The organism is Pseudomonas sp. S3E17 (assembly GCF_024168685.1).
Taxonomy (GTDB): Bacteria; Pseudomonadota; Gammaproteobacteria; order Pseudomonadales; family Pseudomonadaceae; genus Aquipseudomonas; species Aquipseudomonas marginalis.
In genome coordinates, this window is sequence record NZ_JALJWE010000001.1 from 2,630,538 (window position 1) to 3,091,910 (window position 461,373).

408 protein-coding genes, 1 tRNA gene, 1 other RNA gene, 8 pseudogenes and 2 riboswitches (1 of these 420 cut by a window edge) are annotated in these 461,373 nt (G+C 61.4%); of the genes and pseudogenes, 181 read left to right on the forward strand and 237 right to left on the reverse strand.

The annotated features are described in order from the left end of the window. The 3 genes from J3D60_RS11565 to J3D60_RS11575 form a co-directional block, all read left to right on the forward strand. On the forward strand, positions 1-743 hold the 3' portion of the coding sequence (locus J3D60_RS11565) for an aldehyde dehydrogenase family protein (protein WP_253491491.1). Its footprint begins 649 nt before the window's first position; 743 of the gene's 1,392 nt are visible here — the last part of the coding sequence; its start codon lies beyond the left edge, outside the window; its stop codon occupies positions 741-743. A 73-nt stretch (positions 744-816) separates the two neighbouring features. Next, positions 817-2,259: an ATPase domain-containing protein gene (locus tag J3D60_RS11570; protein WP_065940386.1), complete on the forward strand. Its 1,443-nt coding sequence runs from the start codon at positions 817-819 to the stop codon at positions 2,257-2,259. 23 nt (positions 2,260-2,282) lie between these two features. Next, positions 2,283-2,639: a response regulator gene (locus J3D60_RS11575; RefSeq protein ID WP_092486086.1), complete on the forward strand. Its 357-nt coding sequence runs from the start codon at positions 2,283-2,285 to the stop codon at positions 2,637-2,639. Positions 2,640-2,641: 2 nt separating this feature from the next. On the opposite strand, the gene J3D60_RS11580 is transcribed toward J3D60_RS11575, so the two are convergent. Both J3D60_RS11580 and J3D60_RS11585 read right to left on the reverse strand, forming a co-directional pair. Next, positions 2,642-2,947, reverse strand: a complete 306-nt coding sequence (locus tag J3D60_RS11580) for a protealysin inhibitor emfourin (RefSeq protein WP_027604053.1) — start codon at positions 2,945-2,947, stop codon at positions 2,642-2,644. Between the two features lie 14 nt (positions 2,948-2,961). Next, positions 2,962-4,023, reverse strand: a complete 1,062-nt coding sequence (locus J3D60_RS11585) for a M4 family metallopeptidase (RefSeq protein WP_253491493.1) — start codon at positions 4,021-4,023, stop codon at positions 2,962-2,964. 130 nt (positions 4,024-4,153) lie between these two features. Here J3D60_RS11585 and J3D60_RS11590 point away from each other — a divergent pair, with 130 nt between their 5' ends. The 4 genes from J3D60_RS11590 to J3D60_RS11605 all read left to right on the forward strand — a co-directional run bounded on the left by J3D60_RS11590 (position 4,154) and on the right by J3D60_RS11605 (position 8,200). Further along, the gene (locus tag J3D60_RS11590; RefSeq protein ID WP_253491495.1) at positions 4,154-5,083 is read left to right on the forward strand and encodes a DNA/RNA non-specific endonuclease; all 930 of its coding nucleotides are present in this window, start codon (positions 4,154-4,156) and stop codon (positions 5,081-5,083) included. 36 nt (positions 5,084-5,119) lie between these two features. After that, positions 5,120-5,314: riboswitch (cobalamin riboswitch) on the forward strand. A gap of 113 nt (positions 5,315-5,427) precedes the next feature. Next, positions 5,428-6,438, forward strand: coding sequence for an ABC transporter substrate-binding protein (locus J3D60_RS11595; protein ID WP_065940390.1), 1,011 nt, complete (start codon positions 5,428-5,430; stop codon positions 6,436-6,438). Beyond that, positions 6,435-7,439: an iron ABC transporter permease gene (locus tag J3D60_RS11600; protein ID WP_141155599.1), complete on the forward strand. Its 1,005-nt coding sequence runs from the start codon at positions 6,435-6,437 to the stop codon at positions 7,437-7,439. Before J3D60_RS11595 ends, J3D60_RS11600 begins: the two co-directional genes overlap by 4 nt. Continuing rightward, positions 7,436-8,200 carry an ABC transporter ATP-binding protein gene (locus tag J3D60_RS11605; protein WP_141155600.1) on the forward strand — a complete coding sequence of 255 codons (765 nt, stop codon included), beginning with the start codon at positions 7,436-7,438 and terminating at the stop codon, positions 8,198-8,200. Before J3D60_RS11600 ends, J3D60_RS11605 begins: the two co-directional genes overlap by 4 nt. Before the next feature lie 243 nt (positions 8,201-8,443). Here J3D60_RS11605 and J3D60_RS11610 read toward each other — a convergent pair whose 3' ends face one another. The 4 genes from J3D60_RS11610 to J3D60_RS11625 all read right to left on the reverse strand — a co-directional run bounded on the left by J3D60_RS11610 (position 8,444) and on the right by J3D60_RS11625 (position 11,200). Further along, positions 8,444-8,983 (reverse strand): hypothetical protein, encoded by a 540-nt coding sequence (locus J3D60_RS11610; protein WP_253491497.1) that lies wholly within the window; start codon positions 8,981-8,983, stop codon positions 8,444-8,446. Positions 8,984-9,192: 209 nt separating this feature from the next. After that, complete coding sequence (locus tag J3D60_RS11615) at positions 9,193-10,119, reverse strand: alpha/beta hydrolase fold domain-containing protein (RefSeq protein ID WP_253491499.1); 927 nt, start codon at positions 10,117-10,119, stop codon at positions 9,193-9,195. Then, on the reverse strand, positions 10,119-10,559 hold the full coding sequence (locus J3D60_RS11620) for a TspO/MBR family protein (RefSeq protein ID WP_065925072.1): 441 nt from the start codon (positions 10,557-10,559) through the stop codon (positions 10,119-10,121). Before J3D60_RS11620 ends, J3D60_RS11615 begins: the two co-directional genes overlap by 1 nt. 68 nt (positions 10,560-10,627) lie before the next feature. Continuing rightward, on the reverse strand, positions 10,628-11,200 hold the full coding sequence (locus J3D60_RS11625; protein WP_108573818.1) for a nucleotidyltransferase family protein: 573 nt from the start codon (positions 11,198-11,200) through the stop codon (positions 10,628-10,630). A 129-nt stretch (positions 11,201-11,329) separates the two neighbouring features. Here J3D60_RS11625 and chrA point away from each other — a divergent pair, with 129 nt between their 5' ends. Then, positions 11,330-12,538 (forward strand): chromate efflux transporter, encoded by a 1,209-nt coding sequence (gene chrA / locus J3D60_RS11630; RefSeq protein ID WP_253491501.1) that lies wholly within the window; start codon positions 11,330-11,332, stop codon positions 12,536-12,538. 312 nt (positions 12,539-12,850) lie between these two features. After that, positions 12,851-13,090, forward strand: coding sequence for a DUF6124 family protein (locus J3D60_RS11635; RefSeq protein ID WP_253491502.1), 240 nt, complete (start codon positions 12,851-12,853; stop codon positions 13,088-13,090). A gap of 3 nt (positions 13,091-13,093) precedes the next feature. Here J3D60_RS11635 and J3D60_RS11640 read toward each other — a convergent pair whose 3' ends face one another. Next, positions 13,094-13,327, reverse strand: a complete 234-nt coding sequence (locus J3D60_RS11640; protein ID WP_027604039.1) for a hypothetical protein — start codon at positions 13,325-13,327, stop codon at positions 13,094-13,096. A gap of 304 nt (positions 13,328-13,631) precedes the next feature. On the opposite strand from J3D60_RS11640, the pseudogene J3D60_RS11645 reads away from it, so the two are divergent. The 3 genes and pseudogenes from J3D60_RS11645 to J3D60_RS11655 form a co-directional block, all read left to right on the forward strand. Continuing rightward, positions 13,632-13,841: pseudogene (locus J3D60_RS11645) on the forward strand (VOC family protein); the annotation flags it as partial. 79 nt (positions 13,842-13,920) lie between these two features. After that, positions 13,921-14,871 (forward strand): hypothetical protein, encoded by a 951-nt coding sequence (locus J3D60_RS11650; RefSeq protein ID WP_253491503.1) that lies wholly within the window; start codon positions 13,921-13,923, stop codon positions 14,869-14,871. A 60-nt stretch (positions 14,872-14,931) separates the two neighbouring features. Beyond that, positions 14,932-15,303: a hypothetical protein gene (locus tag J3D60_RS11655; protein WP_253491504.1), complete on the forward strand. Its 372-nt coding sequence runs from the start codon at positions 14,932-14,934 to the stop codon at positions 15,301-15,303. Positions 15,304-15,401: 98 nt separating this feature from the next. Here J3D60_RS11655 and J3D60_RS11660 read toward each other — a convergent pair whose 3' ends face one another. Then, complete coding sequence (locus tag J3D60_RS11660; protein WP_253491505.1) at positions 15,402-16,124, reverse strand: hypothetical protein; 723 nt, start codon at positions 16,122-16,124, stop codon at positions 15,402-15,404. A 142-nt stretch (positions 16,125-16,266) separates the two neighbouring features. On the opposite strand from J3D60_RS11660, the gene J3D60_RS11665 reads away from it, so the two are divergent. The 3 genes from J3D60_RS11665 to J3D60_RS11675 all read left to right on the forward strand — a co-directional run bounded on the left by J3D60_RS11665 (position 16,267) and on the right by J3D60_RS11675 (position 18,732). Further along, positions 16,267-16,647 carry a cupin domain-containing protein gene (locus J3D60_RS11665; protein WP_027604035.1) on the forward strand — a complete coding sequence of 127 codons (381 nt, stop codon included), beginning with the start codon at positions 16,267-16,269 and terminating at the stop codon, positions 16,645-16,647. Positions 16,648-16,749: 102 nt separating this feature from the next. Next, positions 16,750-18,006 carry a hypothetical protein gene (locus J3D60_RS11670; protein ID WP_065940402.1) on the forward strand — a complete coding sequence of 419 codons (1,257 nt, stop codon included), beginning with the start codon at positions 16,750-16,752 and terminating at the stop codon, positions 18,004-18,006. Positions 18,007-18,105: 99 nt separating this feature from the next. Then, positions 18,106-18,732 carry a glutathione S-transferase family protein gene (locus J3D60_RS11675; protein ID WP_065925058.1) on the forward strand — a complete coding sequence of 209 codons (627 nt, stop codon included), beginning with the start codon at positions 18,106-18,108 and terminating at the stop codon, positions 18,730-18,732. Positions 18,733-18,755: 23 nt separating this feature from the next. Here the strand turns inward: J3D60_RS11675 and J3D60_RS11680 are convergent, their stop codons facing one another. From J3D60_RS11680 to J3D60_RS11690, 3 genes are all read right to left on the reverse strand, one after another. Next, positions 18,756-20,495: an OPT family oligopeptide transporter gene (locus tag J3D60_RS11680; RefSeq protein WP_253491506.1), complete on the reverse strand. Its 1,740-nt coding sequence runs from the start codon at positions 20,493-20,495 to the stop codon at positions 18,756-18,758. A gap of 131 nt (positions 20,496-20,626) precedes the next feature. Further along, the gene (locus tag J3D60_RS11685) at positions 20,627-21,085 is read right to left on the reverse strand and encodes a transposase (RefSeq protein ID WP_065940404.1); all 459 of its coding nucleotides are present in this window, start codon (positions 21,083-21,085) and stop codon (positions 20,627-20,629) included. An 813-nt stretch (positions 21,086-21,898) separates the two neighbouring features. After that, the gene (locus J3D60_RS11690) at positions 21,899-22,807 is read right to left on the reverse strand and encodes a hypothetical protein (RefSeq protein ID WP_253491507.1); all 909 of its coding nucleotides are present in this window, start codon (positions 22,805-22,807) and stop codon (positions 21,899-21,901) included. 126 nt (positions 22,808-22,933) lie between these two features. Here J3D60_RS11690 and J3D60_RS11695 point away from each other — a divergent pair, with 126 nt between their 5' ends. Continuing rightward, on the forward strand, positions 22,934-24,055 hold the full coding sequence (locus J3D60_RS11695; RefSeq protein WP_253491510.1) for a lactonase family protein: 1,122 nt from the start codon (positions 22,934-22,936) through the stop codon (positions 24,053-24,055). A gap of 59 nt (positions 24,056-24,114) precedes the next feature. Here the strand turns inward: J3D60_RS11695 and J3D60_RS11700 are convergent, their stop codons facing one another. The 3 genes from J3D60_RS11700 to J3D60_RS11710 form a co-directional block, all read right to left on the reverse strand. Then, the gene (locus J3D60_RS11700) at positions 24,115-26,172 is read right to left on the reverse strand and encodes a methyl-accepting chemotaxis protein (RefSeq protein ID WP_253491512.1); all 2,058 of its coding nucleotides are present in this window, start codon (positions 26,170-26,172) and stop codon (positions 24,115-24,117) included. Positions 26,173-26,483: 311 nt separating this feature from the next. Then, positions 26,484-27,179 (reverse strand): tRNA (adenine(22)-N(1))-methyltransferase TrmK, encoded by a 696-nt coding sequence (locus tag J3D60_RS11705; protein WP_253491514.1) that lies wholly within the window; start codon positions 27,177-27,179, stop codon positions 26,484-26,486. A 13-nt stretch (positions 27,180-27,192) separates the two neighbouring features. Continuing rightward, positions 27,193-27,903: a FadR/GntR family transcriptional regulator gene (locus J3D60_RS11710; protein WP_253491516.1), complete on the reverse strand. Its 711-nt coding sequence runs from the start codon at positions 27,901-27,903 to the stop codon at positions 27,193-27,195. A 427-nt stretch (positions 27,904-28,330) separates the two neighbouring features. On the opposite strand from J3D60_RS11710, the gene J3D60_RS11715 reads away from it, so the two are divergent. The 4 genes from J3D60_RS11715 (at position 28,331) to J3D60_RS11730 (ending at position 32,058) form a co-directional block, all read left to right on the forward strand. Beyond that, positions 28,331-29,692: an MFS transporter gene (locus tag J3D60_RS11715; protein WP_027604026.1), complete on the forward strand. Its 1,362-nt coding sequence runs from the start codon at positions 28,331-28,333 to the stop codon at positions 29,690-29,692. Positions 29,693-29,711: 19 nt separating this feature from the next. Further along, positions 29,712-31,037 (forward strand): glucarate dehydratase, encoded by a 1,326-nt coding sequence (gudD, locus tag J3D60_RS11720; protein WP_065940411.1) that lies wholly within the window; start codon positions 29,712-29,714, stop codon positions 31,035-31,037. Positions 31,038-31,281: 244 nt separating this feature from the next. Continuing rightward, positions 31,282-31,512 carry a hypothetical protein gene (locus J3D60_RS11725; protein WP_253491518.1) on the forward strand — a complete coding sequence of 77 codons (231 nt, stop codon included), beginning with the start codon at positions 31,282-31,284 and terminating at the stop codon, positions 31,510-31,512. Between the two features lie 99 nt (positions 31,513-31,611). Continuing rightward, a complete protein-coding gene (locus tag J3D60_RS11730) occupies positions 31,612-32,058 on the forward strand; it encodes a hypothetical protein (RefSeq protein ID WP_065940413.1) in 447 nt (148 codons plus the stop codon). Positions 32,059-32,103: 45 nt separating this feature from the next. Here the strand turns inward: J3D60_RS11730 and msrA are convergent, their stop codons facing one another. Next, positions 32,104-32,610 (reverse strand): peptide-methionine (S)-S-oxide reductase MsrA, encoded by a 507-nt coding sequence (gene msrA, locus J3D60_RS11735; RefSeq protein WP_253491520.1) that lies wholly within the window; start codon positions 32,608-32,610, stop codon positions 32,104-32,106. Between the two features lie 93 nt (positions 32,611-32,703). Then, positions 32,704-33,285: an ABATE domain-containing protein gene (locus J3D60_RS11740; RefSeq protein WP_253491521.1), complete on the reverse strand. Its 582-nt coding sequence runs from the start codon at positions 33,283-33,285 to the stop codon at positions 32,704-32,706. A gap of 96 nt (positions 33,286-33,381) precedes the next feature. Between J3D60_RS11740 and J3D60_RS11745 the strand changes: the two genes are divergently transcribed. The 5 genes from J3D60_RS11745 (at position 33,382) to J3D60_RS11765 (ending at position 37,158) form a co-directional block, all read left to right on the forward strand. Then, on the forward strand, positions 33,382-34,317 hold the full coding sequence (locus J3D60_RS11745) for an alpha/beta fold hydrolase (RefSeq protein WP_253491522.1): 936 nt from the start codon (positions 33,382-33,384) through the stop codon (positions 34,315-34,317). A 444-nt stretch (positions 34,318-34,761) separates the two neighbouring features. Further along, a complete protein-coding gene (locus tag J3D60_RS11750) occupies positions 34,762-35,109 on the forward strand; it encodes a DUF6124 family protein (protein ID WP_253491523.1) in 348 nt (115 codons plus the stop codon). A gap of 350 nt (positions 35,110-35,459) precedes the next feature. Further along, positions 35,460-35,840 (forward strand): hypothetical protein, encoded by a 381-nt coding sequence (locus J3D60_RS11755; RefSeq protein ID WP_253491524.1) that lies wholly within the window; start codon positions 35,460-35,462, stop codon positions 35,838-35,840. Between the two features lie 133 nt (positions 35,841-35,973). Beyond that, complete coding sequence (locus J3D60_RS11760; protein WP_253491525.1) at positions 35,974-36,909, forward strand: hypothetical protein; 936 nt, start codon at positions 35,974-35,976, stop codon at positions 36,907-36,909. 81 nt (positions 36,910-36,990) lie between these two features. Next, entirely contained in the window at positions 36,991-37,158 is a 168-nt protein-coding gene (locus J3D60_RS11765; protein ID WP_253491526.1) for a hypothetical protein, read from the forward strand. 484 nt (positions 37,159-37,642) lie between these two features. Here the strand turns inward: J3D60_RS11765 and J3D60_RS11770 are convergent, their stop codons facing one another. The 3 genes from J3D60_RS11770 to J3D60_RS11780 form a co-directional block, all read right to left on the reverse strand. After that, positions 37,643-38,527, reverse strand: a complete 885-nt coding sequence (locus J3D60_RS11770) for a hypothetical protein (RefSeq protein WP_253491528.1) — start codon at positions 38,525-38,527, stop codon at positions 37,643-37,645. Between the two features lie 374 nt (positions 38,528-38,901). Then, on the reverse strand, positions 38,902-39,636 hold the full coding sequence (locus J3D60_RS11775) for a hypothetical protein (RefSeq protein ID WP_253491530.1): 735 nt from the start codon (positions 39,634-39,636) through the stop codon (positions 38,902-38,904). Next, the gene (locus J3D60_RS11780; protein WP_253491532.1) at positions 39,626-41,254 is read right to left on the reverse strand and encodes an RNA-directed DNA polymerase; all 1,629 of its coding nucleotides are present in this window, start codon (positions 41,252-41,254) and stop codon (positions 39,626-39,628) included. The genes J3D60_RS11775 and J3D60_RS11780 overlap by 11 nt, the downstream gene beginning before the upstream one ends. Positions 41,255-41,542: 288 nt before the next feature. Between J3D60_RS11780 and J3D60_RS11785 the strand changes: the two genes are divergently transcribed. The 6 genes and pseudogenes from J3D60_RS11785 (at position 41,543) to J3D60_RS11810 (ending at position 48,152) form a co-directional block, all read left to right on the forward strand. Next, on the forward strand, positions 41,543-43,564 hold the full coding sequence (locus tag J3D60_RS11785) for a methyl-accepting chemotaxis protein (RefSeq protein WP_253491534.1): 2,022 nt from the start codon (positions 41,543-41,545) through the stop codon (positions 43,562-43,564). A 96-nt stretch (positions 43,565-43,660) separates the two neighbouring features. Further along, complete coding sequence (locus J3D60_RS11790) at positions 43,661-44,701, forward strand: alpha/beta fold hydrolase (protein WP_253491536.1); 1,041 nt, start codon at positions 43,661-43,663, stop codon at positions 44,699-44,701. Between the two features lie 90 nt (positions 44,702-44,791). After that, positions 44,792-45,038 (forward strand): annotated as a pseudogene (locus J3D60_RS11795) (helix-turn-helix domain-containing protein). Positions 45,039-45,054: 16 nt separating this feature from the next. Then, positions 45,055-45,387 (forward strand): low molecular weight protein tyrosine phosphatase family protein, encoded by a 333-nt coding sequence (locus J3D60_RS11800; protein WP_092486897.1) that lies wholly within the window; start codon positions 45,055-45,057, stop codon positions 45,385-45,387. A 138-nt stretch (positions 45,388-45,525) separates the two neighbouring features. Next, a complete protein-coding gene (locus J3D60_RS11805) occupies positions 45,526-46,752 on the forward strand; it encodes an MFS transporter (RefSeq protein WP_253491538.1) in 1,227 nt (408 codons plus the stop codon). Positions 46,753-46,763: 11 nt separating this feature from the next. Next, on the forward strand, positions 46,764-48,152 hold the full coding sequence (locus J3D60_RS11810) for a PLP-dependent aminotransferase family protein (RefSeq protein ID WP_253491540.1): 1,389 nt from the start codon (positions 46,764-46,766) through the stop codon (positions 48,150-48,152). 11 nt (positions 48,153-48,163) lie between these two features. Here the strand turns inward: J3D60_RS11810 and panB are convergent, their stop codons facing one another. Next, a complete protein-coding gene (panB, locus tag J3D60_RS11815; RefSeq protein WP_253491541.1) occupies positions 48,164-48,955 on the reverse strand; it encodes a 3-methyl-2-oxobutanoate hydroxymethyltransferase in 792 nt (263 codons plus the stop codon). 164 nt (positions 48,956-49,119) lie between these two features. On the opposite strand from panB, the gene J3D60_RS11820 reads away from it, so the two are divergent. Further along, a complete protein-coding gene (locus J3D60_RS11820) occupies positions 49,120-49,281 on the forward strand; it encodes a DUF2986 domain-containing protein (RefSeq protein WP_065940444.1) in 162 nt (53 codons plus the stop codon). A 1-nt stretch (position 49,282) separates the two neighbouring features. On the opposite strand, the gene J3D60_RS11825 is transcribed toward J3D60_RS11820, so the two are convergent. After that, positions 49,283-50,494: a YeeE/YedE family protein gene (locus J3D60_RS11825; protein ID WP_253491542.1), complete on the reverse strand. Its 1,212-nt coding sequence runs from the start codon at positions 50,492-50,494 to the stop codon at positions 49,283-49,285. Positions 50,495-50,996: 502 nt separating this feature from the next. Here J3D60_RS11825 and J3D60_RS11830 point away from each other — a divergent pair. The 3 genes from J3D60_RS11830 to J3D60_RS11840 are packed head-to-tail and all read left to right on the forward strand — an operon-like array spanning position 50,997 to position 52,377. Next, entirely contained in the window at positions 50,997-51,272 is a 276-nt protein-coding gene (locus J3D60_RS11830; RefSeq protein WP_027604004.1) for a metal/formaldehyde-sensitive transcriptional repressor, read from the forward strand. After that, entirely contained in the window at positions 51,269-52,171 is a 903-nt protein-coding gene (gene dmeF / locus J3D60_RS11835; RefSeq protein ID WP_253491543.1) for a CDF family Co(II)/Ni(II) efflux transporter DmeF, read from the forward strand. Before J3D60_RS11830 ends, dmeF begins: the two co-directional genes overlap by 4 nt. Before the next feature lie 26 nt (positions 52,172-52,197). After that, complete coding sequence (locus J3D60_RS11840) at positions 52,198-52,377, forward strand: DUF1289 domain-containing protein (RefSeq protein WP_253491544.1); 180 nt, start codon at positions 52,198-52,200, stop codon at positions 52,375-52,377. Between the two features lie 9 nt (positions 52,378-52,386). Here J3D60_RS11840 and J3D60_RS11845 read toward each other — a convergent pair whose 3' ends face one another. Then, positions 52,387-53,184, reverse strand: coding sequence for a DNA/RNA non-specific endonuclease (locus J3D60_RS11845; RefSeq protein ID WP_253491545.1), 798 nt, complete (start codon positions 53,182-53,184; stop codon positions 52,387-52,389). Positions 53,185-53,277: 93 nt separating this feature from the next. Next, the gene (locus J3D60_RS11850; protein ID WP_253491546.1) at positions 53,278-54,495 is read right to left on the reverse strand and encodes an MFS transporter; all 1,218 of its coding nucleotides are present in this window, start codon (positions 54,493-54,495) and stop codon (positions 53,278-53,280) included. 121 nt (positions 54,496-54,616) lie between these two features. Here J3D60_RS11850 and J3D60_RS11855 point away from each other — a divergent pair, with 121 nt between their 5' ends. Further along, positions 54,617-55,270 (forward strand): TetR/AcrR family transcriptional regulator, encoded by a 654-nt coding sequence (locus J3D60_RS11855; RefSeq protein ID WP_253491548.1) that lies wholly within the window; start codon positions 54,617-54,619, stop codon positions 55,268-55,270. A gap of 12 nt (positions 55,271-55,282) precedes the next feature. On the opposite strand, the gene J3D60_RS11860 is transcribed toward J3D60_RS11855, so the two are convergent. Further along, positions 55,283-56,179, reverse strand: a complete 897-nt coding sequence (locus J3D60_RS11860) for a LysR family transcriptional regulator (protein WP_253491549.1) — start codon at positions 56,177-56,179, stop codon at positions 55,283-55,285. Between the two features lie 122 nt (positions 56,180-56,301). On the opposite strand from J3D60_RS11860, the gene J3D60_RS11865 reads away from it, so the two are divergent. The 3 genes from J3D60_RS11865 (at position 56,302) to J3D60_RS11875 (ending at position 59,557) form a co-directional block, all read left to right on the forward strand. After that, complete coding sequence (locus tag J3D60_RS11865) at positions 56,302-56,964, forward strand: RraA family protein (RefSeq protein WP_253491550.1); 663 nt, start codon at positions 56,302-56,304, stop codon at positions 56,962-56,964. A gap of 11 nt (positions 56,965-56,975) precedes the next feature. Continuing rightward, a complete protein-coding gene (locus J3D60_RS11870) occupies positions 56,976-58,184 on the forward strand; it encodes a pyridoxal phosphate-dependent aminotransferase (RefSeq protein WP_253491551.1) in 1,209 nt (402 codons plus the stop codon). 95 nt (positions 58,185-58,279) lie between these two features. Continuing rightward, entirely contained in the window at positions 58,280-59,557 is a 1,278-nt protein-coding gene (locus tag J3D60_RS11875) for a cation:dicarboxylase symporter family transporter (RefSeq protein WP_092355028.1), read from the forward strand. Positions 59,558-59,610: 53 nt separating this feature from the next. On the opposite strand, the gene J3D60_RS11880 is transcribed toward J3D60_RS11875, so the two are convergent. Next, entirely contained in the window at positions 59,611-60,069 is a 459-nt protein-coding gene (locus J3D60_RS11880; RefSeq protein ID WP_027603994.1) for an Hsp20 family protein, read from the reverse strand. A gap of 259 nt (positions 60,070-60,328) precedes the next feature. On the opposite strand from J3D60_RS11880, the gene J3D60_RS11885 reads away from it, so the two are divergent. From J3D60_RS11885 to J3D60_RS11915, 7 genes are read left to right on the forward strand one after another with little or no spacing between them, the layout of a single operon-like run. Continuing rightward, positions 60,329-61,144, forward strand: a complete 816-nt coding sequence (locus J3D60_RS11885; RefSeq protein WP_065940455.1) for an ABC transporter permease — start codon at positions 60,329-60,331, stop codon at positions 61,142-61,144. Continuing rightward, positions 61,134-62,402 carry an ABC transporter ATP-binding protein gene (locus J3D60_RS11890; protein ID WP_253491552.1) on the forward strand — a complete coding sequence of 423 codons (1,269 nt, stop codon included), beginning with the start codon at positions 61,134-61,136 and terminating at the stop codon, positions 62,400-62,402. Before J3D60_RS11885 ends, J3D60_RS11890 begins: the two co-directional genes overlap by 11 nt. Next, the gene (locus J3D60_RS11895) at positions 62,399-63,721 is read left to right on the forward strand and encodes a polysaccharide pyruvyl transferase family protein (RefSeq protein ID WP_253491553.1); all 1,323 of its coding nucleotides are present in this window, start codon (positions 62,399-62,401) and stop codon (positions 63,719-63,721) included. The genes J3D60_RS11890 and J3D60_RS11895 overlap by 4 nt, the downstream gene beginning before the upstream one ends. Further along, positions 63,714-64,418 (forward strand): 2OG-Fe(II) oxygenase, encoded by a 705-nt coding sequence (locus J3D60_RS11900; protein ID WP_065940458.1) that lies wholly within the window; start codon positions 63,714-63,716, stop codon positions 64,416-64,418. The genes J3D60_RS11895 and J3D60_RS11900 overlap by 8 nt, the downstream gene beginning before the upstream one ends. 11 nt (positions 64,419-64,429) lie before the next feature. Continuing rightward, the gene (locus J3D60_RS11905) at positions 64,430-66,565 is read left to right on the forward strand and encodes a glycosyltransferase (protein WP_253491554.1); all 2,136 of its coding nucleotides are present in this window, start codon (positions 64,430-64,432) and stop codon (positions 66,563-66,565) included. Positions 66,566-66,584: 19 nt separating this feature from the next. Further along, a complete protein-coding gene (locus J3D60_RS11910; protein ID WP_253491555.1) occupies positions 66,585-67,562 on the forward strand; it encodes a class I SAM-dependent methyltransferase in 978 nt (325 codons plus the stop codon). A gap of 13 nt (positions 67,563-67,575) precedes the next feature. Beyond that, positions 67,576-69,633, forward strand: coding sequence for a glycosyltransferase (locus J3D60_RS11915; RefSeq protein ID WP_253491556.1), 2,058 nt, complete (start codon positions 67,576-67,578; stop codon positions 69,631-69,633). Here the strand turns inward: J3D60_RS11915 and J3D60_RS11920 are convergent, their stop codons facing one another. The 7 genes from J3D60_RS11920 to J3D60_RS11950 all read right to left on the reverse strand — a co-directional run bounded on the left by J3D60_RS11920 (position 69,634) and on the right by J3D60_RS11950 (position 75,611). Further along, on the reverse strand, positions 69,634-70,503 hold the full coding sequence (locus J3D60_RS11920; protein ID WP_253491557.1) for an NAD(P)-dependent oxidoreductase: 870 nt from the start codon (positions 70,501-70,503) through the stop codon (positions 69,634-69,636). Further along, entirely contained in the window at positions 70,496-70,675 is a 180-nt protein-coding gene (locus J3D60_RS11925) for a glycosyltransferase (protein WP_253491559.1), read from the reverse strand. The genes J3D60_RS11920 and J3D60_RS11925 overlap by 8 nt, the downstream gene beginning before the upstream one ends. Continuing rightward, positions 70,653-71,759 carry a glycosyl transferase gene (locus tag J3D60_RS11930; protein ID WP_253491561.1) on the reverse strand — a complete coding sequence of 369 codons (1,107 nt, stop codon included), beginning with the start codon at positions 71,757-71,759 and terminating at the stop codon, positions 70,653-70,655. The genes J3D60_RS11925 and J3D60_RS11930 overlap by 23 nt, the downstream gene beginning before the upstream one ends. Next, positions 71,756-72,859, reverse strand: a complete 1,104-nt coding sequence (wecB, locus tag J3D60_RS11935; protein WP_367399669.1) for a non-hydrolyzing UDP-N-acetylglucosamine 2-epimerase — start codon at positions 72,857-72,859, stop codon at positions 71,756-71,758. Before wecB ends, J3D60_RS11930 begins: the two co-directional genes overlap by 4 nt. A 410-nt stretch (positions 72,860-73,269) precedes the next feature. Further along, entirely contained in the window at positions 73,270-73,749 is a 480-nt protein-coding gene (locus J3D60_RS11940; RefSeq protein WP_027603983.1) for a YbaK/prolyl-tRNA synthetase associated domain-containing protein, read from the reverse strand. Between the two features lie 16 nt (positions 73,750-73,765). Continuing rightward, positions 73,766-74,521 (reverse strand): TSUP family transporter, encoded by a 756-nt coding sequence (locus tag J3D60_RS11945; protein WP_253491563.1) that lies wholly within the window; start codon positions 74,519-74,521, stop codon positions 73,766-73,768. A gap of 4 nt (positions 74,522-74,525) precedes the next feature. After that, positions 74,526-75,611, reverse strand: a complete 1,086-nt coding sequence (locus J3D60_RS11950) for a TauD/TfdA family dioxygenase (protein WP_253491565.1) — start codon at positions 75,609-75,611, stop codon at positions 74,526-74,528. 109 nt (positions 75,612-75,720) lie between these two features. Here J3D60_RS11950 and J3D60_RS11955 point away from each other — a divergent pair, with 109 nt between their 5' ends. Next, on the forward strand, positions 75,721-76,653 hold the full coding sequence (locus J3D60_RS11955; RefSeq protein WP_027603980.1) for a LysR family transcriptional regulator: 933 nt from the start codon (positions 75,721-75,723) through the stop codon (positions 76,651-76,653). A 297-nt stretch (positions 76,654-76,950) separates the two neighbouring features. Here J3D60_RS11955 and J3D60_RS11960 read toward each other — a convergent pair whose 3' ends face one another. Further along, complete coding sequence (locus tag J3D60_RS11960) at positions 76,951-78,117, reverse strand: MFS transporter (RefSeq protein ID WP_141155647.1); 1,167 nt, start codon at positions 78,115-78,117, stop codon at positions 76,951-76,953. A 94-nt stretch (positions 78,118-78,211) separates the two neighbouring features. Between J3D60_RS11960 and J3D60_RS11965 the strand changes: the two genes are divergently transcribed. After that, positions 78,212-79,105: a LysR family transcriptional regulator gene (locus J3D60_RS11965; protein WP_065940469.1), complete on the forward strand. Its 894-nt coding sequence runs from the start codon at positions 78,212-78,214 to the stop codon at positions 79,103-79,105. 10 nt (positions 79,106-79,115) lie between these two features. Here J3D60_RS11965 and J3D60_RS11970 read toward each other — a convergent pair. Together J3D60_RS11970 and J3D60_RS11975 are read right to left on the reverse strand one after the other, a co-directional pair. Then, positions 79,116-79,384: pseudogene (locus J3D60_RS11970) on the reverse strand (ParA family protein); the annotation flags it as partial. 247 nt (positions 79,385-79,631) lie between these two features. Beyond that, positions 79,632-80,327: a helix-turn-helix transcriptional regulator gene (locus tag J3D60_RS11975; protein WP_065940470.1), complete on the reverse strand. Its 696-nt coding sequence runs from the start codon at positions 80,325-80,327 to the stop codon at positions 79,632-79,634. A gap of 70 nt (positions 80,328-80,397) precedes the next feature. Between J3D60_RS11975 and J3D60_RS11980 the strand changes: the two genes are divergently transcribed. After that, a complete protein-coding gene (locus J3D60_RS11980) occupies positions 80,398-81,648 on the forward strand; it encodes an MFS transporter (RefSeq protein ID WP_253491567.1) in 1,251 nt (416 codons plus the stop codon). A 129-nt stretch (positions 81,649-81,777) separates the two neighbouring features. Then, a pseudogene (locus J3D60_RS11985) lies at positions 81,778-81,939 on the forward strand (transposase); the annotation flags it as partial. A 238-nt stretch (positions 81,940-82,177) separates the two neighbouring features. Here the strand turns inward: J3D60_RS11985 and J3D60_RS11990 are convergent. Further along, positions 82,178-83,140 (reverse strand): SDR family NAD(P)-dependent oxidoreductase, encoded by a 963-nt coding sequence (locus tag J3D60_RS11990; protein ID WP_253491569.1) that lies wholly within the window; start codon positions 83,138-83,140, stop codon positions 82,178-82,180. Positions 83,141-83,219: 79 nt separating this feature from the next. On the opposite strand from J3D60_RS11990, the gene J3D60_RS11995 reads away from it, so the two are divergent. Next, on the forward strand, positions 83,220-84,191 hold the full coding sequence (locus J3D60_RS11995) for an AraC family transcriptional regulator (protein ID WP_253491571.1): 972 nt from the start codon (positions 83,220-83,222) through the stop codon (positions 84,189-84,191). 660 nt (positions 84,192-84,851) lie between these two features. Here the strand turns inward: J3D60_RS11995 and J3D60_RS12000 are convergent. The 10 genes and pseudogenes from J3D60_RS12000 to J3D60_RS12040 all read right to left on the reverse strand — a co-directional run bounded on the left by J3D60_RS12000 (position 84,852) and on the right by J3D60_RS12040 (position 106,243). After that, on the reverse strand, positions 84,852-85,253 hold the full coding sequence (locus J3D60_RS12000) for a hypothetical protein (protein WP_253491573.1): 402 nt from the start codon (positions 85,251-85,253) through the stop codon (positions 84,852-84,854). Continuing rightward, positions 85,250-86,089 carry a hypothetical protein gene (locus J3D60_RS12005; RefSeq protein WP_253491575.1) on the reverse strand — a complete coding sequence of 280 codons (840 nt, stop codon included), beginning with the start codon at positions 86,087-86,089 and terminating at the stop codon, positions 85,250-85,252. The genes J3D60_RS12000 and J3D60_RS12005 overlap by 4 nt, the downstream gene beginning before the upstream one ends. A 263-nt stretch (positions 86,090-86,352) precedes the next feature. Next, on the reverse strand, positions 86,353-86,688 hold the full coding sequence (gene imm45 / locus J3D60_RS31365; RefSeq protein WP_081744377.1) for an Imm45 family immunity protein: 336 nt from the start codon (positions 86,686-86,688) through the stop codon (positions 86,353-86,355). Between the two features lie 101 nt (positions 86,689-86,789). Further along, positions 86,790-87,865: pseudogene (gene ltrA / locus J3D60_RS12010) on the reverse strand (group II intron reverse transcriptase/maturase); the annotation flags it as partial. A 480-nt stretch (positions 87,866-88,345) separates the two neighbouring features. Continuing rightward, positions 88,346-88,615 carry a hypothetical protein gene (locus J3D60_RS12015; RefSeq protein ID WP_253491577.1) on the reverse strand — a complete coding sequence of 90 codons (270 nt, stop codon included), beginning with the start codon at positions 88,613-88,615 and terminating at the stop codon, positions 88,346-88,348. A gap of 12 nt (positions 88,616-88,627) precedes the next feature. Continuing rightward, on the reverse strand, positions 88,628-102,925 hold the full coding sequence (locus J3D60_RS12020) for a filamentous hemagglutinin N-terminal domain-containing protein (protein WP_253491579.1): 14,298 nt from the start codon (positions 102,923-102,925) through the stop codon (positions 88,628-88,630). A gap of 33 nt (positions 102,926-102,958) precedes the next feature. Next, complete coding sequence (locus J3D60_RS12025; RefSeq protein ID WP_253491580.1) at positions 102,959-104,680, reverse strand: ShlB/FhaC/HecB family hemolysin secretion/activation protein; 1,722 nt, start codon at positions 104,678-104,680, stop codon at positions 102,959-102,961. A 315-nt stretch (positions 104,681-104,995) separates the two neighbouring features. Then, positions 104,996-105,088 (reverse strand): annotated as a pseudogene (locus tag J3D60_RS12030) (ParA family protein); the annotation flags it as partial. 122 nt (positions 105,089-105,210) lie between these two features. Continuing rightward, positions 105,211-105,286, reverse strand: a tRNA-Asn gene (locus J3D60_RS12035). A gap of 60 nt (positions 105,287-105,346) precedes the next feature. Then, on the reverse strand, positions 105,347-106,243 hold the full coding sequence (locus tag J3D60_RS12040; RefSeq protein ID WP_253491581.1) for a LysR family transcriptional regulator: 897 nt from the start codon (positions 106,241-106,243) through the stop codon (positions 105,347-105,349). A gap of 100 nt (positions 106,244-106,343) precedes the next feature. On the opposite strand from J3D60_RS12040, the gene lldD reads away from it, so the two are divergent. Together lldD and J3D60_RS12050 are read left to right on the forward strand one after the other, a co-directional pair. Continuing rightward, positions 106,344-107,486: an FMN-dependent L-lactate dehydrogenase LldD gene (gene lldD / locus J3D60_RS12045; protein WP_253491582.1), complete on the forward strand. Its 1,143-nt coding sequence runs from the start codon at positions 106,344-106,346 to the stop codon at positions 107,484-107,486. A gap of 282 nt (positions 107,487-107,768) precedes the next feature. Further along, the gene (locus J3D60_RS12050) at positions 107,769-108,695 is read left to right on the forward strand and encodes a GGDEF domain-containing protein (RefSeq protein WP_115486824.1); all 927 of its coding nucleotides are present in this window, start codon (positions 107,769-107,771) and stop codon (positions 108,693-108,695) included. A 21-nt stretch (positions 108,696-108,716) separates the two neighbouring features. Here the strand turns inward: J3D60_RS12050 and J3D60_RS12055 are convergent, their stop codons facing one another. From J3D60_RS12055 to J3D60_RS12085, 7 genes are all read right to left on the reverse strand, one after another. Beyond that, entirely contained in the window at positions 108,717-109,520 is an 804-nt protein-coding gene (locus tag J3D60_RS12055) for a TenA family transcriptional regulator (protein WP_065940481.1), read from the reverse strand. A gap of 45 nt (positions 109,521-109,565) precedes the next feature. Beyond that, positions 109,566-112,028, reverse strand: coding sequence for an EAL domain-containing protein (locus tag J3D60_RS12060; protein WP_065940482.1), 2,463 nt, complete (start codon positions 112,026-112,028; stop codon positions 109,566-109,568). Between the two features lie 71 nt (positions 112,029-112,099). Further along, positions 112,100-113,902, reverse strand: coding sequence for an ABC transporter ATP-binding protein (locus J3D60_RS12065; RefSeq protein WP_065940483.1), 1,803 nt, complete (start codon positions 113,900-113,902; stop codon positions 112,100-112,102). Beyond that, entirely contained in the window at positions 113,895-114,497 is a 603-nt protein-coding gene (locus J3D60_RS12070) for a DsbA family protein (protein ID WP_253493992.1), read from the reverse strand. The genes J3D60_RS12065 and J3D60_RS12070 overlap by 8 nt, the downstream gene beginning before the upstream one ends. A 36-nt stretch (positions 114,498-114,533) precedes the next feature. Next, entirely contained in the window at positions 114,534-115,475 is a 942-nt protein-coding gene (locus tag J3D60_RS12075) for a rhodanese-related sulfurtransferase (protein ID WP_027603959.1), read from the reverse strand. A 118-nt stretch (positions 115,476-115,593) separates the two neighbouring features. Further along, entirely contained in the window at positions 115,594-115,890 is a 297-nt protein-coding gene (locus J3D60_RS12080) for a BolA family transcriptional regulator (protein ID WP_065940484.1), read from the reverse strand. 6 nt (positions 115,891-115,896) lie between these two features. After that, positions 115,897-116,415 carry a DUF2059 domain-containing protein gene (locus J3D60_RS12085; RefSeq protein ID WP_003236690.1) on the reverse strand — a complete coding sequence of 173 codons (519 nt, stop codon included), beginning with the start codon at positions 116,413-116,415 and terminating at the stop codon, positions 115,897-115,899. A gap of 192 nt (positions 116,416-116,607) precedes the next feature. Here J3D60_RS12085 and J3D60_RS12090 point away from each other — a divergent pair, with 192 nt between their 5' ends. Next, entirely contained in the window at positions 116,608-117,990 is a 1,383-nt protein-coding gene (locus J3D60_RS12090) for a class II fumarate hydratase (RefSeq protein WP_145336465.1), read from the forward strand. Here the strand turns inward: J3D60_RS12090 and J3D60_RS12095 are convergent. From J3D60_RS12095 to pap, 3 genes are all read right to left on the reverse strand, one after another. Further along, a complete protein-coding gene (locus tag J3D60_RS12095; protein ID WP_065940486.1) occupies positions 117,987-118,943 on the reverse strand; it encodes a DMT family transporter in 957 nt (318 codons plus the stop codon). The genes J3D60_RS12090 and J3D60_RS12095 overlap by 4 nt on opposite strands. 124 nt (positions 118,944-119,067) lie before the next feature. Next, entirely contained in the window at positions 119,068-120,252 is a 1,185-nt protein-coding gene (locus J3D60_RS12100) for a thiolase family protein (protein WP_027603956.1), read from the reverse strand. A gap of 427 nt (positions 120,253-120,679) precedes the next feature. Then, positions 120,680-122,194 carry a polyphosphate:AMP phosphotransferase gene (pap, locus tag J3D60_RS12105; protein WP_253491584.1) on the reverse strand — a complete coding sequence of 505 codons (1,515 nt, stop codon included), beginning with the start codon at positions 122,192-122,194 and terminating at the stop codon, positions 120,680-120,682. 141 nt (positions 122,195-122,335) lie between these two features. Between pap and mnmC the strand changes: the two genes are divergently transcribed. After that, positions 122,336-124,330 carry a bifunctional tRNA (5-methylaminomethyl-2-thiouridine)(34)-methyltransferase MnmD/FAD-dependent 5-carboxymethylaminomethyl-2-thiouridine(34) oxidoreductase MnmC gene (gene mnmC / locus J3D60_RS12110; RefSeq protein WP_253491586.1) on the forward strand — a complete coding sequence of 665 codons (1,995 nt, stop codon included), beginning with the start codon at positions 122,336-122,338 and terminating at the stop codon, positions 124,328-124,330. An 8-nt stretch (positions 124,331-124,338) separates the two neighbouring features. On the opposite strand, the gene J3D60_RS12115 is transcribed toward mnmC, so the two are convergent. Then, on the reverse strand, positions 124,339-129,159 hold the full coding sequence (locus tag J3D60_RS12115) for an NEL-type E3 ubiquitin ligase domain-containing protein (RefSeq protein WP_253491587.1): 4,821 nt from the start codon (positions 129,157-129,159) through the stop codon (positions 124,339-124,341). 310 nt (positions 129,160-129,469) lie between these two features. Here J3D60_RS12115 and J3D60_RS12120 point away from each other — a divergent pair, with 310 nt between their 5' ends. From J3D60_RS12120 to J3D60_RS12135, 4 genes are all read left to right on the forward strand, one after another. Then, on the forward strand, positions 129,470-131,242 hold the full coding sequence (locus J3D60_RS12120) for an N-acetylglutaminylglutamine amidotransferase (protein ID WP_253491588.1): 1,773 nt from the start codon (positions 129,470-129,472) through the stop codon (positions 131,240-131,242). 3 nt (positions 131,243-131,245) lie between these two features. Beyond that, positions 131,246-132,994, forward strand: a complete 1,749-nt coding sequence (gene ngg / locus J3D60_RS12125; RefSeq protein WP_253491589.1) for an N-acetylglutaminylglutamine synthetase — start codon at positions 131,246-131,248, stop codon at positions 132,992-132,994. Positions 132,995-133,084: 90 nt separating this feature from the next. After that, positions 133,085-134,269: an osmoprotectant NAGGN system M42 family peptidase gene (locus J3D60_RS12130; RefSeq protein WP_027603950.1), complete on the forward strand. Its 1,185-nt coding sequence runs from the start codon at positions 133,085-133,087 to the stop codon at positions 134,267-134,269. 59 nt (positions 134,270-134,328) lie between these two features. After that, positions 134,329-134,556, forward strand: a complete 228-nt coding sequence (locus J3D60_RS12135) for a YheU family protein (RefSeq protein ID WP_003236706.1) — start codon at positions 134,329-134,331, stop codon at positions 134,554-134,556. Between the two features lies 1 nt (position 134,557). On the opposite strand, the gene csrA is transcribed toward J3D60_RS12135, so the two are convergent. Beyond that, complete coding sequence (gene csrA / locus J3D60_RS12140; RefSeq protein WP_253491590.1) at positions 134,558-134,755, reverse strand: carbon storage regulator CsrA; 198 nt, start codon at positions 134,753-134,755, stop codon at positions 134,558-134,560. Positions 134,756-134,882: 127 nt separating this feature from the next. Then, positions 134,883-135,698 (reverse strand): SDR family oxidoreductase, encoded by an 816-nt coding sequence (locus J3D60_RS12145; RefSeq protein WP_065940493.1) that lies wholly within the window; start codon positions 135,696-135,698, stop codon positions 134,883-134,885. A gap of 329 nt (positions 135,699-136,027) precedes the next feature. Between J3D60_RS12145 and J3D60_RS12150 the strand changes: the two genes are divergently transcribed. Next, positions 136,028-136,180, forward strand: coding sequence for a DUF3309 family protein (locus J3D60_RS12150; RefSeq protein WP_015885095.1), 153 nt, complete (start codon positions 136,028-136,030; stop codon positions 136,178-136,180). Positions 136,181-136,249: 69 nt separating this feature from the next. Here the strand turns inward: J3D60_RS12150 and J3D60_RS12155 are convergent, their stop codons facing one another. The 5 genes from J3D60_RS12155 to J3D60_RS12175 form a co-directional block, all read right to left on the reverse strand. Beyond that, positions 136,250-138,337: an LTA synthase family protein gene (locus tag J3D60_RS12155; RefSeq protein WP_065940494.1), complete on the reverse strand. Its 2,088-nt coding sequence runs from the start codon at positions 138,335-138,337 to the stop codon at positions 136,250-136,252. A gap of 303 nt (positions 138,338-138,640) precedes the next feature. Beyond that, entirely contained in the window at positions 138,641-138,832 is a 192-nt protein-coding gene (locus J3D60_RS12160; protein WP_003172956.1) for a PLDc N-terminal domain-containing protein, read from the reverse strand. 67 nt (positions 138,833-138,899) lie between these two features. Further along, positions 138,900-139,430 carry a hypothetical protein gene (locus J3D60_RS12165; RefSeq protein ID WP_065948604.1) on the reverse strand — a complete coding sequence of 177 codons (531 nt, stop codon included), beginning with the start codon at positions 139,428-139,430 and terminating at the stop codon, positions 138,900-138,902. Between the two features lie 41 nt (positions 139,431-139,471). Then, positions 139,472-139,987 carry an ankyrin repeat domain-containing protein gene (locus tag J3D60_RS12170; RefSeq protein ID WP_065940496.1) on the reverse strand — a complete coding sequence of 172 codons (516 nt, stop codon included), beginning with the start codon at positions 139,985-139,987 and terminating at the stop codon, positions 139,472-139,474. A gap of 96 nt (positions 139,988-140,083) precedes the next feature. Further along, complete coding sequence (locus tag J3D60_RS12175; RefSeq protein ID WP_065940497.1) at positions 140,084-141,910, reverse strand: long-chain-acyl-CoA synthetase; 1,827 nt, start codon at positions 141,908-141,910, stop codon at positions 140,084-140,086. A 394-nt stretch (positions 141,911-142,304) separates the two neighbouring features. Between J3D60_RS12175 and J3D60_RS12180 the strand changes: the two genes are divergently transcribed. Then, a complete protein-coding gene (locus J3D60_RS12180) occupies positions 142,305-142,583 on the forward strand; it encodes a DUF3509 domain-containing protein (RefSeq protein WP_027603943.1) in 279 nt (92 codons plus the stop codon). Positions 142,584-142,733: 150 nt separating this feature from the next. Here the strand turns inward: J3D60_RS12180 and J3D60_RS12185 are convergent, their stop codons facing one another. Next, entirely contained in the window at positions 142,734-143,642 is a 909-nt protein-coding gene (locus J3D60_RS12185) for a LysR family transcriptional regulator (RefSeq protein ID WP_253491591.1), read from the reverse strand. 127 nt (positions 143,643-143,769) lie between these two features. Between J3D60_RS12185 and J3D60_RS12190 the strand changes: the two genes are divergently transcribed. Both J3D60_RS12190 and J3D60_RS12195 read left to right on the forward strand, forming a co-directional pair. Next, positions 143,770-144,522, forward strand: coding sequence for an SDR family oxidoreductase (locus J3D60_RS12190; RefSeq protein ID WP_253491592.1), 753 nt, complete (start codon positions 143,770-143,772; stop codon positions 144,520-144,522). Positions 144,523-144,700: 178 nt separating this feature from the next. After that, on the forward strand, positions 144,701-145,372 hold the full coding sequence (locus J3D60_RS12195; protein ID WP_253491594.1) for a glutathione S-transferase family protein: 672 nt from the start codon (positions 144,701-144,703) through the stop codon (positions 145,370-145,372). Between the two features lie 299 nt (positions 145,373-145,671). On the opposite strand, the gene J3D60_RS12200 is transcribed toward J3D60_RS12195, so the two are convergent. From J3D60_RS12200 to aroC, 4 genes are all read right to left on the reverse strand, one after another. After that, on the reverse strand, positions 145,672-145,941 hold the full coding sequence (locus J3D60_RS12200; protein ID WP_065940501.1) for a response regulator transcription factor: 270 nt from the start codon (positions 145,939-145,941) through the stop codon (positions 145,672-145,674). 210 nt (positions 145,942-146,151) lie between these two features. Next, on the reverse strand, positions 146,152-146,682 hold the full coding sequence (locus tag J3D60_RS12205; protein ID WP_253491596.1) for an acireductone dioxygenase: 531 nt from the start codon (positions 146,680-146,682) through the stop codon (positions 146,152-146,154). Next, positions 146,679-147,839 carry an MFS transporter gene (locus J3D60_RS12210; protein WP_065940503.1) on the reverse strand — a complete coding sequence of 387 codons (1,161 nt, stop codon included), beginning with the start codon at positions 147,837-147,839 and terminating at the stop codon, positions 146,679-146,681. Before J3D60_RS12210 ends, J3D60_RS12205 begins: the two co-directional genes overlap by 4 nt. Before the next feature lie 10 nt (positions 147,840-147,849). Continuing rightward, positions 147,850-148,941 (reverse strand): chorismate synthase, encoded by a 1,092-nt coding sequence (gene aroC / locus J3D60_RS12215; RefSeq protein ID WP_253491598.1) that lies wholly within the window; start codon positions 148,939-148,941, stop codon positions 147,850-147,852. A 143-nt stretch (positions 148,942-149,084) separates the two neighbouring features. On the opposite strand from aroC, the gene J3D60_RS12220 reads away from it, so the two are divergent. Further along, positions 149,085-150,047 (forward strand): alpha/beta hydrolase, encoded by a 963-nt coding sequence (locus tag J3D60_RS12220; RefSeq protein WP_065940504.1) that lies wholly within the window; start codon positions 149,085-149,087, stop codon positions 150,045-150,047. A gap of 99 nt (positions 150,048-150,146) precedes the next feature. Next, the gene (locus J3D60_RS12225) at positions 150,147-150,956 is read left to right on the forward strand and encodes a hypothetical protein (RefSeq protein WP_065940505.1); all 810 of its coding nucleotides are present in this window, start codon (positions 150,147-150,149) and stop codon (positions 150,954-150,956) included. Between the two features lie 67 nt (positions 150,957-151,023). Here the strand turns inward: J3D60_RS12225 and prmB are convergent, their stop codons facing one another. Then, positions 151,024-151,932 (reverse strand): 50S ribosomal protein L3 N(5)-glutamine methyltransferase, encoded by a 909-nt coding sequence (gene prmB, locus J3D60_RS12230; RefSeq protein ID WP_065926617.1) that lies wholly within the window; start codon positions 151,930-151,932, stop codon positions 151,024-151,026. Between the two features lie 240 nt (positions 151,933-152,172). On the opposite strand from prmB, the gene J3D60_RS12235 reads away from it, so the two are divergent. The 3 genes from J3D60_RS12235 to J3D60_RS12245 all read left to right on the forward strand — a co-directional run bounded on the left by J3D60_RS12235 (position 152,173) and on the right by J3D60_RS12245 (position 153,858). Continuing rightward, positions 152,173-152,763 (forward strand): cysteine hydrolase family protein, encoded by a 591-nt coding sequence (locus J3D60_RS12235; protein WP_115486801.1) that lies wholly within the window; start codon positions 152,173-152,175, stop codon positions 152,761-152,763. Between the two features lie 141 nt (positions 152,764-152,904). Next, entirely contained in the window at positions 152,905-153,225 is a 321-nt protein-coding gene (locus tag J3D60_RS12240) for a hypothetical protein (protein WP_027603931.1), read from the forward strand. A 75-nt stretch (positions 153,226-153,300) separates the two neighbouring features. After that, entirely contained in the window at positions 153,301-153,858 is a 558-nt protein-coding gene (locus J3D60_RS12245) for a Smr/MutS family protein (RefSeq protein WP_092486383.1), read from the forward strand. Positions 153,859-153,910: 52 nt separating this feature from the next. On the opposite strand, the gene J3D60_RS12250 is transcribed toward J3D60_RS12245, so the two are convergent. Continuing rightward, entirely contained in the window at positions 153,911-154,099 is a 189-nt protein-coding gene (locus J3D60_RS12250) for a hypothetical protein (protein WP_065926615.1), read from the reverse strand. After that, positions 154,096-154,860: pseudogene (locus J3D60_RS12255) on the reverse strand (zeta toxin family protein). The gene J3D60_RS12250 and the pseudogene J3D60_RS12255 overlap by 4 nt, the downstream one beginning before the upstream one ends. A gap of 143 nt (positions 154,861-155,003) precedes the next feature. On the opposite strand from J3D60_RS12255, the gene folE reads away from it, so the two are divergent. Further along, a complete protein-coding gene (gene folE / locus J3D60_RS12260) occupies positions 155,004-155,549 on the forward strand; it encodes a GTP cyclohydrolase I FolE (protein WP_019826593.1) in 546 nt (181 codons plus the stop codon). Between the two features lie 101 nt (positions 155,550-155,650). Then, positions 155,651-156,022 (forward strand): glutathione S-transferase N-terminal domain-containing protein, encoded by a 372-nt coding sequence (locus tag J3D60_RS12265; RefSeq protein WP_253491599.1) that lies wholly within the window; start codon positions 155,651-155,653, stop codon positions 156,020-156,022. A gap of 46 nt (positions 156,023-156,068) precedes the next feature. Here J3D60_RS12265 and J3D60_RS12270 read toward each other — a convergent pair whose 3' ends face one another. From J3D60_RS12270 to J3D60_RS12280, 3 genes are read right to left on the reverse strand one after another with little or no spacing between them, the layout of a single operon-like run. Further along, positions 156,069-156,389, reverse strand: a complete 321-nt coding sequence (locus J3D60_RS12270; RefSeq protein ID WP_253491600.1) for a hypothetical protein — start codon at positions 156,387-156,389, stop codon at positions 156,069-156,071. Beyond that, positions 156,386-157,711, reverse strand: a complete 1,326-nt coding sequence (locus J3D60_RS12275; RefSeq protein ID WP_253491601.1) for an acyclic terpene utilization AtuA family protein — start codon at positions 157,709-157,711, stop codon at positions 156,386-156,388. Before J3D60_RS12275 ends, J3D60_RS12270 begins: the two co-directional genes overlap by 4 nt. Position 157,712: 1 nt before the next feature. Beyond that, the gene (locus tag J3D60_RS12280) at positions 157,713-159,005 is read right to left on the reverse strand and encodes a CitMHS family transporter (RefSeq protein WP_253491602.1); all 1,293 of its coding nucleotides are present in this window, start codon (positions 159,003-159,005) and stop codon (positions 157,713-157,715) included. 130 nt (positions 159,006-159,135) lie between these two features. Here J3D60_RS12280 and J3D60_RS12285 point away from each other — a divergent pair, with 130 nt between their 5' ends. Continuing rightward, positions 159,136-160,032 (forward strand): LysR family transcriptional regulator, encoded by an 897-nt coding sequence (locus tag J3D60_RS12285; RefSeq protein WP_065940511.1) that lies wholly within the window; start codon positions 159,136-159,138, stop codon positions 160,030-160,032. A gap of 60 nt (positions 160,033-160,092) precedes the next feature. Here the strand turns inward: J3D60_RS12285 and J3D60_RS12290 are convergent, their stop codons facing one another. After that, positions 160,093-160,695, reverse strand: a complete 603-nt coding sequence (locus tag J3D60_RS12290; RefSeq protein ID WP_027603925.1) for a glutathione S-transferase family protein — start codon at positions 160,693-160,695, stop codon at positions 160,093-160,095. Between the two features lie 10 nt (positions 160,696-160,705). Then, the gene (locus J3D60_RS12295; RefSeq protein ID WP_253491603.1) at positions 160,706-161,872 is read right to left on the reverse strand and encodes a PLP-dependent aminotransferase family protein; all 1,167 of its coding nucleotides are present in this window, start codon (positions 161,870-161,872) and stop codon (positions 160,706-160,708) included. Positions 161,873-161,953: 81 nt separating this feature from the next. Here J3D60_RS12295 and J3D60_RS12300 point away from each other — a divergent pair, with 81 nt between their 5' ends. From J3D60_RS12300 to J3D60_RS12310, 3 genes are all read left to right on the forward strand, one after another. Continuing rightward, entirely contained in the window at positions 161,954-162,388 is a 435-nt protein-coding gene (locus tag J3D60_RS12300) for a MarR family winged helix-turn-helix transcriptional regulator (protein WP_253491604.1), read from the forward strand. Positions 162,389-162,579: 191 nt separating this feature from the next. Beyond that, complete coding sequence (locus J3D60_RS12305; protein ID WP_253491606.1) at positions 162,580-163,926, forward strand: NCS2 family permease; 1,347 nt, start codon at positions 162,580-162,582, stop codon at positions 163,924-163,926. Positions 163,927-163,938: 12 nt separating this feature from the next. Then, positions 163,939-164,580: a LysE family translocator gene (locus tag J3D60_RS12310; protein ID WP_065940516.1), complete on the forward strand. Its 642-nt coding sequence runs from the start codon at positions 163,939-163,941 to the stop codon at positions 164,578-164,580. On the opposite strand, the gene J3D60_RS12315 is transcribed toward J3D60_RS12310, so the two are convergent. Then, positions 164,555-169,777: a DUF6543 domain-containing protein gene (locus J3D60_RS12315; RefSeq protein WP_367399670.1), complete on the reverse strand. Its 5,223-nt coding sequence runs from the start codon at positions 169,775-169,777 to the stop codon at positions 164,555-164,557. The genes J3D60_RS12310 and J3D60_RS12315 overlap by 26 nt on opposite strands. A 151-nt stretch (positions 169,778-169,928) precedes the next feature. After that, positions 169,929-170,282 carry a hydroxyisourate hydrolase gene (uraH, locus tag J3D60_RS12320; protein WP_027603919.1) on the reverse strand — a complete coding sequence of 118 codons (354 nt, stop codon included), beginning with the start codon at positions 170,280-170,282 and terminating at the stop codon, positions 169,929-169,931. Between the two features lie 379 nt (positions 170,283-170,661). Here uraH and puuE point away from each other — a divergent pair, with 379 nt between their 5' ends. The 7 genes from puuE (at position 170,662) to J3D60_RS12355 (ending at position 177,604) form a co-directional block, all read left to right on the forward strand. Beyond that, complete coding sequence (puuE, locus tag J3D60_RS12325; protein WP_253491608.1) at positions 170,662-171,588, forward strand: allantoinase PuuE; 927 nt, start codon at positions 170,662-170,664, stop codon at positions 171,586-171,588. After that, complete coding sequence (gene uraD, locus J3D60_RS12330) at positions 171,585-172,100, forward strand: 2-oxo-4-hydroxy-4-carboxy-5-ureidoimidazoline decarboxylase (RefSeq protein ID WP_253491609.1); 516 nt, start codon at positions 171,585-171,587, stop codon at positions 172,098-172,100. Before puuE ends, uraD begins: the two co-directional genes overlap by 4 nt. A gap of 41 nt (positions 172,101-172,141) precedes the next feature. After that, on the forward strand, positions 172,142-173,137 hold the full coding sequence (gene alc, locus J3D60_RS12335) for an allantoicase (protein ID WP_253491610.1): 996 nt from the start codon (positions 172,142-172,144) through the stop codon (positions 173,135-173,137). 146 nt (positions 173,138-173,283) lie between these two features. Then, positions 173,284-173,787: an ureidoglycolate lyase gene (locus J3D60_RS12340; RefSeq protein ID WP_094951459.1), complete on the forward strand. Its 504-nt coding sequence runs from the start codon at positions 173,284-173,286 to the stop codon at positions 173,785-173,787. A gap of 51 nt (positions 173,788-173,838) precedes the next feature. Next, entirely contained in the window at positions 173,839-175,122 is a 1,284-nt protein-coding gene (locus J3D60_RS12345) for a urate hydroxylase PuuD (RefSeq protein ID WP_253491611.1), read from the forward strand. A gap of 116 nt (positions 175,123-175,238) precedes the next feature. Then, the gene (locus tag J3D60_RS12350) at positions 175,239-176,588 is read left to right on the forward strand and encodes a nucleobase:cation symporter-2 family protein (protein ID WP_092355131.1); all 1,350 of its coding nucleotides are present in this window, start codon (positions 175,239-175,241) and stop codon (positions 176,586-176,588) included. Positions 176,589-176,818: 230 nt separating this feature from the next. After that, entirely contained in the window at positions 176,819-177,604 is a 786-nt protein-coding gene (locus tag J3D60_RS12355) for an outer membrane protein OmpK (RefSeq protein ID WP_065940522.1), read from the forward strand. A gap of 109 nt (positions 177,605-177,713) precedes the next feature. On the opposite strand, the gene J3D60_RS12360 is transcribed toward J3D60_RS12355, so the two are convergent. Then, a complete protein-coding gene (locus J3D60_RS12360; protein WP_115486788.1) occupies positions 177,714-178,856 on the reverse strand; it encodes a patatin-like phospholipase family protein in 1,143 nt (380 codons plus the stop codon). Positions 178,857-178,887: 31 nt separating this feature from the next. Continuing rightward, positions 178,888-179,823, reverse strand: coding sequence for a lipid A biosynthesis lauroyl acyltransferase (locus J3D60_RS12365; protein ID WP_253491612.1), 936 nt, complete (start codon positions 179,821-179,823; stop codon positions 178,888-178,890). A 119-nt stretch (positions 179,824-179,942) separates the two neighbouring features. On the opposite strand from J3D60_RS12365, the gene minC reads away from it, so the two are divergent. The 7 genes from minC (at position 179,943) to J3D60_RS12400 (ending at position 186,653) form a co-directional block, all read left to right on the forward strand. Then, positions 179,943-180,680, forward strand: coding sequence for a septum site-determining protein MinC (gene minC, locus J3D60_RS12370; RefSeq protein WP_027603909.1), 738 nt, complete (start codon positions 179,943-179,945; stop codon positions 180,678-180,680). 201 nt (positions 180,681-180,881) lie between these two features. Further along, the gene (gene minD, locus J3D60_RS12375; protein WP_003175251.1) at positions 180,882-181,694 is read left to right on the forward strand and encodes a septum site-determining protein MinD; all 813 of its coding nucleotides are present in this window, start codon (positions 180,882-180,884) and stop codon (positions 181,692-181,694) included. A gap of 3 nt (positions 181,695-181,697) precedes the next feature. After that, a complete protein-coding gene (gene minE, locus J3D60_RS12380) occupies positions 181,698-181,952 on the forward strand; it encodes a cell division topological specificity factor MinE (protein WP_003175252.1) in 255 nt (84 codons plus the stop codon). 96 nt (positions 181,953-182,048) lie between these two features. Continuing rightward, positions 182,049-182,684 carry an RluA family pseudouridine synthase gene (locus tag J3D60_RS12385; protein ID WP_065940525.1) on the forward strand — a complete coding sequence of 212 codons (636 nt, stop codon included), beginning with the start codon at positions 182,049-182,051 and terminating at the stop codon, positions 182,682-182,684. A gap of 86 nt (positions 182,685-182,770) precedes the next feature. Next, entirely contained in the window at positions 182,771-184,060 is a 1,290-nt protein-coding gene (locus tag J3D60_RS12390; RefSeq protein WP_027603907.1) for a M18 family aminopeptidase, read from the forward strand. A gap of 198 nt (positions 184,061-184,258) precedes the next feature. Then, the gene (locus J3D60_RS12395) at positions 184,259-184,435 is read left to right on the forward strand and encodes a hypothetical protein (protein ID WP_016970148.1); all 177 of its coding nucleotides are present in this window, start codon (positions 184,259-184,261) and stop codon (positions 184,433-184,435) included. Between the two features lie 52 nt (positions 184,436-184,487). Beyond that, complete coding sequence (locus tag J3D60_RS12400; RefSeq protein ID WP_253491613.1) at positions 184,488-186,653, forward strand: mechanosensitive ion channel domain-containing protein; 2,166 nt, start codon at positions 184,488-184,490, stop codon at positions 186,651-186,653. Positions 186,654-186,841: 188 nt separating this feature from the next. Here J3D60_RS12400 and J3D60_RS12405 read toward each other — a convergent pair whose 3' ends face one another. The 5 genes from J3D60_RS12405 to J3D60_RS12425 all read right to left on the reverse strand — a co-directional run bounded on the left by J3D60_RS12405 (position 186,842) and on the right by J3D60_RS12425 (position 191,578). Beyond that, complete coding sequence (locus J3D60_RS12405; RefSeq protein ID WP_027603905.1) at positions 186,842-187,063, reverse strand: MbtH family protein; 222 nt, start codon at positions 187,061-187,063, stop codon at positions 186,842-186,844. Positions 187,064-187,145: 82 nt separating this feature from the next. After that, the gene (locus J3D60_RS12410) at positions 187,146-188,540 is read right to left on the reverse strand and encodes an aspartate aminotransferase family protein (RefSeq protein ID WP_065940526.1); all 1,395 of its coding nucleotides are present in this window, start codon (positions 188,538-188,540) and stop codon (positions 187,146-187,148) included. Positions 188,541-188,688: 148 nt separating this feature from the next. Further along, positions 188,689-189,456 carry an N-acetylmuramoyl-L-alanine amidase gene (locus tag J3D60_RS12415; protein ID WP_253491614.1) on the reverse strand — a complete coding sequence of 256 codons (768 nt, stop codon included), beginning with the start codon at positions 189,454-189,456 and terminating at the stop codon, positions 188,689-188,691. A gap of 122 nt (positions 189,457-189,578) precedes the next feature. Further along, positions 189,579-190,901, reverse strand: a complete 1,323-nt coding sequence (locus tag J3D60_RS12420; protein ID WP_065940528.1) for an ATP-binding protein — start codon at positions 190,899-190,901, stop codon at positions 189,579-189,581. Then, positions 190,898-191,578: a response regulator gene (locus J3D60_RS12425; RefSeq protein WP_027603901.1), complete on the reverse strand. Its 681-nt coding sequence runs from the start codon at positions 191,576-191,578 to the stop codon at positions 190,898-190,900. Before J3D60_RS12425 ends, J3D60_RS12420 begins: the two co-directional genes overlap by 4 nt. Positions 191,579-191,754: 176 nt before the next feature. On the opposite strand from J3D60_RS12425, the gene dsbD reads away from it, so the two are divergent. Genes dsbD through dsbG form a run of 3 tightly spaced genes read left to right on the forward strand, consistent with a single transcriptional unit; the run spans position 191,755 to position 195,070 of the window. After that, complete coding sequence (dsbD, locus tag J3D60_RS12430; RefSeq protein ID WP_253491616.1) at positions 191,755-193,482, forward strand: protein-disulfide reductase DsbD; 1,728 nt, start codon at positions 191,755-191,757, stop codon at positions 193,480-193,482. Next, positions 193,482-194,333 (forward strand): TlpA disulfide reductase family protein, encoded by an 852-nt coding sequence (locus J3D60_RS12435; protein WP_253491618.1) that lies wholly within the window; start codon positions 193,482-193,484, stop codon positions 194,331-194,333. The genes dsbD and J3D60_RS12435 overlap by 1 nt, the downstream gene beginning before the upstream one ends. Beyond that, a complete protein-coding gene (gene dsbG / locus J3D60_RS12440; RefSeq protein WP_027603898.1) occupies positions 194,309-195,070 on the forward strand; it encodes a thiol:disulfide interchange protein DsbG in 762 nt (253 codons plus the stop codon). Before J3D60_RS12435 ends, dsbG begins: the two co-directional genes overlap by 25 nt. Positions 195,071-195,133: 63 nt before the next feature. Here the strand turns inward: dsbG and J3D60_RS12445 are convergent, their stop codons facing one another. Further along, the gene (locus J3D60_RS12445) at positions 195,134-208,030 is read right to left on the reverse strand and encodes a non-ribosomal peptide synthetase (RefSeq protein ID WP_253491620.1); all 12,897 of its coding nucleotides are present in this window, start codon (positions 208,028-208,030) and stop codon (positions 195,134-195,136) included. 51 nt (positions 208,031-208,081) lie between these two features. Beyond that, the gene (locus J3D60_RS12450) at positions 208,082-208,834 is read right to left on the reverse strand and encodes a thioesterase II family protein (protein WP_253491621.1); all 753 of its coding nucleotides are present in this window, start codon (positions 208,832-208,834) and stop codon (positions 208,082-208,084) included. A gap of 302 nt (positions 208,835-209,136) precedes the next feature. Between J3D60_RS12450 and J3D60_RS12455 the strand changes: the two genes are divergently transcribed. After that, positions 209,137-209,688 (forward strand): RNA polymerase factor sigma-70, encoded by a 552-nt coding sequence (locus tag J3D60_RS12455; protein WP_027603895.1) that lies wholly within the window; start codon positions 209,137-209,139, stop codon positions 209,686-209,688. A gap of 2 nt (positions 209,689-209,690) precedes the next feature. On the opposite strand, the gene J3D60_RS12460 is transcribed toward J3D60_RS12455, so the two are convergent. Continuing rightward, positions 209,691-210,479: an ABC transporter substrate-binding protein gene (locus tag J3D60_RS12460; RefSeq protein WP_065940534.1), complete on the reverse strand. Its 789-nt coding sequence runs from the start codon at positions 210,477-210,479 to the stop codon at positions 209,691-209,693. A 93-nt stretch (positions 210,480-210,572) separates the two neighbouring features. Continuing rightward, positions 210,573-211,196, reverse strand: coding sequence for a TetR/AcrR family transcriptional regulator (locus J3D60_RS12465; protein WP_065940535.1), 624 nt, complete (start codon positions 211,194-211,196; stop codon positions 210,573-210,575). 153 nt (positions 211,197-211,349) lie between these two features. Between J3D60_RS12465 and J3D60_RS12470 the strand changes: the two genes are divergently transcribed. The 8 genes and pseudogenes from J3D60_RS12470 (at position 211,350) to J3D60_RS12500 (ending at position 219,799) form a co-directional block, all read left to right on the forward strand. Beyond that, positions 211,350-213,131 carry an acyclic terpene utilization AtuA family protein gene (locus tag J3D60_RS12470; protein ID WP_253491622.1) on the forward strand — a complete coding sequence of 594 codons (1,782 nt, stop codon included), beginning with the start codon at positions 211,350-211,352 and terminating at the stop codon, positions 213,129-213,131. A gap of 101 nt (positions 213,132-213,232) precedes the next feature. Next, positions 213,233-214,849: an acyl-CoA carboxylase subunit beta gene (locus tag J3D60_RS12475; RefSeq protein ID WP_253491623.1), complete on the forward strand. Its 1,617-nt coding sequence runs from the start codon at positions 213,233-213,235 to the stop codon at positions 214,847-214,849. Between the two features lie 16 nt (positions 214,850-214,865). Further along, on the forward strand, positions 214,866-216,023 hold the full coding sequence (gene atuD / locus J3D60_RS12480; protein ID WP_065940538.1) for a citronellyl-CoA dehydrogenase: 1,158 nt from the start codon (positions 214,866-214,868) through the stop codon (positions 216,021-216,023). After that, on the forward strand, positions 216,020-216,781 hold the full coding sequence (locus J3D60_RS12485) for an enoyl-CoA hydratase/isomerase family protein (RefSeq protein ID WP_253491624.1): 762 nt from the start codon (positions 216,020-216,022) through the stop codon (positions 216,779-216,781). The genes atuD and J3D60_RS12485 overlap by 4 nt, the downstream gene beginning before the upstream one ends. 39 nt (positions 216,782-216,820) lie before the next feature. Then, positions 216,821-218,704 carry an acetyl/propionyl/methylcrotonyl-CoA carboxylase subunit alpha gene (locus J3D60_RS12490; RefSeq protein WP_253491625.1) on the forward strand — a complete coding sequence of 628 codons (1,884 nt, stop codon included), beginning with the start codon at positions 216,821-216,823 and terminating at the stop codon, positions 218,702-218,704. A 74-nt stretch (positions 218,705-218,778) separates the two neighbouring features. Then, entirely contained in the window at positions 218,779-219,321 is a 543-nt protein-coding gene (locus tag J3D60_RS12495) for an exonuclease domain-containing protein (protein WP_027603887.1), read from the forward strand. Positions 219,322-219,345: 24 nt separating this feature from the next. Further along, a pseudogene (locus tag J3D60_RS31370) lies at positions 219,346-219,474 on the forward strand (outer membrane lipoprotein carrier protein LolA); the annotation flags it as partial. A gap of 40 nt (positions 219,475-219,514) precedes the next feature. Beyond that, a complete protein-coding gene (locus J3D60_RS12500) occupies positions 219,515-219,799 on the forward strand; it encodes a pyrimidine/purine nucleoside phosphorylase (RefSeq protein ID WP_027603886.1) in 285 nt (94 codons plus the stop codon). 63 nt (positions 219,800-219,862) lie between these two features. Here J3D60_RS12500 and J3D60_RS12505 read toward each other — a convergent pair whose 3' ends face one another. Both J3D60_RS12505 and J3D60_RS12510 read right to left on the reverse strand, forming a co-directional pair. After that, positions 219,863-220,669: an MOSC domain-containing protein gene (locus J3D60_RS12505; RefSeq protein ID WP_065940542.1), complete on the reverse strand. Its 807-nt coding sequence runs from the start codon at positions 220,667-220,669 to the stop codon at positions 219,863-219,865. A 39-nt stretch (positions 220,670-220,708) separates the two neighbouring features. Continuing rightward, positions 220,709-221,644 carry a chemotaxis protein CheV gene (locus J3D60_RS12510; protein WP_027603884.1) on the reverse strand — a complete coding sequence of 312 codons (936 nt, stop codon included), beginning with the start codon at positions 221,642-221,644 and terminating at the stop codon, positions 220,709-220,711. 550 nt (positions 221,645-222,194) lie between these two features. Between J3D60_RS12510 and J3D60_RS12515 the strand changes: the two genes are divergently transcribed. From J3D60_RS12515 to J3D60_RS12525, 3 genes are all read left to right on the forward strand, one after another. Further along, positions 222,195-222,644, forward strand: a complete 450-nt coding sequence (locus tag J3D60_RS12515) for a hypothetical protein (protein WP_174557005.1) — start codon at positions 222,195-222,197, stop codon at positions 222,642-222,644. 354 nt (positions 222,645-222,998) lie between these two features. Then, complete coding sequence (locus J3D60_RS12520; protein WP_253493996.1) at positions 222,999-223,892, forward strand: sensor histidine kinase; 894 nt, start codon at positions 222,999-223,001, stop codon at positions 223,890-223,892. Continuing rightward, on the forward strand, positions 223,889-224,548 hold the full coding sequence (locus tag J3D60_RS12525) for a response regulator transcription factor (protein ID WP_065940544.1): 660 nt from the start codon (positions 223,889-223,891) through the stop codon (positions 224,546-224,548). The genes J3D60_RS12520 and J3D60_RS12525 overlap by 4 nt, the downstream gene beginning before the upstream one ends. Here the strand turns inward: J3D60_RS12525 and yegS are convergent. From yegS to J3D60_RS12810, 57 genes are all read right to left on the reverse strand, one after another. Next, on the reverse strand, positions 224,507-225,427 hold the full coding sequence (yegS, locus tag J3D60_RS12530) for a lipid kinase YegS (protein ID WP_027603880.1): 921 nt from the start codon (positions 225,425-225,427) through the stop codon (positions 224,507-224,509). The two genes, J3D60_RS12525 and yegS, sit on opposite strands and share 42 nt — an antisense overlap. 96 nt (positions 225,428-225,523) lie before the next feature. Continuing rightward, complete coding sequence (locus J3D60_RS12535; RefSeq protein ID WP_253491626.1) at positions 225,524-226,069, reverse strand: hypothetical protein; 546 nt, start codon at positions 226,067-226,069, stop codon at positions 225,524-225,526. Positions 226,070-226,102: 33 nt separating this feature from the next. After that, positions 226,103-226,429, reverse strand: coding sequence for a hypothetical protein (locus J3D60_RS12540; protein ID WP_065940546.1), 327 nt, complete (start codon positions 226,427-226,429; stop codon positions 226,103-226,105). Positions 226,430-226,453: 24 nt separating this feature from the next. After that, on the reverse strand, positions 226,454-226,762 hold the full coding sequence (locus J3D60_RS12545; protein ID WP_053133393.1) for a hypothetical protein: 309 nt from the start codon (positions 226,760-226,762) through the stop codon (positions 226,454-226,456). An 11-nt stretch (positions 226,763-226,773) separates the two neighbouring features. Further along, complete coding sequence (locus tag J3D60_RS12550; protein ID WP_253491627.1) at positions 226,774-234,549, reverse strand: hemagglutinin repeat-containing protein; 7,776 nt, start codon at positions 234,547-234,549, stop codon at positions 226,774-226,776. 24 nt (positions 234,550-234,573) lie between these two features. Further along, positions 234,574-235,095: a toxin-activating lysine-acyltransferase gene (locus J3D60_RS12555; RefSeq protein WP_065940548.1), complete on the reverse strand. Its 522-nt coding sequence runs from the start codon at positions 235,093-235,095 to the stop codon at positions 234,574-234,576. Between the two features lie 11 nt (positions 235,096-235,106). Further along, a complete protein-coding gene (locus J3D60_RS12560; protein ID WP_253491629.1) occupies positions 235,107-236,852 on the reverse strand; it encodes a ShlB/FhaC/HecB family hemolysin secretion/activation protein in 1,746 nt (581 codons plus the stop codon). 188 nt (positions 236,853-237,040) lie between these two features. Continuing rightward, positions 237,041-237,433: a DUF2802 domain-containing protein gene (locus tag J3D60_RS12565; protein WP_065924146.1), complete on the reverse strand. Its 393-nt coding sequence runs from the start codon at positions 237,431-237,433 to the stop codon at positions 237,041-237,043. Then, positions 237,434-237,916 (reverse strand): chemotaxis protein CheW, encoded by a 483-nt coding sequence (locus J3D60_RS12570; RefSeq protein WP_005790025.1) that lies wholly within the window; start codon positions 237,914-237,916, stop codon positions 237,434-237,436. Between the two features lie 81 nt (positions 237,917-237,997). Beyond that, the gene (locus J3D60_RS12575) at positions 237,998-238,792 is read right to left on the reverse strand and encodes a CheW domain-containing protein (RefSeq protein ID WP_253491631.1); all 795 of its coding nucleotides are present in this window, start codon (positions 238,790-238,792) and stop codon (positions 237,998-238,000) included. A 2-nt stretch (positions 238,793-238,794) separates the two neighbouring features. Then, entirely contained in the window at positions 238,795-239,583 is a 789-nt protein-coding gene (locus J3D60_RS12580; protein WP_065924144.1) for a ParA family protein, read from the reverse strand. 51 nt (positions 239,584-239,634) lie between these two features. Then, on the reverse strand, positions 239,635-240,522 hold the full coding sequence (gene motD / locus J3D60_RS12585; protein WP_065924143.1) for a flagellar motor protein MotD: 888 nt from the start codon (positions 240,520-240,522) through the stop codon (positions 239,635-239,637). 142 nt (positions 240,523-240,664) lie between these two features. Beyond that, complete coding sequence (locus tag J3D60_RS12590; protein ID WP_027603872.1) at positions 240,665-241,405, reverse strand: flagellar motor protein; 741 nt, start codon at positions 241,403-241,405, stop codon at positions 240,665-240,667. Next, entirely contained in the window at positions 241,405-242,538 is a 1,134-nt protein-coding gene (locus J3D60_RS12595; RefSeq protein WP_065940550.1) for a chemotaxis response regulator protein-glutamate methylesterase, read from the reverse strand. The genes J3D60_RS12590 and J3D60_RS12595 overlap by 1 nt, the downstream gene beginning before the upstream one ends. 48 nt (positions 242,539-242,586) lie before the next feature. After that, entirely contained in the window at positions 242,587-244,821 is a 2,235-nt protein-coding gene (locus J3D60_RS12600) for a chemotaxis protein CheA (protein WP_253491633.1), read from the reverse strand. Positions 244,822-244,832: 11 nt separating this feature from the next. Next, positions 244,833-245,621, reverse strand: a complete 789-nt coding sequence (locus J3D60_RS12605; protein WP_027603869.1) for a protein phosphatase CheZ — start codon at positions 245,619-245,621, stop codon at positions 244,833-244,835. A gap of 18 nt (positions 245,622-245,639) precedes the next feature. Continuing rightward, positions 245,640-246,014 (reverse strand): chemotaxis response regulator CheY, encoded by a 375-nt coding sequence (locus J3D60_RS12610; protein ID WP_160385018.1) that lies wholly within the window; start codon positions 246,012-246,014, stop codon positions 245,640-245,642. 170 nt (positions 246,015-246,184) lie between these two features. Further along, positions 246,185-246,925 (reverse strand): RNA polymerase sigma factor FliA, encoded by a 741-nt coding sequence (gene fliA / locus J3D60_RS12615; RefSeq protein WP_065924972.1) that lies wholly within the window; start codon positions 246,923-246,925, stop codon positions 246,185-246,187. Next, positions 246,922-247,755 (reverse strand): flagellar synthesis regulator FleN, encoded by an 834-nt coding sequence (fleN, locus tag J3D60_RS12620; protein ID WP_003192912.1) that lies wholly within the window; start codon positions 247,753-247,755, stop codon positions 246,922-246,924. The genes fliA and fleN overlap by 4 nt, the downstream gene beginning before the upstream one ends. Before the next feature lie 105 nt (positions 247,756-247,860). Further along, positions 247,861-249,177, reverse strand: coding sequence for a flagellar biosynthesis protein FlhF (flhF, locus tag J3D60_RS12625; RefSeq protein WP_065940552.1), 1,317 nt, complete (start codon positions 249,175-249,177; stop codon positions 247,861-247,863). 12 nt (positions 249,178-249,189) lie between these two features. Continuing rightward, positions 249,190-251,319, reverse strand: a complete 2,130-nt coding sequence (gene flhA, locus J3D60_RS12630) for a flagellar biosynthesis protein FlhA (protein WP_065940725.1) — start codon at positions 251,317-251,319, stop codon at positions 249,190-249,192. A gap of 222 nt (positions 251,320-251,541) precedes the next feature. Continuing rightward, positions 251,542-251,748: a cold-shock protein gene (locus J3D60_RS12635; protein ID WP_253491635.1), complete on the reverse strand. Its 207-nt coding sequence runs from the start codon at positions 251,746-251,748 to the stop codon at positions 251,542-251,544. 116 nt (positions 251,749-251,864) lie between these two features. Continuing rightward, positions 251,865-253,001 carry a flagellar biosynthesis protein FlhB gene (gene flhB / locus J3D60_RS12640; RefSeq protein ID WP_065940554.1) on the reverse strand — a complete coding sequence of 379 codons (1,137 nt, stop codon included), beginning with the start codon at positions 252,999-253,001 and terminating at the stop codon, positions 251,865-251,867. Positions 253,002-253,004: 3 nt separating this feature from the next. Then, on the reverse strand, positions 253,005-253,790 hold the full coding sequence (fliR, locus tag J3D60_RS12645; RefSeq protein WP_027603864.1) for a flagellar biosynthetic protein FliR: 786 nt from the start codon (positions 253,788-253,790) through the stop codon (positions 253,005-253,007). Positions 253,791-253,794: 4 nt separating this feature from the next. Then, the gene (gene fliQ / locus J3D60_RS12650; RefSeq protein WP_027603863.1) at positions 253,795-254,064 is read right to left on the reverse strand and encodes a flagellar biosynthesis protein FliQ; all 270 of its coding nucleotides are present in this window, start codon (positions 254,062-254,064) and stop codon (positions 253,795-253,797) included. 18 nt (positions 254,065-254,082) lie between these two features. After that, a complete protein-coding gene (gene fliP / locus J3D60_RS12655) occupies positions 254,083-254,826 on the reverse strand; it encodes a flagellar type III secretion system pore protein FliP (RefSeq protein ID WP_065940555.1) in 744 nt (247 codons plus the stop codon). Beyond that, on the reverse strand, positions 254,826-255,260 hold the full coding sequence (gene fliO / locus J3D60_RS12660) for a flagellar biosynthetic protein FliO (RefSeq protein ID WP_141155695.1): 435 nt from the start codon (positions 255,258-255,260) through the stop codon (positions 254,826-254,828). Before fliO ends, fliP begins: the two co-directional genes overlap by 1 nt. 1 nt (position 255,261) lies before the next feature. Further along, positions 255,262-255,729: a flagellar motor switch protein FliN gene (gene fliN / locus J3D60_RS12665; protein WP_027603860.1), complete on the reverse strand. Its 468-nt coding sequence runs from the start codon at positions 255,727-255,729 to the stop codon at positions 255,262-255,264. Positions 255,730-255,767: 38 nt separating this feature from the next. Further along, complete coding sequence (gene fliM / locus J3D60_RS12670) at positions 255,768-256,736, reverse strand: flagellar motor switch protein FliM (protein WP_065924963.1); 969 nt, start codon at positions 256,734-256,736, stop codon at positions 255,768-255,770. A 9-nt stretch (positions 256,737-256,745) separates the two neighbouring features. Continuing rightward, the gene (gene fliL / locus J3D60_RS12675) at positions 256,746-257,252 is read right to left on the reverse strand and encodes a flagellar basal body-associated protein FliL (RefSeq protein ID WP_253491636.1); all 507 of its coding nucleotides are present in this window, start codon (positions 257,250-257,252) and stop codon (positions 256,746-256,748) included. 275 nt (positions 257,253-257,527) lie between these two features. Continuing rightward, on the reverse strand, positions 257,528-258,865 hold the full coding sequence (locus J3D60_RS12680; protein WP_253491637.1) for a flagellar hook-length control protein FliK: 1,338 nt from the start codon (positions 258,863-258,865) through the stop codon (positions 257,528-257,530). Positions 258,866-258,951: 86 nt separating this feature from the next. Continuing rightward, complete coding sequence (locus J3D60_RS12685; protein ID WP_065940558.1) at positions 258,952-259,296, reverse strand: Hpt domain-containing protein; 345 nt, start codon at positions 259,294-259,296, stop codon at positions 258,952-258,954. Positions 259,297-259,326: 30 nt separating this feature from the next. Then, positions 259,327-261,045: a fused response regulator/phosphatase gene (locus tag J3D60_RS12690; RefSeq protein ID WP_065940559.1), complete on the reverse strand. Its 1,719-nt coding sequence runs from the start codon at positions 261,043-261,045 to the stop codon at positions 259,327-259,329. Further along, positions 261,042-261,347, reverse strand: a complete 306-nt coding sequence (locus tag J3D60_RS12695; protein WP_065940560.1) for an STAS domain-containing protein — start codon at positions 261,345-261,347, stop codon at positions 261,042-261,044. Before J3D60_RS12695 ends, J3D60_RS12690 begins: the two co-directional genes overlap by 4 nt. A gap of 95 nt (positions 261,348-261,442) precedes the next feature. After that, a complete protein-coding gene (gene fliJ, locus J3D60_RS12700) occupies positions 261,443-261,892 on the reverse strand; it encodes a flagellar export protein FliJ (RefSeq protein WP_065940561.1) in 450 nt (149 codons plus the stop codon). A 3-nt stretch (positions 261,893-261,895) separates the two neighbouring features. Next, positions 261,896-263,254: a flagellar protein export ATPase FliI gene (gene fliI, locus J3D60_RS12705; RefSeq protein ID WP_027603852.1), complete on the reverse strand. Its 1,359-nt coding sequence runs from the start codon at positions 263,252-263,254 to the stop codon at positions 261,896-261,898. Beyond that, positions 263,244-264,008, reverse strand: coding sequence for a flagellar assembly protein FliH (gene fliH, locus J3D60_RS12710; RefSeq protein WP_065940563.1), 765 nt, complete (start codon positions 264,006-264,008; stop codon positions 263,244-263,246). Before fliH ends, fliI begins: the two co-directional genes overlap by 11 nt. 10 nt (positions 264,009-264,018) lie before the next feature. Beyond that, positions 264,019-265,035, reverse strand: a complete 1,017-nt coding sequence (fliG, locus tag J3D60_RS12715; protein ID WP_017527617.1) for a flagellar motor switch protein FliG — start codon at positions 265,033-265,035, stop codon at positions 264,019-264,021. Further along, complete coding sequence (gene fliF, locus J3D60_RS12720; RefSeq protein ID WP_027603850.1) at positions 265,028-266,806, reverse strand: flagellar basal-body MS-ring/collar protein FliF; 1,779 nt, start codon at positions 266,804-266,806, stop codon at positions 265,028-265,030. Before fliF ends, fliG begins: the two co-directional genes overlap by 8 nt. A 16-nt stretch (positions 266,807-266,822) precedes the next feature. Continuing rightward, positions 266,823-267,152, reverse strand: coding sequence for a flagellar hook-basal body complex protein FliE (fliE, locus tag J3D60_RS12725; protein WP_010208741.1), 330 nt, complete (start codon positions 267,150-267,152; stop codon positions 266,823-266,825). Between the two features lie 128 nt (positions 267,153-267,280). Continuing rightward, entirely contained in the window at positions 267,281-268,657 is a 1,377-nt protein-coding gene (locus J3D60_RS12730; RefSeq protein WP_065940564.1) for a sigma-54 dependent transcriptional regulator, read from the reverse strand. Between the two features lie 4 nt (positions 268,658-268,661). Then, positions 268,662-269,873 carry a PAS domain-containing sensor histidine kinase gene (locus J3D60_RS12735; protein ID WP_065940565.1) on the reverse strand — a complete coding sequence of 404 codons (1,212 nt, stop codon included), beginning with the start codon at positions 269,871-269,873 and terminating at the stop codon, positions 268,662-268,664. A gap of 110 nt (positions 269,874-269,983) precedes the next feature. Beyond that, entirely contained in the window at positions 269,984-271,459 is a 1,476-nt protein-coding gene (locus J3D60_RS12740) for a sigma-54 dependent transcriptional regulator (RefSeq protein ID WP_065940566.1), read from the reverse strand. A 168-nt stretch (positions 271,460-271,627) separates the two neighbouring features. Continuing rightward, complete coding sequence (fliT, locus tag J3D60_RS12745) at positions 271,628-271,924, reverse strand: flagellar protein FliT (RefSeq protein WP_065940567.1); 297 nt, start codon at positions 271,922-271,924, stop codon at positions 271,628-271,630. Between the two features lie 26 nt (positions 271,925-271,950). Next, entirely contained in the window at positions 271,951-272,355 is a 405-nt protein-coding gene (fliS, locus tag J3D60_RS12750) for a flagellar export chaperone FliS (protein ID WP_065940568.1), read from the reverse strand. Positions 272,356-272,495: 140 nt separating this feature from the next. Beyond that, entirely contained in the window at positions 272,496-273,905 is a 1,410-nt protein-coding gene (fliD, locus tag J3D60_RS12755; RefSeq protein WP_253491638.1) for a flagellar filament capping protein FliD, read from the reverse strand. A gap of 81 nt (positions 273,906-273,986) precedes the next feature. Continuing rightward, the gene (locus J3D60_RS12760; protein WP_065940570.1) at positions 273,987-274,337 is read right to left on the reverse strand and encodes a flagellar protein FlaG; all 351 of its coding nucleotides are present in this window, start codon (positions 274,335-274,337) and stop codon (positions 273,987-273,989) included. Between the two features lie 74 nt (positions 274,338-274,411). Further along, entirely contained in the window at positions 274,412-275,827 is a 1,416-nt protein-coding gene (locus tag J3D60_RS12765; protein WP_253491639.1) for a flagellin, read from the reverse strand. 274 nt (positions 275,828-276,101) lie between these two features. Then, positions 276,102-277,031 (reverse strand): ketoacyl-ACP synthase III, encoded by a 930-nt coding sequence (locus J3D60_RS12770; RefSeq protein ID WP_065924951.1) that lies wholly within the window; start codon positions 277,029-277,031, stop codon positions 276,102-276,104. Between the two features lie 274 nt (positions 277,032-277,305). Continuing rightward, on the reverse strand, positions 277,306-278,907 hold the full coding sequence (locus tag J3D60_RS12775; RefSeq protein ID WP_065940572.1) for a flagellar hook-associated protein 3: 1,602 nt from the start codon (positions 278,905-278,907) through the stop codon (positions 277,306-277,308). A 14-nt stretch (positions 278,908-278,921) separates the two neighbouring features. Then, on the reverse strand, positions 278,922-280,970 hold the full coding sequence (flgK, locus tag J3D60_RS12780; RefSeq protein ID WP_065940573.1) for a flagellar hook-associated protein FlgK: 2,049 nt from the start codon (positions 280,968-280,970) through the stop codon (positions 278,922-278,924). A gap of 10 nt (positions 280,971-280,980) precedes the next feature. Then, positions 280,981-282,249 carry a flagellar assembly peptidoglycan hydrolase FlgJ gene (flgJ, locus tag J3D60_RS12785; RefSeq protein WP_027603838.1) on the reverse strand — a complete coding sequence of 423 codons (1,269 nt, stop codon included), beginning with the start codon at positions 282,247-282,249 and terminating at the stop codon, positions 280,981-280,983. Between the two features lie 4 nt (positions 282,250-282,253). Continuing rightward, positions 282,254-283,342: a flagellar basal body P-ring protein FlgI gene (locus J3D60_RS12790; RefSeq protein ID WP_033901075.1), complete on the reverse strand. Its 1,089-nt coding sequence runs from the start codon at positions 283,340-283,342 to the stop codon at positions 282,254-282,256. A gap of 27 nt (positions 283,343-283,369) precedes the next feature. Next, positions 283,370-284,065 carry a flagellar basal body L-ring protein FlgH gene (gene flgH, locus J3D60_RS12795; RefSeq protein WP_027603836.1) on the reverse strand — a complete coding sequence of 232 codons (696 nt, stop codon included), beginning with the start codon at positions 284,063-284,065 and terminating at the stop codon, positions 283,370-283,372. 53 nt (positions 284,066-284,118) lie between these two features. Then, complete coding sequence (gene flgG, locus J3D60_RS12800) at positions 284,119-284,904, reverse strand: flagellar basal-body rod protein FlgG (RefSeq protein WP_027603835.1); 786 nt, start codon at positions 284,902-284,904, stop codon at positions 284,119-284,121. 72 nt (positions 284,905-284,976) lie between these two features. Further along, on the reverse strand, positions 284,977-285,717 hold the full coding sequence (locus tag J3D60_RS12805) for a flagellar basal body rod protein FlgF (protein WP_065924946.1): 741 nt from the start codon (positions 285,715-285,717) through the stop codon (positions 284,977-284,979). A gap of 231 nt (positions 285,718-285,948) precedes the next feature. After that, a complete protein-coding gene (locus J3D60_RS12810; protein ID WP_115486753.1) occupies positions 285,949-287,511 on the reverse strand; it encodes a sigma-54-dependent transcriptional regulator in 1,563 nt (520 codons plus the stop codon). Positions 287,512-287,768: 257 nt separating this feature from the next. Here J3D60_RS12810 and phhA point away from each other — a divergent pair, with 257 nt between their 5' ends. The 3 genes from phhA to J3D60_RS12825 all read left to right on the forward strand — a co-directional run bounded on the left by phhA (position 287,769) and on the right by J3D60_RS12825 (position 290,215). Beyond that, complete coding sequence (gene phhA / locus J3D60_RS12815) at positions 287,769-288,560, forward strand: phenylalanine 4-monooxygenase (protein ID WP_253491640.1); 792 nt, start codon at positions 287,769-287,771, stop codon at positions 288,558-288,560. Positions 288,561-288,665: 105 nt separating this feature from the next. Further along, a complete protein-coding gene (locus J3D60_RS12820; RefSeq protein WP_010208721.1) occupies positions 288,666-289,022 on the forward strand; it encodes a 4a-hydroxytetrahydrobiopterin dehydratase in 357 nt (118 codons plus the stop codon). Continuing rightward, entirely contained in the window at positions 289,022-290,215 is a 1,194-nt protein-coding gene (locus J3D60_RS12825; RefSeq protein WP_253491641.1) for an amino acid aminotransferase, read from the forward strand. Before J3D60_RS12820 ends, J3D60_RS12825 begins: the two co-directional genes overlap by 1 nt. 136 nt (positions 290,216-290,351) lie before the next feature. Here J3D60_RS12825 and J3D60_RS12830 read toward each other — a convergent pair whose 3' ends face one another. Next, positions 290,352-291,161 (reverse strand): UDP-2,3-diacylglucosamine diphosphatase, encoded by an 810-nt coding sequence (locus tag J3D60_RS12830; protein WP_065924942.1) that lies wholly within the window; start codon positions 291,159-291,161, stop codon positions 290,352-290,354. A gap of 137 nt (positions 291,162-291,298) precedes the next feature. Here J3D60_RS12830 and J3D60_RS12835 point away from each other — a divergent pair, with 137 nt between their 5' ends. The 3 genes from J3D60_RS12835 (at position 291,299) to J3D60_RS12845 (ending at position 293,445) form a co-directional block, all read left to right on the forward strand. Continuing rightward, positions 291,299-292,048, forward strand: coding sequence for an AraC family transcriptional regulator (locus J3D60_RS12835; RefSeq protein WP_065940577.1), 750 nt, complete (start codon positions 291,299-291,301; stop codon positions 292,046-292,048). 99 nt (positions 292,049-292,147) lie between these two features. Further along, entirely contained in the window at positions 292,148-293,032 is an 885-nt protein-coding gene (locus J3D60_RS12840) for a DMT family transporter (RefSeq protein ID WP_065940578.1), read from the forward strand. Positions 293,033-293,163: 131 nt separating this feature from the next. Next, positions 293,164-293,445: a hypothetical protein gene (locus J3D60_RS12845; protein WP_253491643.1), complete on the forward strand. Its 282-nt coding sequence runs from the start codon at positions 293,164-293,166 to the stop codon at positions 293,443-293,445. Positions 293,446-293,486: 41 nt separating this feature from the next. Here J3D60_RS12845 and J3D60_RS12850 read toward each other — a convergent pair whose 3' ends face one another. After that, positions 293,487-293,774: a SelT/SelW/SelH family protein gene (locus J3D60_RS12850; protein WP_065940580.1), complete on the reverse strand. Its 288-nt coding sequence runs from the start codon at positions 293,772-293,774 to the stop codon at positions 293,487-293,489. Between the two features lie 84 nt (positions 293,775-293,858). On the opposite strand from J3D60_RS12850, the gene J3D60_RS12855 reads away from it, so the two are divergent. Further along, positions 293,859-296,048 carry a patatin-like phospholipase family protein gene (locus tag J3D60_RS12855; RefSeq protein WP_253491645.1) on the forward strand — a complete coding sequence of 730 codons (2,190 nt, stop codon included), beginning with the start codon at positions 293,859-293,861 and terminating at the stop codon, positions 296,046-296,048. Positions 296,049-296,068: 20 nt separating this feature from the next. Here J3D60_RS12855 and J3D60_RS12860 read toward each other — a convergent pair whose 3' ends face one another. Then, positions 296,069-296,503 (reverse strand): MarR family transcriptional regulator, encoded by a 435-nt coding sequence (locus J3D60_RS12860; protein WP_027603824.1) that lies wholly within the window; start codon positions 296,501-296,503, stop codon positions 296,069-296,071. Between the two features lie 121 nt (positions 296,504-296,624). Beyond that, positions 296,625-298,751: a DNA helicase RecQ gene (gene recQ, locus J3D60_RS12865; RefSeq protein ID WP_065940582.1), complete on the reverse strand. Its 2,127-nt coding sequence runs from the start codon at positions 298,749-298,751 to the stop codon at positions 296,625-296,627. A gap of 279 nt (positions 298,752-299,030) precedes the next feature. Between recQ and J3D60_RS12870 the strand changes: the two genes are divergently transcribed. From J3D60_RS12870 to J3D60_RS12880, 3 genes are all read left to right on the forward strand, one after another. Beyond that, positions 299,031-299,618 carry a YecA family protein gene (locus J3D60_RS12870; RefSeq protein ID WP_027603822.1) on the forward strand — a complete coding sequence of 196 codons (588 nt, stop codon included), beginning with the start codon at positions 299,031-299,033 and terminating at the stop codon, positions 299,616-299,618. A gap of 20 nt (positions 299,619-299,638) precedes the next feature. Further along, positions 299,639-300,022 carry a YbaN family protein gene (locus tag J3D60_RS12875; RefSeq protein ID WP_027603821.1) on the forward strand — a complete coding sequence of 128 codons (384 nt, stop codon included), beginning with the start codon at positions 299,639-299,641 and terminating at the stop codon, positions 300,020-300,022. Positions 300,023-300,141: 119 nt separating this feature from the next. Continuing rightward, the gene (locus J3D60_RS12880; RefSeq protein ID WP_065940583.1) at positions 300,142-303,612 is read left to right on the forward strand and encodes a PAS domain-containing hybrid sensor histidine kinase/response regulator; all 3,471 of its coding nucleotides are present in this window, start codon (positions 300,142-300,144) and stop codon (positions 303,610-303,612) included. A gap of 62 nt (positions 303,613-303,674) precedes the next feature. On the opposite strand, the gene rmuC is transcribed toward J3D60_RS12880, so the two are convergent. Both rmuC and J3D60_RS12890 read right to left on the reverse strand, forming a co-directional pair. Next, the gene (gene rmuC / locus J3D60_RS12885) at positions 303,675-305,039 is read right to left on the reverse strand and encodes a DNA recombination protein RmuC (protein ID WP_253493999.1); all 1,365 of its coding nucleotides are present in this window, start codon (positions 305,037-305,039) and stop codon (positions 303,675-303,677) included. 175 nt (positions 305,040-305,214) lie between these two features. Continuing rightward, a complete protein-coding gene (locus J3D60_RS12890; protein WP_043293316.1) occupies positions 305,215-305,538 on the reverse strand; it encodes a hypothetical protein in 324 nt (107 codons plus the stop codon). 457 nt (positions 305,539-305,995) lie between these two features. On the opposite strand from J3D60_RS12890, the gene J3D60_RS12895 reads away from it, so the two are divergent. The 4 genes from J3D60_RS12895 (at position 305,996) to J3D60_RS12910 (ending at position 309,159) form a co-directional block, all read left to right on the forward strand. Then, positions 305,996-306,301, forward strand: coding sequence for a hypothetical protein (locus J3D60_RS12895; RefSeq protein ID WP_141155709.1), 306 nt, complete (start codon positions 305,996-305,998; stop codon positions 306,299-306,301). Positions 306,302-306,745: 444 nt separating this feature from the next. Next, positions 306,746-306,967, forward strand: coding sequence for a hypothetical protein (locus J3D60_RS12900; RefSeq protein WP_010563939.1), 222 nt, complete (start codon positions 306,746-306,748; stop codon positions 306,965-306,967). Positions 306,968-307,246: 279 nt separating this feature from the next. Then, positions 307,247-307,729 carry a hypothetical protein gene (locus J3D60_RS12905; RefSeq protein ID WP_141155710.1) on the forward strand — a complete coding sequence of 161 codons (483 nt, stop codon included), beginning with the start codon at positions 307,247-307,249 and terminating at the stop codon, positions 307,727-307,729. 146 nt (positions 307,730-307,875) lie between these two features. Further along, positions 307,876-309,159: an OmpP1/FadL family transporter gene (locus J3D60_RS12910; RefSeq protein WP_027603815.1), complete on the forward strand. Its 1,284-nt coding sequence runs from the start codon at positions 307,876-307,878 to the stop codon at positions 309,157-309,159. Between the two features lie 65 nt (positions 309,160-309,224). Here J3D60_RS12910 and J3D60_RS12915 read toward each other — a convergent pair whose 3' ends face one another. The 14 genes from J3D60_RS12915 to cobO form a co-directional block, all read right to left on the reverse strand. Then, positions 309,225-309,776, reverse strand: coding sequence for a glutathione peroxidase (locus J3D60_RS12915; RefSeq protein ID WP_090400088.1), 552 nt, complete (start codon positions 309,774-309,776; stop codon positions 309,225-309,227). A 35-nt stretch (positions 309,777-309,811) separates the two neighbouring features. Further along, complete coding sequence (locus tag J3D60_RS31290; protein WP_260845652.1) at positions 309,812-309,934, reverse strand: hypothetical protein; 123 nt, start codon at positions 309,932-309,934, stop codon at positions 309,812-309,814. Continuing rightward, positions 309,931-311,130, reverse strand: coding sequence for an MFS transporter (locus J3D60_RS12920; RefSeq protein ID WP_253494002.1), 1,200 nt, complete (start codon positions 311,128-311,130; stop codon positions 309,931-309,933). Before J3D60_RS12920 ends, J3D60_RS31290 begins: the two co-directional genes overlap by 4 nt. 63 nt (positions 311,131-311,193) lie before the next feature. Beyond that, positions 311,194-311,598 carry a MarR family winged helix-turn-helix transcriptional regulator gene (locus J3D60_RS12925; RefSeq protein WP_027603812.1) on the reverse strand — a complete coding sequence of 135 codons (405 nt, stop codon included), beginning with the start codon at positions 311,596-311,598 and terminating at the stop codon, positions 311,194-311,196. 42 nt (positions 311,599-311,640) lie between these two features. Continuing rightward, positions 311,641-312,369 carry an adenosylcobinamide-GDP ribazoletransferase gene (locus J3D60_RS12930; RefSeq protein ID WP_253491646.1) on the reverse strand — a complete coding sequence of 243 codons (729 nt, stop codon included), beginning with the start codon at positions 312,367-312,369 and terminating at the stop codon, positions 311,641-311,643. A gap of 2 nt (positions 312,370-312,371) precedes the next feature. Further along, positions 312,372-312,947: an alpha-ribazole phosphatase family protein gene (cobC, locus tag J3D60_RS12935; RefSeq protein ID WP_253491647.1), complete on the reverse strand. Its 576-nt coding sequence runs from the start codon at positions 312,945-312,947 to the stop codon at positions 312,372-312,374. After that, the gene (cobT, locus tag J3D60_RS12940) at positions 312,944-313,999 is read right to left on the reverse strand and encodes a nicotinate-nucleotide--dimethylbenzimidazole phosphoribosyltransferase (protein ID WP_253491648.1); all 1,056 of its coding nucleotides are present in this window, start codon (positions 313,997-313,999) and stop codon (positions 312,944-312,946) included. Before cobT ends, cobC begins: the two co-directional genes overlap by 4 nt. Further along, on the reverse strand, positions 313,996-314,517 hold the full coding sequence (cobU, locus tag J3D60_RS12945; protein WP_253491649.1) for a bifunctional adenosylcobinamide kinase/adenosylcobinamide-phosphate guanylyltransferase: 522 nt from the start codon (positions 314,515-314,517) through the stop codon (positions 313,996-313,998). Before cobU ends, cobT begins: the two co-directional genes overlap by 4 nt. A gap of 427 nt (positions 314,518-314,944) precedes the next feature. Next, a complete protein-coding gene (locus tag J3D60_RS12950) occupies positions 314,945-316,396 on the reverse strand; it encodes a cobyric acid synthase (RefSeq protein ID WP_253491650.1) in 1,452 nt (483 codons plus the stop codon). Beyond that, a complete protein-coding gene (gene cobD / locus J3D60_RS12955) occupies positions 316,393-317,382 on the reverse strand; it encodes a threonine-phosphate decarboxylase CobD (protein ID WP_253491652.1) in 990 nt (329 codons plus the stop codon). The genes J3D60_RS12950 and cobD overlap by 4 nt, the downstream gene beginning before the upstream one ends. Then, complete coding sequence (gene cbiB, locus J3D60_RS12960; RefSeq protein ID WP_065924922.1) at positions 317,375-318,283, reverse strand: adenosylcobinamide-phosphate synthase CbiB; 909 nt, start codon at positions 318,281-318,283, stop codon at positions 317,375-317,377. Before cbiB ends, cobD begins: the two co-directional genes overlap by 8 nt. Next, the gene (bluB, locus tag J3D60_RS12965) at positions 318,280-318,930 is read right to left on the reverse strand and encodes a 5,6-dimethylbenzimidazole synthase (RefSeq protein ID WP_253491654.1); all 651 of its coding nucleotides are present in this window, start codon (positions 318,928-318,930) and stop codon (positions 318,280-318,282) included. The genes cbiB and bluB overlap by 4 nt, the downstream gene beginning before the upstream one ends. Then, the gene (locus tag J3D60_RS12970; RefSeq protein WP_253491656.1) at positions 318,927-320,276 is read right to left on the reverse strand and encodes a cobyrinate a,c-diamide synthase; all 1,350 of its coding nucleotides are present in this window, start codon (positions 320,274-320,276) and stop codon (positions 318,927-318,929) included. Before J3D60_RS12970 ends, bluB begins: the two co-directional genes overlap by 4 nt. Continuing rightward, positions 320,273-320,884 (reverse strand): cob(I)yrinic acid a,c-diamide adenosyltransferase, encoded by a 612-nt coding sequence (gene cobO, locus J3D60_RS12975; RefSeq protein ID WP_065924919.1) that lies wholly within the window; start codon positions 320,882-320,884, stop codon positions 320,273-320,275. The genes J3D60_RS12970 and cobO overlap by 4 nt, the downstream gene beginning before the upstream one ends. A gap of 72 nt (positions 320,885-320,956) precedes the next feature. Continuing rightward, a riboswitch (cobalamin riboswitch) is annotated at positions 320,957-321,214 on the reverse strand. 99 nt (positions 321,215-321,313) lie between these two features. Between cobO and J3D60_RS12980 the strand changes: the two genes are divergently transcribed. Then, the gene (locus J3D60_RS12980; RefSeq protein WP_253491657.1) at positions 321,314-322,627 is read left to right on the forward strand and encodes a sorbosone dehydrogenase family protein; all 1,314 of its coding nucleotides are present in this window, start codon (positions 321,314-321,316) and stop codon (positions 322,625-322,627) included. Between the two features lie 122 nt (positions 322,628-322,749). On the opposite strand, the gene J3D60_RS12985 is transcribed toward J3D60_RS12980, so the two are convergent. From J3D60_RS12985 to J3D60_RS13005, 5 genes are all read right to left on the reverse strand, one after another. After that, positions 322,750-323,286: a C40 family peptidase gene (locus tag J3D60_RS12985; protein WP_027603800.1), complete on the reverse strand. Its 537-nt coding sequence runs from the start codon at positions 323,284-323,286 to the stop codon at positions 322,750-322,752. A gap of 144 nt (positions 323,287-323,430) precedes the next feature. Next, complete coding sequence (locus J3D60_RS12990) at positions 323,431-324,060, reverse strand: C40 family peptidase (RefSeq protein WP_027603799.1); 630 nt, start codon at positions 324,058-324,060, stop codon at positions 323,431-323,433. 209 nt (positions 324,061-324,269) lie between these two features. Then, complete coding sequence (gene hda / locus J3D60_RS12995; protein ID WP_027603798.1) at positions 324,270-324,974, reverse strand: DnaA regulatory inactivator Hda; 705 nt, start codon at positions 324,972-324,974, stop codon at positions 324,270-324,272. Positions 324,975-325,177: 203 nt separating this feature from the next. Next, entirely contained in the window at positions 325,178-326,251 is a 1,074-nt protein-coding gene (locus J3D60_RS13000) for an AI-2E family transporter (RefSeq protein WP_065940599.1), read from the reverse strand. 42 nt (positions 326,252-326,293) lie between these two features. Continuing rightward, positions 326,294-327,334 (reverse strand): DUF2066 domain-containing protein, encoded by a 1,041-nt coding sequence (locus tag J3D60_RS13005; RefSeq protein ID WP_065940600.1) that lies wholly within the window; start codon positions 327,332-327,334, stop codon positions 326,294-326,296. 357 nt (positions 327,335-327,691) lie between these two features. Between J3D60_RS13005 and purM the strand changes: the two genes are divergently transcribed. The 4 genes from purM to J3D60_RS13025 all read left to right on the forward strand — a co-directional run bounded on the left by purM (position 327,692) and on the right by J3D60_RS13025 (position 330,584). After that, positions 327,692-328,750 (forward strand): phosphoribosylformylglycinamidine cyclo-ligase, encoded by a 1,059-nt coding sequence (gene purM, locus J3D60_RS13010; RefSeq protein ID WP_014719398.1) that lies wholly within the window; start codon positions 327,692-327,694, stop codon positions 328,748-328,750. Beyond that, positions 328,750-329,400 carry a phosphoribosylglycinamide formyltransferase gene (gene purN / locus J3D60_RS13015; protein WP_253491659.1) on the forward strand — a complete coding sequence of 217 codons (651 nt, stop codon included), beginning with the start codon at positions 328,750-328,752 and terminating at the stop codon, positions 329,398-329,400. The genes purM and purN overlap by 1 nt, the downstream gene beginning before the upstream one ends. Before the next feature lie 8 nt (positions 329,401-329,408). Then, on the forward strand, positions 329,409-330,122 hold the full coding sequence (locus J3D60_RS13020) for a DUF3108 domain-containing protein (protein WP_253491661.1): 714 nt from the start codon (positions 329,409-329,411) through the stop codon (positions 330,120-330,122). Between the two features lie 273 nt (positions 330,123-330,395). After that, entirely contained in the window at positions 330,396-330,584 is a 189-nt protein-coding gene (locus J3D60_RS13025) for a hypothetical protein (protein ID WP_065940603.1), read from the forward strand. A 150-nt stretch (positions 330,585-330,734) separates the two neighbouring features. Here J3D60_RS13025 and J3D60_RS13030 read toward each other — a convergent pair whose 3' ends face one another. The 7 genes from J3D60_RS13030 to J3D60_RS13060 all read right to left on the reverse strand — a co-directional run bounded on the left by J3D60_RS13030 (position 330,735) and on the right by J3D60_RS13060 (position 338,562). Beyond that, the gene (locus J3D60_RS13030; protein WP_010208656.1) at positions 330,735-331,280 is read right to left on the reverse strand and encodes a DUF2058 domain-containing protein; all 546 of its coding nucleotides are present in this window, start codon (positions 331,278-331,280) and stop codon (positions 330,735-330,737) included. 25 nt (positions 331,281-331,305) lie between these two features. Beyond that, entirely contained in the window at positions 331,306-332,139 is an 834-nt protein-coding gene (gene mazG / locus J3D60_RS13035) for a nucleoside triphosphate pyrophosphohydrolase (RefSeq protein ID WP_253491663.1), read from the reverse strand. 66 nt (positions 332,140-332,205) lie between these two features. Then, positions 332,206-334,449 (reverse strand): GTP diphosphokinase, encoded by a 2,244-nt coding sequence (gene relA / locus J3D60_RS13040; RefSeq protein ID WP_027603791.1) that lies wholly within the window; start codon positions 334,447-334,449, stop codon positions 332,206-332,208. A 123-nt stretch (positions 334,450-334,572) separates the two neighbouring features. After that, positions 334,573-335,925 carry a 23S rRNA (uracil(1939)-C(5))-methyltransferase RlmD gene (rlmD, locus tag J3D60_RS13045; protein WP_253491665.1) on the reverse strand — a complete coding sequence of 451 codons (1,353 nt, stop codon included), beginning with the start codon at positions 335,923-335,925 and terminating at the stop codon, positions 334,573-334,575. Further along, positions 335,925-336,827 carry a cysteine synthase CysM gene (cysM, locus tag J3D60_RS13050; protein ID WP_015885254.1) on the reverse strand — a complete coding sequence of 301 codons (903 nt, stop codon included), beginning with the start codon at positions 336,825-336,827 and terminating at the stop codon, positions 335,925-335,927. The genes rlmD and cysM overlap by 1 nt, the downstream gene beginning before the upstream one ends. A gap of 230 nt (positions 336,828-337,057) precedes the next feature. Beyond that, the gene (locus tag J3D60_RS13055; RefSeq protein ID WP_253491667.1) at positions 337,058-337,663 is read right to left on the reverse strand and encodes a tRNA-uridine aminocarboxypropyltransferase; all 606 of its coding nucleotides are present in this window, start codon (positions 337,661-337,663) and stop codon (positions 337,058-337,060) included. Positions 337,664-337,668: 5 nt separating this feature from the next. After that, entirely contained in the window at positions 337,669-338,562 is an 894-nt protein-coding gene (locus J3D60_RS13060; RefSeq protein WP_065924693.1) for a LysR family transcriptional regulator, read from the reverse strand. 149 nt (positions 338,563-338,711) lie between these two features. On the opposite strand from J3D60_RS13060, the gene speB reads away from it, so the two are divergent. From speB to J3D60_RS13080, 4 genes are read left to right on the forward strand one after another with little or no spacing between them, the layout of a single operon-like run. Next, complete coding sequence (gene speB / locus J3D60_RS13065; RefSeq protein ID WP_027603787.1) at positions 338,712-339,662, forward strand: agmatinase; 951 nt, start codon at positions 338,712-338,714, stop codon at positions 339,660-339,662. Next, positions 339,662-340,084 (forward strand): nuclear transport factor 2 family protein, encoded by a 423-nt coding sequence (locus J3D60_RS13070; RefSeq protein WP_253491669.1) that lies wholly within the window; start codon positions 339,662-339,664, stop codon positions 340,082-340,084. The genes speB and J3D60_RS13070 overlap by 1 nt, the downstream gene beginning before the upstream one ends. Positions 340,085-340,105: 21 nt before the next feature. Then, positions 340,106-341,620, forward strand: coding sequence for a cytosine permease (locus tag J3D60_RS13075; RefSeq protein ID WP_065924695.1), 1,515 nt, complete (start codon positions 340,106-340,108; stop codon positions 341,618-341,620). Between the two features lie 24 nt (positions 341,621-341,644). Beyond that, on the forward strand, positions 341,645-343,027 hold the full coding sequence (locus J3D60_RS13080) for a sodium:solute symporter (protein WP_253491670.1): 1,383 nt from the start codon (positions 341,645-341,647) through the stop codon (positions 343,025-343,027). Between the two features lie 65 nt (positions 343,028-343,092). Here the strand turns inward: J3D60_RS13080 and J3D60_RS13085 are convergent, their stop codons facing one another. The 3 genes from J3D60_RS13085 to J3D60_RS13090 all read right to left on the reverse strand — a co-directional run bounded on the left by J3D60_RS13085 (position 343,093) and on the right by J3D60_RS13090 (position 346,344). Beyond that, the gene (locus tag J3D60_RS13085; protein ID WP_253491671.1) at positions 343,093-344,700 is read right to left on the reverse strand and encodes an NAD(P)-dependent oxidoreductase; all 1,608 of its coding nucleotides are present in this window, start codon (positions 344,698-344,700) and stop codon (positions 343,093-343,095) included. 484 nt (positions 344,701-345,184) lie between these two features. Beyond that, on the reverse strand, positions 345,185-345,307 hold the full coding sequence (locus J3D60_RS31295) for a PA1414 family protein (protein WP_003193089.1): 123 nt from the start codon (positions 345,305-345,307) through the stop codon (positions 345,185-345,187). 143 nt (positions 345,308-345,450) lie between these two features. Continuing rightward, entirely contained in the window at positions 345,451-346,344 is an 894-nt protein-coding gene (locus J3D60_RS13090; protein ID WP_253491672.1) for a LysR family transcriptional regulator, read from the reverse strand. A 103-nt stretch (positions 346,345-346,447) separates the two neighbouring features. Here J3D60_RS13090 and J3D60_RS13095 point away from each other — a divergent pair, with 103 nt between their 5' ends. Then, on the forward strand, positions 346,448-347,656 hold the full coding sequence (locus tag J3D60_RS13095; protein ID WP_253491673.1) for an MFS transporter: 1,209 nt from the start codon (positions 346,448-346,450) through the stop codon (positions 347,654-347,656). Here J3D60_RS13095 and J3D60_RS13100 read toward each other — a convergent pair. The 3 genes from J3D60_RS13100 to J3D60_RS13110 form a co-directional block, all read right to left on the reverse strand. Next, positions 347,568-349,010, reverse strand: a complete 1,443-nt coding sequence (locus J3D60_RS13100; protein ID WP_253491674.1) for an NCS1 family nucleobase:cation symporter-1 — start codon at positions 349,008-349,010, stop codon at positions 347,568-347,570. The genes J3D60_RS13095 and J3D60_RS13100 overlap by 89 nt on opposite strands. Before the next feature lie 197 nt (positions 349,011-349,207). Further along, positions 349,208-349,606: a DUF2177 family protein gene (locus J3D60_RS13105; RefSeq protein WP_253491675.1), complete on the reverse strand. Its 399-nt coding sequence runs from the start codon at positions 349,604-349,606 to the stop codon at positions 349,208-349,210. 113 nt (positions 349,607-349,719) lie between these two features. Beyond that, the gene (locus J3D60_RS13110; RefSeq protein ID WP_253491676.1) at positions 349,720-350,556 is read right to left on the reverse strand and encodes a S1 RNA-binding domain-containing protein; all 837 of its coding nucleotides are present in this window, start codon (positions 350,554-350,556) and stop codon (positions 349,720-349,722) included. Positions 350,557-350,878: 322 nt separating this feature from the next. Between J3D60_RS13110 and J3D60_RS13115 the strand changes: the two genes are divergently transcribed. The 3 genes from J3D60_RS13115 (at position 350,879) to J3D60_RS13125 (ending at position 352,920) form a co-directional block, all read left to right on the forward strand. After that, positions 350,879-351,058 carry a hypothetical protein gene (locus J3D60_RS13115; RefSeq protein ID WP_003193095.1) on the forward strand — a complete coding sequence of 60 codons (180 nt, stop codon included), beginning with the start codon at positions 350,879-350,881 and terminating at the stop codon, positions 351,056-351,058. 206 nt (positions 351,059-351,264) lie between these two features. After that, on the forward strand, positions 351,265-351,987 hold the full coding sequence (locus J3D60_RS13120) for a TorF family putative porin (protein WP_027603777.1): 723 nt from the start codon (positions 351,265-351,267) through the stop codon (positions 351,985-351,987). Positions 351,988-352,053: 66 nt separating this feature from the next. Further along, the gene (locus tag J3D60_RS13125) at positions 352,054-352,920 is read left to right on the forward strand and encodes a DUF6279 family lipoprotein (RefSeq protein ID WP_253491678.1); all 867 of its coding nucleotides are present in this window, start codon (positions 352,054-352,056) and stop codon (positions 352,918-352,920) included. Between the two features lie 105 nt (positions 352,921-353,025). On the opposite strand, the gene J3D60_RS13130 is transcribed toward J3D60_RS13125, so the two are convergent. The 5 genes from J3D60_RS13130 to J3D60_RS13150 all read right to left on the reverse strand — a co-directional run bounded on the left by J3D60_RS13130 (position 353,026) and on the right by J3D60_RS13150 (position 356,880). Continuing rightward, a complete protein-coding gene (locus J3D60_RS13130) occupies positions 353,026-353,376 on the reverse strand; it encodes a hypothetical protein (RefSeq protein ID WP_253491680.1) in 351 nt (116 codons plus the stop codon). Continuing rightward, a complete protein-coding gene (copC, locus tag J3D60_RS13135; RefSeq protein WP_065940615.1) occupies positions 353,373-353,759 on the reverse strand; it encodes a copper homeostasis periplasmic binding protein CopC in 387 nt (128 codons plus the stop codon). Before copC ends, J3D60_RS13130 begins: the two co-directional genes overlap by 4 nt. A 50-nt stretch (positions 353,760-353,809) precedes the next feature. Then, positions 353,810-354,634, reverse strand: coding sequence for a copper resistance protein B (locus J3D60_RS13140; RefSeq protein ID WP_092355284.1), 825 nt, complete (start codon positions 354,632-354,634; stop codon positions 353,810-353,812). Between the two features lie 10 nt (positions 354,635-354,644). After that, positions 354,645-356,360, reverse strand: a complete 1,716-nt coding sequence (locus tag J3D60_RS13145; protein WP_253491682.1) for a copper resistance system multicopper oxidase — start codon at positions 356,358-356,360, stop codon at positions 354,645-354,647. A 130-nt stretch (positions 356,361-356,490) separates the two neighbouring features. Further along, a complete protein-coding gene (locus tag J3D60_RS13150; RefSeq protein ID WP_017134854.1) occupies positions 356,491-356,880 on the reverse strand; it encodes a hypothetical protein in 390 nt (129 codons plus the stop codon). A gap of 154 nt (positions 356,881-357,034) precedes the next feature. Between J3D60_RS13150 and J3D60_RS13155 the strand changes: the two genes are divergently transcribed. After that, entirely contained in the window at positions 357,035-357,310 is a 276-nt protein-coding gene (locus J3D60_RS13155) for a hypothetical protein (RefSeq protein WP_065940618.1), read from the forward strand. A gap of 49 nt (positions 357,311-357,359) precedes the next feature. Here the strand turns inward: J3D60_RS13155 and J3D60_RS13160 are convergent, their stop codons facing one another. Continuing rightward, a complete protein-coding gene (locus tag J3D60_RS13160) occupies positions 357,360-358,706 on the reverse strand; it encodes a DEAD/DEAH box helicase (RefSeq protein ID WP_027603770.1) in 1,347 nt (448 codons plus the stop codon). 193 nt (positions 358,707-358,899) lie between these two features. Between J3D60_RS13160 and J3D60_RS13165 the strand changes: the two genes are divergently transcribed. From J3D60_RS13165 to J3D60_RS13190, 6 genes are all read left to right on the forward strand, one after another. Continuing rightward, the gene (locus J3D60_RS13165) at positions 358,900-360,186 is read left to right on the forward strand and encodes a mechanosensitive ion channel family protein (RefSeq protein ID WP_253491683.1); all 1,287 of its coding nucleotides are present in this window, start codon (positions 358,900-358,902) and stop codon (positions 360,184-360,186) included. A gap of 269 nt (positions 360,187-360,455) precedes the next feature. Continuing rightward, positions 360,456-361,835: an iron-containing redox enzyme family protein gene (locus J3D60_RS13170; protein WP_065940620.1), complete on the forward strand. Its 1,380-nt coding sequence runs from the start codon at positions 360,456-360,458 to the stop codon at positions 361,833-361,835. Between the two features lie 12 nt (positions 361,836-361,847). Beyond that, a complete protein-coding gene (locus J3D60_RS13175; protein ID WP_141155737.1) occupies positions 361,848-362,162 on the forward strand; it encodes a Rieske 2Fe-2S domain-containing protein in 315 nt (104 codons plus the stop codon). 8 nt (positions 362,163-362,170) lie between these two features. Continuing rightward, positions 362,171-363,352 carry an MFS transporter gene (locus J3D60_RS13180; protein WP_141155738.1) on the forward strand — a complete coding sequence of 394 codons (1,182 nt, stop codon included), beginning with the start codon at positions 362,171-362,173 and terminating at the stop codon, positions 363,350-363,352. 12 nt (positions 363,353-363,364) lie between these two features. Next, a complete protein-coding gene (locus tag J3D60_RS13185) occupies positions 363,365-364,582 on the forward strand; it encodes an ATP-grasp domain-containing protein (RefSeq protein ID WP_253491684.1) in 1,218 nt (405 codons plus the stop codon). A gap of 4 nt (positions 364,583-364,586) precedes the next feature. Beyond that, on the forward strand, positions 364,587-365,264 hold the full coding sequence (locus J3D60_RS13190; RefSeq protein WP_027603764.1) for a phenylalanine--tRNA ligase beta subunit-related protein: 678 nt from the start codon (positions 364,587-364,589) through the stop codon (positions 365,262-365,264). Between the two features lie 28 nt (positions 365,265-365,292). On the opposite strand, the gene J3D60_RS13195 is transcribed toward J3D60_RS13190, so the two are convergent. The 4 genes from J3D60_RS13195 to J3D60_RS13210 form a co-directional block, all read right to left on the reverse strand. Then, entirely contained in the window at positions 365,293-365,709 is a 417-nt protein-coding gene (locus tag J3D60_RS13195; RefSeq protein WP_027603763.1) for an Lrp/AsnC family transcriptional regulator, read from the reverse strand. Between the two features lie 68 nt (positions 365,710-365,777). Beyond that, entirely contained in the window at positions 365,778-366,653 is an 876-nt protein-coding gene (locus J3D60_RS13200; protein WP_141155740.1) for a carboxylate/amino acid/amine transporter, read from the reverse strand. Positions 366,654-366,864: 211 nt separating this feature from the next. After that, complete coding sequence (locus tag J3D60_RS13205; RefSeq protein WP_065940625.1) at positions 366,865-367,467, reverse strand: FMN-dependent NADH-azoreductase; 603 nt, start codon at positions 367,465-367,467, stop codon at positions 366,865-366,867. Positions 367,468-367,618: 151 nt separating this feature from the next. After that, positions 367,619-367,933, reverse strand: a complete 315-nt coding sequence (locus J3D60_RS13210) for a hypothetical protein (protein ID WP_027603760.1) — start codon at positions 367,931-367,933, stop codon at positions 367,619-367,621. Between the two features lie 49 nt (positions 367,934-367,982). On the opposite strand from J3D60_RS13210, the gene J3D60_RS13215 reads away from it, so the two are divergent. The 5 genes from J3D60_RS13215 to aqpZ all read left to right on the forward strand — a co-directional run bounded on the left by J3D60_RS13215 (position 367,983) and on the right by aqpZ (position 373,151). Then, positions 367,983-368,906, forward strand: coding sequence for a LysR family transcriptional regulator (locus J3D60_RS13215; RefSeq protein WP_058425360.1), 924 nt, complete (start codon positions 367,983-367,985; stop codon positions 368,904-368,906). 14 nt (positions 368,907-368,920) lie between these two features. Further along, positions 368,921-369,724, forward strand: coding sequence for an alpha/beta fold hydrolase (locus J3D60_RS13220; RefSeq protein WP_253491686.1), 804 nt, complete (start codon positions 368,921-368,923; stop codon positions 369,722-369,724). Between the two features lie 3 nt (positions 369,725-369,727). Beyond that, on the forward strand, positions 369,728-370,291 hold the full coding sequence (locus J3D60_RS13225; RefSeq protein ID WP_027603757.1) for a peptidylprolyl isomerase: 564 nt from the start codon (positions 369,728-369,730) through the stop codon (positions 370,289-370,291). An 82-nt stretch (positions 370,292-370,373) separates the two neighbouring features. Beyond that, positions 370,374-372,206, forward strand: a complete 1,833-nt coding sequence (locus tag J3D60_RS13230) for an ABC transporter ATP-binding protein (RefSeq protein WP_253491689.1) — start codon at positions 370,374-370,376, stop codon at positions 372,204-372,206. Between the two features lie 243 nt (positions 372,207-372,449). Beyond that, on the forward strand, positions 372,450-373,151 hold the full coding sequence (gene aqpZ / locus J3D60_RS13235; protein ID WP_065940628.1) for an aquaporin Z: 702 nt from the start codon (positions 372,450-372,452) through the stop codon (positions 373,149-373,151). A 53-nt stretch (positions 373,152-373,204) separates the two neighbouring features. Here the strand turns inward: aqpZ and J3D60_RS13240 are convergent, their stop codons facing one another. The 3 genes from J3D60_RS13240 to J3D60_RS13250 all read right to left on the reverse strand — a co-directional run bounded on the left by J3D60_RS13240 (position 373,205) and on the right by J3D60_RS13250 (position 374,911). Continuing rightward, the gene (locus J3D60_RS13240; protein ID WP_065940629.1) at positions 373,205-373,453 is read right to left on the reverse strand and encodes a BrnA antitoxin family protein; all 249 of its coding nucleotides are present in this window, start codon (positions 373,451-373,453) and stop codon (positions 373,205-373,207) included. After that, positions 373,431-373,709, reverse strand: a complete 279-nt coding sequence (locus J3D60_RS13245; protein ID WP_253491691.1) for a BrnT family toxin — start codon at positions 373,707-373,709, stop codon at positions 373,431-373,433. Before J3D60_RS13245 ends, J3D60_RS13240 begins: the two co-directional genes overlap by 23 nt. A gap of 77 nt (positions 373,710-373,786) precedes the next feature. Next, complete coding sequence (locus J3D60_RS13250; RefSeq protein WP_253491693.1) at positions 373,787-374,911, reverse strand: GNAT family N-acetyltransferase; 1,125 nt, start codon at positions 374,909-374,911, stop codon at positions 373,787-373,789. 283 nt (positions 374,912-375,194) lie between these two features. Between J3D60_RS13250 and J3D60_RS13255 the strand changes: the two genes are divergently transcribed. After that, positions 375,195-376,538, forward strand: a complete 1,344-nt coding sequence (locus tag J3D60_RS13255) for a putative porin (protein WP_065940632.1) — start codon at positions 375,195-375,197, stop codon at positions 376,536-376,538. A gap of 107 nt (positions 376,539-376,645) precedes the next feature. On the opposite strand, the gene J3D60_RS13260 is transcribed toward J3D60_RS13255, so the two are convergent. From J3D60_RS13260 to hrpA, 4 genes are all read right to left on the reverse strand, one after another. Next, a complete protein-coding gene (locus J3D60_RS13260) occupies positions 376,646-376,891 on the reverse strand; it encodes an anti-sigma factor (protein ID WP_027603752.1) in 246 nt (81 codons plus the stop codon). Further along, positions 376,885-377,499, reverse strand: coding sequence for an RNA polymerase sigma factor (locus J3D60_RS13265; protein WP_065940633.1), 615 nt, complete (start codon positions 377,497-377,499; stop codon positions 376,885-376,887). The genes J3D60_RS13260 and J3D60_RS13265 overlap by 7 nt, the downstream gene beginning before the upstream one ends. A 17-nt stretch (positions 377,500-377,516) precedes the next feature. Further along, positions 377,517-378,638, reverse strand: coding sequence for a beta-ketoacyl-ACP synthase III (locus tag J3D60_RS13270; protein WP_115488411.1), 1,122 nt, complete (start codon positions 378,636-378,638; stop codon positions 377,517-377,519). Between the two features lie 350 nt (positions 378,639-378,988). Further along, positions 378,989-382,900 (reverse strand): ATP-dependent RNA helicase HrpA, encoded by a 3,912-nt coding sequence (hrpA, locus tag J3D60_RS13275; RefSeq protein WP_253491695.1) that lies wholly within the window; start codon positions 382,898-382,900, stop codon positions 378,989-378,991. A 1,059-nt stretch (positions 382,901-383,959) separates the two neighbouring features. On the opposite strand from hrpA, the gene J3D60_RS13280 reads away from it, so the two are divergent. Beyond that, on the forward strand, positions 383,960-384,439 hold the full coding sequence (locus J3D60_RS13280) for a hypothetical protein (protein ID WP_253491697.1): 480 nt from the start codon (positions 383,960-383,962) through the stop codon (positions 384,437-384,439). A 130-nt stretch (positions 384,440-384,569) separates the two neighbouring features. Here the strand turns inward: J3D60_RS13280 and aceK are convergent, their stop codons facing one another. Beyond that, a complete protein-coding gene (gene aceK / locus J3D60_RS13285) occupies positions 384,570-386,291 on the reverse strand; it encodes a bifunctional isocitrate dehydrogenase kinase/phosphatase (RefSeq protein ID WP_253491699.1) in 1,722 nt (573 codons plus the stop codon). A gap of 390 nt (positions 386,292-386,681) precedes the next feature. On the opposite strand from aceK, the gene J3D60_RS13290 reads away from it, so the two are divergent. Both J3D60_RS13290 and J3D60_RS13295 read left to right on the forward strand, forming a co-directional pair. Beyond that, positions 386,682-388,307: a methyl-accepting chemotaxis protein gene (locus tag J3D60_RS13290; RefSeq protein WP_253491701.1), complete on the forward strand. Its 1,626-nt coding sequence runs from the start codon at positions 386,682-386,684 to the stop codon at positions 388,305-388,307. A gap of 52 nt (positions 388,308-388,359) precedes the next feature. After that, positions 388,360-389,244 carry a DMT family transporter gene (locus J3D60_RS13295; RefSeq protein ID WP_253491702.1) on the forward strand — a complete coding sequence of 295 codons (885 nt, stop codon included), beginning with the start codon at positions 388,360-388,362 and terminating at the stop codon, positions 389,242-389,244. Between the two features lie 30 nt (positions 389,245-389,274). On the opposite strand, the gene J3D60_RS13300 is transcribed toward J3D60_RS13295, so the two are convergent. After that, a complete protein-coding gene (locus J3D60_RS13300) occupies positions 389,275-390,135 on the reverse strand; it encodes a DMT family transporter (protein ID WP_253491703.1) in 861 nt (286 codons plus the stop codon). 425 nt (positions 390,136-390,560) lie between these two features. On the opposite strand from J3D60_RS13300, the gene J3D60_RS13305 reads away from it, so the two are divergent. Both J3D60_RS13305 and J3D60_RS13310 read left to right on the forward strand, forming a co-directional pair. Beyond that, positions 390,561-391,352 (forward strand): CPBP family intramembrane glutamic endopeptidase, encoded by a 792-nt coding sequence (locus tag J3D60_RS13305; protein ID WP_065940641.1) that lies wholly within the window; start codon positions 390,561-390,563, stop codon positions 391,350-391,352. A gap of 104 nt (positions 391,353-391,456) precedes the next feature. Further along, on the forward strand, positions 391,457-393,022 hold the full coding sequence (locus tag J3D60_RS13310; protein WP_065940642.1) for a PAS domain-containing methyl-accepting chemotaxis protein: 1,566 nt from the start codon (positions 391,457-391,459) through the stop codon (positions 393,020-393,022). Between the two features lie 93 nt (positions 393,023-393,115). Here J3D60_RS13310 and J3D60_RS13315 read toward each other — a convergent pair whose 3' ends face one another. Beyond that, positions 393,116-393,808: an alpha/beta family hydrolase gene (locus J3D60_RS13315; RefSeq protein ID WP_253491704.1), complete on the reverse strand. Its 693-nt coding sequence runs from the start codon at positions 393,806-393,808 to the stop codon at positions 393,116-393,118. 79 nt (positions 393,809-393,887) lie between these two features. Here J3D60_RS13315 and ccoN (J3D60_RS13320) point away from each other — a divergent pair, with 79 nt between their 5' ends. The 16 genes from ccoN (J3D60_RS13320) (at position 393,888) to hemN (ending at position 408,537) form a co-directional block, all read left to right on the forward strand. Next, positions 393,888-395,312: a cytochrome-c oxidase, cbb3-type subunit I gene (gene ccoN, locus J3D60_RS13320; RefSeq protein ID WP_065940644.1), complete on the forward strand. Its 1,425-nt coding sequence runs from the start codon at positions 393,888-393,890 to the stop codon at positions 395,310-395,312. Positions 395,313-395,322: 10 nt separating this feature from the next. Next, positions 395,323-395,931, forward strand: a complete 609-nt coding sequence (gene ccoO / locus J3D60_RS13325; protein ID WP_065873836.1) for a cytochrome-c oxidase, cbb3-type subunit II — start codon at positions 395,323-395,325, stop codon at positions 395,929-395,931. Between the two features lie 3 nt (positions 395,932-395,934). Continuing rightward, positions 395,935-396,135, forward strand: a complete 201-nt coding sequence (locus J3D60_RS13330) for a cbb3-type cytochrome c oxidase subunit 3 (RefSeq protein WP_027603735.1) — start codon at positions 395,935-395,937, stop codon at positions 396,133-396,135. Then, positions 396,132-397,079, forward strand: coding sequence for a cytochrome-c oxidase, cbb3-type subunit III (gene ccoP, locus J3D60_RS13335; RefSeq protein ID WP_253491705.1), 948 nt, complete (start codon positions 396,132-396,134; stop codon positions 397,077-397,079). The genes J3D60_RS13330 and ccoP (J3D60_RS13335) overlap by 4 nt, the downstream gene beginning before the upstream one ends. A 350-nt stretch (positions 397,080-397,429) precedes the next feature. After that, the gene (ccoN, locus tag J3D60_RS13340) at positions 397,430-398,872 is read left to right on the forward strand and encodes a cytochrome-c oxidase, cbb3-type subunit I (RefSeq protein WP_027603733.1); all 1,443 of its coding nucleotides are present in this window, start codon (positions 397,430-397,432) and stop codon (positions 398,870-398,872) included. Next, on the forward strand, positions 398,872-399,480 hold the full coding sequence (gene ccoO, locus J3D60_RS13345) for a cytochrome-c oxidase, cbb3-type subunit II (RefSeq protein ID WP_003193167.1): 609 nt from the start codon (positions 398,872-398,874) through the stop codon (positions 399,478-399,480). Before ccoN (J3D60_RS13340) ends, ccoO (J3D60_RS13345) begins: the two co-directional genes overlap by 1 nt. A gap of 6 nt (positions 399,481-399,486) precedes the next feature. Beyond that, the gene (locus J3D60_RS13350) at positions 399,487-399,672 is read left to right on the forward strand and encodes a CcoQ/FixQ family Cbb3-type cytochrome c oxidase assembly chaperone (protein ID WP_003193169.1); all 186 of its coding nucleotides are present in this window, start codon (positions 399,487-399,489) and stop codon (positions 399,670-399,672) included. Then, positions 399,669-400,646 carry a cytochrome-c oxidase, cbb3-type subunit III gene (gene ccoP / locus J3D60_RS13355; protein WP_141155754.1) on the forward strand — a complete coding sequence of 326 codons (978 nt, stop codon included), beginning with the start codon at positions 399,669-399,671 and terminating at the stop codon, positions 400,644-400,646. Before J3D60_RS13350 ends, ccoP (J3D60_RS13355) begins: the two co-directional genes overlap by 4 nt. A 175-nt stretch (positions 400,647-400,821) precedes the next feature. Continuing rightward, positions 400,822-401,076, forward strand: coding sequence for a type II toxin-antitoxin system Phd/YefM family antitoxin (locus tag J3D60_RS13360; protein ID WP_027603731.1), 255 nt, complete (start codon positions 400,822-400,824; stop codon positions 401,074-401,076). Beyond that, positions 401,076-401,486: a type II toxin-antitoxin system VapC family toxin gene (locus tag J3D60_RS13365; protein WP_053132925.1), complete on the forward strand. Its 411-nt coding sequence runs from the start codon at positions 401,076-401,078 to the stop codon at positions 401,484-401,486. The genes J3D60_RS13360 and J3D60_RS13365 overlap by 1 nt, the downstream gene beginning before the upstream one ends. Before the next feature lie 207 nt (positions 401,487-401,693). Further along, complete coding sequence (gene ccoG / locus J3D60_RS13370) at positions 401,694-403,121, forward strand: cytochrome c oxidase accessory protein CcoG (protein WP_253491706.1); 1,428 nt, start codon at positions 401,694-401,696, stop codon at positions 403,119-403,121. 15 nt (positions 403,122-403,136) lie between these two features. Further along, entirely contained in the window at positions 403,137-403,676 is a 540-nt protein-coding gene (locus J3D60_RS13375) for a FixH family protein (protein ID WP_065940648.1), read from the forward strand. A gap of 8 nt (positions 403,677-403,684) precedes the next feature. Next, positions 403,685-406,135: a heavy metal translocating P-type ATPase gene (locus J3D60_RS13380; RefSeq protein WP_253491707.1), complete on the forward strand. Its 2,451-nt coding sequence runs from the start codon at positions 403,685-403,687 to the stop codon at positions 406,133-406,135. Between the two features lie 22 nt (positions 406,136-406,157). Next, on the forward strand, positions 406,158-406,376 hold the full coding sequence (gene ccoS / locus J3D60_RS13385; protein WP_027603726.1) for a cbb3-type cytochrome oxidase assembly protein CcoS: 219 nt from the start codon (positions 406,158-406,160) through the stop codon (positions 406,374-406,376). Continuing rightward, positions 406,369-407,052 (forward strand): sulfite exporter TauE/SafE family protein, encoded by a 684-nt coding sequence (locus J3D60_RS13390; protein ID WP_065940650.1) that lies wholly within the window; start codon positions 406,369-406,371, stop codon positions 407,050-407,052. The genes ccoS and J3D60_RS13390 overlap by 8 nt, the downstream gene beginning before the upstream one ends. A gap of 102 nt (positions 407,053-407,154) precedes the next feature. After that, the gene (gene hemN / locus J3D60_RS13395) at positions 407,155-408,537 is read left to right on the forward strand and encodes an oxygen-independent coproporphyrinogen III oxidase (protein ID WP_253491708.1); all 1,383 of its coding nucleotides are present in this window, start codon (positions 407,155-407,157) and stop codon (positions 408,535-408,537) included. On the opposite strand, the gene J3D60_RS13400 is transcribed toward hemN, so the two are convergent. Then, positions 408,538-409,032, reverse strand: a complete 495-nt coding sequence (locus J3D60_RS13400) for a hypothetical protein (RefSeq protein ID WP_253491709.1) — start codon at positions 409,030-409,032, stop codon at positions 408,538-408,540. Positions 409,033-409,187: 155 nt separating this feature from the next. Here J3D60_RS13400 and fnr point away from each other — a divergent pair, with 155 nt between their 5' ends. Together fnr and J3D60_RS13410 are read left to right on the forward strand one after the other, a co-directional pair. Beyond that, a complete protein-coding gene (gene fnr / locus J3D60_RS13405) occupies positions 409,188-409,922 on the forward strand; it encodes a fumarate/nitrate reduction transcriptional regulator Fnr (RefSeq protein ID WP_027603722.1) in 735 nt (244 codons plus the stop codon). 79 nt (positions 409,923-410,001) lie between these two features. Beyond that, positions 410,002-410,550 carry an adenine phosphoribosyltransferase gene (locus J3D60_RS13410; RefSeq protein WP_027603721.1) on the forward strand — a complete coding sequence of 183 codons (549 nt, stop codon included), beginning with the start codon at positions 410,002-410,004 and terminating at the stop codon, positions 410,548-410,550. 78 nt (positions 410,551-410,628) lie between these two features. On the opposite strand, the gene recR is transcribed toward J3D60_RS13410, so the two are convergent. The 4 genes from recR to dnaX all read right to left on the reverse strand — a co-directional run bounded on the left by recR (position 410,629) and on the right by dnaX (position 414,896). Continuing rightward, positions 410,629-411,231: a recombination mediator RecR gene (gene recR, locus J3D60_RS13415; protein ID WP_027603720.1), complete on the reverse strand. Its 603-nt coding sequence runs from the start codon at positions 411,229-411,231 to the stop codon at positions 410,629-410,631. Positions 411,232-411,297: 66 nt separating this feature from the next. Further along, a complete protein-coding gene (locus J3D60_RS13420) occupies positions 411,298-412,332 on the reverse strand; it encodes an NADP-dependent oxidoreductase (RefSeq protein ID WP_065940653.1) in 1,035 nt (344 codons plus the stop codon). Between the two features lie 133 nt (positions 412,333-412,465). Next, positions 412,466-412,804: a YbaB/EbfC family nucleoid-associated protein gene (locus J3D60_RS13425; RefSeq protein WP_003193199.1), complete on the reverse strand. Its 339-nt coding sequence runs from the start codon at positions 412,802-412,804 to the stop codon at positions 412,466-412,468. A 43-nt stretch (positions 412,805-412,847) separates the two neighbouring features. Beyond that, a complete protein-coding gene (gene dnaX / locus J3D60_RS13430; protein ID WP_253491710.1) occupies positions 412,848-414,896 on the reverse strand; it encodes a DNA polymerase III subunit gamma/tau in 2,049 nt (682 codons plus the stop codon). A 133-nt stretch (positions 414,897-415,029) separates the two neighbouring features. On the opposite strand from dnaX, the gene J3D60_RS13435 reads away from it, so the two are divergent. Next, positions 415,030-415,791, forward strand: coding sequence for an ABC transporter substrate-binding protein (locus J3D60_RS13435; protein WP_027603717.1), 762 nt, complete (start codon positions 415,030-415,032; stop codon positions 415,789-415,791). A 54-nt stretch (positions 415,792-415,845) separates the two neighbouring features. Further along, positions 415,846-416,217 (forward strand): VOC family protein, encoded by a 372-nt coding sequence (locus J3D60_RS13440; protein ID WP_253491711.1) that lies wholly within the window; start codon positions 415,846-415,848, stop codon positions 416,215-416,217. Here J3D60_RS13440 and J3D60_RS13445 read toward each other — a convergent pair. After that, positions 416,131-417,090, reverse strand: coding sequence for a DMT family transporter (locus J3D60_RS13445; RefSeq protein ID WP_253491712.1), 960 nt, complete (start codon positions 417,088-417,090; stop codon positions 416,131-416,133). The genes J3D60_RS13440 and J3D60_RS13445 overlap by 87 nt on opposite strands. A 102-nt stretch (positions 417,091-417,192) precedes the next feature. Here J3D60_RS13445 and J3D60_RS13450 point away from each other — a divergent pair, with 102 nt between their 5' ends. Further along, complete coding sequence (locus tag J3D60_RS13450) at positions 417,193-418,056, forward strand: LysR family transcriptional regulator (protein WP_065940657.1); 864 nt, start codon at positions 417,193-417,195, stop codon at positions 418,054-418,056. Between the two features lie 64 nt (positions 418,057-418,120). Here the strand turns inward: J3D60_RS13450 and J3D60_RS13455 are convergent, their stop codons facing one another. The 8 genes from J3D60_RS13455 to J3D60_RS13490 all read right to left on the reverse strand — a co-directional run bounded on the left by J3D60_RS13455 (position 418,121) and on the right by J3D60_RS13490 (position 429,272). Next, complete coding sequence (locus tag J3D60_RS13455; RefSeq protein WP_253491713.1) at positions 418,121-418,711, reverse strand: hypothetical protein; 591 nt, start codon at positions 418,709-418,711, stop codon at positions 418,121-418,123. A gap of 1 nt (position 418,712) precedes the next feature. Continuing rightward, on the reverse strand, positions 418,713-419,759 hold the full coding sequence (locus J3D60_RS13460; RefSeq protein ID WP_065940659.1) for an N-acetylmuramidase family protein: 1,047 nt from the start codon (positions 419,757-419,759) through the stop codon (positions 418,713-418,715). A gap of 243 nt (positions 419,760-420,002) precedes the next feature. After that, an RNA gene (gene ffs / locus J3D60_RS13465) (signal recognition particle sRNA small type) lies at positions 420,003-420,099 on the reverse strand. A gap of 146 nt (positions 420,100-420,245) precedes the next feature. Next, complete coding sequence (locus J3D60_RS13470) at positions 420,246-421,412, reverse strand: putative zinc-binding metallopeptidase (protein WP_253491715.1); 1,167 nt, start codon at positions 421,410-421,412, stop codon at positions 420,246-420,248. Positions 421,413-421,545: 133 nt separating this feature from the next. After that, positions 421,546-423,912 (reverse strand): NAD-dependent DNA ligase LigA, encoded by a 2,367-nt coding sequence (gene ligA, locus J3D60_RS13475; RefSeq protein WP_065940661.1) that lies wholly within the window; start codon positions 423,910-423,912, stop codon positions 421,546-421,548. Positions 423,913-423,998: 86 nt separating this feature from the next. Beyond that, positions 423,999-424,862: a cell division protein ZipA gene (gene zipA, locus J3D60_RS13480; protein ID WP_027603708.1), complete on the reverse strand. Its 864-nt coding sequence runs from the start codon at positions 424,860-424,862 to the stop codon at positions 423,999-424,001. A 259-nt stretch (positions 424,863-425,121) separates the two neighbouring features. Continuing rightward, positions 425,122-428,610, reverse strand: a complete 3,489-nt coding sequence (smc, locus tag J3D60_RS13485; RefSeq protein ID WP_108573733.1) for a chromosome segregation protein SMC — start codon at positions 428,608-428,610, stop codon at positions 425,122-425,124. Between the two features lie 2 nt (positions 428,611-428,612). After that, on the reverse strand, positions 428,613-429,272 hold the full coding sequence (locus tag J3D60_RS13490; protein ID WP_027603706.1) for a GntR family transcriptional regulator: 660 nt from the start codon (positions 429,270-429,272) through the stop codon (positions 428,613-428,615). Between the two features lie 280 nt (positions 429,273-429,552). Between J3D60_RS13490 and xdhA the strand changes: the two genes are divergently transcribed. From xdhA to guaD, 4 genes are all read left to right on the forward strand, one after another. Then, positions 429,553-431,001: a xanthine dehydrogenase small subunit gene (gene xdhA / locus J3D60_RS13495; protein ID WP_253491717.1), complete on the forward strand. Its 1,449-nt coding sequence runs from the start codon at positions 429,553-429,555 to the stop codon at positions 430,999-431,001. Further along, positions 430,994-433,393, forward strand: coding sequence for a xanthine dehydrogenase molybdopterin binding subunit (gene xdhB, locus J3D60_RS13500; protein ID WP_253491719.1), 2,400 nt, complete (start codon positions 430,994-430,996; stop codon positions 433,391-433,393). The genes xdhA and xdhB overlap by 8 nt, the downstream gene beginning before the upstream one ends. Before the next feature lie 124 nt (positions 433,394-433,517). Continuing rightward, the gene (gene xdhC, locus J3D60_RS13505) at positions 433,518-434,375 is read left to right on the forward strand and encodes a xanthine dehydrogenase accessory protein XdhC (protein WP_253491721.1); all 858 of its coding nucleotides are present in this window, start codon (positions 433,518-433,520) and stop codon (positions 434,373-434,375) included. Positions 434,376-434,382: 7 nt separating this feature from the next. After that, complete coding sequence (guaD, locus tag J3D60_RS13510) at positions 434,383-435,687, forward strand: guanine deaminase (protein WP_253491722.1); 1,305 nt, start codon at positions 434,383-434,385, stop codon at positions 435,685-435,687. 127 nt (positions 435,688-435,814) lie between these two features. Here guaD and J3D60_RS13515 read toward each other — a convergent pair whose 3' ends face one another. Then, positions 435,815-436,579, reverse strand: a complete 765-nt coding sequence (locus J3D60_RS13515) for a GntR family transcriptional regulator (protein WP_003175499.1) — start codon at positions 436,577-436,579, stop codon at positions 435,815-435,817. Positions 436,580-436,824: 245 nt separating this feature from the next. On the opposite strand from J3D60_RS13515, the gene J3D60_RS13520 reads away from it, so the two are divergent. After that, a complete protein-coding gene (locus J3D60_RS13520) occupies positions 436,825-438,015 on the forward strand; it encodes a benzoate/H(+) symporter BenE family transporter (protein ID WP_253491723.1) in 1,191 nt (396 codons plus the stop codon). A 37-nt stretch (positions 438,016-438,052) separates the two neighbouring features. Here the strand turns inward: J3D60_RS13520 and J3D60_RS13525 are convergent, their stop codons facing one another. After that, positions 438,053-438,397, reverse strand: coding sequence for a YggL family protein (locus J3D60_RS13525; RefSeq protein WP_010208515.1), 345 nt, complete (start codon positions 438,395-438,397; stop codon positions 438,053-438,055). A gap of 237 nt (positions 438,398-438,634) precedes the next feature. On the opposite strand from J3D60_RS13525, the gene dacB reads away from it, so the two are divergent. Beyond that, the gene (dacB, locus tag J3D60_RS13530; RefSeq protein ID WP_027603700.1) at positions 438,635-440,095 is read left to right on the forward strand and encodes a D-alanyl-D-alanine carboxypeptidase/D-alanyl-D-alanine-endopeptidase; all 1,461 of its coding nucleotides are present in this window, start codon (positions 438,635-438,637) and stop codon (positions 440,093-440,095) included. A 9-nt stretch (positions 440,096-440,104) separates the two neighbouring features. Here the strand turns inward: dacB and J3D60_RS13535 are convergent, their stop codons facing one another. Both J3D60_RS13535 and rlmKL read right to left on the reverse strand, forming a co-directional pair. Then, positions 440,105-442,504 (reverse strand): GGDEF domain-containing protein, encoded by a 2,400-nt coding sequence (locus J3D60_RS13535; protein ID WP_253491724.1) that lies wholly within the window; start codon positions 442,502-442,504, stop codon positions 440,105-440,107. A gap of 141 nt (positions 442,505-442,645) precedes the next feature. Continuing rightward, positions 442,646-444,910, reverse strand: coding sequence for a bifunctional 23S rRNA (guanine(2069)-N(7))-methyltransferase RlmK/23S rRNA (guanine(2445)-N(2))-methyltransferase RlmL (gene rlmKL / locus J3D60_RS13540; protein ID WP_115488463.1), 2,265 nt, complete (start codon positions 444,908-444,910; stop codon positions 442,646-442,648). A 532-nt stretch (positions 444,911-445,442) separates the two neighbouring features. On the opposite strand from rlmKL, the gene J3D60_RS13545 reads away from it, so the two are divergent. Further along, a complete protein-coding gene (locus J3D60_RS13545; RefSeq protein WP_002553055.1) occupies positions 445,443-445,658 on the forward strand; it encodes a ribosome modulation factor in 216 nt (71 codons plus the stop codon). A 231-nt stretch (positions 445,659-445,889) separates the two neighbouring features. Here J3D60_RS13545 and J3D60_RS13550 read toward each other — a convergent pair whose 3' ends face one another. The 5 genes from J3D60_RS13550 to sctC all read right to left on the reverse strand — a co-directional run bounded on the left by J3D60_RS13550 (position 445,890) and on the right by sctC (position 449,638). Beyond that, the gene (locus J3D60_RS13550; protein ID WP_065940670.1) at positions 445,890-446,912 is read right to left on the reverse strand and encodes a quinone-dependent dihydroorotate dehydrogenase; all 1,023 of its coding nucleotides are present in this window, start codon (positions 446,910-446,912) and stop codon (positions 445,890-445,892) included. An 85-nt stretch (positions 446,913-446,997) separates the two neighbouring features. Continuing rightward, on the reverse strand, positions 446,998-447,459 hold the full coding sequence (locus tag J3D60_RS13555; RefSeq protein WP_065940671.1) for a transglycosylase SLT domain-containing protein: 462 nt from the start codon (positions 447,457-447,459) through the stop codon (positions 446,998-447,000). Then, positions 447,452-447,850: a winged helix-turn-helix domain-containing protein gene (locus J3D60_RS13560; protein ID WP_083236463.1), complete on the reverse strand. Its 399-nt coding sequence runs from the start codon at positions 447,848-447,850 to the stop codon at positions 447,452-447,454. The genes J3D60_RS13555 and J3D60_RS13560 overlap by 8 nt, the downstream gene beginning before the upstream one ends. Positions 447,851-448,003: 153 nt before the next feature. Continuing rightward, positions 448,004-448,243 (reverse strand): FliM/FliN family flagellar motor switch protein, encoded by a 240-nt coding sequence (locus tag J3D60_RS13565; RefSeq protein WP_305881724.1) that lies wholly within the window; start codon positions 448,241-448,243, stop codon positions 448,004-448,006. Beyond that, positions 448,244-449,638 carry a type III secretion system outer membrane ring subunit SctC gene (gene sctC / locus J3D60_RS13570; RefSeq protein ID WP_253494004.1) on the reverse strand — a complete coding sequence of 465 codons (1,395 nt, stop codon included), beginning with the start codon at positions 449,636-449,638 and terminating at the stop codon, positions 448,244-448,246. Positions 449,639-449,944: 306 nt separating this feature from the next. On the opposite strand from sctC, the gene J3D60_RS13575 reads away from it, so the two are divergent. The 5 genes from J3D60_RS13575 (at position 449,945) to cobA (ending at position 455,640) form a co-directional block, all read left to right on the forward strand. Further along, positions 449,945-451,171, forward strand: coding sequence for a CmpA/NrtA family ABC transporter substrate-binding protein (locus J3D60_RS13575; protein ID WP_253491725.1), 1,227 nt, complete (start codon positions 449,945-449,947; stop codon positions 451,169-451,171). 13 nt (positions 451,172-451,184) lie between these two features. After that, complete coding sequence (locus J3D60_RS13580; RefSeq protein ID WP_065940675.1) at positions 451,185-451,760, forward strand: ANTAR domain-containing response regulator; 576 nt, start codon at positions 451,185-451,187, stop codon at positions 451,758-451,760. Positions 451,761-451,989: 229 nt separating this feature from the next. Next, entirely contained in the window at positions 451,990-453,201 is a 1,212-nt protein-coding gene (locus J3D60_RS13585; RefSeq protein ID WP_027603689.1) for a NarK/NasA family nitrate transporter, read from the forward strand. Beyond that, positions 453,201-454,871 carry a bifunctional protein-serine/threonine kinase/phosphatase gene (locus J3D60_RS13590; RefSeq protein WP_253491727.1) on the forward strand — a complete coding sequence of 557 codons (1,671 nt, stop codon included), beginning with the start codon at positions 453,201-453,203 and terminating at the stop codon, positions 454,869-454,871. Before J3D60_RS13585 ends, J3D60_RS13590 begins: the two co-directional genes overlap by 1 nt. A gap of 25 nt (positions 454,872-454,896) precedes the next feature. Then, a complete protein-coding gene (gene cobA, locus J3D60_RS13595; protein ID WP_253491728.1) occupies positions 454,897-455,640 on the forward strand; it encodes a uroporphyrinogen-III C-methyltransferase in 744 nt (247 codons plus the stop codon). Positions 455,641-455,699: 59 nt separating this feature from the next. Here cobA and J3D60_RS13600 read toward each other — a convergent pair whose 3' ends face one another. The 7 genes from J3D60_RS13600 to J3D60_RS13630 all read right to left on the reverse strand — a co-directional run bounded on the left by J3D60_RS13600 (position 455,700) and on the right by J3D60_RS13630 (position 461,315). Then, positions 455,700-456,680 (reverse strand): OmpA family protein, encoded by a 981-nt coding sequence (locus J3D60_RS13600; RefSeq protein ID WP_115488471.1) that lies wholly within the window; start codon positions 456,678-456,680, stop codon positions 455,700-455,702. Between the two features lie 107 nt (positions 456,681-456,787). Then, a complete protein-coding gene (sigX, locus tag J3D60_RS13605; RefSeq protein ID WP_003175518.1) occupies positions 456,788-457,378 on the reverse strand; it encodes an RNA polymerase sigma factor SigX in 591 nt (196 codons plus the stop codon). 87 nt (positions 457,379-457,465) lie between these two features. Then, a complete protein-coding gene (locus J3D60_RS13610; protein ID WP_003175519.1) occupies positions 457,466-458,290 on the reverse strand; it encodes a mechanosensitive ion channel domain-containing protein in 825 nt (274 codons plus the stop codon). Between the two features lie 2 nt (positions 458,291-458,292). After that, positions 458,293-458,538, reverse strand: a complete 246-nt coding sequence (locus J3D60_RS13615; RefSeq protein WP_015885347.1) for a hypothetical protein — start codon at positions 458,536-458,538, stop codon at positions 458,293-458,295. A gap of 86 nt (positions 458,539-458,624) precedes the next feature. Continuing rightward, the gene (locus J3D60_RS13620; protein WP_253491730.1) at positions 458,625-459,620 is read right to left on the reverse strand and encodes a zinc transporter ZntB; all 996 of its coding nucleotides are present in this window, start codon (positions 459,618-459,620) and stop codon (positions 458,625-458,627) included. 25 nt (positions 459,621-459,645) lie between these two features. Beyond that, complete coding sequence (gene rraA / locus J3D60_RS13625; protein ID WP_027603684.1) at positions 459,646-460,137, reverse strand: ribonuclease E activity regulator RraA; 492 nt, start codon at positions 460,135-460,137, stop codon at positions 459,646-459,648. A 188-nt stretch (positions 460,138-460,325) separates the two neighbouring features. Beyond that, positions 460,326-461,315, reverse strand: coding sequence for an alpha/beta fold hydrolase (locus J3D60_RS13630; protein ID WP_065940679.1), 990 nt, complete (start codon positions 461,313-461,315; stop codon positions 460,326-460,328). Positions 461,316-461,373 lie beyond the last annotated feature (58 nt).

Genomic DNA, 461,373 nt, shown 5'->3' on the forward strand with positions numbered 1-461,373 from the left:
CCGGCATGGCCATCGGCTCCCAGGCCGGCGCCGCGCTGAAAAAATGCGTGCTGGAACTGGGCGGCTCCGACCCGTTCATCGTACTCAACGACGCCGACCTCGACGCCGCCGTGCAGGCCGCCGTGATCGGTCGTTTCCAGAACAGCGGCCAGGTCTGCGCCGCCGCGAAGCGCCTGATCATCGAAGCCGGTGTGGTGGACGCCTTCACCGCCAAGTTCGTCGAAGCCAGCCGCGCGCTGGTGATGGGCGACCCGACCTCGGCCAGCACCTACGTCGGCCCGATGGCGCGCTTCGACCTGCGCGACGAACTGCACGGCCAGGTCCAGGCCACCCTGGAAGAAGGCGCCACCCTGCTGCTGGGTGGCCACAAAGTTGCCGGCGCCGCCAACTACTATGAGCCGACCGTACTGGCTGACGTCACCGACCAGATGACTTCGTTCAAGCAGGAACTGTTTGGCCCCGTGGCTTCGATCATCACCGCCCGCGACGTCGACCACGCCGTGGCCCTGGCCAATGACAGCGAGTTCGGCCTCACCGCCAGCCTCTTCACCACCAACCCGGCTAAGGCCCGCGACATCGCCAACCAGCTGGACACCGGCGGGATCTTCATCAATGCGTTCAGCGTGTCCGACCCTCGGGTGGCGTTTGGCGGCGTGAAGAAGAGCGGGTTCGGGCGCGAGTTGTCGCATTTTGGCCTGCGCGAATTCTGCAATGCGCAGACCGTATGGCTGGATCGCAAGTAGCAGCAGTGAACAAATGGCGTTAGCATTCTGTCCACTCGGCTTAACAGCATGTTTTTAGGGTCAGGATCGCACTGTGGAAAAGCTAAATCGCCTTCAAAGCGGAATCGAAGGGCTGGACGCTCTGCTCAAGGGAGGGCTGGTGTCTGGGGCGTCCTACATCATTCAGGGCCGCCCCGGCTCAGGTAAAACCATCCTTGCCAACCAGCTGGGGTTTCATCACGCGCGTAATGGCGGCCGAGTCCTGGTTGCCACGCTGTTGGCGGAATCCCACGACCGCCTTTTCCAGTTCCTCTCTACCCTGAGCTTTTTTGACGCCTCCCGTGTCGGCGCCGAAATCCAGTTTGTCAGCGCCTTCGACACCCTGGAAAACGAAGGCCTCGACGAAGTGGTCAAGCTGCTCAGGCGTGAGATCAGCAGGCAGAGGGCCACTGTCATGGTGGTGGACGGCTTGTTGAACGCGCGCTCAAAGGCTGACTCGCCGATCGACACGAAAAAATTCATTTCCGAACTGCAAGGGCATGCCGCCTTCGCCGGTTGCACGGTGTTGTTCCTCACCAGCTCACGCCTGGATGACGGCAGCCCCGAGCACACCATGGTCGATGGCGTGATCGAAATGGGCGAGGAACTGTTCGGCACCCGTTCCGTGCGCCGTATCCAGTTGCGCAAGACCCGCGGCAGCGGCGCGCTCACCGGCCTGCACGAGTGTGAAATCAACGACGACGGCCTGGTGGTGTACCCACGCCTGGAAAGCCTCTATGGCCGGCCGTCCGCGCCAGACAGCGCCGACCTGACGCGCATCGCCAGCGGTATCGGCTCGTTGGACGGCATCCTCGGCGGCGGGCTGCACAGTTCCAGCGTGACTTTGGTCATGGGACCGTCGGGCATCGGCAAGACCACCCTGGGCCTCAAGTTCCTCTCAGAGTCGACGGTAGACGCCCCCGGCCTGCACTTCGGCTTCTACGAAAGCCCTCAGCGCCTGCGGCTCAAAGGCCAATCCCTGGGCATCGATATCCAGGAGATGGAAGACAGTGGCGCACTGACCATCGCCTGGCAGCCCACCACCGAAGGCCTGCTGGACGGGCTGGGTGCGCGATTGCTGCGCCTGGTCGAGGAAAAGGGCATCAAGCGCCTGTTCATCGACAGCTTGAGCGGCATGACCCGCGTCTCCAACAACCCGGCGCGGATCACCGATTTCTACAGCGCACTGATGAACGAACTGCGTGCCAGGGGCGTCACGGTGTTTGCCACGTGGGAGATGCATGACCTGTTCGGCTCGGAGGTCACTTCCCCCGCGTCTGAACTGTCGAGCATTGCCGACAACCTCATGCTTATGCGTTTCTTCGAGATTCAGTCTGAACTTAGAAGGACGCTTTCCATTCTTAAGGTCAGAGACAGCTTTTATGACCCCTCATTATTGGAGGTGGTGATCCGTGACCAAGCCGTTGACTTAAGAAAGGTCTCAAGAAATGCCCCCTCAGTTGCATCCAATTCAGCGCTGCCTGGTTCAGCTTTTTAAGTCTTTGGGTAGGTTGAATTGACATGGCCACTATCCTGGTCGTCGATGACGAGTACTTGATCGCCGATATCCTTGCCTACGCACTGGAAGATGAGGGGTTCATGGTCGTCACAGCTGGCAATGGGAAAAAGGCGCTGGAGGTGCTGGAGCGAGAACGGCCGTCGCTGATCATCACCGATTTCATGATGCCTGTGATGGACGGTGAGGAGTTCGCCGAAGCGGTCCGTGCACTGCCGGCCGTCAAGCACCTGCCGATTATCCTGATCAGCGGCGCGCAGGCCCATATCGGCATGCAGCGCTCGGACCTGTTCGATGCGGTGCTGGACAAGCCGTTCGACATCAACAAGCTCATTTCCAAGGTGAAGGAACTGCTGGGGTGACCTCAACTGCGGATATGCCGGCGCACACACTGCACCAGCCCATCCAGCGCCTGCGACTTCACCGGCGCGAGCACGCACACCGTATGTTCCTGCTGGCCTTCCTTCACGGTCAGGGTGTAGTGCACCTGGCCCGGGTTTCCGGGCTCTGGCGTGGTGCTCTGCGGCAATTGAAAGAAGTTTGAAGCCTCGATCAGCTGCCGCAACTCTTGCTGGTCCGGCTCGGGCAACGTGTTCAACTCCACCGTACGAGGCTTGGTCAAACCCGGAAAAAACGCCGGCCCGCCGTTTTCCTTGATCGAAATTTGCATGGCTGTTCCTCACGTCAGACGTTAATGCCAACCGCTTTCCAGCCCTCCTTGACCGCCTTGTGCTCATCCTTGTTCGCGCCGTAGAGACGACCGGCGATATCGTAGGTTATACGCGCAAAACGTAAAAACCCCGAGTTTGGCCGCAACCGCGCATCGCGCAGCGCGTCATACCAGATACGTCCTGCGCGCTCCCAGGCAAACCCGCCCAACCTGGTCGCCACTTGATAGAACGCATGGTTGGGAATCCCGGAATTGATATGCACCCCGCCATTGTCCTCGTAGGTCTGGACAAAATCATCCATATGCCCTGGCTGAGGGTCCTTGCCCAGCAGCTTGTCATCGAACGCGGTGCCGGGTGCCTTCATCGAACGCAGGGCGACGCCTTTGATCTTCTTGGTGAATAACCCTTTGCCGATCAGCCAATCGGCGTCTTCGGCGGTTTGCTTCAACGCATACTGCTTGATCAGTGAGCCGAACACGTCCGAGAGTGACTCGTTCAGCGCGCCGGACTGATTGAAATACATCAGCTTGGCCTCGTCCTCGGTGACGCCGTGGGCCAATTCATGGCCAATCACATCGAGGGCCACCGTGAAGCGGTTGAACAACTGCCCATCGCCGTCGCCAAACACCATCTGGGTCGAGTTCCAGAACGCATTGTTATAGTTCTGGCCAAAGTGCACGGTGGCATCCAGCGCCATGCCGGCGTCGTCGATGGAGTTGCGGTCGAACACCTCTTCGAAAAAATCGAACGTGGCACCCAAGCCGTCATAGGCTTCGTCCACGGCGGCGTCGCCACTGGCGAGCTGGCCTTCACCGCGGACCAGCTTGCCCGGCAGGCTGTCGGTGCCTTCGGCGCTGTAGATCGAGCGCCGTTTGCCGGCACCCATGACCAGGGCCATGTGGGCCGGCCCCTTGGCGGGCACTGCGACCATGCGCAGCGAACGAAACGTGCTGTCCTTGGCGCGGGTGCGCAGCGCGATGTCGCGCTGGGCCTTATCACCGTGACGCGCGATCTGGTCGAGCATGTACGGCGGGATCAGGCAGAAAATCGGGTTGCGGTGGTGGCGATCACACATTTAGCTGGCTCCCTGTTGGCATATGGTGTTGCTCCGGTAACCGTTTGAGGATAGCCCCCCAGGGTTAACCCGTGTCATCAATTGTCATCAATCTATGTTGCAGTCGTGTTTATCCAAGGAGGACTTACCCATGCCAGCCCGCAAAGCCAAAATCGATCTTGCGCACCGCCCACGACTCGCCGATCTGCGCCCGTTGATCGCGACCAATCCCACCCTGATGGAAGCCCGGGCGGCGACGCCCCGTGTCACTCCGGCCAAGGATCTACAGGACCGACGCGGCTACGCCGAGGACTTTCTCAGCAGCTTCACAGTGCCCTGGCCCACCGCCGCTGAGGCATTGACGGATGACGTCCAACCCCTGCGCCTGGACTACACGCATTTCTCGGTGACGATGTCCCGTTCCCGACGACTGGCGCTCTACGTGGGCGTCAATATCGATGGCGGGCAGCATGTGGAGATTATCCGCAGCAACGACACCTGGGCCTACGACGGGCGCCTGCCGATCAGCGCCCAGGTGGGCGAAGAGCTCTATGCCAGCAATGGCCTGGACCGCGGCCACCTAGTACGGCGCCAGGATCCCAACTGGGGCGATGCGGCAAACACCGCCAACCTCGACACCTTCCACTTCACCAACTGCTCGCCGCAGATGAGCGGGTTCAACCAGAAGACCTGGCTTGAACTGGAGGACTACATCCTCAATAACACGCAACGTTGGAAAGCCCGGGCAACGGTGTTCAGCGGCCCGGTGTTCGCCGACGACGACCGCCTTTACCGTGGTATCAGGATCCCCAAGGCGTTCTGGAAAGTGGTGGCCTACCTCAGCGATGACGGCAAGCCCTCCGCCAGCGCCTATATGATCGACCAAAGCCGCGAGCTGGGTCAGCTCGACCTGATGTTCGGCCAGGTCAGGACCTACCAGCGCAGCGTGATCCAGATCGAACAATTGACCGGCATCCGCTTCGCCAACCTGGCGGACTACGACGGTTTCAGCAACGAAGAGCGCGCCACGGGCACGCGAATTGAAGCGCTGATCCGCGGCCCCGAGGATATTCGTCTCTGACCGGGCGCCCTTCGGGCTGTATCGCCTCGCCCTAATCAACTACCATACCGCGCCGGTTCCCGAACGGGACTAATAGGGAATCCGAAGCGCGGTACACCGCGTCAATCGGAACTGCCCCCGCAACTGTAGGTGCAGAGCCTGCTCCCCACTGCCACTGGACCGCGTCCGGGAAGGCCGGAGCGTGGCGACGACGCATCAGTCAGGAGACCTGCCGGCCCAGTAATCACTAACCGGCGGGGTGTCCGGGAAGGACCTCCTTGCCTGCCCGTTCGGCAGCGTTCGAGGGCGTATTTCCGAACCGTACCTCCCCTGTTTCCACGTACGGTTCACACGGAGATCGCCTCATGCTGCCACGCGTTACCGCCCTGATCAGCGGCCTGGGTTTCTGCGCCCTGGCCCACGCCGCCCCCACGCATTACCCGCTGACCCTGGAAAACTGCGGCAGCACCCTCACCTTCCCGCAGGCGCCCGCGCGCAGCGTGACCATCGGCCAGGCCGCCACCGAAATGCTCTATGCCCTCGGCGTGGCTGACCGCGTGGTGGGCACCTCGCTGTGGTTCAACAGCGTGTTGCCGCAGTTCAAGGCGCAGAACGACCGCATCGAGCGCCTGGCTAACAACGAGCCCAGCTTTGAAGCGGTAATCGCCAAGCGCCCGCAACTGGTGGCCGCCGAGCTGGAATGGGTGGTGGGCCCGCAGGGCGTGGTCGGCACCCGCGAGCAGTTTCACGACCTGAAGATTCCCACCTACCTGCTGCCCTCCGACTGCGAAGGCAAGGACAACCTGGTGGGCGCCGACGGCACGCGGCTGGAGCCGTTCCGTATCGAGACGATCTACAAGAGCATCCGCCAGCTGGCGCAGATTTTCGATGTACAGGATCGCGGCCAACAGTTGAACGATGAGCTCCAGGCGCGCCTGGCCCAATCCGTGGCCACCGTGCAGAGCAAAGGCCTCAAGCAGGCCAGCGCGCTGGTGTGGTTCTCCAGCGCCGAGCTGGCCAGCGACCCCTACGTGGCCGGCCACAAGGGCATTCCGGAGTTCATGCTCGAAACCCTCGGCCTGCACAACGTGGTGCAATCCGATGAAGAATGGCCCGCCGTCGGCTGGGAAACCCTCGCCAAGGCCAACCCGACCTTCCTGGTGATCGCCCGCATGGACCGCCGCCGCTACCCCGCCGACGACCATGAAAAGAAACTCGCCTTCCTGCGCAGCGACCCGGTCACGCGCAACATGGACGCGGTGAAAAACAACCGCATCATCATCCTCGACGCCCTGGCGCTGCAGGCCAGCATCCGCATGTTCGACGGCCTTGAACACCTGGCCACGGCCATCGACGGCTACGACCTGCCGCAATGATCCGGACCTTACTCGCCCTGGCGCTATTGCTGATCGCCGTGCTCGCCGGCGTGGCCATCGGCGAAACCGCCATCTCGCCCCAGGTGGTGCTACAGGTGCTCGCCAACAAACTGTGGGCGGCCGGTTACGTGCTGGACCCGATCGATGAAGGCGTGGTGTGGAACTACCGCCTCACCCGTGCCCTGGTGGCCGCCGCCTGCGGTGCGGGGCTGGCCACCTGCGGGGTGATTTTGCAGTCGTTGCTGCGCAACCCGTTGGCCGATCCGTACCTGCTGGGCATCAGCGCCGGGGCTTCGACCGGCGCGGTGCTGGTGGCGTTGATGGGCGTGGGCGGCGGGCTGATTTCATTGTCGGCCGGCGCCTTTGTCGGCGCGATGGCGGCGTTTGCCCTGGTGATCCTGCTGGCGCGGGCCAGCGGTTCGTCCAGCGGCACCGGGCAGATCATCCTCGCGGGCATCGCCGGGTCGCAGCTGTTCAATGCACTTACCGCGTTCCTGATCACCAAGTCCGCCAGTTCCGAACAGGCGCGCGGCATCATGTTCTGGCTGCTGGGCAACCTCAGCGGCGTGCGCTGGCCGTCGGTGTGGCTGGCGGTGCCGGTGGCGGTCACCGGCCTGGCGGTGTGCCTGTGGCATCGTCGCGCGTTGGATGCGTTCACCTTCGGCACGGATTCGGCCGCGTCCCTGGGCATCCCGGTGCGCCGTGTGCAGGTTGTGCTGGTGGGGTGCGCGGCGCTGGTGACGGCGGTGATGGTGTCGATTGTCGGCTCCATCGGCTTTGTCGGTCTGGTGATCCCCCACGCGGTGCGCCTGCTGTTCGGCACCGGACATTCGCGCCTGCTGCCCGCCAGTGCGCTGGGCGGCGCGTTATTTTTGATTGCGGCCGATGTGTTGTCGCGCACCTTGATCAAAGGCCAGGTGATCCCGGTCGGCGTGGTGACGGCGCTGGTGGGCGCGCCGGTGTTTGCGCTGATCCTGATTGGCCGGAGGAATGCGCGATGAGCGTACTGAGTTGCACCGGCCTGGGCTTCAAGGTGCGTGAGGCGGAGTTGCTGCAGGATATTCACCTGGAGGTTCAGCGGGGGGAAACCCTGGGGATCGTCGGGCCCAACGGCTCCGGCAAATCCACCCTGCTCAAACTGCTCGCCGGCCTGCGCACACCGGCCAGCGGCGACGTGCACCTGGGCGGCCAGCGCCTGGGCGACCTGTCCCGCCGCGCCATCGCCCAACAGCTGGCGGTGGTAGAGCAACAGGCCGACACCGACGACGCCATCCGCGTATTCGACGCCGTAGCGTTGGGCCGTACACCGTGGCTGTCGGCGCTGAGCCCGTGGTCCGGCGACGACGACGCCATCGTGCGCCAGGCCCTGCATGATGTGGACGCCACCCACCTGAGCCACCGCGCCTGGCGCAGCCTCTCCGGCGGCGAACGCCAGCGCGTGCACATCGCCCGCGCCCTGGCGCAACGGCCGCAGATCCTGTTGCTGGATGAGCCGACCAACCACCTGGATATCCAGCATCAACTGGCGATTTTGAAAGGCGTACAAGGCTTGCCGGTGACCACCCTCATCGCCCTGCATGACCTGAACCAGGCGCTGACCTGCGATCGCCTGGCCGTGCTGGACCGTGGGCGCCTGGTCGCGCTGGGCAAGCCGCTGGAGGTGCTGACGCCACAGCGACTACAGGAGACATTCGGGGTGCAGGCGCACTACCTGACGGACCCGTTTGATGGGGCGCAGATACTGCGGTTGCGGTCTAACTGAACAGCACATGTCCACTTCACCCGAGACTCTACTGTGGGAGGGGCGGTGGCAGATAGGCTGTTGTGGCGAGCGGGCTTGCCCGCGTTGGGCTGCGTAGCAGCCCCAGTCAAGAGGAATGCGTTGTATCAGACACTCTGTAGAGACTGGTTTCGGGGCTGCTTCGCAGCCCAACGCGGGACAAGCCCGCTCACCACAGGGAGAACGGCAGATCGGTCACCGTCGCCGGCCTCAACGTCAGCGCGTTCACTCGCGCAACTCACACACAGCACTGCCCTTCATACCGGAGGCATGCACGCTCACATGGCGCACGGAAAAACCGGGCTTGTCGACGAGTTTCCTCTCTTCCCAGGCCCCACCGCTGGCGACCTGATAACCAATGGCGCCGTCCGCTTGCCAGGTCAGGCGCAACGTATACACACCGTGTTGGTCGGGGGCCCGATGGAAGAAGGTATCGATGACTGGCTTGGCTTTGTTGAAGGTGCGCAGTTGGAACAAGCGCTGGTCGCTGTCGGCGGGCGTGTAGCTGGAAAGAAACAGGGTGTCGTCCTCGGCAGCGTCCTCGGCCGCCGCGAGAATCACCGACGGCACCCACTTTTCGCCGCGGTCCTGGTTGTCGGTGGTGACCTTGCAGGTCAACTGGCCTGTTCCGGTGACGTTCTGGCGCAGAACGGTTTCATACATCCCATAGGGCACATCGAACGTCAGTGTTTTTTCGGTGACCTGGCCACAGCCTGCCAGCAGATACAGCGCCGATAGACCGATGGCTCCTTGGAGAATCTTCACGTGCTTTCCTTGGCTTGGGGGGGAATGTTTGAAGAAAAGAGGGTACCCGGCCTGCTGATAAAAGATAAGGCGGTTGTGGTGAATCGGTCCTTTCTGTGGGAAGCGAGCTTACTCTGCACTGGCTGGTTTTGGGGCTGCTTCGTAGCCCAACGCGAGCAAGCTCGCTCACCACAGAGGAATGGGTGAGCCTTAGAGAGGCGCCTATACAGTTATGCCTGTTCGCCATCAATGCACTGAGTGATCCACTGTCGGCTATAGGCCAACACCCCATCCGCCATCGCCACCGGAAAATGAATAAATCCATGGGCCGACTCCGGCAACAGGTGTGCTTCAGCATTGGGCCACCGCTCGGCAATCAGCAGCGTATCGTCCTTGAGCGGGTCCAACTCCCCCACAAACATCAACGCTGGGGGCAGCCCTTCAAAGTCGCCATACAACGGCGACAACGGCGGCTGTCGGCGCTCATCATCACTCAGCTCCGGCGTGAGCATGCGCAACGCTTCCACCATCCCCGGTCCGTCCAACAGCAACGTTTCAGGCCCGGCCGCGCGTACGCTCGGTGTACCGGTCAGGTCATAAACGCCGTAATACAGCACCGCGCCGCTTATGCGCTTGAGCAGTTCCGGCCATTGCTTGAGGGCCAGCAACGTCGCCGCCGCCAGATGCCCACCGGCCGATTCACCGACGACGATCACCGGCAGCCCGGCAAACTCATCATCCGTGAGCAACCAACGTGCGGCGTTCAGGCAGTCTTCCATCAAGCCTTCGACCGGCGTATCCACCGCCAACCGATAATCCACCGACACCACCGCCACGTCGCACGCCTGCAGCATGCCCAGGTTGAGGTCGTCATCCATCTGCGCATTGCCGATCACCCAGCCGCCGCCGTGGATATCCAGCACCACGCCCTTGGGCTTGCCGCTCGGCCGCAGGATGCGCACCGGGACGTGGTCGACAATCCGGCTTTCAGCCGGTATGGCACGCTTGAGCGTTTGACTGACGCGCAACAGCGCCTGGATCAAACGCGGCGTAACGCGATTGCGGATCTTGAAGCGCGGCAGCCAGGCGAGCTTCTGATTGAAGCGGCGCATCTGCGCCAGTTCCGCCTCGCTGACGGGCCACGGTTGGCGAGCCATCAGCGGTTATTACGCAGGATCGAGAAATTCAGCGCCGCCGCCACACACAGCCACGCCAGGTACGGGAACAGGATCAGGCCGGTGATCAGGTCCAGGCGCACGGCCAGCACCACCATCGCCGCCACGGTGATCCACAGCAACACGATGATCACCATCCCGGCCAGCAGGCGATGCGCGCCGAAAAATACCGGTGTCCACAGGGTATTCAGGGCAATTTGCGCAGCCCACAGCGCCAGCACCATTTGGCTGCCTGGGATCAGGCTCAAGCGATAGCCGGCCCAGGCCAGCAGCAGGTAGATGATCGTCCAGGCCACCGGGAACAGCCAATTGGGTGGGGTGAAGCTGGGTTTGACGAGGGATTCGTACCAGGCGCCGGGTTTGAAAATGACGCCGGTACTGGCGGCGGCGGCGCAGGCAAGCAGGAAGATAAAGAAGGTCATCGTCTGTCCTTGGCGGGAGTGATTTGAAGCTTGGACGTGCGACACCTACCTAAAAGTTCAGCGCCAATTCATTCCGGTATCTCCAACCCGACAATCCTCAGCCAGGGCCACCGCGCCTGATAACTGCGCGCCTTCTGCTCAAACAACGCCTGCTCCGGATGCAGTGGATTAATCCGCAAAATCCCCAGTTCCACATCCTCCAACCCATACGGCGCATACACGTCGCCCGTGGCAATCTCCAAGCCGATGCACGTACCGGCCACCAGATAACGGTCGACCCCGTCGCGCGCCGACTGCAACTGCGGGTAAGGCCGACCAAAGCGCCGAGCGTACCAAAGGTGCACCCGCGCCTGGTTCTTGACCTCGACATTCACGCCCAGGTCTTTGAACAGTTCATCCGCCGCACGAATTACCGCGTCTTCCGCCTCGTAGGACAGGTCGGTGTCGAAGTAAAAAACGTCGTAGTCCTTCACGCCCTGATCAGCCGGCAGATTCGCCTGATGATTCCACACCGCCTGGAACAGGCAGCCCGCCGTGAGCATGCACTGGTCCACACCAAGGTCAGGCAGGCGCGCAGTGATTTCGGCGTTGATGGGGTTGGCCATGGCCAGTTCGAGCAGGGTGTCGACGGTCAATGTCATGGGCGCTCCTTCATCATCGGTACGGTCCTGGGGAGCAACGGTACAACATTGAGCGCTGGCGCCGCTTCTTCACGTCATCAAAATTCGCTAAGGTGCCGCGATGCCCTGCCCTCACCGAGACCGCCCGCCTTGGCTGACTCCCCTGCAGATCGACGCGAAAGCCCCTGGTCAGTGTTTCTGATTTTCCTGCGCCTGGGCCTTACCTCCTTTGGCGGCCCGATTGCGCACCTGGGTTATTTCCGGGACGCGTTCGTGACCCGGCGACGCTGGCTGAGCGAGCGCAGTTACGCGGATTTGGTCGCACTGTGCCAATTCCTGCCCGGCCCCGCCAGCAGCCAGGTCGGCATCGCCCTCGGCCTGTCGCGCGCGGGGTACGGCGGCGCATTGGCGGCGTGGCTCGGGTTTACCTTGCCGTCCGCCGTGGTGCTGATCCTGTTGGCCTTGGGCATCACCCGGCACAGCACCGCCATCCCGCCCGGCGTGCTGCATGGCCTTAAAGTGGTGGCCGTCGCCGTGGTCGCCCAGGCCGTGTGGGGCATGGCGCGCAACCTGTGCACCGACGCCCCGCGCGTGGCCGTGATGCTGCTCGCCGCTTGCGTGGCCCTGCTGCAAACCTCGGCGTGGGGCCAGGTCGGCGTGATCCTCATCGCGGGCATGGCCGGCCTGCTGCTGTTCAAGCCCACACCGCCCACCGCGCACGACGCCCTGCCCGTGACCATCAGCCGTGGCGCCGGGGCGCTATGGCTGTCGTTGTTTGTGCTGTTGCTGGCCAGCCTGCCGATTCTCGCCCAGTGGCTGCCCAACCCAACCCTGGCCGTGACCGACGCCTTCTACCGCACCGGCGCGCTGGTATTCGGCGGCGGCCACGTGGTGCTGCCCTTGCTGCAGGCCGAAGTCGTGCCCCGCCACTGGGTGAGCAACGATGTATTCCTCGCCGGCTACGGCGCTGCCCAAGCCATGCCCGGCCCGTTGTTCACCTTCGCCGCCTTCCTCGGCGCCTCGATGACCCAAGCGCCGAACGGCTGGCTCGGTGGCCTGCTCTGCCTGCTGGCGATCTTCGCACCGTCGTTTTTACTGGTGCTGGGCGCACTGCCCTTCTGGGAAAGCCTGCGCCGCAGCCCGCGCACCCAAGCCGCGCTGGCGGGTGTGAACGCGGCGGTGGTCGGCCTGCTGCTGGCGGCGCTGTACCAACCGGTGTGGACCAGCGCCATCTTCACCGCCCGGGACGTCGCCCTGGCGCTGATTGGCCTGGTGGCGCTGATGGTGTGGAAACTGCCACCGTGGCTGGTGGTTGTAGGAAGCGGCGCGGCGGGATGGTTATTAAGTCTTACGGTGTGAGCCGCGCAGCCACCGTGCCTTGCTCCCTTGCCTACGCTTGCGTCAGAATCCGCCGGCTTGTGCGCTGGGATGGCCGTCTCTAAGGTGGCTCGGTCGCTGAATCTCTCGGTGATCGGGTTTAGTAGCCTGAGTTGGGTATCAAAAAGTGCATGAGCGTCATCAGTCAGACATTGCGTCTGTGCTTGATGGTGGCTGTGCGTAGGGCGCCTTCGGGCGCGCCGGCTTTGATATCCACCGGTCTACTAACCTGCGTACAGCTGCCACCTTTTTGTTTAGTAGCGACGAGGTGACGGCCCACATCTGGATATCGTTATGTCTCAAGTCAAACCTGATTCAACCGCTCTCTTCAGTGTCGCTCCCGACGCCAGCAACGAAACCCTCATCACCAACAGTTACGAAACCTTCGCCTCAGTCAGCACACTGCTGCTCGACTTGTCCGAAGACCTGTCCGGCAAACACCGCGACATCGCCCTCGCTATCCACCAACTGAGCGAGCTGGGCGTACTCCTCACGGCCAAATTGCTCGACCGCGAAGCGCCCTGCTCCGGTTAATGCCTAGCCCTTCAATTCACTAGAACGATTACTCGCCGCATCGTCGTAGGCCACATACAACGACTCGGCGATTTGGCTCTTGATGGCTTTGGTGGATTCCAGACCAAGCACAAAACCTTCAGCCTTGCCGCCAGCGCGGTTGAGTTCTTCATGGGTGGCGGCGCCGGTGATGGCGTCGAGAAGCTTGGCGGCGTGAGGGCCTACGCCTTTGGGGAGGGAGATTTGGTCGATGGACATTGCGATACCTTTAAAAGTTGAGTCGGTAGCGCGTGCAACCACTGCCGGGGGGGGCATGGTAGACCGGTTGGCTTAGAAAGGGGGGGCTTTCGACCAGAAACGGATGCTCCCGAGAGCAACGGTCGCTAACCGGCCCAGAGTGTGTAAAAAACTCTGGGCCATTATGTTGTCACTCGACGCGACTCGATAATTCGCACCCGACGGTACATCATCGCGCTCGCCACGTTCCCGTCGCGGTATAGAAGCCAACGGCGCAAAACCTGCCTGCTCGCAAAAACGAGCCTTTTGAAATGGAAGTCATCCCATGTTCGAACATAACAAACTGGTACCGGAGTTAATGGTCACCAACCTGGACAGCAGCTTGGCTTTTTGGGTTTCTCGTCTGGGCTTCAAAGTAGCTTATCAACGCCTGGAAGATGGATTTGCATACCTTGATTTGAAGGGTGCTCAAGTCATGCTTGAGCAGGTTGATTCAGGTGCGGGTCAATGGCTGACTGCGCCGTTGACCAAGCCGTAAGCTATCCTGCGCTGCGACATGCACCGCCTGTCACAGACTTTCGAGCAACCTTAAAACGGCGCACCAGGAGAGCTGCATGTTGATAGGCCATCGCTTCGAGCGCACCGCCCAGGGTGACCTGCACATCCACTCGCGCAATCGGGTGCAAAGCGCATTCGTGCTGCTGACCGGCGCAATGGCCTTCATCCTGCCGCTGGCCTTCGTCGTGTTGGGGTTCAGCGCTGAAAATGCGTCGATGGCGGACCTGGACCCACTGTCCTCGCTGCTGATCGTGCTCGGCCTGCTGCTGATTCCTGCCCTTGGCCTGCTGCTGATGGTGTACACCGGCACCCGCGAGACCTTGCTGTTATCGCGGCACAGCGGTGAAGGCACGCGCCGCACCCGTAACTTTTTCGGCGGCCGCGAACGGGTGCAGTCGGTGTTCAGCATCAATGCCCTCCATGCCCTCGAACTTCGCCGCCGCCCACAGGCCGAGCCGGTCTATACCCAGCTGTGGCTGGTGATGCGCGATGGCAGCGAGCAGCGTTTGACCACCGACAACGTGCCGGTGGTGCCGGGCAGTCAACGCACCGACAGGTGGCTGCGTGAGCTGGCCGGCTACCTGAACCTGCCGGTACCCACCGAGGTGGTGGTCGATCCGGCGGCCAGGGCGACCGCCTATAGGCCCGCCCCCGCCCACGACAGAGCGGCAAAGGGGGTCAAGCTGAAGGGGAAAGAGCTCACCTCTTCACACGAATCGAGCGAGAAACTCGGCCTTCCCGCCCGCGCCCTGCTCACCCTGCTGGGAGCGTTCCTGGCGGTGCTGGAGTTGACTCACGTGATCGCATTGATGCGTGCGCTGTTGACCGGACGGCTGCGGGTCAGCGGGCTTCGAACGGGGTCGACAAGTTTTTACTGGGCTGAGCAACCGATGGTTTTTTCATTCAACCTGCTTGTCGGCATCGCCGAGGTGCTGATTATCGGGTTGATCGCCTGGGGTTGCCTGCGCACGGCGATACTGGGCCGGCTTAAAGCCCATCCCAGATGAGTACTGCCACCCACTTGCGCACGCTGCTATTCTCAGGCGTTTCCCCCCTGCAGAATCTCCATGCCCCTGACCCATCGCGAAACCGCCCGCCTCGACCGCCGTCTCATCGCCGCCCTCACCGACGCCTGCGAAACCGCCAAGACTGAAATCCCCGGCTTCGACTGGCTGACCCACACCGTCGACTACAGCGCCTTCCCCCAAAGCCTGCGGGTGATCTGGGTGTTCGACAGCCGCGCCAGCAAGGAGCACGCCCTCTCGACCGGGGCAGACACACGCATGCGAGAGCTGACTGCCGCCGCACTCAACGATGCGGACGTGCACGGCGCGCCCATGGAGCGCTGCGTACACTTCGACTCCGAGGAAGAATGCCGCCTGCGCCATGACGGCGATTGGCGCGTGCGCCTGGCCAAGGTGCATACGGCCAAGGTGTGAGTGCGCATCTTCCTGGCGCCGGTTGTACCAATGGGCAGGGCTTCTGCGGGCTTTCGCGATGGTCGCTGCACGGCTGCATTTTTACCCCACCAGGCAGGTCACGCCTGCGTACTGAACCGCTGTATTCCACGCCGCTCATACATCGCCGCTTCCGTCGCTTGCGTCGCCCGCTCGCCTTTGTATTGCAGTTGTTGGATAAAAGTCCGGTCCTTGGCCCCCTTGATGTCCGACGGGTCGTGATCCGTGAGTAGAGGCGCCAGATCAAGGGTCTTGGCGAAGTTTTCGTTGGTCAGGCTGTAATAGCCCAGGCCCGACCAGACGGAATCGGCGTCCACCATGTCGATGGCGGCATTCCGGTAGGCAACGGCTGCGGTTTTCAGACCAGGGGATTGATTGAGCAAATCCGTCAGCCGCTGGGTATCCGAGCGGCTGAGCTGGCTGGCCGAATCCAGCACTTTCAGGCGGCCATCGGCTTCGACGGTGAAGCCGTATTTTTTGCCGGCCAAGTCGGGAGCGGTGGTCGACAGCGCTGACTCGAATGACTTGAAGGAAGCCTTCAGCGTACTGAACGCCCCGTTGAAGATTTCAGCGCGGCGAGGAAAGTCTCGCGACTGGGTACGACCGACCCAGGTGTCGACCGCCTCCAGCGGTTCCAAGGGGGAGCTGGCTGATCCACTGGGATGGTAGACGGCCGCCGGGGCGGCGTTGGCCAACGCGTCTTTCGCGGCGGCCGTCAGTGGCTGGGCCACGAGCTTCTGGTCGGAAGGTGTAAGGCTGGTGTTGGCCGGCGGGAGATAGGCAGCGCTGACGGAAAGAGCCATTTCATCGATCCTTGATTGGCGGGTTCATACAGGTTATCGCCGGAAATCGGCCGAGCTTTAGACGACCAACCTGCAGGATCGTACAAGCCAGGCGCCCCGTGGCCTCGATAATCTGGCCGTCTTACCTACCAGAGGATGGATCATGGCTACGTCACAGCACTCGGCACAACCGGTAAACCTCGCGCAAAAGGCATCGCTCATCGACGCGCAGTGGAGCCCCAGGGTCGTCGCCGAAATGAACGACTACCAGTTCAAGGTGGTGCGTATCGAAGGCGAGTTCATCTGGCACTCGCACCCGGAAACCGACGAAGCGTTCCTGGTGCTCGAAGGGACGCTGCGTATCGATCTGCCGGAAGGCCCGGTGTACGTGGCGGCGGGCGAGCTGTATGTGGTCCCGCGTGGCGTTGAACATCGGACTGCCGCCGAGGGTGAGGCGAAGCTGATGATGATTGAGCCTCGAGGCATCTTGAATACCGGCCATGAAGGCGGCGAACGTACGGCCACGAATGATCTGTGGATCTGAAAAGTGGCGCGGGTGTAGATACTCTCGGTCATTGAACCGAGCCTTTGGCGGGTAATTTCTGGATAATGCCCAGTTCCCGCTCCCGATACGGACATCCCCTCGATGAAGTTGCCCACCGCCGCCCTCCTCCTCGCCTCTGCGCTGCTGCCTTCCATCGCCCACGCCGACGACGCCGCGCTGACCGACACGCTCAAGGCCTTCACCCGCTGCGACGCGACGTTCTTCAGCCGCCTGAACAGCCACCGCGACGCCTGGCAGGCCTACGCACCGCTCAAGCAGGACAAAGACTTCGCGTGGATCGCGGTGGTCAACCGTGCAGACCGCAAGGCCAACGCGGTGCCGGTCAGCACGCCGCCCATCGCCGGCTTGAAGCTGTTGTCGTACGCCGACGAGGCCACCGACCTTGGCAACCTGGGGCTCTACTATTACTGGGGCTTTGTTGTGCAAGGCAACATCGACGAGGTTGCCCAACGCCTTGCCCCGCTGCTCGACCAACCGGCTCGCCTGCAAAAAGGCGACGGCGCCTACATCCGCAGCGAGCTCAAGGTCGGCGACCGCTGGCAGGCCATCAAGCCACGGCCCGGCACCGCGCCGGGCACCCGCGAAGTCGAGCGCGTGCTGCTGGTCGAGCCCGAGGGCAGCGACGGCACGCAATCGCGCATCAGTTGTTCGTTGCAGGGTGGTGTCGATGCGGCGCTGCTGGCCTGGTCGCGTCCAGACATCCAACCGGTGGACTACCCGCGCACTATCGTGGAACCAAGCATCAACGACGTCGCCGTCCCCGCCAGCGTGCTCCAGCGCCTCGACTCGGCCCTGCTACAGCCGAAGTTCAAGACGTTGAACTACACCTACCTGTCGAAAAAAAGCGATGGCAGCAACGACACCCCCACCTCGGTGACCTTCACGGCGGTGGGTGGCTTGCTGAACAAGAACGAGATCTACAGCGACACCTTCCATGTCGAGCGCCTGGTGCAGGCGGACCTGATCCAGTTGAAGTCGAAGATGAACGGCGTGGGCGACGGCCAGGTACTGCTGACCCGCGAAGCCGAGCTGAGCATTCCGAGCAGCTGGACGCCTGGCCAGACGCTGAGCGCCAACCTGCACATGGCGAATGTGCCCGGCAAACCGACCGATACCCCGCTCGAGACCTTTGTGAGCTGCAAGGTCGGCCAGCGCTTCCCGGCGCGACAGGTGTTTGCCTCGTTGACCGGCGACGCCATCAAGCTGGAGTGCGAGCAAGGCGACTACAAAACCTCGCGCGCGTTTATCGAAGACCTGGGCATTGCCGTGACGCTGGCAACGACCTCGAGCAAAATGCGCTCGGCGTATGAATACACGGCGTTCGAGGTGGTGCGTTGATCGAAGGGACGTTTGCCAAGCAAACATCCCGCTGATTCAGGGCACTCTACGTTGCCGCAGCAGTCTGTTCCTACACACCCCATGCCCCGCGGAGTTCCCATGATCATTGTCCATCACCTCAACAACTCACGTTCGCAGCGCATTCTGTGGCTGCTGGAAGAGCTTGGCCTGCCGTACGAGATCAAGCGCTACCAGCGCGACCCGAAAACCAACCTTGCGCCGCCGGAACTCAAGGCGATCAATGCGCTGGGTAAATCCCCGGTGATCGAAGACGGCGCCAACGTGGTGATCGAGTCCGGCGCCATCGTCGACTACCTGATCCGCCGCCATGGCGACGGTCGCCTGCAGCCGGACCCGGCCACCGCCGCCTACGACCAGTACGTGCAATGGCTGCACTTCGCCGAAGGCTCGGCCATGCTGCCGCTGATGCTCAATCTCTATGTGGGGCGCCTGGGCGATGCCGGTGCACCGCTGCACCCACGTATCGAATCGGAAGTGGCCAATTACCTCGGTTACCTCAACGAGGCGCTGGCACACACGCCGTATCTGCTGGGGGATGACGTGAGCGGCGCGGACATCCAGATGAGCTTTATCGGCGAAATCGCCAAGGCCCAGGGCAAGCTGGCGGCGTACCCGCACCTGGCGGCGTGGGTGCAGCGGTTCCAGGCACGCCCGGCTTATCGCCAGGCGCTGGAACAGGGTGGGGAGTATGCGTTTGCCAAGTGAGTAGCTTGCCCTCTACGCAGAGGCTAAGGCGCCGCCATCTGCCACAGCGAAGCGCCCACGCCGGTGATGCTCTCCCCCGCAATCAACCCCGCCGCTGCGGTAATCGCAAACCGCTCGGTGAGGCTCGGCCAGCGGCAGCTCACCAGCCAGGTGAGCACCGCACCCAGGGCCATCATCAGCGACACCGAAGCTGGCAGCACAAACGCCAGCCCCAACGCGGCGGCACTGGGCAGGTAGCGGGCGCGATGGGCGGGCAACAGGCTGTCGAGTACGCCCAGCAACACCCCGGCCAGCCCTGCGATACCGATCGCCCAGCGAATGCTTGCCGACAATGAATCCAGCCCATGGGTGAGGGTTTGCGCCACGGCTTTCCAGGTCGCGACCGCCGGCGCCGGCCATTCCTCGGTTAGCAACATCGATTGCGGATCAGGAATCAGCGCCAGGTACGCAAACACCCCGACGATGCTGCCAATGAAAATCCCCAGGATCTGGGCGATCACTTGCTTGTGCGGCGTGGCACCAATGGCCTTGCCGACCTTGAAGTCGTTCATCAGGTCGGTGCACTGCCCCGCTGAGCCGCCGGCGGTGTTGGCGCTCATCAGGTTGATCGGCACCTGCCCCGGCGCGACGATGCCGAAGCTCAGCTGGGACAACTGCCCGATGGCGCCAATCGGCGGAATACCGGTGGCGCCCACCACGCGGGCGGCGACGGCCGCCAGGCAGATCGCCAGGGGAATGGTCAGCAACGCCATCCACAGGTTGATGCCGAACAACAGCGCCTGCAGGCTTACCACCAATACGATCGACAGCACAAAACCAGCGGCCGGCCCCGGTTTGGGTACGCTCCAGGCTTGCCCGCCGGCGGACTTGGTCGAGGTGTATAACGCCCACAGACGAATCGTCAGCGACGCCAAGGTTGAGCACACCATCAGGCTCACTCCCGGCCACAGCAACCACTCCACCAACGCCGCAAATTGCGGGCCGCTGCTGCCGGCCGGCAAGCTCACCAGGCCTTGCGCCAGCAACCACGGGCCCAGGCCGCCCCAGGCGAGCAAGGCGCCGAGCAGCAGGGTCAGGCCGACGCGAATGCCGATAATGCCGCCAAACCCCAGGAGCAACAGCGAGGGGTCGGCGGTGAAGGTCAGGCGCTCCAGTTGGGCGGTTGGCGACCAACGCGGGAAAGCCCATACAAAGGTGTCCACCCACTTCACCAGCCCGGACAGCAACGCCGCGCTGAGCAGCACCTTCAAGCGCGTCGCCGCTTCGCGCCCATGGTTGTAGATATGCAGCAGGGTTTCCAGGGTGGCCATGCCTTCGGGAAACTTCAGCGCCTTGTCATTGAGCAACGAAGGCCGCAGGTACCAGGCGATCCAGATGCCCAGGAAACTCACCGAGAACACCCAGGCGATCATCGGCAGCGCATCCAGCTGGTTGCCGGTCAGCAGGGTATAGGCCGGGATCGGCGCCACCAGCCCACCGGAAATGATCGAAGCGGCGGCCGAGGCGACGGTCTGGTTGATATTGCTCTCATGCAGCGTCCACGGCAGTTGCTCGGACGAGCGCTTGGCCAGGCCCTGCCAGATCGCATACCCCACCAGCAGGGCAATGATCGACATGTTGAACGACCAGCCGATCTTCAACCCGGCATACACGTTCGAAGGGGTCAGCAGGATACCGAGCACCGTGCCGGTGATGACCGCGCGCAGGCTCAGTTCGCGTTCGACGGGGGGATGAAGGGGGACCGTTGATGAGGTGGCATGCATGCGGATTCCTTTCGGCAGGGGAACAGGGCGACATAACAAGTGAGCCCCTCAAGGCCTGAAGGTTCCTATGCGGCAAGCGGGCGCCTTTTTGTGGTGAGCGGGCTTCAACCTCCACGCCATCAATTACTCAATCAGAGCCATGCAGCATCCCATAACGAATAATCCCCTACCTGCGCCACCAACCCGGCCCGCAAAGGGTTGGCAATGATGTAGCGAGCCATCTTGCGAACATCATCCTCCGCGCGGACAGCCCTATCGTGATAACCGGGTTGCCAGACACGCTCCTTGCTTTGACGACGCCGGTTGATGGTCAGCGTGCTACGCGACTTCATACGCCGCACCACGTCGGGCAAGGTCTTCTGCTTCAGCTCAAACAACCAGTGAATGTGGTCAGGCATGATCACCCAGGCCAGAGAGTCGACCAATCCCAGCTCATGAACCTGCCGGAATTCGGCCACCAGCAGACGACCCAGATAAAGGTCGGTGAATAGGCGCTGACGGTGATGCACGACAACGGTAATGAGGTAACTGCGCCCGTATTCAGAGTAACGGCCGTGACGCAGGCGATGGGATTGGGGTGTGGGGCGCATTCCGTTGCTCCTGGGGACCGTCCTGAAGAGCATTAACACTAGCGCGCCGTAGCTGGCGAGCCAGGGTCATCGGGTGACTGAATGTATCCGCCTGGAGTGACCTGGCTTTTGTGGTGAGCGGGCTTGCCCCGCGCTGGGCTGCGAAGCGGCACCAAAAGCTGTTATCAGGATTTACCTGGAAAAACGCGGTGCTCTTGATAGGGCCGCTTCGCGGCCCGGCGCGGGGCAAGCCCGCTCACCACAGAAGCCCGCTCACCACAAAAAGTCCGTTCACCACTACGCGGGCGCCCCATCACAGAAGATCATCCCATTACAGAAAACCTGTCATCGGGTGACTGAATGTATCCAGCCTGGAGTGACCTGGCTTTTTGTGGTGAGCGGGCTTGCCCCGCGCTGGGCTGCGAAGCGGCCCCAAAAGCTGTTATCAGGATTTACCTGGAAAAACGTGGTGCTCTTGATGGGGCCGCTTCGCGGCCCGGCGCGGGGCAAGCCCGCTCACCACAGAAGCCCGCTCACCACAAAAAGTCCGTTCACCACTACGCGGGCGCCCCATCACAGAAGATCATCCCATTACAGAAAACCTGTCATCGGGTGATTGAATGTATCCAGCCTGGAGTGACCTGGCTTTTTGTGGTGAGCGGGCTTGCCCCGCGCTGGGCTGCGAAGCGGCCTCAAAATCTATCATCCGGGTTCACATGGAAAAACGCGGTGTTCTTGATGGGGCCGCTTCGCGGCCCGGCGCGGGGCAAGCCCGCTCACCACAGAAGCCCACTCACCACAGAAGCCCGTTCACCACAAAAAGCCCGCTCACCACTAAGCGTGCGTAAAACCCTTTCCCCCGGCCACCTCACCATCGGCTTGTGCCTTGTCCAACAGTTGCTGCACCCACGGCGCGTTCCGGGCATTGACCACGCCATAGCGGTCTGGCGGGAAAAACGCCCAGTGATGGGCGATTGCGGTAAGGCGCTTGAGCTCATCGGCCGCCAGCCAATACCCGGTGTCCAGCAAGGGCAGCGGTTCGCCGTCGAAACGTCGGCCCAGCATCAGGTTGGTGCCGGGGGCGAAGGTAAAGGCCAGGTCCTGGCAGGGTTGCAGTTGTTTGTCCGGTGCCGGCATGCGGCCGACTCGGTTGTAGGTGAAGTCACCGGGGTATTCGTCCTTGAATACCAGCCAGTGGCCCGCCGTGGTCTTGGCGACGATCCACTGCGACACCCCGCTGCTCTGGGTGCGTTCGAGCTCGCCGTTTTTCCATTGCATCAGGGCGTTGCAGTCGGGATCGTAGTCCGAGGCCCACAGGCTGGTGCCCGACACCAGCCTGTGGCGCTCCAGCTCGACCACTCCCTGGTCCGGCATGGCCTGCCAGTAGCGCTTGATGGGATCGCGGGTATCACGCAGGTAGTTGCGCAGCCCCCAGGCCGCCGTAAAGACCACCGCCGCCAATACCTGCCAGGCAAACGTGTCGCCGATGACACGGTCCACGTCCAGCCCTGGCGCAAACGCGGCCCCGTACAGCCACACGCCCAGCATGAACACCAGGCTGGGCAGGAACACACCAAAGCACAGCGGCGGCAGCAGCACTTCGATCCAACTGAAGTGATGCCCGGCTGCATGCTCACGTGCCCAGGCCTGCTCCTCGGCGAGCATGGGTGCCTGTTCACGCGGACCGATACCGGGATCGGGGGCCTTGAAGCGCCAGTAAAGTGCCACGGGGTTGTTATTCATGCAGCGCATCATGCCCTTGGCGCGGGCAGAGATACAGCGCCCCGAGCACCGATAAAACAATCATTGCCGAGACCCGCCCACAGTCATACGATGACCGATCACGCCCATAACAATAAAGGACCACCCGTGAACAAACCCCTGCTCCTGGCCGCCGCCGTTGTCTGCGGCTTCAGTGCCCACGCCCACGCCGCCACGTTTGCGTATATCTCCAGCCCCGGCGACGGGCTGATTTCCCAGTACCGCCTCGACGAAAGCAATGGCGCCCTGAGCCTGGTCGAGCAAGTGACGGCCGGCGACCAGGTCAACCCCATGGCCCTCAGTCCCGACGGCAAGACCTTGTTCGCGGCCCTGCGGGTCAAGCCATTTCAGGTCCAGGGCTTCAGCATCGACCCGACAACCGGCCGCCTGACGCCGCAGTCCAAGGCGCCACTGGCCGAAAGCATGGCGTACCTGGCCACTGATCGCGCCGGGCGCTATTTGCTCGCGGCGTCCTACGGTGCCGATACCCTCAGCGTCCAGCCCATCGACAAGCCTGAACCTATCCACACCTACAAGACCGGCCTGCATGCCCACTCGCTGCGCACCGACCCCAGCAATCGCTTTGCCTACGCCGGCAACCTGGGCACGGACCATGTGCTGCAATACCGCTTCGATGCCAACACCGGCGCGCTCACCCCGATCGGCAGCGGCTTCGTGAGCGTGCCGGCCAACACCGGGCCTCGGCACCTGGCGTTTTCGGCCAACGGCAAGTACCTGTATGTGGTCGGTGAAATGAGCGGCACCGTCACCGCGTTTGCCATCGATGACGGCACCGGCGCGCTGACCCAGATTGGCGTGGCCAATGGCATTCCCGAGCGTTTGAAACTGGCCCATGGTGAAGTGCGTGACGCGCGCAACAATGACCTGAAAGACGACCCGACACCACGCATCTGGGCGGCCGACCTGCGCCTGTCGCCGGACGGCAGGCTGTTGCTGATGAGCGAGCGCACCAGCAGTTCGGTGTCGGCGTTTGCGGTGGATACGACCACGGGCGGCCTGCGCTATGTCGACAACTACCCGGTCGAGGAGAAGCAGCCGCGCAATATCGCGTTCTCCCCCAACGGGCATTGGCTGCTGGTGACCGGTGAGAAAAGCGACAAGGTCGGCACCTATGCAGTCAGCGCCAACGGTGCGTTGAAGCGGGTGGGGGAAGCGGCGTCGGGCAAGGGGGCGCTGTGGATTGAGGTGCTGCATACCTCGGCCAACTGACCTGGACCTGTGGGAGGGGGCCTGCCCCCACAGGGTTGGATCTTGAGGGTGTACAGGCCTCAGCTCAGGCGAAACCGTGCGGTGTTATCACTCAACGCCTGGCTGCCCTTGCTCAAGGTGTCCGCCGCACGGTTTACCGCGCGGGCGCCGTCCAGCAGGCGCCCGGCGGCCTGGTCGACTTGCTGGATATTGCCGCTCACTTCATCCGCCGTCGCCGCCTGCTCCTCCACCGCCGTGGCGATTTGCGCCAGGGTGTCAGTGACGTTCTGCACCGCGCCGGCAATCTCGCCCAGGCGCGTGCCCAGGCCGGTGACGGACTCGGCATCGGTCAACGCCTGCTCGCACGCGGCGCCCATCAGCGTCACCGCCTGGCTCACGGTGGCGCGCAGGCTGTCGACGGTGCCGGCGATCTGCGCCGTCGAGGCCTGGGTGCGTTGCGACAGGCTGCGCACTTCATCGGCGACCACCGCAAAGCCCCGGCCCTGCTCGCCTGCGCGTGCGGCTTCGATGGCTGCGTTGAGCGCCAGCAGGTTGGTCTGCTCGGCGATGCCGCGAATGGTGTCGACCACCGATTGAATCTGCTGGCCTTGCTGGCTGACCTGCTGCAAGGCGTCCGAGGTGTCGGTCAGGCGCTGGTTGAGCTGCTGGATGCTGGCGGTGGTGCGCTGGCTGTCGCGGCTGCTGTCTTCGGCGATGCGCCGGGTCTGCTGGGCACTGCCCGAGGCCTGTTCGCAGCTGCGCGCGACGCCCATGGACGTGGCGGCCAACTGCGTGGCAGCGGCGGCGATCTGGCTGATCTGGTGCTGCTGGTCTTCGACTTCGCTGAGGGTGCTGCCCGATTGCGAGTTCAGGGTAAGCACCGCCGAGCCGAGCTGCTGGGTTTCGTGATTGACGCCGAGCAGGCTGGTGCGCAATTGCACCACCGCGACGTTCAGCGCGGTGCTGATCGCCGCGAGTTCGTCGCGCCCTTCCACCGCCACTTCCACGCACAGGTTGCCGTCGCGCAGGGACTCGGCCAACGTGGTGATGCCGCTGGCACTGCGGCGGATGGAGGCTTGCAGGCACATGAACAGGTACAGCGCCGCCAGGGCCAACAGGCTGAATGTCGCCGCCATCGGGATGAATTGCTTGAGTGAACGGTCGTGGTAATAGCTCAGGCGCGCGTCCAGAGAGGTCAACGACTGCTTGCGCAGCGCGCCGAGGCTGCCGAGCATGGCGTCGACACTGCGGTCGAAGGCGGCGGTGTCGAGCTTGATGGTGCCGCCAAACACGCCGTCGTCGAGCACCTTGAGTTCGTTATCCAGCACTTGCAGGCTGTTGTCGTACTGTCCGGTCCAGGGTTCCATGCCCGCGAACTGCTTGGCCTTGAGCGAAGAGGCGGCCTTGGTCAACTGGTCGCGCGCATCGCCGATGCGGCTGCGCAAGTCGCGCATCTGCAAACGGCTCTGCAGGGTGAACTGCCCCGAAGAAATGGACGACTGCCCCACGCTGGCCATGCGACCGATGCGCTCGATCAGGTCGGGCGCGTGCTGGGTGCCCATCTGCATGAGCATGTAGGTTTCCAGCCACGGGTCGAGGATCAGCCCGGCGTCCAGGGCGATCTGTTCGCGCAGCGCCTGCATCGCCGTCAGCGCGGTGGTGAAGCGGTCGTAGCCGTCCGGCCACCACCCGACGGTGCGCAGCGATGACGAATCCATGCCCTTGACGGTGCCCTGCAACGCTTCGAAGCGGGCCAGGACATCAGCGCTGGCGTTCTGGGTTTTCAACGCATCGCCGAGAGCTTGCAGGCTTTGCAGGATCAGCGGGAAATTGGCATCGACGTTATCCATCGCCGCCTTCGCTTCCGGTGTCGGGGCGTGCAGGATGTCCGCCGCCTTCCAGCGCGCCGCCAGGTTACGTTGCGCCGTCAGTTGGCCGTCCAGCGCATCCAGGGCCAGCAGCTGGCGAACGCCGGACTGTTCGTTGGAAATCACGCTTAATTTGTCGCGATAGTCCTGGCCGATCATCCACAGGCTGCCCGCCAGGGGCAGCATGAACAGGAAGAACAGGATCTGGAACTTACGCGCGAAGCCAAAACGTCCGAGCAGGCGGATACCGGGTGATAAAAGGCTGTGCATGTCCACTCCCAAAAACAACCCACGCGTTAGACGGCAGGCTAAGCCTTGAAATGACTAACGGCAAAATGCCATGTCATTGATTAGGTTGGCACTAGCAAGATACGGGCCGCTGCTGCACAGCCCTGAAACAGGGCACGCGACGCGCCAATACGGCCCGAGGCGTGCTCGAAAATGGGGCGAAAGCACCCAGTTGCGACACAGGCATCGTCACCTGCGGAGACGACCACCCGAGGCGCGCACTGAAACGCCCTCAATCACCACAGCCTATCGGCCGCCCATGGGGAGAACTTGAAGGGAGTCCAGCGGCCTATTTACGCCAGCAGTCGGGTAATCCACTGGACCTGCTGGGCGATGGCTTGCGCCTTCGCGTGCGGCACCCGCTGCCGAGCCTGTTCAAAGCCCGCCAGGGTGCGTTTTTTCAGGCGCAGCGCACGCTGCCACTTGGCGAGGAACGCCGGAGTGCGGGCCTGCAGGTGCATGGGGCCGAAGTACAGCTCCTCAGCGCTGTACACCACGGGTTCGGCGCGCTCGGCCATGATGATTTCATAGTAGAAGCGGTTTTCGTGCAGCAGCTCCTCACTGAGGATGCGGTAGCCGTTGCTCATCAACCAGTAGCGCAACGGCTGTTCGCCGCCGTTGGGTTGCAGGATCAGACGTTCGCGGCCGCTGAGGTGGGCCTTGCCGCTGTCGAGGATGTCGCGGATCGTCTCGCCGCCCATGCCGCAGACGCTGATCGCGGTGATCGCGTCCGCCGGCTCTATCGCCGCCAACCCATCGGCCAGGCGCACCGTGACGTGCTGCTCCAGGCCATTGTCGCGCACGGTGCGCTGCGCCGCGTGGAACGGCGTGCTCGCCACCTCGCCCGCCACCGCCGCCTCAATCACGCCGCGGCGCATCAAGGCCACCGGCAGGTAGGCGTGGTCCGAGCCGATATCGGCCAGCCGCGCGCCCCTCGGCACCTGCGCGGCCACGCGCTCCAGGCGCATGGACAAGGTGTGTTCGTTCAACCTGTGTTCCTTTTTATTCGCCGGAAAATCGATCCCGGCTGTTGGTCAGATGCAACACCATCGCCGCCCTTGCGGCATCCGGGTCCTGGCGCTTGATCGCGTTGAAGATCGCCTCATGTTCCAGGTTCGCCAGTTGCCCCAGCTTGGCAAAGTCCGCCCCGCCGCGCTCGTCACCCTTCACCTGGGTACGCGGAATCATCGCATTGCCCAGGTGCTGCATGATCTCGGTGAAGAACGTGTTGCCGGTGGCTTCGGCGATCAACTGGTGAAAACGCTTGTCCTCTTCCACACAGCTGTCGTTGTTGGCCAGCGAGGCCTGGTAGTCGTCGAGAGCGGCGCGCATGTGGGCCAGCTGCGTGTCGGACCTACGCACGGCGGCCAGCGCCACCGCCTGCACTTCCAGGCCCAGGCGCAGCTCGAGCATGTTGCGCACGCTGGCGACGGTGTCCACATGCAGGCGCAAGCCTTGCTGGGCCTGTTGCGCCAGTACAAAGGTGCCGATGCCATGGCGCGTCTCCACCAGCCCCGAGGCTTGCAGCTTGGACAGGGCCTCGCGCACCACGGTCCGGCTCACCCCATGCTCGAGCACGATGGTGGATTCGGACGGCAGTTTTTCACCGGGCTTCAACTGCCCAAGCAGGATGCGCTGGGTCAGGGCGTCGAGCACGCCTTGGGCCAGGTTGTTGGAGCGTCTACGGACGGGAGGTCCACTATCAATGGGCATCGTTGCGGGTCCAGGGGGTTGGGCAGGACGGAGCTTAACATCCCGCCCCGCGCGTAACCCCACTGTAGGAGCGAGCTTGCTCGCGAAAAACCTGAGGGCGCTGCGTTTATCCAGGATGCCCGCATTATCGTTGACGTTTTTCGCGAGCAAGCTCGCTCCTACAGGTTAGGGCGCGAGTGAAAAAAGCGCTCAACTTGTATGACAACTAATATTTATGGCCGCCGCCCCCCACTCTTGCCAGAAGCCTCCTCAACCTTCTTTAAAACCCAAACAACCCCGCAAAATAACCAGAACATCACTAAAACCTGGCCCTTTATAAATACAAAAACACCATCGCCGCATTGCGAACCTCAGAAACTCACTTGTATGATGTCTATCAACAAAACACGCAAACCCGCATAAAAACAATCAGGGGGAGTTTTGAATTGTGAACAATTCAAGCCATGCATCTGCCGCACCAGAAAGTGATCCGGTCCTCGCGCGTGCCGTGAGTAAAGTGAAGGGCCATGTGCTCCCACTGTTCGTGATCATGTTCATCCTCAACTACATCGACCGGGTCAATATCGGCTTTGTGCGCACGCACATGGAACATGACCTGGGCATCGGCGCTGCCGCCTATGGCTTCGGTGCCGGGCTGTTCTTCATCGGCTACGCGCTCTTTGAAGTGCCCTCCAACATGCTGCTGCAAAAGGTCGGCGCGCGCATCTGGCTGACCCGCATCATGTTCACCTGGGGCATCGTCGCCACGCTGATGGCGTTCATCCAGAACGAAACCCACTTCTACATCCTGCGCTTCCTGTTGGGCGTGGCCGAAGCCGGCTTCTTCCCCGGGGTGATCTACTACTTCACGCGCTGGTTGCCGGGGGTTGAACGCGGCAAGGCCATTGCGATTTTCCTCAGCGGTTCGGCGGTGGCCTCGTTGATCTCCGGCCCGCTGTCAGGCGCACTGCTGCAGATCGAAGGGTTCGGCTTCCACGGCTGGCAATGGATGTTCGCCATCGAAGGCCTGGCCTCGGTGGTGATCGGTTTCTTTGTGTGGTTCTGGCTCGATTCCAAGCCCCACGACGCCAAATGGATGACCCGCGAAGAACAGGATGCGCTGGTCAACGCCATCGACCAGGAACAGCGCGAGCGTGAAGCCCTGACCAGCGTCAAGCCGACCCTCGGCAAGCTGCTCAGGGACCGCCAGATCCTGCTGTTCTGCGCCCTGTACTTCTGCATTCAACTGACGATCTACGCGGCGACGTTCTGGCTGCCGAGCATCATCAAGAAGATGGGTGACCTCAGCGATGTGCAGGTGGGTTTCTTCAACTCGATCCCGTGGCTGATCTCGATCATCGCCATGTACGCCTTCGCGACGCTGTCGGGCAAATTCAAGTTCCAGCAGGCCTGGGTCGCGGCTGCGCTGTTGATTGCCGCAGCAGGCATGTTCATGTCCACCACCGGCGGGCCGATCTTCGCGTTCGTGGCGATCTGCTTTGCGGCCATTGGGTTCAAGTCGGCGTCTTCGCTGTTCTGGCCCATCCCACAGGGCTACCTGGACGTGCGCATCGCCGCAGCCGTGATTGCCTTGATCAACTCCATCGGCAACCTGGGTGGCTTCGTTGCGCCGACCACCTTTGGCTTCCTGGAGCAGACCACCGGCTCGATCCAGGGCGGCCTCTACGGCCTGGCCGGCACCTCGGTGCTCGCCGCAATCCTGGTGTTCTTCGCCAAGACCTCGCCCGCTGCCGCATCGGCCTCGCCGGGCGCCGTGCCCACCGGCGCCGCCATCAGCAAATCTCTCTGAGCCTCTTTAGGAACTTGCCATGAATACTCCCGTCATCACGCACTTCCAGGTCATCCCGGTGGCCGGTCACGACAGCATGCTGCTCAACCTCAGCGGCGCCCACGGCCCTTACTTCACACGCAATATCGTGATTCTCAAGGACAGCAGCGGCAACACCGGCGTCGGTGAAGTCCCCGGCGGCGAACGCATCCGCGAAACCCTGGAAGACGCGCGCAGCCTGGTGATCGGCCAACCCATCGGCCAGTACCAGCGCGTCCTCAACCAGATGCGCAGCACCTTTGCCTCACGGGATTCGGCGGGCCGTGGCCTGCAAACCTTTGACCTGCGCATCACCATCCATGCCGTCACCGCCATGGAAGCCGCCCTGCTCGACCTGCTGGGCCAGTTCCTCGAAGTGCCGGTGGCCGCCCTGCTCGGCGAAGGCCAGCAGCGTGATGCGGTGAAAATGCTCGGCTACCTGTTCTATGTCGGCGACCGCAGCGCCACCGACCTGGCTTACCGCAACGAGGCCGATAGCGACGATGCGTGGTTCCGCCTGCGCCATGAAACCGCCCTGACCAGCGAGGCCGTGGTGCGCCTGGCCGAAGCCGCCAAGGCCAAGTACGGCTTCAACGACTTCAAGCTCAAGGGCGGCGTATTGAGCGGCGACGCAGAGATCGAAGCCGTCACCGCCCTGGCCGAACGCTTCCCCGATGCGCGCATCACCCTCGACCCCAACGGCGCCTGGTCATTGAAAGAAGCCATCCGCCTGTGCCGCGACCAGCACCACGTGCTCGCCTACGCCGAAGACCCATGCGGCGCCGAAAACGGTTACTCGGGGCGCGAAGTCATGGCCGAATTCCGCCGCGCCACGGGCCTGAAAACCGCCACCAACATGATCGCCACCGACTGGCGCGAAATGGGCCACGCGATCCAACTGCAATCGGTGGACATCCCCTTGGCCGACCCGCACTTCTGGACCCTGCAAGGCTCGGTGCGCGTGGCGCAGATGTGCCATGAGTGGGGCCTGACCTGGGGCTCGCACTCCAACAACCACTTCGATATTTCCCTGGCCATGTTCACCCAAGTGGCCGCCGCCGCCCCGGGCGACATCACCGCCATCGACACCCACTGGATCTGGCAGGACGGCCAACGCCTGACCCGCGAACCGCTGAAAATCGAAGACGGCTATGTGAAAGTGCCGGCCAAGCCCGGCCTGGGCGTGGACATCGACATGGACGCCGTGGCCAAGGCCCACGAACTGTACAAAGGCATGGGCCTCGGCGCACGGGATGACAGCGTGGCGATGCAGTTCCTGATTCCGGGGTGGCGTTATAACAACAAGCAGCCTTGCCTGGTGCGCTGAAGCGCTGGGTTCTGGGGGCGGCTCGGCCTCCAGAACACCATCAATCCAATGTGGGAGGGGGCTTGCTCCCGATTGCGGTGTGTTTGCCAGCCATGTATCGACTGACACTCCGCCATCGGGGGCAAGCTGAGGCGGCAAACGATAGAGATGAAGCCCAAAGAAAACGTCCTGCACAGCCGCTTCACTTTGCGTAAAATGCGAGCCGTTCTCGATCAGGAAAACTCAACCCAGGAGGGGTAACGCGATGCTTGCCTTGAAGTATTCCGAGACGCAGGAAGGCGTTTACTCCCCCAAGAAACGTATGTTCACCCCATTCCATCGGTGCGATTCAGAGCGGATCACGCTCGCCACACTGGATGGAGGCACACGCTTCACAGGCCCCTATTTCAAGCTGAAAGCGCTGTCAGCCATGCAACTTGCTGACGCGCCCGAAGCGCAAGAAACCGACCTCACGCCACCAACGGTGCACGTCTGATCAATTTCGCGGGTTCCTGCCTTGGTATCGGAACGCACCACTGAGTCTGTGAGACAGTCGCGCCGCCACTGCGGGCCTCAAACGCAAGGAAACCAGGGCATGGCAACAGCAAAAACCAAAAAGGCGTTTGTGTATTCGGCATGGGGGTTACTGTTTTTGAGCCTGGTTGGGGTTTTAGTCATACAGGCCTTCCAGGAAACACCCCAGCCCAGCAAACCCAGCTTCCTCAGCGACCTCATCATCGTGACCGCACGAACGACGCCCGGGAATCGAAAGATCGACGAGCATCTAACCTTCGTTCGCGCGGAAGCGGCCAACAGTCACGCCCTCAAGTTCTATTACACGTTGGTCGATTACGATACCCATCCCGAGGACGTTGACTTGGGCGTGATGAAATCAAGCATCACCCAGGCTGTCTGCGCCGCGCAAATGCCAAGGGACCAGTCCATCATTTCATTGGGTGGCACCTTCATTTACATATTCGGCAGCAAACACGTAAAAGAGGTTGGACGGTTCGAAATCAACAAGCAGAGCTGTAATGGCTAATGAGCGGGCCCCCTTCAACCGACTCGCTCGAACCGCCGCGACTGCTCACGCCCGCTTGGGCAACTTCCAGTTCGGCCGGATGAAGTGGCAGGTATAGCCGTTGGGTATCCGCTCCAGATAATCCTGATGCTCCGGCTCCGCCTGCCAAAATTCCCTGGCAGGCTCAATTTCCGTGACCACAGGCCCCGGCCACAGCTTGGAGGCATCCACGTCAGCCGCGGTATCTTGGGCAATCTCCCGTTGCTGTTCGCTCAGGTAGTAAATCGCCGAACGATAGCTTGGCCCCAGATCATTGCCCTGCCGATTCGGCGTGCTGGGGTCATGGATCTGGAAAAAGAACTCAAGGATCTGCCGGTAGGAAATCACCGCCGGGTCAAACACGATCTCAATCGCTTCAGCATGGTTGCCATGGTTGCGGTAGGTGGCATTCGGCACATCGCCACCGGTGTAGCCGACGCGCGTGTGCAGCACGCCGGGGTAGCGTCGCAACAGGTCCTGCATGCCCCAGAAGCAGCCGCCGGCGAGGATGGCGGTTTCGGTTGGGTTGGTCATGGTCTGTCCTTGCGGTTAATGGAGACAGGGGTAGTTATGGGGCAATGCTGGGCAATACCAAGTTCAATCAAAGAAAAACTGCCCCCTATCGACTCAAGGTTTATTCCTGGAACGAAACGCCGCCACCTTCATCCGGTTGCCGCAGGTCGCCATGCTGCACCAGCGACGGCGGTGCGACTTGCTCAGGTCATGGAACAGCAGCACGCAGTCGTGGGCCTCGCACTGGCGGACGAATTCAAACTTATCGTTCGTGACCAAGCCCACCAACGACTCGGCCACCGGCCCAAGCAGGCTGGCCGGGCTGCTGTCCCGAGGATGCGTGGCAAGCTGAAATGCCTTCTGCTCCTGCGCCCATTCCAGCCTGCTCACCGGGCGCCCCGCTTCAAGCACCTGGTTGATCACCGCAGGATCGACGGGAACGCCTGTCATTGCCGCATTCACCACCGCCCTTGAACTCGCGCGAAGCGAACGAGCGAGGGCCAGCAGCCCACTCGGCGCCTTCGGGTCAACCTGCTCGGGCAACAGCCCCGCTTGGGTCAGCCAGCTCATAACACTGTGATCATCGACGAAGCAGTCATGGCGCTGATCACCCACCCCGTACTCGGAGTTGATGAAATCGAGGGCAAGGTTGTCAGCCAGAAAAAGTGCGCCTGAAGCAGTGCTGTTCGGATTCATGGGCAGCCTGTAACCAATAAAATATGTTTGACAGGTTACCAAATCCAGGCATAACCTTCAAACATCAACTTTAGCGGTTACACAGGAAGCCATATCATGACCTCATCCAACACCATGGCCGCAGCCGGGCTCACCGCCTCCTTGTTGATCAGCGGCGCAGCCCATGCAGACAACACAGTGCATTACCGCTACGAGCAGGTCGGCGACGTAAAGGTGTTCTACCGCGAGGCGGGCGACCCCAGCGCGCCGACCGTGTTGCTGCTGCACGGCTTCGCCGCCTCATCCTTTATGTTCCGCGAACTCATGCCCGAGCTTGCCGACCGCTACCACGTCATCGCGCCGGACCTGCCGGCATTTGGCTTCACCGAAGCCCCGCCGCGCGGCGAATACGCCTACACCTTCAGCCAACTGGCGAAGACCATCGGCCAGTTCACCGAACAGCTCAAACTCGATAAATACGCACTGATGGTCCACGACTACGGCGCCCCCGTAGGCTGGCGCATGGCCGTCGCCCATCCGGAGCGAGTGACCGCGATCATTTCCCAAAACGGCAACGCCTACGAAGAAGGCCTGGGCGCTGGCTGGGCCCCCATCCAACGCTACTGGCACGCCCCGACCCAACAAAACCGTGACGCCCTGCACGACTTCCCCACCCCCGCCTCGATCAAGTGGCAGTACCTGGAAGGCGTGGCCGACAAAAGCTCGGTGTCACCCGATGGCTACACGCTGGAAGGGCTGCAAATATCCCGCCCGGGCAATGCCGACATCCAGCTCGACCTGGTGCTGGACTACGCCTCCAACGTCGCGATGTACCCGGCCTTCCAGTCCTACTTCCGCCAGTACCAGCCACCGCTGCTCGCAGTGTGGGGAAAGAACGACCCGTTCTTCCTGCCGGCCGGCGCCGAGGCGTGGAAGCGCGATATCCCCAAGGCGGATATTCGTTTTTATGACACCGGGCACTTTGCGCTGGAAACCCATGGGAAGGCGATCATTCCGGTTATACGGGCGTTCCTGGACAAGAACCTCCAGTGATCAACGCAACCCAATGTAGGAGCGAGCTTGCTCGCGAAAAACGTCAACGATAACGCAGCGACTCTGGTTTCACGCGGCGCTCCAAGATTCTTCGCACGCCAGCTCGCGCCTACCTTGTGGACATGTCCTACAGCAAGCTGCAGCGCCTTGCTCCGTTACCTACAGTTGCGTCAGAATCCGCCGGCTTGTGCGCTTGAGTGAGCGTCTCTAAGGTGGCCCGGTCGCTGACAACTCAGTGATCGGGTTTAGTAGCCCGTGGTCGAATTTCGCTTAGTGCACAAGCTTCATCCACCAGACTTCCCGTCTGTGCTTGATGGCGGCTGTGCGCAGGGCACCTTCGGGTGCGCCGGCTTTGCGGAATTCCCCGGTCTACTAACCTGCGTACAGCTGCCACCCTTTCGTTTAGTAGCGAAACGGTGTCGGCCCTGACAGGGAAATTCCGTTATGTACAAAGTCACGCCTAACCCTCCGAACGGTCCCGACCTGAAACTGAATCAGGCAGCGCATCGTGCGATTGATCACTACCTCAACGCGGGCGCCGAACCGCCAGGGCCGCCTCCTTCACCTTCGACTACGCTGTTCAGCGTTGCGGACGATGTCAGCAGTGAAGTGCTGATTGCCAATAGCTATGAGACTTTTTCTTCGGTGACTGCGTTGTTGCTGGACCTGTCGGATGAGCTGACGGGGAAGCAGCGGGATGTGGCGTTGGCGATTCATCAACTGAGTGAGTTGGGGGTTTTGTTGGTGGATAAGTTGATGGAGCGGGAGGGGGCTGCTGGAGCGGGCAGCTAACCTTCCACCCACTCGATAGATCGCTGAGTCGTTGTGACTCACTTTGCGAAGACTCGGCGGTTTTCTTTCGGAATAAATAGACCCATCCCTAACCGTCTTCACCCGAGTTCGTGATCGACTGCTTCCGGCCAATAGCAGCCATTCATGGACAACTTCTATCGACCCATAGCATCCATGCGCGAAAGGTGGCAATTGACCCACCGGCTACAACAGGTTAAATCAGATCTCAAGCTGTTACCGACTGAAAATGAGGTTAACCGCCAATCGCCAGTAGATACTATTTCGGCGATTTCGTAGGCTAGGTCGAACGTTCTCGACACCCACCACAGAAAACCGACAAGGATGAGCACATGGTACCTGAGGCAATTAGCGCACTTGCCAACCTGATTGATGCATGGAATTCAAATAAGAAGGATGGGGAGCACAAAGTCAAGCAGAAAATCGAAGCCGTAAAGTTAGTAATGAATGCTGTAGTAGCTACAAAGGCGTATCTGCACGACTTACAGATGGGAGTGTTGTCGTCTCGTGACGTTGAAAAGGACCTATCTATAAAGTGGGTTAACGCCTCAATGGCGATAGTTGAGTATGATCATGCACTGCATGAGGTCGCGAAGATTAAAGCACTGGGCTGGGCCGACCCGAATGATTGGGCACGGGCTGCTTCAAGGCCGTGGGCAATAAAACTGGACACTATAGTCGAACACTGTGAATACATACTAAAGAGCAACTGAAGACTCAAAGTCGGATGCAATGGCCGCCATTGCATCGTGTTTAGACTAGGTGCGCGAGCACCGCAGCTTGAATGTCAGAAAAAGACAATATTCTAGCTGAGTTAGAAGGCACAGATTTAATGAGGATAATGTAATGAGCGCACCTTCAACGCCCGAAAAGCGCGTTAATCTTGATGATCTTCAGACAGTTCAGCGTTTTAAAAACGATCTCGTTAAGGCTATCCCCTACGTTCCCAATAATAAAGAAAGTAAAGAATTCCTTTTAAGTCTTGGGGTGGACATGCTGCTTCACATGCACGATTTTTGGCACCATCGCCTGATAGACGTAAGGCCAAGAAGAGTCGATCTCCCTAGCCGCATCAGGAGTATGCGATCCTACATAAGGAATAGAGAAAAGGTAAAGAGTCTAGTAAATCTTATAGAAACCGGCCAAGACGTCAATGGATACTTGTCTCGAAAGGCCCATTACGGAGCCCTCGACTTAGAGACCTTCAAAGAAGATAAAGATTTTATGCGGTCCAGGGATCAGATGCATATATGTGAGGGTTATCATCATCTCCATCTGGAGCCTTATCCTGATAGAACTGACGATCTAGTCATCGCAAAAATTTTTCACTCGCGTGTAGATATCGTCGGCGTGTTCCCTCACGCAATATTTGAAGAGGATCGGCCAGATTCTTTGACGTCGGAATATGAGCTGGCCGTTTCCGCCTATGCAAAAAAAATTTCCCCTTCTGGTGGGCATTTAATAGGCGGACCTGGTGGAGGGATGCAAAATCTCGCGGGAAGCTCCATTCAATCTACCACTTTCCATACCTATACCCTCAAGATAATAATGTTGGTTGAACAATACGAGGGGGGATTGGAAGCATACGTCAGAAAATTATACGAAAAAAATAACCGAACGCCGAAGAATATCAAGCCTATATGGGTCTTAAAGGGCAGAAGTCTTGAGATACACGACAAAGTTAATAAAACTGAATTCAAAGGCGAAGATATCAAAGTCAATACGCATATAGGATATTTAACCCCTATGAAGCCAGACGCCTTTGGGTGGGGTTTCCTCTAAAAGGCATCGAAGCTCAATGGTCCGAAATGGTGCTTAGCATACGTTGACCGGGATGGTGCTGCCTTCGGTGAGACAGCGTGGATGGCTCCAATACTTGCTGTGAAAGAGAACCAGAAAGGTGTCTCTTTGGCGGCCACTATTGGCGAGGAGATAGCCAACGAATCGAACCGTTTCGTCAAAGGCGATGCATCGATGCCGTTTGTTGGCTACAAAAAGTCGGCATTTGTTTGGCGCGACATTTCAATCTGAGCACATAACCGATAGATCGAGTTGAAGACCATCTGGAACAATGCTACGTAAGAATTGGATGGTGCTGCGCCAAGAGACTTCGCCGTAACGCAGCCACTGCCAAGACAGCGGCTGCGTTATAGCGAGCGTTAGTTATCGCAAAATTATGGAAGTTCTCGTATGAGGCAGCCATGGATCTACTGCTGCACATCGCGAGGGACAGCGATGGGTCGATAACTGCCCGTCACGAACGACAGAAATCGGCCATTTCCGGTCGGTAGAACCTTACAACTAACTCTCAAATTCACTTAGCTGCGGTTCAATAGATTTGCCCTGAAAGCGGAAAAAAGTGGGTTGACTTATTCTCAGATAACGAATAGGCCCACTTTCTAGTTTAGAAGGGCTACTTCAAATAACTTCAAGGCAGAGATTGATTCTTTTTGCACATCGCCAAAAAGAGTTTTGGCCTGAGCATTTACCCAATTATCTTTACGAACCAGCCGTTTTACTCCAACTCATAAACGCCTTTTGAAAATATTATTCTATTTATCATTTTCCAGCTGCTCAGTTCCTTTTTACTGATTGAGCCATCATCGTTCAGGAACTCACCAGGGATTATATAATAAGAGCCATTTTCGTTGAATAGATACTCATCCCCCGCCCAACCCGATTCAGGCTCGGGAACCATAAATTTCGTGAACCTGACAGTATCCCCTTGATCCTCGTACTCAGGTGACATGACGCGGTAGCGTCTATTCCAGCGGATTTGCCGAACAACGCAAGCATGTCTGAGGCCTATTCCCTTGCTATGCTGATACTCATCCTGAAAATCCGTAACACGAGCCAAAGCCGTGTTATACATGGCCGTAATCATGAGCTGATGGTAACGATCCACCTCTCCTTTCAGCTTTGAACGCAGCACCGCGATGGCGTAGAGAACTTCCAGGCCACCAAGAGAAATATTCAAGGACAAGGGTATTGCTGGCTTGTTACGCACGACTTTGTCATATGAGCACACTAACCGGTCACCCGTGAACGCCAGTTTGCTCTTGTTATGTGTAATGACGTTCCTGACCATCGTGAGGATGCGGTAGGTTTCTTTTACTGCCATTTCATAGCTGTTTTCTTCTGGCAGAGCTTGGTATTTCTGAACGTAACCCCGATTCTCTAAGTCGGGGTTTTCCGACTCAAAAACCGCATCTAACAGAGAATGCACCATGATGTGTTTGAGAAACGCACCAATGGAATATGTGGGGGCGAGGCTGATGATTGGGAAATTTTGTGTCGACCCTCTGTCATCATTGGTGATGGTGATAATCGATGGCTCAGGGAATTTGATCCCTCCCATGTAAATGAATCTAATTAGTTCACTCTTGAAAATATCGATCATAACACTAACCACCCGAGAAATCAGCGATGGCGGCCAGTCTATCGCAGATGACCAAGGCGAGCAAAATTCAAAATAAGCAAGCCAGTCAGTTTGGCAAATACGCAATATGTTAGATTTTTAGTAAGATAGGAAATTGTAGAAAATTGGGGTCAGACCCTGAGGGATCCCCCTTTGTACTTTGGAAACGTGTGTCTTTACACCGATATCTCTGAGGGGAGCACTTTTTACCTGCACTGCGGCTTCACACGAACTGAAGACGCTCAAGCGACACACATCGTCCAACTCAGGAAGCTCTCACAGAGTTAGCTCTCGGCCAACAGCGGTCACCTGACGTCTCCAAAACCAAGTGCGATTCAAAGTGAGGGACAGTACAACTAAAATCTCTGGATATTCGTAAGAGTTGCAGCAAACGTTTGAAGAATCTCAGCCTTGCTTCGCCCCCCCCCAGTAAGCTGTATGAACTCATCAAAGTTTATATTTACAAGTTTGCCTGATCTAGGATTCATTAAGACGCACGACTTCCATTCATCATTGCCAGTTTCAATCGCGGCCGAATAGCTCAAGAGCCAGTACATTGCTACTTGTCTATAATCGGCAGCGGAGAAATTAGTAGCAATGCATTTCACCTCAATTAACGTTGACCCGGCAAAAAAATCGCCATTCCCCGACGCGATCCAGCGAAACCCAGGTATTACCGGTCCGACGCCACAAGCCGAGTTACGATCAACAGCTACTTTTTTGACCATCGTCACTAAATTGCCTGCTACACGCCGAGCGATACGTTGATCATTCGCGGAAATTTCCGAGGGTCTAATTGCGTCGAAGAATCTACTTTGCCTGTCTGTTGCGATGGTTACGCATTCTCCCCACGTCGGATTCTTGCCAAGAACGAGTTGCTCACCTAACGCAAAGGCGAGCTCAAACAAGAGAGATTTTTGCAGTTTACTTGCCTGAACCGCATTTGCTGGCACGGCGATCACAGCGCAGTCGATAGCCATTTTGTTATAGAAGGATACGATGCTAGGTGTTAGTCCTGGGAAAATAGCGTTCAGGATGCCAGGGATATTTCGAGCGATCGATCTGGGATCACGGCCAGCTCTAGTTTTCATCACACCAATCCCGATAGATAGCGGCGAAGGTCGGACGATCTTTTCGCTCTATTCCTAACATCCATGATTGCTCCAAGCTTGGTCCGATTTGACGCCTTAGGCCATCTCCTTGGTCGCCAAATGACTTGGCGGCGAGCCATGTCAACCGCTGACATTCACCGTTGATTTCGCTCCATCGACTCGAAACAGAGCTAAAACCAGACCTATCTTTCCAAAGGCGCCAACAGTCTATGCACGCCCTTTTGACCGTGTGAGACGAGCTATTTTTATAAACATTTTGTACAAACCTTGCTCTGGCCGGCGTCTGCGCAAACTTCAGCACCCGCAGATAGTGCAGCAAGCTGGCTTCAGCCTGTAATAAATGAGTAGAGTGGACAGACACTTTATCTATCACTGCGTCCAGATCAGAGAAGATTTCCTCATACTCCACGTTCGCTCTGAGACTTGCTATACCTCGCATGATAGTCGACCACGATGCGCGAAAAGCATGTAAGTTATTCGACTCTAGTAACGTCGACGCGAGTTGTAGCGCTACGATTGGGCTATGAAATTTCAGTGTTCTACCTATCTGAGTTATCAAAAAATTGTCCGGGAGCGACTTTTGCAATTCGTTTCCGAGCAATTTCTGAACATCTAGATTTTCTACTGTCATTTTTAGAGACTTATAATCGCCTTCTGGGTTGTCAGAATAAGGGTCATAATGTAGGTCGATATGCCTCAAGATTCCAGCGTTGGTATCGTCGCCTCCAAGTTGCGTAGTAACGTATTCCTCATAATGCTTGGCTGTCATCATTATGGTTTTCGACTTATTTAGCGTTATCCCATAATCCGCGAGAGCGTGCGATAGGAACGCGAGTCCTGCGTAAGCGGTAGAATTTGAATGCGCAATTAGTACATAGTCGTCGACATAACGATACCAACTTAAGCCGTCACGTGTCATTTGATGATCGATAGAGTTCAAAAACAGTTCCGCCAAAATCCGCGAACACTGTCCGCCAACAGGAAGTCCAAAAGACCGTCCAGCTGAAAACCTTGATAAAAGTGCAGTGATTTGGTTGCCTATCCTGCCATCCGGAAATAAGTCATCAATGAGATTTTCTAGGTAGTGATGTGAGATGTGTTCGTAAAAGCTCGAAATGTCAGTTTGGACGACTATTGCACCATTGTGTGCGAGTGCAGCCTCTTTCGACGTAGCCTCTCTGAACGCTCTCCAAGATGAGCTCCGGTCGAATAGCTCAGAACCTCCCTCCGCCTGGAGCCTGTAGGAGAAGGTTCGCTGATCACGTCTCGGCTCTAACTGATCTGCGATAGCTACGCCGAGTCCGTTGAAGTAAATACTCCAAAACGGGTGAAGCTTTGTAGTCACTCTAAATCCTGATGCACCTGTCGCGACCAACAGTCGTTCGCTAAATACATTTAATGATGCAATTTTTTTTTTGCTGTTGGCTTCACTGTCTCTACGCAACTCCTCGGAAAAACCAAAAGCGACCTTTGCTAGCTCAGTTTGCTTAGCTGAAACGAAATTCGTGTCCACATCGAAAGGCAGCGTGTCGTTGTCGCCGTGCGCTCCGATATCAGCTGCCGCACGTACAAAATGCTCCAGTTTTACCTCAGACATATCCTTATCCCCGGCGTACGAGCTGTATTAGTCAGGCAAAGTGCACGGACAATTCTTCATTCACTGATCATCTCAGCACATCCAGTGCATGTCGATAGTTGGCCGTTAGCGGTCGATTTGGAGCGTCCGCTTTTGGCCGAAAGCAGCCCCTCTATAAACACCAACCTAAGACCACCCGCGTCCATCCGTCGCATCCCCCACCCTCCCCCTCCAGCCCCCACCCAACCTGCCGATAACCCTACTAATCACATGCCTACCCCCGCATCCCCACCCGACCGAGCCCACCCCATGAATCCACTCTCCCTCCTGAAAAAATCCCGGCCCGCTCGCCAAGGCACCACCACCCTCACCAGCACCGCCAACAATCTGGACACCGCCCTCACCGCCCTACGCATCACCCCCACCCTGATCACCGGCTTCATCTCCCCCCATCTGGACATCGATGCCATCGCCGCCAAGCTCAAACGCCGGTTCCCCCAGTCCACCCTCAGCCTGTGCACCACCTCCGGCGAACTCTGCAACGCGCCCGGTTCGCTGTATTGCGCCACCGGTGAGCGCTGGGACCGGGTTGTGTTGCAGTTGTTCGACGACAGTCTGATCGCCTCGGCCGAGGTGGTGATGGTGCCGTTGGAGTGTGAGGACATTCGCGGTGGCGGCACTCGCCTGGGGATGCAGGAGCGGATTGCCAAGTTGGTGGCCAATATCAAGCGGGTGCAGGTGCGTACGTCGATCGATCATCGCGATACCTTGGCGTATGTGGTGTTCGATGGGTTGTCGGCGTCGGAGTCGTTTTTTATGGAGGCGCTGTATGAGTCGGGGCGGTTTCCGTGTTTGTTTGTAGGGGGATCGGCCGGGGGTAAGTCGGATTTCCAGAAGACGCTGATTCATGACGGCCAGCGCAGTTATCAGAACCATGCGCAGATTGTGTTCCTGAAGACGGCGGCCCATGTGCGGTTTGGGGTGTTCAAGAGCCAGAATTTCAAGGCGGCGGATTTGACCTTCAGTGTGCTGACGGCGTCGGTGGAGGACCGCACGATTGACCAGGTGATCGACAGCAGCGGCAATATCAAGAGCATGGTGCAGGCGCTGTGTGATGCGTTCAGTTGCGCGCCCCAGGCGTTGGAGTCGAAGCTGGCGGATTATTCGTTTGCGATTCGGGTGGGCAGTGAGTTGTTTGTGCGGTCTATCGCGCGCATCGATTATGAGCAGCAGATCGTGCAGTTGTTTTGCGACGTGGCGCCGGGCGAGGAGTTGGTGATGGTGCGGCGTACCCCATTGCGGGAGGCGACGCGCCTGGACTATGAGCAGTTCCTGCGCGGCAAGGGTGGCCAGCCGGTGGCGGGGATTTTGAATGACTGCATTCTGCGCCGGCTGAATAACGGCGCCGAGCTGGGCAGCATGGCCGGCACGTTTGGGGATGTGCCGTTGGCGGGGTTTTCGACCTTTGGGGAGATTCTGGGCTTGAACCTGAACCAGACGCTGACGGCGATTTTTTTCTTTCGGGTGGCCAAGGGTGCGAGTTTCAGTGATGAGTACGTGGACAACTTTATCGCCCATTACGGCGAGTTCAAGGCGTTTTTCCTACGGCGCCAGGTGAAAAAGCTGGCGGGGTTGAACCATGTGGTGGTCAAGCAGATCACCGCGTTCAAGAACAATGACTTCAGCAACACCCTCAATACCCGTGGGCTGGACCGCAATATCTTGCCGGTGTTCGAAGGCCTGGCGGACTTGGGCATGGTGTTGGCCCATGCCGAGCGGCAGCAGGAGGACATCGCCGCGCAGCTCAAGCATTACTCGGGGGAGTTGCACGCGTCGATGGATGAACTGGTGGGGACCATCGATCAGCAGAACGCCGTGTCGGCCCAGGCCGGGTCGACGGTGGAAGGGCTGTCCAGCCAGGCGGATGTGGCGGTGGAGGGTGCGCGTACGCTGGCGGGCTCGAGTTTGCGTATCCAGTCGATTGTGCAGGTGATCCAGCAGATCGCCGGGCAGACCAACTTGCTGGCGCTCAACGCCGCCATTGAAGCGGCGCGCGCAGGCGACCTGGGCCGAGGCTTTGCGGTGGTGGCGGACGAGGTGCGCAAGCTGGCGGAAATCACGCGCAAGAATGCGGCGGAGATTGGTGTGGATATCGACTTGTTGTCGAGTGAGATCCAGCGGGTGGCCCAGCAGATTGAAGACCAGTCCACCGGGGTGGGTGCGTTGCGGGAGATGCTGGATACCCTGGAGGCGTCGAGCCGCGCCACCGAAGGCACGGCGCAACGGACCAAGACCATTGCCGATACGTTGACCGGGCTCACCCATGCGTAGGCGCTAGCAGCAGGTAAAAAAACGGCGCGGGGCTCATGGCACTGAACGGGGGATTCAGTGCATGATGCGTCGCTCATATCAAGGACGATAACAACCGTGAAAAACGCCCTCGCCGCCCTGCTATTGCTGTGCCTGACCGCTCCTGCCTTCGCCGCCGAAAACCTCGTCGGCTTCAAGACCGTCACCCTGCCCGATGCGCAATACAAGCGTCCACTTGAGCTGGTCGTCTGGTACCCCGCCACCACCACCGCCAACCCCACCCTGATCGCCGACAACGCGGTGTTCATCGGTGCCCTCGCCGTACCCGACGCCCCGCCGGCTGCCGGCGAGCATCCGCTGGTGGTGCTCTCCCACGGTTATGGCGGTAACTGGGGCAAGCAGGTGTGGCTGGCCAGTGCGCTGGCGCATCAGGGCTACATCGTGGCGGCGGTCAACCACCCCGGCACCACCACCCAGGATCGCAACCCGCAAACCGCCGCGCAGTTATGGCAACGCCCGGCCGACCTGAGCCGCGTGATCGACGCGGTGTTGGCTCAGCCGAAGCTATTTGGCGCGGTCGCGAAAGGCCAGATTGCCGCCGTGGGCCATTCCCTTGGCGGCTGGACCGTGCTGGAACTCGCCGGGGCGCGCTTCGATCCCGAGCTGTTCAGCCGCGACTGCAGCGTCCACCCCAAGCTCGGCGGTTGCATCGGCTACCAGGAGATGAACCCCGCAGGCACACCAGCCGGCAAGGCCCGATTGGCCGCTGATTTGAGCGACAAGCGCGTCACCGCCATCGTGTCCCTGGACCTGGGCCTGTCCCGCGGCTTCACCGACGCCAGCCTGGCGGCATTGCCGGTACCGGCGCTGGTGATTGCGGGGGGCGTGCCGTCGGAGGATATGGACCCGCAGCTGGAGTCCGCCGACATGGTCAAGCGGCTGCCTGAAGCAACGACGAAGTACGTGGAGATCGCCGACGCTACGCACTTCAGCTTTATGTCGATCTGCAAGCCGGGGGGCATGGCGCTGATTGAGGAGGGTTCGCCAGGCGACGGCATGATTTGCCGCGATGGTGAGGGGGCTCGGCCACGGGCGGTGATTCAGCAGCAGGTGGTGGGGCTGATCAGTGAGTTTTTGAAGCGCTCGTTTCGCAATTGAAGAAAGCAGGATGTTCATCTCATAGTGCATCAAATACGATGCGGTTTCGGTGAGCACCTCACTGATGCACTGTATAGGATAAAATCGGGTATGAACGATCTAGGCCCCCTGATCAAAAAATCTGCGTAAAGCCGCCGGCCTCTCCCAAAGCCAACTCGCACAACGACATGGTATGAGTCACGCAACCATCTCGGGGATCGAAAACAACACCGTCCCAGAGGTGGGGATTCGCAAAGTTGCGGCGATTCTTGAGGGGCTGGGATATACATTGACGGCAACGCCTCGGCGTCGCCGTATGACCCTCGATGAGCTGAAAACAATAAATATCCATGACTAGCTGAATAGGCAACAACGTGGCAAACCTACTGTTTATCTGTAGCCGCAACCAATGGCGCAGCCCTACTGCGGAAGCCATCTGGCGCCGTCGCCCGGGCTTTAATGCGCGCTCAGCGGGCACCAGTCCGAATGCACGTAAAACTATCGGCGCAGCGGATATTCGTTGGGCAGATGTCATCTTCGTCATGGAACGTAAACACCTGCATCGACTAAAAGCAGAATACGCACGCTTGCTTGAGCATAAGCCGCTTCACTGCTTGGATATTCCGGATGACTTTCGCTTTATGGATCCGGAACTGGTGCAAATGCTCGAAGACACTGTGACGCCCTATCTCATCACACACGCCTAGCCCCTCTCACATCGATAGCACTGATGATTACTATCGAACCGCTCGCCTATAGGGTGGTCAGGCCCGATTCCTATAATCGCCTCCCAATTCCTCCCCTTCGCCTGGCCACAGGCGACATCCCCCTTGGAACCCAGCATCATGCCAAGTGCCCTCCAGGCCCCCAGCGGCCGTCCCGAACATAATCAGCAAAGCGTCAAACAGCAGTGGCTGGCAATCCTCTCGGTCGCGGTGGGCGCTTTCGCCCTGGTGACCAGTGAGTTCCTGCCGGTGGGTGTGCTCAACGACGTCGCCAGCGACCTCGGTATCAGTGCCGGCCACGCCGGGCTGATGGTGACGTTGCCCGGCATCATGGCCGCCCTCGCTGCGCCGTTCCTGTCGGTGAGCATTGGCGCGATGGACCGGCGCTACCTACTGATCGGCCTGACGTTGATCATGATCATCGCCAACTCGGTGGTGGCCTTTGCCAGTGACTTCAGCCTGCTGCTGTTCGGCCGTGTCTTGCTGGGCATCAGTATCGGCGGGTTCTGGGCCACGGCCATTGCCCTCAGTGGGCGCCTGGCGCCCAGGGGTGTGGACGTGGCGAAGGCCACCTCGATCATCATGATGGGCGTGACCCTGGCCACCGTGCTCGGCGTGCCCGTGGGCACCTGGCTCAGCGGCCTGATGGGCTGGCGCATGACGTTCCTGGTCACCGCGCTGCTGGGCGTGCCGGTGCTGCTGGCGCAGGTGTTCCTGCTGCCGCGGCTCACCCCGGAGAAGGCCATTCGCGTCAGCGACCTGCCGGCGTTGTTTATCAACCCACAGGCGCGGGTCGGGTTGATCGCGGTGCTGTTGATCGGCCTGGCGCACTTTGCGGCCTACACCTATGTGGCGCCGTTCTTCAAATACAGTTCCGGCTTCGACGGGCCGACGATTGGTTCGCTGTTGCTGCTCTTCGGCGTGGCCGGGGTGTTCGGCAATATCTTTGCCGGTTTCGCCGCCAACCGCAGCGTGCGTCACACCCTGTTGCTGGTGGCGCTGATGATCGGCACCAGCACCGCGCTGTTCCCCCACTTCGCCACCGGCATGACCGGCGCAGCGATGCTGATCGGGCTGTGGGGCTTCGCCTTCGGCGCCTTCCCGGCTTGTGCCAGTATCTGGATGTTTGTGGTGGCGCCCAAGGATGTCGAACGCGGCATGCCGCTGTTCGTGGCCTTGTTCCAGGTGATCATTGCCTTGGGTTCGTTCTTCGGCGGGCGCATCGTCGACCAACTGGGCAGCTCGGTGCTGTTGAGCCTGGCCACGGCGTTGGTGGGCTGCGGTTTTGTTACAGTGCTGGTGCTGGGACGCAACATCAGTAATAGCCTGGCGGCCCAGCCTGGCTAAACCGAGGGTCCATGGATACCGCCAACGACGCTTCTTTCGCCTATCAGGCGGTGTACCGCTACCTTGTCGAGTTGATCGAGGCGAGCCCTTCGGCAGGCGAACACCAACTGCCGTCCCTGCGCCAGTTGGCCCGGCGCCTGGGCGTGTCGGTGTCGACCACCAAGTACGCCTATGCGCTGCTGGAGGATGAGGGGCGTGTCCAGGCCAGGCCCAAGCGTGGCTATTTCACCCGGGCCGTGCCGGCGCCGCTGTTGAGCGAAGGTTCGCCTGATTTGCTCGACCAGGTGTTCGCCAACGCCCGCCAGCCGGGCATGCTGGCCCTGAGCAGCGACGCCCCGGCGATGCTGCTGTCATTGGAAAACCCGCTGTTGATGATGGAGCGCGAACTGGCCCGCCAGTACCCGCGCGCCCTCACCCCGCTGTACCTGCCGTTCGGCGAGCCCGAGTTACGTGCGGCGCTGGCCGCGCGCTACACCCAATCCACCCAGCGCTATTGGCAGGCCGAACAGGTGTATATCGGCTCGGACCTGCACAGCGTGCTGGACCTGTCGCTCAGCGCCCTGGCGTTGCGTGGCACGCTGGCGCTGGTGGAGTCGCCGTGTTCGTGGGCGGTGCTGCGTCAGTTGCAGGCGGCGAATATCCGCGTGATTGAAATGCCCCTCGGCGCGGACGGGCGCTTCGACCTGCCCGCCTTCCAGGCACTGCTCGAGCGGGAGCCGATCCGCCTGGCGGTGCTGTCATCCAGCGTGAACGTGCCCCAAGGCGGCGTGATGCCAGCGCAGGATAAACAGCAGATCTGCCGCTGGCTGGCAGAGCGGGACATCTGGCTGTTCGAAAACGACACCTACGGCGAGCTGTATTTCGAGGCGCCCGCCGCCCGCTATCGCGACTTTGCCGACCCACAGAAACTGCTGGTGTTCTCGACCTTCGACAAGGTGATCGGCGCGGAGGCGCCCTACGCTTATGTGCTGTGTCGCGGGCAAGGGCCGCAGTTGCAGCGGGTGTTCCTGGAGCGGGGGTTTCGCCTGTCGCCGACCCGTCAGAAAGCGATTGCCAAGCTGCTCACCTCCGGGCGCATCGACCAGCACCTGCTGATGCTGCGCGCGGCCTTGCGGGAACGGATGACGCGCATGAAAGCCTTGCTGGAAACGCACGGCGAGTGGCACGTGGTCGAACCCCATGGCGGCGCGAGTTTCTGGCTGGAGGCCAGGCGCCCGGTCGACATGGGGCAGGTGTTCGAGCGCCTGCTGGCCCAGCGCGTCGTGATCGCTCCGGGGCAGTTGTTCAGCCTGCACGGCAACTGGCCGCATCACCTGCGCCTGAGCTACACCCTCGACTGGAGCAAGGATATCGCCCAGGCCGTGCAGCTGTTGGCCCAGGCGATCCGTCAAAGCCCGTAGCAGTGCCGCGCTTAGGGGAAGCGGCCGTGACGCACGTCTTCGGCGAACTGCCCGCACGCTTCGCGGATCACCGCGCCGACATCGGCGTACTGCTTGACGAAGCGCGGCAGATGCTCGCCGCCCAGGCCCAACAGGTCTTCGGTGACCAGCACCTGGCCGTCGCAGGCCGGTGAGGCGCCGATGCCGATGGTGGGCCTGTCCGAGTCCTGGGTAATCTGCCGCGCCACGCCTTCGGCCACACCCTCGAGCAGCAGGCTGAAGGCGCCCGCCTCCAGATTGGCGCGGGCGTCTTCGGCAATCACTGCGCCGGTTTCAGCCGTGAGGCCCTGGGCCTTGAACCCACCCATCACGTTGACGAACTGCGGCATCAGCCCCACGTGCGCCATCACCGGAATACCACGCGCCACCAGGAACGCCACGGTGCCCGCCAGCGCCTGGTTGGCTTCCAGCTTGACCGCGTCGCAGCCGGTGCGCGCCAACACCTGGGCGCAATTGCGGAACGCCTGTTCATGGGATTCCTGATAGCTGCCAAACGGCATGTCGGCAATCACACAGGCCAGGCGCGTGCTGTCGACCACGGCGCGGGTGTGGCCGATGATTTCTTCGAGCTGCATGCTCAAGGTCGACGGCCGGCCATAGCCGACCATGGCCGTGGAGTCACCGACCAGAATGAAGTCCACCAGCGGATCGATCAGCCTGGCGATGGCGCTGGTGTAGGCCGTGAGGGAGACGATTTTCTGCTGGCCTTTCATGGCGACCAGTTGGGGCACGGTCATGCGTTTGGTGCGGGTGTGCAGGCTCATGGTGTGTTCCTTATCGCGTTCAATACTCAGGGAATGCGGGGCCCGAGTATTGGCGAAAGGCGCGGCTATTCAATGCACAGATCGGCGCTAAAAAGCGACCCAGGCAGCCGTCGCGGTTTTTTAAGCTGGTATCATCCGCGCACGTACACGCCAGGTAACAACCCATGAATCGCCAGAAAAAACTGCAACAGCTGTTCAAGGCCAAAGCCAAAAAAGCCAGCGCCAAATTGGCACCGAAATCCAAGGATAAGTACATCAGCAAGGCCGAGCGGGAAAAGCTGGCGGCTGAGGCCGCCCAGGCGCCAGACATGTCCCCCGAGGATTAAATCAGCAACCGCTCAGCGCTTCGGGCCGGCGCTCACCCGCGAAAAAGAACGGCCGCAGGCGCACGCCCACGCCGTTGCCAATAAACGCCGCCACCAGCCACACCCAGCCATGCAGGCTGCCCGAGGCGATACCGCTGAAGTACGCGCCGATGTTGCAACCGTAGGCCAGGCGCGAGCCGTAGCCGAGCAGCAGGCCGCCGATCACCGCGGCCAGCAGCGAACGGGCCGGAATCTTCAGGCTGGGGGCAAAGCGCCCGGCCAGGCCGGCGGCCAACAGCGCACCGAGGACGATGCCGATGTCCATGACGCTGGTGATGTCTTCCCACACCGGCGCAGCCAGGGCCTTGGCGTTGCCCGGCATTTGCCAGAACGCCCAGCTGGCCACGTCCACACCCAACCCGTTTGCCACCTTGGCGCCCCACAGCGCGAAGGCCGAGGTAATCCCCCACGGCCGCCCGGCCAGTGCCAGGGTGGCGTAGTTGAGCAGCGCCAAACCAATCGCGCCCCATACCAACGGCCATGGCCCACGCAGGAAGCGGCGCAAGCCTTGGTGTTCGCTGGTCACGCCGGCTTCAAGCTGGCCGTGGCGGCGCTTTTCCAGGCGCACGGTGACGACTGCGATGAGCGCAAACATCGCCAGGCTGGCGAGCAATGCCGGCACCACGCCAAAGCTCTTGACGATGGACACCGCCGGGAATGCCGGCAACGCAAACCACCAGTCCACATGGTGGGTAGCGATCAGCGAACCGCAGATAAAGAACAACAGCGTCACCAGCATGCGCGCATTACCGCCGCCTACCGTGAACAGCGTGCCCGAGGCACACCCGCCGCCCAACTGCATGCCGATGCCGAAAATAAACGCACCGAACACCACCGACACCCCGGCCGGCGCCACCAGCCCTACCACCGGTTGCCCGAACAACGTGCCCGCCCCCAGCGCCGGGAAAAACAGCAGCACTGCCAGCGCGAGCATCACCATCTGCGCCCGCAGGCCAGCGCCACGGCGATCATTGATAAACACGCGCCAGGCGGAGGTGAAGCCGAAGGCAGCGTGGTAAAGGGTCAAGCCCAGTGCGGCGCCAACCACCAGCAACAGCACCTGGCGCGAACCGACGCTGTTTTGCAGGAACAAGGCGCCCAGCACCAGGATGACAAAGGCCACCAGCGGCGCGACAGGCTTGCGCGCAGGGGTGAGGGAAAGAGAGGTGCTCATGGGGATCTCGGTTTGATTTGAAGGGGTGATTGCGAAGGGGCGAGTATAACCTGTGGGCGTTGTCGATCTTCAGCGAGGCTGCGATAGCGGTGTGTCAGGCAACGTAGATGCAAGCGATGCCACCGCCATCGCAGCCTCGCCAGGGCTCGATAGCTCTTATCAAATCAAAATAAATCATTGATTTTAAAGGGTTAAAATTTCGCCCTGAAGTCTTGAGTATTGCATAAGCAATTTCAGACGACCGAATTCCTGTGGTGAGCGGGCTTGTCCCGCGCTGGGCTGCGAAGCGCCCCTGATGAAGATGAATGCGGTGTATCAGGTACTCCTCCGCGCCTGGTTTTGGGGCTGCTGCGCAGCCCAACGCGGGCGGTGCGACGATTCGACAAGCCCGCTCACCACAGGGGTCCCAGTTGGCGACACAACAACCTCTCGCTGCGGCCACCTTGTATAGGGGGGTGGGGTATGAAACACTCCGCCGCACTATAGGTAGGGGGGGTATACCGTGGGACATATCGCAGCCAACAAAGACAGCCTGATAAAACGGGTCAAGCGCATCGCCGGGCAGATTCAGGCGGTGGAAAAAGCCCTGGCGTCGGACGCCGACTGCGCCAAGACCCTGCACCTGGTGGCCGCTACGCGCGGCGCCATCAACGGCTTGATGGAAGAAATCATCGAAGAGCACGCCAGGGCGCACGTGGCGGATCCTTCCCTCAGCGAGGAAGAACGCAGCAAGGGCGTCGAAGAACTGCTCGAAGCCATCCGGCGCTACGCCAAATGACGCCCACGACCCACCACGCCCACGACCATGTGTTCCTCGGCGCCGCCCACGACGATAACGCCAGGCGCACCCTGTGGGTGGTGATGCTGACGGTGGTGATGATGGTGGCGGAAATTGCCGCCGGCTACCTCACCGGCTCCATGGCCCTGCTGGCCGACGGTTTTCATATGGCGACCCACGCCGGTGCCTTGGGCATTGCCGCCGCAGCCTATGCCTATGCCAAACGCCACGCGCACAGCCCGCGCTACAGCTTCGGCACCGGCAAGGTGGGCGACCTGGGTGGCTTCGCCTCGGCGCTGATCCTGGCGCTGGTGGCCCTGGGCATTGGCGTCGAGTCGGTGGTCCGCCTGCTGGAACCCGCCGAGGTGCAGTTCGGTACCGCGACCCTGATTGCCATCGTGGGCCTGGTGGTGAATATCGTCAGTGCGCTGTTGCTGGGCCACGGTCACAGCCATGACCAGGATCACGAGCACCACCACGGCAGCGACAACAACCTCAAATCCGCCTATGTGCATGTGCTCGCCGATGCGCTGACCTCGGTCCTCGCCATCGCCGCCTTGCTGGCCGGGCGTTACCTGGGCTGGGTGTGGCTGGACCCGGTGATGGGTATTGTCGGTGCCATCGTGATCGCGCGCTGGGCCTGGAGCCTGATGGGGGTGACCGCCGGTGTGCTGCTGGATCAAACCGATGAGCACGTCGCCGCCGAGATCCGCGCGTTGGTCGAGCAACCCGGCGACGCCAGGATTACCGACCTGCACGTGTGGCGCGTGGGCCCCGACGCCCACGCGGCGATTGTGAGTGTGCTCGGCCAGGCGACCACGGATGCCGACACCCTTCGCGAGCGTCTCAAGTCGGTGCATGAAGTGAGCCACCTCACCATTGAGTTTCGTTCGGCGTAAGCCTTTACCCCCACCCAGGTGACCCCTTGGCTAAAGACATCGAAACCCCCTGCGTCTCCACCTGCCAGCTCAGCGGCGACCTGTGCGTCAGCTGTGGCCGCAGCAAGGACGAGATCCGCAAGTGGAAACGCATGAAACGCCCCGAGAAAATGGCCGCCGTGCAACGTGCAACCCAACGCTTGAAAGCGTTGAAAAAAGCCAGGTAAGCCGCTTGATCAGGAGCGCCCCACCGACCCGGATACCGGAAGGTTACCCAGCAATTTGAGCCCGGTGTTTTTCACGAAGGTGTCGTAGTCCATCGGCTTCTGGATGCGCGTTTCGGCGTTGGGCAGCACGTAGGCCCAGGCGCGCTGGCTGGAGGCGTCGTACACCAGCTTGAACAGGCGCGTCGGCACCCAGACCTTGTTGTCGCCGATGGTGCTGTAGCCCGGGTCAAACAGCGGCCCGGTGAACACATACACGTCACCGCCCGCGCGCACCGCGAACTTGCGCACGTCGGCCTCGACCTTGCTCCAGATCTTGCGGTTGTTGGTGGGGTCCTGGGGCACCATGTTCGACAGCGCAAACGACTGGGCCATGGCCTTGGCATCGGGGGCATCGGCGGCCGGGGATTGATGGCCGCGATCCATGGCCGGTTGCTGGCCATGGTAGTCGCTCAACTCGGCCCGCGCGCCCTTGGGAATGCGCGGGTCCGCGTAGAAATGGTTGGTCCGTTCCTCGCCTTTGGCGTCCTTGAGCTGGCGGGCGTTGAGGCGCTCGACCACCACCAGCGGCGTCTTGCTGGTTTGCGAATACAGCACGGCGAAATGGTCGGAGCAGAGCGCCAGGGGTTTCATGCTGGCGGGGATGGTTGCGGTTTTGATCGGCGTCGCGCCAGGGAATACATCGGCACAGCTGTCGAACGACAACTGCCGTTCCTGAGTGGAATAAAGGTCTATCGCACCACGGGCATGCGCCCCGGCCGAAAACAGGATAAAGGCCGATAGCCCAACTGCAATGTTGCGTAGGTGCATGGATTGAATCTTCGAAGGAAAGTGAAGCGGCAGGCTCCGCGCACGGAGCCAAGTGAATGATATTTCGAGGATTATGGACTAGCAGATGTCAGATTAGTGCCCGAGCGACGCCGGTTTTCCCGCATCCCGCGCGCCCGGCTTGAAGCCATGGGCGCTGGCCACCCAGGCAATGGCAAACGCCACGGCCACCAACAGCAGCATCGCCCACGCAAATGCGCCCACGCCCCAGGTGTCCAGCAGCACGCCACCAACTACGCCGCTGCCGGCAATCGCGCTGTTCCACGCCACCACGTTCAGCGACAGCGCCACATCCGCGCCCTCTCCCGCCGCATCCGCCAGGGCGGTTTGCAGCAAGGTCGCGGCGCCGCCGAAGCTCAGGCCCCAGACCGCCACGCCGAGGTAAATCACCTGCGGCATCGTTCCCAGTAAGCCGAACACCAGGCTGATGAGCGCAAAGCTCGCCAGGCTTGCCAGCACGGTGTTGCGCAATAACGGCTCGACCAATCTGGCCGTGATCCAAATCCCCGCCAACGCAGCGATCCCGAAGACCAGCAACACCAGGTCCACGCGCTCGGCCAAACCGGCCGGCGCCACGAACGGGGCAATGTAGGTGTACAGAATGTTGTGCGCCAGCATCCAACTGATCACCACCGCCAGCACAGGGCGCACGCCCGGCGTGGTCAACACCTTGCCCAGCGACAGGCGTTGATGGGCGGGCTGCGGCGCGTAGTCCGGGACCTTCACCAGCACCCAGGCGATCAGTATCAGGCTCACGGCCGACATCAGGCCGAAGGTGGTGCGCCAGCCCACCAGGCCACCGAGCCAGGTGCCCAGCGGCACCCCCAACGACAGCGCAATCGGCGTGCCGACCATCGCCAACGCCAGTGCCTTGCCCTGTTGGTGGGGCGCAACCATGCGCCGCGCGTAACCGGCCAGCAGGCTCCAGGCCAACCCCGCCGCCACCCCGGCAAAGAAGCGCGCCACCAGCGTTACGCCATAGTGGGATGACAACGCAGTGATCGAGTTGAACAGCAGGAAGCCGACGATGGTCAGCAGCAGCACATTGCGCCGGCGCCAACTCCGGGTGGCAATGGTCATGGGGATCACTGCCAGCACCGAGCCCAGCGCATAGGCGGTGACCATCTGCCCGGCCATCGACGGCGAAATCGCCAGACCATCGCTGATCAACGGCAACAGGCCGGCGGGCAGGGTTTCGGTGACGATGCAGAGGAAGCCCGTCATGGCCAGGGCGAGCAAGGCACCGATGGGCAGGCGCTCGGATGAGGCCGATAAGCTGAGTGAGGGGGTCACGGGAAACTCCTTGGGCTGACTTAGATACTGATCGATACAAATGTTGCAGGCAGCCAATGCGCGTTGTCAATGACTTATGTATCGACTAGTATTTATCTCGTTTTCCCACCGGAGACCTGACATGGCACAAATGGGCCGCCCCCGCACCTTCGACCGCGAACACGCCGTGGAACAGGCCATGCACCTGTTCTGGCAGCATGGCTACGACGCCACCTCCCTGGCCCAGCTCAAGGCGGGTTTGGGTGGCGGGATCTCCGCGCCGAGTTTCTACGCGGCGTTCGGTTCCAAGGAGGCGCTGTTCGACGAGTGCGTGCAGCGCTACCTGGCGACCTATGCCCAGGTCACCGAATGCCTGTGGGACGACACCCTGCCCCCGCGCCAGGCCGTCGAAACCGCGTTACGCCAATCGGCGCGCATGCAATGCGAAGACGGGCACCCCAAAGGCTGCATGGTCGCGCTGGGCGTGATGAGTGCGCCCAGCCCGGAGAATACGCGGGTGGCCGATGCATTGACCCAATCGCGCCTGCGCACCCGGGCCGGGATTGTGGCGTGCGTGGAGCGCGCGGTTCGGTTGGGCCAGTTGCCCCAGCAGACCCAGCCCGCCGCGATGGCCAGTGTGTTTGACAGTTTTTTGCAGGGGGTGTCGATCCTGGCGCGGGACAACGTGCCCCATGCCATCCTCGACGCGGCGATCAGCCAGTTGCTGGTGAGCTGGGATGTTGCGGCGTCTATCGCACCGCCCAGTCCTCACAGCCCTGCAGCAAAAAAACCATAACCTACGAGCCGACTAGAACAGCAACCGCGAAAAATCGCAGTACGCTTGCGCCATCCGCGCCACGTCCTGGTTCAGGCCGAATTGCCGGTCCAGCCGGTGCAATGCCACATACTGGATACTCGGCAACTGCGGCTGCGTAATCAGCGCACGCAACGCCCCCTGCGCGATCAAGTGCGACAAACACGCCTTGGGCAAATAACTCACGCCAATCCCCGACAACGCCAACCCCACCTGCACCAGCAGGTTATGGCTGGTGAGGGTGCGCGGCATCTGCACATTGTGCGCGGCCAGCCAACGCTCGTAGATCAGGCCGGTGCCCGACTGCGAACCCTGGGTCAGTACGGTGTAGTCGGCCAGCACTTCCAGGCTGACGGGGTCTGGATGGGGGATCAGGCCAGGCGCGCAGATCCAGGCGTTTTCCACGCTTTGCAGGACGGTGCTGTGGAAGCGCGGGTCGCTGTAGACGTCCGGCACAATCACCAGGTCGAGTTGGTCGCTTTCCAGCTTGCGAAACAGTTCGCTGCTCAGTTCCACCGACGGTTCGATCTGCACCTTGGGGTAGGCCTGGCGCAACGCTTCCACCAGCGCCGGCAGCCAGGTCAAGGCGGTGAGTTCGGTGACGCCGAGGCGAAAACGGCGCACCAGCACCTCGCGGGCGCTGACCCGTTCGAGCAGTTGGTCGCGGCTGTTGAGCAGGTCGCGGGCATAGTCGAGCAGCTCACCGCCCTTCTCCGTCAGCCGGGCGTTGCGCTTGCTGCGGTCGAAAATCTCGACGTCGAAGGTGTCTTCCAGTTCCTGGATGCGCTTGGAGATGGCCGACTGAGACATGTTCAGCTTGTTCGCCGCCGCTTCGAAGCTGCCGAGTTCGGCGATCCAGTACAGCGCATCGATTTGCTTGAAGGTGATCATGGCGGCCAATTCATGAGAAAAAGCGATGCTATCACATCATAAAATATCGCTAAAACTCTCCCGTCATCACTCCTAAGATCCGGCCATAGCCCATCGCTATCCAACAATTCTGGAGATTTGCCATGTCCTTGCCCGGTTCACGCATCCTTCCCAACGCGCCCATGGCGCCGGCCGAACTGGTCAAGGCGTTTGCCCATGTCGTCACCCCGCATATCAGCGACAACCTCGGCCGTCATATCGGCGCCCGTGGCCTGACCCGCTACAACCGCAGCGGCAAGCTGGTGGGCACGGCGATCACGGTCAAGACCCGCCCCGGTGACAACCTGCTGATCTACAAGGCCATGAGCCTGCTGCAACCCGGTCATGTGCTGGTGGTGGACGGCCAGGGCGACACCAACAACGCGGTGATCGGCGAGCTGATCAAGCTGTATGCCCAACAGCGCGGATGCGTGGGGTTTGTGATCGACGGCGCGATTCGCGATGTCGCCAGCTTCGAGGACACCCCCTGCTACGCCCGCGCCGTGGTGCATACCGGCCCGTACAAGACCGGCCCCGGCGAAGTGAACGTGCCGGTGTCCATCGGTGGCATGGTGGTCAACCCCGGCGACCTGCTGGTGGGCGATGAAGACGGCCTGGTCGCGTTCTCCCAGGCCGACGCCGCCGAAGTGCTGCGCCGTGCCGCACAACATGCCGAACATGAAGAAGCGGTCAAGGCAGAGATCGCCAGCGGTGCGGTGCGCCAGAGCTGGATCGACAAGGCCCTCAACAACGCCGGCCTGGCGTGAAGGAGTCCGAGATGAGCACTGCATTTTTGTCGGACCGCGTCCTGGGCATCGCACCCTCCCCCAGCATCGCCGCCAACGCCCTGGTCACCGAGTTGCGCGCCCAGGGCCGCGACATCGTCAACTTCACCGTGGGCGAACCGGACTTCGACACTCCGGCGCATATTCTTGAGGCCGCCAGCCTGGCGATGCACAGCGGTGACACCCATTACACGGCCACCACCGGCACCCTCGCGCTGCGCCAGGCCATCTGCCTGAAACTACAGCGCGACAATGATCTGGTGTATGGCCTGGACGAAGTCGTCGCCGGCTGCGGTGGCAAGCACATCATTTATCACGCGCTGGCCGCCACCTTGAATCGCGGCGATGAAGTCATCGTGCACACGCCCTATTGGGTGTCGTACCCGGACATCGCACGGCTCAACGATGCCACGCCGGTGATCATCCCGGGCGATGAACGCCTGGGTTTCAAGCTGTCGCCCGCCGCCCTCGAAGAAGCGATCACCCCACGCACCAAATGGGTGATCCTCAACAGCCCGAACAATCCCAGCGGCGCGGTGTACAGCGAAGCCGAGCTGCTGGCCCTGGCGCAGGTATTGCGTGGTCATCCCCATGTGCTGGTCATGGCCGATGAGATCTACGAACACTTCGTCTACGGCGACGCCCGGCATGTGCCGTTGACACGCCTGGCGCCCGACCTCAAGCCGCGCACGCTGATCGTCAACGGCGCGTCCAAGGGCTATGCGATGACCGGTTGGCGCCTGGGTTTTGGTGCCGGGCCCGCGTGGCTGATCGCGGCCATCGCCAAGTTGCTGTCGCAGACCACTACCTGCCCCAGCTCAGTGAGCCAGGCCGCCGCCGTGGCTGCATTTGCCGGTGACCAGGCGCCTATTGCCGCCATGCGCGAAGAATACCGGCAGCGTCGCGCCCTGATGCTGGAGCGACTGGCGGGCATTCCCGGCCTGGGCCTCATCCCGCCCGATGGCGCGTTCTATGTGTTCGCCAACGTCAGCGGCCTGATGGGCAAGCTCACCCCCCAGGGTGATCGCCTCGACAGCGACACCCAACTGGTGGACTACCTGCTGCGCGACTACGGCCTGGCCACGGTCAGCGGCGCGGCCTACGGCATGTCGCCGTATGTGCGCCTGTCGTTCGCAAGCGCCCTGGACGTGATCGAAGAAGGGTGCCGTCGCCTCAAAGACGCATGCCACGACCTGCGCTGACGGCCACCCGCAACACCCGGCGACCAGCGGACGGCCGCCTTTTGACTGCCTAGAACAACAACTTAAAAATCATTGATCTCAAATGAGGCATTCCCATGCACACGCCCCGTATCGCGTTGGTCTGGCAAATCATGATCGGCTTGCTCGCCGGTATCGCCATTGGTGCCCTGCTGCACCGCTTTCCCGAATCCCGGCCGTGGCTGGTGGACAATCTCCTGCAACCGGCGGGCGATATCTTTATCAAGCTGATGAAAATGATCGTGGTGCCCATCGTGTTTGCCTGCATGGTGGTGGGCATTGCCGGCCACGGTGACGGCAAATCCCTGGGGCGTATCGGGGTGAAATCCCTTAGCTATTTTTTCTGCATCACCACCCTGGCGATCATCATCGGCCTGGTCATGGGTAACCTGCTCAAGCCCGGCGCCGGCACTGAACTGTCCAGCCTGCACGCGGCGAATATCACCCTGCCCACCAGCAACGGCGCCGGTCATAGCCTGGGGCAAATCATTGTCGGCATCATCCCCGACAACGTGGTCAACGCCATGGCCCAGGGCAGCCTGTTGTCGGTGCTGTTTTTTGCAGTGATGTTCGGCCTGGGCGTGGCGCGCTTGCCCGCCGAGCGCAAGGACCCGGTCATCGCGCTGTTGCGCGGCGTCAGCGACGCGATGTTCAAGGTCACCTCGATGATCATGGCCTACTCGCCCATCGGCGTGTTCGGCATGATCGCCGTGACCGTGGCCAACTTCGGCTTCAGCTCATTGCTGCCGCTGGCCAAGCTGATCATGGTCAGCTATGTGGCCATCGCGTTCTTTGTGCTGGTGGTGCTCAACCTGGTGGCGCGCGTGTGCGGGATCAACCTGTTCGCGCTGATGCGCCATATCAAGGATGAACTGGTGCTGGCCTTCTCCACCGCCAGCTCGGCGGCGGTGATGCCGCAACTGATGAAAAAACTCGAAACCTACGGCGTGCCCCCTTCACTGGTGAGCTTTGTGGTGCCGGTGGGTTACTCGTTCAACCTCGACGGCGCTTCCCTGTTCCTCGGCATCGGCACCCTGTTCGTCGCGCAGTTGTACGGCATCGACCTGAGCCTGGGCGATCAGGCCTTGCTGGTGGTGACCATGGTGCTCACCTCCAAGGGCGCGGCCGGAGTACCGGGATTCATGTTCGTGATCCTCTCGGCCACCCTGGCCAGCGCGGGTTTGCCGCTGGAAGGCATCGCGTTTATCGCCGGGGTGTATCGCCTGATGGAGATGCCGACCACGGCGCTGAATGTGCTGGGCAATGCGCTGGCGCCGTTGGTGATTGCCAAGTGGGAGGGGCGTGAGGTGCGGGCGGGGCATGAGTCTAGAGGGAGAAATGTTCCCACGCTGTAATGTGAACGCTACGAATAAAGGCGCTCCGAAGAGCGCCTTTATTCATTCCAGCCTTACTGCTCGCTGATGGATTTCACCTCGGCCTTGGCTGCACCGCCAATCGCAATGCGCTTAGGCTTGGCTTCCTCCGGTACCACCCTGAGCAGGTCGATGCTCAGCAACCCGTTGGCGAGTTGTGCGCCCTGCACTTCAATGTGGTCGACCAGGCGGAACGACAAACGGAACGCGCGCTGGGCGATGCCCTGGTGCAGGTAGGTGATGCCCTCATCGTGTTCGCGCTTGCCGCCGGCGACGGTCAACACGCCTTTTTCCACCTGGATTTCCAGGTCATCCTCCACCAGGCCTGCCGCCGCGATGACGATCCGGTAGTGATCTTCACCGTGCTTTTCGACGTTGTGAGGTGGGTAGGTGGTACCGGCCTCGCTGCGAAGCGCCGATTCAAAAAGGTCATTGAAGCGGTCAAAGCCGACGGAATGACGGAACAGTGGGGCCAACGAAAGAGTAGTAGCCATTGCAAAATCTCCTGAGTTTTCTCCAAGTGATTTGACACGCGACCCGCATTCGGCATCGCGTAAAACCTAAGTAGGTTCAGGGGTAAAAATTTCAAGCGTCATCACAAAAAAATTTATCCAGTGCGCTGATCACCTGAAGACAGGCTGGCGCGACAGGGCCCACGCCCCCTCGATCAAGTAATCACTTGATGCCACATAGCTAAACGGCAATTGCTGACTAGACTTACGGTCGCACCGCACTGGCTATGGGAATCGCTGCATGAGTGAAACAAATGCACGAGCGGGGATGTTTTCCAGCCCGTGGCGACATAGAGAGTTGTTGTTTTCCATGGTCCAGCGGGAAGTGATTGGGCGTTATCGAGGCTCCATCATGGGGCTGTTATGGTCGTTCCTTAACCCGCTATTCATGTTGCTGGTCTACACCTTCGTGTTCAGCGTGATGTTCAAGCTGCGCTGGCCCGCGGGCGACGGTTCGCGCACCGAGTTTGCGCTGCTGGTATTTGCGGGCCTGCTGGTGTTCAACGTGTTCGCCGAATGCGTGGGACGTGCGCCGGGCCTGATCATCGCCAATGCCAACTACGTCAAGAAAGTCGTGTTCCCCCTCGAGATCCTGCCGTGGGTGGTGCTGGGCGCCGTGTTGTTCCATACCCTGGCCAGCCTGGTGATCTGGCTGGCCTTCCACCTGGTATTTTTCGGCTGGCCGCCCCTGACCAGTGTGTTGCTGCCCCTGGTGTTATTACCGCTGGCGCTCTTCACACTGGGAGTCACCTGGCTATTGGCAGCGCTGGGGGTTTACCTGCGTGATGTCGGCCAGGTGGTGGGCGTGCTGACCACGGCATTGATGTTTGTCTCGGCGATTTTTTACCCGACCAGCGCATTTCCGCCAGCCTACCAGGACATCCTTCACCTCAACCCGCTCACCCTGGTGGTCGAACAGGCCCGGGACGTGCTGTTCTGGGGCGTGGTACCGGACCCTTTCACCTGGGCCTGCGGCCTGCTGGTGGCCGGGGGTATCGCCTGGCTGGGGTTCACCTGGTTCCAGAAAACCCGCAAAGGATTTGCCGATGTGCTCTGACATCGCCGTACAAACGGCCCACCTGAGTAAGAGCTATCACATCTATGACACGCCCAGGGATCGCCTGTGGCAGCTGTTGTCTCGCGGGCAAAAGCAGTTCTATCGCGAGTTCTGGGCACTGCGTGACGTGTCGCTGCAACTGTGCAAAGGTGAAACGGTAGGGATCATCGGCCGCAACGGCAGCGGCAAATCTACGCTGCTGCAACTGATCTGCGGCACGCTCAGTGCCACCTCCGGCAGCATTCACAGCCATGGCCGCGTGGCGGCGTTGCTGGAGCTGGGCTCGGGCTTCAATCACGATTTCACCGGGCGTGAAAACGTCTATATGAACGGTGCGGTATTGGGGCTCAGTCGCGCGGAGATCGATGCCCGTTTTGCCCAGATCACTGACTTCGCCAATATCGGCGACTTTATCGACCAGCCCACCAAGACCTACTCGAGCGGCATGCTGGTACGCCTGGCCTTCGCCGTCGCGGTGTGCGTGGACCCCGACATCCTGATCGTCGATGAAGCCCTGGCAGTGGGCGACGCGTCCTTCCAGTTCAAGTGCCTCAATCGGCTGGAAGCACTCACACAGCAAGGCACGACGCTGCTGTTCGTGTCCCATGACATGGGCATGGTGAAACGCTTTTGCAATCGGGTGATTTACCTGCGCGAAGGCCAGGTGCGCGCCAGTGGCTCTCCCGAAGAAATGGCCGAACTCTACCTGCTGGAGATGCGTGACGAACAGCGTCGCTGGGCCAGCGGCGGCGCGGTGGCGGTCGCCCCCAAGGCGTTCCTTGCCCAACAGGCTGGCATCGCCTTTGGCACCGATGAGGGGCATATCGTTGCGGCCTGCTTTACCAACACGGACAGCCTGTATTCGAGTTTTGTGTATGGCGAGACCATCCAACTGCGCATCGAAACCCGGGTACGCGACAGCATCGAGCTGCCGACCCTCAGCGTGACGATCCAGGAGGCGCGGCTGCTGGTGATCGGCGGTGCCAACCTGCCGCTGCACCTGGAGGCAACGCACGACGGCTGGCGCAAGGCGACGCTCAACGTCCGATTCCCCGCCAACCTTGCGGCGGGCAAGTACCACATCACACTGAAACTGATGAACGGCCACCTCGAAGAGACCGCGCAGCTCATCGAGAAGCAGGTCGCGCTGCTGGCGTTCGACACCTTGCCAGGTACCCGGGAGTTCCTTGGGTTCGTCGATCTGGGAATAGAGGCCGGTCCTGTCCCTCACACGAGTGAACCGGGGGGGCTGCAATGAGCCGAGAGTGGCAGGTCGGGATCTTTGGCACATTCGATGTCGCCAACTATGGCGACTTGCTGTTTCCCATCCTCGCTGAGGCGGAATTGACCCGGCGCCTGGGGGCGATAACGCTGCACCGTTTTTCCTATCACGGAAAAACGCCGCCCGAATGGCCGTACGAGGTCACCTCGCTGACCCGTTTGCCGGACATCGCCGGTCAGTTGGATGGAGTATTGATCGGCGGTGGTTTCATTGTGCGTTTCGACAAGCTGGTGGCCAGCGGTTATTACCCCCCGGATGCCGCCATTCACCACCCTACCGGCTACTGGCTGACACCCGCGCTGATTGCGCTGCAACATGGCATCCCGTTGATCTGGAATGCACCGGGCATGCATTGCAATGACATCCCGTCGTGGGCCGCACCACTGGTGCAACTGACCCTCGAACACAGCCCGCACATCAGGGTACGCGATGCGCTGTCCCAATCGGCCCTGGCCCAACTGTCGCCGACGGCCCAGGTCGAGGTGCTTCCCGACACGGCCTTTGGCCTGCCACGCCTGCTCGACCCTCAATCGCCTTCTGCCCCGTTCCTGGAGCTGTGCAGCAGCGCCGGCCTGACCCCCCCCTATCTGGTGGTGCATGCAATGTGGGGGTTGGACAGCTTCCTGCAGCTGTGGCGAACCCACGCCGAGCAGTTCGAGGACGTGCAACTGCTGCTGCTGCCCATAGGGCCGGTACTGGGCGATCACGAATCCGTACTGGGCGACGGCCTTGCGCGCGCGCGTTGCCTGCCCTTCTGGCCCGAGCCGCTGCTGCTGGCAGAACTGCTCGCCCATGCCGAAGGGGTGATCGGGCACAGCTACCACCTGGCGATCAGTGCACTGGCCTTTGGTGTGCCGATCTTCTGCTCGGCGGACCTGGGCACCGGCAAATACACCGCGCTGCCGAGCCATGGGCGAATATTCCAATTACGCCGGGACCAGCCGATTGATCCGCAGTGGTTTCGCGCACAGTTGGGCAAGCAGCCGGTGTCCCAGATGACCGCCAACGCGATGGTACAGATCGACGCACACTGGGACCGCGTGGCCGAGTTGATCCGCGCAGGTCGCAGGCCCACGCAGCCCGCGCTCAATCGCTACTGGCAAGCCTTGCCGGGTGTTCTCGAAGACCTGCACTCACACCTCGAAAGCCAGGCCGCCGAGCGCCAACACGAACGCGAGCAACATCAACAGGCACTGGAAACGCTGTACCGCTCCAACTCGTTCAAGCTGACGGCGCCGTTGCGCCATCTGCGCCGAACCCTGAACAAATGGCTGGGAGCCCTTCGACATGATTGACCTGAACAAACTGACGGCCCACCGCCTGCAGACCGTGCCTTTTTCCTGGGCGCAAATCGGTGCGCTCTACACCCCCGACGATGCCAAGGCGCTGGCCGAAACCTACCCGCACGACCACTTCAAGACGGTCTCCGGCTACGGCGGGGCCAAGGACTACGAATACGAGGCGCGGCAATTGATCGCCATGGGCAGCCACGAGGTGGTCAACCCACAAGCCTTGAGCCCACGATGGCTGGCACTGGCCCACAGCCTCTGTTCACCGCAGTACCGCCAGGCCATCTCCGCGCTGACCGGGGTGGACGTGACCAAGGTTCCCATGGAAGCCAACCTGTTCCACTACGGCCCCGGGGCCAACCTCGGGCCGCACCCGGACCTGGATGACAAACTGGTCACGCACATTTTGTACTTCAATCAGACCTGGGACCCTGCCGACGGCGGCTGCCTGCAGATCCTCGGTTCTGCCAGGCCCACCGATATCGTCGCGCAAGTGACACCCGAGGTCGGAAACTCGGCGATTCTGGTGCGCGCCGACAACTCCTGGCATGCGGTTTCACGGGTTGTCGAGGGTTGCCGTTCTTCCAGGCGCAGCGTGACAGTGACGTTCTACCGCCCCGGCGCTACCAGCTCGATGTGGCCGCCCAACGACCCGACACCTCTGCACACTTACGGCGAACAGCACAACACCACGTTTTCGTGAAGGACCGCACCATGGACAAGGACAATCCGGCCACGCTGGAGCGCGATGCGGCCATCAGGGAACGAGACGCGGCGCTGGCTTACATCGCCATGTTGAAAAATACCCGTTCGTGGCGGATCACCAGGCCCTTACGGGCGCTGCTGCATTGGTTGAGGTATCGGTCATCCCACACCGACGCCGACATCCCCGACTTTCTGCACGGGCAATATCTGCCGTTGCGCACGGCGTTGAAAAACCCGCTGTCGCCATCGGCGGATTTATCGCCACCAGAGGCGCGCTTCGACATTCTCTGCTTCGCCAATATCGACTGGGCCGCCCGCTTCCAGCGCCCCCAGCAGTTGATGAGCCAGTTCGCCCGTCACGGCTACCGCGTGTTCTACATCGTGCCCTCCCGCAGCGCCGAGCCTGGCCTGGCTTACAGCACCTTGGAAGTGGCGCCCGGGGTATTCGAGGTGACATTGCAGCGCGACGAGTTCGTGGACTGCTACACCCAGCGCATGTCGGAAAAACACCTGCAAACCTACGCCAAGGCAATTGATGCGCTGGCCAAGGATTGGCGCATAAAAACCGCAGTCAGTGTGGTGCACCTGGCGTTCTGGGCTGCGCTCGCGCATCGCTTGCGCGACGCCCACGGCTGGAAAATCCAGTACGACTGCATGGATGACTGGGTGGGCTTTCCGGGGATCGGCGAGACGTTGCTGGAGGAAGAACACACCCTGGTCCGAGACGCCGACCTGGTGACAGTCACCGCTGCGCTGCTGCAGGAAAAATGGGCCGCGATGAGCCGCGATTGTCGCTTGCTGCGCAATGGCGTGGATGTCGAGTTCTTCGAGCAAAATTGTGTGCCCAACCCCTTGATGGCGGAGATCCAGCGGCCGCTGATCGGCTTCTATGGAGCCCTGGCCGAATGGGTCGATTTGCCCTTGATCGCGAGCATCGCCCGGCTGCGGCCGGACTGGAACGTTGTGTTGATCGGCGACATTTTCGTCAAGGACCTGGCCGGGCTGGACCGCCTGCCCAATGTGCATCTACTCGGCAGGAAGCCCTATGCACAGATGCCGTTGTACCTCTACCACTTCAATGTCTGCCTGATCCCGTTTCGCCTGTATAACGTGACCCATGCGGTCGACCCGGTGAAGTTCTACGAATTCATCAGCGCGGGCAAACCGGTAGTGTCGGTGCCACTGGAAGAAATGCAGATCTACGCGGATTTCGTGTATTTCGCCAGCGAACCGCAGGCCTTCATCGAGCAGATCGAGCGCGCCCTGAACGAAACCGATACCCAGGCCGCTACCCGGCGCGTGGCACTCGCCAGCGCCAATGACTGGCGTCACCGCTTCGACGCCAACCTCAGTGCGCTGAAGTCCTTGCACCCGAAAGTGTCGATCGTGATCGTTACCTACAACAACGTCGAACTGACCCAGGGCTGTATCCAAAGTCTGTTGCGCAACACCACGTACCCCGATTACGAGCTGATCATTGTCGACAATGCGTCCTCGGACGACACGCGCAATTACCTGCGTTACCTGGGTCGCATCCAAGCAAACGTCACCCTGGTGCTCAATGACCGCAACCTGGGCTTCGCCGCCGCGAATAACCAGGGGCTGCGCCTGGCGACCGGGGAATACCTGGTGCTGCTCAACAACGATACGGTGGTGCCCAAGGGCTGGGTCGATCCGTTGCTGCGCCACCTGCAAGACCCGCAGATCGGCCTGGTCGGCCCGATGACCAACTCGGTAGGCAACGAAGCGAAAGTGCTCGTCGACTACGTCGGCCTCGAACACATGGAAGCCTTCGCCGATCAGCACGTCGCGCGGCATCGTGGTCGCAGCTTCGATATCAGCATGCTCGCCATGTTCTGCGTGGCCATGCGCCGCGAGGTGCTGGAACGCATCGGTTGGCTGGATGAGGCGTTCGGCATCGGCATGTTCGAAGACGATGACTATAGCCGGCGCATCCAGGCGGCCGGCCTGAGGACCGTGTGCGCCGAGGATGCCTTCATCCACCACTACGGGCAGGCGTCCTTCAAGAAGCTGATCGCCAGCGGCGAGTATCAAGCGCTGTGGGACAAGAACCAGGCGTACTTTGAAAGCAAATGGGGCACATGGACGCGCCCTGAACCGCAGCGCAAATCGGGTAGCCCTTGACCAACCAAAGGAAGACACCGTGCTCAAGCGAATCATGAACAAACTCAACGGTAAGCGCGAAGGGATCGGCGCCGACAAGCAAGTCACGGCGGATCACTGGTCAGAAAACATGGCCGGCTCCGACGCCTTTTCTGCGGATGTCTATTGGCTGGCGGTACCGACCGTGCAACGCCGTCATCAGCACAAGGCAACGGCGGGCAGCGGCCATCCGGGCTGGGTGCAGTACTGCCTGAAGGAGTTTCTCGGCAACCCGGCGCCAGGCACACGGATGCTGAGCATCGGCTGCGGCACCGGCACCCTGGAGCGCGAACTCTACAGGCTCAAGGCGTTCGAGCACTGTGACGGAGTGGATATAGCGCCTGCCGCCCTCGAGGTGGCCAGAGCCGAGGCGCTGGCGATGGGCGCGTCGACGATCCAGTACGCCCTGTGTGATATCGAACGCACTGACCTGCCGGGCAATCACTACGACGCGGTCTGGTTCAATGGCTCACTGCACCATATCCGCGAGCTGGAAGTGGTCTGCCAGCGGGTTCGCCATAGCCTGAAACCCGGCGGCTGGCTGTTTTTCAATGAATATGTCGGGGCCAATCACTTTGCCTTTGATGCCCAGCAACGCGCGGCCATCAGCCATGCGTTCGGCTTGATTCCCGCGCATTTGCGCCGCTCATTCGTGAAGGGTTCGTATGGCCAGGTTCAACAGGTCGTGCCACTGCCCGACCCCGCCGAGGTGGTGAAAGTCGATCCATCGGAAGCCGTGCGTTCGGCAGATATTCTGCAGGTGGTACAGGAGTACTTTGATGTGCGTGCGCTGAACCTCTGCGGCGGTTCGCTGCTGCAGTTTCTGCTGCACGGCATCGCCGGCAACTTCACCCCCGACAACCCGCAGTCCCTCAGGGTACTGCAGATGTTGTTCGACATCGAAGACGGGCTGATCGAGTCGGGCACGTTGAAAAGCGACTTTGTGGTGGTCGCCGCATCGCCGAAAACGTCCGGATGAGGTCGCCTCGCCCATGCTGATCGAGCGGCGCCCGTCTGGCCGGCAACGCTGGCGCGCGATGTATCACCGGCTGCCGTTGCCGGCCAGCGCGAAAAAACTCCTGGCAGTCATCTACCGACGTGCACTGCTGCCCGCTGTGCGCGCACTGCGCGGCGTCCTGCAACCGATGAAAACCTTCGCCAGCCCGTCGTCGGCGCCTCAGCCACAACAGGCCGGTCTGGCGGATTACATTATCTGGGGGGCTATCGATTGGGATTTGCGCCACCAGCGCCCGCAACAACTGGCCCAGGCGCTGAGCGCCACCGGGCGGCGGGTCATCTACGTATCGGCCTCGTTGATACACGCCCCCCAGGCCGGTTTTGAACTCGAGTCGCTGGACCAGACCCAGCGGTTGTTCCAGGTCAAGCTGTTTGCCTGGGGTGCACCGCTTATCTACGCCGCAGCGCCTGACGCCGCACAGGTTCGGCAGCTGTGCCGCAGTATTGGCGAGGTACTCCTGTGGGCCGGCTCCGCCCGGGTGATTTCACTGGTGCAGCACCCTTTCTGGTGTGACATTGCCGGTGAATTACCCAACAGTCGATTGATCTACGATTGCATGGACCATCATCAAGGCTTCGGCGACAACGCCCCGGGTATCCTGCACCTGGAGCAACGGCTGGTGCGCAACGCCGACGTTCGGCTGTTCACCTCCGACTGGTTGGCCGAGCAATGGCCGGCCCAGGCCAATGAAACCCGCGCCATCCTGCGCAATGCCGCCGACTTTACCCGGTTCTGCACCCCACCTGCCTCGATCTACCGGGATCGCTTGCAACGCATGGTGATTGGCTACTACGGCGCCATTGCACACTGGTTCGACCAGGCGCTCGTCGCCCGCATCGCCGAGGCGTTTCCACAGCATGTGGTGCTGCTGATCGGCGCCGATACGGTGGGCGCGCAGGCGCAATTGCGTGGCTATGCGAACATAGAATTCATCGGCGAAGTGCCCTATGCCACCCTGCCCTACTACCTGCATGGCTTCGACGTGTGCATTGTGCCGTTTCATATCACGGCACTGACGCTCGCCACCAACCCGGTCAAGGTCTACGAATACCTGAGTGCCGGAAAACCGGTGGTCTCGGTCGACTTGCCGGAGATGCAGCAATTCGGCTCGCAGGTTCAGGTTGGCCGCGACGGCCCGGCGTTCATTGCCGCAGTCACGCGGGCACTGCTGACATCGACTGCCGAACAGATTGCCCAGCGTCAGGCGTTCGCTGCCCGACAAACCTGGACACACCGCGCCGATGCGCTCATCACCCTGGCCGAACGCCGCGACCACGCGGCACGCATCAGCGTGATCGTCGTGACCTACAACAACCTGGCGCTGACGCGGGCGTGCCTGGACAGCCTCGAGCACGACAGCGAGGGGCCTGAACTGGAAATCATCGTGGTGGACAACGCGTCCAGTGACGGCACCGCTGAATTTCTCTCGCAATGGGCGGCCGACAGCGGCCAGACGATCGTACTCAACACCGACAACCGCGGTTTCGCCGCCGCGAACAACCAGGGCCTGGCGATCGCCAACGGTGAGTACCTGGTGCTGCTCAATAACGACACGCAGGTCACCAGCGGCTGGGCGAGTACCTTGCGCCGGCATTTACAACGCAATCCCGAGCTTGGCCTGATTGGCCCGGTGACCAACAACATCGGTAACCAGGCCAGGATCGACATCGACTACGCCGACCTCGCAGGCATGCCACAAGCGGCTCGGCGCTTTACCTGCCGCCACCTTGGCGAGGTGGTCCGGCTGCCGACCCTGGCGTTCTTCTGCGTGATGATGCCGCGCAGCACCTACACGCGAATCGGCCCGCTCGACGAAGTCTACGGCCGTGGTTTCTTCGAGGATGACGACTACTGCCGACGGGTCGAACACGCGGTCCTGGTGAACGCTTGCGCCCGCGATGTGTTTATCCATCACCAGCTTTCGGCATCGTTCGCGCTCATGAACCGGGATGAACGCCAAGCACTGTTCGAGCGCAACAAGGCGATCTATGAAGCCAAGTGGGGCCCGTGGGTGCCCCATGAACATGAGTAACTAAAGCTGGTCGTCTTGTGACAATAAAAATCCCCTGGGCGCGAAGCCAAGATCCCGGGCAGCCTCGGTATGCTCGAACACCAGGTCCTGGTTCATGCGCTGCGCCATCGCCGCCGACCAATGGCGGTAGCGCGGCAGCATTCGCAACAGCAACAGGGTCATCCGGAAGCCCCAGAGCGGCACTGTGAGTAAACGCGGGCGGCGGTTCTGCGCCGTGAATACGCGGGTGACCATCTCTCGATAGGGCAGCGTTTCTGCGCCGCTGAGGTTGTAGGCATGACGGCACACCTGGGGTGCCTGCAACGCACGCACGCAGGCGCTCGCCACATCCTCGGCATGCACGGGTTGACGCAGTCCCATCGCGCCGCCCAACAGCGGAAAAAAGCCGAAGCGGCGAATAAAACGCGCAATCTCGGTGATGTTTTTGTCGCGGCCCGGGTCGTAGATCAAGGTCGGGCGCAGGATGCACCAGTGCACCCCATGGTCCTGCGCCCATTGCTCAACACGTGCTTCGGCGTCGCCCAGCAGGCTGGCGAGACGCCGCTCTGCGGGGTCGACGGAGTGGCTTTTGCTAAAGCGACTGGTGGAAGACAGGGCCACGACTTTGCGCGCGCCACAGGCCTGCAACAACCCAAAATGCTGCTGCAGCGCCCAAATCGGTGCCACACAGATCCAGTAGGGAATGGGCTCGGCATACTCGCTTACACCCGGTTCAGGAAGCTGTTGCCAACTGACCGTGTCACTGTCATCCCCGTACTGTGGCTGCCGGGAAAAAGCGACGACCTTAAACTGTTCGCGCGCAAGCACCGCAAGCAGACAGTGGCCTACCAGGCTGCTGGCTCCCAGCACACCGACCGTGACCTCAGACATACCCACGGATCTCATTCTGGTAAGCCAGGCTGCCGGCGCACGAGCCGCTGTCCACCACAATCACGTGTAGAACGTCTTCCCCGAGGGCCGACGCCACGCACTCGCCGATCAGCTTGCCGACGTTGTAGTTAACGACGCTTACGTCGCAGCTATGGATGAAGCGTGGCAGCATCAAAACGCGCCTCCCATGAGTGTTGCCATGCAAATGCACGGGCTTCGTCCGCATTGCGCTCACACTGCAAGGCGGCCTCGGCCAGCTCGGAAATATCGCTGTGCGAGTGACTGATAAAAACCCCGGGCAGCCCTGAACGGCCGTGCATCTCGCCGAAATCCGTCGAGATCACTGGCAATGCCAGGCCACGGTATTCGTAGTACTTGATCGGATCGACCGACGCGGTGAGCCGGGTCTTTTTGAAAGGAATCAAGCCCACATCGAACTCGGCCATGGCAGCCAACGCCGCGCCATGATTACCGGGGGGTAACAACACAACGTTGCTCGGCAAGCGCCCGGGCGCGTCGCCGAAGACCGGCCCCATCAAACGAATTTCATCGTTGGGCCTGGCTTCAGCCAAAGCCGCCACCCAGGCCCAGTCAAACCAGGTGGCCAAGGTACCCACGTAGCCAAAAATCTTTCGACTTGATGACGTCGGCGCCCACCTTACCGCTGAGATCGCCGACAAGTCCAGGCCGTTCAGCACCAGGCATACCTCATTGCGATAACGCCGCCACTGCGTATCAAGCGTCGAACTCGATGTCCATATGACGTCCACGCGCTGGGCAATCAGCCGCTCACGGTGCGCCAGGGCCCACCTCGAGAGGCCGGTATAAAACGCCGGAAAATCGTCCATCGCGTCATACAAGGACGAGCAGTGACGAAGCCGCTGCAACAACAGATATGCCAGGACCGAGGGCTTGCCGACCACGAGCAAGGCTGGGGAGGCGTGAGTGAATTGATCAATCCGCCTCAATGCATGCCGCCAGCAAAACCGGTTCACCCAGCCCGAGCCAGGTAGAGGTTCTATCGGTAGACCGCCAGGCTTGATCAGCGTGAGCCATGGCGGCGGGCCACTGGATGGACTGGGTTGCGCGCAGGGCGCAGCCGCCTTGAGATCGCTCCACCTGGGCAGCCGCGTGGGATAAGGATCGACCCAGAGCACCGACGCCCCTGTGCGGCTGTGCACCCAATCGACAAACTTGTGCGGCCGCTGGGCGAAGCTGTGCCAGGGCAACGGCGAGAGAAATACCAGGCGCGTCAAGAAAAGTGCTCGTGCAGGACCTTCACGATACGCCCGGCAGCCTGCCCATCGCCGTAGGGCGAAACACCTCGCACCATGCCACGGTAGGCCGATTCATCGTCAAGCAGGCGCTGTGCCTGCTCGATGATGCGTTCATAGTTGGCGCCCACCAGCTTGACGCTGCCCTGCTCCACCGCCTCAGGGCGCTCGGTTTCATCACGCATGACCAGCACCGGCTTACCCAGCGCCGGTGCCTCTTCCTGGACACCTCCTGAGTCGGTCAGGATGAAATACGCAGCTTTCATGGCGGCAATGAACGCCGCGTAACCCAGCGGCGCGCACAGCCTGAAGTTCGGCATGCCTGCCAGACACGCCTGGGCGACGTCCTGGATCTTCGGGTTCGGGTGCACAGGGTAAAGAAACTGAACCTCAGGATTGTTCTCGGCAAGGGTGCGCAACGCTCGGCAGATGCCGAGAAACGGCGCGCCAAAATGCTCCCTACGATGGGCCGTCACCAGCACCAGGCGCTTGCTCGGATCCAGATCAAGGCCGATCTCCACCTCACTGGCGGCTGTCGTGAGCAGGGCATCGATCACCGTGTTGCCCGTAACGAAAACATCCGCACTGGCTACATCCTCTTTGAGCAGGTTTTGCCTAGCGCTTTGCGTCGGCGCAAAGTGCCAACGCACTAATTTACTGGTAATGATCCGGTTGGCTTCCTCGGGAAATGGATGCTGCAGATCCCACGTACGCAGGCCAGCTTCAATATGCCCCACCGGTATGCGCCGGTAAAAGCAGGCCAGGGCACAGGCCATCACGGTCGTGGTATCGCCTTGTACCAGAACAGCATCGGGCCGTTCTTCGAGAAGGACAACATCCAATTTGAGCAATAACTGCCCTGTCAGAGTGGCCAAGGCCTGATTGGGTCGCATGACGTCCAGGTCGATGTCGGGCTCAATGCCGAAAAACGCCAGGACCTGATCCAGCATACCGCGATGTTGTGCCGTGGCGACGACACGCACATCGGCCCAACGTTGTTGTTTCAAGGCCAGAATGACGGGGGCCATTTTGATAGCTTCGGGACGTGTCCCGACCACGCAAAGAATTTTTTTTACCGACACATCAAGCCTATTTCCCTATCCGATAAATGGCTGAAACGCTCAGGCGTTCAATGCCCACGCTCACGCACATTCCGCTGTGCTGTTTTGAGGCTGTGATGGTTTAAATGCGGACTGCCGGACATCGAGATGTGCCACGCCGAGACAGGTTCGTTCCGGCTTTCAACACCGATACCGCAGCATAGACACAGACTGCAATACTTGCTCGGCGGATGGACTAAAGGACGATCTGGTCCTGAGAAATTCCCGCAAATCTACGCGAGAGAATGAGCGCACCGGTTCATGCCTGATGCGGTTGCTCTGGAAATGACGTGACCGAGCTGTCGTTCGAGCCTGAAGACCGGCCAGATACAGTGCATAGCAGGCCAGCGCGGCTATCGGTTTTTTTTGGCCGCGTATGTGAAAACGTCTGCTCAGGCCTGGCTGATATCCAGCAATCGAGGCATGGCAATCGCCAGATAGTCCTGCGTATCGAGCACCATCGACGCATCCAGCCGCCCCGCGTTGAAGGCTATTTCGGCGTAGCCTGTGGTCAAGGCCGGATCGACGATCAATTGAATCCGCTCATCGAAAACAAACGGAGGGATGGCGCCGATCCGACACCCGGTCAGTTCCATGGCGGTTTCGGCCTTCACCAGCTCGGCTTTTTTCCCGCCCAGGGCCGCTCCGACTTTCTTCATGTCCAGCTTCTGGTCGCCCGGCAGTATCACCAGCGCATAGGGGCCGGCCTGGCCCTTGAGGGCGCAAAGCATCGCCTTCGCGCCTTGGCCGGGCTCGGTGCCACGGATTTCGGCGACGCGCGCCGACTGGCCCTCGGCATCGTGCATCAACACCCGGTAAGAGGCTGAGCGGGCATCGAGTAATGCCACGAGGCGATCGAACATGGGATGCATGGAGTTTTCCTCTGGTTTACAGGAGGTCGTAGGACAGCTTGCTGATCAGAATCACCAGCAACACCAGGAATAGAGCCCGGACAAAGGGCACGCCTTTATGAACCGCCAGCCAGGTGCCGGTGAGCGCGCCCAGGATGTTGAATGCCGCCATGGGGATTGCGATCAGGTAGAGCACGTTACCCGTCGGAATGAAGAATATCAGTGCCGCTACGTTGGTCGCGATGTTGACTAGCTTGGCCGATGCCGAGGCATGAAGAAAGTCGAAGGCGAAGCAGCGGATAAACAGGAAGATCAGGAAGCTGCCAGTGCCGGGACCGAACAGACCGTCGTAGAAACCGATGGCGCCGCCGATGACGATCGCCAGCAGTTTTTCCTTGGTACCGATGCGCATGGGTTTGTGCAGGGCGCCGAAATCTTTTTTCCAGAAGGTGTAGATCGCCATCAGCACAATCAACACCAGCACCGCCGGCCGGATCATCGACTGGGGTACGAACGACACCGTGGCGGCTCCGAAGAAGGCCATGACAAAGGCCGCGCAGGCGGCGGGGATCACAAGTCCCCAGTCGATCACCACCTTGCGCACGAAGGACCGGGCCGCGAATGCGGTGCCGCAGGCGGCCGCGATCTTATTGGTCCCCAGCAGCGCCGCCGGTTGAGCGGTGGGTAGCACGTTGAATAGCGCGGGAATCTGGATCAGTCCGCCGCCGCCCACCGCCGCATCGATCAGGCCGGCGGCGAAGGCGAACACGCAAAGGATGACAATATCGACCATGAAATCAGGCTCTGACTATGTAGGGTTGATGAGGGTCCAGCGGTACCACGCGTGCCGGATCATTGACCCCGAAGACACGCAACATCCAGCGATCACGGCCGTCGTAGCGGGGGGTAAAACCATCCCGGGCATGCAGGGTTTGCTGGTTCTTGAAGATCAGCATGTCCCCCGGTTGCAGCATGATGTGGTGCACGACATCGGGATGATTGGCGGCGGCGGCAAACAGCTGGAGGGCAAACTGCGCAGGGGCGCAGGTCGCTTCGACACTCGCTTTGTTGTAGCGGCAATACAGGCCATCGGTTGCGCTTCTGTAGAGCAAGGGGACGTTTTCCAGCACATTCCCCTGTTTGCCGAAGGAAGCCGGTCGGCGAACGGTAAAGTTCGGTCGTGACAGTTCTTCTTCGACGTAGGCCGGCAGAATGGCCAGCACCTCGTCAATGGCGACGATGCGCGTCGGCACGTCGAGCTCGCAGCGCAGGCCGGTCAGGGACAGGTACTCCGGACAGGCCGACAACTGCGAGATAGGTTCGCAGGTCAAAGGCAGGTGAGGGTTGTCGACATGCATGTCCAGATCCGCGCGCGAGCCATAGGAGCTCTTTTCGGTCTCCCGCTTGCGCTTGGGCGATACGTGACGGAACACGGAGTCGGTGCTTTCACCCTCGTACGCCAGCGGACGGGTTTGCAGAGTGTGCAGCACGGACAAAATAGCCCCGGCCAGAATCGACAGGTTCTCGATACCCGGCTCCAGGTCATAGGGCGTGGCGGGCAGTTGCGGGTCCAGCGGCAGCCCCCTGACGATCATCGCCACGTCACGGGCCTGTGGAAAATTGCGCAGCTGTTGGATTTTCTCGGTGCCCAGGACACTTTCCAGCAACCGCCCCAGGACCGGCATGCGGCGGATACCCGAGGCGCTATCGGTCACGTCCAGCGACGCCAGCCCGGCCTGAAGTGTGCGTTGTTCTTCCAGCGACAGATGAATTTGCGGTATCTCCCGTCGGGTCGAAGTCGCTGATTTTTTTTCCAGCCTTTCATGAATGACTTCATCAATACACGCTGCGGCTTTCCCGATTACTTCATCCAGCTTCGACACGTCCTTGCGCTCCTGTTTGCACCATCCTTGTGGGTTGAACGGGAAGGTTAACGGAAGGGCCTTTTTTGTGTTGCAATGCCGCGTTGTGAAAAATGCAATGAGGTGGAAAGTGGCATTGAATATGTTGGGGGAACTTGAAGCCTTCGCGACCGTGGCTCGCAAGCGCAGCTTCGTCGCCGCGGCACGGACGCTGGGGCGCTCCCCCAGTGCACTGACCCGTGCCGTTCAAGCCCTGGAGGAAAGTGTGGGGCTCAAGTTGTTCAATCGCTCGTCCAATGCCGTGAGCTTGACCGAAGCGGGCGAATGCTTATTGCCCCACGCGTACAAAATGCTCGATCTGCAACGTGAGGTGGATGAAGACCTGGCCGGCCTCAGCGGCCTGGCCTCCGGCTGGATCCGTTTTTCCGCCCCCGAGGTTCTCGGACACGGGGTATTGCCCCGGTTGATCGCGCAATACTGCGAGCGTTATCCAGACGTTAACATCGATGTGATCTTCACCGATGAGATCATCGACCCGGCCAAGAGCAAGCTGGACTTCTCGATTCGCGGTGCGTTTCCACAATCCAGCGACTTGATCGGCTTTGCGCTGTGGAGTTACTCACGTTACCTGTATGCCAGCCCCGGCTACCTGGAGCGCAACGGCATGCCCGACTCCATCGAGGCACTGGAGGCGCATTCGTTGATCCTGCATACGGCGCCGCGGATTCTCAAGGAGTGGAATTTTCGCAGTGAGGAGCAGGCCATCAGCTTTCGGGTTCATCCAAAATTTCGGTTCAGCTCCGGCCTGGCGGTATTCCAGGCAGCCCTGGCGGGCGTCGGGATCGCCCGCCTGGCGGATTGGATGGCGGAACCCGAAGTGGAAACTGGGCGCCTGCTCCGGGTGTGTCCTGAGTACAAGCTCACCTCCAGCAGCGGTGAGAGCCCACAGATGCACGCGGTATACCCGGCCGGAAACTTGCCACTGCGGGTGAAGGCATTGATGGAGATGATCCGTGGCTTAGGTGAAAGCCTCGAATGTAAACGCGGCTCAGCACCTCTATGAAGTCGGCCCTCGAGTCGCTGTGAGGGGGATTCATTCAAGCATTCTGAATCGCCCCGGCACCATAGACATCTCCAGCCTGCCAGGCTACGTTCATTAATGAGGCGTCATGGGAGGAAGGTAAAGGGTGTAGGCGCTGACCTTAGACTCCTTGTTCAAACGCTATATTGGGCTCCACTCTAAGTGCTCCCGCGGGCAAGCAAAGCGTGTGTTACTCGGCGATTCAGCCATCCAATTTGGTCATGCCAAAATCACAATGGAAGTCACGGAGCAACTGAGTGACTGGCTCTCCCATCGAGCTCACACCAATGCAGTTGCAATCTTTCTGGAACGCCAGGCAAATCCCAGCACCATCAGCAGCCCTAGCCCCGCCACTGCCGCTCCAGCCAGGGAAATCGCCGGATAACCTAGCCCTGCATTGATCACCGCACCGCCCAGTGCCGCACCAATCGCATTGCCGAAGTTAAACGCACCGATGTTCACCGCCGAGGCCAGATTAGGCGCGTCCTTGGCAGCTTCCATGACGCGCATCTGTAGCGGCGGCACCAAGGCGAAACTGGCGATACCCCATATCAGGATGGCAACGGCCGCCGGCAGCGGCCAACGCATCAGTACCGTAAACGCCAGCAACACGAGAATCAGTACGCTCAGCGAAACGATCAGTGTGCGATCTATCGAGCGGTCGGCGGCCTTGCCGCCCCACATGTTGCCCAGTGTCAGGCCCACACCGAACAGAACCAGCATGGCGGTTATGTAGGCGGTGGACGCGTGGGTCTCGCTGCTAAGGATCGGCGCGATGTAGGTGAAGACGGTAAACATTGCGCCCGAGCCGACTACCGTGAGCGCCAACGCGCCCAGCACCGGGCCACGGCCCAGTACCCGAATTTCGGCCATTACACCGACGCCTGGCGGCGCCTTCAGGTTGGGCAGGGCGAACCACAACGCGGCCATGGCGACCACGCCGAGGCCGGTAATGCCCCAGAATGCAGTGCGCCAACCGAACATTTCGCCAAACCAGGCGGCCAGCGGCACACCACCAATGGTCGCCAGGGTGAGGCCCATAAACATTGCCGCGACCGCTCCGGCACGTTTCTCTGGGGCGACCACGCTGGCAGCAACGATAGAGCCAACGCCAAAGAACGCACCGTGGTTCAGTGAGGTCACCACCCTGGCGATCATGAGGCTGTAGTAATCGGTCGCCAGGGCTGACATCAGATTACCCAGGGTGAAAATCGCCATGAGTCCGATCAGCAGAGAGCGCCGGGGAATCCTGCCGGTAGTCAGGGTCATCAGCGGCGCGCCGAGCAGTACACCCAGGGCGTAAGCACTGACCAACAGGCCCGCGGCGGGAATAGAAACACCGAGATCCGCAGCGATGCCCGGCAACATACCCATGGGGGCGAACTCGGTAACACCGATGCCAAAGGCACCTATGGCAAGTGCGACAAGTGGTGGATTGATACGCATGGAAGGCTCCTTATCTATGCCGCCAATGCTACGATCCAGCGTTTTAAGGCGGTAGATAGCATTTTTGGCAATCACCTATGCGTAAGGAGCACAAATGGACTTCAACGGCAGATCCGGTGACATGCTCGTGTTCGCCACCGTGGCGCAGGAAGGCAGCCTATCGGCTGCCGCGCGTGCATTAGGGCTCACACCCTCGGCGGTCAGTCGGATCATCGCGCGTACCGAACAGCGCCTTGGCACCCGGCTGCTGTTGCGCACCACCCGAGCGATCAGCTTCACTGCCGAGGGCGAGGCTTTCCTGCGCGGCGCCCGGCGTATCCTGGCCGATATGGCCGAGGTGGAAGGAGCCATCGCCGACCAGGGCGTACCCAGGGGCCGATTGCGGGTCAGTGCCGCCCTTGGCCACGGGCGGCTGGCCATCGTCCCCTTGGTGGCGGCATTCAGCGCCCGCCATCCGAACATCTTGGTCGACCTCACCCTCGGCGACGAAGTGGTCGATATTCTCGGCGGCCAGGCCGATGTGGCGGTACGTTTTGGCCATCTGCCGGACAGCCCGCTGACCGCGCGCAGGATCGGCGACACCGGCCAGGTAGTGGTGGCATCGCCCGAGTATCTGCAACGCCACGGCATCCCTCGCGAACCGGAAGACCTGCTACGGCATAACTGCCTGCGCTTCAACTTCCGGCGTGCCGAACCCAACTGGCCGTTCATCCGCGACGCAAGAGAGTTCTCCCTGAAGGTCTGCGGCAACATCGAATGCAGCAGTGGTGAAGCGCTGGCACAACTTGCGCGAGTAGGTGCGGGCATTGCGCGTATCGGCGAGTTCAGCGTGAGCGAGGATCTGCAGCGCGGTGACCTGATACCGCTGCTGGAAGCCTGGAACCCCGGCGACCGGGAACCGATTCATGCGGTGTTCGTAGGCGGCTCGGCAATGCCGGCGCGGGTGCGATTGTTCGTAGACTTCTTGCTGGAGCATCACCGGATGTAAGCGGTGGTGTCAGCTGATTGAACGGGCCATTGGAATGGATCAGTGAGAGATTAGGAATGCTGGTGTGCGAAATGACCTGGGCGGCCCGGGTCTCGTTGTTCGCCAGGTTCCACCGGGCGCCTCATGCGATAGCGCATAGAACGACGACAGTGACGGCTGATTATCCAGATCGATGAGCAGGGTACGGATCCCTGCATCGGCGCAGAACGCGCCCAGATTGACGCCAACCGTAGTTTTACCCGGCCCGCCTTTGGTTGAAACGACCGCAGTGACTTTCATGATATTGACCTCGAAATCGTAGGATTTGAGATGCATTCCTGCGGGTCAGGCTGTGCGCTTTGATCCCCCCCGGAAAAATCCAATCGTCCGAAAATCCGTTGGCAAGGCGAGCGGCGGCATCCGGCCAAAAGCGGACATAACGTGAACCATTCTGTGCCAGTAACGTTGGGACTGAGGTAACCGTCCGGCAAAGTCACCTACCAAATCGATTTGAGTTAAACCTACGGGTGACAAAAACTAAACCCAGTCACACCCCCAACTGGATATCAAACTCGCTCGCCAGACGCTTGCGGCCTTTGGCAGTGACTATCAATGCACGCGAATCCAGGGTATGTACGAGCCACTTGTCCCGCACCATATGGCCCAGCAACGCCGCGCCGAGGGTGCCACCTACATGGGCGCAGCGCTGGCTCCAGTCGAGACAGGGAAAGGCAAACCGGCGCCGCGCCTGGGTGTCGGAAGTGAGATTCATGCCCATTTGGGTCAGGTGCTCAATGCCCTTGGGGGTCAGTCCATAGTCGCCCTGTTCTTGGCACATCCACTCGCCCACCAGCAAGGCATCGTGCAACATGACACCCACCTCCCCGGCCAAATGGTCGTAGCAGGTGCGGGCATGGCGCAGATGGCAGGGCGTGGAGGGTTTGAACGCCGGCACCTCGAATGAGGTAATGGACAACAGCCCTTCCAATGCCTTGGCGACATCGGCACTTGCGAGTTGGAAGTACCGATGCTTCCCTTGGGAAACCAACGTCACCAGCCCTTGCTCCAGCAGTTTCTGAAAATGGCTGGACGCCGTGGAAGGACTCTTCTGCGCGACTACAGCCAACTCGGTGGCCGTACGGGCCCGGCCATCTAGCAAGCAGCACAACATGCGCGCCCTGGCAGGATCGGCAATCGCCGAGGCGACATTGGCCAGGCGCAATTCCGATTGCTCAACATCCATTGTTCGATGCTCCTCGAAGTGAAACCGTCATCGCAAGCATAACCTACGAGCCAACATGGAGGAGATGGCGATGAAGAACACCCGTTTTTTTGGAAAAACTGTACTGACGTGTACGTTCATCCTGGCAGTGGTCGGCTGGGGCATAGGTTTTTACGGGCCACCCATTTACATGCAGGCCGTCATGGAACGCACCGGTTGGCCGATCGCCCAGGTATCGGCGGCCGTCACCCTTCACTTTCTCAGCGGCACACTGGTCATTGCCAACCTGCCACGGATTTATGCCCGCTTCGGAGTGCCTGCCATTACGGTGCTGGGCAGCATCGTGCTGGGAGTCGGGGTGAATATCTGGGCTCAGGCCAACCAGCTGTGGGTGCTGTACGCCGGCGCAATCTGCTCGGGCATCGGCTGGGTCACGCTGGGTGCCACCGCCGTGAATACGTTGATCGCTCCTTGGTATGTCAAAGAGCGGCCCAGGGCTCTGGGCAAGGCATACAACGGTGCCAGTATGGGCGGGGTAATCTTCTCACCCTTATGGGTGTTTTTGATTGAGCGTTTTGGCTTTGGTGCGGCGGCGCTGGTGATCACTATCACCGCAATGGCGCTGATGGGCAGCTTCGCCTTTCTGGTCTTCAACAAAACCCCGCAAAGCGTGGGCCAGCATCCCGACAACGAAGCACTGCCGGACCCCATCGCAACCAGCGCCATCGTCGCGCCCTGGACTGCCGCGCAGACCCTCAAGTCGGCGAAGTTCCGTACCCTGGCCGCCGGGATGTCGCTGGGGCTGTTCGCGCAGATCGGTTTGATCGCACACCTGTATTCGATCCTGGTGGGACGCATGGGCGCCCATAACGCCTCATTCGCCATGGGCCTTGCCACCGCCAGCGCAATGGGCGGTCGTTACCTCGCCGTACGGCTGATGACCCAGGGCATCGACCGTCGTCAACTGGCTTGCCTGGGCTACGCCATCCAGATGCTCGGGACGCTTATGCTGCTTGGCCTGGACAGTCACCCGGCAGTGGCGTGGATGGCGGTGCTGCTGATCGGTTCAGGCATCGGAAATGCCACCTCCTTGCCACCGCTGATCGCACAGACCGAGTTCAGCCGCGAACAAACCGCCAAGGTAATCGCGTTAATGGTGGCGATCAGTCAAGCCACCTATGCTTTTGCTCCGGCGTCCTTCGGCCTCATACGCTCAAACTTTTCAGATCCGGGCGATGCAATCATCGCCCTTGTGACCGCCGCAGCGGCTGCACAAATACTGGCGATCCTGTCATTTTATCTCGGTTCTACCGCGCGCCCATTCGGTAAAATCGCCTATTGATGCCATCCTTCGGCCAGGTACTTACGCTGCCTGGTTGCCCCTATCCTGCCCTGGACTTAGGCTCTGTATGAAATCCTTTGAAATATCGATTCCGGTAAAATCAGCTGCCATAAACGCCAGGAGGCCACGATGGCAAAGCGGTATGAACTCCCTGATGCAGCCGCCGATATCTTCACTGAAACCCGCTGCAGCGGAAGCCCGCGAGCGGATGATCGCCTGATGCTCAACGGTGTCCTTTGGGTGCTTTGCTCGGGCGCAGACTGGCGTGACATGCCGGAGCGTTTCGGCCCTTGACTGAAGGAAAATCGCCGCATCATTACGCGCTTCGAAAGTAACCATCCAGCGAAGTCGCCTTCCCTATCCCGGCCAGTGCGGATGAACAACTGTCCGTCCAGGGTCTTTGCCCAGTTTTTCCGTCGTGCGCGACAGCGGCGGCGACTCGATGGGCAGTTTCTCCGTTGCGCCGCCAAAGAAGTTCTTCAGCCTCGGACAGAGAGCAACATAGGTATGGACGTTCTGTACCGATCACTCATTTCCTTTCAAAAGCGTCAATCCCTGTAAGTTGAGCGGATAGTGCCCAAAGGCGTTCGGCTTGTTCAGGGTCGGCGGCATAAGGCCGAACGCCGACAAAGGATGGTGGTTCGCTTACATCCAGCGAAGCGATCTCACAGTCCTCACAATATAAGCCTCCCATGCCATTCAACTGTGGCGCTGTTGCGGCCCAAACTTGGGTTGCCGCACCTTGCTGCGTCGTCTTGAAAGTCGGATCGGCAAGGTGGCCGTTGACGTCCAGCCAGCCAGCCGCAATCATTTCATCCTGCGCCAGATGACGCTGGAGCGGAGTGAGAATCTTGCCGGGGTGAAGGGAGAAAGCCCGGACACCCTCGTGTTGACCAAGCCGATCAAGGTGGACAGCAAACAATGCATTGGCCGTCTTCGACTGCCCATATGCCAACCACTTGTCGTAGCCCTGCGTAAATTGCACATCGTTCCAGCGGATACCCGATTGGTGATGCCCCGCCGATGACACTACTACCACCCTTGCTCGACCCTTGAGCGCAGGCCATAGCAAATTCACGAGGGCGTAGTGCCCCAGATGATTGGTGGCGAACTGTGCCTCCCAACCCGCCCCTACACGGGTTTCCGGGCAAGCCATGATTCCCGCGCTGCCGATCAGGATGTCGATGTGTCGGTCGCTTGCCAAGAAACGCAGTGCGAAGTCATGCACGCTGGCCAGGTCGGAAAGATCAAGTCGCTCGACTTCCACATTGGGGATTCCGTTAGTCTTTGCGCGAGCAGCTTCAACATCACGTGCTGCAACAACGACACGCGCGCCCGCATTGGCCAGTGCTCTTGTCGTCTCCAGGCCCAGGCCGGAATGCCCCCCGGTGACAATGGCGGTGGTGTTGGATAGATCGCACCCTTCAAGTACCTCTGCTGCGGTGGTTACCGCTCCGTAACCCGAGTGGATAGGAGCCTGTTTGCTGGTCATGGCGTGTCCTTGTGAATCTGACATGGAATAGGGGCAAAACCCATGGCCACCATTGTCTAGACTAGACTTGGGACTGTGAATGCAACAAAGTCCAATTATCTGTCGAGATCGTCCTGCACACCTTATGGATCCCCTTTCCGAAACCCTCTCTCTTCTAAATACTCATAGCTCCTTTTTTGCAGGTCTGAAGGCTGGTGGAGATTGGGCCATCGATTTTCCACCACCCGACGGCATCAAGTTCAATGCAATCGTTGAAGGGACTTGTTGGCTAATGGTGGAAGGCGTGGAGCAACCTATCCGATTGACGGCCGGAGACTGCTTTCTTTTGCCACGCAAGCGGGCGTTTTCACTCCGCAGCGACTTGTCATTTCCGGCCATCCACTCGGATGCGATTTATCGCCATGCCGTCAATGGCATCGCCAGTTGTGGGACAGCCGATGAGTTTTTCCTGATCGGGGGACGTTTTGACTTCGGTGAGGAGGCTCGCCTTCTATTTGACGGATTGCCTCCCGTCGCCGTCATCAAAAGTGGTTCGGATCAAGCTTGCGTGCTGAATTGGGCCTTGCAGCGTATTGCTCATGAACTTACCAATCCGGCTCTTGGTAACTCGATTGTGGTTCAGCATCTCGGCCACATCATGCTAGTGCAGGTTCTACGAATGTATTTGATCCAAGAAGGAAATACCGCACCGAGCTGGTTGCTTGCTATATCTGATCCACATATCGGGGCAACCATTCAAGCCATTCATGCCGATCCGGCGCGTTCTTGGTCAGTAGAGAACCTTGCCAAAATCGCGGGTGTTTCTCGCTCGACCTTCGCTTTGCGATTCAAGCAAAAATCTGGTGTCGCCCCTTTAGAGTACGTCTTGCGCTGGCGCATGCAATTAGCGACGAGATTGTTGAAAACAAACCGCACTACCATTTCGTCCATAGCACAAAAGCTGGGCTATGACTCCGACAGTGCTTTTAGCCACGCTTTCAAGCGCATTATGACGTGTTCACCTCGTGAATACAGAGAGAGAGTGGCCCCCATATCCCAGCAGGAGGGCTGATCTTCAGTAGGCTGACGAGGTACATATTTTGATAAGTCAGTCAGGCAAAAAAAGCCTGCATCGCTGCAGGCTTTTCCCTATCTGGCTCCACGACCTGGACTCGAACCAGGGATCCAATGATTAACAGTCATTTGCTAGCTGTTAGTCGCAACGGTGCCACGGAAGAACGTGGTGGAGAGATCGGGTTACTGCATAGCGTGAGCCGCATGAACGCAGCACGCCACGAAAGTTAGTCGGGTTGGATTGGGTTGTCAAAGCGTGGCAAAGCAATGACTTGTAGGAAAAGGAGGCGGCGGCAGTCAGCTAACGGGCCGTCTCCAATGCGTGTCTGACCGCGTCGACCTCTACATGGCGGACTTCAGACTAAGGTTAAAACGACAAACCAGATAATAGAGTCGTGCCCCCTTTCTCTGTCTGAGAGTTCCCTTATTTTCTCACCTAAGTAGCCAGCTCTCTCGCCAACAAACTCCGACGCATGAGAACCAGCCATATTACTGATGGCCTCAGCTGAAACTTAAACATAGATCTTTAGTTGGTTAGCTATCGATCACCCACTTTTATACCCCAGAGCGCCACGCACAAAATTATCCAGCAGCAAATAAATGGCATCCTCTCCTCTGCCCATAATCCAGTCAGCAAAATATCAGGCATCTGAGGCAATCAGGAATCAACGCCAACAACTTGCATCATCCAGTCATCCCTAAGCCCAACCAAAATATTCATAACATTCGAATACGTTAAAAAAGGTATAGATAATGATATGTTAGATGCCCCACAAACTATGTCCAAAGGAACAAAAAAATCCAAGTCACCTGAGTGACTAGCATTTGAGAATAACTCCACACTTAGGTGACTTCGGATACTAAAAATATCACCATAAAAAACCTTACACATCAACTCCCCACCCCAAAAAGCAAAACCATCCAGATATATATCTAACCGCCCTTCTTCAAGATTGGTAGAAAATATGACTTGGCCATCTTCAGCCTCCGTATAAAAATGGCCTCGACCTAAAGCCTGTATGCTTTTCATTCTTTTCTCAAGAGTTCGACGAATTTTCATTTTCCAATACCCTTTAAAAACTCCTTCAAGCCATCTTTTGTCGCTGGAAAGCTGAAGGAAAAGTTCTGATTGACATTATTAATGCTACCAGTCCCGAGCATAGAGCCTTCCGGTGATGCATAGCGCCCTCTCAACGTAATTGTTTTTGCGCCTTGAGACTGAGCGTAAGAAAGCATTTTCTTCAACGGCCCAACCAACTCAGCTGCGCCATCGGCGCCAACCCCGATAAATCCCTTAGACGTTCCAACTGCAAATTCATCAAATATTATTTCACTATTATTCAGAGTGACTTTTGGCGAGTAAATCGTTCCTACACCATTCGCTGCATCAAAAGATGCTTTTCCTAAGTCCTTGGGTATTCCTTTCGCACCAGCCTTGCCCGCACCAAACGGGACAGCTGAACGTCTGAACAGGCTACCATCCCCCCACCGCCCAAACGACGCCCAGGCGCCGCTTGGGAACCCAACTTCACCGGGCCAGGGTTTCAGAAGCCGCAGTACGAGGGGACATCGACTGGCACCTTGACCTTCCAGATTGATGCGCGAATGTACAAGGGCCTGCGCAGAAATTGAAACGATAGCCAGGCCAAGCGCCTTGAAGACAAGCTTCCCGAGATCCTCGACAACCTGGTCACTGCGGCAGCCTCTGCCAAGGTGGTTCGCGAAGAAGACGAGGCCCGTCGGCAAAAATGGGCGGAAGAAGACCGTGAACGTACCCAGACAGCACAGGAAGACGAGATCAAGCGCCGGCTTCGCCAAAGCCTGGTGACCCACACCGAACAGTGGGAGCGGGCCGAGCGGTTGCGACGTTTTATCAACGCTGTGGAACTGCGGCAAGAAGCGATGCCGAGCCCTGATCAAGCCAAGGCGTGGCTTGCCTGGGCTCGCGAGCAGGCAAATCGTTTGGATCCTCTTCAGCAGGAGCTGGGCGAGGTCACCGAGCTTGCGGTTGAGCTGGAGAGTTGGTTCAGCGAGTCAAGCTTTGGGCGTAAGGAAAAGGATTGGTGGGGGTGAAGCACCATTCGAAGACATCTACCCCCAAGCCCTCCACCGTAGCAAAGCGAAGCCAAAAGCCATCCACCCACATACAAGCACTACTTTCAAGCGGTGCTTACCCAGCTAGGAGCAGCCGACCTCTCATATAAGAAAACATCGTTCACATCACACTCCGGGTACACCCATTTACTCCAGTTATCAATCAGCCACCTTGTCGAAATCCCGTGACCAGGAGCACGACTTTCGATAGGGAGCTGAATGAGCATCAACCCTGACTTATTACCAGACGCAACGACCAAAGAGTGCCCAAATTTCTCATCCGGGAGATCAACAACCATGAAGTCCACAACACTTTCATACGGCCAACTTGCTGGCAGTCTAAATATATAGCCGCGCGAAATCAGCTCACCTGCATACTCAACTAGCTTAACACATGCCATTACTTTACCCTCAGATCATGAGCACCAGAAGAGTCTTTTGAGTTATCTACAGGACTAAGATCGAAGTTAACCTCTTCCATATGACATTCGCCATCTTGTGGCCCCCGCGCCCCGCGCAGCAGGTCTCTTAACCGGTCGTGCAAGCGAACCAGACTCATCGTCGCCACTCTCAGCCTCGGTTGCTGATGCCAGCTCATCCCATAACCCAGATAGTCGCAGACCCAAGGCCGTGCTACGCGGCTCTTTTCCCGGTTCAGCGTCAGTTTCAGGCGCTGATTCAGGAAACGCTCAACACCGGCCATCACCCGCGTGCCAGCTCGATGACTGCGCACATAGATGTTCGCGTCGTCGGCATAACGCACGAAGCGATGGCCTCGCCGTTCCAGTTCGCGGTCGAGTTCGTTGAGCAGGATGTTCGACAGCAACGGCGAGAGCGGACCGCCTTGCGGCGCCCCTTCCTACCGTCGGCTGACGAGTCCGCCCGACATCGTTCCCGCTTCGATGTAACGACGGATCAGCGTGAGCACACGCTTTTCTTCGATTTGACGCGCCACGTAGGCCATCAGGACATCGTGGTTGACCCTATCAAAGAACTTCTCGAGATCAAGTTCCACGCACCAGCGGTGACCCGCTGCCACGTGGCCGCGAGCGGTTTCGATGGCTTGGTGAGCGCTTCTACCCGGACGAAAGCCGTAGCTGTAGTCCGAGAACAGAGGATCGAAGATTGGCGTGAGCTGTTGCAGGAGTGCCTGTTGGATCAAGCGATCCACGACGCTGGGAATAGAATACCCAGTTGCCGTGTTCCGCCTTTGGGTTTGGGGATGTCAACGGCGCGTACACCCTGCGGGTGATACTCGCCAGCCAGCAACCTCACCTTGAGGGTCGGCCAATACTGTTTCACGTAGCCCGCCAAGTCGTCGACCGTCATGCCATCGGCACCCGGTGCGCCTTTGTTGCTGACCACACGTTGATACGCACACCTAAGGTTGGCCTGTGCAAGCACCTGCTCCATCAGCGTGTCCGGCTCCACGTTCGTCCACGTCAGAGACGCCGCCGATACCTGTGCGCTGTCAGCCATCATTCTCGGATACTGTCCGGGACCCGGAGTAACAGTCTTCTCTTGGAGAAATTTCTGCATTTCGGTATTCAACGAGACTTTGACGCCTACTGGCGGCATAACTTGTTCGGCCCTTGGTGACGGGGTTATTCGCCACTTACTACGGCCTCGGCTGACTTCTGCACGTTCATCCCGTCGCCTCTCGACGCTCGGTAGCACTGTGGCAAACGTGCAGATCTCCCAGGGTAATTCGCGCGACCTTCCTGCTTATGCCTGTCGGATCTACGTCGCAGCGTCCCGTGCAAGTATTGGGCTTTAGGGAAACACGCCCCTTTACCCCGCTGCGCCGCCTCTATCCGCTTGCTGTTCGTCAGGCCAGCATTTTGCCTCGGGCTTCCTTCAGATTCGCGGTCACCCGCGCCCCCCTTGCCTCTGGCTAACACTTCCCCTTGCCGGGTGTGTAGAGGACTTTCACCTCCAAGTCACCAGCGAGGCCACCACAGCCAAGCTGGTTGCGCTTGCGCGCAACGCGCCATGCCTGGCGCACGTGCAAAAACACCGGCGCTAGGCCGGCGTCAGATCACATCTAGGCCTCTACAATTAACAAGAGACATTCAAACCGCAAGCAGAGATAAAATCACGTATCGGTATATCAAGAAAGCTACTCTCTCCAGCGGAAAGAACATCTTGCAATGTGACGATGCCTTTTTCAAAGTCCAAAGAAACGTCAAAGCAATTAAACTCGAACTCCCTGAGCAGAACGCTCTTTGAGCAAATCCGCTCATCAAAGGCATCTTTCAAAATAGAGCGAACGCTGTCGTCCAACTCTTGGGCGATAAATCGTTCTATTAGTGTGCCGCCACTGTTCATAACCATTCCTAACTAGTACGGGAATGCAGTCTGAATCACACCATCCCGAACATTTATTTTGATTGTCGATGTTGGAGCGCCTGAGACGTTTGTTCCAATCACCTTACCTGCGTTGTACTCAATAACGTGCCCACCTGGGCCATTAGGAGTTACCTTCCCATATCTCAGTGCGTTATCAACATAGCTAGAGACATCTTTAACAGATGTTCCTTGCGAGAACTTACTAACATTCGCAAATCCCGAGTCAGGTCCATGGCGATAGAATACATGCTCAATACCTGTCATCAAACCGCCTTTGTTATAAGTGCTCGCGCTCCACGATGCATCTATTTGTCTTGGGGCTGGTAATGCCTTGATTGTGTCATCTACAACAGCCCCAGTTCCTTTTGCACCATTTAAACCAAACCCATCAGCGTCCTCCGAAATACCAGGCCCTTTATCCTCGACCCTCCCTTTCGATATGCCCGGTTTAGGTGCCCTATTCCCCCAACCATTGGTGAGTAACATGTCACCCATGTCAGTGAGCATACGCGCCCGTTCAGACACACTCAACTCACGACCCGCAGCCCTTTCCATCCAGGAAGTGCCCTTTACCCACTCATCCAGATGTGCTGCCTCGTCCGGCGTCAACCATCCTTCCTGAATGTACTTGGCTTTGACCATCTGATCATCTGTGACATAGGTCGCTCCCCATTTGTCAAAGCCCTGCGGTGGCGATGAAAGATCTTTGGGGTTGCCCACCAACAGACCCGGCACATCGTACGCAATCTTTCCTTTGAAGAACGTCAGCAGATCTTGAGCAACGGGGTCGTCCATGGAAATCGTGTTGGCCACGATGCCATCAGCACACTCACGAATCTTGCAACCCTTGATCGCAGCAGATCGTGCCGCCGAGATTTCCTCGTATCGGTCAATGACACCTCGGACCTTTTCTGTACTGCAACCACCATTGGCTTTGCAATCATTAAGCTCCTTCAGCAGTCTTTTCGCAGTTGGGTGGTCAAGGCTGTTGAACTTGGTTGCCTGTTGAGCCACCCAACCGGCAACCTGCTGGTCCTTGGCTGACCCACCGGCGACCGTTGCCACGGTTGTTCCGATGAGCTGGGATGTCATCGCCAGCAGTTGATCATGCATCGGCCCGGAAAATATCGAGTCGCCCACAGCAGCCACAAACGCTTCGTTTGCACCCGCGGCCAAGGCTCCGGTCCTAAAGCTACCACCGGCAGCTTCGGCGATCAGTCCACCGACGATGGCATGAGCCCCCACCTTGCCGGGGACACCTGTGAACTCCAACTGGGAGCCCAATTTATTGTAAACCGATGCACTGAGTACATCTGCAATTGCGCTAATACTAGCCTGGGCCATTTGATCTTTGAGGCTACCGCCGTCGAACGCAACATTGGTCACCGCACCGAAGCCCTTCTCTGCAAGGCTATACCCGGCAAACTTGGTAAAGCCATCAAGCTCTCCAAGTTTAAAGCCATGGGTGGCAGTACCCGCATTCTCTGGAGAAACCGAAAACGCTTTATCAAGTACTCCTGCGGCAAATCCTGCCGCCAACCCCGACTTCAAGTAACCCTTGATACTGTCGCTAGAGGTCACATCCTTAAGTACCGCTCCCAGATTCCCCTTGTTATTGATGGTACTGACGACCGATTGTGTGACCACAGCGGTATAAGCAGCTGTTGCCGCCGCCGATGCCGCAGTCCCGACAGCCGCAGCAGTGGTAGCACTTGCACCCGCAGCAGCGGCCGCACTAGACGCCGTGGTACCGGCCGTTGCTCCAATCGCACTTGCGGTGCCGCTACCGGCAGTCACTACGGTGACTACAATGACCACCACCAGCATTGCCCCGGTCCCCATTCCAGAGTGGCTGTATTTGAAGGAGTCATGAGTTTCTTTTACCAGGCGCCAATCCACATCACCGCGCTTCTCAGCCTCTTTGAGCCAAGCCAGTTGCGGATCGGCCTTGACCATCGCATCAATGGCCTGGCTGACCGTTTCTTGATTGACGTGTTTGACATCGATTTTTAACCCATCGACAGCTTTGATAACAATGTCGCCTGTGGCGGTCATCTGGGTCTGCTTGAACGTCTCATCGGTGTTGCCTTTACCGCTCGAACCGTTCCAGGACAGACTTGATTTACTCTTGGAGTGACTCTCCTGATGCAGGTCTTTCACCCCTTCAAACTCAATCCCACCACCGCTTTGCACAGTCAGGTCCTGACCGCTATCCAGTGTTGCTGACTGGTATTTTTGATCGCTGCCGCTGATCAGGGCGATGTCGCCACCGGCTTTGACTTCACTCCCGACATTCACGACTTTTGTCACTTCGTCGTGCTGCGTTTGCTTTTTGCTTTTGCTCTTCTTCTTCATGTCATAGAGCGAATAGTCGCTGTCTTGCGCGGCGAGCAGATTCAGGTTTTCGCTCGCCACCAGATATGCTTCGTCACCAGCAGTAACACGACTGGAAATGAGAGCCATGTCATTGCCTGCAATGAGTCGAACAGCAGCACCCGCTTTTATTTCCGTACTGACTTGGCTGACGTGATCTTCCTGAATAGTCCTCTTCTTGCTCTTCGCCAGGAGGTGATTTTCATTCGCAGCAGAAGCAATATTCATATCTTCCTTGGCTGCCAGAGCGATATCACGTTTGGCGTCAATTGAACTGGCGATCGCGTTAAGATCTCGTCCCGCCGTCATCTCTACATCGCGCCCAGCACTTACAGTCGAACTGCTCTGAGTGACAGAAGACGATCGCGAATACATCCCCCCACTGCCTGAATCAAGCGCTTTAGTTGCGACGATATTAATATCGCGACCGGCGTCAATCAGAGTGTCGCCACCACTTTTTAGGGAACTACCACTGTTGGTGAAATCGCGTGCGGCCTTGATAGTCAGATCGTTGGCAGCCTCAATACGCGCAGAATCACCGTAGTAATTACGATTTCCCTCGCCCATGCCCAAGCCAGTAAGACTGCGTTCACTAACCACATCCCCACTCACCGCCGTCAGAGTTACATCGCGTCCAGCAATCACACCGCCAGACCGATTAACGATAGTGTTGCCTGCCAATAGATCCAGTCGGTTGCCCGCCTCAATCCGGCCACTGTTGACCAGATCATTTCCAGCGACCGCTGAAAGATTGTTACTGGCACGCAAGGTGCCTGAGCTGACGAGTTCCTTACCAGCGATCAAACTGACGTCCTCGCCAGCAATCAATGCCCCGTTCGAAGTCAGGCGCTGGTCGGCATTGGCCAGGTAAAGTACCGGTACCAGGACTTTCTCCCCGGCCACCTCATGCTCTTCCAGCCAAACGATGTCATGGGTCAGTGCTGCAACCTGTGCGCCTGTCAGCGACACACCCACCGATAAATCTAAGGTCTGCTTGCTGCGGATGGCGTTGTCCATCAGGTAGCGGTATAAGGCATCGTCCGAAGTTTGGCCGTCAAGAAAGCGCTGGCCGGTACGTGCGACCACAGCTTGCTGGATCAGGCGCTGTTCATAAAGGCCGTCACCGAGGCGCTTTGCACTTTCATCGGGGTTGTAGCCGAGACCGGCAAGCAGGTAATCCGAACTCATGAACTGCTTGAGATTTGTGAGTACAGGGTTGGTTTCGATCAGGTACTTATGCGGTTGCGCGGCGATACGAGTATCGGGCAAGCCTTGCACACCCTTGATGGACTGATGGCTGCCAGTGATCGCTTGCTCTGTAATGCCTGGGATGTTGAGAGCTGGATTGGTACCGGCGTCGGTATTGACAGTCACCGCGGTGTCTCGGTGCGTGACTGATAAGCCCGGTACGTTAAGGCCTGGGAGTCCTCCTATCGGTGTGGTCACCTGGATTCGGGGATCACGTTCGCTTGCTGAAAGACCAGGCAAGTCGAAACCGGTCCCCGGGATTTGCGGTTTGACCTCCCCACCGTGAGTGATTTCTATGCCTGTTGTACGGCCTGAGTGCCATGAGCCGCCATCAACATTACCACCTGTGTTGACGGTACTCGCAGTGCCATTGAGTCCGCCCGCTTCGCGGGTGGCAAGGCTCAACTGCAGCGTACTGGCGGCGGTTGGCGCTGATCCGGTTATCTGCAGCGTACGGCCCTGGGTATCAGGAATCGCTTGCTGACGCTGCGCTAGACCAATGTTTGCTTCACCCATGGTCCAGTTTCGCTGGACGGGATCGCTACGGCTGACTTGGCTGTCGTTTGCAGCCTCTCCGCTCAGGCGGAACAATCCATTTTTCCCGCTAGGCAAACTGAAGCCTGGTAACTCCACCGGGTTCACCTGCTGTAAAGCAAGGCCTGGGGGCAACTCACGATTGATCGTAACCATCACCGCGGTATTGCCAGTGACCTTGGTTGCGTTACCACGAGGCCCATTACCGGTAACGGCGACGTTTTGACGAACGACGCTATTGGTCAGGTTCTGCGCCGCGTTGATGCTCACGACACCACCAGCCTGAACCACGGCGTTAATAGAACTGGAGGATCCGGTAGTAGTGCTATTGAAAGGACGAGCATTCAGCATTTCCCAGGGACCATCCGCAGCACCTATATTTGGATCGACGCTCTCACCCTTTGTTTGGATTCGTAATGTTCCATAAGTCGTGTAAAAACGAACAGCGTCTCGCCCACCTTCAAAGCCAATACGTTTATAGGATTCAACGCCACTGCTGTTAAAGGTATGAACGGCAGGACTTCTGGAGTTATAGAGCGGGTCGTGAGTCCGGTTGTAGTTCATGACCGTGAGCATGAACTTCGCAATATTGGATGGGTTTAGTGAACCAAAGTCATAAGAGCGCCGAAGGCTGTAGTCACCTACCGATGCTCCTTCGTTGGTGAAGTTTTTCAAGGTAAACGAGATGTTATTACCTGCAGTCAACGTCGAGGCCTTATTGTTCAAATCCCCTCCGGAAACCAGGAAGTTTCGTCCGGCGGTCATGCTGGAAGCCGCCGAGTCTTCAACAACCTGTGACTTAAAGTTCTCAGCCCACACCAGGAAGCTTGGGCCCGATCCAGCAATGGAAGTACAGCTGCTGCATTGCACACCGATGTAACTGGAAACGAGGCCGCCAGTAGTCTTGAATACGTCCTTGCGGTTTTCGATGTAGGCAGCGGCCACGCTTAAATCACCACCACTCTCTACCGTGGCCGAAATATTGCGGATCGACGTGCTCTGACCGTTGTTGTCATCTTTGGCAATGCTGACATTCCCCAGACCGTATACGTCCGCGAAGCGGTTGGTGAACGTATCAGTGCGCAGCGCCATATCGCCGCCGCTGAAGATCAGTCCATTCTGGTTCAACAGTGTGGACGTGGACAGGCGCAGGTCGCCGGTACTGCCCAGGGTGCCGTAGTTGTTGATAACGCCAGCAGTGACGTTCAGGTCCGCAGCCGAAGTGATTCGGCCTTCATTTGCCAGTGCACCGCCAACGGTTATGCGCGTATTGCCACCACCGGCGATCGTGCTGAGTTGCGCCAAGGTCAACTGGGCCGCAGTAAGGTCCAGGGTCCCCACACTACTGACCCGACCGCTGCCCTCATAGCCACCCGTTAAATCCAGCGCCAGGCTGCCATCACTGGCAATCAGACCATTGTTAATCCAGTGCCCGCCCTTGCCCTCCAGGCGTGAGGACGCCAACAACTGCCCGGTTTCAGTCTGAGTAAAGGTGCCGACGTTCACATTCAGGCGTCCGGCCTCAATGACGCTGCTGTTAGTCCAGGTATCGGCGTTCAGGGTCAGGCCGCCACGGGTGACAATGCTGCCGCCGGCGCCGGTGACATTGGGCAGGGAGATATCAAAATCACCCTCCCCGGCGTGCAGGAGTTGGCCGCCGGTGTTCTGGAAGGTAGTGGCTACCAGGGCAAGATCAGTGTTGGCGGTTTCAACGATGCCATTGCGGTTATCAAACAGATTGCCGATCTGAAATTGGGTCTTGCCCGTGCGCGCCAAGGCACGCAGTTTGCCGCTGTAGTTGACCAGGTCTCTGGCCTGCAGCATCAGCGTCTCATCGCTTTCAATAATCCCCGAATGGTTGCTCAGTTGCCCACTGAGGCCGAGGTCAATGCGCTTGGCGGAGATTTGTCCGAAGCTGTTATCCAGCGAAGTGCTGCGGGTTTGCAAGGCGCCTTTGGCGTACACCCCACCGTAGGCGTTGAGGAATTGACTGGCGGTGATGACGGCATCGCCGTCCTGAGCGGCGATGCGACCATGCTGGTTGTCGACGGTGAGCGCAGCCACGTTGACGCGCTGGCCTTGAATTACCCCACCTTTGTTTTGCGCAACGCCGTTGAGCAAGCTGTCATTCAGAGTGGCGTCCACCAACCCGGTCAGGCTGGCCACGCTGCCGCCCTGGTTGTCCAGGGTGTTTGCCCTGACGATTGTGTCACCGGTGTGCGCCAGGAGCTTCCCGCCGTGGTTGTCGATATCGCCATCGATGTCGAGGCCCAGGCCGCTTTGGCCTTGCACTGCACCGCCGACATTGGTGAGGCCTGAGGCCTTGATTTGCAGGTCAGCCTCCTGGCTGTAGATCAGGCCATCGGCGTCGTTTTGCAGGACGCCGGTGCTGGTGATCGCCACACGATTCTTACCGGCGATGGTGCCTCGCTGACGGTTGTCGAGGCCACCGGTCAGCAAGGTCAGTTGCCCTTGGCTGGCGATCTGGCCGCCCTGGTTGTTGACCTGCACCGCCCGCTGGAGCAGCAGCGGGCCTGCGCTGGCCAACTTTCCGTTTGTGTTGATCAGAGAACCCAGCAGGTTCAGGGTCAAACGGTCGTTACCGGCGACGGTGCCGCCGGTGTTGTTGAGGTCAGTGGCGGTGATGGCCAGCGCTTTTTGCGCGTTGATCGTACCCGTCTGGTTGCCCAGGGTGAGCGCTTGCAGGTCGAGTTCAGCGCCGCTGTCGATCAGGCCACCGTTGGCGTTGTTCAACTGGCCGGTGACCGACAGGCTTTGTCCCGCACCGCTGGAGAGTATGCCTCCGCTGTTTTCGAGACTGGCGGCGCTGAGGTCAAGCCGGCCCTGGCTGACCACCGCGCCTGCGCCGGTATTGAGCAAAGCGCCAGCGAGGCGTACATCCACTGCGCCATTGCGGCTGGACAACGTACCGTTGTTGCGATTGTCGAGGCTATCGCCACTGACGTTCAAACCTTGCCAGCCGGATAGCAGGCCGTTCTGGTTGAGCAACTGAGCTGCGTTGACCGACAGCACCTGGCTGCTGATCAACTTGCCACCAGTGTTGTCCAGGCTACTCAGGTTCAGCGTCAGGCTTTGCTGAGTGGACAGCTCACCGTTCTGATTATTGATCGCCCGCACGCGGTTCAGGGCCAACGCCCCCTTGGCAGCAATCAGCCCGTTGCGGTTATCCAAGTCTGCATTGTTCAAATCCAGGGTCACGCCCTGCCCGCCCATGATTTGACCGCCGGCCAGCGTCAAGCCACCCAACTGCAAGTCCATCGCACCCTTGGCGGACACTTCACCGCCACTACCGGTGGCGAGGTTGCCTGCCGCGATGTCGAGGTTACCTTGGCTGTTGATCAAACCATTTGCGGTGTTATCCAGGGCCGTTGCGCTGAGCGTCGCGCGGCTGCCGCCCAATAGGTTGCCACCCTGGTTGTTCAGCAGGCCGTCGCTGCTCAGTTGCAGTTCGCCTCGACCGCTCAGCGTACCGCCTTGGTTGTCCACCGACCCGGCGTGCAGGTTGAGGTTAGCGGCGCCGATCAGGCCCTTAATGTTGGCTAGAGCCTGATTGATTCGCAGCGCCAGATCCTGATTGCTCAGCAGCTTGCCGTTGCTGTTATCAAAGCGTTGTGCGGCCAGGGTGAAGGCTTGGTCGCTGGAGATTTCACCGCTCTGGTTATCGACGGTGTTGAGGTTTTTCAGTAGTAACGGGCCGCTGGCATTGATCAAACCACCGCGGTTATTCAACTGGCCGTTATTCAGGTCAAGGCTCAATCCGGCCTGACTGAACAGCTTGCCTGCCTGCTGGTCGAGGCCAGTCACCGTGGCGTTCATTGCCTGGGCACTACCGATACTGCCACCGTTGTTCAACTGTGCGGTCACCAGGGTCAAGGTGTCTCCGCTGTTTAGGCGCCCCGCCTGGTTGTTCAGCGCTCCGGTGGTAACAGAGACCGGACCTTTGCCGCTGAGAGTGCCTTGCTGGTTACCCAGGCTGGCGCTGCGCAGTATCAAGTTGGCGTCGGTGAGCAGTTCACCGCCCTGGTTGTTCAGGTTATCGCTGACAACAACGCTCAGACCTTGCGCGCTGGAGAGACTGCCTTCGGTGTTGTCGAGGCTGCGCGCCTTGACGTCCAGCGTGCCTTCGCTGCTCAACAGGCCCTTGTTGTTGATGAGGTTACCTGCCAGATCGACCACTAATGGTTGCTGACTGAGCAGCTTGCCGCCGCTATTGTCCAGCGCAGTGCCTGTCAGCGTCAGGCGTTGAGCACTCAAGTGGCCGCGCGTGCGGTTGAGTACCTGATCCACGGCCAGGCTCAAGCCTGTGGCGGCGAACACCAGCCCGCCGTCGCTGTTATCCAGGCGCTGGCCGGTAATGCTCAGGTCGGCGTTGCTGGTCAGTTCACCGGCACGGTTATCAACATCGCCCACGTCCAGTTTCAGCACTTTTGCAGCGCCGACCAGGCCATCGCGGTTATCGAGATGGGCACTGGCCATCGCCAGGGTCTCGGTGCTGACCAACTGGCCTTTTTGGTTGTCGATCAGATTGGCGTTGACGGTGACCTTGGCCTTCCCCGCCAATTCGCCCGCACGGTTGTCCAGTTTTGCAGTGGTCAGCAGAACGGCACCATCGCCGATCAGGCTGCCACGCTGGTTGTCGATCAGGCCATCGGCGCTAACCTCCAGGCCTCCACGACTGCTGATCAGGCCGTCGGTATTGTCCAAGCTTGCACTGCGCACGTTGAGGCCGACAGCGCTGATGCTGCCTTTGGCGTTGGCCAAGGCCTGCTCGATGCGCAGATCCAGGGCATGATTGCTGATCAACTTGCCGTTGCCGTTATCCAGGCTACTTGCCGCTAGGGTGAAGGCGTTCTGGCTGGAGATTTCACCAGTGCGATTATTCACGTTGCCAAGATTTTTCAATACCAGGATGGGTGCATTGAGCACCCCGGCGTTGGTCACCTGCCCCTGATTCATATCCAGGTTCAACTGGCTGCTGCTGAACAACTCACTACCGCTTGCCTGGGTCAGGGCTGTAAGGTTCGCGGTCAATACACCGCCGCTGGCAATGCGTCCGCCGTTGTTGAGATCGGTCGCTCTAAGGTCAAGGCTGTTGGCACTGATCACGCGCCCGCCAAGGCCGTTGTTGAATCGCCCGGTGGTCAGGTGGGTATCGCCCTGGCTTTTCAGCAAACCTTGCTGGTTGTTGTCCAGGCTTGCACTGGTGAGATTCAGCGCCTGAGCAGACTCCACCACGCCGCCCACATTGAGCAGTTCACCATCGCTGGTCAGGGTCAGGTTGCCTGCGCTGGAAACACTGCCGCCGGAGTTGTCGACCCGTTGAGCGCGCAGCTGCAGGCCGCCTTCGCTGCTGATCTTGCCGCGTGTATTGTCCAATCCCGCCGACAGTTGCACCGCCAGCAAACGTTGGCCAGCCAGTGTGCCTTCAGTGTTGTCCAGGCTCGAACCACTGAGGTGTAGATCCTGGGCGAACACCAGGCCCTTGGTTAGGTTGATCAACTGGGCAATAGCCAGTTCCAGCGCAGTGCCGGCCAACACCTTGCCGCCACTGTTGTCCAGGCGCTGGCTGCTGATCTCGGTCTTGAGTTGGCCAGAGATTTCACCGACACGGTTATCCACGCGATCGACGTTGAGTTTCAGCGCTTTTGTCGCGCCGACCAGAGCGCCGTTGCGGTTATCCAGATCGTTACCACTGAGGCTCAGGTTGCCTTGGGCGACGAGTTCACCGCCCTGCTGTTTCAACACGCCAACTGTGGCGTCGAGATCGGCCTGGCTGGCGATACGGCCCTTGGTGTTATCCGCCGTGTCCCACGTCAGGCGCAGTGGCCCGGCGGCGCTGATCAGGCCGCCCTGGTTAATCATGGATTGCCCGGTGAGGGTCTGCGCCTGTTTGCTGTTCAGTACCCCAACACGGTTGTCCAGGTTGCCCGCCTGAACGGTCATGTTGCCCTTGGACAAGATACGGCCCTTGGCCTGGTTATCCAGTAGACCAGCGACCTGCACCGACAGGCTACCGTCGCTGACCAGGCTGCCGGACAAGCTATTGTCGAGGCTGGACGCGGTGACATGCAGGCGCTGCCCGGCACCAAGTGTGCCGCCCTGGTTGAGCAGTACGCCCTGGGTTGTAAGGTTGAGGCTGACGTCGCTCAAGATCTGCCCATTGCGGTTATTCAGGCTCATCGCGTCAATCACACTGAGGCCGGCACTTGACACTTCGCCGTCGGTGTTCAACCAGTCACCGGCCACCGCCAGGGTGAGGTCTTTTGAGCTGTTGAGGACGCCTTCAGTGTTATCCAACCGGGCGGCCTGAGCATTGAGACCCGCCGCCGCAATCACCCCCTTGATATTGACAAGGGTCTGGTCGATTTTCAGGCTCAGGGCTTGATCGCTGAGCAGTTTACCTTCGCTGTTGTCCAGTCTCTGCGCCGCCAGGGAGAAGCCGTGTTCGCTGGAGATTTCGCCTTTCAGGTTGGCAACTGTGGATAGGTTCTTGAGTAACAACACACCCGGGGTATTGATCAGACCTGCGGCGTTGTCGAGCGCTCCATGGTTCATATCCAGAGTCAGGCTGGCGTCACTGCGCAGTGTGCCTTGCTGGTTCAGCAGCGGACCATTAAGCACGATGCTCAGGTTGCGTTTTGCGTATACGTTGCCCTTGAGCTGGTTATCCAGTCGATCGACGTTCAATTGAATATCGCCGTTGGCGAGTAGCTTGCCGCCAGCGCTGTTATCCAGTTGACTGCCCTTGAGTGCCAAGTCCGTGACGCTGGACACTTCACCTGCGCGGTTGTCCAGACTGTCGACCTTCAAGGTCATGGTTTTGCCGGAGTTGAGCAATCCGCTGCGGTTATCGAGTTGGCCGATGGTCAGTGTCAGCTCGCTCTTGCCGGTGAGGCGGCCTTTGCTCTGGTTATCGAGCCTGGCAGCGGTCAATTGCAACTGGCCGGCGGAGGCAAGCAGCCCGGCTTGATTGAGCAACTGGCCACTAATCAACGCGCTCAGGGTGCCTTCGCTGGTAAATGTGCCGCCGGTGTTATCGAGGCTGGCGGCGTTTAGGTCCAGTGACTGCCCCGCGACCACACGGCCATTGCGGTTGCTGATCAAGCCCGTGTAGTTGAGGGTCAGACGCTTGTCCCCTTGGATCAATCCCTTGCTGTTATCCAGCGATACACCGGTCAGCAAAGTATTAGCCCCAAGGATCTCGCCCTGCCGGTTATCCAGGCCGGTAGCAATGCGTGCGGTCAGATCATCGCGCGCGCTGAGTTTACCTTCGGTGTTGATCAGGCTATTGGCCCGCAGATCCAACCCCGTAGCGGCTACCAGGCCCTTGGTGTTGTCCAGCGCCTGTGCAATTCGCACCAGCAGCCCTTGTTCACTGAGCAATTTGCCACTGCGATTGTCGAGGCTACCAGCGGTGAAATTCAGCGTCTGAGCAGTGGAGATTTCCCCACCCTGGTTATCCACGCTGGCCAGGTTGCTCAACAGCAATGCGCCTGGCGCGTGGATCAAGCCGCCCTGGTTATTCAAGTGGCCGTGGTTCAGGTCCAGGCTGACGCCCGCCTGGCTGTAGAGGCCACCTTTGTTGCTGTTGTCGAGGCTGGCAGCGCTGACTTGCAACTGACCGATCGCGCTCAACAAACCTGTCTGGTTCAGCAACTGTGCACTGATCAGCGCAGTGAGTCGTCCGTCACTGGTCAGCTTGCCGCCACTGTTATTCAGACTGCCGGATGCGACATCAACGTTTTGCTCGGCAAACAACGTGCCCTGGCGGTTGTCGAGCAAACCAACACTGTTGATGTTGAGCGTGGCATCGCCTTGCACCAAGCCCTGACGGTTATCCAGCGATGCGCTTTTCACGGACGCCGTACGTGCCAGCATTTTACCGCTGCGGTTATCCAGCGCGCCGTCTACCTGTGCGATCAGCGCTTCACCGGCACTGAGAGTACCGCCCCGGTTATCCAGACTGCTGGCTTCAACGTCCAGTTTTTTCGCCGAGACCAAGCCTTGAGTGTTGTCGAGAACACGGGCGATTCGCACGGTCAGCGCCTGCTCGCTTAGGAGCTTCGCGTTGCGGTTATCCAGCGTATTGGCGGTCAGGGTAAAGGCCTGGTTGCTGGAGATTTCACCTCCCTGGTTGTTGACGCTATTGAGGTTGCTCAACATCAAGCGGCCGGGAGCATTGATCACCCCGTCCTGGTTGTTCAGGTGCCCCCCATTCAGGTCGAGGCTGACGTCGCCCTGTCCGAAGAGTCGACCGTCCTTGTGCTGGTCCAGGCTGCTGACGCTGGCATTGAGCGACTGACCGCTGCTGATCCGGCCACCCTCGCTGTTATCGACCTGGCCTGCTTTCAGATCCAGGCGAGCCTCACCGCGCAAGGTGCCATGCTGGTTGTTCAGCAGGCCATCCAACTGCACATCGAGATTGTTGGCGACGACAGTGCCCTGACGGTTATCGAGGCTGCCCAAGTTCAGGCGTGCGTCACCCTTGGCGGCAAACAAGCCGGTTTGGTTGAGTAAGTGACCGGCGATGGCGGCGGTCAAGGAACCGTCAGAGGTCAGCTTGCCTTCGGTGTTGTCGAGAGTGGTGCTGGTTACGTCAAGGCGGGTACCTGCCGCTAGGCTGCCGCGCTGGTTGGTGAGCGTTTCACTCTTTACCAACAAGGAACGATCACCCTGAATCTGGCCGTCATTGTTGTCCAGGGAACCCACCGTCAAGGTGGCGTCAGTGGCTAGAAGTTGGCCCTTACGGTTTAGCAGTTGCTCAGCCTTTATATCCAGGCTTCCCGCACTCAAGATGCGTCCCTGATTCTGGTTATCCACACGCGTAGCGGTCAGTTGCGCAGTGCGCTGAGCACTCAGCGTGCCGCCCTGATTCGCCAGTTCACCGGTGCCGATGGTCAGGTCACGGCTGGCGATCACGGTCTTGCCGCTGTTATCGATAGCCTGTGCGGTCAAACGCACGTCGCCTTGGGTATTGCGGCTGTTATCCGCGTTGACGCCCGCTTCGATAATCCCGTTATTGGTCAGCCGGCCACCGGCGTCCAGGGTGATGCTGTTCTTGGCAGCGAGGGTTTGTTGGTTCGTCAGGGCGCCTTGGGTTTTCACCGACAAATCGGTACCGGCGTAGACCGCGCCTTTGGCTTCCAGGTTGGCGGCTTTGACTGCCAACGCCGAACCGGCCGAGGTCTGGCCCATGACCACATTGCCTGCGGCATCAATCTGGATGTCACCGCCAGCGACCATGTCCCCGGACAGTTTCACCCCCACACCCGCTTCGGTGCCCACCAGTTTGACCGCGCCTACGTACATACCGCCCAGCGCCGACGAATCAATCGCCAGATCCGGCGCCTTGCTGCCGTCCGATGCACGCGCCGTGGCGTTCAAGGTGCGTGCGTCCACATCGTTGCGACCCGCGACAATGGTGAGTTTTTTTGCCTGGATCTGCGCGTTAATGGTGGTGGCGCGGGTGATGATTTCGAACTGGTCGACGTTGCTGGCATTCAAGCCGGTGCCGTCAATGGCGACGCTGCCTTGATCGACTTGATAGCGGCTGATCTGGCCGTTCTCGATCACTGCTTTGCCGGTGGTCAACGTGGCTTGCGGCGTGTTGATAAAGCCGCAACCGTTGCAGCTGATGCCATACGGGTTGGCAACGATCACATGGGCCGACTGCCCCGCCACTTCGGTGTAGCCGCGCAACTGACTCGGACTGCCGCCGTTGACCTCGTTGAGGATCACGCTGGCTGCTGTGCCGTTGAGGTTCTGGTTGCCGAGGATGATCCCGCCCAACTGGGTCGATTGGGTGCGGCTGGTGGCGTTGTTGAGGATGACGCCCTGCTGGCCGACGTTGTAATCCTGGAACTGGTTATGGGACAACCCGCTGCCATTGGGCGCCGCGATATTGACGATGGGTACGCCGTTACCCGCCTGGCCCAGCGTTGTGCCCGGTGCGCTCACCACAATCCCGTCCGCCTGCGCCAGCAACGGCTGCCAGAACATCGCGTTGGCCAGGATCAACGCCAAGCCGCGCTTGGGCAGTCCCAGGAAAGTGGAGCGCGTTTTCAAGGCCGCAGAAGGTTGGCGCGCAAGAAAGGCGAACTGACGAACGTCCATGTCAAATCCCGAGGCCCGAAGGCGGTAAACAATTTAAAGAAAGAAATCCATACGGAAATAAACCGGCGCTTCACGTTCAGTGATCGGCCCCGGGCGTTCCAAAGAGTGTGCAAAGGTCACCGAGGCGGCGACGTTCTGGCCACGTGCGAACAGCTCCACGGAGTTGCTGCTCATGCGTCCGTGTTGTTCGGCGTTGTAGCGGCCATGGCTGATCACGCCTTGGTCATAACCAAGGCTGGTGCCGTATTCATTGAATACCGGCTGCAACCACGCGATGGTCACCGGGCGACTCCAGCGCAGGTCGTTGCGCCAGTAGCCGCCGCTGTCGCCGGCCAGGCTTTGATCCTTGTAACCGCGAATCGACGACTGCCCGCCCAGGCTCATGCGCTGTGGGCTGAACAGCACGTCTTCGCTGCGCTGGCCGGTCATCAGGCTGCTGAAACTGAACGACTCGCCCCACAGCTTGAACGGGTACAGGTAGCTAAAGGTCGCGGTGTATTTGCGGTAGCGCGCATCGGCCTGGCCGGGGCGCGGGTTGTGATTGGCCTGGGCGTCGAACGCGCCAATGCCGTCCTGCATGCCCAGGTCGATGTTGAGGAATGAGCCGCCGATACGTCGTCCATGATTGATGCCGAACTGGGCTTCGCTGAGGCGGTTACTGCTCAACGCGAGCTTGCTGTCTTCGATGAAGTTGTTGGTGCGCAGGTAGGCCACGCCGGTGCTGAGTGAGGTTTTGCTCAGGGCGTCGCGATGGATTACCCGCTCCAGGCGCAGTTGATGGCTCTGACTGTCTCCGGACTGTTTGAAGTTGAAATTATTGGCCTGAGCCAACGAACGGTATTCGGTTTCGCTGTAGCTGTAATTGAGGTTCCACCAGCCAAAGGGCAGGCTGTAATTGAGCATAGAATTGCGTGAGGTTTTCTGGTGGTCGCTGACTGCATCATGACCACCGCGCAGCGACAATTGATCCGCCAGGCCCAGCGGATTGTCCCAATCCAGACTGGCGCCCCATTGCTGTTCACCGGTGCTGCGCTGGCCGCCATTGTGACGAGACAGGCCGACGCGCCAGAGTTTCTGCAGGGTGTTCTTGACCAGCACATCGCTGCCGCCTACTTCTTTGCCAGGGGCCAATTCCATCTGCGCCTGGTTCGATGGCAGACGGTTCAGTTGGTCGACCATCTGCTCGATCTCGCGCAGGTTAAGCAACTCGCCCGTCTTGCCCGGAAAGCTCATGGTCAATTGTCGATCGGTAATGCCGCTGCCCTCAGCGCCCTTCAAATGTTCCAGCTTGCCCTCGACGACTTGGATTTTGAGGACGCCAGTGGAGAGGTCTTGTTGTGGCAAGTACGCGCGGCTGGTGACCAACCCTTTGGCCAGGTAGCGGTCGGTGATGACCTTGAGCAGTTCATTGAGTTGGGGCACGCCAAGGCATTGGCCAATGTAAGGCTTGATCAGACTGGCGCGCTCGCCTTCGGACAGGGCATCGGCGCCGGCAAGTTCGATGGTTTTGATCGTAAAGCAGCGCGTGTCGACGGGCGCTGTCGGCTTGGTAGGCGTAGCAGCTTTGCCGGGCAGGTCCTTGAGCTCTTCGAGGCGGCGTTGTTGCTCTTCGAGCAGGCGATCCTGGCGGTCACGGATCAGGTCAGTAACGCCCGGCGTGTTCTGCGGTGTAGCGCCTTGAGCTGTCCCAGCAAAGCCCAGGCAAAAAAAAGCGGACAGCAGACTGAGCCTGGTCCGGTGTGCCGAACGCCACATTTCTAGATCCCTCTACATGGCTTTGTGCCATCAATTGGCGGGGATCTTATGGTGGCGTTTTAGTGGCGTCAATTAAATGTACAACTTTGTTTCAGTGGTGACACACGATCACCTGCAGTCTGAAAAATTAAGGTCTTTAACATCAATCACTTAACAGAAATCGCGAATATCTAATCCAGGTCTGCACCTGGCTAAGCAAGTAGCAGGTAAGTTCGCGCCTTTGGCATAGCCGACAGTTTTTTCATGGCAGAAAACCGCTCAATCGTGATGCTACTGTCTGATTGCCTTTTTTAGAGGGGTGCGGCCAGTGAGGTAGACCCCATCATCGGCGCAGAACGCGCCCAGATTGACGCCAACCGTGGTTTTACCCGGCCCGCCTTTGGTTGAAACGACCGCAGTGACTTTCATGATATTGACCTCGGAATCGTAGGATTTGAGATGCATTCATGCTGGCCACGCTGTGCGCTTTGATCACCCCGGAAAAATCCAAGGCAAAAAAAAGCCTGCATCGCTGCAGGCTTTTCCCTATCTGGCTCCACGACCTGGACTCGAACCAGGGACCCAATGATTAACAGTCATTTGCTCTACCAACTGAGCTATCGCGGAATGCGCCGTATGTTACTGATTGAAAAGGAGAAGTCAAGCTTTCCCTGACGGCCTGGACGATTAATCCGGATGACCGGCTGAAAGCTGCTGCTCCTTGGCCAGGTCCAGCCAGGCGCGCACGGCGGGTGGCAGGTGGGCGCTGGCGCGCCAGGCCAGGGCGATGTGCCAGTCGGTGTGGGGTTCGTCGAGAGGGATCAGGGCGATGCCTGCGTGTTGATGCTTGTGCGCCAGCATGCGGGGCAGGAAGGCGACGCCGAGGCCGGCGGCGACCAGGTCGACGATGAAGTCGATCTGCCCGCTGCGCGCCGCCACGCGCGGTATCACGCCTTTGCGCTCGCAGGCGGCGAGGATCTTGGCGTTCAGGGCGAAGCCGGCTTCGAACAGGATGAACGGCGAATCCGCCAGGTCGGCGAAGTCGATGCGTTGACGCTGGGCCAGGGCATGGCTTCTGGGCAGCACGGCCATCAGCGGTTCGTTGCGCACGGACTGATATTCGAAGCCTGCATCCACCGGCAGCAGCAACGCAGCGAGGTCGACCTCCCCCGCTTCCAGGCACTCGCGCAATCTTTTGCTGCCGTATTCGGTGAGTTCGATGTCGATGTCCGGGTAACGGCTGCGATAGGTGGCAAACATCGTCGCGAACAACACCCCACACCCCACCGGTGGCAGGCCGATGCGCAACACGCCGCGCTTGAGGCCGCGCAGGTCGTTGATCTCGGCGACCAGGTCATGGTGTTCGGCGAGCAGCACCAGGGCGCGACGGTAGGCGATTTCACCAGCAGCGGTCAGTTCATTGCGGTGGCCGAGGCGATCGAGCAGCGGCATGCCAAGTTCTTCCTCCAGGGTCTTGACCGCCTTGCTCACCGTGGATTGGGTCAAGGCCACCACGTCGGCGGCCTGGGAGAATCCGCCCTGGCGTACCACTTCGACGAACGTACGCAACGTTCTCAAATTCATGGGTATTCCTTTAGCGACTGGTATCTAGCGATAAAAGTTGTTTTTATCATGACAGATATTTGCCTATCCTGACCCGCCCAGCCTTGTGGAGACACGCTTAATGATCATCTCGTCCGCCTCCGACTACCGCGCAGCGGCCAAACGCAAGCTGCCGCACTTCCTGTTCGACTACATCGACGGCGGTGCTTACGCCGAGCACACGATGCGCGCGAACAGTTCGGACCTGGCCGAGATCAGCCTGCGCCAACGCGTGCTGCGCAATGTCGATAACCTGAGCCTCAAGACCACACTGTTCGGCCAGGCCCTGGACATGCCGGTCATCCTTAGCCCTGTCGGCTTGACCGGCATGTATGCGCGGCGCGGCGAAGTACAGGCGGCAAAGGCGGCGGCGAACAAGGGCATCCCCTTCTGCCTGTCGACGGTGTCGGTATGTTCGATTGAAGAAGTGGCGTCGCAGAGCCCGCAGTCAATCTGGTTCCAGCTGTATGTGCTCAAGGACCGGGGCTTTATGCGCAATGCCCTGGAGCGGGCCCAGGCGGCGGGGGTCACCACCCTGGTGTTCACCGTGGACATGCCCACACCGGGAGCGCGCTACCGCGATGCCCACTCGGGCATGTCCGGGCCGTTCGCGGCGCAGCGACGCATGTTGCAGGCCGTCACCAAGCCGCAATGGGCGTTCGACGTCGGGCTCATGGGCCGCCCCCACGACCTGGGCAATATCTCCAGGTACCTCGGCAAACCCACTCACCTGGAAGATTACATCGGTTGGCTGGCCAATAACTTCGACCCCTCCATCAGTTGGAAAGACCTGGAGTGGATCCGCGACTTCTGGAAAGGCCCGATGATTATCAAGGGCATCCTCGACCCTCAAGACGCCAGGGACGCAGTCAGTTTCGGCGCCGATGGCATCGTGGTTTCCAACCATGGCGGCCGTCAGTTGGACGGTGTGCTGTCCACCGCCAAGGCCTTGCCACCGATTGCCGATGTCGTGGGCGATGACCTGACGGTGCTGGTGGACTCCGGCATTCGTTCCGGGCTGGACGTGGTGCGCATGCTCGCCCTGGGCGCCAAGGCGTGCCTGCTCGGACGCGCCACCGCCTATGCACTGGCCGCCGATGGGCAGCACGGGGTAGAGAACCTGCTGGAGATCTTCGCCAAGGAGATGCGCGTGGCCATGACGCTGACGGGGGTCACGTCCATCGACCAGATTGACCACAACACGCTGGTGCAATCAGCCAAATAACTGACGTCAGTACTGAAGGACCGTTTTTTTACTGTAAAAACGGTCCTTGATTTGTAAGGACTTTTATTTATTTAAACGAAATGGCACGAATCTCGCTCTAACACCTTCCAAGCAGGTCAAGCGATGACAAGACGTGCGGCAGTGCCCAGGGGTTATAACCCCTGGTAAAGCGGTCTAAACTGTTTCCAATGTTTTACGGAACTGAAGGAACGGTAAGACGCCTGGCATTCGCCACTCTCATCCAGCCTGTAAGACAGCTAAGTGCTTAGAGGCCGTTTGCTTATGAAAACACCAACCCAGACCAACGCAGTTGACTTCGACAGTGCCAAATTGCAACGCCTGGGGTTTGGTCAGCCATCACTCGTACCTCGACGCCCGACGACCGTCGCACAACTTCGCCAGCAGCTGGGGATGCAATTGCAGACCAGCCTGGAACCGCAGCGTATCCTCGCGGTGTTTTTCCGTGAGATCCAACGCCTGGTCCCCCTGGACGCCCTGCAATATCGCCACGAAACCAGCGACCTGCGCCTGGAGTTCGGCCACCGCGGCCACCACTCGGTGAGCTACAGCCTGAGCCACGAAGGCGAGCACCTCGGCGAGCTGATCTTTCGCCGCAACCAGCGCCTGCTGGAAGAGGAACTGGGCCAGCTCGAATCACTGCTGTCGACCCTGCTCTACCCGATGCGCAACGCCCTGCTCTACCGAGCCGCCACCCGCAGCGCCCTGCGCGACCCGTTGACCGAAACGGGCAACCGCATTGCCATGGACCAGACCCTGCAACGGGAAATCGACATGGCGCGCCGGCACTTGAACCCGCTGTCCTTGCTGATGCTGGACATCGACCACTTCAAGATCATCAACGACACCCACGGCCATGCAGCCGGCGATAACGTTTTGCGCGCCGTCGCCGGGGCGATCAAGAGCCAGTTGCGTAACGTGGACATGGTGTTTCGGTTTGGCGGGGAAGAGTTTCTGATCCTGCTGTCCAACACCAGTCGGGATGCAGCGGCCATGGTCGGTGAACGCCTGCGCCAGGCGGCACAGGCCCAGGATTATTGGGCGGACGGGACACGGATCGAATTGACGGTGAGCCTCGGTTGTTCGACCTTGCTGGCCGCCGAGTCGGCCGAGAGCCTGTTGCGTCGCGCCGACAGCGCCTTGTACGTGGCCAAGCGCGAAGGTCGCAATCGCCTGGCAATGGCGGGGTAAAACCCCGCCATCCCCGTTACATCACGCTTCGCTGGCGACGCGCAACGGGCGCTCGCGCACGGCAGCGCTCGCCGGTTTGTCTTTCTCCAGGCGCATGCAACTTTCCAGGAACAGGTACATGTAGTCGTAGCTCTTGCACACGGCCTGGCGCAGCTCTGCCTGCAGTTCCCTGGTAGGGTTCATCCCGGCCAGGGTGCAGATGATTTCCAGGGCTTCCCAAGGATGGGCGTCGTCGTACTGGGCGTGCATCTTCAGCCACTTCATCGCACGCTTGCGGTCTTCCTCGGGAAAGGCTGCCGCATACACACCGGTGGAACATACCACCGCCGACCACTCCCCCGTCGCGCCCTCGATCGCATAGTTGGTCGCGGCAACGGCCACGATCAACGAATCGGACGAGCTGGTGTGCCAGCACCAGTGGCTCAGCGCATGCAACTCCGGCGGCACGTTCTGGGCCTGCAGCTCTTCAAGGCTGACGCCATGGGCACGCGCCCAATGCACCCAATAGTCCGCGTGGTTCAGCTCCACACGGATATTGCGCATCAGCCAACGGCGCGCCATGTCTTCTCCTGGATGGCGGGCAAACTTGGTCTTGGTGAGGTTCTGTGCCATGTACAAGGCAAACTGTTCCACCACGGGCCAGCCACCGATCAGGTAGTGACGCATGGTCTTGGCGCTGAGCGTGTTGTCACGCATGCGTTGGTACAGTTCGTGTTCGACAACCCGGCGCTTGCTCTCGCTGCAGTCCTGGATCAATTGCTGAGCCCAGGCGGGGTAACTTGAGGCTTCCATAAGCGGGCCGGTTCTGCTGAATGTGTCGATCACTATTAAGGCTCCTTTTTAAGTGTGATTTACAGACCGGCAAATGTTTCAGCGGAATGTGCCGGGCGCCCTGAATAACAGAGGCTGCGGCCGCACGGGTCGACGCAAGCTATCAAAGGTAAACAATTGCGGTCGTTCAATCAGGTAGCCCTGAGCGTAATCCACACCGATGTCGAGCAAAGCCTGTTCGATCTGCGGGGTTTCAACAAATTCGGCAATTGTGCGCTTTCCCATGACATGGCCGATGTGGTTGATCACTTCGACCATCGCGCGGTTAATCGGGTCGTCCAGCATATCCTTTACGAAACTTCCATCGATCTTCAGGAAGTCTACAGGTAAATGTTTCAGATACGCGAATGAGGACATTCCGGCGCAGAAGTCATCGAGGGAAAAGAAGCAACCTAAGGCTTTGAGTTCGTTAATAAAGCGAATGGCACTGCCCAGGTTCGCAATAGCGCTTGTTTCAGTTATTTCAAAACAAATCATTTCTGGCGGAATGCGGTAAGCCTCGAATTTCTCACGTAAAAAACCGAGGAAATCATCGTCGCCAATCGTAATGCCTGACAGATTGATCGCACACATCGCCATAGGCCGGCCGGGGTGCTCGTGCATGCAACGGGCAATGATCCTGAATACGTTCTCCACCACCCAACGGTCCAGGGAGGTCATCAAACCATAACGCTCAGCTGCGGGGATGAAGCTGTCGGGCAGAATGATCCGACCCGCCTCGTCGTGCAGGCGCAGCAGGATTTCAATATGCCCACTGCCGCCGTCGGCACTTCCCAAGGGCGAGATTTCCTGGGCGTACAGGCAAAACCGGTTCTCCTCCAGCGCCATGTGCAAACGCTGCACCCAGGCCATTTCGCCAAAGCGCAGGGACAGCTCCGAGTCATCGGCGTGGTACACCTGCACTCGGTTGCGGCCTTTTTCCTTGGCCATGTAGCAGGCCATGTCGGCGGCGCGCAACGAGGTTTCCAGGGTGGTCGGGGTTTGGGAGATCTGCACCAGGCCGATGCTCACGGTGGTCATGAACGGCCGCCCCTTCCACACAAAATGCAGGCTCTGCACGGTGTGGCGCAGGCTCTCGGCGACTTTTTCCGCCACCGCCGCCGGGCAGTTCTCCAGCAGGATGCCGAATTCATCGCCCCCCAGGCGCGCCAGGGTGTCACCTTCGCGTAAATCCGATTGCAGCAGCGCGCAGATATGCCGTAGCAACTCGTCGCCCGCCGCATGGCCGCAGGTGTCGTTGACCAGCTTGAACTGGTCGAGGTCGAGGAACATCAATGCATGTCGCCCGCCCTGGGGCTGCCCTGCCCTGTGCAGCACCTGCTCAAGGCGGTACTCGAACTCGCGACGGTTGGCCAGGCCGGTCAAGGCGTCGTGTGTGGCCTGCCACGACAGGTTGGCGATGTACTGACGCTCCTGGGTCATGTCGTGCAGGACCAGCACGGCACCACTGACCTGGCCGCCGCTGAGGATCGGCGCTCCCACCAGAGTGACGGAGACCGTGCTGCCGTCCAGGCGCTGGATGGTTTTCGAATGCTCGCTGCCGCCCTTGAACCGGCCCTTGACGATGTGTTCGATCAGGGTAAAACCATCCGGCTGCGCATTGTCATCGAGCAGATTGAACAGTGCCGCCAGGGGCAGGCCTTGGGCCTGCGCCGAGTTCCAGTGAGTCATCGCCTCGGCTGCCGGGTTCATATAGGTAATGGTCCCGTCCACAGTGGTGGTGATTACCCCGTCGCCAATCGACTCCAGGGTGATCTGCGCACGCTCCTTCTCGGCCTGCAGGGCATTGGCGAACGCATGACGCTGGGCCAGTAGCTTATGGGTACGCAACAGCGCCAGCACAATCAGGCCCAGGGCCGTCGCCAGGTTGGTGATCAGCAACAACCGCAGAATCATCCGCGAGCCTTCGCCCAGGGCGTCGCTGAAGGCTTTGGCGGCGGGGGTCACGCCCTCATTGATCGCGGTGATACGGGCTTTCCACTGCCGGACTTCATTGGGATTGACCTGCTGGTCGGCATTGATCGCTCGGTGCATCTCGCGGGCCAGCTCATCCAACTCAACCAAGTAGCCATCGCCTACGGTCCACAGCTCAATGGCTTTTTCCAGGTAGCTGAAATGCCGAAAATTCAGGTACAGCCAGATCAGGCTGGACACATCGTCCGGGTGGTTGCCGCCCTTGAGGATGCCCAGGCGCGCCGCGGCCAGGTCAGGGCTGGGACGGTCCAGGGCAATGCGCAACTCATGGCCGCCCTGAGGCACGGCAATGGCCTGCTGATATTTGAGATAGGTGGTTTCGGCGCGGTTATCGGCATACAGCGTCAGGTAATAGATCGCGTCCTTCTGGCCCTTGGACCACAGGCTCTCGCCGCCCACATAACCACGCACCGCTGAAAGCACGTAGAGACTGACGCAACCCAACAATGCCTGGAACAGCACGACGGCGATAAAGGGCCAGACAATGCCCAATAGCCGAGGCGTTCCGAAAGTCCGCTTTTGCTTCATGAAGTCCCTTGCATATGCACTGCTGGAAACGCACGCAAACACCCACTTCCGATAGCACAGCCTAGGCTAAATCAACGTATTTGCTGCAAGTGCCCATAGAGTTTGGCGTAAAGACCGCCATCGGCGATCAATTGCTGATGATCGCCATCCTCAGCAATATGACCACCGTCAAACACTAACACTCGATCAGCTTGTTTTACCGCCGACAGACGGTGGGCGATGATCAGTGTAGTACGGCCACTGAGGAACCGCGCCAGCGCCTGGTGCAGGTTGTATTCGGTGGCGGCGTCCAGGGCCGAGGTTGCTTCGTCGAGTATCACCACCTTGGGTTCGGCCAGGACCATGCGCGCAATCGCCAGGCGCTGGCGCTGGCCCCCGGAAAAGCGCACGCCGGAACGCCCGACCACACTGTCCAGGCCCTGGGGCAAGGCCTTGACAGTCGCCTCCAACTGGGCGATTTCCAGCGCCTGCCAGCACGCCTGGTCACTGCGTTCACGGCCCATGGTCAAGTTGGCGCGCACGGTATCGTTGAACAGCGCCGGGTGTTGCAGCACCACCGCAACATGCTCGCGAAGGGTCTCCAGGCCAATCTCCTGCTGAGTGGCACCGCCAAACCGGATACTGCCCGCCTGGGGTGTGTAGAGCCCGAGCAACAATTGCACCAGGGTGCTTTTGCCACCGCCGCTGGCGCCGACGATTGCTACCTTCTCACCGGGCGCGATGGCCAGGTTCAACTGGTCGAGTACCAGCTCTTCGCCGTAGCCGAAGTCCAGGCCGCGCACTTCGATGCCCACGGTGTCGTGCCCGGTGAACGGATCAGCACCGCCGGCATATTGCGGCTCATCGGCACGCGCCAGCAGTTCGTTGATCCGCGTCAGCGCCCCGCCTGCCGCGTAGTAGGCGTATTGCAGGTTCAGCAACTGCTCCACCGGGCCGATCATGAACCACAGGTAGCTGAACACCGCGAGCATCTGGCCGATGGACAGGTCGGAAAACAGCACGGTGAGCATCGCCGCCGCACGGAAGATGTCGATACCGAACTGGAACAGCAACCCACTGGCGCGGCTCGAAGCGTCGGTTTTCCATTGCGAATGAATGGCGTAGTCACGCACTTCCTGGGCTCGCTGGCCGAGGCGCCCGAGGAAAAAGCCCTGGCGGTTGCCGGCGCGCACTTCCTGGATGGCATCCAGGGTTTCGGTCAGGGCCTGGGTAAAACGCGAGGTGCTATCGTTTTCCAGCTTCTTCAGGTGCTTGACGCGCTTGCCCAACTGCACCGTGGCGTAGATCACCAACGGGTTGAACAGCAGGATCAACAGCGCCAGCTGCCAATGCATCCACACCAGGATCGCCGAGGTACCCACCAGGGTCAGCATGGCCACCAGGAAACGGCTGAGGGTTTCACCGACAAACTTGTCCAGCGTATCCAGGTCGGTGACCAGGTGGGTGGTGACGGTCCCGCTGCCCAGGCTTTCGTATTCGCCCAGGGAGATGCGCTTGAGCCGCTCGATCAGGCGCACGCGGATGCGGTACACGATGTCCTTGGCCAAGCGCGCAAACAACCGCGCCTGCACCACGTTGAACAGCAGCGCGCCACAACGCAGAAACAGCGTCACCAGCAGCATCAGGCCGATATAGCCGGCCGCCTTCTGCCAACCCAGGGGCAGTACGTGGTTCATCACCTTGAGCGCGGCATCGCCGTGTCCCAACAGCACTTCATCCACCAGCAACGGCAACAGCAAGGGAATCGGCACGCTGCACAAGGTCGCCAGCACGGCGACGCCATTGGCGATCCACAGGGACTTCTTGTGCCGCAGGGCCAGGCGGCGAATTTCCGCCCAGGTCAGTCGGTCGGAACGGGGTGACTGGTCATGCACAGGTCGCTCGCTCCAGCCATCGCCCCAACAACGGTGACAGCTCGGACAGCGGCTGGTAGCCGTTGGTCAGCAACGCCAACTGGCCGTTACGCTCGGCGAGCAAGGTCGGAAAGCCGGCGATGCCCAGGTCCTGGACCCAGGTGAAGTCAGCGGCGGTCGCGGCATGCTGCTCGGCACGGTCGAATGCGCCGGCAAACTCGATGCGCGGGATGCCTGCCTTTTCAGCCAGTTCCACCAGCACGCTGGCGAGGGTCACGTCGCGGCCCTCGACATAAAACGCGCGCTGGATCAGCCCCAACAGCTTCCACGCGCAATCCGGCGCCAGGCTGCGCGCGGTGACGATGGCACGGCAGGCAGGCTCGGTGTCATAGACAAAGCCGTCGGGCAACGCGCCATCGCGCTTGAACGGCTGGCCGGTGGCGTCGGTGACCGCCTGCCAGTGCTCGAGGATGTAGCGCCGCGTGGTCGGCTCCAGTGCCGCGCCGCTGCCGGTGCGCAAGCCGCCCACCACCAGGTGCACGTCCACGCCGGCCGCCTGGGCCTGCTCGACCAGCGCCTGCGCCACCGGGGCAAAGCCCCAGCACCAGGAACACATCGGGTCCATCACATAGAGCAGGCGCGCGGGCATGGGTCAGGCCTCGGAAGGGGTTTGCTTGTAGTTGAAGCCAATCGGGTGCGGCATATTGCGGGCCTTGGCCAGCTCAATCTGCTTTTGCCGGTCGATCGCGCTACGACGGGTTTTCTCCGGCAGCTTATCCCAGCAATGGGGACAACTGATGCCAGCCACATAGTGTTCGGATGCGCGGTCGGAGGCGCTCACCGGTGTGCGACAGGCGTGACATTGATCGTAGTCGCCTTCGCTCAGGTCGTGGCGCACAGTGACGCGATTGTCGAACACAAAGCAGTCGCCCTGCCATTTGGTTTCTGCCTGCGGCACCTCTTCGAGGTACTTCAGGATGCCGCCCTTGAGGTGGTAGACCTCATCGAAACCTTCGCTGAGCATGTAGCTCGACGCCTTCTCGCAACGAATGCCGCCGGTGCAGAACATGGCGACCTTCTTGTGCCTGGCCGGGTCGAAGTTGGCTTTGATATAGGCGGGAAATTCGCGAAAACTGGTGGTTTTCGGGTCGATTGCGCCTTCGAAGGTGCCGATCGATACTTCGTAGTCGTTGCGGGTGTCGATCAACAGAACTTCGGGGTCGCTGATCAGCGCGTTCCAGTCCTGCGGGTCGACATAGGTGCCGACTTTCTTGTTCGGGTCGACGCCTTCGACGCCCAGGGTCACGATCTCTTTCTTGAGCTTGACCTTGGTGCGGTAGAACGGCTGCTCATCGCAGTACGACTCTTTATGGTCGATGTCATCCATGCGCGGGTCGTTCTTCAGCCAGGCCATCAGGCCATCAATGCCTTCGCGGCTGCCGGAAACCGTGCCATTGATGCCTTCTTCGGCGATCAGCAAGGTGCCTTTGATGCCGTTGTCGACCATCGCTTGCAGCAGTGGCTCGCGCAGGGCGACGTAATCTTCGAGGGTGACGAACTTATACAGTGCCGCCACGACAATCGGTTGAGTCATGGGTGTTCTCTCCAGGTGGCTACCCTCGTAAGGGGTGAACCGGATGCAAAAAAAACGCGCCGGCTGAGCGGCGCGCTGCGGATTCTAGCAAATGCAGGGTGTCAGAGACACCCGCGTATCAGCCATGCCCGCCGGCGCAGGTCGGCGAGGCCGGGGCTGCGTCGATTTTCGCCCATTCTTCGGGCGTGTAGGTATGCAGCGCCAGCGCATGAAATTCGCTCATCAGGTCACCCAGGGTGGCGTAGACCTTCTGGTGGCGCTTGACGCGGTTAAGCCCCTCGAACTGCTGGCTGACCAGCACGGCCTTGAAGTGGGTCTGCAACCCACGGCTGTGCATATGGCTTTCATCCAGCACGCTCAAGTGCTCCGGGGCCAGGGCGGCGAGCGCCATTTCGATACGCTGTTGCATGGTCATTCCTGCTTACTTCTTCTTGGCCGGTGCGGCGGCTTTTGGCGTCAACTCGTTGGTCATGTCTTCCAACAGCTTGTTCACCACCGGCACGGCGCTTTCCAGCTTGGCCTGGGTCATCTGGGCCGATTGCTGGGTCAGCTGCGGCATTTTTTCCAGGACTTTCTTGCCCAGTGGCGACTGGTAGAAAGCAACCAGGTCCTTGAGCTCGGATTCACTGAAGTTGGTGGTGTAGAGCTTGACCATGTCCGGTTTCAGCTTCGGCCAGCCGATGGCCTGGTCCAGGGCGGCGTTGGCCTTGGCCTGGTAGCTGTCCAGTACGGACTGCTTGGCGGCAGGCGCCTTGGTCTGTTCGAAACGCTGGGCGAACATTTGCTGCACTTGCATGTACACCGGGGTACCCAGCTTGTCGGCATGGGCCAGGGTAAGGAAGGCTTCGGCACTGGCGTTGTGGCTGGCGGTATCGGCAAAAACCTGGCCGCTGGCGCAAACCAGAGCAACCGCGGTACAGATGGCACGAAGACGAGTCATCGAGTTTCCTTTTCTAGCAGGCGAGGTAAGACCCCAAGGGCGCCCATTCTGCGCCTAAAAAACGCTGCGGCTCAACCCCGAGCCTTACCGGGCGCGGATTGCGGTGAATGAATCCGATGAAAAGTCTTTTAGGGAACCCCCCAGGCCGATCAGGGCCTAAACTGCGCAAACGAACCTGAAGGAGAGTGCCCGATGAGCCGTATCGAAACCGACAGCCTGGGAGAAGTGGAAGTCCCGGATGACGCTTACTGGGGCGCCCAGACCCAACGTTCGCTGGTGAATTTCGCCATCGGCGAACAGCGCATGCCCCTCGCGGTACTGCACGCACTGGCCCTGATCAAGAAGGCCGCCGCACGGGTCAACGACCGCAACGGCGACCTGCCCGCCGACATCGCCCGCCTGATCGAACAGGCCGCCGACGAAGTGCTCGATGGCCAACATGATGACCAGTTCCCCCTGGTCGTCTGGCAAACCGGCAGCGGCACCCAGAGCAACATGAACGCCAACGAGGTCATCGCCGGCCGCGCCAACGAGCTGTCGGGCAAGCCCCGTGGCGGCAAGAGCCCGGTGCACCCCAACGATCATGTGAACCGCTCCCAAAGCTCCAACGACTGCTTCCCTACGGCCATGAGCATTGCGGCGGTGCAAGCGGTGCACCAGCAGTTGTTGCCGGCGATCAATACGCTGTCCGGCGGCCTCGCGGAACTGTCGGCGCGGCATGCAAAACTGGTGAAGACGGGCCGCACCCACATGATGGACGCCACGCCGATCACCTTCGGCCAGGAGATCTCGGCGTTTATCGCCCAGCTCGATTACGCCGAACGGGCGATCCGCAGCGCCCTGCCCCAGGTATGCGAGCTGGCCCAGGGCGGTACGGCGGTGGGCACCGGGCTCAATGCGCCCCATGGCTTCAGCGAGGCAATTGCTTCGGAATTGGCGGCGTTGTCGGGCCTGCCCTTCGTCACCGCGCCGAACAAATTCGCCGCATTGGCCGGCCATGAACCGATCGTGACCTTGCACGGCGCCCTGAAAACCCTGGCCGTGGCCCTGATGAAAATCGCCAACGACCTGCGCCTGCTGGGCTCCGGCCCGCGTGCCGGCCTTGCCGAGGTGAAACTGCCGGCCAACGAGCCCGGCAGCTCGATCATGCCCGGCAAGGTCAACCCGACCCAGTGCGAGGCGCTGTCGATGCTGGCCTGCCAGGTGCTGGGCAATGACGTGACCATCGGCATCGCGGCGAGCCAGGGGCATTTGCAGTTGAACGTGTACAAGCCGGTGATCATCCACAACCTGCTGGAATCGATCCGCCTGCTGGCCGATGGCTGCAATAACTTCCAGGAGCACTGCATCGCCGGCCTCGAACCCGACGCCGGGAAAATGGCCGAGCATCTGGAGCGCGGGCTGATGCTGGTCACGGCGCTCAACCCGCACATCGGCTATGACAAGTCGGCAGAGATCGCCAAGAAGGCCTACGCCGAAGGCTTGACCCTTCGGGAAGCGGCGTTGGACCTGGGCTACCTCACCGACGCAGAGTTCGACCAGTGGGTACGCCCGGAAAACATGCTGGGTGCCTAGGACGCCATGCGTAGCCGCCGGGCCTTGAGCCCGGCGAGCAACGACGGCGCCAGCGCCACCGCCGCCGACCCCAGCACCACCACCAACGCGCCGAAATAGCCCAGGGCATTGATCTCTTCGGCCTGCACATAGTCCGGCCACAGCCACGCCGCCAACGCCACCGCGACAAAGGTCACCAACGGCGTCAGGGCCAGGGTCGCACTCACCCGCGAGGCTTCCCAGTGAGCCAGGGCTTCGGCAAATGCTCCGTAGGCCACCAGTGTGTTCATGCAGCACGCCAGCAACAGCCAGCCTTGCAGCGGGCTCAGTTGCAGGGCCTCCAGCGGATGGGCCCACGGCGTCAGCAGCACGGCGCACGACAGGTAGATCACCATCATCACTTGCAGCGAATTCCACACAGTCAGCAACTGCTTCTGGCCCAGGGCATAGAACACCCAGACCGACGTCGCCAGCAGGACCGTCAGCACGCCGGCGGTGTAGGCGCCAAGGGACGTCAGCAACTCTTCCAGGCGTTGGTTGAAGAACAGCCCGAAGCCGATGATCAGCACCACCAGGCCCACGCACTGCCCGACGCTGAAACGCTCCTTGAACACAAACACGCTGGCGATCATCAGGAAGATCGGGCCCATCTGCACCACCAGTTGCGCGGTGCCGGGGCTGAGCAGTTTCAGGCCCACCAGGTACAACACGTAGTTACCCACCAGGCCGCACACCGCCATCGCCACCAACCAGCCGCCCCTGGGGCCGAGCACTTTACGGCTGGGCAGGCGCCTGGTCGCGGCGAGGTACACGAACAGGCAACTGCCGGCCACCATCAGGCGAAACCAGGTGACGGTGATCGGGTCCATCACCTGCAACACTTGCTTGAGCTTGATCGGCAGAATGCCCCAGAGCAGCGCGGTCAGCAGGGTCAGGAGAAAACCGTAGACCCAGCGGCCGGAAGAGATGTGCATGAGTGCCCCAGAAGCCAGAGGAAGTGGAGCGGGCATTCTAGGGGGAAGTGAGCGAATTGGGATACGCCGCAGTTCAAATGTGGGAGGGGCAAGTCGAATCGTCGCACTCCCCCTCCCACACTTATCAGCGCACGGCTTCGAACAGCCCCGTGGCGCCCATGCCGCCGCCCACGCACATAGTGACGATGCCATAACGCACATTGCGCCGTTGCAGCTCACGCACCAGGTGCCCCACCTGGCGCGAGCCGGTCATGCCGAACGGGTGGCCGATGGAAATCGAGCCGCCGTTGACGTTGTACCTGGCGTTATCGATGCCCAGGCGATTGCGCGCATACAGGCACTGCGACGCAAAGGCCTCGTTGAGTTCCCACAGGTCGATGTCCGCCACCTGCAAGCCCCGCGCCTTGAGCAGCTTGGGCACCGAGAACACCGGGCCGATACCCATCTCATCCGGCTCGCAGCCGGCCACGGTGAAACCGCGGAAAAACGCCTTGGGCTTGAGCCCCAGTGCCAGGGCTTTTTCCAGGCTCATCACCAGGGTCATCGAAGCGCCGTCGGAGAGCTGCGAGGAGTTACCCGCCGTCACCGAGCCGTCTTCGGCAAATACGGGCTTCAACCCAGACAGGCTGGCCAATGTGGTGTCCGGGCGGTTGCAGTCATCGCGATCAACCACGCCGTCGAGGATTTGTACGGCGCCCGTGTTCTTGTCCTCGACCTTGTACTTGACCGCCATCGGCACGATTTCATCATCAAACAAGCCCTCCGCCTGGGCCTGGGCGGTGCGCTGCTGGCTTTGCAGGGCGTAGAGGTCCTGTTCTTCGCGGCTGACGTCATAGCGGCGGGCGACGATTTCCGCGGTCTGGCCCATGGGGAAGTAAATGCCCGGCACCTGCTCCTTGAGCAGCGGGTTGATCAGGTTATCGGTGTTGACGCTTTTCATGGTCAGGCTGATGGACTCGACGCCACCGGCAACGATGATGTCGCTGCAACCCGACGCGATCTGGTTGGCCGCAATCGCAATCGCCTGCAAGCCCGACGAGCAGAACCGGTTGAGGGTCATGCCCGCCGTACCGGTGCCCAATTGCGACAGCACGGCCACGTTGCGCCCGATGTTGTAGCCCTGGGCGCCTTCGTTGGAACCGGCGCCGACGATGCAATCCTCGACGCTGGCCGGGTCGATGCCGTTGCGGGTCAGCAGTGCGTTGACGCAATGGGCCGCCATGTCATCCGGGCGGGTCTGGTTGAACTTGCCGCGAAAGGATTTGGCCAGGCCGGTTCGCACGCTGTCGACGATCACTACTTCACGCATGGGCTACCTCGATCTTGTCGTTGTGGGGAGATGGATCGAGGATAGATCCAGGCCTGGCCCACCGCGACGATCATTCATCCGGCGTATACAAAAGCATGGTGACGAACATAAACCTGTGGCTGGGCCGGCCTGTTGTGGCAAGCGGGCCTGTTGTGGCAAGCAGGCTTGTTGTGGTGAGCGGGCTTGCCCCGCGCTGGGGCGCGAAGCGGCCCCAAAACCAGCCAATAAGGTCTGCCTGAAATAACGCGGCGCCTTGGTCAGGGCCGCTTCGCAGCCCAGCGCGGGGCAAGCCCGCTCACCACAACAAGCCCACTTACAACAACAGGCCCGCTCACTACAACAGGCCCACTTACAACAACAGGCCCACTCACCACAACACGCCCGCTCACCACAGAGGGCTGCATCCTGAACAACACCAGGCCAGTGGTTATTTCTTTTTCTTCTTGTCGTGCTTGTCGGACTTGGCGAACGCTTCCTCCAGGGCAATGTTGAGGGTGCGCAACACCTTGACCCGCGCCCAGCGTTTGTCATTGGCCTCCACCAGCGTCCACGGCGAGACCTCGGTGCTGGTGCGGTCGACCATATCGCCCACGGCGGCGCGGTAGTCGTCCCATTTGTCGCGGTTGCGCCAGTCGTCTTCGGTGATCTTGAAGCGCTTGAAGGGGATTTCCTCGCGGGCCTGGAAGCGTTCCAGTTGGGTCTGCTTGTCGATGGCCAGCCAGAACTTGACCACGATCACACCGGCGTCGCGCAGTTGCTCTTCGAAGTCATTGATCTCGCCATAGGCGCGCATCCAGTCGGCCGTGGTACAGAAGCCCTCGATACGCTCCACCAGCACGCGGCCGTACCACGAGCGGTCAAACACGGTGAACTTGCCCCGCGCCGGGATCTTCTGCCAGAACCGCCACAGGTACGGCTGGGCCCGTTCATCCTCGGTGGGCGCGGCAATCGGCACGATGTGGTACTGGCGCGGGTCGAGCGCGGCCGCCACCCGCCGGATCGCCCCGCCCTTGCCCGCTGCGTCGTTACCTTCGAAGACCGTCACCAGCGCGTGCTTGCGCATGCGTTTGTCGCGCATCAGGCCGGAGAAGCGCGCCTGCTCGGTAATCAGCTGTTCTTCGTAATCGTCCTTGTCCAGGCTCAAGGTCATGTCGAGGCTGTTGAGCAGGCTCATCTGGTCGATGGCCGAGGGCAAGGGTGCCGGGTTCATGCCGCTGGCCTTGCCCTTGGGCAGCTTCAGGGCATTCTGCAGGCCTTCGAGCAGGATCTTGCCCACGGTGAGGCTGCGGTAGTTGGCGTCGACGCCTTCAATCACATGCCAGGGCGCGTAATCGCGGCTGGTACGGCGCAGGATGCGCTCACCGAAATGCACGAACTTGTCGTAGGTCTCGGACTGCTGCCAGTCCAGCGGGCTGATGCGCCAACTGTGCAACGGGTCGTCGGCCAGGGCCTTGAGCCGTGCCTTCATTTGCTTCTTGGACAGGTGGAACCAGAACTTGAAGATCAGCGCGCCTTCATCGCAGAGCATCTTCTCCAGGCGCTCGGCGCCGGCGATGGCCTGGTCGAGCCGCGCATCCTTGATCTCGCCGTGCACCCGGCCTTGCAGCATCTGGCTGTACCAGTTGCCGAAAAAAATGCCCATGCGGCCTTTGGCGGGCAGTTGGCGCCAGTAGCGCCAGGCCGGGGGGCGGGCCAGTTCTTCGTCGGTCTGCTGGTCGAAGGTGCGCACCTCGATCAGGCGCGGGTCCATCCATTCATTCAGCAGTTTGACCGTCTCACCTTTACCGGCGCCTTCGATGCCGTTGATCAGGATGATCACCGGGAAGCGCTTTTGCTGTTGCAACTCGTACTGCACCTCCAGCAAAGCCTCGCGCAGGGCGGGCACTTCGGCCTCAAAGGTGTCTTTGTCGATGGCGTGACCGATTTCGGCAGATTCGAACATGGGCGGCTCCGTTCCAGAAGTGAGCAAGACTAGCGGATTGGGCAACAACGCGCGGGAGGAAATTCCACCTGGGCTTGCCGTGGGTCAATTCAAAGCCTGTTGATCGGCTAGAATGGCCGCCTTGCCTTTACCGAGCCGCCCATGAACCCCGTAACCCACGCCCAGCTCGACTGGGATGATCAAGGTCGCCCGCACTCGCGGGTGTTCGACGACGTGTATTTCTCCGACCAATCGGGCCTGGATGAAACCCGCTATGTGTTCCTGCAACAGAACCGCTTGCAGGAGCGCTTCGCCGCACTGCCGGCGGGCGGGCGGTTGGTGATTGGCGAAACCGGCTTCGGTACCGGCCTGAATTTTCTCTGTGCCTGGCAGTTGTTCGAGCAACACGCCGTGGCCGGTGCGCGCCTGCATTTTGTCAGCGTGGAAAAATACCCCCTGAGCCACGCCGACCTGCAACGCGCCCTCGCCCTCTGGCCCGAGCTCGCGCCGTTCGCCGAGCAATTGCTGGCGCACTACATCGCCATTCACCAAGGCTTCCAGCGCCTGGTGCTGGATAACGGCCGCGTCACCCTCACGCTGCTGATCGGCGATGCCCTGGAACAGTTGCCGCAACTGGATGCGCAGATCGACGCGTGGTTTCTCGACGGCTTCGCCCCGGCGAAAAACCCCGAGATGTGGAGCGCCGAACTGTTCGCCGAACTGGCACGCCTGGCCGCGCCGGGCTCGACCATCAGCACCTTCACCAGCACCGGCTGGGTGCGCCGGCTGATCAACGCCGCCGGCTTCAAGATGAAGCGTACGCCGGGCATCGGCCACAAGTGGGAAATCCTGCGCGGGGAGTTTCTCGGCTGGCCGACCGACACGTCGGCACCGGCCAGCGCCAAACCCTGGTTCGCCCGCCCGACCATGCCCACTGGCGAGCGCCGCGCCCTGGTGATCGGCGGCGGCCTGGCCGGCTGCGCCAGTGCGGCCAGCCTGGCGGCGCGAGGTTGGCAGGTCAGCCTGTTGGAGCGCCATGGCGGTCTCGCCCAGGAGGCCTCCGGCAACCCGCAAGGGGTGCTTTATCTCAAGCTGTCGGCACACGGCACGGCGTTGTCGCAGATGATCGTCAGCGGGTTCGGGTACACCCGGCGCCTGCTGGAGCACCTGCAACGCGGCGTGGAGTGGGACGGCTGCGGCGTGCTGCAACTGGCCTTCAATGCCAAGGAGGCCGAACGCCAGGCGCAACTGGCCCAGGCATTCGCCCCGCAGCTGCTGCATCTGCTGGACAAGGCTCAAGCCCAGGCTCGCGCCGGGGTGGACCTGGAACAGGGCGGGTTGTTTTTCCCCGAAGGCGGCTGGGTGCATCCCCCCGCGCTGTGTCAATGGCAGGCGCGCCAGCCAGGTATCGAGGTGCTGGCCCATCATGAGGTGCTGGACCTGCGCAAAGTCGACGGCCACTGGCAGGCCTGGGACGGTAATCGGCTGCTGGCCAGCGCCCCCGTGGTGGTGCTGGCCGGGGCCGCTGAGGTCAAACGGTTTGCCGCCAGCGCCGAGTTGCCCCTCAAACGGATTCGCGGGCAGATCACCCGCCTGCCCCAGACCGCCGCCAGCCAGGCCCTGGCCACGGTGGTGTGTGCCGAGGGGTACGTGGCGCCGGCTCGCCTGGGCGAACACACCCTGGGGGCCAGCTTTGATTTCAACAACGATGACCTCACCCCTACCGCCGCCGAGCACGCCGGTAACCTTGAGCTGCTGCAGGAGATTTCCCCGGACCTGGCCCAGCGCCTGCACGCCGCCGACCTTGCCGCAGAGACCCTGGAAGGCCGCGCCGCCTTCCGCTGCACCAGCCCGGACTACTTGCCGATTGTCGGGCCCCTGGCCGACAGCCTGGCGTTCGCCCAGGCCTACGACGCGCTGCGCAAAGATGCCCGCCACACGCCACAGGCCACTTGCCCGTGGCTGGACGGCCTGTACATCAACAGCGGCCACGGTTCCCGGGGCCTGATCACCGCGCCGCTGTCCGGCGAGTTGCTGGCGGCATGGCTGGACAACGAACCGCTGCCCCTGCCCCGCAGCGTGGCCGAGGCCTGTCACCCGAATCGCTTTGCAGTGCGCGGGTTGATTCGCAGCAACGCTGCAAAAACGGCCCCGTAGGCCGCGCTTCAACCTGCCGGTGGCAATTCGCAGGCGCCCAGTTCATCGAGCCTCAACGCCTCCTGGGTCAGGCGTTTGAGCTCGACGAGTTCGGCACTTTCCCGCGCGCGCTGGATCGCGCCCATCTGGGTGTGATAGTCAGCGTCACCCAAGGCTTCCCTTTGCGCCCACACCGCTTCCATGCGATCGCCAAAAGGCTGGGTCAGGGTGTCGAACGAACCGCCATGGGTGCGCCTCAGGTAACTGCTCCAGAATGGCAGCTTCACCATATAGTTCAGCAGTTGCGGGGAAAGCTCGGCCTCTTTCAACTGCGCTTCGGCAACCTCCAGCATGTGCTCGGTCACCCCGGCCAGGCTGGCAAAGCGCATATGCCGGGGCTGCCCGGGCAAATGAAAGCGCTCCACCAGCCCGGTGCGATAAGCCAGGCTGACCTCCAGCGGATCGAGCATCGGATGCTCGGCGCTGTGTCGGCTGGCCATGGACTCCAGGCGGTCGAGACGAAACAAGCCCCTGGCCAACCTGAGCAGCGGCTTGGCCGTGACCCTGCCGCCCTCCACCCGTTGCGCGGCCTCGTGGATTTCAACCAGCACCTCCAGGTTACTGAAGCTCACGGCAGCGGCGTCATCACAGTTCAACGGCGTGGCCGCGCGCTCGAAGACCTCGGCACGCAGTCGGGTATCGGCAGCGGCCGCCTCCAGCACGCGCCAGATGCGGCGGTTCATGTCCTCGCGCACGTGGGTGGTGTCGGCGGCTCCGCCCAGGCCGGCCAATAATTTGAACAGGCCGTCGGAGCCGGGTTCGTCCTTGAGCCCCAGCCAGGTCTCGGCCTTTTCGGCGAAGTGTGTCGCGTGTTCATCGCCCAGCCACAGCTCCCGTGCGGTCTGCTCGTTGAGTCGCGCAATGTCATCCTCCACGAAGCCCATGCCCACGCCGATGGTGTCCCGGTAACGGTTCAAGGCCTGACGAGTGCTGGCGTCCAGAGGGTTATGCCGCACGTTGATGACTTCGGTGTGCTCGCGCGGCGCATTGAACAACCATGCCGGCAAACTGGCGATGTCATTGTCCCGCAGGTCGAGTTGCTCCAGGTACGGAACGCGGGTAAAGCCGGTGGGCAGACTGGTCAGCCGGCAGTTGCGCAGCATCAGGTTGCGCAACTCGAACATCTTATTGACGACGGGCGGGTCCACCAGGGGATTGTTGCTCAGGTCGAGCACGACCAGGCTCTTCAGGTCCGCAAGTTTGGTGCGGGTGTACTCGGTCAGTTGCAGGTGGTTATCGGCCATGTACAGCTGCCTGAGCAACGGCATGTGCTGGAGCACTTCCGGCAGCCGCGTCAGCCGGTTACCGTTCAACGCCAGGCTGCGCAGCCCCTTGAAGTGCTTGAGGAAATACGCAACGTCATCGTTGAGTCCCATGCGTTTCAATGACAATTGCCGGACATGCTCGAACTGCACGTGCGCCGGCAAGGTCGGCAATGCCCCGATGGCCATGCCGTCCAGGGACAGGCTCGGCACTTGCTGATGGTATTCATCCGGCGCCAGCGACGCATATTGCCAACAACGCTCGATGGCCCGTGCGGCCTGGTGTCGAGCCAGGCGGTAGTCTTGCAGCGCGATGTCCGAGTAGGGCTGCGCCGGTTTCTCCTTGACCCACAGCCTCAACGCCCGCTGCAGTGCCTCATAGTGCTGCTCAAGGGTGCGCACGGCTTTGGCCCGGGACAGGTGATCGGTGCCCAAGTCCTGCAGGAAGGTCGACAGGCGCCGGTCATCGAATAACGGGAAGAGTTTGCGAGCCTTGCGCATCAAGCCCGCAGGCTGTGGAGGCAGCGCAGGCGGCGAGCCTTGCACACACGACAGGGCCGACTCCTCGGGTATCGCGCGCTCGGGCCACAAATAACGGCCGATGCGATTGCGTTCGTCCTGGGCCTTGCCAATCAATGCATGCCGCAACTGGCTGGCCCTGCCGCTCGCGGTCAGGCGCAGCGCGTCGAGTTGGGCGGCAGACAAACTGTTGAGCAACGCCTCGTAGAAACCTTCCGACCCGCCGGCCAGCGCGCCCAACGCCCCACCTTGCTGATCATGGGCGCGAAAGCCCTTGGCCGACTGCACCACGATGCGCCTCATATCAGCGTCTGCGTGGCCCACCTGGCCCAGGACAGTGCCCTGTACGCTTTCGCGGCGTACCTGCAAGAACAGATCCTCGGGCCAGCCCGGAACCCGTTGCAGCAACCCGGTGGCCACGCGCCGTGTCGCATCGGTGGCCAGCTCCGGCAAGTACAGGCCGGCCAGGGCGTCGTCTTCCTCCAACGCTTCCAGGGCTTCCCGGGCCCACTGGCTGATCCGCAGCGGCACACGCCCGGTATGGCGCAAGTGCCAGCGCTCCGCCGTGGAGGCCTGGGTCATGACCTCCCAGGCCACCCGGATCGGCAATTGCGGCAAGCGCTGCTTGAGCTGGCCGTGATCGGTCTGATCGATGAAATCGGCATCCATGCGCAGCCGCTCATAGACCGCCTGATGGGTGGTCTTGAGCGAGGCTGTGAGACGCCGCGCCAGGGCCGCTTGCGCTTCATCGGCGTGGAAGGTGCCGCCGAGCAATTGCGCGGTTTCCTCGGGGTCGAGGGCGGCCAGCAAGGTGGGCAGGATCTGTCCGTTCCGCAGTTGTTGCGTGGTGAGGTGGATGCTCAAGTCCTCGTAATCGAACGGCGCGGTGTCTGGATGGCGCTCAAGCAGGTAGCCCTCGTCGTCAAGCAATTCGAAAAAACGCCCACGGGGCCATCCGTCCATCAGCGGCAGGGCCAGCATCTGTACACGGGTGGTGGCTGCATTGAGCGGGGCTTGATGCTCCATTTGCCAGATCAGGTCGCGAACCCCCTGGTTCAGCTTGAACCGCAACGCGCAATCGCGCAGCCGCTCCGGCAGCGGCAGGTTCTGCCTGGCCAGTTGCTGCAAGCGCGGCAAGGTCGAGCCGGTGATAGCGGCGATCTCCTGCAGGTGTCCGGCCGGTAAGGCGCTGAGACTGGGGTCCAGCCGCCCCAGGATATAGTCAGGGCTGCGCCACTCATCCGCCTGCTCGAACGAGAACTGCCAGCCGCCCTGGTAGTTGTGGGTCAAGGGCGGCCGATAGGCCGAATCCCGCTGCGGATGCCGGGCTCGCCAGCGCCCGGTGCGGGCGTCAAAGACAATCGAATACAGCGCCCCGTCGACATTCACATAGGACTGGCCATTGAGCTGGTAGACCCCACGGGGGCTGGCCACTGTGCCTTCGAGCGAGACGGTGTGGCGATACGGCTCGGTACGACTGCGCCATAAGCGCGTGGACTTGTCGGGTAGCCGCACGGCTTCGAGACTGTCGTAGAACCCCGCCGCCGACGGCGTGGTTCGCCACAGCCGGCCCACCACGTTCGTACCCGCGGCGAATAAAGCCATGGCAGCGAGGTTTTCCGCGATGTTCGTCAAGTGCCTGAGGGCGCCGAGCTTGTCATGGTGCAGCCAGTCATCCACCCCCTCGAACACCTCGCCAAGCAACTGCCCAACGGCCACGCCGGTCATCAGTTGACCCACCACCGGCACCACGAACCCGGCGACGTTGAGCACCGTCAAGCCGACATCCAGGTAATCCTGGATACGCTTGCGACGCGCGTCGTCATCGGCCTGGGCATTGGGAACCGCCAATACCCGCGCATCCAGCTGGATCTTGCCGACGCAGGCATTGAAAAAGAACGTCGACAGCTTACCCGTGACCGGGAGCGGCGCCACCCGCACGAGGATTTTCTCCTGGTCAAAACGCTCGAAAAAACCGAACCGCTCGGACTCATCCAGGTAACCCTTGAAGAAATCGCGATAAGTGCTGACGTGAAGCTTGAGGGTGAGGTAGAGCTTGAAATGCTCCAGTGATTCATAGCGGTACCACGGCCGCACGGGTTCGTTGGGCATATACACCACGATCGGGCCGCTGGAGAACCCTTCGGCCGACGCACTGGAAAACACCAGTACCCCCCACAGGCAGGCGCCGTCGATGTTCAGGCCTTGCCAGGCCAGCGGCTGCTGGTTGAACCACAATTGCCGGATGTCCCTGGCGGGCATATCCGCCTTGACCAGGCCCAGCAGCAACGCGCGGGTCGATGCATCGATATCGCCCTTGGCATGGGCCAGATGCAGGTCGATCTGCATGTCCACGCAACGGGATTGGCCGACCTGCGTCACCGAAGGGTTGAAGTCCTGGTCGGGCGCTACCAGGTTGAACACTTCGCGCACATGGGTCTGATAGGCCTCTCCCAGGTCCAGCTCGCGGCAGTAGCCGATAAAGGCCTGGGCGCTGAGGGTTTGCGCAATTCGGCGCCTGGGGCCGATGCGCACCACGGCAGTGGTCGGCGAGCCGCCAGGCTCGGCAGCCGCCTGGGAGAAATTCTGCATGGCCGCTTGCAGCAGGCTGTGCTTCTCCAGGGTAACGGTCTCGATCATCTGGCCGCCCAGGTCCGGGTTGACACCGCTGAACGAGCGCCGGGGGATTTCCAGGGTGTCGTTTTCGATGTCCAGGCCCCCATGCCCCTTCCCGTCCAGGAAAGCCTTGAGCCGTTCGGCACAGAATTTATCCAGCGGTTGCAGACGGTTCAGCACCCGGTGCAGGGTTTCACGCGGGCGCTCGCTGTCGGCATACGCCTGCTCGATGGCCTCCAGTACGTGAGAGTCGGCCTTGACCAACCAGGCCGGCAGCGTGTCGTGCAAGACCTGCGCTTTATCCAGGTCGCCGGTGATATTCAGCAGCGCCGCCATCAATTGGTCCCCGGCCACAGGCGCGAGCGCCTGGGTCAAATCAGTGGTTTGCGTCATTCGCAATGTTCCTTTATCGCGTTGAACAATGACGCCAGACGATAAGCGCTGCGACCGCGCAAAAGGGTTCAAATAGCTGCAGGTTCAGCCCGCGCAAACGTCGATTTTTTGCATCTCACCTCGACTTAAGTACCGCCCCTTTCACCCACGCCGCACAGGCTGCTGGGGTGTTCCGAATGGGGGGCGGCGGTTTGCCATATAACTTATTGATCTAAAACTCCGCGTATAGCCTCGGGTCAGTCCCTAGGTACCCGCCATTTTGGTGCGGGTCTTTCTATCCCTCCCCAACGGAAAAACCGGTAAGGAACCTATGTGCGGATTAGCTGGCGAGTTACGTTTCGATCTCCAACCTGCGGACCTCGCAGCGGTGGAGCGAATCACCCATCATTTGGCCCCACGCGGCCCTGACGCGTGGGGCTTCCATGCCCAAGGGCCGATTGCCCTGGGCCATCGACGCCTGAAAATCATGGACCTGTCGGACGGCTCCGCCCAGCCGATGGTCGACGCCCAGCTGGGCCTGTCCCTGGCGTTCAACGGCGCAATCTATAACTTTCCGGAATTGCGCCAGGAGCTTGAAGCCCTCGGCTACGCTTTCTATTCCGGCGGCGACACCGAAGTGCTGCTCAAGGGTTACCACGCCTGGGGCGAAGCGCTGCTGCCCAAGCTCAACGGCATGTTTGCCTTTGCCGTCTGGGAGCGCGATGCCCAGCGCCTGTTCATCGCCCGTGACCGCCTCGGCGTGAAGCCGTTGTACCTGTCGCGCACCGGTCAGCGCCTGCGCTTTGCCTCGGCCTTGCCGGCGCTGCTCAAGGGCGGTGATATCAACCCGATCCTCGATCCGGTGGCGCTCAATCACTACTTGAATTTCCATGCCGTCGTGCCCGCTCCGCGCACCCTGCTGGCGGGCATTGAAAAACTGCCGCCGGCCTCCTGGATGCGCATCGATGCCGAAGGCAACACCGAGCAGAAAACCTGGTGGACCCTGCCCTACGGCCCCCATGAAGATGAAAAAAACCTGAGCCTGGAAGACTGGACCGACCGCGTGTTGGACAGCACCCGCGAAGCCGTGGCCATCCGTCAACGGGCTGCCGTGGATGTCGGTGTGCTGCTCTCCGGCGGCGTCGACTCGAGCATGCTCGTCGGCCTGCTGCGTGAAGTCGGCGTGCAGGACCTGTCGACCTTCTCCATCGGTTTTGAAGACGCCGGCGGCGAGCGTGGCGACGAGTTCCAGTATTCGGACCTGATCGCCAAGCACTACGGCACCCGTCACCATCAACTGCGCATTGCCGAAAGCGAGATCATCGAACAACTGCCGGCGGCGTTCCGCGCCATGAGCGAGCCGATGGTCAGCCATGACTGCATCGCCTTCTACCTGCTGTCGCGGGAAGTGGCCAAGCATTGCAAGGTGGTGCAGAGCGGCCAGGGCGCCGATGAGTTGTTCGCCGGTTACCACTGGTACCCGCAGGTAGATGGCGCCAGCGACCCGTATGCGGCTTATCGCGAGGCGTTCTTCGACCGCAGCTACGATGACTACGCTGCCACCGTCGCACCGAAATGGCTGACCGCCAACGACGCTGCCGGTGACTTCGTACGCGAGCATTTTGCGATGCCCGGCGCGGACGCCGCCGTGGACAAGGCCCTGCGCCTGGACAGCACGGTGATGCTGGTGGATGACCCGGTCAAACGCGTCGACAACATGACCATGGCCTGGGGCCTGGAAGCGCGCACGCCCTTCCTCGACTACCGCCTGGTGGAACTGTCGGCCCGTGTACCGGGTAAATTCAAATTGCCCGACGGTGGCAAGCAAGTGTTGAAAGAGGCCGCGCGCCGGGTCATCCCGAGCGAAGTCATCGACCGCAAGAAAGGCTACTTCCCGGTACCGGGCCTCAAGCATTTGCAGGGCGACACCCTGAATTGGGTGCGCGAACTGCTGCTGGACCCAAGCCAGGATCGCGGCCTGTTCAACCCGGCCATGCTCGACCGCCTGCTCACTGACCCGCAGGGTCAATTGACCCCGTTGCGCGGCTCGAAGCTGTGGCAACTGGCCGCGCTGAACCTGTGGCTCAGCGAACAAGGAATCTGATTGATGAAACCCCATGCAGCGGCTTACAGCCAACGCTTGTTGAAGGGCCAGGCGCCGACCTACGAGCGCCTGCAAGCGCGCCTGGCCGAAGATGGCAGCCCATTGGCCGCCGAGCCGATTGCAGTGCATTGCGGCTGGGGCCGGCTACTGATCGGCCATACCTTTCCGGACCCGGCCAGCCTGGCCCAGGAACTGCTCAACGAACAGCCCGGCGAGCGCGATATCGCGCTGTATGTGGCCGCACCCCAGCAGATCCTCGGGATTGATCCGCAGCAGTTGTTCCTCGACCCATCCGACACCCTGCGCCTGTGGTTCAGCGACTATCGCCCGGCCACTCGCGTGTTTCGCGGCTTTCGGATTCGCCGGGTGCAGAGCGAGGCCGATTGGCTGGCGGTCAACCAGTTGTATCAAGGTCGCGGCATGTTGCCGGTCGACGCCGAGCGCCTGACACCGCGCCATGAAGGCGGCCCGGTGTACTGGCTGGCCGAGGACGAAGACAGTGGCGCGGTGATCGGCAGCGTGATGGGCCTCAATCACCAGAAAGCCTTCCACGACCCGGAAAACGGCTGCAGCCTGTGGTGCCTGGCGGTCGACCCGCTGTGCACACGCCCCGGCGTGGGCGAAGTGTTGGTACGCCACTTGGTGGAGCACTTTATGAGCCGTGGCCTGAGCTATCTCGACCTGTCGGTGCTGCACGATAATCGCCAGGCCAAGAACCTCTACGCCAAGCTCGGCTTCCGTGCGCTGACCACCTTTGCGATCAAGCGCAAGAACGGTATCAACCAACCGCTGTTCCTCGGCCCCGGCCCCCAGGCGGGGTTCAACCCGTATGCGCGGATCATTGTCGAAGAGGCCCATCGACGCGGCATCGATGTGCAGGTGGATGACGCCGATGCCGGTTTGTTCACCCTCAGCCATGGTGGCCGCCGCGTGCGCTGCCGCGAGTCGCTGAGCGACCTGACCAGCGCGATCAGCATGACCCTGTGCCAGGACAAGAGCCTCACCCACAAGGTGTTGAAAGCGGCGGGCTTGAAACTGCCTGCGCAACAACTGGCGGGCAGCGCCGATGACAACCTGGAGTTCCTCGACGAACACCAGCGCATCGTGGTCAAGCCCCTGGATGGCGAGCAAGGCCAGGGCGTGGCGGTGGATCTGCAGAGCATCGAAGAGGTGCAGCAGGCAATCGAAGCCGCGCGCCAGTTCGACAGCCGCGTGTTGCTGGAGAGCTTCCACCAAGGCCTGGACCTGCGCATTTTGGTAATCGGCTTCGAGGTGGTCGCCGCTGCGATTCGCCGTCCCGCCGAAGTGACCGGTGACGGCCAGCATTCCATTGGCGCGCTGATCGAAGCCCAGAGCCGACGCCGGCAGGCGGCCACCGACGGCGAAAGCAAAATCCCCGTGGATGCAGAAACCGAACGCACCCTGCACGCCGCCGGCTACGACTACAGCAGCATCCTGCCCCGGGGCCAGACCCTGGCCGTGCGCCGCACCGCCAACCTGCACACCGGCGGCTGCCTGGAGGACGTCACCGCGATCCTCCATCCCACCCTGGTGGACGCCGCCGTGCGCGCCGCCCGCGCCCTGGATATCCCCATGGTGGGCCTGGACCTGATGGTGGCCGCGGCCGATCAACCCGAGTACGTCTTTATCGAAGCCAACGAGCGGGCCGGCCTGGCCAACCATGAACCGCAGCCGACGGCGGAGAAGTTTGTGGACCTGTTATTCCCCCATAGCCAGCCGACAGCTCAATAACCCTGTGGTGAGCGGGCTTGCCACAACAAGCCCCTTGGCCACAACAGCCCCACTGGCCAAAGAATTTCACTTATTTCATCAGGAGTCTTCATGAGCCGAACCATCCCCGAACCGGATCTCAACTACCTGCAAAAAGTCCTGCTGGAAATGCTCGCCATTCCCAGCCCCACCGGGTTTACCGACACCATCGTGCGCTACGTCGCCGAGCGCCTGGAAGAGCTGGGCATCCCGTTTGAAATGACCCGCCGCGGGACCATTCGCGCCACCCTCAAGGGCCAGAAAAACAGCCCCGACCGTGCGGTGTCGGCGCACTTGGACACCATCGGCGCCGCCGTGCGCGCGATCAAGGACAACGGCCGCCTGACCCTCGCGCCCGTCGGCTGCTGGTCGAGCCGCTTTGCCGAAGGCAGCCGCGTCAGCCTGTTTACCGACAACGGTGTGATCCGTGGCAGCGTGTTGCCGTTGATGGCCTCCGGGCACGCGTTCAACACCGCCGTGGATGAAATGCCAGTGAGCTGGGACCATGTGGAATTGCGCCTGGATGCCTACTGCGCCACCCGCGCCGATTGCGATTCCCTGGGGATCGGCATCGGCGACTACGTGGCGTTCGACCCATTGCCCGAGTTCACCGAGAGCGGGCATATCAGTGCCCGCCACCTGGACGACAAAGCCGGCGTCGCCGCGCTGTTGGCTGCACTCAAGGCCATCGTCGACAGCGGCGAACCGTTGCTGATCGACTGCCACCCGCTGTTCACCATCACCGAGGAAACCGGCAGCGGCGCCGCGGCGGCCCTGCCCTGGGATGTGAGTGAATTTGTCGGTATCGATATCGCCCCGGTCGCCCCCGGCCAGCACTCCAGCGAGCACGCGGTCAGTGTGGCCATGCAGGATTCCGGCGGGCCGTATGACTATCACCTCTCCCGCCACTTGCTGCGCCTGGCCTCGGATAACGACTTGCCCGTGCGCCGCGACCTGTTCCGCTATTACTTCAGCGATGCCCACTCGGCGGTGACGGCCGGCCACGACATCCGCACCGCGCTGCTGGCGTTCGGTTGCGATGCGACCCATGGTTATGAGCGCACCCATATCGACAGCCTGGCGGCGCTGAGCCGGCTGTTGGGCGCGTATATCCTCAGCCCGCCGGTGTTCGCCAGTGACGCACAACCGGCCCAGGGCTCACTGGACCGGTTCAGCCATCAGATCGAGCACGAAACGCAGATGGAGAGCGACACGCGTGTGCCGTCGGTGGACAGCCTGGTCGGCCAGAAGTCCTGACGCTGGCAACTGCGGTCCCGGCGCAGTAGGATCGCCGGGATACATTATCTGAGGCTTGTATGCTGATTCCCTACGACGCACTTGAAGTCGACACCCTGACCCGCCTTATCGAAGACTTCGTGACCCGCGACGGCACCGACAATGGTGACGACACGCCCCTGGAAACCCGCGTGCTGCGGGTGCGCCAGGCGCTGACCAAGGGCCAGGCGCTGATTGTGTTCGACCCGGACAGCGAGCAGTGCCAGTTGATGCTCAAGCACGATGTGCCCAAGCATCTGTTCGACTGACTCAGGGATTGGTGGCGGGCTGGGATGGGGAGGTTTGACGCTTGAGGATTTTTTGGTACACCTCGGCGCGATGGACATGCACCCCGACGGGCGCAACAACACCAAATTTCACCTGATTACCGTTCAGCTCGAGAATGCGCACGGTGATGTCATCACCGATGGCGATGATTTCGCCTACGGCGCGGCTTAAGACCAGCATGGCGGTTGTCCTTATTGAATGACAGGACCCCGACCATGCGCGCTGGGTGTGGGCGCAGCAATGCCTCGCGGCAAAATCAGGCAACACCTACATATGCAGGTAAATTGCCTGACAGACTACTGCCTGATCAGCCCTTAACAGCCTGTGCCTTGGCGCGCATCTTGTCGGCCATGGTGGTCATTTCGTCATAGAGCAACTGCGGGTTCTTCTGCTTCAGGGCCCAGGCCATCCGCCCTTGCTCATGGGGCAGGATCATGAATTCGCCCTGCGCCACACGCTGGTAGATGTAGTCGGCAATGTCCGCCGCCGAGATCGGCGAACTCTCCAGCAACTTGCCGACCTGCGCCTTCATCGCCGGTGTGGGCCCACGAAACGAATCCAACAGGTTGGTCTGGAAGAACGACGGGCACACCACGTGCACGCCGACTTCCTGCTGCTTGAGCTCCACCAGCAAACTCTCCGACAGCGCCACCACACCGGCCTTGGCCACGTTGTAGTTGCTCATGGCGGGCCCCTGCATCAGGGCCGCCATCGAGGCGATGTTGATGATGCGGCCCTTGCTCTTTTCCAGCAGCGGCAGGAACGCCTTGCAGCCCTTGACCACGCCCATCAGGTTGATTGCGATCTGCCAGTCCCAGTCCTCCAGGGACAGTTCGGCAAAGAAACCGCCCGAGGCCACGCCGGCATTGTTGACGATCACATCGATGCCGCCCAGCTTCACTTCGCAGGCCTGGGCAAACGCCGTGAGCTGGCTGTAGTCGCGCACGTCGCAACGCTGGATAAAGCCATCGCCACCGGCTTCACGCACGCGCTTCAGGGTGTCCTGCAAGCCTGGCTCGCTGACGTCCGACAAGGCCAACTGCCAACCCTCGCGGGCCCAGCGCAGAGCGATTTCACGACCCAGGCCGGACCCGGCGCCAGTGATCATCATGCGATTTTGCATAGGAAGTAGCCTTGTGGTTCACAGAAGAAGTGATCGGCAGTGTAGCGAAGGTTTTTCCTGCACCCACGCACCATCAGAGTGATGAATGCCCCAGGCAAACCGTGGGCCGGGTCGGATACCTTCCGTCCGTCTAAGTTCAATGTTTTTCAACTAATAAGTGCTGGATGAGCACGAATTAAAAGAAATAAGCGACTGATCGAAATGCTTTAAAAAAACATGGAATTTTCTGCGAAGCACCAGAGTCGGAGTAGTTAAGGCGTCTGTAATTAACTCTGCAGGCCTATCGTTAAACAACCGGTCTTTGCAGAAAGACAATAAGGAAAAAAACCATGAGCCTCATTCTGATCATTATCTTGATCCTCCTGCTGGTCGGCGGCCTGCCGGTATTCCCGCACTCGCGTAATTGGGGTTATGGCCCGTCGGGTATCCTCGGTGTGGTGCTGGTGGTGCTGCTGGTCCTGTTGTTGCTGGGCCGGATATAACCGCCCCGCGGTAATAACGAAGCAAAAAAAAGAGGCCTTGAAAAAGGCCTCTTTTTTATTGCCGGTTAATTAGTCCGGCTTACCGTTTACAACGCCTGCGGTGTTATCCAGCAAACTCTTGGTCGCGGTTTGCAGGAACGCTTCGAGTTTCTGCTTGAGTGCAGCCTCGTCCGGCGATTCGGCAATCACTTTACCGCTCGGGTTGGCGCCCAGTTCGTATTGCCACAGCTTCGGTGGCATTTCCTTGGGCAGTACCAGAATGCGGTCTGCGGTGACCAAGGCCACGGTCTGGTCGCTGCCCGATGGCTTGATCACGCCAAAGCCCTTGTCGCCTTCCGGCAGGTTCAGCAGGTCGCGGCCCCAGCATTGGTGCAGGGTGTCGCCACCCAGGCGGCCCATGATGGTCGGCACGATGTCGATCTGGGTGCCCACGGTGTGGTCACGCTCGCCGAATTTCTCCTGCATGCCCGGTGCAATCATCAGCATGGGTACGTTGAAGCGGCCCAGGTCCATCTCGGTGATCTGCTGTTCGTTGCCGAAGCCGTGGTCGCCCACGATCACGAACAGGGTTTCCTTGAAGTACGGCTCCTTGCGGGCCTTTTCAAAGAACTGGCCCAGGGCCCAGTCGGAGTAACGCATGGCCGTCAAATGCTCGTTGAGGCTGCCACGGTCGGTGACTTTCTCCACCGGCAATGGCGTCGGCAACGCGTACGGCGTGTGGTTGGACAGGGTTTGCAGAAGTGCGTAGAACGGCTTGCCGCCTTCACGGGCCTTCAACTCTTCCAGGCCACGGTTGAACATGTCCTGGTCGGACACGCCCCACGTCGGGTCGGAGAACACCGGGTCGACGAAGTCGTTGCGGCCGATGAAGTTGGTCATGCCCTGGTTGCTGAAGAAGCCCGACTGGTTGTCCCAGGCGAAGTCGCCGTTATAGACATACACGTCGTTGAAATCACGGGCGCTGAGCAACTGCGGCAGGCCCGACAGCTTGTGGCTGCCTTCCGGGGTCTGCATCAGGTATTCAAAGCCTGGCAGGTTCGGGAAGCAGGCCATGGTGGCGAACATACCCTGGTGGGTATGGGTGCCGTTGGAGAAGAAACGGTCGAACAGCAGGCCTTCCTTGGACAGTTTGTCGAAGGATGGCGTGATGTTGCCGGGACGCCCCAAGGCGCCGACCGAGTGACCGGCGAAGCTTTCCATCAGGATCACGACCACGTTCTTGATCGGCAGGGTCTTCTCGGCCGGCGGTGTGTAGTCGCGGCGCACGGCGGCGATGTCGGTATCGACCAGTTTTTCCTGTGGCAGCACCAGCATGTCCCGCACGGTCTGGGTGGCCAGCGGCTGGTCCAGGGTCGCCTTCCAGATGTTGGAGCGGTCCTCACCGAACCGGGCCTTGGCCGCCGCGATCAGCGACAAGGTGCCATTGAGGCCCAACTGGTTGGCGAAGTTCGAATCGGTGGTGTACACATCGCCCCAACGCAGCGGCGGGCCCTGGCGCAGGGTGCCACGGGCGGCAACCACGGCGATCAGCAGGCACACGACGAACACCGCGATGCGGCTATACCACGGCGCCACCTGGCGCGTGCCGATGCTGCCACCACTGAACGGGCCACGTGGGCGCGTCGCGCGGTCGGCGCCTTTGAACGCGATGCTCAGGATCAGCGTGCCCACGGCCCAGGCCAGCAGGTAGCGCACCACCGGGAAACCGTACCAGAGCATGCTCATCACGGTTTTCGGGTCTTCCTTCACATACTGGAAGACCAGGCCGTTGAGGCGCTGGTGGAACTCGCGGTAGAAGTCCATCTCCATCAAGCCCAGGAACAGGGCGATGCTGGACGCAAGGGTCAGCCAGAAGCGGAATAACCCACGCGCAGCCATGGCCCGTACGCTGAACAGTGCCAGCAGCAGCGGGATCAGCAGGTAGACCACCAGGCGGATGTCAAAACGCAGGCCATTGGCGAACGCTTCAAGGAAGGTCGAGGCCGGCGTGTCGAGGATCATCTCGCGGTTGTAGACCAGCAGCGCCAGGCGCAGCAGGGAGAACATCACCATCATGACCAGTGCGCAGAGCAGCGTGTACGCCAGATGGGATTTGACGGTCGGTTGCAGCAGGCGATTAGAAGCTCGCTGCTGACTCAGGGCGTCCGGGTTTGCCATGTCGTTTCAGGACCCATTGGAAGTTTAAGTGACGAAGTAATGCAGTGGCGCGAATGGTGCCCGATCAACGGCATCAAGGCTATTAATTACTGAACGAGCACCGCTGCGCCGCCTTTAAAAGCACCTGAGGCAGGGCCTTGGCGGGGAGATAGAGCCGGCGGATTGTCTTGGATAAGATGTGAAAATTGTGTGCAGCGAATATTTCGATACACAAATCTCTGGAGCGCGCTGAAGACCAATGTGGGAGGGGCTTGCTCCCTCCCACATTTACTGTGCCCACTCCAAATTGAGTGCGGGGGGGGGTCAGATCCGCACGTTGCCGCGCGGCCCGGCGATAGCCCAGATGATCAGGCCCAGTACCGGCAGCAGCAGGATCAACAGGATCCACAACACCTTGGCCCCGGTGCTTGCGCCGCTTTTGAACACATTGATGATCGCCCAGATATCCAGCGCCAGGATAATCAGCCCGATCAGACCGTTGAAAGTGGAACCCATGGTGTCGCTCCTAAGTGAGGGCATGCCCTTGTAGGATAGCCAGCCCTGGCCGGGGTTCCGTTTTATTTCAGACGTGCACGGCGACCTTCAGCGCTTCCAGGGATGGCTCGGCCTGGATGCCGACTTCGGCACACAACGCCAGCACGCGCGGCAGGTCATTGCCGAACACCAGCACCGCCTGGATCTCGTCGTCCAGCAACTGGCTGAAGTTGAGCAGCACATAACCGCCGTCTTCCGGACTCAGGGCGCTCATCTGGATCTGGATACGGTTCAGGGCGGTAAGGCCGTCAGTCTTGGCCAATTGCTTGGGCTTGAGGTTGAACGCCACACCCGGGCCGAACGACGCGACGATCTGCGCAAACAGATCGCCATAGGTATCGGCCTGGAACAGCACGGTATCCGGCAGGCTGCCGACCACTACCCACTCCCCCAGCGGGATCGGAAAGCTGTCGTCGTAGTTGATATCCGGGTTGGCCGCCAGGAAGGCCGCCGGGTCGGCGTAGGCTTGGGCGGCCTCTTCGGCAATGCGCGCCACCTCGTCCTCGCCCATGACCCCGGCGCTGATTTTACTGATAAGTTCGACGAGGGCGGTTTTCATGGGGTGATCCTGTAGCGGGCTGGTTTTTGAGGGCGCACAGCCTACACCAGTTTCTCCAGCTGCGCCGCCGTGTCCTTCGCGCCCATGGTCTGCGCCGCCGCCAGCGCAGTCGCGCCCTGGGCATCGGTGGCCCTGGGGTTGGCGCCTTGGCTGAGCAGGTAGTCGAGCATCTCGACGCGGTTGAACATGGCGGCCATCATCAGCGCGGTACGCCCGTCGGACGAGGCGGCCTCGATTGGGGTGCCCCCTTCAATCAGCGCCTTGACCACCGGCAAGTGGCCCTTGAACGCCGCGCCGGCGATGGGCAGCTGGTTCTTGTCATTGGCGATCAGCGGGTCGGCCTTGAACTCCAGCAGCACTTTTACCGCTTCGGCATGGCCGTGGTAGGCAGACAGCATCAGCAAGGTATCGCCGTTGTGGTTGCGAAAGTTGGCCGGCAAGCCTTTGGCCAGGAGCGCGGCGAGCATGGCGGCGTCGCCTTTGCGGGCGACGTCGAAGACCTGCTCGGCAAATTCGGCGGCTTCGTCTTCAGTCATTTGTTTGGCTTGGTCTGACATGTGGGGGCTCCTTGTCTGGTGCTTTATAGGCCGCTAGTGTCGCGAGGGAGTTCCCCACTGTCATGCCCTTTTTAGCAAAAGCGGCCATAGACAGAATCAATAGCGGAACTGGCCGCCCTGGATCTGCGCCAACAGTTGCCCGGTGACCGGCACATAGCAGTCCGACCCCGGCAACCAGGCATACACCGGGTCATTGCCAGCCTTGTCCGGATCAAAGGCCTCTTCCTTGAGCTTGACCTTCTGGTATTTGAAGGTACCGGTGGTTTCCATCTTGACCTTGATCCGCAGGAAGAGCGGCACCGCATAGTGGGGCAACTGGCCGTGGGCGAATTGCAGCAGCTCGCGCATGTCCAGCGAGGCCAGGGACTCACTCGGGGTGATGGCGACCATGCCCGCACGGCCATTGGTGTTTTCGATCTCCACGCCATAAGCCACCACTTCGGCGATCTGCGGGTGTTGCAGCAGGACGTTCTCGACCTCGGTGGTGGACACGTTTTCACCTTTCCAGCGATAGGTATCCCCCAGGCGATCCACAAATTGCGCATGGCCAAAGCCGATGCTGCGCAACAAATCGCCGGTATTGAAGTAGCGATCACCTTTTTCAAACACGTCGGTGAGTACCACCCTGCGATTCTTTTCCGGGTCGGTGTAGCCGTCGAAGGGGGATTTTTCATCGATCCTGGCCAGTAACAGGCCCTGCCCGCCCGTGGGGACTTTGCGCATAAAACCATCGCTGCCACGCAGCGGCTCGCCGTTGTCATGGGCGTAGTCCACCAGCGCCCAGTGCTGCAGGCAGAAACCGATGGTGTTGTCGAAATTCAGCACGTTGGTAAAACCGATATTGCCGTCACTGGCCGCGTACAGCTCGCAGATATGCTCCACGCCATAGCGTGCCTTGAACTGCGCCCACACGCCGGGGCGCAAGCCATTGCCGACCATCTTGGTCACGCGGTTATCAAGGTCGTTTTCACCGGGTGGCTGGTCGAGCAGGTAACGACACAACTCACCGACGTAGCCGAGGGTGGTCGCCTTGAATCGGCGCGCATCGTCCCAGAACTGGCTGGCGCTGAACTTGCGGCGAATGGCGAAGCCCGACGCCCCGACAATCGCCGAGCCCCAGCACACACACAGCCCGGTGGCGTGGTACAGCGGCAAGGTGCAATACAAGACGTCGTCCGGCCCCATGTCCAGCGCGATGCTGCCGAAGCTGACGGCGGTCTTGGTCCAGCGGCCGTGTTTCATGATGCCGGCCTTGGGCAGGCCGGTGGTGCCGGAGGTGTAGATATAGAAGCAAGGGTCGTTGAAGAAGATCTGCGCAGTGCTGGCCGGGTTGTCCACCGGGCACTCGGCGCTCGCAGCCAACAGGTCGATATACCCCTGCGGCACCAGGCTGGATGGTTGATCGGCGACGAACCAGGTTCGATCAGCCGCGATGGCCACCTGATCGCGCACCGCGTCATAGGGGGCCACCAGTTCCGCGCCAACAATAATGGCTGCCGGGCTCACCAGGTTCAGGCTGTGCACCAACGCCGCCTGGGTTTGCGCGGTATTGAGCATCGCGCAGATGCCACCCAGCTTGGCCACGGCCAGCACGTTCAAGAGCAATTCGGGGCGGTTTTCGATAAACAGCGCCACCACGTCACCCTTGCCGATGCCCTGGGCTTGCAGGTGGTGGGCAATACGGTTGGCGCGCTGGTTGGCGTCGGTGTAGCTGAGCACACGGTCGCCGTACAACAACGCGTTGCCGTCGGGGTTGCGCAGGGTGGCTTGCTCAAAGTGCCAGCCCAGCCCGCAAGGCTGCGCGGGGTCGGTGACATTGGCGGCACGCATGCCGCGCACTACGCGCGGCAGGGCGCGAACGATGGCCGGCACCTTACTCAGCAGCTTGCCCCAGGTGATCATGTCATTGTGCGGGTGGCTCATGGAGAAACGTCCTTTTTCTTATTCTTCGTCTGATCCCGAAGCACCGACACCTCTGTAAGAGGAAGGCCGAATGCATTGCAGGAAAATACGTCAGCCGTTCTTCGGCTGTACACGCAGGATTTGAAAAGTTTTGTATCCCGTCGGGTGAGCGCTCAAAAAGGGAATTTAGCCGCCCGCGGGTAGTCTTTATCGGTACAGGGGCGCCAACCCCATGCCATCGAGTAACGCAAAATGCAGGATGCATGATGGCCATTCATGCAAATTGCACGAAAGCGAAAATTCACTGTTTTTTCAAACTATTGATTTATAAGGATATTTTTTAAATCATAAGCTGGCACAATCACTGCACCTATCACTCCATGCTTGCCAACTTGAGCCAACGGAGCTGATAGACATGAGCCTGATCCAAGATAAATTCGCTTCAGTATTCTCCAACTACGACGTCACCACCCAGCCACGTCCCGACGGCGGCATTCTGTTGACCCTGCGCAACAGTGACGGCAAGCAGGTCAAGCGTTCGATCTCTTACCAGCAATTGCACACCGCCGATCAATTGACCTGGGTGATCAGCGCGATTCGTCGCGACCTGGCCGAACAAGCCAGTGAACTGCCGCAAATTTCGATGTTGCAAAGCCAGAACCGCTTTGCCCTGCCGACCTACCATTCGGCGTAAATACCGCAGTCATAACAAGGCCGCGACGCTTTCGAGCGTCGCGGCCTTTTTTGTTTGACGATGATTCCAGCCCGGCACTTCGCTGGACTGCGCCTAAGCCCGATAAAGCTGTTTATAGGCGAGTTCAACATCTGCCGGTGCCGTCTCGTCCTATAGAGTCGGCACAGGGGTGCCGCCGTTCAAGGCTGGAATCTTTGAAAACACCTCAGCCATGAAATCCATGAACACGATAGCCCGCGTGGGGAGCAGTCTATTGGCGACATAAACCATCTGCACGGGGACAGGGGGAGCCCCATGATTGGTGAGAATGAACTGTAATCTCCCGCTGTTCAGCCCGCTCTCAAACAGCCACGCAGGTCCATGCGCCACACCCAGGCCCGCCACGACCGCCGCACTCACAGCGTCGGGCGAGTTGACCCTGAGCCTGCCGGTAATCGGAATCTCCGCGTCCCGGAATCGCCAGGTCGCCCCGGACGACAGTAGGGTGTAGACGATGCAATCGTGGTCGCGTAGATCCTCCGGGGTCTGCGGAACGCCGCGTTTAGCCAGGTAATCCTTACTGGCGACGAAGACCCGGTCGTACCATCCAAGAGGCCGCGCGCGCAAGGTGCTGTCCTCCAGCTGTCCTATGCGAATGGCGAGTTCGGTGCCTTCATTGACCAGGTCTACGTATCGATCGTTGAGTTGGAGATCCAAGATCAATTGAGGATAGCGCTCCAGAAAGGCCGGCACATGCGGCAGCACAAACGCGTGTGCGAGAGCTGTCGGACAGGCTACGCGCAAGAGCCCCGATGGATCGACGTTGTTTCTGAACGACGATTCGGATTCATCCACCGCATCCAGGATGCGCCGGATGTCCGCATAGTAGCGTTCGCCCTCCGGTGTCAACGACAGCTTGCGCGTAGACCGGTGGAGCAAACGCGTCTGCAAATGATCCTCCAGAGCCGCTACATAACGGCTTACATTCGGTTGCCCCAGCCCTAGATCACGCCCTGCCGCCGAAAAGCTCCCGGTTTCTACAGCACGTGCGAAGCATGTCATCAACAGAAATCGGTCCACTTCTCCACCTCAATTCATGCTCAATTTGCATGAATTATATGCGAATAAGCAGTCTTATATACCATGGGGCATGAGCGCATATTTCTCCCTGTCGACCGCGGTGGTCGTCCTTCACCGGAGAATTCAAATGTCGCGCTTGCAAGGTAAACGTACGCTCATCACTGGCGGCACCAGTGGCATCGGGCTGGAAACGGCAAAGCAGTTCCTGGCGGAGGGTGCTCGCGTGATCGTAACGGGGGTCAACCCCGATTCGATTGCAAAGGCCCAGGCCGAATTAGGCCCGGAAGTGCCGGTGCTGCGCGCCGACTCGGCCAGCGTTGAGGCACAAAAGGAGCTGGCACACGTCATCAAGGAACACTACGGCCAACTCGACGTTGCCTTCCTCAATGCCGGCGTATCCGTCTGGCAGCCCATTGAGGAATGGACGGAAGATATGTTCGACCGCTCTTTCGACATCAACGTCAAAGGGCCGTACTTCCTGATACAGGCGCTGTTGCCGGTCTTCGCCAATCCTGCTTCGGTCGTGTTGACGACTTCCGTAAGCGCCCATGCAGGCGCAGATCGCTCGTCCGTGTATGCCGCAACGAAGGCCGCATTACTGAACATGTCGAAGACGCTCTCGACCGAATTGCTGGGCCGTGGCATCCGTGTCAATGCAGTGAGCCCTGGCCCCGTCGAGACTCCGCTTTACGACAAGCTGGGTATTCCACAAGCTTATCGCGAGCAGCTTAACAAAGAGATCGCGGCAACCATTCCGCTTGGGCGCTTCGGTACCTCCGACGAGGTGGCCAAGGCAGTGCTGTATCTGGCATCCGACGAGTCGCGTTGGACGGTCGGCTCCGAAATCGTCCTTGACGGCGGCCGCCTGCTGAATGGCTAAGCGCGCAGCTCAAGAATTGCGCGAATGCCACATCGTCCGGGCTGAGTTAATCAGGTACTGAACGCCGGCCCCAGCACTCAGGGACGAACCAGTCCAATCCAGACTGCGCACACAGCGGTACGCGGGAAACCTCTGCCGCTGTTTGCGCTTGATAAACCATCCAGGGCCACTAAAAGCAATGAACGCTCTTACGCTGATAAGCCACCCACTATGCCCATTCGTACAGCGCGCCGCGATTGTGCTGCTTGAAAAGGGTATCCAATTCGATCGGATAAATGTCGACTTATCAGCCAAGCCAGACTGGTTCCTGGCAGTTTCGCCAACCGGCAAGGTCCCGGTGCTCAAGGTGCGCCGGGACAATGCGGAAGACGCGATCCTATTCGAAAGCATGGTCATCTGCGAGTACCTCGACGAAACCCAAGGCGGCGCGCCGATGTACCCCGTCGATGCGTTAGCTCGCGCACGGAATCGCGCGTGGATCGAGTTCGCGTCGCAGGCGCAAGCTGAAGCCTGGCAGTTTCTCCACGCTCGTGACTCTGCGACCGCAGATGCCAAGCGCACCGCATTTCGCGAACGACTCGGCAAACTGGAGTCAGAAATAGGCGTGGGGCCGCTCTTCAATGGCTCCGCCTTTGGAATGGTTGATGCGGTTTATGCCCCGCTTTTCCGTTACTTCGAGAGTATCGACGCAACTGTCGCACACCAGATTTTCGACGGCCTTCCGCGCATTTCGGCTTGGCGTGAGGCGCTTGTGACACGCTCCAGCGTAAGGGATGCCGTTGTCGAAGACTATGCCGATCGTTTCCAGACGCATCTGCGCCAACAAGGAGCGCTGATCGCTGCCGCTTAGCCGACGCGATCAATCAAAAGATTGACGTCGAGCCTAGCGCCACCAATGTGACGTTAAGCATCGAGCCCCCCGAATGTGGGCGACACGATGAGGTCAATTAGGTGCAAGGTCGAGGTCATGGCATTACCGTTATTCCGCGTCAGGTACCGCCTCCGCTACGCGCGTTCATTGACACCCTCCGGAACTGGAGCCGAGTCGGTCGCCGAGGACATTCTGAAGGTGCATCCACGTAAGCACGGCTTGGTTATGGCTGGACGATGACGCTTCAAACCGATTGCTTCGGTGGCCGAAAGTTTGGGTCAGCATAAACCTTGGCGTGCCGCCTCATTCATCGCCTGCACTCGGTTGGTCACGCCAAATTTGCCGTAGATATTGCGCAGGTGGAATTTCACCGTGGCTTCGGACGTGGCGCGAATCTGGCTGATTTCCCAGACGGTCTTGCCTTCGGAGGCCCAACGCAGGATTTCCAGTTCCGTAGGGGTCAGCGGTTTTCCGGACAAACTCAAACGCCTCCTGACGGCGCTGGGCACCGAATGTGGCGGTGGAGACAATTCCCTGGGGCCTCTCATTAGTTTCGCTCCCTTTTGCTGGCTATCGCCCTATCACCTTCGGATTCCTCCTATTGACAGGTGATATAAACGTTGATGCCGCAAAGAGTTACATAACCAATGGCACTAAGGCGCAGGCCCTGCGATAAACAGCCGGGCCTTACAAGAATAAGAGTTTATTCCCACAACAACTTCCAACATGCGGGGGTTGAAGTTTTCGATACGTCGTAATCAGTCATCCAGCCCGGGAAAGCGTCGGGCGATATCGTCACCCGTCAACTCCGGCACCGGGTTTTGCGCCTGATCGAAGAGTCGCAGCGTTATACAGTGCGGGCTCTCCCCCATATCAAACCAGTGCGGCATACCGGCCGGCACCACCAGCAGGTCGTTTTTCTCACAACGCACGGCATACACATAGTCGCCAACATGCAGGTTGAACAAGCCCTGGCCGGCGATGAAAAAATGCACTTCGTCTTCGCTGTAGCGGCGTTCATCCAGGAACCGGGCACGCCATTCGGCTTTTTGCGGGTGGTCGCTGGTGACACTGAGCACCGCCACCGCACCGTAGCCGAGGGCATCGATCTGCGGCTGATAGGCGGCAATCATGTCAGCGTCGCTGGCGCCCCTCTCGATCAGGGCAGGCTGCCAGCGCTCGAACCGCACACCGTGCTCGGCCAGGGTAGCGGCGATGTCGTCGACATGGGTCAGGACCTTGTTCGGGGTATCCGGTGAAGCGACGGGGTAGACGGCGACATAACTCATTGAAGGGTTCCTTGGTTCTGCTCTTGCAATCGAAAACCGATGATAGCGGCGGCGGCCAGGGCGGCGACGCTGGCAATACTAAAGGTGAAGGTCGGCCCCAGCAGGTTCCAGCTGTAGCCGGAATACAGCGCACCCAGCGCACCGCCGGTGCCGGCCAGGGCGGCGTACAGCGCCTGGCCCTGGCCTTGTTGCTTATCGCCAAAGCTGCGCTGCACAAAGGCAATCGCTGCGGCGTGAAAACTGCCGAACGTGGCAGCGTGCATGACCTGCGCCAGCAACAGCACCCACAGGAGTTCGGCAAACGAGCCCAGCAGCAACCAGCGCAGGGCCGCCAGCAGGAAACTGGCCAGCAGCACCCGGCGTACCGAAAAACGTGTGAGGATGCGGCTCATGCCCAGGAACATCAGCACTTCCGCCACCACCCCCAGGGCCCACAGCATGCCGATCATGCCACGGCTGTAGCCAAGGTGTTCCAGGTGCAGGGTCAGGAAGGTGTAATACGGGCCATGGCTCATTTGCATCAGCGCCACGCAGGCGTAAAACGCCAGTACGCCGGGGCTGCGCAGCTGTTTGAGGAAACCATCACCGGCCAAGCGATTGCCTTGGCTGGCGGGCTGCGCATTCGGTACCCACAGGCTGGCACCGATGATGCCGGCCATGATCACCACGACCACCACCGGGTAGATGTCCAGGCTCAGCCAGTCGAACAGGCGGCCCATGATCACCACGGTGAGAATAAAACCGATGGAGCCCCACAGGCGCACCTGACTATAGCGCGCGGTCTGTTTTTGCAGGTGGGCCAGGGTGATCACTTCAAACTGCGGCAGCACCGCGTGCCAGAAGAACGCATGCAGGGCCATCACCAGGGCCAGCCAGGCGTAGGTGTGGCTGACAAAGATCAGGGAAAAACTCAGCAGGGTGCACACCGCGCCGAAGCGCACGATAGCCAGGCGTCGGCCGCTGTAGTCGCCCAGCCAGCCCCACAGGTTGGGCGCCACGCAGCGCATCAGCATGGGGATGGCCACCAGCTCGCCGATGCGCGCGCTGGAGAACCCCAGGTGGTCGAAGTACAGCGCCAGGAACGGCGCCGTCGCCCCGAGCAGGGCGAAGTAGAACAGGTAGAAGCTGGAGAGGCGCCAGTACGGGAGGGCTGTCACCGCCGCGCCGTCACAGCTGGCCCAGCACCGGGGTACTCACGCGCACATCGGCGTTTTGCCCGCGATTGCGCAGCAGGTGGTCCATCAACACGATGGCCATCATCGCTTCGGCAATCGGCGTGGCCCGGATGCCCACGCACGGGTCGTGACGGCCCTTGGTGATCACGTCGACCGGGTTGCCGTGCACATCGATGGAACGGCCGGGGGTGGTGATGCTCGAGGTAGCCTTGAGTGCCAGGTGCGCAACAATCGGCTGGCCGGAGGAAATACCACCGAGGATGCCGCCCGCGTTGTTGCTGAGGAAGCCTTCCGGCGTCAGTTCATCGCGGTGCTCGGTGCCACGCTGGGACACGCAGGCAAAACCGGCGCCGATTTCCACGCCTTTCACCGCATTGATGCTCATCAGCGCATGGGCCAGTTCGGCGTCGAGGCGATCGAAAATCGGCTCGCCCAGGCCCGGCTTGACGCCTTCGGCGACCACGGTGATCTTGGCGCCGACCGAATCCTGGTCGCGGCGCAGCTGGTCCATATAGGCTTCCAGTTCCGGCACTTTGTCCGGGTCAGGGCAGAAAAAGGCGTTGTTTTCCACGCTGTCCCAGGTCTTGAACGGGATTTCAATCGGGCCCAACTGGCTCATGTAGCCACGGATGACGATGCCCTGGGTCGCCAGGTATTTCTTGGCGATGGCGCCGGCTGCCACCCGCATCGCGGTTTCGCGCGCCGAGCTGCGGCCGCCGCCACGGTAGTCGCGTTCGCCGTATTTATGGTGGTAGGTGTAGTCGGCGTGGGCCGGGCGGAACAGATCCTTGATCGCCGAGTAGTCCTTGGACTTCTGGTCGGTATTGCGAATCAGCAGGCCGATGGCGCACCCGGTGGTACGACCTTCGAACACCCCGGAGAGGATCTCGACTTCGTCGGGCTCCTGGCGCTGGGTGGTGTGGCGGCTGGTGCCGGGCTTGCGGCGGTCGAGGTCACGCTGCAGGTCTTCCAGGGACAGCTCGAGGCCGGGCGGGCAGCCGTCGACAATGGCGACCAACGCCGGGCCATGGCTTTCGCCCGCGGTGGTGACAGTGAACAGCTTGCCGAAGGTATTGCCGGACATGCAGGGCGCTCCGTGAAATCAGTTGAATCAAGTCAACCGTAATAACTTAAGGCGGCCAGTATACGCAGGCTAACCGACTAGTTCATCCTCGAAACCTTCCCGGTAGACCTTGGTCCAACCGGCACCTTCCTCATGATGGCGCGATGATGCTGCGAGTTCTTCTGTTTACCCTGACCCTGTTTACCGCCGTGGCCCACGCCGCCTCCCCTGTCGTACTGCAACGCCCGATCAGCCTGGACACCGGCAGCGGCGAACTGTTTGGCTCGCTGCTGCTGCCGCAGTCCGACAAACCGGTGCCGGTGGTGTTGATCATCGCCGGCTCCGGCCCCACCGACCGCAACGGCAACAGCGCCGACGGCGCACGCAATGACAGCCTCAAGCGCCTGGCCTGGGTGCTGGCCCGGCACAACATCGCCAGCGTGCGCTACGACAAGCGCGGTGTGGCCGCCAGCCTCGCCGCCACGCCCGACGAACGCAACCTGACCCTCGACGCCTACGTGGCCGACGCGGTGGCCTGGGGCAAATTACTCAAGGCCGACACACGCATGGGCCCGCTGATTGTGCTGGGCCACAGCGAAGGTGCGCTGGTGGCTGCACTGGCCGCACCGCAACTCGACCCGGCCGGGGTGATTTCCCTGTCCGGCAGCGCCCGTCCGGTCGACCAGGTCATCCGCCAGCAACTGGCCGATCACCTGCCCCCTGCCCTGCTGCTGCGCAGCAATGAAATCCTTGATCACCTCAAGGCCGGTCAGGTGGACGCCGATGTGCCTGGCCCGTTGCAGGGTATTTTCCGACCCAGCGTGCAGCCGTATCTGATCAGCCTGTTTCGCGCCGATCCTTCAGCGGCGTTTGCAAAACTGCGCATGCCGGCGTTGATCATCCAGGGCAGCAACGATATTCAGGTCGGTGTGGGCGACGCCGAGCAACTCAAAAGGGCCAAGCCCGATGCCGAACTGGCGGTGATCGAAGGCATGAACCACGTGATGCGCATCGTGCCCAACGACGTAAAGCAACAATTGGCCTCCTACAATGACCCGCAATTACCCCTCGCCGCCGAGCTGGGCAACCGTTTGGTGCGCTTTATCGACGGACTTCAACCCCGTTAAGCGACAATTTGCCTCCAGTCCTGCAGAAATCGGCCGATAAGCCCAGGGTCGACGGCAAAAAGACGCTCGACTTGCAGGGCTTGGACAGGATCGCACCGCATGACAACCACTGAAGCAACACCGGAACCGACCGCCGACACCCCGGCTGAAAAAACCGAGGCCATCGACACGGCGGCTCCCCTGCCGTGGGCGGATGTTCAGGCCGAGCATTTCAAGATGCTGCGCCTGGCCCCGCTGGCCACCGACCGCGCCACCGGCCTGCGGCCGCTGCGGTTCGTACAGTTCGGCTATGCCGAGCGCCATGACAAACACCACAGCCTGTTGCGCATGGTCATCCAATTGCCGGGGCAGCGGGTGCGCCGTGAGCAGAACCATCTGGATATCTGGGTGGATCACGATAAACACCGCGTGCACTTCGGCCCGGGCAACAGCCTGGAAATCGAACCGGCCAACCGCGGCATCGGTCGTTTCCTGGTGGCCCAGGGCGCCGCGTGGGCGAAGAAGAAATGGTCGCACTACCGCGTCGACGGCGTGGACCTGGCCAACAAGGACGCACTCAACGAAGCCACACGCCTGCGCCGCGATCACTTCCTGCGCGTCCAGGGTTTCGATGTGGCCTACGCCGATGTGCAGCACCTCAAAGGCAACGTGCAGCCGGGCAAGGTCAGCGACGTACTGGACAGTTGGAACACCGAGAAGGTGCAGTTCGTGGAGATCCTTGAAGCCGCGCAGATGCTGCAACAGGCCGAGCACAACCTGCTGGAGCAGGAAGTGAAACTGCGCAAGGAAGAAGAAAAGGTCACCAAGTTCAAGCGTGAGGACAGCGGGTTGCGCTTTACCATCACCTGCCTGGTGGCGTTCACCGTGTTTCAGGCGGGGCTGTTGATCTGGATTGCCACGCACCGCTAGCCGGCTGGAAAGCCATCGAAATGCGGGAGGGCCTTGCCCCCTCCCACATTTTCTACCCTAAGCTTGGTTAAACCCGAGCGGCGAAGATTGCCTGGTGTTCCCGGCACTGCTCGGCCGTGAGCATGAACACCCCATGCCCACCCCGCTGGAAGTCCAGCCAGGCGAAGTCCACTTCCGGGTACAGCGCGTCAACATGCACCTGGCTGTTGCCCACCTCGACAATCAGCAAACCCTTCTCGGTCAGGTGATCCGCCGCCTCGGCCAGCATGCGCCGCACCAGGTTCAGGCCATCGTCGCCGCAGGCCAGGCCCAGCTCCGGCTCGTGCTGGTATTCGTCCGGCATGTCGGCAAAGTCTTCGGCATCCACATACGGCGGGTTCGACACGATCAGGTCAAAGCGCTGGCCCGGCAGGCCGTCGAAGCCGTCGCCCTGCACGGTGTACACACGCTCGTCGACACCATGGCGCTCGATATTCTGATTGGCCACTTCCAGGGCTTCGAAGGACAGGTCGCCGAGTACCACTTCGGCGTCCTGGAACTCGTAGGCGCAGGCAATGCCGATGCAACCGGAGCCGGTGCACAGATCGAGAATGCGCGCCGGCGGTTGGGCCAGCCAAGGTTCGAAGCGGTTTTCGATCAGTTCGCCGATGGGTGAGCGAGGGATCAGCACGCGCTCGTCAACGATAAACGACATGCCGCAGAACCACGCCTCTTTCAACAGGTAGGCCGTGGGCACCCGCTCATGGATACGGCGATGCAACAAACGCTGTACGTGAGAGATTTCCTCTTCTTCCAGGTTGCAATCGAGGTAGCTGTCGGCAATTTCCCATGGCAGGTGCAAGGCGCCGAGCACCAACTGCCGGGCTTCGTCCCAGGCATTGTCGGTGCCATGGCCAAAAAACAGGTCTTCCCCATGGAAACGGCTGACGGCCCAACGGATGTGGTCGCGCAAGGTGCGCAGGCGGGATGTGATCACGGGGGGCAGACTCCTGGAAAAAACGACTGGCGATTCTAACAGTCTTCGCCTGTACCGACGATGTACGAAAAGCTGTTGCCGTACGTCGGATTTCATCCAAATCGCCATCATTCGGTTAAACATCGCCGCCACTTGACATGGCTGCACGCCAGCAACGGCGTACCTTACGATAGTAGCGATTCACAGAACCGCTCAGCCAGTGGACAATGACGCAAAAGCCCCCCTCACAGGAGCCCCAGAATGTCCGTTCCAAAGACGATGTTTCAACTCAGCGGTCGTGGTTACGCAGCTGCCAACCTTGCCCATGCGACCCTCGTGATCATCGACGCCCAAAAGGAATACCTCAGTGGCCCGCTCGCCCTCTCCGGCATGGACGCGGCGGTCGGCAATATCAAGCAACTGGTCGCCGCCGCGCGCAACGCCGGGCGCCCGATCGTGCACGTGCGCCATTTGGGTACCGTGGGCGGCCTGTTTGACCCCCAGGGCGAGCGTGGTGAGTTCATCTCCGGCCTCGAACCTCAAGGTGACGAAACCATCATCGGCAAGCTGCTGCCCAGCGCCTTCCACGGCACCGGCCTGGAAAAACACCTGCAGGACCTCGGTTCCCTGGACCTGATCGTCTGCGGCTTCATGAGCCACTCCAGCGTCAGCACCACCGTGCGTGCCGCGAAGAACCTGGGGTTTCGCTGCACCCTGGTGGAAGACGCCTGTGCCACCCGCGACCTGCCTTACAAAGGTGGCATCCTGAGCGCCGAGCATGTGCAGCAGACCGAGATGGCCATCATGGCTGACAACTTTGCCACTCTCGCACTGACTAAAGACCTGATCTGATCGCCCTTCGGGTGAGCGGCGCGGCCTATTGCAGGTCCCGCTCATCCGCAAAGCCCTCTCATTTGGCGCATTTACCTCGGGTACAGGAACAACCTGTGTATCTTCCGGTCGAAGGGCCGATACCCTGGAGGAAAGGTCGGAATGAAGATATCCGATGGTTTTGACGCTCGTCGCTTGCGCCCCAAGGGCCCGAGCAACTGGCGTCTGCGCCTGGTGGCCGGCATTGCCGCGCTGTTGGCGGTAGTAGGTTTGCTGTTGACCGGCGCTGGTGGCGCCGGTTTGTTTGGCCACTCGCCGGCCCTTGGCGAACTGAATGCCAGCCCTGGCGGCTCGGCGATTCTGTTGGGGATCGGGCTGCTGGTGCTGTGGCTGGGCGTGTGGCTGTGGCGCCGCAGCCGTCGGAAGATGCGCCAGCCGTTGTCACTGAACATCGCCTCGCACCTGATGAAAAAGCACGACTGATGGCGCTTGGATAGCGTTTCCTGCGCCCCGGCCGCCGCGATTTAGGTAAACTGCCCGCCCTTCGCGGAGGCTGACATGCAAGACGACGATTTTTCCCTGTTCAAAAACGAGCTGCGCGGCGTCAAGCCGATCAAGCACGACCGCGCCGACACCGGCAAACCCAAGGCCGACCGCGCACAGATCGCCAAGCTGCGCCAGGCTGCTACGGTGCGCACCGATGCCACCACCGTGGATGGCCTGTCAGACCAGTTCGTGATCGACGTCGGCCCCGAAGACGAGCTGATGTGGGCCCGCGACGGCGTACAGGAAAGCCAGATGCGCAAGCTCAAGGCCGGTCAGATCCCGTTCGAAGGCAGCCTCGACCTGCACGGCATGAACGTGGAAAAAGCCCGGGAAACCCTGTGGGCCTTCCTCGCCGAAGCCACCAGGTTCGAAATCCGCTGCGTGCGCGTCACCCATGGCAAGGCGGTGCGCTTGGACGGCAAGCGGCCGATGATCAAGAGCCACGTCAACACCTGGCTGCGCCAGCATGCCCAGGTGCTCGGCTTTACCTCGTGCCAGGCCCGTCATGGGGGCGCGGGTGCGGTGTATGTGATGCTCAAGCGCACGATGATGGAAGGGCGCGACGAATAAGTAATAAAAAGCCCAGCAATTGAGCTGGGCTATTGTGGTATTGCCAGTAACGTCAGTTGTCGAAAAGCTCTTTCGCTTTTTTCTCTTTCGCCAGCGAGATCACTGCCTTTTGCATGGTGATCGCAGTATCGGCTGCGCTTCTGTAAACAGCACGTTTTTCTTCTACCGAACCACTTCGAAAAAAATCTGACATGGTGGTGGATGAATATTTTTCTACAACTTCCGTAATTTCGCCTTTCATAAGGCTACTCCGGTCAAAATTTGCTCAAGTTGATCAGGATGGTAGGGCTGTATAACGAGTTCGTCAATTTCCTCAGCCGATAGGTCGATGCCGATGTACGACGCCCCGCCATCAGTGTCCTTGATGAGCACATCGACTTGAAGACGCCCCAGAAACTCACGTTTCAATCCGCACACCGTCGTTTTTGATGCATAAAACTGGCGAATGAACTCTTTGCAAGGAATGTTTCGCCCCTCAACAGTCTCCCGTGCCAACACAAATTCCCACGCCAGCTCAGGCTTCTGGTAGACGTAGATAACCTGTGCAGACCGGTTTTACTTATCAAGGGCGCGCTGGATATTTTTCCGAGCCACGGCAAAGTTGGCCAGCGTTCCGTCCAACAGGAAAGACTGACGCTGCTGATAAACCAGATCGACGGTCCTCTCCACCATAGCAGTTACGCCACGTTGAAAAAGACTGGAGTTTGCGCCTGTGTAGTCAGGAAAGTATTCCCTGAAGTCATCGGGGTCGATTCGCAATGCACTGGATCCCCCCTCCTCCATCAAGCGAATAAATGATTTGGACACTTCTGTCTTGCCGGCACCAGGCGAGCCCGCCATAAACACTGAAACCGGATAATTTTCACCTGGGTACTTAGTCAGGCAGGCAAGTTCACGGGCAATGCGGGTCCGATTTGCTTTGGCAAAGATCAGGGCGCGCTCAGAAATACTTCGCTCCAGCGGGGTCATCACGTCCTCCTCAACGGAGGCCGACTCTAACATCGGTATCGTCCGGGAATACAACTGTCGGCGCACCTACGCTACTATGTGCGCCACATCACCCGCCGCTGTTGCGCGCCGGGCAGCGCTTCACATTGGTACAGGCATACACCGTACCGTTCTGAAACCCATACGGAAACAGTCCTGTGACATTGGAACAAAACTACACCGCGATCCTCGGCCAACTCGGCGAGGACGTCTCCCGCGAGGGCCTGCTCGACACGCCCAAGCGTGCCGCCAAGGCGATGCAGTACCTTTGCCGCGGCTATGAACAGACACTCGAAGAAGTCACCAACGGTGCCTTGTTCAGCTCCGACAACAGCGAAATGGTGCTGGTCAAGGACATCGAGTTGTACTCGCTGTGCGAACACCACCTGCTGCCGTTTATCGGCAAGGCGCATGTGGCGTATATCCCGAGCGGCAAGGTGCTGGGCCTGTCGAAGGTCGCGCGGATTGTCGACATGTATGCGCGCCGCCTGCAGATCCAGGAAAACCTCAGCCGCCAGATCGCCGATGCGGTGATGCAAGTGACCGGTGCCCTGGGCGTGGCCGTGGTGATAGAAGCCAAGCACATGTGCATGATGATGCGCGGTGTGGAGAAACAGAATTCGTCGATGATCACCTCGGTGATGCTGGGTGAGTTCCGCGAAAACGCGGCCACCCGCAGTGAATTCCTCAGCCTGATCAAGTAACAGGCTGGGTAGGGAAAAACCGGCGTTCATCGCCGGTTTTTTTTCGCCTGCAAAATTGAGGTAAGCTGCGGCCCCTTCTTCATGGGCAAGAGGTTTCAGCCATGTTCGTCAAAGCACTTCGAGTGGGCCTCGGCCACGTCATCATCGCCGGCGACTTCCTTACCCGCCCGCGCAAAAAGCAGCGCCCTGCCGAACAACAGGCGCAGGTGAACGCAGCGGCCAAGGACCTGACCCTGTATCAATTCCACGCCTGCCCGTTCTGCGTGAAGACCCGCCGCACCCTGCACCGCCTGAATGTGCCGGTGGCGCTGAAGGATGCGAAGAACAACGAGCAGGACCGCCAGACCCTGCTGGAGCAAGGCGGCAAGATCACGGTGCCGTGCCTGCGTATCGAAGAGAATGGCCAGACCACCTGGATGTATGACTCCAAGGTGATCATCGATTACCTGGACAAGCGTTTCGCCGCGATCTGACCGACCTGGGCATATCCACTGTGGGAGGGGCAAGTCCCTCCCAGAGTTAGTCCAGTAGTGCCAAATCGAGATCGAGCAGTGCCGAGCCGAGGCACTTGCCATGGGCATCCAGTGCCAGCGAGCGGGTTACGCCGCCGCGCAATATCCCCGGCAGTACGAAGTTCAGCGCCTGCACATTCGGCAGTTCATAGCGCCGCACCGGGGCCGCGTCCGGCTCCAGCAGGCCGGTAAAAAAGTCGGCCACGCGCTCGGCGGTAAGCTGTTCACACAACAGCGGAAAATCCTCGGCTCGGTAAGCAATGATCGAAATGTTCGAGGTGTCGCCCTTGTCGCCGGTACGGGAATGGGCCAGCGTGTGCAGTTTCATGCTTCGATCCTCGGGTTGACCGCATCACGGGGCAGCAGCAATGACGCCACCGCCACCACCTGCCGTACGCTCTTGCTGGCACCGCCGCCGCCGGACGGGCCGTTGGTGTAGAGGGTTTCCACTTCATTGCCGACCCGCACCGCTTCGCTGCGTTCTTCACAGCGGGCCGCCACGCGCAGGCGCACTTCCCAGGGCTCTACGCTGCTGCGCGGACCGTGCAGCGAGTCCATACCGATCAGTTCGGCGCGTAGGTCCTGCATCTTCACACCCATCAGCTCCAAACGCTTGAGTACGACATCCCGCGCCAGCTGCGCCCGTGCGACCGCGCCGGGACCGCCGTAGGACATTTGCCCTTCGCCAATCCAGCCATCCAGGTAACCGACGCTCACCTTCAACTGCTCGGGCCGTGCGCGGCCAGCAGCACCGTGGGCACGTACCCGATCAACGCCCTCCTCATCAAACCCCACCTGGGAAAAATCGGCAGTCACGTCCGGGGTGAGATACGCCGCAGGATCATGCACTTCGTAGATCAACTGCTCGGTGCAGGTGGCACGACTGACCCGCCCACCGGAGCCTGCCACCTTGGTGATCACGGCCTCCCCCTCGGCATCGATTTCAGCCAACGGAAAGCCCAGGCGTGCGAGGTCATCCACATCCTTGAAACCAGGATCGGCAAAATAGCCGCCGCTGACCTGCCCGGCACACTCCAGCAGATGCCCGACCAACGTGCCGCGCCCCAGGCGCTGCCAATCATCCGCTGCCCAGCCGAACGCAAACATCTGCGGCGCCAGGAACAGCGACGGGTCGGCCACCCGCCCGGTGATCACCACATCGGCGTCGGCGCGCAGGGCCTGCAAAATGCCGTCGACGCCCAGGTAGGCATTCGCGGAAATCAGGCGCTTGCCGAGTGAACCCACGGTCTGGCCGTTATCCAGCAATTGCTCAGGCCGCAAGGCCTCCAACACATCATCGCCCACCACGGCCACGACCTTGAGGTGCAGGCCCAGCTCCGTGGCGATACGGCGCACTTCAACGGCAGCCGACACGGGGTTGGCCGCGCCCATATTGGTGATCACCCGCAGGCGACGGCGCCCTTCATGCTGGCCGACAAAGGGCAACACCCGGCGCATGCGCTCACTGAGCAGCGGGTCATACCCCCCCTGTGGATCGCTGATTCGTGCCTGTTGTGCCAAGGCGATGGTGCGCTCGGCCAGGCACTCGAACACCAGGTAATCCAGGTCGCCCCGCTCGGCCAGTTCCACGGCAGGTTCGATGCGGTCGCCGGAATAGCCGGCGCCGGAACCGATGCGCAAGGTTTTCATTTCAAATCACTCCCAGGAGCAACGCCGTGAGGGTCATCAACACCGACGCGGCAAACAGAAAAGGGATGGTGAAGCGCTGGTGATCGGCCAATTCGATCTTGCACAGGCCCACCAACAGGAAGGTCGCCGGGGTCAGCGGGCTGACCGGAAAACCGGTGGTGTGCACGCCCAGTAACGACGCCTGGGCCACTTGCAGCGGGTCGACGCCCAGGGCCTTGCCGACTTCGGCGATCACCGGCATTACGCCGAAATAATAGGAATCGGGGTCGAACAGCATGCTCAGCGGCATGGACATAAAGCCCACCACCGCCGGAATCAACTTGCCGTGGCCCGCCGGAATCTGCGCCACCGCCACTTCAGCGATGGCCTTGAGCATGCCGGTGCCTTGCATGATGCCGGTGAACACCCCGGCGGCGAGCAGGATACTGGCCATGGTCAGGGCGGTTTTCGCATGGGCATCGATGCGTGCGCGTTGGGCGTCCACGTTCGGGTAGTTGATGCACAGCGCTGCCACGGTGCCGAGCATGAACATCACCACCGGGTCGACCCAGCCGGCGATCATCACCACCATGACCAGCACGGTCAGGATCAGGTTGACCCAGAACAGGCGTGGGCGGCGCAGCTTGATGTCGTCGTCGCTGAGCACCCGTTGCGGCACGGCGTCCACGCTGGAGCCGGCGCCCAGGCCCAGGCGTTTTTCTTCTCGCCGGCCGAGCCACCAGGCGCAGGCGAAGACGAAGATCAGGCCAACGATCTGCACCGGGATCAGCGGCTGGAACAGGTCCGCCACCGGCACGTGCAAGGCCGCCGAAGAGCGCAGCACCGGGCCGGTCCACGGCAGGAAGTTGACCCCGGCGGCCATCGCGCAGACACAGGCGAGGATGCGTTTGTCGATGCCCAGCCGCGTATACAACGGCAGCATCGCCGGCACCGTCACCAGAAAGGTCACGGCACCGGAACCGTCCAGGTGCACCAACAGGGCGAGGGTCGCAGTCCCAACGACAATCCGTGTAGGACGTGTCCCTACAGTACGCAGGATGCGATCAATGATGGGATCGAGCATGCCGGCATCGGTCATGATCCCGAAAAACAGGATCGCGAACACGAACATGCCCACCACGGGGGCGACGTTCTTGATGCCGGTAATGATGAAGGCACTGGTTTGCAGGCCGAACCCACCGAGCAGCGCGGCAATGATCGGCAAGGCGATCAGGGCCACCAGTGGCGAAAGGCGTTTGCTCATGACGGCAGCGAGCAGGCACAGGATGGTAATGACACCCAGGGTTGCGAGCATGGGTTACTCCAGAGCGGCCTTGGTGGCCGGTTATTGTTTTCCCTGGAGTATTGGAAGCGCGTTACTCTTTGTAAATTGGAATGTTCAGCCAGTTATATTCGTAAAAACAAAACGCTCGAGAACAACAACAATGAAAAATTCGATCCAGCACATTCAGGCGTTCCTTGCGGTGGCACGCACCGGCAGCTTTATCAAGGCCGCCCATGAGCTGCATCTTTCGCCTTCGGCACTCACCGTGCAGGTGCAACAACTCGAAGACTGGCTCGGCGTCGCCCTGCTCGACCGCAGCCCCCGGCATGTGAGCATCACCGCTGCCGGCCAGGACGCGCGCGGGCCGATGGAAAAACTGCTGCTGGACCTGGACAACATCGTCACCGGCTCCCGCGACCTCGCGGCCTTGCGCCGTGGCGTCGTCACCCTCGCGGCCCTGCCGTCGGTCTGCGCCGGTGCCCTGCCGCCGGCCTTGCGCCTGTTTCGCGAGCGTTTTGCCGGGATCGAAGTACGCCTGCAGGACCTGGTGGCCCATCGCATTCATGCCCAGGTGCGCGCAGGCGAAGTGGATTTCGGTATTGGCGTACGGGCGCGGCTAAGCCATGGCCTGGAGTTCACCCCGGTGCTGAATGATCGATTGTGTGCGTTCGTACCGCTGGATCACCCCCTCGCCCACCATCGCCAATTGACCCTGGAGCAACTGGCGGACCAGCCGATCATCCTCACCGGCCGCGACAGCAGCGTACGCGAGCAAGTGGATGGGTTGTTCGATGAGACGCGGTTGACGATGAACGCCGGGATGGAGGCCAACTACATGTCGACGGTGCTGGCGCTGGTGCGTCAGGGGCTGGGGATCAGCGTACTGCCGGAGTCGGCGGCGGACAGCCTGGAGGGGTTGAAGCGCATCCACATCGATCATCCCGGGGTGAACCGCGAGATCGGTTTGATCAGTCGTAGCGGGATGGGATTGAGCCCGGCGGCGCAGCGCTGTTTCGACCTGCTGCACGATGAATTATCTGGCACGGCATCGAGCTGAATGTGGGAGGGGGCAAGTCGAATCGTCGCACCGCCCTCCCACCGTTTTTGACCGTGGTGATCAGTCGAGCATGGCCACATGCCTGGGATGGCTGGCCACGCGCTTCAACCAGGCCTGCACCGCCGGGTAAGGCGTCAGGTCAAACCCACCTTCATGGGCCACATGGGTGTAGGCATACAGCGCAATATCGGCAATCGAATACTGCTCGCCCACCAGGTATGGCGTGGTTTGCAGCTGACGCTCCATGACCTTCAGAGCCTTGTAACCGCGCTTGTGGGTGGTCTTGTATTCCTCCAGGCGATCTTCCGGCATGTTCAGGTAGAACTGGATAAACCGCGCCACCGCAATGTAGGGCTCATGGCTGTACTGCTCGAAGAACTGCCATTGCAGCACTTGTGTGCGCAGACGCGGTTCGGTGGGCAGGAATTCGCTGCCATCGGCAAGGAAGTTGAGGATCGCGTTGGACTCCCACAGGCAGGTACCGTCTTCCAGCTCCAGCACCGGGATCTTGCCGTTGGGGTTCTTGGCCAGGAATTCAGGGGTCTCGGTATCGCCATTGAGGATGTCGATATCCACCCATTGATACGGGATGCCCAGCAGGTTGAGCATCAATTTGACCTTGTAGCAGTTGCCCGACTTGTAATCGCCATAAACCTTGTACATGGGGCTCCCCTTATGCCGCTTGCGCGTGCTGTGCTTGACGGACCACCGCGGCCAGGCGTTTGAGCCCTTCGTCCAGGCGGGCCGGGTCGATATGGCTGAAATTGAGTCGCAGTGAGCCTAAATGCTGGTCCGGCTCGGAAAAGAACGGTTCACCGGGCATGAACGCGACGTCCTGATCGAGCGCAGGTGCCAACAAGGTGCGGGTATCGAGCGGCTGTTTCAAGGTCAGCCAGAAGAATAATCCGCCCTGGGGCACTTGCCAGTCGGCCAGTTCGCTGAAGTGGCGTTGTAATGCAGCCTGGAATGCGTCGCGGCGCTCGCGGTAGAAACTGCGCAGTTCCACCAGGTGTTGCTGGTATTTCTGCGTGCCGATCCACTGCATGGCCTGCCACTGGCCGACGCGATTAGTGTGCAGGTCCGCCGACTGCTTGAGCTTGAGCAGGTGTGGGAACAGGTCCGGGCTGGCGATCAGGTACCCCACGCGCAGGCCGGGCAGCAAGGTCTTGGAGACCGTGCCGGTGTAGATCCAGCTGGCTTTTTTCAAGCGGCCGACGATGGGCTGCGCACTGCCGCCGTCGAAGGTCAGCTCGCGGTAGGGTTCGTCTTCGATCAGGGTCACGCCGAACTCATCGAGCAAGGCGGCGACGGCCTCGCGCTTGGCTTCGCTGTAACGCACGGCCGAAGGGTTCTGGAACGTCGGGATCAGGTAGACGAACGCCGGGCGATGGCGTTCGAGGTTGGCGCGCAGGCTGGCCAGGTCGGGGCCATCGGCTTCCAGTTGCACGCTGAGGCAGTCGGCGCCGAACAGCTGGAAGATCTGCAGGGCGGCCAGGTAGGTGGGGCCTTCCAGCAGGATCCTGGTGCCTTTGTCGATATACAGCTTGGCCGCCAGGTCCAGGGTTTGCTGGGAACCGCTGACCACCAGCACCTGGCTGGCCTGGCATGGCACACCCAACGCACGCGCCTCGGCGGCGAGCAGTTCACGCAACTGCGGCTCGCCTTCGCTCATGCCGTATTGGCCGATGTTGAGCGGCATATCATCCCAGTCCAGCGCCGGCAGCATGGCTTCGGCCGGCAGGCCACCGGCGAACGACATCACTTCCGGGCGCTGGGCGGCCGCGAGGATTTCACGGATCAAGGAGCTTTTGAGGCGCGTAACACGTTCAGAGAAGGCCATAAGGTCACCGCTAGCGAAGCCTGTGGGAAATACGTCAAACTGGTTGACCGAAATTACGACAGCTTGAGTGGATACGTCAACATGCTTGACCTTAAAAACCAAAGCAGCCAGCAACAAGCCATGGAAGCGTTCTTCTTCGGTTACCAGGCGTTCACTGCCAAGGCCGATGAAATGCTTGAACGCCGTGGCCTGAGCCGCGTGCACCAGCGCATCGTGTTTTTTATCGCGCGCTACCCGGCGCTGAGCGTCAAGGAACTGCTGGAATTGCTCGGTGTGAGCAAGCAGGCGCTGAACATACCCTTGCGCCAATTGCAGGAAATGCACCTGGTGGACAGCGTTGCGTCCGAGACCGACAAGCGCAAACGCCTGCTGGAGTTGACCGAGGAAGGCCAGCGTTTCGAGCAATCGCTGCGCCGCGAACAGGTGAAGTTGTTGCAGCGCGCCTTCGCCGAAGCGGGCGAAGAAGCGGTAAACGGTTGGCTCGCAGTCAACCAGGCGCTTGCAGGCCAGCCTTGATCCTCGGTGGCGCCCTGGCTTTGCCTTTCATCCTTTTCATGCAGAAAATAGAAAACATTATTTGCTTTATTTGTATACAAAAGCATAATTCGCTTCGTGCGAGTTCCTGACCTATTGGTCAACAAAACCCGCCAGTACCTCACAGCGCCCCGCGCTGGACATAACAATAAAATGCTTGAGGAGTACTCGCTGTGGATAGCCGCAAATCCGAAGCCTCGCCGCTGGACCTTGCCCCCTCACAGAACGGCTGGCTCGAACGCCTGTTCAAACTGCGCCTGCATGGCACCACAGTGAAGACCGAGCTGATCGCCGGGCTCACCACCTTCATCACCATGGCCTACATCATCTTCGTCAACCCCAACATCATGGCCGATGCCGGTATCGATCACGGCGCAGCGTTCGTCGCCACCTGCATCGCCGCCGCCCTGGGTTGCCTGCTGATGGGCCTGTACGCCAACTGGCCGGTGGGCCTGGCGCCGGGCATGGGCCTGAATGCGTTTTTTACCTACACCGTGGTCGGCACCATGGGCTACCACTGGGAAACCGCGCTGGGTGCGGTGTTTATTTCCGGCGTGCTGTTCATGGGCCTGACACTATCGCGGGTGCGTGAATGGCTGCTCAACAGCATTCCGGTCAGCCTGCGCCACGCCATGGGTGCTGGTGTCGGGCTGTTCCTCGGGGTGATAGGCCTGAAAACCGCCGGCATCATCGTCGACAGCCCGGCCACGCTGATCAAGCTCGGTTCGCTGCACGAGCCGGCGCCGCTGCTGGCGGCGGTGTGTTTCCTGCTGATCGCAATCCTCAGCTACCACCGGGTGTTCGGCGCGATCCTCATCAGCATCATCGCCGTGACCCTGGCCGGCTGGGGCCTGGACCTGGTGCACTACAACGGCATTCTATCCACGCCTCCGAGCCTGGCGCCGACCTGGATGGCCATGGACATAAAAGGTGTATTCAATGTCAGCATGATCAGCGTGGTATTTGCTTTCCTGTTTGTGCACATGTTTGACACTGCGGGTACACTGATGGGCGTTGCGCAACGCGCCGGGCTGGTCAACGCCGACGGCAAGATCGATAACCTGTCCCGCGCCCTCAAGGCCGACAGCGCGTCGAGTGTGTTCGGTGCCATGGTCGGCGTGCCGCCGGTGACCAGCTACGTGGAAAGCGCCGCCGGTGTGGCCGCAGGTGGCCGTACCGGGTTGACGGCGGTCACGGTCGGCGTGTTGTTTGTGGCGGCCATGTTCTTCGCACCGCTGGCGGGCATGATCCCGGCCTATGCCACCGCCGGCGCGCTGATCTACGTGGCGATGCTGATGATGGCGAGCATGGCCCATATCAACTGGGATGAGGCCACCGATAGCATTCCGGCCATCGTGACCGCAATCATGATGCCCCTGACCTTCTCGGTCGCCGACGGCATCGCCCTGGGCTTTATCACCTACGTGGCGCTCAAGGCGGGCACCGGCAAGTACCGCGAGATTTCCGTAAGCCTGTGGGTGCTGTGCGCGATCTTTATCGCCAAGTTCGTCTTTCTATAAAAGGAGCATGCAATGAGTCTGGAAACCTGGCTGCTGTTCAGCGGCGCTGCGCTGGTGGTGATCCTGATCCCGGGGCCGCTGTCGTTGCTGATGATCAGCAACAGCCTGAACTACGGCCTGCGCCGCTCGTACCCGGCATTTCTCGGTGGGGTGATTGCCTCGATCTGCCTGTTGAGCGCGTCGGCCCTGGGCCTGGGCGCATTGCTGCTGGCTTCGGAACAACTCTTCAGCGCGTTGAAGATCGTCGGCGCGCTCTACCTGTTCTACCTCGCCTGGCAGAGCTGGCAGCAATCGCGCCAGCCGTCCCACGGCGCGACCGTCCCGGAGGCGGCGCCGGTGCCACGTTTTCGCGCGCTGTTCGGCCGCGCCTTCGTGCTGGGGGCCAGCAACCCCAAGGACATCCTGTTTTTCGCCGCCTTCCTGCCGCAGTTCCTCAGCAGCCAACAACCGTTCCTGCCGCAATTGCTGATCATGATCGCCACCTGGACGCTCCTCGACCTGCTGTGCAAACTCGCCTACGGTCTCGGCGCCCATGGCGCTGCACGCTACCTGCGCAGCGGCAGCGGCCAACACTGGTTCAACCGCGTCAGTGCCGCGCTGTTCGGCTGCGCCGGCGTCGCCTCGCTGCTCAAGGCACGGGCGGGCTCAGTTTGACGAAGTAAACGCTGGGTGCCAGGTTCCCCAGCACCGGCCACTGGATGCCTGCGACGATCCGAACCAGGCGCTGTTCCTCCATCGCCCCGCTGACCGTGGCGGCGAGGACGGAATCCCGGTGCGAACGGATGGCTGCCTGGAGCCAGCGGTCAGTAAGCCGCTTGTTCAACGCCACCGAACCGCGCTCGAACCACTGATAGGTCACGTAGTACAGGTTGTTCGAATGGGGATGGGTGGCAACCAGTTCAGGCACGAGGATCTTGCCGCGCCGCACACGCCATTCGTGAAGGCTGAAGCCCTGCTGCTCCAGTACCGCCCTGACGGCCTCCCGCTGCAGGGTTTTGCGCGCTTCGGAGACCTGCGCACCACCGGCTTTGAGTGCCGGCGCCAGCGCCACCGGCGAACTGAAATCGACACGGGTGAAACCCGGCGCCTTGCCTTCGTAGCCAATGAACAGATTGGCGCCCCGCGTTTGCGTGGGCCGCAGCAGGTTCAGCAAATCATCGGTCTGGCCCAGCCTCACAGGGTTGGGGGTCAACCAGTTGTCCAGGGTGGCCCGCAGGTTGAGCAAATGGCTGGCCGTGACCGAGCGCGAGGAATCGGCCAACTCAATCACCCTGGCAATCGCAGACGCCTGGCTTTGCCGCGTAATGCCCGGAAACGCCCTGCCCACCTGTGGCTCCAGCGGCCCGTCGAACAATGGCGTGTGCAATTGCCACTCCCCCGATGGCAGGCGCGACACCGGAATCGGCTGCTCCTGCAGCGCGCTGCCGGTCCAGCGCTCGATATCCACCTGGGCCTTTGAAACCAGCGGCTCGTTCCTGGCAATAAAGCCGAGCGTGCTTAACGGCGCGTGATCCCCCTGGTGAAGCAACCGGTAATAACCAACGCCCGATTGCGTCGCGGTGTCATACCTGGAACCGATGTAGATAGCGTCGTAGGGAAAACCGGGCGGTTCCAGATGCACGTGAAACACCCCGGAAGCCGGCGGACTCGTCGCCAGGGCCTCAGGCATCTGGGTACGCCAACTGAACCAGTAGTCCGCCGGCGCGGCGGACTGAAGAATACGGTTGTGGGTGGCCATCGGTGCCGTGGGCGGTCGCCAGCCTGGCGCTCGGGCAGGTGCCGGCCACGGGGTGAGCGTCGCCGAGCTCGGCCCGGCCACGGGTGCATCCGCCCCCAGCAGCCACTCCCGGGGCTCATGGACCGTCAGGATCAACTCATCGACGCCCGGCGCCTGCCGGTTCTTCAGGCGGAAATACGCTTCGTCGCCACGTCGGTAAACCGGGTAGTGGTGCGTGTCGTCCACCATGAAGTACTCGCCATGTTTGACGTAGATGCCCTTTTCGCCCGGTCCCTTCAACGCCACGGCCTCCTGCGGCGTACCCTGGGCTTTGAAGCGCTCCAGGAGCTTGAGCCGCGCGACCCTCGATGGCGACGGTGCCAATGGGGCGACCCGGCCCAACGTCGAGACGCTCGCGCGGTGGATACGATTCAAGCCGGCGCCCATGGAACGGACGGCCGGGTTCGCCACGGCGCCCGGCTTCAGCTTGGGGCCGGGGAAAAACGTCAATAACAGGTCTATCGTCAAAAACACCGTGCCAAACGCCACATCCACCGCATCCCGCGCCTCACCATAGCGGTGATAACGCCGCGAGGTGAGCAGCAACTCGTACAACTGGTTACCCAGGCTGAAAAACGGCACCACCACCGACAACAACGCCCGCCGACGCGTGTCACGTTGCGCCTCCAGGTGCTGTTCGCGGTAGCGCTGCAGCGCCTGGCCGGACTGACTGTACGCCTGGGCCTGGCGGTGCAACTCAAGCACCCGCGCCTGGTACAACAGGGCCTGGGCATCGGCGTGGGACGTCGGGACCCAGGCCAGCCAGTTCAGCGGGTCGCTGGCGATTTGCTCAAGCAGTTGCTGTTCAATCTCCTCGACACGCGCCGCGGGCACCAGGTGCTTGATATTGAATGAACGAACGAAATCAGCCGCGCGCCAGAGCCCCTGCAGCATGATCGCACCCGGCAGCAGATTACTCGGCTGAAAAAAACCGGCTTGCGCGTGCACCGCACCCGGGTGATGGGCGATGGCTTCAAACGCCCAGCCCGGCGCAACATGCCGGGCCAGGGCGCTGACGTAATCGGGCAACGCCCCGACACGATTGAGGTGCTCATGGGCCTCTTGCAGGCTGGCGTACTCATGAATGTGCCGCGCATCCGGCGCACTGGGCCAATAGACCACGCAGCGTTGCGACAATAGGTCGTGAATCAGCAGGATGCCGGCGATATAGCGATCGTGCTGCAGGGTATGGCCCACCAGATGCACCACGTGCAACTGCAATTGATCGCCGTGTGCAAGCAAATCCGCGGGCACACGGGCCGCCATTGCCGTGTTGAAAAAACGTTGGGCACTCGCGGTCAGCCCCTGCTGAATCGCCGAATGGAGATCCGCCTCGATACCCGCCTGCAAGGCTCGCCTGAGCAGCTCCGGGACACGTGCGTCGCTCAGCCGGTGCGCAGCGGCATCGGGGGGATAAAACGCACCATTGATCAAGGCCTCGTAGCGCCCGCCAATATCCAGCGAGGACACCATGCCGATCAGGTAACGCGGGCTCAGTTGCTGCCGCCAGGCCGGTTGCAGGTACTGGGCATAACGGAAGCGCCACCAGGTGGACATCATCTGCGGGTCGAGGTTGTGCAGTGCCAGTTGCAGCAGGCTCAAGCGCGAACGCTCAGCACTGGGCGCCAGGACTTCCTTGCGATCGCCGACCGTACAGCCGCTTTCCCAACCGCAGAAGCGACCATCGACCCGGTCGGGCATTTCAATAAGCGGAGTGTCGATGTCCAGCTGCGGCGGCAGGCCGTCCTCACGCAAGCGCGCAATCAAAAGGCTGCGGGCGAAGCTGAGCAGATCCGGCAAACGCTGCCCGAGGCGCTCTTCATAGGCCAGGACGCTGCCCAGGTAGCGGCTTTGCAGGTACTTGAAACGGTTGCGTTGCGCCACCGTCGCCTCGGCCAGCCAGCTCGGCAATCCGTGTTTGGCTGCCGCCGCCTTGCGCACCACGTCGACCTGGGCCCGTGCTTGAATCAGGGCATCGCTGACCGGCGCGTCGAGGTGCTTCTCCAACTCGACGGCCAACAACGAGCGAGTCAATTGGACATCCCGGATTTCACTGAAAATATTCGCGCGGCCATCAAACCCGCGCTGCAGGCGCAGGTACCCCTTCATCAGCCTTTTGAGCGCAAGCAAGACAGGATTACCCTCGATGACCTCATAGCGCACCGCCAGGGTTTGATTGGCCACCTGTTCACGTATGGCGTTGCGCTGCGGCCGCTCGATGTAGCGCCACAGCACAGACCCATCACGGCTGTCGAGGCTGGCCTCGATGCCCTGGGACAAGGCTTCGAGGCTGGCAAACGTCGCCACGCCACCCTCGCGCCCCAACGCGCACAGCACCACCGGCACCCGTCGCTGCGGATCGTTGAGCGCCGTGCTGCGGGTCACCGCAAATACGCTGTGCAGAGGCTCAAAGGCGTCGGCGCTGCCCACCAGCACGGACAGCACGCGGGTATCGCTGCCGGCGCGCTTGCTGGCCAGCGGCGTATCCAGCACATCCACCAGCAGGTCGCGATGGACTGCGCGGATCAATTGGAGCCGATGCAGCAAGAGGATGTCGGCGCGCAGCACAGCAGTCCACCCGTCGATGAGCGCGTTCAGGCGCCTGGCTTGACCGACGGGGCGCGCCTTCCAGAAGGCGGGGTCGAACAGTTGCAATTGCGCGCCGTGCAGCAGCGTGTGCAGGGTGTCCGCGTGCACCTTGCGCCGCTGCTCCAACACGACGAAATCGTCAAAGGCCTGGGTATCCGCCCCGACGTCCTGCGGGTCGAGCAATGCCATCAGGCCTTTTTCATACCGTTTAAGCTGTTGCAGCGCCGTGTTAACGGGCAGGTGCGCGGCGGTGCTGGCGAACAGGATTTCCTTGCGCCGCCGATGCTGATCCCAGTCCTGCAACGTCCGGCGAAGGCTGCCCAGGCGCGCCTTGCCCACCCAGTGTCGGCGCGCGCGTTCGATATAGGCGAGCAACCGCGCGGCATTCATCTCCAGCGGCTCGCGCCTGGCGGAAAACACCTGCGCAAGGTTGATCGACATCCCACAGGCCAACTCGTTTTCCCATTGCCCCTCCAGCACCGCCTGCGCGCTGTATGCCAGCGCATCGCCCCTCACTGCCACACCGCGTCCGGGCGCCGCCGCCGCGTCTTCGGGCCGGCATACCTCATGCCGGCGCCGCAGCGGCAGGCACTGCCAGAGGTCGTCGAACGAGGCGCCATTGATCAATGCCACCAGGCCACACTGCAAGTGGGCGAACGACGGATATTCGTAGTAGTTGCGGCGGGCGCCCGGCAGGTACATCACGTGCGGCCCGCCCGCCGGGTCGCCCTCGCGATAAATATGCAGGGCGCCGGGGATCGGCATCAGCCGCGGCCCCACGCCCGGCCACATCAACTCACTGGCCTGGACGCTGGCCCACAGCTCACCGGCGCGTCGGCGCGCTTCGGCCGTCGGAGCGTCCACCAGCGCCTGGACCATGCCCATCGCCTCCTCCGACAGCTCGTCCAACTGCCGCGCCACAAAGGCCTGGTCAGCGAACTGCTGCTTGTGCAAAGCAGCCCAGCGCTCCTGGCGCGTCAGCCAGGAACCCGGCACCAGCGCCTGCCAATAGGCGCTGTGCACCTGGGCAAGCCGAGCCGAAAGGTTGAGCGCAATCACCCGGCGCAACGCCTCCAGCGGCGTAAACGGCAGCTGGCGTGCCGGCTCGGCCTTGAGGCTGACAGCCGTGAACTGATTGAGGTTGATCGACACTGCAGGCAACACCATCAGCCGTAACGCACGGTCGGTCAGACTGTCGACCTGCTGCGCGGCTGCCGGCGGCTTGGGTTCGGTGAAGAGCAGGCCGTCCGGGTCCAGGTCAAAGGCCTTGCGCAGCTCGGCGCGAATCACCCGCAGCACCTTGGGCGCATGCAGGATCAGGCGGGACTGGTGTTTGGCCGACTGGGCGCACCGCAGGTCGGCAACGGTCAGCCAATTGATCAACAGGCTGGGATGGGGGCTGCGGTTGATGGACCGGGTCAGTTGGCGACGCATGGCCTGCAACGCATCGTCGTCGGCCATATCGGGATCGGTAGGTGAAGTCACGGCGGTATCTTCGTCGAGGAAAACCCTAGCCTATGCAGCGCAAACGCCCACAGGGCGCTAGATAATTGACGGGTGCCGCGCACAAAAAAAGCCCGCAGTGTGGGCGGGCGAAAAACCAACGAAGAGCTTGGGGGTGTAACCAGGTGACGACTCAGCTACCGCGATAGGTGGAGTAGCTGTAGGGCGAAATTAGCAGGGGCACATGGTAGTGATCCTGTTCGGCACTGATGCCGAAGCGCAATACCACCACATCCAGGAAGGCCGGCTCCGGCAATTGCACACCGCGGGCGCGGTAGTAATCGCCGGCGCTGAATTGCAATTGGTAGACACCGCTGCGGTAGTCATCACCTTGCAGTAACGGCGCGTCGCAGCGGCCATCGCTGTTGGTCAGCGCAGTGGCGACCAGTTCCAGCTGCGTGCCGTCGACGCGGTACAGCTCAACCTGGATGGCGCTGCCGGGGCAGCCGTGGGCTGCGTCGAGTACGTGTGTCGTCAGTCGTCCCATGGGGCGGGCTCCCTTGCATGAAGTGAAATAGGCTGCACCTTTACGGGGCATCAAAAAGCCGCTGATGGGCCGATTAAGACACTTTTAATAAAAATTGTACACAATAAAAATCACAAAGTTTCCCACAGGCTGCGACGCCTCGATCCTCGGCGGGAATTCTCAGCAAGCCTTGCTTTTAAAAGACCTTTTGTCCGTTTACTGACCAATCGGGCAAGTTTCTTGCAGTGCTGAACGGCGGCAACTCCACGGAAAAAATGCGGAAATACAGGCTTACAAAGTGACCATTAAGTTGTATACAATCAGCCCATCGCTGTGACGCCACCCAGTCTTTCCGCTGGCCGCCACACACTTGCTACCACGAACAAGAAGGAAGACTGCAGTGAGCGCTGACTACCCACGCGACCTGATCGGTTACGGCAGTAACCCTCCTCACCCCCACTGGCCGGGCAAGGCACGCATCGCCTTGTCGTTCGTACTCAACTACGAAGAAGGCGGCGAGCGCAACATTCTGCACGGTGACAAAGAGTCCGAAGCCTTCCTTTCGGAAATGGTCTCGGCCCAGCCGCTGCAGGGCGAGCGCAACATGAGCATGGAGTCGCTGTACGAATACGGCAGCCGTGCCGGCGTGTGGCGCATCCTCAAGTTGTTCAAGGAATTCGACATTCCTTTGACCATCTTCGCCGTGGCCATGGCTGCCCAGCGTCATCCGGATGTGATCCGCGCCATGGTCGACGCCGGCCACGAGATCTGCAGCCACGGCTACCGCTGGATCGACTACCAATACATGGACGAGGCCCAGGAGCGCGAGCACATGCTCGAAGCCATCCGCATCCTCACCGAACTCACCGGCGAACGCCCGTTGGGCTGGTACACCGGGCGCACCGGCCCCAACACGCGGCGGCTGGTGATGGAGGAAGGCGGCTTCCTCTACGACTGCGACACCTACGACGACGACCTGCCCTACTGGGAACCCAACACTCCCAACGGCAAGCCGCACCTGGTGATCCCCTACACCCTGGACACCAACGATATGCGCTTCACCCAGGTGCAGGGTTTCAACAAGGGCGATGACTTTTTCGAGTACCTGAAAGACGCGTTCGACGTGCTGTATGCCGAAGGCGTCGAGGCACCGAAGATGCTGTCCATCGGCCTGCATTGCCGCCTGATCGGCCGCCCGGCGCGCCTGGCCTCGTTGAAGCGTTTTATCGAATACGCCAAGGGCCATGACCAGGTGTGGTTCACCCGCCGCGTCGACATCGCCCGCCACTGGCATGACGTACACCCTTTTCAGGGAGCGGCCAAATGACTGCTTTCCAGACCTTGAAACCCTCGACCTTGAGCCGTGACGCCTTCGTCCAGGCCTTCGCCGACATCTACGAACATTCGCCATGGGTGGCCGAAAAGGCCTTTGAGCTGGGCCAGGATGCCTCGATCGACCAGATCGAAACCCTGCACCAGCGCATGAGCGACATCCTGTTGAGCGCCGATCACGCCAGTCAGCTGGCGTTGATCAACGCTCACCCGGACCTGGCCGGCAAAGCGGCCGTCCAGGGCCAACTCACCCAAGCCAGCACCGATGAGCAAGCTGGCGCGGGGATTCACCACTGCACGGCCGAAGAGTTCTCACGCTTCACCGAGCTGAACGATGCCTACAAGGCCAAGTTCAAGTTTCCCTTCATCATGGCGGTAAAAGGCAGCAACCGGCATCAGATCCTGGCCGCGTTCGAAACGCGCATTCACAACTCGGTAGACGCTGAGTTCAAATGCGCACTGGCCGAGATCAACAAGATCGCGTTGTTCCGTTTACTGACCCTCTAAACGACCATCCCCAGCCACTCTATTTAAGGCAGACAAGAAGAATGAAAGCTTACGCCGTACCTTTCGAAAAGTTCGTCAACCTGGCCGACGCCCGCCTGGGCACCAAGATCATCTCCGTGACAGATGACTGGTTCGCCGACGCCAACCGCCTGTTCCAGCCGACCCCGGCCGTGTGGAAGGAGGGCGTTTTCGATGACAACGGCAAGTGGATGGACGGCTGGGAGTCACGCCGCAAGCGCTTCGAAGGCTACGACAGCGCCGTGATCCGCCTGGGCGTACCGGGTTCGATCAAGGGCGTGGACATCGACACTTCATTCTTCACCGGCAACTACCCTCCGTCGGCCTCCCTGGAAGCCTGCTTCCTGGCCTCGGGCGAGCCTGACGACGACACCCAGTGGGTAGAAGTCCTGTCGGCCGTCGAGCTGCAAGGCAACAGCCACCACTACCACGAGATCAGCAACGACCAGGCATTCAGCCACCTGCGTTTCAACATCTACCCGGATGGCGGCGTAGCCCGTCTGCGTGTGTACGGCGTGCCGTTCCGCGACTGGTCGGCAGTGGGCGACAACGAACAGATCGACCTGGCTGCCGCATTGAACGGTGGTCGCGCACTGGCGTGTTCCGATGAACACTTCGGGCGCATGAGCAACATTCTCAACCCAGGCCGTGGCGTCAACATGGGCGATGGTTGGGAAACCGCCCGCCGTCGCACGCCAGGCAATGACTGGGTGATCGTCGCCCTGGGCCACCCCGGCGAAATCGAGAAGATCATCGTCGACACCCTGCACTTCAAGGGTAACTACCCGGACACCTGCTCGATCCAGGGCGCCTTCGTGAAGGGCGGCACCGACAGCCAGATCGAAACCCAGTCGCTGTTCTGGCGCGAACTGCTGCCGGCACAGAAACTGGAAATGCACGCCGAACACACCTTCGCCGAGCAGATCAAGGCACTGGGCCCGATCACCCACATCCGCCTGAACGTGTTCCCGGATGGCGGTGTGAGTCGCCTGCGTGTGCTGGGTAAAGTTTCGAAGTAAGCAGTGAACCCCTGTGGCGAGGGAGCTTGCTCCCGCTGGGTCGCGAAGCGGCCCCAACAGATGGGACTGCTACGCAGTCCAACGGGAGCAAGCTCCCTCGCCACAAAAGCAGAACAAACAACACAGAACTCGGATAAGAGACAGCCATGCGCACACTGATGATCGAACCCCTGACCAAAGAAGCCTTCGCCCCTTTCGGAGACGTTATCGAAACCGACGGCAGCGATCACTTCATGATCAACAACGGGTCGACCATGCGCTTTCACAAGCTGGCAACGGTAGAAACCGCACAGCCTGAAGACAACGCGATCATCAGCATCTTCCGCGCCGACGCGCAGGACATGCCGCTGACCGTGTGCATGCTGGAGAGACACCCGCTGGGCAGCCAGGCCTTCATTCCGCTGCTCGGCAACCCCTTTCTGATCGTGGTCGCGCCACTTGGCGATGCACCTGTATCAGGCTTGGTCCGCGCCTTCGTCACCAACGGCAGGCAGGGCATCAATTACCATCGCGGCGTCTGGCACCACCCGGTGCTGACGATCGAAAAGCGGGATGACTTCCTGGTGGTTGATCGCAGTGGCACAGGCAATAACTGCGATGAGCATTTTTTCAAAGAGGATGAGCGGTTGATCCTCGCCCCCCACCAATAAGAGAAGGCCGGATCACCCGACAACAAGGGTGACAGGCGAGAGGTAAAGACTGTGGAAGCACATCTGTTGGAATGGCTGAACCTCAGCGTGCGCTGGGTTCACATGATCACTGGCGTCGCCTGGATCGGCGCTTCGTTCTACTTCGTCTGGCTGGAAAACAACCTCAACCGCGTCAACCCCAAGGACGGCCTGTCCGGTGACTTGTGGGCGATCCACGGTGGCGGTATCTACCACCTGGAAAAATACAAGCTGGCCCCGCCGACCATGCCGGACAACCTGCACTGGTTCAAATGGGAAGCCTATTTCACCTGGATGTCGGGCGTCGCGCTGCTGTGCGTGGTGTTCTACCTCAACCCGACGCTGTACCTGCTCGCCCCCGGCAGCAGCCTCAGTGGCAGCGAAGGCGTCTTGCTGGGCATCGGCTCACTGTTCGCCGGCTGGTTCATCTACTCCTTCCTCTGCGACTCGGCCCTGGGCAAACGCCCTGCCCTGCTCGGCTTGATCCTGTTCGTGCTGTTGATTGCCGCCGCGTACGGCTTCAGCAAAGTGTTCAGCGGCCGTGGTGCGTACCTGCACGTGGGCGCGGTGATCGGCACCATCATGGTCGGTAACGTGTTCCGCATCATCATGCCGGCGCAGCGCGCGTTGGTGGCGGCGATCGCCGAGAACCGCACGCCCGATCCGGCCCTGCCGGCCAAGGGTCTGCTGCGCTCACGGCACAACAACTACTTCACCCTGCCGGTGCTGTTCATCATGATCAGCAACCACTTCCCGAGCACCTACGGCAGCCAATACAACTGGCTGATCCTGGCCGGGATCGCGGTGGCGGCGGTGTTGGTGCGGCACTACTTCAACACGCGGCATAACAGCCAGAAGTATGCGTGGACCTTGCCGGTGGGTGCGTTGGCCATGATTTGCCTGGCGTATGTGACCGGGCCCAAGCCGGCCGAACCGATTGCCAAGGCACCGGCGGCCATCGAGTACCAACCGTTGCCGGAAACCGCATTGGGCGGTGGCCTGAAACCCGCCGCGCCGGCAGCTCCGGCCGCCGCACCTGCGCCGGCCCAGGCGACGATTGATTTCGACAAGGTCCACGGAGTGATCCAGGAACGCTGCGCCGTGTGCCATTCGGCCAAGCCCACCAGCCCGTTGTTCAGCACCGCGCCGGCCGGCGTGATGTTCGATACCCCGGCGCAGATCCAGCAACAGGCGGCGCGTATCCAGGCGCAGGCGGTGGCGAGCCAGATCATGCCGTTGGGCAACATCACCCAGATGACCCAGCAGGAGCGGGATTTGATTGGCACCTGGATCAATCAGGGGGCGCGTACCAACTGACAGCCTGGCGCAAATCCAAAATGTGGGAGGGGCAAGCCCCCTCCCACAGGGGACTTGCAGTGATTTAGAGATTGCGTTCCACACAACACAAAAATAAAAAAGATCCGAGGTGTTGCATGACCGAGTTAGTCGAACCGCAGATTCCTGCCGCACCCGCCATGGTGCGGCTGCCCCTCTTGCAACTGATTCTGGTAGGCCTGCAACACGTCTTGCTGATGTACGGCGGCGCCGTCGCCGTCCCCTTGATCATTGGCCAGGCCGCCGGCCTGAGCCGTGAAGAAATCGCCTTTCTGATCAACGCCGACCTGCTGGTAGCCGGCATTGCCACCCTGGTGCAGTCATTCGGCATCGGCCCGGTGGGCATCCGTATGCCGGTGATGATGGGCGCCAGTTTCGCTGCTGTGGGCAGCATGGTCGCCATGGCCGGCATGCCCGGTATCGGCTTGCAGGGCATCTTCGGCGCCACCATCGCCGCCGGGTTCTTCGGCATGCTGATCGCGCCGTTCATGTCCAAGGTCGTACGCTTTTTTCCGCCGCTGGTGACCGGCACCGTGATCACGGCCATCGGCCTGTCGCTGTTCCCCGTGGCCGTGAACTGGGCCGGTGGCGGCAGCGCAGCGGCCACCTTCGGCTCACCGATTTACCTGGCGATTGCCGCCCTGGTACTGGCCACCATCCTACTGATCAACCGCTTCATGCGCGGCTTCTGGGTGAATATCTCGGTGCTGATCGGCATGGGCCTGGGTTACGCCCTGTGCGGGGCCATCGGTATGGTTGACCTCAGCGGCCTGGCCCAGGCACCGTGGGTGCAAGTGGTGACGCCGCTGCACTTCGGCATGCCCAGGTTCGAGCTGGCGCCGATCCTGTCGATGTGCCTGGTGGTGGTGATCATCTTCGTCGAATCCACCGGAATGTTCCTGGCGCTGGGCAAGATCACCGGCCAGGACGTCACGCCGAAAATGCTGCGCCGTGGCTTGCTGTGTGATGCCGGTGCGTCGTTCTTCGCCGGTTTCTTCAACACCTTCACCCACTCCTCCTTCGCGCAGAACATCGGCCTGGTGCAGATGACCGGCGTGCGTTGCCGCTCGGTGACGATGATGGCCGGTGCCTTCCTGATTGTGCTCAGCCTGTTGCCCAAGGCCGCGTACCTGGTGGCGTCGATTCCCCCGGCAGTGCTCGGTGGGGCGGCGATTGCCATGTTTGGCATGGTGGCGGCCACCGGCATCAAGATCCTCCAGGAGGCCGATATCGCCGACCGTCGCAACCAGTTGCTGGTGGCGGTGAGCATCGGCATGGGCCTGATCCCCGTGGTGCGCCCGGAGTTCTTCGCACAGTTGCCCGTGTGGATGAGCCCGATCACCCACAGCGGCATCGCCATGGCGACCCTCAGCGCACTGTCGCTGAATATCCTGTTCAACATTCTCGGCGGGGCCGAACGCCCCGTAGTCGACCCCGCCCATACCTGACACATGCCCCATTGTCGCCCTGTGCGCGCTGTAACGGCGCACTTGAGCCCTGACGTGGGAGCCAGTATTCTCCGCGCCCGCTTGGATCGACGGTTGTTTACCGCCTTGGCGCGGGTCTTGCTGTAGCAATAAAGCTGACCATTCAGACCACTTTTGTAACCACTAAAGGCGCCGCACCAGAGCGCTTGTGTAGAAGAAAAACCATAAAACTTTAACTCGGGAGCAACCGAATGAAACCTATGTTCAAAGGCCTGATGCTGGCGGGATCCCTGCTGGCCGGCGGCCAGGCCGTGGCCGGTGACTTGTTGCAGTGGCAGAACAACAGCCTGACTTACCTGTGGGGCAAGAGCTTTACCGTCAACCCACAGATCCAGCAAACCGTCACGTTCGAACATGCCGATGCCTGGAAGTACGGCGACAACTTCTTCTTCCTCGACCGCATCTTTTACAACGGCAAGGAAGACGGCAATGTCGGCCCGAATACGTATTACGGCGAGTTCAGCCCACGGTTGTCGTTCGGCAAGATTCTCGACAAGGACCTGTCCTTCGGACCGATCAAGGATGTGTTGCTGGCCTTCACGTATGAGTTCGGCGAAGGCGACAACGAGTCGTACCTGCTCGGCCCTGGCTTCGACCTGAACATCCCGGGCTTCGACTACTTCCAGCTGAACTTCTACCAGCGCCAGACCGAAGGCAATCGCCCAGGCGACGGTGTATGGCAGATCACCCCGGTATGGTCGTACACCCTGCCGGTGGGCAACTCGAATATCCTGATCGACGGCTTTATGGATTGGGTGGTGGACAACGACAAGAACGCCCGTGGCACTTACCACGCCAACCTGCACTTCAACCCGCAGGTCAAATACGACTTGGGCAAGGCGCTGCATTGGGGCGACAAGCAGTTGTACGTGGGCTTTGAATACGACTACTGGAAGAACAAGTACGGGATCGAGGATTCCGGCGCGTTCAAGACGACCCAGGACACGGCGAGCTTCCTGGTCAAGTATCACTTCTGACCCCCTGCAGGAGCGAGCTTGCTCGCGAAAAACCAGAGATCACCGCGTTTATTCAGAACAAAAGCGGTGCCTATGGGTTCTTCGCGAGCAAGCTCGCTCCTACAAGGGTTCATGCCAAGCGCAGGAACCGCATGATCTCTTCACGCTTGGCCAGCGCATCCTTCCTGCCCAACTCAATCAACTCGCTGCAATACCCCGCCTCGAACAGCAAGTAACTCAGCACCCCCGCCCCGCTCGTCTTGGTCGCCCCCGGCCCACGCAGGAACAGACGCAATGCCGCCGGCAATTCCTGCCGATGCCTTGCGGCGATTTCGTCGATCGGCTGGCTTGGCGCAATCACCAGCACTTCCACCGGCGCCAGGCCACGGGCCGCGCTGTCGGCTGGCTGGTGATGGCTGAACTGGTTCAGACGCTCCAGCAGTTCGATATCGCTTTCCAGGCTGTCAATGAACGTGCTGTTGAGCATATGCCCACCGATCTGGGCCAACGTCGGCTCCTGGCCGGTATAGGTGCGTTGCGCCATCGGTTCATTGCCCCGCGGGTTACCGCTGACACCCACCACCAGCACCCGGGTCGCCCCCAGGTGCAGCGCCGGGCTGATGGGCGCCGACTGGCGCACCGCGCCGTCGCCGAAGTATTCCTGGTCGAGCTTCACCGGGGCAAACAGCAAGGGGATCGCCGAACTGGCCAGCAGGTGTTCAACCGTGAGTTGCGTCGGCACTCCGATACGCCGATGGCGCAACCAGGCGTCGATGGTGCCGCCGCCCTGATAGAAAGTCACCGCCTGCCCGGATTCATAGCCGAAGGCCGTGACGGCGACCGCATGCAGGTGCTGTTGGCGGATGGCCTCGTCGATACCTGCCAAATGCAGTTTGTCCTGCAACAAATCCCGCAGCGGCGAGCTGTTGAGCAGCGCCACCGGCAACTGCCGGCCCAGCCCCAGCAAGCTGTGGGTAAAGAAGCGACTCGCCTGGCGCACCACCCCCGGCCAATCGCTGCGCAATACCAGGTGGCTGCGAAATCCCTGCCAGAACGCGGTCAGGCGCTGGATGGCCGCCGTGAAATCCATCGCACCGCTGGCCAGGCTCACCGCATTGATCGCACCGGCCGACGTGCCGACGATCACCGGAAAAGGGTTGGGCGCCCCCGGCGGCAACAGCTCGGCAATCGCCGCCAATACCCCCACCTGATACGCCGCTCGCGCCCCGCCGCCGGAAAGAATCAAGCCTGTAACCGGTTCAGCTGCGCGCATTGCATCACTCCATGTGGGGGGAAAGTCGGTCTTAGCGACGGCGTTTTTCGTACAGCTTGGGTTCGCCCGGTGGCCGGCTCTTGAAGCGGCGGTGGGTCCACAGGTATTGCTCGGGACATTCACGCACCGAGGCTTCGACCCACTGGTTGATGCGCAGGCAGTCGACTTCATCGCTTTCGCCGGGGAAGTCGCTCAACGGCGGGTGGATCACCAGGCGGTAACCGCTGCCGTCCGCCAAGCGCTGCTGGGTGAACGGCACCACCAGCGCCTTGCCCAGCTTGGCGAACTTGCTGGTGGCAGGCACGGTGGCGGCCTGGATGCCGAACAGCGGCACGAAGATACTTTGCTTGGCGCCGTAGTCCTGGTCCGGTGCATACCAGATGGCGCGGCCGGCACGCAGCAGCTTGAGCATGCCGCGCACGTCTTCGCGCTCGACCGCCAGGGAGTCGAGGTTATGCCGCTCGCGGCCACGGCGCTGGATATAGTCGAACAGCGGGTTGCCGTGCTCGCGGTACATGCCGTCGATGGTGTGCTTCTGCCCCAGCAGGGCCGCACCGATTTCCAGGGTGGTGAAGTGCAGGGCCATGAGGATCACGCCCTTGCCATCCAGTTGGGCCTGCTTGAGGTGTTCCAGGCCTTCGACATGGGCCAGGCGCGCCAGGCGCTGGCGCGACCACCACCAGCTCATGGCCATTTCGAAGAAGGCGATGCCGGTGGAGGCGAAGTTTTCCTTGAGCAGCTTCTTGCGCTCTGCGGAGGATTTTTCCGGGAAGCACAGTTCCAGGTTGCGGGCGGCGATGCGGCGACGTTCGCCGGCCACACGGTACATGCCTGCACCCAGCAGGCGACCAATGGTCAGCAGCGCACGGTACGGCAGTTGGGTCACCAGCCACAGCAGGCCGAGTCCCAGCCATAACAGCCAAAAGCGCGGGTGAAAAAATACAGCTCGAAAACGCGGGCGATCCATTACAGATTCCGGGAAAGACAGGGCCGCGCATTCTACAACGGTTCGACTCGGCTTGCGGCCAGTGAGTGTTCTCGTTATAAGTCTCGACACTTTTCGTGACAAGCCGCTTTTTGCCGACCATGAGCCAAACCGAACCGCTAGACCAAGATCCCGTGTTCCAGCTGAAAGGCAGCATGCTCGCCATCACCGTGCTGGAACTGGCCCGCAACGACCTCGACGCCCTGGACCGCCAGCTCGCCGCCAAGGTTGCCCTGGCGCCGAACTTCTTTAACAACGCCCCGCTGGTACTGGCCCTGGACAAACTGCCGGCCGGCCAGGGCAGCATCGACCTGCCCGGCCTGATGCGCGTGTGCCGCTCCCACGGCCTGCGAACCCTGGCGATTCGTGCCAGCCGCATCGAAGACATTGCCGCCGCCATCGCCATTGAACTGCCAGTACTGCCACCCTCCGGCGCGCGTGAGCGTCCACTGGAACCTTTGGTCGGCGAAGTGCAGAAAAAACCGGAAAAACCAGCGGAACCGACGATCAAGCCTACAAAGATAATCACCACGCCCGTACGCGGCGGACAGCAGATTTACGCCCAGGGCGGCGACCTGGTGGTGATCTCTTCGGTCAGTCCCGGCGCGGAACTTCTCGCCGATGGCAATATCCATGTATACGGTCCGATGCGCGGACGTGCCCTCGCCGGCATCAAGGGGGATACCAAGGCACGCATTTTTTGCCAGCAATTGACCGCTGAGCTGGTGTCCATCGCGGGCCAGTACAAGGTTTCGGAAGATTTGCGCCGCGATCCGCTGTGGGGAGCCGCGGTGCAGGTCAGCCTGTCGGGCGATGTGTTGAACATCATCCGTCTTTAACGGATACTGCCGCATTTTCCAAGCATCTCTAGACTCTGATAGCACAGCGAAACTGGCATTACTTGCGTAGGAACATTTGAAGGTTGGCGTTTTTCCTGCGAAAACCCGTCTTTTTTCCTACAAAGGCTGTCCGCCTGCGGCGAGTTCCAAGAGATGTTTTTCAGGGGCTGAAAAGTCCTTTTTCCTTAGGGGTGAAACACCTTGGCCAAGATTCTCGTGGTTACATCCGGCAAGGGTGGTGTGGGTAAGACCACCACCAGCGCCGCTATCGGTACCGGCCTCGCTCTGCGCGGCCACAAGACAGTCATCGTCGACTTCGACGTCGGTTTGCGTAACCTCGACCTGATCATGGGCTGCGAACGCCGCGTGGTGTACGACTTCGTCAACGTGGTGAACGGCGAAGCCAACCTGCAACAGGCACTGATCAAGGACAAGCGCCTTGAGAACCTGTACGTGCTGGCCGCCAGCCAGACCCGCGACAAAGATGCGCTGACCAAGGAAGGCGTAGGCAAGGTTCTCGCTGAACTGAAGGAAACCTTCGAGTACGTGGTCTGCGACTCCCCGGCCGGTATCGAAACCGGTGCTCACCTGGCGATGTACTTCGCCGATGAAGCCATCGTGGTGACCAACCCGGAAGTGTCTTCGGTACGTGACTCGGACCGCATGCTCGGCCTGTTGGCCAGCAAGTCCAAGCGCGCCGAGGAAGGCCAGGACCCGATCAAGGAACACCTGCTGCTCACCCGCTACAACCCTGAGCGCGTCAGCAACGGCGAAATGCTCGGTGTTGAAGACGTCAAGGAAATCCTCGCCGTGACCCTGCTGGGCGTGATCCCGGAATCCCAGGCGGTGCTGAAGGCGTCCAACCAGGGCGTCCCGGTGATTCTCGACGACCAGAGCGACGCCGGCCAGGCGTACAGCGATGCGGTTGATCGCTTGCTGGGCAAGACCGTGGAACATCGCTTCCTCGATGTTAAGAAGAAGGGATTCTTCGAGCGTATCTTTGGAGGCAACTAAACAATGAAATTTCTCGACTTCTTTCGCGCCAACAAAAAGCCAAGCACCGCGTCGGTCGCGAAAGAGCGTCTACAGATCATCGTGGCGCACGAACGCGGCCAACGCAGCACCCCGGATTACCTGCCCGCCTTGCAGAAGGAACTGGTGGAGGTGATCCGCAAGTACGTCAATATCGGCAACGATGACGTGCATGTCGCCCTGGAAAATGACGGCAGCTGCTCGATTCTGGAACTCAATATCACCCTGCCTGATCGTTGATCGAACAGGCGGCCGCCACGGCGGCTCGGTCACCTTGATCCCTTCGCGGGAACCGGGTGGTCGAGCCGCCGTTGGCGTTTGTTGCGAGGCTGTTTAATGCCGCTGTCCACTATTCATATCCTGCATCAGGACGACGCTGTCCTGGTGGTGAACAAGCCGACCCTGTTGCTCTCGGTGCCCGGCCGCGCCGATGACAACAAGGACTGCCTGATCACCCGCCTGCAGGAAAACGGCTACCCCGAAGCCCGCATCGTCCATCGACTGGACTGGGAAACCTCGGGGATCATCCTGCTGGCCCGGGATGCCGATACCCATCGCGAACTGTCCCGCCAGTTTCACGACCGCGAAACCGAAAAGGCCTACACCGCGCTGGCCTGGGGCCAGCCGGCACTGGACAGCGGCAGCATCGACCTGCCCCTGCGCTACGACCCGCCGACCAAACCGCGCCATGTGGTGGACCACGAGTTCGGCAAGCACGCGCTGACGTTCTGGAAAGTGCTGGAACGCTGTGGCGACTGGTGCCGGGTCGAGCTGACACCGATTACCGGAAGGTCGCACCAGTTACGCGTGCATATGCTGTCCATCGGGCATCCGTTGCTCGGTGACGGCCTGTATGCCCATGAACAGGCCCTGGCCGCCTGGCCGCGCCTGTGCCTGCACGCGAGCATGCTGAGCTTCACTCACCCGCAAAGCGGCGAGCGCTTGCGCTTTGAGTGCCCAGCACCGTTCTAAAGCTGTAAATACAGTAAATGTAGGAGGGGCGGTGCACTTCTCGCCCTCGAACGGTAAACTCCGCGCATTGCTGTCTGGAGCTATTTATGCGCGAAGCGTTGAATCAAGGCCTGATCGACTTCCTCAAGGCCTCCCCTACTCCTTTTCATGCCACCGCCGCCCTGGCCCAGCGCCTGGAAGCGGCCGGTTTCCAGCGCCTCGACGAGCGCGAGACCTGGGCCACCGAAGCCAACGGTCGCTACTACGTGACCCGCAACGATTCCTCGATCATCGCCTTCAAGCTCGGCCGCCATTCGCCGTTGCAAGGCGGGATTCGCCTGGTCGGCGCCCATACCGACAGCCCGTGCCTGCGGGTCAAGCCCCAGCCTGAGCTGCAACGCCAGGGCTTCTGGCAACTCGGCGTGGAAGTCTACGGCGGCGCGCTGCTGGCGCCGTGGTTCGACCGCGACCTGTCCCTGGCCGGCCGCGTCACCTTCCGTCGCGACGGCAAGGTCGAAAGCCAGCTGATCGACTTCAAGCTGCCCATCGCCATCATCCCCAACCTGGCCATTCACCTGAACCGTGAAGCCAACCAGGGCTGGGCGATCAATGCCCAGACCGAATTGCCGCCGATCCTCGCGCAATTTGCCGGTGATGAACGCGTGGACTTCCGTGCCGTGCTCACCGAGCAGTTGGCACGGGAGCATGGGCTGAACGCCGATGTGGTGCTCGACTACGAGTTGAGCTTCTATGACACCCAGAGCGCCGCCGTCATCGGCCTCAACGGCGACTTCATCGCCGGCGCACGCCTCGACAACCTGCTGTCGTGCTACGCCGGCCTGCAAGCCTTGCTCACCAGCGAGAGCGACGAAACCTGCGTGCTGGTGTGCAACGACCACGAGGAAGTCGGTTCCTGCTCGGCCTGCGGTGCCGACGGCCCGATGCTGGAACAGACCCTGCGTCGCCTGTTGCCTGAAGGTGATGAATTCGTACGCACCATTCAGAAATCCCTGCTGGTGTCGGCCGACAATGCCCACGGCGTACACCCCAACTACGCCGACAAGCACGACGCCAACCACGGCCCCAAGCTCAATGCCGGCCCGGTGATCAAGGTCAACAGCAACCAGCGCTACGCCACCAACAGCGAAACCGCCGGGTTCTTCCGTCACCTGTGCATGGCCCAGGAAGTGCCGGTGCAGAGCTTCGTGGTGCGCAGCGACATGGGCTGCGGCTCGACCATCGGCCCGATCACCGCCAGCCACCTGGGTGTGCGTACGGTGGATATCGGTTTGCCGACGTTTGCCATGCACTCCATTCGTGAACTGTGCGGCAGCCATGACCTGGCGCATCTGGTGAAGGTGTTGGGCGCGTTCTACGCCAGCCACGACCTGCCCTGATCAACCCTCCTGTAGGAGCTGGCTTGCCGGCGAAAATCGCTCACGATGACGCGAGCATCCTGGATGAACGCGGCGTCCAGGATTTTTTCGCTGGCAAGCCAGCTCCTACAGGAAATCCAACCTGACACATATCAACGCCACCTTCTGCAATCCGACCTAGACTTGTCAGTATTCCCACTCCGACAAGGCCGTCGCCCCATGATCTCCATGTCCTCCTTCCACGCCATGCTTATCCCTATCCTGATCGGCATGATCATGCTCGCCGTCGGCTTCAACTTCCGCGACAAGCCCCTCGGCGTGTTCGGCATGTGGGTCGGCATGCTGCTGATCCTGGGCACCGTGGTGTACAAGATCCTCGCCAAACTGGCCGAATGACGCTTGCACTCGTACACTCGCTCAACCCGTCGTTTCCAAGGTTGACCGCCTCGTGCTTTCCCGTCTGTTTGCCCTGCCCTGCTGTTTCCTGATCGCCCTGCTCACGCTGCTGCCGCTCTCGTCCGCCCAAGCGGTGGGCCTGCCCGGGCTGCTCGGCACCACCAAGGCCCAACCCCAGGCCGAAGTGCCGTTGGGGCAGTCGCTGGACGAGGTGATCAAGACCCTGGAAAACGACCAGCAACGCACCCAGTTGCTGAGCGACTTGAAGAAGCTGCGCGCCGCTACCCAGAAGGCCCAGCCCGCCGCCGAGCAAGGCGTGCTCGGGCTGATCGGCAGTACGCTGTCGGGCCTGGAGCAGCAGTTCTCCGGAGCCGACAGCCCGCTGGGGCGCTGGTCGAATGAAATCGACCTGGCCAAGGACGAACTCAGCGCCCTGATGCTGCCGGCCAGCGAATGGCTGCCGATCATTTTCGGCTTTGCAGTGATCCTGGCGGTGTGGAGCCTGCTGGCAGCCGCGTTGATCTGGCTCAGCCACCGGGTACGCGAGCGCTTCGGTCTGCCCGAGGAGTTGCCGCAACACCCGCGTACCTGGGACATGCTGCGCTTCGCCCTGCGCAAATTAGGGCCCTGGCTGATCGCACTGGTGATCACCGTGTACCTGAGCTACGCCCTGCCCTCGTCCCTGGGCAAATCCCTGGCAATGGTGCTGGCGTATGCGCTGGTGGTCGGCACCTGCTTCTCGGCGATCTGCGTGATTGCCTTCTCCCTGCTCGACGGCCCGCACCGCCACCGCGCGCTGTATATCCTGCGCCACCAGGCGTTCCGCCCGTTGTGGTGGATCGGCAGCTTTGCCGCCTTTGGTGAAGCCTTGAGCGACCCGCGGCTGGTGGCTGCGCTCGGCCAGCACCTGGCCCACACGGCGGCCACGGTCGCCAATGTGATGGCCGCGCTGTCCACCGGCGTGTTTATCCTGCGTTTCCGGCGGCCGATCGCCCACCTGATCCGCAACCAGCCGCTGTCGCGCCGCCTGACCCGCCGCGCCCTCAGCGACACCATCGAGATCATCGGCACCTTCTGGTACATCCCAGCCTTGTTGTTGGTGGGTATCTCGCTGTTCGCCACCTTCGTCTCCGCCGGCGACACCAGCACCGCCCTGCGCCAGTCGCTGTTGTGCACGGTGTTGCTGGTGTTGTGCATGGTGATCAACGGCCTGGTGCGACGCCATGCGCTCAAGCCGCAACGGGGGCACAAGCGCCATGCGCTGTACTCCGAACGCCTGAAAAGCTTTGTCTACACCCTCGCCCACCTGGTGGTGTGGCTGGTGTTTATCGAACTCGGGCTGCGGGTCTGGGGCCTGTCGCTGATCCGCTTTACCGAAGGCGACGGCCATGAAATCAGCGTCAAGCTGTTCGGCCTGGGCGGCACACTGCTATTTGCCTGGTTGATCTGGATCCTCAGCGACACCGCGATCCATCACGCCCTCACCCGCTCGCGCAAAGGCCTGGCCAATGCCCGCGCGCAGACCATGATGCCGCTGATCCGCAACGTGCTGTTCGTGACCATCTTCATCATTGCCGCCATCGTCGCCCTGGCAAACATGGGCATGAACGTCACGCCACTGCTGGCCGGTGCCGGTGTGATCGGCCTGGCCATCGGTTTTGGTGCGCAGTCACTGGTGGCCGACTTGATCACCGGCCTGTTCATCATCATCGAAGACTCCCTGGCCATCGATGACTACGTGGACGTCGGCGGCCACCTCGGCACCGTCGAAGGCCTGACCATCCGTACCGTACGCCTGCGCGACATTGACGGCATCGTGCACACCATCCCGTTCAGCGAGATCAAGAGCATCAAGAACTACTCGCGGGAGTTCGGCTACGCGATCTTCCGGGTGGCGATCCCGTACAACATGGAAATCGACGACGCGATCAAGCTGATGCGCGATGTCGGCCAGAAAATGCGCAACGATCCGCTGCAACGCCGCAATATCTGGTCGCCACTGGAGATCCAGGGGGTGGAAAGCTTCGAGTCAGGCAGTGCGATCCTGCGCGCGCGCTTCAAGACGGCGCCGATCAAGCAGTGGGAAGTGTCGCGGGCGTTCAACCTGTCGCTGAAGCGGCATCTGGATGAAGCCGGGCTGGACCTGGCCACGCCGCGCTTGAGTGTGCAGGTGGTGACGGGGGCTGCGGGGGGGTTGGAGAAGGACAAGAACGCGTAAGGTCATGGCGAATGTGATGAGCTTGTTGTGGTTTGTGGTGAGCTTATTGTGGTGAGCTTTTTGTGGTGAGCTTTTTGTGGTGAGCGGGCTTGCCCCGCTCACCACAACAAGCCCGCTCAACCACAACAAGCCCGCTTGCCACAAAAAGCCCGCCCACCACGACAGGCCGGCCTACTGCAGGTTTTGCGTCAGGCCAGCGTTGCGCCGTCCATCTTCTGGCGCAGGCTCAACGGACGCATATCGGTCCAGGTTTCTTCGATGTAGGCCAGGCACTCTTTCTTCAGGCCGCTCTTGCCCACGGTGCGCCAGCCTTCCGGCACGGCCTTGTAGTCGGGCCAGATGGAATACTGTTCTTCATGGTTGACCACTACCTGAAACAGGATGTCGTCGCGGTCAAATACTGAGGTCATTGCTGTTCTCCATCGCTCAAAGGCTGGCTGCGCACCACGCGCAGCGCTGATATCTGTAGAAACGTACCAACACGCCAAAAAATTAGAGGCTGGCGACGGCTGCCGCCAGGGCGCGCCCGAAGATCTCGGCCACGCGGTCGATCTCGGCGGCGGTGATCACCAGTGGCGGCAGGAAGCGCACCACGCTGCCATGCCGGCCGCCCAGCTCGAGGATCAGGCCGCGCTTGAGGCATTCACGCTGTACCAGCGGTGCCAGTTGGCGATGCACCGGCGGGTGGCCCTGGATATCCAGGGTGCCGTCCGGGTCCACCAGTTCCACACCGAGCATCAGCCCGCGCCCGCGAATATCCCCCAGGTGCGGGTAGTCGCGCTGCAGGATGCGCAGGTGTTCGCCCAGGCGCTCGCCCATGGCGGTCGCATGGCCGGCCAGGTCGTGCTCCTTGAGGTAGCGCATCACCGCCGAACCGGCCGCCATGGCCATCTGATTGCCACGGAATGTCCCGGCATGGGCGCCCGGCAGCCAGGTGTCTAGCCAGTCGCGATACACCACCACCGCCAACGGCAGGCTGCCGCCGATGGCCTTGGACATCACCACCACATCCGGGATGATGCCGGCGTGTTCGAAGGCAAACATCTTGCCGGTACGGCCGAACCCGCTCTGGATTTCATCAACGATCAACGCCACACCCGCCTGCGCGGTGATGCGCCGCAGGCCGCGCAGCCAGTCGAGATCGGCCGGGATCACCCCGCCCTCGCCCTGCACCACTTCGACAATCACCGCCGCCGGCAGCAACACCCCGGCTTCCGGGTCGTTGAGCAGGTTTTCCAGGTAATGCAGGTTGACCCGCACGCCTTCTGCGCCGCCAAGACCGAACGGGCAACGGTAGTCGTAAGGGAATGGCAAAAACTGCACGCCATTGCCGAGCAGGGCACCCAAGGGTTTTTTCGGCCCCAGGCTGCCCATCAGGCTCAACGCGCCCTGGCTCATGCCGTGATAACCGCCCTGGAACGACAGCACCGTGCTGCGCCCCGTGGCAGTGCGTACCAATTTCAACGCCGCTTCCACGGCATCGGTACCGGTGGGGCCGCAGAACTGGATCTTGGCTTCCCGCGCCAGCTCCGCCGGCAGCAGGCCGAACAGGTCCTGCACGAACTGGTCCTTGACCGGCGTGGTCAGGTCCAGGGTGTGCAACGGCAGTTCGTCGCTCAGCACTTGCTGGATGGCCTGGATGACCACCGGGTGGTTGTGCCCCAACGCCAGGGTACCGGCGCCGGCCAGGCAATCGATGAAACTGCGACCCTCCACGTCTTCCACGTAGATCCCCTTGGCGCGTTTGAGCGCCAGGGGGATGCGCCGCGGGTAACTGCGGGCGTTGGATTCCTGCTGACGCTGGCGGGCCAGCAGCGGGCTTTCGTCGAACTGATAAAGCGTTTCATGCACCTGGGTATCTTCGATACGGCTGGTAGCGACTGACATCTCTCGATCCCTCAATACGCGGATGATGGTGACCAAACTGCCGATCCGTTGGCGTCTGGCCCAAGGGCATGCGCACGGATTTCCTGTTCTGGAAACGCACCAGCGAGAAAAGGATTTAGGGGCAGTGATGGTTGACTGATGGATGAGCTCAAAGTCCGCGGTATTTTTCATTCAAGGCATACAGGATCGCGCAGGTCTCGGCATCCAACACACCACAATAATCCCGCGCCCGAAAGTGCATCTGAAACGCCCGGGTGCGCTGCTCGAACGCCTGGCGATTCTGCGCCGGCTTATAGCCATAGCGCTGAAATGCGCGCTCCACCTCCACTTCAGGCGGCAGCCCGACACAAAACCGGCGCTGGTACATGGCCCGCGTCGACTCGTCGAACCATGCCCCGACTCCCGCCTCGAACAAACCGCGCCAGGGCAGGCGCGGCCCCGGATCGCTCTTGCGCCAGTACGCCACGTCCGAGTGCCCGAGGATGTCGGCCGGTCCGATCTGCGGGTAACGCCCAAGGATGTCGCGAAGCAATGCAATCAACACCGCCACCTGCTCCTGGCCATACGCGGGAAAGGTGAAGACGCCACCGTCATCCCGAGCCAGGTTGACGATTTCGATGCCGATCGCCCGACTGTTGAGGTTATCGCGCCCACCCCAGTGGCTCGCCCCGGCATGCCAGGCGCGCTGGTTTTCGTGCACCAGGCGAAACACGCGTAACTCGTCATACCCGGCGGCGCGGTAGCCGGGCTCGTCGGGATCAGGCAGCAGGTAATGCGCGCTGACCCCGTTCCGGGTCAGAGTTCGCAAGGAGGAGGCGAACGGCGCCGCGGTGTAATGCAGGATCACCTGCCGCACGGGTTCGCCGTGACGTTCGTTGAAATCCCTGGCGGGGAAACTGGTATCGATGACCAACATAAGAACCGTCCTTTTCAATACAGGCCGAGTCTTTCGGCCCGTTCAAGCGCAAAAAAATTACCGCCATCCTGAAGGGTTGCACTTCAAGCGGGCGGTAACTATTTGGCACGTCGAAAAGGAGGTCAGCGTCGTAACGGCATGCCCAGATCGACGCGCAGGCCATCCGCCTGGCTGTCGAACGTCAATGAGCAGGCACAGCGCTGCACGATCGCCTGCACGATCGCCAGGCCCAGGCCACAGCCCTCGCTGTTGCCGTTGCGCCAGAAGCGTTGGGTGAGGTATTGCAGGTCTTCGGGGGAGATCTGCTTGCCGTGGTCGCGCACGCGGAAGATCACGTGGTCGGCGGCGGTAAACACACTGAGCTCCACCCGTGTGTCTGCGGGTGTGTGGCGCAGGGCATTGTCCAACAGGTTGCGCAGGGCGGCGACCGCCAGGCCCACCGGCATGTCCACCGGGGTTTCGCTGAGGTTGTCCGCCAGGTTCAGGTCGATACGCCCATTATCGCCGGCATTCGCGTCCTGGATCGCCAGCCGTGCGACTTCCTCGGCGCTGGACTGCACGCCATCGTCGAATGACAGGCTGCCTTCCACCCGCGCCAACAGCAGCAATTGCTCCAGGGTGCGATGCAAGCGGTCGGCGCCCTCCTCGGCATGGGCCAGGGACTGGTCGCGGGCCGCGCCCTCGGTCATGCGCGCCACTTGCAGGTGGGTCTTGATCGCCGTCAGCGGGCTGCGCAGCTCGTGGGCGGCGTCGCCGGTGAGGCGGCGTTCGCGCTCGATGGTCTTGGCGATGCGTTGCAGCAGTTGGTTCTGGGTGTCGAGCAGCGGCTTGAGTTCGCTGGGCAGCGGGTGGATCTGCAACGGTTCGAGGGAATCGGCACTGCGGCGCATCAGCGCGTCACGCATGCGGTTGAGCGGCAGCAGGCTCTGGCCGATGCCCAGCCACAACAGGCACAGGCAACCGAGCATCGCCACGCCCACCGGCACCGAGGCGGCGAGCAGGATCGACAGGTTCAGCGCCTCGCGCTCCACCTGGCGGTCGGCGGTAGTGATCAACAGGTCGCCACGGGACAGGGTAAAACTGCGCCAGCCCACGCCGTCGATGACCTGGTCACGAAAGCCGCTCTTGCGCGACTCCAGGCCCTCATCCGGCGTGGTATGGCTGCGGGCGAGGATTTCCCCGCGCAAGGAGCTGACCTGGCACGCCATGCCCCCCGGCACATTCAGTTGCTCGGCGCTGAAATGCGCGCCGCCGCTGACACTGGCCAGGCCCGGCATCTGCTCGGTCAGGCCCGCCACCATGCGCGCCGACGCCACCAGGCGCTGGTCGAGGGAGAACATCATCTGATTGCGCAGGTCGTTGAGCATCCAGGCCGCCGCCAGGGCCCAGATCAGCACAAACGCGGCGCCGAGCTTGAACGTCAGGCGCAGGCGCAGGCTTTTCACGAAACGTTCTCGCCATCGTCTGCCGGGCCGAGGCGGTAACCCAGGCCGCGCACGGTCTCGACGATGCCATTGCCCAACTTGCGCCGCAGGTGATGGATATGCACGTTGAGGGCGTTGCTTTCCAGTTCATCGTTGAAGCCGTAGACGCTGTCCTTGAGTTGCTCGCTGGACAGCACCCGGCCTTTGTTGTGCAGCAAGGCCTGCAAGAGCGCCTGTTCACGTCGGGACAGGTCCACGGGCTGGCCGCCCAGCAGGGTTTCGCGGCTGCTTGGGTCGTAGGTCAGCCGGCCGTGCTCGATCAGGTTGACGCTGCGCCCCGCCATCCGGCGCAGCAGGGTTTGCAGGCGTGCGGCCAATTCGCGCAGGTCGAAGGGTTTGAGCAGGTAGTCATCGGCACCGGCTTGCAGGCCGTCGACGCGGTTGGTCACCGAATCCCGCGCGGTGAGGATCAGCACCGGAATCTCCAGGCCCTGGCTGCGCAGCTGTTGCAGCAGCTTGAGGCCGTCTTCGTCGGGCAGGCCGAGGTCGAGCACCATGATGTCGAAGGTCGCCGCCTTGAGCATCGCGCGCGCAGCGGCGGCCGTGGCCACGCGCTCGACTGTAAAGCCCTGGGCACCGAGGCCGGCCACGATGCCGCTGGCGATCAGTTCGTCGTCTTCACAGACCAGTACGTGCATGCTGAACCCTTCATGAAAGATGGGGGGATTAAAAGTGCAACGGATTAAGCGCAGATTATGCCGTGAAAAGATGCAAGCTCAGATAATCCCTACACTTTAGAATAGCGCCCGGTTAATCATCGGTTAATCAACGCCACACATTGTGTGCCTCACTTGCATCGAACTAAGGCTTGACCATGCGGCATCTGTTTACCTTTCTGCTGGTGTTATTCGCGGGGTTGGCCCAGGCGGCGCCGGGCAATCCGTTTGAGACCAAAGCCGATTTCCTCCCGGTGGGCAAGGCCTTCACCTTTACCTCCGAACGTCTTGAAAGTGGCGAGACCCAGCTGTATTGGCAGATTGCCGACGGTTATTACCTGTACAAGCAGCGCATGAAGTTCGATGGCCTGGCCGAAAAGCCCGTGTTGCCGCAAGGCGAAGCCCATAGCGACGAATTCTTTGGCGAGCAGGAAGTGTATCGCCAGGGCCTGGAAGTGAAGATTCCCGCCGGTGTCACCGGCCAGGTCAAGCTCGGCTGGCAGGGCTGCGCCGATGCAGGGCTGTGCTATCCGCCGCAGTCGATCAGCGTAGACCTGGGCGGCAACCCCGCCGTTGCGGCCACCGCCGAAGCCCAGGACCAGAGCCTGGCCAGCGGCCTGCAACAACGCAGCCTGGGCTGGAGCCTGCTGGTGTTCTTCGGCCTGGGCCTGCTGCTGGCGTTTGCCCCGTGTTCGTTGCCGATGCTGCCGATCCTCGCCGGCCTGGTGGTGGGCAGTGGCGCGAGCCCGCGTCGCGGCTTTGCCCTGGCCGGCAGCTACGTGGTGTGCATGGCGCTGGTGTATGCGGCGCTTGGCGTACTCGCCGCCCTGCTCGGCGCCAACCTCGCGGCGCTGTTGCAAACCCCGTGGATCCTCGGCAGCTTCGCCGCCTTGTTCGTGATCCTCGCCCTGCCGATGTTCGGCTTCTTCGAACTGCAACTGCCCGTGGCCTTGCGCGATCGCCTGGATAACGTCAGCCGCAACCAGAGCGGCGGCAGCCTGGTCGGCGCCGGGGTGCTCGGCGCGCTGTCCGGCCTGCTGGTGGGGCCGTGCATGACCGCGCCCCTGGCCGGTGCATTGCTGTATATCGCCCAGAGCGGCAATGCCCTGCACGGCGGCCTGATCCTGTTCGCCATGGGCATCGGCATTGGCGTGCCGCTGCTGTTGCTGGTGACCGTGGGCAACCGTTTCCTGCCCAAGCCGGGTACCTGGATGAATGTGCTCAAGGGCATCTTCGGCTTCCTGTTCCTGGCCACCGCCGTGCTGATGATTCGCCCGGTGATCGACGAAAGCCTGTGGCTCGGCCTGTGGGGCGTGCTGGCCATGTCCATGGCCTATTGCGGCTGGCGCCTGGCCCAGGATTTCGGGCGGGTCGCCATGCTGTTCGGCGCCGGTTCCGTGGTCGTGGGGTTATGGGGCGGACTGCTGCTGGTGGGTGCGGCGGGAGGCAGCGATGACCTGTGGCAACCGTTGAAGGTCTACAGCGGCTCGCGGAGCACTGCCGCACCCAGCGCCCACGAAGCCTTCATGACCATCAATGACCCCGCTGTGCTGCAAGGCCAGCTCGACAGCGCCAAGGCCCAGGGCCAATGGGTGCTGGTGGACTACTACGCCGACTGGTGCGTGTCGTGCAAGATCATGGAAAAACAGGTGTTCGGCAAACCCGAAGTGCTCGATGCATTGAAGGATGTACGCCTGCTGCGCCTCGACGTCACCGCCGACAATGCCGCCAGCCGCGCACTGCTGGGCCGTTACCAGGTGCCGGGGCCGCCCAGCTTCGTGTGGATCGGCCCTGACGGTGAGGAACGCCGCGCCCAGCGCATCACCGGCGAAGTGGATGCCGCCGCTTTCCTGCAACGCTGGACTCACGCCCGGGACGCCCTCTGATGCTGACCCTGACCATCGGCACCTTCGCCATCGCCCTGAATCACATCCTGCTGATCAGCGCGTTGATTCTCGCCACCCTGGTGGGTTGGCGCGTGGCCAAGCGTGGCGGTGAAAATCCGGAATCGGTGCTGTTCAGCCTGTTCCTGCTGGGCATGCTGGCGGCCCGCGTCAGCTTCGTGCTGATGTACTGGAGTTACTACAGCAATGACTGGCTGCAGATGGTCGACCTGCGCGACGGCGGTTTTCTCGCCTGGCCCGGTATCGTCGCCCTGATCCTCGGTGCACTGCTCTACGGCTGGCGTCGCCCGGCGCTGCGCAAGCCACTGAGCGCCGGGGTCGTCACCGGGCTGGTGTTCTGGGGCATGACCAGCCTGTCCTTGAGCGTGTATGAAAAAGGCACACGCCTGCCGGACATCACCTTGCGCAACGCCAATGGCGAGGTCGTGCAACTGGCGGATTACCAGGGCGGCCCGCTGGTGATCAACCTGTGGGCCACCTGGTGCCCGCCGTGCCGCCGCGAAATGCCGGTGCTGGAAAACGCCCAGCGCATGCGCCCCGACGTGACCTTCCTGTTCGTCAACCAGGCCGAAAGCATGCAAAGCGTCAGCACCTTCCTCGCCACCCAGGGCCTGACCCTCGACAACGTGTTGTTCGACGCCAGCGGCCGCCTCGGCCAGGCCGTGGGCTCCATGGCCTTGCCCACCACGCTGTTCTACCAAGCCGACGGGCGCCTGATCAACAGCCACCTGGGCGAGTTGTCCCAGGCCAGCCTGGCCCGTGCCATGGAACCCTTCGACACCGCCCCTGCCGCCACAAGGAAACCGACATGCCTCGCCTCCGCCACCTGCTGACCCTGCTGCCGCTGACACTGGCAGCTACCCTGGCCCAGGCCGAAGACTGGCCGGCACCGATCAAACAGATCGAAGCCAAAGGCGCCAAAATCCTCGGCAAGTTCGACGCCCCCAGCGGCCTCACCGGCTACGCCGCGCAATACCAGAACCGCGGTATGGCGCTGTACCTGACCGCCGACGGCAAGAGCGTGATCGCCGGCAACCTGTACGACGCCCAGGGCAATGACCTGAGCAGCGCGCCCCTGGAAAAACTGGTGTACGCGCCGATGGCCAAGGAAGTCTGGGCCAAAATGGAAAAAAGCAGCTGGATCCAGGACGGCGACAAAAACGCCCCGCGCATCGTCTACCTGTTCAGCGACCCCAACTGCCCGTACTGCAACATGTTCTGGGAACAGGCGCGGCCATGGGTAAAAGCCGGCAAGGTGCAGTTGCGCCACATCATGGTCGGCATCATCCGCGAAGACAGCGCCGCCAAGTCGGCCGCCCTGTTCGCCGCCAAGGACCCGCAAAAGGCCCTGGAAGAGCACGAAGCCGCCGGCAAAGGCAGCAAACTGCAGGCGCTGGCCAAGATCCCGGCGGACATCGAAGCCAGGCTCGATGCCAATATGAAGTTGATGGACGAGCTGGAACTGTCGGCGACGCCGGCGATTTTCTACCTGGATGACAAGGGCGGCTTGCAGCAACAGCAAGGGGCGCCGTCGCCGGAGAAGTTGGCGAAGATTATGGGGCCGAAGTAAGCGACGCCTGGTCTGACGCCATCGCGGGCTTGCCCCCGATGGCGTCCTGACAGACAGCGAAGATCAGAGCCCCTCCAACTCCGCCATCAAATCACTCAACCGATCCACCTTCTCTGCACTGATCTCATTGGCCGCCAGCCCCTCGATGTACTCGGCCAACTCCGCCACCGTGCTGCATTCGAACATCGCCCGCAGCGGCACATCCCGCTGCAGGGTCTTCTGCACGCGCGAAGCAATCTGCGTGGCCAGCAACGAGTGGCCGCCCAGTTCGAAGAAGTTGTCCTGCACGCCGACCCTGTCGACTTTCAGCACCTCGGCCCAGATCGCGGCCAAGGTGTTTTCCAGTTCGTTGCGTGGTGCCAGGTAGTCCTGGCTGTGCAACTGGCCGATCTCCAGTTCCGGCAGGGCCTTGCGGTCGAGTTTGCCGTTGGCGTTGAGCGGCAGGCGCTCGAGCCATAGCCAGTGCAGCGGCACCATATACTCCGGCAGTTCGGCGCGCAGGCGTTGCTTGATGCGGTCCAGGCGTTCGCCCGGATTCAGCCTCTCATCGGAGGCCACCAGGTAACCCACCAGATGCTTGCCGTTGACGCCGTCCTGCACGCCCACTGCGGCGTCGCGCACTAGCGGCTGTTCGTGCAGGCGCGCTTCGATTTCACCCAGCTCGATGCGGTAGCCGCGAATCTTCACCTGATGGTCGATACGCCCGACGTACTCCAGCACACCATCGCTGCGCCGCCGTGCCAGGTCGCCGGTGCGGTACAGGCGCTCGCCCGGTGCGCCGAACGGGTTCGGCACAAACACCTGGGCGGTGCGCAGCGGATCGCTGACATACCCGCGGCCCACCCCGGTGCCGGCCACGCACAGCTCACCGACCGCCCCCTGGGGCACCAATTCCAGCGCACCATCCACCACGTACAAACGGTTATTGTCCGTCGGCGTACCAATCGGCAGGTAAGTGCCACGGGTGGACGCCAGGTCGACGCGGAAGAACGCCACATCGTCCGAACATTCCGCCGGGCCGTAGGCGTTGACCAGGCCGATGTCCGGGTAACGCAACAACCACTGGTGCGCCAGCTCCGGCGGCATCGCTTCACCGGTCGGCAGCATCCAGCGCAAACCGTCCAGGCTGATGCGATCCTGGGCAAGCATGCCCTGGATCAGCGACGGCACGCTTTCCAACACGGTGATGCCGTGTGCCTGCACATGGGCCAGCAAGCCCTGCGGATCGTGGGCGATGCTGTTCGGCACGATATCCACCCGTGCGCCGAACAGCGGCGCGGCGAGGAATTGCCACACGGAAATATCGAAGCTTTGCGAGGCGGTCTGGGCGATCACATCCGCTGGCGTCAGGTCCATATACGGCACCTTGCTCAATTGGTTATTGAGCATGCCGCGCTGTTCGACCATCACACCTTTGGGCAAGCCGGTGGAGCCCGAGGTGTAGATCACGTAGGCAAGGTTGTCCGGGCCGCTGTAGATGCCCGGATTTTCCCCACGGGCAGGCACGTCCTCCCAGACCAGCAACTGGCAGTCGACGCCGTCCAGCAGCTCGATGGCCTGCTCGCGGCACGCTTCGGTGCAGACCAGCAACGGTGTGCGACTCAGGTCGATGATGCGGCTCAGGCGCTGGCTCGGCAGGCCCGGGTCCAACGGCAGGTAACCGGCACCGGCCTTGAAGCTGCCGATGATCATGCCCAGCAGGTCGAGGTTACGCTCGGCCAGCAACGCCACCGGTTGGTCCAGGCCGACGCCCGCCGCAATCAGTGCATGACCCAGGCCGTTACCGCGCCGGTTCAGCTCGTCATAAGTCCATTGCCGGTCCAGGCAACGGGCGGCGATGCGCTGCGGATGCGCGCTCACCTGGGCTTCGAACAGCTCGATATAGCTGCGTTCCAGCGGGTAGGCGTGTTCGCTCTGGTTGCAGCCGTCCAACAGGAACGCGCGTTCCTGCTCGCCCATCAGCGGCAGGTCGGCCATATCACCGTGGAAGCCCTGCACCAGCGCCAGCAGCAAGCGCTTGAATTCACCGAGCATGCCTTGCACGGTGGTTTCGTCGAAGTAACGCTGGTCGTAGGACAGGTGCAGGCCGAGGTCATCCCCCGGGTAGCACACGGCGGTCAGCGGGAAGTTGGTGTGGGTGCGGCCGGAGTCCGAGGTGGCATTCAGGCTGTCGGCGCGGTCCAGCACCGAGACTTCCACCGGGGCGTTTTCGAACACGAACAGGCTGTCGAACAGCGGCTGGCCCTTGGGCAGTTCGCTGTGTTCCTGGATCGTCACCAGCGGCAGGTATTCGTACTCGCGCAGTTGCATATTGCTGTCGAGCAACGCGTTCAACCACTGGCGTACGCTGCAACGCTGATCGTCCTCGGGCAGCTTCACCCGCAGCGCGATGCTGTTGATAAACAGGCCGACGGTGCGTTGCATCTCGGGCATTTCCACCGGGCGCCCGGCCACGGTGACGCCGAACAGCACGTCACGCTCGCCACTCAAGCGTCGCAGCACCAGGGCCCAGGCCGCCTGGGCAAAGGTGTTGACGGTAAGTTGATGGGCCTGGGCCAGTTCGCGCAGTTGCGCACCGTCACGGGGGTCGAGGCGGGTGTAGCAGTCACCCACCACCATGCCGCCACTGTGGCCGGCATGTTCGCGCAGGAACGGCCGGTCGCTCGGGATCGGCGTGGTGCGCTCGAACCCTTGCAGGTTCTGCTGCCACCACTGGCGTGCTTCGGCCAGGTTCTGGCGTTGCAGCCAGGCGATGTAGTCGCGATAACGCGGCGGCGTGGCCAGCTGTGCCTCGCGGCCTTCGCCGAGGGCCATGTAGATATCGAAGAAGTCATTCATCAACAGCGAGCGGCACCAGGCATCGATCAGGATGTGGTGGTTGCTCATCATGAACCAGTAGCGCGCTTCACCGACCCGGATCAGGCGCAGGTGGAACGGCGCCTGGTTGAGCAGATCGAAACCGGCTTCGCGTTCGGCCTTGAGCAGCGCTTGCAGGCGCGGTTCCTGTTCGCTTTCCTGGTCGGCACTCCAATCCAGGTACTCGATCGGCGTGCTGCCGGGCTTGTGGATCACTTGCAGCATGTCTTCGCCGACGTTCCAGCAGAACGAGGCGCGCAAGGCTTCGTGGCGGGCGATCACCGCTTGCCAGGCCTGGGCGAAACGCTCGGGGTCCAGAGCGCTGTTGATGCGGTAGCGGTCCTGCATGTAGTAAAGGCCGGTGCCCGGCTCGAGCAGGGTGTGCAGCAGCAGGCCTTCTTGCATCGGGGTCAGCGGGTACACGTCTTCGATGGCGCTGGCCGGTACCGGCAAGCTGTCGAGTTGCGACTGACTCAAGTGCGCCAGGGGGAAGTCGGACGGCGTGAGGCCGCCGGCGTTGTCCTCCAGGCAATGGGCGACCAACGCTTGCAGTTCGGCCAGGTAGGCCTGCGCCAGGTCCTGGATGGCCTGTGGGTCGTGGCGTTCGCGGCTGAAGGTCCAGCGCAGCACCAGTTCGCCGCCGTACACCTGGCTGTCCACACTCAGTTCGTTGGGCAGCGGCGCATCCGGGTCATGGGCCAGGCCCGCCGATTCGTCCAATGGGTGGAACAGTGCATCGGCGCCGAAGCTTTGATCGAACTGGCCAAGGTAGTTAAAGGTGATCTGCGCACTCGGCAAGGCGGCCATGCTCTGCTTGCACAGGTCATCGGCGAGGTAACGCAGCACGCCATAGCCCAACCCTTTATGGGGCACCGCACGCAATTGTTCCTTGATCGCCTTGATCGAGTCGCCCTGCCCGGTTTGCGGGGTCAGGCGCAGTGGATAAGCGCTGGTGAACCAGCCGACGCTGCGGGTCAGGTCGATGTCGTCGAACAGGCTTTCGCGGCCATGGCCTTCGAGCTGGATCAGCGCCGACCCGTGCCCGCTCCAGCGGCACAGCACACGGGCCAGGGCGGTCAGCAGCAGGTCGTTGACCTGGGTGCGGTAGGCACTCGGCGCCCGTTGCAGCAACTGCCGCGTGTGTTCGGCATCCAGGCGCACGCTGACGGTGTCGGCATCACGGTTGCGCCGCGAACCGTGCGGGCGGGCCACGGGCAATGCCGCGTCAGGGCCGGCCAACCGGTCCTGCCACAGGCTCAACTCTTCACGCAGGGATTCGCTGCCGGCGTACGCCTGCAAGCGCGCGGCCCAATCGCGCAGGGCGCTGGTCTTGGCCGGCAGGCTGACGGACTGGCCGTCGCTGAGCTGGCGGTAAACGTTTTGCAGGTCTTCGAGCAACACGCGCCACGACACACCGTCCACCACCAGGTGATGGATCGCGATCAGCAAACGTTGCTGGCCATGGGGGCCATCCACCAGCAAGGCGCGCAACAGCGGGCCGCGCTCCAGGTCGAGGCTGCGCTGGGTGTCGGTGAACAGCGCGCTGCACTGTTGCATGTCGCGCACTTGCGCCTGCATCAGCACGCCGCCTTTGGGTACGGCCAAGTGTTCGGCATGCCATTGCGCATCGCGCCGGGTGAAGCTCAGGCGCAGGGCGTCGTGGTGTTCGAGTACCGCCAGCAACGCTTGCTCCAGGCGATGAGGCTCGAGCAGTTGCAGCGGCTTGAGCACCAGCGCCTGGTTCCAGTGCTGGCGCGCGGGAATATCGGTGTCGAAGAACCAGTGCTGGATCGGCGTAAGGCCCGAAGCGCCGGTAAGCACGCCTTGCTCGGCGCTGACCTGCTCGGAGCGCGTGGCCACCCCGGCCAGGGTTTGCACCGTCTGGTGCTGGAACAGGTCGCGGGGGCTGAAGTGAATCCCCGCCTGCCGCGCGCGGCTGACCACCTGGATCGACAGGATCGAATCGCCGCCCAGTTCAAAGAAGTTATCGTCGAGGCCGACCTGCTGCACGTTCAACACCGCGCACCAGATCGCTGCCAAAGTGCTTTCCAGCTCGTTGCGCGGCGCCACGTAGTGTTGGCGATTGGCCTCGGGATCGGGTTGCGGCAGGGCGCGGCGGTCGAGCTTGCCGTTGGCGGTCAGCGGCATGCTGTCCAGTACGATCAGGTGCGCGGGCACCATATAGTCCGGCAGTTGTGCCTTGAGATGGGCCTTGAGCGCATCACGCAAGGTGCCGTGGTCGACGTCGCTGACCAGGTAGGCCACCAGTTGCCTGCCACTCGGCGAATCCAGTGCCAGCACCACCGCTTCGCGCACGGCTGCGTGCTCCAGCAGGCGGGTTTCGATCTCGCCCAGTTCGATACGGAAACCGCGAATCTTCACCTGGTGATCGATACGCCCCAGGTACTCCACCAGGCCATCGGCGCGCTGGCGCACCAGGTCGCCGGTGCGATACAGGCGACCGCCCTGGCGGGCAAACGGGTCGGCCACGAACCGCTCGGCCGTCATCCCCGGACGTTCGTGGTAACCCTGGGCCAGACCGGCGCCGCCCACATACAACTCGCCGGTCGCGCCTTGTGGTACCAAGGCCAGGTCGGCGTCGAGAATATAGGCCACGCGGTCGCCGATGATGCTGCCGATCGGCACGCTGCCGGCGCCCTCTTCCAACTGCTGCGGCGCCAGGCTGGCCAGGGGCATGACCACGGTTTCGGTCGGGCCGTAGGCGTTGAAAAACACCTCGGGCTGGAACGCTGCGCGGATACGCTGCAAGTGTTCGCCGGTCAGCGCTTCGCCACCGGTGATGCACATGCGCACCGGCAAGGTCTGCTGCTGGGTCGCCAGCCACTGCGCCAACTGGCTGCCGTAGCTCGGGGTAAAACCGAGGATGTTGATGCGATGGGTACGAATCAGCCCGCAGATTTCCTCGGCATCCCACTGGCCCTGGGCGCGCAGGACCACCTGGGCACCGCTGAGCAGCGGCACCAGCAGACGCTCGGTGGCGGCGTCGAAGTTGATCGAATAGAAATGCAGCTCGCAATCGTCCGGGCGCATGCCGAAGCGCTCGATCACGGCCTGGCAATGCATGGCGATTTCACCGTGGGACACCACCACGCCCTTGGGTTTACCGGTGGAGCCGGAGGTGTAGATCAGGTAGGCCTGATGTTGCGGCAAACTGATAAACGGCAGCTCGCCGTCCGGGTAATTGGCCAGCACCGGCAAGTCATCTTCCAGGCACCAGCAGGCCACGCTCGCCGGCAATTCGCCGAGGGCGTCGAACATCGCCGCATCGCTGAGCAGCAGGCCGATGCCGCTGTCTTCGATCATGTAGTGCAGGCGGTCCAGCGGGTATTCCGGGTCCAGCGGCACATAGGCGCCACCGGCCTTGAGGATCGCCAGCAGGCCGATGACCATTTCCAGCGAGCGCGGCAGTGCCAGGCCGACCCGCACCTGCGGGCCGACGCCGCGCTCGCGCAGCATCCAGGCCAGGCGGTTGGCGCGGGCGTCGAGTTCGGCGTAGGTGAGGGTCACACCGGCAAAGGTCAGCGCCGGGGCATCGCCACGCTTAAGCGCCTGCTGGCTGAACAGTTGCTGGAGGCACTGGTCGAGGCGATGCTCGCCCGCCTCCACGCCCAGGCTGTCCTGCAACGCGCGTTGCTCGGTGGCGCTCAGCAACGGCAGTTCGCTGAGGCGTTGTTGCGGGTTGGCGATCAACGCTTCGAGCAGGTTGCGCCAATGCTCGGCCATGCGCGCGATGCGCGGTTCATCGAACAAATCGGTGCTGTAGGTCAGGCAGCAACCCAGGCGGTGGTCGAGGTCGGTGACTTCCAGGTTGAGGTCGAACTTGGTCGCGCGGGCATCGTTGGCCAGGTATTCGACGGTCATGCCGGCCAGTTGGCGGCTCTGCTGGAATTCCCAACGTTGCACGTTGCACATCACCTGGAACAGTGGGTTGTACGCCGCGCTGCGCGGCGGTTGCAGGGCTTCCACCAGGTGGTCGAACGGCAGGTCCTGATGGGATTGACCTTCGATCACCGTGTGACGGACCTGCTCGAACAGCTCGGTAACACTCATCTGCCCCGTGAGCTGGCAACGCAGCACCTGGGTGTTGAGGAACGCGCCGATCAGCCCCTCGCTTTCCGGGCGAATGCGGTTGGCCACCGGCGCGCCGATGCGCAGGTCGGTCTGGCCGCTGTAGCGGTAGAGCAACACGGCCAGGGTGGCGGTCATGGTCATGAACAGGGTCAGGCCACGTTCGGCGTTGAAGGCACGCACACGGGCGGCCAGATCGTCGCTGAGGTCGAAGCGGTACAGCTCGCCCCGGTGACTTTGCACCGGTGGCCGTGGGCGGTCGCCGGGCAATTCGAGCAGTGGGTGTTCGTTGCCCAGTTGTGCGGTCCAGTAGTCCAATTGGCGTTGGCGTTCGCCGGACTCCAGCCACTGGCGTTGCCACACGCTGTAGTCCAGGTACTGCACCGGCAACGGTGCCAGCGGCGACAGGCGCTCATCGATAAAGGCTTCGTACAGCGCGCTGAGTTCACGGGCAAAGATGTCCATGGCCCAGCCTTCGGTGACGATATGGTGCAGGGTCAGCACCAGGTAGTGCTCCCGCTCACCGGCCTTGACCAGGCACGCGCGCAGCAGCGGCCCGGTTTCCAGGTTGAACGGAGTGTGGGCCTCGTGGTCGGCCAGTCGCTGCAAACGCTGCTCGCGCTCGCCTTCGTTCAACGCCGACATATCCTGCCAGTCCATGCGCAGGCCGGTCTGCGCCGACACCTTTTGATAGGCCACGCCGTCGACGCTCGGGAATGTAGTGCGCAGGGTTTCGTGGCGCATGACCAAGGCCTGCAACGCCGCCTCGAAACGCCCCACATCCAGCACGCCACGCAGGCGTGCCATGCCACCGACGTTGTAGGCCGGGCTGTCCGGTTCCATCTGCCAGAGGAACCACATGCGCTGCTGGGAATACGACAACGGCACCGGCAGGCTGCGATCGACGGTGGCGATTGCGGTTTGCTGGTTGCGTTGGCCGCTGGCCTGGATCAGGCCGACTTGCTCGGCAAAAGCCCCCAGCTCGCTGGCCTCGAACAAGGTGCGCAACGGCAACTCGACGTCGCAGGCCTGGCGGGTGCGGGAGATGATTTGCGTGGCCAGCAGCGAGTGGCCGCCGAGGGCGAAAAAGTCATCGCGCAGGCCGATTGTTGCCAAGCCGAGTACTTCGCGCCAGATCGCTGCAATCTGCTGCTGCAACGGTGTTTCAGGTTCGATGTGTTCGCGGGTTTGCCACACCGGCGCCGGCAATGCGCGACGGTCGAGCTTGCCGCTGGGGCTCAGGGGCATCGCGTCCAGGCGCATCAGTTGCGCGGGCACCATGTACTCCGGCAGCTCGGCGGCCAGGGCGGCTTTGACGTCCTGTTCGTCGAGGGCGGCATGGGCGGTGTAGTAACCGATCAACTGCGCGTCACGCACCAGCACCACGGCCTGGGCGATACCGTCCAGGGCCAGCAGGCGCGCTTCGATTTCTTCCGGTTCCACCCGGAAGCCGCGCAGTTTGACCTGCTGATCGAGACGGCCGAGGTATTCGAGCACGCCATCCGCGCTCCAGCGTGCACGGTCACCGCTGCGATACAGGCGCGCGCCCGCCTCGCCCAACGGGTCAGCGACAAAGCGCTCGGCGGTCAAGCCGGCACGTCCAAGGTAACCCCGGGCCAGGCCGATGCCGCCGATGCACAGCTCACCCGGCACACCGGCCGGCAAGGGGTTGAGTTGCTCGTCCAGCACGCGGCAAATCACATTGCCCAGCGGCCGGCCAATCGGCGAGCGCTCGCCATCCTCGGCGCGGCACTGCCAGTGGGTGACGTTGATCGCGGTCTCGGTCGGGCCATAACGGTTGTGCAATTGCACCGCCGGCAACTGCGCCAATACGCGATTGCGCAACTCGGCGGGCAAGGCTTCGCCACCGGAGAACAGGCGACGCAGGCTGGTGCACTCGGGCACCAGCGGTTCGTCGATAAACAGCTGCAACAGCGGCGGCACAAAGTGCAGCGTAGTCACGCCGTACGCCTGCACCAACTGCGCGATGCGGTGCGGATCGCGGTGCTCGCCAGGACCGGCCAGCACCAGGCGGCAGCCGGTGATCAGCGGCCAGAAGCACTCCCACACCGACACGTCGAAACTGATCGGCGCCTTTTGCATCAGCACGTCGCTGTCATTGAGCTGATAGGTGGCCTGCATCCACTGCAAGCGCTCGGCCAGGGCCGCATGGGTATTACCCACGCCCTTGGGCTGGCCGGTGGAGCCGGAGGTGTAGATCACATAGGCGAGGTTGTCGCCATCGAGGTGCAGGCCGGGCGGCTGGGTCGGCCAGCTGTCGAGGTGCAGGCTGTCCATGGCAATCACGCACACGCCTTCGGCACTCGGCACGCGGTCCAGCAATGCGGTCTGGGTCAACAGCAGGTGCACGCCGCTGTCCTTGAGCATGTAGGCCAGGCGCTCGGCGGGGTAATCCGGGTCCAGCGGCACATAGGCGCCACCGGCCTTGATGATCGCCAGCAGGCCCACCAGCAACTGCGGCGAACGTTCGGCGGCAATGGCTACGCACACGTCCGGGCTGACGCCTTTGTCGCGCAGGTAATGGGCCAGGCGGTTGGCCTGGGTGTGCAGTTGGGCGAAGGTCAGGCTGCCGTCCTGCCAGACCAGTGCGGTGTTGTCCGAGGTGTGTTGATTGAGCAGTTCGGGCAGCCATTGTTGAGCCGGTGCACATGGCGCCTGGTTCCACGCTTGCTGTTCGTCCTGCGGCATCAGCTGGAGGTCACCGATGGCCTGTTGCGGTTGTTCGCACACGGCCTGCAGCAGGTGGATGAAGTGCGCGGCCAGGCGCTGGATGGTCGCGCTGTCGAACAGTTCGTCGGCGTAGTCGAAGGACAGGCTCAGGCGCCCGTTGCGGTCTTCTTCGCTGTGCAGTTGCAGGTCGAACTTGGCTTCGCGGCTGTGCCAGGGCAGCTCGTCGGCGAGCATGCCCGGCAGGCGGCGCAAGGCGCTGAGGTCGCGTTGCTGGTGGTTGAACATGACCTGGAACAGGCCCTGTTCGCGGGCTTGCGGGAAGGCTTCCAGCAGTTGCTCGAAGGGCAGGTCCTGATGGGCCTGGGCGCCCAGTGCAGTCTGGCGGGTGGCGGCCAGCAGCTCAGTGAAAGGCTGGCGCCCGTCCAACTCGGCACGCAGCACCAGGGTGTTGATAAAGAAGCCGATCAGGCCTTGGGTTTCCTGGCGCGGGCGGTTGGCGTTGGGCACGCCGATGCGGATATCGCGCTGGCCGCTGTAGCGGTAGAGCAAGGTCTGGAACGCCGCCAGCAACAGCATGAACGGCGTGGACTCGTGGGCCTGGGCGGTCTGGCGAATCGCCTCGCTGAGGCTGACACTCAGGCGCACACTATGGCGCGATGCGCTGTGGCGTTGCCGGGCCGCACGCGGGTGGTCGGTGGCCAGGCTCAGGGTCGGGTGCTCGTCGCCCAACCGCGCTTTCCAGTACGCCAGTTGGCGCTGGCCTTCACCGTCGGCCAGCCATTGGCGCTGCCAGCTGCCGTAGTCGGCGTACTGCAAGGCCAGTGGTGGCAACGTCAGGGCCTGGCCCTGGCTTGCGGCGGCGTACAGGCGCGAGAACTCGTCGATGAGGATATTCAACGACCAGCCATCGGCGATGATGTGATGCAGGGTCACCAGCAACTGGTGATCGTCCTCGTCCAGGCGCACCAGGGTCACCCACAGCAGCGGGCCTTTTTCCAGGTCGAACAGGGTGCGGGCTTCGTCCTCACGGATCTGTTGTGCGCGGGCTTCACGCTCGGCGACAGGCAAGTCGCTGAGATCGATGACCTGCAGGTCGAAATCACTGTTGGCCTCCACACGCTGGAAGCCCTGCCCATCGCGCTCATAGAAGCGAGTGCGCAAGGCTTCGTGGCGCTGGATCAGGTGCTGGAAGCTTGAGCGCAGCGCGTCTTCATCCAGCTCGCCACGCAGCCGCAGGGCGCCGGGGATGGTGTAGGCGCTGCTCTGCGGGTCCAGTTGCCAGGTGATCCACAGGCGGTTCTGGGCCAGGGATTGGGGCAGTTCGTCCTGCCGCGACAACGGGCAGATCGCACCTTGGGCAATGCCGCCGTCCTGTTGCAGTTGCGCCACGCCGGCGGCGAACCCGGACAACGTCGGCGCCTCGAACAGCAGGCGCAGGTTCAACTCCAGGCCGAGGGTTTCCCGCAGGCGCGCGACCACCTGGGTGGCGGTGATGGAGTTGCCGCCGAGCAGGAAGAAGTGATCGTCGGCCGCCACCGTGGCGACCTGCAACTGCTCGCACCAGATCGCGGCGATCCGGCTTTGCAGTTCGGATTCCAGTGCAACAGCGCTCGCCTGGGCGTGCAAATCGGGGAACTGTGCGTAGCAGTCGAGGCTGCCGTCAGCCTGCCGAAGCGCACACGCTGCACGCTGCACCTTGCCACTGGAGGTCTTGGGCAAGCCGCCGGGGTTGAGCAACACCACCACGCACGGCGCCTCTTGATAGGCCTCGGCCACGGCTTGGCGGATGGCTTTGATCAGCGCTTCAGGCGGCAGGATCTTCTGCACGCTGCGGCTGATTTCTGCGGCGATGCCGATGCCTTCCAGGCCGTTGTCATTCACCGCAAACGCCGCGACCCGGCCCTTGCGCACCACTTCCACTTCGCGCTCGATGGTCTGCTCGATGTCCTGGGGGTAGAGGTTATGGCCGCGTACGATCAGCAGGTCTTTCAGGCGACCGGTGATGTACACCTCGCCCTCGCGGATAAAGCCCAGGTCACCGGTGCGCAGCCAGGTACGGCCGGCATGCTGCACGAAGGTCTTGGCGCTGGCCTCCGGGTTGCGCCAGTAGCCGTGGGCGATGCTCGGGCCGCTGGCCCAGAGTTCGCCGACGCAGTTGTCGGCCAGCTCGCTCAGTGTGTGCGGGTCGGCGATCAGCACCGCGTGTTCCGGCTGGGAGGTGCCGCAACTCATGATCGCACTGCCCCGCCCCGGCTCGGCACGGTTGGCGGCCAGGGCCTGCTCGTCGACGCGCAGCGCCGGGATACCATGGCCACGCCGGCCGCCGGCGACGAACAGGGTGGCTTCGGCCAGGCCGTAGGAGGCGAAGAAGTTATCCGGGGTAAACCCGCAGGCGGCGAACTTCTCGGCGAAGCGCTCGAGGGTGTCGAGGCGGATGGGCTCGGAGCCGGAATAGGCCACGCGCCAGTTGCTCAAATCCAGGCGTTCCAGGGCCGACTCACTGACCCGCTCGCTGCACAGGCGGTAGGCGAAATCCGGTCCGCCGCTGATGGTGCCGCGGTATTCGCTGATCGCTTCGAGCCAGCGCAATGGCCGGCCGAGGAAATAGGCCGGCGACATCAACACGCACGGCACGCCGCTGAAAATCGGTTGCAGCAGGCCGCCGATCAGGCCCATGTCGTGGTACAGCGGCAGCCAGCTGACGATCACGTCGTCAGGGTTCAGGTCGATGCCAAAGCCGCGCCGGATCAGCACTTCGTTGGCCACCAGGTTGCCGTGGCTGACTTGCACACCCTTGGGCAACGCGGTGGAGCCGGAGGTGTATTGCAGGAAGGCGATGTCGTCGGGTTGCAGGTCGGGGGCGCTCCAGGCGCTGGCGATCTGTGCGTCGAGGGTGTCGACACTCAGCACCGGCGGCGCGTTTTCGATCTGCCCGAGGCCCTCGGCCAGGCTGGCGATGGTCAGCAGCAGACGTGGTTCGGCGTCACCGATAATCGACAGCAAGCGCTCCTGGTGATGACGGCGGGTGGACTCCGGCGGGTAGGCCGGCACCGCGATCACCCCAGCGTACAGGCAGCCGAAGAACGCCGCGACGTAGTCCGGGCCACTGGGGAACAGCAGCACCGCACGGTCGCCCTGTGCCGCATTGGCCTGGAGGGCGGCGGCGATGGTGCGGGCGCGTTGGTCCAGGTCACGGTAACTGAGTACCACGTTGTGCTCGGCCGACTCGGCGAGGAAGCGCAGGGCGACCTGGTCCGGGGCCTGGGCGGCGCGACGTTGAAGGGACTCGACCAGGGTGCGGGGAAGTTCGAAGGCGTCCATCATGGGGTTCCTGCCTGAAATCGGCTTACGGGAAATTCGGGAATGGGAGAGCGATCAGCCGGCGGCCATTTGCCGCGCCGCGCCATTGCGCCAGCGGGCCAGGTGTTCGTCGGCATAGCGCCGCACGCAGCGCAATACGGCGCTTTCGTGCTGGATAAGGAAGAAGTGGTGGCCGTCGAACATGTCCAGGGAAAAACCGCTGGCGGCATCGAGCTGCCAGTCGAGCAACTGGTCGGAGCGCACGCTGTCCTGCTTGCCGCCGAACACATGGATCGGCAGGTCCAGCGGCTTGCGCTCGCCGTAGGTGAAGCTGCCGCACAGCAGGAAGTCGGCACGCAGGATCGGCAGCATCAACTGCATCAACTCGGGATTGGCCAGGGCTTCTTCGGCAGTGCCTTGCAGTTCGCGCAGGCGGGCGATCAGTTGCGCGTCGGTCTTTTCGATGGCGTATTCGCTGACATCGCGGCGGGCCGGGCCGGCCGTGCCGGAGGCGAACAGCGCCAGCGGCGCAGGGACATTTCGTGCGTTTAACGCGTGGGCCAACTCAAAGGCCAGCAGGCCGCCGAGGCTATGGCCGAACAACGCATAAGGGCTGCTCAAGTCGCGACTGATTTCCTCCGCGAGCTGCGCCGCCAAGGCCTTGATATCGCGCTGCAGGGGCTCGTCCATGCGCATGCCCCGCCCAGGCAATTCCAGCGGGCACACCTGCAACCACTCCGGCAACGTGCGGCGCCAACGCGCGTAAACCATGGCGCTGGCGCCCGAATAGGGCAGGCAGAACAGGCGCAGTCGAGTCGGCGTAGTCATCCCGCGACGACTCCAAACTGAAACACGCTGTGTGCACGATAAAAACCCATGTCGTCCTCCTGCGGGTGCTGATCCTTGGCCGCTTGACTAACGGCCCTGTCACCCAGAAGAACGGACGGCACCGGCAAATAATTAGTCGCCGGGTACCTGCGAGACGTGGTTCACACCTAACAAGAAAGCATAAGATTAGTTCGCCTTCTCATTTGACAATCATTATCATTCAGCATAATTTGTTGCCCGATGTGTAGGAGGCCTCAGCAAGGACGCCCTCCCCTAACCTCTTTTGCGACAAGGTGATTTCCATGACGGAACAAGTATCCACAGGCAGGTGCGACTCACCGCTTCTCCAGGCATTTGTCGACAATCGACTGATTCTGGTGAAGATTGCGGCACGTATTACCGGGTGCCGCTCCCGTGCCGAAGATGTAGTGCAGGACGCCTACTTCCGCCTGCAATCGGCGCCGACGATCACGTCATCGTTCAAGGCCCAACTGAGTTATCTGTTCCAGATCGTGCGCAACCTGGCGATCGATCACTACCGCAAGCAGGCCCTGGAACTCAAATATTCCGGGACGGAAGAGGAAGGCTTGAATGTGGTCATTCACGGCGCTTCACCGGAAACCTCCCACATCAATTTCAACACCCTGGAAAACATCGCCGACGCCCTGACGGAGTTGCCCCAGCGCACCCGCTATGCGTTCGAGATGTACCGCCTGCACGGTGTGCCGCAAAAGGACATTGCCAAGGAACTGGGGGTTTCACCGACGTTGGTGAACTTCATGATTCGCGATGCGCTGGTGCACTGCCGCAAGGTGTCCGGCAACCATAGCGATACGTTTGCACGGCGCGTGTGACCTCAGGGTACCGCCATCACATCGATGCGGTACGGCTCGAAAATCTTCAGCATCTCGCCGCTGTCGCGCAAGCGCTTGAGCAACGCCGAAAACGCCTCGCCCGTGATCGGCGCCTTGGGCCGCAGCAACGCGTAGTGGTGATAGACCTGGTCGATGCGCTCCGAGACCAGGAACTGCCCGGCCATATCCGTATTGCGCACCATGAAGTCACTCAGGTACGAACGGGTTACCAAGGCGATGTCCGCACGCCCGCGCGCAACCATCAGCAGGTTGCTGTCATGGGAATAGGTCAAGGTGGCGTTGAAGTGCTCGGCCAAGTACTTGGGGTCGGGGTTGAAGTTGGCAAAGGCGTAGTGATAGCCGCTGAACACCGCCAGGCGTTTCCCGGCAAGGTCGGCGAAATAGTCCTGGCCTCGACCGGGCTCACGCTGGGCGACGAAGATTTCCGCATCTTCCAGACCCATGTCGATGCTGGTGTGGGCAACCTTCTGCCAGCCCCAATCGGGATTTTCGAAGATGGCCATGTCGATACGGCCTTGTTCGAAATCACGAAAACGCCGAGGGATGGAGGTGGGTACCAGCACAAACTGGTAGTCGGTTTGCGAGGCGTTCAAGGCCTCCACCAATTGAGGCAACAAACCGGTGTCGGCGCCTTGCTCCGGGCGCACGGTGTAGGGCGGAAAATGCGCCGCGCCGATGCGCACCAGTTGCGCAGCCGAAGCCGGCAACCACGCTGCGGTGCCGAGTGCCCATAAAGTAAGTCCTGCAGCCAACCGCCATGGCGAAAACATCAAGGCACACACCGTTTAATACATCGATGTCGATAAGCTAGGCGTTTTTGCCCAGCTAGACAACTTTCCACCGGCAAATTAATAGCTTGCGCCTCACTCGGCCTTCAAAACCATCAACAAGGCTTCTTCGGCCAATTGCTCCAGGGTCAGGTTGCCCTCGGCGCGAAACCAGGTGGTGGTCCAGGACAAGGCTCCGGTGAGGAAGCGTCGCGCAATAAACACATCGCCCTTGATGTAACCCGCCGCCTTGGCCTCGCCCAGCACCTGCAGCCAGATGTCTTCGTACACATCGCGCAACGCCAGCACCTGGGCCTGGGCGTCGGTCGACAGCGAACGCCATTCATACACCAGCACCGCCATGGCCTCGCCGCTGCCGCCCATGATCGACTGCAATTCGCAGCGAATCAGCGCCAGCACACGTTCGCGTACGGTGCTCGCTTCCTCGAGCGAGGCACGCATCAAGGCCGTGTTGTAGTGGATGGTTTCCTCCATCACCGCGCGCAGGATCTCGTCCTTGCTCTTGAAGTGATGAAAGATGCTGCCGGACTGGATGCCCACGGCACTGGCCAGGTCGCGCACGGTGGTGCGTTCAAAGCCCTTGTTGCGAAACAGGTGCGCCGCGGTTTGCAGCAACTTGCCCCGGGCACTGTCGGGGTCGGTCAATTGGCCGCCGTCGACCATGGTGCGCATCACCCGCAGGGCTTTGTGCTCATCCATGCTGCTCTCCTCTACTTCTACTGACGTCTTGGCCGGCAATTTAGGCCGTGCCAGTCACCCAAGCAAGCGCTTGGCCAAAACTTGTGACCGGAGTTTACAAACCAAGCGCTTGCTTGGTAGTCTCGTTGCCAGCCATTCGAGGAAGGATTTCTCATGAGCAAGACGGTTCGTATCGGCTGCGCCAGCGCCTTCTGGGGTGACACCTGCAGCGCGGCCGCGCAGTTGGTGCACGGCGGCAAGCTGGACTACCTGGTGTTCGACTACCTGGCGGAAGTCACGATGTCGATCCTCGCCGGTGCACGGATGAAAGATCCCCAGGCCGGCTACGCCACGGATTTCGTCGAGGTGCTCACACCGCTGCTGGCCGAGATCCAGCGCCAGGGCATCCGCGTGATCAGCAATGCCGGCGGCATCCACCCCCAGGCCTGCGCCGCCGTCCTGCAAGCTGCCTGCGATAAAGCCCAGGTGCCGTTGAAAATCGCCGTGCTGCTGGGCGATGACCTGCACCCCCGGCTCAAGCACCTGCACGGCATCACCGACATGTTCAACGGCGTACCGCTGCCGCCCCTGTGCGTATCGGCCAATGCCTACCTCGGCGCACCGGGCATTGCCCAGGCGCTGCAACTGGGCGCGGACATCGTCATCACCGGCCGGGTGGTCGACAGCGCGGTGGTCAGCGCAGCGCTGGTGCATGAATTCGGTTGGTCGTGGCAGGACTACGACCGCCTGGCCCAGGCCGCGTTGGCCGGGCATATCATCGAATGCGGCGCACAGTGTACCGGTGGCAACTTCACCGACTGGCGTGACGTGCCCGACTACGAGCACATCGGCTTCCCCATCGTCGAGGTTAGCGCTGACGGCCAGTTCACGGTCAGTAAAGTCGAGGGCAGCGGTGGCCTGATCAGCGAACTGAGCGTGGCCGAACAGCTGCTGTATGAAATCGGCGACCCACACGCGTATCTGCTGCCCGATGTGATCTGCGATTTCAGCCAGGTGAAGCTGCAGCAGCAAGGCAAAAACTGCGTACGCCTGCACGGCGCCAAGGGGTTGCCGCCAACGCATCAGTACAAGGTCAGCGCCACTTACCCGGAGGGCTTTCGCTGCACCGCCAGTTGCCTGATCGCCGGGATAGACGCGGTGGCCAAGGCCGAGCGGGTCAGCCAGGCGATCATCAACAAGACCTCGGAACTGTTCAGCCAGCGCGGCTGGGCGCCCTACACCGACGTGAATATCGAACTGCTGGGCAGCGAAGCGACGTATGGCCCCCGCGCCCTGCGCCACGACTGCCGCGAGGTGGTGGTCAAGCTGGCGGTGCGCCACCCGAGCAAGCCGGCGCTGGTGCTGTTCGCCCGCGAGATCGCCCAGGCGGCCACGGGCATGGCGCCGGGGCTGACCGGGATTGTCGGCGGGCGGCCGACGGTGTACCCGCTGATCCGCTTGTTCTCGTTCCTGATCGATAAGGCCGCCTGCGAGGTGGTAGTCGACTTCCAGGGTCAACGCCACGTCTGCACGCTGCCCATCGTCGACGCGCCGATCCTACCTGCCGCGCCGATGGATCCGCCCCAGCCCCAAGGCCGCGCCGACGCCAGCGTGGCGCTGGTGAAACTCGCCGTGGCGCGCTCCGGCGACAAGGGCAACCACAGCAATATCGGGGTCATCGCCCGCGCCCCCGAGTACCTGCCGTGGATTGCCGAAGCACTGACGCCAGAGGTGCTCGTCGACTGGATGGGCCATGTGCTCGACCCCGTGCACGGCCGCGTTGAACGCTGGTATTTGCCCGGCAGCCACAGCCTCAATTTCCTGCTGGAAAACGCCCTGGGCGGCGGCGGCATCGCCAGCCTGCGCATCGACCCCCAGGGCAAGGCCTTCGCCCAGCAGCTGTTGGAAATCCCCATCGCCGTGCCGCAACACATCGCCGATCAACTCACATCATAAAGGAGCGTCGCCGTGGCCTTCGACTCGATCTTCAAAGCCGGCCTGTTCCAGGGTCACACCGTGATCGTCAGCGGCCGCGACACAAGGCGGAGCAATAAACCATGCCGCTGATTGACAGCCTGATCGATCCCCATAGCCCGCAGTTCGCCCAGAACCGCGCCGCCATGCTGGAAGGCATCCAACACCTGCGCCAGTTGGAACAGGCCCTGCTGGGCAAGGCCGAGGAAGCCAGGCCCAAGTTCGAAAAACGCGGCCAACTGCTGCCCCGCGAGCGCCTCAACCTGCTGCTGGACCCGGGCGCGCCGTTCCTGGAACTGGCGAGCCTGGCCGGTTACAAGCTGCATGATGACAAGGACGGCAGCGCCGCCGGCGGTGGGTTGATCGCCGGTATCGGCTACGTCAGCGGCGTACGCATGCTGGTGGTGGCCAATAACAGCGCGATCAAGGGCGGCACCGTTTCGCCCTCCGGCCTGAAAAAATCCCTGCGCCTGCAACAGATCGCCATGGACAACAAACTGCCGGTGGTGACCCTCGCCGAAAGCGGTGGCGCCAACCTCAACTACGCCGCGGAGATTTTCGTCGAAGGCGCGCGCAGCTTTGCCAACCAGGCGCGCATGTCCGCCATGGGCTTGCCGCAGATCACCGTGGTGCACGGCTCGGCCACGGCGGGGGGCGCGTACCAGCCAGGGCTGTCGGATTACGTGGTGGTGGTGCGCGGCAAGGCCAAGCTGTTCCTCGCCGGCCCGCCGCTGCTCAAGGCGGCGACCGGTGAAGTCGCCACCGATGAAGAATTGGGCGGCGCCGAAATGCATGCACAGATCGCCGGCACCGCCGAATACCTGGCGGAAAACGACGCCGATGGCGTGCGTATCGTGCGTGAAATCGTCAGCCTGTTGCCTTGGGATGAGCGCCTGCCGTTGACGCCCAAACGCACTTACGCCGAGCCGCTGTACCCCATCGACGACCTGCTGGGGCTGATCCCCGCTGACCCGAAAAAGCCCTACGACGTGCGCGAAATCCTCGCGCGCCTGGCCGACGGCTCGCAGTTCCTCGAGTTCAAGGCAGCGCTCGACGCCCATACCGTCTGCGGCCATCTGCACATCCAGGGCCGCGCGGTCGGCGTGATCGGCAACAACGGCCCGATCACGCCCAAGGGCGCGAGCAAGGCGGCGCAGTTTATCCAGCTGTGTGACCAGAGCCGCACACCGCTGCTGTTCCTGCACAACACCACCGGCTTCATGGTGGGTACCGAAGCGGAGCAGCAAGGGGCGATCAAGCATGGCGCGAAGATGATCCAGGCGGTGGCCAACGCAAGGGTGCCTAAACTCACGGTGGTGGTCGGTGGCTCCTACGGCGCCGGCAACTATGCAATGTGCGGTCGCGGCCTGGACCCGCGTTTTATCTTCGCCTGGCCCAACAGCCGCACGGCGGTGATGGGCGGAGCCCAGGCGGGCAAGGTGCTGCGGATCGTCACCGAGGCCAAGCAGTTGAAAGACGGCCTGGTGCCGGATCCCAAGGTACTGGACATGCTCGAACAGGTCACCGCGCAAAAACTCGACAGCCAGTCCACCGCACTCTATGGCAGCGCGAACCTGTGGGATGACGGGCTGATAGACCCACGGGATACCCGTACCTTACTCGGCTTTCTGCTGGATATCTGTCACGAGGCCGACGTCCGCGAGTTGCAGCCCAACAGCTTCGGCATCGCGCGCTTCTAACCGGAGAACAAGAACAATGATCTTCACCCAGGAACACCAGGAATTGCGCCGCACCGTCCGTGCCTTCGTCGACCGCGAGATCAACCCCCATGTGGACGCATGGGAAAAGGCCGGGCGCTTCCCCATCCACGACATCTTCCGCAAGGCCGGCGACCTCGGCTTGCTGGGGATTTCCAAACCGGAACAATTCGGCGGCATGGGCCTGGACTACAGCTACTCGATCGTCGCCGCCGAAGAGTTCGGCACCATCCGCTGCGGCGGCATCCCCATGTCCATCGGCGTGCAGACCGATATGTGCACCCCCGCCCTCGCCCGCTTCGGTTCCGATGAATTGCGCGACGAATTCCTGCGCCCGGCCATCAGCGGCGAGCAGGTCGGTTGCATCGGCGTCTCGGAAACCGGCGCCGGTTCCGACGTGGCCGGGTTGAAAACCCATGCGCGCAAGGACGGCAGCGACTATGTGATCAACGGCAGCAAAATGTGGATCACCAACTCGCCCAGCGCCGACTTTATCTGCCTGTTGGCCAACACCTCCGACGACAAGCCGCATATCAACAAGTCGCTGATCATGGTGCCGATGAACACCCCAGGGATCAGCGTCAGCCCGCCCCTGGAAAAACTCGGCATGCACAGCTCCGAGACCGCCCAGGTGTTCTTCGACGGCGTGCGCGTGCCCCAGCGCAATCGCATCGGCCATGAAGGCGCGGGTTTCATGATGCAGATGCTGCAGTTCCAGGAAGAACGCCTGTTTGGCGCGGCCAATATGATCAAGGGCCTGGAGTACTGCATCGACAGTACCGTCGAGTACTGCAAGGAGCGCCAGACCTTCGGCAAGGCGCTGATCGACAACCAGGTGATTCACTTTCGCCTGGCCGAACTGGCCACCGAAATCGAATGCCTGCGCGCACTGGTCTACCAGGCCACCGAACAGTACATCAAGGGCCAGGACGTGACCCGCCTGGCCTCCATGGCCAAGCTCAAGGCCGGACGCCTCGGCCGCGAAGTCAGCGACAGTTGCCTGCAATACTGGGGCGGCATGGGCTTCATGTGGGACAACCCGGTGGCCCGCGCCTATCGCGATGTGCGCCTGGTGTCGATTGGCGGCGGCGCCGATGAAATCATGCTGGGCATCATCTGCAAGTTGATGGGCACTTTACCGGGGAAAAAGCCATGAATACCCTGCTGCTCGAACCCCACAACGGCGTGTTGCACATCACCCTCAACCGGCCCGAATGCCGCAATGCCATGAGCCTGGAAATGGTCAACGAACTGCGCGCGGTGCTGGCCGGGTTGGACAGCCAGGTGCGCGCCGTGGTGATCAGCGGCGCAGGCGGGCATTTTTGCGCCGGTGCCGATGTGAAGGACCTGGTCAGCACAGGCGATCAATTGCAGGCGTTGAACCGGGCCTTCGGCACGTTGCTGCAAGCGGTGGAAGCCGTGTCGCAAGTGGTCATCGTGGTGCTGCAAGGCGCGGTGCTGGGCGGCGGGTTTGGCCTGGCCTGCGTGAGTGACATCGCGATTGCCGATCACCAGGCGCAGTTCGGTTTGCCGGAGACCAGCCTGGGGTTGCTGCCGGCACAGATTGCGCCGTTTGTGGTCAAGCGTATCGGCCTGACCCAGGCGCGGCGACTGGCGCTGACGGCGGCGCGGTTCGATGGGTTGGAAGCTCAACGGCTGGGGCTGGTGCACTTCACCGAGACCGATCCGCAGGCGTTGGCCGAACGTCTGGATGAGGTGCTGGGGCAGGTGCTGCGCTGCGCCCCAGGCGCCAATGCGCGCACCAAGGCGCTGCTGCTGGCCAGCGTGGAGCAGCCCCTGGGGCCGCTGCTGGACCAGGCGGCGCAGTGGTTTGCCGAAGCAGTGACCAGTGCAGAAGGGATCGAGGGGACGCAGGCGTTTGTGCAGAAGAGAAAGCCTCGGTGGTGCAAGTGACGTCCGGAACAGCCACCGCATAACCCAAGGGATAACCCAATGCCGCAGTTCACAAAAATCCTCATCGCCAACCGCGGCGAAATCGCCTGCCGCATCCAGCGCACGGCCCAGGCCTTGGGCTACCGCACCGTCGCCGTCTACAGCGACGCCGACGCCGAGGCCCTGCACGTGCAGATGGCCGACGAAGCCGTGCACATCGGCCCCGCTGCGGTACAACTGTCCTACCTCAACATCCCGGCCATCCTCGAGGCCGCGAAAAAAACCGGCGCCGATGCCATCCACCCCGGCTACGGCTTCCTCTCGGAAAACTCCGGCTTCGCCCGCGCCTGCCAGGACGCCGGCCTGACATTCATCGGCCCCAGCGCCGAGGCCATCGAACTGATGGGCAGCAAGCGCCGGTCCAAACTCGCCATGCTCGAGGCCGGCGTGCCTTGCATCGCCGGCTACCAGGGCAGCGCCCAGGATGACACCTGCCTGCAACGTGAAGCCGAGCGCATCGGCTACCCGTTGATGATCAAGGCCAGCGCCGGCGGCGGTGGCCGTGGCATGCGCCTGGTCCACCGGCCAGAGGCGCTGCTGGACAACCTGCACAGCGCCCGCTCGGAGGCCAGGAACGCCTTCGGCAGTGACGAACTGATCCTCGAACAGGCGCTGATCGAGCCGCGCCACGTCGAGATCCAGCTGTTCGGCGACCGCCACGGCAACCTGATTTACCTCGGCGAACGCGACTGCTCGATCCAGCGCCGCCATCAAAAAGTCATCGAGGAAGCGCCCTGCCCGGTGATGACGCCCGAACTGCGCCAGGCCATGGGCGAGGCCGCGCTCAAGGCCGGACGCGCGGTAAATTACCTCGGCGCCGGTACCGTGGAGTTCCTGCTCGACCGCAACGGCCGGTTCTACTTCCTGGAAATGAACACCCGCCTGCAAGTGGAGCACCCGGTCACCGAGCTGATCACCGGCCTCGACCTGGTGGCCTGGCAACTGCAGGTCGCCGCCGGCCAGCCGCTGCCGCTCGAGCAGGCGCAGGTGAGCCTGAGCGGCCACGCCATGGAAGTGCGCCTCTATGCCGAAGACCCGGCCCAGGGCTTCCTGCCGCAAACCGGTGAGGTGCTGCGCTGGGAACCGGCCGTGGGCGTACGGGTTGACCATGGGCTGTACGAAGGCGAAACCATCAGCCCGTTCTATGACCCGATGCTCGGCAAGCTCATCGCCCATGGCGCCACCCGCGAAGAAGCCCGGCGCAAACTGCTGCGGGCGGTGGAAGACACGTTGTTGCTGGGGGTGACGACCAATCAGCGCTTGTTGGCTGAATTGCTCAAGCACCCAGGCTTTATCGACGGTGATTTCAGCACCGGCTTTATCGCCGAGCACTTCGGCGAAATACCGCGCCCGGCCGCGACAAGTGATCAACTCGCCCTGGCCGCCGCGCTGTTTTACCAACACAGCGCCGACCAGCATCCCCACGGCCTCGCGGGATGGCGCAACAACGCCCGTGTTCCCTGCACCTTTCGCCTGGAGGTCGACGGCGAAATCCATACTGTCACCGCCGCCCCCCTGCTACTCAGCACCGATGGCCGTCACGCCACCGTGGTGCTCAACGGCGTTCGCCGGCGTATCGCCTATCACCTTGAGGGCTCCCGGCTGTGGCTGCCTGGCCTTACCGTCACCAACCGCACCCAGCAGGTTGCCGGGCGCCAGGCCGACGCCGGCAGCGGCACGGTCAAGGCACCGATGGACGGTGCCATCGTCGACGTCCGCGTCAGCACCGGTGAACAGGTGACTAAAGGCCAACTGCTGCTGGTGCTCGAAGCCATGAAAATGGAGCATCCACTCAAGGCCGACAGGGACGGCGTGGTCAAGGCCGTGCAGGTGATGGCGGGCGATCAGGTACGCAATCGCCAGGTTCTGCTGGAGATCGAATAACCCCCTAGTCGGAACTACAAGGCCGGTCTACGCTCTATCCCCAACGGGAAAGGACGAGTACGGGAACCTGCGCGATGCCTCATTGGCTGATTATTGACCTTGAAGCCACAACGGATGAAGGCGGCTGGCCCGTGACGGAGATGGAAGTCATCGAGATCGGCGCGAGCCTGGTGAACCGCCAGGGCCGCGAACTGGACCACTTCCAGCGCTTTGTGCGGCCGCTGCGCCGCCCCTTGCTCACGCCCTTTTGTCGTCAGCTGACCCATATCACCCAGGCAAACATCGACGGCGCTGCGCCGTTCATCGAGGTGTGGCCGCTGTTCGAGCGCTGGCTGGGCCAGCATCAGGCGCGCCTGGAAGGCTGGGCCAGTTGGGGTGACTACGACCGCGTGCAGCTGGAGCTCGAATGGCAGCGCCATGGCCTGGCCAGCGCCATGGCCCCCACGCCCCATGTCAACCTCAAGCAACGCTTCGCCAAGGCCCGGCGCCTGGACAAGCCCCTGGGGCTCAATGGCGCCCTGCAATTGGCGGGGATGCAGTTCCAGGGCCAGCAACATCGAGCGCTGGAAGATGCACGCAACACCGCGCGCCTGCTGCCGCTGATTTTGCCGGTCTAGGCAGCGCCCGAAGCCTTGGGCATACTGACTCCCCCTTTTCCTTGCTGCTCAACTGTAGGAGCGAGCTTGCTCGCGAAGGTCGTTAACGATAACGCGGTAAACCTGGCACCCAGCGGCGCTCTCAGGTTTTTCGCGAGCAAGCTCGCGCCTACAGGATGAGCGTAAAGCATCAACTTTTTCCGAGGATTCGCCCATGTTCAAAGTCAACGAGTACTTCGACGGCACCGTCAAGTCGATCGCTTTCGGCACCGCAGAAGGTCCGGCGACCATCGGCGTGATGGCCCCGGGTGAATACGAATTCGGCACCGCCCAGCGTGAAATCATGCACGTGGTGTCCGGCGCCCTGAGCGTCAAGCTGCCCGACGCCAACGACTGGGAAACCTTCGCTGCCGGCAGCCAGTTCAACGTACCGGCCAACAGCAAGTTCCAGCTGAAGGTCGCGGTGGACACCGCTTACCTGTGCGAATACCGCGGCTGATCGCTGCGCCGCAAAAAAAATGCCCGTCTCCCAGGAGACGGGCATTTTTTATGGGCCCATGGCTTATTCGAGGATGATCACCGGCATGCCCACTTCCAGGCGGCCCACGCCATCGTTGACCAGGTTCTGGCCAAAAATCGCGCCGTCCTCGGTCTTGCGGTAGGCCTCCAGCGTCACAAAAGGCTCACGGTCGGAACTGCGCTCGCCGGTGTGCGGATCGATGGTGGTGAGAATGCAGCGTGAGCAGGGCTTGACTGCACGGAACTCCACATCCCCGATGCGCAGGCGCTTCCAGCCATCCTCGGCGAAGGCGTCGCTGCCTTCGATCACCAGGTTGGGGCGAAAGCGCAGCATGTCCATGGGACGGCCGACTTTTTGCGAGAGATCGTCGAGGGACGCTTGCCCGATCACCAGCAACGGATAACCGTCGGCGAACGCGACCTGGTCATCATCGCGGCCGTAACCTGCCTGGGTGGTGCGCGCCCGCTCAAGGGGGATCTGCACCAGCCGCGTGGGCTTGCCGATAAAGGCGCTGACCCAGGCGGCGGCTTCGTCGCCGGCGTCCGGCACACGCAAGGTGTCGCGCCAGATGGTCACGCCACGTAGCTCGGCCGCACTGCCGGGCAGCGCCACGTCCAGCGGCGCGTAGCCAGGCGAACTCAGGGTCAGGCCACCGCTGCTGTTCCACAGCGCCGACAGTTGGCTCATCTTCGCCACGGCGCGCTGGGTGAGGAAACGCCCGCTGGCCTCATCCACCAGCATCCAGCGTCGATCGCCGTCCAACCCCAGTTTATCCAGGCCGACCTGTTGCAGGGTTTCGGCCTTGCCGGACTTCAAGGGGTAACGGTACAACGCGCTGAGACGAAGCATGGGCCAACATTCCTGAGGGGCAAAGCCGTCACCCTAAGGTCAAGCGGACGCTTCGTCCAGCATCAGGCGCTGACGCACCACATCCACCAGCTTGTCCGGCTGGAACTTGGACAGGAAGTTGTCGCAGCCGACCTTCTTCACCATCGAGTCGTTGAAGCTGCCCGACAGCGAGGTGTGCAGTACCACGTAGAGCTTGCGCAGCCGTGGGTCGTTGCGGATTTCGGTGGTGAGGCGGTAGCCGTCCATCTCGGGCATTTCGGCGTCGGTGAAGATCATCAGCAGCTTGTCGGTCATGACATGGCCGGCGTCGGCCCAGGCCTTGAGCATGTTCAGCGCCTTGAGACCGTCGCTGGCGATGTGCATCTTCACGCCCAGTTGGCCGAGGGTGTCGCGCAATTGCGACAGGGCCACGTTGGAGTCGTCCACCAGCAGCACTTCGCGGCCACGGGCGCGCTCCAGCACCGGGTCGTCGAGTTTTTCGCGGGAGACCTTGGCGTTGTACGGCACGATCTCGGCGAGGACTTTTTCCACGTCGATGATCTCCACCAACTGGTCGTCGACCTTGCTGATGGCGGTGAGGTAATGCTGGCGCCCGGCGCTGGTCGGCGGCGGCAGGATGGCTTCCCAGTTCATGTTGACGATGCGGTCCACGCCACCCACCAGGAACGCCTGCACCGAGCGGTTGTACTCGGTGACGATAATGGTGCTGTTGGGGCCCGGCACCAGCGGACGCATGCCGATGGCCTGGGACAAGTCGATCACCGGCAGGGTCTGGCCCCGCAGGTTGACCACGCCGCACACGAAGGGGTGGCGCTGGGGCATCAGGGTCAGCTTGGGCAGTTGCAGGACTTCCTGCACCTTGAACACGTTGATGGCGAACAGCTGCCGCCCGGCCAGGCGGAACATGAGGATCTCCAGGCGATTCTCACCCACCAGTTGCGTGCGTTGGTCTACCGTGTCGAGAATGCCGGCCATTAAGAGCTCCTGGTGTGCGCTGGAAAGTAATGCGCGAAGTGTTTGTGCAGTTAGCTTGTTATCGGCGGCAAATGCCGGACCTTGACCCCGGTAAAATGCCACGTAAATTCATTGATGTCACACTGACATCATGCTTTACTGCTGAGGCCTGTTCATATGGCGGTGCAACGACATTGCGCGACACTCAAATCGACGCAAGGTTCCGCCATGTAAGGGATTCCCCTATACACAATCAGGCCCAACCTGATATTCGCAATATCTAATAGCCATTAATGTGACGCCATTCTCATTGCATGAATGGAGTCAGGCTTTTGTTTGCCATCCACAGCCCTCGTCTTATGGGTTTTCCAGACGCTCACGTCGCGGCAACTGAAGGTGTGCAATCGAGCCCACTCACGAGGGCCACGCGCAGCCGTCGCCGTCATTCAAATAAACGTCCTACTGAAAACTCAGAAGCGACCTACAGATTCCCGTTATCTTTCAGCGGTAGTTTTACGCCATTCACCCGGTGCGACCTCTCATCACCCGACCTTATGTTGTGGAGACTTGCATGATGAACGACGGTAACGAGTGGCAACTTGCACTTCCTGAGTTCCTGCGCGAGGCTGAAAAGCTGCTGGCCAAGTCGGAAGAATGCCTGAGCCATCTGCATCTGATTCGCAACGACAGTGACGCCATCGACTGCATGAAAATCAGCCTGATCAAGCTCGCCGAAAAGGCCGATTGCCTGGCCCTGCAAGCGATCAGCGAGTTCTCGCGGCATATTCAGGACGTGATCGCCAACGCCGAAAACCCGTTGCAGTTACATGATCAAGCCCTGGGGGCCCTGCATGACTGCCTGACATTGCTGGCCTGGCAGTTGGAATTGATCGATGCAAAAACAGGCCAACTGACCCTGGATAAAGAAGAACAGACCAAGTTGATTGACACCGTCACCCTGCAAATTCCGCAAAAGGGTTTCAGTTACAATCCGCAACAACGTATGCATCATTTGTCTTGAGGCGCTCTCAGGTCGCATTCAAGCACGGGGTTATCTAAAAACGACAGCGCCAACTAACTCGCTGGAGCAAAATGGCGATTTAACATCAATTAGCTATTAACGATACAAACCCTTTGAAATAATACAACCTCACTTCATTAACGCAGGGATTATCATTCCCCGCGTTCTTGCGCGTTTAAATAGGCCGCCAGGCACGGCACCTGGCGACCAACGGTAAGAGTGGTGGTACTATGCCCCCGCTTGAAGTGACTCAACTTCAGCCTGCTTGAGAACGATTCAAGAACGTATTCCAAACAGAGCCCGGTCAGCCGCGACCGGTCTTCCCGCAGCGAACCTTCATTGGCTCCATCCGCTATGCATGCCAGCCTCAAGACATTCATCGCAAGGTCCGCGTCCCGCAGCAACGCACGCCGTTTGATCCTCGCCCTGTGCCTCGGCTCGCTGCTGCTGAGCCTGTGGGCCTACAGCCGCTCCGCGCCGCTGCCGCTGCTGGTGCTACTGCTCAACCTGGCCATCTTGGTGGTGGTTGGCCTGCAACAGTGGCGCTCGCGTAAATCCATCAAGTTCCAGCCCCAGGAGTTGGCCGATCGCCTGTTGCAAGTGCAGGAAAACGAACGTCATCGCCTCAGCCGTGAACTGCATGACGATATCGGCCAGTTGCTGACCGCCGCCAAGCTGCAAAGCGAATGGCTCAAGCGCCGCCTGCCGGAGGAGCTGCAAAGCCAGTGCACCGTGCTGTGCAACACCTTGAACGAGACCCTGGCCAAGGTGCGCGATGTATCCGCCATCCTCAACCCCCGGCAGCTCGCCAGCCTGGGCCTGGAAGCCAGCCTGCGCGCGCACCTGCTCAAGACCCTGGAAAACACCCAGGTGCACTGGAGCCTCGAATGCCAGCAACGACTGACCGGCATCCCTGAAGAAATGGCCGTGGCGGCCTTTCGCATTACCCAGGAAGCCGTGACCAACATGCTGCGCCACGCCCAGGCGCGCAATCTGCTGGTGCGCCTGCAACGCCTGCCCGAGGGCCTGTCGTTGACCATCTGTGATGACGGCCAGGGCTTTTCGCCCGCCATCAACCCCGGCCTGGAAGGTCAACGGGGCATGGCTGGCATGTCCGAGCGCATTGACCAGCTTGGCGGTTCATTGTCCGTCAGCAGCCAACCAGGCAACGGCACACGGATCGACGCGCTTTTCCCCTGGGCGCCCCGCACTCTCGAACGGGCCAGCGCCCCTAAGGTTATCGAGTGACCTGCACATTACTCCTGGTGGATGACCATGCACTGATCAGGGCCGGCGTACGTGCGCTGATCCAGGATATTCCCGGCTACACAGTGACCGGCGAAGCCAGCGATGGCGCGCAGTTGCTGGAGCAGTTCAATACCTTGCTGCCGGATATCGTGCTGTTGGACCTGTCCATGAAGCACACCAGCGGCCTCGACGCGCTACAGCAACTCAAGCGTGCGCACCCCAGGAGCAAGGTGCTGATCCTGTCGATGCACACCGACCCGGAGCTGATCATGTGCGCGCTGGAGGCAGGCGCCCACGGCTACCTGCTCAAGGACACCACTGCCAACGAGCTGGAACACGCATTGCTGGCCTTGCGCAACAACGAGCGCTACCTGAGCCCGGCGATCGCCCATACCGTGATCAACCAGGCGCTGGTGCGCAGCCAGGAACCCGCCACGCCCGCACGCCACAGCCATAACCTCACGGCCCGCCAACTGGAAATCCTGCGCCTGATCGTGCGCGGCAAATCCACCCGCGAGATCGCCCACGGCCTGGGCCTGAGCATCAAGACCGTCGAAGCCCACCGCTCGCAAATCATGAAGCGCCTGCAGATATTCGATGTGGCGGGCCTGGTGTTATTTGCCGTGCGCGAGCAGATCATCAGCCTGGACGACTAGGGGCGAACCCACCGGCAGATGCACGCGCAGGGCCTTGGGCAAGGCCTCGAAGTGCAGGTCGTCACCTTCCAGCGGCTCGCCATCGAGGTTGATGTACAAGCCCTGCGCGACCTTGATGTTGACCCACGGCAGGCGTGCCCGCACGAACATCGCGTCCAGCTCCCAACCGTTACCCATCAGCTCGCGCAAGGTGCCCACCACTTCCTGGGGCGCCGGCAGGATACTGATGTCGAGCAATCCATCGTCGGCCAATGCGCCAGGGCACAGCACATGCCCACCGCCCGCCTGGCGACCGTTGCCGATGCCCAGGGCGAGCAGCTCGCCCTTCCAGTGGAAATCCGGCCCGTCCAGCTCGGCATAGGCGGCCTTCAACTCGCTGAAGCGCGTCAGGCCGGTGAACAGGTAGGCGGCGCCACCCAGGACTTTCTTCAGGTCTTCGGAGGTATTGGCGGTGACCTGGCTGCCGAAGCCGCCGGTGGCCATATTCAGGAAGATTTGCCCGCCGACCTGGCCGAGGTCGATCGCACGGGGCGGCACATCCAGCAACGCCAGGGCCCGGGCGGGCTCCAATGGCACGCCGGCAGCCTTGGCGAAATCGTTGGCGGTCCCCAGGGGCATCAGCACCAGGCTGGCCTCACCCTTGGCCTGCGCCATGGCCTCGGCCACGTCGCGCAAGGTGCCATCGCCGCCGCCGGCAATGATGTGGGTGTAGCCGCCCTCCAAGGCCTCCTTGACCAGGCGCTTCGCGTCACCGCCCTCCCAGGTCACCCGTACCGCCAGCTCCCAACCCTGCTCGCGCCGCGCCAGCACGGCGCTGCGCACGTCCTCGTTGAGGGCCTGCTTGCCGTGGAGGATCAACAGTGCCTTGGGGGTGGTCATGGGTGGCTTACTCCTGGATTCAAAGGTGCTTGAAGGATGTGGACCTTGGGCAACCGAAAAAAAGCCATGAATATTGAAAATTAATCCAGCGACTGATTAGAGGTTATCCATCGCGTTGCACATAGACAGCTTGCCCTTGGACGCAGGCTCCACAGCGACCCATTGCTTGGCGCCCGCCGGCAGTTCATGCAACTGGATCGAACAATTGGCATACATGGACGCCTGCACCATGTAATCCACCCCGGGTCGAGGCACGAAGGCCATGCTGGCGGAGCATTGCCGGGAATATTGCAATTGCCCCAGGTAATGAAAGGCGATCGGCTTGTTCGCCGGCACCACCAATTCCGACGACACCGCAGCCGCCCACGAATAAATCGGCCCAGGCATGCCCAGGCTTTCACCGTTGTGATCGGGGAAGCCCGCTTTCGTCGACGCCATCACCCCGGCGCCCGGCACGTTCCAGTCCAGGCAATCCCGCCCCGGCACCGCGCGCACCAGACCATCGGTGATCAACCGCACGCGGGCGGTCTCGCCGGCCTGCGGTGCAACGTAACCGGTGGACAGGGAACGGATATTCGCCACCTGGCCGCAGCCGGTCAGCAGCACCAGCAACGCCACGGGAACCACACGTAAAAAGCTCATCAGCAGTCAACTCGCAGAGGAATAAAGGGCCGCTTACGGCTGACGGCAATTCTGGTTGACCGACAGCTCTGGCGCCGGCTCGTACTTCACCTGCTGCAAGCCATCAGCGCCCTGGAAGATGAAGTACTTGATCCGGCAGTCCTTGAACATCGGCGAATAACCCTCAGCCCGGAAGCCTTGGCCATCGACCTGCTTGGTCACAGCGTTGTTTCGGCTGACCACCGCGAGCACCTGGGCGTAGCTCTGGCCCATCTTCACCCCCGGCTCGCCGGTGACCGTCATCGACGAGGCGCAACCGCCCAGCCCTGCCACCGCCAATGCCAGCGCGACGCCGTACAGTCCATTGCGTAGATCGTTCATTCCTTGCTTCCTTTTAGTGTTGGATCAGCGGCGGCCTTCGCACACTGGAGATTCGCCAATGCGGCCAAGCTTGCACAGGTCCAGATTATCCTTGCGGGTAAAGCCAGCGTCCTTCATGCAATAGAAGTGCTTCAGTTTCTCATCGATTGAGCCGCCGCCCGTGCCCGCCACATTGGCGTACCCGCACGCGAGCATGCTGCTCTTGACGCCTTCAACGGACACCCCGCTCTTTTGCCAATAGGTAAAATCAGGCGGCGGAGGTTGAAAGCCCCTGCCCGTGCAGCCGGTCGTTAACACCGCGCAAAAACTTAACAGCAGACACCGACTGAACATGGCGTTCTTCCTCATGGTTTAACTCGAACAAAGTGTGAGACACCGTCGGGTGAATCCCGCCAGAAAGGCTGGCAGGCTGGTCCGCCATCGCCATAGCAGTTGTGCACGGTGTTTTCGCCGCCCAGCACCTTCAGCCACTCCCATACACGAACGCTTCCCTCCGGGATCGTACCGCCTGTGCCAGCGTTAAACCCTACGCCGGGTGTTCGCGCAACGGGGTCGAAATTATGATTCTGGTACTGCAGCGCCATCGCCTCGCGTTGCTCCTCAGAACTGAACGTTGAGCGGTTCTGCAATATCCCCAACAGCGAGTCAGCCTTTTGCACCCCGTAGGCTGCACCAAAGAAGTTCATCGACGTCTGACCCAGAACGCCAGCGTTGGCCGGATCACGGGCCAATGATTCCATCGCACTGCCGGTGGTCAGCGTGCCCCGGCTGTGCCCGTCGATATGCAACCCGCTCTGACCGAACTGGACCATGTAGTCCTTGGTTTGCACGGTGGCATTGGATAAACCCCAGAAGTCATTTTCAAGGTTTTTCTGATACGCCGCGATCATCAGCTCGGACGTGAAATTGTTGGCTTTCTCAAAGTGGATCAAATATTGCGGCCCGGTATCGGCGGTGCTGTGCTGGTTAGCATATTTAGCGGCACCATCGATGTCGTTGAAAATGCCGTTGTTAGCGATATGCACCTTGCCGTCTGGCCCTTTCTTGAGGTGCTGTTTCTCTTCGTCGCTCAACTCGCGACGTTCAACCTTGCCGTCTTTATCAATCAACGCCTTGCCATCCTTGTCCTTCAAGACCTCATACACCCGCGCCTTCTCGATAAAGATCTTGCGATACGCCTCATCCGCCAACAACGAGACCTGATGATAGAACTCACGCTTGATCTCCTGCTCGGCCTCGACCTTGCGCCCCATTTCTGCCACATCCAGGCGCTCCACGGCGGCATGGGCGGCTTCGGTGTTGCGGTTCAGGTTGGCAATTGTCTGGTCGACAGTCATGCCGCCGACCACGCGCTGGCGCTCGGCGTTGGTGATCACCAGGGTACCGGCGCTGATCGCGCTGCGGGTGTCGCTGGATTCGGAGTCGGAATCCGAGCCATTGTTGAGGCTGTTGGCGAGCAGCGCCTTGGCCGTGCCCAGTTTGCCGTCGAGCATGTCCGAACTCAGGTCGACCCCTGACGTCTTGGCGCTGGCTTCGGAAAAGTTGTGGATGTCGGACACGGTCAGCGTACCGGTGGTCAGGCTGTTCTTACCGTCAGCGATGGCCTTGTCGGAACTGGCGATCACACCGCCCTTGAGGTCGGTATTGCCGCGCACGTTGATGTCGAAACCACCGTCGCCGGCGCGGATGCCCGATTGCTCGATCACGCTGGCAAAGTTGGACTTCTGCTTAGTGTTAGTCGAGCTGAAGCTCGCCGTAGCGGCGCCGGCGCAGACCGGCGGGATGCAGATACTGATACCGGCGCTCATGCTTTTCTGCTGGGAAGCAAAGGTGCTGGTGTCCTGCAGGCTCTCGATATTCAAGTCGCCACCGACGTCAGCCTTGACCTTGTCACCCGACACCACGGCGCCGCGAATCGTGGTGTCCTTGCCGGAAATCAGGCTGACCTGGTTACCCGCCGTCAGGTGGGTGTTGCTCCAGACCAGATCGTTGCCATCGGCATTGCCACGGCTCTGGGACGCCGAGGCATTGAAGCTCAGGCCATTTTTCTCGCCGCCAAAGGAGATGCCGATGCCAATGCTGCCGCTGATGCTCTTGTTGGTGCTGTGCTGCTCCATGGTGTTCTGGGCGCCCACCAGCAGGATATTGCCGTCGGCTTTCAACAACGCATCGTTGCCCGCCGTGATCTGGCTGCCCTGCACCGTCAGGTCGTTGTTGCGTGTACCACCACTGGACACAATCGACACATCCCCACCCGCCGCAACGGTCGAGCCGGCCGCGGTGCTGCCATTTTGTTCGCTCTTGCTCGAACTCTGGTTGGTGCCCAGGGAAATACTCAGGTTGATCCCGCCCATGGCGGCCGGATCTTTCATCACCTGGGTGTGGGCATCATCGGCCGCCCAAGCGGTATTCAACGCCGCCAGGGTTTTCATGCGCTTGTCGTCGGTACGTTCGGCGGCCTTGTTCATGCGCTGGCCGGTCTGCACCGCATTCACGATCGGGTTGGTCAGGGTCAGGCTGACGCCCGTCTGCTTGAAGCGCTGCTCTGTCTGCATCGAGCTGAGGTTGCGCGCTTCGAGGATGTTGACCTCGGACGCGTCGATCGACACATCCCCCTTGGGCGCATTGACGTTACTGCCCACCTGGCGGTACTCGCCGCCCGCACTGACCAGCACATTGCCGTCAGTGGCGCCGATATTACTGGCCGCCGCCGTGCTCTGGCGCGAACGCTCCTCATTGGTCTGGCGCTGCGAGCCGATGGTGACGGCAATGGCGCCGCCGCTGAACATGCCGCTGGTTTTCACGTCTTTGGTGTGTTCTTCGCTGAGGTGCTCGGTGGCGGCTTGCACCTTGATGTCATTGCCTGCCGAAAGCAGCGTCCCCGAGGTCGAGACCACATTGCTGCCGGTGATCGCAATGTTGTTGCCGGCTTGCAGCACCGTCTGTTCACCACTGAGTGTCGCCGCCTGTGCGCTGGTCTGGCTCACCGTATCGCGGGTGGTGATGGTCTTTTTAGAGAACATGCCGTTGCTGCCGGTAACCTTGTGCGCTTCATCGGCGCTGTTGAAGCGCTCGCCGGCCTCTACGTTAATGTCCCGCGCGGCGCTGACGACCACGGCGCCGGCATCACTGCCGACTTGCGCGCCGCGCACATTCACGTCACGCCCGGCCCCCAGGCGAATATCGCCGGCGCCTTGCACGGCGCTGCCGACTTCATTGCGCCCGGCTTCCTTGCGCCAATTGCTCCCGTCCCACTGGTTGGCCTGGGTATAGGATTCACTCACGGTGCTCAGGGTAATGTCGTTACCCGCCACCAACGCGGTCTTACCGCCCACACCGGTGTTTTTGACCTCGGCGCCTTGCAGGTTGATGTTGTTGCCGGCGGTGGCTATCAGGTTGGCCGCAGGGGCCGAGACATAGAGCCCGGCAACGCGCGACAGGCCGGTGCGGGTGCCCTGCTCGCTCTGGCTGTCGGTGGTGGTGGACCGCACATTCAGGTCATTGCCGGCACTCAGGGACAAGCGGTTGTTGGCGCTGATCAGGCCACCGATGTTGTTGATGTCCTGGCTGGCACTGAGCGCCACCTCGTTGCCCTGGATCCGGCCGCCGAGGTTATTGAGGTTCTGCACGCTGATGTTGACGCCATCGCGCCCGGACAGGCTACCGGCGTTGACCAGGTCACCGCGCACGTCGAGGTTCAACGTGCGTCCGGCCATCAAGGCACCGGAGCCATCCATGTCGCCCTCACGGACCCGCACATACACCTGCGGCACCAGCACCTGGCGGACTTCGCCACTGGCCAGGGTGACGTCCTTGGCCACCAGCCAGACGATGTCGCTGGTCAGCTGCGCCATTTGCTCGGCGGTCAGCGCCACACCCGGAATCAACTTCCACTGATCGGCCAGGGTCACGGCACTGTCGATCATGCCGCGATACTGCTCTTCGTCACTGGCGTAGCCGTCGACAAACCGCCGCCCGGTAAGTTGTGCCACCTGCTCGCGGATCAGCTTCTGCTCGTAGAAGCCATCACCCAGACGTTGCTGGGTCGCCGCCGGGTCAAGGTTCAGGCGTTGCAGCATATAGTCCGACGACAACCACTGACGGTAGTTGGCAAAACGCGGGTCGGTCTCCACCAGGTAGCCGGCGGTGCTGCCGGGGTTGGTGTGGAACAGGCTGCTGTTGGGCAGGTCCGGGTTGAAGCCACCGGTCCGGATCTGCTCCACCGCGCCAGCGGCATTCTGCTTGGTCAGTGCTTCGACCTGGCTGATCGGGCTGACGGCGTAGGTTCTGCCGACACCCGAGAGATCGCCGGTGCCGGCGGTGTTATCCGCGACCTTGGCCAACACCAGCGCGCCGACCTGCGTACCGGTGCCATTGATGGCCGCGTACTCGGTAAACATGGTCGGTGTCAGCTTGATCTGCTGAATCAACGGTGCCGGCGTATAGGTGGTGACGCTGCGGCCCTGACGGTCGCGGCCCTTGCGCTGGATACGATAGAAATTACTCAGCGTGCCTTTATCGGTGGTGATGCGCTGGCCATCCACCTCGGTATTGATCACGCTGCCGACATTGGCGTTGAGGGCCTGACCAGCAATGATCCGGCTCTTGTCGTTGACCACCTGATCAGCGATCAGGGTGAGGTTGCCGCCCGCCAGTAGTTGTCCGGGGTCGGATTGCGTAATCCGCGTTTCAGTCACCTCACGGGTGTAGTCGTAGCGGTTCCAGCGATCGTCATAGCCCTCCGGGGTGACCAGGTGCAGGACCTCATTGTTGTAGGTCGAGACCTGCTCCGGCGTATAGCGGTTGGTGGAGCCAGACAGCTGGAACTCCTGCAGCACATCACGGGACGCCACCACCTGCTCGGTAGCAAAGTGCTCGTTGGTGTTGCGGATAACCCTGGCGTTCACATTCAGGCTGCCCAGCGCCTCGACGGTTGCACTGGCGTTATTCAATTCCTGCGCCTGGCCGCTGGCGTTGCCGTTGGTATCCAGGGTCGCCCCAATCGCTAAATCGCCGGCACTGAAGATCAGGCCGTGCTCGCGGTTGTTCACGACCTGGCTGGCAATATCCAGGCGGTTGCGCGCTGCAACCGTCGCGGCAACACCGCCTTCGAGGGTGTTGTTCAGGGTCGCGGCGGCGATGGACAGGTGATCGCCGTAAATACGCCCGGTGCCCAGGTTGTTCAGCGTCGCGGTGTTGATCCGCGTGACCTCAGCGTCGATCAAGCCACGGTTATCCAGTTGGCTGCCCGCATTGACCTCGACCTGACGCGCGCTGATCAAACCGCTGGCGGCGTTGTCGAGGGCGTTGACGTTCAGGCGCAGCAGGTCACCGGCCTGGAAGCTGCCTTGGTTGGTCAAGCGCCCGCCGGTCTCTACCGTCAGGCCGCCGTTGGCCTGGAACAGGCCGCTGTTGACGAAGTCATTGGTCAGCCGAAACGTCAGGTCGCCCAGGCTCAAGGCCTTGCCACTGCCGCTGTAACGGGCACTGTCGAGCAGCAGGGATTGCCCGGCGATCAGCGTGCCCGCCACGTTACTCACTGCCTGGCGTTTCTGGGCCAGGTCACGGTCGGCCACGGTCAGCGCACTGCCGGCGGAAACAATGCCTTGCTCGTTATCCAGGGTGCCGCTGCCGGTGATGCTCAGTGCCGCATCGGAGACGATCGAGCCGCCGCGGTTGGTCACGTCATCAGCGTCGATGGCCACCGACTGCCCCTTGACGCCTTGGTTGGCGCCCTGGGTCGAGCTGTTATCGACACGCGCAGCCGTAAGCGCCAGATGGCCGTCGGCACGCAACAGGCCCGCCTGGTTACTCACCTGCAGAGCATTGACTTGCAGGGTCTTGGCACTGCCGATAAAGCCCTGGTCGTTGAGCAATTGCCCGGCGCGCACCGTCACCGCAGCCTGGCCAAGAATGCCGCCGCGGGTGCCGGAATTACGATTGCTCAGCAACTGGCCATGGGTGTCCAGGGTCAGCGCCGACTTCGCCTGCACGGTACCGCCGTCATTGTTCAGCACGCCACTGTCGACCGTCAGCGTATCGCTGGCATTGAGCATACCCTGGCCGTTATCCAACTGCTGGCCGTGGGTGTCGATCAGCAACTGCGCGCCGGTCACCACGCCGCTCTGGTTGTTCAAACCCTGGGCGTTGACGGTCAAGGCTTTGGCGGCCTCAAGGCGGCCGCCCTGATTGTCGAGCTGTTGCCCGCGACTGTTGAGGATCAGGTCGGCGGCGACCGAACCGAGGGTGCCGCCCTGGTTGAGGATGCTGTCGGCATTGACCGTCAGCGTCTGTGTCGCCGCGACCGTGCCCTGGGCGTTATTCAACTGCCCGGCGTCGACGTCCAGCGCACCGCCGGCGGTGATCTGGCCGTTACGGTTATCGAGGCTGCCGCCGTCGAGGAACAGCTGCGCAGCCGTGACCAGCTTGCCCTGCTGGTTATCCAGGTGCTCACGAGCCGTGACGTGCAAGTCGCCGAGCCCGCCGGATTGCACCAGGCCATGCTGGTTGCCCAGGGTGTCGGCACTGACGTCGAGGCGGCCACCACTGGCGAGGGTGCCACGGCTGTTGTCGAGACTGTGCGAGACGGTCATGCGCATGCCGGCGCTGCCGGTCTGCACCCACTTGCCGCCGACGTTGGACAGGTCCAGCGCCGTGGCGGTGATCTGCGCCGCGCCCACCTGCGCGGCATCGCTGAGCAAGGTTTGCTTGGCGTCGGCGGTCAGGCCCTGGCCGGCGGTGACGCGGCTGCGGCGCACATCGAGGTTGCCGGCGGTGCTGGTCAACGCCACGCTCTGGGCCGAGGTCTGGCTGTCACTGAGGTCGACCGTTGCGGCGGTGGCGCTCAAGTGTTGCGCCGCAAGGTTCTGCCCCTTGGCCGTCAAGGTGCCGGCAGACGTCAGGGTCAGCGAGCCGCTGCTGCCCAACTTGCCGCTGCTGTCGACGCCGGCGGCCAGTGCGGAACCGGCCTGGCTGCGAATCGCAGACTGCGCGCCGGTGGTGGTCAGGCGCGTATTCCCTTGGGCGGACACAATACCCTTGTTGTCGATATCCCCGGCAGCACTCAGTGCCAGGTCGCCCTGGGCAAACAGCGTACCGCTGTTGTCGATGCCCTTGTCCGCCTGGGCGGTCAGTTGAGTGGCGCTGCTGACCCGGCCGCTGTTCTCGATGCGGCCGTCGCTGCCAATCACCACTTCACCGGCGCTGGCACCGATCTGCCCGGCGTTGCGCACGCCGACGCCGGCACCGTTGCCCACCAGGGTGATCTTGCCGGCATACATGCCGCCCAACTGCGCCACATCGATGGCGACGGCGGGGGCGTCGGCCTGGGTTTTATCCGTGGCCCCTGCCTTGATGCTCAAGTCCTTCGCCCAGATCCCCGCGTTGACTTCAACCGTGCGCGCGATGATCTCGGTGTAGTCGGCCCGAGTACTGTCCATGCCATCGCCGCCGATGCTGACCTTGCCCCCGGAGACTTGATAGCCGCTGATCAGGCCGTTCTCGAACTGCGCGCGGCCCGTGGTCAGTGTCGCCCGGTCGGCGTTGATAAAGCCGCAACCGTCGCAGGCAATCCCGGACGGGTTGGCGATGACCACCTGGGCCTTGGAGCCTGCCACTTCGACAAACCCGCGCAATTGGCTGGGGTTGCTGGAGTTGACCTCGTTGAGGATCACCCGTGCACTGCCGTTGGCCAGCGCGCGGTTGCCTTCGATCCAACCGCCCAGTTGGGTCTGGCTGTTGGTCACGCCGTTGTTGAGGATCACGCCGCGCTTGTCCACATCGAACTGCGTATAGGTATTGCGCGACACCCCTGCCCCGCTCGGCGTGGTGATGTCCACCACGGGCGCGCCGTTGCCGGCGGCGCCAATCGTCGGGCGCTGACCGGCCGGCGCAGAACCGTCGGCCACCACCTGGGCCTGCGCCGGCATCACCAGCGCGACCCAACCCATCCCCACCATCAGCGCAAACCGCAGCGGTGTGAGGGTCACCACGGCGGTGCCGGCCCGGGACACGGCGCTCGTGGTGCCGGGTGCCTTGCACGCACTCTTGACGTTCTCGGCCACCACCATCAGCAGGCCGCGAGCCTTGTTGAATACAATTCGAAATAGATGCTTATTCATGCAAGTCCTTTGCGCGGAGGCTGATCAGAGCGCGTCGCTGGGTAACGGGTGAGTGGCAAACCAGGCTTTCGCCTCCAGATCCAGGACGGCGATCCCCTGGAAATTCATGACGCGTAAACCGCGCTCATCGCCTCGGTGGTAAAGCGAACGGCAGATGCGATTGGGCCACAGGCGCCGACGTAACAAGCTCATGACACGCGGGGTGTGACCAAACGGCGCGACCCAGTCGTTGACCCAGGTGCGTTCGCCGCTGTTCCAGTCCTCCGGCGGCAGGCACACCGCCGGCTCGCGCAAGTAACGCGCTTCGGCCTCGGCACTGAGGTTCAGCCACGACAGGAAAAACACCGGGCGCCCGTCTTCGCTGATCAAAATGAACTGGCGCTGCTTGATGGCGGGCAGCAACAGGGTCGACAGGCTGTGCAACGGCGCATCCCGGTGTGCAGTGGAGTGCATCCACAGCCAGACCGCCGAGCCCAGCACCTGGGCTTCGTCGATGGGGCTGTCGGCCCGTTCGGGGGCCAGCACGTGCAGGGTGTCGTAGCGCATGGTGGTCTCCTTCAAAATGACCAGTTGGCGCTGAAGCCACTGGTCACGTCGGCGGTCTGGAATCCCTTGGGTTTTTCCAGGGGTTTGCCGGTGTAGAGGTCGTAGGAAAACTGCTTGTAGCCGCCGCGCAGGCCCACCACCGCACCGGCCAGGCGTCGCCCCGAGAGGTACTGGGTGGAGTGGCCGCCGACTTCGCCGTAGTCCACGCCCAGGTACAGCTCCTGACCGGTATTGGCCAGGCTCAGGCCCAGGTCGTTGCTGAACGTCCAGCCGCGCTCGGCGGACAGGATCTGCTCGCCGTCGAAGCCACGCACGGTGTAGCGCCCGCCGATCGAAAAACGATCCTGCGGGATCAGCGGCGTGCGGTTCCACTGTCCGCGCCAGCCGGCGATGTAGCGCAGCCGCTGCTCGCCCAGGGTGAACGGCAGTTGCAGTTGCGCGTTGGCGGAAATCACCTGCGAGCGCGAGGTACCTTCGCCGTTCTCTTCCTCGGGCGCACGCAACGCGTCACGGGCACCGGTGCCCCGGCGATAGCCGACGCCGAGGTCGAGGGTGCTGGCACCGATGAACTCACGGTGGTTGATCCCGGCCATCCAGCCCGCCATGCGCCGGCGCTGCAGTTCAATTTCGGTGTCTTCGATATAGTTGCTGGAGGTGCGGCTCCAGCCGCCGACAGATACGGTGGTCTTGCGCACCGCATCGCGATAGATCACCCGCGACAGCTGGATTTCGTTGGTACGGCTGCGGCCACTGTAGGAATACGCTTGGTTAACCCCGGCAATCGTCTGGTGGTAGTCGTACTCGCTGGAGGTCAGGCTCAGTTGCCAATAGTCGTAGGGCACCGAGTAATGCACGGTGTGGCCCTTGGAACCGCGGTCGCCACTCTGGCCGCCGCCCAGGTCGTGGTTGAAGCTGATGTAGAACAGGTCGTTGAGGGTGGCGAGGTTGTCCAGTGACAAGGCGACGTTACCCTGGTACTTGCCGGTCTGCTTGCTGCCGGAGTCGTCCACCGACAAGCTGACCCGCACCGGTATGGCCTGCTTCCAGGCGATGACCACGTCGCTTTCTCCAGGCTGCGCGTCGTTACCCTCGGCCGGGGTGATCTGCACATCCGCTTCGGCGGTGGGCACGCGCTTGAAGTTCTCCAGCGCCTGTTCGATATCGCGCAGGTTGAGCACGTCGCCGGCGGACGCGGGCATGGCGTTCCAATAGTGGGCGCGTGCGGAGGTGCCTTCGGCAAAACGGATGTGCTTGATCCGGCCCGGCACCAGCACCAGCGACAGGGTACCTTGGTTCAGGTCCTGGGCTTGGGCGAGTACGCGGGTGGTGATGAAGCCCTTGGCGATAATCGCGTTCTGGATGCGCTTCATCGTCAGGTTGATGCCGCCGGCACCGACGCAACGTCCTTGCACAGGATCATCGGCCGGGTTGGCGGCACGCAGGGCCCACTGGAAATCCTCGGACTGGTCGCCAGTGAGCACTACGCGGTCGATCTTGAAGCAGGGCGTTTCGTTACGCGGCAAACGCAGGCCACCGGCGTTGTCTTGTGGCGCTTGCAGGCGTACGTCGGGAGACGGCTCCAACTGCTCGCGCTGGGCGCGCTCACGTTGTTGCTGCAACAGCAATTGTTGCGCAGGCGCCTGGGGCTCAGCCGCCAGCACCGCAACACTGGTAAAGAAACCAACAAAGGAGCAGGCGGCGACGCAAGACTGCAGCAAAACAGAGGGTTTTGTTCGAGAGAGAGCGTCGACAGGCATTTCGCATCCTTGTGAATGAAACTTCCTACATGCGCAGGTTGGTCATCACAAAGACGTAAAAGTGCCATGGAAAAGCATGGCAATGTGACACATTCGACACAATCGGCCACAGCCGACACCCTTGAGCCTCAAGCCTGAAGGCTCTAGCTCAAGGCATACAGAGGTATTTCAGGGTTTACACAGCGCAATCAGCTTTTGTGTAATTTACTCATCAACTGCGCCTCAGCCTGGGTCAAGCCACACGATTGGGTCAGTTCATCCACGGTAGCGCCCATGCCCACCAGCTTCGCCGCCTGGGCAAATGACAGGCTGGAAGGGTCACGCTGCTCGATCTGCGCCAGCTTGTCCGGCAACGGCGCGAGAATGGCGCGCAGTTCATGCACCTCGTCCCCGACCTTCACCGCACTCTGCTGGAAGTGATCGACCCGCTTGACCAGCTCCAGCACCCGTCGATCACGCACCGCATCGCGCTCGGCCTGCTGCATCGCCAATTCGCGCTGCTGGCGTATATAACGCAGCAGAAAACCCAGGGTCCCGGCCCACAACAGGGCCAGGACAATCACCGCGACCTCAAGGAACAATCAGATGCTCTCCAGTTCCGACCATTCTTCTTCGCTCATCATTTTGTCCAGCTCAACCAGAATCAACAGTTCGTTGTTCTTGTTGCACACGCCCTGGATGAACTTGGCCGATTCCTCGTTGCCCACGTTCGGCGCGGTTTCCACTTCCGATTGGCGCAGGTAGACCACTTCCGCGACGCTGTCGACCATGATCCCGACCACTTGCTTGTCGGCCTCGATGATGACGATACGCGTGTTGTCACTGACTTCGACCGTGTCCAGGCCAAAACGCTGGCGGGTGTCGATCACCGTCACCACGTTGCCGCGCAGGTTGATGATGCCCAGCACATAGCTTGGCGCACCGGGAACCGGAGCGATCTCGGTGTAGCGCAGCACTTCCTGCACGCGCATCACGTTAATACCGTAGGTTTCGTTGTCCAGTTTGAAGGTAACCCATTGCAGGATCGGATCATCCAAACCTTGTGCGGACGCTGACTTGTTCATATCTCTGACCCCTTCAAATGCCGATGTAGGCGGCGTGTGTACTTCTTTTGGCCGCACACTCGTGCGGCCCTTGTTGTCCCATCAACTGCGTTTGTTCACCGGCATCGCTTTAACCGCACCGCTGGCGATCAACTCGGCCAGTTCGGCAACGTCCAGCAACGCGCACATGTGTTCGATCACGGTGCCTGCCAGCCAGGGCCGCTGGCCCCGATGGCTGCGCCATTTGATTTCATTCGGGTCCAGGCGCAGCGAACGGCTGACTTGATGCACCGCCAGCCCCCATTCGTAGCCCTGCACCGAGATCACGTATTGCAGGCCTTGGCGGAAGTCATCGCGGTAGCGGTCGGGCATCACCCAGCGCGCGGTGTCCAGCACCTTGAGGTTACCGGCCTGGCTCGGCAGGATGCCCAGGAACCATTCCGGCTGCCCGAACAATGGCGTCAATTCCTGGCCTTCCAACGAATAGATCGAGCCCAGGCACACCAAAGGCACCGCCAGGGTCAACCCGGCGACGTCGAACAGCAAACATTCAAATGGCTCGGCCGCCCAGGCCGGCCGATCATCGCCGCTCACCGGCGGTGGCGTGATGCTCGGTGGCAGGTGCACTTCCACGACCGGCTCGACCACCGCAGGTACGACGGGCGCGACCACCGGGACGCTGACCGGGACGACGAGTGCATCGCGGGCCTGCTCTTCCAATACAGCCAACTGGAACTCATCCAGGCTGCTTGAGGACGGCACTTCGACCGCCGGCTCCAGCACCAGGATCGGTTCCGGCAATTCTTCTGCGGTCGCGTCCTGCAGCAAGGCATCCAGGTAGGATTCCAGTGCCAGTTGCGGGCGGGTCTTGACCTTGAGTTCGACGGGACGGTTCATCATCAGGCCACCTGCGCCACAAGCTGCTGGGACAGCAGGTGCTTGAGCAACGCCCGGTAGGCCAGCACACCGCGGCTTTTGCCGTCGAACTGCGACGGCGTGAGCCCGGCACGGCTGGCATCACGCAGGCGGGTGTCCACCGGGATGTAGCCGTTCCAGATAGTCTCCGGGTAGGCATCGCGCAGGACGCGCAAGGTGCCCAGGGACGCCTGGGTGCGGCGGTCGAACAGGGTGGGCACGATGCTGTACGGCAACGCCTGTTTGCGCGAACGGTTGATCATCGCCAGCGTGCTGACCATGCGCTCCAGGCCCTTGACCGCCAGGTGCTCGGTCTGCACCGGGATCACCAGTTGCTGGCTGGCCGCCAAAGCGTTGACCATCAGCACGCCGAGCAACGGCGGGCTGTCGATGATGGCGTAGTCGAAGTCTTGCCACAGTTGCGCCAGGGTCTTGGCGATCACCAGGCCCAGGCCGCTCTGCCCCGGCGACTGGCGCTCCAGGGTGGCCAGCGCGGTACTCGACGGCAGCAGGGAAATGCTTTCGTTACTGGTGGGCAGCAGCAATTGCCCGGGCAGGTCGGCCGGTACGTTGCCTTTGTGCAGGAACAGGTCGTAGTTGCTGTGCTCCAGCGCATCCGGGTCGTAGCCGAAATAGCTGGTCATCGAGCCGTGGGGGTCGAGGTCGACCACGACCACACGCTTGCCCGCCTCGGCCAGCAAGCCGGCTAAAGCGATGGAGGTGGTGGTCTTGCCGACTCCACCTTTTTGATTGGCAACTGCCCAGACTCTCATTCGGATGGTTCCTCCCGGTGGGCACGCGCGCGACCGAGACATTGCATAAGGTTATTGAGCCGGCGACGGAGAATTGACGGCACTCTGCTGAACCGGCGGCTTTGCAGGGGCCGGTGCAGTTTGTGTGCCAGCGCGCTTCAAGGCCGCATCCGGTGTTGCATTGGCGGTACCGGTGCCGGTCAGGCTACGGCGCACTTCCAGGTTTCGAGACACCACCAGCACCACCCGACGGTTGCGTGCGCGGCCTTCGAGCGTGGCGTTATTGGCCACCGGCTGGAACTCGCCATACCCCACCGACGCCAGGCGCCCAGGGTTCACGCCCTGCATCGCGAGCATGCGCACGATGCTCGCGGCACGGGCCGATGACAGCTCCCAGTTGGTCGGGTACTGCGCGGTACTGATCGGCACATTGTCGGTAAAGCCTTCAACGTGGATCGGGTTTTCAAACGGTTTGAGGATCGCCGCCACCTTGTCGATGATGGTGAACGCCTGGTCGCTGGGCAATGCATCGGCACTGGCGAACAGCAGGCTGGAATTGAGCTCGATCTCCACCCACAACTCATTGCCGCGCACGGTCATCTGGTTGGAGCTGATCAGGTCGCCAAACGCGGCACTGATGTCATCGGCGATACTTTTCAGCGGATCACTGGTGCCGCCCACGCCGGCAGCGGTTTCGTCGCTGTCGTTGACCAGCGGCTTGGCCGGGGTCACGGTCTTGGGCCGTTCTTCGCCAATAGGGATCGGCTTGAGCGAACGGTCGGCATCGTTGAACACGCCGATCAACGCCTGGGAAATGACTTTGTACTTGCCTTCGTTGATCGACGAGATGGAGTACATCACCACGAAAAAGGCGAACAACAAGGTGATGAAGTCCGCATAGGACACCAGCCACCGCTCGTGGTTGACGTGTTCTTCAGGCTCTCGACGGCGACGGCTCACAGGCGATTACCTCCGCAAAACAAATCAACTGTAGGAGCGAGCTTGCTCGCGAAAAACCCGAGAGCAACGCGTTCATCCAGGATGCCCGCGTTATCGTTGACGATTTTCGCGAGCAAGCTCGCTCCTACAGGGTGCATGACCATCAATCCATGAAGCCCTGGAGCTTCAATTCGATGGAGCGCGGGTTCTCGCCCTCGGCAATCGACAGGATGCCTTCGAGCAGCATCTCGCGATAGCGCGACTGGCGCATGGCAATCGACTTGAGCTTGCTGGCCACCGGCAACAGCACCAGGTTGGCACTGGCCACCCCGTAGATGGTGGCAACGAACGCCACGGCAATGCCGCTGCCCAGTTGCGACGGATCGGCCAGGTTGCCCATCACGTGGATCAGGCCCATCACCGCGCCGATGATGCCGATGGTCGGCGCGTAGCCACCCATGCTTTCAAACACTTTGGCGGCGTTGATGTCGCGGCTTTCCTGGGTGTAGAAATCCACCTCGAGGATGCTGCGGATCGCTTCCGGCTCGGCGCCGTCCACCAGCAATTGCAGGCCTTTGCGCGAATAGCTGTCGGGTTCGGCATCGGCCACGCCTTCGAGGCCCAGCAGGCCTTCCTTGCGCGCGGTGAGGCTCCAGTTGACGACGCGATCGATGCCACCGGCCAGGTCGACACGCGGCGGAAAAATGATCCAGATGAGGATTTGCATCGCGCGCTTGAACGAACTCATCGGTGACTGCAGCAACGCGGCGCCCACCGTGCCGCCAATCACGATCAGCGCCGCCGGGCCGTTGGCCAGGGCGCCCAGGTGACCGCCTTCGAGGTAGTTGCCGCCAATAATGGCGACAAACGCCAGGATGATGCCGATCAGGCTCAATACATCCATCAGAGGCAGGCCTCCACCAGATGCCTGCCGATGTCGTCCAGGCTGTAGACGGCGTCGGCCAGGTCAGCCTTGACGATGGCCATGGGCATGCCATAGATCACGCAGCTGGCTTCGTCCTGGGCCCAGATCGCACTGCCGCCCTGCTTGAGCAGGCGCGCGCCTTCACGGCCGTCGGCGCCCATGCCGGTGAGCACCACCGCCAGAACTTTGTCGCCGTAGGACTTGGCCGCCGAACCGAAGGTGATGTCCACGCACGGCTTGTAGTTAAGGCGCTCATCGCCCGGCAGGATTTTGATCGCGCCACGGCCGTCGACCATCATCTGCTTGCCGCCCGGAGCCAGCAACGCCAGGCCAGGACGCAGGATGTCGCCATCCTCGGCTTCCTTGACGCTGATGCGGCAGAGCTTGTCCAGGCGCTCGGCAAAGGCCTTGGTGAACGCGGCGGGCATGTGCTGGATCAACACGATCGGCGCCGGGAAGTTGGCCGGCAATTGGGTCAACACGCGCTGCAAGGCGACCGGGCCGCCGGTGGAGGTGCCGATGGCGACCAGTTTATAGGCCTTGCGCTTGGGCGCAGGCGAATGGGCCGCCGCCGGTGCCGACGTTCGTACCGGTGGCGTGGCAGGCCGTGCAAGCGGCGCTGGCGCGGGGCGACTGAACGAGGAACTGGTGGGGGCAGCCGGCGCAGCCACCGGTGCCGGCGCAGGGGCTGGCGCGCTGAACAGGCTGCGGCGGTTGCTGCGGGAAATACTGTGGACTTTCTCGCACAGCAGTTGCTTGACCTTCTCGGGGTTGCGCGAGATGTCTTCGAAATTCTTCGGCAGGAAGTCCACCGCCCCCGCATCCAGCGCGTCGAGGGTCACTCGGGCGCCTTCGTGGGTCAGCGAGGAGAACATCAATACCGGGGTCGGGCAGCGTTGCATGATGTGCCGGACTGCCGTGATGCCATCCATCATCGGCATCTCGTAGTCCATGGTGATCACGTCCGGCTTCAACGCAATGGCTTGATCAATCGCCTCTTTGCCGTTGGTGGCCGTGCCGACCACCTGGATGCTTGGATCGGCGGAAAGAATTTCCGAGACGCGGCGGCGGAAGAAACCCGAATCGTCCACCACCAGGACCTTGACTGCCATAAACACTCCGTTAGGTGGGGCGGGCAATACCGCCCTGCCCCACCAGAATCAAATACGCCGAGCGGCGTAACGCTTGAGCATGCTCGGAACATCGAGAATCAGCGCGATCCGACCGTCACCGGTGATAGTCGCGCCCGACATGCCCGGGGTTCCCTGCAGCATTTTGCCCAAAGGCTTGATGACCACTTCTTCCTGGCCCACCAGTTGATCGACGACAAAGCCGATACGCTGGGTGCCCACGGAGAGGATCACCACATGGCCTTCGCGCTGCTCTTCATGGGCGGCCGATGCAACCAGCCAGCGCTTGAGGTAGAACAGGGGCAACGCCTTGTCCCGCACGATCACCACTTCCTGGCCGTCGACCACGTTGGTGCGCGACAGGTCGAGGTGGAAGATCTCGTTGACGTTGACCAGCGGGAAGGCGAACGCCTGGTTGCCCAGCATCACCATCAGGGTCGGCATGATCGCCAGGGTCAACGGCACCTTGATGACGATCTTGGAGCCCTGGCCCTTGGTCGAGTAGATGTTGATCGAGCCGTTGAGCTGGCTGATCTTGGTCTTCACCACGTCCATGCCCACGCCACGGCCCGACACGTCGGAAATCTCGGTCTTGGTCGAGAAGCCAGGGGCGAAGATCAGGTTGTAGCACTCGGTGTCGGTCAGGCGGTCGGCGGCGTCCTTGTCCATCACGCCACGCTTGACCGCGATATTGCGCAAGATGGTCGGGTCCATGCCCTTGCCGTCATCGGTGATCGACAGCAGGATGTGGTCGCCTTCCTGTTCCGCCGCCAGGATCACTTTGCCGCCACGGGACTTGCCCGAGGCTTCGCGTTCTTCCGGGGTTTCGACACCGTGGTCGACAGCGTTGCGCACCAAGTGGACCAGCGGGTCGGCCAGGGCCTCGACAAGGTTCTTGTCGAGGTCGGTTTCTTCACCCACCAGTTCCAGATTGATCTCTTTCTTCAGCTGGCGCGCGAGGTCGCGAACCAGGCGCGGGAAGCGACCGAAGACTTTCTTGATCGGCTGCATCCGCGTTTTCATCACCGCGGTCTGCAGGTCGGCGGTGACCACATCGAGGTTCGACACGGCCTTCTGCATGGCCTCATCGCCGCTGCTCAGGCCCAGGCGCACCAGGCGGTTACGCACCAGTACCAGCTCGCCGACCATGTTCATGATGTCGTCCAGCCGCGCGGTATCGACCCGTACGGTGGTTTCGGCTTCACTGGCCGGTTTTTCCGCGACCGGGGCCGCAGCGGCACGCGCTGGAGCCGGGGCAGCAGCCGGCGCAGGCGCAGGCTTGGCGGCGGGCGCGGCGGCTTTGGCGGCAACCGGTGCCGCCGTGGCTGCAGCGGCGGCCGGGGCGACTTCGGTGAACTTGCCCTTGCCGTGCAGATCGTCCAGCAGTGCTTCGAATTCGTGATCGGAGATCAACCCATCGTCCGCAGGCTTGGCGCCGGCAGCGGGTGCTGCCGGGGCCGCGGCCGTCGCGGCGACGGCCGGCAAGGTATCGGCCGCGAAGGTGCCCTTGCCATGCAACTGGTCGAGCAACGCTTCGAATTCATCGTCAGTGATGTCGGTGCTGGCAGAAGCGGCAGGCGCCTCCGCAGCACCGGCGGCGGCACCGGCAGGCGCCACGGCGTCGGCGGCGAACTGGCCCTTGCCGTGCAATTGGTCGAGCAGGGACTCGAACTCAGCGTCGGTAATGTCCTCGCTGGTCGGCGCGGCAGCCGGGGCAACCGGGGCAGCCGGGGCAACCGCAGCCGGCGCTTCGGCTTCGGCCTTGACGGCACTGAGGGAGCTGAGCAGTTGCTCGAACTCGCTGTCCGTCACATCAGGCTCCGCCACCGGTTCCGGCTCGGGTGCGGCTTCGACCACCGGCGCTGCCGAGGTGTCGGCCGGCTCTGCATAACGCGCCAGGGCGGCCAGCAGTTCCGGAGTGGCTGCGGTGATCGGGGCACGCTCGCGCACTTCGCTGAACATGCCGTTGACCGCATCCAAGGCTTCGAGAATCACGTCCATCAACTCCGAATCAACGTGACGCTCACCCTTGCGCAGGATGTCGAACACGTTCTCGGCGATGTGGCAGCACTCCACCAGCTCATGGAGCTGGAGGAAGCCGGCGCCCCCTTTTACAGTATGAAAACCGCGAAAAATTGCATTGAGCAGGTTCGCATCATCCGGGCGGCTTTCCAGCTCGACCAGTTGTTCGGACAGTTGCTCTAAAATTTCGCCGGCCTCTACAAGGAAATCCTGAAGGATCTCTTCATCGGCGCCGAAGCTCATGTGGGTGCTCCTTAGAAGCCTAAACTGGATAACAGGTCATCTACGTCATCCTGACCTGACACAACGTCTTCACGTTTATCGGCATGAATCTGCGGACCTTCACCCTTGGCGAGATGTTTTTGTGGATCTTTTTCAGAGAGGATCGCTTCGCGGTCATGTTCGATGCCGGCAAAACGGTCGACCTGGCCGGCCATGAGTACCAATTTGAGCAGGTTGCTTTCCACTTCGGTGACCAACTGGGTCACACGCTTGATCACCTGACCGGTCAGGTCCTGGTAATCCTGGGCGAGCAGAATGTCATTGAGGTTGCTGGAAACCATGCGGTTTTCCTGCTCGCTGCGTGACAAGAACCCTTCGACCCGACGGGCCAGCTCACGAAACTCTTCCGCACCGACTTCACGGCGCATGAAGCGGCCCCAGTCAACGCTCAGGGCGTGGGCTTCCGTGGCCATGCCGTTGACCAGGGGCGTGGCGTTTTCCACCAGGTCCATGGTGCGGTTAGCCGCCGCCTCGGTCAGCCTGACCACATAGGACAGGCGTTCGGTGGCGTCGGTGATCTGCGAAATCTCTTCGGCCTGGGGCATGTGCGGGTCAATCTGGAAATTGACGATCGCGCTGTGCAGCTCGCGTGTGAGCTTGCCCACTTCCTGGTACAGGCCTCGGTCACGGGTCTGGTTGAGCTCATGGATCAACTGCACCGCGTCGCCGAACTGGCCTTTTTCAAGGCTGTCAACCAACTGATGAGCATGCTTTTTCAGGGTCGACTCAAAGTCTCCCTGTGACGTTTCTTTATGCTCCATAGCTCCCCCGCGATGGCATCAGCCGTGGATGCGTTCGAAGATCTTTTCGATCTTCTCTTTCAAGGCCTGTGCAGTGAATGGTTTGACCACGTAACCGTTGACCCCGGCCTGGGCGGCTTCGATGATCTGTTCACGCTTGGCTTCGGCGGTCACCATCAACACGGGAAGGCTGCGCAATTTTTCGTCGGCACGCACGTGGCGCAACAAGTCGATGCCGGTCATGCCCGGCATGTTCCAGTCCGTTACCAGAAAGTCGATGCTCCCGCTGTTGAGGATCGGAATCGCCGTCAGGCCGTCATCCGCCTCGACCGTGTTTGTGAACCCAAGGTCACGCAACAGGTTTTTTATGATCCGCCGCATCGTTGAGAAGTCATCAACGATGAGGATTTTCATGTTCTTGTCCAATTCGACCTCCAAGCAGTCTTAAACGCGCCCAGCACCTGGACGCGCCATTTCAATCAACAGGCATTACACAAAAAGGACTGCCGAGGGCACCACGGCCCGAGCCCGCGAAGGCCTATCACCTTCGCGGTATCGCTTTGCAATGCTCCCCACACTGCCTGTCAGCGCGCTCGCCACTCTCCCAGACGCCCCCGCAAGCGGGCCGCGCACTGGCTGTGCAACTGGCTGACACGGGATTCGCTGACCCCCAGGACCTCACCGATTTCCTTGAGGTTCAGCTCTTCGTCGTAGTACAGCGCCAACACCAACCGCTCGCGTTCCGGCAAGTTGGCAATGGCGTCCGCCAACGCGCCCTGGAAACGCTCATCTTCCAGGTCACGGGACGGCTCCATATGCGTGCTCGCGCCGTCCTCATGCAGCCCTTCGTGTTCGCCGTCCTGTAACAGGTCGTCGAAACTGAACAGGCGGCTGCCCAAGGTATCGTTCAAAATCCCGTAATAATCGTCGAGACTCAATTGGAGTTCGGCCGCAACTTCGTGATCTTTAGCGTCGCGACCGGTTTTTGCTTCAATTGCACGAATTGCGTCACTGACCATGCGTGTATTGCGGTGCACCGAACGCGGCGCCCAGTCACCCTTGCGCACTTCGTCGAGCATCGCGCCACGGATGCGGATCCCCGCATACGTCTCGAAGCTCGCGCCCTTGCTCGCATCGTACTTGGTCGACACTTCGAGCAGGCCGATCATGCCCGCCTGGATCAGGTCTTCGACCTGGACGCTGGCGGGCAGGCGTGCCAGCAGGTGATAGGCAATGCGCTTGACCAGTGGCGCATAGCGCTCGATCAACTCGCCCTGGCTGTCACGGGCAGATTTCTTGTACGCGTTATAGCCGTTCGCTGTCATAGCACCGGTCCTGCACTCGTCTGATGCACCAATCGCTCGACGAAAAACTCCAGATGCCCCCGAGGGTTGGCAGGCAACGGCCAGGTATCGACCTTCTGGGCAATAGCCTTGAACGCCAATGCGCACTTGGAACGAGGGAACGCTTCGTAGACTGCACGCTGCTTTTGCACAGCCTTGCGCACACACTCGTCGTAGGGAACTGCACCGACGTATTGTAAGGCGACATCGAGAAAGCGATCCGTGACCTTGGTCAACTTGGCGAACAGGTTGCGGCCTTCCTGCGGGCTCTGGGCCATGTTGGCCAGGACGCGGAAGCGATTCATGCCGTAGTCACGGTTAAGCAGTTTGATCAGGGCGTAGGCGTCGGTGATCGAGGTGGGTTCATCGCAGACCACCAACAAGACTTCCTGCGCCGCGCGCACGAAGCTGACCACGGACTCGCCGATCCCGGCAGCGGTGTCGATCACCAGCACGTCGAGGTTGTCGCCAATGTCACTGAATGCCTGGATCAGGCCGGCATGCTGCGCCGGGCTCAGGTGCACCATGCTCTGGGTACCGGAGGCGGCCGGCACGATGCGGATCCCGCCAGGGCCCTGGAGCAGCACGTCGCGCAGCTCACAGCGCCCCTCGATCACATCGGCCAGGGTATGTTTGGGCGTCAGTCCCAGCAGAACGTCGACGTTCGCCAGCCCCAGGTCAGCATCCAGCAGCATGACGCGACGGCCAAGCTCTGCCAGGGCCAGGGACAAATTCACTGACACGTTAGTTTTCCCGACGCCACCTTTGCCGCCGGTCACCGCGATCACCTGTACGGGATGCATGCTGCCCATTTTATTTCTTTACCTTGTCTTGCTTAGACGCAGGCTACATGGCTTGGCCGCGTGAATCGCTTGCAGACCATCGATGTAGGTACATTTCACGGTGTTCATCGCGCCTCAACCCACCCGCTTTGCCGGGTTGTGGTAAAGGTCGGCGAACATATCGGCCATCGCTTCCTCGCTAGGCTCTTCTTGCATTTGCACGCTGACGGCGCGGCTGACCAGCTGATGACGGCGCGGCAGATGCAAATCATCCGGGATCCGCGGCCCGTCGGTCAGGTAGGCAACCGGTAGTTCATGGCTGATAGCCAGGCTCAACACTTCGCCCAGGCTGGCGGTTTCATCCAGTTTAGTCAGGATGCAGCCGGCCAGACCGCAACGCTTGTAGCTATGGTACGCAGCGGTAAGTACCTGTTTCTGACTGGTGGTTGCAAGCACCAGGTAATTTTTCGACTTGATGCCACGCCCGGCCAGGCTTTCCAGTTGCAGGCGCAACGCCGGATCGCTGGCCTGCAGGCCGGCGGTGTCGATCAGCACCACGCGCTTGCGCAGCAACGGATCGAGCGCGTTGGCCAGGGACTGGCCCGGGTCGACGTGGGTGACCGGTACATTGAGGATACGGCCCAGGGTCTTGAGCTGTTCCTGGGCGCCGATGCGGTAGCTGTCCATGCTCACCAGTGCGATGTTGTTCGCGCCGTACTTGAGCACATAGCGCGCCGCCAGCTTGGCCAGGGTGGTGGTCTTGCCCATGCCGGCAGGGCCGACCATGGCGATCACACCGCCCTCTTCCAGGGGTTCGATTTCCGGGGTGGCGATCATCCGCGCCAGGTGGGCCAGCAACATGCGCCAGGCCTGGCGAGGCTCTTCGATTTCGGTGGTCAGGGCCAGCAGGTCGCGGGACAACGGGCCGGACAGGCCGATGCGTTGCAGGCGGCGCCAGAGGTTGGCCTGGTGCGGTTTGCTGCCTTGCAGTTGGGTCCAGGCCAGCGAACCCAGTTGCACTTCCAGCAGCTCGCGCAGGCCGTTGAGTTCAAAACGCATGGAATCGAAGACACGCTGGTCGACTGCTGCAGCCGGGGCTGGCGCGGCAGGACGCGGCGGTTCGATGAACGTTGGCTCAACCAGCGGCTCGGCGGCGGTCAGCGGCAGGCCGGCGAACAACTGGCGATTGGTGGAGGCATCGCTGTCGCCACGCATGCTCAGTTCAGCCTGGGCCGAGACGATGCGCGAAGCGGTCTTGCGCAGCTCGTCTTCGAGCTCCATGTTCGGCACACGCGGCGCCAATGCCGAGGGGGTGTAGTCCAGGGCAGCCGTCAGCTCGACACCGCCGGCAATACGACGATTACCGATAATCGCGGCATCGGCGCCCAGCTCATCGCGGACCAGTTTCATGGCCTGACGCATATCGGCGGCGAAAAAACGCTTAACTTGCATAACCCACTACCCTCAGCCGTTGGGCCCTACTGTCGCGACGATAGTCACTTGCTTGTTGTCAGGAATTTCCTGATAAGCCAAAACGTGCAAATTCGGTACTGCCAGACGTCCAAACCGCGACAACATCGCCCGGACCGGACCCGCCACCAGCAGAATCACCGGTTGGCCCTGCATTTCCTGGCGCTGTGCGGCGTCGATCAACGAACGCTGCAGTTTCTCAGCCATGCTTGGCTCCAGCAGAACGCCCTCTTCCTGGCCTTGTCCTGCCTTCTGAATACTATTGAGCAATATTTGTTCCAACCTTGGTTCCAAGGTGATCACAGGCAGCTCGGAGTCAAGCCCTACAATGCTTTGCACGATGGCGCGGGACAATCCGACACGCACCGCCGCCACCAGCGCGGCAGTATCTTGACTCTTGGCGGCATTGTTGGCGATAGCCTCGGCAATGCTGCGAATGTCGCGTACCGGCACCTGTTCGGCCAGCAGCGCCTGCAGCACCTTGAGCAATTGCGACAACGACAGCACGCCCGGCACCAGCTCTTCTGCCAGTTTTGGCGAGGCCTTGCCCAGCAAACCCATCAATTGCTGGACTTCTTCGTGGCCGATCAGCTCGTGGGAGTGCTTGTACAGGATCTGGTTGAGGTGGGTGGCGACCACGGTACTGGCGTCCACCACGGTGTAGCCCAGGGACTGCGCCTGGCTGCGCTGGCTGACTTCGATCCACACCGCCTCCAGGCCAAAAGCCGGATCTTTGGCGGTAATGCCGTTGAGGGTGCCGAACACCTGGCCGGGGTTGATTGCCAGCTCGCGGTCCGGGTAGATCTCGGCTTCGGCCAGGATCACGCCCATCAGGGTCAGGCGGTAGGCACTCGGGGCCAGGTCGAGGTTGTCACGGATATGCACGGTGGGCATCAGGAAGCCCAGGTCCTGGGACAGCTTCTTGCGCACGCCCTTGATCCGCGCGAGCAACTGGCCTCCCTGGTTGCGGTCCACCAGCGGAATCAAGCGATAGCCAACTTCCAGGCCGATCATGTCGATCGGGGTCACGTCGTCCCAGCCCAACTCCTTGGTTTCCTGGGCGCGGGCCGGGGATGGCAGCAGTTCCTGCTGGCGGGCGATCTCTTGCTGGGCCTGGACCTTGACCGCATTCTGCTTTTTCCAGAACAGGTAGGCACCACCGCCCGCCATGGCTGCCATGCTCAGGAACGACACATGGGGCATGCCCGGCACGATCCCCATGATCGCCATGATGCCGGCCGCCACGGCCAGGGCCTTGGGCGAGGCAAACATCTGGCGGCTGATCTGCTTGCCCATGTCTTCGGAGCCCGACGCACGGGTCACCATGATGGCGGCAGCTGTAGATAACAACAGTGATGGCAATTGCGCCACTAAACCGTCACCGATGGTCAGCAGGGCGTACACCTTGCCCGCATCGCCGAAGGTCATGCCGTGCTGGAAGATCCCGACCGCCATGCCGCCGATCAGGTTGATGAACAGGATCAGCAGGCCGGCGATGGCGTCACCGCGCACGAATTTGCTGGCACCGTCCATGGAACCGTAGAACTCGGCTTCCTGGGCGACTTCCAAGCGGCGGGTCTTGGCCTGGTTCTGGTCGATCAGGCCGGCGTTGAGGTCGGCGTCGATAGCCATCTGCTTGCCGGGCATGGCGTCGAGGGTAAAGCGTGCGCTCACCTCGGAGATCCGCCCGGCGCCCTTGGTCACCACCACGAAGTTGATGATCATGAGGATCGCGAACACCACGATACCGACCACGTAGTTACCGCCGATCACCACCTCACCGAAGGCCTGGATCACCTTACCGGCAGCGGCGTGACCGTCCTGGCCGTGGAGCATGACCACACGGGTGGACGCCACGTTCAGCGCCAGGCGCAACAGGGTGGCCACCAGCAGGATCGTCGGGAACACCGCGAAATCCAGCGGCCGCAAGGCGTAGACGCACACCAGCAGCACGACGACGGACAGGGCGATGTTGAAGGTGAAGAACACGTCCAGCAGGAACGGCGGCATCGGCAACATCATCATTGCCAGCATGACCAGCAACAACAACGGCACACCCAGATTGCCCCGCGAGAGGTCAGTCAGGGTGCCACGGGCCGTGCTGAACATTTGAGAGCGATCCACCACCGGTATTCCTCGTTTCCTTGAAGCAAACTTTTGACGCCGGGAGGCGTCCTGGAGGCGGTATTGCAAGAAGCCTTCCAACTTTGCTTTTGAGGAGGTGGATCGCTACAGGCGCCCGAGTTCTATCGGATGTAAACACTCCAACTGCGGGAGGGGAAAAGCCCCCTCCCATAGTCGGGTATGTGTACATCCATTGCCGACAGCGAAACTAGCGCCCACGGGCTAGCTCACAGTTTTAACTTCAGTTGCCTGCAGTCCCTTGGGACCGTTGACAAGCTCGTATTCGACCTTTTGGTTTTCATCCAGGCTTTTGAAATCGCCGGAAACGATCCCCGAGTAATGCACAAATACATCTTCAGAACCGTCGTCCGGCTTGATGAAACCAAACCCCTTTTCTGCGTTGAACCACTTTACGATGCCGGTTGCCATTAACCTTCTCCACCCTGCTTGTTTTAAGACCTGAGCCTTATCAAACGCGCTGGAAATAAGATTGACTACTGTCAAAGTTGACAGGTAGACGGCAGTTAGTAACGAGTGGTAGGAGATCAGGAATCGCGGCGCAACTCCGGCGGAATCGGCAGATCCCTGAGTGGATCCGGGCGTTTGCCCTTCCCTGCACGGTACTGGCGAATCTGATAGACATATGCCAACACCTGGGCCACGGCCAGGTACAACCCCGCCGGGATTTCCTGGTCGAGGTCGGTGGAGTAGAAGATCGACCGCGCCAGCTCCGGCGATTCCAGCAGCAGGATGTCGTGGGCCACGGCGATTTCGCGGATTTTCAACGCGGTAAAGTCGCTGCCCTTGGCCAGCAGCATCGGTGCGCCGCCCTTCTCCGGGTCGTACTTGAGGGCCACGGCATAGTGGGTCGGGTTGGTGATGACCACGTCGGCGTCGGGCACCGAGGCCATCATCTTGCGCTGGGACATTTCCCGCTGCAGCTGGCGGATGCGTTGCTTGACCTCGGGGCGACCTTCCTGGTCCTTGTGCTCGTCGCGCACTTCCTGCTTGGTCATCAGCAGTTTCTTGTGGCTTTCCCACAACTGGATCGGCGCATCCACCGCCGCGATGATGATCAGCCCGGCGGCCATCCACAGCGCACTCCAGCCCACCACCTGCACGCTGTGGATGATCGCCGACTCCAGGGGTTCATGGGCGATGCGCAGCAGGTCGTCGATGTCGGCCGACAACACCATCAGCGCCACGAACAGAATCAGGATGAACTTGGCCAGGGCCTTGAGCAGCTCCACCAGGGCCTTGGCGGAAAACATGCGCTTGAGCCCCGCCGCGGGGTTCATGCGGCTGAACTTGGGTGCCATGCTGCCGGCGGCGAACAGCCAGCCGCCGAGGGCGACCGGGCCGATCAGTGCGGCCAGCAGCAGGGTGATCAGGATCGGCTGCACCGCCAATATCGCGATCTTGCCCGAGTGCAGCAGGTATTGGCCCATGGAGCCGGGGTTGAGCAACACATCGCGGGGCAAGGTGAAGTTGTGCTTCATCAGTTCCATCAAGTCCAGCGCCAGGCCACCACCATAGATCAGCAAGGCACCGGATCCGGCCATCATGGTCGCAACGGTGTTGAGTTCCTTGGAGCGGGCAATCTCGCCCTTTTCCCTGGAGTCTTTTTTACGTTTCTCCGTGGGGTCTTCTGTCTTGTCCTGACCACTCTCGCTCTCGGCCATGGCTCAGCGCGCCCGTGCCAGATCACGTAAGAACTGCAAGGCGTCGGTCGCCAGCGGTTGATACTGATTGAGAATGTCAGCCAGGCCGACCCAGAAAATCCCCATGCCCAGCACCAGGGTCAAGGGGAAACCAATGGAGAAAATATTCAGCTGTGGCGCCGCGCGGGTCATGACGCCAAATGCGATGTTGACCACCAGCAAGGCCGTGATCGCCGGCAGTACCAGCAACAGCGAGGCACCGAGCACCCAACTGAGACGCCCCACCAGCTCCCAGAAGTGATTGACCACCAGCCCGGAGCCTACCGGCAAGGTGGTGAAGCTTTCGGTCAACACCTCGAACACCACCAGGTGGCCGTTCATGGCCAGGAACAACAAGGTCACCAGCATGGTCAGGAACTGCCCGATCACCGCTGCCGACACGCCGTTGGTGGGGTCGACCATGGACGCGAAGCCCATGCCCATCTGGATCGAGATGATCTGCCCGGCGATCACGAACGCCTGGAAAAACAGTTGCAGGGAAAAGCCCAGCAGCGAGCCGATCAGGATCTGCTCGGCAATCAGCATCAAGGCACTGAGGTCGAGTGCGTTGACCGGGGGCATCGGCGGCAGGCCAGGCACCAGCACCACGGTGATCGCCACGGCGAAATACAGGCGGATACGGCGTGGCACCAGGGTAGTACCGAACACCGGCATGCTCATCAGCACCGCCGTCACCCGGAACAACGGCAGGATGAACGAGGCTACCCACGTGCTGATCTGGGTGTCGGTCAATGCCAGCAAGGACTGCATCGGGTCAGCCGATCAACTGCGGAATACTGCCGTACAGCTGCAGGATGTATTCCATGAAGGTTTGCACCAGCCACGGGCCGGCGACAATCAGGGTGATCAGCATCACCAGCAGACGCGGCAGGAAGCTCAAGGTCTGTTCGTTGATCTGGGTCGCGGCCTGGAACATCGCCACCAGCAGGCCCACCAACAGGCTCGGCACCACCAGCACGGCAACCATCACGGTGGTCAGCCACAGTGCTTCACGGAACAGGTCGACGGCAACTTCTGGGGTCATGCTGCTTCACCTAACACATCACACCCCTCCGAAACTGCCGGCCAACGTGCCGATAATCAGCGCCCAACCGTCCACCAGCACAAACAGCATGATCTTGAACGGCAATGAAATAATCAGCGGCGACAGCATCATCATCCCCATGGCCATCAGCACGCTCGCCACCACCAGGTCGATGATCAGGAACGGGATAAAGATCATGAAGCCGATCTGGAACGCGGTCTTCAGTTCCGAGGTGACGAACGCCGGCACCAGGATGGTCAGCGGCGCCTGGTCCGGCGTCGCGATGTCGGTACGCTTGGACAGGCGCATGAACAGCTCAAGGTCGCTGGAGCGGGTCTGCGACAGCATGAAATCCTTGATCGGCCCTTGCGCCCGGTCAATCGCGACCTGAGCCGTGATGGTCTCGGCCAGGTACGGCTGCAGGGCTTGCTGGTTCACCTTGTCGAACACCGGCGCCATGATGAACATTGTCAAGAACAACGCCATGCCGGTGAGGATCTGGTTCGACGGCGTCTGCTGCAGGCCCAGGGCCTGACGCAGGATCGAGAACACAATGATGATCCGCGTAAAGCTGGTCATCAGCATGACAAACGCCGGGATAAAGCTCAGCGCGGTCATGATCAGCAGGATCTGCAGGCTGACCGAATACTCCTGGGCCCCCGCCGCGTTGGTACCCAGCGTAATCGCCGGGATCGACAACGGGTCGGCGGCCAGCGCCAATGGCGCAGCCAGCAACAGCATGAGCGTCAATAAAACGCGCATTACTTCTTATCCTTCTGATCCTTGCCCAGCAATTCCATCAGGCGCTGGGCGAATTCTGGCGTGGCGGGCTGGGATTGGGTGGTTGGCACCGGGGTCTTGAGCACGTGCAGCGGCGTGATTCGGCCGGGGGTAATGCCCAGCAGGATCTGTTCCTCGCCCACTTGCACCAGCACCAGTCGGTCTCGCGGGCCAAGGGCGCGCGAGCCGATCATTTCGATGACCTGGGCATTGCCCGGGCCGATGCTCTGTACGCGACGCATCAGCCAGGCCAACACGAAGATCAAGCCGACCACCAGCAACAGGCCCAGCACCAGCTGCGTCAGTTGCCCGCCAACGCTGCCGCCGACGGGCGCAGCGGCAACCTGGGCCACCGGCTCCGCCGCCCACACCGCCAATGGCAGCGCGGCTAACAGTCCCACCATCAGCCGTTTCATATCAGCGCAACTTCTTGATGCGTTCGCTTGGGCTGATCACGTCGGTCAGGCGGATGCCGAACTTTTCGTTGACCACCACCACTTCGCCGTGAGCGATCAGAGTGCCGTTGACCAGCACGTCCAGTGGCTCACCGGCCAGGCGATCCAGCTCGATCACCGAGCCCTGGTTGAGTTGCAGCAGGTTGCGGATGTTGATGTCGGTGCTGCCCACTTCCATGGAGATCGACACCGGGATGTCGAGGATCACGTCGAGGTTCGGCCCATCGAGGGTCACCGGATCGTTGTTCTTAGGCACGCTGCCGAATTCTTCCATGGGCAGGCGATTACCCGCTGGTGCTGTGGCGGCATCAGCGGCCAGCAGTGCGTCGATATCGTCCTGGCCAACATCGCCGGTCTCTTCCAGGGCCGCAGCCCACTCGTCAGCCAGGGCCTGGTCTTCGGCGGAAGTGTTTTCGTGTTCGGTAGCCATTACATGTCCTCGGCGGAGCAAACATTCATAAATAGGGATCAGCGACGGTTGATCGGCTCAACCACTTGCAAAGCGAGGTTGCCCTTGTGGGACCCCAGCTTGACCTTGAACGACGGCACGCCGTTGGCGCGCATGATCATTTCGTTCGGCAATTCGACCGGAATAATGTCCCCCGGCTGCATGTGCAAAATATCCCGCAGGCGCAACTGGCGCCGGGCCACGGTGGCGCTCAGCGGCACGTCGACATCCAGCAGGTCTTCGCGCAGGGCCTTGACCCAGCGTTCGTCCTGGTCGTCCAGGTCGGACTGGAAACCGGCGTCGAGCATTTCGCGCACCGGCTCGATCATCGAATACGGCATGGTCACGTGCAGGTCGCCGCCACCGCCATCGAGCTCGATGTGGAACGTGGACACCACAATGGCCTCGCTCGGCCCGACGATGTTGGCCATGGCCGGGTTCACTTCCGAGTTGATGTACTCGAAATTGACTTCCATGATCGCCTGCCAGGCTTCCTTCAAGTCAATGAAGGCCTGCTCCAGCACCATGCGCACCACGCGCAATTCGGTGGGGGTGAATTCACGGCCTTCGATCTTGGCGTGACGGCCGTCACCGCCGAAGAAGTTGTCCACCAGCTTGAACACCAGCTTGGCGTCGAGGATGAACAGCGCGGTACCGCGCAATGGCTTGATCTTGACCAGGTTGAGGCTGGTGGGCACGTACAGCGAGTGCACGTACTCGCCGAACTTCATCACTTGCACGCCGCCCACCGCCACGTCCGCCGAGCGGCGCAGCATGTTGAACATGCTGATCCGGGTGTAACGGGCGAAACGTTCGTTGATCATCTCAAGGGTCGGCATGCGTCCACGGACGATGCGATCCTGGCTGGTCAGGTCATAACTTTTGACGCTGCCGGGCTCGGCAGCCATTTCAGTCTGTACCAGACCGTCGTCGACGCCATGCAACAGCGCGTCGATTTCATCCTGGGACAGCAGGTCCTGCACGGCCATGGGGTGATCCTACTGCAATACGAAATTAGTGAAGAGCGCCTGCTCGATCACGACTTTGCCGAGCTCCTTCTGGGCCACTTCCTGCACGCTGGCAGTGACCTTCTGGCGCAGCATTTCCTGGCCCACCGGGGTGGCCAGGGTGTCGAAACTCTGCCCGGAGAACAGCATCACCAGGTTATTGCGGATCACCGGCATATGCACCTTGAGGGCATCCAGGTCCGACTGGTTACGCGCCAGCAAGGTGATGCTCACCTGCAGGTAGCGTTGACGACCGTTCTGGTTGAAGTTGGCGACAAAGGCCGGAAGCATCGGCTCGAAGATTGCCGGTTGCTTGGCGTTAGTGGCGGTTTCGGCGGAAGGTGCCGGCTTGCTGGCACTGCTGTGCATGATGTACCAGGTGCCGCCCACCGAGGCGCCGATGGCCAGGAGCAGGCCTACGACAATCATCAGGATAAGCTTGAGCTTGCCTTTGCCTGCGGGTGCGGGTGCTTTTGCTGCGTCGTCGCTCTTCGCCATGCCAATAATCCGTCACTATTCGGGGATTCATAGATCTACGGAAAGGCAAGAGCAAGTGTTATGCCAGAGTTGTCTGGCTGAACGCAGACAGAGGAACGCCACAAAAAATGTGGAAGGGGGGGGTGCTGTGGTGGGTGGGCTTGTTCACCGACAATGGGACTGCTGCGCAGTCCAGCGCGGGGCAAGCCCGCTCACCACAACAAGCCAGCTCACCACAGCAAGCCTACCCACCACAGCAAGTCCGCACCCACATTTTGGCCTATGCCAGGCTCACATCAGGCGTAGTAATCGACGGCGCTGGAGCCGATCACCGTCGAAGTCACGGGCGCCACGGCTTCGGCCACTTCAATGTGGCTGCCGCTGTCGCCGCTGTCGCCACCCCGCCCGCTGCGACTAACGCCCCCTGTCTGCGCCTGCTGTTGCTGCTGCTCCTGGCCACGGGACTGGTCGGACACGTTCACATCCACCTGGCCCATGCCCTGCTGGGCGAACATCTCGCGCAAGCGACCGGACTGGCTTTCCAGGGCTTCACGCACCACCGGGTGGGCGCTCATGAAGTTGACCTGGGCCTGCTGGTCGGCGGTCATGTTGACCTTGATATCCAGGCGCCCGAGTTCGGCCGGTTGCAACTGGATCTCCGCCGACTTGAGGTTGGCGCTGGAGAGGTACATCACGCGGTTGACGATCTCGTCGGTCCAGCCGCTCTGGTGCATGGCCAGCGGCGCATTCGTCACCGGCGGCAAGGCATTCGCGGTTTTCGGCGTGGCCGCCTGGGTCAATGCGGCCAGGCGGTTGGCGAAGTCATCGACGCGGGTGTCGCTGCTGGCCTCCTTCAAGTCCTTGAGGCCGCCTTCGATCAAGCCGCTGAAGGCCTTGTCGCCGCCCTGGTCCGTGCTGTCCTTGGTGGCTTGCTGGTCGACCATGGTGGCCAGGCCGACGGCAAAGTTCTGGGCGGCGGTTGGCTGGTCCTGGGTGGTCGTCGGGGGGGTTTTGGCCGGTGCCTGGCTGCTGGCCGACACATGCCCGCCCTGCTCCATTGCCAGGCGTACGGCCGGCATGGCGTCCAGGGGGTCGGCCTCAGGGTCGAAGGCCGGGGTGGCGTCCTCGGTCGCTGCGATTGGCGCTGCAACCACGGGTGCGGCCTTGTCATCCTTGGCAGCGGCTGCGGGGGCCGGGGTTTCCACCGGCACTGGCACCACCACTGGGGTGACCGTGGCAATCAATGCCGGGTCGACCACCGGGTCCACGGGAGGCTGCTGCGCCAGGGCCGGATCCACAGGTGCAGCGTCATCCTTGCTGGCAGTGTCGTCGGACGATGCCGCAGGCTTGGCAGGCAAGGTATTGCCGCTATCGGCAACCGCTGGCGTGGCGGCGGCAGGTTTGTCGTTGCCCGCCGCAGGCTTGGCGCTGGCATCGGCAGGCTTGTCCCGCGTGGGCTTGGCCGAGTTGTCATCAGCCTTGACCGTAGGTTTTGAACCTTGGCTGGCGAACACTTGAGCGAAGCCAGGGCCCTTGTCCCGTGGGTCAGCAGCCACTGCCGGTGGATTGACGGCAGGCGCTTGAGGCTTGGCCGCAGGGGCAGCCTGGAGAAGCGAATTCGGGGCGACTGGCATAGGTAAAGGTCTCCACTGCATGGGGATCGGGGATGCAGTATCAGGAGGTAGAGCAAGAGTCGGGCCAGGTTTTCACACGGATGGAATCAAATCTGGAACCGCTGCCGCTCCGACTCATACATCGGCTTCACCAAGGCAAACTCATGATCGATCTGATCCACCAGCGCCCCCAGGTCCGCCGCGGCCTCAGCGGACTCCGCCTCCAACCGCTGGCACAGGTGCGCCAACCGCACTGCGCCGAGGTTGCCACTGCTGCCCTTGAAGCTATGGGCGATACGCCCCAGTGCCTTGGCGTCGTCCCGCGCCTTGCGCAGCGCTTCGACGCGTTTCTGGGAGTCATCGAGGAAGGTATCGAGCAACTTGGGATACTCGCCTTCCATGACCTCCTGCAAACCCGACAACACGTCCGGGTCCATATGAATCTCAGCCACTTGCTCGCTCCTTGATCAAGAATTGGCGGATTATGCCAGAGCCCCCCAGCAAAACTCTACGCAGACACTGCGTCCGCCGTCGGACCAGCGCACCTGGCTGCTCAGTTGACGCACCAGGCTCAGGCCTCGACCGGACAGGCCGTCGATGTCCAGCGGCCGGGCCAGCACCTGCTCCACGTCAAACCCTGGCCCACTGTCTTCAAGGCGCAGGGTCATCTTGCCGCCCGCCTCGGTGGGCACCACCTGCACATGCACGCGCACATAGCCACTGTTCAACTGCGCCAGGCGGTCATTGCGCTGGCGGTAATACTCGGCAAAACCCTGGGCATCGCGCTTGAGCCGCGAGTCCAGGCCCAGCACGCCATGTTCCAGCGCATTGGAATACAACTCGGCCATGACGCTGTAGAGCGCCCCGCTCTGCTCGCGCAGCCCCTGGATCTCCAGCAGCAGTTGCAGCAGGTAGGGCAAGGGGTTGTAACGCTTGAGGGTCTCGGCCCGAAATTCGAAACTCACCGACCAATCGAGCGGGCATGTCTGGCCGCTGTCGGCATACAGCAGCCCGGTCGCACGCAGCGGCTGCCCGGGTTGCAGGATGATTTCCACCAGACTGACATCGTCCCGCGCCTCCCCGCGAAAAGCCGCCAGGGCGCGCTCGATGTCGTCGAAGAGCCGGTCGGGCTCACGGTTGGCGGCAAACACCTGCTGCAAGCGCTCGACGCCAAACAGCTGGTCATTGGCGTCGGCGGTGTCCAGCACACCATCGGAGAGCAGGAACACGCGGTCACCCAGCGCCATGGGCCAGACCTCGGTGCGATCATCAAACGCCTCAGCCGACAGCACCCCCAACGGCAAATGCCGCGGCTGCAGCGGCGTGCGCCTGCCGCTGGCGACTTCATGCACATAGCCTTCGGGCATGCCGCCGTTCCACACCTCCACCACCCGCCGCTGCGTGCTCAGGCACAGCAAGGTGGCGCAGCAGAACATGTCCACCGGCAGGATGCGCTTGAGCTTGGCATTCATCTCCCGCAGGATCTGCGCCAGGCCGTAGCCCTTGGCAGTCATGCCGTAGAACACTTCCGCCAGGGGCATGGCGCCCACCGCCGCCGGCAGGCCATGGCCGGTGAAATCGCCGAGCAGCACGTGCATGTCGCCCGACGGCGTATACGCCGCCAGCAGCAGGTCGCCGTTGAACAGCGCATAGGGCGATTGCAGGTAGCGGATATTCGGCGCCGCGTTGATGCAGCCGGAATGGGCGACTTTATCGAACACCGCCTTGGCCACCCGCTGCTCATGCAGCAAGTGATCATGGTGCCGGGCGATCTGGTCGCGCTGCTGCAGCATCGTCGCCTGCAGCCGGCGCAGGCGGTCCATGGCATTGATCTTGGCCGCCAGGATCAACTGGTTATAGGGCTTGGGCAGGAAATCATCACCGCCGGCATCCAGGCACTCGGCCAGGGCGGCACTCTCGCGCAGGGACGTGAGGAAGATGATCGGCACCAGCTCCTCCCCCGCCAACTGCTTGATCCACCGCGCGGCGGTCAGGCCATCCATCACGGGCATGATCGCGTCCATCAACACCAGTTGCGGGCGCTCGCGCGCGAATAGCTCAACGGCCTCCTCGCCATTGGTTGCAGTGAGCACCTGGTGCCCCTGGCGTCGCACAATGGTCGACAGCAACAGCAGGTCGGCGGCACTGTCTTCGGCGATCAGGATCGTCAGCGGCTCAACCGCGGGGGCCAGGGCGCTCAATTGATGTCGAACAATTTGTCGAAGTTGGAAATAGCGAGGATCTTGCGCACATCGGGGTTGGTGTTGATCACCTGGACCTCCGACTCCTCGCCGCCGGCGTGGTCCCTCAACAGCAGGAGCATGCCCAGGGCCGAACTGTCCATATAAGTGGTTTCCTTCAGGTCGACCACATACGACTCAGGCACCTTGTAGAAACGCTCGTAAGCATCACGAAACGTCTGGTGGCTGCTGAAATCGAACCGACCCTTGATTGCGATCGTCAACTTCTTCCCGTCCAGGGATACTTCTGACTCAATTGACATGCGACTGCTTCCTTGTCATAGGCATAGACACAAGGTGTAGCAGGCGAATGGGATACCAGCAACACGACAGACCAAATGTGGCAGGCGGGCAACCGTCAGTATTGTGATTGGCGCGGCAGGCGCTGGGACAATTCGTCGAGCAATTTCTGCTCGCGCTTGTCTTCCAATGCCCGCGCTTCGTCGATGTAGCGCTGCACCAGTTTGCGCAGGCCCTCGACGCGGGCGAAGGCTTGCTGCCAGCTCTCGCGGGCCTTGTCGAGGTTGTTCTGGTGCCAGGCCAGGCTTTGGCGCTGCTGGCCGACGGCCGTCTCGAGCTGATTGAGAAAGCCCTGGTAGCTCATCAGCCATTGGCCCGACACACCTTGGGTGCCGCGCTCGATCCATTGCTGCTGGTACTCGCCACGAAAGCGCTCCAGGTCGCCCAGCTTACTTTCCGCCAAGCGCACCTGGCCCTGGAAATACCCCAGGCGCTGGACCGCGGTTTTCTCGGCCTTCTCGGCCATGTCCACCACCGGGGCCAGGCGTGCAGCGCGGCTGTTGGCCATGGCTTAGCCGCCCGGCGCAGGAGCGAAGATCGAACCCAGGTGCGCTTCGCTTTCACCCATGCTGATCTTGTCGTTGAGGCCCTGGCGCAAATAAGTCACCAACTGCGGTTGCAGGGCGATCGCCAGGTCGGTGTCGCGGTCGCCGCCGGCCACGTAGGCGCCGACGCTGATCAAATCGCGGCTCTGTTGATAACGCGACCACAACTGCTTGAACTGCTGCGCGCGGGCCATATGCTCCGGCGTGACCACCGCCGGCATGACCCGGCTGATGGACGCTTCGATGTCGATGGCCGGGTAGTGCCCCTCCTCCGCCAGACGCCGTGACAGCACGATGTGGCCGTCGAGCACGCCCCGCGCCGAGTCGGCGATGGGATCCTGCTGGTCATCGCCTTCGGACAATACGGTGTAGAACGCGGTGATCGAGCCGCCACCGGCCTCGGCATTACCGGCGCGCTCCACCAGTTTGGGCAGCTTGGCGAACACCGACGGCGGGTAGCCCTTGGTGGCCGGGGGCTCGCCGATGGCCAGGGCGATTTCCCGCTGGGCCTGGGCGAAACGGGTGAGGGAGTCCATCAGCAACAGGACGTTCTTGCCCTTGTCGCGAAAATATTCGGCGATGCGTGTGCAGTACATGGCCGCGCGCAGACGCATCAGCGGCGCATCGTCCGCAGGGGATGCGACCACCACCGAGCGCTTGAGGCCTTCTTCGCCGAGGCTGTGTTCGATGAACTCCTTCACCTCGCGGCCCCGCTCGCCGATCAGGCCCACCACGATGATGTCGGCCTCGGTAAAGCGCGTCATCATGCCGAGCAACACCGACTTACCCACCCCCGTACCCGCGAACAGGCCCAGACGCTGGCCGCGGCCGACCGTCAATAAACCGTTGATGCTGCGAATCCCCACGTCCAGCGGCACGCTGATGGGGTTGCGGTTGAGCGGGTTGATGGTGGGGCCGTCCATCGGCACCCAGTCTTCGGCTTTCATGCCGCCCTTGCCGTCCAGCGCGCGACCGGCGCCGTCCAGCACCCGGCCGAGCATGCTCATGCCCATGGGCAGGCGACCGGTGTCGGCCAGGGGCACCACACGGGCGCCGGGGGCGATGCCGGCCAGGCTGCCGACGGGCATGAGGAAAATCTTGTTGCCGGAAAAACCCATCACTTCGGCTTCGACCTGCACCGGATGGTAGCTGTCGTCGTTGATCACCATGCAGCGGCTGCCCATGGCGGCCCGCAGGCCCTCGGCTTCGAGGGTCAGGCCAACCATGCGCAACAGGCGCCCCTCGAGGATTGGCTGGCCGGGCAATTCGGTGGCCTCGGCATAGCCGCCCAGGCGCTTGGCGAAGCTGGTGCGATCAAGGCGCATCGGGGGCGTCCAGGTCCACGCTCAGGTCCGGCTCGGCCGGGTTCAGCGCCTGCTCGTGTTGTTGATCAAGCAGCTTGGCCATGATCTGGCTGATGCGGGTTTCCACCGTGGCATCGATGCGGCTGTGTTCGGTCTCGACCCGGCAACCGCCAGGCTGCAGCGCCGCATCTTCGACGATGCGCCAGGTTTCTTCATGGCGCTCGCGCATCGCTTTGACCTGTTCGAAGTCCTGCGGGTTGATGTACAGCCGCACATTGCCGACGCCCAGGGGCAGCAACTTGAGGGCTTCGCGCATCACGCTTTCGATCTGGCTGGAATCCAGCACCAGTTCGCGCTGGATCACCTGGCGGGTGATGTGCTGTACCAGGCCGACCATGGATTTTTCGATTTGCGAATCCTGCTCGGCGATGGGATCGAACAACGTCCCCATCAGACGCTCCAGGCTCTCCAGCTTGACGCTCAGCGCCGCCTCGGCCTCCTGGCGCACCTTGAGGGTAGTGCTGCGAAAACCGTCTTTCTCGCCTGCGGCGAAGCCTTCGTTGTAGGCCTCCTGACGGATGCTTTCCAACTCTTCCAGGGTCAGTGGCTGGACTTCCTCCAGCGGCACTTCTTCCATTTCCACCGGCGGCTCTTCAACCGGTTCCGGCTCGGGCTCGGGCACATGCGGATCGAAGCTGGGCAACGACCAGATGTCGAACCCACCGACGTCCCGTGCGCGAATCAGATCGCTGGGCGCCTCATCTTTGTTCGACATGGGGAGCGCCTTAGATCATTTCTTCGCCGCCCTTCCCACCGAGAACGATTTCTCCGGCTTCGGCCATACGGCGGGCAATGGTGAGGATTTCTTTCTGGGCGGTTTCCACGTCGCTGACGCGCACCGGACCCTTGGCTTCCAGGTCGTCGCGCAACAGCTCGGAGGCACGCTTGGACATGTTCTTGAAGATCTTCTCCTTGACGCCTTCGTCCGAGCCCTTCAGGGCCAGTACCAGCACGTCGGAGGACACTTCGCGCAGCAACGCCTGGATGCCACGGTCGTCGACATCGGAGAGGTTGTTGAACACGAACATGAGGTCTTCGATCTGGCCGGACAGGGTGTCGTCGATCTCGCGGATCGAGTCCATCAACTGGCCTTCGACCGAACTGTCGAGGAAGTTCATGATGTCGGCCGCGCGCTTGATACCACCCAGGGTGGTGCGCGAGGCGTTCGAGTTGCCCGAGAACTGTTTCTCGAGAATCGTGTTGAGTTCCTTCAGGGCCGCCGGCTGCACGGTGTTCAGCGACGACACGCGCAGGATGATGTCCAGGCGCACCTTATGGTCGAAGTGGCCGAGGACTTCACCGGCCTGGTCCGGGTCGAGGTAGGCCACCACGATTGCCTGGATCTGCGGGTGCTCGTAGCGGATCACGTCGGCGACCGCGCGCGGTTCCATCCACTTGAGGCTGTCCAGGCCACTGGTGTTGCCGCCCAGCAGGATGCGGTCGATCAGGCCGTTGGCCTTGTCTTCGCCCAGGGCCGAGGTGAGCATCTTGCGGATGTAGCTGTCGGAGCCGACGCCCAGGCTGGTCTGGTCGCCGACGATCTCGACGAACTCGCTCATCACCTGTTCGACTTGCTCGCGATGCACATTGCGCATTTGCGCCATGGCCACGCCCACCCGCTGGACCTCTTTGGGGCCCATATGGCGCAGCACTTGGGCGGCGTCGGTTTCCCCCAGGGACAGCAGCAGGACTGCGGCTTTGTCGACCCGGGAGAGCTTGGCAACAGCGGCTCGATCACTCATCTGCGTTAATCCACTCTTTCACGACCTGGGCCACACGGCCCGGGTCTTCTGCTACCAGACTTTTGATTGCGTTCAACTGCGCGTCATAGCCTTCGCTCGGGCTCGGCAACAGGATGCTTTGCGGGCCGCCGAGGCTGACGCGGTCGTTGGCCAGTTCGCCGTCCAGGCCGCCCATGCCACCCAACTCGACATCGCTGCCACCGAAGGCCGCCAGTTGTTTCTTGCCGTTGCCGGTGATGTTGTTGAGCACCGGGCGCAGCACGCCGAACACCAGCACCAGGATGAACAACACACCCAGCACTTGCTTGACGATGTCCCAGAACCACGGCTGGGTGTAGAACGCCGCTTCGGCGATCACTTCGCCACGCTCGGCGGAGAACGGCATGTTGATCACGCTGACGCTGTCACCCCGGCTGGCGTCAAAACCAACGGCGTCCTGCACCAGGCGTGTGAAGCGCGCCAATTCGTCGGCGCTCCACGGTGCACGTGTTACAGCACCGTCAGCGGCGTTGACCTTGACCTGGTCATCCACCACCACCGACACCGACAGGCGATTGACGCGACCCTGCTGCTGCTTGGTGTGGCTGATGGAACGGTCCAGTTCGAAGTTCTTGGTGGACTGGTTACGCTTGTCCGCCGGGTACGGCGCGAGCATCGGCTGGCCGGTGGCCGGGTCCATGATCTGCTGGCCGTTGGCATCCAACAGTGGCTGGCCAGGCTGGATCGCGCCCGCGGTGGCTGCGGCGCCACCGGTGGTTTGCGGCGCCGAGGCAGGGGCCGGCGGCTGGTTGCTCAAGGCACCCGGCACACCTTGCGGGCCATTGCTGGCGGTACGTTGTTCGCTGGTCGATTGCTCACTGCGCAGGGCCGGCTGGTCCGGGTTGAACTGCTCGGAGGTCGACTCGACGGCGCTGAAGTCCACGTCGGCAGACACTTCCGCCTTGTAGCGGTCATTGCCGAGCACCGGTTGCAGGATGTTGTGCACACGCTGGGTGAGCATGCTTTCCATGCGGCGGCTGTAGTCGAACTGCTTGCCGGCCTGGGTCAGCGCGGAATTTTCGGCCATGTCGGAGAGCAGGTTGCCCTTCTGGTCGACCACGGTGATTTGCGACTTGCTCAGTTCGGGAACGCTGGTGGCCACCAGGTTGATGATCGCCATGACCTGGCCAGGCTCCAGGGAGCGGCCGGAAAACAGTTCGACCAGCACCGACGCACTTGGCTTGCGCTCGTCGCGCACAAACACCGAGCTTTTCGGAATCGCCAGGTGCACGCGGGCACCCTTGACGTTATTCAGGCTGGAAATGGTGCGCGCCAGCTCGCCTTCAAGGCCACGACGGTAGCGGGTGGCTTCCATGAACTGGCTGGTCCCCAGGCCCTGGTCCTTGTCGAGGATCTCGAAACCGATATTGCTGTCGGACGGGGTCACGCCGGCGGCGGCCAGCTTCATGCGCGCACGGGCCACATCGTCGGCCTTGACCAGCAGGGCGCCGGAGTTGGGCTCCACGGTGTAGGCGATGTCGGCGGCGGCAAGGGTTTCCATGATCTGCTTGGAATCCATGCCCGCCAGGCTGCCGTACAACGGCCGGTAATCGGGTTGCTGCGACCACAACACCACGGCAAAACCAATCGCCACGCTGGCAGCCAGGCCAACCATCAGGCCCACCTGACGCAGCATGGTCATTTCCGAGAGGTTTTCCAGGAACGACAGGCCAAACAGCGGCGGCTTGCCGTCTGTCTTGGCGGGTACGTTGTCGGAGACTGCTTCTGCCATGACTTAAATCTCGCCCTTAAACCGGCATCTGCATGATGTCTTGATAGGCCTGAACCAGCTTGTTACGCACTTGGGTCAGGGCCTGAAAGGAAACGCTGGCCTTTTGCGAGGCGACCATCACATCGGTGAGGTCCACGCCGCTTTTGCCGATCTCGAACGCATTGGCCAACTGGCTGGAAGCTTGCTGGGTATCACTGACTTTGTTGATGGCCTGGCCGAGCATGTCGGCGAAGCTGCTTTGGCCCAATTCCGGCGCTGGCGCGACGGATTTCGGTTGAGCCATGGCATCCATCTGCATGGCGCGCATATCCAACATCAACCGATTGAACTCAATACCCTGGCTCATGACCTTCTCTCTCCAACCTGCAATTTTTTGACACTACGCAGCGATTACTAGGGGAGGTAGCAACAAGGGTGCCAGATCCGCATCAGCTCGTAAGAAAAGGCGACAAACATTGTCGACCTTCTTACCGGTTACGTGGCGAATAGATACGCTTCCACATCCATTCCAGCGTCACGCATCTGCGCCAGCTTGTAGCGCAGGGTGCGCGGGCTGATGCCCAGGCGCTCGGCGGCCTCTTTGCGCCGGCCGCGCTCGGCGCGCAGGGTGTCGATGATCATCTGGAATTCGCGGCGACGCAGGTCGTCGCCGAGGGCACCGGCCGATTCAGCCTCTGCAACCACCGGCGCGGGCGCCAACGTCGGCAATGGCGCCGCGCCACTGCCCATGGACAGGCAGAAATCCTGGGGCTGGATCAGGCCGCCCTGCTGCAGGATCAGCGCGCGCTGGATGGCGTTGTCCAATTCCCGCACGTTGCCGGGCCATGGATAACTCACCAGGCAGGCCTGGGCCTGCGCTGATAGCCGCGCCTGGGCGTGCTTCATTTTTTTGACGTGGTTGTTCAGCAGGCGCTCGGCCAGCGGAATGATGTCTGCCGGGCGCTCACGCAGCGGGCGCCAGGCCAGGGGGAACACCGAGAGGCGGTAGAACAGGTCTTCCCGAAAGCGCCCCGCCGCCACTTCGCCGGCGAGATCCCGGTTGGTGGTGGCGACCACACGGATGTCCAACTGGATCGGCTTACGCGCACCCACCCGCTCCACTTCGCGCTCTTGCAGCACCCGCAGCAATTTGGCTTGCAGGCCCAAGGGCATTTCCGAGATTTCATCCAGCAAAATGGTACCGCCATCGGCCTGCTCGAACTTGCCCGCCTGGGCCGCGATGGCCCCGGTGAACGAACCTTTCTCATGACCGAACAGAGTGGCTTCAAGCATGTTGTCGGGGATCGCCGCGCAGTTGATGGCGATAAACGGTTGCTGGGCGCGGGTCGACTGCTGGTGGATATAACGCGCCAGCACCTCTTTACCGGTGCCGGACTCGCCGGAGATCAGCACGGTGGAGTCACTGCGCGCCACACGGGCCGCCAACTCCAGCAATTGTGCACTGGCCGGCTCGAAGGCGATCGGGCCCTCGCCTTCGTTGGCCGGGATCACCCCCAGGGCGTGACGTGCCACCAGCTCGATCAGGGCTTTAGGCTCGAAGGGCTTGACCAGGTAATCCGCGGCGCCCTGACGCATCGCGTCCACGGCACGCTCCACCGCACCGTGGGCGGTCATCAGCAGCACCGGCAGTTGCGGCTGACGCGCACGCAGCAGGCCGAGCAGCTGATGGCCGTCCATGCCGGGCATGTTCACGTCGCTGACCACCAGGCTGAAGGCTTCCTGCTCCACCGCGTCCAAGGCGTCCTCGGCAGAACCGACCGCCCGATAGTCATGGCCCGCCAACAACAGCGTGTCAGCCAATGCTTCACGCAGGGCGCGATCGTCTTCCACCAACAGAACCTTGATAGCCATATCCTTACTCCGCGCTTGCCGCGCATGAAAACAGCGGCAAGGTCATCAATGCACAGGTGCCACGCCCAACACGGGAATGCAGCTGCAATTCTCCCTGATGGGCACGCGCCACCGCCTTGACCACGGTCAGGCCCAGGCCGGTACCGTTGGTCTTGGTGGTGAAAAAGGGTTCACCCAGGCGCTTGAGCACCACCGGGTCGATACCGCTGCCGCTGTCGCTGATGCACAGGCGCAGGGTTTGCTCGCGGTTGTACAGGTGCACCTTGAGCCGCGCGCCGGGGCCGCTGGCCTGGGTGGCGTTTTCGATCAGGTTGAGCAGCGAGCCCACCAGGGTGTCACGGTTGCAGAGCAGCTCGCCGAGGTGGCTGTCGCACTGCCAACGCACTTGCACGTCCTGGATATGGGCAGCGGCCGCCGCTTGCAGGGCCTGCATCAGCTGGGCAGGCGTCACGCGGTCGGTCAGCGGCAATTCGCCGCGGGCAAACACCAGCATGTCGCGGACCTGGTGCTCCAATTCATGCAGACGCTCCTTGAGGCGCCCGGCAAAGCGCTGGTGCGTGGCGGCGGGCAATTGCTCATCAGTCAAATGACTGGCGTAGATCAACGCAGCCGACAACGGCGTACGGATCTGATGCGCCAACGAAGCGACCATCCGCCCCAGCGAGGACAAACGCTCATGACGCGCCAACTGGTCTTGCAGGTGACGGGTTTCAGTCAGGTCGTTAAGCAACACCAACTGGCCCGGCTCCGCATCCAGGGAGCGGGTGGCGATGGACAGGCGGCGCCCGTCTTTCAGGGAGATTTCGTGGCCATCGTCCTCACGCGGTGCAAAGCAGCGGGTGATGACATGGCGCCACAGCTCGCCTTCCAGCGGCAGGCCGAGCATGTCGCAGGCCGCCGGGTTGGCTTCACGCACGCGGCCTTCTTCATCGATGACGATCACGCCACCAGGCAACAGCGACAGCAGGTTTTGCAAACGGTTGGCCAGGCGCTCTTTTTCGGCCAGCTCTTCCATGCGCTGGGCGCTGACCACCGCCAGTTCGCCTTTCAGCTCGGAAACCCGGGCTTCCAGCAGGCTGTAGGAGTCGGTCAGCTGGCTCGACATCTGGCTGAACTGCGAGAACGCCTGTTCAAGACCCTGGCGGGTCGGCGGCTCGACAGGCGGAACCAGCCCCTGGATGGCAGGGGCCGAAGATAGTTGGGCGGCGTGGGGCATGATGCTCTCTCGCTTGGCTGACCGTCAGTTAAACGGAACGTTGCGAGGGCTATAGCAATAGTTGTGCCGAAAAAAAACCGCTGAAATATCAGCGGCTTGAAAAACAGGCGTCAATCATCTGCCTGTTCATCACCTTCTTTGCGGCTCATTCCGTACTTGCGCATCTTCTCCACCAGGGTCGTTCGACGGATGCGCAGGCGCTCGGCGGCACGGGCGACGATGCCGTTGGCGTCGTCCAGGGCCTGCTGGATCAGCCCCTGCTCGAGGTTGCCGAGGTAGTCTTTCAAGTCCAGGCCTTCAGGCGGCAGCATGGCGGTGGAGCCGAAGTCCGGGGTGTGGCCATTGATGGCGACCCGCTCTTCCATATCGCTGCGCAGGCTGTCGACCAGTTGCTCGTCTTCGTCGTCGACGTAGCGGAATTTCTTCGGCAGCTCGACCACGCCGATCACACCGTAGGGATGCATGATCGCCATGCGCTCCACCAGGTTGGCCAGCTCACGGACGTTACCGGGCCAGCCGTGGCGGCACAGGGACATGATCGCGGCCGAGTTGAAACGGATCGAGCCGCGCTTTTCGTGCTCCATGCGCGAGATCAGTTCGTTCATCAGCAGCGGGATGTCCTCCACGCGCTCACGCAACGGGGCCATCTCGATCGGGAATACGTTGAGGCGGTAGTACAGGTCTTCGCGGAAGCTGCCGACCTCGATCATGCTTTCGAGGTTCTTGTGGGTTGCGGCAATGATGCGCACGTCGACGCTCTGGGTCTTGTTGCTGCCCACGCGCTCAAAGGTGCGTTCCTGCAAGACGCGCAGCAGCTTGACCTGCATCGGCAGCGGCATGTCGCCGATTTCGTCGAGGAACAGGGTGCCGCCGTTGGCCAGTTCGAAACGCCCGGCACGGCTGGTGATCGCCCCGGTAAAGGCGCCCTTCTCGTGGCCGAACAGTTCGCTTTCGAGCAGCTCTGCCGGGATCGCTCCGCAGTTGACCGGCACAAAAGGCCCGTCGCGGCGCTTGGAGTGGTAATGCAGGTTGCGCGCGACCACTTCCTTGCCGGTGCCCGATTCGCCGAGGATCAACACGCTGGCGTCGGTATCGGCCACCTGCTGCATCATCTGGCGCACGTGCTGGATGGCACGGCTGGTGCCGACCAGGCTGCGGAACAGGTTGGGCTCGCGGTGGCGACCGCGCTCGCGGGCCTGGTCGTACATCTCGCGATAGACCTGGGCACGGTGCAGGGAATCAAGCAATTTGCTGTAGCTGGGGGGCATTTCCAGACTGGAAAGCACGCGGCGGCGCTGGTCTTCCGGCAACTCGATGGAAGAAATATCACCAATTAGCAACACCGGAAGGAACTCATCCCAGGTAGACAGTGTCTTTAACAAGCCCAAAACAGCGCCAGGAGCGTTTACCGTCCCGATCAGCACACAGATGACTTCACGGCTCGATGACAATGAGCTGACTACCTGCTGCCAGTCATGGCTGCCGCAGGGCAGATTTTCTTCGCCAAGAAAATTCAAAATCACCGCTAAATCGCGGCGTCGGACGCTATCGTCATCGATCAGCAGAATTTTGGTTTCACGCCACATGCAATAGCAACTTCCCTAGTAAAACGCTCTGCCCAGTGTAAGGGCAATCGAGACGGCCGTAAGACTTCTTACTTTATAGACGTCTGAAATCTGAAAACAGCACTAGTTAAGTCAAAAAAGCTGGCACGGTCAAATTTATGACGCGCCGTTCGGATTAACTGCGTCTGTTCAGCCGAACAAATGGTAAACCTTTGACGCATTTTTCGCTTGGTTGATCTGCGACATCTCTTCAAAAATCGCCTGGCGCTCGCCCGTCGTCACCTCAAGCAACTGCTGGTATACCGCCAACAGGCTCTCAAGCTTTTCACGCAACGCATCCTCATCCACCGGCGCTTCGCTGAGCACCTCGTCGATCACGTTGCGACAGCCCATGTCCAGCTCGCCAATGGCGTCCCAGTTACGGTCTGCCAGCGCGCCGATCAGCGCTTCACGGGTTTCATCAATGCGTTGCAGTGCATGACTCATGGCGTGTTCCTCAAGGCACCCTGGCCTTATTCTGCGGCGGCCTGCGGCGCGCCAATGGCATCCCAGCCTTCTTTCACAGTAATCAGCAACCGAGCGACTTCGTCAATCATGTCGACATCGTTGTGCAGATTGGCCTCCATCAAGCGGTTGGTCATGTAGACGTACAGACCTTCCAACTGCTGGACATACTCCTTGTTGTCGCTCTTCTCCGCATTCAGCCCATCACGAAGGCCGATCAGGATGTCGGTGGCTTTGCCAAGCATCAGCCCCTTCTGAGCGATATCACCACGCGCCAGGGCACCTTTGGCTTGCGCCATACGGTCCAGGCCGCCTTCCATCAGCATCTGCACCAGACGGTGCGGGCTGGCTTCGGAGATCTGGGCATGGGAATTGACCTTCTGGTATTGGCGAAGGGCTCTCATGGGATTCATTTTTCTACCTCGTGACAAGCAACAGCGAGAAGGGTTGCAGTAACCATTATGTCGGCGGGGTCGCTAAAAACTTTAACCCGGCGGCCTTGTAAAGAACAAAGCCCAGGTCAATGGACCCGGGCTTTTTTATGCACGCTCAATCAGCTGTCGCTGCTTTGCGACTTGCTGATCGCATTGAGCGTACCGAGGATGCTGTTGCTCTGCTGGCGCAACTGCGCCACCAGGGTGTCCATCGCCGTGTACTTGCGCGTCAGGGCGTCCTGCATGGTGGTAAGACGCTCGTCGAGGCTGGTCTGCTGCTTGGTCAGGTCGGTCAGGCTGGCGGCCAACGACGTGGTGCGTGTCGCCAGAATCCCCGTGGTGGGTTTGGCGTAGGCATCGGTGGCGGCCGTCAGGCGCGCCAGCAGGCCGGTCTTGCCGCTGAAGATACTGTTGATGTCAGCGGCATTGGTCAGCACAGCCTTGTCCCACTGCTTGGCGTCGATGCTCAGCGCACCGGTGTCCTGGTCGGTGGTCACACCGAATTGCGCCAGGGACTTCAAGGTGCCATTGCCGGACAGCGAGTTGAACTCGTTGCGGATCGCCGACTGCAAGGTGCGCATGGTCGAGTCGCCGGTCAGGGTCGCCGCGATGGAGTTGCCGGCGGCGTCCTTGGTGATCTTGGTCTCGGCGTTCATGGCCTTGAGCAGGGCATTGTAGGTGTCGACAAAACCCTTGACCCCGGACTTGAGGGCGGTGGCGCTGGTGGTGACCGAGATGGTCATGGCTGTGCGAAGCGGGTTAGTTGTATTCGGGTCGTTGGCCGTGACCGTAGGCGACACCGACAGCAGCTTGATGCTCACACCACTCACCGCATCCGTGATGCTGTTGGATTTGGACTCTGCAGCAATACCATCGATAGTGTACTTGGCATTCTGAGGCGGGCTGACCACTGTGTAACCGGTATCAATCCCGGAGTTGCCCGACATCGTCAGGTCCGAACCGACCCCGCCATTGCTGGAGGTCAGAATAAGACGCGAGCCCGTGGAGTCGGTGAGGATGTTGGCACTCAGGCCGGCGGTGCCGAACGTGGAGTTGATCGACTCACGCACCTGCTGCAGCGTCGCGCCTGCCGGCACACTCAAATCAAAGTTCTTGCCCGCCTGCGTGATTGTCAGCGTTGTAGCCGTGGTGCCGGCGTTCACGACTGTCGACGGGCCACCGGCATAGGTTTTGGTCGATAGCTTCGACGGTGTGGCCAACTGGTTGACGATCAGCGAGAAGCTACCGTTTGCAGCCCCCTGGTTAGCCGTCATGGTGGCGACCTTTTCGTCCGAAGACGTACCGGTCAAGCCACTGAAGCTGTTATCCGTGCCCATGCTGGTCAACGCACCACGGAAAGCGTCCAAGGCAGCCTGGATCTTGCCGATCGACGACAGCTGAGTGGTTGCCTTCTGCGATTGAGTGTTGATCTGCGCCTGTTTCGGCGCTCGCTCGGCATCCACCAGGGATTTCACAATTGCCTGGGTGTCGAAGCCCGACCCCACGCCAGTAATCGTTGTACCCGCCATCATCTTTCTCCTAGTCCGGTGGCTGCCGTTATCTTGGCGAATATCGCTTCAAACGGTAACCGCAACAAGTTTCATGCCAGCTCAAGCCTTGTCGTCAAACAACACATGACTGGCGCTGGACAAACTTTGCGCCAGCTTCAAGGCAGTTTCCGAGGGAATCTGGCGGATCACTTCACCGGTGTCGGTGGCAATGACCTTGACCACAACCCTATGGGTGGAATCATCAATGGAAAAGTCCAGATTACGCTGGGCCGCTTGTACGAATTCTTTAATATCGGTGACCGCTTTTTCCAGATCGCCCTGTTGGGACGGACCTGCGGTTGGCGCGGCCGGTTCAACCTTCGTCTTGTCTTTGTCAGCAACCACAGGTGCCACAGAGGCTTGGGGCGCCTGGGGCGGATAAGACAAGTTCAACTTTACATTCATGTCCATGCCCAATCTCCTCTGATTGGAAAAGACGAAAGGGCACGTAAACGCGCCCTTCCGTCAGTCACCAAGTGCTGTAATTACTGAAGCAGTTTCAGTACAGCGGATGGCAGCTGGTTAGCCTGCGACAGGATCGCAGTGGAAGCCGACTGCAGGGTTTGCTGCTTGGTCAGTTCGGCGGCTTCGGAAGCGAAGTCGACGTCCTGGATGGTGCTACGAGCAGCAGTGGTGTTTTTCTGGATGTTGGACAGGTTGTCTACAGTGCTGGTCAGACGGTTCTGAACAGCACCCAGGCCCGAACGGGAGCTGGAGATGGTAGCGATAGCCTGGTCGATTACGGACACAGCGTTTTGAGCCTTGGTGGCATCAGTCACGTCAGTTTGCGAAACCGTAGTCTTGGCCGAAGCTGCCGAAGTAGCGGCACCGAAGATACCGGTCACACCAGCGCCTTCCAGGGAGTAGCCCTTCGAGGAGTTCATGTTCACAGCACCGGTAGCGATGATGCCGTCAGCCAGGGCGGTAGCAGTACCGTAAGCGCCCGAACCGTCTTTGGTAGCAACAGTGATGGTACCAGCAGCGGTCGAAGCGCTGAAGGCCAGGTTTTCACCGGTGTCGGATTTAACCGACAGGGTGCCTTTGGATTCATCGTAGTTAACGCTGATACCCAGTTTGGCGGAGTTGGACTTCAGTTGCTCAGCCAAGCTGCCGGTATCGGTTACGCCGATGAACGTGGTGGCTTGGCCGCCAACGGTCATGGTGAACGAAGCCGGAGCAGCGGCAGCACCGGCGCCAACTACGAACTGAGCTTCAGTGCTGGCAGTAGCGCTCAGGCCACCGATAGCGCCGTTCAGTTGAGCAGCAATGGTCTTGGCCGAGGCAGCACCAGCAATGTTGACGCTGCTGGTCTGGCCGTTACCAGTGATGGCGATTGCGCCGCCAACTACACCAGCACCAGGAGTGATACCCAGGCTGTTGATTTGCTGCGAACCAATGTTGTTGGCTGCAACGTTGTCCAGGCTCAGGTTGATGGTTTCGTTAGCGTTGGCGCCAACCTGGATGGCTTTGGTACCGTACGAACCGTCCAGCAGCTTCTGGCCACCGAAAGTAGTGGTTTGCGAGATACGGGTCAGTTCCGAAGTCAGAGCCTGGTATTCGTCGTTGTTCGACTTACGGTCGTCGGGGCTCAGGGAGCCGGTAGCCGAGGACAGAGCCAGGGTACGCATTTTTTGCAGAATGTCGGTCGAAGCCTGCATTGCGCCTTCAGCGGTTTGCGCGATGGAGATACCATCGTTGGCGTTCTTCACTGCTTGACCCAGGCCATTGATCTGGCTGGTCATACGGTTGGAGATACCCAGGCCGGCTGCGTCGTCTTTAGCGCTGTTGATACGCAGGCCGGAAGACAGGCGCTGCATGGAGGTGGCCAGGGCGCCGCCGGCTTTGTTCAGGTTGCCCTGAGTAGTGATCGAAGCAATGTTGGTGTTTACTGTTAAAGCCATGACGAAATCCTCGTTGGATGGATACTGCGGCTTCCGGCCCTGGCAACCGCCGGGTGTGGCCTGAGAACCTACGTAATAGTTATCGTCGTGGTAGCCGGTTGCTTGAGGATTTTTTTTGATTTTTTTAATGGCGCCGTGCCACCCCTTGTAATTCAAGGGCTTACGACGGCCAAAACCCCATATTTCATTGGGTTTTCTGGCGCCAAATAAAAAACGCCGATGCTCTTTCGAGCATCGGCGTTTGCTTTTAAGCAGAAAGCCGTCTATCGAAGCGTCACGGACGATAGAGAATCGCCGACCCCCACGACAGGCCCACACCAAAACCGCTGATCGCCACGCGCTTCCAGGTGGCGTCCATCACATGCTTTTCCAGCAGCAACGGAATGCTCGACGACACGGTGTTGCCGGTCTCGACCATGTCCTTGATGAATTTCTCCACCGGCGCGTCTTCGAAACGCCGGGCCACGGCGTCGACAATCGCCGCACTGCCCTGGTGAATGCAGAACGCATCGATGTCATCGGCCGCAAGGTCCGACTCGTCGAGCAGCTCGTGCAAATGCGCCGGCACCTTGAGCAAGGCGAAGTTGAACACCTGGCGACCGTTCATGAAGAACACGCCATCGCTGACCTTGAGATGCGGTGCGCCGGAACCGTCGGTGCCGAACTTGGACTTGCCCAGCAACCACGGCGCGTCTTCGCCCATCCAGGTGGCGGTGGCGGCATCGCCAAACAGCATGGTGGTGTTGCGGTCTTCCGGGTCGACGATCTTCGAATACGGGTCGGCGGTGACCAACAGGCCGTTTTTCAGGCCGGTGGCTTCCATGAAGCCCTTCATGGCGTAGATGCCGTAGACGTAGCCGGAGCAGCCCAGGGAAATATCAAACGCCGCCACGTGGGTGGGCAGGCCGAGTTTGTCCTGGACGATCGCGGCCGTATGGGGCAAACCCTCTTCATCGCCGTTCTGGGTGACGACGATCAGTGCATCGATGGACTCGCGCTTCAAATCCGGGTTGTTGGCAAACAAAGCGTTGACCGCCTCGACACACAGATCGGAGGTTTCCTGCGCGGCTTCCTTGCGCGGCAGGAACGCCGAACCGATCTTGCCGATGATGAATTCTTCATCCTTGGCGAACTTGGCACCCTGGGCGTAGTTATCGATCCCGTCTGCCGGCACGTAACTGGCGATGCTTTTTATGCCAATCATTGTGGCTTCCCAATACTAAATAGCTGGAGAACACCCCAGGCGTGGCCTGGAGTGCTGACAATAAAGGGGATAACCCCATAAAAATCTCGCTGAAAGCCGCCCCGCAAGGACCCTGTGACGACTTATCCTTTTCACACGATACAGTGAAGATGCGCTTTATGACTCACAGGTCACTCAATTGTGTGTGCTTTGTGCAAAACCTTCAAACAATTAAACCCCGGAAACGACAGCGGCCCGCCCTGTTTCCAGAGCGGGCCGCTTGACTTGACGCCGCTTACATCTTGTTGAACAGGCTCAACTGGGAAATTTTGACGAACGCCAATTGCGAGGCCTGCAACATGGTTTGCTGCAGCGTCAGATTGATTGCCGCCTCGCCCATATCGATGTTGGCCAGGTCACTCATGGTGCTGGTGTTGGCCAGGCCGATGCTGGTGTTTTCGCTGGTCTGGATGTCCAGGGCGTTCTGCCGCGCACCGATGGAACCGCGCACGTTGACGATCTGGGACGTCGAGTTGGCCAGGTTGGCAATCGACGAATCGAGGACGTCCTTGAGCTTGACCGTCGCCGCCGGATTACCGTCGGCCGGCAGTTCCAGCGCCTGGCGCAATCGGCTGAGGGTATCCAGCGCGTTTTGGGTCTTCTGGGTGCTGGCGCCGACGGAGAACTGATCGCCCGCCTGCGGTGGCCCGCCACTTACGTCAAACGTCACCCCCGCCGCCGTCACCGTGGTGCCGCCGCCGGTGTCGCCAGTGGCGATGGTCTTGCTGTCGGTCGTGTACGGCTGGGCATACACCTCATAGGCCGTCGCGCTGGTGAATTTGATCACCGCCCCGCTGTTGGTCGGGAACGTACTGGCGTAGGCCGCCTGGTTGGACACCTGGGCGCCGGTCAATTGCGTGCTCGACGGGTTGCTTGGAGTGCGCGATACGCTGAAGGTATCCGGCTTGGCCGCCAGTTGGAACGAACGCCCCGCCACCACTGCGTCGGAGTTGGCACCGGGCGCGACATCCCCAAGGTCCATGGTGATGTCGAACTTCACCCCACGCAAAGCAACGCTGGAGCTGCCTTCCTTGGTGGCGTCGAACGTGCCGTTGCCGGAAATCTCCGAAGTCACGTCGGTACCGGTGCTGTCGGTCACTGTGTATTGCGTGCTGCTGGTGAAGGTCAGCGTGTAGGGCTGGCCATCCGCGAATTTCTTGGTGTAGTCGGAGCCCGAAGTGACCAGGCCCGCCGACAGCGCAACCTTGTTGTCATTGACCGTCGGCGGCACTGTCTGCGGCACAGGTGGCAACCAGGTGGCCTGGGTGCGGCCGGCATTGGGCGAGCCCTCCAGGATGGTCTTGCCGGTATCGCCAGCGCTGACCGTCAGCGTATTGGAAATCTGCAGGCTCAGCGGGGTTTCATCGCCCTGGTAGCTGTAGGTGCCATCGTTGTTACGGGCATAAGGCGGAGTCTGGGTCTTGGAACCGGAAAACAGGTAGTTGCCGGACGAGTCCTTGCTGTTGAGCAAGCCCAGGACCTGATCCTCGATCGCACCGACTTCGCTGGCAATCGACCGGCGATCAGCATCGCTGATCGAACCACCGGCACGCAGGGCCAACTGAGTGGCGCGCTGCATCGCATCGCTGATTGCGTCCAACACGCTTTCTTCGTTGGTCAGGGAGTTTTTCAGGCTGGTGACGTTGCTGTTGTACTGACCCAGCATGTCTTTCTGCTGCTGCAGCATCAGCAAACGCGCCGCCGCCACCGGGTCATCCGCGGCGGTTTGCACACGCACGCCGGAACTGGCCTGGTCTTGAGCCTTCACCACGCTCGAATAGTTGTCCGAATACTTGGAGGAACTGGTTTCGAAATACTGCTGTGTAGAAATACGCATCGTCCCAGACTCCCTTAAAGACTATTGATCAGCGTGCTGAAGGTTTCCTGCGCAGCCTTGATGATCTGCGAGGACGCCGTGTAGTACTGCTGGAACTTGATCATGTCGCCCGCCTCTTCATCCAGGTTGACCTGGGACACGGAGTTGCGCGCGTTCTTGTTCGCGGTCAGCAGCGCACCGGTGGCGGTGTTGTCGGTACCGGCCGCAGCCGCCTTGGCGCCGACGGTGGACACCAGCTTGCTGTTGGCCCCCACCAGGCTGGTACCGCCAGTGCCGTCGGCCGCCGTGCCCACCGTCGCCTTGGTCTGCAGGCTCAGCAGTTCCAGGGCGTTGCGGTTGTCGGATTTGCCCGAGGCATTGAAGGAGAACGTGGTGCCGTCGCCATCGGCCGGGGTGCCGCCCACGGTGGTATCAAAGCTGAAGCTGGCAGCCGGGACAACCAAGGCGCCGCTGGCATCACGCATTGGCACGTTGATCGAAATCTTGTTGCCCTGCCCCGGCACGATGCTGCCGGTGCCGATCGGGTTGCCCTGGGAATCGCTGAGGCTGTAAGGCTGGGTACCATCCGCTGCGACCTTGCCGAAGACCATCTTCACCGGCATCGAGTTTTCAATGCCGATACGCAATTGTGCGGTGGCGGCGCCGCCCTGGATATCCAGGGGCACAGTGAGGCTCGGCGGCGTGAAGGTGCCGGTGCCCTGGTTGGTCTTGCTGGCTTCGCCGATCAAGGGCGCGGCAAACGCGATCTTGGTCGGGTCGCTGAGCACCGTGCCGATTTCCTTGGCGCCATTGGCGGTCGGGCTGACCTTGAAGCTATCGCCGGCCTGCACCGCACCACTCTGGACCGCCAGGGTGAAGCCATCGATGACCGGCGGCGGCGTGGCACTGAGGTCATAGGTGCCCATGGCCTTGCCGTCGGAGCGCAGAACCGTGACCTTGTTGAGATTTGTCCCATCATTGAAGCTGACCTTGTAATCGAAGCTGGTCAGCTTGCTGGTGTCCTTGATCGTCACGCCCAGGGCGCCGTCACCCAGGTTACCTTGGGCAGCCTGGCTGCGCAGGGCAACGGACGCGGCATTGTTGATGTCGGTGAACAACGAGGTACCGAACTCGCCATTAAGGTCCAGGCCCTGGCCCAATTGGCTGTTGACCGTATCGGCGGTGGCAATCGCGATGCGCCCCAGATCATTGATCGCCGGAATCAACGCGTCGCTGCGATAGCGCAACAGGCCGCCGATGCTGCCGCCGCTGATCACGTTGCCCAAGTCCATGGTCGTGCCGCCGGCTGCATTAAGCTGGATCGTGTACTGGCTGGTGTCGCCCTTGCTCGGTACGGCGGAAATCGTGTTGGAGCGATCACCCAGCACCAGGGATTGGCCGCTGCCGGTGCTGACACTGAACACGCCGTTCTTTTCGGTGGCGGTCACGCCGATCAACTCATTGAGCGAACGCACGGCTTCGGCACGGGAATCCAGCAGGTTGGCCGGGGTGGTGTTCGACGAACCCTGCACCTGGGCAATCTGCTTGTTGAGAGAGGCAATCGACGAGGTCAGCTGATTGACCTGATCGCTCATCGAGCTCAGTTGGCCGTTGATGGTTTCTTTCTGCTGGCTCAACTGCGTGGAGATCGCGTTGAACCGGTTGCTCAGGGTCTGGGCGTTGGTCAGCAGCACCTGGCGGGCCGATACATCGCTCGGGTTGGCCGAAGCCGTCTGCACCGAGGAGAAGAACGCGCTGAGTACGGCCGACATGCCGGTGGTCTTGTCCGACAGGGTCTTGTCGACGGCGCTGACCTGATCCAGGTAAGCCTTGGCATCGCTGTTGAGCGAGGTGCTGTTCTGGTAGGCGGTGTCCAGGTATTCGTTGTACACCCGGCGCACGTCGGCCAGGGTGGTGCCGCTGCCGATGAACACGCCGCCATACTGGTTCGACGCATTTGCGCTCTGGGTGGTCTGCTGACGCGAATAGCCCGCGGTATTGGCGTTGGCGATGTTGTTACTCAAGACCGACAACGATCCTTGAGCGGCGTTAAGCCCCGACATCCCGATATTGAGCAAACTCATGGTTCAGACCTTATAAATGAGTGGTCGCGCCCGCGGCAGCGTAATTCTGGTAACTGTTCATGGTTTTTGCGATCTGCGAAATCTTGCTGGCGTAGGCCGGGTCCGTGGCGTATCCGGCTTTTTGCAACTCGCGTACAAACTGTTCGGGGTTATCGGCCGATTTCACAACTTCTTTATAGCGATCATTGCTTTGCAGCAATGTCACGAGATCATGAAAGCTGTCCTGATAGGAGGCGTAGGAACGGAACTGCGCCGTTTCCTTGACCATCGCCCCGTCACGAAACTCGCTGGTGATTGCACGGGCCTGGCCGCCCTGCCAGCTCTGGCCGGCCTTGATGCCGAACAGGTTGTGGCTGCTGCTGCCATCTTCGGCGCGCATCACCGACTTGCCCCAACCGGTTTCCAAGGCGGCCTGGGCCACCAGGTACTTCGGATCGACACCGATACGCGCGGCCGCCGCCTTGGCCATCGGCAACATGGTCGCGACAAATTCATCCTGGGAGCTGAACGCCTTCTTCACCGGTGCCAATGGCGGCTGGGCCACGGCGCGGCCGTAGACCTGCATGCGCCCGCTCGGCACGGCAAACGTGCGCGCGGTGCTGTTGACCACATTGTCGGCGGCCGCGCTGTTACGCAGCGGCGCCGCCTGGGCAACGGTGGTGGTGTCGGTGCTCGGCACGATACCGGCGAGCAGGCGATCGGTCAGCTTGCTCGGCAAGGCGATACGGCGCTGGTTCATCAGTGCGATGTCATTGCTGTGGGCCGCTGCAGCGCCCGCCTGGGGCTCCGCCACGCGATAGGCCCACAGTGGACGCTGGCCATTGGAACGCCCCAGCGGGCCCTCGGCCTGGGTTCCGGCGGCAATTTGCGTCGGCACATCGACTTTCTTGACCGCCTCGGCCGCCGCCGGGCCCTGCAAGGTGGCCGCCTGGGCGTCCACCGGCTTGTTCTTCTGCATCTGGCGCATCAGCACATCGGCCAGGCCGATACCGCCGCCTTCGCGGGACATGGAAACCGCCAGTTGCTGGTCGTACATTTCCTGATACTGCTTGGCGGCCGGGGTGTTCATCGGGTTGTCCTTGCCCAGGGCCTCGGTGGCCGAGCGCATGGACTTGAGCATCTCGCTCAAGAACAGCGACTCGAATTCCTGCGCCACCTTGCGCATGTTGCCTTCGCTGTTCTTGTCGCCGACCTTCAGTTGGTTCAGGCGATTCAAGTCGGAATACGAACCCGAATCCGCCGTGCTGGTCAGGCCGCTGTTACGCATGTCCATGGCCATGGCCTTAAATCACGATCAGATCGGCTTGCAACGCGCCGGCCTGCTTCAACGCTTCGAGGATCGCCATCAAGTCGCCTGGCGCTGCGCCCACCTGGTTCACCGCACGTACAATCTCATCCAGGGTCGTGCCCGGGCCGAACTTGAACATCGGCTTGGCTTCTTGCTGGGCATTCACTCGCGAGCGTGGCACCACCGCCGTCTGGCCATTGGACAACGGCCCAGGCTGGCTGACGATCGGATCTTCGGTGATGGTCACGGTCAGGCTGCCGTGGGTCACCGCCGCCGGCGAGACCTTGACGTTCTGGCCGATCACGATGGTACCGGTGCGCGAATTGATGATGACCTTGGCCACCGCCTGGCCCGGATCGACTTCGAGGTTTTCCAGGATCGACAGGTAGTCCACGCGCTGGCTGGGGTCCAGCGGCGCGGTGACGCGGATCGAGCCACCGTCGATAGCCTGGGCCACGCCAGGGCCGAGCATGTCGTTGATCTTGTCGACCACACGCTTGGCGGTGGTGAAGTCCGAACGGTTGAGGTTCAAGGTCAGGCTGTTGCCCTGGTTGAAACCGCTCGGCACGGTGCGTTCAACCGTGGCGCCACCCGGGATACGCCCGGCCGACGGCACGTTGACGGTGATCTTCGAACCGTCGCGACCTTCGGCGTCAAACCCGCCCACCACCAGGTTGCCCTGGGCGATGGCGTAGACGTTGCCGTCGATACCTTTCAGCGGGGTCATCAGCAGGGTGCCGCCCCGCAGGCTTTTGGAGTTACCGATGGACGACACGGTGATGTCGACCACCTGGCCCGGCTTGGAAAACGCCGGCAAGTCGGCACTGATCGACACCGCCGCGACGTTCTTCAACTGCACGTTGCCCGAACCCGCCGGCACCTTGATGCCGAACTGCGACAGCATATTGTTGAAGGTCTGCAGGGTGAACGGGGTCTGGGTGGTCTGGTCGCCCGTACCGTTGAGCCCCACCACCAGACCGTAGCCGATCAACTGGTTGGAACGCACGCCAGAGATGCTGGCGATGTCTTTCAGGCGTTCGGCCTGGGCGACTGCGCTCAGACTCAGCAGGAGTGCCGCCGCCATCAGCTGTTTGAGTTTCAAAGTGGCCACCTAGAAAGGGAACAGCGGGCTAAGGAAGAAACGGTCGAACCAGCCCGGCTGACTCGCATCAGCGAACGAACCCGTACCCGAGTAGGTAATGCGTGCATCGGCAATCCGCGTCGAGGGCACCGTGTTGTCAGTCGCAATGTCATCGGCCCGCACCATCCCGGCAATACGCACCAACTCATCACCGGTATTGAGGGTCATCCACTTTTCACCGCGTACGGCGATGATGCCGTTGGGCAACACATCCGCGACAGTCACGGTGATCGAGCCGGTGAGGCTATTGCCCTGCCCTGCGGCGCTCTTGCCGTTGGTGGCACGGTTGCCGCTGTACCCTGCGTTGAGGCTCAAGTCGCCGCTGCCCAGCGGGTTGTTGGTATTCGGTACGGCACCAAACAACGAGCTCAGCCCAATGCTGTTGGTGCTGGTCTTGTCCACCTGGGAGTTGGCGTTCTTGCTGGCCGTCGTTCTCTCGTTCAGGGTGATGGTGATGATGTCACCCACGCGGAACGCCTTGCGGTCGCTGTACAGGTTCTGTTCGAAACCGGCCTGGTAAATCGAGCCATTGTTGGCCGCCGCCGGCAACGGCGTGCGCGGCAACACCGGCGCGTAGTACGGGTCATTGGGTTTTGGCGTCGGGGCGACACAGCCCGCGAGCACGGCAATCCCACTCAATGCCAGAACGGAAACATAGCGATTCATGACCCTTACCTCACGGTGTTGCAGGCGCTCTCAGGAGCGCCCCATAGACTTGATTACAGATTCTGCGTTACGAACGAAAGCATCTGGTCGGCGGTGGAAATCACCTTGGAGTTCATCTCGTAGGCGCGTTGAGTGGTGATCATGTTGACCATCTCTTCAACGGTGCTGACGTTGGAGGTTTCCAGGGTGCTTTGCAGCGTGGTGCCGAAACCGTTCAGGCCAGGGGTGCCGATTTGCGGCGCGCCGCTGGAAGCGGTTTCCAGGAACAGGTTGTTACCCATCGCCTGCAGGCCGGCCGGGTTGATGAAGTCGGCGGTTTGCAGGTTGCCGATCACTTGCGACGCCGGGTTACCGGCCACGGTGATCGACACGGTGCCGTCGTTGCCGACGGTGAAGGTCTGGGCGTTGTTCGGCACGACGATAGCCGGTTCCAGGGCAAAACCGTTGGCTGTCACGATCTGGCCATTGGAGTCCAGGTGGAAGGTACCGTCACGGGTGTAGGAAGTGGTCCCATCCGGCTGCAGGATCTGGAAGAACCCTTTACCGTTGATGGCCATGTCCAGCGGCTGCCCGGTCTGCTGCAGGTTACCGGCGTTGAAGTTCTTCTGGGTGCCGACGATCTTCACACCGGTACCCAGTTGCAGACCCGACGGCAATTCGCTGTCCTGGGTCGACTGGGCGCCTGGCTGGCGCTTGATCTGATAGAGCAAGTCCTGGAACTCGGCGCGGTCACGTTTGAAACCCGTGGTCGACACGTTGGCCAAGTTGTTGGAAATGGTGGTCAGGTTGGTGTCCTGGGCGGACAGACCTGTTTTGGCAACCCATAGAGCCGGAAGCATGCTGTTCTCCTTCGTGCGCCTGTTTGTTGGCGCTGCGCTGCAAAAATTGGTAGTCGGTCAATAACGTGGCTATCAGCTCATCGCCATCACGCGGGTCATGGCCTGGTCGTCTTCCTTGGCGCTGTTCATCATCTTGATGTGCAACTCGAACTGCTTGGAAAGCGCCAGGACCGCAGTCATCTCTTCAACCGCGTTGACGTTGCTCGCCTGCAGGAAACCCGAGGTCAACGTAACGTTCGCATCGGCCACGGCCGGCTGGCCATCCTTGGTATGGATGGTGCCATCCAGGCCTTTATTCATATTCTTGAGATCGGGCTGGACCAGCTTGATACGGTCCACTTCAGCCATCACCCGCGGGCCTTCGCCCATGGCGCGGATGCTGATGGTGCCGTCGGCGCCCACTTCGACTTTCTGCTGCGGCGGTACGGCGATCGGGCCACCGTTGCCCATGATCGGCATGCCATTGCCGGCGCGCAGCACACCCAGCGCATCGACGTTCATGCTGGCACTGCGCACGTAGGCTTCACCGCCATCGGGGGTTTGCACCGCCATCCAGCCATTGCCGTTCACCGCCACATCCAGGTCGCGACCGGTCTCGATCATGGCGCCGGGGCTGAAGTCGGTCGCGGGACGTTCGGTCATGGCAAACGCACGCGCCGGAAAGCTGTCACCGAACACCGGCATCGAACGCGCCTGTTCCAGGTCGCGTTGGAAACCGTTGGTGGAAATGTTCGCCAAGTTGTTGGCATGGGCCTTCTGCGCCAGTGCATTCTGGCTGGCGCCGGTCATTGCCACATAAAGGTACTTGTCCACGCTCTTTCCTCTTTCTGACGCAGGCTTGCCGCCCACCGCTGTACTGATGAGGCTTAAGCAATTTGCGAACCAACTTTTAAAAAGAACGGAAAGCCCAGGCGGGGCGGGGGTTTGCGGGCAGGCAGCAGGATTTGAAGGACTGGAGATAGTCGAAAAAACGGCGGACTTATGCCGCTTACGGCAAGTACCCGTCTTACGGGTGACAGAGAACCAATGCGGGGGCGCAGTTGGTTATTTGTCCGCCTTGAGGATTTCGTAGTCGCGCAACTTATTGGCGATGGTGGTGTGCGACACCCCCAGGCGTTTCCCCAACTGCCGGCTGCTGGGATGCTCGGCATACAGGCTCTCCAGCACCGCCTTCTCGAAGCGTCCGACGATTGCCTCCAAACCGCCCTCCAGGGAAAAGTCGCCAAGGGGTTGGCGCACGCCGTAGTCCGGCAGGCGGATGTGTTCGACCTTGACCGTCCCGCCGTCACACAGCGACACCGCCTGGAACAGCACGTTTTCCAACTGCCGCACATTCCCTGGCCAGTGGTAGTGGCTGAGCTTGTCCATGGCGGCAGGCGCCAGCTTGGGCAACGGGCATCCGATCTGCCGGCTGGCCTGGTCGAGAAAGTGCTCGACCAGGGGCGCAAGGCCGTCGAGGCATTCGCGCAGGGGCGGGATATGCAAGGACAGCACGTTGAGGCGGTGATAGAGGTCCTGGCGGAATTCGCCACGGGCGCAGAGTTCGGAGAGGTCCACCTGGGTGGCGCAGATCACCCGTACATCCAGGTACACCTCTTCGTCACTGCCCACGCGCCGAAAGCAGCCGTCCTGCAGGAAGCGCAGCAATTTCACCTGCAAGCGCGCGCTCATTTCCCCGACGCCATCGAGAAACAACGTACCGCCGGCCGTCAGCTCCAGCAGCCCGAGCTTGCCCTCGGCCCGCGCGCCTTCAAACGCGCCGGGGCCGTAGCCGAACAATTCGGTCTCGGCCATCGACTCGGGCAGCCCGGCGCAGTTCAGCGCCATCAACGGCGATTGCCCGCGCGGGCTGGCCAAGTGGCACGCGCGCGCCAACAACTCTTTGCCGGTGCCGGTTTCGCCTTCTATTAATAGAGGCGCATCCAACGGCGCCATGCGCCGGGCTTCACGCACCACGGCGGCCATGACCTTGGAGCTTTGGAAAATACTGTCGAAACCGCGCAGCTCCTGTTTGCGCACATTGTAGATACGCTCGCCCACGCGGTCGGCACGGTGCAGGGTCAGCACCGCACCGGCCATGGCTTCGCTGTCGTCATGTTCGGAGGATTGCAGCGGTGCGATATCCGCCAGGAACACGTCACCCTTGACCTTCACCCGCAGGCCATTGATCCGCGATTTACTCGCGCGTACCAGTTCCGGCAAGTCGAAATCCTCGGCGTAGCGCGACAGCGGAATGCCCGGCACCTCGTCCACCCGCACCCCGAGCAACTGCGCGGCCGCACGGTTGGCGGCGACGATGGAGCCGCCCATATCGATGGACAACACCGGAAACTCAAGCGCACCGAGCAGCGCATTGAGTTCCATATGCCGACGTTCACTGGGCATCAGCCCTACCCTTTTGACGCCAAACACCCCGGCAATCGCCTCGAACTGCGGGCGCAGCGCCTGGAATTGCATGTTCACCAGGTTCGGACAGAACAGGTAAATGGCGTTGCCATGCTCGCCGCCCACCTCACCCTTGGCGACGTTGACGCCGTACTCCACCAACAGGTTGAGGATGTCCCGCAGGATGCCGATGCGGTTCTGGCAGTGCACTTTGATACGCATGAAAAGGCCCGAAAAGTGGGTAGGCGCCGCGTCTTTTTGTCGCTGGGCGCAGATAGTCGTCAAGATTATGTGACAGCTCGGGGGCTTTTCCCAGCCCAATACGCCAACCAGCCGTGCTTCCGTAACGAATACTTTACGAATATTGGTAATTTTTCCTACGCACAAGCCCTTGAAGCCGATGGCATCTCGCCGCATACGGCGTATCAATAGGCTCATCCCAGGACATAACAAGAACGAATGCCTAGCAGGAGAGCCGTATGAAGCAGACGCACTACGTGGCCCGCGAGCCCGATGCGCAAGGTTTTATCCACTACCCCGCGGAAGAGCACGCGGTGTGGAACACCCTGATCACCCGCCAGTTGAAAGTGATCGAGGGCCGTGCCTGCCAGGAATACCTGGATGGCATCGACAAGCTCGGCCTGCCCCTGGATCGCATCCCGCAACTGGGTGAAATCAACCAGGTGCTGGCCGCGACCACCGGCTGGCAAGTCGCCCGCGTGCCGGCGCTGATCCCCTTCCAGACCTTCTTCGAATTGCTCGCCAACAAGCAGTTTCCGGTGGCGACCTTTATTCGTACCCGCGAAGAACTGGATTACCTGCAAGAGCCGGATATTTTCCACGAGATCTTTGGCCACTGCCCGCTGCTGACCAACCCCTGGTTCGCCGAATTCACCCACACCTACGGCAAGCTCGGCCTGGCGGCCAGCAAGGAGCAACGGGTGTACCTGGCGCGCCTGTACTGGATGACCATCGAGTTCGGCCTGGTGGACACCCCCGACGGTCGGCGCATCTACGGTGGCGGGATTTTGTCGTCGCCCAAGGAAAGTGTTTACTGCCTGTCCGACCAGCCTGAACATCAAGCCTTCGACCCGCTGGAAGCGATGCGCACGCCGTATCGCATCGACATCCTGCAACCGCTGTATTTCGTGCTGCCCAACCTCAAGCGCCTGTTCGAAGTGGCGCAGGAAGACATCATGGGCATGGTCGAGCGCGGCATGCAGCTTGGGTTGCATGCGCCGAAATTCCCGCCAAAACCCAAGGCCGCGTGAACCGTGGCTTTTAAGGCCAGGTGAGTCTGTTCCCCGGCCCCGCGTTGCTTTAGGGTGACGCCACTGACGACCGTTTTTAAACACTCGAATTCAGGACACCACCACATGACCACCTTGAACCAAGCCCACTGCGAAGCCTGCCGCGCCGATGCCCCGCAAGTCAGCGATGAAGAACTGCCGGTGCTGCTCAAGCAGATCCCCGACTGGAACATCGAGGTGCGCGATGGCGTGATGCAGCTGGAAAAGGTTTTCCTGTTCAAGAACTTCAAGTTCGCCCTGGCCTTTACCAACGCCATGGGTGAAATCTCCGAAGCCGAAGGCCATCACCCGGGCCTGCTCACCGAATGGGGCAAGGTCACCGTGACCTGGTGGAGCCACTCCATCAAGGGCCTGCACCGCAACGACTTCATCATGGCCGCGCGCACCGACGAAGTGGCCAAGGACGCCGAGGGCCGCAAGTAATGCATTTCGATGCCATAGGCCGCGTGCCCGGCGACCCGATCCTCGGCTTGATGGACCTGTATGCCCAGGACGCCAACCCGAACAAGTTCGACCTTGGCGTGGGCGTCTATAAGGACGACCAGGGCCTGACGCCGATTCCCCAGTCGGTAAAGCGTGCCGAACAGCGCCTGGTCGACACCCAGGCCACCAAGACCTATATCGGCGGCCACGGCGATGCAGCGTTCGGCACCCTGATCAGCGAACTGGTGCTGGGCGCCGACTCCGCCCTGCTGCGCGAACACCGTGCCGGCGCCACTCAAACCCCAGGCGGCACCGGGGCCCTGCGCCTGAGCGCCGACTTTATCGCCCACAACCTGCCCGGCCGTGGCGTGTGGCTGAGCGACCCGACCTGGCCGATCCACGAAACCATCTTTGCCAAGGCCGGGCTCAAGGTCAGCCATTACCCCTACGTGGGCGTGGATAACCGCCTGGATGTGGCGGCGATGCTGGCAACCCTCTCCACCGTGCCCAAGGGCGACGTGGTCTTGCTGCACGCCTGCTGCCATAACCCGACCGGCTTCGACCTGTCCCAGGATGACTGGCGCCAGGTGCTGCACATCGTGCGCGAGCGCCAGTTGCTGCCGCTGATCGACTTCGCCTACCAGGGCTTTGGCGACGGCCTGGAGCAGGACGCCTGGGCGGTGCGCTTGTTGGCGGCTGAACTGCCGGAAGTATTGATCACCAGTTCGTGCTCGAAGAACTTCGGCCTGTACCGCGACCGTGTCGGCGCGCTGATCGTGTGTGCGGCGGACGCCGAGAAGCTGAAGGATGTACGCAGCCAGTTGGCAAATACCGCGCGCAACCTGTGGTCGACGCCGCCGGACCATGGTGCGGCAGTGGTCGCGACCATCCTGGGGGATGCCGAGCTGAAACAGCAGTGGAGCGAGGAAGTCGAAGCCATGCGTGCGCGAATCGCGCAGTTGCGTTCCGGACTGGTGGAGGCGTTGGCGCCCCATGGTCTGGCGGAGCAGTTTGCGCACATCGGGGCGCAACGCGGGATGTTTTCCTACACCGGCTTGAGTGCCGAGCAGGTCAAGCAACTGCGCGAGAAGCACAGCGTGTATATGGTCAGTTCGGGGCGAGCCAACGTGGCGGGTATTGATGCGACACGCCTGACGCTCCTGGCCGAAGCCATCGCCGACGTATCCAACTGAAGAAACACAAAACCAATTGTAGGAGCGAGCTTGCTCGCGAAGAACTCATAAGCACCGCGCCTATTCAGGCTGCACGCGTTATCGTTGACGTTTTTCGCGAGCAAGCTCGCTCCTACAGTTGGACTGTGGTTGGCCTTCAGTTTGTGATCATCTCAGCTTTCAACTGCGCTTCTTTCGCCTGGGCATCCGCCAACCGATACAACTCGATGCTCCCGTCCCAGTGCTCGATCAACGCCGTGCACGACTCCACCCAATCCCCGCAGTTGAGGTAATCCACCTCGCCCACCTTGCGAATCTCCGCATGGTGGATATGCCCGCACACCACGCCATGCAACTCGCGCCGGGTCACTTCGTGGGCGATGGCCTCTTCAAAATCGCTGATAAAGCTCACGGCGGTTTTGACCTTGTGTTTCAGGTACGCCGACAAAGACCAGTAGCCATAGCCGTAGCGGGCGCGCCAGTGGTTCAACCAGCGGTTCAAGGTGAGGGTGAACTCGTAGGCCGAGTCGCCCAGGAACGCCAGCCAACGGTGGTAACGGGTGATCACATCGAACTGATCGCCGTGGATCACCAGCAGATGACGACCGTCAGCCGTCACATGCACCGCCTCATCCACCAACTGGATATTGCCCAGGATCAGCTTGGAGTAGCGGCGCAGGAACTCGTCGTGGTTGCCGGTAACGTAGATCACTTCGGTCCCGCGCTTGGCCATGGTCAGCAGGCGACGGATCACGTTGGTGTGGGCCTGAGGCCAATACATGCCGCCGCGCATTTTCCAGCCGTCGATGATATCGCCCACCAGGTAGACCTTATCGGCGTGGTAGCCCTTGAGGAACTGCGACAGGTGTTCGGCCTGGCAATCCCGGGTGCCCAGGTGCACGTCGGAAATCCACAGGGTACGAACCCGCTGCTTGCGGCTGGGCTTGGTGAACTCGGCACTGGTCATGGGCATCCCTCGACGCTGTTTTCGCGAGCTTGCGCCCTGGCGATTAATAGCCCATGACAGTCGTGCGTCAGTCCGATGACAGCGCCCGCCGGCCGCGAAGCGTTGTAGACTGGCGCCCTGCCGCCCAGGAGACCGCGATGAGACCGTCGCTCACGCTACGCCACTACCTCGAAGCGCCCATCGCCCACAGCCATGACCATGCGCAGTTGGTGTTCGGCCTGTCCGGCCACCTGGACCTGGAAGTCGACGGCCGTGGCAGCCAGGTGCGCGAAAGCAGCGTGATGGTGCTGCCCTTCTCCGCCCACCACGCCTGTGGCAGTCGCGATGGCAGCCGTTGCCTGGTGCTGGATGTGCCCACGGAGCATTGGCTCCTGCAATCCCTGGGCGAACACGCCGACGCCAGCCGCCGTCTGCTCGATCAACCGGCACGCCTGGCCCTGGATGCCCGGCAGCACCAACTGGTGCAATGGCTGGCGCACGGTCCCGTGGATGATCCACTGATCGTCCAGCAGGGTGCGGTGCTGTTGCTGGCCAGCCTCAACCATCCGCAGGCCCCGCAGGTGCCGGGCCGCCGCCTGCCGTATGCGGCATTCAATGCGCATATCGAGCGACACGTTGCCCATCCGTTGCAGGTCGCCGACCTGGCGCGTATCGCCGGCCTGTCGGTGGCGCGCCTGCATGCGCGCTTTATCACCGAATGCGGGCAGACGCCCATGGATTACATCCGCAGTCGGCGCCTGCAACTGGCCCTGAACCTGCTGCGCGAGACGCCGCTGCCCATCGGTGAAATCGCCGAGCGGGTGGGCTACACCTCACAAAGTGCCTTTGCCGCCGCTATGCTGCGTGAATTCGGCGCCTCTCCCGGCGCGTTGCGGCGCGCCTCATAGGGCGAGCCTTGCGCTAAAAATCGCGAGTCCCACGACAGACGCCCGCACCGGCACCCTCTAGACTGCGAACCTGTCACTCCCGTTGGTTCAAGGATCGCAATGACTCCCCGCTCAGCCCTCGGCGCCCTGCATATCGGCGCATTGATGTTTGGCCTTACCGGCGTCTTCGGCAAGCTGGCGGCCGCCTCCCCGGCCATCATCGTCTTCGGTCGCGCCGCGTTTGCCGTGATTGCCCTGGCAGTGTTTGCACGCTTCGCCAGCAACGCCCCCTGGAAAACCCTGGCGCTGCAGGACTGGCGTCGCCTGCTGGTCAGTGGCGTGTTGCTGGCGGCGCATTGGGTGACATTCTTCATTGCAGTCAAGGTCGCCGGTGTGGCCGTCGCCACGCTGGGGTTTACTGCATTCCCGGCGTTTACCGTGATCCTCGAAGGGCTGATCTTCCGCGAGCGCATTCGCGCCAATGAAATCGTACTGGTGGCTCTGGTCACCGTTGGGTTGGTGCTGGTCACGCCGGACTTCAACCTCGCCAGCGAAGCCACTGGCGGCCTGCTCTGGGGCATCGCCTCGGGGTTGCTGTTTTCCTTGTTATCGCTCAATAACCGAGCCAGTTCCGGGCGCATCCCTGCCGTACAGGCGGCGCTTTGCCAAAATGTGGTGGTCGCCCTGTGCCTGCTGCCCGTGGCTGCGCCGGGTTTGGCGGATGTGCGTGCGCTGGATTGGTTGTGGATCGGCCTGCTTGGGGTGTTCTGTACCGGCCTGGCCCATAGCCTGTTTGTCGCCAGCCTCGCGGTGATCAAGGCGCGCACCGCCTCGGTGGTGTTCGCCATGGAGCCGGTCTACGGCATCACGGTAGCCTGGCTGCTGTTTGCCGAAACCCCGACCCTGCGCATGTTGCTGGGCGGCGCGTTGATCATCGTCGCGATCGTGCTTTCCGGGCTGATGGGCAGCGCCAGCCAGGCCAAGCAGCCCGCTGCAACGGCCTGATCTATACTTTAAACATCCGCAACAGTCAGCCGTCGTTCAACGGATACAGACTCCTCGACGACAGCCATGGCGTTTCCTGAAGTTGCTGCACGCGAGTGGTCACTCCATTAACGCGATGCAGGGGTTTCATCATGGAAATGTTCATCAGCTTGTTGGTACAGATCATCAGCGGTGCCGTCGGTGGCAATTTGGCCGGCATGACCAAACAGAGCCTGGGGACCGGCCTCAATACCATGCTTGGCGGTATCGGTGGGCTGGTGCTGGGCCAGGTTGTCGCGGCACTCACGGGCACCTCCGGCGGCGAAGCCCTGGATGTGGCGGCGGTGGGCAGCAACATCGTCGGCGGCGGTGTCGGCGGCCTGCTGCTGACCTGGGTCGTGGGCTTCATCAAAAGCAAGATGGCCGCCAAATAGCGGCGCACCAAGGGGTCACCGCCCGGCTGTGGCGGTGACCTTCATGGCGTACGGTCGTTGTGGCCCAGGTCCCGTTGTGGATCGATCTGGTCGCGCACCCGTTGCTTGAGCACCTTGGCTTCGGGGAAGCCGCCGTCCACCTTGCGCTCCCAGATCTGCACGCCGTCGCAGGTGATCCGAAACGCACCGCCGGTGGCCGGCTCCAGCGCCACCCGGCCGAGGTCATCGGCAAACGTACTCAACAACTCCTGCGCCAGCCACGCGGCGCGCAGCAGCCACTGGCACTGGGTGCAATAGGTGATGACAATCTCGGGTTTGCTCAGCGACATAATTTGAGAGGCTCCTGGCGTAACGGGCTCGGTGGAACGGATGGCTATAATACCGGCCTTTATCGCCCAGCCTCGAGATTCATGATGCGCCGCCTGTTGTCCTGCCTGTTCCTGTGCCTGCTCCCGCTTCTTGCCGACGCCGTAGAAACGCCCCGCCCCAAAATCGGCCTGGTGCTGTCCGGCGGTGCCGCCCGAGGCCTGGCCCATATCGGCGTGCTCAAGGCCCTGGAGGAACAGGGTATTCACATCGACGCGATTGCCGGCACCAGCATGGGCGCGGTGATTGGCGGGCTGTATGCCTCGGGCTACAAGATCGATGAACTGGAAAAACTGGCCCTGGGCATCGACTGGCAACAGGCGCTGTCCGACGCACCGCCACGGGAAGACGTGCCGTTTCGACGCAAGCAGGATGACCGGGATTTCCTGGTCAAGCAGAAACTCAGCTTCCGCGATGACGGCAGCCTCGGCCTGCCCCTTGGCGTGATCCAGGGCCAGAACCTGGCGCTGTTGCTGGAAAGCATGTTCGCCCATACCAGCAACACGCGTAATTTCGATAAGCTGCCGATCCCCTTTCGCGCCGTGGCCACCGACATCACCACCGGCGAGAAAGTGGTGTTCAGCAAGGGCCACCTGCCCCAGGTGATCCGCGCGAGCATGTCGATCCCGGCCGTGTTCGCGCCGGTGGAGCTGGATGGCCGCCTGCTGGTGGATGGCGGCATGACCGATAACATCCCACTGGATGTGGCGCGTGAGATGGGCGTGGACATCGCCATCGTGGTCGACATCGGCACCCCGCTGCGTTCACGCAAGCAACTGGCAACGGTGGTGGACGTGCTCAACCAGTCCATCACCCTGATGACCCGGCGCAACTCCGAAGAACAACTCAAGGCCCTGCAGCCCAGGGACGTCCTGATCCAGCCGCCGCTGGCCGCCTATGGCGTGACGGATTTCGGCCGCGCCAAGGACATGATCGATGCCGGCTACCGCGCCACCCGCGCCCTCGACGTTCGCCTGGCCCATTTGCGCCCCGCCGAGCCGATCGACCCGCAACTGGTGGCCGCGCGCACGCCGGGCGAACGCACCCCGGTGATCACCGCGATCAAGGTGGAGAACGACTCGAAGGTCAGCGACGACGTGATCCGCTACTACATCCGCCAACCGCTGGGCCAACCGCTGGAACTTGGCCGCCTGCAGACCGACATGGGCACCCTGTATGGCCTGGATTACTTCGAGCAGGTGCAATACCGCGTGGTGAAAAAGGGCCAGGACAACACCTTGGTGATCAGCGCGCGCGGCAAACGCAGCGGCACCGACTACCTGCGCCTGGGCCTGAGCCTGTCGGACGACATGCGCGGCGACAGCGCCTTCAACCTTGGCGCCAGCTACCGCATGAACGGCATCAATCGCCTGGGTGCCGAATGGCTGACGCGGGTGCAGATCGGTGATCGGCAGGAGCTTTACAGCGAGTTCTACCAGCCGATGGATACCGGTTCGCGCTACTTTGTCGCGCCGTATATCAGCGCCCAGGCACAGAACGTCGAGCTGATCCTGGACAACGACCCCATCTCCGAATACCGCCTGGAACGCTACGGTTTCGGCCTCAACGTGGGGCGGCAGATCGGCAACAGCGGCGAGATCCGCTTCGGTGTCGGCGAGGCCTGGGGCAAGGCGGATGTGCGCATCGGCGACCGCGACCTGCCAAGTGTGAGCTTCAGCGAAGGCTTCTATGAACTGAAGTATTCCTTCGACTCCCTGGATAACGTGTACTTCCCCCACAGCGGCGAGGACATTGGCCTGGCGTTTCGCGAATTCGAACCGGGGTTGGGCTCGGACCAGCGCTATCGACAATGGGAGTTCAAGCTGGACAAGGCCATGAGCCATGGTCCGGACACCCTGGTACTGGGCGGGCGCTACGGGCGCACCCTGGATGATTCGGACGTGGTGATTTCCAGCTTCCTGCTGGGCGGTGCGCGGCAGTTGTCGGGCTTTCGCCAGGATGCGATTTCCGGGCAGAACATCAGCCTGATGCGCGCGGTGTACTACCGCCGGCTGACACCGCGCTCCTACCTGCCGCTGGATTTCCCGCTGTACCTGGGCGCGTCCCTGGAACGCGGCCGGGCGTGGAACAACGACAATGAGTTCGACAGCGGCTATATCAACGCCGCGAGTATTTTCCTCGGGTTTGATACGCCGCTGGGGCCGCTGAATTTCAGCTATGGGTTCAACGATGATAATCAGAAGGCGGTGTACCTGAACCTCGGGCAAACCTTCTAACCCTTGCTACGGGGCTCGGATCAGGACTTTTCCAGGTTTGCCAGGATGTGCCCATGCACCCGCATGCAGACACGCATATCTTCTTCGTCAATGCCCACAAACAGCTCGTGACGCAACGCCGTGGCGATAGTCTCGATCTGCTCGATCAACGGCTTGGCGGTGTCACACAGCAGGATGCGCTTGGCGCGACGGTCCTCCACCACGGCTTGGCGTTGCACCAGGCCCTGGCCTTCGAGGCTGTCGAGCAACCGGGCCAGGGTCGGCCCTTCTACGCCGACGCTTTGCGCCAACTCACGCTGCGTGGGGGCCTCCTCAAAACGGGCCAGGTGCAGCAGCACCAGCCAGCGCGCCTGGGACAGGCCCAGCCCGGCCAAACGGCGGTCGAGCTCGGCGCGCCAACCTCGGGACATTTGCGCCAGCTGCATGCCAAAACGGTGTTGATCGGTTAACGGCATAAAAAACTCATGTTTTAGACTGAAAATAAAGTATGGCTAATTATTAGTCAGCTAAGCATGAGCCATGTCACTAGGCAAGAGTTGCTATGTACTGATTCGTTACATTGTCGTAATTGGCACACTAAATTTCGAATTCAGACTGCAAAGCGGCCCGCACGCAGTACAAAACCCCTTCAGGAACACGCCCGGTAAACAGCGGTGCAATCTCCGCAACCGGTGGCAATTCGCCTTCTCCGTCCAGGAATGCATCCTGGATTTCGCCGAGCAAATCTTCCGGCAAATCAAGGGCCTGCTCCAATGACAACTGCTGCTTGCCGATGGCTTCGGCCAGCAAGGTGTAGACGTTTTTCTCCGTGCATTGCAACTGGCCGGCGATCTGGATCGGGGTCATGCCGGCGCGGGCCAGGCTGATCAGTTCATGGCGAATATCGGCGATTTCCTTCGGCGCTTCGGCCTGGCCACCAAGCACTTCAAGGAATGCCTGGCCGTAGCGCTCCAGCTTACGCGCACCGACGCCGCTGACCCGGGCCATTTCGGCCATGGTGGTGGGCTGCTCGCGCAGCATTTCCAGCAAGGTGGAGTCGGGAAAAATAACGTACGGCGGCACGCTGTGTTCCTGGGCCAGTTTGCGTCGCAGGGTCCGCAGGGCTTCCCACTGTTCGCGCTCCTCACCCCGTACAAGCTGGCTGGCCTGGCTGGTGCTGGTCTTGGCGGTGGTTTGCGGCTTGAGGTCGCGACGCAGCTCCAGGCTCACCTCGCCCTTGAGCAGCGGCCGGCAGCTGTCGTTCAGACGCAGGCCGCCATACCCTTCGATGTCGATGTCCACCAGGCCGCGCGCGACCATCTGCCGGAACAGCGAACGCCACTCGCCCTCGGCACGGGCCTTGCCGACGCCGTAGACCGAGAGTTTCTCGTGGCCGAAGCTGCGTACTTTTTCGTTGTCCTTGCCCTGCAATACATCCACCAGATGACCGACGCCATAACGCTGGCCGGTGCGGTAGATCGTCGACAGCGCCTGGCGCGCGGGCTCGGTGGCGTCCCAGGTCTGTACACCATCGATGCAGTTATCGCAGTGGCCGCACGGCTGCGGCATGTCCTCGTCGAAGTAGGCCAGCAAGGTCTGGCGGCGGCAGCGGGTCTCTTCACACAACGAGAGCATCGCGTCGAGCTTGTGCTGCTCCAGGCGCTTGTGGCGCTCATCGCCTTCGGAGTTCTGCAGCATCTGCTTGAGCATCACCACGTCCTGCAGGCCGTAGACCATCCAGGCATCCGCCGGCAGGCCATCACGGCCGGCACGCCCGGTCTCCTGGTAATAGGCCTCGAGGGACTTGGGCAGGTCCATATGGGCCACGAAGCGCACGTTGGATTTGTCGATGCCCATGCCGAACGCGATGGTGGCCACCATGATCAGGCCTTCCTCGTTGAGGAAGCGTTTCTGGTGGGCAGCGCGCGTTTCGTTGGGCAGGCCGGCGTGGTACGGCAGCGCGGGGTAGCCCTGCTCGCAGAGGAACGCAGCCACTTCATCGACCTTCTTGCGCGACAGACAATAGACAATGCCCGCATCGCTGCGCCGCTCGGAAAGGAATGCCAGCAACTGCTTGCGCGGCTGCTCCTTGGGTACGATGCGGTAGAAAATATTCGGCCGGTCGAAACTCGACAGGAACCGCTCGGCGTCCTGCAGGTGCAGGCGCTCGACGATTTCTTCACGGGTGCGCTTGTCGGCCGTGGCGGTCAGGGCGATGCGCGGGACGTCCGGAAACAGCTCCGCCAGTTGACCGAGCTGCAAATATTCGCGGCGGAAATCGTGCCCCCATTGCGATACGCAGTGGGCTTCGTCGATGGCGAACAGGGCAATTTCCAGGCTCTGCAAAAACGCCAGCATGCGCGGCTGCACCAGGCGCTCAGGTGCCAGGTAAAGCATCTTCACTTCACCGCGCTTGATCCGCGCGGCCAGGTCGCGTTGCTGCTCGGCACTGAGGGTGGAGTTCAAGGCGGCGGCAGCGACGCCAAGTTCTTCCAGGGTCGCAACCTGGTCGTCCATCAACGCGATCAGGGGCGACACCACCACTGCCAGCCCGTTGCGCAACAACGCCGGCACCTGGAAGCACAACGACTTGCCACCACCGGTAGGCATCAGGACCAGGGCATCACCGCCCTTGGCCACGCGCTCAATGATCGCACCCTGGCGGCCACGAAAACTGTCGTAGCCGAAGATGTCCTTGAGGACGCGTTGAGCCTGATCGAGCATGTATAACTCCAACAAAATAGTGCCGAAATCCCTCTGTACAGGCTGGTCGAAAAAATACGGGCTCACGGAAAATAATCCGTAAGCGAAGTTTTCTCGACCTGGCGCTTGGCCTGCTGGGGCATCACAAAACGCGGCAGTATACCCGAGCGTCATCCGGCAAAGGGCGCCGCTGACGAATTGCAGCCCGTCTCTAAAACCTGGCAAATATGCATGCCGACTGGCTTGGGCGCGCAAGAAAGCCTAGAATTCAGCATCGTTTATTCCCAAGGTAGTCCTTCAATGTCCTTCGCTGAGCAACTAACCCGCCTGCAAGCCTTCCTCGACGCCGATGAGCTGCATGACGAGGCGCTGGACTACGTGGCCGCCCACGGCTACCTGACCGCCCTGTCGATCTGCTCCGAGGTCGTTCCCGACCGTGAATGGATCGACGCACTGTTCGCCGAAGAGCCGCACTACGCCGACGCCGCCCAGCGCGAAGAAATCGAATCCACCCTGCTGGCCCTCAAGGCCCACATCTCGCGCCAACTGGCCTCCGATGAAGAGTTCGAGTTGCCGTGCGAGCTGGACCTGGGCGAAGAGCCGGACGACTCCGACCTGCGCGGCTGGTGCATCGGCTTCATGGAAGGTGTGTTCCTGCGTGAAGCCGCCTGGTTCGAAACCGCCGAGGAAGAAGTCAGCGAAATGCTCTTGCCGATCATGGTCGGTTCGGGGTTGTTCGAAGAAGAAGCTGAATTTTCCGACATCGCCGCCGACGCCAACCTGATGGACGACATGATCGTACAGATCCCGGAAGCCCTGACCGCCCTGTACCTGCTGTGCAACGCCCCTGACGAAAAACCGGCGATCCTCAAGCCACGCCACCACTGAGTCGCTTGCCCGTGACACCCATGGGCAATCGCTCGCTGCTCCTGCGCTACGTGCTGCTGGCCATCGGCTGGCTGAGCGTAGCGTTGGGAGTGATCGGTATTTTCCTGCCGGTATTGCCGACCACCCCCTTCCTCCTGCTCGCCGCCGCCTGCTTCGCTCGAAGCTCCCCGCGTTTCTACCAGTGGCTGGTGGAACACCCGCGCCTGGGCCCCTGGATTCGTGACTACCTGGACGGCAACGGCATCCCGCTCAAGGGCAAGGTCTACGCCATCGGCCTGATGTGGCTGAGTATCGGTTTTTCCTGTTACCTGGTGCCGTTGCCATGGGCCCGCGGGTTCATGCTGACCAGTGCCGTACTGGTGACAATCTACATCCTGCGCCAGAAAACCCTGCCACCGCGCTGAGCGCCAACTGCGACATTAGATCCCACACGACCTTGGTCGACACTGACTAACCCCAGGCATCATGCGAGACTGTCCAACCGGGCCTGGAATGCCTGGGTGTTCTCATGCTCGGAGTTACCATGACGCTGTCCAGCGGGCTGATCGCCGCCGTTGCCCTGGCCTATATGGCCATTATGTTTGCCATCGCCTTCTACGGTGACCGCCGCCATGCGCCGCTGCCGCCGCGCATGCGTGCCTGGGTCTATAGCCTGTCGCTGGCCGTCTACTGCACCAGCTGGACCTTCTTCGGCGCCGTAGGCCAGGCCGCCGAACAGCTGTGGGCGTTTCTACCGATCTACCTGGGACCGGTACTGTTGCTGGTGTTGGCACCCTGGGTCCTGCAGAAGATGATCCTGATCAGCAAGCAGGAAAACATCACCTCCATCGCCGACTTCATCGCCGCACGCTATGGCAAATCCCAGTCCCTGGCAGTGGTGGTCGCGCTGATCTGCCTGGTGGGCGTGCTGCCTTATATCGCCCTGCAACTCAAAGGCATTGTGCTGGGGGTCAACCTGCTGATTGGCGCAGGTGCCGACACCACCGGCACCCGCGCGCAAGACACCGCCTTGATCGTGTCCCTGGTGCTGGCGCTGTTCACCATTGTGTTCGGTACCCGCAACCTCGACGCCACCGAACACCACCGCGGCATGGTGCTGGCGATTGCGTTTGAATCGTTGGTGAAGCTGTTCGCCTTTCTCGCGGTCGGGGCGTTTGTGACCTACGGCCTGTACGACGGTTTCGGCGACCTGTTCAGCCAGGCGATGCTCGCGCCACGCCTGGAGGAATACTGGAAGGAAACCATCAACTGGCCGTCGATGGTGGTGCAGACCGGCGTCGCCATGATGGCGATCATCTGCTTGCCCCGGCAGTTCCATGTGACGGTCGTGGAGAACATCGACCCCCAGGATCTGCGCCTGGCCAAGTGGGTGTTTCCGGCCTACCTGATCCTCGCCGCGCTGTTTGTCGTGCCGATCGCCTTGGGCGGCAAGATGATGCTGCCCGGCTCAGTGCTGCCGGACTCCTACGTGATCAGCCTGCCCATGGCCGAGGCTCACCCGGCCCTCGCCGTGCTGGCGTTTATCGGCGGTGCGTCGGCGGCCACCGGCATGGTGATCGTGGCGAGCATCGCCTTGTCGACCATGGTCTCCAACGACATGCTGCTGCCCTGGCTGCTGCGCCGCTCCAGCGCCGAGCGGCCGTTCGAAGTGTTCCGCCACTGGATGCTGTCGGTGCGCCGGGTCAGCATCGTGATCATCCTGCTGCTGGCGTATGTCAGCTACCGCCTGCTGGGCTCCACCGCGAGCCTGGCGACCATCGGCCAGATCGCGTTTGCCGCGGTGACTCAACTGGCCCCGGCCATGCTGGGCGCACTGTATTGGAAGCAAGCCAACCGACGCGGTGTGTTTGCGGGACTGGCGGCGGGTACGTTCCTGTGGTTCTACACCTTGGTCCTGCCGGTTACCGCGAAAAGCCTGGGTTGGTCCCTCGCCATTTTCCCGGGGCTGACGTGGATGCATTCGCACCCGCTCGGTTTGTCCGTCACCTCACTGACCCTGGGCACCGTGTTCTCCCTGGCGGGTAACTTCACGCTGTTCGTGTGGGTGTCGATGCTATCGCGCACACGTGTGTCGGAACACTGGCAAGCCGGGCGCTTTATCGGCCAGGAAATCAGCCAGCGCGCCAATGCCCGCTCGATGCTGTCGGTACAGATCAGCGACCTGCTCAGCCTGGCCGCGCGGTTTGTCGGCGAAGAACGGGCCCAGCAGAGTTTTATCCGCTTCGCCTATCGCCAGGGCAAAGGCTTTAACCCCAACCAGAATGCCGACAACGACTGGATCGCCCACACCGAGCGATTGCTGGCCGGCGTACTCGGCGCATCCTCGACCCGGGCCGTGGTGAAAGCGGCGATCGAAGGGCGGGAAATGCAGCTGGAAGACGTGGTACGCATCGCCGACGAAGCGTCCGAAGTGCTGCAATTCAATCGCGCGTTGCTGCAGGGCGCTATCGAGAACATCACCCAGGGCATCAGTGTGGTGGACCAGTCCCTCAAGCTGGTGGCCTGGAACCGGCGTTACCTGGAGTTGTTCAATTACCCGGACGGGCTGATCAGCGTAGGCCGACCGATTGCCGACATCATCCGCTACAACGCCGAGCGCGGCCTGTGCGGGCCGGGGGAAGCCGAGGTTCACGTGGCGCGCCGCCTGCACTGGATGCGCCAGGGCCGCGCGCACACCTCAGAGCGGCTGTTCCCGAATGGGCGGGTGATCGAGCTGATCGGCAACCCGATGCCCGGCGGCGGCTTCGTCATGAGCTTCACCGACATTACCGCGTTCCGCGAGGCCGAGCAGGCACTCACCGAGGCCAACGAAGGCCTCGAGCAACGGGTGACCGAGCGCACCCACGAACTGTCGCAGCTCAATGTGGCGCTCACCGATGCCAAGGGCGTTGCCGAGTCCGCCAGCCAGTCAAAGACGCGCTTCCTCGCGGCCGTCAGCCATGACCTGATGCAACCGCTGAACGCCGCCCGCCTGTTCTCCGCCGCCCTTTCCCACCAGAACGACGGCCTGTCCAGCGAAGCCCGGCAACTGGTACAGCACCTGGACAGCTCGCTGCGTTCGGCCGAAGACCTGATCAGCGACCTGCTGGATATCTCGCGCCTGGAAAACGGCAAGATCAACCCGCAGCGCCAGCCCTTTGTGCTCAACGAACTGTTCGACACCCTCGGCGCGGAATTCAAGGCCCTGGCCCAGGAACAAGGCCTGCGTTTTCGCCTGCGCGGCAGCCGCTTGCGCGTGGACAGTGACATCAAGTTGCTGCGACGGATCCTGCAGAATTTCCTGACTAACGCTTTCCGGTATGCCGACGGCCCGGTGCTGCTGGGCGTACGCCGGCGCAAGGGCGAGCTGTGCCTGGAAGTCTGGGACCGTGGCCCTGGTATCCCGCTGGATAAACAGAAGGTGATCTTCGAAGAGTTCAAGCGCCTGGACAGCCACCAGACCCGCGCCGAGAAAGGCCTGGGCCTGGGCCTGGCGATTGCCGACGGCCTGTGCCGGGTGCTGGGCCATCGCTTGAGCGTACGTTCCTGGCCGGGCAAGGGCAGCGTGTTCAGCGTGCGTGTGCCGCTGGCACGCAACCAGGCCAGCCCGCAGGCCAAGCCTACCCAGGAGAACGGCCTGCCGTTAAGCGGCGCGCAAGTGCTCTGCGTGGATAACGAAGAGAGCATCCTGATCGGTATGCGCAGCCTGCTGACACGCTGGGGCTGTGAAGTGTGGACCGCCACCGACCAGGCGCAATGTGCGGCGCTGCTGGAGCAAGGCGTACGCCCGCAACTGGCGCTGGTGGATTACCACCTCGACCACGGCGAGACCGGCACCGAGCTCATGGGCTGGCTGCGGGCGCAAATGGCTGAGCCGATTCCCGGTGTGGTCATCAGTGCCGACGGCCGCCCGGAGATGGTGGCAGAGGTGCACGCGGCAGGGCTGGATTACCTCGCCAAACCGGTGAAACCCGCCGCGCTGCGGGCGTTGCTGAGTCGACACTTACCGCTGTAAACCGGACCTACTCAGTCAAAATTGGGGAGGGGACTTACCCCCTTCCACCTTTCGGATTGTGTTTATTCGGGCAGGTGCGCGACGCCGTCGGCGTCGGTCATCGCCCGCTCCAGCAAATCCGCCGGCAGGCTTTTGCTGGCACGCGCACCGAGCAACTTTAATTGCTCGGTGCGACTGACCAAGTTTCCGCGCCCATCCGTCAGCTTGTTTCGCGCAGCGCTGTAAGCCTTGTCCAATTGCTGTAGACGATTGCCCACTTCGTCCAGGTCCTGGATAAACAGCACGAACTTGTCGTACAGCCACCCGGCGCGTTCGGCGATTTCGCGGGCGTTCTGGCTTTGACGCTCTTGCTTCCAGAGACTGTCGATCACCCGCAGGGTGGCGAGCAGCGTCGTTGGGCTGACGATCACGATATGCCGGTCGAAAGCCTCTTGGAACAGATTCGGTTCGGCCTGCAAGGCCGCGGAAAAAGCGGCTTCGATCGGCACGAACAACAACACGAAATCCAGGCTGTGCAAACCTTCCAGGCGTTTGTAATCCTTGCCGGCCAAACCTTTGACGTGATTGCGCAGCGACAGTACGTGCTGCTTCAAGGCTGCCTGGCCGATCACCTCATCATCCGCTGCGACATACTGCTGGTACGCGGTCAGGCTGACCTTGGAATCCACCACCACCTGCTTGTCGCCCGGCAACATGATCAGTACATCCGGCTGGAAACGCTCGCCGTCCGGCCCCTTGAGGCTGACCTGGGTCTGGTACTCGCGGCCCTTCTCCAGGCCGGCGTGTTCCAGCACCCGTTCGAGGATCAACTCACCCCAATTGCCCTGGGTTTTCTGGCCCTTGAGGGCGCGGGTCAAGTTGGTGGCTTCGTCTGACAGACGCAGGTTCAACTGCTGCAGGCGTTCAAGCTCCTTGGCCAGGGAAAAGCGCTCGCGGGCCTCGTTCTGATAGCTCTCTTCCACGCGTTTTTCGAAGGACTGGATGCGTTCCTTCAAGGGGTCGAGCAACTGGCCAAGGCGCTCCTGGCTGGTCTCGGCAAAGCGCTGCTCACGCTCATCGAAGATCTTGCCGGCCAGCTCCGCGAATTGCGCACGCAACTCGTCCCGCGAGCCCTGCAGGTCGGCGAGGCGCTGCTGATGGCTTTCCTGCTGTTCGCGCAGTTCGGCGCGCAAGGCGGCCGACAATGCATCAAGGCGGCGCAATTCAGTTTCCTTGGCGCTGCGGTCAAGGTTCCAGGCGTGGGCGGCGTCACGGGCGTTGTCGCGGTCGATCTGCAACAGCTCGACCTCGCGGCGCACTGCAGCCAGGTCCGCTTGCTTGGCGGCGTTGGCCTGGCTCAGATCGCTGATTTCATCGCGGCTGGCATCCAATTGAGCGACGAGGCCTTCCTGGGCCAGTTGCGCAGTGGCCAGGCGCTCTTCGAGCAGTTCCCAGCCGGTGGTCCGCGCGGTCAACCGCCGTTGAAGCTGCCAGCACACCGCCAATAAAGGCACTGCGGCGCCAGCCAGGCCCAGGGCAATACTGGTCCAGTCAAAAACCATAGCCATTTCTGCCATCACCGAAAAGGAGCAAGGTTAACCAAGCGTAGAGCGTGAGGACAGCTCAGTCTTCGACCTGACCCAGTTCCCGTTGGGCGCGGCGGTCACCGGCACGGGCGGCCAGGCGCAGCAGATCGTGGCCGATGCGGCGGTCGCGGGCGTTGCCGCACTCGCGGCACATCAATTGGCCCAGACGGCTTTGCGCAGCCACTACGCCCTCACGGGCCGGCTGCTTGAGCAAGCGCCCGGCGAAGTGTTTGACGTTGGTGCTATGCCCCAGGCGTGGGCTGTCGAGCAACCACAGGGCGACTTTCAAGGAAAAACGCTTGGGTGCGGTAACAGTCTGGGGGGTGTCGGTAACAGAAGGTGATACTGAGCGAAACTTCATAAAGCACTGTGGGACAGAACGGAAGGCGCGCCACTCTACTCTTTTTTTCGCACAGGTAAAGCTGAAAAAACCCGGCACGCCCGTTCTAGAGCAAGCGCTGGGGACAATCCACAGAAGCTGTGGATAACTCAGTGGACAACCATCCTTTAACTCGCGCAAAGGCCCATGGAACGGGGCCCGCAGTCAAACTGACGATTTTTTCACCAATAAAAAAAAGCCAGATTTTTCATTGACTTAAATTTCCATTGCAGGCAAATGGCGGCCCTGTCCAGCGATTGACAGCCTGGTTACACACGCCGCAACTAATGTGCACAAGTACCGATCCGATGGTTATATCCCCGGCTTTTTTTGAAGCGATAGCCTTCAAAAATGTTACCGCCGAGGCAAAGCAGGGACTTTTCAAATCTTTTCCCGCTCGCCACACTGCCCGACGGACAACACAACGCTGAGTGGGCCGATGAAAGGAATTCTGTTATTTGCCGTGTTGTTACTGGCCATCTGTGCCATTTCATTAGGGATCAATGTCGCGCTGCCATCCCCGGATGGGGCGTTGTTTGCCATCGCCATCCTGCTATCGGCCGCGTTCACCGCCGTGAGCTTGTGCATCGAGCTGGGTGAAGGCCGTATCGACGACATGGGCGATGTGATGAAGATGGTCGAGACCGGCCAATCCTTGCGCCTGACCCTGGCCGCCTATGGATTGGGTTGTTCCCTCGCCGCCGCCGTCACGGTGCTGGTGTACCGTGGCCTGCTGGGCGGCTGATTGAAGTTTTTTGACTAGCACGCTTCCATTGCCTGTTTCAATCCGTTACTATCCGCAGCGTTAGTACCAAGCTGAAAGTCAATTCTGGTCGAACAACTCCCCTGAACAACACGGGATCGACCACCTCGATGGTTTCCAGGTATCACTTGCGACGACACTGCCTTTGAACAAGCAAAGGGTGCCGCGAAGTTTTCATACTCTGACCGAACCAACCTGCAAATTGATCAGGATCTTCACCCCGGGCCCAGAACCTTTGCCCTTGTTGTGTCGCCTGCCCTCCTAAGTACCTACCTGCCAGCCCAAGCGCGCCTAACTTAATCAGCGCTTCAAACTGGCTGCTTTGTTCCAGTCGGGTTCTTCGTTCGATCAATGGTGATCAACGTTACTGGAACGTTTTAACGTTGCACGGTTCTTATCCGTGTCATTTGTAGGAACACCAATAATATGTCCGCTATCCACACTCAGGATGCCATTCGCACCCTCACCAACGCTTTTGCCCCAATGAACTGCCTGATCATGGCCGCTCGCAAAGGCTGCTTCAGCTTCACCCTGGTCAACGAACACGGCATCGCCCGTCACAGCGAACGCCTGTACCCCGATCAATACTCCAGCGCTGAACCGCTGCAGGCCGTGATCGAGCGTACCCGTCAGGCACTGGTTGCCTGATCGACCCGAGTCGCTGAAACACAAAAAACCCTGTTTAAAACACAGGGTTTTTTATTGCCCGTCATTCTTGCCTCGAGTATTTGCACTAAGTTCAAATCGATATAAACGTTATAACTGGTTGAAGAAGATGTTTTAAAAACAGTCCTTTACCTCATGAATATGACACTACACTTCAACTCAAGCGGCATGATCCGCTTCCGACGAGCCTGAGAGCCGATCCACTGCTGCCAAGCCCCCTTTCTCAGGGCTCGTCGACCCTTTTCACGGATTGAGGCATGTATGGGTATCGCAGCCAGTGAATTGTGTCGTTATGTGATCCGGCCGACGCTGACGTACCTCGGCCAGCAGAGCCCCACGGCTGAGTCACTGCTGCTGGGTATCGCCGCCAGCCAGTCGGAATTGGGTTCTGCCCTGCATGATCGACGCGGCCACGGCCTGTACAGCATCACCGAACCTCGCCATCGTGCCTTGTGGGATAACTACCTGGCGCTCGACCCCGAGCGTGCCAGCCTGGTACGCGGGCTCGCCAGCCAACACGCCTTTCTCAGTGCGCCCCAACTGGAACTCACCGTAAACCTGCGTTATGCCACGGCCATCGCCTGGCTCCTGGTCGAACAACACAGCCCTGCCCTGCCACCACCCGGTGATGTTTTAGCCATGGCGCGTATCTGGAAAGAAATATTTCATCCTCAAGGAAGGCTGCGGGATTTCACCCAGGCCTGGCAAACCTGTGTTTCGCCCTTGAATCACGTGACCTGCTGACCGGGCAATTTGCAAGATTCGGCAAAAAAGCCGAATTTTGGTCGGATTGTCCTACAAAACCGCTCTATCTCCTGCATTACAGCCTATAGCGCGATGTTAATTTTATTGATACTTTCCGCTGCGGTGATCACCACGGAGTTCTAATAATGAAAAAAGTAATGCTCAAGACCACACTTAGCCTCGCCGTTGCCATGGCATCCTCCCAACTGTTCGCAAGCGGTTTCGCACTGAACGAACAGAGCGTCAGCGGGATGGGTACGGGTTTCGCAGGTCGCTCTTCTTCTGCCGATGATGCAAGCACTGTCTACGGTAACCCTGCCGGTATGTCGCGCCTGAATGGCCAGCAAATCACCGGTGGTGTCGCTGCCATTGATGCGTCGACCGATATCAAGGACGCAAGTGGCCGCCCAAGCGGCTCAAACAAAGGTGATATGGTTCCGTTCACCGCGGTGCCATTCGGCTTCTACACCAATAAACTCAACGATCAGTGGGCCATCGGCTTCGGCGTCTATGCACCGTTCGGTCTGGTGACCGACTATGAAAACGGCTTCCAGGGTCGTGGCTTCGGCAGCAAGAGCGAAGTGAAGGTCATGACCTTCCAGCCGACTGTCAGCTATGCCTTCAACGACAAGGTTTCCATCGGTTTTGGTCCGACCATCAACCGCATCTCCGGGGTGTTGGAGTCGGACAAGACGCTGGTAATCGGCGCACCTTTCTCTGACACCAACGTCAAGATCAAGGGTGATGACACCGCACTGGGCTTCAATGTCGGTGTACTTGTACAAGCAACCGATACTACCCGAGTCGGCCTGACCTACCACTCCAAGGTCAACTACAAGCTTGAGGGGCACACCACCGTCAGTGGTCCGGCCCAGACTCAAGGCGCATTGCGCAACAATCGTTACGACGCCTCCTTGAAAATCGAGACCCCGGAATCCTACGACCTGTCTGTCACTCAAGACCTGACCGATGCCTGGAAACTGTACGGCGGCGCAACCTGGACACGCTGGAGCCGCCTGAAAGAGATCACCGTCAACAACGAAGGTGTGACCGCGACAAACGGTGGCGCCCTGGCCCCTAGCCGAATCGCCAACATCACCGAAGAACAAAACTGGCACGACACCTGGGCCTATGCCGTGGGTACCTCCTACCAGTTGACCAAGCAGGTGGTACTGCGTACCGGCCTGACCTTCGACCAGTCGCCAACCAACAACAAAGATCGTTCGCCACGTATTCCTACTGGCGACCGGACGATCTTCAGTGTGGGCCTGGGCTACAAGGTCATGGATAACATGACGGTCGACCTGGCGTACTCCTACCTCAAGGAAGAAGACGTCAAGGTCAATAACACCTCGCTGCCGTCCAACTACAGCGCCAAATACGAAAACAGTGCCAACGGTTTCGGCCTGGGCATGACCTACACCTTCTGATCCAGGCGGGTGTAAAAAAGCCCCGCGCTCCTGCAAAGGAGGCGGGGCTTTTCAATGGGCGTTGGTCAGGGTTTGGACGCTATCGCCTGCTCCACCGCCTTGATCAGGTCGGGGCTGTCCGGCTTGGTCAGGCTGGAGAAATCGGCAATCACCTTGCCCTGCCGGTCGACCACGTACTTGTAGAAGTTCCACTTCGGCGCATTGCTCTGCTGCGCCAATACCTTGAACAGGTGCACCGCGTCCGGGCCCTTGACCTTCTGCGGCTCGGTCATGGTGAAGGTCACGCCGTAGTTCACGTAGCAGACCTTGGCGGTTTCTTCGCCGGTCTTGGCTTCCTGCTTGAAGTCATCGGATGGCACGCCGATCACCTCCAACCCTTCGCCCTTGTAGCGTTGATACAGCGCTTCGAGGCCTTTGAATTGCGGTGCGAACCCGCAAAAGCTCGCCGTGTTGACGATCACCAGGGGCTTGCCGGCAAAACGTTGGCACAGGTCGATGGATTCCTTGGCGCGCAACTTGGGCAGTTGACCCTCCAGCAACGGCGGGCAATCGGCAGCCAACGCCACACCGCCAAAAGCAGCCATCAGCACAGGTACAGCCAGCCAGCGCATCTGCATGTCGAAAAGTCCTTTAAAGAGTTCAGGCACCGAACTTAACAGATCGACATACCCAGTTGCATCAACGCCAGGCCACCGCGCTGCCAGCCCCACCAGGCCAGGGCCAGCAACAGCGCGGTCGCGGCGGCCCCGCCGAACCAATACCAGGTCGAACTCATGCCGCCTCCATCTGCGCCTGCAATCGCGCCACCGGCCGCTCACGCACCGGCCAGTTAAGGGCTGCGGCGAGCACGCTCAACAGGATCGCCACTTGCCAGATCAAATCGTAGTTACCGGTTCGATCATAGACCACTCCGCCCAACCAGCCGCCAAGGAACGAGCCGAGCTGGTGGAAAAGGAACACGATCCCACCGAGCATGGACAGGTTTCGCACCCCGAACAACGTGGCGACCGTGCCGTTGGTCAGCGGCACCGTGGACAGCCACAAAAAGCCCATGGCCATGCCGAACAGGTAGGCCGTGACTTCGGTCACCGGTGCCCACAGGAACAGGATGATCACCACCGCGCGCAGCAGGTACAACCCGGTCAACAGGCGCGGCTTGGACATGCGCCCGCCAAGCCAGCCGGCGGTGTAGGTACCGAAGATATTGAACAGCCCGATCAACGCCAACACCGTGGTACCGACCGTGGCTGGCAAGTGCTGGTCCACCAGGTAGGCCGGCAGGTGCACACCAATAAACACCACCTGGAAACCACAGACGAAAAAGCCGAAGGCCAGCAGCCAGAACCCGGAGTGGGAGCAGGCTTCCTTCAAGGCTTCACCCAGGGTCTGCTGGCCGGCCATGACCGGCAGCGGGCGATCCTTGAGCATGCTCACCAGCGGCAGGATCAGCGCCACCATCAGGCCCAGCGCCAGCAAGGCGGCCGACCAGCCCAGCCAACTGATCAAGCCCAAGGTGCCCGGCACCATGGCGAACTGGCCAAACGAACCGGCGGCGCTGGCAATGCCCATGGCCATGCTGCGCTTTTCCGGCGCCACGGCGCGGCCGACCACGCCCAGAATCACCGAGAACGATGTACCCGACAGGCCAATCCCGATCAGTAGGCCGGCACTCAAGGACAACGACCACGCCGAATCCGACAGGCCCATCAGCACCAGGCCTGCGGCGTATAACACTCCACCGACAAACACCGCCTTGGTGGCGCCGAACCGGTCGGCCAGGGCACCGGTAAACGGCTGCGCCAGGCCCCAGATCAGGTTCTGCAAGGCGATGGCAAAGGCAAAGGTCTCACGGCCCCAGCCGAATTCGCTGCTCATCGGCGCCAGGAACAGGCCGAACCCGTGCCGCACGCCCAAGGACAACGCCAGGATCAGCGCACTCCCTACAAGGATCCAACCGCTGGTGCGCCACATCGACGTCATTTCTTATTCTCCGTTCGCGGGTATATACCCGCTTGTATTCGAACAAACCCGCGTTCAGGCGAGTTCATCCAGCAAGGCCAACAGGGTTTCGCGTTTTTCCGCGCCGAGTTGATCGATCAATTTCTGTTGCGCTGCCTCCCAGGCGGGTAACGCAGCGGCCAGGCGCTCTTCACCGGCGGCGGTCAACAGCACCAAACGGTTGCGCAGGTCATCCCCCTCCACCATCCGCACCAGGCCCTCACCTTCCAACACCCGCAGGTTGCGCCCCAAGGTGCTGCGATCCAGGCCCATGGCGTCGGCCAGGCTGGAAATGCTCGGTTGATCGAGGCGCTGCAGGTTGCACAGCAAGGAATACTGGGCGACGTTGATCCCGAAGCCGTCGAGGGCGCCGTCGTAGTGCCTGCTGACGCCACGGGCGGCACGTCGCAGGTTGGTGCATAAACATTGGGAGGCAAGCATGGAACGTGTATATACCCGCGATTAAGGAAATGCAAGAAAGTGTTACAACGCCAGACCGACCAGAACAGCCACTTCCAGCAGCTCCAGCAGCGCGCCAGCGGTGTCGCCGGTGGTGCCGCCGAGGCGATTGACCATCAGCTGGCGCAGGCCGATAAAACACACGGCCGCGAGCAGCACGGCGAGCCCACCGCTGAAACCACCGATCAGGATGCAGGCCAGGCCACTGAGGATCAGCACCTGTTGCCCGACGACGCGCGGTAAATGATCCGACAACGCCTGGCCCAACCCACCCGCTCGCACATAACGGGTGGTGAGAAACAACCCGAGCATCGACGCGCGCCCGATCAACGGCGCGAGAATCAACGCCACACCGTTGTGCTGTTCGATCAAAGCCACCAGTGCGGTGAACTTGAGCAGCAACACCAGGCCCAGGGTGACCACGGCAATCGGCCCGCTGCGCGGGTCTTTCATGATACTGAGGGTGCGCTCGCGGTCGCCGAAGCCACCCAGCCAGGCATCGGCGCTGTCCGCCAGGCCGTCGAGGTGCAAGCCGCCACTGAGCAATACCCAGGCCGTCAGCAGCAGCGCGGCGTGCAACAACAGCGGTGATCCGGTCAACAGCGTATTGAGGCCCCACAGCAGCACGCCGAACAGCAACCCGACCACGGGATAAAACAGCAACGAGCGCCCCAGTTCCTGCGGCTGCGGCATACCCGGCAGGCGAATCGGCAAACTGCTCAGGAACTGCACGGCGATCCAGAACGGCAGCATGCTTAGATTCCTTCCTTCAACACGCCATCGGCGCCGACCTGCAGGTTGAACAACCCACCATGAGCGACTTCCACATTCAGCAACTGCTCACGGGGCAGCCCCCGAGCCTGGGCCAACAGCAAACGCATTACCCCGCCATGACTGATCAACAGCACACGCTCACCGGCATACGCCTTATGCAGGCGCAGGACGGCGCCCAAAACCCGCTGGGAAAACGCGCTGACCGGTTCGCCCTGGGGCGGCGTGAAGCTATAGGGATCGGCCCAGAACCGGCCCAGGCCTTCGGCGTCGGTCTCCATCAGCGCTGCCGCACTCTGCCCTTCCCAGGCACCGAAGTGCAGTTCCTGCAGGTCCTTTTCCAGGCTCACCGGCACATTCAGCCGCGCGCCCAGTTCATCCGCGAACCGCGCGCAGCGTTGCAGCGGCGAGCTGATCAGCCGATCCCAGGGCCCCTGTGCCGCCACGGCGGCGCGCATCTGTTCCCAGCCTTTGGCGGTCAATGCATCGTCCAGGCTGCCGCGCAGGCCGCCACCCAGTTCGGTTTCGCCATGGCGCAACAGGTCCAGGTGCAAAGTCATGCCGGACGGTCTGCCACGGCCGCTTCGGCAAACGTCGCCATCTGCCCGTGCAGCGCACAGGCCAGGCGCAGCAATGGCACCGCCAACGCCGCGCCACTGCCCTCGCCCAGGCGCAGGCCGAGTTCCAGAAACGGTTGTGCATCGAGGCTCTGCAAGACATGGCGATGGCCAGGCTCGGCGCCGCGGTGGCCGAACAGCAGCCAGTCGCGGCACGCCGGGTTCAAGCGCGTGGCGACCAGCGCCGCGACGGTGCAGATAAACCCATCCACCAGCACCACGATGCCTTCCTGGGCGCAGGCCAGATAAGCGCCCACCAAGGCAGCGATTTCAAAGCCACCGAGATTAAACAGAGTGTGCAGCGCATCCCCACGCTGCGCCGCATGCACCGCCAGCGCGCGCTCGATCACCGCCACCTTGTGGCTGACGCCCTGGGCACTCAACCCGGTGCCCGGGCCTGTGAGGTCGGTCACCTGGCAATCGAGCAAGGCGCAGGCCAGCGCACTGGCGGCGGTGGTGTTGCCGATGCCCATCTCGCCGCCGACAAACAACTGCGCACCGCTTTCACGGGCGCGCAGCACACTGTCGCGACCCGCCTGCAATGCCAATCGGCCCTGGGCGCCGGTCATTGCCGGGCCCTTGACGAAATTGGCGGTGCCCGCGCCGATATTCAGGTGACGGACGCCGGGCAGGTTCAGCGAAGGGGTCACCGTACCGAGGTCGACCACTTCCAACTGCGCATCCAGTTGCCGCGCCAATACACTGATGGCCGCGCCACCGGTGACAAAGTTATGCAGCATCTGCCCGGTCACTTCCTGGGGAAACGCCGATACACCCTCGGCAACCACGCCGTGGTCACCGGCAAAGATGGCGATCCACAGCCGGTCCACCGACGGCTTGACCTGGCCCTGCAAGCCGGCCAATTGCACCGCCAGCGCTTCCAGCTGGCCCAGGGAACCGGCCGGCTTGGTCAATTGCTGCTGGCGTGCCAGGGCTTGTTCGTACGCCGAGGCGTCAATGGCCTTACAAGGGTTGAGCCACCAGGTATCAGTCATAACGCAGTACCTTTCAACGTCAGGGGCAGGCCGGCAACCGTCAGGACAACACGCTGACAGCGCTCGGCCAAGGCTTGATGCAGCCAACCGGCTTCATCCACATAGCGGCGAGTCAATTCGCCCAGCGGTACGACACCCAGACCGGTCTCGTTGCTGACAAAAATAATTTCACCCGGCAGCACGGCCAGGGTTTCCAGCAATTGATCGCGCTCAAACGCCAGGCGCTCTGCGTCTTCGAGCATCAGCAGATTGGTCAGCCAAAGGGTCAGGCAATCCACCAGCAGGCAACGACCGGGCGCGGCGTTTTCGCGTAGCACACGCGCCAGCTCGACAGGTTCTTCGATCAAACCCCAGTGATCAGGGCGACGCTCGCGATGCAAGGCAACACGGGCATTCATCTCGCCGTCAAGCGGCTGGCTGGTGGCGATATAGATGACGGGCAAAGCGCTGTCGCCGGCGAGTTTTTCAGCGAGGCGGCTTTTGCCGGAGCGGGCGCCGCCTAAAATCAGTTGAAGCATGAGATACCCCCTGCCCACCCACCCATCCACGATGCGCAGCGAGTCGTTTTTGATCTGGCTTTTGATCTGAGGTCGCCCCGTAAACCACGCTGGCCGAACGCAGGCTTGAATCCGTGGGTAACCCGGCAGGACGCCGGGTTAGCCGCACTGGGCCAGGGATGGCCCATTGCGGCGGCCCACGGATTCAAGCCGGAGTGAGGGCACACCGAGCCCAAGCGAGGTGCCGAGTGGTGGGGCGAAGGCCTTTTGCTTACTTTTGGGCCTTTCCAAAAGTGAGCCGCTGTAAGAGCGGAACCATACGTGGCCGTTACCGCAGGAATGGATATGTACTCGGTATACCTGAACAATTCAGCACCTGATACACCGCTATCGGGGGCAAGTCGAATCGTCGCGCCGCCCCTCCCACATTTGAACCGTGTGTACACGATTAAACCCCACACAGTTTGCGCAACAAATCGGTATCCAAATGGTTCTCCACCAGATCCGCCAGGCGCTCGATATCGCGCTCGCGCAGGGCGTGATAATCCACCGCCTGCACATCCTGCAACCCGGCCCAACGCAGCAACGCACTGCAGGCCGCCGGGGTCTCGAACACGCCATGCAAATACGTGCCAAGAATCTGCCCATCAGCACTTTGCGCGCCGTCACGGCGACCGTCCTCCAGCACCACGGCGGCGTTCGCCAGGGCCGCGCCGCACGTCACGCCGGCATGGATCTCATAGCCACTGACCTCGGCGTCCTCCAGCAACAAGCGCCCGCGGACATTACGCAACTGTTTCTCGGCCTCCAGGGTGGTACTGAACGCCAGCAGCCCCAGGCCGTCGCTGGAACCGGCTGGCCCTTCCAGGCCCAACGGGTCGTGCACCTGCTCACCGAGCATCTGCAAGCCGCCGCAAATCCCCAGCACCTTGCCGCCGTAGCGCAAGTGCCGCGCCACGGCGGTGTCCCAGCCATGGGCACGCAGGTACGCGAGGTCGCTGCGCACGCTTTTCGAGCCCGGCAGGATGACCAGGTCGGCGGCCGGAATCGGCTGGCCCGGCCCGATGAACTGCAAGTCCACTTGGGGATGCAGGCGCAGCGGATCGAAATCCGTATGGTTACTGATGCGCGGCAAAACCGGCACCACCACCTTGAGCACCTGCGCTGCCTTATCGGTTTGGCGCCGGTCGATGCCGTCCTCGGCTTCCAGGTGCAGGTCCATCACGTAGGGCAATACGCCCACCACCGGTTTGCCGGTGCGTGCCTGCAACCAATCCAGGCCGGGTTGCAGCAGTGCGATGTCGCCGCGAAAGCGGTTGATGATGAAGCCCTTGACCCGTGCCTGTTCGCTGGGAGAGAGCAATTCCAGAGTGCCGACCAGATGGGCGAACACTCCGCCGCGATTGATGTCGGCAATCAGCAGCACCGGGCAGTCGACGGCCTCGGCGAAGCCCATGTTGGCGATGTCATTGGCGCGCAGGTTGATCTCCGCCGGGGAGCCTGCACCCTCCACCATCACCACCGGGTAGGTTTCGCTCAACCGCGCGTGGGAGGCCAGCACCGCCTGCATCGCGATGGCTTTGTAATCGTGATACGCCACGGCATTCATGCTGGTGACCGCACGGCCATGGATGATCACCTGGGAGCCGGTGTCGCTGTTGGGCTTGAGCAGCACCGGGTTCATGTCGGTGTGGGGCGCCAGGTTGGCAGCCTGGGCCTGCACCGCCTGGGCACGGCCGATCTCGCCGCCTTCGGCTGTCACGGCGCTGTTGAGCGCCATGTTCTGCGGTTTGAACGGCACCACGGCGATGCCCTGGCGTACCAGCCAGCGGCACAACGCGGTCACCAGGGTACTTTTGCCGGCATCGGAGGTAGTGCCTTGCACCATCAGCGTCGTCATAAGGCGTCCTTGTAGGCCGCCAGCGCTTCGTCAAGGCGCAGCCAGTCGGCCTCGGTGTCGGGCAGGCCAAACCGCACACTGCTGTTGTGCACAAACAGGCGCAGCAAGATGCCGCGCTGGGCCATGAATTCGTGCATGCGCTCGGCGTGCGGGGTGATCAACCACTGGAACAACGCGCAGCCGCCCTGGGGTTGAAAGCCACGGCGTTCGAGCAGTTCAAACAAGCGCTGGCCGGCCTCGATGCAGCGTGCCCGCTGCCGTGCATGACCGGCGGTATCGCGCAGGCACACTTGGCCCAGTACCCGCGTCGGCCCGCTGACAGCCCACGGCCCGACCTGTTCGGCCAAAAGCTTAAGCAGCCTGCGTTCGGCCAGTACAAAGCCCAGGCGCACACCGGCCAGGCCGAAAAACTTGCCGAACGAACGCAGCACAATCAGGCCGACCTGATGGGCCTGGCTCGCCAGGCTCAACTGCGGGGTAACATCCATGAACGCTTCGTCCACCACCAGCCAGCCGCCGCGCTGGGCCAGCTTTGTGTGCCAGTCCAGCAGGCGTTGCGGGGTCAGGCTCAGTCCGGTGGGGTTATTGGGATTGACCACCACCAGCACGTCGAGGACGTCGAGGAAGAAGTCGACTTCCTGCTCCTGTACTTCACGCACCACGTAGCCGGCGCGGCGCCAGGCCTCGGCATGTTCGGCGTAGCACGGCGACAGCACGCCGACCTTGCCAGCACGGCGCAGGCGCGGCAGCAACTGAATCGCCGCCTGGGAGCCGGGCACCGGCAGGACATGCGCGGCGCCGTAATACTCGCTGGCCGCCTGTTCCAGGCCGTCGTCCGATTCCGGCAAGCGCGCCCAGGCCCGCAGCGGAATCTCCGGGATCGGCCACGGCCAGGGCGCGAGGCCGCTGGACAGGTCCAGCCAATCGGCTTCGGCAATTCCGTACTGAATCGCCGCCTTGCGCAGCCGGCCACCGTGCTCAAGCATAAAATTGCCCCCCCACGCAGAGAATCAGCAACCACAACCATACGCCGCGCTGCACCAGTTGCCAGCCGCGGTCGATGGAATCGGCATCCGCCGCCGGGCCTTCGCCCAGGGGCGGACGCTGGTGCACCTCGCCGTGGTAAATCGCGGCGCCACCCAGCTCAACGCCCAACGCGCCAGCGCCGGATGCCATCACCGGCCCGGCATTGGGGCTGTCCCAGGTCGGCCCCTGGGTGCGCCAGCATTTGAGGGCCAGGCGGGTTTTGCCCAGCACGGCGTAGGTCAAGGCCACCAGGCGTGCAGGCACATAGTTGAGTACATCGTCGATCTTGGCCGCGGCCCAACCGAAACGCTCGAAGCGTTCGTTGCGATAGCCCCACATCGCGTCGAGCGTATTGCTCAGGCGGTAGAGCACCACGCCCGGCACGCCGGCGACGACAAACCAGAACAGCGCGGCAAACACCGCATCGCTGCCGTTTTCCAGCACCGATTCGGTGGCGGCACGGGCGACTTCGGTGCGGTCCAGTTCACTGGTCTGGCGGCTGACCAGGTAGCTCACTCTTGTACGGGCCGCGTCGAGGTCATCGCTGCGCAGGGCCTGGGCCACCGGGATCACATGCTCGCCGAGGCTGCGCATGCCGAGGGCGCAGTACAACGCGAGGATCTCCAGGACCCAGCCGATATACGGCGCCCACGACAACGCGGTGGCCAGCAGGGTCAACGGCACCACGGCGATAACCCACGCAGTCACGCCATGGCTGCGCCAGCCCCGGCCACCGCTGTTGAAACGCTGCTCGATGCGCCCGGCAAAATTGCCGAACGCCACCAGCGGATGCCAGCGCCTGGGCTCGCCCAGCAGCGCATCCAGCGCCACCGCAGCGACACACAGCAAGGCCACACTCATTGACTCACTCCCCACGCATTTTCATACACCATGTCACTCAACGGCCGAGGCTCGGTCCAGCCTTCGAGCTGCAACATCGGTGCCGGGTAAAACTCGGTCACCGGCCCCAGGCACAAGACCGCCAGGGGTTTTGCGCCAGGCGGCAGGCCCAGCAGGTCGGCCAGGGCCTGGGGTTCGAACAGCGAGACCCAGCCCATGCCCAACCCCTCGACCCGCGCCGCCAGCCACAGGTTCTGGATCGCACAGGACAGCGACGCCAGGTCCATCTCCGGCAAGGTGCGCCGTCCGAAGATGTGGCGCTCGCGATCATCCATCAACGCCGCCACCAGCACTTCGGCGCAGTCGTGGATGCCTTCGACCTTGAGCTTCATGAACGCATCGGAGCGCTCGCCCAACGCCTCTGCGGTGCGCACGCGTTCTTCTTCCACCAACTGTTGAATCCGGCTGCGCACCGCGCGGTCGCTGATGCGGATAAACCGCCAGGGCTGCATCAGGCCGACACTCGGGGCCTGGTGCGCGGCCTGGAGCAGGCGATGCAGCAATTCGGGCGCGACACTGCCGCCGCTGAAGTGGCGCATGTCGCGGCGTTCGGCGATGGCGCGGTAGACGGCGTCGCGGTCGGCCTGGGGGAAAGCGTTGTCGGTCATGGCCCTATCGGGGGCAAGCCCCCTCCCACAGTGGATGGGGTTTCAGCTCGGTCCGGGGCAAACAACGCGGCTACCGCCGTCGGATTCGACGGGAAATAGAAGTGCACGTAAGAGGCGGTCATCCGCCCCTGTCGGAACACCGCTTCGGCACCGCGCCCACCGTTCGGGCTCAGGCCACGGGCAATCGGCTGGCACTCGGTACTGGTCAGGGAATGGTGATACGTGTGCCCGCGCAGCACGCCTTCCGGCAGTTCGACGCTTTGCAGGGCCAGGGCCGCGAGTTTCTTTTGCATCACCGCATCGCCTTGCAGCAGGCCGACCAGCTCGGCACGGGAGCCGTCGACATCGGTAAGCGAATCCAACAGGTAGAGCATGCCGCCGCACTCGGCGAGCAAGGGTTTGCCGGCGGCATGATGGTTACGAATGGCGTCAAGCATCGGCGTGTTTTGCGACAGCGCCTGGTGGTGCAATTCCGGGTAACCGCCGGGCAAGTACAGGCTGTCAGCCTCGGGCAGCTGGCGATCATGGATCGGCGAGAAAAACGTCAGTTCGGCCCCCATCGCCCGCAGCAAGTCGAGGCTGGCGCCATAGGTGAAGGCGAAGGCTTCGTCACGGGCCACCGCAATGCGCACACCGGCCAGCAACGGCTCGGCCTCGATCACTTCCGGTGCGGCGAAGGTCACCGGTGGCGGCAATGCGACTTCGCAGCTGCTGCCCAGGGCCTGGGCGGCGGCGTCCAGGCGCACGTCGAGGTCATTCAGCTCGCTGGCCTGCACCAGGCCCAAATGGCGGCTGGGCAGTTCGATCCCGGTTTCGCGGGACAGGGCGCCATACCAACGCAAGCCTTCGGTGAGGCTGCCTTCCAGCAACTGCGCATGGCGCAGGGTGCCGACGCGGTTGGCCAGTACCCCCGCAAACGGCAGGTCCGGCTGATAACGCGCCAGGCCCAGGGCCAGGGCGCCAAAGGTCTGGGCCATGGCGGTGCCGTCGATCACACCGAGCACCGGCACGCCGAAATGCCGCGCCAGGTCGGCGCTGGACGGTGTGCCATCGAACAGGCCCATCACGCCTTCGATCAGGATGAGGTCGGCCTCACCCGCCGCTTCCCACAGCAGGCGGCGACTTTCCTGCTCACCCACCATCCACATGTCCAATTGATACACCGGCGCACCGCTGGCGCGCTCGTGGATCATCGGGTCCAGGAAATCCGGGCCGCATTTGAACACCCGTACTCTGCGCCCCAGGTTGCGGTGCAAACGGGCCAGCGCGGCGGTGACGGTGGTTTTGCCCTGGCCGGACGCCGGTGCGGCGATCAGGACGGCCGGGCAATGACGGGGCTGATTCAAAGTTCGACGCCCTTCTGTGCCTTGATCCCGGCCTGGAACGCGTGCTTGAGCATGCCCATTTCGGTGACGGTGTCGCCCATTTCGATCAGTTCAGGCTTGGCGCCACGGCCGGTGACGACCACGTGCTGCATCGGCGGACGCGCTTGCAGGTCGCTGAGGACCTGGTCCAAGTCGAGGTAACCATGCTTGAGGGCGATGTTCAGCTCATCCAGCACCACCAGGCCGATGCGCGGGTCTTGCAGCAGTTCGCGGGACACGGCCCAGGCGGCTTCGGCGGCAGCGATATCGCGCTGGCGGTCCTGGGTCTCCCAGGTGAAGCCTTCGCCCATCACGTGGAAACGCACTTGCTCGGGGAAACGGCGGAAGAACAACTCCTCACCGGTGCTGTTGCGCCCCTTGATGAACTGCACCACACCGCACTGCATACCGTGGCCCATGGCGCGCGCGAGCATGCCGAATGCCGAGCTGCTCTTGCCTTTGCCGTTGCCGGTCAGCACCAGCAGCAAGCCGCACTCATTGGGGGAATTGGCGATGCGCTCGTCGATCACGGCTTTTTTGCGCAGCATGCGCGCCAGGTGGCGTTCGTCGCGGTCGGGGGTATCGGTCATGGCAGCTCTCCATTGGGGCTGGACAAAAACGGCAGGCAGGAAAAAACAGACAGCCAAGCATCGCCCACCGTGATGCTGTTGGATGATCCAGGCCGGTCTCCGGGCTCACGAGTGGTGCGCTGGCTCATCGACAGAGCGAACACGCCGACGGCGCGCCTTCCCATATCGCGGGCGATACAGTGGCAAAAGGCACCGTCTTGACTCATTTACCGTTGCGGGGGCAGCGCCGGAATCGCGGCAGCACTGTGTACAAGTGCGCTCGCTCACCGGCTTCCCTGTTTCACTCGGTCGACCCATGGGTCACAGAGCACCTGGAACAAGCCGCGAAGGTTAGTGGGTTGGGGGTGGAGCGTCAATTAAAGCTGGCCTTGCACTTGAACCATCGCACCAGCGCCCTCCTCTACCCTTACAGGTATCAAGGAGAACACCATGCATAAAACCAGACTCGCCCTGCTCATCATGCTCGCCGGCACCCTTGCGGCCTGCGGTGAAAGCTCCACCCTGCAGGTGTCCGACGGCACCGGGCCGTCGCCGCAGCTACCGGAGCCGAACAAAACCCTGATCCCCACGGTGAACATTGCCCCGGCTATCGGCTGGCCGGAGGGCGTGAAGCCAACGGCGGCGGCCGGCACCCACGTGGCGGCGTTCGCCGAAGGCCTGGACCACCCGCGCTGGCTGTATGTGCTGCCCAACGGCGATGTGCTGGTGGCAGAAACCAATGCGCCGCCCAAACCGGATGATTCCAAGGGTATTCGCGGCTGGGTCATGGAGAAGGTCATGGGCCGCGCCGGCGCCGGGGTGCCGAGCCCCAATCGCATTACCCTGCTGCGCGACGCCGATCACGATGGCGTTGCCGAGACCCGTACGGTGTTCCTGGAAAACCTCAACTCGCCCTTCGGTATGACACTGGTCGGCAATGACCTGTACGTCGCCGATTCGGACAAACTGCTGCGCTTCCCCTATCAAGCGGGCGAAACCGCGATCAAGGCACCTGGCACCAAGGTGGTCGACCTGCCGGGCGGGCCCCTGAATCACCACTGGACCAAGAACGTGATCGCCAGCAAGGACGGCAGCAAGCTGTACGTGAGCGTCGGCTCCAACAGCAACGTCGGTGAGAACGGTCTTGAGGCGGAACAGGGCCGGGCGGCTATCTGGGAAGTGGATCGCGCCAGCGGCCAGCAGCGCATTTTCGCTTCCGGCCTGCGCAACCCTAACGGCATGGCCTGGGAACCCCAGAGCGGCAAGCTATGGACCGCGGTAAACGAGCGCGACGAGATCGGCAGCGATCTGGTGCCGGACTACATCACCTCGGTCAAGGATGGCGGGTTCTATGGCTGGCCCTTCAGCTATTATGGCCAGCATGTGGATGTGCGCGTCACGCCGCAGAACCTGGACCTGGTGGCCAAGGCAATCGTGCCGGACTATGCGGTAGGGCCGCACACCGCGTCTTTGGGACTGACGTTCGCCGAGGGCAGCAAACTCCCGGCGCCATTCAGCAACGGCGCGTTCATCGGCCAGCATGGCTCATGGAATCGCAAGCCCCACAGTGGCTACAAGGTGATCTTCGTGCCGTTCGAGGCAGGCCAGCCTGAAGGGCAGCCGGTGGATGTGCTGACCGGGTTTCTCGATAAGGATGAGAACGCCATGGGCCGGCCGGTGGGCGTGGTGATTGATCAGCAGGGGGATTTGCTGGTGGCGGATGATGTGGGGAATAAGGTGTGGCGGGTGTCGGCCGCTAAATAAACGCCCCCAGAAGCATCACAAAACCAATGTGGGAGGGGACTTGCTCCCGATAGCAGTGGGTCAGGCACAGATACTGTGATTGATACTTCGCTATCGGGGGCAAGCCCCCTCCCACATTTGGTTCAGGGATTACGTGCCAGGTTTGCTGGCAACACACGCTTGGCGCTCAGATAGGCATTCTGCCAATACGCCTTGGACAAGGTGTCCAGCTTGACCGTACCGCCGGTCTGCGGCGCGTGCACAAAGCGGCCTTCGCCCACATAGATGCCGGCGTGGCTGACCTGGGAGCCGCCACCGGTGGCGAAGAACAGCAGGTCGCCGGTCTGCAGGTTCTGCTCGCTGACGTCCTGGGCGCGCATCACGATCAGCTCGCGGGTGGTGCGCGGCAGGGAGATGCCGGCGGCGTCGCGGAAGACGAAGCCGATCAGGCCACTGCAATCAAAACCCGAATCCGGCGTGTTGCCGCCCCAACGGTAAGGCGTGCCGACCAGGCCCAGTGCACGAAAGAGTACGTCTTCGGCCGCAGGCGAGAAATTCTGGGTGGAATAGTTGAATACCGGCTTGGGCTTGACCGCAACGGGAGCGGGCGGCGGGCGGCTGGCGCAGGCGCTGATAAGCGCGGCGCAGAGAATAAGGAGCAGGCGGGCTGAGGTCGACATGTGCAGAACAATCCTGGTCTGGATGCGGCTATCGCTGCCGAACGCTGAAAACCAGAACGCGCAAGCAAAGCTCGCGCGAACGGATTACAACAATGTCCAGGGATTCTAGCGCTTACACGTCAAACTTCAAGTATCACTTTAAGTTTACTTACTGGCGGTAACCGTAGTCGGGGCCATGGCGAGTGCGCGCTTGGCTTCGATGAAGGTTTTGCTCCAGTAGCTGTCACCCAGGCTGTCGACTCGAACACCGCCACTGCGACGGCTGCTGGAGTGGATAAACTGGTTATCGCCCAGGTAGATACCGGCATGGCTTACGCGACCACGGCCTGCAGTACTGAAGAAAAGCAGATCACCGGGCTTGAGGTTGTTGCGCGCGACCAACGGTGCTTTCACGTTGATCATTTCGCGAGTGGAGCGTGGCAGGTTCATGCCAGCTTCTTCACGAAACAGGTAGCCGATGAAACCGCTGCAGTCGAAACCGGCTTCAGAGGTACCGCCGAAACGGTAACGGGTACCGATCAGGGACATGCCGCGTTCGAGGATGCTGTCGGCCAGGACTGGAAGCTGGTAAGGCTTGTTGCCGGAGAAATCGGCCAGTTCCTTTTCGGTTGCGACCTCTTCTTCATAGACAGAAGCAGACTGTGCAGCAACGAATTTTGCCTGGGACTGTTGTTGAGGTTTTTGCTGCTCAACCACCTGTTGAGGGTGGGAGGCGCAACCAAACAACAGGGTAACGAGTGCGAGGGGCACGAGGGGTGCGAAGCGATTTAGCATGGGCACGACCGTGGCTGGTATGTAAAGAAGTCGAGACTATGCCTTCTATCACATCGATTTGCAAATTCAATCGTGATCTATGTGACTTCGCGATTGGACTATGACATCTAAGCCGTAATTCCATTTATCGGTTCAAATGCGTAGCCAACGTGGCTTAAACGCAGGATTTCTGGCGCCTGTAAATTGCCGAACCCCGTAGATTCAACCGGTTACCAGCCCAACGTTTCCTTGAGAAAAGGGATCGTCAATTTTCGTTGAGCCTGCAAAGAGGCCTGATCGAGTTGCTCGAGCAAATCGAACAACGCGCTCATGCTGCGGGTGCCACGGGTGAGGATAAAGTGCCCGACTTCATCGGTGAGGTGCAGGCCGCGACGGGATGCGCGCAATTGCAGGGCCCGCAGTTTGTCTTCGTCGGAGAGTGGGCGCATCTGGAAGATCAGCGCCAGGGTCAGGCGCGACTTGAGGTCGGCCAGCTTCACCGGCAACTCCCGTGGCGAAGTGGAGGCGGCAATCAACAAGCGCCGGCCGCTGTCACGCAGGCGGTTGAACAGATGGAACAGCGCCTCTTCCCAATCCGCCTTGCCGGCCACTGCCTGCAGATCGTCCAGGCACACCAGTTCGTATTGCTCAAGGTTGTCGAAGATGCCGATGCCGCGATCCATCAACTCGGCCAGGGGCAAGTAAACCGCCGGCTCTCCCATCTGCTCGAAACGCAGGCAAGCGGCCTGCAACAGGTGGGTACGCCCGACGCCGTGTTTACCCCACAGATAGATCAGGCTTTCGGTCCACCCGGCGTCGGCTTCGCAGAGCCGCTCGACATAGCCGAGTGCAGCGGCATTGGCGCCTGGGTAGTAATTGATAAAGGTAGCGTCATCACGCAGACGCACACCTAAGGGCAGCTGAATCGGTTTCATGCTGACTGAACGGCTCCCATCGAACCGTTAGTGGCCTCTGTGTAAAGTTTGCAAAGTTTATACCCGTGACGCCGGGCGCACAATGCAGCAGACCACAAGCAAAATCAAAGGTTTGCGTTAACTTGCCGGTTTTGAGCGGATTGTTTGACGCCATAGCCCCATAAACAACAAACCCGGCCGAAGCCGGGTTTATGACGCAGCGGTTACAGGTCGGGGTCTTCGACCCCCGTATAAGCGTCGGAATCCTTGTACAGATCGTGCACATGACGCACCAGCACCATGATCACCGCTGCCACCGGCAGTGCCAGCAGGATGCCGGTAAAGCCGAACAGCTCGCCGCCCGCCAGGATCGCAAAGATCACCGCCACCGGGTGCAGGCCAATCCGATCCCCCACCAGCAACGGCGTGAGCACCATGCCTTCCAAGGCCTGGCCGACCATGAACACCGCGACAATCCCCAGCATCGGGTACAGGTCGCCGCCAAACTGGAACAACCCTGCCACCAACGCCGCACCGATCCCGATCACAAAGCCCATATACGGCACGATAGCGGCGAGGCCGGCGATCAGGCCGATCAACAGGCCCAGCTCCAGGCCGATGGCCATCAAGCCCGCCGCGTAGATGATCCCCAGTGCCAGCATCACCAGCAGTTGCCCGCGCACAAAGGCGCCAAGCACCTCATGGCACTCGCCGGCCAGGGCCACGATGCGCTCTTCACGGTTGCGGGGCAGCAGGCTGCGGATCTTGGCCATCATGATGTCCCAATCGCGCAGCAGGTAGAACGCCACCACCGGAATCAGCACCAGGTTGGTCAGCCAGCCGATCAGCGCCAGGCTGGACGCGGTCGCCTGGCTGAGGATCACCCCCACAATATCGGTGGTCTGGCCCATGTGCTCGCTGATCGCCGCCTTGACCTTGTCGAACTTCCAGAAGCCATCCGACAGGCCCAACTTGGCCTGGGCCCATGGCATCGCCGTGTGCTGCAGCCAATCGAGCATCTGCGGCGCCAGCTCATAGAGACGAAACAGTTGCTTGGCCAGCATCGGCACCAGCACCAGCACCAGCGCGGTGATGATCAACGTGAACAGTGCAAACACCGCAACCACGCCCAAGGTCCGCGACAGACCGGCTTTTTCCAGGCGATCCACCACGGGATCGAACAGATAGGCGAGCAGCAACGCAACCAGGAACGGCGTCAGGATCGAATGCAGCAGGAACACAAAAACGCACAGCAGGACGATCCCGCCAAGCCACACCCAACGACGCGTATCCGCCATAAACCACTCCATTATTTGCTTCTATCTATATAGGAAGAACTTTTACCAACGAAAATGCAGTTGCGCCTGGGGCGCAGGTGCCGCTGCCGGTTGTGTGCCATCGACCGCAGGCTGCTGCGCCGGGGCCTCACCGGCAGGCACCTCCTGCAACTTGGCCAGGCTCAACTGGGTACGCAACTGATCGGCGCTGCCGTTGACCCGATACACAATACGATTGCCATCCACCCATTGCGGCTGACCGCCAAACGGCTCAAGCAGGTGCCCCAGGGCCGCGTACCGCTCCAGGTTCATGCCCTGCACTTCCAGCAGTTGCTCGGTACTCACACCGGGCTTGACCGCAAAGCGCGGCGCCAGTTTTTGGCTGACCGCCAGCATGACTGCATCGGCCAGCGCGCCCGTGTCGGCGCCTTGCGCGGTGCCCTGCTCGCTCTTGTCACCCAGCCACAGGCGCCATTTGGCCTGCCATTGATTGCCTTCCTGGCGTGCATGCACGGCCAGCAAGGCGTCGGCACCGTAGCGTTCGGACGCGGCGCGCAACGGCGTGGCATCGGCGCTTTCAAGATTCGGCGCGGTGGCGACCACCTGTTCATCCAGGTCCCCCAGGGGCAGGCGCAATGGCAAGCCACGGTGCTGTGCCGCACGGCGCAGCGCCTGGGCAGCGGCCTGGCCATCGCCGACCAGGCTGCTGCCTTCGGTGGAGTCGTTCAGCCACCAGCCGAGGATCGATGGCCGATTGCTGCCCCAGATCGACAGGCCGGCATCACGCAAGGCGCGATCAGTGCTGACCGGGTCGAAGTCCACTTGCAGGCTCTCGGGCGGGCCGGCGTCGTAACCGTATTGAGTGATGATTTGCTGCGGATCCTTGCGAATCGCCGCCAGGCCCGGGCCTTGCGCGGCCTTGGCGTCGCCGGTCAGGCGAATCACCAGGGTTTCCACCGCGCGCTGGGTCGCCTGGTCGCGCTCTTGCGGCGATTGGCTGCTGACGGGTTCGAGTACCTGGTACAGGCCATTGAGGGTTTCGGCATGACTCGCCAGGCTGATCAACGACAAGCAGCCTACAAAAAAGACATTACACAGACGCATGGAAGATTCCCGAACGACAAATTTAGCGGCTGGAACAGACCGCGTGAAATCGGTATAGCCAGGCTGTGACCACAGCGACAACTAAAACATTCACGGGGTCCCGGTAAGTTTTCGCCATGTCATTAACGACAGCGGTTTAAAGGCTATACCTTAATACGTGCCTGAACAGACCCGATCAGCATTTTTTTAACCTGCTTTTTTAAATCTATCTGCCCTGCCCGTCGGCCCGAGGATGGCCGCTGCCCCTCAAGCCTGATAAAATCGCGCGCCTTCGCAGACCGTCAACGGCTGGGCCTTTTACCAAAAGCGCCTGCCCGCTCGGTCGTTACCCCTGAATCCCCCCTAAAGGCCTGGATCATGAGCAAGCAACCCTCCCTGAGCTACAAGGACGCCGGTGTAGACATCGACGCCGGTGAAGCATTGGTCGAACGCATCAAGAGCGTTGCCAAGCGCACTGCGCGCCCCGAAGTCATGGGCGGCCTGGGCGGTTTTGGCGCCCTCTGCGAGATCCCGGCCGGCTACAAGCAGCCTGTATTGGTTTCCGGCACCGACGGTGTGGGCACCAAGCTGCGCCTGGCACTGAACCTGAACAAGCACGACAGCATCGGCATCGACCTGGTCGCCATGTGCGTCAACGACCTGGTGGTCTGCGGTGCCGAGCCGTTGTTCTTCCTCGACTACTATGCCACCGGCAAGCTGAACGTCGAGACCGCCACCCAGGTGGTGACCGGCATCGGCGCCGGCTGCGAACTGTCGGGTTGCTCCCTGGTCGGCGGCGAAACCGCTGAAATGCCAGGCATGTACGAAGGCGAAGACTACGACCTGGCCGGCTTCTGCGTCGGCGTGGTGGAAAAAGCCGAGATCATCGACGGCTCCAAAGTGGCTGCCGGCGACGCCCTGCTCGCCCTGCCATCCTCCGGCCCGCACTCCAACGGCTACTCGCTGATCCGCAAGATCATCGAAGTGTCCGGTGCCGACATCGAGAACATCCAGCTCGACGGCAAGCCGCTGACCGACCTGCTGATGGCCCCGACCCGCATCTACGTCAAGCCACTGCTCAAGCTGATCAAGGACACCGGCGCGGTCAAGGCCATGGCCCACATCACCGGCGGCGGCCTGCTGGACAACATCCCGCGCGTACTGCCAAAAGGCGCCCAGGCGATCGTCGACGTGGCCAGCTGGCAGCGTCCTGCGGTATTCGACTGGCTGCAGGAAAAAGGCAACGTCAATGAAACCGAAATGCACCGCGTGCTGAACTGCGGCGTGGGCATGGTGATCTGCGTGGCGCAGGAACACGTTGAAACCGCGCTGAACGTATTGCGTGAAGCCGGCGAGCAGCCTTGGGTCATCGGCCAGATCGCCACCGCTGCCGAAGGCGCGGCTCAGGTTGAACTGAAGAACCTCAAGGCTCACTGATGCCTCGGACCTGTGATGTCGTGGTGCTGCTTTCCGGCACCGGCAGTAACTTGCAGGCCCTGATCGACAGCACGCGCACCGGCGACAGCCCGGTGCGCATCGCTGCGGTGATCTCCAACCGCAGCGACGCCTACGGCCTGCAACGCGCCAGGGACGCGGGTATCGAAACCCGCTCGCTGGATCACAAGGCTTTCGAAGGCCGCGAGGCCTTCGACAGCGCCCTGGTCGAACTGATCGACACCTTCAACCCCCAACTCGTGGTACTGGCCGGTTTCATGCGCATTCTCAGCGCTGGTTTCGTGCGGCACTACGAAGGGCGCCTGCTGAATATCCACCCTTCCCTGCTGCCCAAATACAAAGGCATGCACACGCACCAGCGCGCGCTGGATGCCGGTGACAACGAGCATGGCTGCAGCGTGCACTTCGTTACCGAGGAACTCGATGGCGGGCCTCTGGTCGTACAGGCAGTGGTTCCGGTAGAGTCTGACGACTCGGCGCAGACCCTTGCGCAACGGGTGCATACCCAGGAACACAGGATTTACCCGCTGGCTGTGCGCTGGTTTGCCGAGGGGCGGTTGATTCTTGGTGACCAGGGTGCATTATTGGACGGTCAGTTACTTGCGGCCAGCGGCCACTTGATTCGAACCTAGGAGATTTTATGCGTCGCGCCTTGCTCTTCGCTTTTGCGCTGCTCGCCTTGCCTGCCGTGCAAGCGGCAGATCTACACCCGTTCTCCGCCAGCTACACCGCCGACTGGAAACAGTTGCCCATGAGTGGTTCGGCAGAACGCAGCCTGACCAAGAACGGTGACGGCACCTGGACCTTGAACTTCAAGGCTTCCATGATGATCGCCAGCCTGACCGAAACCAGCGTTATCCTGTTCGACAAGGACACCCTGCAACCGAAGAGCTACGCCTTCGAACGCGGCGGCCTGGGCAAGACCAAGAAGATCAACCTGGACTTCGACCCGTCGACCAAGAAAGTCACCGGCTTTGAAAACAAAGACCCGGTCAATGTGCCCCTGCAAAGCGGCATGCTCGACAAGTCGACCTACCAGTTGGCCTTGCAGCGCGACGTGGCAGCCGGCAAGAAAAGCATGAGCTACAACGTGGTTGAAGGCACCGACGTCGACACCTACGACTTCCGCGTGATCGGCCCGGAAAAGGTCCAGACCAAGGTCGGCAGCATTGACGCAATCAAGGTCGAGCGCGTACGCGACCCGACTCAAAGCAAGCGCATCACCCAGATGTGGTTTGCCAAGGACCAGGGCGGCATCCTGGTTGCCCTGCGTCAGGTTGAGACCGACGGCAAGGAATACAACATCATGCTGCAAGACGGTACCGTTGACGGCAAGGCGGTCAAAGGCAACTGAGTGCGCGGATGAGCTGAACAAGAGCCTCGCTGAATGCGGGGCTTTTTTTCGTCTGGGGTTTTGGGTTCAAGTGTCTGCCGTCATCGGGAACAAGCCCCCTCCCACATTTGAACTGCGAACACTTTCCCCTGTGGGAGGGAGCTTGCTCCCGATGGTGCCCAACATGAAACTTCTGTCATAAACCTCTAAAGCGGTTTACTTAGCAAGCTAACAAACCGTATAAAAAGACCTGCGACGACTTGCCGCATACCCACCAGAAATTGGAGCAAGCAGATGACTGTAAAAGTAACTGAACGCGACGACGAACATATGTCCCACGAAGCGCTGGGCCATGGGATTCACATCTGGGATGTCCACCAACAAGACCTGCTGGTCGGCATGTTTCACAACGAGAGCGACGCTCATAATTATAAAAACGAGCTCGAAGCCCTTGAGATGAAACGCCAGACGCAAAGCTCCTGAAACTTCGAAATCCTGTAGGCCCCCAGCCCCACGCAGCTGGGGGGCCTGTAAAACACAAACCCCGCCTTTTGAGCGGGGTTTGTGTGTTCTGGGGCTACTTCGCAGCCCAACGCAGGGCACGCCTGCTCACCACAATTCGTTGCTACAGCCTTACCACATCAAATCATCCGGGATCTGGTAGGCCGCGTACGGATCATCCTCATCCGGCACCTGGCTTTCGGTCAGGATATTGAGCTGCACGATACGTTCCGGGGCGCGCTCCTGGATCTTCAGCGCGGCTTCACGGGGGATCACCTCGTAGCCGCCACCGTGATGCACGATGGCCAGGGAGCCGTTGCTCAGCTTGTTGCGCATCAAGGTGTTGACCGACAGGCGCTTGACCTTCTTGTCATCCACGAAGTTGTAGTAGTCCTCGGTCGTGAGCTTAGGCAGGCGCGAGGTTTCGATCAGTTGCTTGACCTGGGCCGTACGGGCCTTGGCCTCGGCTTTTTCCTGCTGCTGGCGGTTCAGCTCCTGGTCACGCTTGACCTTCTCGGCCTGGGCTTCGGCAGCCAGGCGAGCCTGGGTGTCATCGGCCTCGATCTGGCCCTTGTGGACCAGGCGCTGCTGTTTCTGTTTCTCTTTGCCGACCTGCTTGGCCTGCTTTTGGTTGACCAGACCTGCTTTGAGCAACTGGTCGCGAAGGGAAAGGCTCATGGTGCTTACTCACTTAGGCAACTGCTCAACCGCAGCTGGACACGTTCTTTTCCTGACGTTTGGCTTCGCCCCACAGGGCGTCCAACTCTTCGAGGGTGCAATCTTCTATGGGTTGGTGGGTATCGCGCAATGCCTGTTCGATAAATCGGAAGCGTCGCTCGAACTTGGCATTGGCGCCACGCAGCGCGGTTTCCGGGTCGACCTTGAGGTGGCGGGCCAGATTGACCGCCGCGAACAGCAGGTCACCGACTTCATCGGCGATGGCCTCCAGGTCGTTGTCGGCCATGGCTTCGAGCACTTCGTCCAGCTCTTCGCGCACGTTATCCACCACCGGCAACGCCGATGGCCAGTCGAAGCCGACCTGGCTGGCGCGCTTCTGCAATTTGGCGGCCCGGGACAGGGACGGCAAGGCGGTGGGCACATCGTCCAGCAGGGACAGCTGCTCCGGCGCGTCGGATTTTTCCGCACGCTCCTCGGCCTTGATCTGCTCCCAACGTTCCTTTACCTGCTCTTCGCTCAGTCGAGGAATATCCAGCGGCGCGTACAGATCGCCGGTCGGGAACACATGGGGATGGCGGCGAATCAGTTTGCGGGTGATGCTGTCGATCACCCCGGCAAATTCGAAACGCCCCTCTTCCCGCGCCAGCTGGCTGTAATACACCACCTGGAACAACAGGTCGCCCAACTCACCTTGCAGATGATCAAAGTCGCCGCGCTCGATGGCGTCGGCCACTTCGTAGGCCTCTTCCAGGGTGTGCGGGACAATGGTCGCGTAGGTTTGCTTGATGTCCCACGGGCACCCGTATTGCGGGTCCCGCAGGCGGCTCATCAGGTGCAGCAGGTCTTCAAGTGAATACATCTTTCTGTGTCCGATCAGTGTGGGAGCAAGCCCCCTCCCACATTTAGCCTGCATTCATTCTGCGAATCATGGGGTACGGTTGCGCCGCGTCTCAATGATGTTCGGCAGCTGGGAAATCCGCCCCAGCAGCCGCCCCAGTGCGTCCAACCCCGGAATCTCGATGGTCAGGGACATCAACGCGGTGTTGTCCTCTTTATTCGAGCGGGTGTTGACCGCCAGCACGTTGATGCGCTCATTGAGCAGCACTTGCGAAACGTCACGCAGCAGGCCGGAACGGTCGTAGGCACGGATGATGATGTCCACCGGGTAGGTGAGCACCGGCACCGGGCCCCAGCTGACCTGGATAATCCGCTCCGGCTCACGCCCGCCCAGTTGCAGCACCGAGGCGCAGTCCTGGCGGTGAATGCTCACGCCACGGCCTTGGGTGATGTAGCCGACGATGGCATCCCCCGGCAACGGCTGGCAGCAGCCGGCGATTTGCGTCAGCAGGTTGCCGACGCCCTGGATCTGGATATCGCCGCGCTTGCCGGGCTTGTAGCCGGTGGCCTTGCGTGGGATCAGCTCCAGTTGTTCGTTGCCGCGCTCCGGCTCGACCAGTTGCTGGGCCAGGTTGACCAGTTGCGCCAGGCGCAGGTCGCCGGCACCGAGGGCGGCGAACATGTCTTCGGCAATCTTCATGTTGGCCTTTTCGGCCAGTTTGTCGAAGTCCACCTGCGGCAGGCCCAGGCGGCCCAGCTCGCGTTCGAGCAGGGTCTTGCCGGCGGCGACGTTCTGGTCGCGGGCCTGCAGCTTGAACCAATGGACGATCTTCGCCCGCGCCCGCGACGTGGTGATGTAGCCCAGGTTCGGGTTCAGCCAGTCGCGGCTCGGCGTGCCGTGCTTGCTGGTGATGATCTCGACCTGCTCGCCGGTTTGCAGGCTGTAGTTGAGCGGTACGATGCGCCCGTTGATCTTGGCGCCTCTGCAGTTATGGCCGATCTCGGTGTGCACGCGGTAGGCGAAGTCCAGCGGCGTCGCACCCTTGGGCAAGTCGATGGCATGGCCGTCGGGGGTAAAGATGTAGACCCGGTCCGGCTCGATATCCACGCGCAACTGTTCGGCCAGGCCGCCGATGTCGCCGAGTTCTTCGTGCCATTCCAGCACTTGGCGCAGCCAGGAGATTTTCTCCTCGTACTGGTTGGACCCGGCCTTGACGTCGGTGCCCTTGTAGCGCCAGTGCGCGCACACGCCCAGTTCTGCCTCTTCGTGCATGGCGTGGGTGCGGATCTGCACTTCCAGCACCTTGCCCTCGGGGCCGATCACCGCGGTGTGCAGCGAGCGATAGCCGTTTTCCTTGGGGTTGGCGATGTAGTCGTCGAACTCCTTGGGAATGTGCCGCCACAGCGTATGGACGATACCCAGCGCGGTGTAGCAGTCGCGCATTTCCGGCACCAGCACGCGCACCGCACGCACGTCGTAGATCTGGCTGAAGGCCAGGCCCTTGCGCTGCATTTTGCGCCAGATCGAATAAATGTGTTTGGCGCGACCGCTGATGTCGGCATCGACCCCGGTGGCCTGCAGCTCGGCGCGCAACTGGCCCATCACGTCGCTGATAAAGCGCTCACGGTCGAGCCGCCGCTCGTGCAGCAGCGTGGCGATCTGTTTGTATTGATCAGGTTCGAGGTAGCGGAAGGACAAGTCCTCCAGCTCCCACTTGATATGGCCGATACCCAGGCGGTGGGCCAGGGGCGCATAGATGTCGAAGACTTCGCGGGCGACGCGGTTGCGCTTTTCGTCGTCGGCGGTCTTCACCGCACGGATCGCGCAGGTGCGCTCGGCCAGCTTGATCAGGGCGACACGCACGTCGTCGACCATCGCCACCAGCATCTTGCGCAGGTTTTCCACCTGGCCCTGGGTGCCCAGCACCATGGACTGGCGCGGGCTGAGGCTGGCGCTGATGGCGGCCATGCGCAGCACGCCGTCGATCAGCTTGGCCACCACCGCGCCAAAACGCTGGCTGACGGTCGGCAACTGGATGTGCCCTTCGCGCACGCCGCGATAGAGCACGGCGGCGATCAGCGAGTCCTGGTCCAGCTTGAGATCGGCAAGGATCTCGGCGATTTCCAACCCGGTGCGAAAGCTGGAAGTGCCTTCGGCCCACAGGTTCTTGGCTGCATTGTCTTGTTGCTCAGACTCACGAGCGAACTCGCAGGCTGCTTTCAAGGCTTCACGGTCCAGTGCCGGGTCGACACTGATGGCATGATCCAGCCATGCCTCGAGATTGATACTGCCGTCGGTGTTGATCGGCTGGTGTGCTCTCACCTGTACCATCTTGCTTACCTTCCCTATGACGCACCTTGGATGCGCCAAAATCATCGCCGACCTTTTTACTGCGAGCTCCGTGGCAGATCATAGGCCTTGGAGAACGCAGGCCAGTCGGATTAAACGGGCATCCTAGCCCGCTTCAAATAACGCCATGGCCTCGACATGCGCTGTCTGCGGAAACATGTCGAGGATCCCGGCACGTTTTAGCCGGTAGCCTTGCTTGACCAGCTCAACCGTGTCCCGCGCCAGCGTCGCCGGGTTGCAGGACACATACACCAGGCGCTTGGCCCCCAGGGTGGCGAGATTGCGCACAACCTCTTGGGCACCATCGCGGGGTGGGTCCAAGAGTACCGCAGAAAAGCCCTGTTTGGCCCATTCCGCGTCAGTCAACGGCTGGGACAAATCGGCCTGAAAAAACTGCGCATTATGCAAATTGTGGCTGATGGCGTTCCGTGCAGCCCGGTCCACCATGGTCTGCACACCTTCCACCGCCACCACGTCGCGCACCTGTTTCGCCAGCGGCAGGGCAAAGTTGCCCAGGCCGCAGAACAGGTCCAGCACCCGCTCATCAGGTTGCGGCGCCAGCCAGTCCAAGGCCTGGGCAACCATCGCCTCGTTGACCCCGGCGTTGACCTGGACAAAATCCCCCGGTCGGTACGCCAACTCCAGGTCCCATGGGTCCAATCGGAAACCTAGTGACTGATCGGGCTCAATCGGTTCCGGCTGACCTTCACCATGCAGCCACAGCTGGGCGTCATGGAAGCTGCAGAATTCTTTCAGGATCAGCAGGTCCGCCTCCGACAACGGCGCCATATGCCGCAGCAACACGGCGACGGACGAGCCACTGAACAACTCCACATGCCCCAGTGCCTGAGGTTTGCTCAGGCGGCGCAGCATGTTCGGCAGGCGCTGCATGATCGGTTGCAAGGCCTGTACCAGCACCGGGCAATCATCGATGGCGACGATGTCCTGGCTGGCCACGGCGCGGAAACCCACCTCAAGCTTCTTCGCCTTGGCATCCCAACGCACCGCCACCCGGGCGCGGCGCCGGTAAGCGAATTCCGGCCCACTCAATGGCGCGGCCCACTCCTGCGGTTCGACACCGGCCACGCGGGACAGTTGCTCGGCGAGCATGCGCTGTTTCAGGGCAAGTTGTTCGGCATGGGGCAAGTGCTGCACGCTGCAACCGCCACAGCGACCGAAGTGCGCGCACGGTGCCGGACGGCGCAGTTCGCTGGCCGTGAACACGCGCTCGGTGCGGGCCTCGACCACCTTGCCGTGGGTACCCAATACCCGCGCTTCAACCTCTTCACCGGCCAGCGCACCGTTGACAAACCAGGTGCGGCCTTCAAAGAACACGATGCCGCGGCCGTCGTTGGCCAGGCGCTCGATGGTCAGGCGCTGCTTCTTGCCCACGGGAATCTGTGGGGCCCGGCTGCCGCCCGTCGGTTGGAAGCGCAGGCCTCTCTCGTGCTTGGCCATCAGTTGGGTTCGTCGAAAATGCCGGTCGACAGGTAACGGTCGCCTCGGTCACAGATGATCGCGACGATCACCGCGTTTTCCACTTCCTTGGACAAGCGCAACATACCCGCCACGGCGCCGCCGGACGACACGCCGCAGAAGATGCCTTCTTCACGCGCCAGACGGCGGGTGGTGTCTTCGGCTTCACGCTGGGCCATGTCGATGATGCGGTCCACGCGCGTCGCGTTGTAGATCTTCGGCAAATACTCTTCGGGCCAGCGACGAATGCCTGGGATCGCCGCGCCTTCCATCGGTTGCAGGCCGACGATCTGGATCGCCGGGTTCTGCTCCTTGAGGTAGCGCGAGTTACCCATGATGGTGCCGGTGGTGCCCATGGAGCTGACGAAATGGGTGATGGTGCCCTGGGTCTGGCGCCAGATTTCCGGACCGGTGGTGGTGTAGTGCGCTTCGGGGTTGTCCCCATTGGCGAACTGGTCCAGCACCTGGCCACGGCCTTCGGCGGCCATGCGCTCGGCGAGGTCGCGGGCGCCTTCCATGCCTTCTTCCTGGGTGACCAGCACCAACTCGGCGCCATAGGCGGTCATCGCCGCCTTGCGCTCGGCGCTGCCGTTGTCGGGCATGATCAGCACCATCTTGTAACCCTTGATCGCGGCGGCCATGGCCAGGGCGATCCCGGTATTACCCGAGGTGGCTTCGATCAGGGTGTCGCCGGGCTTGATCTGCCCGCGCAGTTCGGCGCGGGTGATCATCGACAGCGCCGGGCGGTCTTTCACCGAGCCGGCCGGGTTATTCCCTTCGAGCTTGAGCAACAGGGTATTGCTGGTTTCACCCGCCATGCGTTGCAAGCGGACCAGGGGCGTGTTGCCGACGCAATCGGCGATTGTAGGGTACTGCAAGGTCATGGCGTATTCGCAATCCAGACTGCGGGGGCGAACATCATACCGGGAAAGGTCGGCGGGCCATATCACGCAAAGTGTGGTGCTTATGGCTTAAAGGAATAAGCGAGGCGATGGTGGCTGAGCGGGCGCCATCGGGAGCAAGCCCCCTCCCACACTGGACCGCATTCTCATGCTGGAACTCGGTCGAATGTGGGAGGGGGCTTGCTCCCGATGGCCGCGCCTCGATGCCCCGCCTAGCCCAAATGCCCATCGCCATGATTTCTCCGAAAGACCTCCTCTCCCATCGCCGCAATCTGCCCTTCGATCAATGCATCAAACGGCTTGAGCAACGGCTCGAACGACATCGGCGCCTCCAGCACCTGCAACGCCTGCACAATCGCCTCCACCGTCGACAACGCGCCTGGCCCCGGCGCCTTGCGCAGTCGATAGCGAGACACGGCGCCCTCGACCAGCGTCACCCGAGGCAACGCCGCCAACACAGGATTGAGGTGCAGCAGTTTGCGCGCCTTGCGCCAGGTGCCGTCGGGCACCACCAGCAACAGCGGCTGGGCGCCGGGTGCATAGGCTTGCAGCGGCTGTGCATCGTCAGCCGGAAACAACAGCCGCGCCTGATAGCCGGGCGGGTTCAACAGGGTCGGCAAGTCATCAAAGACCTCGCCCACCACCAACTGCGCGTTGTTCAGTCCCAACGCCGCCAGCCGCGCGGTATTGAGCGCATGGTTGACCTCGCTCGGGTGCTGCAAAACAAGCACACGTGTGCGGCTGTCGAGGCTGGGAATCAGCGCGCACAGGCAATGGGCGGCGGGCCTGAGGCAGCGGGAACAGTGGGTTCGGGACATGGTTTTCAGGCCTGGTTGAGCTGGGCTTTGAGTAGATCGCGGAAGGTCTGGATCAGCGGTTCGCGGCTGCGGCCCCGGCGCATGATCATCGAGAACGGCGCCTGGTAGCCGAAGGTCGCCGGCAGCAATACGCGCAGGTCGCCCTTGTCGGCCCAGGCCTGGGCGTAGTGCTCGGGCAGGTAGCCGATGTAGGCACCGGAGAGCACCAGGATCAGCTGCGCCTCCATACTTTCCACCGTCGCGGCGCTGTGCTTGAAGCCGTGGCGCGCCAGTTCGGCCTGGCTCCAGTAGCCGCGCCCGACCATGCGCTGCTGGGTGATCACCTGCTCGGGGATGCGTCGTTCGCTGAACAACGGATGGCGGGTGCTGCAATACAACCAGTGCTGCTCGCGGTAAAGCGGCATGTAGATCAGCCCGCTCATGCGGTTGGAGAAGGCACCGATGGCCAGGTCCAGGCGGTTGTCCTGCACGCCGAGTTGCAGTTCGTAGGGGCTCATCACCGATAGATTCAGGTGCACCGCCGGGTGCTCCAGGCTGTAGGCGCCGATAACCTCGGCGAACGGCAAGGCCTTGTCGCTCACGGTGGAGTCGAGCACGCCGAGCTTGAGCGTCCCGCGCAGCTCGCCCTTGAGCGCGGCGGCGTATTGCTCGAAGCCTTCCAGTTCGCCGAGCAGGCGCAAGGTTTCCTGGTGAAACAGCTCGCCCTTGCTGGTCAGGCTGAACCCACCCCGGCCGCGATGGCACAGCACCAGGCCCAACGCACTTTCCAACTGGCTCATGTAGGTGCTGATGGCCGAGGTGGACAGGTTGAGTTCGTGCTGGGCATTGGCGAACCCCTGGTGGCGCACGACGCTGACGAAGATGCGCAGGAGTTTCAGGTCGGGCAAGGCGCTGGCCATGGTCGGCTCCGGGTGTAGATGTGGGCAGTCTACCTGCCCGCATTAGTTTAGAAAAACCTGAACTAAGTATTTGCCCCTGCCGATTCTTCCCTTCCTGCGCTTTTCGCAGAATCGGCCCCTGATAAACACAACAACGATGAGGCAATCCCGTGGACAAGATTTTCCACCAACCACTGGGCGGCAACGAAATGCCGCGCTTCGCCGGCATCGCCACCATGATGCGTCTTCCCCACCTGCAATCGGCCAAGGGCCTGGATGCGGCCTTTATCGGCGTGCCCCTGGACATCGGCACCTCGCTGCGCGCCGGTACTCGCTTCGGGCCCCGTGAAATCCGCGCCGAGTCGGTAATGATCCGCCCCTACAACATGGCCACCGGTGCCGCGCCGTTCGACTCGCTGTCGGTGGCGGACATTGGCGACGTGGCGATCAACACCTTCAACCTGCTGGACGCCGTGCGCATCATCGAAGAGGCCTACGATGAGATTCTCGAGCACAACGTGATCCCGATGACGTTGGGCGGCGACCACACCATCACCCTGCCGATCCTGCGGGCGATCCACAAGAAACACGGCAAGGTCGGGCTGGTGCACATCGATGCCCACGCCGACGTCAACGACCATATGTTCGGCGAGAAAATCGCCCACGGCACCACCTTCCGCCGCGCCGTGGAAGAAGGCCTGCTCGATTGCGACCGCGTGGTGCAGATCGGCCTGCGCGCCCAGGGCTATACCGCCGAAGACTTCAACTGGAGCCGCAAACAGGGCTTTCGCGTAGTACAGGCCGAAGAATGCTGGCACCACTCCCTTGCGCCACTGATGGCCGAGGTGCGGGAAAAAGTCGGCGGCGGCCCGGTGTACCTGAGCTTCGACATCGACGGCATCGACCCGGCCTGGGCGCCCGGCACCGGCACCCCGGAAATCGGAGGCCTGACCACCATCCAGGCGATCGAAATCATCCGTGGCTGCCAGGGCCTCGACCTGGTTGGTTGCGATCTGGTAGAAGTTTCGCCGCCTTACGACACCACCGGCAACACCTCGCTGCTGGGCGCCAACCTGCTGTACGAGATGCTCTGCGTACTGCCTGGCGTGGCGCACCGTTGATGAGCGTGCCGCAGGTATTGAAAGCCGCCGCCGACCTGGTGTCGGCCTTTGCGCGCAACGACCGCGCCGCCTACTTCGGCGCGTTCACGGCCGATGCCAGCTTTGTGTTCTACACCCTCCCCCAGCCGCTGCTCAGTCGCGATTCCTACCAGGCGTTGTGGGACAGCTGGCGCCGGGATGAAGGATTTGAGGTGCTGTCCTGCACCTCAAGTAACGCCGTGGTCAGCCTGCAGGGTGACGTGGCGATATTTATCCATGACGTGGCCACCGAGCTGCGCATGAACGGGGAGCAATTCTTTAGCCAGGAACGCGAGACCATTGTCTTCAAACGCCAGGGATCTCGCACAGAACAACAAGAAGGCCCGTGGCTGGCCTGTCACGAACATTTGTCCGCTATGCCGGAAGGGCTGCCGCCCCCTTAGCCAATGTGATCGGAGCTGATCATGAATAATAAAAACAACGATAAAAGTATTCGCACAATAGAAACCAACGGGGTCGAACAGATCCCGGACAACGAACGTACCGCCACCCCCAAGGATCTGTTCCGCCTGATCTTTGGCGGCGCCAATACCTTTGCCACCGCCGTGCTCGGTTCCTTTCCGGTGTTGTTCGGCCTGTCGTTCCAGGCCGGCGTCTGGGCGATTGTGCTGGGTGTGCTGGTGGGTGCGTTGATCCTCGCCCCCATGGGCCTGTTCGGGCCGATCAATGGCACCAACAACGCGGTGTCTTCCGGTGCGCACTTCGGCGTGCACGGGCGGATTGTCGGCTCGTTTCTGTCATTGCTGACGGCGATTGCCTTCTTCTCACTGTCGGTGTGGAGTTCAGGCGATGCACTGGTCGGCGGTGCGAAACGGCTGATCGGCCTGCCTGAAACCGACCTGACCCTGGGCCTGGCCTACGGCGTATTCGCCATGCTTGTCCTGACGGTGTGCATCTACGGCTTCCGCTTCATGCTGTGGGTCAACCGCATTGCGGTCTGGGCGGCAAGCCTGCTGTTTCTGTTGGGCATCTTCGCGTTCGCGCCGACCTTCGACAGCCACTTCGCCGGCACCGTAGCCCTGGGCCAGACCGGCTTCTGGGCGGCCTTTATCGGCGCGGCGCTGGTGGCCATGAGCAATCCGATTTCCTTCGGGGCGTTCCTGGGTGACTGGTCACGCTATATCCCGCGTGAGACGCCGAAAATGCGCATCATGCTGGCGGTAGTCCTGGCACAGATCGCCACCTTGATCCCGTTCCTGTTCGGCCTGGCCACCGCCACCATCGTGGCGATCAAGGCGCCGGACTACATCGCGGCCAACAACTACGTCGGCGGTCTGCTGGCGGTGGCACCGACCTGGTTCTTCCTGCCGGTGTGCCTGATCGCGGTGATTGGCGGCATGTCCACCGGCACCACTTCGCTGTATGGCACCGGGCTGGACATGTCCAGCGTGTTCCCGCGCCTGCTGTCGCGGGTCAAGGCCACGCTGCTGATCGGGGTGATGTCGATTGCCTTCATCTTTATCGGACGTTTCGCCGCCAACCTGGTGCAGAGCGTATCGACCTTCGCCGTGCTGATCATCACCTGCACCACGCCATGGATGGTGATGATGATCATCGGCCTGATCGTGCGTCGCGGCTTCTACTGCCCGGATGACCTGCAGGTGTTCACCCGGGGTGAAACCGGCGGCCGCTACTGGTTCAGCCATGGCTGGAACTGGCGCGGGCTGGGGGCCTGGATTCCGAGTGCGCTGGTGGGCCTGTGCTTCGTCAACTTGCCGGGTCAGTTTGTCGGGCCGCTGGGCAACCTGGCCGATGGTATCGATATCAGCCTGCCGGTGACGCTGGGGTTGGCGTCGGTGGTGTACCTGACGTTGTTGCGTGTGTTTCCGGAGCCGGCTTCGGTGTATGGCCCCAAGGGTCCGCTTCGCAGCCCTGCGGGAGCAGGCTCCGCTCCCACAACAAGTTCGCCTGTTACCTAAAACAATAATCGGAGACCCGCCGTCATGGCTTTGGATTTATTCGTCGTACTCATCTACGCCGCCGGCATGCTCGTGCTCGGCTATTACGGCATGCGCCGCGCCAAGACCCACGAAGACTACCTGGTGGCCGGTCGCAACCTGGGCCCGTCGCTGTACATGGGCACCATGGCCGCCACGGTACTGGGCGGTGCATCCACCGTCGGTACCGTGCGCCTGGGTTATGTGCATGGCATCTCCGGCTTCTGGCTGTGTGCGGCGTTGGGCATGGGAATCATCGCGCTGAACCTGTTCCTGGCCAAGCCGCTGCTCAAGCTGAAAATCTTCACCGTCACCCAGGTACTGGAAAAACGCTATAACCCCATGGCCCGCCAGGCGAGTGCGGTGATCATGCTGGCCTACGCGCTGATGATCGGCGTGACCTCGATCCTGGCCATCGGCACGGTGCTGCAAGTGCTGTTCGGCCTGCCGTTCTGGATTTCGGTGTTGCTGGGCGGTGGTGTGGTGGTGGTCTACTCGACCATCGGCGGCATGTGGTCGCTGACCCTCACCGACATCGTGCAATTCGTGATCAAGACCGTCGGCCTGATGTTTATCCTGCTGCCGATCTGCCTGTACCGCGTCGGCGGTTGGGACGAACTCGTGGCCAAGCTGCCGGCATCGAGCTTCAGCTTCACCGCGATCGGCTGGGACACGATCATCACCTACTTCATGATCTACTTCTTTGGCATCCTGATCGGCCAGGACATCTGGCAGCGGGTGTTCACCGCCCGTGACGAAAAGGTCGCCAAGTACGCAGGCACTTTCGCCGGCTTCTACTGCATCCTTTACGGCCTCGCCTGTGCGCTGATCGGCATGGCGGCCCATGTGCTGATTCCGGACCTGGACAACGTCAACAACGCGTTCGCGGCCATCGTCAAAGTCTCGCTGCCGGACGGCATCCGCGGCCTGGTGATCGCGGCGGCACTGGCGGCGATGATGTCGACGGCCAGCGCCGGCTTGCTCGCCGCCTCCACCGTATTGACCGAAGACCTGCTGCCACGCCTGCGCGGCGGCAGACAATCGAGCCTGGCAATCAACCGCCTGTTCACGATGCTGACCGGTATCGTCGTGCTGGGCATCGCACTGGTGGTCAATGACGTGATCAGCGCCCTGACCCTGGCCTACAACCTGCTGGTGGGCGGCATGCTGATCCCGCTGATCGGCGCGATCTTCTGGAAGCGCGCGACCACGTCGGGGGCAATCACCTCCATGAGCCTGGGTTTTGTAACGGCGCTGGTGTTCATGTTCAAGGATGGCCTGGATGCGAACACGCCGATCTACTACAGCCTGGCGGTGGCGCTGGTGAGTTTTGTGCTGGTGAGTGTGTTGTCGCGCCGGCCAGAGCGGGTCGCGGCCAGCGCAGTTTGAGATGGAGCGGGATTTAGAGCGGTTTCTTCAGCGGGCGCGACGTCGGATGTCGCGCCCGTTTTTTATCATGAGTACACGGCCGAAACTGCGGGCGCCTTTGCCTGGATGATTTCCTCGACCAAGGAGGCCCACACCAATCCCTGGGTGGTGCCGCCGGCATACGTTCCCCCGGCGGCAATGCGGTTGTAGGCGGAGCAATAAACTATCGACAGTCCATCAGGCTCCTCTCCTTCCATGGCCGTGACGACGAACTGTTCTCTGCTCAGTTCAGCAATGCGGGCCGGACTCAGATGCTGGGACAGGAACCGAACCCCAGCGCGCCGCAAAAGCGCCTCTATCTCATCCATCAAATGCGCAATGCCCAGATCGTCGCCCGATGCGTCAATCGATGGATTGTCGGCCAGAAACTTTTCAAACAGCTCAATGCCTGCACGGTTGCACTCCACGGCCAGGTACTGGTTTCCAGGCGTCAGATAAGCGTTGTCCAGCGGCTTTGCAGTCGTCTCCGTGGCTGAAAGGTGGCGCATGTTCACCTGCTTATGACTGGCGCCATCGCTCTGCTGATGTCCTCCGTAGACCGAAACCTGATAATTGGCCAGGCGGAACATCACGGCTTGGAGCAGGCCGTTGATGCCTCGACCGATGATCGATACGCGCGGCGCGCGGGCATCTGCCTGTTGCGCGGGGATCATCAATGAGTGGGCAAGTTTGCGTCGGACCAGGCAGCGCAAGGCGGTCAGGCTCAGTTGAATCGAGACGGCATAGTCAAGGTCGCCATGGCAGGCTTCAGTCACTGCCGCCTGGGTTGTCAGGGTCGCCGGTTTGCGCCACTTGGAGACACTGCAGCCGAGTGCCTGCGCGCGCACCCGAAATGCATCCAGTGTCCCAGGCCCGTAGTCCAATACAAGCTGGATAGCTTCAGCCGTTGCCAGGGCCCGCAAAGCGTCATCGCTGAAGACATCCGGCTTGGCGACGCAGACCAGGCGAGCCTGTCTGTGCAGGCACTGAATGAGGGCCCGGTCAATGCGATGGGTGGAGTCATCATTCAGGGATAAACAGATAGCGACGGCACGGGCCCCCTCCAGCACCTCGAACCAGTCCACGCCAAAGGACACTCGGCTGTCGGAACAGGCTTTGCCGAGAGTGGCCGGCCTCTGACCATGTCGATCCAATACCTTGATCCGAACCTCCGGATCTCGATCAAGCAACAACTTGACCAGCTCCCTGCCCACGTTGCCGTATCCCAGCACACAGATGTCGCGCGGCAGGGAGCCATCGGCCAGTGTCAGCCAGCGCGCCATATAGGCGGCGACATGTGGCGCGTTGACCCCCGGCGTATTGACTACGCGGATGTCGTTGGAACCGCAAAGGTCCAGTCGCACCTTATCCAGGCTCGTACCTCTGCGGATCAGATGGAGGTCGCCAAACGGGTGGGATATGCGCCATTGGGCGATCACGTCTGCATCGATCGCCTGGTCCCCGACAATGATCGCCGATGGACTCAGGAGACCGATCTGAATGAGCAGATCATGCTTGGTCAATGTCGGGGGAAAGAACACCACGTTACTGGGTGCGTGAGCTTTCCAGGCTCTCGACACCGGTGCGAGATGCAGGATATTTCCGGTTATGGCGATGAGTGACGCGGCGACTGGCGGAATGGAAGGGAGCCTCATAGCTGTGTCTCCAACAATTCTGACGGACTGATGCCTCGCAGAGAGCCCTTCAATAAAGGTGGGGCGTTATTGGAAGGCCGTTGAGAAACTCAACCTACGCTCATGGTTTGAATTGAATAAGCCAGCCACTTCTGATGAACGAGTAGCCTGATTCCGACACGTGAAGGTCAGCGGCCTGACTGACCTGCATGGATTCGGACTACTTGCCTGGGTTACCGAGGGATGACAGAGGGTTCCTGAAAGCAGACGCTCGCATCCGAACGATTGTTCAGATCACTGGGGCGAGTGAGTGTTATGGCGTGAGGGGGCTATCGCGCAGGCCCGGGGCAAGGGTGACTGGGGCGGCGGGAGGTAGGACTGGCGTTGGAAACGCTATATGGACGCTGCGACGTGGGATGTCACGCCCGCTGGTTTTGCCTGGCGCAAAATAAACGGTGGGAGCGGGCTTACTCGCCCCCACCTTTAATCCTGCTTCAGCCAGAGATTATCTGCGACGTGGACGACGCTGCTCGTCATCGGTACGAATCGGCACCGGTTGCAGGGGCGGCTCGATCAAGCCCAATGCAACGCCAAGGTCGTGGAGCCAGTTCTGGATTTTCTCTTTCATGGTTTGCCCCCTTTGAGGGAAATGCTGGTCGGCGCAAGTTCTGTCGCCTTTTCCTACATTGATAGTAGCCCTAAGTCCTACGTATTGCTTGAATGAAACCACAACGAACTGTTACTGAATTGATGCAAATCCTGACGGATCGCTCAAGCAATCGCACGTGCGTCTTGCAGGACCTCGGCCCTGCCCTCTTGCTGCAGGTCGATCCATGCGTTGAGGTTAGCGCCGAGCATACCCTTTCGCCACATCAGCCAGGTCGTAGCAGTGGCAAATTGCCCTGTCGGCGGATGAACGGACACGCTGTCCTTGCCCGGCAGGCTGTCGAGCATGGATTCGGACATCAGCGCCACCCCTGAACCGGCGATGACACAGGCGAGCATGCCTTGATAAGACTCGATCTCAATCGCCCGCCCCATGGCGACGTGCTCGTGGGAAAACCAGGTTTCCAGGCGCGTGCGGTAGGCGCAACTGCGGCGAAAAGTGAACACCGAACGGCCGGCAACATCCTGCGGCCCGCGCACCGGTGGGTGGTCGGCTTCGCATATCAGCACCAGGCGTTCTTCGCACAGGGCGACGCCGTCCAGGGAGGCAATCGTGATGGGCCCGTCCACAAATGCGGCGTCCAGGCGACCGGTGATCAACCCTTCGAGCAGTTCACCGCTGGGCGCCGACAACACCTGAAGGTTCACCATCGGATAGGCCTTGTGATAGCACGCCAGCAGCTTCGGCAAATGCACTGCCGCCGTGCTGTACATGCTGCCCAGCACAAAATTGCCGGCCGGTTGCCCGCCTTGCACGGCGCCATGGGCTTCATCATGCAGCGCCAGCAGACGGGTGCTGTAGTCCAGCAACACCTTGCCCGCCGGAGAAAGCTGCAAGCGCTGGCGTTCGCGCACGAACAATTCCACGCCAAGCTGTTCTTCCATCTGCTTGAGCCGGGTCGACAAGTTCGACGGCACTCGATGCAGGCGCTCGGCAGCACGGGTAATGGAGCCCTCTTCCGCCACCGCCTGGAAGATGCGCAATTGACTGAACTCCATGCCTTTCTCCAAAACTGAACAAGTTACTCACTATTATTCATTTTTACAGAAAGTCAATCCACTCTAGCCTGACGGTATTCGCTTACCGGCAGGACACCCGACCATGTCACCCCTTACCCGCTTACTCGCCAGCTTTATCGCCCTGATGATGGCCATGGGCATTGGCCGCTTCGCCCTTACCCCGCAAATGCCCCACTTGCTCAGTGAAGGCCAGATCGACCTGACCGGCGCCGGACTGATCGCAGCGGCCAATTACCTGGGCTACTTCGTGGGCGCGGTGGATTCGATTTTTGCGCGCAGCCATCACCATGTGCGGGGTCGCCTGTATGGCGGGCTCTGGTTGTGCGTGTTGCTGACCCTGGCGTCGTACTGGGCCCAGGGTTTTTGGCCCCACGCGCTGCTACGCTTCGGTACCGGCGTTGCAAGTGCCTGGGCATTGGTGATGATCACCAGCCTGAGCCAGCCGCTGGCGATTGCCGCCGGGCGTGCACGCCTCGGCGCCCTGGTGTTCGCCGGGCCGGGGCTGGGGATTGTGTTGACCGGGTTGCTGGCGCTGGGCTCCAACCTGTTGGGCCAGAGCTCAGCAACCTTGTGGCTGATCTATGCGGTAGTGGCGCTGGTGATGCTGCTGGCAATCTTGCCCTTCCTGCCACAGCCGTCCGCCATCACTGCGCCTGTTGCAAGCCACGCCGACACGGCCAGCAACGGCAGCATTACCCACCTGTGCTGGATCTACGTGTTGTTCGGCCTGGGCTACATCATTCCGGCGACCTTCCTGTCACAGATGGCCAGCGCGCAATTCAACGGCGCCTGGCAGGCTGATCTGTTCTGGCCCTGCTTTGGTTTGGCCGCGGCGATTGGGGTAGTGGTCACAAGCCTGCGTCCAAAGGACCCGGACACCACCCGCCGCTGGCTGATGACCACATTGTGGCTTCAGGCGGCCGGGGTATTCGCCTGCCTGCTGGGGAACGGTTGGGGCCTGGCGCTGGGGGTGTTGCTGTGCGGCGGGCCCTTCCTGGCCTGCATGCAGTTGGTGATGGCGCGCCTGCGGGACGTTGCGCCCCACGGCTATCAGCGCAGCACCGGGCTGCTGACCGCCAGCTTTGCCATCGGCCAATTGAGCGGGCCGTTGCTGGCGTCGGTGAGCAGTCACCTGAGCGGTGGCCTGCAACCGGCGCTGGTGATTGCCGGTGCAGGCCTGTCAGTGGCGGGAGGGGTGTTGGTCAGCCGGCGACCAACGGTGCCGGCGCACGAACCTGCTCACGCCGCGCCAACACCAGGAAAAACAGCCCACCCAGGAAGCAGCCGGTGAACCAGGCAAAGTTAGCCATGCCCTGCAACGCCGGCGTGAAGGTGATCGTGACACCCGCCAGTGTCGCAGGCACCAGCGCCTTGACCGCCGTCCAGTTCACACCGCCGTCGAAGTAATAGCGCCCGCTCGGGCTGTCATCGAACAGCGCGTCCACGTCGATCTTCTGCTTTTTGATCAGGTAGAAGTCCACCAGCAGAATCCCGAACAGCGGGCCGATAAAGGCCGCGAGGATATCCAGGGTGTAGTGGATCATCAGCGGGTTATTGAACAGGTTCCACGGGGTGATGAAGATCGACGCCACCGCAGCGATCATGCCCCCGGCGCGCCAGCTGATCTTGCTCGGCGCGACGTTGGCGAAGTCGAACGCCGGGGACACGAAGTTGGCAACGATGTTGATGCCGATGGTGGCAGTCACAAATGCAAAAGCGCCCAGCAGCACCGCCATGCTGTTATCAATGCGCGAGACGGTAGCGATCGGGTCATGGAGCATTTCGCCAAACACCGGCAAGGTGCCCGAGACGATCACCACGGTCACCAGGGAAAACGCCAGGAAGTTCACCGGCAGGCCCCAGAAGTTGCCGCGCCGCACGTCCTGCATGCTGCGGCAGTAACGGCTGAAATCACCGAAATTCAGGGTTGGCCCGGAAAAATACGACACCACCAGCGCCGTCGCCACGATCACCTGGCCGAACGCCTGCCAGCCCGACAGGGATTTTTCCGCCAGGGTAAAGCTGATATTCGCCCACCCTGCCTTCCACACGATCCAGCCGGCCAGGGCAAACATCACCGCATAGACCACCGGCCCCGCCCAATCGATAAAGCGGCGGATGGACTCCATGCCGGCCCAGAACACGGCCGCCTGCAACACCCATAAACTGAGGAAACCAAACCAGCCCAGGTAAGACAGGCCGGCAAAATGCGGCTCTGCAAACACCGCCATCTGTGGGAAAAAGCGCAATACCACAATGATCAGGGCACTCGACGCCAAGTAGGTCTGAATCCCGTACCAGGCCACCGCAATCAAGCCGCGAATCACGGCGGGAATGTTCGCGCCGAACACACCAAACGCCAGCCGACAGATCACGGGATAGGGCACGGCGGCCTGCTGGCTGGGCTTGGCCACCAGGTTGGCAATCAATTGCACAATGCAAATGCCTGCCAACAAGGCAATCAACACCTGCCAACTGGCCAGCCCCAGGGCAAACAGACTGGCGGCGAACACATAGCCGCCCACGCTGTGCACGTCACTCATCCAGAAGGCAAAGATGTTGTACCAGGTCCACTTTTGCGGCAGCGGCCCCAGGTCCTGGTTGTACAGGCGGGGGCTGTAGCCTTTGGGCAATTGTTCGGTCATCGCGGGCTCCTCGTCATACCGGCCTGCGCTTCCGTCACGGGGTGCATACGGGAGGCGGCATGGTTTGTATACGAGACAGTCAGCAGAATACGTGCCAATAGCACACAATCCCTCTGAAACCGCGTTCCAAAGGGCTACACAGAGCTTTAGTAACGGGGACTGCGCTCAGCAACGGTGCAGATTAATCCTGTACACAATCACCGGTGCACCCGATGTGCACACAAGTACCCGACCGTGCAGCAGGCCGCTGTGAGGAAGGTGCCCCAGGCCATGTCCATCACCGCCAACCCGCCGGACCAGCCTTGCAGCGTGGCCCAGTTGCTCAGGTCATAGGTGCCGTAGGCCACCAGGCCCAGCAATCCACCCAGTCGCGCCGCGCGCTGCCAACTGGCACTGGGCAAGACCACGAACACCACGCAACCGAGGACATACAGGAGATAGAACAGCGCGGCGGGCAACAGGCGAGGCTGATCGAGCATCAGCGGGCCCAGCAGGGATTTGTAGGTCGGGCCCATGAGGACGCCGAGCCAGAGGCCGTCGAGGATCAGGAAGGCAAGCAAGGTGCCGAGGTAGGCGAAGACAGACTTCTTGGACATTGATGCAGCCTCTGTAGGAGCGAGCGTGCTCGCGAAAATATTCCAGGCGCATCACGGTGTCGGATGGACCTTTTTCGCGAGCACGCTCGCTCCTACAGGAGAGCAAACTGCACTCAGCTTAGTTCAATGCGATCCGCGTGAATCACGATCTGGCCCTGCTTGTAGAGCGCACCAATGGCCTTCTTGAAGTTCCCCTTGCTCACGCCAAACAAGTTGCTGATCACCGCCGGGTCGCTCTTGTCGCTGACCGGCAAACTGCCGTTGTTTTCACGCAACTTGGCGAGGATCTTCGAGTTGAGGCTGGACGCCGCTTCCTGGCCGACCGGTTGCAGGCTCAGGCTGATGTTGCCATCGGCGCGGATCTCTTTGATAAAGCCTTTTTCTTCCTTGCCCGGGCGCAGGAACTTGAACACTTCGTTCTTGTGGATCAGGCCCCAGTGCTTGTTGTTGATGATCGCCTTGAAGCCCATGTCGGTGGCCTCGGCGACCAGCAGGTCGACTTCCTGGCCCACGACGTAGCTGGCCGGCGTCTTGTCCAGGTAGCGGTCGAGGCGTGCGGTCGCGGTAATACGCTTGGTGTGTTTGTCGAGGTAAACATGCACCACGCAGTATTCACCGGCGGTCAGCTGACGTTTCTCCTCCGAATACGGCAGCAACAGATCCTTTGGCAACCCCCAGTCGAGGAACACGCCAATACTGTTGACTTCCACGACTTTCAAACTGGCAAATTCGCCGACTTGAACTTTCGGTTTTTCGGTAGTGGCGATAAGTTTGTCATCGCTGTCCAGATAAATGAAAACGTTAAGCCAGTCTTCATCTTCACTGGGAATATCTTTTGGGATATACCGATTAGGCAAGAGGATTTCGCCATCTTGCGCACCATCGAGGTACAAACCAAAGTTAGTGTGTTTAACCACTTGCAAGCTGTTGTAGCGCCCGACTAAAGCCATTTCCAATACCCTCATTGCGTGGGCGGCATTCTACCCGAGTTGCCCTCGCCGCGCGCGCGCGCCTGAAAAATCGCGGGTTTGCCTGGCGTTCCAGTGGCACCGCCCCGCTCGTCCGATCATTCGGCTGAATTTTGCCACGCCGCCGGTGCCGGCTCAGCCCGTGGTTTCGAGTTAAAACAGTAAGTTAGGGGCTAATATCAAAAATAAACTTTGGCTGTTCTCAGCTGCCGCGCTTATTCCCGGGGGATATTTACCAAGCAATTGTCAAGTATTTCCTGTACGATGCCTGGCCAAGTTAATTTTCTACAGGTTAGTGGCCGCCATGCGTGTAAAAGCATCCAACAGCAAAGCAAAGCCAGCTCCCGCCGTTGAAACCAGCGAATCGATCAACAGCCAGATTGCTGCTTTCCTCAAGTCCGGTGGCGAAATCCAGCAAATTGCCAAGGGCGTGAGCGGCCAGACTTTCGGCCCGTCCAAGCAGATCAGCCTGGGTAAAAAGTAATACCGCGCAGCACATCTGGTCCCTAAGCGTCTTGCCTTCAAGGCGCTAGGACTAGAGCCCGAAATACCCTCTCGCGTCACCTTCAGAACGTGCAAATCGACGAACGGGCCTCACCTCCTGGCATTCGCCGGTATGCTTGCACACGTCTAGCACGGGCATCTGCCCTATTTTTCCGTTACTGCTCCTCGCTTTTCATGGAGTGAAGCATGCTTAAACGCTGCATTTTCGTGGCCAGTATCCTGGCGGCCAGCCCTCTCGCCGAAGCGCAGATTTTCCAGCGTGAACTGGGCGACTTCGACCTGAAATTGGGCACCACCCCCAGCCGCAGCATGGCCCAGGGCCTGGTCAAGCCGACCTCGCCGGGCAGCGACTCGTTCCATGGCGGGCTGGACCTGAGCCATGACAGCGGCCTGTACTTCGGCCAGTTTTCGCCGAACATGGGCCTGTCCTCGGCCAGCACCCTCGAAGTCGACTCCTACATGGGGTTCAAACACCCCTTCGACCAGACCCTGGGCTACGAAGTCGGCCTGATCCACTACAGCTACCCTAAGCTCAGCCCTCTCGACAGCCAGGAGTTCTACGGCGGTCTGAATCTACTCGGCAATCGTTTCGGCGCCTCCTTCAGCAACGACCCGGACCGCCAGGACAGCACGCTGTTCGCCGACCTCGGCGGTACCCAGCCCTTCGGCATCGGCGTCAGCATGAAGTACACCACCCATCAGCTGGGCACGCCGGCTTCGGTAGAGGGCGGCACCATCAGCAGCTTCAGCGACTGGTCGGTACAGTTCTCCCGCGCCTGGAAAGGCATCGACCTGGACCTGATCTACAGCGACTCCAGCCTCAGCGGCGGCGATTGCTCGGCCTACTCCGGACACAATTCGCAATGCGATGGCCTGTTGACCCTGAAGGCGGTGCGGTCGTTTTATTGATGGGCTGAACTGTCGCGTGCGCCGCGGGTTCACATGCATTGACTCCCTCTGCGCAAGGACACGCCCATGTTGCATCGGCTCAAACTGCTGGTGGTATTCCTGACCCTGAGCCTGGTGCTCGCCGGCTGCAACCGCGTGGGCCTGGCCTACCGTAACCTGGACGTGATCATCCCCTGGACCCTCAACGACTACCTGGACATGAACGCCGGGCAGAAGAGCTGGTTCAACGACAAGCTCAAGGACCACCTGGCCTGGCACTGCACCACCCAATTGCCGGGTTACCTCGACTGGCTCGACCGCCTGCAAGCAATGGTCGAGAACAATCAGGTCACCGATGCAGCGCTGCAAACCCGCACGGTTGAGGCCAAGCAGGCGATTGCCGAGGTGGCGCGGGAAATCACCCCGTCGGCGATTGAATTGTTACAAGGGCTGGATGACCAGCAGGTCAACGACATGAACGATGCCCTGGCCAAGGACTTGCGCAAACGCCAGGACGAATACCTCAAGCTGCCGCTGGCCAAGCAGATCCAGGACCGCGCCGAGCGTATGAACAAGCGTCTGGATGCGTGGATGGGGCCACTGAGCGATAGCCAGAAGAACCGGGTAATGGCGTGGTCCATCAGCCTGGGCGAGCAGAACGAGCAGTGGATCGGCAACCGAGCCCACTGGCAGGCACAATTCATCGACGCCGTGCAGCAACGCCACAGCGCCGATTTCCCGCAGAAAATCCAGCAACTGCTGGTGGACCGCGAAAGCCTGTGGACACCGGAGTATCGCGCGGCGTATGCCCAGACCGAAGCCGCCGCGCGCAGCCTGATCATCGACGTCATGGCCGACAGCAGCGTGCCGCAACGGCTGAAACTCACCCAGAAAATCGACAAGGTCCGCAGTGACTTCCAGGCGCTCAAATGCCTGAAAAGCGCGCAGTCCTAATTGGGCGCCAGGGTGCCCAACCAGGCCACCAGCGCGAGGATCAGCGCCCCGCCCCCCATCTCCAGCACCATGCTGCGCCGTAGCGCAGCCATGGCAGCGACATAATCACCGGCCGCCACGGACCGTTGCAGAAGCGGCGTCAGGTGGAAACACCACCAGCGCCGCCATCCGTAGCCACCACGTCAAGCCCAGGTCGGTCTGCCAAAGCATCATGTGCAGATGCGGCCACAGCGTCTGCCAATCCGTCGCGCCACTCATGGCCTGGGTCAGCGCCAACAGCGACGCTATCGACAGCACTATCCCGACGCCAGCCGTCAGCCGCAGCAGGCCCCTCAAATTCAGCAGCACGCGCTCCGGCGCCTTGAGCCCGTAAAGACCAAAGAGCCCCAGGCCAAACAACAGCATCAGGTCAAGATAGAGCGCGAAACGCAGTGTGACTTGGGTCAGTTCGCTCATGGCTGGACGCTGAACACCACGTTACCGGTAATCGGGTGAGTGTCGGATGACACTGCGCGCCAATCGACCCGGTAGGTGCCGGTAGCCAGTGCAGAGGCCGGCTTGATCAGCATCACCCTGGGGTCGGTGCTCGCCGCGACACTGGCCTTGATGGGCATCGGCGAATTGGGCATGCCGGGCATATCGGTCATGGTCAGTCTGGCCCCGGAAAACTGCGTCAGCAGGTTCTCCGAAAAGCGCAGTTCAATGACGGCCGGCGCGGCACCTTGGGCCCCGGCTGGAGGGAGGGACGACAACAGTTTCGGATGGGCCGAGGCCGGCAGGCTGATCATCAATCCGGCCCACAGCGCTCCCCCCGTTAACGCGGTTTTCAACATCGACATGCAAGGCTCCAGGCCGCTTAAGGCGGCGAGTTATAGGAATAAGAAACCGGTTAAAACCAAAGGCGCACACCGACCACCCAGCGCAGCTGGCTGATGTCTTCGTCTTCATCGCGAGCGTACTGCGCCGTCCGCCCATAGCTGCGGTTCCAACTCACCCCCACGTAAGGCGCCAACTCCCGGCGCACCTCATAGCGCAAGCGCAGCCCCAGCTCGCTTTCCGACAGGCCTGCGCCCACCCGGCGCTGCGGATCGTTCTGTGCATAAAAATTGAGTTCGGCCGTCGGCTGAAGGATCAGGCGGTTGGTCAGCAGGATGTCGTAGTCACCTTCCAGGCGTGCCGCGGTGTGGCCCGACTCGCCCACAAACAGCGTCGCCTCGGCCTCGAAGTTGTAGAGCGCCATGCCCTGCAGGCCGAATGCGGCCCAGGTCTGGCTGTCCCCGGGCTTGAAGTCCTGGCGCACGCCGCCAACCAGGTCCCACCAAGGGCTGATGGCGTGCCCCCACAACGCCTGGGCTTCGGCGCTGTCAGTGCGACCGGCGCTGCGCTCGCCTTCGCTGCGCAGCCACAGGCGGTCGATGTCACCACCGACCCAACCCTTGATGTCCCAGTTCAGCGCACCACCGCCACCGCCGCCTTGCCATTCCAGCTGGTTGACCAGCAGCATCGAGTTGATGCCGCTGTCATGCACCACATGCCCACCCGGCGCGTTATACACAGCGGCGCGATCCGCGTCGGTGAGCAGCGGGATCGGCGTACGGCTTTCGGTCAGCGCCGGAACCGCCGGGCTCATGCCTTGAAACTCCTCGGCCTGCACCGGCGAGCCGAATGCCCACCCGGCCAGCGCGATACACACCGATAAAACTCGACGGTTCATGTTCGCGTCCTCATTCATGCACGCGCACTTCACGGAACATGCCCATTTCCATGTGGTACAGCAGGTGGCAGTGATAGGCCCAACGGCCCAGGGCATCGGCGGTCACCCGGTAACTGCGGCGCGAGCCCGGCGGCATGTCGATGGTGTGCTTGCGGACCTGGAACTGGCCGTTTTCATCCTCCAGGTCGCTCCACAGGCCGTGCAGGTGAATCGGGTGGCTCATCATCGTGTCGTTGACCAGCACCAGCCGGACGCGCTCGCCATAAGTCAGCTGCAAGGGCTCGGCATCGGAGAACTTCACGCCATTGAATGACCAGGCGAACTTCTCCATATGCCCGGTGAGGTGCAATTCAAGGGTGCGCGCGGGGTCGCGGCCATCGGGGTCCTCAAAGGTGCTGTGCAGGTCGGCGTAGGTCAGCACTCGCCGACCGTTATTGCGCAGGCCGATACCGGGATCGTCGAGCTTGGGCACCGGGCTCATCGCCTGCATGTCCACCAAAGGATTGTTCTGCTCGCTGGCCGGGTGGCTCTGCATCGACATCGCGCCCATCGCGCTGTGATCCATGCCCGCCATATCCGGCATGTCCGCCATGGCGCCGTGATCCATCCCACCCATGCCCATGTCGTCCATGGTGAGCCAGGGGCGCGGCTCAAGTGCCGGTACGGGTGCCGTCGCCCCCGCCTGGCGGGCAAGCGTGCCACGGGCATAACCCGTGCGGTCCATGGACTGGGCAAACAGCGTGTAGGCCGCTGCCGTGGGCTCCACCAGCACATCGAAGGTTTCGGCGACCGCAATGCGGAACTCATCGACGCTGACCGGCTTGACCGGCTGGCCATCGGCAGCGATGACGGTCATCTTCAGTCCCGGAATGCGCACATCGAAATAGGTCATCGCGGAACCGTTGATAAAGCGCAGGCGTATTCTCTCCCCCGCCTTAAACACTCCGGTCCAGTTGAGGCCGGGGGGCTGGCCGTTGAGCAGGTAGGTGTAGGTCTGGCCGCTGACGTCCGCGAGGTCGGTAGGGTTCATCTTCATCTGCGCCCACATCAGCCGGTCAGAGACGGTGGCCGACCAGCCCTGTTTGCCCACATCCCGTGCGAAATCGCCCACGGTGGGCTTATGCCGGTTGTAGTAATCGGACTGCTTCTTGAGGGTCTTCATCAGGGCGACGGGGTCTTCGTCGGTCCAGTCCGAGAGCATCACCACGTAGTCGCGCTGGCAGGTGAAGGGCTCGGGCTCCAACGGCTCGATGACCAGCGGGCCGTACACCCCCTGCTGTTCCTGGAACCCGGAATGGCTGTGGTACCAGTAAGTGCCATGCTGTCTGACCTTGAACTGATAGACAAACACACCACCCGGCTCGATGCCTTTGAAACTCAGGCCAGGCACGCCGTCCATGATCGACGGCAACAAGATGCCGTGCCAGTGGATCGACGTCGGCTCGCGAAGGCGGTTGTGCACGCGCAGGGTCACTGTGTCGCCCTCACGCCATCGCAGCAACGGGCCGGGCAGGCTGCCATTGATGGTCAACGCGGTGCGCTGTTGACCCGTGAGATTGACCGGCGTCTGCTCGATAAACAGAGCGAATTCGCTGCCCGCCAGCACCGTGGGCTCGCCCGCACTTGTCAGCGCCCATACCGGCGTGCGCCATAGCCCGAGCCCGCCGAGCAGGCCGCCGGCGGCCAGGCCTTTGACGAAGGTTCGTCTGGAGGTAGTAGAGTGCATGCCGATTCAAGTCCGTCAGTTGAATGGCAGCAGATTAGGGGGCGCCGGCTGTCAGCAACCTTAGCGGCAGATTACCGATCCGACAGTTTCGGCATGCCCGGCACCGCCTGGGTGCCGGGGCATGGAGGGGTCAGGCAATCTGTGCCTTGGACGCCACCTCAGCGAAGGTCGCCGGGTCCAACGCATCGGCCTGCTCATCCAGCACCTGGCGCGGATGATCGTTACCCGGGATGGAGCTGTCGATCAGCGCCAACAGCTGCGCGCCCAGGGCGGTCAGAATGAAATTCTCACCGTTGCCGCCTTCTTCTTCAGGCCGCGACTCGATAAACCCACGCTTGAACAACAGCGCTTCATAGTCCGCGGCGGTCTTTTTCAGCGCATCCAGATTACCGGTGGACTCACCCGCCGTGGCCTTCTCGGCCGCTTCCTGCTCGGCGTATTTGCGCGGGGCAAAGCTGCCCTCGCCGTTCTGCACTTCATGCAGCAGACGTTCGATCAGATCCCAGTTGTAAGTCGTCATCCTGATTCCTCCTGCAGGCCTAAGGAAAGTAGCCCGTCTGTAGGAGTGACCCTGTGGGTCTGTGGCCGTTCAGACCAACCGACGGGCGTCATTTCTCTGAACTTTCCAGACGTTCGCCCCCTCAACTGAGCATCACCGCCAAGGAGGTCCGACCATGAAAACCCTGATGAACCTGGCCATCGCCGCCACGTTGCTCACCGCCCTGCCCGCTTGGGCCTGCACCCCGGAAGAGGCCACGGCCAAGCGCGAGCAACTGGCCCAGGAAGTGGCCAAACTCACCGAACAGAACCCGACCAAGGCCAAGGAGATGAACGACGAGCTGCAGAAGATGGACCTGGATACTGAAAGCGCGGAGTTCCCCGACAAGTGCCAGTTGATCGACGCCCGCCTCAAGGAATTGAAAGAAGCGGCGGCCAAGGCGAAAAACTGAGGCTATAAAAAAACCGGACAACGTCCGGTTTTTTCACATCCCCCACGCCTTACTCGGCAGCGGGTGCTTCTGGCTTGCGACGCTTGAGCGGCGCCATGCCATCTTTGCTGACCAGCGACAGGTTGTCGGTCTTCGGCCGGTTGGCGATCTTGCGCTTGGTCGGCGACTTGGCACCGGCCTTTTTCTTCTCGCCCTTGGCGTCGGTCTTTTTCTTCTTCACGCCAACGGCCTTGCCCGACGCCTTGACCTTCTTCGGCCCGGTGTAGGTACCTTTGACTTCCTTGATGGTGCGGCGCTCGAACGACTGCTTGAGGTAGCGCTCGATGCTCGACATCAGGTTCCAGTCGCCGTGGCAGATCAGCGAGATCGCCAGGCCATCGTTGCCCGCACGCCCGGTACGGCCGATACGGTGCACGTATTCGTCGCCGCTGCGGGGCATGTCGAAGTTGATGACCATGTCCAGGCCGTCCACGTCCAGGCCGCGCGCGGCGACGTCGGTGGCAACCAGGATCTTCACGCCGCCGGCCTTGAGGCGGTCGATCGCCAGTTTGCGGTCCTTCTGGTCTTTCTCGCCGTGCAGCACGAACGCCTTGTAGTCCTGGGCCACCAGGCGGCCGTAGATGCGGTCGGCCGCAGCACGGGTGTTGGTGAACACGATGGCCTTCTGATAGGTCTCGTTGGCCAGCAACCAGTTGAGGATCTGTTCTTTGTGCACGTTGTGGTCAGCGGTGACGATCTGCTGGCGCGTGGTGGCGTTCAGGTCGCTGACGTTGTTGACCTGCAGGTGCTCAGGGTTGTTCAGGACCTTGGCGACCATCTCGCGCAGGGTCGAACCACCAGTGGTGGCGGAGAACAGCATGGTCTGCTGGCGGTTCACGCATTCAGCCACCAGGCGCTGCACGTCGTCGGCAAAGCCCATGTCGAGCATGCGGTCCGCTTCGTCGAGCACCAGCACCTCGACTTCCTTGAGGTCAAGGTTGCCCGCATTGAGTTGCTCGATCATGCGGCCCGGCGTGCCGATCAGAATGTCCGGCACCTTGCGCAGCATGGCGGCCTGGACCTTGAAGTCTTCGCCACCGGTGATCAGGCCGGACTTGATGAAGGTGAACTGCGAGAAGCGCTCCACCTCCTTCAAGGTCTGCTGGGCCAGTTCGCGGGTCGGCAGCAGGATCAGGGTCTTGATGCTGACGCGGACCTTGGCCGGGCCGATCAGGCGGTTAAGAATCGGCAGCACGAAAGCGGCGGTCTTGCCACTCCCGGTTTGAGCCGTCACCCGCAGGTCACGCCCTTCGAGCGCGAGCGGGATGGCCGCTGCCTGCACAGGCGTAGGCTCGACAAATTTAAGCTCGGCCACGGCTTTGAGCAGGCGTTCGTGCAGGGCGAATTGGGAAAACACGGGTGCTACCTCGAAGAAATACAAAAAATCAGCTGCATAGGGTACCGGTTTCGGGCGTCCAAACCGAGTGTCTTTACGCGAACGGCGCTAATCAGTTGCTTTTTTGTCAGAGCATTTGTCCACGGCATCAACTTTGTTGCACTTAAATGCTCTAATCGCGCCGTCTTGTCTTACAGAAGAATCGGTTTCATCCATGGATATCAAACAGCTCTGGCTCAACGTCCAAGACCTCTGGGGCACCCTCGACGAACACCCGCTGCTGCATGCCAGCCTCGGTTGCCTGGTGTTGCTGGTGGTGGCCCTGCTGCTCGGACGGGTGGCGCGTTACCTCATCCTCCACGCCGTCAAATTGCTTGGCCGGCAACCGGCGCTGCACTGGCTCAACGACCTGCGGCACAACAAAGTCTTCCACCGCCTGGCGCAGATGACGCCGTCGCTGGTGATCCAGTTCGGCCTGTACCTGGTGCCGGACCTGAGCAAGACCGCCATCCTGTTTATCGGCAATGTGGCGCTGGCCCTGACCATCCTGTTCCTGATGCTGGCCATGAGCGCCCTGCTCAACGCCCTGCTGGACATCTATGCGCGCACCGAACACGCGCGTACCCGCTCGATCAAGGGCTACGTGCAGTTGGCGAAGATGGTGCTGTACGTGTTTGGCGCGATCATCATCGTCGCGACCCTGATTGACCGTTCGCCACTCTTGCTGCTGTCAGGCCTGGGTGCGATGTCGGCGGTGATCCTGCTGGTCTACAAGGACACGCTGTTGTCGTTCGTCGCCAGCGTGCAATTGACCAGCAACGACATGCTGCGCGTCGGCGACTGGATCGAAATGCCCCAGGTCGGCGCCGACGGCGATGTGGTGGACATCACCCTGCACACGGTCAAGGTGCAGAACTTCGACAAGACCATCGTCTCCATCCCGACCTGGCGCCTGATGTCCGAATCGTTCAAGAACTGGCGCGGCATGCAGGCCTCGGGTGGGCGACGCATCAAGCGCAGCCTGTTTATCGATGCCAGCGGCGTGCGTTTTTTGCGCGACGATGAAGAAGTGCGCATGACCCAGGTGCACCTGCTCACCGACTACATCGGGCGCAAGCAGGCCGAACTCAAGGCCTGGAACGAAGCCCAGGGCCACAGCGCGCAACTGTCGGCGAACCGCCGGCGCATGACCAACCTCGGCACCTTCCGCGCGTATGCCCTGGCCTACCTCAAAAGCCATCCGGACATCCAGCCGAACATGACCTGCATGGTGCGCCAGATGCAAACCACCGCCGAGGGCGTGCCGCTGGAGATCTACTGCTTCACCCGCACCACCGCGTGGGCCGATTACGAGCGGATCCAGGGGGATATTTTCGACTACCTGCTGGCCGTGTTGCCGGAGTTCGGATTGAATCTTTACCAGCAACCCAGCGGCACCGACTTGCGCACCGGGATACTGGCCCTGGCAGACACTGCCCGAACCTTGGAAACCCCGGCGTAGTGACAACGATAGCGACGAGGGGCTGGCAAGCGCCTCGTCGCTATATAGAACGATGGGTGCAAGCGTATTCATCTAAACGCGACCGATAAAAGCCGGCATCTATGTATAGCCGCTGCTGCCGTTTATTCAACGGCCCCACCCCATAAAGAAAATTTCTCCTACGCCTTTAGTGAATTTCACTACTTGCGCGCACTATTTCTAATCTGTTTTAAAAAAAACCAACGCCTTAGCATCTGGTAATCAAACAACGCCAGCAAAAGGCCACCCTCATGTTATGGACAACTCAGCTTTCCGATAATGCAGCAGACTTTGTATTAAGTTCGAATGCCGAAGCATTGACCCACTATTGTGGTGCTGGCGCCTTTGCTCAACCCCACGACTTTTATACCCAAAACCCCTACCAGCGCCCTTCGCGGCCGCAGGACGTAACCGATTCAATCATCACCACTTGCCTGACCAGCGACCAGCTTTCAAACAGCCAGCATCTATTGGCACAGCGGTTGTTATTGAATATCTACGAACAAGACCTGGTCTTCTTGCCCAAGCCGCCATTGGAACTCGACTTCAAGGCGTTCAAGCGTTTCTATGATCCGCAGCACGCAGCCAGTGGCAAAAAGATCCGCCCGTTGCTGGAACACTACTTGTACAACTGGCTCAAGGAAGAAGTGCATATCAACGGCCCTTGGTGCCTGGACTCTTTTATCGCCCACACTGATAAAGTCTTGGATGACGTCGCCCAGTCCGAGTCCAAACTCCATGAAGTGCTGACCACCAGCCGCCACCCCGAGCGAGCCGCCAGGTTTTTCATGACGCAATGTGCGGGAGACTTCCTCAGTGAAGCATCGGCCATGGCCCGCAACGTACTGGGTAACAGCGGCGTGTACACCAGCGAATTGTTCAAGATCCTGATCGACGAGTATGGCTACGGCGTAGACAAAAAGAAGCACAGCACCATTTTTGAAGACATGCTCCAGGACATGGGCATGTCCCATCACGTGCACCACTACTGGCAGTTCTATACGCCGGCATCGCTGTCGCTTACCAACTACTTCCACTATGTATCGGCCAACCATGGCGAGCTGTTCCGCTATATCGGCGCCATGTACTACACCGAAGCCACGTTGGCGCTGACCACCAAGCACCAGTCACGCGCGATCAAGACCATCTTCAACGGCAGCGTCTCCACGGACTATTTCGATGAGCATGCCCACATCGATGTGCACCACGGAAGAATGGCCCTCCAGCGCCTGATCATTCCCATGATCAAGCAGTTCGGCACCAAGATCATCCCCGACCTTATTCGCGGCTTTGAAGAGTTCAGGCTGCTTCAGGACATCGCCGACGAAGAGTTGTATGCCCATATCAACTGGCATGACGCGTTCGAAGAGCATCGCGCGCAGGCAGCGGCGCTCCAGGGCCAAAAACCCGTGGACCTGAGGATTACCGAGACCGAACACGAGCTGTCGGTGCTGCATACCCACCCGAATGACGAACTGTTCTGGGTCGAATCAGGCGAGCTGGAGTTCGTCGCCAGCCCCGAACTGACGGTGCACCTCAAGGCCGGCGAAGGCGTGGTGATTCCCAAGGGAATGCTGCACGGCACCCGCATCACCAGCCCGTCCTGCACGTACACCGTCACCGCCATCTGAGTGGGCAACCCAATGAAAGCCATCAGCCTGAATATCACCCACGCCAACTATGTGGCCGTGGAGGAAAGAACCTATTTTCTCAAGCGTCACGCCTATTCGACGCAATTGCTGCCCACCTCGTGCCCCCATCGCGGCGGCCCGCTGCACATGGGCGAAGTGACAGGTGACGGCCAAAGCGTGATCTGCCCCTGGCACGACAACGCCTACAAGGTCTGCAACCTGGAAAAGAAAGCACTGCCCACGGTGCGCGTAAGGAACCAGATCACCACCGTCGTCGGCGACACCGAGCGCTGTGTGCCGCTGCTTAAAATCTCCCGTTACGACTGATGAAGCCCATGAATACTAAATCGACATTGACCGCGTTCTATTCAATCGTGACCCTGTTCACCGGCCTCGACATGGCGATTGTCATCGCGATGGTCTGGTTCGGCCTGGAGACCACCGGTTCGACATTCCTGGTCGGCGCCACCTTGTGCGTGGCCACCGTGGTGCCCTATTTGTGCGAACAGTACATCGGCAAGTTCTTTACCATTGAACTCAGCCTGAAACGCCTGCTGTACATTCGCCTGGCGGCCTTCGCCGCAGTACTGGGGCTGTCGTTTACCCAGGCCGCCTTGCTGCCGATCGGCTTCCTGGCCATCGCGTTCGTGGTGGGCGTCACCGACTACTTCACCATCAGCACGCTGGAATCGAAAAATACCAAGCTGGTGCTGGCCGGCCTCACCGACAGCGATACCTGCGCGCGGTTGATGCAAACCTCCATCCAGATCGGTGCCTTCGGCGGTGCGCTGCTGGGCGGATTGATCGTGGATGTGTTCTCGGTCAACCAGACGCTGCAGATCATCAGCCTGGCGGCGATCCTCTCGCTCGCGGCGATCCTCCTGGTGGCCGACACCCCCAACGAACACACCGGCGAACAGGCCACAGGGCCCTCCACTGCGCGGCCGCTGGACCTGCCGCGCAACCTCTACATCCTGATCATCGTGTTGAGCATGATCGGTTTCCATATCGGCGCGTTCAACAGCCTGGTGCCCATCGTTTTTCAAAAGCTCAATGAATGGAATGCCACCCTGTTCGGCGTCGCCAGTGGCCTGGCCGGCCTGGGCGCCTTCAGCGCCGCGGTGTTGCCGCGCATCAAGCTCAACAGCTACGGGGCCATCTCGCTGGTGATACTGGCGGACGTTGCAATCGTCTACTTCCAGAACCTCTACGTGATGATGGCTGCAGCCTTCCTGCTGGGTTTTTGCATCAACAGCCTGCGGATCCAGTTGCGTAAAACCCTGATCGAGTCGGCGCCCAACGCCCGGGTAGCCGATGTGATCGCGGCCAAGAGCTCACTCTACTACCTGCTGGTCAGTGGCTCGGCACCGATGATCCTGACGTTCTTCACCACCTCGGGATTTCTCGGACTCGAAGGCGCCCGCCTGTTGATGATCGTCTCCGCCGGCCTGTTGGCCACCGCCGTACTGGCGTGGAACCTGACCCCGGCCGCCGCGCCCACCGCCACCACGGAATAAGGAATGCACGACGTGAAAACCGTACTCATCGTTGACCCGTTCTCCACGGGCAAACTCTACGCGCCCTTGCTCAACGCACAGGGCATACGGTGCATCGCCGTGATCTCCACGCGCGCCTTGCCTGAACACTTCACCAACGACCTGATCACCGAGAACTTCCATGAGGTGTATGCCTGGGAAGAGAGCCTGTTGATCACCCTGGAAGCCTTGTCACCGAGCGCCGTGATCGCCGGTTGCGAAACCGCGATCTACCTCACGGACTACCTGACGGAGCTGCTCGACATCCCGGGCAACAGCCGTATCACCAGCGACCTGCGACGTAACAAGTTCTCCATGCAGCAGGCGCTGAAAAAATACCAGTTGGCCCACATCGATTCGCACCTGCTGAGCTCACCGAGGCGCATCGGCGAAGTGCTGGCCAAACTCGACGACTCCGCCACCTATGTGGTCAAGCCGCTGAACTCGGCCGCCACCGAAGGCGTGGTGTTTGCCCAAGGCAAGCGCGAAGTGGAGACCGCCTTGCAAAACGCGGCCTGGCAGCAGAAAAACGACCTGGGCGAAGTCAACCTCGGTTTTATCGTGCAGTCGTTCATAGCGGGACCGGAGTACGTGGTGGATATGGTCGCCTTTGACGGCACCTACATCGTTGCCAGCGTCTGCAAGTACACCAAGATCCAGAAGAACGGCAGCATGTTTGTCTACGAAAGCCTCGACACCCTCGACCCGCAGGCTGCAGAACTGCAACCGCTGACCGACTACGCGCGCCAGGCGGCAGCGGCCCTGGGCGTGCGGGTCGGGCCGATTCACATGGAAATCATCTGGTCTGAGGATGGGCCGGTGATGATCGAGGCCGGCGGTCGCTTGCACGGCGGCATCGCGCCCCTGTTGTTCCAGCAGGTGTATCACCCCGACTTGCTGTCACTGTCGATCGACAGCTACCTCGGCCACCCACGCCCCCAGGCCGATGCGGTCAGCCAGATCAGCCATGGCCGGATCGGTTTCTTCTGCTCCGATGAACGCCATGCCTTCGCTCCGCCCTCCCCCCAGGCCATACAAAGCGCCCAGGCGGACGAGGCCTATTGCGGGCACCGTTATTTCATCGGCGCCGGCGATACCACGCCGGTCACGATCGACTTCGCCACCTGTCCGGGGCTGTTCTGGCTGCAAAGTCCTTCGGCGCAGCAACTGGACGCCAGTACCGCCAACCTGCGAAAAAAACTGTGGGGCTAAGGTTATGAAAAGTCGCTTGATCATCAGAAAGTCAGCCTGTGAGCTGGGCATCAATAATGCGTGCGCCGCCGTGATCGAAGACATCACCGTCTCCGATGACCAGAGCTTCGTCGGGGTACTGCAAAGTAACCTGAACCACGTGGCCTCGCGCCTTAACGAGCTGGACTCGAACGTCGTGTACGAAGGGTTTGCCAAACAGCTCAAGAAACTCGGCTACGAAAATACCGTGAGTGCCAACGAAAAGCTGCTGCGCCGCTTCATCGCCAAAGGCGTGTACCCCATCAACAACATCGTCGACGCCTATAACGCGGTCGCGATCCGGCATGGGGTCAGTATCGGCGTGCACACCTATCATCAGAAGGATGACATCTACGTGATGCGGTCGGAAAAGCCGAGGGTGCTACGCCCCCTGTTCGCCAAGAAGGCCATCACCATTCCCGTCGGCGATATCGTCTATACCTGCGGTGATGTGCCATTGGCGAGCATCGGCAAGGTGGATGCCGATGCCCATGACTTCCGGCTGACAAAAGACTCGTCGAGGTTGTTGGTGGTGATCCTGGGGCACGACGACACATCGTTCCAATTCAACCAGGCGGTCATCGAAGAACTCGTGGACACCCTGCGCCAGAAAATGCCGAACCTGAGCCATCATTTTCTTGAAACCGTGCGCGACCACGCCTGAAGCCAGCACATGAAGGGGTGGCCGGCGCCTAGCGCCAGGCCTTCAGCACCGGGTTGACCACCACTTCCTTCACATGCTCGATCTTCAGCAGGCTGTCCTTGAAGACCATCAGCTCTTCAAAGCTCCTGTACCGAACGTCGAGCATCATGTCCACGTCGCCAAACAGGGAATAGGCATGCACCACCTGGCTGAACTGCTGGATCTTCGGAAACACCAGATGGCAGTTGCTGCCATTGAGCGTCAGCATCAAGAACGCCGCTTGCAGGGTCTCATCGCCCTCGGCGACGTTGATGGTGAAGCCCAGGATGATGCCTTTTTCAATCAGCTTTTGAACGCGCGACTCCACTGCGGTTCGAGACTTGTGAACTTGCCGCGCCAATTGCGCCAGGCTGACTCGGGAGTCATCCTTCAAGGCTGCAATGATCAGTTCATCAATCTTGTCCACTCTGCCGCCCCCACACCGTTCTTTTCGATAGCAGACTTTCATTGCCGCTCACGCTTGCCCTCGACCGATCACGTCGCAGACTGTACGCCAGGCGCGGGCTTTACGCCCAATCGACTTATCCACACCGCCCCCAGGATCACCAGGCCACCCAAGGCCAGGCGACCCAGCGGCTCGTGCTGGTTCCAGATCAGCAGGTTCAGCAACAACCCCACGGGCACATGCAGGTTGTTCATCACCGCCAACGTGCCGCCATGCACCAGGCAGGCGCCCTTGTTCCACCAATACATTCCCAGGGCAGTGCTGACCAGCCCGAGGAACACCAGCACGCCCCACTGCAGCGGCGCTTCGGGCAGGAAGTTGGCCTTGCCGAACAGCAGGAACGCCGGCAGCACCACCAGCAACGCGCCGAGGTAGAAGTAACCGAAGCGCCGGTAGTGCGGCAGGTCACTCGGGTAGCGTGCCACCAGGTGCTTGTACATCACTTGCCCGGCGGCGTAGGTGAAATTAGCCAGCTGCAGCAGCAGGAAGCCCATCAGGAAGTGCGGGGTGATCTGGTCGAAGCGAATCACCGCCGCCCCCGCCACCGCCACCAGGGCAGCAACCAGTGCCCACGGGTTGAAGCGTCGGTTGAGGGCGTCTTCGATCAGGGTCACGTGCAACGGCGTGAGAATGGTGAACAGCAGCACCTCCGGCACCGTGAGCACACGAAAGCTCAGGTACAGGCACACATAGGTCACGCCAAACTGCAGCGCGCCGATCACCAGCAGGCCGCGCATAAAGGCAGGTTCCACCGAGCGCCAGCGGGTCAGCGGGATAAAGACCAGCCCGGCCAGCACGACACGCACCAGCACCGCGAAGTAGCTGTCGACGTGACCGGCGAGGTATTCGCCGATCAAGCTGAAGGAAAATGCCTGAATCAGGGTGACAACCAGTAGATAGCCCATGTGCGCCTCGCATCGAATGGGCGGGACATTAAAGGTTTTCGGCGATTGAAGAAACTCGGGGCAAAAAAAACCCGACCTCGCTAAAGCGGCAGTCGGGCAGGAGCACTCAGGAGCAACAAGTGCAAAGGGAGGTTCGTACGCGTACTTGAAGGGTTTGCGTGGAGCGATATAAACACCGCGCGATTATCTGACGATTAAAGGATCAACCACCTCATGCCACGAGCTGTACCAGCTGGGCCTTGGCGTGGTTGATGCCCTTTTCCTGGAAGTCCCCGCTCAGGTTCACCCCTTCGGCGTGAATGAAAGTGACATCGTGGATGCCGATAAAGGCCATGACCTGGCGCAGGTACGGTTCCTGGTGATCGGAACTGGCGCCGGTGTGGATGCCACCCCGGGCGGTCAACACAATGGCACGCTTGCCGGTCAACAAACCTTGCGGCCCGGTGGGGGTGTACTTGAAGGTCACACCCGCCCGCAACACGTGATCCAGCCAGGCCTTGAGGGTGCTGGGGATGGCGAAGTTGTACATCGGTGCGGCCATCACCAGCACGTCAGCGGCCAACAGTTCGTCGGTCAATTCGTTGGAGCGGTCGAGGGAAGCCTGTTCGCTACCGTTGCGCTGATCCGCCGGTTTCATCCAGCCGCCGAGCAGGTTGGCGTCCAGGTGCGGAACCGGGTTGAGCGCCACGTCACGTACCGTGATCCGGTCCATCGGGTGGGCGGCCTGCCATTGGCTGATGAACTGCTGGGTCAGTTGACGGGAGATCGAATCCTGCTGGCGGGCGCTGCTTTCGATGATCAGGACATTGGACATGGCTTCGTAGGCTCCATCTGTAATTGCTGTAAGTCGATGGAGTGGAGATTAGACAGAGCCAATTCGATAAAAAAGCGCAAAAAACTGCTATAACCCATCTATAAATTTGTTTATAAGCGGAGTATCGCGATGGGCATGCTCCGCTGGTGTGTTATTTCGGCGCGCAGGCCAACGCGATACGCATCTTGATAATGGCGCGGTTGAACTTGACCGTGGTGTTGGTGCTTTTCCCCGCCGGCACCGTAACCGTGCGACGACGCGGCGATTCCGGGCCATTGGTGAACGTTACCGAACACACGGCGTCCTGGGTGCCGTAGTTATTCAGCTGGATCGAGCTGATATCGCCGTCCACGTCGGAGGCGGTGTAATCGATGCTCACGCCGTCGATCTTTTTCGTCACGTCGATGGGGTAGGCAAACGCGCTCATCGGCAGCAGCGTCAGCAACACACAACAGAATTTTCTCATTCGGCAGTCTCCAATAGGGACCGCCAGCTTAGGACAAGAGGAACACATCTTGAAAGCGCCCCGCGTTACCCTCGATCAATGGCGCACGCTGCAAGCCGTCGTCGACCACGGCGGCTTCGCCCAGGCAGCGGAAGCGCTGCACCGTTCGCAGTCTTCGGTGAGCTACACCGTGGCCCGTATGCAAGACCAACTCGGCGTGCCGCTGCTGCGCATCGACGGGCGCAAGGCGGTACTCACCGACGCCGGTGAAGTGCTGCTGCGCCGCTCCCGGCAACTGGTGAAAAACGCCAGCCAGCTGGAAGACCTCGCCCACCATATGGAACAGGGCTGGGAAGCCGAAGTGCGACTGGTCGTCGATGCGGCCTACCCCAATGCGCGCCTGGTACGCGCACTTACCGCGTTCATGCCGCAGAGCCGTGGTTGCCGGGTGCGTTTGCGTGAAGAGGTACTGTCCGGCGTCGAAGAGCTGTTGATGGAAGGCGTGGCCGACCTGGCGATTTGCGGCTTCAGCATCCCCGGCTACCTGGGCACCGAAATGAGCGACGTGGAGTTCGTCGCCGTGGCCCACCCCGAGCACGCCTTGCACCGCATGAACCGTGAGTTGAGCTTCCAGGACCTGGAAAGCCAGATGCAGGTGGTGATCCGCGACTCCGGCCGCCAGCAACCCCGGGATGTGGGCTGGCTCGGCGCCGAACAACGCTGGACCGTCGGCAGCCTGGCCACCGCCGCCGCGTTTGTCGGCAGCGGCCTGGGCTTTGCCTGGCTGCCACGGCACATGATCGAGCGCGAACTCGCCGAAGGCGTGCTCAAGCAGCTACCCTTGGAACAGGGCGGCAGCCGCCACCCCACGTTCTACCTGTATTCAAACAAGGACAAACCCTTGGGGCCGGCAACGCAGATCCTCGTGGAGCTGCTGCGCACCTTTGACACCGCCCCCCTGGACGCGCCTTTCGCCGCCCCCCGGCAAGCCTGAAACGGAGTTCATGCATGGCCTGGTTCGACCATGAAGGCTGCAGCCTGCACTATGAGGAATACGGCCACGGCACGCCGCTGATCCTGATCCACGGCCTGGGCTCCAGCAGCCAGGATTGGGAATTGCAGGTGCCGGTGCTGGCCCGCCACTACCGCCTGATCGTGGTGGATGTGCGCGGCCATGGGCGCTCCGACAAGCCTCGGGAGCGCTACAGCATCGAAGGGTTCACCTACGACCTGGTCGCCCTGATCGAGCACCTGGATCTGCCACCCGCCCATGTGGTGGGCTTGTCCATGGGCGGCATGATCGCGTTCCAGCTGGCGGTGGACGAACCCGGCCGGGTCAAGAGCCTGTGCATCGTCAACAGCGCGCCGCAGGTCAAGGTACGCAGTGCCCAGGAGTACTGGTGGTGGGCCAAGCGCTGGACGCTCGCCCGTGTGCTCAGCCTGGCCACCATCGGCAAGGCACTCGGCGACCGGCTGTTTCCAAAACCTGCACAGGCCGACCTGCGCCGCAAGATGGCCGAACGCTGGGCAAAAAACGACAAACGTGCTTATCTCGCCAGCTTCGATGCGATTGTGGGCTGGGGCGTACAGGAACGACTTTCGAGGATTACCTGTCCAACCCTGGTCATCAGCGCCGACCACGACTACACCCCCGTGGCCCAGAAAGAAAACTATGTAAAACTGCTGCCCGATGCGCGACTGGTGGTGATCGAGGATTCCCGCCATGCCACGCCCTTGGACCAACCCGAAGTCTTTAATACCACCCTGCTCGATTTTCTAGAGACAGTCGAAACCACTACCCAGGATCACTGACCCATGCTGAAAAAAATCGCCTTTTTTGCCGGTTCCGTTCTGTTCGCTGCCAACCTGATGGCCGCCGAGCCTTCCAAGGCGCCACACGTATTGATCTCCACCACCAACGGCGACATTGAAATCGAACTGGACCCGGTCAAGGCGCCGATCAGTACCAAGAATTTCCTCGCCTATGTCGACAAAGGCTTCTACACCAACACGATCTTCCACCGCGTGATCCCGGGCTTCATGGTCCAGGGTGGCGGGTTCACCCAGCAGATGTCGCAAAAGCCGACCGAAGCGCCGATCAAGAACGAAGCCAGCAATGGCCTGCATAACGTGCGTGGCACCCTGTCGATGGCCCGCACCTCGAACCCGGACTCGGCCACCAGCCAGTTCTTCATCAACGTGGCTGACAACGCCTTCCTCGACCCGGGTCGCGATGCCGGTTATGCCGTGTTCGCCAAGGTGGTCAAGGGCATGGATGTGGTCGACATCATCGTCAACTCCCAGACCACCACCAAGCAAGGCATGCAGAACGTGCCCATCGATCCTGTCCTGATCAAGTCGGCCAAGCGCATCGACTGAGGTCTGCAGGTAGCTCCGCGCGCGGCCCACAAGGCTGCGCGCGCATTTGAAAGGAGAGCCCGCCAGGCGGGCGTCAACCCTAATGCTCTATCGTCGTTTTGAACAACTGATCGATATTTTCCGCGACGCTCCCAGCGCCGCCCCTCCCGACAAAGTCCTGCCCTTCTACCTCTACTACCTGCGCCAGGTGTGGCCCTGTTTTGCCGCACTGCTGGTGGTGGGCCTGGTCGGTGCGCTGATCGAAGTCGCGCTGTTCAGCTACCTGAGCCGTATCATCGACCTGGCCCAGGGCACGCCACCCGCCAACTTCTTCCAGCTCCACAGCACCGAGCTGATCTGGATGGCCGTGGTCGCCCTGCTGCTGCGCCCGATTTTCAATGGCCTGCACGACTTGCTGGTGCATCAGACCATCAACCCCGGCATGACCAGCCTGATCCGCTGGCAGAACCACAGCTATGTGCTCAAGCAGAGCCTGAATTTCTTCCAGAACGATTTCGCCGGGCGCATTGCCCAGCGCATCATGCAAACCGGCAACTCCTTGCGTGACTCTGCGGTGGCAACAGCGGAAGCCATCTGGCACGTGTCGATCTACGCCATCACCTCCCTGGTGCTGTTTGCCGAGGCCGACTGGCGACTGATGATTCCGTTGATCACCTGGATCATTTGTTACTGCCTGGCATTGCGTTACTTCGTACCGCGGGTCAAGGAGCGTTCGGTAATTTCTTCCGAAGCCCGTTCCAAACTCATGGGGCGCATCGTCGACGGCTACACCAATATCACCACCTTGAAGCTGTTCGCCCATACCCAGAATGAGCAGGAATACGCCAAGGAAGCGATCATTGAGCAAACCGAAAAAACCCAGCTGGCGGCACGCGTGCTCACCAGCATGGATGCGGTGATCACCGTGCTGAACGGCCTGCTGATCGTCACCACCACCGGCCTGGCCCTGTGGCTGTGGACCCAGTCGCTGATTTCCGTGGGCGCCATCGCCCTGGCCACTGGCCTGGTGATTCGCATCGTCAACATGTCCGGCTGGATCATGTGGGTGGTCAACGGCATTTTCGAAAATATCGGCATCGTGCAGGACGGCCTCAAGACCATCGCCCAGCCCCTGGCCGTGGTCGACCGCGACAATGCCCCGCGCCTGACAGTGCCCCAGGGCGAAGTACGCTTCGAGCAGGTGGATTTCCACTACGACAAGCAGAGCGGGATCATTGGCGGCCTGAACCTTGAGATCAAGGCCGGGGAAAAAATCGGCCTGATCGGCCCGTCCGGCGCGGGCAAGTCGACCCTGGTCAACCTGCTGCTGCGCCTCTACGACCTGCAAGGCGGGCGCATCCTGATCGACGGCCAGGACATCGCCGAAGTGGCCCAGGAAACCCTGCGCGAACAGATCGGCATGATCACCCAGGACACCTCGCTGCTGCACCGCTCGATCCGCGACAACCTGCTGTACGGCAAGCCGGACGCCACCGACGAACAACTCTGGGCCGCCGTGCACAAGGCGCGTGCCGATGAGTTCATCCCGCTGCTGTCGGACTCGGAAGGGCGTACCGGGCTGGATGCCCATGTGGGCGAACGCGGGGTGAAACTCTCCGGTGGGCAGCGTCAACGTATCGCCATTGCCCGTGTACTGCTCAAGGATGCGCCGATCCTGATCATGGACGAAGCCACCTCGGCGCTGGATTCGGAAGTGGAAGCGGCGATCCAGGAAAGCCTGGAAACCCTGATGCAAGGCAAGACGGTGATTGCGATTGCGCACCGGTTGTCGACAATCGCGCGGATGGACCGCCTGGTGGTGCTGGAGAAAGGCCAGATTGCCGAGACCGGCAGCCATGCCGAGCTGCTGGCCCATGGCGGCTTGTATGCACGTTTGTGGCAGCACCAGACCGGTGGGTTTGTCGGCATCGACTGAAGCAAACACCGTTTAAAATAATGTGAGGGGGGCAAGCGTACATCGCCTCCTGTAGGAGCGAGCTTGCTCGCTCCTACAAAAAGCCTTAACTGACTGGCAAGCCCCCTCCCACACTTGATGGTCTGGATTTGTGTAAAAACCGTGCTGTACTCAGTGCAGTGCCCAGACGGGCGCTGAAGTAAATCTGCAGGGAGCATCACTGATTTACTGATTGGGTAGAGCGATCTATCAAGGACGTGTTGCATGTCTTTGTTCAAGCGTTCAGTCACAGAGGGGTTGGGAACGTTTTGGCTGGTGTTGGGTGGTTGCGGGAGTGCGGTGTTGGCCGCCGCGTTTCCCGCCGTCGGGATCGGGTTGCTGGGTGTGGCCCTGGCGTTCGGGCTCACGGTGCTGACCATGGCGGTGGCTATCGGGCATATCAGCGGTTGTCACCTCAACCCGGCGGTATCGGTGGGGCTGGTGGTGGGCGGGAGGTTTCCGGCCAGGGAGTTACCGGCGTACATCGTGGCCCAAGTCATTGGCGGGGTGGTCGCCGCCGCATTGTTGTACTTCATCGCCAGCGGCAGGCCGGGCTTTGAACTGGCCGGCGGGCTGGCCTCCAACGGCTATGGCGAGCATTCGCCGGGCGGCTATTCAATGGCTGCGGGGTTGGTCTGTGAGCTGGTGATGACAGCCATGTTCGTGCTGATCATCCTCGGCGCCACCGACCACCGTGCCCCGAAGGGCCTCGCGCCCATCGCCATTGGCCTGGCCCTCACGTTGATCCACCTGATCTCCATCCCCGTGACCAACACCTCGGTCAACCCGGCCCGCAGTACCGGCCCGGCACTGATCGTGGGCGGGTGGGCGATCCAGCAATTGTGGATGTTCTGGCTCGCGCCGATCCTGGGTGCGGTGGCGGGCGGTGTTGTCTATCGATGGCTGGGCAAGGAGGAGCCGGCCTGAGGCAAAGGGTCAGCCCTGCCGGTAGAGCAGGGCTGATTTCAATGGGCAGATACTCAACCCTGATGAGCCTGCATGTATTGGCGCAACAATTGATTGATACGCGTCTGGTAACCCGTACCTTGACCTTTAAACCACTCCAAAACGTCAGCATCCAGCCGAATCGTAACTGCCTGCTTCACCGGCACACGCAACTCTGCACGCCGGAAAAATTCCGCGTCCAACTCAGGAATATCGCTGGTATCAACTTCTTCATCATTCATCTTGGCCAGGCGCTCCCAATCAGTTTTCGATGTTTGCGTCATAATATTTGGCCTCCTTCTTGGTTGCTTTTCGGGCGGAAATGATACGGATCACATCACCGTGCCGCTCGGTGTATACGACCACGCCCATTAACAATTTGATCCAGCCAATACTGATCCAACGCTCTTCGCCATAATCCGCTCGATCATCGCGCAAGGCCAGCATTAGATGCCGAAAGATATCCGGAACGTCGTTGAAATCGATGCCGTGCTTGGAAATATTGACTTTGTTCTTGGACTCATCCCACTCAAAATGCATGGCACATCCTGTATGTACTTTTGTACATACAGGATATCGACTCCATTACGTCCTGCCAGCATTGCCAGACCAATGGTTCAGCCCTGCCGGTAAGGCAGGGCTGCCCTCGCCTCTTCGGCATACGCCACAATCCCCACCCGTTCGCGCTCGAGGAAATCCTCGACGGCATTCTTCAACCCGGGATGGCGCAGGTAGTGCCATGACCGGGTGATCACCGGCTCGAACCCGCGAATCAATTTGTGCTCGCCCTGGGCGCCGGCGTCGAAGCGTTGCAGGCCGTGAGCGATGGCATAGTCCATACCCTGGTAGAAGCAGGTTTCGAAATGCAGCCGGTCGAACTCCGCCAGGCAACCCCAGTAGCGGCCGTAGAAGCTGTCGCCACCGATCAAGCTGAAGGCCATGGCCACCGGGCGTGTGCCTTGCTTGGCCAGCACCACACGGATCGCCTCGGGCATGCGCTCGGCCAGCAGGCTGAAAAACGCGCGGGTCAAGTACGGTGTCTGGCGGCGTACCGCGTAGGTATTGGCGTAGCAGGCGTAGACAAAATCCCACTGCGCCTCGCTCAGCGCGTGGCCTTGCAACCATTCGAAGTCGATGCCCTGCCCCGCCACTTGTTCGCGCTCCTTGCGCATCTGTTTGCGCTTGCGGGAACTGAGGGCGTCGAGGAAATCCTGGAAGTCACGGTAGCCACGATTCTGCCAGTGAAACTGACAGCCCAGGCGCCGCAACCAACCCGGTTGTTGGGCTAACGCCTCATCGGCCAGGCCGTCGGTGAAGTTGATATGGGCACTGGAGAGCCCTTCGATTTCCAGATAGCCCGGCAGGCTCTTCAGCAGTTCGAACCCATCGTCGGCGCTGGCCGCTAACAGGCGGGGGCCGCTGACCGGGCTGAACGGTACGGCCGTCAGCAGCTTGGGGTAGTAATCAATGCCCGCACGCTCGCAGGCATCGGCCCAACCATGGTCGAACACGTACTCGCCGTAGGAATGCCATTTGCGATAACTGGGCAATGCCGCCACCAGGCGGTCGCCTTCCCAGTGCAACAAATGTTCCGGTTGCCAGCCCGATTGAGGGCCCAGGCTGGCACTGTCTTCCAGCGCGCTGAGGAAGGCGTGCCGCACAAAGGGCTGGGCGTCCGGCACCAGTACGTCCCAGGCCTGCGGGGCGATTTCGGACAGGCTGTCCAGGCGTTGCAGCGGCATTGGCATCCTCACTACGTCATGGCATGAAAGCCTGGCGAGTATCGCTTATCGCAGGTCCGGGCACACCCCTCAATCGCCCGACAAGGCTCTAAATCAATAGTTCCATTCTTAAATAATTTGTCATCTACATGACATCACTTCGCCACTGCGCCGTCATAAACGATCGTGATACTGACGCCTGTTTTTAGAGCGCCTGGTTCTATCAGGTGGTTATTTTTCCGTCCGTCATCGGTCGGTTGTGTCCTGGATGGTTTGCCATCCCTCCTCACTTTCGGAGATTGATATGCGTCTTGCTTCCACTAAAACTGCAGCGGCCCTGTGCGGTGGCCTGTTACTGGCCCTGAGCGTTCCGGCCGGCGCTGCAGTCGACGCTAAATTGCTCGACATGCTCAAGGCCAACGGCCAGATCACCGCTTCGCAGTACACCGAACTGCAAAACGAGTTGGCCAAAGACCAGAAAGAACAGCAGATCGCACGGCAAGCTCAACAAGAGACCAACGAACAGATCGCGGCCACCGCGAAGAAAACCAACGAGCTGAGCAGCTTCGACCAGAAGCTGGCCTGGGCCGCCAAGACTCAGTTCAAGGGTGATGTGCGCATGCGCCACGAGACCATCAAGGTCGAAGGCGAAAATGGTGTGACCCGCGCCGGCGTCACCGGTCGCGACAAGGACCGCGAACGGATCCGCGCGCGCCTCGGCGCCTACACCGAAATCAACCCGCAGGTGGACACCGGTATCCGTATCGCCACCGGCGGCGGCAGCGATGCGCGCTCCACCAACCAGGACCTGGACGGCTACTTCGATAAAAAATCGATCTGGCTGGACCTCGGCTACATCGACTACCACCCCGACCAGATCAAAAACCTGCACATCATTGGCGGCAAAATGCTGCAGCCCTGGGTCAACATGGGCGATGTGATCTGGGATAGCGACATCAACCCGGAAGGCCTGGCACTCACCTACAAGTACCCACTGGGCGGCAGCGCCGAGCTGTTCGGCAGCCTGGGTAACTACAACCTCAAGGACAACGTGGACGGTGACGGCGTGCAGTACCGCCATGACCTGCGCCTGACCACCGGCCAGTTGGGGACCCGCTTCTCGGTGACCGACAACCTGAAAATGACCCTGGGCGGCAGCGTCTACGCCTACCAGAACGATGAAGACAGCCGCGCCTCAGGCACCAGTACCCCGAACGTGCTGGCCACCAACGGTAACACCCCCAACGGCGAGTTCCGCCTGTATGAAGGCTTCGGTCAAGTCGATATCGGCGGCCTGGCGGTCCCCCTGTCGTTCTATGGTCAGTACGTGAAAAACAACGACGCTGTCGACGATGCGGACACTGCCTGGTTGCTGGGTGCCAAGTCCAAGGTGTTCGGTTTCAACCTGGACTACAACTATCGCGACGTGCAGAAAAACGCCGTGGTGGGTGCCTTCACCGATTCGGACTTCGGCGGCGGCTTCACCGGTTCCCGTGGTCACAAGTTCAAAGTCGGCTATGACATCGACAAGAACTTCGCCGTCGGCGCAACCTACTTCCTGACCAAAACCGACACCTACAGCCGCACGCTGGTGGACGGTAGCGCCAAAGCCAACACCTTCCAGCTGGATGCAGAAGCCAAGTTCTAAATGTAAAAGTTGAAAGCCTTGGGCCAGGAAGGCCCAAGGTGGCTGTACCAGACTTGCGTGGGTGGATCGGTCCCCATCATCCGTCCGATCGCCCCACGCGAGCCTGCTTATTCCCCGCCTTTCTGATCCTTGAGCCGCTCCGCAGCCAGCCGTTGCGCCAAGGCATCCACGTCCTTCACCGGTTCCTGCGGCAGCATCCGCAACGTCGCCTGCAGCAGGCGCATCTGGCGGATAAACCGTCGGCAGTTGGGGCAGAACATCAAGTGATGACGCACCAGCAGACGTTCGCGAAAGGTCAATTGCCCATCGAGATAGTCACTGGAACGTGCCACTTGTTCTTTACAGGTCAACATTCGCCCGTTTCCTCAAAATGCTCCACCGTGGCGAAGACTTTAAGCCGTGCTCGATGCAACAGCACGCGGACATTGGAGAGTGAGAGCGTCAGAAGATTACAGATCTCCTCCAGTTCCAGGCCCTGGCGTTCACGCAGCACCAGCACGCTGCTTTGCAGTTCGGACAAACTCAGCAACGTGTGCTCCAGGCATTTGCGCAGTTCATCCTCGGTCAGCAAGGCTTCCGGGGTGTCCTGGTGCCAAGCATACGGGGCGACGGCCCAGTGGCCATCATCGGCAGTAAAGCGGTCATCGCCGATGGTGCCATGGGGCGAAGGCAAGTCGTCGAGCAGCACTTCCCGGCGATTCTGCTTATAGCGCCCCTTGGCGGCGTTGGCGGTGATGGTCAGCAGCCAGGTCTTGAGGCTGGAACGCCCTTCGAATTTGGCCAGGTTGCGCACCACCGACAGCCAGGCGTCCTGCACCACTTCGTCGGCATGCCGCTGGCCGGCGATGGCATACGCCACCGCCCGCATCGCGCTTTGGTACGTGGTGACCAATTCCTTGTAGGCCCGTTGCTCGCCCTTGAGCAGTCGTTCAAGCAGGTGCGCGTCGTCCGCTGCTGCCATTCAAGACCTCGATTGTCTTAACGCTTGCGCAGGATCACGCTACCGATCGAATAGCCTGCGCCAAACGAACTGAGTACCGCGACGGCGCCCTTGGGCAGATCGTCCTGGTAGGTGTGAAACGCAATCACCGAACCCGCCGAGCTGGTATTGGCGTAAGTATCGAGGATCACCGGTGCTTCTTCCACCGTGGCTTCGCGGCCCAGCAGTTTCTTCACAATCAGGTGGTTCATGCTCAGGTTGGCCTGGTGCAGCCAGAAGCGCTTCACATCGGCCACGTTCAACTGGTTCTCTTCCAGGTGCACGCCGATCAGTTCCGCGACCATCGGGCACACGTCGCGGAAGACTTTGCGGCCTTCCTGCACGAACAGTTTGTCGGGCGCACCGATGCCCTCTTCCGCTGCGCGGTTGAGAAAGCCGAAGTTGTTGCGGATGTTATTGGAGAACTTGGTCAGCAGCTTGGTGCTCACCACGTCGAACTGATGCTCGGAGGTCGCCAGGTCGGCGCGCTCGAGGACCACGGCCGTGGCGGCGTCGCCGAAGATAAAGTGACTGTCGCGGTCGCGGAAGTTCAAGTGGCCGGTGCAGACTTCCGGGTTGACCATCAGGATCGCCCGGGCCTGGCCCAGCTGGATGCTGTTGGCGGCGTTCTGGATGCCGAAGGTCGCCGAGGAGCACGCCACGTTCATGTCGAAACCGAAGCCTGCGATGCCCAGGGCTTCCTGGACTTCGATGGCGATGGCCGGGTAGGCACGTTGCAGGTTGGAACAGGCGACGATCACACCGTCGATGTCGGCGGCAGTCTTGCCGGCGCGCTGCAGGGCCTGCTCGGCGGCACCGATGGCCATCTGGCAAAGCACCGACCACTCGTCATTGCTGCGCTCAGGCAGGCGCGGCGCCATGCGCTGCGGGTCAAGGATGCCCTCCTTGTCCATCACAAAGCGGCTCTTGATGCCCGACGCCTTTTCGATGAACGCGGCGCTCGACTCCGTCAGCGCCTGGACTTCACCGCGCTCGATGGCAGCGGCGTTGTCCGAGTTGAACTGGTGCACGTAAGCATTGAAAGACTGCACCAGCTCTTCGTTGCTGATGCTGTTGGCAGGGGTGTAAAGGCCAGTGCCGCTGATGACGACGTTATGCACGATCGTTCCTCTAAATCTGTCAGGCAGATGATATTGGTACCGACGTACCAAACTTTAAGTAGTTTTATTCCGCCCAGCGGACATCAAACTGGCAACGCTTTATTCCTTCGCGCCGCAGACTTTTGCGACGATCCCGGCATTTATAGCGGCGAAGTTTGCCACAAACCCTGGGGTTTGGCGCCATATGCCGGATAAACACCCCGATCAAAACGCCATCAAGTTTCAATGTGGGAGGGGGCTTGCCCCCGATAGCGGTGTGTCAGACAAAGATTCTGTGACTGATATACCGCTATCGGGGGCAAGCCCCCTCCCACATTTGGACCTGCTCAGTCTTGGAGACAGGGAGAGCTTCAGGGCTCTACTTGGCTCCACTGCTTGCTCAAGCGCTTGTCGGAAATCGGCACCTTGGTCCCCAACTGCTGGGCAAACAACGACACCCGGTATTCCTCCAACCACCAGCGATACAGCTCCAGTTGCGGGTCGCGCTTGCCTTCCTGGGCGTGCTTGTTCAAGCGGTTCTGGTACTGCGCCCACAGGCCGCCCAGTTCGCTGCTCCACACTCGATCCTTTTGCACCTGGCTCGGCAGTTTCTCCAGGCGCAATTCGATGGCCTTGAGAAAACGCGGCAATTCCTTGAACCACTGCGCCGGGGTTTCGCGCACAAAGCCGGGATAGACCAGGTTGCTCAATTGCTGCTTGATGTCGTTCAGGGCCACGGCCTGGGCCAGGTCGATCTTGCCCTTGAAGCGCTTTTGCAGGCCATGCCAGAGCTTCAGCACGTCCAGGGTCAGGCGCGCCAGGCGTTCGGCGTGTTCGGTCCAGCTGCCACGCTTGCGTTCAGCCAGCGCCGCCAAACCGGCACCGTCACGGGGCAGGCTGGCTTCGCCTTCCAGCACGCAGGTGTCGAGGCTGGCCAGCAGGATGTCTTCCACCAGGGCGTCGATACGCCCCAGTTCGCGGTACATCAGGCCTAGTTCAGTGAGGCCGGGCAATTTGCCGCGCAGGAATTTGGCCGGTTCCGCCAATTGCTGCATCAGCAGGCGCTGCAACGCCCGGCGGTGCTGGAACTCAGCCTCGGCGGCGGTGGAGAAACGCCCCTCTTTCACGGTGCCGTTTTCTTCCACCAGCGCCGGGTAGACCGTCATCGACAGCCCGGCGATCTTCTGCTGAGTTTTCTCAGCCACCGCCGCGAACACCTTGGCCTCCACCGCCTGCTGGCTTTTCGCGGTGTGCGGCACAGCCAGCGCGGCCTGGCTGGCTTCGGCAAAGCGTGCAGTCAGTTCGGCCAGGTCGCGGCCTTCGCCAAGGAACCTGCCTTGGCCGTCGACCACTTCCAGGTTCATCTTCAGATGGTTTTCCACCTGCTGCGCCGCTTCGGCCCAGGCCTCATCGCTGACCCGCGCCCCGGTCATGCGCAGCAGCTCGCGCCCCAATGCCTGGGGCAACGAACCCTGGCCAAACTCGATGCGCTGCAGCGCCGCCTTGACGAAATCCGGCACCGGCACGAAGTTCTTGCGCAGGGCCTTGGGCAGGTTGCGCACCAGGGCGATGCACTTGGCTTCGATCAGCCCTGGCACCAGCCATTCCAGGCGCTTCGGCGGCAAGGCTGGCAGCAGCGGTGCCGGTACGCGCAGGGTCACGCCGTCGCGGGGGTGGTTGGGTTCAAAGTGGTAACTCAGGGCCAGTTCCAGGTCGCCCAGGTGCAGGGTGTCCGGGTAATGGGCGGCAGTGACTTCACTGGCCTCGCGGGCCAGCACGTCTTCCTCGCGCATGATCAGCAACTGCGGATCTTTCTGGCTGTTGACCTTATACCAGCTGTCAAAGGTGGCGGTCTGGTGGATCTCCGCCGGCAGCCGTGCGTCATAGAACGCGTACAAGGTCTCTTCGTCGGCCAGGATATCGCGGCGGCGTGCCTTGGCTTCCAGTTCGTCGAGCTGCTCCAGCAGTTGCTGGTTGGCCGTGAGGCACTTGGCGCGGGACTGGATCTCGCCACGCACCAAGCCTTCGCGAATAAACAACTCCCGCGACACCACCGGGTCAATCGGCCCGTAATGCACCGGCCGACGCCCGACCACGATCAGCCCGAACAGGGTGATCTGCTCGAACGCCACCACCTGGCCGCGCTTCTTCTCCCAGTGGGGTTCGAAGTGGTTTTTCTTGATCAAGTGCCCGGCCAGCGGTTCGATCCAGTCGGCATCGATCTTCGCCACCATGCGCGCATACAGCTTGGTGGTTTCCACCAGTTCGGCGGTCATCAGCCATTGCGGGCGTTTCTTGCCGATGCCCGAGGAGGGGTGGATCCAGAAACGTCGCTGACGAGCGCCGAGGTAATCGCCGTCTTCAGTCTTCTGGCCGATCTGGCTGAGCAGGCCGGACAGCACCGCCTTGTGCAGCTTGGGGAAGTCCGCCGGTTCTTTGTTGACGGTCAGCTGCATGTCGCGGCAGATCAGGCTCAACTGGCGATGGGAATCACGCCACTCGCGCAGGCGCAGGTAGTTGAGGAAGTTCTTGCGGCACCAGTTGCGCAGCGGGCTGGCGGTGAGTGCCTGGCGCTGCTCTTCAAAGCCACGCCACAAATTGACCAGCCCGGCGAAGTCCGAGTCCGCATCTTTCCACTGCGCATGGGCCTGGTCGGCGGCCTGCTGGCGCTCCGGTGGGCGCTCGCGCGGGTCCTGGATCGACATGGCGCTGGCCACGATCAACACTTCCTGCAAGCTGCCGAGCTTGGCGGCTTCGAGCAGCATGCGGCCCATGCGCGGGTCTACCGGCAGGCGCGCCAACTGGCGGCCCAATGGCGTGAGCTGGCTGTTGCGGTCGACGGCTGAGAGTTCCTGCAACAGGTTGAAACCGTCGCTGATGGCCTTGCCGTCCGGCGGTTCGATAAACGGGAAATCGGTGATTTCGCCCAGGCGCAGGTGCAGCATCTGCAGGATCACCGCCGCGAGGTTGGTGCGCAGGATTTCCGGGTCGGTAAATTCCGGACGCCCGATAAAATCCTCTTCGCTGTACAAGCGAATACAGATCCCCGGCTCCACCCGGCCGCAACGACCTTTACGCTGGTTGGCACTGGCCTGGGAAATCGCCTCGATCGGCAGGCGTTGCACCTTGGCGCGGTAGCTGTAGCGGCTGATGCGTGCGGTGCCGCTGTCGACCACATAACGAATGCCCGGCACGGTCAGCGAGGTTTCTGCCACGTTGGTCGCCAGTACCACGCGGCGCCCTGGATGGGACTGAAAAATGCGCTGTTGTTCGGCCGGTGACAGGCGCGCGTACAACGGCAGGATCTCGGTGTGCTTGAGCTGGGCCTTGCGCAGCATCTCGGCCGCATCGCGAATCTCGCGCTCACCGGGCAAAAACACCAGCACGTCGCCAGGGCTGCGGCGTTCGCTGCGCTCATAGGCGGCGATTTCATCAAGGGTGGCGAGGATCGCCTGATCGACGGTCAGGTCGTCTTCGACACGGTTGCCCTCCTCGTCCTGTTCCAGGGTCAGCGGGCGGTACCAGGTGTCCACCGGGAAGGTGCGACCCGAGACCTCGACAATCGGTGCGTCGTCGAAGTGCTTGGAAAAACGCTCCAGGTCGATGGTCGCCGACGTGATGATGACTTTCAGGTCCGGACGACGCGGCAGCAGGGTTTTCAGGTAACCCAGCAGGAAGTCGATGTTCAGGCTGCGTTCGTGGGCTTCGTCGACGATGATCGTGTCGTAGCGTTCCAGGTAACGGTCGTTCTGGGTCTCCGCCAGCAGGATACCGTCGGTCATCAGCTTGATCAAGGTGTTGGCGTCGCTCTGGTCTTCGAAGCGCACCTGATAGCCGACCAACGCGCCCAGCGGCGTGGCCAACTCTTCGGCGACGCGGCTGGCGACGCTGCGCGCAGCGATCCGGCGTGGCTGGGTATGGCCGATCAGGCCATATTGGCCGCGGCCGATCTCCAGGCAGATCTTCGGCAACTGGGTGGTCTTGCCCGAGCCGGTCTCGCCGGCAATGATCAGCACCTGATGCTTTTGCAGCGCGTCCTTGATCTCATCGCGCTTGGCGGCGATCGGCAGGCTGTCGTCGTAACGAATCACCGGCAGGCTGGCGCGCCGTGCCGTGACCTGGGCGCAGGACGCCTGCATGCGCACCACCCACTGCGCCAGCTTCTCCTCGTCGGGCTTCTTGCGCAGCTCGAGCAACTGGCGCCGCAAGCGGTGGCGGTCGGCGAGCATGGCGTGGTCGAGGTTTTTCAGCAGTTGGTCGATAGCGGGCGCTTGGTCAGTCATCAGGGCGGCAAGGGTCTTTTGGGTGAGGCAGGTGAGGCCTGCGCAGCGTAAGTCATCAGAGAGGACGGGGATTGTCGCAGATTTCGACCAGTATGGAGACGGTCAGTCAATCAGGACTGCGCTGACTTACCGCCGATGACGATATTTACTACGACACGGAGTGGACCATTCGGTAGTTTCAATAGCAGCAGTCCGATGGGATGGATGGCACGTGAACGGTTCAATGAGACTTCCAGACACCCACCTAACGTGAAACGGAGCTTCCATGGAAATCAGGCCGTCCACTACACCCTCAGACAACCCGCCCTCATACGATGAAGCAATGAGTTCTCGGAACCTGCCGCCCAATGAGCCCCCTCCGAGCTATGCGCAAGCAACAGGTACGCAGCCTTCGACCAGTAATAGCCGTACTCCAGCCGAGCCGGCCACCAACCTGACGGAGAATCGAAGCGCAAACAGCGCTACAAGCAGACTGGCAACGCTCGGGATGTTCATATTGTCCAAAGTTTAAAATGAGGGCTGCCCCCAATAGCGACTTGTACTACAGGGCTTTGGGCGCCCGTCACACTGTTAAAAAGAGAAAGTCCGATTTGATGGGTGAGATACGCAGGCTTCAATGAGTTGCCAGATATCTCAAGCAACTCAAAGTACTCCCCATTGAATACGGAGCTTAATATGCCAATCGATTCCGTAACGCCGCGCCAGCCGCCGAGCTACCAAGAGTCCATGCGGTCCCAACCACGCTCGGCAGATACCCTGCCACCACCGCGCTACGAGTTTGCTCCGGCCTATACCGAAAGGCCGTCGTCAACATCAACCAGCAGCCAAGCTTCATCGGAGCGGCCAACAAGCCTGACGGCGAATAGAATCTCGCAATATCATTCTACAAGCCAGGCCATTCGAGGAATGAACTTCATGAGTAACCTTTAACAAACGAAAGCCAAGAAGACGCGTCTTTTCCATTCAACACTTGAATACCCTATTAAAAACACAGCGATTTATTTCGCGAAAGGAATAAAGAAGCATCCCGCGCTTTTGTGAGAAAACACTGATGCGCTGATGCAATATCGAAATCATATTCGACGCGCTATTTACCAATCATCAACAACAATGCTCATCGGAGTTTTTATGCCTATAGATCGCATGTCTTCCTCTCGTGTCGGAGGCTATGGACATTCATTTTCAGAAAAGCACCAACGCACGCCAGACAGCATGCCACAAGGTGCCTCGGCCTCTTCCTCCAGTTCGTGGAAAACCATTGAAACTTTAAAAAGTCTCCCCAACGAGTTCCCTACCTCCAAATTCGGTCAAAGTCATGTTGACAAGCCTATAGGTTTGCTACAGAGAAAAATTGAATTACAGGACAAAGGGTATTCAACTAATAATATCGATAAAACGTATAAAAAATCGATGAATGACCTCTACCAGGCAACGGCTACAGGCCAGAGTCGTTCGTCCAACGAAGCTGACAGAAATCGTTTGACTAACTGGAGTGACAGGGTACTGGAAACTAACAAAGACATACCATTCCTGAAGTAACCTCAACCGAACCATTAGACATATCGACTTATAACCTATATCACCTTGAACTACTGGCTTTTTATAATTGCCAGTAGTTTTTTTCAGTGGGAACACTCCAGGGTGTGCTAAACCACAGTGACTGAGCAGTTCAAGATATTTCTCCCCACTTGCGTCGATACGGAAACACATCAATCACCTTCCCCGCGCGAATAGCGTCCTGCAAACCTTTCCAGTAATCGGCGTTGTACAACTCGCCGTGCAGCTCATCGAACAACTTGCGCTGGCCGGCATCGGCGAACAGGAACGGCGGGAATTCTTCCGGGAATACATCCAGCGGGCCGATGGAATACCAGGGCTCGGACGCCATTTCGTCCTCGGGCGTACGCGGCGCGGGGATGTGACGAAAGTTGGCCTCGGTGAGAAAGCAGATTTCGTCATAGTCATAAAACACTACGCGCCCGTGACGGGTGACGCCGAAGTTCTTCAGCAGCATGTCGCCGGGGAAGATGTTCGCTGCCGCCAGTTGCTTGATCGCCAGGCCGTAGTCTTCCAGGGCTTCGCGCACCTGGGCGGGGTTGGCGTGTTCCAGGTAGAGGTTGAGCGGGGTCATGCGCCGTTCGGTCCAGCAGTGGCGGATCAGCACGGTGTCGCCTTCCACTTCGACGGTGCCGGCGGCGACGTCCAGCAGTTCCGCCAGGCACTCGGGCTCGAACTTGCCCAGGGGAAAGCGGAAGTCGGCGAACTCCTGGGTATCGGCCATGCGCCCGACGCGGTCGACGCTTTTGACCAGGCGGTACTTCTCGATCACCGTGGCGCGGTTGACGTTTTTCGACGGTGAAAAACGGTCCTTGATGATCTTGAACACGGTGTTGAAGCCCGGCAGGGTGAACACGCTCATGACCATGCCACGCACGCCGGGGGCCATGATGAATCGATCGTCGGTGGTGGCCAGGTGATTGATCAGCGCGCGGTAGAACTCCGACTTGCCGTGTTTATAGAAACCAATCGAGGTGTACAGCTCGGCGATGTGCTTGCCCGGCAGGATGCGTTTGAGAAAGCCGATGAATTCCGCCGGCACCGGCACGTCGACCATGAAGTAGGAACGGGTGAACGAAAAGATGATCGACACCTCGGCCTCGTCGGTGATCAGCGCATCGATCTGGATGCCCTGCCCTTCGCGGTGCAGCAGCGGGATCACCAGGGGCCATTGTTCGTCGCGGGTGTAGATGCGCCCGACGAGGTAGGCACCTTTGTTGCGGTAGAGCACCGAGGAAAACAGCTCGACCTTGAGGTCCGGGTCCTTGCACACCCAGTCCGGCAGGTTTTCCCGCAGTTGGGCTTCGAGGCGATGCAGGTCGGCTGCCAGGTCGGCGTAGGGCTCGCTGAAACGATAGTCGGCAAAAATCTGCGCGAGCATCTCGGGAATCTGGCCGGCGGGCGCGTAGATACGGGTTTGTGCCGCCCGCGCCCGGCGCAGGCTCGGCCGCGTGGTGTGGATGAACATGCAGCCGTCGCTGATCAGGTCATGGCTGAACAGGCCGCAGAAGATCGAGTTGTACCAGGTCTCGGACAGCTCATCGTCAAAGCGCAGGTCGATCAGGCCGATATAGGCGCTTTTCACCAGCGGCCATAGGTCAATGTCGAGCAATGCGCTGCCCTCGAAGTTCGCACGCAGGCGCGCGCTGACTTCACCGACCTTGTCTTCGTACAGGTTGATCCGCGCCGCCGACGCCGCCTGCCCCTGTTGCCACTGGGCCCTTTCGAAACGCTCGCGGGCACCATCGGTGATCTGGCGAAAGTGTTCGCGGTAATCGTCGAAGCCTTCGAGGATGGTGCGGGCGATAGCGAGGGCAGGCGTGGATGGCGACATGCGGGAAACCTCGAGCGGGCATCGGGAAGCCCTGAGCTTAGCCAGTGTACGCAGGCAGGAGAAGGGTCATTTTTTGCACTGACTTATACAAGTCCGTTCATTTCGTACATTTATTTTCAATTTTTTTAATTCGACCATCCGGTCAATAAACGCACCTCATAGTCGATCCGCGTTTGATCCACACGCCTTGAGCGCCGTGGCCTGGCAGGTAGAAGCCGGAAAACCGCCAACCAGAACGGCCGCGGGTCCTCCATAGGGCTTTGGATCCAACTAAGGGAAACCCCGATTACTACCTTGATGGCACTTTGATATATAGCGCGCCCTCTCCCACCCTAACAAGGTCCGAAGACCGATCCGGGAGCAGGTTCTAATCGCCCAAGGAGCATTGAGATGTCATTGAGGAACATGAGGATCGGTCTGCGTGCCAGTCTGAGTTTTGGGGTTTTGGCCAGCTTGCTGGTGATTGTGGGAATGTTTGGCCTGGGCCAGATGGCCAAGCTGCGGGAAAGCGCGCTGGTCATTGAACAAACCTGGATGCCGAGCATCGAGAATATCCATGACAGCGCAGCCCTGGTGGCCACTGTCCGCCTGGAGTCCCTGCGCCTGGTGAGCACCGACGAATCTCGCGTGCGTGACACCAGCAGAGGCCTGATCAGCCGCACCAGCAGCGAACTGCAAGCCCTACTCGAACGTCATGAAACCTTGCTGAGCAATGACGAAGAGCGCGAACTGCTGAAAACCCTCAAGGGCAATGTCGCGACGTACCTGGCCATCGTCGGGCAGATGGTCGCGCTGGTGGACAAGGATCAACAGCAAGACGCCCTCGACCTGCTCGTCAGCCGTCTCGCCCCCCAGGGCACGCTCCTGAGCCAGAGCCTGGAAAACCTGATCGTCTTTAACCAGAACGGCGTCGAAGCGGCGGCTGATTCGGCCGCACAGATGTATTCGAGCGCACAGTGGATTGTCGGCCTGATTATCGCAGTCGCATTGATCGCCACCTTGCTGCTGGCCTGGCTGCTGACCCGCAGCATCACCGCGCCGATCGGCCAGGCCCTGAACGTGGCGCGCACCATCGCCGCCGGCGACTTGAGCCAGCCGATCGTGGTGCGCGGCCATGACGAACCCGCGCAATTGCTGAGCGCCCTGGCGACCATGCAAGCGCAGCTGCAGACCACCATCCGAGGCATCAGCGAATCGGCGCAGCAACTGGCTTCCGCCGCGGAAGAAATGAGCGCGGTGATGGAACAAAGCACCCGCGGCCTGCAGGCGCAGAACGATGAAATCGAGCAGGCTGCCACCGCCGTGACCGAGATGAGCACGGCAGTGGACGAGGTCGCCGGCAATGCGGTGTCCAGCGCCGAGGCGTCCCAGGCTTCCGATGAAGACAGTAAGCACGGCCACTACCAGATCAGCGAAACCATCAGTTCGATCCAGAACCTGGTGGACGAAGTGCTCGGCGCCTCGAACAAGGCCGAAGGCCTGGCGCTGCAAGCCCAGGACATCAGCAAGGTGCTGGAAGTGATCCGTGGCATCGCCGGGCAAACCAACCTGCTGGCGCTCAACGCCGCGATTGAAGCGGCGCGTGCCGGTGAAGCCGGGCGTGGGTTTGCGGTCGTCGCCGACGAGGTGCGTTCGCTGGCACAGCGCACCCAGGACTCCACCGAAGAAATCGAACAGATGATCACCGGTATCCAGCAAGGCACCCAGGCCACCGTCGAGGCGTTGACCAGCAGCGCCGAGCACGCCGGCCAGACCTTGCAACGGGCCAACAGCGCCGGCAGTGCCCTGGAAAAAATCACCGCCGCCATCTCGCAGATCAGCCAGCGCAACCTGGTGATCGCCAGCGCCGCCGAGCAACAGGCGCTGGTAGCGCGCGATGTGGACCGCAGCCTGGTGAACATCCGCGACCTGTCCACCCAGACCGCCGCCGGCGCCACCCAGACCTCGGCCGCCAGCCAGGAACTGTCGCGCCTGGCGGTGGACCTGAATGGGCTGGTGACGCGGTTTGTCCTGTAATCAGTGAAGGCGGCGTGCAACACTCGCCGCCTTATTGATGTAGGAGTGTTCCGTGAGGCCTGTTGACACCCTTTACCTGCTGGGACTCGCCGCCATCTGGGGCGCGAGCTTTCTGTTCATGCGCATCATCGCGCCGGAAATCGGCACGGTGCCGACCGCATTTTTCCGCGTATCGATTGCCGCCGCCGGGCTATTGGTGATCCTGGCGATGGCGCGGGTGGACTGGGATTTCCAGGGCAAGTTCAAGACGGTCCTGTTGCTGGGGGTGATCAACTCGGGGATCCCGGCGACCATGTATTCGGTGGCCGCCCAGGTACTGCCGGCGGGTTACTCGGCGATCTTCAATGCCACCACGCCGTTGATGGGGGTGTTGATTGGCGGGCTGTTTTTCAGCGAACGCCTCACCCCGTCGAAAATCGCCGGGGTGTGCCTGGGTCTGTTCGGTGTAGGCGTGCTGACACGTGCGGGACCGGTGGCGTTTGACCTGGAATTATTGATGGGCGCACTGGCTTGCCTGTTGGCCACCACCTGTTATGGCTTTGCCGGGTTCCTCGCCAGGCGCTGGCTGGACCAGCGCGGCGGGCTGGACAGTCGTCTCGCGGCCCTGGGCAGCATGCTGGGCGCGACCCTGTTTCTGCTGCCGTTGTTTGCCTACAGCGCGATCAGCCATCCGCCGGCGAGTTGGGGTGGCTGGCAGGTCTGGTCGTCGCTGCTGGGGTTGGGGCTGGTGTGTACGGCGTTTGCGTACGTGTTGTACTTTCGGCTGCTCACCGCGATTGGGCCGGTGAGGTCGATGACCACCACCTTCCTGATCCCGCCGTTCGGCGTGTTGTGGGGGGCGTTGTTGCTCGACGAGCCGTTATCGATGGCGCATTTATATGGCGGCGTGTTGATTGCCGGGGCGTTGTGGCTGGTATTGCGGCCTCGAAAACCGTAGGCGCCGGCTGGCCGGCACCTACGGGGGGCATCAGTTTTTGCGGAACACGAAGACCAGCCCAATGATGATCAAGCCCATCCCCAACAGGCTCAGCATCGCGAGCCGATTGCCGAAGATCAGGTAATCCATCACCGCCGTCACTGCCGGCACCAGGTAGAACAGGCTGGTGACATTCACCAGGTTGCCCCGGGCGATCAGGCGGTACAGCAACAGCGTTGCCAGCAACGACACCACCAGGCCCATCCACAGCACCGGGAGGTAAAAGCCGGCGTTGTGTTCAACGTGGAACGGCTGGAACGGCACGAACACCGAACACAACAGCAGCCCCGCCAGGTACTGCACCGGCAGGGTGCCGAGGGGGTTGTCGGTGATGCGCTTTTGCATGATCGAGCCGAAGGTCATGCTTGCCAGGGCCAGCAGCCCGAACAGCATCCCGGCCAGGGACATGCCCGCCAGCCCGATGCCTTGGTAGACCACCATGATCAGCCCGGCCAAGCCCAGACTCAGGCCGAACATCCGGCGCCAGGATCGCTGGCGCTCCATCAGCACCACGGTGAGGATCGGCTGCACCCCCATGATGGTCGCCATGACGCCGGGGGTGACGCTGAGGTCCAGGGCCAGCAGATAGAAAATCTGATAGGCCCCCAGCAATACCAACCCGGTCGCCGCCGCGTACAACACGGGCTTGCCGCGACGCGGCAGTTTCAACCGCAGGACCGGCACCAGGATCACCAGCCCCGCCAGGGCGATGGCAAAACGGATCAGCAGGAAGGCGAAGGGCGAAGCATGGGCCAGGCCCAGTTTGGAGAAGATCGCCCCGCTGCTCCACAGCAGGACAAACAGGCTCGTCGAGGCCGCCGCGGCCACGGAGTGTTTCGAAAGAACGGACATGGTTACCACCTGTAATCAGGCAAAAAAAGCCGATTCAGCCGCAGAGGCTGAAATTCAGTAGTTTTTTTCAGGCAGGCAGAGCGGGCACAACAACGTGCCGATCAGCCCGAAATGCCAACACCCGGCGGTGATACGACTGCGTACACCGGCGTGCTACTGACAGGTGGGGGGTAGTGACTGATCTGCGCAGGCTGCTTGTTCGCGCACGGCACGCGCACAGCGTTGACCGCTGAATCGACTACCGCTATGCGCAGGGAAGCTGGCATGTGCTGATCTTTTTGAAGGAATAAGGACGCAAGGACTATAACCAGCCGATGACATGTTTTGCAATCACTTGCCCAAGCCCTTTTGCGGGGAGGCGTTTTCACGTTTCGGCGCGCAGGTCATCGCTATAATGCCGACCGGTTTTTTCCAAGGATTCCTCCATGCTCCCACTGCCCTGGCTGTACCTGGCGCTTCTTTCCATCGGCTATGTGCTGGCCTTGGCCTACGGGCAACTGGGCGTACTGGCGCTGGTGTCCGTCGCCCTGCTGTTGATCGCCGGCTATGCCGTACGCCAGCAGCGCACGCCGTGGGCGCGTTACCTGGGTCACGGGCTGTTTATCGTGTTGGCGCTAGGCCTGGCGATGCACTGGCTGCCGGGGTTCCATAACGGTCGCGGCATTGCCCCGCAGCGCTTCACCCCCGATGCCGTGCCGTTCTCGATGTACCTGAACCTGGACAAGCCGTTGATTGGTTTCTGGTTGCTGCTGGCCTGCCCGTGGATTGTGGCGCGGCGTTCGTTGCGCCTGTGGATCTGCGTCACCGCGTTGGTACTGACCCTTACCGCCATTGTCGCGCTGGGTGGCGCAGCCTTGCTGGGCGTGATCAGTTGGGCGCCGAAATGGCCGGACCAGGCCTGGCTGTGGATGCTCAATAACCTGTTGCTGGTGACCCTGGTGGAAGAAGCCCTGTTCCGTGGCTACATTCAAGGCGGCTTGAGCCGACGCTTCAAACAGCTGCCCTACGGGGAAAACCTCGCGCTGCTGCTGGCATCGCTGCTGTTCGGCCTGGTGCACGTGGGTGCGGGGTGGCAATGGGTGCTGCTGGCGGGCATCGCCGGGGTCGGTTACGGCCTGGCGTATCGGTTTGGCGGGCTGGGTGCGGCGATTGCCACGCACTTTGGCTTGAATCTGCTTCACTTCGGGTTGTTTACCTATCCGATGCTGGCGGGTTGATATCCCCTCGAGGAATGACCAACCTGCCGGATTGTTGCAAAAATAAGTTAAATAAACCCCCGTTACCGCCGATACCCAATGAAAGCCTTGCGGATTGAACAATCATGCGTAATAACCAGCCCGTTACCCAGCGCGAACGTACCTTCCCCGCTCAGCAACGGTTGATCTCCACCACAGATGCCAAAGGCGTGATTACCTACTGCAACGACGCGTTCGTCGAAATCAGTGGGTTCTCTCGCGACGAACTGGTGCGTGCCCCGCACAACCTGGTGCGTCACCCGGACGTGCCAGCGGCCGTGTTCGGGCATATGTGGACCACGCTCAAACAAGGCTTGCCATGGATGGGCATCGTTAAGAACCGCTGCAAGACGGGCGATCACTACTGGGTTAACGCCTATGTGACGCCGGTCTTCGAAGGCAACCAGGTGGTCGGCTACGAATCGGTGCGCATCAAGCCCACCGCCGAGCAGATCCGCCGTGCCGAGGCGCTCTACCAACGCATCAACCAGGGCAAGTCGGCCGTTCCCCAGCGGGACAAGTGGCTGCCGGTGTTGCAGGACTGGCTGCCGTTTATCCTGATCAGCCAGTTGAGCTTCATGATCGGTGCGTCGCTCAACTCCCACTGGGGCTTTGCCCTGGCGGCGGGTTTGTCGGTGCCATTGGGCCTGCTGGGCCTGAGCTGGCAACAGCGCGGCCTCAAGCGCCTGCTGCGCCTGGCCGAACAGACCACCTCCGACCCGTTGATCGCGCAGATGTACACCGACAGCCGTGGTGCCCAGGCGCGCCTGGAGATGTCGATCCTCAGCCAGGAGGCGCGTCTGAAGACCTGCCTGACGCGCCTGCAGGACACCGCCGAGCACCTCAACGACCAGGCGGCGCAGTCCAATACCCTGGCGCATAACAGCTCCAGCGGCCTGGAACGCCAGCGCGTGGAAACCGAGCAGGTGGCCACGGCGGTCAACCAGATGGCGGCGACCACCCAGGAAGTGGCCAGTCACGTGCAGCGCACGGCCGATGCGACCCAGGAAGCCAATCGCCTGACCGGTCGCGGTCGCGATATTGCCGGGGAAACCCGCGAGGCGATTCAACGTCTGTCGGTGGCCGTGGGGGAAACGGGCGTGACCGTCACCCAACTGGCCAAGGACAGCGACGAGATCGGCGGCGTAGTCGACGTGATCAAAGGTATTGCCGACCAGACCAACCTGCTGGCGCTCAACGCCGCCATTGAAGCGGCGCGAGCCGGTGAGATGGGCCGCGGGTTTGCGGTGGTCGCCGATGAAGTGCGCCAACTGGCGCAGCGCACGGCTGAGTCGACCGGGCAGATCCATGCCCTGATCGCCAAGCTGCAGCAAACCGCTGCCGCCGCCGTGCAAACCATGGATGCCGGGCATCGCCAGGCCGAAGAGGGTGTGGCGCGGGTGATGGAGGCGGACCAGGCGTTGGTGGGCATCAGTGAAGCGGTGGCGCATATCACCGACATGACCACCCAGATCGCGGCCGCCACCGAAGAGCAAAGCTCGGTGGCCGAAGAGATCAGCCGCAATATCAGCACCATTGCGCTGTTGGCGGACCAGACCTCGGAACAGGCGTTGAACTCGGCGCAGTTGAGTGAAGAGCTGACGCATACGGCGAATACCCAGTATTCGTTGGTCGAGCGTTTCAACCGGTAGACCGATATCGGGAGCAAGCCCCCTCCCACAGTTAACCGCGTACATCCCTTGAAATGCGGTCGAATGTGGGAGGGGGCTTGCTCCCGATTGGCCCTAACAGGCGCTGAGAAACTCAGCCACCTGCACGGCCGCAGCCTCCAAATGCTGCTCATGCGTAAACCCCGAAGCCTTCAACGGCTTCAAGTCGTGATCCCCCGCCACCAGCCACATCACCTCGATGCTCGGCGACAAATCATAGCCCTCCACCGCCCCCCGATTGCCGAGGGCATCCCGTTCGCCCTGCACGATCAGCGTCGGCGTGCTCAGCCCGGCCAAATGCTCGACCCGTGGTTTCTCCGGTTTGCCCACCGCATAGAACGGATACCCCAGGCACACCAGCCCGTCGGCGGCCATTTCATCCGCCAACAGACTCGCCATGCGCCCGCCCATGGACTTGCCGCCAATGGCCAGTTTCCCAGCGACATGACGTCGCACCTCGGCATACACCCCGCGCCAGGCTTCCAGCAGTCTTGGCGCCGGGTTGGGTGGGCGTTTGCCGCCGTCCACCCGGCGCTGGGCCATGTAGGGAAACTCGAAGCGCAACACGTTGACGCCATGCCCGGCAAGGCGTGCAGCCACGTCGTTCATAAAGGATGAGTCCATCGGTGCGCCGGCGCCATGGGCCAGGATCAACGTCACGCAATCACCCGAAGCACGGCCCGACGCGACATCCCAAAGCCACCCGTGTTCCCGCACACACTGCGCCCATTGATCCCCGTCAATACTGGCCTTGTGCTCTTTGCCCATGCTTGCCTCGCTATTCAGTCTGCCTATAACTCCAGCCCAAGTGCCGCATTTGCTTGGGTTGAACCGTGGATGGGGAACCATGAACACTACTTTAAGTACCGCCTATAACTACAAGGTGGTCCGCCAATTCGCCATTATGACGGTGGTGTGGGGCATCGTCGGCATGGGGCTCGGGGTTTTTCTCGCCGCCCAATTGGTTTGGCCCGCGCTCAACTTCGACTTGCCCTGGACCAGCTTCGGCCGCCTGCGCCCATTGCACACCAACGCGGTGATCTTCGCGTTCGGTGGCTGTGCGCTGTTCGCCAGCTCCTTCTACTCGGTGCAGCGTACCTGTCAAACCCAGCTGTTCGCGCCGAAAATCGCCGCGTTCTGCTTCTGGGGCTGGCAACTTGTCATCCTCCTGGCCGCGATCAGCTTGCCCCTGGGCTACACCAGCTCCAAGGAATACGCCGAGCTGGAATGGCCGATCGACATCCTGATCACCATCGTCTGGGTGGCCTACGCCATCGTGTTCTTCGGCACGGTGATGAAGCGCAACACCAAGCATATCTACGTCGGTAACTGGTTCTTCGGCGCGTTCATCATCACCGTGGCGATCCTGCACATCGTCAACAACCTGGAAATCCCGGTCAGCCTGACCAAGTCCTACTCGCTGTATGGCGGTGCGACGGATGCCATGGTGCAGTGGTGGTACGGGCATAACGCGGTAGGCTTTTTCCTCACCGCCGGCTTCCTCGGGATGATGTACTACTTCGTGCCGAAACAGGCCGAGCGCCCGGTGTACTCCTATCGCCTGTCCATCGTGCACTTCTGGGCGCTGATCACCCTGTACATCTGGGCCGGCCCGCACCACCTGCACTACACCGCGCTGCCGGACTGGGCACAGTCCCTGGGCATGGTGATGTCGCTGGTACTGCTGGCGCCGAGCTGGGGCGGCATGATCAACGGCATGATGACCCTGTCGGGCGCCTGGCATAAGTTGCGCAGCGACCCGATCCTGCGTTTCCTGGTGGTGTCCCTGGCGTTCTACGGCATGTCGACCTTCGAAGGTCCGATGATGGCGATCAAGACCGTCAACGCCCTCTCCCACTACACCGACTGGACCATCGGCCACGTACACGCCGGCGCCCTCGGCTGGGTAGCGATGATCTCCATCGGCGCGCTGTACCACATGATCCCGAAAGTCTTCGGTCGCGAGCAGATGTACAGCCTCGGCCTGATCAACGCGCACTTCTGGCTGGCCACCATCGGCACCGTGCTCTACATCGCCTCGATGTGGGTCAACGGCATCGCCCAGGGCCTGATGTGGCGTGCGATCAACGAAGACGGCACCTTGACCTACTCCTTCGTCGAAACCCTGGTGGCCAGCCACCCAGGCTTCATCGTGCGGCTGGTGGGCGGTGCGGTGTTCCTCAGCGGCATGTTCCTGATGGCTTACAACACATGGCGCACCGTGCGCTCGGCACAACCTGTCGAAGCCGCCCCTGCCGCGCAGATGGCCTGAGGAGTCAGTGATGAAACACGAAACGATTGAAAAGAACGTCGGCCTGCTGATGCTGCTCATGGTGCTCGCCGTGAGCATCGGCGGCCTGACCCAGATCGTCCCGCTGTTCTTCCAGGACGTGACCAACAAGCCGGTGGAAGGCATGAAGCCCTACACCGCGCTGCAACTGGAAGGCCGCGACATCTACATCCGCGAAGGCTGCGTACAGTGCCACTCGCAGATGATCCGCCCGTTCCGCGCCGAGACCGAGCGCTACGGCCACTACTCGGTGGCCGGTGAAAGCGTGTGGGACCACCCGTTCCTGTGGGGCTCCAAGCGCACCGGGCCTGACCTGGCACGCGTTGGCGCACGCTACTCGGACGACTGGCACCGCGCGCACTTGTACAACCCGCGCAACGTCGTGCCTGAGTCGAAAATGCCGGCCTACCCGTGGTTGGTCACGGCTGCGGTCGACAGCAGCCACACCGAGACCAAGTTGAACGTGATGCGCACCCTCGGCGTGCCGTACACCGACGACGACATCAGTGGCGCCGTGGCCAGCCTCAAGGGCAAGACCGAAATGGACGCGCTGGTTTCGTACCTGCAAGTACTCGGCACTGCCATCAAGAGCAAGAGGTGAGCCATGGGATTTGAATTCGATGCGGGCACCATCCGCGGCCTTGGCACGCTGGTGGTCGCCATCGCCTTTATCGGCCTGTCGCTGTGGGTGTTCAACAACCGGCGCAATGCGGAATTCGAGCAGGCGCGCCTGCTGCCCTTCGCCGATGAACCCTCTCCAACCGACGCTCAAGAAGAGCCTGTAACAAGGAGCAACCGGCCATGACTACCTTTTGGAGTACATGGATCTGCGTACTGACCCTCGGCAGCCTGATCGGCCTGACCTGGCTGTTGATCGGTACCCGCAAGGGCGAGACCAAGGGCAGTGTCGACCAGACCATGGGCCACGCCTTCGACGGTATCGAGGAATACGACAACCCCCTGCCCCAGTGGTGGTTCATGTTGTTCGCCGGCACCCTGGTGTTTGCGGTCGGCTACCTGGTCCTCTATCCGGGCCTGGGCAACTGGAAAGGCGTGTTGCCGGGCTATGAAGGCGGCTGGACCTCGGCCAAGGAGTGGGACAAGGAGATGGCCAAGGCCGACACCAAGTTCGGACCGATCTTCGCCAAATTCTCGGCCATGCCCGTGGAACAAGTCGCCAAAGACCCGCAGGCACTGAAAATGGGCGGCCGTCTGTTCGCCTCCAACTGCGCGGTGTGCCACGGCTCGGATGCCAAGGGCGCATTCGGCTTTCCAAACCTGGCTGACAACATCTGGCGTTGGGGTGGTTCGGCCGAAGCGATCAAGACCACCATCATGAACGGTCGCCACGCGGCGATGCCGGCCTGGGGCGACATGCTCGGCGACGACGGCGTGAAAAACGTCGCCGCCTATGTGCGCCACGACCTGGCCAAGTTGCCATTGCCGGCCGACAGCACCGCCGACCTGGCCGCAGGGCAAGCCGCATTCAACACCACCTGCGTGGCCTGCCATGGTCCGCAGGGCCACGGCATGGAAGCCATGGGCGCGCCGAACCTGACCCTGCCCGCCGGCTACATCTACGGCACCAGCCTCGCGCAGTTGCAGCAGACCATTCGCCACGGCCGCCAAGGCCAGATGCCTGCCCAGGAAGTGCTGCAGGGCAACGACAAAGTGCACCTGCTCGCCGCCTACGTTTACAGCCTGTCCCATAACGCTGATGGCGCAACGCCAGAAAGCCCAGCCCAGTAACACCTGACTGCCGCCCCAATCTGGGGCGGCAGCTCTACCGCGCTACGCGACCAAGTGTCGCACCCTTCCAAAGCACACCTTTCCCCTCCTGCCATTCGGGTCTACGCTTGCTTGCACAGCGGACCGATCCTGGCGTACGCGACGACAGTCGTTGCGACCCCCGAAATTTCCTGTCCACTCGATCAGCTTTCGATTTGGGATTTTATCCTTACGCCAAACATGGAAAGGGCGCAGAATCTGGCGTGGAACGCATTGACACAGGTCAGCCTTGCGTTGCAATGGCCCCTTGCTTTCTACATACTTGCGGCCGAATTTTACCTATAAAAAAACCTAAACCGTGGAACCTTAGAATGAGCACAGCAATCAGTCCGACTGCTTATAACTATAAGGTAGTCCGCCAGTTCGCCATCATGACGGTGGTCTGGGGGATCCTTGGCATGGGGCTCGGGGTGTTCATCGCCTCGCAACTGGTTTGGCCGGAATTGAATTTCGGTCTGCCATGGACAACCTTCGGCCGCCTGCGCCCGCTGCACACCAACCTGGTGATCTTCGCCTTCGGCGGATGTGCATTGTTTGCCACCTCTTACTATGTCGTGCAGCGAACCTGCCAGACGCGACTGATCTCCGACAGCCTCGCGGCCTTCACCTTCTGGGGTTGGCAAGCGGTCATCGTCGGCGCCATCGTCACCTTGCCGCTGGGCTACACCACCACCAAGGAATACGCCGAGCTGGAATGGCCGATCGCGATTCTGCTGGCCATCGTCTGGGTGACCTACGCAGTGGTGTTCTTCGGCACCATCGTCAAGCGCAAGACCAAGCACATCTATGTGGGCAACTGGTTCTACGGGGCCTTCATCCTGGTGACGGCGATGCTGCATATCGTCAACCACGCCTCGTTGCCGGTCAGCCTGTTCAAGTCCTACTCGGCCTACGCCGGGGCGACGGATGCGATGATCCAGTGGTGGTACGGCCACAACGCCGTAGGTTTCTTCCTCACCACCGGTTTCCTGGGGATGATGTACTACTTCGTGCCCAAACAGGCCGAACGGCCTATTTACTCGTATCGCCTGTCCATCGTGCACTTCTGGGCACTGATCACCCTGTACATCTGGGCCGGCCCGCACCACCTGCACTACACCGCGTTGCCGGACTGGGCCCAGTCCCTCGGCATGGCGATGTCGATCATCCTGCTGGCCCCGAGCTGGGGCGGCATGATCAACGGCATGATGACCCTGTCGGGCGCCTGGCATAAGCTGCGCACCGACCCGATCCTGCGCTTTTTGGTGGTGTCCCTGGCGTTCTACGGCATGTCGACCTTCGAAGGGCCGATGATGGCGATCAAGACCGTCAACTCGCTGTCCCACTACACCGACTGGACCATCGGCCACGTACACGCCGGCGCCCTCGGCTGGGTAGCGATGATCTCCATCGGCGCGCTGTACCACATGATCCCCAAACTGTTCGGCCGTGTGCAGATGCACAGTGTCGGGCTGATCAACGCGCACTTCTGGCTGGCCACCATCGGCACCGTGCTCTACATCGCCTCGATGTGGGTCAACGGCATCACCCAGGGCCTGATGTGGCGTGCGATCAACGATGACGGCACCCTCACCTACTCCTTCGTCGAAGCGCTGCAAGCCAGCCACCCTGGTTTCATCGTCCGCGCCCTGGGGGGTGCGTTCTTCGCCAGCGGCATGCTGTTAATGGCCTACAACGTCTGGCGCACCGTGCGTGCCTCGGACCCGGCAGAAGCCGAAGCCGCCGCCAAGATCGCCGTTGTGGGAGCCCACTGATGAAGCATGAAGTAGTCGAGAAGAATATCGGCCTGCTGGCCTTCTTCATGGTCATCGCCGTGAGTATCGGCGGCCTGACCCAGATCGTTCCGCTGTTCTTCCAGGACGTGACCAACAAGCCGGTGGAAGGCATGAAGCCACGCACCGCCCTTGAGCTGGAAGGCCGCGACGTCTACATCGCCAACGGCTGTGTCGGCTGCCACTCGCAGATGATCCGCCCGTTCCGTGCCGAAACCGAACGCTACGGCCACTACTCGGTCGCCGGTGAAAGCGTGTGGGACCACCCGTTCCTGTGGGGGTCCAAGCGCACCGGCCCGGACCTGGCCCGTGTCGGCGGGCGTTACTCCGATGACTGGCAACGTGCGCACTTGTACAACCCGCGCAACGTGGTGCCTGAGTCGAAAATGCCGGCGTATCCGTTCCTCGTGGAAAACAAGCTCGACGGCAAGGACACCGCGAAGAAGATGGAAGTCCTGCGCACCCTGGGCGTGCCCTACACCGACGAAGACATCGCCGGTGCAGCCGCAGCCGTGAAGGGCAAGACCGAAATGGACGCATTGGTGGCCTACCTGCAAGGCCTGGGCACCATCATCAAAAGCAAACGGTGATTCTTCATGGATATCGGGATGATTCGAGGCCTGGGCACCGTCGTGGTGATGGTGGCCTTTATCGGCCTGGCGCTGTGGGTGTTCAGTCCCCGGCGCAAGTCGGAGTTTGACGACGCGACCATGTTGCCCTTTGCGGATGATCCCGAAGCCATCAAGCACGTCGAGCAAGCTTCTAGGAGTAACAAAGAATGACTACGTTCTGGAGTCTGTACGTCACAGTCCTCAGCCTGGGTACCATCTTCGCCTTGACCTGGCTGCTGCTGTCGACCCGCAAGGGCCAGCGCGCCGAGCAGACCGACGAGACCGTCGGCCACTCGTTCGACGGCATCGAGGAGTACGACAACCCGCTGCCCAAGTGGTGGTTCATGCTGTTCGTCGGCACCATCGTCTTCGCCCTTGGCTACCTGGCGCTCTACCCCGGCCTGGGCAATTGGAAAGGCCTGCTGCCAGGCTACAACTACCTCGACAACGACAAGCAAACCCCGTTCGCCAACGGCCAGACCGGCTGGACCGGCGTGCACGAATGGGAAAAGGAAATGGCCAGGTCGGACGCCAAGTTCGGGCCGATCTTCGCCAAATTCGCGTCGATGCCGATTGAAGATGTCGCCAAGGACCCGCAGGCCCTGAAGATGGGCGGGCGCCTGTTCGCCTCCAACTGTTCGGTGTGCCACGGCTCCGACGCCAAGGGCGCCTACGGTTTCCCCAACCTGACCGACGCCGATTGGCGCTGGGGGGGCGAACCGGCCACCATCAAGGAAACCATCATGAAGGGCCGCCATGCCGTCATGCCGGCCTGGCTGGACATCCTCAAGGAGCAAGGCGTCAGCGACGTCGCCGCGTTCGTCGTCACCAACCTCGACGGCCGCAAGCTGCCGGAAGGCGTGAAAGCCGATGTGGCCAACGGTGAGAAACTCTTCGCCGCCAACTGCGTGGCCTGCCACGGCCCGGCCGGCAAGGGCACTCCCGCCATGGGCGCGCCGGACCTGACCCACCCGGGTGCGTTCATCTACGGTTCGAGCTTCGCCCAACTGCAGCAGACCATCCGCTGGGGCCGCCAGGGCCAGATGCCTGCGCAGGAGCAACTGCAAGGCAACGACAAGGTGCACTTGCTCGCGGCGTATGTTTACAGCTTGTCCCATGGGGATAAGAAGGCCGAAGAGCAGTAAGGCTCTCGGAAACAAAAGAGCCCCGCCCAGCGAAAGCTGGCGGGGCTTTTTCATTTCCAAGGCCGTGACAACCCCATGGGAAAAGCACGTTGACCGCTTGTAGTTTTAAGCTTGTGGCTGGCAAAGGTGAAGTAGTAACGTAACTACATTCAACCCGCTCCAGGGGAGGCGCACCATGACTTTCACCACCATTTCCAGTCGCGAATTCAATCAAGACACAAGCGGTGCCAAAAAAGCCGCTCGCCAAGGCCCGGTTTTTATCACCGATCGCGGCAAGCCTGCCCATGTACTGCTAAGCATTGAGGACTACCAAAAGCTGACAGGTCTCAATGCCAACATCGTTGACCTGCTGGTGATGCCGGAAGCGGCCGATATCGACTTTGAAACCGAACGTGCCGTGATCACTCATCGACCCGTGGACCTCTCTTGATGTATCTACTCGACACCAACGTGATCTCTGAACTGCGTAAACCCCAGGCTGATGCAAACGTGGTCGCCTGGGCCAAAAGTGTCATCGCACCGCGTATGTTTATTTCGGCAATCACCCTGAAAGAATTGGAAACCGGGGTCTTGCGCATTGAGCGGCGCGACCCGGCTCAGGGGAAGGTGTTGCGAACCTGGCTCAAGCGTCATGTGATGCCGGCCTTTGATGCCAGAATCCTGCCCGTCGATGCTGCAGTCGCGTTGCGTTGCGCACACTTGCATGTGCCGGACCGCGCCAATGAAAGTGACGCATTAATTGCCGCGACCGCGCTGGTGCATGGGCTCACGGTTGTCACGCGCAACGTCAGCGACTTCAAATCCAGCGGCGTTCCACTGATCAATCCTTGGGACGAATGACCGCCTCCCCCACGAAAACCGTCCATACTTCCCAAGTCAATTGATCCAGATCACGTACACCATCAATTGATTTCCCCCAACGCGACCAAAGGTCGCACCCCTTGAGCACCATCGGGGGCGTATCATTACGCCACTGCAAGACCCTTAATTTGACCCCGGTTGGCACGTACTGGCCGAGGCAAATCTCCACCGCCGTGGGATGCAATGATGAGCAACCAGATACCGGTACATGACGTTACCCCGCCTGCCAAAAACGCCAGCAGTGCTGACACCAAGACTGTCGACCTGTACGCCTCGCGCGAAAAAATCTACACCCGCGCCTTCACCGGCCTGTTCCGCAACCTGCGGATGCTCGGCGGCGCCGGTCTGTTCCTGCTCTACTTCGGCACGGTGTGGCTGAACTGGGGCGGCCACCAGGCGGTGTGGTGGAACCTGCCGGAACGTAAGTTCTTTATTTTCGGCGCGACCTTCTGGCCCCAGGACTTCATCCTGCTGTCGGGCATCCTGATCGTCGCGGCGTTTGGCCTGTTCTTTATCACGGTGTACGCCGGCCGCGTATGGTGCGGGTATACCTGCCCGCAAAGCGTGTGGACGTGGATCTTCATGTGGTGCGAAAAGGTCACCGAAGGCGACCGCAACCAGCGCATCAAGCTGGACAAGGCGCCCATGGGGGCCAACAAGTTCCTGCGCAAATTCAGCAAGCACACGCTGTGGCTGTTGATTGGTTTTGTCACCGGCATGACCTTCGTCGGCTACTTCTCGCCGATCCGCGAGCTGGTGTTCGACTTCTTCACCGGCCAGGCCGACGGCTGGTCGTATTTCTGGGTCGGCTTCTTCACCCTCGCCACCTATGGCAACGCCGGCTGGCTGCGCGAACAGGTGTGCATCTACATGTGCCCGTACGCACGCTTCCAGAGCGTGATGTTCGACAAGGACACTCTCATCGTTTCCTACGATCCACGCCGTGGCGAAGTGCGTGGCCCGCGTAAAAAAGGCACCGACTACAAGGCCCAGGGCCTGGGGGACTGCATCGACTGTACAATGTGCGTCCAGGTATGCCCTACCGGTATCGACATCCGCGACGGCCTGCAAATCGAGTGCATCGGTTGCGCCGCCTGTATCGACGCCTGCGACACCATCATGGACAAGATGGAGTACCCGCGCGGCCTGATCAGCTACACCACCGAGCACAACCTGTCGGGGCAGAAAACCCACAAGTTGCGCCCACGCCTGATCGGTTACGCCCTGGTGTTGCTGGCGATGATCAGCCTGTTGGCCGGGGCGTTCTTCATGCGTTCGCTGGTGGGCTTCGACGTGAGCAAGGACCGCGTGCTGTACCGTGAAAACGCCGAAGGGCGTATCGAAAACGTCTACAGCCTGAAGATCATGAACAAAGACCAGCGCGATCACACCTACGTGCTCGACGCCGTCGGCCTGCCGGACCTCAAGCTGCAAGGCCGACGTGAAATCAGAGTGGCGGCGGGCGATATCGTCAGCATGCCGGTGGAGCTGTCGAGTGCGCCGGAGCAACTGCCGTCGAGTACCAACGAGGTGAAATTCATCCTCACCGATGCCGATGACGCCAGCGTCCATGTTGAAGCCAAGAGCCGATTCATCGGCCCACAAGTTCGATAACGAGAGAACTGAACAATGCCCGTAGCCACTGCCGCAAGCCCCTGGTACAAGCACCTCTGGCCCTGGATCATCATTGGGATCCTGGCCTGCTCGGTGACCTTGACCTTGTCCATGGTGACCATCGCGGTGAACAACCCGGACAACCTGGTCAACGACAACTACTACGAGGCCGGCAAAGGCATCAACCGCTCCCTGGACCGCGAACGGCTGGCCCAGACCCTGCAACTGCGCGCCAAGCTGCACCTGGATGAGCTGACCGGCGAAGTCGAGCTGCAACTCACCGGCTACAGCAACCCGAACACCCTGGAGCTGAACCTCATCTCCCCGACCCAGCCGGAGAAGGATCGCAAGATCAACCTGACCCGCAGCGACAGCGAACCGGGCCGCTACATCGGACAGGTCACCGACAAGGTCGAAGGCCGCCGCTTCGTGGAATTGCTGGGTGTGGAGGGCGACAAGACCTGGCGCCTGTTCGAGGAAGAGGAAGTCAGCCACGACAAGGACTTGCTGCTGGGTGATGAGCCGTTGCTGGGTGCTGAAGACCTGAAAAAATAGCAGCGCCCATGACCAGCCCAACCCCCTGCTACCACTGCGCCCTGCCGGTCCCGCCCGGCAGTCGGTTCACCGCCGTGATCCTCGGCGAGCGCCGCGAGCTGTGCTGCCCCGGCTGCCAGGCCGTGGCCGAAGCCATTGTGGCCGGTGGGCTGGAAAACTATTACCAGCACCGCAGCGAAGCCTCGGCCAACCCCGAGACGCTGCCGGTGCAACTGGTGGATGAACTGGCGTTGTATGACCGCGCCGACGTGCAAAAACCCTTCGTACATCATCAAGGCGAGCTCGCCGAAACCACCCTGTTGATGGAAGGCATCAGTTGCGCCGCCTGTGGCTGGTTGATCGAGAAACACCTGCGCAGCCTGCCCGCCGTGGCCGAGGCGCGGCTGAACCTGTCCAACCATCGCCTGCAGGTGCGTTGGGCCGACGGGCAATTGCCGTTGAGCCAGGTGCTCAGTGAACTGCGCCATATCGGCTATGCCGCCCACCCGTATCAAGCCGACCGTGCGGCCGAGCAACTGGCCAGCGAGAACCGCCTGGCCCTGCGCCAGTTGGGGGTCGCCGGGCTGCTGTGGTTCCAGGCGATGATGGCGACCATGGCCACCTGGCCGGAATTCAATATCGACCTGAGCCCCGAACTGCATGTGATCCTGCGCTGGGTGGCGATGTTTCTGACCACCCCCATCGTGTTCTACAGCTGTGCGCCGTTTTTCAAGGGCGCCATGCGCGACGTGCGTACGCGTCACCTGACCATGGACGTGTCGGTGTCCCTGGCCATTGGCGGGGCTTACCTGGCCGGGATCTGGACCGCGATCACCGGCGTGGGCGAGTTGTATTTCGATGCGGTGGGCATGTTTGCGCTGTTCCTGCTGGCCGGTCGCTACCTGGAGCGCCGTGCCCGAGAGCGCACGGCCGCCGCCACCGCGCAGTTGGTCAACCTGCTGCCCGCTTCATGCCTGCGCCTCAAAGGTGACGGCCAGAGCGAACGTATTCTCTTGAGCGAACTGGCACTGGGCGACCGCGTGCTGGTGCATCCGGGCGCGGTTCTGCCGGCAGATGGGGTGATCCTCGACGGCCGCTCCAGCATCGATGAATCGCTGCTCACCGGGGAATACCTGCCGCTGCCGCGCCAAACCGGTGATGCCGTCACCGCCGGCACGCTGAACGTCGAAGGCGCGTTGACCGTCGAAGTACGTGCCCTGGGCCACGAGACCCGCCTGTCCGCCATCGTGCGCCTGCTGGAGCGGGCCCAGGCCGAGAAGCCGCGCCTGGCGCAGATCGCCGACCGCGCCGCACAGTGGTTCCTGTTGTGCTCGCTGATTGCCGCGGCGGTGATCGGCCTGTTGTGGTGGGAGCTGGATTCATCGCGGGCATTCTGGATCGTGCTGGCAATGCTGGTCGCCACCTGTCCGTGCGCGTTGTCCCTGGCCACGCCGACCGCCCTCACCGCCGCCACCGGCACCCTGCACAAGCTCGGCCTATTGCTGACCCGTGGCCATGTGCTCGAAGGCCTGAACCAGATTGACACGGTGATCTTCGACAAGACCGGCACCCTCACCGAAGGCCGCCTGGCGTTGAAAGCGATCCGGCCCCTGGCCGCTCTGAACAGCGACGAATGCCTGGGCCTCGCCGCCGCCCTGGAAAACCGCTCCGAACACCCGATTGCCCGCGCCTTCGGGCGTGCGCCGCTGGCCGCCGACGAGGTGCTCAGTTCCCCGGGCCTTGGCCTGGAAGGCCGTGTCGACACACGCCAGTTGCGCATCGGCCAGCCGGGGTTTGTTTGTGCACTCAGTGGTTGCCCGATTCCCGCCGCTCCGGAGGATGACGGCCAATGGCTGCTGCTGGGCGACGGCGACGGAGCCCTGGCCTGGTTCATCCTCGACGACCGCCTGCGCAGCGATGCCCCCGCCCTGCTGGCCGCCTGCAAGGCGCGCGGCTGGCGCACGCTGCTGCTGTCGGGGGACAGTTCGCCGATGGTCGCCAGCGTCGCCGCCGAACTGGGCATCGATGAAGCCCACGGCGGCCTGCGCCCCGACGACAAGCTCCACGTGCTGCAACAGTTGCACAAGGAAGGCCGCAAGGTGCTGATGCTCGGCGATGGCGTCAACGATGTGCCGGTGCTGGCCGCCGCCGACATCAGCGTGGCCATGGGCTCGGCCACCGACCTGGCCAAGACCAGCGCCGATGCGGTGCTGCTGTCCAACCGCCTCGACGCGCTGGTGCAGGCCTTTACCCTGGCACGACGCACCCGTCGGGTGATCATTGAAAACCTGCTGTGGGCGGGGCTGTACAATGGCCTTATGCTGCCGTTTGCCGCCCTCGGTTGGATCACTCCGATCTGGGCAGCGATCGGCATGTCCCTCAGTTCGTTGACCGTGGTGCTCAACGCCCTGCGCCTGACTCGCCTGCCGAGTGCGCAGGCCACAAGCGCCCCTTTGGTAACCCGCCCGCTGCCGGCTTGAGCCGCGCGGGCATGGAGTGCAGATGCCAGCTCTATACGTGATGATTCCGGCGGCGCTGCTGTTAGTGGGCGTGGCCATCTACATCTTCTTCTGGGCGGTGGACAGCGGCCAGTACGACGACCTCGACGGCCCGGCCCACAGCGTGCTGTTCGACGACCAGGACCCCAACCACCTGGCGGCCGTCGACGAAGCCAACGGCCCCGAGCAACCGCCCGTGCCCAAAGACCCGCCCCATGCTTGAGCTGGCGCCGCTGCTGGTCTCTGCGCTGATCCTCGGCCTGCTGGGCGGCGGCCATTGCCTGGGCATGTGCGGCGGGCTGATGGGCGCGCTGACCCTGGCGATTCCCAAGGAACAACGCAGCCGCCGATTCCGCCTGCTACTGGCCTACAACCTGGGGCGCATCCTCAGCTATGCCAGCGCCGGGTTATTGATCGGCCTGGCCGGCTGGGCGCTGGCCAACAGCCCGGCGGCCCTGTTCATGCGTGTGCTCGCCGGGTTGCTGTTGATCTGCATGGGGCTGTACCTGGCCGGTTGGTGGAGCGGCCTCACCCGTATCGAAAGCCTCGGGCGCGGCCTGTGGCGCTACATACAGCCCGTCGCCAACCGTTTGCTGCCGGTGTCCAGCCTGCCCCGCGCGCTGCTGCTGGGCGCGCTGTGGGGCTGGTTGCCGTGCGGGCTGGTCTACAGCACCCTGCTGTGGGCCGCCAGCCAGGGCAATGCGCTGGACAGTGCGCTGCTGATGCTGGCTTTTGGCTTAGGCACATGGCCGGTACTGCTGGCGACCGGGTTGGCGGCCGAACGCGTGACCGCGTTATTGCGCAAGCGCAGCGTGCGTATGGCCGGTGGCCTGCTGGTGATTATTTTCGGTATCTGGACACTGCCAGGTCCGCACCAGCACTGGCTGATGGGCCATTAAAAGGCTATGTGGCATAGCGCCGCTCCCCGTTGATGCAAATCAAGATGCCCTACCAACCACACCCCTAGACTCGGCTCACTAGCCTATCCGGGGAATGCCCGCATGCTCGACGCCATTCGTTGGGACCCACATCTGATTCACCGCTACGACCTGGCGGGACCGCGCTACACGTCCTACCCCACCGCCGTACAATTCGACAGCCAGGTCGGCACCTTCGACCTGCTCCACGCCCTGCGCGAAAGCCGCAAGGCCACGCGACCGTTGTCGCTGTATGTGCATGTGCCGTTCTGCGCGAACATTTGCTACTACTGCGCGTGCAACAAGGTGATCACCAAGGACCGCGGCCGCGCCCAGGCCTACCTGCAACGCCTGGAGCAGGAGATTCAGTTGGTGGCCTGCCACCTCGACCCGAAACAGTCGGTTGAACAACTGCACTTCGGCGGCGGCACCCCGACCTTTCTCAGCCACGACGAACTGCGCCAGGTCATGGGCAGCCTGCGCCAGCACTTCAATCTGCTCGACGACGACTCCGGCGACTACAGCATCGAGATCGACCCGCGCGAAGCCGACTGGGCGACCATGGGCCTGCTGCGTGAACTGGGCTTCAACCGGGTGAGCATCGGCCTGCAAGACCTCGACCCCGACGTGCAGCGCGCGGTCAACCGCCTGCAAAGCCTGGAAGAAACCCGCGCGGTGATCGACGCCGCCCGCACCCTGCAGTTTCGCTCGATCAATATCGACCTGATCTACGGCCTGCCCAAGCAGACGCCGATCAACTTCGCGCGCACCGTGGAGGAAGTGATCAAGCTGCAGCCGGACCGCCTGTCGGTGTTCAACTACGCGCATCTGCCGGAACGCTTCATGCCCCAACGACGGATCAACAACGAGGAACTGCCGTCGCCGGAATCCAAGCTGCTGATGCTGCAGACCACCATCGAGCAACTGACCCAGGCCGGCTACCGCTATATCGGCATGGACCACTTCGCCCTGCCGGACGACGAACTCGCCATTGCCCAGGAAGAAGGCACGCTGCAGCGTAACTTCCAGGGCTACACCACCCACGGCCATTGCGACCTGATCGGCCTCGGCGTATCAGCCATCAGCCAGATCGGCGACCTGTACTGCCAGAACAGCAGTGACCTGAACGGCTATCAGAACGCCCTGGCCAGCGCCCAACTGGCCACCAGCCGTGGCTTGCTGTGCACCACGGATGATCGGTTACGTCGGGAAGTGATCCAGCAGTTGATCTGCACGTTCAGCCTGGCCTTCGAGCAGATCGAACAGGCGTTCAACATTGATTTTCGTGGGTATTTCGACGAGGTCTGGCCGCAACTTGAGGCGATGGCGCAGGACGGCCTGATCGAACTGGATGCCCAAGGCATTCGCGTGCTGCCCGCCGGACGGCTGCTGGTGCGTTCGGTCTGCATGGTGTTCGATGCGTACCTGGAGCACCAGAACCGGCAGCGGTTTTCGCGGGTGATCTAGTTACATCGACAACGACGCGGCCTTGAGGGCATCGTCGCCACTCAGGCCTTTCATGGCTTTGGCCAGGGAGGTTTGAGCGGTGACCAGGCTTGCCTGCAGCGCACTAAGCGCGCTCTGCAGGTTGCCGATCTTGATCCGGGCTTCTTCCGGGGTGAGGCGCTTGTCTGCCATCACCGCTTGCAGTTCAGCTTGTTTTTCGGCGATCTGTGCCTTGATCTTGCGGATCATCTTGAGCACCTGCTGGACGTTATCCGGCAGGCCGCTGTCCTCGATGTCGCTGTTGGATTTCTTCGCATCGCTGATGGCCAGCAAGGCGGCACCGGAAAAGGTCACCACCACACCCTCGGCCTCTTTGGTTTCCCTGAGTGGCGCGGCGGTGGCGTCGCTGAGCGCCTTGGCCGCAGCGGCCACCTTGGCTTCCGCCACCAGGTCCTTGGGCTCTGGCCGGGGTTGCAGGGTAGTGCTGACAGGGGTGTTGGCACCCAGGGAAATCATGATGTGAGCCTCCAAGCTCAGGGAGTCGTGACTTTGTATCGGCCTGGATACATAAAGCTTTATACCGTTGCTGCTTTTTTGTACACGCTGGCCTCCCCCCCCCACAGTGCGGTACCCTTACGTCTTATGTGTGTTTTCCCACAAGGATTCAAGAAATGTCCGAGCCAGTCAAACTGCGCGCTCACAGCCAGGCTCACTGCAAGGATTGCAGCCTGGCTCCCCTCTGCCTGCCACTTTCGCTGAATCTGGAAGACATGGATGCGCTGGACGAAATCGTTAAACGCGGTCGCCCGCTCAAGAAAGGCGAGTTTCTGTTTCGCCAGGGTGACAAGTTCGATTCCGTCTATGCAGTACGTTCGGGTGCGCTGAAGACCTTCAGCCTGAGCGACAGCGGCGAAGAGCAGATCACCGGTTTCCACCTGCCCAGCGAGCTGGTCGGGTTGTCGGGCATGGACACCGAGATTCACCCGGTGTCGGCCCAGGCCCTGGAAACCACCTCAGTGTGCGAAATCCCCTTCGAGCGCCTGGACGAACTGGCTCTGCAACTGCCACAACTGCGCCGTCAGTTGATGCGCGTGATGAGCCGCGAGATTCGTGACGACCAGCAGATGATGCTGCTGTTGTCGAAGAAAACCGCCGACGAGCGCATCGCCACCTTCCTGGTCAACCTGTCGGCGCGGTTCCGTGCCCGTGGTTTCTCGGCCAACCAGTTCCGCCTGAGCATGTCGCGCAACGAAATCGGCAATTACCTCGGCCTGGCGGTGGAAACCGTATCCCGTGTGTTTACCCGCTTCCAGCAGAGCGAACTGCTGGCCGCCGAAGGCAAGGAAGTGCACATCCTCGACCCGATCCAGCTGTGCGCACTCGCCGGTGGTTCCTTGGAAGGCTGATGCAGACGCTTGCGGCCGCGCCAATCGGTGAGGCCGCAGGTATACTTCGAGTCCGTTTTCCGCCCAGGACTCTTCGACGATGACTTTCGATTCGTTCGACATCAAATCCCTGATCCGCCCCGTCATCGACTTCCCCAAGCCTGGGGTGATCTTTCGTGACATCACACCGCTGTTCCAATCGCCCAAGGCCCTGCGCCTGGTGGCTGACACCTTTGCCCATCGCTATGTCGAGGCCGATTTCAGCCATATCGGCGCGATGGATGCGCGCGGCTTCCTGATCGGCTCGATCATCGCCTACCAACTGAACAAGCCGCTGATCCTGTTCCGTAAGCAGGGCAAGCTGCCGGCTGACGTGCTGTCCGAGGGCTACCAGACCGAGTACGGCGAGGCCTTCCTCGAAGTGCATGCCGACAGTCTGTGCGAAGGTGATTCGGTGCTGATGTTCGATGACCTCATCGCCACGGGCGGTACCTTGATCGCGGCGGCCAACCTGGTGCGACGCATGGGGGCGAAGATCTTTGAAGCGGCGGCGATCATTGACCTGCCGGAACTGGGCGGCTCGCAACGCCTGGAAGACATGGGCATTCCGACGTTTTGCCTGACCCGCTTTGCCCTCACCGAGCGGTAACTGCTGCGCGGACTGACGCTATCAGGGGCAAGTGGATTCGCCGCCCTGCCCCTCCCACATTTGATCCTGCGCTGATCGTCAGAGCGCGATCGGTTTACGACCGGCGAACGAATGCGCCAACGTGCCGCCGTCCACCAACTCCAACTCGCCCCCCAGCGGCACGCCATGGGCGATGCGTGAAGTGACCAGGCCTTTGTTGCTCAGCAGTTGGGCGATGTAATGCGCGGTGGCCTCACCTTCCACGGTCGGGTTGGTGGCCAGGATCACCTCGGTAAAGGTGCCCTGCTCCTCGATACGCGCCACCAGCTGCGGAATGCCGATGGCCTCCGGCCCCAGGCCATCGAGCGGCGAGAGATGGCCCTTGAGCACGAAGTAGCGCCCGCGATAACCGGTCTGCTCCACCGCGTACACATCCATCGGCCCTTCCACCACGCACAACAGCGTGTCGTCGCGGCGCGGGTCGGCGCATTGCGGGCAGAGTTCTTCTTCGGTGAGGGTCCGGCACTGGCGGCAGTGGCCCACCCCGGTCATGGCCTGGCTCAGGGCCTGGGCCAACCGGGTACCGCCGCTGCGATCCCGCTCCAGCAGTTGCAGCGCCATGCGTTGGGCGGTTTTCTGGCCGACACCCGGCAACGTGCGCAGGGCGTCGATCAGTTGGCGAATCAGGGGGCTGAAGCTCATGGGCGAGTGGTCCGACAAAACAACGAGACGCGGTTTATACCCGCGCCTCGGATTAGCGTCAAATGCTCAATCCTGCGCGACCCGTACCACCAACTTGCCGAAGTTGCGCCCTTCCAGCAAACCGATAAAGGCTTCGGGCGCCTGCTCCAGGCCCTCGACCACGTCTTCGCGGAACTTGATCTTGCCGTCGCGTACCCACGGCGCCATGGCGCTGAGGAACTCCGGCTGGCGGTCACCATAGTCGTCAAACACGATAAAGCCCTGGATCCGTACACGCTTGGTCAACAACGTGCGTTGCAGCGCCGGCAAACGGTCAGGCCCGCTGGGCGCTTCATGGGCGTTATAGCCTGCGATCAACCCGCACAGGGGGATGCGCGCCTTAGGGTTGAGCAACGGCAGCACGGCGTCGAACACCTTGCCACCGACGTTTTCGAAATAAATGTCCACGCCCTTGAAGCAGGCCTGGGCCAAGTCGTCGGCAAACGTTGCGCTCTTGTGGTCGATGCAGGCATCAAAGCCCAATTCGTCCACCACGTAGCGGCACTTGTCGGCACCGCCCGCAATCCCGACCACCCGCAGGCCCTTGAGCTTGGCCACCTGGCCGACCACCGAACCCACCGCGCCGGAGGCAGCCGCCACCACTAGGGTTTCTCCGGCTTTCGGCTGGCCGATGTCCATCAGGCCCATGTAGGCGGTCATGCCTGGCATGCCCAGCACCCCCAAGGCCATGGACGGGCTGGCCAGGCCATTGGGTACCGGAATCAGGTTGCGGCCGTCGGAAATGCTGTGGCTCTGCCAACCGGTGGCGCCGACGACCAGATCACCCACCTCGAATTTCGGATTACGCGATTGCTCGACACGGCTGACAGCCCCGCCGGTCATCACCTCGTCGATTTCCACCGGTGCGGCGTAGGACGGTGCGTCGCTCATGCGCCCGCGCATATAAGGGTCGAGGGAGAGGTAGAGCGTCTTCAGCAGGACCTGGCCGTCTGCCAACTCCGGCAAGGTCACCCGTTCCAGGCGGAAGTTTTCCGGGGTGGGGGCACCTTGGGGGCGTGAGACCAGGACAATGCGCTGGTTCAAAGTCGGTTCGTGAGGCATGAAGGGGCTCCTTGATCGAATCTATCGGTATAGGGTGCAGACCATGGGTGCCGCGCCAGGGTTCGATTGGATTGGCACAAACAAAAATGCCAGGCACGAGGCCTGGCATTGGAGTCTAGCTAAAGCCTGGCGATCAGAACGGCAGCTTCATGCCTGGTGGCAGTTGCATGCCGGCGGTCACGCCGGACATTTTGTCCTGGCTGTTGGCTTCGATCTTGCGCACGGCGTCGTTGACGGCCGCGGCGAACAACGCCTCGAGCATTTCCAGGTCATCTTCGCCCACGCCTGGCAATACGCTTGGGTCGATGCTCACGCGCTTGATGTCGTGACGACCGGTCATCACCACGCTGACCATATCGCCACCGGCTTTACCGGTGACTTCGGCGTTGGCCAGCTCTTCCTGCATCTTGGCCATCTTTTCCTGCATCTGCTGCGCCTGCTTCATCAGGCCGGCCATGCCACCTTTCATCATGGGAATCACCTCAAAAGTACGTGGATCAATGAATAGCCCGGTGTCAGGACGCCTGGGGCACCGGGGCTTCGACAGGTTCAATTGTATCTTGGCGAACGACCGCACCGAACTGCTGCATCATTTGCTGGATGAGCGGATCGCCGTGGATCGAGTCCTCAGCCTCGCGCTGGCGGTTGATACGCCGGCGGGTCGCGGCCTGGGCCGGGGTTTCCTGCTCGGGCTTGATCAACTCGATGGCGATGGTCAGCGTGCGCCCATGGTACTGGTTCAAGGCATCGTTGAGGCGCCGCTGCTGGGTCGCGTTGAACAGCGCGCTGTGGGCCGGGTCCAGGTGCAACAGCCAGTGGTCGCCATCGATGGCGATCAGGGTGCAGTTGGCGGCGATGCTGCCGGTCATGCCGGAAATCGGCAGTTTCGGGAACAGCTCCAGCCATTGCAGGGCCAGGCCGGTGGCCGGTGCCGCAGCTGGCTCCGCCTCGGGTTCCGGGGCCGGCTCGGCGGTGTGCTCGCTGGCCAGGTCGTCCAGGTAGCTGTAGGCCGAATCCATGTCCGGCTCGATGTAGTCTTCGTCCAGCGGCGGTTCGTCGTCGAGGTCGATGCCCGGGGTTGCGGCTTCGACCTGGGCCACGGTCGGCTCGGGAACCGGGGCCGACACCCACTCGGGGGCAGCCGGTACCACGCTGTCCGGCGTCGGCGCAGGCATCGGCGTCAGCTCGGGCTGCTCACCGACGGTTTCCAGGACGGGCTCGACATAGGGCTGCTGTTCGACCTCGACCTCAGCGTCTACCGGGTCATTCCAGGGCAGGTCGACCACAGGCTCGGGCTCGACAACCGGTTCAGGCTCAACCACCGCTGCCGCCACTACCGCTGCCGGCTCAGGCGCCGGTGCAACAGGGGCAGCAACCACTGGCGCGACCACCGCCGCGCCAGCCACTGGTTTGGCGGAATCAACTGTGGCCTGGCTGATCCCCACTGGCTTTAGCGGCTGTCTCGGTGCGTCCGCCGAATCGGCAGGTCGGAAGGCCAGCATCCGCAGCAGGACCATCTCGAAGCCTCCGCGCGGGTCGGGCGCCAAAGGCAGGTCGCGACGACCGATCAGGCCCATCTGGTAGTAGAACTGCACGTCTTCGGCCGGCAACGCCTGGGCCAGGGCCAACACGCGGTCGCGGTCGCCATGGCCGTTGTCGACACCTTCCGGCAACGCCTGGGCGATGGCGACGCGGTGCAGCACATTGAGGATTTCCGAGAGCACGCCATTCCAGTCCGGGCCTTGCTCCGAGAGGTGGCGCACGGCTTCGAGCAACGCCTTGGCATCGCCCTCGATCAGCGCGTGCAACACGTCGAACACCTGGCCGTGGTCCAGGGTGCCGAGCATGGCGCGCACATCGGCGGCCATGACCTTGCCTTCACCAAAGGCAATGGCCTGGTCGGTGAGGCTCATGGCATCGCGCATCGAGCCATCGGCGGCGCGGCCCAGCAGCCACAGTGCGTCGTCTTCGAACGGTACGTTCTCGACGCCCAGCACGTGGGTCAAATGCTCCACCACGCGCTCGGGGGTCATGTTTTTCAGGGAGAACTGCAGGCACCGCGACAGGATCGTTGCAGGCAGTTTCTGCGGGTCGGTGGTGGCCAGGATGAATTTGACGTAGGGCGGCGGCTCTTCCAGGGTTTTCAACAAGGCGTTGAAGGAATGGCTGGAGAGCATGTGCACTTCGTCGATCAGGTAGACCTTGAAGCGGCCACGGCTGGGCGCGTACTGCACATTGTCGAGCAGCTCGCGGGTGTCTTCGACCTTGGTGCGGCTCGCGGCGTCGATCTCGATCAGGTCGACGAAACGCCCTTCGTCGATCTCGCGGCACACCGAGCAGGTGCCGCAGGGCGTCGAGGTGATACCGGTTTCACAGTTCAGGCATTTGGCGATGATGCGCGCAATGGTGGTCTTGCCCACTCCCCGGGTACCGGTGAACAGGTAGGCGTGGTGCAGCCGCTGGCTGTCCAAGGCATTGATCAGAGCCTTGAGCACATGGGTCTGGCCGACCATTTCGCGGAACGAGCGCGGACGCCATTTACGTGCAAGAACCTGATAACTCATCGAAAACCGTCGCAACTGGGAAGCGGAAGCGGGTAATGCTAGCGGAGCAAGGGGGAAATTGCATCCGGCACGCTCGCCTAATCTGACTAAGCTCTGCTGACTGGCCCCGAAAAGGCCTGAACCCGGAGAGTGTATGCGCGTAGTCCTGGGCGCTTTATGGATGATGACCACGGCTTGCCTGGCGGCGCCTGCACCGCTGCGTTTCTCGGTTTCCGACAGTTGGGCGATGCCTATGGTGCAGGTGGAGAACGGCCGGCCTACACAGGGGATTTTGTATGATTTGATGTTGAGCCTGGCCACCCAGGTTGGCCAGCCGGCGGAATTCCACGTGCTGGCCCGCGCCCGTATCGCCACAGCCATGGGCCACGGGGATATTGATGTGCGCTGTTATGTCACCCAGGCGTGGGTCGACAACCTGTCCGGCGACTACATCTGGAGCTTGCCTTTAATGGTGCAGCGCAATGTGCTGGTCAGTGTGCGCAACCAGCCGGTGCAGGTGCTCAAGCTGACACCCCAGCCGATCGGCACGGTGCTCAACTATCGCTATGGCGCCCTCGATCCACTGTTTGCCAACGGCCAACTCACCCGCGACGATGCACGCAGCGAAGAACAGGTGCTGCACAAGCTGGTGGCGGGGCGATTCAACTACGCGGTGAGTAACGAATGGATCGTCGACCGTTTTAACCAGAAAATGCCAATCAGCCAGCGCTTGCACAAAGTTGCGCTGATTGAGGAGCAAAACCTCGGCTGCATCGTGCGCAACGATCCCGACGTGCCGGCCCAAAAGATCCTGCGCACTTTGCTGCGGATGAAAATGTCTGGCGAAATCGACGACATCATCAAGCTATACACTGGCGAAGACCCGGTCCCCCTGCACGCTCCTGACAAAAACTGACAGGCACTCCTTATAGACTCGGCGCCACACCACGCCCGTTCTCAAGGAGCCCACATGAACACCCTCGCCCATTACTTCCTGCTGTACGTCGACAGCCCGGCCACCAGTGCCAATTTCTACAGCCGCCTGCTGGGCAAGCCGCCGGTCGAATTGAACCCGACCTTTGCCCTGCTCATTCTGGACAACGGGGTAAAGCTCGGGCTGTGGTCGCGTCATACCGTCGAGCCGGCAGCCCGGTTCACAGGCGGTGGCGGTGAAGTGGGCTTCTCGCTGCCCGACACCGCCGCCGTGGACGCGTTGCACGACCAATGGGTAGAACGGGGCGCCATCATCCTCCAGTCACCGACGCCCATGGACTTCGGCTACACCTTCGTCGCCCAGGACCTCGACGGCCACCGCTTGCGCGTCTTCTGCCTGAACGACTGATCGCCAGCGCACCTCCAGGCTGATGGCCGCCACGCTGGCCAGCACGATCACAGCGCCCAGCATTACCTGCACGGCAATGTGTTCGCCCAGCAACGTCGCGGCCATCACCATTGCCACCGGCGGGATCAGGTACATCGCCACCGACGCGCGACTGACCTCCACATGCTTCAACACATACCCCCAGGCCAGATACGCCAAGGCGCTGGGGAAAATGCCGAGCACCAGCACCGCCACGTTCTCCGCCAACGGCGCCTGCACCACTGCAGCCGGCAGGCCCGGCAGGTTCACACACAGCATCAGAGTGCCCGCCCACACCATGTAGCACGCCATGGTCAGTGGACTGTAGCGGTGGGCATAGTGTTTCTGCAGGGCGAAGTACACGCTCCACGACACCGCCGCCAGCAGGATCAACAAGCCACGCGGGTCGATCTCACCCAGCCCCTGATCCCCCCAGATCACCACCAGCACGCCGAGCAGCCCCAGCAAGACGCAGCCCCAGCGCCAGGCACTGACTCGCTCCTTCAGGCAGAAAAACGCGATCAGCACACTGAACAACGGCGCCGACTGCGCCAGGACGCTGGACGCCGCTGCCGTTACCCACTGCTGTCCGTAATTGATCGCAGTGTGATGCAGGAACACGCCGAAGAACCCCAGCACCAGCAACCACGGAACATCCCGCAGGCGCGGCCGGCCGATGCCCATCACCAGGGCCACACCGCCCATGAACAGCGAGGCAATCAAAAACCTTAATAACGCCAATTGGCCGGGACTGTAGCTGTGCAGCCCCATGTGCACGCCAATCGGCGAATAGGCCCAACACAGGATGACGCTGGCGATGACTAGCGTAAGCTTTACGGGTGAAGGGGTATTCATCGACGGCGTCCAGAAACCGGGAAGGAGTGCCGTCAGTCTTGGCCCGGGCAAGGCGCAGGACAATTAACCGTTTCTGACTTCTGCAATCACTGGAACTGAGCAATGGAACTGGCCCAACTGAAAATGGTGCGAGCCGTGGCACAAACCGGCAGCGTGGCCCAGGCGGCCGTGCTGCTGCATTGCGTACCGTCCAACATCACCACGCGCATCAAGCAACTGGAAGGCGAGCTGGGCACACCGCTATTCATCCGCGCCGGACGTGGACTGGCCATCAGTGCCGCCGGTGAGATTTTCCTGGATTACTGCGAGCGCATCCTGGCACTGGTGGATGAGTCCAAACGCGCCGTGGACGCCAATGCCATTCCCCGTGGCACCTTGCGTATCGGCGCGGTGGAGTCCAGCGCCAGCGGGCGTTTGCCGCCCCTGCTGGCGGAGTATCACCGGCGCTACCCCGATGTCAGCCTGGAACTGGTGACCGGCGCCTGGGGCCCGTTGCTCGACGACCTGCAACACCACCGCCTGGATGTGGCGCTGGTGGCCGCCGGCAACAAACGCACCAAGCTCGAACACAGCGTGGTCTACAGCGAGCGCCTGGTGCTGATCGCCAGTGCGTCCAGCGCCCCCATCAGTGGCGCAGAGGACCTCGCCGGCCGCACCCTGCTGGTATGGCCACCCGGTTGCCCCTATCGCGCAGCCCTGGAAAACTGGGTCAAGCCCCATGACTTCAAGCCGGCCATCGCCAGTTATGCCAGTTGGGGCACGATCATCGGCTGCGTCAGCGCGGGGATTGGCGTGGCGTTGGCGCCGGAGGGGATCCTGGCCCGCTATGAGCAGGCCAACCAGCTGGCCTCTTATCGATTTGAAGAGCTGGCGGCCGTGGATAACCTGCTGTTCTGGCACAAGGACACCCAGCGGCATCTGGCCAGGGACGCATTTGCCGAGCTGTTGCGGGAGACTTTTGGCTGACACAAGTCAAAAAGGTGGAACGGACTTGCACCCTCCCACCTTTCGATTTCAAGCGTCTGCGCAATCAGCTTTCCGGAGCGGTCAACCGTGTGTACTGATCCTGGCTGATCCAGCCACTGAACGAGCGGTCGTCGGCATTGATGAACTCGACCTGGGCCCAGCCGTCCTTGAAGGCCAGCACACCGACCACATCGCGTTTGACGATATACGGACGCTTGGCGGCCTTGGCGCCTGGGGCCTTGAGCAGGTAAGCCTTGTCGGCAGACACCGTCACCAGGCCGATCCATTGTTTGCTGGCGGTCTGGGTCAGGTCCAGGCCGGTGGCAATCTCCGGCATCAGCACATTCAGGCAGCCGGGGTGCTGGCGGCCCTCTTCCACCGTCAGGGTCACGCCATCGGACGAAGGCGCCAGGCTGCCGGGATGAGCCTCGTCAAGCCACGTGGTGAGCGCCTCAGGCTTGCCTTGCAGGTAAAACGCGCAACGGCGGGTGACGCCCTCGCCCATGGCTTCCGAATAGAACCCTTCGACCTGATGCTCCGGCGTCACCGCCAGCATCAGCCCTTCGTACTTGCCCGAATGCAACGCGGCCGAACCGGCCAAGGCAGGGCCCACGGCGCACAACGACAACACACCTATCGCTAGAAAACGGATCATCCTATTTTTTCCCTTCAAGTTTTTCGTAGGCTTTTTGCATAAGGACGTCGTAGTTGCCGTAGTCCTCGCCGTTATAGTTACGTGCCATGCCGGTAAAATCCTTGGCTTTCATGGCCTTCATCAATGCCGGGCTCTTGCTGCAAAAACCGAGGAAGGCTTTTAGTTGGTTGCCGGCATTTACCTTTAATGCTGCGGCGAACTCAAACACCGTCTTGTAACCGCACGACGCGTAGTTGAAGCCCATGATCTGGAACATGCCCCACGACGCCGACATGAGTGCCGCTTCCTGGTCCAGGGCAAACGCGGTGGCCATGGTTTCCCAAGCCTTGATCTGGTCCTTGTTATTGGCCTGCCACTGCGGCCCGGCCTTTTTCTTGTAGGGGTAGGACAGCAGCGGGTGCGCCTGGTCGTAGATGTGCTTGGTGTACTTGCGAAACAAGTGCCCTTCAAACGCGATCACCGGCAACTTGGCCGGCCCGAACCCGGAACGCCCACCTGATTCCACGGTGGCGAAGGCCTTGATGATATTCACCGAAATACCGCTGCCCAATTGCGTGGCAGCATTCTGGAAGTCCGTTTCGCTGAGGGTCATGCCCCCGTCGCACGTGGCCTGGAGCATCAATTGCCGGTTACGCCGCTCGGCCTCGATCATCGCGCGCATGCGGTCCAGGTACACATTGACCGTGGCCTGCACGGCATCGCCCTGGTTGTTGCCGAATGCATTGAGAAAACTCGGGATGCGCATCGTCGGGAAGGCCTTCACCGGCACCTTCACCGCTTCTTCGATCAGGCTGTTGAACGTGCGACCGGTGGGATCGACCACGCCATCGGGATGGGCATACTTGAGGTGGCGAAACTGGTATTGGCTGATGCACTGCACCAACTGGCCATCGCACTTGCCGTTTTCGGCCAGCGGAAAACCCATCTTGGGAATGATCAGATTGAATAAATACTGGATGCACTGCACATCGGCGGGCAAGTTGCGGGCTTTACCTGGCGCACCTACCGAGGCACTGATAAGACGGGGTAACCCTTGCAGGCTTTTCATCACAGACATCCTTGTTAGTTAAAGAAGTGATGGCACTTCAATATCAATTCGACGCCCTCGTCATACTCTGTAACAAGTGGCCGGCGGAAACTAACAAGGCGGTTTGGGGTTGTCCAGAGGGGTGTTGGAAAGTTGTGAAACAACCATCATCGACCGCGCAATAAAACATCGGCAGTTGACTGAAAACAGGTGATTTGGATTTGAATCGAAGGGGGACTGCAAGGAGGAGCGTTATGGAGGCAACCCCACCAGCCACACCCCGGCACACAATGTTCCCGCTGTGGCTGCTGCCTTCCGGCTCTGACCAGGTTCACGGGTAATCGTTGCGGGGGGACCGATGGGGTCACCATAACGACGCTGGCCTCTCGGCAAGCGGGGCCATTGTACCGATCTCATCGGAAGTTACAACCGTTGGCGACGGATTAAAAATATGAAGGGGTTCAAGCACTTGCCATGGCCGTCAGCATCCCCTCCCACAGGGGTTCATCATTGTGCCTGCAACACCTCGTCCGCCCGGCCACCCTCTTCCTGGATCACCAGGTGGATGAAGTGCAGCTTGGCAATCACCGCCGGTGGCAGCACGAATGGGTAGAAGTCCGGCTGGCCCATGGCGCGGGACAGTTCATTGAGCATGCCCGCCAGTTCGATCCAGGCGTTGACGAAGGACAGGAACGCCACGCCGCCCGGATGTTCGGGGTCGTAGAGGGTGGTGAGGGGGAATGGCTGGTAATCCAGGTCCATCTCACGGGCGCTCATGCCAAAGCCCAGGGCGGTGTCGACGGCGTCCATCATGTGCAGGTAGTGGGCCCAGGTTTCGGCCCAGTCTTCCCAGGGGTGCATGGTGGCGTAGGCACTGACGCAGGTCTGCTGCCAGTCGGGGCGTGGGCCGTTCTGGTAGTGCTGATCGAGCGCGTCGGCGTAACTGGCGCGTTCGTCGCCGAACAGGCTGCGAAAAGGCTCCAGCCAGTGGCTGTTGGCGATCAGGCGATCCCAGTAATAGTGACCGACCTCATGGCGAAAGTGGCCCAGCAAGGTGCGGTAGGGTTCGCGCATCTGCACGCGGATTTTTTCGCGGTGGGCGTCGTCGGCTTCCTTGATGTCTAGGGTGATCAGGCCGTTGGCATGCCCGGTCATGGGCGCGTTGCCTTCCAGGTCGATGCCGACGAAGTCGAACGCCAGGCCGCCGTCCTCGTCGACGCTCTTAGGCACCACTTGCAGGCCCAGGCTGATCAACTGCGCCACCAGCCGACGCTTGGCGGTCTCCACCTTGCGCCAGCGCTCAGGGTTCTCCGGGATCGACAGGTCGGGGATGGTGCGGTTGAGGCTGCACGCCACGCACAGCGGTGCGGTGCTGTGGGCGGGGATCAGCCAGTTGCAGGCCGCCGCGGTGTCGAGGTTGGCGCAGCGGCGGAAGGCGCCGGCGTCGAGGTTGTCGTCCTGTAGCCAGGTGCCTTCCACGGGCCCAGGCTGCAAGGAGGACAAGCGGCTTTGCTGCGGCTGATAACCCAGCAGGGCCTGACAGGCCAGGCATTGGCTGTTGCGAAAGAACAGCGCTTGCCCGCACCGACACTGCCACACCTTGCTGTTACGCGAGGTTTCGGCCATGAACGGTGCAGCGATGCGCGAACTGAGTTGCTCGAAGTAGCGGAACATGGCGATCTCTCCCTGGGTGACTGAGACTAGATCATTTGGGACTCAGGATCGTTCCACTTTCTTCAAGGGCGGCTTCGCAGCCCGGCGCGGGCGGTGCGACGAATCGACAAGCCCGCTCACCACCGGCGCCGCGTCAGACCGAAATGTTGTGCTTGGCAAGGAACGCGACAAAGGCCTCTTCGTCCAGCACCTTCAACCCCAGTTCGCTGGCCTTGGCCAACTTGGAGCCGGCACCCGGCCCGGCCACGACGCAATGGGTCTTGGCCGACACGGAACCGGCCACCTTGGCGCCGAGGCTTTCGAGCTTATCCTTGGCCACGTCGCGACTCATCAGCTCCAGGGAGCCGGTAAGCACCCAGGTATGCCCTGCCTCGGGCAGGCCTTCGACCACCTTCTTCTCGCTCTGCCAGTGCATCCCGAAGTCCTTGAGCTGCTGCTCGATGGCCAGGGCATGGCTGGCGTTGTCCGGGTTATCAAAGAAGTCGCGCACAGCCTTGGCCTGCTTCTCCGGCAGCGCCTGGCGCATGTCGAGCCAGTCCGCCTTGATCACGCCTTCCAGGCTGCCGAACTTGTCCGCAAGTTTCTGCGCGGCGCCGGGGCCGACGGAGGGTACGTGCAGCTTGTCGAGGAAACCGCCCAAGGTGGTACTGGCGGCGAACTCGGCGCTCAGCTCGCCCTGATCCTGCAATTGCAGGCCGCATTCATCAGGCGACAGCAACGCGCCGATCACTTCCTGGTTGTGGCTGTCTTCGAAGAAGCTGTGGATCTCATGGGCCACTTCCAGGCCCACATCCGGCAGGTACGTCAACACTTCCGGCAAGGCCTTCTGCACACGCTCAAGGGACGCCAGGGAGCGCGCCAGCACCTTGGCCGTCTCTTCGCCCACATCGGGAATGCCCAGGGCATAGATAAAGCGCGCCAGGGTCGGCGTCTTGCTGTTTTCGATGGCGGTGATCAGCTTCTTGCTGGAAATATCGGCAAAGCCTTCCAGGTCGATGATCTGCTCGTACTTGAGTTTGTAGAGGTCGGCCGGCGAACCGATGAGTTTTTCATCCACCAGTTGCTCGATGGTTTTGTCACCGAGCCCGTCGATGTCCATGGCCCGGCGCGAGACGAAATGGATAATCGCCTGCTTGAGCTGCGCACCACAGGCCAGGCGCCCGACGCAGCGGTACACCGCGCCTTCGCTGACGGTTTCCTTGCCCTTGCTGCGCTTGACCAGCTGGGTGCGCTCCACATGGGAGCCGCACACCGGGCAGCTTTCGGGGATCTGCACCGCGCGGGCGTGTTCCGGGCGGCGCTCGGTGACCACGGAGACGACCTGCGGGATCACATCCCCGGCACGGCGGATGATCACGGTATCGCCGATCATCAAGCCCAGGCGCGCGACTTCATCCATGTTGTGCAGGGTGGCGTTGGACACGGTGACGCCCGCGACCTTGACCGGTTTCAAGCGCGCCACTGGGGTTACGGCGCCGGTGCGGCCGACCTGGAACTCCACGTCGAGCAACTCGGTGAGTTCTTCCATGGCCGGGAACTTGTGCGCGATGGCCCAGCGCGGCTCACGGGCGCGAAAGCCCAGCTCACGCTGGGAGGCGATGCTGTTGACCTTGAACACCACACCGTCGATTTCATAGGGCAGGCTGTTACGTCGCTCGCCGATATCGCGGTAATAGTCCAAGCACTCCTGGATGCCCTTGGCCAGTTTCAGCTCATGACTGATAGGCATGCCCCACTTCTGCAGTTGCTTCAAGTTACCGATATGGGTGTCGCTGATATCCCCGGTCACCTGGCCGATGCCGTAGCAGCAGAACTCCAGCGGACGGCTGGCGGTGATCTTCGAATCCAGCTGACGCAAGCTGCCCGCCGCCGCATTACGCGGGTTGGCGAAGGTCTTGCCGCCGACTTCCAGTTGCGAGGCGTTGAGCCGCTCGAAACCGGCCTTGGACATGAACACTTCGCCGCGCACTTCCAGGGTCGCCGGCCAGCCGCTGCCGTGCAGTTTCAACGGGATATTGCGCACGGTGCGCACGTTGACGCTGATGTCTTCGCCCGTGGTGCCGTCGCCGCGGGTGGCGCCGCGTACCAATTCGCCATCCTGGTAAAGCAGGCTGACCGCCAGGCCATCCAGCTTCGGCTCACAGCTGTATTCCACCGCCGCGCCACCGCCGAACAGATCGCCCACGGGCAGGTCGAGCCCCTCGGTGACCCGGCGATCAAATTCCAGCATGGTGGTTTCATCAAACGCATTGCCCAGGCTGAGCATGGGGATCTCGTGACGTACCTGGGTGAAGGCTGACAATGCCGCACTGCCGACCCGCTGCGTCGGTGAATCACGCGTCACCAGCTCCGGATGCTCGGCCTCCAGGGCCTTGAGCTCGTGGAACAAGCGGTCGTACTCGGCGTCCGGAATGCTCGGCTCATCGAGCACGTGGTAACGGTAGTTGTGCTGATCCAGTTCAGCGCGCAGTTCGAGGATGCGGGTATGGGCGGCGGTCATGGGTGTTCTCTCATAAAGCAAAAGAGCAGCCGAAGCTGCTCAAATGTTGGTGCGCTTATTCTAATGACAACGCTGGAAACCAATCCTCAGCGTTTCTGTGTCAGGGCGCGACGCTCGAACTCGACGATGCGCTGACGGTAGTGTTCGATGGTCTGGGCGGTCAGGACGCTGCGTTGGTCATCCTTGAGCTCGCCGTTGAGTTCCTGGGACAGCTTGCGGGCAGCGGCCACCATCACGTCGAAGGCTTGTTTCGGGTGACGCGGGCCCGGCAGGCCGAGGAAGAAGCTCACCGCAGGGGTGCTGAACAGGTCGATGTCGTCCAGGTCGAAAGTGCCTGGCTTGACCGCGTTGGCCATGGAGAACAGCACTTCGCCGTTGCCGGCCATGCTTTCGTGGCGGTGGAAAATATCCATCTCGCCAAAGCGCAGGCCGCTTTCGAGGATGTTCTGCAGCAGGGCCGGGCCCTTGAAGCCGGCGGCGTCGCGGCAGATCACGCTGATCACCAGCACTTCTTCGGCGGCAGGCTGATCGTTGACGGATTGACGCGGCGCATTCTTGCCGGCGTTTTCATCCGGGAAATCGTCATCACGGCTGCTGAAGCTCGGGCCTTCATCGACATCGAGGTTCAGGTCACCCTGATGGGGTTCGGCAACAGCTGCACTGGCGCGCTTGCCACGCTTGGACGAGGGCTCGCGGGCTTCACGCACCGGTGCACTCATCGACGGCAGGTCATGCTCGTCCAGTTGCGGTTCCTTATGGGTATCCAGCACACGGGGCGGCCCCAGCAGCTCGGCGCTGCCGTCGTCGTCGGGCAAGTTGGACAGGTTGCGGTCCAGACGGAATTTGAGCTTGCCCTTGCCACCGCGCATGCGGCGCCAGCCATCAAAAAGAATACCGGCAATGACAATAATGCCGATGACGATCAGCCACTCGCGCAGACCGATTTCCATGTAATCCCGTGCCTCTAATAAAAAATGCTGAAAAATAAGGGGTTTAGCACCGTGCAAACCGCTTTAAAACGTGGCGCCAACTCTATGTTCTGACTGACGTTTTGCCCACGCACACGAAAAATTGACATTAAACTAGCACGACCAAAGATAACTTTACACCGTCTGTCAAAATGCCTTGAACAAATATGTCCATTTGCCACTTTCACCAGGCCGGTAAATCACCTGACATCGCGCTGAAAACTTTCTCTCATGGCCCAACTCAAGATTCCACCATCGCCATCGCTTCTTCCACATCCACCGCGACCAACCGCGAGCAGCCTGGCTCGTGCATTGTCACCCCCATCAACTGATCAGCCATTTCCATGGCGATCTTGTTGTGGGTGATATAGATGAACTGCACCGTCTGGGACATCTCCTTGACCAGTCGGGCATAGCGTCCAACGTTAGCGTCATCCAATGGGGCGTCAACTTCATCGAGCATGCAGAACGGCGCCGGGTTCAACTTGAAGATGGCAAACACCAGGGCCAACGCGGTCAGGGCTTTTTCGCCGCCGGACAACAAATGGATGGTGCTGTTCTTCTTGCCCGGAGGCCGCGCCATGATCGTTACCCCTGTATCGAGTAGATCTTCGCCCGTCAGTTCCAAGTAAGCGCTGCCACCACCGAAAACTTTCGGGAATAACGCCTGTAAACCGCCATTAATCTGATCAAAGGTATCTTTGAAGCGGTTGCGGGTTTCCTTGTCGATCTTGCGGATCACGTTTTCCAGGGTGTCCAGGGCTTCCACCAGGTCGGCGTCCTGGGCATCCAGATAACGTTTGCGCTCGGACTGCTGCTGGTATTCATCGATGGCCGCGAGGTTGATCGCGCCCAGTCGCTGGATACGTGCGGCAATCCGTTCAAGTTCTTCCTCGGCTTCTTTCTCGTTGGCCTGGGCGGTCAAGGTATTGAGCACGCCATGCAAGTCGTAGCCGTCTTCGAGCAATTGGTCTTGCAGGGCCTTGCGGCGCACGGTCAGGGCTTGCCATTCCATGCGCTGTTGTTCGAGCTGGCCGCGAATCAGCTGGGATTGCTGCTCGGCCTGGGTCCGACGTTTTTCTGCGTCGCGCAGTTCGCGGTCGGCGTCTTCCAGGGCGATCTGCGCGGTCTTGAGTTCTTCGTCGACGGTCATGCGCTTGTCGAGCAACTCTTCAAGCTTGAGGCGCAGCTCTTCCAGCGGCGCTTCGCCCTCCTCCAGGTTGAGGCTCAGTTGCTCGCGTTTTTCGGTGAGGCGTTCGGACTGCATCTCCAGGCGCTCAAGGGCCTGGGCCGTGGACGCGTGCTGGGCCTTGAGCGAACCCAGGCGCACGGCCAACTGATGGGCGTGGTCCTTGTGCTGGCGGGCTTCCTGGCGCACGCGGTCGAGGCGTTCGCGCAGGCTGTCACGCTGGGCCAGTAGCAGTTCGCGCTGCTCGGTGTCCAGGGCCATGCTGTCGAGGGCTTCCTGCAACTGCAGGCGCGCTTCGCCAATCTGTTCGTGTTCGAGGGCGCGCTGTTCGCCCATCTCCGCCACTTCTTCGTCGAGGCGGGTGCGGCGCAGGGTCAGTTGCTCGGCCTTGGCTTTGCTCGCGGAAAGCTGGGCTTTCAATTCGCCTTGCTGGCGCGCTTCGTCCTGCAACAGGCGGCGCAGGTGTTCGCGGCCGGTCTCTTGCTGGCGCTGGGTGGCGCGCAGGGTTTGCAGTTCGGTTTCGAGGCTTTCCAGGGTGGCTTCGCGCTCTTCGCGCTCGGCGATCAGGTTGACGATTTCCTGGCCTCGGGCCAGAACACCGCTTTCCGCTTCACTGGCACGGCGCACCCGCAGGAAGTGGCGGCCGACCCAGTATCCGTCGCGGCTGATCAGGCTTTCGCCGCCCGCCAGTTGACCGCGCTGGGCCAAGGCCTGTTCCAGGGACTCCACCGGCTTGACCTGGCCCAGCCACGGCGACAGGTCAATCGCCGCTTCGACCTTGTCCAGCAGGCTGCCCGGCACTCGCGTGCCATCAGCGGCGGGGCTGAGCAAACGCAGATCGCCCTGGGCAAAACCGGCCAGGTCGAAGCCGCCAAAATCATCCACCAGTACGGCTTGCAGGTCGGCGCCTAGAACGGTCTCTACCGCCAGTTCCCAACCGGCTTCAACTTTCAAGCCTTCGGCCAAGCGCGGACGCTCGGCCAGGTGCTGGTCACGCAGCCATTCGGCGGTGCCGGTGCCTGGGTCCAATGCCGCTTGCTGCAAGGCTTCAAGGGAAGCCAGGCGGCCGTTAAGCCGCTGCAAATCGCCCTGGGCCTGCTGCTGGGCCTGGGTCGCCTGTTGCAGTTGCTGACGCAATTGCTCCAGGCGCTCCACTTGTTGTTCTTCGCTGGCTTCCAGCTCTTCCAGCGTCATTTCGCTTTCGGCCAGTTGCTCGCTGAGTTCCATGATCGCCGCGTCTTCCGGGTCGGCGGCAAGCAGCACGCGCTCTTCCTGCAGGCGACGCTGGCGCTCGGCCAGGCGTTCCATGCTGGTTTCCAGTTGCTGGATGCGCGACTGCTGCACCTCGGCCTGGCGCCGCGGTTCGGCGGATTGCAGGTTGAAGGCGTCCCACTGCTCCTGCCAGCCGTGCATGGTGGTTTCGGATTCTTCCAGCGCAGCGGCGGCCTCTTCGGCGGCGGCGTTGGTGATGTCCTGCTCGGGGGTGAGCATGTCCAGCTCTTCGCCCAACGTCAGCAGCAAGGTGCGGTCGTGGCCCAGGTGCGATTCGGTTTCCAGGCGCGCGCGTTCCGCTTCCTTCAAGTCATCCTGCAACTGACGCAGGCGCTGCTGGCCGTGCTGGATGCTTTGCTCGACGCGGGCAATATCACCGCCCACCGAATAGAAGCGGCCCTGCACCAGATTGAAGCGTTCGGACAGGTCATGGTGCCCGTCGCGCAGGCGCTCGATGGCGGCGTCGGCATTGCGCTGCTCGGCCACCAGCGCTTCAAAGCTGATTTCCTGGGTGCCGATGATCGCTTCGCGCTGGCCCACCTGATCGTTCAACGCCTGCCAGCGCAGGGCCGACAGTTGCGCCTTGAGCTGGCGCTCTTCGCCCTTGTATTCCTGGTACTTCTCGGCCGCCTGGGCCTGGCGGTGCAGGCGCTCCAACTGGCGCTCCAGCTCTTCGCGCAGGTCGGTGAGGCGGGCGAGGTTTTCATGGGTGCGGCGGATACGGTTTTCGGTCTCGCGGCGGCGCTCCTTGTACTTGGAGATGCCGGCCGCTTCTTCGATAAAGTTGCGCAGGTCTTCGGGCTTGGCTTCGATCAGCTTGGAGATCATGCCCTGTTCGATGATCGAATAGCTGCGCGGGCCCAGGCCGGTACCGAGGAAAATGTCGGTAATGTCGCGGCGCCGGCACTTGGTGCCGTTGAGGAAGTAACTGTTCTGGCTGTCGCGCGTCACTTTGCGGCGGATCGAGATTTCCGCGTAGGCCGCGTACTCGCCGATCAGGGTGCCGTCGGAGTTGTCGAACACCAGTTCGATGCTGGCCTGGCTCACCGGCTTGCGGCTGGTGGAGCCGTTGAAGATGACGTCGGTCATCGACTCGCCACGCAGGTTTTTTGCCGAGCTCTCGCCCATCACCCAGCGTACGGCGTCGATGATGTTCGACTTGCCGCAGCCATTGGGCCCGACCACTGCCGCCATGTTACTGGGGAAGTTCACCGTGGTCGGGTCGACGAAGGATTTGAACCCCGCCAGTTTGATGCACTTGAGCCGCACGTTTAGGCGTCCGCCAACGCAGCGATGACCAGCGAGCTGCTGCGCTGGCAGTAGGCCGACAGCACCTGGCGGATCTGCTCCAGGTCACGGGCGAGTACGGCGGCGAGCAGTTGCTCGAACAGCGCCAGGTACTCGCTCATGGACGCCTTGCGCTGATCCAGGGCCAGGTAATAGGCACGGTTCATCGCCGGCTGCAGGTTCTCGACGGTTTCCTGCAAATACGGGTTGTTGGCAAAGGGGTACGCGGCGCGCATCACATTGAAGCATTCTTCGACAAAGGCGCGGATGTCCTGGCGCTCGAAATTGCTCACCAGGCGCTGCTGGATCTGGACGAACGGCGCCATGTCGGCCTGGGTCTGCCAGCCCTGGGCGACCGCATTGCCAAGCAGGATATACAGCTCACTCATCAGCGTGCACAGGCTCTGCACCTTGTGCGCCGTGAGCTCGGTCACATGGGCGCCACGGCGCGGCAGGATCGCGATCAGGTGGCGGCGTTCGAGGATCAGTAAAGCTTCACGCACGGAGCCACGGCTGACATTGAGCGCCAGCGTGACTTTCTGTTCCTGGATCCGCTCTCCAGGCTTGAGATCGCCGCGAATGATACGTTCGGCGAGGTGGTGAGCGATTTGCTCGGCGAGACTGTCCGGCGCCTTGAACGTCATGTTTTCCCTTCAAAATCGTCTATCGGTACAAGCGCGGCAGTGTAGCGCATTGGCCCGCTGATGGCGCTACGCCCACCGTGGCGAATTTGGCATGAAATAAGCAACGCTGAACACCCACACGCCCCCAAAAACGCCGGTTTCAGAAGACTGAACCATAATTGAAAGTGTTGTGATCGCATTTTCCTGACCTTCTGGTCAGAAAATCATTGACCGAAAAGTCAGACATGACTAGATTCGGCGCAAAGCGGTTAACAACAATAATGAGTCTGCGAGGCCTTCCGTGATCCAGTTTTTACTTAACCAGGAACTCCGTAGCGAGCACGCCCTGGACCCCAACCTGACCGTGCTCAACTATCTGCGCGAGCATGTGGGCAAACCCGGTACCAAGGAAGGCTGCGCCAGCGGCGACTGCGGTGCGTGCACCGTGGTGGTCGGCGAGTTGCACACCGACCCTCAGGGCGTGGAGCACATCCGTTATCGCAGCCTCAATTCCTGCCTGACATTTGTATCGTCGCTGCACGGCAAGCAACTGATCAGCGTCGAAGACCTCAAGCACCAGGGCCAACTGCACAGCGTGCAACAGGCGATGGTGGAGTGCCACGGTTCGCAATGCGGCTTTTGCACCCCCGGGTTTGTGATGTCGTTGTTCGCCCTGCAAAAGAACAGCGACGCCCCCGACAGCCAGAAGGCCCACGAAGCCCTGGCCGGCAACCTGTGCCGCTGCACCGGCTATCGGCCGATCCTGGCCGCCGCCGAACAGGCCTGCTGCAACAAACCGGTAGACCAGTTCGACAACCGCCAGGCCGAAACCATCGCCCGCCTCAAAGCCATCGCGCCGACCCAAACCGGTGAACTCAACAGCGGCGACAAACGCTGCCTGGTGCCCCTCACCGTTGCCGACCTGGCCGACCTCTACGACGCCTACCCGCAAGCCCGCCTGCTGGCCGGCGGCACCGACCTGGCGCTGGAAGTCACCCAGTTTCACCGCACCCTGCCGGTGATGATCTATGTCGGCAATATTGAAGAGATGAAACGCATCGAGGACTTCGACGACCGCCTGGAAATCGGCGCCGCCACTGCCCTCTCCGATTGCTACACCGCGCTGCACCACGAATACCCGGATTTCGGCGACCTGCTGCACCGCTTCGCTTCCCTGCAAATCCGTAACCAGGGCACCCTCGGCGGCAATATCGGCAACGCCTCGCCGATTGGCGATTCGCCGCCGCTGTTGATCGCCCTGGGGGCGCAGATCGTGCTGTGCAAAGGCGAAGTGCGCCGCACCCTGGCGCTGGAAGACTACTTCATCGACTACCGCGTGACGGCGCGCCAGGACAGCGAGTTCATCGAGAAAATCATCGTCCCCAAGGGCCACGCGCTGTTCCGTGCCTACAAGGTTTCCAAGCGCCTGGACGACGATATTTCCGCCGTGTGCGCGGCCTTCAACCTGAAGATCGACAACGGTGTGATCAGTGATGCCCGCGTCGCGTTCGGCGGCATGGCCGCCACGCCCAAACGCGCAAAACACTGCGAGGCGGTATTGATCGGCGCCACTTGGAACGCTGCCACCGTGGAAAAAGCCTGCGCCGCCCTGGCCGAGGATTTCACCCCGCTGTCGGACTTCCGCGCCAGCAAGGAATACCGCCTGCTCAGCGCGCAAAACCTGCTGCGCAAATACTTCATCGAACTGCAAACGCCGCACATCGAGACTCGGGTGACCGCTTATGTCTAACCATCACGCCGTGGAAAAAACCCAGGCCGAACTGGCCGCGCTGTTTGCCCAGGACCTGACCTCCGGGGTCGGCCGCAGCGTCAAGCATGACAGCGCCGCCAAGCACGTATCCGGTGAAGCGCAGTACATCGATGACCGCCTGGAATTCCCCAACCAGTTGCACCTGTATGCGCGCATGTCCGACCGCGCCCACGCCCGGATCATCCGCATCGACACCGCGCCCTGCTACGCCTTCGACGGTGTGCGTATCGTCATCACCCACGAAGACGTGCCGGGCCTGAAAGACATCGGCCCGCTGCTGCCCGGCGACCCATTGCTGGCCATCGACACGGTGCAGTTCGTCGGCCAGGTGGTTTTGGCCGTGGCCGCCCGCGACCTCGACACCGCACGCAAGGCCGCGATGGCCGCCGTGATCGAATATGAAGACCTGGAGCCCGTGCTGGATGTGGTCGAGGCCTTTCGCAACAAGCATTTCGTGCTCGACAGCCACACCCACCAACGGGGTGATTCGGCCGGCGCGCTTGCGACCGCCAAGCACCGCCTCCAGGGCACCCTGCATATCGGCGGCCAGGAACACTTCTACCTGGAAACCCAGATTTCCTCGGTAATGCCCACCGAAGACGGCGGCATGATCGTCTATTGCTCCACGCAGAACCCCACCGAAGTGCAAAAGCTGGTGGCCGAAGTGCTGGATGTGTCGATGAATAAGATCGTCGTCGATATGCGCCGCATGGGCGGCGGTTTTGGCGGCAAGGAAACCCAGGCGGCGAGCCCGGCGTGCCTGTGTGCGGTGGTGGCGCGCCTCACCGGCCAGCCGACCAAGATGCGCCTGCCGCGCGTCGAAGACATGCTGATGACCGGCAAGCGCCACCCCTTCTACATCGAATACGACGTGGGCTTCGACGACAGCGGTCGCCTGCACGGGATCAACCTGGAGCTGGCCGGTAACTGCGGCTGCTCGCCGGACCTGTCCAACTCGATCGTCGACCGCGCCATGTTCCACGCCGACAACGCGTATTACCTGGGCGATGCCACGGTGAACGGCCATCGCTGCAAGACCAACACCGCGTCCAATACCGCCTATCGCGGCTTCGGCGGCCCGCAAGGCATGGTCGCCATCGAGGAAGTGATGGACGCCATCGCCCGCCATCTGGCGCTGGATCCGTTGGCGGTGCGCAAGGCCAATTACTACGGCAAGACCGAGCGCAACGTCACCCACTACTACCAGACCGTCGAGCACAACATGCTCGAGGAAATGACCGCCGAACTTGAAGCCAGCAGCCAATACGCCGAGCGCCGCGAAGCGATCCGCCTGTACAACGCCCACAGCCCGATCCTGAAAAAAGGCCTGGCGCTGACCCCGGTGAAATTCGGGATCTCATTCACGGCGAGCTTCCTGAACCAGGCCGGTGCGCTGATCCATATCTACACCGACGGCAGCATCCACCTGAACCACGGCGGCACCGAAATGGGCCAGGGCTTGAACACCAAGGTCGCACAAGTGGTGGCCGAAGTGTTCCAGGTGGACATCGACCGCGTGCAGATCACCGCCACCAACACCGACAAAGTGCCCAACACCTCGCCGACCGCTGCCTCCAGCGGTGCGGACCTGAACGGCAAGGCCGCCCAGAACGCCGCCGAAACCATCAAGCAACGCCTGGTGGAATTCGCCGCACGCAAGTACGACGTGAGCGAAGCGGATGTGGAATTCCACAACGGTCATGTGCGCGTGCGCGAGCAGATCCTGACCTTCGAGGCGTTGATCCAACAGGCGTATTTCGCCCAGGTCTCGCTGTCGAGCACCGGCTTCTACAAGACCCCGAAAATCTTCTACGACCGCAGCCAGGCCCGCGGTCGGCCGTTCTACTACTTCGCCTTCGGCGCGGCGTGCTGCGAAGTGATCGTGGACACCCTGACCGGCGAATACAAGATGCTGCGCACCGACATCCTCCACGATGTGGGCGCCTCACTGAACCCGGCCATCGATATCGGCCAGGTGGAAGGCGGTTTTATCCAGGGCATGGGCTGGCTGACCATGGAAGAGCTGGTGTGGAACACCAAGGGCAAGCTAGAGACCTGCGGCCCGGCCAGCTACAAGATCCCGGCGGTGGCCGACATGCCTTTGGATTTGCGTGTGAAGCTGGTGGAAAACCGCAAGAACCCGGAAGACACGGTGTTCCACTCCAAGGCCGTGGGTGAGCCACCGTTCATGCTCGGGATTGCCTCGTGGTGCGCGATCAAGGATGCGGTGGCGAGCCTGGCTGATTATCGCCATCAGCCGAAGATCGATGCGCCGGCGACACCGGAGCGGGTGTTGTGGGGGTGTGAGCAGATGCGCAAGTTGCAGACGGCGACAGCTGTCGAACCTGAAGCTGAAATGGCTTCGCTCTAGACCGAGGCGCTGCCATCGGGAGCAAGCCCCTCCCACATTTGGAATGCATTCCCATGTGGGAGGGGCGGTGCGACGATTCGACTTGCTCCCGATGACGGCCTGACAGACACCACAAGAGGTGACTATGAACAACTGGATCAGCGCCCTCGCCGACCTGCAGAACCGGGGCGAACCCTGCGTACTGGTGACCATCATCGAAGAGCTCGGCTCCACGCCGCGCAATGCCGGTTCGAAGATGGTGATCAGTGCCGCGCAGACCTTCGACACCATCGGCGGCGGGCACCTGGAATACAAGGCCATGCAGATCGCCCGCGACATGCTCGTGCGTGGCCAGCAGAACACCCATCTGGAGCGCTTCAGCCTCGGCGCCAGCCTGGGCCAGTGCTGCGGGGGCGTCACCGTGCTGCTGTTCGAACCCATGGGCCAGGTGCAGGCGCAGATCGCGGTGTTCGGTGCCGGCCATGTCGGCCGTGCGCTGGTGCCGTTGCTGGCGAGCCTGCCGTGCCGGGTGCGCTGGATCGATTCCCGCGAACAGGAGTTTCCGGAACATATCCCCCAGGGCGTGCGTAAAATCGTCAGCGAAGAGCCGGTCGATGAAATTGCCGACCTGCCGGTGGGCAGTTACTGCATCGTCATGACCCACAATCACGCGCTGGACCTGGAACTCACCGCCGCCCTGCTCAAGCGCAATGACTTTGCCTACTTCGGCCTGATCGGCTCGAAGACCAAACGCGTCAAGTTCGAACACCGCCTGCGCGATCGCGGCTTCGACGCCGCACAGTTGCAACGCATGCGTTGCCCCATGGGCCTCAGCGAGGTGAAGGGCAAGTTGCCGGTGGAGATCGCCATCTCCATCGCCGGCGAAATCATCGCCACCTATAACGCCAGTTTCGGCCAGCACACCGCGAGCGCCGAACCCATTGCCAAACTGCTTGTGGCTTCGCGCCGCAGCCAAGCTTTGACTTCTTTTGCCAAGAATTGAGACGACCATGCCTTTGACTCGCAAAGCCTACCGTGCCGCCCTCCTGCACAGCATCGCCGACCCCGCTGAAGTTGGGATCGAAGCCTCCTACGAGTATTTCGAAGACGGCCTGCTGGTGATCGAAAACGGCCGGATCAGTGCCGTTGGCCATGCCGGCGACCTGCTGCCGAGCTTGCCTGCCGACATCGACATCACCCATTACCAGGATGCGCTGATCATCCCCGGCCTGATCGACACCCATATCCACCTGCCGCAGACCGGCATGGTCGGCGCGTATGGCGAGCAGTTGCTGGACTGGCTCAACACCTACACCTTCCCGTGCGAAAGCCAGTTCGCCGACAAGGCCCACGCCGAGGAAGTCGCAGATATTTTCATCAAGGAACTGCTGCGCAACGGCACCACCACCGCGCTGGTGTTCGGCAGCGTGCATCCGCAATCGGTGAACGCATTCTTTGAGGCGGCGGAAAAACTCGACCTGCGCATGATCGCCGGCAAGGTGATGATGGACCGCAACGCTCCGGACTACCTCACCGACACCGCCGAATCCGGCTACCAGCAAAGCAAGGCACTGATCGAACGCTGGCACGGCAAGGGCCGCCTGCACTATGCGGTCACCCCGCGTTTTGCGCCGACCAGCACGCCGGAACAATTGGCGCTCGCCGGACAACTGTTGGGCGAATACCCGGACCTGTACATGCAGACGCACATCAGTGAGAACAAGCAGGAAGTCGAGTGGGTGAAGGCGCTGTTTCCGGAGCGCAACGGCTATCTGGATGTGTACGATCACTACCAGCTGCTGGGCGAGCGCTCGGTGTTTGCCCACGGCGTGCACCTGTGTGATGACGAATGCGCACGGTTGGCGGAGACGGGGTCGGCGGTGGCGTTCTGTCCGACCTCGAACCTCTTCCTCGGCAGCGGCCTGTTCAACTTGCCGATGGCCGAGAAACACAAGCTGAATGTCGGCCTGGGCACCGATGTGGGCGGCGGCACCAGCTTCTCACTGCTGCAAACCCTCAACGAAGCCTACAAGGTCATGCAACTGCAGGGCGCGCGGTTGAGCCCGTTCAAGTCGCTATACCTGGCCACCCTCGGCGGTGCGCGGGCGCTGCGCCTGGAAGACAAGATCGGCACGTTGCAGCCGGGCACCGATGCAGACTTCCTGGTGCTGGACTACAACGCCACGCCGCTGCTGAGCTATCGCTTGAAGCAGGCCAATAACATTGCCGAGACGTTGTTCGTGTTGATGACCCTGGGGGATGATCGGACGGTGTTGCAGACCTACGCTGCCGGCCAACTCGTGCACCAACGCTGATCTGCGCCACGACACAAAACAAATGTGGGAGGGGGCTTGCTCCCGATAGCGGTGGATCAGGCACTTAATTCAGTGACTGACACTCTGCCATCGGGAGCAAGCCCCCTCCCACATTTTTTAATCGGGTTTACAGCTTGACTGAAGAACGCCCCGGCTTCTTGGTCTGCAACAGATGCGAGAACACCGCATGCAAATCATCCGACGCACTTTCCTCGTCGAGGTTGAGCTTGCTGTCGATGTGATCCATGTGATGCATCATCAAGTTCACCGCCAGCGCTGCGTCCCGTGCTTCGATCGCATCGATCAGTTGGGTGTGCTCATCGTAGGAACAGTGCGAGCGGTTGCCGCTTTCGTACTGAGCGATGATCAACGAGGTCTGGGACACCAGGCTGCGCTGGAAGCTGATCAGCGGCGCGTTTTTCGCGGCTTCGGCCAGCTTGAGGTGGAACTCGCCGGAGAGGCGGATGCCCGCTCCGCGATCGCCGCGGGAGAAGCTGTCGCGCTCGTCGTTGACCATCTGGCGCAGTTCGGCCAGTTGCTCGGCGGTGGCGTGCTGCACTGCCAGTTCGGTGATCGCCCGCTCTACCAGGCGCCGGGCCAGGAACACCTGGCGTGCTTCTTCCACGCTTGGGCTCGCCACCACCGCGCCACGATTGGGCCGCAGCAGCACCACGCCTTCATGGGCCAGGCGCGACAGCGCGCGGCGAATAATGGTGCGGCTGACGCCGAAGATTTCGCCCAGTGCCTCTTCGCTCAATTTGGTACCGGGTGCCAGGCGCTGCTCGAGGATCGCCTCGAAGATATGCGCGTAGACGATATCGTCCTGGGTTCCGCTGCGACCGGCCTTGCCGGCTCGCGGTTGTTTCTTGAGAGGTTGCAACTGTTCGTTCATGGGCACTCGGGTAGGGAGAACGGCGGCGAATTAACGGTAATACGGCAACTTTAAGGTAATACGGCAACACGGGGTCGCTGGCAAGTATCACCTAAAAACAGCGCACATTGTACACAACCCACTGCGCCAACACACTGTACGGCTGTTTGCGGTGCCGTCTGTATTGCAATGAGTCGTTACGTTTGAGTTTAGGCTTGAATCTGCGCCGTCACCGGCAAACACCCAGGTAAAAGGAACACCTCTCCATGACCGACGCCACCCAAGCGCCCTTGCGCCCGCTGGCCGACACTTCTGCCTCCGCCGTTGTCGCCGGCTTTATCGCCATGATGACCGGCTATACCAGCTCCCTGGTGCTGATGTTCCAGGCCGGCCAGGCGGCCGGCTTGACCACGGCGCAGATTTCTTCGTGGATCTGGGCGATTTCCATCGGCATGGCGGTCTGCAGCATCGGCCTGTCCCTGCGCTACCGCACGCCGATCACCATTGCCTGGTCTACCCCCGGCGCGGCGCTGCTGATCACCAGCCTGGGCGGTGTGAGTTACGGCGAGGCCATCGGTGCCTACATCACCTGCGCGGTGCTGGTGGCGCTCTGCGGGCTCACCGGTAGCTTTGAAAAACTGGTCAAGCGTATCCCGGCGTCGTTGGCGGCCGCCTTGCTGGCGGGGATCCTGTTCAAGATCGGCAGCGAGATTTTCGTCGCTGCGCAGCATCGCACCGGCCTGGTACTGGGGATGTTTTTCACCTACCTGATCATCAAGCGCCTGTCGCCACGCTATGCGGTGCTGGCCGCATTGGTGATCGGTACCCTGCTGTCGGGGCTGATGGGCTTGCTGGACTTCAGCGGTTTCCACCTGGAAGTGGCGACGCCGGTGTGGACGACACCGCACTTCTCGCTGGCGGCAACCATCAGCATCGGGATTCCGTTGTTCGTGGTGGCGATGACCTCGCAGAACATGCCCGGCGTCGCCGTACTGCGGGCCGATGGCTATAACGTGCCGGCCTCGCCGCTGATCACCGCCACCGGCCTGGCCTCGCTGGTGCTGGCGCCCTTTGGCTCCCACGGCATCAACCTGGCGGCGATCAGCGCAGCGATCTGCACCGGCCCCCATGCCCATGAAGACCGTAATAAACGCTACACCGCCGCCGTATGGTGCGGGGTGTTCTACGGGATAGCCGGGGTGTTCGGCGCAACACTGGCGGCACTGTTCGCAGCCTTGCCCAAGGAACTGGTGCTGTCGATTGCGGCCTTGGCCTTGTTTGGCTCGATCATCAATGGCTTGAGTATCGCCATGAATGAGCCGAAGGAACGGGAAGCGGCGCTGATCACCTTCATGGTCACCGCGTCAGGCTTGACGTTGTTTTCCATCGGCTCGGCGTTCTGGGGGATTGTGGCGGGGGTGTTGACGCTGCTGATTCTGAACTGGCGCAAGGCATAAAAAAACGGCGACCCTCAGGTCGCCGTTTTTTTCAGTATCACTTAGCCGCGTTGATCGGCTTTTCCGGATACCATACGTCCAGCAGCGGGCTGACTTCAGCCTTGGTCAGCTCGGAACGGGTTTTCAGCCAGGCTTCGACGGCAGCGCGCTGCTCTTCGGAGACCGAGCCACGCTTCTGCAGGCAAACCAGACCGTAGTCGTCGCCGCCGACATAGCCCAGGCCGTTGGCTTCCATGGCTTCTTTGATGAATGCTTCGAGGAAAGCGTCGATAGCTTCTTCACTCAGGCCTTCTTTGAAGTCCAGGTTCAGTTCGAAACCCAGCTCTTGAAATTCATCAACGCACAGTTTTTTGCGCAGACGCTGGGAACGGTTAGTCGCCATTGGAACAATCCTCATAAGTAATAACGGGCGGCACTTTAGCAGTTTAAGGCGACGATTGCCCGACTCTCTGGGACGGGCGGCCGTTTGCTGTTAAAAAAACGCCGATTACCAGCTATCGTTCAGCTACAAGTGCCTTCACCTTGGGGCATAATGCCGACACTTTCATGACCATTGAGGGATTTTTCCTATTTACCCCTCGCCTTTTTCACCCTCCTCAGCAGTAGGGTTTTATTTCTTATGATCAAATCTTTGCGTCCATTGCTACTTGCCAGTTTTCTCCTGCCACTGGCCTTTTCCACCTCCGCGGCCCCGATCAACAATACCTTGCCTGCAAACGTCCAGCAGGCACTGGCCAAAGCCAAGCTGCAAAACACTGCGCTGTCCCTGGTGATGATCCCTCTGAACGGCCCCGGCACCCCCACGGTATTCAACGCCGACGTCTCGGTAAACCCGGCTTCCACCATGAAGCTGGTCACCACCTATGCGGCCCTGGAAATGCTCGGCCCCAACCACCAGTGGAAAACCGAGTTCTACACCGACGGCACCCTCAGCGGTGGCGTGTTGCACGGTAACCTGTACCTCAAGGGCGGCGGCGACCCCAAGCTGAACATGGAAAAACTCTGGCTGCTGATGCGCGACCTGCGGGCCAATGGCGTGCAGCAAGTCACCGGTGACCTGGTGCTGGACCGCAGTTTCTTCAACCAGCCGCAGTTGCCGGAATTCAATGACGACGGCAACGACGAGAACAAACCGTTCCTGGTCAAGCCCGACGCCCTGCTGGTCAACCTCAAGGCCCTGCGCTTTGTGACCCGTAACGATTCGGGCCGCGTGCTCGTCTCGGTCGAACCGCCGATTGCCAGCATCCGCATCGACAACCAGGTCAAGGCCTCCAACGCCAAGCAGTGCACCGGCGACGTACGCTACAACCCGGTCACAGGCGCCGATGGCAGTATGACGGTCACCGTCAGCGGCCAATTGGCCGATGGCTGCAGCTCGCAGACTTATCTGTCGTTGTTGGACCACGCCACCTACACCGCCGGTGCGGTGCGGGCGATCTGGCAGGAACTGGGCGGCACCATTCAGGGCCGCGATATCCAGGCACCGGTGCCCAAGGATGCCAAGGTACTGGCCCGCGCCTTTTCGCCGGACCTGGCGGAAATCATCCGTGACATCAACAAATACAGTAACAACACCATGGCCCAGCAATTGTTCCTGAGCCTGGGCGCGCAGTTCCGCAACGATGCCGACGGCGACGATGCCAAGGCCGCGCAACGTGTGGTGCGCCAGTGGCTGGCGAAAAAAGGCATCACCGCGCCACACCTGGTGATGGAGAACGGTTCGGGCCTGTCCCGTGCCGAACGGGTCAGCGCCCGCGAAATGGCCGCCATGCTGCAAGCCGCCTGGAAAAGCCCCTACGCTGCGGAATACATAAGCTCGATGCCGATCGCCGGCACCGACGGCACCATGCGCAAACGCCTGAAGACCACCGCCATGCGCGGCGAAGCCCACGTCAAGACCGGTACCTTGAACACCGTGCGCGCCATTGCCGGGTTCAGCCGCGACAACAATGGCAACACCTGGGCGGTGGTGGCGATCCTCAACGATCCGAAGCCGTGGGGCGCGTCGTCGGTGCTGGACCAGGTGCTGCTGGATCTGTACCGCCAGCCAAAACTGGCGGCGGCGGCTCCCGTCCTATAGGAGCGGGCATCAGGCCCGCGCCCTCTCGGCCTCCACCCGGTCCCTGCCCGCCTGCTTGGCCACGTACACCGCCGAGTCGGCACGCAACAACAGGCCATCGATGCCTTCATCCACCCGCCAGCTGGCCACACCAAAGCTGGCGGTGACAATGCCCACCGGTTCCATCGGCAGGCTACGCAGGGATTGCCACAACTCCATCGCCAAGCTGTAGGCCTGCTCACCATCGGTGTTGGGGCACAGCACCATGAACTCCTCGCCCCCCAGGCGGCAGAATACATCGGTGCGGCGCAGACGCTGACTGATGCGCTTGCACAACTCCTGCAACACCCCATCGCCAACCGCATGCCCGTGCTGGTCATTGATCCGCTTGAAATGATCGATATCGAGCATGATCACCGACAGCGCCCCACTGGTCCGGTTAAGCCTCGCCATCTCGGCCCTGAGGCGGTCCTGGAAATAGCGACGGTTGTGAATCCCGGTCAGGGAATCTGTGATGGACAGCGCGCGCAGTTCTTCTTCCACTCGCTTCAAATCGGAAATGTCCGACACATAGCCATGCCACAGCGTACCGCCTCCCGGTAATTCCTCCGGGGTGGCCTCGCCGCGAATCCAGCGTAAACCCCGTTGCGGCAACTGCACCCGGTACTCTTCGCGCCAATGGCTCAACTGCAATGCCGACAGGCGAATCGAGGCCCGCACCCGCTCCGCGTCCAGCGGGTGGATTCGCTCGAAGACCTTCGTCGCATCCCGCTGCAACGCGCTGACCTCGATTTCATAGATATCGCGCATGCCGTCGCTGGCGTAGATAAAGCGCCAGTTATCCTGGGGTTCCAGGGTGAATTGGAAGATCCCCCCGGGTACGTGGGCACTGAGTTTCTTGAGCAGGCGGTCCCGCGCCGCCAGGGCCTCGTAGGCGCGTTTCTGCTCGGTGACGTCTAGGTAAATCGCGAGGTACCCGACCCACAGGCCATGGTCATCCAGCAAGACGGTGGCCAACATGTTCACAATCAACTGACTGCCATCCTGGCGGATCAAGGTCCACTCCCGGGCTTCGTGCAGGTTGTCGGGGCTTTCCACCAGCATCGCCTGGCTCGCCGGGATACGCTTGCCCAAGGTCACGCTCAGGCTCGCGGAACGTGCCTCCAACTCCAACGCCAAGTGCAGGCTTTCCAGGGTCAGCTTGCCCACCACCTGGTCGGCCTCGTACCCCAGCATCTGCTCGGCACCGGCGTTGAAGGTGTTGATCACACCGCGCAAGTCAGTGGCAATGATCGCCACTTGGGTAGCGGCGTTGAGTACGCTGCGCAACTGGCCATGGGCACCACGTAGTTCCTGCTCACGCAAGCGCAACTGCACAGTGCGTTGCTCCACCAGTTTCAACGCACGCTGGCGTTGGCTCACCAGCACATAGAGCAAGGCGCTGAGCAGCAGGCTGAGTAGGCTACCCATGGTCAGGATCGTGGACAGCGAGGAATAGTTGGCCTGCTCGAACACCTTGCTCGGGCGCAGGCTCAGGGCGTACACATGATCGCCCAGGGTCAGGCGACGCGCGCCAGCAAGATCACTGTTGGCCACGGCATTGCCAGATTCGAAGAGCACGCGCTTTTGCAGGTCGGAGGTGTCGACGATCTGCATCACCAGGTTGTCCCGCTCCGCTTTGGGCAAGCCATCGGCGACCAACTGGCGCATGCTGATCACCGCCATCACGTAACCGTATGGCTCATTTGGGGACGGCTCGGAGGTGGGCAGGTGACTCACCGGCGCGACCAGTAATACACCCGTGACATAAGCCGGCTCGACCCCCACCAACTGCATGGGTTGGGACACCGCCAACTTACCGCTCTTTTGCGCCCGCTCCAGGGTCGAGCGCCGCAGGGGCTGGGCCAACAGATCAAAACCCAGGGGCGACCCCAACAGGCTTTGAGTCTGGCTGTAGAGCACCGGAACGTATTCATCACGCTCGGGCGCCGGGGCCAGTTCGCCGGCGCTATTAAGTTCACGGATAACAAAGGGTACCCCACGCAGGCGGGACACCTCTTGTTCAAACTGGCTGCGCTGTTCGCGAAACACGCGGGGTGCCCAGGCGTAGGCCCGGGCGCGCAACAGTAACGGCTGGGCAAAGCCGTCGAACTCCTCGCGGGACACAACATCGGAATTGACGAAGAACCGCCGCAGGCTGTTCAGGCGTTGTTCCTGATCCTCGAAACGCTCCTGCAAGCGGGTGTAACGCTCGTTGACCAGCAACTGAAAGCGCTGGCGAACCTGTTGCTGATAGAGGTCGGAGGCCGCCCAGGCGACGATGGCCGTCAGCGCAAAACCCGCCAATAACACCACCAACGCCACCAGCCAAGCCGACGCCTGTTCACTGATAAAGCCTAGGATTTTCGGGCGAACGGCTTGCAACGGCATAGGCAACACTCACAACGCCAGCGTGCGGGGGGTGTCACTTTGGCTAGGCCTTAAGTTATAGCCATCGGCCCAGGGTTTGACCAGCGTAAAAAAGCCGCAAGCCCGGAATAGTCCAGGCTTGCGGCTTTTTCGTGGCGGCGATCAGCGAGCAGTGATTTTCCACGCCCGGTGGATCTTCGCATTACGCGCAAAATCCGGATCGATGGTCTTGTCGCTGATTTCCTCGACCGCATAGCGTTCGCTGAGATTGTCCTCCAGCTGGAACTTGCGGAAGTTGTTCGAGAAGTACAGCACGCCACCCGGTGCCAGGCGCGCCATGGCCAGGTCAAGCAACTGCACGTGGTCGCGCTGCACGTCGAAGATGCCTTCCATGCGCTTGGAGTTGGAGAAGGTCGGCGGGTCGATGAAGATCATGTCGAACTCATCGCGGCTGGCCTCCAGCCAGGCCATCACATCGCCCTGCTCCAGGCGGTTCTTGTCGGAGAAACCGTTGAGCGAGAAGTTGCGACGTGCCCAGTCCAGGTAGGTCTTGGACAGGTCGACACTGGTGGTGCTGCGCGCGCCGCCCTTGGCTGCGTGCACACTGGCGGTGGCGGTGTAGCAATACAGGTTGAGGAAACGCTTGCCGGCCGCTTCCTTCTGGATACGCATGCGCATCGGACGGTGGTCGAGGAACAGACCGGTGTCCAGGTAGTCGGTGAGGTTGACCAGCAGCTTCACGCCGCCTTCGCTGACCTCGGTGAACTTGCCCTGGGCACTCTGGCGCTCGTATTGCTTGGTACCGCTCTGGCGCTCGCGACGCTTGACCACCACGCGGCTCTTGTCGATGTTCAGCGCCTGGGGAATGGCCGCCAGGGCGTCGAACATGCGGGCCGAGGCTTTTTCCGGATCGATGGATTTTGGCGCAGCGTATTCCTGGACGTGGACCCAATCGTGGTACAGGTCGATGGCCATGGAGTATTCAGGCATATCGGCGTCGTAGACGCGGTAGCAATCCACCCCTTCACGCTTGGCCCACTTGCCCAGCAGCTTGAGGTTCTTTTGCAGGCGGTTGGCGAACATCTGCCCGCCTTCGCTCAGGCGCGCCTGCTCGACCACCGGGGCCGGGGCGGGCTTGATCGGGTTGCCGTTCTTGTTGTACTGGCGCTCCTGCGGCTCGGCCGGAGCCTGGTCGTAAACGGCCTGCTCACGTTCGGCCTGGCGCTGTTCCGGGGTACGGCGCTCGCCGGTGACGAACTGATCCGGGTTGACCTTGATCAGCAGCAACTTGCACGGCAATGCGCCATTCCAGAACGAATACTGCTTGTGGCTGCGGATCCCCATGCGCTTGCCCAGGTCCGGCGCGCCGGTGAACACCGCCGCTTCCCAGCCCATGCACGCCTGGCGCAGACGCTCGCCGAGGTTCTGGTAGAGGTACAACAGGCTGGCTTCGTCACCCAGGCGCTCGCCGTAGGGCGGATTGCAGATCACCAGGCCTTTCTGGTTCTGGTCCGGGCGCGGCTCGAAGGTGCCGACTTCGCCCTGGTACACCTTGATCCAGTGGCTCAGGCCGGCGCGCTCGATATTGTTGCGGGCGGGCTGGATCAGGCGCGGGTCGGCTTCGTAGCCCCGCACCCACAACGGCGGCTTGTTCATGCCAATGGCCGCGCGTTCAGTGGCTTCGGCGTGGAGTTTTTTCCACAGCGCCGGGACGTGGCCGAGCCAGGTGGTGAAGCCCCACAATTCGCGATTGAGGTTAGGTGCCATGTCGGCGGCAATCATCGCGCCTTCCACCAGGAAGGTGCCCACGCCGCACATCGGGTCAGTCAGCGCGCCGCCTTCGGCAGCAATGCGCGGCCAGCCGGCACGAATCAGGATCGCCGCCGCGAGGTTTTCCTTCAACGGCGCGGCGCCCTGCTGCAGGCGGTAGCCGCGCTGGTGCAGGCTGTGGCCGGACAGGTCGAGGGACAGGATGGCTTCGCCACGGTCCAGGCGCAGGTGGATGCGCAGGTCGGGGTTGATCTTGTCGATGGACGGGCGTTCGCCGGTCGGGGTACGCAGCTTGTCGACGATCGCATCCTTGACCTTCAGCGCGCCGAAGTGGGTGTTGTCGATGCCTGAGCCGTGACCGCTGAATTCCACCGCCAGGGTACCGTCAGAGACCATGTGATCGGCCCATTCAATATCCAGCACGCCGTGGTAGAGGTCTTCGGCGTCCTTCATCGGGAAGCGCTTGAGCACCAGCAACACACGGTTGGCCAGGCGCGACCAGAGACACAGGCGATAGGCGGTTTCCATGTCGGCCATGCCGCGCACGGCCGAGGTGTGCTCGCGGGCTTCCTCAAGGCCAAGCCCGACGGCTTCCTCGATCAGCAGGCCTTCGAGGCCCTTGGGGCAGGTGAGGAAGAGTTCAAAACGGTCCGACATGGGGCATTCCAGGCTTTTCAGCAATAAGTGAACGGGCGACGCATCGCCGGTTCGGTTTTCAATCAAGCACTTTTCTTGAAGAGTGCCCGCGTGGCACGAATGTGCCGTTCCACCCCGTCTGACGGGCCTTGGAGCCTTTATTGACGGGGCAGAGAGAGAATTTGACGCAACAAAAAGAAATATTCCGACCCTTCGTCGAATAATAACCGACTGCAACCGGCGGACATTCTCACTAAAGGATTAAACCCATCCTCTTTGCAGGGTGCATCATAGCTGGCTTTGCCCAACAAATGGGGCGAAAAGCCATCCCAGCTTATGGCTATAGCATCGTTATCGTTACGTGCTTATGACAAAACGATCATTGAATCCATGTGACCTATTGGTTAGAACTCAACACAGGTTGGCGCCGCAACGACGCCGACACATAGGCTCGCCACGCCGGCAGCGAGCCCACCAACGGCAGAAAAACTCTGCCCGGCCTCAGACGAGGCCGAAGGATATCAAGACAGTCAACAAGTGAGGGAAACACCCTATGAGAAGACTTAAGCGTGATCCGTTGGAAAGAGCATTTTTACGCGGATATCAATATGGCGTTCATGGCAAATCCCGTGAGCTTTGCCCATTTACTCTACCGTCGGTACGCCAAGCCTGGATCAACGGCTGGCGAGAAGGACGCGGCGACAACTGGGACGGTATGACTGGCACTGCGGGAATCCACAGACTCAACGAACTTCACGCCGTCGGCTAATCAAGGGCATTTAATTCCGACACCACCTCGAATATGTAGCGACTTAACCACGCACGCCCTATCCAGGCGGCGGGCTTCGGCCCAGGGGCTCCTCTTAAGGAGCCCTTTTTATTGGCCTGAGCATAATGAGGACTACCGCATGAGCGAGATTGCTCGCGAAGAACCCGAGGGCGCCGCGTTAAACCAGATGCGCCGCGCTATCGTTGACGTTCTTCGCGAGCAAGCTCGCTCCTACACGCGCAAGGCCGCAATCGCATCCACTGACTGGCGGATCAGCGCCGGGCCTTTATAAATAAAACCCGAGTACAACTGCACCAGGCTGGCGCCCGCAGCGATCTTCTCGGCGGCATGCTTACCTTCGGTAATGCCGCCCACCGCGATGATCGGCAAACGCCCGGCCAACTCAGCGGCCAGCACCTTGACGATATGGGTGCTCTTGTCACGCACTGGCGCACCCGACAGGCCACCCGCTTCATCGCCATGGGCCAACCCTTCGACGCCGACACGGCTGAGGGTGGTGTTGGTCGCGATGACCGCATCCATGCCCGCATCCACCAGGGCCTGGGCCACCAGCACGGTTTCTTCGTCAGTCATATCCGGGGCGATCTTGATTGCCAGCGGCACACGCTTGCCATGGCGCACGGCCAGGTCTTCCTGGCGTTGGCGCAGGGCTTCGAGCAATTGCTTGAGCGAATCGCCGAACTGCAGGCTGCGCAGGCCCGGGGTGTTGGGCGAGCTGACGTTGACGGTGACATAGCTGGCGTGGGCGTAGACCTTGTCCAGGCAGATCAGGTAGTCATCCACTGCGCGCTCGACCGGCGTGTCGAAGTTCTTGCCGATATTGATACCGAGGATGCCCTTGTACTTTGCGGCCTCGACGCGCGACAGCAGATGATCGACGCCCAGGTTGTTGAACCCCATGCGATTGATGATCGCCTCGGCTTCCGGCAGACGGAAGATACGCGGCTTGGGGTTACCCGGTTGCGGTCGCGGCGTCACGGTGCCGATCTCCACAAAACCGAAACCCAGCTGCGCGAAGCCATCGATGGCCGCACCGTTCTTGTCCAGGCCGGCGGCCAGTCCGACCGGGTTGGGGAAGTCGAGCCCCATCACCGACACCGGCATTTTCGCCGGCGCCTTGCATACCAGGCCATTGAGCCCCAGGCGGCCACCGGCGCCGATCAGGTCCAGGGACAGATCGTGGGAGGTTTCCGGGGAGAGTTTGAACAACAGCTGGCGGGCCAGGGTATACATGGGCGGGCTAGACTCGGATGGCGGCGGAAGGTGGCGGCGATTATAGCGGGGTGGCGGGGTGCACGCGAGGCGCGCCGCCCAAACGTCAGTAGCGTTGCTGTACCAGGGTCTCATAACGTGCCCAGATTTTTTCTGCATAGCGCATGCGCAACGCATCGCGCTCAGGGCCGGAGCCGGGCCCGACATTGTAGGACCCCACCGCCGTCCAGTTGTAGCCAAAGCGCTGGATAAACTCGGCCAGTATGGAGGCCCCGACTTCCACCGACAGGCAGGGTTCACTCAACAGCCTTTCCTCAGTGATACCCAGCTTGAGCAGACGAGGTAAATGGATACTGTTGATCTGCATCAGGCCGATATCCCGTGTGCCATTACCGTTGGCGTAGTTCATCGCATCCGGGCGAAAATCCGACTCCACGGCAGCGATAGCCTGTAGCAATTCCGGTTCGATATCGTAGCGGCGGGCAGTTTCCTCCCAGCAATAGGCCAGTGCCTGATTGCCGCTCGTCACCAGGCCAAGCCACAGCAGCCTGCGCCAGAACTTAGCCATGACTGACTTGGCCACAGGCCGAACACACATGCTGCCGGGTATCCATAGGCCCGCGCCCATGGCGCTCAGCCTTCACCGGGCAGGTAAAGCGATACCCGCGACCATAGATGGTCTTGATAAAGCCTTTGTCAGCGCCAAGATGCTTGCGCAGCGAATAAATGCAACGGGTCAGCGACTCCTCGGCGACCTCCCCCTGAGGCCAGACCAACTCCAGCAAGCGGTCCTTGGTCATCAGTACACCGCCAGAGACCAGCAGCAGCCGCAAAACATGCAGCTCCTTGGGTGGCAACTGGACATCGCTGCCGTCTCCGGTCAAGCGACCATCGCCATGCAGCGTCCACCGGGAAAAGAGCAGGGAAGTCGCCGTCAATTCATCATTAACGACGGCCATATCTACCTCGACATCCGACTACTGACATTGAAGCCCTTATTTTCCAGTACTGGCCCTTGCGCCCACATCACGACTATAAAAAACCGCCTTGCAGGCCACGCTAGGAAAAAACCCATACAGCCAACGATTTTTAGCAACACCCTGTAAGACACTTCACCCATACACATCAGGCGCTCCCCTTTTATAGACCTCGTGCAACTCAACGCCCAACCGATCCTCCAGTTGTACCAACTCGCCCAATGCGAGCAACCGGCCATTAACCCGAACTTCCACGCAGTGGATGATGCCGGGCGACAATGGCAACACCTTCCCAGGAGCAAAGGCGGCCAGGCGCCTGCGGCTGATCAGTTGTTCCTGTAGAAGAATTTCCAAATGCATGGGGCAACGCCTTATTCACGGAGAACCATCGCGACCCGGGCGTACGAACGCACGTTGCACGCGCTCGTATTGCGCCGCACTCAACGGTGGCGGGCCACCGCCAGTGGCCAACGTTTTCATCTCGCCTCCCACGGCCCGGGCCTCAATCACAAACAGGCGAACCTTGGCCGGGCCAGCTGAAACGGTGCTGCGTCCCGACTCATGTGCCTCACGGCTGAACGCTCCCAGCCACAGGCGCTTACCCTGCGGCACCCTTGCCACGCTGCTGACACTCACCCGGCCGACCGCGGTCGCTTTGCCGCCCCGCCCCGCCTGGTTCAATTGTCGACCATCCTCGACATGGAGCAGCATCTCGATCTGGTTCCCTTCGGCAAAACGCGGCAGCACGCTGACCTGGGAACCGTATTGCACGGGCTTCCAATCAGCATGGTCGGCTCCGGGAGCTGTCAGGTAGAAGGTGTGGTTATCCTGGAACACGGCCGGCACATTCTCCTGGGTGAGAATCACCGGCAACGTCATCACCCTTGCTCGCCGCCGGCGCTCCAGCGTGGCGATTTGCTCCATCAAGCGGATATCGTCCATCGGTTCCAGAATTCGCGTGGCCTGGGCCTTCGCATCCTTCTCCCGGTCAAAATCCAGCTTTTTCAGTTCATCACGGTCTACGTCCACCATCCATAGCGAGACTTCGATAGAACGCTTGGGGGTGTCCAACTCCGCCACCAGGCGCTCGATGAGAGCCAGTTGCGCTGGCTTACCCTTGATCAGCAGGCTATTGGTATCCGGATAGGCACTCACAACCAGGCTCTTGTCGGCCAACGCTCCCTTCTGTTCAGAGCCCAACAGGGTTTCGATCGTCGATGCGATGCCCGGCACCGTGACCTTTTCGTTGCCCATGGCGTACCCTCGGTCTGCCACATGGGTGTTGAGTACCTGAACCACAGCAAACGCCTGGTTGCCTATGTGCAATTCAGCACGCTCGCGATCCATCAACTGGGCCAGACGCAAGACCTGGTCGACATAATGGGGTGGCCCGGACACATGGAATGTCCGCGCCCCGCTCACGCGCAGGGGATAACGCGTTTCATCAAGTCCCGAGCGGCGCATGAAGCCACGAAACCTGTCGACCGATATATGCCGCAATACCACCGCCAAGCTTTTCGCCTCGTTGACGGCGTAGAGGTAGAGCGCCTGCCCATCGCCGTACCAGATCAAGCCGTATTGCTGTGAAAGCATCTCCAGGGCCTGTTGCGGCATATCGAGGTCAATGACCTCGCTGATGCGTATGCGCGCCACTTCACTGCTCACGACGATGGGCAGGCCCATCGGCACGGACAAGGCGGTAAAGACGGTATGCAGGCTCTCGTCCCGTGCCTGGTAGGTCTGGCCCTGGGCATCGACACTTCCCAGCATCAGCGCGGCAAACAGCAGCCAGAGACAGGCAGTGGTTACGGAAAAATGAGCGTACACCTTGGATTTCCTGGGCAGCCTGGCAGTAAGAAGCGGCCATACTGAGAGGCCGCCCAATTTCAATCTTGATGAAAAGTTGACGGCTGGCGGTGCCCATCGGCCCGTGGCATGTGCCTTGCTATGGACTCTGTATCAGAGCGCGCACCAACGGCGGAGCGGGCTTACGGACAAAGGCGTCGTTACCCGCAATGGCCTTGCATCGCCATCTGAGGGAACGACGCTTTTTTGTGAAAGAAAAGGTAGGTGTTGATGAACGATTCGGTTGGCAACAGCCCGACGAACGACCCACTGGCCTGGGTCAACGGCAGTGACGCCCCGGAAAAGAGCAGCCTTGACCTGGGCTTCATGGCCTTGAGCGATTGCGCATCCCTGGTGGTGGCAGCGACCCAGGGCTTCGCCCAGCCGTATGGCTTGACCCTCAACCTCAAGCGCCAATCTTCATGGGCCAACCTGCGGGACAAACTGGTCAGCGGCGAGTTGGACGCCGCCCACAGCCTGTACGGGTTGGTGTACGCAGTGCACTTGGGCATCGGCGGTGTCGCGCCCACCGACATGGCAGTCTTGATGGGGCTGAACCAGAACGGCCAAAGCATCAACCTGTCCCGCAGCCTGCAACAGCAGGGCGTGGTCACTCCTGAGGCGCTGGACCGCCACGTGCACCAAAGCCGAACAAAACTGACTTTCGCCCAGACCTTTCCCACGGGCACTCACGCCATGTGGTTGTACTACTGGCTGGCGAGCCAAGGCATTCATCCACTGCAGGATGTGGACAGCGTCGTGGTACCGCCCCCGCAAATGCTCGCGCACCTGCAGGCCGGGCGTATCGATGGCTTTTGCGTCGGCGAGCCCTGGTGCGCCAGTGCCGTCAAGCAACACCAGGGCTTTACCCTGGCGACCAGCCAGGCGATCTGGCCGAACCATCCGGAAAAGGTGCTCGGCTGCACCCAGGCGTTTGTCGACCAGTACCCCAACACCGCCCGCGTGTTGGTGATGGCGATCCTGGAGGCCAGCCGCTTTATCGAGCAAAACACCGAAAACCGCCGCTCCACCGCACAATTGCTCAGCGGCCGCGAGTACCTCGATGCCCCGCTCGACTGCATCGAACCCCGCTTGCTGGGCACCTATGACGACGGCCTGGGCAACCAGTGGCAGGACCCGCACGCCCTGCGTTTTTTTGCCGATGGCGAGGTCAACCTGCCCTACCTCTGCGATGGCATGTGGTTCATGACCCAGTTCCGCCGCTGGGGCCTGCTGCGCGAAGACCCTGACTACCTCGGCGTTGCGCGCCAAGTGCAACAGCTGGCGCTGTATCGCCAAGCCGCCGAGGCACTGGGCCTCAGCGACAACGGCGAGGACATGCGCAGCAGCCAACTGATCGACGGTAAGATCTGGGACGGCTCGGACCCCGCCGGCTACGCACGCAGCTTCCGCCTGCATGCCATGGTCGACCCTACCAGCCGCCAAGCCTTGCGCTGACAGGAGGATTTCCATGCTGCGAATCCTGTTGATCAATGACACGCCGCGCAAAGTCGGCCGCCTGAGGGCAGCACTGATCGAGGCTGGTTTTGAAGTGATCGATGAGTCCGGCCTGACCATCGACCTGCCTGCGCGCGTCGAAACGGTGCGCCCGGACGTCATCCTGATCGATACCGAGTCACCGGGCCGCGATGTGATGGAGCAAGTGGTGCTGGTCAGCCGCGACCAGCCCCGGCCCATCGTGATGTTTACCGACGAGCACGACCCCGACGTGATGCGCCAGGCCATCAAGTCCGGGGTCAGCGCCTATATCGTCGAAGGCATTCAGGCGCAGCGCCTGCAACCGATCCTCGACGTGGCCATGGCTCGCTTCGAGAGCGACCAGGCCTTGCGCGCCCAGCTCCAGGCCCGTGACCAGCAGCTGGCCGAGCGCAAGCGCATCGAGTTGGCCAAGGGCATGCTGATGAAAATGAAGGCCTGCAATGAGGAAGAGGCCTACACCCTGATGCGCCGCCAGGCCATGAGCCGCCAGCAGAAACTGATCCAGGTGGCGGAGCAGATCATCGCCATGAGTGAACTGCTCGGCTGAGCACCCTACGGCCAGCAGGTTGGCGCAGGACTTGCTAAGTAATCATCACAGGTAACCAACGGCGGTTGCCCCTTCACGACAAAGACGTCGCACACCCGGTTTGCCCTCGCGAACCCGGTGGCGGCGTTTTTTTGTTTTGGCCCCGGTAGCACGGGGCCGGTGGGGCGGCCTCAGCCGGCGGCTCCATCACCAGGCCTTTTTATAAGACTCCCAACCGTTGAGGTGCGTGATGAAATCAAGCTTCTGGAAATCCGGGCACACCCCGACCCTGTTTGCCGCGTTCCTGTATTTCGACCTGAGTTTCATGGTCTGGTATTTGTTGGGCCCGCTGGCGGTGCAGATTGCCGCCGACCTGCACCTGACCACCCAACAACGCGGCCTCATGGTGGCGACGCCGATCCTGGCCGGCGCGGTGCTGCGCTTCCTGATGGGCATGCTGGCGGACAAGCTGTCGCCCAAGACCGCCGGGCTGATTGGCCAGGTGATTGTGATCGTCGCATTGTTCAGCGCCTGGAAACTGGGGATTCACAGCTACGAACAAGCCTTGTTGCTGGGGCTGTTCCTCGGCATGGCCGGCGCATCCTTTGCGGTGGCACTGCCGCTGGCGTCCCAATGGTACCCGGCCGAACACCAGGGCAAGGCCATGGGCATCGCCGGTGCCGGTAACTCGGGCACGGTGTTCGCGGCGTTGCTGGCCCCGGTGCTGGCGGCGGCGTTTGGCTGGAGCAATGTGTTCGGCTTTGCGCTGATTCCGCTGATCCTGACGCTGATCGTCTTCGCCTGGCTGGCACGCAACGCGCCCGAGCGGCCGAAAGCCAAGTCCATGGCCGATTATTTCAAGGCCCTGGGCGACCGCGACAGCTGGTGGTTCATGTTTTTCTACAGCGTGACATTCGGCGGTTTTATCGGCCTGGCCAGCGCCCTGCCCGGCTATTTCAACGACCAATACGGCCTGAGCCCCATGACTGCCGGCTACTACACCGCCGCCTGCGTGTTCGGTGGCAGCCTGATGCGCCCACTGGGCGGCGCCCTGGCCGACCGTTTCGGCGGAATCCGCACCTTGCTCGGCATGTACAGCGTCGCGGCGATCTGCATTGCGGCAGTGGGTTTCAACCTGCCCAGTTCCTACGCGGCACTGGCCCTCTTCGTCTGCACCATGCTCGGCCTGGGTGCGGGCAATGGCGCGGTGTTCCAGTTGGTGCCACAGCGTTTCCGGCGTGAGATCGGTGTGATGACCGGCTTGATCGGCATGGCCGGCGGCATCGGCGGTTTCGCCCTGGCCGCGGGCATGGGCGCGATCAAGCAGAGCACCGGCAGCTATCAACTGGCCTTGTGGCTGTTCGCCAGTTTGGGCGTACTGGCCTGGTTCGGCCTGCATGGCGTCAAGCGTCGCTGGAGAACCACCTGGGGTTCGGCCGCAGTGACCGCTGCACGCGTCTGATGAGCCTGCAACTGAGCGTCGCCCAGGCCAGCGCCATCGGCCCACGGGCGGAAAACCAGGATGCGCTGCGGGTCGTCACCCCCGCAGCGGAACTGGCGGCGAGCAAAGGTTACCTGTGCGCCATGGCCGACGGTGTGAGCCAGTGCGCCGACGGCGGCCTGGCCGCACGCTCGACTTTGCAAGCCCTGGCCCTGGATTACTACGCCACGCCGCAAACCTGGGGTGTGGCACAGGCATTGGAGCGTTTGCTGCTGGCGCAAAACCGCTGGTTGCAGGCCAACGGCGGCGGCCAGCCGTTGCTGACCACCCTCAGTGCCCTGGTCTTTCGCGGCCAGCGTTTCACCCTGGCCCATGTCGGTGATTGCCGGGCGTATCGCTGGCTGGACGGTGAGTTGCAGCGCATCAGCGAAGACCATGTGTGGGAACAGCCGGGCATGCAGCACGTACTCAAGCGTGCCCTTGGTCTGGATCAGCACCTGGTGCTGGATTTTCTCGACGGCCAATTGCGTGAAGGTGAGTGCTTCCTTCTGCTCAGCGACGGCGTCTGGGCCACCCTGGGCGATCACAGCATCAGCGCGATCCTGCGCGAACAAATCGACCTGGACCTGGCGGTCACCACGCTGGTCAATGCCGCACACCTGGCGGGCAGCCAGGACAATGCCAGCGCCTTACTGGTGCGCGTCGACACACTCGGCGCCGCCACCCTCGGCGACGCCCTGGTGCAATTGCAGCAATGGCCCTTGCCACCGCTGCTGAAATCCGGGCAACGCTTTGAAGGCTGGCAGGTAGACAGCGTACTGGCGCAAAGCAGGCAGTCATTGCTGTACCGGGTGCGCGATGCCCAACAGCAACCCTGGCTGCTGAAAACCTTGCCACTGAGCCGCGACGACGACAGCAACGCCGGCCAGGCATTACTGTCGGAAGAATGGTTTTTGCGACGGGTAGCCGGGCGTGCCTTTCCTGAGGTGCACGCCGCCAGCGGGCGCCAGCACTTGTACTACGTCATGCGTGAATACCCGGGGCAGACCCTGGCCGAGCTGTTCCAGCACCAGGGCCCATTGCCCCTGGCGCAATGGCAGTCCGTCGCCGAGCGTTTGCTGCGCGCAGTCGGCATGCTGCATCGACGGCAGATCCTGCACCGCGACATCAAGCCGGAAAACCTGCTGCTGGGGGATGACGGTGAATTGCGCGTGCTGGATTTCGGCCTGGCCTACTGCCCCGGTCTTTCCGAGGACCGTGCCCACGCACTGCCCGGCACCCCGAGCTTTATCGCGCCCGAAGCGTTCAATGGCGACCGTCCGACAGCCCAGCAGGATTTGTACAGCATAGGCGTCACCTTGTATTACCTGTTGACCGGGCATTACCCCTACGGGGAAATTGAAGCCTTCCAACGGCCTCGATTTGCCCAGGCTGTCAGCGCCAGCCGCTATCGCCCGGACCTCCCCGATTGGCTCCCCCTGAGCCTGGAGCGGGCCGTGGCTGCCCAGCCGGCGCATCGCTATGAAACCGCCGAGGAATGGCTGCTGGTGCTGGAACAGGCGGACCGCCATGAACTGAGCATCCGCCCCAGGCCCCTGCTGGAGCGCGAACCGTTGAAGGTCTGGCGCACCTTGGGCCTGGTCTCGATGCTGATCAATCTGATTCTTCTGTATTCACTCTTTCACAACTGACGTCAGCTCTAGACGAGGAAAACCCATGAACGCAAAAGTCTGGCTGGTGGGCGCGGGCCCTGGCGATCCGGAGCTGTTGACCCTCAAGGCTGTACGGGCCCTGCACGAAGCCGATGTGGTACTGATCGATGACTTGGTCAACCCCGCAGTGCTGGAGCACTGCGCCGAAGCGCGGGTGATCACGGTCGGCAAACGCGGCGGCTGCCGCTCGACCCCGCAGGACTTTATCCACCGCCTGATGCTGCGTTACGCCCGCCAAGGCAAGTGCGTAGTGCGGCTGAAAGGGGGTGACCCGTGCATTTTCGGGCGAGGTGGCGAAGAAGCCGTGTGGCTGCGCGAACGCGGCGTCGAGGTAGAGTTGGTCAACGGGATCACCGCCGGGCTGGCGGGGGCAACGAATTGCGCGATTCCACTGACGCTGCGTGGCGTCAGCCGTGGTGTGACCCTGGTCACGGCCCATACCCAGGACGACAGCAGCCTTAATTGGCGCGCGTTGGCCGAGGGCGGGACGACATTGGTGGTGTATATGGGAGTGGCCAAGCTGGAGGAGATTCGCCAGCAATTGCTCGAAGGCGGGATGGCGACAGATATGCCGGTGGCAATGATCGAAAACGCCTCATTGCCCCAACAGCGCGAATGCCGCAGTGAGCTGTCGCGGATGCATGAAGACGCACAGGCATTTGCCTTGAAGAGCCCGGCGATTCTGGTGATCGGCCATGTTGCGGCCGCCGAGCAGACGGCTTATGTCGCTGCCGCAGTCAGCGCCTGAGGCAAATTCCAGGCGAAAAAAAACCCGGCCGAAGCCGGGTTTTTTCTACATCTCAGTAATTACTGAGCGGTAGCTTCAACCGACGCTTCTACGCGACGGTTAACAGCACGACCAGCTTCAGTTGCGTTGTCAGCAACTGGGCGGGATTCGCCGTAACCTACTGCGGTGATGCGGCTAGGAGCCACGCCGTCTTTAACCAGGACTTGCTTAACAGCGTCAGCACGACGCTGGGACAGCTTCTGGTTGTAGGCATCTGGACCTACGGAGTCAGTGTGACCAGCAACTTCTACGTTGGTAGCTGGGTACTGAGCCATGAAGTCGGCCAGGTTTTTCACGTCGCCGTAGCTGTTAGGCTTAACAACGGACTTGTCGAAGTCGAACTTGACGTCCAGCTCAACACGAACAACCTGAGCAACTGGAGCTTCTGGCTCTGGAGTTGGCTCTGGAGCTGGTGCTGGGGTAGGAGCTGGAGCAGCTGCGCCAGCGTTACCGCCGAAGTTCACGCCCAGGCCAACCAGTGCGGAGTAGTCCCACTTGCCGTTGTCCAGACCGTAGTCAGCTTCAACACCGGCACGAGCGTACAGGTTGTTGGTGAAGTAGTACTTCACGCCGGTACCAACGGTAGCGAAGGTAGTCTGGTCGCGACCGCTGTGGCCGTCAGCCTGGACGTTGGTACGGCTCTGGTGACCGAAGCCGCCTTCTACGTATGGACGCAGGCTGTCTACGCCAGCTTGACCGAAGTGATACTGGGCAACCAGGCTGCCGGTATCGCCTTTGATCTTCTGGTTACCAGTACCGTCGTTCGAACGGGTGTGGTTGGTCTTGTCGTAGGACAGGTTCAAGGACAGGTCGTCGGTCAGGAAGTAACCGATGCGAGCGCCAGGATTGAAGCCGTCTTCGATGTGCTTGACGCTATCGTTGTACTGCTTCTTGTAGAACAGCTCGCCTTCAACTGCGCCTTGGCCTTGTGCCAGAACGCCGAAAGAAGTAGCGGCAATAAGAGAACCAATGGCCAAGCCCAAGGTGTTTTTCAGTTTCATCCGTTAAATCCCCATCTGGTGATTGTAAAGCAGTCCCACAAACCGGGGGACAACTCGGCGACAAGTCTAACAGAACTTGCCTACACGTAAGAGATATTTGCCACGCACTAAGTTTCAGTCTCGCCCGCAAATTTCTCACGTAATTTATCTAGAGCACGCTTGTAACGCATTTTTGTAGCACTCAAACCCATGTGCATGATGTCAGCGATTTCCTGGAACTCCAGCTCTGCGACAAATCGTAGCACCAGAATTTCCCGGTCAATCGGGTTCACATACACCAGCCAGCGATCAAGTCCGCCCTTCTCCTCGGGTGCCGGCGCCTTTTCTTCAGACGCCTCCTCAAGGGGGTCCAGACTCAAGGCGTCCATCAAGCGACGCTTTCGCCGTTCCTTCCGATACTGCGTGATGCACTCGTTGTAGGTGATGCTGTACAGCCACGTCTTGAACTTCGATTTGCCCTCGAAGTTCTTCAGGCCGTACAGCACCTTGAGCATCACTTCCTGACAGACATCATCCGCATCTCTATCGTTCCCTAAATACCTTGAACAAACGTTGAACAGAGTGCGTTGATATCTGCGCATCAATTCTTCATACGCGCGAGTTACGTGAAACAGCTCCGTGTGCGCGCGCGCGACCAACTCCTCATCAGAGAGCTCACGGGGGTCATAGCGCGTGGACAGCGTTTGGGCTTTATTCAAAACAAGTCGTGCCGACAGTCAGGTCAATGTCCGCTACAGCCCGGTCAGCCGGGCTTGCGGCGGCGTACATTAGCAGGGTTTACCGGGTTAGCGGCTACTGACCTGCTGCTCGAGGAGAATCCGATTGGACAGCGACACCAGGTCGCCGTCATCGGTCAGCACCGTCGTCTTGACTGTGCCGATCTCCTCGATTTGCCCTTCGACCTCGCCCACACGCACCTGTTGCCCAACCTGATACAACTCACGCACATAGATTCCCGCGAGAATCTGGCCGGCAATTTCCCGGCTTCCCAAGCCCATGGCCAGCGCAACGGCCAGACCAACGGTAATCAAAACGATGACGATCACGTGGTTGAGCAGGTCAGTCTTGACCTCCAACTGGCTGATCGCGACCGAAATACTGATGATGATCACCAACCCCTGGGCGATACGCCCCAGGCCAGCGGCATAATCCAACCCCACCCCTTCAGCGGCGCCGCGCACCAGCCCGTTGGCCAGTTGAGCAAGCAAAACGCCTACGAGAAGCACCAGCGCGCCGCCGAAAACCTTCGGCAAATACAGCGCCAGCATGTCGAGCGTAGCTGAAACTCGCTCAAGTCCAAGGGATTGAGCCGCAGAAACCAGAAAAATCAGCAAAACAAACCAATAGACGATCTTGCCGATCAACGTGGAGATCGGCACCTGCAACCCGGCGCGGCCCAGCAGCTTGGTCAGGCCAGTGCCGGCCATCAGGCGGTCAAGGCCCAGTTTCGCGAGCAATTTGGACAGCAGGGTGTCGAGCAGCTTGGCCACGACAAAGCCCAGCAGCACCAGGACCAGGGCACCAAACAGGTTGGGAATGAAATTCGCCACCTTGGTCCACAATGCGGTCATCGCGGTGACCAGGCTCTGGGTCCAGAGATCAAGTTCCATATTCAATCAGCCTTATCAGCAGTGCGAGCAAGAGGTTTACGACGGGAAACCGGCGACACGTGGGCCGAACCGTTGTTCAGGGCCATCATCAACGCCGGCATCCAGCGGCCGAGCAGACCGAACAGGTCACCCGCGCCCACCTGACGGTTAGCGGTTTTCAATACGCGGCCCAGGCAGGCATCGTCGTCACGGTTGGACGGCGAGGCATTGAGCATGTCACGCAAAGACTGTTCGAACGGATCGTGCATAAAGACCTCTCGCAAGTGTTTTAAAAGACGAGGGTAAAATTCCTGGGGTCACATAGGCCCCTTCCTACGTTCAGGTCATATTCAGCTCAAACCCAGCGCAATCGTCGAAACAACCACCATTGTCCGAGCGCCACCGATACCATCAACAGGCATGCAATCACGAATCCGTAGGGGCTGGCGGAGAACGGTATACCCCCCACATTTATACCCAGCAAACCGGTCAGGAAACTCATCGGCAGGAAGATTCCCGTGATGATCCCGAAGCGGTACATGGTGCGGTTCATGCGTACGCTCAAGCGCCGGTCTTCGGCCTCAAGCACAAGCCCCACGCGCTCCCGGGTCAATTCGAGCTCTTCCAGGTAGCGGGTCAGGCTGTTGTTCAATTCGTTCCAATAGTCGGCATCGTCGTCACAGAACCACGGCAATTTTATCCGCGTGAGCTGGGCAAAAATATCCCGCTGCGGCGACAGGAAACGCTTGAGCCCGGCCGCTCGGCGACGGATCTGCAAAACACTGCCATGTTCAGGTGTATACCGTTCGTCGGTATCAAGTTTTTCTTCCTCCGTATCGACGATTTCCGACAAATCCGTGACCAGATCCTGGACCTTGTTGGTCAGGTACTGCGCCATATAAAGGATGAGCTCCGAAGCGGTTTTCGGCCCCTTGCCATCCGCCAACTGCACCAGCAGTTCATCGGTGGCGCGCAACGGGCGCAGACGCAGGGAGATCACGCGGCTGGCGGCAGCGAAGATACGTACCGATACCATGTCTTCCGGCTCGGCCCCCGGGTTGAGGTTGACCCCGCGCAGGAACAGCAGCAACTCGGCATCCGGCAGCGGCAACAGGCGTGGGCGGGTGTTCTCCTCCAGCAGCAGGTCACAGGCGAATTCGCTCAAGCCACTGGATTTGCGCAGCCAGGTCTGGGTCTGGGGATGGCTGCGATCCCAGTGCAGCCACAGGCTTTCCTGGGGCTGCAGTTGCAAGTCGTCGAGCTCAGTCCGGGCAATCGAACGCGCACCGCCTTTACCGTCCAGCACCAGGGCATGCACCAGCCCCCACTGCGCGTTTTCTTCCTCGAACATCCTCACCCCTGTCGGTTATTGCGGTTTATTCAGGCATCTGCAGCGGGCTTGGCGAGACGATCACGCCATTATTGTCGGCATAGATGTACTCACCCGGGCGGAACGTCACACCCGCGAATGTCACCACGACGTTCAGGTCGCCGATGCCGCGCTTATCGGTTTTCATCGGATGACTGGCCAGCGCCTGTACCCCAAGGTCGGTCTGGGCGATCACATCGACGTCACGGATGCAGCCATAGATCACCAACCCTTCCCAACCGTTTTTCGCGGCTTTCTCGGCGATCATGTCGCCCAGCAGCGCGCGCCGCAGGGAACCACCACCGTCGACCACCAGCACCTTGCCGGCGCCCGGCTGATCGGCCTGCTCCTTGACGAGGGAGTTATCTTCGAAACATTTGATGGTGACAATCTCGCCGCCAAAGGAGTCTCGGCCGCCGAAGTTGCTGAACATCGGCTCGACTACCTGCACCAGGTCCGGGTAGGCGTCGCACAGGTCGGGGGTCACGTAATGGTTCATTGAAAAATTCCTTTCCGTCAAAGAAGTGTCTTTCGAAAGAAGCACCAGCCGGAGCCGGTGCGCAACATCCCATCCGCTTCGTCGTAACGCAATAACCACTGCGCGACTGAATATGACCAGAAGCGTTTAACGCGTCATATATTAGCCGCAACCACACACGAGCGAAACGCCCTTGGCAGAGCCCTGGGTCAAACTACGACCAATGCCTCGGGCTTGGCACCCAATAAAGGTGTCAGCGGATCGTTCAACCATTGCTCAACCAGCGGCCAGACCTCGGCCTGGGCGGCTTTGCTGACGAGCATTTCCACATGCCCGAAATCACCGCTGAACCCTTGCTGGCGCCCCAGGCACAGGTATTGGCGGTGCTCGGAGCCGATCTGCTCGAACAGCTTACGGCACGCCCAGTCCGGATCCTGCTGGTCGCCCGCCGCGCTGACGGCCAGCAGCGGCACATCGACGTCCGCCAGGCCTTTCCACCAATCGCGCTTACCCTCGCCAAAGCGGCCGAACAGGCCATTCCAGCGCATGGCTTCGATCAGCACGCCGGCCGGTTCGTCCTCCGGGCCCCGCTTGAGCCGCGAGCCGGACACTGCGCCGAAGCGCTTCAACAGCAGACGGCCGGTCCACTCCACTGGAGGAAGTTTCAATGGCCAGTGGCTGCGACTGACCTGACAGCCAAACAGTGCCACCGAGGCCACTGCCGGCGCACCCAAGTGCTGCCCACCCAGGGCCGCCGCCAGGGTTGTAGCGCCGAGAGAATGACCTATCCAATGGGGAATCTGCGCACTTTGCTCACGCACAAAGGCGCCAATGGCCGGCAGATCGTAACGCGCGTAGTCGGCGACGCGGTTGCGGGCGTAGTCCTGGTTGCGCCGGGACAGCCCATGACCGCGCATTTCCGGGATCCACACATCGAACCCCTGGCGTGCCAGGTAGGCGCCCAGGCCGATCCCCTTCGGCGAATACCAGAAACGCCGGTTGGAAAAACTGCCGTGCAACAAAATAACCGGTATGCCCCGGTTTTCCGGGACATCGGCCAGGCCCAAACGGGTCACAGCCAGCTCGACGGTACCGTCGGGGCTGTTACCGGGCTTGAGGCGATACACGTCTTCACTCAGGTCGCCACGACGCTCAGCGCTGATCAGGGCGACAGGAAACAGGTTGCTGCTGCTTTGCATAATGCTCTTGCACAAAAAAGGGCGACGTCCGCAAGGATTCCGCCCTGTACAGATAAGA

What these genes read in the sequence shown, in the direction of transcription:
- J3D60_RS11575 (WP_092486086.1), top strand. Translation starts at nt 2,283, where the DNA reads ATGGCCACTATCCTGGTCGTCGATGACGAGTACTTGATCGCCGATATC.
- J3D60_RS11580 (WP_027604053.1), bottom strand. Translation starts at nt 2,947, where the DNA reads ATGCAAATTTCGATCAAGGAAAACGGCGGGCCGGCGTTTTTTCCGGGT.
- J3D60_RS11585 (WP_253491493.1), bottom strand. Translation starts at nt 4,023, where the DNA reads ATGTGTGATCGCCACCACCGCAACCCGATTTTCTGCCTGATCCCGCCG.
- J3D60_RS11590 (WP_253491495.1), top strand. Translation starts at nt 4,154, where the DNA reads ATGCCAGCCCGCAAAGCCAAAATCGATCTTGCGCACCGCCCACGACTC.
- J3D60_RS11595 (WP_065940390.1), top strand. Translation starts at nt 5,428, where the DNA reads ATGCTGCCACGCGTTACCGCCCTGATCAGCGGCCTGGGTTTCTGCGCC.
- J3D60_RS11600 (WP_141155599.1), top strand. Translation starts at nt 6,435, where the DNA reads ATGATCCGGACCTTACTCGCCCTGGCGCTATTGCTGATCGCCGTGCTC.
- J3D60_RS11605 (WP_141155600.1), top strand. Translation starts at nt 7,436, where the DNA reads ATGAGCGTACTGAGTTGCACCGGCCTGGGCTTCAAGGTGCGTGAGGCG.
- J3D60_RS11615 (WP_253491499.1), bottom strand. Translation starts at nt 10,119, where the DNA reads ATGGCTCGCCAACCGTGGCCCGTCAGCGAGGCGGAACTGGCGCAGATG.
- J3D60_RS11620 (WP_065925072.1), bottom strand. Translation starts at nt 10,559, where the DNA reads ATGACCTTCTTTATCTTCCTGCTTGCCTGCGCCGCCGCCGCCAGTACC.
- J3D60_RS11625 (WP_108573818.1), bottom strand. Translation starts at nt 11,200, where the DNA reads ATGACATTGACCGTCGACACCCTGCTCGAACTGGCCATGGCCAACCCC.
- J3D60_RS11635 (WP_253491502.1), top strand. Translation starts at nt 12,851, where the DNA reads ATGTCTCAAGTCAAACCTGATTCAACCGCTCTCTTCAGTGTCGCTCCC.
- J3D60_RS11640 (WP_027604039.1), bottom strand. Translation starts at nt 13,327, where the DNA reads ATGTCCATCGACCAAATCTCCCTCCCCAAAGGCGTAGGCCCTCACGCC.
- J3D60_RS11650 (WP_253491503.1), top strand. Translation starts at nt 13,921, where the DNA reads ATGTTGATAGGCCATCGCTTCGAGCGCACCGCCCAGGGTGACCTGCAC.
- J3D60_RS11655 (WP_253491504.1), top strand. Translation starts at nt 14,932, where the DNA reads ATGCCCCTGACCCATCGCGAAACCGCCCGCCTCGACCGCCGTCTCATC.
- J3D60_RS11660 (WP_253491505.1), bottom strand. Translation starts at nt 16,124, where the DNA reads ATGGCTCTTTCCGTCAGCGCTGCCTATCTCCCGCCGGCCAACACCAGC.
- J3D60_RS11665 (WP_027604035.1), top strand. Translation starts at nt 16,267, where the DNA reads ATGGCTACGTCACAGCACTCGGCACAACCGGTAAACCTCGCGCAAAAG.
- J3D60_RS11670 (WP_065940402.1), top strand. Translation starts at nt 16,750, where the DNA reads ATGAAGTTGCCCACCGCCGCCCTCCTCCTCGCCTCTGCGCTGCTGCCT.
- J3D60_RS11675 (WP_065925058.1), top strand. Translation starts at nt 18,106, where the DNA reads ATGATCATTGTCCATCACCTCAACAACTCACGTTCGCAGCGCATTCTG.
- J3D60_RS11680 (WP_253491506.1), bottom strand. Translation starts at nt 20,495, where the DNA reads ATGCATGCCACCTCATCAACGGTCCCCCTTCATCCCCCCGTCGAACGC.
- J3D60_RS11685 (WP_065940404.1), bottom strand. Translation starts at nt 21,085, where the DNA reads ATGCGCCCCACACCCCAATCCCATCGCCTGCGTCACGGCCGTTACTCT.
- J3D60_RS11690 (WP_253491507.1), bottom strand. Translation starts at nt 22,807, where the DNA reads ATGAATAACAACCCCGTGGCACTTTACTGGCGCTTCAAGGCCCCCGAT.
- J3D60_RS11700 (WP_253491512.1), bottom strand. Translation starts at nt 26,172, where the DNA reads ATGCACAGCCTTTTATCACCCGGTATCCGCCTGCTCGGACGTTTTGGC.
- J3D60_RS11710 (WP_253491516.1), bottom strand. Translation starts at nt 27,903, where the DNA reads ATGCCCATTGATAGTGGACCTCCCGTCCGTAGACGCTCCAACAACCTG.
- gudD (WP_065940411.1), top strand. Translation starts at nt 29,712, where the DNA reads ATGAATACTCCCGTCATCACGCACTTCCAGGTCATCCCGGTGGCCGGT.
- J3D60_RS11725 (WP_253491518.1), top strand. Translation starts at nt 31,282, where the DNA reads ATGCTTGCCTTGAAGTATTCCGAGACGCAGGAAGGCGTTTACTCCCCC.
- J3D60_RS11730 (WP_065940413.1), top strand. Translation starts at nt 31,612, where the DNA reads ATGGCAACAGCAAAAACCAAAAAGGCGTTTGTGTATTCGGCATGGGGG.
- msrA (WP_253491520.1), bottom strand. Translation starts at nt 32,610, where the DNA reads ATGACCAACCCAACCGAAACCGCCATCCTCGCCGGCGGCTGCTTCTGG.
- J3D60_RS11740 (WP_253491521.1), bottom strand. Translation starts at nt 33,285, where the DNA reads ATGAATCCGAACAGCACTGCTTCAGGCGCACTTTTTCTGGCTGACAAC.
- J3D60_RS11745 (WP_253491522.1), top strand. Translation starts at nt 33,382, where the DNA reads ATGACCTCATCCAACACCATGGCCGCAGCCGGGCTCACCGCCTCCTTG.
- J3D60_RS11750 (WP_253491523.1), top strand. Translation starts at nt 34,762, where the DNA reads ATGTACAAAGTCACGCCTAACCCTCCGAACGGTCCCGACCTGAAACTG.
- J3D60_RS11755 (WP_253491524.1), top strand. Translation starts at nt 35,460, where the DNA reads ATGGTACCTGAGGCAATTAGCGCACTTGCCAACCTGATTGATGCATGG.
- J3D60_RS11760 (WP_253491525.1), top strand. Translation starts at nt 35,974, where the DNA reads ATGAGCGCACCTTCAACGCCCGAAAAGCGCGTTAATCTTGATGATCTT.
- J3D60_RS11765 (WP_253491526.1), top strand. Translation starts at nt 36,991, where the DNA reads ATGGCTCCAATACTTGCTGTGAAAGAGAACCAGAAAGGTGTCTCTTTG.
- J3D60_RS11770 (WP_253491528.1), bottom strand. Translation starts at nt 38,527, where the DNA reads ATGATCGATATTTTCAAGAGTGAACTAATTAGATTCATTTACATGGGA.
- J3D60_RS11775 (WP_253491530.1), bottom strand. Translation starts at nt 39,636, where the DNA reads ATGAAAACTAGAGCTGGCCGTGATCCCAGATCGATCGCTCGAAATATC.
- J3D60_RS11780 (WP_253491532.1), bottom strand. Translation starts at nt 41,254, where the DNA reads ATGTCTGAGGTAAAACTGGAGCATTTTGTACGTGCGGCAGCTGATATC.
- J3D60_RS11785 (WP_253491534.1), top strand. Translation starts at nt 41,543, where the DNA reads ATGAATCCACTCTCCCTCCTGAAAAAATCCCGGCCCGCTCGCCAAGGC.
- J3D60_RS11805 (WP_253491538.1), top strand. Translation starts at nt 45,526, where the DNA reads ATGCCAAGTGCCCTCCAGGCCCCCAGCGGCCGTCCCGAACATAATCAG.
- J3D60_RS11810 (WP_253491540.1), top strand. Translation starts at nt 46,764, where the DNA reads ATGGATACCGCCAACGACGCTTCTTTCGCCTATCAGGCGGTGTACCGC.
- panB (WP_253491541.1), bottom strand. Translation starts at nt 48,955, where the DNA reads ATGAGCCTGCACACCCGCACCAAACGCATGACCGTGCCCCAACTGGTC.
- J3D60_RS11820 (WP_065940444.1), top strand. Translation starts at nt 49,120, where the DNA reads ATGAATCGCCAGAAAAAACTGCAACAGCTGTTCAAGGCCAAAGCCAAA.
- J3D60_RS11825 (WP_253491542.1), bottom strand. Translation starts at nt 50,494, where the DNA reads ATGAGCACCTCTCTTTCCCTCACCCCTGCGCGCAAGCCTGTCGCGCCG.
- dmeF (WP_253491543.1), top strand. Translation starts at nt 51,269, where the DNA reads ATGACGCCCACGACCCACCACGCCCACGACCATGTGTTCCTCGGCGCC.
- J3D60_RS11845 (WP_253491545.1), bottom strand. Translation starts at nt 53,184, where the DNA reads ATGCACCTACGCAACATTGCAGTTGGGCTATCGGCCTTTATCCTGTTT.
- J3D60_RS11855 (WP_253491548.1), top strand. Translation starts at nt 54,617, where the DNA reads ATGGCACAAATGGGCCGCCCCCGCACCTTCGACCGCGAACACGCCGTG.
- J3D60_RS11860 (WP_253491549.1), bottom strand. Translation starts at nt 56,179, where the DNA reads ATGATCACCTTCAAGCAAATCGATGCGCTGTACTGGATCGCCGAACTC.
- J3D60_RS11865 (WP_253491550.1), top strand. Translation starts at nt 56,302, where the DNA reads ATGTCCTTGCCCGGTTCACGCATCCTTCCCAACGCGCCCATGGCGCCG.
- J3D60_RS11870 (WP_253491551.1), top strand. Translation starts at nt 56,976, where the DNA reads ATGAGCACTGCATTTTTGTCGGACCGCGTCCTGGGCATCGCACCCTCC.
- J3D60_RS11875 (WP_092355028.1), top strand. Translation starts at nt 58,280, where the DNA reads ATGCACACGCCCCGTATCGCGTTGGTCTGGCAAATCATGATCGGCTTG.
- J3D60_RS11880 (WP_027603994.1), bottom strand. Translation starts at nt 60,069, where the DNA reads ATGGCTACTACTCTTTCGTTGGCCCCACTGTTCCGTCATTCCGTCGGC.
- J3D60_RS11885 (WP_065940455.1), top strand. Translation starts at nt 60,329, where the DNA reads ATGAGTGAAACAAATGCACGAGCGGGGATGTTTTCCAGCCCGTGGCGA.
- J3D60_RS11890 (WP_253491552.1), top strand. Translation starts at nt 61,134, where the DNA reads ATGTGCTCTGACATCGCCGTACAAACGGCCCACCTGAGTAAGAGCTAT.
- J3D60_RS11895 (WP_253491553.1), top strand. Translation starts at nt 62,399, where the DNA reads ATGAGCCGAGAGTGGCAGGTCGGGATCTTTGGCACATTCGATGTCGCC.
- J3D60_RS11900 (WP_065940458.1), top strand. Translation starts at nt 63,714, where the DNA reads ATGATTGACCTGAACAAACTGACGGCCCACCGCCTGCAGACCGTGCCT.
- J3D60_RS11905 (WP_253491554.1), top strand. Translation starts at nt 64,430, where the DNA reads ATGGACAAGGACAATCCGGCCACGCTGGAGCGCGATGCGGCCATCAGG.
- J3D60_RS11915 (WP_253491556.1), top strand. Translation starts at nt 67,576, where the DNA reads ATGCTGATCGAGCGGCGCCCGTCTGGCCGGCAACGCTGGCGCGCGATG.
- J3D60_RS11920 (WP_253491557.1), bottom strand. Translation starts at nt 70,503, where the DNA reads ATGTCTGAGGTCACGGTCGGTGTGCTGGGAGCCAGCAGCCTGGTAGGC.
- J3D60_RS11925 (WP_253491559.1), bottom strand. Translation starts at nt 70,675, where the DNA reads ATGCTGCCACGCTTCATCCATAGCTGCGACGTAAGCGTCGTTAACTAC.
- J3D60_RS11940 (WP_027603983.1), bottom strand. Translation starts at nt 73,749, where the DNA reads ATGCATCCCATGTTCGATCGCCTCGTGGCATTACTCGATGCCCGCTCA.
- J3D60_RS11945 (WP_253491563.1), bottom strand. Translation starts at nt 74,521, where the DNA reads ATGGTCGATATTGTCATCCTTTGCGTGTTCGCCTTCGCCGCCGGCCTG.
- J3D60_RS11960 (WP_141155647.1), bottom strand. Translation starts at nt 78,117, where the DNA reads ATGCGTATCAATCCACCACTTGTCGCACTTGCCATAGGTGCCTTTGGC.
- J3D60_RS11965 (WP_065940469.1), top strand. Translation starts at nt 78,212, where the DNA reads ATGGACTTCAACGGCAGATCCGGTGACATGCTCGTGTTCGCCACCGTG.
- J3D60_RS11975 (WP_065940470.1), bottom strand. Translation starts at nt 80,327, where the DNA reads ATGGATGTTGAGCAATCGGAATTGCGCCTGGCCAATGTCGCCTCGGCG.
- J3D60_RS11980 (WP_253491567.1), top strand. Translation starts at nt 80,398, where the DNA reads ATGAAGAACACCCGTTTTTTTGGAAAAACTGTACTGACGTGTACGTTC.
- J3D60_RS11990 (WP_253491569.1), bottom strand. Translation starts at nt 83,140, where the DNA reads ATGACCAGCAAACAGGCTCCTATCCACTCGGGTTACGGAGCGGTAACC.
- J3D60_RS11995 (WP_253491571.1), top strand. Translation starts at nt 83,220, where the DNA reads ATGCAACAAAGTCCAATTATCTGTCGAGATCGTCCTGCACACCTTATG.
- J3D60_RS12000 (WP_253491573.1), bottom strand. Translation starts at nt 85,253, where the DNA reads ATGAAAATTCGTCGAACTCTTGAGAAAAGAATGAAAAGCATACAGGCT.
- imm45 (WP_081744377.1), bottom strand. Translation starts at nt 86,688, where the DNA reads ATGGCATGTGTTAAGCTAGTTGAGTATGCAGGTGAGCTGATTTCGCGC.
- J3D60_RS12015 (WP_253491577.1), bottom strand. Translation starts at nt 88,615, where the DNA reads ATGAACAGTGGCGGCACACTAATAGAACGATTTATCGCCCAAGAGTTG.
- J3D60_RS12020 (WP_253491579.1), bottom strand. Translation starts at nt 102,925, where the DNA reads ATGGACGTTCGTCAGTTCGCCTTTCTTGCGCGCCAACCTTCTGCGGCC.
- J3D60_RS12025 (WP_253491580.1), bottom strand. Translation starts at nt 104,680, where the DNA reads ATGTGGCGTTCGGCACACCGGACCAGGCTCAGTCTGCTGTCCGCTTTT.
- J3D60_RS12040 (WP_253491581.1), bottom strand. Translation starts at nt 106,243, where the DNA reads ATGAATTTGAGAACGTTGCGTACGTTCGTCGAAGTGGTACGCCAGGGC.
- lldD (WP_253491582.1), top strand. Translation starts at nt 106,344, where the DNA reads ATGATCATCTCGTCCGCCTCCGACTACCGCGCAGCGGCCAAACGCAAG.
- J3D60_RS12050 (WP_115486824.1), top strand. Translation starts at nt 107,769, where the DNA reads ATGAAAACACCAACCCAGACCAACGCAGTTGACTTCGACAGTGCCAAA.
- J3D60_RS12060 (WP_065940482.1), bottom strand. Translation starts at nt 112,028, where the DNA reads ATGAAGCAAAAGCGGACTTTCGGAACGCCTCGGCTATTGGGCATTGTC.
- J3D60_RS12070 (WP_253493992.1), bottom strand. Translation starts at nt 114,497, where the DNA reads ATGTGTTCCTGGTGCTGGGGCTTTGCCCCGGTGGCGCAGGCGCTGGTC.
- J3D60_RS12075 (WP_027603959.1), bottom strand. Translation starts at nt 115,475, where the DNA reads ATGACTCAACCGATTGTCGTGGCGGCACTGTATAAGTTCGTCACCCTC.
- J3D60_RS12080 (WP_065940484.1), bottom strand. Translation starts at nt 115,890, where the DNA reads ATGACCATGCAACAGCGTATCGAAATGGCGCTCGCCGCCCTGGCCCCG.
- J3D60_RS12085 (WP_003236690.1), bottom strand. Translation starts at nt 116,415, where the DNA reads ATGACTCGTCTTCGTGCCATCTGTACCGCGGTTGCTCTGGTTTGCGCC.
- J3D60_RS12090 (WP_145336465.1), top strand. Translation starts at nt 116,608, where the DNA reads ATGAGCCGTATCGAAACCGACAGCCTGGGAGAAGTGGAAGTCCCGGAT.
- J3D60_RS12095 (WP_065940486.1), bottom strand. Translation starts at nt 118,943, where the DNA reads ATGCACATCTCTTCCGGCCGCTGGGTCTACGGTTTTCTCCTGACCCTG.
- J3D60_RS12100 (WP_027603956.1), bottom strand. Translation starts at nt 120,252, where the DNA reads ATGCGTGAAGTAGTGATCGTCGACAGCGTGCGAACCGGCCTGGCCAAA.
- pap (WP_253491584.1), bottom strand. Translation starts at nt 122,194, where the DNA reads ATGTTCGAATCTGCCGAAATCGGTCACGCCATCGACAAAGACACCTTT.
- mnmC (WP_253491586.1), top strand. Translation starts at nt 122,336, where the DNA reads ATGAACCCCGTAACCCACGCCCAGCTCGACTGGGATGATCAAGGTCGC.
- J3D60_RS12115 (WP_253491587.1), bottom strand. Translation starts at nt 129,159, where the DNA reads ATGACGCAAACCACTGATTTGACCCAGGCGCTCGCGCCTGTGGCCGGG.
- J3D60_RS12120 (WP_253491588.1), top strand. Translation starts at nt 129,470, where the DNA reads ATGTGCGGATTAGCTGGCGAGTTACGTTTCGATCTCCAACCTGCGGAC.
- ngg (WP_253491589.1), top strand. Translation starts at nt 131,246, where the DNA reads ATGAAACCCCATGCAGCGGCTTACAGCCAACGCTTGTTGAAGGGCCAG.
- J3D60_RS12130 (WP_027603950.1), top strand. Translation starts at nt 133,085, where the DNA reads ATGAGCCGAACCATCCCCGAACCGGATCTCAACTACCTGCAAAAAGTC.
- J3D60_RS12135 (WP_003236706.1), top strand. Translation starts at nt 134,329, where the DNA reads ATGCTGATTCCCTACGACGCACTTGAAGTCGACACCCTGACCCGCCTT.
- csrA (WP_253491590.1), bottom strand. Translation starts at nt 134,755, where the DNA reads ATGCTGGTCTTAAGCCGCGCCGTAGGCGAAATCATCGCCATCGGTGAT.
- J3D60_RS12145 (WP_065940493.1), bottom strand. Translation starts at nt 135,698, where the DNA reads ATGCAAAATCGCATGATGATCACTGGCGCCGGGTCCGGCCTGGGTCGT.
- J3D60_RS12150 (WP_015885095.1), top strand. Translation starts at nt 136,028, where the DNA reads ATGAGCCTCATTCTGATCATTATCTTGATCCTCCTGCTGGTCGGCGGC.
- J3D60_RS12155 (WP_065940494.1), bottom strand. Translation starts at nt 138,337, where the DNA reads ATGGCAAACCCGGACGCCCTGAGTCAGCAGCGAGCTTCTAATCGCCTG.
- J3D60_RS12160 (WP_003172956.1), bottom strand. Translation starts at nt 138,832, where the DNA reads ATGGGTTCCACTTTCAACGGTCTGATCGGGCTGATTATCCTGGCGCTG.
- J3D60_RS12165 (WP_065948604.1), bottom strand. Translation starts at nt 139,430, where the DNA reads ATGAAAACCGCCCTCGTCGAACTTATCAGTAAAATCAGCGCCGGGGTC.
- J3D60_RS12170 (WP_065940496.1), bottom strand. Translation starts at nt 139,987, where the DNA reads ATGTCAGACCAAGCCAAACAAATGACTGAAGACGAAGCCGCCGAATTT.
- J3D60_RS12175 (WP_065940497.1), bottom strand. Translation starts at nt 141,910, where the DNA reads ATGAGCCACCCGCACAATGACATGATCACCTGGGGCAAGCTGCTGAGT.
- J3D60_RS12180 (WP_027603943.1), top strand. Translation starts at nt 142,305, where the DNA reads ATGAGCCTGATCCAAGATAAATTCGCTTCAGTATTCTCCAACTACGAC.
- J3D60_RS12190 (WP_253491592.1), top strand. Translation starts at nt 143,770, where the DNA reads ATGTCGCGCTTGCAAGGTAAACGTACGCTCATCACTGGCGGCACCAGT.
- J3D60_RS12195 (WP_253491594.1), top strand. Translation starts at nt 144,701, where the DNA reads ATGAACGCTCTTACGCTGATAAGCCACCCACTATGCCCATTCGTACAG.
- J3D60_RS12200 (WP_065940501.1), bottom strand. Translation starts at nt 145,941, where the DNA reads ATGAGAGGCCCCAGGGAATTGTCTCCACCGCCACATTCGGTGCCCAGC.
- J3D60_RS12205 (WP_253491596.1), bottom strand. Translation starts at nt 146,682, where the DNA reads ATGAGTTATGTCGCCGTCTACCCCGTCGCTTCACCGGATACCCCGAAC.
- aroC (WP_253491598.1), bottom strand. Translation starts at nt 148,941, where the DNA reads ATGTCCGGCAATACCTTCGGCAAGCTGTTCACTGTCACCACCGCGGGC.
- J3D60_RS12220 (WP_065940504.1), top strand. Translation starts at nt 149,085, where the DNA reads ATGATGCTGCGAGTTCTTCTGTTTACCCTGACCCTGTTTACCGCCGTG.
- J3D60_RS12225 (WP_065940505.1), top strand. Translation starts at nt 150,147, where the DNA reads ATGACAACCACTGAAGCAACACCGGAACCGACCGCCGACACCCCGGCT.
- J3D60_RS12235 (WP_115486801.1), top strand. Translation starts at nt 152,173, where the DNA reads ATGTCCGTTCCAAAGACGATGTTTCAACTCAGCGGTCGTGGTTACGCA.
- J3D60_RS12240 (WP_027603931.1), top strand. Translation starts at nt 152,905, where the DNA reads ATGAAGATATCCGATGGTTTTGACGCTCGTCGCTTGCGCCCCAAGGGC.
- J3D60_RS12245 (WP_092486383.1), top strand. Translation starts at nt 153,301, where the DNA reads ATGCAAGACGACGATTTTTCCCTGTTCAAAAACGAGCTGCGCGGCGTC.
- J3D60_RS12250 (WP_065926615.1), bottom strand. Translation starts at nt 154,099, where the DNA reads ATGAAAGGCGAAATTACGGAAGTTGTAGAAAAATATTCATCCACCACC.
- J3D60_RS12265 (WP_253491599.1), top strand. Translation starts at nt 155,651, where the DNA reads ATGTTCGTCAAAGCACTTCGAGTGGGCCTCGGCCACGTCATCATCGCC.
- J3D60_RS12270 (WP_253491600.1), bottom strand. Translation starts at nt 156,389, where the DNA reads ATGAAACTGCACACGCTGGCCCATTCCCGTACCGGCGACAAGGGCGAC.
- J3D60_RS12275 (WP_253491601.1), bottom strand. Translation starts at nt 157,711, where the DNA reads ATGAAAACCTTGCGCATCGGTTCCGGCGCCGGCTATTCCGGCGACCGC.
- J3D60_RS12280 (WP_253491602.1), bottom strand. Translation starts at nt 159,005, where the DNA reads ATGCTCGCAACCCTGGGTGTCATTACCATCCTGTGCCTGCTCGCTGCC.
- J3D60_RS12285 (WP_065940511.1), top strand. Translation starts at nt 159,136, where the DNA reads ATGAAAAATTCGATCCAGCACATTCAGGCGTTCCTTGCGGTGGCACGC.
- J3D60_RS12290 (WP_027603925.1), bottom strand. Translation starts at nt 160,695, where the DNA reads ATGTACAAGGTTTATGGCGATTACAAGTCGGGCAACTGCTACAAGGTC.
- J3D60_RS12295 (WP_253491603.1), bottom strand. Translation starts at nt 161,872, where the DNA reads ATGGCCTTCTCTGAACGTGTTACGCGCCTCAAAAGCTCCTTGATCCGT.
- J3D60_RS12300 (WP_253491604.1), top strand. Translation starts at nt 161,954, where the DNA reads ATGCTTGACCTTAAAAACCAAAGCAGCCAGCAACAAGCCATGGAAGCG.
- J3D60_RS12310 (WP_065940516.1), top strand. Translation starts at nt 163,939, where the DNA reads ATGAGTCTGGAAACCTGGCTGCTGTTCAGCGGCGCTGCGCTGGTGGTG.
- uraH (WP_027603919.1), bottom strand. Translation starts at nt 170,282, where the DNA reads ATGGGACGACTGACGACACACGTACTCGACGCAGCCCACGGCTGCCCC.
- uraD (WP_253491609.1), top strand. Translation starts at nt 171,585, where the DNA reads ATGACTGCTTTCCAGACCTTGAAACCCTCGACCTTGAGCCGTGACGCC.
- alc (WP_253491610.1), top strand. Translation starts at nt 172,142, where the DNA reads ATGAAAGCTTACGCCGTACCTTTCGAAAAGTTCGTCAACCTGGCCGAC.
- J3D60_RS12340 (WP_094951459.1), top strand. Translation starts at nt 173,284, where the DNA reads ATGCGCACACTGATGATCGAACCCCTGACCAAAGAAGCCTTCGCCCCT.
- J3D60_RS12350 (WP_092355131.1), top strand. Translation starts at nt 175,239, where the DNA reads ATGACCGAGTTAGTCGAACCGCAGATTCCTGCCGCACCCGCCATGGTG.
- J3D60_RS12355 (WP_065940522.1), top strand. Translation starts at nt 176,819, where the DNA reads ATGAAACCTATGTTCAAAGGCCTGATGCTGGCGGGATCCCTGCTGGCC.
- J3D60_RS12360 (WP_115486788.1), bottom strand. Translation starts at nt 178,856, where the DNA reads ATGCGCGCAGCTGAACCGGTTACAGGCTTGATTCTTTCCGGCGGCGGG.
- J3D60_RS12365 (WP_253491612.1), bottom strand. Translation starts at nt 179,823, where the DNA reads ATGGATCGCCCGCGTTTTCGAGCTGTATTTTTTCACCCGCGCTTTTGG.
- minC (WP_027603909.1), top strand. Translation starts at nt 179,943, where the DNA reads ATGAGCCAAACCGAACCGCTAGACCAAGATCCCGTGTTCCAGCTGAAA.
- minE (WP_003175252.1), top strand. Translation starts at nt 181,698, where the DNA reads ATGAAATTTCTCGACTTCTTTCGCGCCAACAAAAAGCCAAGCACCGCG.
- J3D60_RS12385 (WP_065940525.1), top strand. Translation starts at nt 182,049, where the DNA reads ATGCCGCTGTCCACTATTCATATCCTGCATCAGGACGACGCTGTCCTG.
- J3D60_RS12390 (WP_027603907.1), top strand. Translation starts at nt 182,771, where the DNA reads ATGCGCGAAGCGTTGAATCAAGGCCTGATCGACTTCCTCAAGGCCTCC.
- J3D60_RS12395 (WP_016970148.1), top strand. Translation starts at nt 184,259, where the DNA reads ATGATCTCCATGTCCTCCTTCCACGCCATGCTTATCCCTATCCTGATC.
- J3D60_RS12405 (WP_027603905.1), bottom strand. Translation starts at nt 187,063, where the DNA reads ATGACCTCAGTATTTGACCGCGACGACATCCTGTTTCAGGTAGTGGTC.
- J3D60_RS12410 (WP_065940526.1), bottom strand. Translation starts at nt 188,540, where the DNA reads ATGTCAGTCGCTACCAGCCGTATCGAAGATACCCAGGTGCATGAAACG.
- J3D60_RS12415 (WP_253491614.1), bottom strand. Translation starts at nt 189,456, where the DNA reads ATGTTGGTCATCGATACCAGTTTCCCCGCCAGGGATTTCAACGAACGT.
- J3D60_RS12425 (WP_027603901.1), bottom strand. Translation starts at nt 191,578, where the DNA reads ATGCACGTACTGGTCTGTGAAGACGACGAACTGATCGCCAGCGGCATC.
- dsbD (WP_253491616.1), top strand. Translation starts at nt 191,755, where the DNA reads ATGCGGCATCTGTTTACCTTTCTGCTGGTGTTATTCGCGGGGTTGGCC.
- J3D60_RS12435 (WP_253491618.1), top strand. Translation starts at nt 193,482, where the DNA reads ATGCTGACCCTGACCATCGGCACCTTCGCCATCGCCCTGAATCACATC.
- dsbG (WP_027603898.1), top strand. Translation starts at nt 194,309, where the DNA reads ATGCCTCGCCTCCGCCACCTGCTGACCCTGCTGCCGCTGACACTGGCA.
- J3D60_RS12445 (WP_253491620.1), bottom strand. Translation starts at nt 208,030, where the DNA reads ATGATGGACGCCTTCGAACTTCCCCGCACCCTGGTCGAGTCCCTTCAA.
- J3D60_RS12450 (WP_253491621.1), bottom strand. Translation starts at nt 208,834, where the DNA reads ATGACTACGCCGACTCGACTGCGCCTGTTCTGCCTGCCCTATTCGGGC.
- J3D60_RS12455 (WP_027603895.1), top strand. Translation starts at nt 209,137, where the DNA reads ATGACGGAACAAGTATCCACAGGCAGGTGCGACTCACCGCTTCTCCAG.
- J3D60_RS12460 (WP_065940534.1), bottom strand. Translation starts at nt 210,479, where the DNA reads ATGTTTTCGCCATGGCGGTTGGCTGCAGGACTTACTTTATGGGCACTC.
- J3D60_RS12465 (WP_065940535.1), bottom strand. Translation starts at nt 211,196, where the DNA reads ATGGATGAGCACAAAGCCCTGCGGGTGATGCGCACCATGGTCGACGGC.
- J3D60_RS12470 (WP_253491622.1), top strand. Translation starts at nt 211,350, where the DNA reads ATGAGCAAGACGGTTCGTATCGGCTGCGCCAGCGCCTTCTGGGGTGAC.
- J3D60_RS12475 (WP_253491623.1), top strand. Translation starts at nt 213,233, where the DNA reads ATGCCGCTGATTGACAGCCTGATCGATCCCCATAGCCCGCAGTTCGCC.
- atuD (WP_065940538.1), top strand. Translation starts at nt 214,866, where the DNA reads ATGATCTTCACCCAGGAACACCAGGAATTGCGCCGCACCGTCCGTGCC.
- J3D60_RS12485 (WP_253491624.1), top strand. Translation starts at nt 216,020, where the DNA reads ATGAATACCCTGCTGCTCGAACCCCACAACGGCGTGTTGCACATCACC.
- J3D60_RS12490 (WP_253491625.1), top strand. Translation starts at nt 216,821, where the DNA reads ATGCCGCAGTTCACAAAAATCCTCATCGCCAACCGCGGCGAAATCGCC.
- J3D60_RS12495 (WP_027603887.1), top strand. Translation starts at nt 218,779, where the DNA reads ATGCCTCATTGGCTGATTATTGACCTTGAAGCCACAACGGATGAAGGC.
- J3D60_RS12500 (WP_027603886.1), top strand. Translation starts at nt 219,515, where the DNA reads ATGTTCAAAGTCAACGAGTACTTCGACGGCACCGTCAAGTCGATCGCT.
- J3D60_RS12505 (WP_065940542.1), bottom strand. Translation starts at nt 220,669, where the DNA reads ATGCTTCGTCTCAGCGCGTTGTACCGTTACCCCTTGAAGTCCGGCAAG.
- J3D60_RS12510 (WP_027603884.1), bottom strand. Translation starts at nt 221,644, where the DNA reads ATGGCCGGCATTCTCGACACGGTAGACCAACGCACGCAACTGGTGGGT.
- J3D60_RS12515 (WP_174557005.1), top strand. Translation starts at nt 222,195, where the DNA reads ATGATGAACGACGGTAACGAGTGGCAACTTGCACTTCCTGAGTTCCTG.
- J3D60_RS12520 (WP_253493996.1), top strand. Translation starts at nt 222,999, where the DNA reads ATGCATGCCAGCCTCAAGACATTCATCGCAAGGTCCGCGTCCCGCAGC.
- yegS (WP_027603880.1), bottom strand. Translation starts at nt 225,427, where the DNA reads ATGACCACCCCCAAGGCACTGTTGATCCTCCACGGCAAGCAGGCCCTC.
- J3D60_RS12535 (WP_253491626.1), bottom strand. Translation starts at nt 226,069, where the DNA reads ATGAGCTTTTTACGTGTGGTTCCCGTGGCGTTGCTGGTGCTGCTGACC.
- J3D60_RS12540 (WP_065940546.1), bottom strand. Translation starts at nt 226,429, where the DNA reads ATGAACGATCTACGCAATGGACTGTACGGCGTCGCGCTGGCATTGGCG.
- J3D60_RS12545 (WP_053133393.1), bottom strand. Translation starts at nt 226,762, where the DNA reads ATGTTCAGTCGGTGTCTGCTGTTAAGTTTTTGCGCGGTGTTAACGACC.
- J3D60_RS12550 (WP_253491627.1), bottom strand. Translation starts at nt 234,549, where the DNA reads ATGAATAAGCATCTATTTCGAATTGTATTCAACAAGGCTCGCGGCCTG.
- J3D60_RS12555 (WP_065940548.1), bottom strand. Translation starts at nt 235,095, where the DNA reads ATGCGCTACGACACCCTGCACGTGCTGGCCCCCGAACGGGCCGACAGC.
- J3D60_RS12560 (WP_253491629.1), bottom strand. Translation starts at nt 236,852, where the DNA reads ATGCCTGTCGACGCTCTCTCTCGAACAAAACCCTCTGTTTTGCTGCAG.
- J3D60_RS12570 (WP_005790025.1), bottom strand. Translation starts at nt 237,916, where the DNA reads ATGAACAAGTCAGCGTCCGCACAAGGTTTGGATGATCCGATCCTGCAA.
- J3D60_RS12575 (WP_253491631.1), bottom strand. Translation starts at nt 238,792, where the DNA reads ATGAACCGTCCCGTCGAACTCAAGGTCAAGACCCGCCCGCAACTGGCA.
- J3D60_RS12580 (WP_065924144.1), bottom strand. Translation starts at nt 239,583, where the DNA reads ATGAGAGTCTGGGCAGTTGCCAATCAAAAAGGTGGAGTCGGCAAGACC.
- J3D60_RS12590 (WP_027603872.1), bottom strand. Translation starts at nt 241,405, where the DNA reads ATGGATGTATTGAGCCTGATCGGCATCATCCTGGCGTTTGTCGCCATT.
- J3D60_RS12595 (WP_065940550.1), bottom strand. Translation starts at nt 242,538, where the DNA reads ATGGCAGTCAAGGTCCTGGTGGTGGACGATTCGGGTTTCTTCCGCCGC.
- J3D60_RS12600 (WP_253491633.1), bottom strand. Translation starts at nt 244,821, where the DNA reads ATGAGCTTCGGCGCCGATGAAGAGATCCTTCAGGATTTCCTTGTAGAG.
- J3D60_RS12605 (WP_027603869.1), bottom strand. Translation starts at nt 245,621, where the DNA reads ATGGAGCATAAAGAAACGTCACAGGGAGACTTTGAGTCGACCCTGAAA.
- J3D60_RS12610 (WP_160385018.1), bottom strand. Translation starts at nt 246,014, where the DNA reads ATGAAAATCCTCATCGTTGATGACTTCTCAACGATGCGGCGGATCATA.
- fliA (WP_065924972.1), bottom strand. Translation starts at nt 246,925, where the DNA reads ATGACAGCGAACGGCTATAACGCGTACAAGAAATCTGCCCGTGACAGC.
- fleN (WP_003192912.1), bottom strand. Translation starts at nt 247,755, where the DNA reads ATGGGCAGCATGCATCCCGTACAGGTGATCGCGGTGACCGGCGGCAAA.
- flhF (WP_065940552.1), bottom strand. Translation starts at nt 249,177, where the DNA reads ATGCAAGTTAAGCGTTTTTTCGCCGCCGATATGCGTCAGGCCATGAAA.
- J3D60_RS12635 (WP_253491635.1), bottom strand. Translation starts at nt 251,748, where the DNA reads ATGGCAACCGGCATCGTAAAGTGGTTCAACGCAGAAAAGGGGTTTGGT.
- flhB (WP_065940554.1), bottom strand. Translation starts at nt 253,001, where the DNA reads ATGGCCGAGAGCGAGAGTGGTCAGGACAAGACAGAAGACCCCACGGAG.
- fliR (WP_027603864.1), bottom strand. Translation starts at nt 253,790, where the DNA reads ATGCAGTCCTTGCTGGCATTGACCGACACCCAGATCAGCACGTGGGTA.
- fliQ (WP_027603863.1), bottom strand. Translation starts at nt 254,064, where the DNA reads ATGACCCCAGAAGTTGCCGTCGACCTGTTCCGTGAAGCACTGTGGCTG.
- fliP (WP_065940555.1), bottom strand. Translation starts at nt 254,826, where the DNA reads ATGCGCGTTTTATTGACGCTCATGCTGTTGCTGGCTGCGCCATTGGCG.
- fliO (WP_141155695.1), bottom strand. Translation starts at nt 255,260, where the DNA reads ATGAAACGGCTGATGGTGGGACTGTTAGCCGCGCTGCCATTGGCGGTG.
- fliN (WP_027603860.1), bottom strand. Translation starts at nt 255,729, where the DNA reads ATGGCTACCGAACACGAAAACACTTCCGCCGAAGACCAGGCCCTGGCT.
- fliM (WP_065924963.1), bottom strand. Translation starts at nt 256,736, where the DNA reads ATGGCCGTGCAGGACCTGCTGTCCCAGGATGAAATCGACGCGCTGTTG.
- fliL (WP_253491636.1), bottom strand. Translation starts at nt 257,252, where the DNA reads ATGGCGAAGAGCGACGACGCAGCAAAAGCACCCGCACCCGCAGGCAAA.
- J3D60_RS12680 (WP_253491637.1), bottom strand. Translation starts at nt 258,865, where the DNA reads ATGCCAGTCGCCCCGAATTCGCTTCTCCAGGCTGCCCCTGCGGCCAAG.
- J3D60_RS12695 (WP_065940560.1), bottom strand. Translation starts at nt 261,347, where the DNA reads ATGTCAATTGAGTCAGAAGTATCCCTGGACGGGAAGAAGTTGACGATC.
- fliJ (WP_065940561.1), bottom strand. Translation starts at nt 261,892, where the DNA reads ATGGCCAACAGCCGCGCTGCACGCCTGGCCCCGGTGGTGGACATGGCC.
- fliI (WP_027603852.1), bottom strand. Translation starts at nt 263,254, where the DNA reads ATGCGCCTTGATCGCACCAGCTTCGCCAAGCGCCTGGGCGGCTATGCC.
- fliH (WP_065940563.1), bottom strand. Translation starts at nt 264,008, where the DNA reads ATGTCGAACAAAGATGAGGCGCCCAGCGATCTGATTCGCGCACGGGAC.
- fliG (WP_017527617.1), bottom strand. Translation starts at nt 265,035, where the DNA reads ATGAGTGATCGAGCCGCTGTTGCCAAGCTCTCCCGGGTCGACAAAGCC.
- fliF (WP_027603850.1), bottom strand. Translation starts at nt 266,806, where the DNA reads ATGGCAGAAGCAGTCTCCGACAACGTACCCGCCAAGACAGACGGCAAG.
- fliE (WP_010208741.1), bottom strand. Translation starts at nt 267,152, where the DNA reads ATGAGCCAGGGTATTGAGTTCAATCGGTTGATGTTGGATATGCGCGCC.
- J3D60_RS12730 (WP_065940564.1), bottom strand. Translation starts at nt 268,657, where the DNA reads ATGGCTATCAAGGTTCTGTTGGTGGAAGACGATCGCGCCCTGCGTGAA.
- J3D60_RS12735 (WP_065940565.1), bottom strand. Translation starts at nt 269,873, where the DNA reads ATGCCCCACGCCGCCCAACTATCTTCGGCCCCTGCCATCCAGGGGCTG.
- J3D60_RS12740 (WP_065940566.1), bottom strand. Translation starts at nt 271,459, where the DNA reads ATGTGGCGTGAAACCAAAATTCTGCTGATCGATGACGATAGCGTCCGA.
- fliT (WP_065940567.1), bottom strand. Translation starts at nt 271,924, where the DNA reads ATGAGTCATGCACTGCAACGCATTGATGAAACCCGTGAAGCGCTGATC.
- fliS (WP_065940568.1), bottom strand. Translation starts at nt 272,355, where the DNA reads ATGAATCCCATGAGAGCCCTTCGCCAATACCAGAAGGTCAATTCCCAT.
- fliD (WP_253491638.1), bottom strand. Translation starts at nt 273,905, where the DNA reads ATGGCGGGTACAACGATTACTGGCGTGGGGTCGGGCTTCGACACCCAG.
- J3D60_RS12760 (WP_065940570.1), bottom strand. Translation starts at nt 274,337, where the DNA reads ATGGACATGAATGTAAAGTTGAACTTGTCTTATCCGCCCCAGGCGCCC.
- J3D60_RS12765 (WP_253491639.1), bottom strand. Translation starts at nt 275,827, where the DNA reads ATGGCTTTAACAGTAAACACCAACATTGCTTCGATCACTACTCAGGGC.
- J3D60_RS12770 (WP_065924951.1), bottom strand. Translation starts at nt 277,031, where the DNA reads ATGATTGGCATAAAAAGCATCGCCAGTTACGTGCCGGCAGACGGGATC.
- J3D60_RS12775 (WP_065940572.1), bottom strand. Translation starts at nt 278,907, where the DNA reads ATGCGTATTTCTACACAGCAGTATTTCGAAACCAGTTCCTCCAAGTAT.
- flgK (WP_065940573.1), bottom strand. Translation starts at nt 280,970, where the DNA reads ATGAGTTTGCTCAATATCGGGATGTCGGGGCTTAACGCCGCTCAAGGA.
- flgJ (WP_027603838.1), bottom strand. Translation starts at nt 282,249, where the DNA reads ATGGCCATGGACATGCGTAACAGCGGCCTGACCAGCACGGCGGATTCG.
- J3D60_RS12790 (WP_033901075.1), bottom strand. Translation starts at nt 283,342, where the DNA reads ATGGCGGCGGCACTCCTGCTGAGTCTGAGCGCAGTCGCCCAGGCCGAA.
- flgH (WP_027603836.1), bottom strand. Translation starts at nt 284,065, where the DNA reads ATGAATCGCTATGTTTCCGTTCTGGCATTGAGTGGGATTGCCGTGCTC.
- flgG (WP_027603835.1), bottom strand. Translation starts at nt 284,904, where the DNA reads ATGCTTCCGGCTCTATGGGTTGCCAAAACAGGTCTGTCCGCCCAGGAC.
- J3D60_RS12810 (WP_115486753.1), bottom strand. Translation starts at nt 287,511, where the DNA reads ATGCGTATCAAAGTGCACTGCCAGAACCGCATCGGCATCCTGCGGGAC.
- phhA (WP_253491640.1), top strand. Translation starts at nt 287,769, where the DNA reads ATGAAGCAGACGCACTACGTGGCCCGCGAGCCCGATGCGCAAGGTTTT.
- J3D60_RS12820 (WP_010208721.1), top strand. Translation starts at nt 288,666, where the DNA reads ATGACCACCTTGAACCAAGCCCACTGCGAAGCCTGCCGCGCCGATGCC.
- J3D60_RS12825 (WP_253491641.1), top strand. Translation starts at nt 289,022, where the DNA reads ATGCATTTCGATGCCATAGGCCGCGTGCCCGGCGACCCGATCCTCGGC.
- J3D60_RS12830 (WP_065924942.1), bottom strand. Translation starts at nt 291,161, where the DNA reads ATGACCAGTGCCGAGTTCACCAAGCCCAGCCGCAAGCAGCGGGTTCGT.
- J3D60_RS12835 (WP_065940577.1), top strand. Translation starts at nt 291,299, where the DNA reads ATGAGACCGTCGCTCACGCTACGCCACTACCTCGAAGCGCCCATCGCC.
- J3D60_RS12840 (WP_065940578.1), top strand. Translation starts at nt 292,148, where the DNA reads ATGACTCCCCGCTCAGCCCTCGGCGCCCTGCATATCGGCGCATTGATG.
- J3D60_RS12845 (WP_253491643.1), top strand. Translation starts at nt 293,164, where the DNA reads ATGGAAATGTTCATCAGCTTGTTGGTACAGATCATCAGCGGTGCCGTC.
- J3D60_RS12850 (WP_065940580.1), bottom strand. Translation starts at nt 293,774, where the DNA reads ATGTCGCTGAGCAAACCCGAGATTGTCATCACCTATTGCACCCAGTGC.
- J3D60_RS12855 (WP_253491645.1), top strand. Translation starts at nt 293,859, where the DNA reads ATGCGCCGCCTGTTGTCCTGCCTGTTCCTGTGCCTGCTCCCGCTTCTT.
- J3D60_RS12860 (WP_027603824.1), bottom strand. Translation starts at nt 296,503, where the DNA reads ATGCCGTTAACCGATCAACACCGTTTTGGCATGCAGCTGGCGCAAATG.
- recQ (WP_065940582.1), bottom strand. Translation starts at nt 298,751, where the DNA reads ATGCTCGATCAGGCTCAACGCGTCCTCAAGGACATCTTCGGCTACGAC.
- J3D60_RS12870 (WP_027603822.1), top strand. Translation starts at nt 299,031, where the DNA reads ATGTCCTTCGCTGAGCAACTAACCCGCCTGCAAGCCTTCCTCGACGCC.
- J3D60_RS12875 (WP_027603821.1), top strand. Translation starts at nt 299,639, where the DNA reads ATGGGCAATCGCTCGCTGCTCCTGCGCTACGTGCTGCTGGCCATCGGC.
- J3D60_RS12880 (WP_065940583.1), top strand. Translation starts at nt 300,142, where the DNA reads ATGACGCTGTCCAGCGGGCTGATCGCCGCCGTTGCCCTGGCCTATATG.
- J3D60_RS12890 (WP_043293316.1), bottom strand. Translation starts at nt 305,538, where the DNA reads ATGAAGTTTCGCTCAGTATCACCTTCTGTTACCGACACCCCCCAGACT.
- J3D60_RS12895 (WP_141155709.1), top strand. Translation starts at nt 305,996, where the DNA reads ATGAAAGGAATTCTGTTATTTGCCGTGTTGTTACTGGCCATCTGTGCC.
- J3D60_RS12900 (WP_010563939.1), top strand. Translation starts at nt 306,746, where the DNA reads ATGTCCGCTATCCACACTCAGGATGCCATTCGCACCCTCACCAACGCT.
- J3D60_RS12905 (WP_141155710.1), top strand. Translation starts at nt 307,247, where the DNA reads ATGGGTATCGCAGCCAGTGAATTGTGTCGTTATGTGATCCGGCCGACG.
- J3D60_RS12910 (WP_027603815.1), top strand. Translation starts at nt 307,876, where the DNA reads ATGAAAAAAGTAATGCTCAAGACCACACTTAGCCTCGCCGTTGCCATG.
- J3D60_RS12915 (WP_090400088.1), bottom strand. Translation starts at nt 309,776, where the DNA reads ATGCAGATGCGCTGGCTGGCTGTACCTGTGCTGATGGCTGCTTTTGGC.
- J3D60_RS31290 (WP_260845652.1), bottom strand. Translation starts at nt 309,934, where the DNA reads ATGAGTTCGACCTGGTATTGGTTCGGCGGGGCCGCCGCGACCGCGCTG.
- J3D60_RS12920 (WP_253494002.1), bottom strand. Translation starts at nt 311,130, where the DNA reads ATGTGGCGCACCAGCGGTTGGATCCTTGTAGGGAGTGCGCTGATCCTG.
- J3D60_RS12925 (WP_027603812.1), bottom strand. Translation starts at nt 311,598, where the DNA reads ATGCTTGCCTCCCAATGTTTATGCACCAACCTGCGACGTGCCGCCCGT.
- J3D60_RS12930 (WP_253491646.1), bottom strand. Translation starts at nt 312,369, where the DNA reads ATGCTGCCGTTCTGGATCGCCGTGCAGTTCCTGAGCAGTTTGCCGATT.
- cobC (WP_253491647.1), bottom strand. Translation starts at nt 312,947, where the DNA reads ATGACTTTGCACCTGGACCTGTTGCGCCATGGCGAAACCGAACTGGGT.
- cobT (WP_253491648.1), bottom strand. Translation starts at nt 313,999, where the DNA reads ATGACTGATACCTGGTGGCTCAACCCTTGTAAGGCCATTGACGCCTCG.
- cobU (WP_253491649.1), bottom strand. Translation starts at nt 314,517, where the DNA reads ATGCTTCAACTGATTTTAGGCGGCGCCCGCTCCGGCAAAAGCCGCCTC.
- J3D60_RS12950 (WP_253491650.1), bottom strand. Translation starts at nt 316,396, where the DNA reads ATGACGACGCTGATGGTGCAAGGCACTACCTCCGATGCCGGCAAAAGT.
- cobD (WP_253491652.1), bottom strand. Translation starts at nt 317,382, where the DNA reads ATGCTTGAGCACGGTGGCCGGCTGCGCAAGGCGGCGATTCAGTACGGA.
- cbiB (WP_065924922.1), bottom strand. Translation starts at nt 318,283, where the DNA reads ATGAGTGTGGCCTTGCTGTGTGTCGCTGCGGTGGCGCTGGATGCGCTG.
- bluB (WP_253491654.1), bottom strand. Translation starts at nt 318,930, where the DNA reads ATGACCGACAACGCTTTCCCCCAGGCCGACCGCGACGCCGTCTACCGC.
- cobO (WP_065924919.1), bottom strand. Translation starts at nt 320,884, where the DNA reads ATGACCGATACCCCCGACCGCGACGAACGCCACCTGGCGCGCATGCTG.
- J3D60_RS12980 (WP_253491657.1), top strand. Translation starts at nt 321,314, where the DNA reads ATGCATAAAACCAGACTCGCCCTGCTCATCATGCTCGCCGGCACCCTT.
- J3D60_RS12985 (WP_027603800.1), bottom strand. Translation starts at nt 323,286, where the DNA reads ATGTCGACCTCAGCCCGCCTGCTCCTTATTCTCTGCGCCGCGCTTATC.
- J3D60_RS12990 (WP_027603799.1), bottom strand. Translation starts at nt 324,060, where the DNA reads ATGCTAAATCGCTTCGCACCCCTCGTGCCCCTCGCACTCGTTACCCTG.
- hda (WP_027603798.1), bottom strand. Translation starts at nt 324,974, where the DNA reads ATGAAACCGATTCAGCTGCCCTTAGGTGTGCGTCTGCGTGATGACGCT.
- J3D60_RS13000 (WP_065940599.1), bottom strand. Translation starts at nt 326,251, where the DNA reads ATGGCGGATACGCGTCGTTGGGTGTGGCTTGGCGGGATCGTCCTGCTG.
- J3D60_RS13005 (WP_065940600.1), bottom strand. Translation starts at nt 327,334, where the DNA reads ATGCGTCTGTGTAATGTCTTTTTTGTAGGCTGCTTGTCGTTGATCAGC.
- purM (WP_014719398.1), top strand. Translation starts at nt 327,692, where the DNA reads ATGAGCAAGCAACCCTCCCTGAGCTACAAGGACGCCGGTGTAGACATC.
- purN (WP_253491659.1), top strand. Translation starts at nt 328,750, where the DNA reads ATGCCTCGGACCTGTGATGTCGTGGTGCTGCTTTCCGGCACCGGCAGT.
- J3D60_RS13020 (WP_253491661.1), top strand. Translation starts at nt 329,409, where the DNA reads ATGCGTCGCGCCTTGCTCTTCGCTTTTGCGCTGCTCGCCTTGCCTGCC.
- J3D60_RS13025 (WP_065940603.1), top strand. Translation starts at nt 330,396, where the DNA reads ATGACTGTAAAAGTAACTGAACGCGACGACGAACATATGTCCCACGAA.
- J3D60_RS13030 (WP_010208656.1), bottom strand. Translation starts at nt 331,280, where the DNA reads ATGAGCCTTTCCCTTCGCGACCAGTTGCTCAAAGCAGGTCTGGTCAAC.
- mazG (WP_253491663.1), bottom strand. Translation starts at nt 332,139, where the DNA reads ATGTATTCACTTGAAGACCTGCTGCACCTGATGAGCCGCCTGCGGGAC.
- relA (WP_027603791.1), bottom strand. Translation starts at nt 334,449, where the DNA reads ATGGTACAGGTGAGAGCACACCAGCCGATCAACACCGACGGCAGTATC.
- rlmD (WP_253491665.1), bottom strand. Translation starts at nt 335,925, where the DNA reads ATGGCCAAGCACGAGAGAGGCCTGCGCTTCCAACCGACGGGCGGCAGC.
- cysM (WP_015885254.1), bottom strand. Translation starts at nt 336,827, where the DNA reads ATGACCTTGCAGTACCCTACAATCGCCGATTGCGTCGGCAACACGCCC.
- J3D60_RS13055 (WP_253491667.1), bottom strand. Translation starts at nt 337,663, where the DNA reads ATGTCCCGAACCCACTGTTCCCGCTGCCTCAGGCCCGCCGCCCATTGC.
- J3D60_RS13060 (WP_065924693.1), bottom strand. Translation starts at nt 338,562, where the DNA reads ATGGCCAGCGCCTTGCCCGACCTGAAACTCCTGCGCATCTTCGTCAGC.
- J3D60_RS13070 (WP_253491669.1), top strand. Translation starts at nt 339,662, where the DNA reads ATGAGCGTGCCGCAGGTATTGAAAGCCGCCGCCGACCTGGTGTCGGCC.
- J3D60_RS13075 (WP_065924695.1), top strand. Translation starts at nt 340,106, where the DNA reads ATGAATAATAAAAACAACGATAAAAGTATTCGCACAATAGAAACCAAC.
- J3D60_RS13080 (WP_253491670.1), top strand. Translation starts at nt 341,645, where the DNA reads ATGGCTTTGGATTTATTCGTCGTACTCATCTACGCCGCCGGCATGCTC.
- J3D60_RS13085 (WP_253491671.1), bottom strand. Translation starts at nt 344,700, where the DNA reads ATGAGGCTCCCTTCCATTCCGCCAGTCGCCGCGTCACTCATCGCCATA.
- J3D60_RS31295 (WP_003193089.1), bottom strand. Translation starts at nt 345,307, where the DNA reads ATGAAAGAGAAAATCCAGAACTGGCTCCACGACCTTGGCGTTGCATTG.
- J3D60_RS13090 (WP_253491672.1), bottom strand. Translation starts at nt 346,344, where the DNA reads ATGGAGTTCAGTCAATTGCGCATCTTCCAGGCGGTGGCGGAAGAGGGC.
- J3D60_RS13095 (WP_253491673.1), top strand. Translation starts at nt 346,448, where the DNA reads ATGTCACCCCTTACCCGCTTACTCGCCAGCTTTATCGCCCTGATGATG.
- J3D60_RS13100 (WP_253491674.1), bottom strand. Translation starts at nt 349,010, where the DNA reads ATGACCGAACAATTGCCCAAAGGCTACAGCCCCCGCCTGTACAACCAG.
- J3D60_RS13105 (WP_253491675.1), bottom strand. Translation starts at nt 349,606, where the DNA reads ATGTCCAAGAAGTCTGTCTTCGCCTACCTCGGCACCTTGCTTGCCTTC.
- J3D60_RS13110 (WP_253491676.1), bottom strand. Translation starts at nt 350,556, where the DNA reads ATGGCTTTAGTCGGGCGCTACAACAGCTTGCAAGTGGTTAAACACACT.
- J3D60_RS13115 (WP_003193095.1), top strand. Translation starts at nt 350,879, where the DNA reads ATGCGTGTAAAAGCATCCAACAGCAAAGCAAAGCCAGCTCCCGCCGTT.
- J3D60_RS13120 (WP_027603777.1), top strand. Translation starts at nt 351,265, where the DNA reads ATGCTTAAACGCTGCATTTTCGTGGCCAGTATCCTGGCGGCCAGCCCT.
- J3D60_RS13125 (WP_253491678.1), top strand. Translation starts at nt 352,054, where the DNA reads ATGTTGCATCGGCTCAAACTGCTGGTGGTATTCCTGACCCTGAGCCTG.
- J3D60_RS13130 (WP_253491680.1), bottom strand. Translation starts at nt 353,376, where the DNA reads ATGAGCGAACTGACCCAAGTCACACTGCGTTTCGCGCTCTATCTTGAC.
- copC (WP_065940615.1), bottom strand. Translation starts at nt 353,759, where the DNA reads ATGTCGATGTTGAAAACCGCGTTAACGGGGGGAGCGCTGTGGGCCGGA.
- J3D60_RS13140 (WP_092355284.1), bottom strand. Translation starts at nt 354,634, where the DNA reads ATGAACCGTCGAGTTTTATCGGTGTGTATCGCGCTGGCCGGGTGGGCA.
- J3D60_RS13145 (WP_253491682.1), bottom strand. Translation starts at nt 356,360, where the DNA reads ATGCACTCTACTACCTCCAGACGAACCTTCGTCAAAGGCCTGGCCGCC.
- J3D60_RS13150 (WP_017134854.1), bottom strand. Translation starts at nt 356,880, where the DNA reads ATGACGACTTACAACTGGGATCTGATCGAACGTCTGCTGCATGAAGTG.
- J3D60_RS13155 (WP_065940618.1), top strand. Translation starts at nt 357,035, where the DNA reads ATGAAAACCCTGATGAACCTGGCCATCGCCGCCACGTTGCTCACCGCC.
- J3D60_RS13165 (WP_253491683.1), top strand. Translation starts at nt 358,900, where the DNA reads ATGGATATCAAACAGCTCTGGCTCAACGTCCAAGACCTCTGGGGCACC.
- J3D60_RS13170 (WP_065940620.1), top strand. Translation starts at nt 360,456, where the DNA reads ATGTTATGGACAACTCAGCTTTCCGATAATGCAGCAGACTTTGTATTA.
- J3D60_RS13175 (WP_141155737.1), top strand. Translation starts at nt 361,848, where the DNA reads ATGAAAGCCATCAGCCTGAATATCACCCACGCCAACTATGTGGCCGTG.
- J3D60_RS13180 (WP_141155738.1), top strand. Translation starts at nt 362,171, where the DNA reads ATGAATACTAAATCGACATTGACCGCGTTCTATTCAATCGTGACCCTG.
- J3D60_RS13190 (WP_027603764.1), top strand. Translation starts at nt 364,587, where the DNA reads ATGAAAAGTCGCTTGATCATCAGAAAGTCAGCCTGTGAGCTGGGCATC.
- J3D60_RS13200 (WP_141155740.1), bottom strand. Translation starts at nt 366,653, where the DNA reads ATGGGCTATCTACTGGTTGTCACCCTGATTCAGGCATTTTCCTTCAGC.
- J3D60_RS13205 (WP_065940625.1), bottom strand. Translation starts at nt 367,467, where the DNA reads ATGTCCAATGTCCTGATCATCGAAAGCAGCGCCCGCCAGCAGGATTCG.
- J3D60_RS13210 (WP_027603760.1), bottom strand. Translation starts at nt 367,933, where the DNA reads ATGAGAAAATTCTGTTGTGTGTTGCTGACGCTGCTGCCGATGAGCGCG.
- J3D60_RS13220 (WP_253491686.1), top strand. Translation starts at nt 368,921, where the DNA reads ATGGCCTGGTTCGACCATGAAGGCTGCAGCCTGCACTATGAGGAATAC.
- J3D60_RS13225 (WP_027603757.1), top strand. Translation starts at nt 369,728, where the DNA reads ATGCTGAAAAAAATCGCCTTTTTTGCCGGTTCCGTTCTGTTCGCTGCC.
- J3D60_RS13230 (WP_253491689.1), top strand. Translation starts at nt 370,374, where the DNA reads ATGCTCTATCGTCGTTTTGAACAACTGATCGATATTTTCCGCGACGCT.
- aqpZ (WP_065940628.1), top strand. Translation starts at nt 372,450, where the DNA reads ATGTCTTTGTTCAAGCGTTCAGTCACAGAGGGGTTGGGAACGTTTTGG.
- J3D60_RS13240 (WP_065940629.1), bottom strand. Translation starts at nt 373,453, where the DNA reads ATGACGCAAACATCGAAAACTGATTGGGAGCGCCTGGCCAAGATGAAT.
- J3D60_RS13245 (WP_253491691.1), bottom strand. Translation starts at nt 373,709, where the DNA reads ATGCATTTTGAGTGGGATGAGTCCAAGAACAAAGTCAATATTTCCAAG.
- J3D60_RS13250 (WP_253491693.1), bottom strand. Translation starts at nt 374,911, where the DNA reads ATGCCGCTGCAACGCCTGGACAGCCTGTCCGAAATCGCCCCGCAGGCC.
- J3D60_RS13255 (WP_065940632.1), top strand. Translation starts at nt 375,195, where the DNA reads ATGCGTCTTGCTTCCACTAAAACTGCAGCGGCCCTGTGCGGTGGCCTG.
- J3D60_RS13260 (WP_027603752.1), bottom strand. Translation starts at nt 376,891, where the DNA reads ATGTTGACCTGTAAAGAACAAGTGGCACGTTCCAGTGACTATCTCGAT.
- J3D60_RS13265 (WP_065940633.1), bottom strand. Translation starts at nt 377,499, where the DNA reads ATGGCAGCAGCGGACGACGCGCACCTGCTTGAACGACTGCTCAAGGGC.
- hrpA (WP_253491695.1), bottom strand. Translation starts at nt 382,900, where the DNA reads ATGACTGACCAAGCGCCCGCTATCGACCAACTGCTGAAAAACCTCGAC.
- J3D60_RS13280 (WP_253491697.1), top strand. Translation starts at nt 383,960, where the DNA reads ATGCAATATCGAAATCATATTCGACGCGCTATTTACCAATCATCAACA.
- aceK (WP_253491699.1), bottom strand. Translation starts at nt 386,291, where the DNA reads ATGTCGCCATCCACGCCTGCCCTCGCTATCGCCCGCACCATCCTCGAA.
- J3D60_RS13290 (WP_253491701.1), top strand. Translation starts at nt 386,682, where the DNA reads ATGTCATTGAGGAACATGAGGATCGGTCTGCGTGCCAGTCTGAGTTTT.
- J3D60_RS13300 (WP_253491703.1), bottom strand. Translation starts at nt 390,135, where the DNA reads ATGTCCGTTCTTTCGAAACACTCCGTGGCCGCGGCGGCCTCGACGAGC.
- J3D60_RS13305 (WP_065940641.1), top strand. Translation starts at nt 390,561, where the DNA reads ATGCTCCCACTGCCCTGGCTGTACCTGGCGCTTCTTTCCATCGGCTAT.
- J3D60_RS13310 (WP_065940642.1), top strand. Translation starts at nt 391,457, where the DNA reads ATGCGTAATAACCAGCCCGTTACCCAGCGCGAACGTACCTTCCCCGCT.
- J3D60_RS13315 (WP_253491704.1), bottom strand. Translation starts at nt 393,808, where the DNA reads ATGGGCAAAGAGCACAAGGCCAGTATTGACGGGGATCAATGGGCGCAG.
- ccoN (WP_065940644.1), top strand. Translation starts at nt 393,888, where the DNA reads ATGAACACTACTTTAAGTACCGCCTATAACTACAAGGTGGTCCGCCAA.
- ccoO (WP_065873836.1), top strand. Translation starts at nt 395,323, where the DNA reads ATGAAACACGAAACGATTGAAAAGAACGTCGGCCTGCTGATGCTGCTC.
- J3D60_RS13330 (WP_027603735.1), top strand. Translation starts at nt 395,935, where the DNA reads ATGGGATTTGAATTCGATGCGGGCACCATCCGCGGCCTTGGCACGCTG.
- ccoP (WP_253491705.1), top strand. Translation starts at nt 396,132, where the DNA reads ATGACTACCTTTTGGAGTACATGGATCTGCGTACTGACCCTCGGCAGC.
- ccoN (WP_027603733.1), top strand. Translation starts at nt 397,430, where the DNA reads ATGAGCACAGCAATCAGTCCGACTGCTTATAACTATAAGGTAGTCCGC.
- ccoO (WP_003193167.1), top strand. Translation starts at nt 398,872, where the DNA reads ATGAAGCATGAAGTAGTCGAGAAGAATATCGGCCTGCTGGCCTTCTTC.
- J3D60_RS13350 (WP_003193169.1), top strand. Translation starts at nt 399,487, where the DNA reads ATGGATATCGGGATGATTCGAGGCCTGGGCACCGTCGTGGTGATGGTG.
- ccoP (WP_141155754.1), top strand. Translation starts at nt 399,669, where the DNA reads ATGACTACGTTCTGGAGTCTGTACGTCACAGTCCTCAGCCTGGGTACC.
- J3D60_RS13360 (WP_027603731.1), top strand. Translation starts at nt 400,822, where the DNA reads ATGACTTTCACCACCATTTCCAGTCGCGAATTCAATCAAGACACAAGC.
- J3D60_RS13365 (WP_053132925.1), top strand. Translation starts at nt 401,076, where the DNA reads ATGTATCTACTCGACACCAACGTGATCTCTGAACTGCGTAAACCCCAG.
- ccoG (WP_253491706.1), top strand. Translation starts at nt 401,694, where the DNA reads ATGAGCAACCAGATACCGGTACATGACGTTACCCCGCCTGCCAAAAAC.
- J3D60_RS13375 (WP_065940648.1), top strand. Translation starts at nt 403,137, where the DNA reads ATGCCCGTAGCCACTGCCGCAAGCCCCTGGTACAAGCACCTCTGGCCC.
- J3D60_RS13380 (WP_253491707.1), top strand. Translation starts at nt 403,685, where the DNA reads ATGACCAGCCCAACCCCCTGCTACCACTGCGCCCTGCCGGTCCCGCCC.
- ccoS (WP_027603726.1), top strand. Translation starts at nt 406,158, where the DNA reads ATGCCAGCTCTATACGTGATGATTCCGGCGGCGCTGCTGTTAGTGGGC.
- J3D60_RS13390 (WP_065940650.1), top strand. Translation starts at nt 406,369, where the DNA reads ATGCTTGAGCTGGCGCCGCTGCTGGTCTCTGCGCTGATCCTCGGCCTG.
- hemN (WP_253491708.1), top strand. Translation starts at nt 407,155, where the DNA reads ATGCTCGACGCCATTCGTTGGGACCCACATCTGATTCACCGCTACGAC.
- J3D60_RS13400 (WP_253491709.1), bottom strand. Translation starts at nt 409,032, where the DNA reads ATGATTTCCCTGGGTGCCAACACCCCTGTCAGCACTACCCTGCAACCC.
- fnr (WP_027603722.1), top strand. Translation starts at nt 409,188, where the DNA reads ATGTCCGAGCCAGTCAAACTGCGCGCTCACAGCCAGGCTCACTGCAAG.
- J3D60_RS13410 (WP_027603721.1), top strand. Translation starts at nt 410,002, where the DNA reads ATGACTTTCGATTCGTTCGACATCAAATCCCTGATCCGCCCCGTCATC.
- recR (WP_027603720.1), bottom strand. Translation starts at nt 411,231, where the DNA reads ATGAGCTTCAGCCCCCTGATTCGCCAACTGATCGACGCCCTGCGCACG.
- J3D60_RS13420 (WP_065940653.1), bottom strand. Translation starts at nt 412,332, where the DNA reads ATGCCTCACGAACCGACTTTGAACCAGCGCATTGTCCTGGTCTCACGC.
- J3D60_RS13425 (WP_003193199.1), bottom strand. Translation starts at nt 412,804, where the DNA reads ATGATGAAAGGTGGCATGGCCGGCCTGATGAAGCAGGCGCAGCAGATG.
- dnaX (WP_253491710.1), bottom strand. Translation starts at nt 414,896, where the DNA reads ATGAGTTATCAGGTTCTTGCACGTAAATGGCGTCCGCGCTCGTTCCGC.
- J3D60_RS13435 (WP_027603717.1), top strand. Translation starts at nt 415,030, where the DNA reads ATGCGCGTAGTCCTGGGCGCTTTATGGATGATGACCACGGCTTGCCTG.
- J3D60_RS13440 (WP_253491711.1), top strand. Translation starts at nt 415,846, where the DNA reads ATGAACACCCTCGCCCATTACTTCCTGCTGTACGTCGACAGCCCGGCC.
- J3D60_RS13445 (WP_253491712.1), bottom strand. Translation starts at nt 417,090, where the DNA reads ATGAATACCCCTTCACCCGTAAAGCTTACGCTAGTCATCGCCAGCGTC.
- J3D60_RS13450 (WP_065940657.1), top strand. Translation starts at nt 417,193, where the DNA reads ATGGAACTGGCCCAACTGAAAATGGTGCGAGCCGTGGCACAAACCGGC.
- J3D60_RS13455 (WP_253491713.1), bottom strand. Translation starts at nt 418,711, where the DNA reads ATGATCCGTTTTCTAGCGATAGGTGTGTTGTCGTTGTGCGCCGTGGGC.
- J3D60_RS13460 (WP_065940659.1), bottom strand. Translation starts at nt 419,759, where the DNA reads ATGAAAAGCCTGCAAGGGTTACCCCGTCTTATCAGTGCCTCGGTAGGT.
- J3D60_RS13470 (WP_253491715.1), bottom strand. Translation starts at nt 421,412, where the DNA reads ATGTTCCGCTACTTCGAGCAACTCAGTTCGCGCATCGCTGCACCGTTC.
- ligA (WP_065940661.1), bottom strand. Translation starts at nt 423,912, where the DNA reads ATGACCGCCGCCCATACCCGCATCCTCGAACTGCGCGCTGAACTGGAT.
- zipA (WP_027603708.1), bottom strand. Translation starts at nt 424,862, where the DNA reads ATGGAAATCGGTCTGCGCGAGTGGCTGATCGTCATCGGCATTATTGTC.
- J3D60_RS13490 (WP_027603706.1), bottom strand. Translation starts at nt 429,272, where the DNA reads ATGACGTTCAAGGCGCCGGACAGTCTCGCCGAGCAAATCGCTCACCAC.
- xdhB (WP_253491719.1), top strand. Translation starts at nt 430,994, where the DNA reads ATGTCTAACCATCACGCCGTGGAAAAAACCCAGGCCGAACTGGCCGCG.
- xdhC (WP_253491721.1), top strand. Translation starts at nt 433,518, where the DNA reads ATGAACAACTGGATCAGCGCCCTCGCCGACCTGCAGAACCGGGGCGAA.
- guaD (WP_253491722.1), top strand. Translation starts at nt 434,383, where the DNA reads ATGCCTTTGACTCGCAAAGCCTACCGTGCCGCCCTCCTGCACAGCATC.
- J3D60_RS13515 (WP_003175499.1), bottom strand. Translation starts at nt 436,579, where the DNA reads ATGAACGAACAGTTGCAACCTCTCAAGAAACAACCGCGAGCCGGCAAG.
- J3D60_RS13520 (WP_253491723.1), top strand. Translation starts at nt 436,825, where the DNA reads ATGACCGACGCCACCCAAGCGCCCTTGCGCCCGCTGGCCGACACTTCT.
- J3D60_RS13525 (WP_010208515.1), bottom strand. Translation starts at nt 438,397, where the DNA reads ATGGCGACTAACCGTTCCCAGCGTCTGCGCAAAAAACTGTGCGTTGAT.
- dacB (WP_027603700.1), top strand. Translation starts at nt 438,635, where the DNA reads ATGATCAAATCTTTGCGTCCATTGCTACTTGCCAGTTTTCTCCTGCCA.
- J3D60_RS13535 (WP_253491724.1), bottom strand. Translation starts at nt 442,504, where the DNA reads ATGCCGTTGCAAGCCGTTCGCCCGAAAATCCTAGGCTTTATCAGTGAA.
- rlmKL (WP_115488463.1), bottom strand. Translation starts at nt 444,910, where the DNA reads ATGTCGGACCGTTTTGAACTCTTCCTCACCTGCCCCAAGGGCCTCGAA.
- J3D60_RS13545 (WP_002553055.1), top strand. Translation starts at nt 445,443, where the DNA reads ATGAGAAGACTTAAGCGTGATCCGTTGGAAAGAGCATTTTTACGCGGA.
- J3D60_RS13550 (WP_065940670.1), bottom strand. Translation starts at nt 446,912, where the DNA reads ATGTATACCCTGGCCCGCCAGCTGTTGTTCAAACTCTCCCCGGAAACC.
- J3D60_RS13555 (WP_065940671.1), bottom strand. Translation starts at nt 447,459, where the DNA reads ATGGCTAAGTTCTGGCGCAGGCTGCTGTGGCTTGGCCTGGTGACGAGC.
- J3D60_RS13560 (WP_083236463.1), bottom strand. Translation starts at nt 447,850, where the DNA reads ATGGCCGTCGTTAATGATGAATTGACGGCGACTTCCCTGCTCTTTTCC.
- sctC (WP_253494004.1), bottom strand. Translation starts at nt 449,638, where the DNA reads ATGCTGGGAAGTGTCGATGCCCAGGGCCAGACCTACCAGGCACGGGAC.
- J3D60_RS13575 (WP_253491725.1), top strand. Translation starts at nt 449,945, where the DNA reads ATGAACGATTCGGTTGGCAACAGCCCGACGAACGACCCACTGGCCTGG.
- J3D60_RS13580 (WP_065940675.1), top strand. Translation starts at nt 451,185, where the DNA reads ATGCTGCGAATCCTGTTGATCAATGACACGCCGCGCAAAGTCGGCCGC.
- J3D60_RS13585 (WP_027603689.1), top strand. Translation starts at nt 451,990, where the DNA reads ATGAAATCAAGCTTCTGGAAATCCGGGCACACCCCGACCCTGTTTGCC.
- J3D60_RS13590 (WP_253491727.1), top strand. Translation starts at nt 453,201, where the DNA reads ATGAGCCTGCAACTGAGCGTCGCCCAGGCCAGCGCCATCGGCCCACGG.
- cobA (WP_253491728.1), top strand. Translation starts at nt 454,897, where the DNA reads ATGAACGCAAAAGTCTGGCTGGTGGGCGCGGGCCCTGGCGATCCGGAG.
- J3D60_RS13600 (WP_115488471.1), bottom strand. Translation starts at nt 456,680, where the DNA reads ATGAAACTGAAAAACACCTTGGGCTTGGCCATTGGTTCTCTTATTGCC.
- J3D60_RS13610 (WP_003175519.1), bottom strand. Translation starts at nt 458,290, where the DNA reads ATGGAACTTGATCTCTGGACCCAGAGCCTGGTCACCGCGATGACCGCA.
- J3D60_RS13615 (WP_015885347.1), bottom strand. Translation starts at nt 458,538, where the DNA reads ATGCACGATCCGTTCGAACAGTCTTTGCGTGACATGCTCAATGCCTCG.
- J3D60_RS13620 (WP_253491730.1), bottom strand. Translation starts at nt 459,620, where the DNA reads ATGTTCGAGGAAGAAAACGCGCAGTGGGGGCTGGTGCATGCCCTGGTG.
- rraA (WP_027603684.1), bottom strand. Translation starts at nt 460,137, where the DNA reads ATGAACCATTACGTGACCCCCGACCTGTGCGACGCCTACCCGGACCTG.
- J3D60_RS13630 (WP_065940679.1), bottom strand. Translation starts at nt 461,315, where the DNA reads ATGCAAAGCAGCAGCAACCTGTTTCCTGTCGCCCTGATCAGCGCTGAG.